This is a genomic window from Enterobacter asburiae, assembly GCF_024599655.1.
GTDB lineage: Bacteria > Pseudomonadota > Gammaproteobacteria > Enterobacterales > Enterobacteriaceae > Enterobacter > Enterobacter asburiae_D.
Window position 1 is genome coordinate 3086104 of sequence record NZ_CP102247.1, and the last position, 459960, is coordinate 3546063.

At 57.0% G+C, this 459960-nt stretch carries 432 protein-coding genes, 9 tRNA genes, 4 pseudogenes and 3 riboswitches (2 of these 448 cut by a window edge); of the genes and pseudogenes, 194 read left to right on the forward strand and 251 right to left on the reverse strand.

The window, feature by feature from the left end:
• On the reverse strand, window positions 1-95 hold the 5' portion of the coding sequence (gene rluC, locus NQ230_RS14705) for a 23S rRNA pseudouridine(955/2504/2580) synthase RluC (protein ID WP_219323939.1). Its footprint begins 853 nt before the window's first position; the window shows 95 of its 948 coding nt (coding positions 1-95); its start codon is at window positions 93-95; its stop codon lies off the left edge, out of view.
• 572 nt (window positions 96-667) lie between these two features.
• Here rluC and rne point away from each other — a divergent pair.
• Window positions 668-3799 carry a ribonuclease E gene (rne, locus tag NQ230_RS14710; protein ID WP_257258063.1) on the forward strand — a complete coding sequence of 1044 codons (3132 nt, stop codon included), beginning with the start codon at window positions 668-670 and terminating at the stop codon, window positions 3797-3799.
• A gap of 41 nt (window positions 3800-3840) precedes the next feature.
• Here the strand turns inward: rne and NQ230_RS14715 are convergent, their stop codons facing one another.
• Complete coding sequence (locus tag NQ230_RS14715; protein ID WP_370686449.1) at window positions 3841-4743, reverse strand: LysR substrate-binding domain-containing protein; 903 nt, start codon at window positions 4741-4743, stop codon at window positions 3841-3843.
• Window positions 4744-4888: 145 nt separating this feature from the next.
• Here NQ230_RS14715 and NQ230_RS14720 point away from each other — a divergent pair, with 145 nt between their 5' ends.
• Window positions 4889-6103: an MFS transporter gene (locus NQ230_RS14720; RefSeq protein WP_257258064.1), complete on the forward strand. Its 1215-nt coding sequence runs from the start codon at window positions 4889-4891 to the stop codon at window positions 6101-6103.
• A gap of 74 nt (window positions 6104-6177) precedes the next feature.
• On the opposite strand, the gene flgL is transcribed toward NQ230_RS14720, so the two are convergent.
• From flgL to flgB, 11 genes are all read right to left on the reverse strand, one after another.
• The gene (flgL, locus tag NQ230_RS14725; RefSeq protein WP_121425888.1) at window positions 6178-7131 is read right to left on the reverse strand and encodes a flagellar hook-associated protein FlgL; all 954 of its coding nucleotides are present in this window, start codon (window positions 7129-7131) and stop codon (window positions 6178-6180) included.
• 14 nt (window positions 7132-7145) lie between these two features.
• Window positions 7146-8786, reverse strand: a complete 1641-nt coding sequence (gene flgK, locus NQ230_RS14730; RefSeq protein ID WP_257258065.1) for a flagellar hook-associated protein FlgK — start codon at window positions 8784-8786, stop codon at window positions 7146-7148.
• A 75-nt stretch (window positions 8787-8861) separates the two neighbouring features.
• The gene (flgJ, locus tag NQ230_RS14735) at window positions 8862-9815 is read right to left on the reverse strand and encodes a flagellar assembly peptidoglycan hydrolase FlgJ (RefSeq protein ID WP_257258066.1); all 954 of its coding nucleotides are present in this window, start codon (window positions 9813-9815) and stop codon (window positions 8862-8864) included.
• Entirely contained in the window at window positions 9815-10912 is a 1098-nt protein-coding gene (locus NQ230_RS14740; RefSeq protein ID WP_029740346.1) for a flagellar basal body P-ring protein FlgI, read from the reverse strand. Before NQ230_RS14740 ends, flgJ begins: the two co-directional genes overlap by 1 nt.
• 12 nt (window positions 10913-10924) lie before the next feature.
• Complete coding sequence (flgH, locus tag NQ230_RS14745) at window positions 10925-11623, reverse strand: flagellar basal body L-ring protein FlgH (protein WP_024909015.1); 699 nt, start codon at window positions 11621-11623, stop codon at window positions 10925-10927.
• Window positions 11624-11680: 57 nt separating this feature from the next.
• Window positions 11681-12463 carry a flagellar basal-body rod protein FlgG gene (gene flgG, locus NQ230_RS14750; RefSeq protein WP_008500810.1) on the reverse strand — a complete coding sequence of 261 codons (783 nt, stop codon included), beginning with the start codon at window positions 12461-12463 and terminating at the stop codon, window positions 11681-11683.
• Window positions 12464-12474: 11 nt separating this feature from the next.
• Entirely contained in the window at window positions 12475-13230 is a 756-nt protein-coding gene (locus tag NQ230_RS14755) for a flagellar basal body rod protein FlgF (RefSeq protein WP_121425885.1), read from the reverse strand.
• Between the two features lie 20 nt (window positions 13231-13250).
• A complete protein-coding gene (gene flgE, locus NQ230_RS14760; RefSeq protein WP_121425884.1) occupies window positions 13251-14501 on the reverse strand; it encodes a flagellar hook protein FlgE in 1251 nt (416 codons plus the stop codon).
• 26 nt (window positions 14502-14527) lie between these two features.
• Window positions 14528-15238, reverse strand: a complete 711-nt coding sequence (flgD, locus tag NQ230_RS14765; protein ID WP_121425883.1) for a flagellar hook assembly protein FlgD — start codon at window positions 15236-15238, stop codon at window positions 14528-14530.
• A gap of 11 nt (window positions 15239-15249) precedes the next feature.
• A complete protein-coding gene (flgC, locus tag NQ230_RS14770) occupies window positions 15250-15654 on the reverse strand; it encodes a flagellar basal body rod protein FlgC (RefSeq protein ID WP_008500814.1) in 405 nt (134 codons plus the stop codon).
• Between the two features lie 3 nt (window positions 15655-15657).
• Window positions 15658-16074: a flagellar basal body rod protein FlgB gene (gene flgB / locus NQ230_RS14775; RefSeq protein WP_023311135.1), complete on the reverse strand. Its 417-nt coding sequence runs from the start codon at window positions 16072-16074 to the stop codon at window positions 15658-15660.
• 157 nt (window positions 16075-16231) lie between these two features.
• Between flgB and flgA the strand changes: the two genes are divergently transcribed.
• The 3 genes from flgA to flgN all read left to right on the forward strand — a co-directional run bounded on the left by flgA (window position 16232) and on the right by flgN (window position 17708).
• Window positions 16232-16891 (forward strand): flagellar basal body P-ring formation chaperone FlgA, encoded by a 660-nt coding sequence (flgA, locus tag NQ230_RS14780; RefSeq protein ID WP_257258067.1) that lies wholly within the window; start codon window positions 16232-16234, stop codon window positions 16889-16891.
• Between the two features lie 93 nt (window positions 16892-16984).
• Window positions 16985-17278 carry a flagellar biosynthesis anti-sigma factor FlgM gene (gene flgM, locus NQ230_RS14785; protein WP_257258068.1) on the forward strand — a complete coding sequence of 98 codons (294 nt, stop codon included), beginning with the start codon at window positions 16985-16987 and terminating at the stop codon, window positions 17276-17278.
• Between the two features lie 4 nt (window positions 17279-17282).
• A complete protein-coding gene (gene flgN, locus NQ230_RS14790; RefSeq protein ID WP_025755834.1) occupies window positions 17283-17708 on the forward strand; it encodes a flagella biosynthesis chaperone FlgN in 426 nt (141 codons plus the stop codon).
• Window positions 17709-17767: 59 nt separating this feature from the next.
• On the opposite strand, the gene murJ is transcribed toward flgN, so the two are convergent.
• From murJ to rimJ, 4 genes are all read right to left on the reverse strand, one after another.
• Entirely contained in the window at window positions 17768-19303 is a 1536-nt protein-coding gene (gene murJ, locus NQ230_RS14795) for a murein biosynthesis integral membrane protein MurJ (RefSeq protein WP_257258069.1), read from the reverse strand.
• 129 nt (window positions 19304-19432) lie between these two features.
• Window positions 19433-20356 (reverse strand): Gfo/Idh/MocA family protein, encoded by a 924-nt coding sequence (locus NQ230_RS14800; RefSeq protein WP_257258070.1) that lies wholly within the window; start codon window positions 20354-20356, stop codon window positions 19433-19435.
• Between the two features lie 2 nt (window positions 20357-20358).
• Complete coding sequence (locus NQ230_RS14805) at window positions 20359-21009, reverse strand: YceH family protein (RefSeq protein ID WP_257258071.1); 651 nt, start codon at window positions 21007-21009, stop codon at window positions 20359-20361.
• A gap of 9 nt (window positions 21010-21018) precedes the next feature.
• Window positions 21019-21603, reverse strand: a complete 585-nt coding sequence (rimJ, locus tag NQ230_RS14810) for a ribosomal protein S5-alanine N-acetyltransferase (protein ID WP_008500822.1) — start codon at window positions 21601-21603, stop codon at window positions 21019-21021.
• Window positions 21604-21839: 236 nt separating this feature from the next.
• On the opposite strand from rimJ, the gene mdtH reads away from it, so the two are divergent.
• The 9 genes from mdtH to NQ230_RS14855 all read left to right on the forward strand — a co-directional run bounded on the left by mdtH (window position 21840) and on the right by NQ230_RS14855 (window position 28516).
• Window positions 21840-23048 (forward strand): multidrug efflux MFS transporter MdtH, encoded by a 1209-nt coding sequence (gene mdtH / locus NQ230_RS14815; RefSeq protein ID WP_063144660.1) that lies wholly within the window; start codon window positions 21840-21842, stop codon window positions 23046-23048.
• 123 nt (window positions 23049-23171) lie between these two features.
• The gene (locus NQ230_RS14820) at window positions 23172-23732 is read left to right on the forward strand and encodes a lipoprotein (protein ID WP_029740355.1); all 561 of its coding nucleotides are present in this window, start codon (window positions 23172-23174) and stop codon (window positions 23730-23732) included.
• A gap of 126 nt (window positions 23733-23858) precedes the next feature.
• The gene (pyrC, locus tag NQ230_RS14825; protein ID WP_033145198.1) at window positions 23859-24905 is read left to right on the forward strand and encodes a dihydroorotase; all 1047 of its coding nucleotides are present in this window, start codon (window positions 23859-23861) and stop codon (window positions 24903-24905) included.
• 74 nt (window positions 24906-24979) lie between these two features.
• On the forward strand, window positions 24980-25225 hold the full coding sequence (gene dinI / locus NQ230_RS14830) for a DNA damage-inducible protein I (RefSeq protein ID WP_257258072.1): 246 nt from the start codon (window positions 24980-24982) through the stop codon (window positions 25223-25225).
• Between the two features lie 273 nt (window positions 25226-25498).
• Entirely contained in the window at window positions 25499-25753 is a 255-nt protein-coding gene (gene bssS, locus NQ230_RS14835; RefSeq protein ID WP_008500827.1) for a biofilm formation regulator BssS, read from the forward strand.
• A gap of 116 nt (window positions 25754-25869) precedes the next feature.
• Window positions 25870-26988: an N-methyl-L-tryptophan oxidase gene (gene solA / locus NQ230_RS14840; RefSeq protein WP_257258073.1), complete on the forward strand. Its 1119-nt coding sequence runs from the start codon at window positions 25870-25872 to the stop codon at window positions 26986-26988.
• A 59-nt stretch (window positions 26989-27047) separates the two neighbouring features.
• Window positions 27048-27161 (forward strand): YceO family protein, encoded by a 114-nt coding sequence (locus NQ230_RS14845; RefSeq protein ID WP_032638658.1) that lies wholly within the window; start codon window positions 27048-27050, stop codon window positions 27159-27161.
• Window positions 27162-27369: 208 nt separating this feature from the next.
• Entirely contained in the window at window positions 27370-27936 is a 567-nt protein-coding gene (locus tag NQ230_RS14850; protein WP_257258074.1) for a cytochrome b, read from the forward strand.
• A 1-nt stretch (window position 27937) separates the two neighbouring features.
• A complete protein-coding gene (locus NQ230_RS14855) occupies window positions 27938-28516 on the forward strand; it encodes a YceI family protein (RefSeq protein ID WP_257258075.1) in 579 nt (192 codons plus the stop codon).
• A gap of 41 nt (window positions 28517-28557) precedes the next feature.
• Here the strand turns inward: NQ230_RS14855 and trhO are convergent, their stop codons facing one another.
• A complete protein-coding gene (gene trhO / locus NQ230_RS14860; protein ID WP_023335250.1) occupies window positions 28558-29607 on the reverse strand; it encodes an oxygen-dependent tRNA uridine(34) hydroxylase TrhO in 1050 nt (349 codons plus the stop codon).
• A gap of 221 nt (window positions 29608-29828) precedes the next feature.
• On the opposite strand from trhO, the gene NQ230_RS14865 reads away from it, so the two are divergent.
• The 3 genes from NQ230_RS14865 to NQ230_RS14875 all read left to right on the forward strand — a co-directional run bounded on the left by NQ230_RS14865 (window position 29829) and on the right by NQ230_RS14875 (window position 32585).
• Window positions 29829-30755, forward strand: coding sequence for a Kdo(2)-lipid IV(A) acyltransferase (locus NQ230_RS14865; protein ID WP_029740361.1), 927 nt, complete (start codon window positions 29829-29831; stop codon window positions 30753-30755).
• A 140-nt stretch (window positions 30756-30895) separates the two neighbouring features.
• Window positions 30896-32113: a multidrug efflux MFS transporter MdtG gene (mdtG, locus tag NQ230_RS14870; RefSeq protein ID WP_257258076.1), complete on the forward strand. Its 1218-nt coding sequence runs from the start codon at window positions 30896-30898 to the stop codon at window positions 32111-32113.
• A 97-nt stretch (window positions 32114-32210) separates the two neighbouring features.
• Entirely contained in the window at window positions 32211-32585 is a 375-nt protein-coding gene (locus NQ230_RS14875; RefSeq protein ID WP_023311118.1) for a MysB family protein, read from the forward strand.
• A gap of 6 nt (window positions 32586-32591) precedes the next feature.
• Here NQ230_RS14875 and NQ230_RS14880 read toward each other — a convergent pair whose 3' ends face one another.
• The 3 genes from NQ230_RS14880 to mdoG all read right to left on the reverse strand — a co-directional run bounded on the left by NQ230_RS14880 (window position 32592) and on the right by mdoG (window position 36978).
• Complete coding sequence (locus tag NQ230_RS14880) at window positions 32592-32819, reverse strand: YceK/YidQ family lipoprotein (protein WP_193940014.1); 228 nt, start codon at window positions 32817-32819, stop codon at window positions 32592-32594.
• Window positions 32820-32903: 84 nt separating this feature from the next.
• The gene (mdoH, locus tag NQ230_RS14885) at window positions 32904-35432 is read right to left on the reverse strand and encodes a glucans biosynthesis glucosyltransferase MdoH (protein ID WP_038417546.1); all 2529 of its coding nucleotides are present in this window, start codon (window positions 35430-35432) and stop codon (window positions 32904-32906) included.
• The gene (gene mdoG / locus NQ230_RS14890) at window positions 35425-36978 is read right to left on the reverse strand and encodes a glucans biosynthesis protein MdoG (RefSeq protein ID WP_021240787.1); all 1554 of its coding nucleotides are present in this window, start codon (window positions 36976-36978) and stop codon (window positions 35425-35427) included. The genes mdoH and mdoG overlap by 8 nt, the downstream gene beginning before the upstream one ends.
• 254 nt (window positions 36979-37232) lie before the next feature.
• Between mdoG and mdoC the strand changes: the two genes are divergently transcribed.
• Window positions 37233-38372 carry a glucans biosynthesis protein MdoC gene (gene mdoC / locus NQ230_RS14895; protein WP_257258077.1) on the forward strand — a complete coding sequence of 380 codons (1140 nt, stop codon included), beginning with the start codon at window positions 37233-37235 and terminating at the stop codon, window positions 38370-38372.
• A 33-nt stretch (window positions 38373-38405) separates the two neighbouring features.
• Here the strand turns inward: mdoC and ymdB are convergent, their stop codons facing one another.
• The 5 genes from ymdB to csgB form a co-directional block, all read right to left on the reverse strand.
• Window positions 38406-38948, reverse strand: coding sequence for an O-acetyl-ADP-ribose deacetylase (gene ymdB / locus NQ230_RS14900; protein ID WP_193940016.1), 543 nt, complete (start codon window positions 38946-38948; stop codon window positions 38406-38408).
• Between the two features lie 106 nt (window positions 38949-39054).
• On the reverse strand, window positions 39055-39375 hold the full coding sequence (locus NQ230_RS14905; RefSeq protein ID WP_121425867.1) for a YmdA family protein: 321 nt from the start codon (window positions 39373-39375) through the stop codon (window positions 39055-39057).
• Window positions 39376-39539: 164 nt separating this feature from the next.
• Complete coding sequence (gene csgC, locus NQ230_RS14910) at window positions 39540-39872, reverse strand: curli assembly chaperone CsgC (RefSeq protein WP_032658052.1); 333 nt, start codon at window positions 39870-39872, stop codon at window positions 39540-39542.
• Between the two features lie 61 nt (window positions 39873-39933).
• On the reverse strand, window positions 39934-40386 hold the full coding sequence (gene csgA / locus NQ230_RS14915; RefSeq protein WP_121425866.1) for a curli major subunit CsgA: 453 nt from the start codon (window positions 40384-40386) through the stop codon (window positions 39934-39936).
• 41 nt (window positions 40387-40427) lie between these two features.
• The gene (gene csgB, locus NQ230_RS14920) at window positions 40428-40883 is read right to left on the reverse strand and encodes a curli minor subunit CsgB (protein WP_193940017.1); all 456 of its coding nucleotides are present in this window, start codon (window positions 40881-40883) and stop codon (window positions 40428-40430) included.
• 743 nt (window positions 40884-41626) lie between these two features.
• Here csgB and csgD point away from each other — a divergent pair.
• The 4 genes from csgD to csgG are packed head-to-tail and all read left to right on the forward strand — an operon-like array spanning window position 41627 to window position 43968.
• On the forward strand, window positions 41627-42277 hold the full coding sequence (gene csgD / locus NQ230_RS14925; protein ID WP_090417387.1) for a biofilm master transcriptional regulator CsgD: 651 nt from the start codon (window positions 41627-41629) through the stop codon (window positions 42275-42277).
• Window positions 42278-42281: 4 nt separating this feature from the next.
• Window positions 42282-42671: a curli production assembly/transport protein CsgE gene (gene csgE / locus NQ230_RS14930; protein WP_257258078.1), complete on the forward strand. Its 390-nt coding sequence runs from the start codon at window positions 42282-42284 to the stop codon at window positions 42669-42671.
• Between the two features lie 23 nt (window positions 42672-42694).
• The gene (gene csgF, locus NQ230_RS14935; RefSeq protein ID WP_121425863.1) at window positions 42695-43108 is read left to right on the forward strand and encodes a curli production assembly/transport protein CsgF; all 414 of its coding nucleotides are present in this window, start codon (window positions 42695-42697) and stop codon (window positions 43106-43108) included.
• Window positions 43109-43134: 26 nt separating this feature from the next.
• Complete coding sequence (csgG, locus tag NQ230_RS14940) at window positions 43135-43968, forward strand: curli production assembly/transport protein CsgG (protein ID WP_257258079.1); 834 nt, start codon at window positions 43135-43137, stop codon at window positions 43966-43968.
• Window positions 43969-44011: 43 nt separating this feature from the next.
• Here the strand turns inward: csgG and NQ230_RS14945 are convergent, their stop codons facing one another.
• The 4 genes from NQ230_RS14945 to ghrA form a co-directional block, all read right to left on the reverse strand.
• Entirely contained in the window at window positions 44012-44494 is a 483-nt protein-coding gene (locus NQ230_RS14945; protein WP_257258080.1) for a DUF1097 domain-containing protein, read from the reverse strand.
• A 96-nt stretch (window positions 44495-44590) separates the two neighbouring features.
• On the reverse strand, window positions 44591-45145 hold the full coding sequence (locus NQ230_RS14950) for a TorD/DmsD family molecular chaperone (RefSeq protein ID WP_213328277.1): 555 nt from the start codon (window positions 45143-45145) through the stop codon (window positions 44591-44593).
• Between the two features lie 20 nt (window positions 45146-45165).
• Window positions 45166-45903: a phosphatase gene (locus tag NQ230_RS14955; protein ID WP_121425859.1), complete on the reverse strand. Its 738-nt coding sequence runs from the start codon at window positions 45901-45903 to the stop codon at window positions 45166-45168.
• 84 nt (window positions 45904-45987) lie between these two features.
• Window positions 45988-46926: a glyoxylate/hydroxypyruvate reductase GhrA gene (gene ghrA / locus NQ230_RS14960; RefSeq protein ID WP_257258081.1), complete on the reverse strand. Its 939-nt coding sequence runs from the start codon at window positions 46924-46926 to the stop codon at window positions 45988-45990.
• Between the two features lie 232 nt (window positions 46927-47158).
• On the opposite strand from ghrA, the gene NQ230_RS14965 reads away from it, so the two are divergent.
• Window positions 47159-47246 (forward strand) — tRNA-Ser (locus tag NQ230_RS14965).
• 241 nt (window positions 47247-47487) lie between these two features.
• On the opposite strand, the gene NQ230_RS14970 is transcribed toward NQ230_RS14965, so the two are convergent.
• Window positions 47488-48393, reverse strand: coding sequence for a LysR family transcriptional regulator (locus tag NQ230_RS14970; RefSeq protein ID WP_213821583.1), 906 nt, complete (start codon window positions 48391-48393; stop codon window positions 47488-47490).
• 109 nt (window positions 48394-48502) lie between these two features.
• Here NQ230_RS14970 and NQ230_RS14975 point away from each other — a divergent pair, with 109 nt between their 5' ends.
• The 4 genes from NQ230_RS14975 (at window position 48503) to NQ230_RS14990 (ending at window position 51782) form a co-directional block, all read left to right on the forward strand.
• Window positions 48503-49363, forward strand: coding sequence for a pirin family protein (locus tag NQ230_RS14975; protein ID WP_032658063.1), 861 nt, complete (start codon window positions 48503-48505; stop codon window positions 49361-49363).
• 20 nt (window positions 49364-49383) lie between these two features.
• On the forward strand, window positions 49384-50061 hold the full coding sequence (locus NQ230_RS14980; protein ID WP_257258082.1) for an isochorismatase family protein: 678 nt from the start codon (window positions 49384-49386) through the stop codon (window positions 50059-50061).
• Between the two features lie 147 nt (window positions 50062-50208).
• Window positions 50209-50296, forward strand: a tRNA-Ser gene (locus NQ230_RS14985).
• A gap of 310 nt (window positions 50297-50606) precedes the next feature.
• Window positions 50607-51782 (forward strand): IS4 family transposase, encoded by a 1176-nt coding sequence (locus NQ230_RS14990; protein ID WP_257258083.1) that lies wholly within the window; start codon window positions 50607-50609, stop codon window positions 51780-51782.
• 95 nt (window positions 51783-51877) lie between these two features.
• Here NQ230_RS14990 and phoH read toward each other — a convergent pair whose 3' ends face one another.
• The 4 genes from phoH to efeU form a co-directional block, all read right to left on the reverse strand.
• Entirely contained in the window at window positions 51878-52666 is a 789-nt protein-coding gene (gene phoH / locus NQ230_RS14995) for a phosphate starvation-inducible protein PhoH (RefSeq protein WP_008503509.1), read from the reverse strand.
• Window positions 52667-53165: 499 nt separating this feature from the next.
• Window positions 53166-54449 (reverse strand): iron uptake transporter deferrochelatase/peroxidase subunit, encoded by a 1284-nt coding sequence (gene efeB / locus NQ230_RS15000; RefSeq protein ID WP_257258084.1) that lies wholly within the window; start codon window positions 54447-54449, stop codon window positions 53166-53168.
• A gap of 5 nt (window positions 54450-54454) precedes the next feature.
• Window positions 54455-55582, reverse strand: a complete 1128-nt coding sequence (efeO, locus tag NQ230_RS15005) for an iron uptake system protein EfeO (RefSeq protein WP_159513855.1) — start codon at window positions 55580-55582, stop codon at window positions 54455-54457.
• Between the two features lie 40 nt (window positions 55583-55622).
• On the reverse strand, window positions 55623-56456 hold the full coding sequence (gene efeU / locus NQ230_RS15010) for an iron uptake transporter permease EfeU (RefSeq protein ID WP_032658068.1): 834 nt from the start codon (window positions 56454-56456) through the stop codon (window positions 55623-55625).
• Window positions 56457-56707: 251 nt separating this feature from the next.
• On the opposite strand from efeU, the gene NQ230_RS15015 reads away from it, so the two are divergent.
• Window positions 56708-57892, forward strand: coding sequence for a NupC/NupG family nucleoside CNT transporter (locus tag NQ230_RS15015; protein ID WP_121425851.1), 1185 nt, complete (start codon window positions 56708-56710; stop codon window positions 57890-57892).
• A gap of 80 nt (window positions 57893-57972) precedes the next feature.
• On the opposite strand, the gene NQ230_RS15020 is transcribed toward NQ230_RS15015, so the two are convergent.
• Together NQ230_RS15020 and putP are read right to left on the reverse strand one after the other, a co-directional pair.
• Window positions 57973-58392 (reverse strand): DUF3574 domain-containing protein, encoded by a 420-nt coding sequence (locus NQ230_RS15020; protein ID WP_121425850.1) that lies wholly within the window; start codon window positions 58390-58392, stop codon window positions 57973-57975.
• 115 nt (window positions 58393-58507) lie between these two features.
• A complete protein-coding gene (putP, locus tag NQ230_RS15025; RefSeq protein WP_121425849.1) occupies window positions 58508-60016 on the reverse strand; it encodes a sodium/proline symporter PutP in 1509 nt (502 codons plus the stop codon).
• Window positions 60017-60438: 422 nt separating this feature from the next.
• Between putP and putA the strand changes: the two genes are divergently transcribed.
• Complete coding sequence (gene putA, locus NQ230_RS15030; protein WP_257258085.1) at window positions 60439-64401, forward strand: trifunctional transcriptional regulator/proline dehydrogenase/L-glutamate gamma-semialdehyde dehydrogenase; 3963 nt, start codon at window positions 60439-60441, stop codon at window positions 64399-64401.
• A 51-nt stretch (window positions 64402-64452) separates the two neighbouring features.
• Complete coding sequence (locus NQ230_RS15035) at window positions 64453-64845, forward strand: lysozyme inhibitor LprI family protein (RefSeq protein WP_257258086.1); 393 nt, start codon at window positions 64453-64455, stop codon at window positions 64843-64845.
• A 73-nt stretch (window positions 64846-64918) separates the two neighbouring features.
• Here NQ230_RS15035 and rutR read toward each other — a convergent pair whose 3' ends face one another.
• Window positions 64919-65557, reverse strand: coding sequence for an HTH-type transcriptional regulator RutR (gene rutR / locus NQ230_RS15040; protein ID WP_023335217.1), 639 nt, complete (start codon window positions 65555-65557; stop codon window positions 64919-64921).
• A gap of 245 nt (window positions 65558-65802) precedes the next feature.
• On the opposite strand from rutR, the gene rutA reads away from it, so the two are divergent.
• The 7 genes from rutA to rutG are packed head-to-tail and all read left to right on the forward strand — an operon-like array spanning window position 65803 to window position 71237.
• Complete coding sequence (gene rutA / locus NQ230_RS15045) at window positions 65803-66894, forward strand: pyrimidine utilization protein A (protein ID WP_219324027.1); 1092 nt, start codon at window positions 65803-65805, stop codon at window positions 66892-66894.
• On the forward strand, window positions 66894-67583 hold the full coding sequence (rutB, locus tag NQ230_RS15050; protein ID WP_257258087.1) for a pyrimidine utilization protein B: 690 nt from the start codon (window positions 66894-66896) through the stop codon (window positions 67581-67583). The genes rutA and rutB overlap by 1 nt, the downstream gene beginning before the upstream one ends.
• An 11-nt stretch (window positions 67584-67594) precedes the next feature.
• Complete coding sequence (gene rutC / locus NQ230_RS15055) at window positions 67595-67981, forward strand: pyrimidine utilization protein C (RefSeq protein WP_010429508.1); 387 nt, start codon at window positions 67595-67597, stop codon at window positions 67979-67981.
• A 7-nt stretch (window positions 67982-67988) separates the two neighbouring features.
• Window positions 67989-68789, forward strand: a complete 801-nt coding sequence (gene rutD, locus NQ230_RS15060; protein WP_159513848.1) for a pyrimidine utilization protein D — start codon at window positions 67989-67991, stop codon at window positions 68787-68789.
• 9 nt (window positions 68790-68798) lie between these two features.
• The gene (locus NQ230_RS15065) at window positions 68799-69389 is read left to right on the forward strand and encodes a malonic semialdehyde reductase (RefSeq protein WP_257258088.1); all 591 of its coding nucleotides are present in this window, start codon (window positions 68799-68801) and stop codon (window positions 69387-69389) included.
• Between the two features lie 9 nt (window positions 69390-69398).
• Window positions 69399-69893, forward strand: coding sequence for an NADH-dependent FMN reductase RutF (gene rutF, locus NQ230_RS15070; protein WP_257258089.1), 495 nt, complete (start codon window positions 69399-69401; stop codon window positions 69891-69893).
• A gap of 21 nt (window positions 69894-69914) precedes the next feature.
• A complete protein-coding gene (gene rutG, locus NQ230_RS15075) occupies window positions 69915-71237 on the forward strand; it encodes a pyrimidine utilization transport protein G (RefSeq protein ID WP_193940031.1) in 1323 nt (440 codons plus the stop codon).
• Between the two features lie 60 nt (window positions 71238-71297).
• Here the strand turns inward: rutG and NQ230_RS15080 are convergent, their stop codons facing one another.
• The 4 genes from NQ230_RS15080 to NQ230_RS15095 all read right to left on the reverse strand — a co-directional run bounded on the left by NQ230_RS15080 (window position 71298) and on the right by NQ230_RS15095 (window position 73364).
• Window positions 71298-71798 (reverse strand): GNAT family N-acetyltransferase, encoded by a 501-nt coding sequence (locus NQ230_RS15080; protein ID WP_183078940.1) that lies wholly within the window; start codon window positions 71796-71798, stop codon window positions 71298-71300.
• Between the two features lie 27 nt (window positions 71799-71825).
• Entirely contained in the window at window positions 71826-72095 is a 270-nt protein-coding gene (locus NQ230_RS15085; RefSeq protein ID WP_257258090.1) for a type II toxin-antitoxin system TacA family antitoxin, read from the reverse strand.
• A gap of 61 nt (window positions 72096-72156) precedes the next feature.
• Entirely contained in the window at window positions 72157-73074 is a 918-nt protein-coding gene (locus NQ230_RS15090) for a DMT family transporter (protein ID WP_213821561.1), read from the reverse strand.
• Between the two features lie 116 nt (window positions 73075-73190).
• Window positions 73191-73364 (reverse strand): con-10 family general stress protein, encoded by a 174-nt coding sequence (locus NQ230_RS15095; protein WP_024909630.1) that lies wholly within the window; start codon window positions 73362-73364, stop codon window positions 73191-73193.
• A 390-nt stretch (window positions 73365-73754) separates the two neighbouring features.
• On the opposite strand from NQ230_RS15095, the gene wrbA reads away from it, so the two are divergent.
• Both wrbA and NQ230_RS15105 read left to right on the forward strand, forming a co-directional pair.
• Window positions 73755-74351 (forward strand): NAD(P)H:quinone oxidoreductase, encoded by a 597-nt coding sequence (gene wrbA / locus NQ230_RS15100; protein WP_121425840.1) that lies wholly within the window; start codon window positions 73755-73757, stop codon window positions 74349-74351.
• A 20-nt stretch (window positions 74352-74371) separates the two neighbouring features.
• Window positions 74372-74599, forward strand: coding sequence for a YccJ family protein (locus NQ230_RS15105; RefSeq protein ID WP_008499832.1), 228 nt, complete (start codon window positions 74372-74374; stop codon window positions 74597-74599).
• A 33-nt stretch (window positions 74600-74632) separates the two neighbouring features.
• On the opposite strand, the gene agp is transcribed toward NQ230_RS15105, so the two are convergent.
• Window positions 74633-75874: a bifunctional glucose-1-phosphatase/inositol phosphatase gene (gene agp, locus NQ230_RS15110; RefSeq protein ID WP_257258091.1), complete on the reverse strand. Its 1242-nt coding sequence runs from the start codon at window positions 75872-75874 to the stop codon at window positions 74633-74635.
• Window positions 75875-76026: 152 nt separating this feature from the next.
• Between agp and NQ230_RS15115 the strand changes: the two genes are divergently transcribed.
• Together NQ230_RS15115 and NQ230_RS15120 are read left to right on the forward strand one after the other, a co-directional pair.
• Window positions 76027-76470, forward strand: a complete 444-nt coding sequence (locus NQ230_RS15115) for a winged helix-turn-helix transcriptional regulator (RefSeq protein WP_257258092.1) — start codon at window positions 76027-76029, stop codon at window positions 76468-76470.
• A gap of 125 nt (window positions 76471-76595) precedes the next feature.
• Window positions 76596-77390: an SDR family NAD(P)-dependent oxidoreductase gene (locus NQ230_RS15120; RefSeq protein ID WP_257258093.1), complete on the forward strand. Its 795-nt coding sequence runs from the start codon at window positions 76596-76598 to the stop codon at window positions 77388-77390.
• 1 nt (window position 77391) lies between these two features.
• Here the strand turns inward: NQ230_RS15120 and NQ230_RS15125 are convergent, their stop codons facing one another.
• Window positions 77392-77751, reverse strand: coding sequence for a winged helix-turn-helix transcriptional regulator (locus tag NQ230_RS15125; RefSeq protein ID WP_202774956.1), 360 nt, complete (start codon window positions 77749-77751; stop codon window positions 77392-77394).
• Between the two features lie 100 nt (window positions 77752-77851).
• Between NQ230_RS15125 and NQ230_RS15130 the strand changes: the two genes are divergently transcribed.
• The gene (locus NQ230_RS15130) at window positions 77852-78601 is read left to right on the forward strand and encodes an SDR family oxidoreductase (RefSeq protein WP_257258094.1); all 750 of its coding nucleotides are present in this window, start codon (window positions 77852-77854) and stop codon (window positions 78599-78601) included.
• 1 nt (window position 78602) lies between these two features.
• On the opposite strand, the gene NQ230_RS15135 is transcribed toward NQ230_RS15130, so the two are convergent.
• Window positions 78603-79106 carry a DedA family protein gene (locus NQ230_RS15135; protein ID WP_121425834.1) on the reverse strand — a complete coding sequence of 168 codons (504 nt, stop codon included), beginning with the start codon at window positions 79104-79106 and terminating at the stop codon, window positions 78603-78605.
• 159 nt (window positions 79107-79265) lie between these two features.
• A riboswitch (M-box (ykoK) riboswitch) is annotated at window positions 79266-79435 on the forward strand.
• A gap of 60 nt (window positions 79436-79495) precedes the next feature.
• Between NQ230_RS15135 and NQ230_RS15140 the strand changes: the two genes are divergently transcribed.
• The gene (locus NQ230_RS15140) at window positions 79496-80497 is read left to right on the forward strand and encodes a magnesium transporter (RefSeq protein WP_023311069.1); all 1002 of its coding nucleotides are present in this window, start codon (window positions 79496-79498) and stop codon (window positions 80495-80497) included.
• 85 nt (window positions 80498-80582) lie between these two features.
• On the opposite strand, the gene hpxK is transcribed toward NQ230_RS15140, so the two are convergent.
• From hpxK to hpxU, 7 genes are all read right to left on the reverse strand, one after another.
• A complete protein-coding gene (hpxK, locus tag NQ230_RS15145; RefSeq protein WP_257258095.1) occupies window positions 80583-81812 on the reverse strand; it encodes an allantoate amidohydrolase in 1230 nt (409 codons plus the stop codon).
• A complete protein-coding gene (locus tag NQ230_RS15150; RefSeq protein WP_039261669.1) occupies window positions 81809-83050 on the reverse strand; it encodes a pyridoxal-phosphate-dependent aminotransferase family protein in 1242 nt (413 codons plus the stop codon). The genes hpxK and NQ230_RS15150 overlap by 4 nt, the downstream gene beginning before the upstream one ends.
• 13 nt (window positions 83051-83063) lie before the next feature.
• The gene (locus tag NQ230_RS15155; RefSeq protein WP_023327069.1) at window positions 83064-83801 is read right to left on the reverse strand and encodes an amino acid ABC transporter ATP-binding protein; all 738 of its coding nucleotides are present in this window, start codon (window positions 83799-83801) and stop codon (window positions 83064-83066) included.
• The gene (locus NQ230_RS15160) at window positions 83782-84438 is read right to left on the reverse strand and encodes an amino acid ABC transporter permease (RefSeq protein ID WP_071789398.1); all 657 of its coding nucleotides are present in this window, start codon (window positions 84436-84438) and stop codon (window positions 83782-83784) included. Before NQ230_RS15160 ends, NQ230_RS15155 begins: the two co-directional genes overlap by 20 nt.
• Entirely contained in the window at window positions 84438-85103 is a 666-nt protein-coding gene (locus NQ230_RS15165) for an amino acid ABC transporter permease (RefSeq protein ID WP_032648997.1), read from the reverse strand. The genes NQ230_RS15160 and NQ230_RS15165 overlap by 1 nt, the downstream gene beginning before the upstream one ends.
• Window positions 85104-85107: 4 nt before the next feature.
• Window positions 85108-85890, reverse strand: coding sequence for a transporter substrate-binding domain-containing protein (locus tag NQ230_RS15170; protein ID WP_023311064.1), 783 nt, complete (start codon window positions 85888-85890; stop codon window positions 85108-85110).
• A 191-nt stretch (window positions 85891-86081) separates the two neighbouring features.
• Window positions 86082-86921: a MurR/RpiR family transcriptional regulator gene (gene hpxU, locus NQ230_RS15175; protein ID WP_213821544.1), complete on the reverse strand. Its 840-nt coding sequence runs from the start codon at window positions 86919-86921 to the stop codon at window positions 86082-86084.
• A gap of 142 nt (window positions 86922-87063) precedes the next feature.
• Between hpxU and hpxW the strand changes: the two genes are divergently transcribed.
• The 6 genes and pseudogenes from hpxW to NQ230_RS23005 all read left to right on the forward strand — a co-directional run.
• A complete protein-coding gene (gene hpxW, locus NQ230_RS15180; RefSeq protein WP_257258096.1) occupies window positions 87064-88647 on the forward strand; it encodes an oxamate amidohydrolase in 1584 nt (527 codons plus the stop codon).
• A 10-nt stretch (window positions 88648-88657) separates the two neighbouring features.
• A complete protein-coding gene (gene hpxX, locus NQ230_RS15185; protein WP_126794766.1) occupies window positions 88658-88846 on the forward strand; it encodes an oxalurate catabolism protein HpxX in 189 nt (62 codons plus the stop codon).
• Window positions 88843-90240, forward strand: coding sequence for an AtzE family amidohydrolase (locus NQ230_RS15190; RefSeq protein WP_257258097.1), 1398 nt, complete (start codon window positions 88843-88845; stop codon window positions 90238-90240). Before hpxX ends, NQ230_RS15190 begins: the two co-directional genes overlap by 4 nt.
• Window positions 90237-90623 (forward strand): oxalurate catabolism protein HpxZ, encoded by a 387-nt coding sequence (gene hpxZ / locus NQ230_RS15195; protein WP_063143946.1) that lies wholly within the window; start codon window positions 90237-90239, stop codon window positions 90621-90623. The genes NQ230_RS15190 and hpxZ overlap by 4 nt, the downstream gene beginning before the upstream one ends.
• A gap of 115 nt (window positions 90624-90738) precedes the next feature.
• Window positions 90739-90849 (forward strand): annotated as a pseudogene (locus NQ230_RS23000) (hypothetical protein); the annotation flags it as partial.
• Between the two features lie 94 nt (window positions 90850-90943).
• Window positions 90944-91075 (forward strand): annotated as a pseudogene (locus NQ230_RS23005) (AtzH-like domain-containing protein); the annotation flags it as partial.
• Between the two features lie 69 nt (window positions 91076-91144).
• On the opposite strand, the gene puuE reads toward NQ230_RS23005, so the two are convergent.
• From puuE to NQ230_RS15220, 3 genes are read right to left on the reverse strand one after another with little or no spacing between them, the layout of a single operon-like run.
• Entirely contained in the window at window positions 91145-92077 is a 933-nt protein-coding gene (gene puuE, locus NQ230_RS15210) for an allantoinase PuuE (RefSeq protein WP_503467200.1), read from the reverse strand.
• Window positions 92078-92094: 17 nt separating this feature from the next.
• A complete protein-coding gene (gene hpxA / locus NQ230_RS15215) occupies window positions 92095-92838 on the reverse strand; it encodes an aspartate/glutamate racemase family protein (RefSeq protein ID WP_213821764.1) in 744 nt (247 codons plus the stop codon).
• On the reverse strand, window positions 92838-93554 hold the full coding sequence (locus NQ230_RS15220; RefSeq protein ID WP_257258098.1) for a GntR family transcriptional regulator: 717 nt from the start codon (window positions 93552-93554) through the stop codon (window positions 92838-92840). Before NQ230_RS15220 ends, hpxA begins: the two co-directional genes overlap by 1 nt.
• Window positions 93555-93698: 144 nt before the next feature.
• Here NQ230_RS15220 and NQ230_RS15225 point away from each other — a divergent pair.
• Both NQ230_RS15225 and guaD read left to right on the forward strand, forming a co-directional pair.
• Window positions 93699-95195 (forward strand): annotated as a pseudogene (locus tag NQ230_RS15225) (NCS1 family nucleobase:cation symporter-1).
• A gap of 99 nt (window positions 95196-95294) precedes the next feature.
• Window positions 95295-96614 carry a guanine deaminase gene (guaD, locus tag NQ230_RS15230; protein WP_257258099.1) on the forward strand — a complete coding sequence of 440 codons (1320 nt, stop codon included), beginning with the start codon at window positions 95295-95297 and terminating at the stop codon, window positions 96612-96614.
• On the opposite strand, the gene uraH is transcribed toward guaD, so the two are convergent.
• Both uraH and uraD read right to left on the reverse strand, forming a co-directional pair.
• Window positions 96594-96917: a hydroxyisourate hydrolase gene (gene uraH, locus NQ230_RS15235; RefSeq protein WP_257258100.1), complete on the reverse strand. Its 324-nt coding sequence runs from the start codon at window positions 96915-96917 to the stop codon at window positions 96594-96596. The genes guaD and uraH overlap by 21 nt on opposite strands.
• Window positions 96914-97414: a 2-oxo-4-hydroxy-4-carboxy-5-ureidoimidazoline decarboxylase gene (uraD, locus tag NQ230_RS15240; RefSeq protein WP_121425823.1), complete on the reverse strand. Its 501-nt coding sequence runs from the start codon at window positions 97412-97414 to the stop codon at window positions 96914-96916. Before uraD ends, uraH begins: the two co-directional genes overlap by 4 nt.
• A 239-nt stretch (window positions 97415-97653) precedes the next feature.
• Here uraD and hpxO point away from each other — a divergent pair, with 239 nt between their 5' ends.
• Genes hpxO through NQ230_RS15255 form a run of 3 tightly spaced genes read left to right on the forward strand, consistent with a single transcriptional unit; the run spans window position 97654 to window position 100807 of the window.
• Window positions 97654-98808, forward strand: coding sequence for an FAD-dependent urate hydroxylase HpxO (gene hpxO, locus NQ230_RS15245; RefSeq protein ID WP_121425822.1), 1155 nt, complete (start codon window positions 97654-97656; stop codon window positions 98806-98808).
• Between the two features lie 17 nt (window positions 98809-98825).
• Window positions 98826-99860: a molybdenum cofactor-independent xanthine hydroxylase subunit HpxD gene (hpxD, locus tag NQ230_RS15250; protein WP_257258101.1), complete on the forward strand. Its 1035-nt coding sequence runs from the start codon at window positions 98826-98828 to the stop codon at window positions 99858-99860.
• Between the two features lie 11 nt (window positions 99861-99871).
• Complete coding sequence (locus NQ230_RS15255) at window positions 99872-100807, forward strand: PDR/VanB family oxidoreductase (protein WP_257258102.1); 936 nt, start codon at window positions 99872-99874, stop codon at window positions 100805-100807.
• A 123-nt stretch (window positions 100808-100930) separates the two neighbouring features.
• On the opposite strand, the gene NQ230_RS15260 is transcribed toward NQ230_RS15255, so the two are convergent.
• The 4 genes from NQ230_RS15260 to NQ230_RS15275 are packed head-to-tail and all read right to left on the reverse strand — an operon-like array spanning window position 100931 to window position 105872.
• Window positions 100931-101530 carry a DJ-1/PfpI family protein gene (locus NQ230_RS15260; protein WP_257258103.1) on the reverse strand — a complete coding sequence of 200 codons (600 nt, stop codon included), beginning with the start codon at window positions 101528-101530 and terminating at the stop codon, window positions 100931-100933.
• A gap of 22 nt (window positions 101531-101552) precedes the next feature.
• The gene (locus NQ230_RS15265) at window positions 101553-102743 is read right to left on the reverse strand and encodes a glycoside hydrolase family 88 protein (RefSeq protein WP_213821767.1); all 1191 of its coding nucleotides are present in this window, start codon (window positions 102741-102743) and stop codon (window positions 101553-101555) included.
• 13 nt (window positions 102744-102756) lie between these two features.
• Window positions 102757-104037, reverse strand: coding sequence for an oligosaccharide MFS transporter (locus tag NQ230_RS15270; RefSeq protein WP_257258104.1), 1281 nt, complete (start codon window positions 104035-104037; stop codon window positions 102757-102759).
• Window positions 104034-105872: a DUF2264 domain-containing protein gene (locus tag NQ230_RS15275; RefSeq protein ID WP_257258105.1), complete on the reverse strand. Its 1839-nt coding sequence runs from the start codon at window positions 105870-105872 to the stop codon at window positions 104034-104036. Before NQ230_RS15275 ends, NQ230_RS15270 begins: the two co-directional genes overlap by 4 nt.
• Before the next feature lie 228 nt (window positions 105873-106100).
• Here NQ230_RS15275 and NQ230_RS15280 point away from each other — a divergent pair, with 228 nt between their 5' ends.
• A complete protein-coding gene (locus tag NQ230_RS15280; RefSeq protein WP_257258106.1) occupies window positions 106101-106958 on the forward strand; it encodes an AraC family transcriptional regulator in 858 nt (285 codons plus the stop codon).
• A gap of 39 nt (window positions 106959-106997) precedes the next feature.
• On the opposite strand, the gene cobT is transcribed toward NQ230_RS15280, so the two are convergent.
• Genes cobT through NQ230_RS15385 form a run of 21 tightly spaced genes read right to left on the reverse strand, consistent with a single transcriptional unit; the run spans window position 106998 to window position 124109 of the window.
• Window positions 106998-108053, reverse strand: a complete 1056-nt coding sequence (gene cobT, locus NQ230_RS15285; protein ID WP_257261347.1) for a nicotinate-nucleotide--dimethylbenzimidazole phosphoribosyltransferase — start codon at window positions 108051-108053, stop codon at window positions 106998-107000.
• 17 nt (window positions 108054-108070) lie between these two features.
• On the reverse strand, window positions 108071-108679 hold the full coding sequence (cobC, locus tag NQ230_RS15290; protein WP_257258107.1) for an alpha-ribazole phosphatase: 609 nt from the start codon (window positions 108677-108679) through the stop codon (window positions 108071-108073).
• Window positions 108680-108682: 3 nt separating this feature from the next.
• A complete protein-coding gene (cobS, locus tag NQ230_RS15295; protein ID WP_121425812.1) occupies window positions 108683-109441 on the reverse strand; it encodes an adenosylcobinamide-GDP ribazoletransferase in 759 nt (252 codons plus the stop codon).
• Complete coding sequence (gene cobU / locus NQ230_RS15300; RefSeq protein ID WP_213821776.1) at window positions 109432-109983, reverse strand: bifunctional adenosylcobinamide kinase/adenosylcobinamide-phosphate guanylyltransferase; 552 nt, start codon at window positions 109981-109983, stop codon at window positions 109432-109434. The genes cobS and cobU overlap by 10 nt, the downstream gene beginning before the upstream one ends.
• A complete protein-coding gene (locus NQ230_RS15305; protein WP_257258108.1) occupies window positions 109980-111503 on the reverse strand; it encodes a cobyric acid synthase in 1524 nt (507 codons plus the stop codon). Before NQ230_RS15305 ends, cobU begins: the two co-directional genes overlap by 4 nt.
• The gene (locus tag NQ230_RS15310; protein ID WP_159513821.1) at window positions 111500-112318 is read right to left on the reverse strand and encodes an energy-coupling factor ABC transporter ATP-binding protein; all 819 of its coding nucleotides are present in this window, start codon (window positions 112316-112318) and stop codon (window positions 111500-111502) included. Before NQ230_RS15310 ends, NQ230_RS15305 begins: the two co-directional genes overlap by 4 nt.
• Before the next feature lie 11 nt (window positions 112319-112329).
• Window positions 112330-113007, reverse strand: coding sequence for an energy-coupling factor ABC transporter transmembrane protein (locus NQ230_RS15315; protein ID WP_159515610.1), 678 nt, complete (start codon window positions 113005-113007; stop codon window positions 112330-112332).
• Window positions 112994-113275, reverse strand: a complete 282-nt coding sequence (locus NQ230_RS15320; RefSeq protein WP_148242572.1) for an energy-coupling factor ABC transporter substrate-binding protein — start codon at window positions 113273-113275, stop codon at window positions 112994-112996. Before NQ230_RS15320 ends, NQ230_RS15315 begins: the two co-directional genes overlap by 14 nt.
• 1 nt (window position 113276) lies before the next feature.
• Window positions 113277-114014, reverse strand: coding sequence for a cobalt ECF transporter S component CbiM (cbiM, locus tag NQ230_RS15325; RefSeq protein ID WP_159513820.1), 738 nt, complete (start codon window positions 114012-114014; stop codon window positions 113277-113279).
• Window positions 114011-114724 (reverse strand): cobalt-factor II C(20)-methyltransferase, encoded by a 714-nt coding sequence (locus tag NQ230_RS15330; protein ID WP_257258109.1) that lies wholly within the window; start codon window positions 114722-114724, stop codon window positions 114011-114013. The genes cbiM and NQ230_RS15330 overlap by 4 nt, the downstream gene beginning before the upstream one ends.
• Window positions 114721-115515: a sirohydrochlorin cobaltochelatase gene (gene cbiK, locus NQ230_RS15335; protein ID WP_257258110.1), complete on the reverse strand. Its 795-nt coding sequence runs from the start codon at window positions 115513-115515 to the stop codon at window positions 114721-114723. The genes NQ230_RS15330 and cbiK overlap by 4 nt, the downstream gene beginning before the upstream one ends.
• Window positions 115516-115525: 10 nt before the next feature.
• Window positions 115526-116311 (reverse strand): cobalt-precorrin-6A reductase, encoded by a 786-nt coding sequence (locus tag NQ230_RS15340; protein WP_257258111.1) that lies wholly within the window; start codon window positions 116309-116311, stop codon window positions 115526-115528.
• Window positions 116308-117033, reverse strand: a complete 726-nt coding sequence (locus tag NQ230_RS15345; protein WP_193940066.1) for a precorrin-3B C(17)-methyltransferase — start codon at window positions 117031-117033, stop codon at window positions 116308-116310. Before NQ230_RS15345 ends, NQ230_RS15340 begins: the two co-directional genes overlap by 4 nt.
• A complete protein-coding gene (gene cbiG, locus NQ230_RS15350) occupies window positions 117033-118088 on the reverse strand; it encodes a cobalt-precorrin 5A hydrolase (protein WP_257258112.1) in 1056 nt (351 codons plus the stop codon). Before cbiG ends, NQ230_RS15345 begins: the two co-directional genes overlap by 1 nt.
• Window positions 118069-118842: a cobalt-precorrin-4 methyltransferase gene (locus NQ230_RS15355; protein ID WP_024907721.1), complete on the reverse strand. Its 774-nt coding sequence runs from the start codon at window positions 118840-118842 to the stop codon at window positions 118069-118071. Before NQ230_RS15355 ends, cbiG begins: the two co-directional genes overlap by 20 nt.
• Window positions 118835-119404 carry a decarboxylating cobalt-precorrin-6B (C(15))-methyltransferase gene (locus tag NQ230_RS15360; protein WP_257258113.1) on the reverse strand — a complete coding sequence of 190 codons (570 nt, stop codon included), beginning with the start codon at window positions 119402-119404 and terminating at the stop codon, window positions 118835-118837. The genes NQ230_RS15355 and NQ230_RS15360 overlap by 8 nt, the downstream gene beginning before the upstream one ends.
• Complete coding sequence (locus tag NQ230_RS15365; RefSeq protein WP_121425799.1) at window positions 119394-119999, reverse strand: cobalt-precorrin-7 (C(5))-methyltransferase; 606 nt, start codon at window positions 119997-119999, stop codon at window positions 119394-119396. The genes NQ230_RS15360 and NQ230_RS15365 overlap by 11 nt, the downstream gene beginning before the upstream one ends.
• Complete coding sequence (cbiD, locus tag NQ230_RS15370; protein ID WP_257258114.1) at window positions 119993-121132, reverse strand: cobalt-precorrin-5B (C(1))-methyltransferase CbiD; 1140 nt, start codon at window positions 121130-121132, stop codon at window positions 119993-119995. The genes NQ230_RS15365 and cbiD overlap by 7 nt, the downstream gene beginning before the upstream one ends.
• Window positions 121129-121761 carry a cobalt-precorrin-8 methylmutase gene (locus NQ230_RS15375; RefSeq protein ID WP_047040039.1) on the reverse strand — a complete coding sequence of 211 codons (633 nt, stop codon included), beginning with the start codon at window positions 121759-121761 and terminating at the stop codon, window positions 121129-121131. The genes cbiD and NQ230_RS15375 overlap by 4 nt, the downstream gene beginning before the upstream one ends.
• 12 nt (window positions 121762-121773) lie before the next feature.
• Window positions 121774-122733, reverse strand: coding sequence for an adenosylcobinamide-phosphate synthase CbiB (gene cbiB / locus NQ230_RS15380; protein WP_121425797.1), 960 nt, complete (start codon window positions 122731-122733; stop codon window positions 121774-121776).
• The gene (locus NQ230_RS15385; protein ID WP_257258115.1) at window positions 122730-124109 is read right to left on the reverse strand and encodes a cobyrinic acid a,c-diamide synthase CobB; all 1380 of its coding nucleotides are present in this window, start codon (window positions 124107-124109) and stop codon (window positions 122730-122732) included. The genes cbiB and NQ230_RS15385 overlap by 4 nt, the downstream gene beginning before the upstream one ends.
• A gap of 100 nt (window positions 124110-124209) precedes the next feature.
• Window positions 124210-124384, reverse strand: a riboswitch (cobalamin riboswitch).
• 444 nt (window positions 124385-124828) lie between these two features.
• Between NQ230_RS15385 and NQ230_RS15390 the strand changes: the two genes are divergently transcribed.
• Window positions 124829-125695, forward strand: coding sequence for a GHMP family kinase ATP-binding protein (locus NQ230_RS15390; RefSeq protein WP_213821796.1), 867 nt, complete (start codon window positions 124829-124831; stop codon window positions 125693-125695).
• Here NQ230_RS15390 and NQ230_RS15395 read toward each other — a convergent pair.
• The 3 genes from NQ230_RS15395 to cobA are packed head-to-tail and all read right to left on the reverse strand — an operon-like array spanning window position 125687 to window position 128217.
• Window positions 125687-126334 (reverse strand): precorrin-2 dehydrogenase/sirohydrochlorin ferrochelatase family protein, encoded by a 648-nt coding sequence (locus tag NQ230_RS15395; RefSeq protein WP_213821798.1) that lies wholly within the window; start codon window positions 126332-126334, stop codon window positions 125687-125689. The two genes, NQ230_RS15390 and NQ230_RS15395, sit on opposite strands and share 9 nt — an antisense overlap.
• Window positions 126335-126338: 4 nt before the next feature.
• Window positions 126339-127409: a threonine-phosphate decarboxylase CobD gene (gene cobD / locus NQ230_RS15400; protein WP_213821800.1), complete on the reverse strand. Its 1071-nt coding sequence runs from the start codon at window positions 127407-127409 to the stop codon at window positions 126339-126341.
• A gap of 37 nt (window positions 127410-127446) precedes the next feature.
• On the reverse strand, window positions 127447-128217 hold the full coding sequence (gene cobA / locus NQ230_RS15405) for a uroporphyrinogen-III C-methyltransferase (protein WP_213821802.1): 771 nt from the start codon (window positions 128215-128217) through the stop codon (window positions 127447-127449).
• A gap of 518 nt (window positions 128218-128735) precedes the next feature.
• On the opposite strand from cobA, the gene glmS reads away from it, so the two are divergent.
• The 10 genes from glmS (at window position 128736) to cobO (ending at window position 139826) form a co-directional block, all read left to right on the forward strand.
• The gene (gene glmS, locus NQ230_RS15410; protein WP_121425791.1) at window positions 128736-129185 is read left to right on the forward strand and encodes a methylaspartate mutase subunit S; all 450 of its coding nucleotides are present in this window, start codon (window positions 128736-128738) and stop codon (window positions 129183-129185) included.
• Window positions 129185-130573 carry a methylaspartate mutase accessory protein GlmL gene (gene glmL / locus NQ230_RS15415; protein WP_257258116.1) on the forward strand — a complete coding sequence of 463 codons (1389 nt, stop codon included), beginning with the start codon at window positions 129185-129187 and terminating at the stop codon, window positions 130571-130573. Before glmS ends, glmL begins: the two co-directional genes overlap by 1 nt.
• An 18-nt stretch (window positions 130574-130591) precedes the next feature.
• Complete coding sequence (locus NQ230_RS15420; protein ID WP_121425789.1) at window positions 130592-132037, forward strand: methylaspartate mutase subunit E; 1446 nt, start codon at window positions 130592-130594, stop codon at window positions 132035-132037.
• On the forward strand, window positions 132037-133278 hold the full coding sequence (locus tag NQ230_RS15425; protein WP_257258117.1) for a methylaspartate ammonia-lyase: 1242 nt from the start codon (window positions 132037-132039) through the stop codon (window positions 133276-133278). Before NQ230_RS15420 ends, NQ230_RS15425 begins: the two co-directional genes overlap by 1 nt.
• Before the next feature lie 3 nt (window positions 133279-133281).
• Window positions 133282-134652: an acyclic terpene utilization AtuA family protein gene (locus tag NQ230_RS15430; RefSeq protein ID WP_219324107.1), complete on the forward strand. Its 1371-nt coding sequence runs from the start codon at window positions 133282-133284 to the stop codon at window positions 134650-134652.
• Entirely contained in the window at window positions 134649-134966 is a 318-nt protein-coding gene (locus NQ230_RS15435; RefSeq protein WP_121425786.1) for a DUF4387 domain-containing protein, read from the forward strand. The genes NQ230_RS15430 and NQ230_RS15435 overlap by 4 nt, the downstream gene beginning before the upstream one ends.
• A 165-nt stretch (window positions 134967-135131) precedes the next feature.
• Window positions 135132-136424: a dicarboxylate/amino acid:cation symporter gene (locus NQ230_RS15440; protein ID WP_257258118.1), complete on the forward strand. Its 1293-nt coding sequence runs from the start codon at window positions 135132-135134 to the stop codon at window positions 136422-136424.
• A gap of 53 nt (window positions 136425-136477) precedes the next feature.
• Entirely contained in the window at window positions 136478-137479 is a 1002-nt protein-coding gene (gene glsA / locus NQ230_RS15445; RefSeq protein ID WP_257258119.1) for a glutaminase A, read from the forward strand.
• Between the two features lie 82 nt (window positions 137480-137561).
• Window positions 137562-139214, forward strand: a complete 1653-nt coding sequence (locus NQ230_RS15450; RefSeq protein WP_257258120.1) for a class I fumarate hydratase — start codon at window positions 137562-137564, stop codon at window positions 139212-139214.
• A 9-nt stretch (window positions 139215-139223) separates the two neighbouring features.
• Window positions 139224-139826 (forward strand): cob(I)yrinic acid a,c-diamide adenosyltransferase, encoded by a 603-nt coding sequence (gene cobO / locus NQ230_RS15455; RefSeq protein WP_159513800.1) that lies wholly within the window; start codon window positions 139224-139226, stop codon window positions 139824-139826.
• A 47-nt stretch (window positions 139827-139873) separates the two neighbouring features.
• Here cobO and NQ230_RS15460 read toward each other — a convergent pair whose 3' ends face one another.
• Together NQ230_RS15460 and NQ230_RS15465 are read right to left on the reverse strand one after the other, a co-directional pair.
• A complete protein-coding gene (locus tag NQ230_RS15460) occupies window positions 139874-140779 on the reverse strand; it encodes a LysR substrate-binding domain-containing protein (RefSeq protein ID WP_121425781.1) in 906 nt (301 codons plus the stop codon).
• 434 nt (window positions 140780-141213) lie between these two features.
• Window positions 141214-141301, reverse strand: a tRNA-Ser gene (locus NQ230_RS15465).
• Between the two features lie 277 nt (window positions 141302-141578).
• Between NQ230_RS15465 and NQ230_RS15470 the strand changes: the two genes are divergently transcribed.
• The 7 genes from NQ230_RS15470 (at window position 141579) to NQ230_RS15500 (ending at window position 147829) form a co-directional block, all read left to right on the forward strand.
• On the forward strand, window positions 141579-142715 hold the full coding sequence (locus NQ230_RS15470; protein ID WP_257261348.1) for a D-alanyl-lipoteichoic acid biosynthesis protein DltD: 1137 nt from the start codon (window positions 141579-141581) through the stop codon (window positions 142713-142715).
• Window positions 142712-142834: a hypothetical protein gene (locus NQ230_RS15475; RefSeq protein ID WP_023335174.1), complete on the forward strand. Its 123-nt coding sequence runs from the start codon at window positions 142712-142714 to the stop codon at window positions 142832-142834. Before NQ230_RS15470 ends, NQ230_RS15475 begins: the two co-directional genes overlap by 4 nt.
• A gap of 9 nt (window positions 142835-142843) precedes the next feature.
• Window positions 142844-143962: an MBOAT family O-acyltransferase gene (locus tag NQ230_RS15480; RefSeq protein ID WP_257261349.1), complete on the forward strand. Its 1119-nt coding sequence runs from the start codon at window positions 142844-142846 to the stop codon at window positions 143960-143962.
• Window positions 143959-145392, forward strand: a complete 1434-nt coding sequence (locus NQ230_RS15485) for an AMP-binding protein (protein WP_213821811.1) — start codon at window positions 143959-143961, stop codon at window positions 145390-145392. Before NQ230_RS15480 ends, NQ230_RS15485 begins: the two co-directional genes overlap by 4 nt.
• 17 nt (window positions 145393-145409) lie before the next feature.
• On the forward strand, window positions 145410-145628 hold the full coding sequence (locus NQ230_RS15490; protein WP_008499867.1) for an acyl carrier protein: 219 nt from the start codon (window positions 145410-145412) through the stop codon (window positions 145626-145628).
• A 157-nt stretch (window positions 145629-145785) separates the two neighbouring features.
• A complete protein-coding gene (locus NQ230_RS15495) occupies window positions 145786-146814 on the forward strand; it encodes a diguanylate cyclase domain-containing protein (protein WP_213821819.1) in 1029 nt (342 codons plus the stop codon).
• Window positions 146815-146992: 178 nt separating this feature from the next.
• Window positions 146993-147829 (forward strand): alpha/beta fold hydrolase, encoded by an 837-nt coding sequence (locus NQ230_RS15500; protein WP_063439613.1) that lies wholly within the window; start codon window positions 146993-146995, stop codon window positions 147827-147829.
• 98 nt (window positions 147830-147927) lie between these two features.
• Here NQ230_RS15500 and NQ230_RS15505 read toward each other — a convergent pair whose 3' ends face one another.
• From NQ230_RS15505 to NQ230_RS15520, 4 genes are all read right to left on the reverse strand, one after another.
• A complete protein-coding gene (locus NQ230_RS15505) occupies window positions 147928-148635 on the reverse strand; it encodes an SAM-dependent methyltransferase (protein WP_219324125.1) in 708 nt (235 codons plus the stop codon).
• 9 nt (window positions 148636-148644) lie between these two features.
• Window positions 148645-148902: a YjhX family toxin gene (locus NQ230_RS15510; protein WP_021240841.1), complete on the reverse strand. Its 258-nt coding sequence runs from the start codon at window positions 148900-148902 to the stop codon at window positions 148645-148647.
• 289 nt (window positions 148903-149191) lie between these two features.
• A tRNA-Ser gene (locus NQ230_RS15515) sits at window positions 149192-149279 on the reverse strand.
• Between the two features lie 130 nt (window positions 149280-149409).
• Window positions 149410-151038, reverse strand: coding sequence for an ABC transporter substrate-binding protein (locus tag NQ230_RS15520; protein WP_121425774.1), 1629 nt, complete (start codon window positions 151036-151038; stop codon window positions 149410-149412).
• A 269-nt stretch (window positions 151039-151307) separates the two neighbouring features.
• Between NQ230_RS15520 and yccA the strand changes: the two genes are divergently transcribed.
• Window positions 151308-151967: an FtsH protease modulator YccA gene (yccA, locus tag NQ230_RS15525; RefSeq protein WP_023335168.1), complete on the forward strand. Its 660-nt coding sequence runs from the start codon at window positions 151308-151310 to the stop codon at window positions 151965-151967.
• Window positions 151968-152023: 56 nt separating this feature from the next.
• On the opposite strand, the gene NQ230_RS15530 is transcribed toward yccA, so the two are convergent.
• A complete protein-coding gene (locus tag NQ230_RS15530) occupies window positions 152024-152500 on the reverse strand; it encodes a hypothetical protein (RefSeq protein ID WP_063439610.1) in 477 nt (158 codons plus the stop codon).
• Window positions 152497-153252, reverse strand: coding sequence for a winged helix-turn-helix domain-containing protein (locus NQ230_RS15535; protein ID WP_121425772.1), 756 nt, complete (start codon window positions 153250-153252; stop codon window positions 152497-152499). The genes NQ230_RS15530 and NQ230_RS15535 overlap by 4 nt, the downstream gene beginning before the upstream one ends.
• A 308-nt stretch (window positions 153253-153560) precedes the next feature.
• Here NQ230_RS15535 and NQ230_RS15540 point away from each other — a divergent pair, with 308 nt between their 5' ends.
• The 6 genes from NQ230_RS15540 (at window position 153561) to tusE (ending at window position 159796) form a co-directional block, all read left to right on the forward strand.
• A complete protein-coding gene (locus NQ230_RS15540) occupies window positions 153561-154304 on the forward strand; it encodes a fimbrial protein (protein ID WP_183078937.1) in 744 nt (247 codons plus the stop codon).
• Window positions 154305-154379: 75 nt separating this feature from the next.
• A complete protein-coding gene (locus tag NQ230_RS15545; RefSeq protein ID WP_047648150.1) occupies window positions 154380-154886 on the forward strand; it encodes a CS1 type fimbrial major subunit in 507 nt (168 codons plus the stop codon).
• A gap of 72 nt (window positions 154887-154958) precedes the next feature.
• Window positions 154959-157676 carry a TcfC E-set like domain-containing protein gene (locus tag NQ230_RS15550; protein WP_257258121.1) on the forward strand — a complete coding sequence of 906 codons (2718 nt, stop codon included), beginning with the start codon at window positions 154959-154961 and terminating at the stop codon, window positions 157674-157676.
• Between the two features lies 1 nt (window position 157677).
• A complete protein-coding gene (locus NQ230_RS15555) occupies window positions 157678-158835 on the forward strand; it encodes a CblD like pilus biogenesis initiator family protein (RefSeq protein ID WP_193940091.1) in 1158 nt (385 codons plus the stop codon).
• Window positions 158836-158845: 10 nt separating this feature from the next.
• Window positions 158846-159397, forward strand: coding sequence for a LuxR C-terminal-related transcriptional regulator (locus tag NQ230_RS15560; protein WP_121425768.1), 552 nt, complete (start codon window positions 158846-158848; stop codon window positions 159395-159397).
• A 69-nt stretch (window positions 159398-159466) separates the two neighbouring features.
• Window positions 159467-159796 carry a sulfurtransferase TusE gene (gene tusE, locus NQ230_RS15565; RefSeq protein ID WP_008499913.1) on the forward strand — a complete coding sequence of 110 codons (330 nt, stop codon included), beginning with the start codon at window positions 159467-159469 and terminating at the stop codon, window positions 159794-159796.
• Here the strand turns inward: tusE and yccX are convergent.
• From yccX to NQ230_RS15580, 3 genes are read right to left on the reverse strand one after another with little or no spacing between them, the layout of a single operon-like run.
• Entirely contained in the window at window positions 159793-160074 is a 282-nt protein-coding gene (yccX, locus tag NQ230_RS15570) for an acylphosphatase (protein WP_029739909.1), read from the reverse strand. The two genes, tusE and yccX, sit on opposite strands and share 4 nt — an antisense overlap.
• Before the next feature lie 11 nt (window positions 160075-160085).
• Window positions 160086-160874, reverse strand: a complete 789-nt coding sequence (locus tag NQ230_RS15575) for an AraC family transcriptional regulator (protein WP_238459738.1) — start codon at window positions 160872-160874, stop codon at window positions 160086-160088.
• Window positions 160875-160884: 10 nt separating this feature from the next.
• Window positions 160885-161442, reverse strand: a complete 558-nt coding sequence (locus tag NQ230_RS15580) for a kinase inhibitor (protein ID WP_121425766.1) — start codon at window positions 161440-161442, stop codon at window positions 160885-160887.
• Between the two features lie 173 nt (window positions 161443-161615).
• On the opposite strand from NQ230_RS15580, the gene rlmI reads away from it, so the two are divergent.
• Both rlmI and hspQ read left to right on the forward strand, forming a co-directional pair.
• On the forward strand, window positions 161616-162806 hold the full coding sequence (rlmI, locus tag NQ230_RS15585; RefSeq protein ID WP_061715623.1) for a 23S rRNA (cytosine(1962)-C(5))-methyltransferase RlmI: 1191 nt from the start codon (window positions 161616-161618) through the stop codon (window positions 162804-162806).
• Between the two features lie 60 nt (window positions 162807-162866).
• Complete coding sequence (gene hspQ, locus NQ230_RS15590; RefSeq protein ID WP_008499919.1) at window positions 162867-163184, forward strand: heat shock protein HspQ; 318 nt, start codon at window positions 162867-162869, stop codon at window positions 163182-163184.
• A gap of 37 nt (window positions 163185-163221) precedes the next feature.
• Here the strand turns inward: hspQ and NQ230_RS15595 are convergent, their stop codons facing one another.
• Window positions 163222-163635, reverse strand: coding sequence for a CoA-binding protein (locus NQ230_RS15595; RefSeq protein WP_028012609.1), 414 nt, complete (start codon window positions 163633-163635; stop codon window positions 163222-163224).
• A 173-nt stretch (window positions 163636-163808) separates the two neighbouring features.
• On the opposite strand from NQ230_RS15595, the gene csgI reads away from it, so the two are divergent.
• Together csgI and mgsA are read left to right on the forward strand one after the other, a co-directional pair.
• Complete coding sequence (gene csgI / locus NQ230_RS15600) at window positions 163809-164471, forward strand: curli synthesis inhibitor (RefSeq protein WP_121425765.1); 663 nt, start codon at window positions 163809-163811, stop codon at window positions 164469-164471.
• Window positions 164472-164551: 80 nt separating this feature from the next.
• Window positions 164552-165010 carry a methylglyoxal synthase gene (gene mgsA / locus NQ230_RS15605; RefSeq protein WP_048991031.1) on the forward strand — a complete coding sequence of 153 codons (459 nt, stop codon included), beginning with the start codon at window positions 164552-164554 and terminating at the stop codon, window positions 165008-165010.
• 58 nt (window positions 165011-165068) lie between these two features.
• Here mgsA and helD read toward each other — a convergent pair whose 3' ends face one another.
• On the reverse strand, window positions 165069-167123 hold the full coding sequence (gene helD / locus NQ230_RS15610) for a DNA helicase IV (protein ID WP_121425764.1): 2055 nt from the start codon (window positions 167121-167123) through the stop codon (window positions 165069-165071).
• Window positions 167124-167246: 123 nt separating this feature from the next.
• Here helD and NQ230_RS15615 point away from each other — a divergent pair, with 123 nt between their 5' ends.
• Window positions 167247-167693, forward strand: a complete 447-nt coding sequence (locus NQ230_RS15615) for a YccF domain-containing protein (RefSeq protein WP_023311032.1) — start codon at window positions 167247-167249, stop codon at window positions 167691-167693.
• Window positions 167694-167712: 19 nt separating this feature from the next.
• Window positions 167713-169875, forward strand: a complete 2163-nt coding sequence (gene yccS / locus NQ230_RS15620; protein ID WP_257258122.1) for a YccS family putative transporter — start codon at window positions 167713-167715, stop codon at window positions 169873-169875.
• Here the strand turns inward: yccS and NQ230_RS15625 are convergent.
• Window positions 169832-170458, reverse strand: coding sequence for a TfoX/Sxy family DNA transformation protein (locus NQ230_RS15625; RefSeq protein WP_121425763.1), 627 nt, complete (start codon window positions 170456-170458; stop codon window positions 169832-169834). The genes yccS and NQ230_RS15625 overlap by 44 nt on opposite strands.
• A 217-nt stretch (window positions 170459-170675) precedes the next feature.
• On the opposite strand from NQ230_RS15625, the gene sulA reads away from it, so the two are divergent.
• Both sulA and ompA read left to right on the forward strand, forming a co-directional pair.
• Window positions 170676-171185: an SOS-induced cell division inhibitor SulA gene (gene sulA, locus NQ230_RS15630; protein ID WP_121425762.1), complete on the forward strand. Its 510-nt coding sequence runs from the start codon at window positions 170676-170678 to the stop codon at window positions 171183-171185.
• A gap of 354 nt (window positions 171186-171539) precedes the next feature.
• On the forward strand, window positions 171540-172595 hold the full coding sequence (gene ompA, locus NQ230_RS15635; protein WP_023311028.1) for a porin OmpA: 1056 nt from the start codon (window positions 171540-171542) through the stop codon (window positions 172593-172595).
• Between the two features lie 63 nt (window positions 172596-172658).
• On the opposite strand, the gene matP is transcribed toward ompA, so the two are convergent.
• Entirely contained in the window at window positions 172659-173111 is a 453-nt protein-coding gene (matP, locus tag NQ230_RS15640; protein WP_063143983.1) for a macrodomain Ter protein MatP, read from the reverse strand.
• Between the two features lie 186 nt (window positions 173112-173297).
• On the opposite strand from matP, the gene NQ230_RS15645 reads away from it, so the two are divergent.
• Both NQ230_RS15645 and fabA read left to right on the forward strand, forming a co-directional pair.
• The gene (locus NQ230_RS15645) at window positions 173298-175058 is read left to right on the forward strand and encodes an AAA family ATPase (protein ID WP_257258123.1); all 1761 of its coding nucleotides are present in this window, start codon (window positions 173298-173300) and stop codon (window positions 175056-175058) included.
• A 68-nt stretch (window positions 175059-175126) separates the two neighbouring features.
• Complete coding sequence (gene fabA, locus NQ230_RS15650; protein ID WP_008499931.1) at window positions 175127-175645, forward strand: 3-hydroxyacyl-[acyl-carrier-protein] dehydratase FabA; 519 nt, start codon at window positions 175127-175129, stop codon at window positions 175643-175645.
• A 71-nt stretch (window positions 175646-175716) separates the two neighbouring features.
• Here the strand turns inward: fabA and rmf are convergent, their stop codons facing one another.
• From rmf to rlmKL, 6 genes are all read right to left on the reverse strand, one after another.
• Window positions 175717-175884 (reverse strand): ribosome modulation factor, encoded by a 168-nt coding sequence (gene rmf, locus NQ230_RS15655; protein WP_013097261.1) that lies wholly within the window; start codon window positions 175882-175884, stop codon window positions 175717-175719.
• Between the two features lie 256 nt (window positions 175885-176140).
• Window positions 176141-176707, reverse strand: a complete 567-nt coding sequence (gene pqiC / locus NQ230_RS15660) for a membrane integrity-associated transporter subunit PqiC (RefSeq protein WP_024907767.1) — start codon at window positions 176705-176707, stop codon at window positions 176141-176143.
• Window positions 176704-178344, reverse strand: coding sequence for an intermembrane transport protein PqiB (gene pqiB / locus NQ230_RS15665; protein ID WP_257258124.1), 1641 nt, complete (start codon window positions 178342-178344; stop codon window positions 176704-176706). The genes pqiC and pqiB overlap by 4 nt, the downstream gene beginning before the upstream one ends.
• A gap of 4 nt (window positions 178345-178348) precedes the next feature.
• Window positions 178349-179602: a membrane integrity-associated transporter subunit PqiA gene (gene pqiA / locus NQ230_RS15670; RefSeq protein WP_257258125.1), complete on the reverse strand. Its 1254-nt coding sequence runs from the start codon at window positions 179600-179602 to the stop codon at window positions 178349-178351.
• A gap of 13 nt (window positions 179603-179615) precedes the next feature.
• Window positions 179616-181523, reverse strand: a complete 1908-nt coding sequence (locus NQ230_RS15675; protein ID WP_257258126.1) for an ABC transporter ATP-binding protein — start codon at window positions 181521-181523, stop codon at window positions 179616-179618.
• A 12-nt stretch (window positions 181524-181535) separates the two neighbouring features.
• On the reverse strand, window positions 181536-183644 hold the full coding sequence (gene rlmKL / locus NQ230_RS15680) for a bifunctional 23S rRNA (guanine(2069)-N(7))-methyltransferase RlmK/23S rRNA (guanine(2445)-N(2))-methyltransferase RlmL (protein WP_257258128.1): 2109 nt from the start codon (window positions 183642-183644) through the stop codon (window positions 181536-181538).
• 98 nt (window positions 183645-183742) lie between these two features.
• On the opposite strand from rlmKL, the gene NQ230_RS15685 reads away from it, so the two are divergent.
• Window positions 183743-184852 carry a YcbX family protein gene (locus NQ230_RS15685; RefSeq protein ID WP_257258129.1) on the forward strand — a complete coding sequence of 370 codons (1110 nt, stop codon included), beginning with the start codon at window positions 183743-183745 and terminating at the stop codon, window positions 184850-184852.
• Here NQ230_RS15685 and zapC read toward each other — a convergent pair.
• Entirely contained in the window at window positions 184849-185391 is a 543-nt protein-coding gene (gene zapC, locus NQ230_RS15690; RefSeq protein ID WP_023311020.1) for a cell division protein ZapC, read from the reverse strand. The two genes, NQ230_RS15685 and zapC, sit on opposite strands and share 4 nt — an antisense overlap.
• A gap of 165 nt (window positions 185392-185556) precedes the next feature.
• Window positions 185557-186567: a quinone-dependent dihydroorotate dehydrogenase gene (gene pyrD, locus NQ230_RS15695; RefSeq protein WP_032638810.1), complete on the reverse strand. Its 1011-nt coding sequence runs from the start codon at window positions 186565-186567 to the stop codon at window positions 185557-185559.
• Window positions 186568-186815: 248 nt separating this feature from the next.
• On the opposite strand from pyrD, the gene ssuE reads away from it, so the two are divergent.
• Genes ssuE through ssuB form a run of 5 tightly spaced genes read left to right on the forward strand, consistent with a single transcriptional unit; the run spans window position 186816 to window position 191056 of the window.
• Window positions 186816-187391, forward strand: coding sequence for an NADPH-dependent FMN reductase (ssuE, locus tag NQ230_RS15700; RefSeq protein ID WP_023335146.1), 576 nt, complete (start codon window positions 186816-186818; stop codon window positions 187389-187391).
• Window positions 187384-188346 (forward strand): sulfonate ABC transporter substrate-binding protein, encoded by a 963-nt coding sequence (locus tag NQ230_RS15705; protein ID WP_257258132.1) that lies wholly within the window; start codon window positions 187384-187386, stop codon window positions 188344-188346. The genes ssuE and NQ230_RS15705 overlap by 8 nt, the downstream gene beginning before the upstream one ends.
• Window positions 188343-189488, forward strand: coding sequence for an FMNH2-dependent alkanesulfonate monooxygenase (gene ssuD, locus NQ230_RS15710; protein WP_198885090.1), 1146 nt, complete (start codon window positions 188343-188345; stop codon window positions 189486-189488). The genes NQ230_RS15705 and ssuD overlap by 4 nt, the downstream gene beginning before the upstream one ends.
• A gap of 9 nt (window positions 189489-189497) precedes the next feature.
• On the forward strand, window positions 189498-190289 hold the full coding sequence (ssuC, locus tag NQ230_RS15715; RefSeq protein WP_023311016.1) for an aliphatic sulfonate ABC transporter permease SsuC: 792 nt from the start codon (window positions 189498-189500) through the stop codon (window positions 190287-190289).
• Window positions 190286-191056, forward strand: a complete 771-nt coding sequence (ssuB, locus tag NQ230_RS15720; RefSeq protein WP_257258134.1) for an aliphatic sulfonates ABC transporter ATP-binding protein — start codon at window positions 190286-190288, stop codon at window positions 191054-191056. The genes ssuC and ssuB overlap by 4 nt, the downstream gene beginning before the upstream one ends.
• Window positions 191057-191107: 51 nt before the next feature.
• Here ssuB and pepN read toward each other — a convergent pair whose 3' ends face one another.
• Entirely contained in the window at window positions 191108-193720 is a 2613-nt protein-coding gene (gene pepN / locus NQ230_RS15725) for an aminopeptidase N (protein WP_257258136.1), read from the reverse strand.
• 254 nt (window positions 193721-193974) lie between these two features.
• Here pepN and pncB point away from each other — a divergent pair, with 254 nt between their 5' ends.
• The 4 genes from pncB to aspC all read left to right on the forward strand — a co-directional run bounded on the left by pncB (window position 193975) and on the right by aspC (window position 199859).
• Window positions 193975-195177: a nicotinate phosphoribosyltransferase gene (gene pncB, locus NQ230_RS15730; protein WP_048991015.1), complete on the forward strand. Its 1203-nt coding sequence runs from the start codon at window positions 193975-193977 to the stop codon at window positions 195175-195177.
• 166 nt (window positions 195178-195343) lie between these two features.
• A complete protein-coding gene (asnS, locus tag NQ230_RS15735) occupies window positions 195344-196744 on the forward strand; it encodes an asparagine--tRNA ligase (protein WP_029739509.1) in 1401 nt (466 codons plus the stop codon).
• Window positions 196745-197350: 606 nt separating this feature from the next.
• A complete protein-coding gene (locus tag NQ230_RS15740) occupies window positions 197351-198484 on the forward strand; it encodes a porin (protein ID WP_306671188.1) in 1134 nt (377 codons plus the stop codon).
• A gap of 184 nt (window positions 198485-198668) precedes the next feature.
• Complete coding sequence (gene aspC / locus NQ230_RS15745; protein WP_047346900.1) at window positions 198669-199859, forward strand: aspartate transaminase; 1191 nt, start codon at window positions 198669-198671, stop codon at window positions 199857-199859.
• A gap of 50 nt (window positions 199860-199909) precedes the next feature.
• On the opposite strand, the gene NQ230_RS15750 is transcribed toward aspC, so the two are convergent.
• The 7 genes from NQ230_RS15750 to cmoM form a co-directional block, all read right to left on the reverse strand.
• Window positions 199910-200557 (reverse strand): MBL fold metallo-hydrolase, encoded by a 648-nt coding sequence (locus tag NQ230_RS15750; protein WP_023311009.1) that lies wholly within the window; start codon window positions 200555-200557, stop codon window positions 199910-199912.
• A 20-nt stretch (window positions 200558-200577) separates the two neighbouring features.
• On the reverse strand, window positions 200578-201129 hold the full coding sequence (gene mepK, locus NQ230_RS15755; RefSeq protein WP_023335137.1) for a peptidoglycan L,D-endopeptidase MepK: 552 nt from the start codon (window positions 201127-201129) through the stop codon (window positions 200578-200580).
• Window positions 201130-201303: 174 nt separating this feature from the next.
• Entirely contained in the window at window positions 201304-203127 is a 1824-nt protein-coding gene (ldtD, locus tag NQ230_RS15760) for a L,D-transpeptidase (protein WP_257258140.1), read from the reverse strand.
• A 178-nt stretch (window positions 203128-203305) separates the two neighbouring features.
• Window positions 203306-207757 (reverse strand): chromosome partition protein MukB, encoded by a 4452-nt coding sequence (gene mukB, locus NQ230_RS15765; RefSeq protein ID WP_213821843.1) that lies wholly within the window; start codon window positions 207755-207757, stop codon window positions 203306-203308.
• Window positions 207757-208461: a chromosome partition protein MukE gene (mukE, locus tag NQ230_RS15770; protein ID WP_008499954.1), complete on the reverse strand. Its 705-nt coding sequence runs from the start codon at window positions 208459-208461 to the stop codon at window positions 207757-207759. Before mukE ends, mukB begins: the two co-directional genes overlap by 1 nt.
• Entirely contained in the window at window positions 208442-209764 is a 1323-nt protein-coding gene (gene mukF / locus NQ230_RS15775; RefSeq protein WP_257258143.1) for a chromosome partition protein MukF, read from the reverse strand. The genes mukE and mukF overlap by 20 nt, the downstream gene beginning before the upstream one ends.
• A gap of 3 nt (window positions 209765-209767) precedes the next feature.
• Complete coding sequence (cmoM, locus tag NQ230_RS15780; protein ID WP_023311004.1) at window positions 209768-210547, reverse strand: tRNA uridine 5-oxyacetic acid(34) methyltransferase CmoM; 780 nt, start codon at window positions 210545-210547, stop codon at window positions 209768-209770.
• 124 nt (window positions 210548-210671) lie between these two features.
• On the opposite strand from cmoM, the gene elyC reads away from it, so the two are divergent.
• Window positions 210672-211451 carry an envelope biogenesis factor ElyC gene (gene elyC, locus NQ230_RS15785; RefSeq protein ID WP_257258145.1) on the forward strand — a complete coding sequence of 260 codons (780 nt, stop codon included), beginning with the start codon at window positions 210672-210674 and terminating at the stop codon, window positions 211449-211451.
• Here the strand turns inward: elyC and NQ230_RS15790 are convergent.
• From NQ230_RS15790 to NQ230_RS15850, 13 genes are all read right to left on the reverse strand, one after another.
• A complete protein-coding gene (locus tag NQ230_RS15790; protein ID WP_023311002.1) occupies window positions 211428-212321 on the reverse strand; it encodes a YcbJ family phosphotransferase in 894 nt (297 codons plus the stop codon). The two genes, elyC and NQ230_RS15790, sit on opposite strands and share 24 nt — an antisense overlap.
• Before the next feature lie 141 nt (window positions 212322-212462).
• Complete coding sequence (gene kdsB, locus NQ230_RS15795; RefSeq protein WP_257258147.1) at window positions 212463-213209, reverse strand: 3-deoxy-manno-octulosonate cytidylyltransferase; 747 nt, start codon at window positions 213207-213209, stop codon at window positions 212463-212465.
• Window positions 213206-213388 carry a protein YcaR gene (gene ycaR, locus NQ230_RS15800; RefSeq protein ID WP_006174474.1) on the reverse strand — a complete coding sequence of 61 codons (183 nt, stop codon included), beginning with the start codon at window positions 213386-213388 and terminating at the stop codon, window positions 213206-213208. Before ycaR ends, kdsB begins: the two co-directional genes overlap by 4 nt.
• Window positions 213389-213433: 45 nt before the next feature.
• Complete coding sequence (locus NQ230_RS15805) at window positions 213434-214663, reverse strand: winged helix-turn-helix domain-containing protein (RefSeq protein WP_257258148.1); 1230 nt, start codon at window positions 214661-214663, stop codon at window positions 213434-213436.
• A gap of 43 nt (window positions 214664-214706) precedes the next feature.
• Window positions 214707-215684, reverse strand: a complete 978-nt coding sequence (gene lpxK, locus NQ230_RS15810; RefSeq protein WP_257258149.1) for a tetraacyldisaccharide 4'-kinase — start codon at window positions 215682-215684, stop codon at window positions 214707-214709.
• Entirely contained in the window at window positions 215681-217432 is a 1752-nt protein-coding gene (gene msbA / locus NQ230_RS15815) for a lipid A ABC transporter ATP-binding protein/permease MsbA (RefSeq protein ID WP_023335128.1), read from the reverse strand. Before msbA ends, lpxK begins: the two co-directional genes overlap by 4 nt.
• 36 nt (window positions 217433-217468) lie before the next feature.
• A complete protein-coding gene (locus tag NQ230_RS15820) occupies window positions 217469-219733 on the reverse strand; it encodes a ComEC family protein (protein WP_257258152.1) in 2265 nt (754 codons plus the stop codon).
• Window positions 219734-219946: 213 nt separating this feature from the next.
• Entirely contained in the window at window positions 219947-220234 is a 288-nt protein-coding gene (gene ihfB, locus NQ230_RS15825; RefSeq protein ID WP_008499965.1) for an integration host factor subunit beta, read from the reverse strand.
• Between the two features lie 170 nt (window positions 220235-220404).
• Complete coding sequence (gene rpsA, locus NQ230_RS15830; RefSeq protein ID WP_014169387.1) at window positions 220405-222078, reverse strand: 30S ribosomal protein S1; 1674 nt, start codon at window positions 222076-222078, stop codon at window positions 220405-220407.
• 110 nt (window positions 222079-222188) lie between these two features.
• Complete coding sequence (gene cmk, locus NQ230_RS15835; RefSeq protein ID WP_013097305.1) at window positions 222189-222872, reverse strand: (d)CMP kinase; 684 nt, start codon at window positions 222870-222872, stop codon at window positions 222189-222191.
• A 185-nt stretch (window positions 222873-223057) separates the two neighbouring features.
• Entirely contained in the window at window positions 223058-224341 is a 1284-nt protein-coding gene (gene aroA / locus NQ230_RS15840) for a 3-phosphoshikimate 1-carboxyvinyltransferase (RefSeq protein ID WP_159513773.1), read from the reverse strand.
• Window positions 224342-224410: 69 nt separating this feature from the next.
• Complete coding sequence (serC, locus tag NQ230_RS15845) at window positions 224411-225499, reverse strand: 3-phosphoserine/phosphohydroxythreonine transaminase (RefSeq protein ID WP_213821857.1); 1089 nt, start codon at window positions 225497-225499, stop codon at window positions 224411-224413.
• A gap of 162 nt (window positions 225500-225661) precedes the next feature.
• On the reverse strand, window positions 225662-226354 hold the full coding sequence (locus tag NQ230_RS15850; RefSeq protein ID WP_023310994.1) for a DUF421 domain-containing protein: 693 nt from the start codon (window positions 226352-226354) through the stop codon (window positions 225662-225664).
• A 127-nt stretch (window positions 226355-226481) separates the two neighbouring features.
• On the opposite strand from NQ230_RS15850, the gene ycaO reads away from it, so the two are divergent.
• The 4 genes from ycaO to pflA all read left to right on the forward strand — a co-directional run bounded on the left by ycaO (window position 226482) and on the right by pflA (window position 232785).
• The gene (gene ycaO, locus NQ230_RS15855; protein ID WP_032658203.1) at window positions 226482-228242 is read left to right on the forward strand and encodes a 30S ribosomal protein S12 methylthiotransferase accessory factor YcaO; all 1761 of its coding nucleotides are present in this window, start codon (window positions 226482-226484) and stop codon (window positions 228240-228242) included.
• A 406-nt stretch (window positions 228243-228648) separates the two neighbouring features.
• Window positions 228649-229506, forward strand: coding sequence for a formate transporter FocA (focA, locus tag NQ230_RS15860; RefSeq protein WP_257258155.1), 858 nt, complete (start codon window positions 228649-228651; stop codon window positions 229504-229506).
• Window positions 229507-229557: 51 nt separating this feature from the next.
• Window positions 229558-231840, forward strand: coding sequence for a formate C-acetyltransferase (pflB, locus tag NQ230_RS15865; RefSeq protein ID WP_024907798.1), 2283 nt, complete (start codon window positions 229558-229560; stop codon window positions 231838-231840).
• Window positions 231841-232044: 204 nt separating this feature from the next.
• On the forward strand, window positions 232045-232785 hold the full coding sequence (pflA, locus tag NQ230_RS15870) for a pyruvate formate lyase 1-activating protein (protein ID WP_010429226.1): 741 nt from the start codon (window positions 232045-232047) through the stop codon (window positions 232783-232785).
• A gap of 35 nt (window positions 232786-232820) precedes the next feature.
• Here the strand turns inward: pflA and NQ230_RS15875 are convergent, their stop codons facing one another.
• The 10 genes from NQ230_RS15875 to lrp form a co-directional block, all read right to left on the reverse strand.
• Window positions 232821-233342: an anti-virulence regulator CigR family protein gene (locus NQ230_RS15875; RefSeq protein WP_029739494.1), complete on the reverse strand. Its 522-nt coding sequence runs from the start codon at window positions 233340-233342 to the stop codon at window positions 232821-232823.
• Window positions 233343-233465: 123 nt separating this feature from the next.
• Complete coding sequence (locus NQ230_RS15880) at window positions 233466-234614, reverse strand: MFS transporter (protein ID WP_047346918.1); 1149 nt, start codon at window positions 234612-234614, stop codon at window positions 233466-233468.
• 275 nt (window positions 234615-234889) lie between these two features.
• Window positions 234890-235753 carry a dimethyl sulfoxide reductase anchor subunit family protein gene (locus NQ230_RS15885; protein WP_121425739.1) on the reverse strand — a complete coding sequence of 288 codons (864 nt, stop codon included), beginning with the start codon at window positions 235751-235753 and terminating at the stop codon, window positions 234890-234892.
• Between the two features lies 1 nt (window position 235754).
• Window positions 235755-236372: a DMSO/selenate family reductase complex B subunit gene (locus NQ230_RS15890; protein ID WP_021240882.1), complete on the reverse strand. Its 618-nt coding sequence runs from the start codon at window positions 236370-236372 to the stop codon at window positions 235755-235757.
• Between the two features lie 10 nt (window positions 236373-236382).
• Window positions 236383-238827, reverse strand: coding sequence for a dimethylsulfoxide reductase subunit A (gene dmsA / locus NQ230_RS15895; RefSeq protein WP_257258158.1), 2445 nt, complete (start codon window positions 238825-238827; stop codon window positions 236383-236385).
• A gap of 211 nt (window positions 238828-239038) precedes the next feature.
• On the reverse strand, window positions 239039-240331 hold the full coding sequence (serS, locus tag NQ230_RS15900; RefSeq protein WP_008499983.1) for a serine--tRNA ligase: 1293 nt from the start codon (window positions 240329-240331) through the stop codon (window positions 239039-239041).
• A 92-nt stretch (window positions 240332-240423) separates the two neighbouring features.
• Window positions 240424-241767 carry a replication-associated recombination protein RarA gene (rarA, locus tag NQ230_RS15905; protein ID WP_029739490.1) on the reverse strand — a complete coding sequence of 448 codons (1344 nt, stop codon included), beginning with the start codon at window positions 241765-241767 and terminating at the stop codon, window positions 240424-240426.
• Between the two features lie 9 nt (window positions 241768-241776).
• Window positions 241777-242391 carry an outer membrane lipoprotein periplasmic chaperone LolA gene (lolA, locus tag NQ230_RS15910; protein WP_023310983.1) on the reverse strand — a complete coding sequence of 205 codons (615 nt, stop codon included), beginning with the start codon at window positions 242389-242391 and terminating at the stop codon, window positions 241777-241779.
• 128 nt (window positions 242392-242519) lie between these two features.
• The gene (ftsK, locus tag NQ230_RS15915; protein ID WP_257258161.1) at window positions 242520-246230 is read right to left on the reverse strand and encodes a DNA translocase FtsK; all 3711 of its coding nucleotides are present in this window, start codon (window positions 246228-246230) and stop codon (window positions 242520-242522) included.
• 135 nt (window positions 246231-246365) lie between these two features.
• Window positions 246366-246860: a leucine-responsive transcriptional regulator Lrp gene (gene lrp, locus NQ230_RS15920; RefSeq protein WP_002439523.1), complete on the reverse strand. Its 495-nt coding sequence runs from the start codon at window positions 246858-246860 to the stop codon at window positions 246366-246368.
• A 544-nt stretch (window positions 246861-247404) separates the two neighbouring features.
• On the opposite strand from lrp, the gene trxB reads away from it, so the two are divergent.
• The 5 genes from trxB (at window position 247405) to infA (ending at window position 253228) form a co-directional block, all read left to right on the forward strand.
• Complete coding sequence (trxB, locus tag NQ230_RS15925; RefSeq protein ID WP_023616696.1) at window positions 247405-248373, forward strand: thioredoxin-disulfide reductase; 969 nt, start codon at window positions 247405-247407, stop codon at window positions 248371-248373.
• 114 nt (window positions 248374-248487) lie between these two features.
• A complete protein-coding gene (cydD, locus tag NQ230_RS15930; RefSeq protein ID WP_257258163.1) occupies window positions 248488-250254 on the forward strand; it encodes a heme ABC transporter permease/ATP-binding protein CydD in 1767 nt (588 codons plus the stop codon).
• On the forward strand, window positions 250254-251975 hold the full coding sequence (cydC, locus tag NQ230_RS15935; RefSeq protein WP_257258164.1) for a heme ABC transporter ATP-binding protein/permease CydC: 1722 nt from the start codon (window positions 250254-250256) through the stop codon (window positions 251973-251975). Before cydD ends, cydC begins: the two co-directional genes overlap by 1 nt.
• 45 nt (window positions 251976-252020) lie before the next feature.
• The gene (gene aat / locus NQ230_RS15940) at window positions 252021-252725 is read left to right on the forward strand and encodes a leucyl/phenylalanyl-tRNA--protein transferase (RefSeq protein WP_121425733.1); all 705 of its coding nucleotides are present in this window, start codon (window positions 252021-252023) and stop codon (window positions 252723-252725) included.
• Window positions 252726-253009: 284 nt separating this feature from the next.
• On the forward strand, window positions 253010-253228 hold the full coding sequence (gene infA, locus NQ230_RS15945; RefSeq protein ID WP_002211347.1) for a translation initiation factor IF-1: 219 nt from the start codon (window positions 253010-253012) through the stop codon (window positions 253226-253228).
• Window positions 253229-253299: 71 nt separating this feature from the next.
• Here infA and NQ230_RS15950 read toward each other — a convergent pair whose 3' ends face one another.
• From NQ230_RS15950 to clpS, 3 genes are all read right to left on the reverse strand, one after another.
• Window positions 253300-253746, reverse strand: a complete 447-nt coding sequence (locus tag NQ230_RS15950) for a hypothetical protein (RefSeq protein ID WP_257258165.1) — start codon at window positions 253744-253746, stop codon at window positions 253300-253302.
• 494 nt (window positions 253747-254240) lie between these two features.
• Window positions 254241-256520, reverse strand: a complete 2280-nt coding sequence (gene clpA, locus NQ230_RS15955) for an ATP-dependent Clp protease ATP-binding subunit ClpA (RefSeq protein WP_023335109.1) — start codon at window positions 256518-256520, stop codon at window positions 254241-254243.
• 27 nt (window positions 256521-256547) lie between these two features.
• Window positions 256548-256868 carry an ATP-dependent Clp protease adapter ClpS gene (clpS, locus tag NQ230_RS15960; RefSeq protein ID WP_006174393.1) on the reverse strand — a complete coding sequence of 107 codons (321 nt, stop codon included), beginning with the start codon at window positions 256866-256868 and terminating at the stop codon, window positions 256548-256550.
• A 267-nt stretch (window positions 256869-257135) separates the two neighbouring features.
• On the opposite strand from clpS, the gene cspD reads away from it, so the two are divergent.
• A complete protein-coding gene (gene cspD / locus NQ230_RS15965; RefSeq protein ID WP_159513764.1) occupies window positions 257136-257357 on the forward strand; it encodes a cold shock-like protein CspD in 222 nt (73 codons plus the stop codon).
• 70 nt (window positions 257358-257427) lie between these two features.
• Here the strand turns inward: cspD and macB are convergent, their stop codons facing one another.
• Together macB and macA are read right to left on the reverse strand one after the other, a co-directional pair.
• Window positions 257428-259368, reverse strand: a complete 1941-nt coding sequence (macB, locus tag NQ230_RS15970; protein ID WP_257258168.1) for a macrolide ABC transporter ATP-binding protein/permease MacB — start codon at window positions 259366-259368, stop codon at window positions 257428-257430.
• Window positions 259365-260480 (reverse strand): macrolide transporter subunit MacA, encoded by a 1116-nt coding sequence (gene macA, locus NQ230_RS15975; protein ID WP_059445587.1) that lies wholly within the window; start codon window positions 260478-260480, stop codon window positions 259365-259367. Before macA ends, macB begins: the two co-directional genes overlap by 4 nt.
• A gap of 159 nt (window positions 260481-260639) precedes the next feature.
• On the opposite strand from macA, the gene NQ230_RS15980 reads away from it, so the two are divergent.
• Window positions 260640-261596, forward strand: a complete 957-nt coding sequence (locus tag NQ230_RS15980) for a VirK/YbjX family protein (RefSeq protein WP_257258171.1) — start codon at window positions 260640-260642, stop codon at window positions 261594-261596.
• Here the strand turns inward: NQ230_RS15980 and NQ230_RS15985 are convergent.
• Window positions 261593-263251, reverse strand: coding sequence for an ATP-dependent endonuclease (locus NQ230_RS15985; RefSeq protein WP_257258173.1), 1659 nt, complete (start codon window positions 263249-263251; stop codon window positions 261593-261595). The genes NQ230_RS15980 and NQ230_RS15985 overlap by 4 nt on opposite strands.
• Window positions 263252-263541: 290 nt before the next feature.
• On the opposite strand from NQ230_RS15985, the gene aqpZ reads away from it, so the two are divergent.
• From aqpZ to hcr, 4 genes are all read left to right on the forward strand, one after another.
• Window positions 263542-264237 (forward strand): aquaporin Z, encoded by a 696-nt coding sequence (gene aqpZ, locus NQ230_RS15990; RefSeq protein ID WP_257258174.1) that lies wholly within the window; start codon window positions 263542-263544, stop codon window positions 264235-264237.
• A 183-nt stretch (window positions 264238-264420) separates the two neighbouring features.
• Window positions 264421-265320 (forward strand): LysO family transporter, encoded by a 900-nt coding sequence (locus tag NQ230_RS15995; RefSeq protein ID WP_257258175.1) that lies wholly within the window; start codon window positions 264421-264423, stop codon window positions 265318-265320.
• A gap of 144 nt (window positions 265321-265464) precedes the next feature.
• Entirely contained in the window at window positions 265465-267117 is a 1653-nt protein-coding gene (gene hcp / locus NQ230_RS16000; protein ID WP_213821894.1) for a hydroxylamine reductase, read from the forward strand.
• Between the two features lie 10 nt (window positions 267118-267127).
• Window positions 267128-268096, forward strand: a complete 969-nt coding sequence (gene hcr, locus NQ230_RS16005) for an NADH oxidoreductase (RefSeq protein WP_257258177.1) — start codon at window positions 267128-267130, stop codon at window positions 268094-268096.
• Window positions 268097-268662: 566 nt separating this feature from the next.
• Here hcr and NQ230_RS16010 read toward each other — a convergent pair.
• A complete protein-coding gene (locus NQ230_RS16010; protein ID WP_257258179.1) occupies window positions 268663-269097 on the reverse strand; it encodes a DoxX family protein in 435 nt (144 codons plus the stop codon).
• A gap of 151 nt (window positions 269098-269248) precedes the next feature.
• Here NQ230_RS16010 and poxB point away from each other — a divergent pair, with 151 nt between their 5' ends.
• The 4 genes from poxB (at window position 269249) to NQ230_RS16030 (ending at window position 274559) form a co-directional block, all read left to right on the forward strand.
• Complete coding sequence (gene poxB, locus NQ230_RS16015) at window positions 269249-270967, forward strand: ubiquinone-dependent pyruvate dehydrogenase (protein WP_047346936.1); 1719 nt, start codon at window positions 269249-269251, stop codon at window positions 270965-270967.
• Between the two features lie 38 nt (window positions 270968-271005).
• The gene (gene ltaE, locus NQ230_RS16020; protein WP_121425724.1) at window positions 271006-272007 is read left to right on the forward strand and encodes a low-specificity L-threonine aldolase; all 1002 of its coding nucleotides are present in this window, start codon (window positions 271006-271008) and stop codon (window positions 272005-272007) included.
• 10 nt (window positions 272008-272017) lie between these two features.
• Entirely contained in the window at window positions 272018-273454 is a 1437-nt protein-coding gene (locus NQ230_RS16025) for an SDR family oxidoreductase (protein WP_213821904.1), read from the forward strand.
• Window positions 273455-273545: 91 nt separating this feature from the next.
• The gene (locus tag NQ230_RS16030; RefSeq protein ID WP_121425722.1) at window positions 273546-274559 is read left to right on the forward strand and encodes a 3-beta-hydroxysteroid dehydrogenase; all 1014 of its coding nucleotides are present in this window, start codon (window positions 273546-273548) and stop codon (window positions 274557-274559) included.
• A 138-nt stretch (window positions 274560-274697) separates the two neighbouring features.
• Here the strand turns inward: NQ230_RS16030 and NQ230_RS16035 are convergent, their stop codons facing one another.
• The 15 genes from NQ230_RS16035 to gspC all read right to left on the reverse strand — a co-directional run bounded on the left by NQ230_RS16035 (window position 274698) and on the right by gspC (window position 290883).
• Complete coding sequence (locus tag NQ230_RS16035; protein WP_257258187.1) at window positions 274698-276512, reverse strand: chitinase; 1815 nt, start codon at window positions 276510-276512, stop codon at window positions 274698-274700.
• Between the two features lie 129 nt (window positions 276513-276641).
• Window positions 276642-277082 (reverse strand): type III secretion system invasion protein IagB, encoded by a 441-nt coding sequence (iagB, locus tag NQ230_RS16040; RefSeq protein ID WP_121425720.1) that lies wholly within the window; start codon window positions 277080-277082, stop codon window positions 276642-276644.
• A 108-nt stretch (window positions 277083-277190) separates the two neighbouring features.
• The gene (locus tag NQ230_RS16045; protein ID WP_257258191.1) at window positions 277191-279905 is read right to left on the reverse strand and encodes a glycosyl hydrolase family 18 protein; all 2715 of its coding nucleotides are present in this window, start codon (window positions 279903-279905) and stop codon (window positions 277191-277193) included.
• Between the two features lie 254 nt (window positions 279906-280159).
• Window positions 280160-280957 (reverse strand): prepilin peptidase, encoded by a 798-nt coding sequence (locus NQ230_RS16050; RefSeq protein ID WP_257258193.1) that lies wholly within the window; start codon window positions 280955-280957, stop codon window positions 280160-280162.
• Window positions 280954-281439: a type II secretion system protein M gene (locus tag NQ230_RS16055; protein ID WP_257258195.1), complete on the reverse strand. Its 486-nt coding sequence runs from the start codon at window positions 281437-281439 to the stop codon at window positions 280954-280956. Before NQ230_RS16055 ends, NQ230_RS16050 begins: the two co-directional genes overlap by 4 nt.
• The gene (gene gspL, locus NQ230_RS16060; protein ID WP_257258197.1) at window positions 281436-282569 is read right to left on the reverse strand and encodes a type II secretion system protein GspL; all 1134 of its coding nucleotides are present in this window, start codon (window positions 282567-282569) and stop codon (window positions 281436-281438) included. The genes NQ230_RS16055 and gspL overlap by 4 nt, the downstream gene beginning before the upstream one ends.
• Before the next feature lie 15 nt (window positions 282570-282584).
• A complete protein-coding gene (gene gspK / locus NQ230_RS16065) occupies window positions 282585-283595 on the reverse strand; it encodes a type II secretion system minor pseudopilin GspK (RefSeq protein WP_213821916.1) in 1011 nt (336 codons plus the stop codon).
• Window positions 283592-284203, reverse strand: a complete 612-nt coding sequence (gspJ, locus tag NQ230_RS16070; protein WP_257258198.1) for a type II secretion system minor pseudopilin GspJ — start codon at window positions 284201-284203, stop codon at window positions 283592-283594. Before gspJ ends, gspK begins: the two co-directional genes overlap by 4 nt.
• The gene (gene gspI / locus NQ230_RS16075) at window positions 284200-284580 is read right to left on the reverse strand and encodes a type II secretion system minor pseudopilin GspI (RefSeq protein ID WP_257258199.1); all 381 of its coding nucleotides are present in this window, start codon (window positions 284578-284580) and stop codon (window positions 284200-284202) included. Before gspI ends, gspJ begins: the two co-directional genes overlap by 4 nt.
• Window positions 284573-285058 (reverse strand): type II secretion system minor pseudopilin GspH, encoded by a 486-nt coding sequence (gspH, locus tag NQ230_RS16080; RefSeq protein ID WP_121425712.1) that lies wholly within the window; start codon window positions 285056-285058, stop codon window positions 284573-284575. The genes gspI and gspH overlap by 8 nt, the downstream gene beginning before the upstream one ends.
• On the reverse strand, window positions 285058-285507 hold the full coding sequence (gene gspG / locus NQ230_RS16085; protein WP_014169334.1) for a type II secretion system major pseudopilin GspG: 450 nt from the start codon (window positions 285505-285507) through the stop codon (window positions 285058-285060). The genes gspH and gspG overlap by 1 nt, the downstream gene beginning before the upstream one ends.
• A 3-nt stretch (window positions 285508-285510) precedes the next feature.
• Complete coding sequence (gene gspF, locus NQ230_RS16090) at window positions 285511-286719, reverse strand: type II secretion system inner membrane protein GspF (protein ID WP_213821920.1); 1209 nt, start codon at window positions 286717-286719, stop codon at window positions 285511-285513.
• On the reverse strand, window positions 286719-288197 hold the full coding sequence (gene gspE, locus NQ230_RS16095; protein WP_306671189.1) for a type II secretion system ATPase GspE: 1479 nt from the start codon (window positions 288195-288197) through the stop codon (window positions 286719-286721). The genes gspF and gspE overlap by 1 nt, the downstream gene beginning before the upstream one ends.
• 15 nt (window positions 288198-288212) lie before the next feature.
• Window positions 288213-290138, reverse strand: coding sequence for a type II secretion system secretin GspD (gspD, locus tag NQ230_RS16100; RefSeq protein ID WP_121425709.1), 1926 nt, complete (start codon window positions 290136-290138; stop codon window positions 288213-288215).
• 13 nt (window positions 290139-290151) lie between these two features.
• On the reverse strand, window positions 290152-290883 hold the full coding sequence (gene gspC, locus NQ230_RS16105; protein WP_257258203.1) for a type II secretion system protein GspC: 732 nt from the start codon (window positions 290881-290883) through the stop codon (window positions 290152-290154).
• 300 nt (window positions 290884-291183) lie between these two features.
• Between gspC and NQ230_RS16110 the strand changes: the two genes are divergently transcribed.
• Together NQ230_RS16110 and NQ230_RS16115 are read left to right on the forward strand one after the other, a co-directional pair.
• Complete coding sequence (locus NQ230_RS16110; RefSeq protein ID WP_257258204.1) at window positions 291184-292749, forward strand: ExeA family protein; 1566 nt, start codon at window positions 291184-291186, stop codon at window positions 292747-292749.
• Window positions 292749-293378 (forward strand): type II secretion system protein GspB, cryptic system variant, encoded by a 630-nt coding sequence (locus NQ230_RS16115; protein WP_257258206.1) that lies wholly within the window; start codon window positions 292749-292751, stop codon window positions 293376-293378. The genes NQ230_RS16110 and NQ230_RS16115 overlap by 1 nt, the downstream gene beginning before the upstream one ends.
• Here NQ230_RS16115 and NQ230_RS16120 read toward each other — a convergent pair whose 3' ends face one another.
• From NQ230_RS16120 to NQ230_RS16130, 3 genes are all read right to left on the reverse strand, one after another.
• Window positions 293379-294002 (reverse strand): helix-turn-helix domain-containing protein, encoded by a 624-nt coding sequence (locus tag NQ230_RS16120; RefSeq protein ID WP_257258207.1) that lies wholly within the window; start codon window positions 294000-294002, stop codon window positions 293379-293381.
• Between the two features lie 270 nt (window positions 294003-294272).
• Window positions 294273-295103, reverse strand: a complete 831-nt coding sequence (locus tag NQ230_RS16125; protein WP_257258208.1) for an N-acetylmuramoyl-L-alanine amidase — start codon at window positions 295101-295103, stop codon at window positions 294273-294275.
• Window positions 295100-295423 (reverse strand): heavy metal-binding domain-containing protein, encoded by a 324-nt coding sequence (locus NQ230_RS16130; protein WP_023310944.1) that lies wholly within the window; start codon window positions 295421-295423, stop codon window positions 295100-295102. The genes NQ230_RS16125 and NQ230_RS16130 overlap by 4 nt, the downstream gene beginning before the upstream one ends.
• Before the next feature lie 97 nt (window positions 295424-295520).
• On the opposite strand from NQ230_RS16130, the gene NQ230_RS16135 reads away from it, so the two are divergent.
• The 6 genes from NQ230_RS16135 (at window position 295521) to artJ (ending at window position 300041) form a co-directional block, all read left to right on the forward strand.
• Window positions 295521-296039 carry a lipoprotein gene (locus NQ230_RS16135; RefSeq protein ID WP_029739453.1) on the forward strand — a complete coding sequence of 173 codons (519 nt, stop codon included), beginning with the start codon at window positions 295521-295523 and terminating at the stop codon, window positions 296037-296039.
• A gap of 226 nt (window positions 296040-296265) precedes the next feature.
• Window positions 296266-296994, forward strand: a complete 729-nt coding sequence (gene artP / locus NQ230_RS16140) for an arginine ABC transporter ATP-binding protein ArtP (RefSeq protein WP_023310942.1) — start codon at window positions 296266-296268, stop codon at window positions 296992-296994.
• A gap of 19 nt (window positions 296995-297013) precedes the next feature.
• Window positions 297014-297745 (forward strand): arginine ABC transporter substrate-binding protein ArtI, encoded by a 732-nt coding sequence (gene artI, locus NQ230_RS16145; RefSeq protein ID WP_008500032.1) that lies wholly within the window; start codon window positions 297014-297016, stop codon window positions 297743-297745.
• Between the two features lie 6 nt (window positions 297746-297751).
• Window positions 297752-298468, forward strand: coding sequence for an arginine ABC transporter permease ArtQ (gene artQ / locus NQ230_RS16150; RefSeq protein ID WP_166710581.1), 717 nt, complete (start codon window positions 297752-297754; stop codon window positions 298466-298468).
• Window positions 298468-299136 (forward strand): arginine ABC transporter permease ArtM, encoded by a 669-nt coding sequence (gene artM, locus NQ230_RS16155; RefSeq protein ID WP_023310940.1) that lies wholly within the window; start codon window positions 298468-298470, stop codon window positions 299134-299136. The genes artQ and artM overlap by 1 nt, the downstream gene beginning before the upstream one ends.
• Window positions 299137-299309: 173 nt before the next feature.
• On the forward strand, window positions 299310-300041 hold the full coding sequence (gene artJ, locus NQ230_RS16160) for an arginine ABC transporter substrate-binding protein ArtJ (protein WP_021240923.1): 732 nt from the start codon (window positions 299310-299312) through the stop codon (window positions 300039-300041).
• A gap of 79 nt (window positions 300042-300120) precedes the next feature.
• On the opposite strand, the gene NQ230_RS16165 is transcribed toward artJ, so the two are convergent.
• Together NQ230_RS16165 and NQ230_RS16170 are read right to left on the reverse strand one after the other, a co-directional pair.
• Complete coding sequence (locus NQ230_RS16165) at window positions 300121-301590, reverse strand: sensor histidine kinase (protein ID WP_257258216.1); 1470 nt, start codon at window positions 301588-301590, stop codon at window positions 300121-300123.
• Complete coding sequence (locus NQ230_RS16170; protein ID WP_257258217.1) at window positions 301574-302281, reverse strand: response regulator transcription factor; 708 nt, start codon at window positions 302279-302281, stop codon at window positions 301574-301576. The genes NQ230_RS16165 and NQ230_RS16170 overlap by 17 nt, the downstream gene beginning before the upstream one ends.
• 430 nt (window positions 302282-302711) lie before the next feature.
• Here NQ230_RS16170 and NQ230_RS16175 point away from each other — a divergent pair, with 430 nt between their 5' ends.
• The gene (locus NQ230_RS16175) at window positions 302712-303161 is read left to right on the forward strand and encodes a hypothetical protein (protein WP_257258218.1); all 450 of its coding nucleotides are present in this window, start codon (window positions 302712-302714) and stop codon (window positions 303159-303161) included.
• Window positions 303162-303251: 90 nt separating this feature from the next.
• Here NQ230_RS16175 and rlmC read toward each other — a convergent pair whose 3' ends face one another.
• The 9 genes and pseudogenes from rlmC to nfsA form a co-directional block, all read right to left on the reverse strand.
• A complete protein-coding gene (gene rlmC / locus NQ230_RS16180; protein WP_257258220.1) occupies window positions 303252-304382 on the reverse strand; it encodes a 23S rRNA (uracil(747)-C(5))-methyltransferase RlmC in 1131 nt (376 codons plus the stop codon).
• 40 nt (window positions 304383-304422) lie between these two features.
• On the reverse strand, window positions 304423-304896 hold the full coding sequence (locus NQ230_RS16185) for a YbjO family protein (protein ID WP_257258222.1): 474 nt from the start codon (window positions 304894-304896) through the stop codon (window positions 304423-304425).
• A 65-nt stretch (window positions 304897-304961) separates the two neighbouring features.
• Window positions 304962-305807, reverse strand: a complete 846-nt coding sequence (gene potI / locus NQ230_RS16190) for a putrescine ABC transporter permease PotI (RefSeq protein ID WP_257258224.1) — start codon at window positions 305805-305807, stop codon at window positions 304962-304964.
• On the reverse strand, window positions 305804-306757 hold the full coding sequence (gene potH / locus NQ230_RS16195) for a putrescine ABC transporter permease PotH (RefSeq protein ID WP_257258226.1): 954 nt from the start codon (window positions 306755-306757) through the stop codon (window positions 305804-305806). The genes potI and potH overlap by 4 nt, the downstream gene beginning before the upstream one ends.
• Before the next feature lie 9 nt (window positions 306758-306766).
• Entirely contained in the window at window positions 306767-307900 is a 1134-nt protein-coding gene (potG, locus tag NQ230_RS16200; RefSeq protein ID WP_024907855.1) for a putrescine ABC transporter ATP-binding subunit PotG, read from the reverse strand.
• 143 nt (window positions 307901-308043) lie between these two features.
• Entirely contained in the window at window positions 308044-309156 is a 1113-nt protein-coding gene (gene potF, locus NQ230_RS16205; protein WP_023335062.1) for a spermidine/putrescine ABC transporter substrate-binding protein PotF, read from the reverse strand.
• Window positions 309157-309507: 351 nt separating this feature from the next.
• Window positions 309508-309984 carry a YbjN domain-containing protein gene (locus tag NQ230_RS16210; protein WP_003858385.1) on the reverse strand — a complete coding sequence of 159 codons (477 nt, stop codon included), beginning with the start codon at window positions 309982-309984 and terminating at the stop codon, window positions 309508-309510.
• Between the two features lie 63 nt (window positions 309985-310047).
• Window positions 310048-310949 (reverse strand): annotated as a pseudogene (gene rimK / locus NQ230_RS16215) (30S ribosomal protein S6--L-glutamate ligase).
• Window positions 310950-311018: 69 nt separating this feature from the next.
• On the reverse strand, window positions 311019-311741 hold the full coding sequence (gene nfsA, locus NQ230_RS16220) for an oxygen-insensitive NADPH nitroreductase (protein ID WP_213821933.1): 723 nt from the start codon (window positions 311739-311741) through the stop codon (window positions 311019-311021).
• A 184-nt stretch (window positions 311742-311925) separates the two neighbouring features.
• Here nfsA and NQ230_RS16225 point away from each other — a divergent pair, with 184 nt between their 5' ends.
• Complete coding sequence (locus tag NQ230_RS16225) at window positions 311926-312195, forward strand: GrxA family glutaredoxin (protein ID WP_006809455.1); 270 nt, start codon at window positions 311926-311928, stop codon at window positions 312193-312195.
• 30 nt (window positions 312196-312225) lie between these two features.
• On the opposite strand, the gene NQ230_RS16230 is transcribed toward NQ230_RS16225, so the two are convergent.
• Window positions 312226-312600 (reverse strand): inner membrane protein YbjM, encoded by a 375-nt coding sequence (locus NQ230_RS16230; RefSeq protein ID WP_121425695.1) that lies wholly within the window; start codon window positions 312598-312600, stop codon window positions 312226-312228.
• A 273-nt stretch (window positions 312601-312873) separates the two neighbouring features.
• Here NQ230_RS16230 and NQ230_RS16235 point away from each other — a divergent pair, with 273 nt between their 5' ends.
• The 7 genes from NQ230_RS16235 (at window position 312874) to NQ230_RS16265 (ending at window position 319798) form a co-directional block, all read left to right on the forward strand.
• A complete protein-coding gene (locus NQ230_RS16235; RefSeq protein WP_014169303.1) occupies window positions 312874-314559 on the forward strand; it encodes an aspartate:alanine antiporter in 1686 nt (561 codons plus the stop codon).
• Window positions 314560-315179: 620 nt separating this feature from the next.
• Entirely contained in the window at window positions 315180-315887 is a 708-nt protein-coding gene (locus NQ230_RS16240) for a hypothetical protein (protein ID WP_257258233.1), read from the forward strand.
• A 221-nt stretch (window positions 315888-316108) separates the two neighbouring features.
• Window positions 316109-316588 carry an Hcp family type VI secretion system effector gene (locus NQ230_RS16245; RefSeq protein ID WP_257258234.1) on the forward strand — a complete coding sequence of 160 codons (480 nt, stop codon included), beginning with the start codon at window positions 316109-316111 and terminating at the stop codon, window positions 316586-316588.
• A 226-nt stretch (window positions 316589-316814) separates the two neighbouring features.
• Window positions 316815-317135, forward strand: a complete 321-nt coding sequence (locus NQ230_RS16250; protein WP_257258235.1) for a metalloregulator ArsR/SmtB family transcription factor — start codon at window positions 316815-316817, stop codon at window positions 317133-317135.
• A 40-nt stretch (window positions 317136-317175) separates the two neighbouring features.
• The gene (locus NQ230_RS16255; protein ID WP_257258237.1) at window positions 317176-318465 is read left to right on the forward strand and encodes an arsenic transporter; all 1290 of its coding nucleotides are present in this window, start codon (window positions 317176-317178) and stop codon (window positions 318463-318465) included.
• A gap of 12 nt (window positions 318466-318477) precedes the next feature.
• Window positions 318478-318909, forward strand: a complete 432-nt coding sequence (gene arsC, locus NQ230_RS16260) for a glutaredoxin-dependent arsenate reductase (protein WP_121425692.1) — start codon at window positions 318478-318480, stop codon at window positions 318907-318909.
• A gap of 118 nt (window positions 318910-319027) precedes the next feature.
• Window positions 319028-319798 (forward strand): SDR family NAD(P)-dependent oxidoreductase, encoded by a 771-nt coding sequence (locus NQ230_RS16265; RefSeq protein ID WP_257258238.1) that lies wholly within the window; start codon window positions 319028-319030, stop codon window positions 319796-319798.
• On the opposite strand, the gene NQ230_RS16270 is transcribed toward NQ230_RS16265, so the two are convergent.
• The gene (locus tag NQ230_RS16270) at window positions 319795-320346 is read right to left on the reverse strand and encodes a TetR/AcrR family transcriptional regulator (protein ID WP_193940163.1); all 552 of its coding nucleotides are present in this window, start codon (window positions 320344-320346) and stop codon (window positions 319795-319797) included. The genes NQ230_RS16265 and NQ230_RS16270 overlap by 4 nt on opposite strands.
• Window positions 320347-320427: 81 nt before the next feature.
• Between NQ230_RS16270 and NQ230_RS16275 the strand changes: the two genes are divergently transcribed.
• The 3 genes from NQ230_RS16275 (at window position 320428) to NQ230_RS16285 (ending at window position 323722) form a co-directional block, all read left to right on the forward strand.
• Entirely contained in the window at window positions 320428-321642 is a 1215-nt protein-coding gene (locus tag NQ230_RS16275; RefSeq protein ID WP_159513727.1) for an MFS transporter, read from the forward strand.
• On the forward strand, window positions 321632-322444 hold the full coding sequence (locus tag NQ230_RS16280; protein ID WP_121425689.1) for a Cof-type HAD-IIB family hydrolase: 813 nt from the start codon (window positions 321632-321634) through the stop codon (window positions 322442-322444). The genes NQ230_RS16275 and NQ230_RS16280 overlap by 11 nt, the downstream gene beginning before the upstream one ends.
• A gap of 135 nt (window positions 322445-322579) precedes the next feature.
• Window positions 322580-323722 (forward strand): IS481 family transposase, encoded by a 1143-nt coding sequence (locus NQ230_RS16285; RefSeq protein ID WP_442778909.1) that lies wholly within the window; start codon window positions 322580-322582, stop codon window positions 323720-323722.
• A gap of 78 nt (window positions 323723-323800) precedes the next feature.
• Here NQ230_RS16285 and NQ230_RS16290 read toward each other — a convergent pair whose 3' ends face one another.
• A complete protein-coding gene (locus NQ230_RS16290; protein ID WP_257258240.1) occupies window positions 323801-325033 on the reverse strand; it encodes an MFS transporter in 1233 nt (410 codons plus the stop codon).
• Between the two features lie 168 nt (window positions 325034-325201).
• Here NQ230_RS16290 and NQ230_RS16295 point away from each other — a divergent pair, with 168 nt between their 5' ends.
• From NQ230_RS16295 to deoR, 3 genes are all read left to right on the forward strand, one after another.
• Complete coding sequence (locus tag NQ230_RS16295) at window positions 325202-325930, forward strand: phosphatase PAP2 family protein (protein WP_257258242.1); 729 nt, start codon at window positions 325202-325204, stop codon at window positions 325928-325930.
• A 7-nt stretch (window positions 325931-325937) separates the two neighbouring features.
• Window positions 325938-326546, forward strand: coding sequence for an undecaprenyl-diphosphate phosphatase (gene ybjG, locus NQ230_RS16300; protein ID WP_257258244.1), 609 nt, complete (start codon window positions 325938-325940; stop codon window positions 326544-326546).
• Between the two features lie 68 nt (window positions 326547-326614).
• On the forward strand, window positions 326615-327373 hold the full coding sequence (deoR, locus tag NQ230_RS16305) for a DNA-binding transcriptional repressor DeoR (protein WP_257258245.1): 759 nt from the start codon (window positions 326615-326617) through the stop codon (window positions 327371-327373).
• A gap of 87 nt (window positions 327374-327460) precedes the next feature.
• Here the strand turns inward: deoR and dacC are convergent, their stop codons facing one another.
• Window positions 327461-328666: a serine-type D-Ala-D-Ala carboxypeptidase gene (dacC, locus tag NQ230_RS16310; protein WP_257258246.1), complete on the reverse strand. Its 1206-nt coding sequence runs from the start codon at window positions 328664-328666 to the stop codon at window positions 327461-327463.
• A 240-nt stretch (window positions 328667-328906) separates the two neighbouring features.
• Between dacC and NQ230_RS16315 the strand changes: the two genes are divergently transcribed.
• Complete coding sequence (locus NQ230_RS16315) at window positions 328907-329533, forward strand: glutathione S-transferase family protein (RefSeq protein ID WP_121425685.1); 627 nt, start codon at window positions 328907-328909, stop codon at window positions 329531-329533.
• Here NQ230_RS16315 and NQ230_RS16320 read toward each other — a convergent pair whose 3' ends face one another.
• Complete coding sequence (locus NQ230_RS16320) at window positions 329534-330652, reverse strand: PQQ-dependent sugar dehydrogenase (protein ID WP_257258248.1); 1119 nt, start codon at window positions 330650-330652, stop codon at window positions 329534-329536. It lies immediately after the preceding gene.
• Window positions 330653-330759: 107 nt separating this feature from the next.
• Window positions 330760-331143, reverse strand: coding sequence for a biofilm formation regulator BssR (bssR, locus tag NQ230_RS16325; RefSeq protein WP_023310914.1), 384 nt, complete (start codon window positions 331141-331143; stop codon window positions 330760-330762).
• A 216-nt stretch (window positions 331144-331359) separates the two neighbouring features.
• Between bssR and rimO the strand changes: the two genes are divergently transcribed.
• The gene (gene rimO / locus NQ230_RS16330; protein ID WP_121425683.1) at window positions 331360-332685 is read left to right on the forward strand and encodes a 30S ribosomal protein S12 methylthiotransferase RimO; all 1326 of its coding nucleotides are present in this window, start codon (window positions 331360-331362) and stop codon (window positions 332683-332685) included.
• A gap of 108 nt (window positions 332686-332793) precedes the next feature.
• Here rimO and gsiD read toward each other — a convergent pair whose 3' ends face one another.
• From gsiD to iaaA, 5 genes are read right to left on the reverse strand one after another with little or no spacing between them, the layout of a single operon-like run.
• Window positions 332794-333705: a glutathione ABC transporter permease GsiD gene (gene gsiD / locus NQ230_RS16335; RefSeq protein WP_257258253.1), complete on the reverse strand. Its 912-nt coding sequence runs from the start codon at window positions 333703-333705 to the stop codon at window positions 332794-332796.
• Window position 333706: 1 nt separating this feature from the next.
• Window positions 333707-334627: a glutathione ABC transporter permease GsiC gene (gsiC, locus tag NQ230_RS16340; protein WP_213821957.1), complete on the reverse strand. Its 921-nt coding sequence runs from the start codon at window positions 334625-334627 to the stop codon at window positions 333707-333709.
• 5 nt (window positions 334628-334632) lie between these two features.
• A complete protein-coding gene (gene gsiB, locus NQ230_RS16345) occupies window positions 334633-336171 on the reverse strand; it encodes a glutathione ABC transporter substrate-binding protein GsiB (protein WP_048990344.1) in 1539 nt (512 codons plus the stop codon).
• Window positions 336172-336194: 23 nt separating this feature from the next.
• Complete coding sequence (gsiA, locus tag NQ230_RS16350) at window positions 336195-338066, reverse strand: glutathione ABC transporter ATP-binding protein GsiA (RefSeq protein WP_257258258.1); 1872 nt, start codon at window positions 338064-338066, stop codon at window positions 336195-336197.
• A gap of 11 nt (window positions 338067-338077) precedes the next feature.
• Window positions 338078-339016: a beta-aspartyl-peptidase gene (gene iaaA / locus NQ230_RS16355; protein WP_257258260.1), complete on the reverse strand. Its 939-nt coding sequence runs from the start codon at window positions 339014-339016 to the stop codon at window positions 338078-338080.
• Between the two features lie 188 nt (window positions 339017-339204).
• On the opposite strand from iaaA, the gene moeA reads away from it, so the two are divergent.
• Window positions 339205-340437 carry a molybdopterin molybdotransferase MoeA gene (gene moeA, locus NQ230_RS16360; protein WP_257258263.1) on the forward strand — a complete coding sequence of 411 codons (1233 nt, stop codon included), beginning with the start codon at window positions 339205-339207 and terminating at the stop codon, window positions 340435-340437.
• Window position 340438: 1 nt separating this feature from the next.
• The gene (moeB, locus tag NQ230_RS16365) at window positions 340439-341191 is read left to right on the forward strand and encodes a molybdopterin-synthase adenylyltransferase MoeB (RefSeq protein WP_257258265.1); all 753 of its coding nucleotides are present in this window, start codon (window positions 340439-340441) and stop codon (window positions 341189-341191) included.
• A 131-nt stretch (window positions 341192-341322) separates the two neighbouring features.
• On the opposite strand, the gene fsa is transcribed toward moeB, so the two are convergent.
• Window positions 341323-341985, reverse strand: coding sequence for a fructose-6-phosphate aldolase (fsa, locus tag NQ230_RS16370; protein WP_023326972.1), 663 nt, complete (start codon window positions 341983-341985; stop codon window positions 341323-341325).
• 128 nt (window positions 341986-342113) lie between these two features.
• Between fsa and NQ230_RS16375 the strand changes: the two genes are divergently transcribed.
• From NQ230_RS16375 to NQ230_RS16390, 4 genes are all read left to right on the forward strand, one after another.
• Entirely contained in the window at window positions 342114-343013 is a 900-nt protein-coding gene (locus NQ230_RS16375) for a glycyl-radical enzyme activating protein (RefSeq protein WP_257258267.1), read from the forward strand.
• 4 nt (window positions 343014-343017) lie between these two features.
• Window positions 343018-345450 (forward strand): formate C-acetyltransferase/glycerol dehydratase family glycyl radical enzyme, encoded by a 2433-nt coding sequence (locus tag NQ230_RS16380; protein WP_257258268.1) that lies wholly within the window; start codon window positions 343018-343020, stop codon window positions 345448-345450.
• Window positions 345451-345616: 166 nt separating this feature from the next.
• On the forward strand, window positions 345617-346432 hold the full coding sequence (locus tag NQ230_RS16385; RefSeq protein ID WP_193941937.1) for a Cof-type HAD-IIB family hydrolase: 816 nt from the start codon (window positions 345617-345619) through the stop codon (window positions 346430-346432).
• Between the two features lie 149 nt (window positions 346433-346581).
• Complete coding sequence (locus NQ230_RS16390; protein WP_257258269.1) at window positions 346582-347838, forward strand: DUF1479 domain-containing protein; 1257 nt, start codon at window positions 346582-346584, stop codon at window positions 347836-347838.
• On the opposite strand, the gene NQ230_RS16395 is transcribed toward NQ230_RS16390, so the two are convergent.
• The gene (locus tag NQ230_RS16395) at window positions 347835-348908 is read right to left on the reverse strand and encodes a LacI family DNA-binding transcriptional regulator (protein ID WP_257258270.1); all 1074 of its coding nucleotides are present in this window, start codon (window positions 348906-348908) and stop codon (window positions 347835-347837) included. The two genes, NQ230_RS16390 and NQ230_RS16395, sit on opposite strands and share 4 nt — an antisense overlap.
• 288 nt (window positions 348909-349196) lie before the next feature.
• On the opposite strand from NQ230_RS16395, the gene NQ230_RS16400 reads away from it, so the two are divergent.
• Together NQ230_RS16400 and NQ230_RS16405 are read left to right on the forward strand one after the other, a co-directional pair.
• Entirely contained in the window at window positions 349197-350498 is a 1302-nt protein-coding gene (locus tag NQ230_RS16400) for an MFS transporter (RefSeq protein WP_023335029.1), read from the forward strand.
• Between the two features lie 17 nt (window positions 350499-350515).
• Window positions 350516-352879, forward strand: a complete 2364-nt coding sequence (locus NQ230_RS16405) for a glycoside hydrolase family 31 protein (RefSeq protein WP_257258271.1) — start codon at window positions 350516-350518, stop codon at window positions 352877-352879.
• A gap of 82 nt (window positions 352880-352961) precedes the next feature.
• On the opposite strand, the gene NQ230_RS16410 is transcribed toward NQ230_RS16405, so the two are convergent.
• Complete coding sequence (locus NQ230_RS16410) at window positions 352962-354557, reverse strand: ABC-F family ATPase (RefSeq protein WP_032661296.1); 1596 nt, start codon at window positions 354555-354557, stop codon at window positions 352962-352964.
• Between the two features lie 222 nt (window positions 354558-354779).
• Here NQ230_RS16410 and ldtB point away from each other — a divergent pair, with 222 nt between their 5' ends.
• Complete coding sequence (gene ldtB / locus NQ230_RS16415) at window positions 354780-355700, forward strand: L,D-transpeptidase (protein WP_029740604.1); 921 nt, start codon at window positions 354780-354782, stop codon at window positions 355698-355700.
• 42 nt (window positions 355701-355742) lie between these two features.
• Here ldtB and NQ230_RS16420 read toward each other — a convergent pair whose 3' ends face one another.
• From NQ230_RS16420 to mntR, 9 genes are all read right to left on the reverse strand, one after another.
• Entirely contained in the window at window positions 355743-356459 is a 717-nt protein-coding gene (locus tag NQ230_RS16420) for a GntR family transcriptional regulator (RefSeq protein WP_121425670.1), read from the reverse strand.
• A gap of 15 nt (window positions 356460-356474) precedes the next feature.
• Window positions 356475-357797 carry a PTS sugar transporter subunit IIC gene (locus NQ230_RS16425; protein ID WP_257258272.1) on the reverse strand — a complete coding sequence of 441 codons (1323 nt, stop codon included), beginning with the start codon at window positions 357795-357797 and terminating at the stop codon, window positions 356475-356477.
• A gap of 51 nt (window positions 357798-357848) precedes the next feature.
• On the reverse strand, window positions 357849-359225 hold the full coding sequence (locus NQ230_RS16430; RefSeq protein ID WP_257258274.1) for a glycoside hydrolase family 1 protein: 1377 nt from the start codon (window positions 359223-359225) through the stop codon (window positions 357849-357851).
• 148 nt (window positions 359226-359373) lie between these two features.
• The gene (locus tag NQ230_RS16435) at window positions 359374-360414 is read right to left on the reverse strand and encodes an aldo/keto reductase (RefSeq protein WP_257258276.1); all 1041 of its coding nucleotides are present in this window, start codon (window positions 360412-360414) and stop codon (window positions 359374-359376) included.
• A gap of 102 nt (window positions 360415-360516) precedes the next feature.
• Window positions 360517-362040, reverse strand: a complete 1524-nt coding sequence (locus NQ230_RS16440; protein WP_252034756.1) for an efflux transporter outer membrane subunit — start codon at window positions 362038-362040, stop codon at window positions 360517-360519.
• Window positions 362040-363611, reverse strand: a complete 1572-nt coding sequence (locus tag NQ230_RS16445) for a DHA2 family efflux MFS transporter permease subunit (RefSeq protein WP_257258278.1) — start codon at window positions 363609-363611, stop codon at window positions 362040-362042. The genes NQ230_RS16440 and NQ230_RS16445 overlap by 1 nt, the downstream gene beginning before the upstream one ends.
• A complete protein-coding gene (locus NQ230_RS16450; RefSeq protein WP_257258279.1) occupies window positions 363608-364702 on the reverse strand; it encodes an HlyD family secretion protein in 1095 nt (364 codons plus the stop codon). The genes NQ230_RS16445 and NQ230_RS16450 overlap by 4 nt, the downstream gene beginning before the upstream one ends.
• A 101-nt stretch (window positions 364703-364803) precedes the next feature.
• A complete protein-coding gene (locus NQ230_RS16455; protein WP_033145002.1) occupies window positions 364804-365913 on the reverse strand; it encodes an anion transporter in 1110 nt (369 codons plus the stop codon).
• Entirely contained in the window at window positions 365910-366383 is a 474-nt protein-coding gene (gene mntR / locus NQ230_RS16460; protein ID WP_045355726.1) for a manganese-binding transcriptional regulator MntR, read from the reverse strand. Before mntR ends, NQ230_RS16455 begins: the two co-directional genes overlap by 4 nt.
• Window positions 366384-366566: 183 nt before the next feature.
• On the opposite strand from mntR, the gene mntS reads away from it, so the two are divergent.
• Together mntS and NQ230_RS16470 are read left to right on the forward strand one after the other, a co-directional pair.
• Window positions 366567-366695 carry a manganase accumulation protein MntS gene (gene mntS, locus NQ230_RS16465; protein WP_014831181.1) on the forward strand — a complete coding sequence of 43 codons (129 nt, stop codon included), beginning with the start codon at window positions 366567-366569 and terminating at the stop codon, window positions 366693-366695.
• A gap of 283 nt (window positions 366696-366978) precedes the next feature.
• Window positions 366979-368562 carry a phosphoethanolamine transferase gene (locus NQ230_RS16470; RefSeq protein WP_121425385.1) on the forward strand — a complete coding sequence of 528 codons (1584 nt, stop codon included), beginning with the start codon at window positions 366979-366981 and terminating at the stop codon, window positions 368560-368562.
• A gap of 161 nt (window positions 368563-368723) precedes the next feature.
• On the opposite strand, the gene ompX is transcribed toward NQ230_RS16470, so the two are convergent.
• Complete coding sequence (ompX, locus tag NQ230_RS16475) at window positions 368724-369242, reverse strand: outer membrane protein OmpX (protein ID WP_121425386.1); 519 nt, start codon at window positions 369240-369242, stop codon at window positions 368724-368726.
• A gap of 354 nt (window positions 369243-369596) precedes the next feature.
• Between ompX and rhtA the strand changes: the two genes are divergently transcribed.
• The 6 genes from rhtA (at window position 369597) to ybiO (ending at window position 376204) form a co-directional block, all read left to right on the forward strand.
• On the forward strand, window positions 369597-370484 hold the full coding sequence (rhtA, locus tag NQ230_RS16480; protein ID WP_121425387.1) for a threonine/homoserine exporter RhtA: 888 nt from the start codon (window positions 369597-369599) through the stop codon (window positions 370482-370484).
• Between the two features lie 299 nt (window positions 370485-370783).
• Window positions 370784-371287 carry a DNA starvation/stationary phase protection protein Dps gene (gene dps / locus NQ230_RS16485; protein WP_010428924.1) on the forward strand — a complete coding sequence of 168 codons (504 nt, stop codon included), beginning with the start codon at window positions 370784-370786 and terminating at the stop codon, window positions 371285-371287.
• A 362-nt stretch (window positions 371288-371649) separates the two neighbouring features.
• The gene (gene glnH / locus NQ230_RS16490) at window positions 371650-372393 is read left to right on the forward strand and encodes a glutamine ABC transporter substrate-binding protein GlnH (protein ID WP_025757271.1); all 744 of its coding nucleotides are present in this window, start codon (window positions 371650-371652) and stop codon (window positions 372391-372393) included.
• Between the two features lie 93 nt (window positions 372394-372486).
• Window positions 372487-373146, forward strand: a complete 660-nt coding sequence (gene glnP, locus NQ230_RS16495; RefSeq protein WP_003858462.1) for a glutamine ABC transporter permease GlnP — start codon at window positions 372487-372489, stop codon at window positions 373144-373146.
• Entirely contained in the window at window positions 373143-373865 is a 723-nt protein-coding gene (gene glnQ, locus NQ230_RS16500; protein ID WP_023310879.1) for a glutamine ABC transporter ATP-binding protein GlnQ, read from the forward strand. Before glnP ends, glnQ begins: the two co-directional genes overlap by 4 nt.
• A gap of 125 nt (window positions 373866-373990) precedes the next feature.
• Window positions 373991-376204, forward strand: coding sequence for a mechanosensitive channel protein (gene ybiO / locus NQ230_RS16505; RefSeq protein ID WP_257258284.1), 2214 nt, complete (start codon window positions 373991-373993; stop codon window positions 376202-376204).
• Between the two features lie 48 nt (window positions 376205-376252).
• Here ybiO and rlmF read toward each other — a convergent pair whose 3' ends face one another.
• Window positions 376253-377164, reverse strand: coding sequence for a 23S rRNA (adenine(1618)-N(6))-methyltransferase RlmF (gene rlmF, locus NQ230_RS16510; protein ID WP_159513701.1), 912 nt, complete (start codon window positions 377162-377164; stop codon window positions 376253-376255).
• A gap of 243 nt (window positions 377165-377407) precedes the next feature.
• Between rlmF and mcbA the strand changes: the two genes are divergently transcribed.
• The 3 genes from mcbA to ybiJ all read left to right on the forward strand — a co-directional run bounded on the left by mcbA (window position 377408) and on the right by ybiJ (window position 378609).
• Window positions 377408-377674: a DUF1471 family periplasmic protein McbA gene (mcbA, locus tag NQ230_RS16515; RefSeq protein ID WP_121425390.1), complete on the forward strand. Its 267-nt coding sequence runs from the start codon at window positions 377408-377410 to the stop codon at window positions 377672-377674.
• A gap of 122 nt (window positions 377675-377796) precedes the next feature.
• On the forward strand, window positions 377797-378063 hold the full coding sequence (locus tag NQ230_RS16520) for a DksA/TraR family C4-type zinc finger protein (protein WP_029739810.1): 267 nt from the start codon (window positions 377797-377799) through the stop codon (window positions 378061-378063).
• 285 nt (window positions 378064-378348) lie between these two features.
• The gene (ybiJ, locus tag NQ230_RS16525) at window positions 378349-378609 is read left to right on the forward strand and encodes a DUF1471 family protein YbiJ (protein WP_257258290.1); all 261 of its coding nucleotides are present in this window, start codon (window positions 378349-378351) and stop codon (window positions 378607-378609) included.
• Window positions 378610-378725: 116 nt separating this feature from the next.
• Here ybiJ and ybiB read toward each other — a convergent pair whose 3' ends face one another.
• Window positions 378726-379688 carry a DNA-binding protein YbiB gene (gene ybiB / locus NQ230_RS16530; RefSeq protein ID WP_257258292.1) on the reverse strand — a complete coding sequence of 321 codons (963 nt, stop codon included), beginning with the start codon at window positions 379686-379688 and terminating at the stop codon, window positions 378726-378728.
• Between the two features lie 256 nt (window positions 379689-379944).
• Here ybiB and NQ230_RS16535 point away from each other — a divergent pair, with 256 nt between their 5' ends.
• The 5 genes from NQ230_RS16535 to NQ230_RS16555 all read left to right on the forward strand — a co-directional run bounded on the left by NQ230_RS16535 (window position 379945) and on the right by NQ230_RS16555 (window position 385315).
• Complete coding sequence (locus tag NQ230_RS16535; RefSeq protein WP_024908718.1) at window positions 379945-380481, forward strand: fimbrial protein; 537 nt, start codon at window positions 379945-379947, stop codon at window positions 380479-380481.
• Between the two features lie 68 nt (window positions 380482-380549).
• On the forward strand, window positions 380550-381224 hold the full coding sequence (locus NQ230_RS16540; RefSeq protein WP_159513699.1) for a fimbrial biogenesis chaperone: 675 nt from the start codon (window positions 380550-380552) through the stop codon (window positions 381222-381224).
• Between the two features lie 27 nt (window positions 381225-381251).
• Window positions 381252-383795, forward strand: a complete 2544-nt coding sequence (locus NQ230_RS16545; RefSeq protein WP_257258294.1) for a fimbria/pilus outer membrane usher protein — start codon at window positions 381252-381254, stop codon at window positions 383793-383795.
• Between the two features lie 21 nt (window positions 383796-383816).
• Window positions 383817-384806, forward strand: a complete 990-nt coding sequence (locus NQ230_RS16550) for a fimbrial protein (protein WP_257258295.1) — start codon at window positions 383817-383819, stop codon at window positions 384804-384806.
• Window positions 384807-384811: 5 nt separating this feature from the next.
• The gene (locus NQ230_RS16555) at window positions 384812-385315 is read left to right on the forward strand and encodes a fimbrial protein (protein ID WP_257258296.1); all 504 of its coding nucleotides are present in this window, start codon (window positions 384812-384814) and stop codon (window positions 385313-385315) included.
• Here the strand turns inward: NQ230_RS16555 and dinG are convergent.
• The gene (gene dinG / locus NQ230_RS16560; protein ID WP_257258297.1) at window positions 385302-387479 is read right to left on the reverse strand and encodes an ATP-dependent DNA helicase DinG; all 2178 of its coding nucleotides are present in this window, start codon (window positions 387477-387479) and stop codon (window positions 385302-385304) included. The two genes, NQ230_RS16555 and dinG, sit on opposite strands and share 14 nt — an antisense overlap.
• 97 nt (window positions 387480-387576) lie before the next feature.
• Window positions 387577-388962: an ATP-dependent RNA helicase RhlE gene (gene rhlE, locus NQ230_RS16565; protein WP_257258298.1), complete on the reverse strand. Its 1386-nt coding sequence runs from the start codon at window positions 388960-388962 to the stop codon at window positions 387577-387579.
• 207 nt (window positions 388963-389169) lie between these two features.
• Between rhlE and cecR the strand changes: the two genes are divergently transcribed.
• From cecR to NQ230_RS16590, 5 genes are all read left to right on the forward strand, one after another.
• Window positions 389170-389847: a transcriptional regulator CecR gene (gene cecR, locus NQ230_RS16570; RefSeq protein WP_121425396.1), complete on the forward strand. Its 678-nt coding sequence runs from the start codon at window positions 389170-389172 to the stop codon at window positions 389845-389847.
• Window positions 389844-390839 carry a secretion protein HlyD gene (gene hlyD, locus NQ230_RS16575; RefSeq protein WP_159513695.1) on the forward strand — a complete coding sequence of 332 codons (996 nt, stop codon included), beginning with the start codon at window positions 389844-389846 and terminating at the stop codon, window positions 390837-390839. Before cecR ends, hlyD begins: the two co-directional genes overlap by 4 nt.
• The gene (locus tag NQ230_RS16580; protein WP_159513694.1) at window positions 390832-392571 is read left to right on the forward strand and encodes an ATP-binding cassette domain-containing protein; all 1740 of its coding nucleotides are present in this window, start codon (window positions 390832-390834) and stop codon (window positions 392569-392571) included. The genes hlyD and NQ230_RS16580 overlap by 8 nt, the downstream gene beginning before the upstream one ends.
• Entirely contained in the window at window positions 392561-393694 is a 1134-nt protein-coding gene (locus tag NQ230_RS16585) for an ABC transporter permease (RefSeq protein WP_193940191.1), read from the forward strand. The genes NQ230_RS16580 and NQ230_RS16585 overlap by 11 nt, the downstream gene beginning before the upstream one ends.
• Before the next feature lie 97 nt (window positions 393695-393791).
• The gene (locus tag NQ230_RS16590; RefSeq protein WP_023310860.1) at window positions 393792-394898 is read left to right on the forward strand and encodes an ABC transporter permease; all 1107 of its coding nucleotides are present in this window, start codon (window positions 393792-393794) and stop codon (window positions 394896-394898) included.
• Here NQ230_RS16590 and NQ230_RS16595 read toward each other — a convergent pair.
• The gene (locus NQ230_RS16595; protein ID WP_014883088.1) at window positions 394860-395270 is read right to left on the reverse strand and encodes a YbhQ family protein; all 411 of its coding nucleotides are present in this window, start codon (window positions 395268-395270) and stop codon (window positions 394860-394862) included. The genes NQ230_RS16590 and NQ230_RS16595 overlap by 39 nt on opposite strands.
• Before the next feature lie 133 nt (window positions 395271-395403).
• Here NQ230_RS16595 and NQ230_RS16600 point away from each other — a divergent pair, with 133 nt between their 5' ends.
• Genes NQ230_RS16600 through NQ230_RS16610 form a run of 3 tightly spaced genes read left to right on the forward strand, consistent with a single transcriptional unit; the run spans window position 395404 to window position 398362 of the window.
• The gene (locus tag NQ230_RS16600; protein ID WP_023334979.1) at window positions 395404-396165 is read left to right on the forward strand and encodes an endonuclease/exonuclease/phosphatase family protein; all 762 of its coding nucleotides are present in this window, start codon (window positions 395404-395406) and stop codon (window positions 396163-396165) included.
• On the forward strand, window positions 396162-397400 hold the full coding sequence (clsB, locus tag NQ230_RS16605) for a cardiolipin synthase ClsB (protein ID WP_063143110.1): 1239 nt from the start codon (window positions 396162-396164) through the stop codon (window positions 397398-397400). The genes NQ230_RS16600 and clsB overlap by 4 nt, the downstream gene beginning before the upstream one ends.
• Window positions 397400-398362 carry a lysylphosphatidylglycerol synthase domain-containing protein gene (locus tag NQ230_RS16610; RefSeq protein WP_159513692.1) on the forward strand — a complete coding sequence of 321 codons (963 nt, stop codon included), beginning with the start codon at window positions 397400-397402 and terminating at the stop codon, window positions 398360-398362. The genes clsB and NQ230_RS16610 overlap by 1 nt, the downstream gene beginning before the upstream one ends.
• A gap of 89 nt (window positions 398363-398451) precedes the next feature.
• Here the strand turns inward: NQ230_RS16610 and NQ230_RS16615 are convergent, their stop codons facing one another.
• The 6 genes from NQ230_RS16615 to moaA all read right to left on the reverse strand — a co-directional run bounded on the left by NQ230_RS16615 (window position 398452) and on the right by moaA (window position 401931).
• The gene (locus NQ230_RS16615) at window positions 398452-399159 is read right to left on the reverse strand and encodes a Bax inhibitor-1/YccA family protein (protein ID WP_029742164.1); all 708 of its coding nucleotides are present in this window, start codon (window positions 399157-399159) and stop codon (window positions 398452-398454) included.
• 64 nt (window positions 399160-399223) lie between these two features.
• The gene (gene moaE, locus NQ230_RS16620; RefSeq protein WP_121425403.1) at window positions 399224-399676 is read right to left on the reverse strand and encodes a molybdopterin synthase catalytic subunit MoaE; all 453 of its coding nucleotides are present in this window, start codon (window positions 399674-399676) and stop codon (window positions 399224-399226) included.
• Window position 399677: 1 nt separating this feature from the next.
• Window positions 399678-399923: a molybdopterin synthase sulfur carrier subunit gene (moaD, locus tag NQ230_RS16625; RefSeq protein ID WP_257258306.1), complete on the reverse strand. Its 246-nt coding sequence runs from the start codon at window positions 399921-399923 to the stop codon at window positions 399678-399680.
• The gene (gene moaC, locus NQ230_RS16630; protein ID WP_023292962.1) at window positions 399916-400401 is read right to left on the reverse strand and encodes a cyclic pyranopterin monophosphate synthase MoaC; all 486 of its coding nucleotides are present in this window, start codon (window positions 400399-400401) and stop codon (window positions 399916-399918) included. Before moaC ends, moaD begins: the two co-directional genes overlap by 8 nt.
• Window positions 400402-400404: 3 nt before the next feature.
• A complete protein-coding gene (gene moaB, locus NQ230_RS16635) occupies window positions 400405-400917 on the reverse strand; it encodes a molybdenum cofactor biosynthesis protein B (RefSeq protein WP_257258309.1) in 513 nt (170 codons plus the stop codon).
• Between the two features lie 24 nt (window positions 400918-400941).
• Window positions 400942-401931 carry a GTP 3',8-cyclase MoaA gene (gene moaA / locus NQ230_RS16640; RefSeq protein ID WP_059346371.1) on the reverse strand — a complete coding sequence of 330 codons (990 nt, stop codon included), beginning with the start codon at window positions 401929-401931 and terminating at the stop codon, window positions 400942-400944.
• Window positions 401919-402052: riboswitch (molybdenum cofactor riboswitch) on the reverse strand. It overlaps the preceding gene by 13 nt.
• Window positions 402053-402277: 225 nt before the next feature.
• Here moaA and yvcK point away from each other — a divergent pair.
• On the forward strand, window positions 402278-403186 hold the full coding sequence (yvcK, locus tag NQ230_RS16645) for a uridine diphosphate-N-acetylglucosamine-binding protein YvcK (RefSeq protein WP_257258310.1): 909 nt from the start codon (window positions 402278-402280) through the stop codon (window positions 403184-403186).
• Between the two features lie 89 nt (window positions 403187-403275).
• Here yvcK and uvrB read toward each other — a convergent pair whose 3' ends face one another.
• Window positions 403276-405291, reverse strand: a complete 2016-nt coding sequence (gene uvrB / locus NQ230_RS16650; RefSeq protein ID WP_109846300.1) for an excinuclease ABC subunit UvrB — start codon at window positions 405289-405291, stop codon at window positions 403276-403278.
• A 752-nt stretch (window positions 405292-406043) separates the two neighbouring features.
• On the opposite strand from uvrB, the gene NQ230_RS16655 reads away from it, so the two are divergent.
• Entirely contained in the window at window positions 406044-406766 is a 723-nt protein-coding gene (locus tag NQ230_RS16655) for an ABC transporter ATP-binding protein (protein WP_121425407.1), read from the forward strand.
• On the opposite strand, the gene bioD is transcribed toward NQ230_RS16655, so the two are convergent.
• From bioD to bioB, 4 genes are read right to left on the reverse strand one after another with little or no spacing between them, the layout of a single operon-like run.
• Complete coding sequence (bioD, locus tag NQ230_RS16660) at window positions 406729-407430, reverse strand: dethiobiotin synthase (protein ID WP_219323796.1); 702 nt, start codon at window positions 407428-407430, stop codon at window positions 406729-406731. The genes NQ230_RS16655 and bioD overlap by 38 nt on opposite strands.
• Window positions 407423-408178 carry a malonyl-ACP O-methyltransferase BioC gene (gene bioC, locus NQ230_RS16665; RefSeq protein WP_257258315.1) on the reverse strand — a complete coding sequence of 252 codons (756 nt, stop codon included), beginning with the start codon at window positions 408176-408178 and terminating at the stop codon, window positions 407423-407425. Before bioC ends, bioD begins: the two co-directional genes overlap by 8 nt.
• On the reverse strand, window positions 408162-409319 hold the full coding sequence (bioF, locus tag NQ230_RS16670) for an 8-amino-7-oxononanoate synthase (protein ID WP_257258316.1): 1158 nt from the start codon (window positions 409317-409319) through the stop codon (window positions 408162-408164). Before bioF ends, bioC begins: the two co-directional genes overlap by 17 nt.
• Entirely contained in the window at window positions 409316-410356 is a 1041-nt protein-coding gene (gene bioB / locus NQ230_RS16675; RefSeq protein ID WP_121425411.1) for a biotin synthase BioB, read from the reverse strand. Before bioB ends, bioF begins: the two co-directional genes overlap by 4 nt.
• 86 nt (window positions 410357-410442) lie before the next feature.
• On the opposite strand from bioB, the gene bioA reads away from it, so the two are divergent.
• Both bioA and NQ230_RS16685 read left to right on the forward strand, forming a co-directional pair.
• On the forward strand, window positions 410443-411732 hold the full coding sequence (gene bioA / locus NQ230_RS16680; protein ID WP_375143701.1) for an adenosylmethionine--8-amino-7-oxononanoate transaminase: 1290 nt from the start codon (window positions 410443-410445) through the stop codon (window positions 411730-411732).
• A 48-nt stretch (window positions 411733-411780) separates the two neighbouring features.
• On the forward strand, window positions 411781-412257 hold the full coding sequence (locus NQ230_RS16685) for a kinase inhibitor (RefSeq protein ID WP_121425413.1): 477 nt from the start codon (window positions 411781-411783) through the stop codon (window positions 412255-412257).
• Between the two features lie 84 nt (window positions 412258-412341).
• On the opposite strand, the gene hutH is transcribed toward NQ230_RS16685, so the two are convergent.
• From hutH to hutI, 5 genes are all read right to left on the reverse strand, one after another.
• Window positions 412342-413862: a histidine ammonia-lyase gene (gene hutH / locus NQ230_RS16690; protein ID WP_257258319.1), complete on the reverse strand. Its 1521-nt coding sequence runs from the start codon at window positions 413860-413862 to the stop codon at window positions 412342-412344.
• A complete protein-coding gene (gene hutU / locus NQ230_RS16695) occupies window positions 413862-415547 on the reverse strand; it encodes a urocanate hydratase (protein ID WP_257258320.1) in 1686 nt (561 codons plus the stop codon). Before hutU ends, hutH begins: the two co-directional genes overlap by 1 nt.
• A 126-nt stretch (window positions 415548-415673) precedes the next feature.
• Entirely contained in the window at window positions 415674-416408 is a 735-nt protein-coding gene (locus NQ230_RS16700) for a histidine utilization repressor (RefSeq protein ID WP_159513684.1), read from the reverse strand.
• Window positions 416409-416427: 19 nt separating this feature from the next.
• On the reverse strand, window positions 416428-417366 hold the full coding sequence (hutG, locus tag NQ230_RS16705; protein WP_257258321.1) for a formimidoylglutamase: 939 nt from the start codon (window positions 417364-417366) through the stop codon (window positions 416428-416430).
• Window positions 417363-418586 carry an imidazolonepropionase gene (gene hutI, locus NQ230_RS16710; RefSeq protein WP_257258323.1) on the reverse strand — a complete coding sequence of 408 codons (1224 nt, stop codon included), beginning with the start codon at window positions 418584-418586 and terminating at the stop codon, window positions 417363-417365. Before hutI ends, hutG begins: the two co-directional genes overlap by 4 nt.
• A gap of 225 nt (window positions 418587-418811) precedes the next feature.
• On the opposite strand from hutI, the gene NQ230_RS16715 reads away from it, so the two are divergent.
• Window positions 418812-420095 carry a putative acyl-CoA thioester hydrolase gene (locus NQ230_RS16715; protein ID WP_159513681.1) on the forward strand — a complete coding sequence of 428 codons (1284 nt, stop codon included), beginning with the start codon at window positions 418812-418814 and terminating at the stop codon, window positions 420093-420095.
• Window positions 420096-420148: 53 nt separating this feature from the next.
• Here NQ230_RS16715 and tisB read toward each other — a convergent pair whose 3' ends face one another.
• Both tisB and pgl read right to left on the reverse strand, forming a co-directional pair.
• Window positions 420149-420238, reverse strand: a complete 90-nt coding sequence (gene tisB, locus NQ230_RS23010) for a type I toxin-antitoxin system toxin TisB (RefSeq protein ID WP_023332440.1) — start codon at window positions 420236-420238, stop codon at window positions 420149-420151.
• A gap of 443 nt (window positions 420239-420681) precedes the next feature.
• Window positions 420682-421677 carry a 6-phosphogluconolactonase gene (gene pgl / locus NQ230_RS16720; RefSeq protein WP_257258325.1) on the reverse strand — a complete coding sequence of 332 codons (996 nt, stop codon included), beginning with the start codon at window positions 421675-421677 and terminating at the stop codon, window positions 420682-420684.
• Window positions 421678-421817: 140 nt separating this feature from the next.
• On the opposite strand from pgl, the gene NQ230_RS16725 reads away from it, so the two are divergent.
• Window positions 421818-422636, forward strand: coding sequence for a pyridoxal phosphatase (locus NQ230_RS16725; protein ID WP_121425421.1), 819 nt, complete (start codon window positions 421818-421820; stop codon window positions 422634-422636).
• Here the strand turns inward: NQ230_RS16725 and modC are convergent, their stop codons facing one another.
• From modC to NQ230_RS16745, 4 genes are all read right to left on the reverse strand, one after another.
• A complete protein-coding gene (gene modC / locus NQ230_RS16730) occupies window positions 422637-423695 on the reverse strand; it encodes a molybdenum ABC transporter ATP-binding protein ModC (protein WP_257258326.1) in 1059 nt (352 codons plus the stop codon). It lies immediately after the preceding gene.
• A gap of 2 nt (window positions 423696-423697) precedes the next feature.
• Window positions 423698-424387 carry a molybdate ABC transporter permease subunit gene (modB, locus tag NQ230_RS16735; RefSeq protein ID WP_032641645.1) on the reverse strand — a complete coding sequence of 230 codons (690 nt, stop codon included), beginning with the start codon at window positions 424385-424387 and terminating at the stop codon, window positions 423698-423700.
• Entirely contained in the window at window positions 424387-425160 is a 774-nt protein-coding gene (gene modA, locus NQ230_RS16740) for a molybdate ABC transporter substrate-binding protein (protein ID WP_198884980.1), read from the reverse strand. Before modA ends, modB begins: the two co-directional genes overlap by 1 nt.
• Window positions 425161-425338: 178 nt before the next feature.
• A complete protein-coding gene (locus tag NQ230_RS16745) occupies window positions 425339-425488 on the reverse strand; it encodes an AcrZ family multidrug efflux pump-associated protein (RefSeq protein WP_008501118.1) in 150 nt (49 codons plus the stop codon).
• 127 nt (window positions 425489-425615) lie between these two features.
• Between NQ230_RS16745 and modE the strand changes: the two genes are divergently transcribed.
• From modE to gpmA, 7 genes are all read left to right on the forward strand, one after another.
• Window positions 425616-426404: a molybdenum-dependent transcriptional regulator gene (gene modE, locus NQ230_RS16750; RefSeq protein ID WP_257258327.1), complete on the forward strand. Its 789-nt coding sequence runs from the start codon at window positions 425616-425618 to the stop codon at window positions 426402-426404.
• A 67-nt stretch (window positions 426405-426471) separates the two neighbouring features.
• Window positions 426472-427944 (forward strand): molybdate ABC transporter ATP-binding protein ModF, encoded by a 1473-nt coding sequence (modF, locus tag NQ230_RS16755; protein WP_257258328.1) that lies wholly within the window; start codon window positions 426472-426474, stop codon window positions 427942-427944.
• A 201-nt stretch (window positions 427945-428145) separates the two neighbouring features.
• Window positions 428146-429162, forward strand: coding sequence for a UDP-glucose 4-epimerase GalE (galE, locus tag NQ230_RS16760; protein ID WP_024908784.1), 1017 nt, complete (start codon window positions 428146-428148; stop codon window positions 429160-429162).
• Between the two features lie 9 nt (window positions 429163-429171).
• The gene (gene galT / locus NQ230_RS16765; protein ID WP_257258330.1) at window positions 429172-430218 is read left to right on the forward strand and encodes a galactose-1-phosphate uridylyltransferase; all 1047 of its coding nucleotides are present in this window, start codon (window positions 429172-429174) and stop codon (window positions 430216-430218) included.
• 3 nt (window positions 430219-430221) lie between these two features.
• Complete coding sequence (galK, locus tag NQ230_RS16770) at window positions 430222-431370, forward strand: galactokinase (RefSeq protein ID WP_121425429.1); 1149 nt, start codon at window positions 430222-430224, stop codon at window positions 431368-431370.
• On the forward strand, window positions 431364-432407 hold the full coding sequence (gene galM, locus NQ230_RS16775; protein WP_257258332.1) for a galactose-1-epimerase: 1044 nt from the start codon (window positions 431364-431366) through the stop codon (window positions 432405-432407). The genes galK and galM overlap by 7 nt, the downstream gene beginning before the upstream one ends.
• Before the next feature lie 274 nt (window positions 432408-432681).
• On the forward strand, window positions 432682-433434 hold the full coding sequence (gpmA, locus tag NQ230_RS16780) for a 2,3-diphosphoglycerate-dependent phosphoglycerate mutase (RefSeq protein ID WP_023310804.1): 753 nt from the start codon (window positions 432682-432684) through the stop codon (window positions 433432-433434).
• A gap of 60 nt (window positions 433435-433494) precedes the next feature.
• Here gpmA and aroG read toward each other — a convergent pair whose 3' ends face one another.
• Entirely contained in the window at window positions 433495-434547 is a 1053-nt protein-coding gene (gene aroG / locus NQ230_RS16785; RefSeq protein ID WP_063143140.1) for a 3-deoxy-7-phosphoheptulonate synthase AroG, read from the reverse strand.
• 304 nt (window positions 434548-434851) lie between these two features.
• Between aroG and NQ230_RS16790 the strand changes: the two genes are divergently transcribed.
• Together NQ230_RS16790 and zitB are read left to right on the forward strand one after the other, a co-directional pair.
• Window positions 434852-435232, forward strand: a complete 381-nt coding sequence (locus NQ230_RS16790; protein ID WP_032661161.1) for a protein YbgS — start codon at window positions 434852-434854, stop codon at window positions 435230-435232.
• A 105-nt stretch (window positions 435233-435337) separates the two neighbouring features.
• A complete protein-coding gene (gene zitB / locus NQ230_RS16795) occupies window positions 435338-436276 on the forward strand; it encodes a CDF family zinc transporter ZitB (RefSeq protein WP_193940210.1) in 939 nt (312 codons plus the stop codon).
• On the opposite strand, the gene pnuC is transcribed toward zitB, so the two are convergent.
• The 20 genes from pnuC to mngA form a co-directional block, all read right to left on the reverse strand.
• The gene (pnuC, locus tag NQ230_RS16800; RefSeq protein ID WP_257258334.1) at window positions 436273-436992 is read right to left on the reverse strand and encodes a nicotinamide riboside transporter PnuC; all 720 of its coding nucleotides are present in this window, start codon (window positions 436990-436992) and stop codon (window positions 436273-436275) included. The two genes, zitB and pnuC, sit on opposite strands and share 4 nt — an antisense overlap.
• Window positions 436993-437014: 22 nt before the next feature.
• Window positions 437015-438058 carry a quinolinate synthase NadA gene (gene nadA / locus NQ230_RS16805; RefSeq protein WP_159513670.1) on the reverse strand — a complete coding sequence of 348 codons (1044 nt, stop codon included), beginning with the start codon at window positions 438056-438058 and terminating at the stop codon, window positions 437015-437017.
• Window positions 438059-438280: 222 nt separating this feature from the next.
• Window positions 438281-438356, reverse strand: a tRNA-Lys gene (locus NQ230_RS16810).
• Window positions 438357-438380: 24 nt separating this feature from the next.
• A tRNA-Lys gene (locus NQ230_RS16815) sits at window positions 438381-438456 on the reverse strand.
• Window positions 438457-438502: 46 nt separating this feature from the next.
• Window positions 438503-438578 (reverse strand) — tRNA-Lys (locus tag NQ230_RS16820).
• 3 nt (window positions 438579-438581) lie between these two features.
• A tRNA-Val gene (locus NQ230_RS16825) sits at window positions 438582-438657 on the reverse strand.
• 26 nt (window positions 438658-438683) lie between these two features.
• Window positions 438684-438759 (reverse strand) — tRNA-Lys (locus NQ230_RS16830).
• 161 nt (window positions 438760-438920) lie between these two features.
• Complete coding sequence (gene cpoB / locus NQ230_RS16835; protein ID WP_257258338.1) at window positions 438921-439715, reverse strand: cell division protein CpoB; 795 nt, start codon at window positions 439713-439715, stop codon at window positions 438921-438923.
• A gap of 9 nt (window positions 439716-439724) precedes the next feature.
• Window positions 439725-440246, reverse strand: a complete 522-nt coding sequence (gene pal / locus NQ230_RS16840) for a peptidoglycan-associated lipoprotein Pal (RefSeq protein ID WP_003858578.1) — start codon at window positions 440244-440246, stop codon at window positions 439725-439727.
• A 35-nt stretch (window positions 440247-440281) separates the two neighbouring features.
• The gene (gene tolB, locus NQ230_RS16845) at window positions 440282-441574 is read right to left on the reverse strand and encodes a Tol-Pal system beta propeller repeat protein TolB (protein ID WP_032638931.1); all 1293 of its coding nucleotides are present in this window, start codon (window positions 441572-441574) and stop codon (window positions 440282-440284) included.
• A 134-nt stretch (window positions 441575-441708) separates the two neighbouring features.
• Window positions 441709-443010 (reverse strand): cell envelope integrity protein TolA, encoded by a 1302-nt coding sequence (gene tolA, locus NQ230_RS16850; RefSeq protein ID WP_159513669.1) that lies wholly within the window; start codon window positions 443008-443010, stop codon window positions 441709-441711.
• 28 nt (window positions 443011-443038) lie between these two features.
• Window positions 443039-443467 (reverse strand): colicin uptake protein TolR, encoded by a 429-nt coding sequence (gene tolR / locus NQ230_RS16855; protein ID WP_003858589.1) that lies wholly within the window; start codon window positions 443465-443467, stop codon window positions 443039-443041.
• Window positions 443468-443470: 3 nt separating this feature from the next.
• Entirely contained in the window at window positions 443471-444163 is a 693-nt protein-coding gene (tolQ, locus tag NQ230_RS16860) for a Tol-Pal system protein TolQ (RefSeq protein WP_008501101.1), read from the reverse strand.
• The gene (gene ybgC / locus NQ230_RS16865; protein WP_003858593.1) at window positions 444160-444564 is read right to left on the reverse strand and encodes a tol-pal system-associated acyl-CoA thioesterase; all 405 of its coding nucleotides are present in this window, start codon (window positions 444562-444564) and stop codon (window positions 444160-444162) included. Before ybgC ends, tolQ begins: the two co-directional genes overlap by 4 nt.
• 148 nt (window positions 444565-444712) lie before the next feature.
• On the reverse strand, window positions 444713-445003 hold the full coding sequence (gene ybgE / locus NQ230_RS16870) for a cyd operon protein YbgE (RefSeq protein WP_010428735.1): 291 nt from the start codon (window positions 445001-445003) through the stop codon (window positions 444713-444715).
• On the reverse strand, window positions 445003-445116 hold the full coding sequence (cydX, locus tag NQ230_RS16875; protein ID WP_003858598.1) for a cytochrome bd-I oxidase subunit CydX: 114 nt from the start codon (window positions 445114-445116) through the stop codon (window positions 445003-445005). Before cydX ends, ybgE begins: the two co-directional genes overlap by 1 nt.
• Window positions 445117-445130: 14 nt before the next feature.
• Entirely contained in the window at window positions 445131-446270 is a 1140-nt protein-coding gene (cydB, locus tag NQ230_RS16880; RefSeq protein WP_023334940.1) for a cytochrome d ubiquinol oxidase subunit II, read from the reverse strand.
• A 15-nt stretch (window positions 446271-446285) separates the two neighbouring features.
• On the reverse strand, window positions 446286-447854 hold the full coding sequence (gene cydA / locus NQ230_RS16885; RefSeq protein WP_029741599.1) for a cytochrome ubiquinol oxidase subunit I: 1569 nt from the start codon (window positions 447852-447854) through the stop codon (window positions 446286-446288).
• A 677-nt stretch (window positions 447855-448531) separates the two neighbouring features.
• Window positions 448532-451162 carry a mannosylglycerate hydrolase gene (gene mngB / locus NQ230_RS16890; protein WP_257258342.1) on the reverse strand — a complete coding sequence of 877 codons (2631 nt, stop codon included), beginning with the start codon at window positions 451160-451162 and terminating at the stop codon, window positions 448532-448534.
• Window positions 451163-451185: 23 nt separating this feature from the next.
• Window positions 451186-453102, reverse strand: a complete 1917-nt coding sequence (gene mngA / locus NQ230_RS16895) for a PTS 2-O-a-mannosyl-D-glycerate transporter subunit IIABC (RefSeq protein WP_257258344.1) — start codon at window positions 453100-453102, stop codon at window positions 451186-451188.
• 170 nt (window positions 453103-453272) lie between these two features.
• On the opposite strand from mngA, the gene NQ230_RS16900 reads away from it, so the two are divergent.
• The gene (locus NQ230_RS16900) at window positions 453273-453989 is read left to right on the forward strand and encodes a GntR family transcriptional regulator (RefSeq protein WP_213821315.1); all 717 of its coding nucleotides are present in this window, start codon (window positions 453273-453275) and stop codon (window positions 453987-453989) included.
• 83 nt (window positions 453990-454072) lie between these two features.
• Here NQ230_RS16900 and sucD read toward each other — a convergent pair whose 3' ends face one another.
• The 4 genes from sucD to sucA all read right to left on the reverse strand — a co-directional run.
• Window positions 454073-454942, reverse strand: a complete 870-nt coding sequence (gene sucD, locus NQ230_RS16905; protein ID WP_008501094.1) for a succinate--CoA ligase subunit alpha — start codon at window positions 454940-454942, stop codon at window positions 454073-454075.
• A complete protein-coding gene (sucC, locus tag NQ230_RS16910) occupies window positions 454942-456108 on the reverse strand; it encodes an ADP-forming succinate--CoA ligase subunit beta (RefSeq protein WP_047347067.1) in 1167 nt (388 codons plus the stop codon). The genes sucD and sucC overlap by 1 nt, the downstream gene beginning before the upstream one ends.
• 117 nt (window positions 456109-456225) lie before the next feature.
• Window positions 456226-457446, reverse strand: coding sequence for a 2-oxoglutarate dehydrogenase complex dihydrolipoyllysine-residue succinyltransferase (gene odhB, locus NQ230_RS16915; protein WP_008501093.1), 1221 nt, complete (start codon window positions 457444-457446; stop codon window positions 456226-456228).
• A 14-nt stretch (window positions 457447-457460) separates the two neighbouring features.
• Window positions 457461-459960, reverse strand: partial view of a 2-oxoglutarate dehydrogenase E1 component gene (gene sucA, locus NQ230_RS16920; protein ID WP_121425437.1) — the 3' portion only. The gene runs 308 nt beyond the window's last position; the window shows 2500 of its 2808 coding nt (coding positions 309-2808); its start codon lies off the right edge, out of view; it ends in the stop codon at window positions 457461-457463.

Here is a 459960-nt window from a genome sequence, read left to right on the forward strand (position 1 = left end):
CCTTTCAATTGGGTGCGCAAAAAGTTATCGATACGTTGCCCCGCGTCATCTTCGGCGATGGCAACCATTTTTACGGCTGGAGTCTCTGTTTTCATGGTTGGCGATTCTAAATATCGTCAGCCATTAGCGCCACTCATTTTTCTATGCTTATATTTACTTTTATCCGGCCAGCTCCCCGTTTCGCGCAACCGATTTGGTGGTTATTAAACCAATCGCCATTCTGAAGTGAAGAAACTGTGAGTAACCGGGTGATAATTGGTAAAAGTCATCTTGCTATAACCCGGCGAGCAGTGGAATAATGAGGCTGTTTTCCGTGTTAAATCCTGGTTAAGTAAGGATGTTGACGGAATGACCAATTTTGTCTGACCGATCATCCACGCAGCAATGGCGTAAGACGTATTGATCTTTCAGGCAGTTAGCGGGCTGCGGGTTGCAGTACTTCCCGGTATAAGGATTGTTCTCTGGAGAGTTCTACCCAGGCAATTCCCCTGATAATTGCGCTGTGTTTCCGTATGAAATACAGGCAACCGACACTCTGCGCCTCTTAAGCGAGCGACAACCGTGAGGTTGGCGACGTGAACAGACACGAGGCCATCGGTTCATACCCCGGAAAGCGTCACCTTGCCCGCAGCTTTGTCGTCAATGTAAGAATAACGAGTAAGTTACGATGAAAAGAATGTTAATCAACGCAACTCAACAAGAAGAGTTGCGTGTCGCCCTTGTGGATGGGCAGCGCCTGTACGATCTGGATATCGAAAGTCCTGGACACGAACAGAAAAAAGCGAACATTTACAAAGGTAAAATCACCCGCATTGAACCAAGCCTTGAAGCTGCATTTGTCGATTACGGTGCTGAGCGTCATGGTTTTCTCCCTCTGAAAGAAATCGCCCGCGAATATTTCCCTGCAAACTACAACGCCCATGGCCGCCCAAACATCAAAGATGTTCTGCGTGAAGGTCAGGAAGTTATCGTTCAGATTGATAAAGAAGAGCGTGGCAACAAAGGTGCCGCACTGACCACCTTTATCAGCCTGGCAGGGAGCTATCTGGTTCTGATGCCTAACAACCCGCGTGCGGGTGGCATCTCTCGCCGTATCGAAGGTGATGACCGTACCGAGCTGAAAGAAGCGCTGGCAAGCCTCGAACTGCCTGATGGCATGGGGCTTATCGTGCGTACCGCAGGCGTAGGCAAATCAGCCGAAGCGCTGCAATGGGACCTGAGCTTCCGTCTGAAGCACTGGGAAGCCATTCAGAAAGCTGCGGAAAGCCGCCCTGCTCCGTTCCTGATCCACCAGGAAAGCAACGTTATCGTGCGTGCCTTCCGTGATTACCTGCGTCAGGACATCGGTGAGATTTTGATCGATAACCCGAAAGTGCTTGAGCTGGCGCGCCAGCACATCGCCGCGCTGGGTCGTCCGGATTTCACCAGCAAAATTAAACTGTACACCGGTGAAATCCCGCTGTTCAGCCACTATCAGATCGAATCCCAGATTGAGTCCGCCTTCCAGCGTGAAGTGCGTCTGCCTTCCGGCGGTTCTATCGTTATCGATACCACTGAAGCGCTGACCGCTATCGACATCAACTCCGCGCGTGCAACGCGCGGCGGTGATATCGAAGAGACCGCCTACAACACGAACCTCGAAGCCGCTGATGAAATCGCCCGCCAGCTCCGCCTGCGCGACCTGGGTGGTCTGATTGTTATCGACTTCATCGACATGACCCCTGTTCGTCACCAGCGTGCGGTTGAAAACCGCCTGCGCGAAGCGGTGCGTCAGGACAGGGCGCGTATCCAGATTAGCCATATCTCACGCTTTGGCCTGCTGGAGATGTCCCGTCAGCGTCTGAGCCCGTCTCTCGGCGAGTCCAGCCATCACGTTTGTCCGCGCTGCTCCGGCACCGGTACCGTGCGTGATAACGAATCTCTGTCTCTCTCCATTCTGCGTCTGATTGAAGAAGAAGCGCTGAAAGAGAACACCAAAGAGGTTCACGCCATTGTGCCGGTTCCCGTTGCCTCTTACCTGCTTAACGAAAAACGTGCAGCGGTAAGTGCCATTGAAGCGCGTCAGGGCGGCGTTCGCTGCATCATCGTGCCAAACGACCAGATGCAGACCCCGCACTATCACGTACTGCGCGTGCGTAAGGGCGAAGAGACGACCACCCTCAGCTACCTGCTGCCGAAGCTGCATGAAGAAGAGATGGCCCTGCCTTCCGATGAAGAGCCTGCAGAGCGTAAACTGCCAGAGCAGCCTGCGTTAGCGACCTTCATCATGCCAGAAGCGCCACCGGAAGCAGCTCTGGAAAAACCTGCCGCCAAACCTGAAGCGAAGAAACCAGAAGCAGCGGCAGCGAAAGCCCAGCCGTCGCAACCGGGTCTGCTGAGCCGCTTCTTTGGCGCGCTGAAGAAGATGTTTGCTGAAGAAGAAGTTCAGCCAGAGCAGCCGAAAGAAGAGCCTAAAGCGGCCAAACCGGAGCGTCAGCAGGATCGTCGCAAGCGTCAAAACAACCGCCGCGATCGTAACGACCGCAGCGACCGTAATGACCGTAATGACCGCAGCGAGCGTCGTGACAACCGTGACAATCGCTCTGAGAATGGCGAAGGCCGTGAGCAACGCGAAGACAACCGCCGCAACCGTCGCGAGAAACAACAGCCGAATGTTGAAGATCGCGAAATTCGCCAGCAGGCGGGCGATGAGTCTGAGAAGAGCAAACAGCGTGATGATCAGCAGCCGCGCCGTGAACGCAACCGTCGTCGTAACGACGAGAAGCGTCAGGCACAGCAGGAAGTCAAAAACCTGAACCGCGAAGAGCCTGTTGAACAGCAGGACGGCGAGCAGGAAGAACGTACTCAGGTTATGCCGCGTCGTAAGCAGCGCCAGCTTGCTCAGAAAGTTCGCTTCGCCTCTGAAGCAACCGAAGAGTCAGCCGTTGTCGCGGTTGAAACCAGCGAGAGCACAACCGGTACGCAGCTGGCGAAAGTTGATCTGCCAGCGGTCGTTGAAAACAACGTTGAGCAGGATGATAACGGTGAAAACCGTGATAACGCCGGTATGCCGCGCCGTTCACGCCGTTCTCCACGTCATCTGCGCGTCAGCGGGCAGCGCCGTCGTCGCTATCGTGACGAGCGTTACCCTACTCAGTCGCCAATGCCGCTGACCATTGCCTGTGCTTCACCAGAAATGGCCTCCGGTAAGGTCTGGATCCGCTACCCGGTTGCTCGCCCGGAGCAGGTTGTTGAAGAACAGCCTGTAACCGAAGAGGTGATTGCACCTGCAGCAGCAGCGGTAGAAGACGTCGTGACTGAAGCGGCAACCGTGGTTGAACCTCAGGTTGTTGAAACGGAAGCACCTCACGCAGTGGAAGTTGAAACCACCCATCCAGAAGTGATTGCCGCGCCGGTTGATGCCGTACCGCAGCTTATCGCCGAAGAAGATGCCGTGGTGGCTGAGGAAGTCGCTGAAGAGGCTGAACCTGTAGCCGCAGTGGAAGACACCGCCGAAACCCTGATTGAAACCACCACTGAAGAAGTTGTTCAGGACGTTGAGATTGAAGTTGAACCGGTTGTTGAAGAAGCGAAAGCGCCTGAGGTGAAACCTGAGCCGGTTGTTTCTGCGCCAGCCGCTGCCCACGTGGCGACAGCACCAATGACGCGCGCCCCGGCGCCGGATTATGTGCCAGAAGCCCCGCGTCACAGTGACTGGGTACGCCCGGCGTTCAGCTTCGACGGTAAAGGCGCTGCAGGCGGCCACAGTGCAACGCATCAGGCGACTGCACCGGCAACGCGTCCGCAGTCTGTCGAATAACGACGCTGAAAGTAAAAAGCCGACCTTAGGGTCGGCTTTTTTTATGGCTGTTGCACGGGCTTTCTCATCCCGGTGACCTCCGGCATGACCTGCCGCATCAACTCCAGAAAACGCCGCAAACGGGCCGGGTAATAGCGGGACCAGGGATAAACCAGATGCACCGGTAACGCCGCTGGCTGCCAGTCTGGCAGCAAATGCACAAGTCGCCCTTCCCGAATATCATCCTGTACCGTCCAGCTGGATACCACCGCCACGCCAAGGCCGGTGAGCGCCGTGTTGCGTGCGACATACAGGCTATCGGTGCTGAGGCGTGGGGTAATCGCCACTCGCGCGGTGGCAGGTGATGCATCGTGAAAAAGCTCCACATGGCGCTGGTAGAAAGAGCTAATCGCTATCCAGGGAAACTGCTGCAAATCCTCCGGCGCGGTAACCGTTGGAAAACGGGCCAGCAGCGCCGGAGAAGCCACCACCGAGCGCGGCACTTCCGCCAGCAGCACGGATACGGTCGCCGGATCGACCTCCACGCCCACCCGAATAGCACAGTCAAGGTTGTCGCCGAGGAAGTCCGCCGACCGATCGTTGAGCATCCACTCAATCGAAAGCTGCGGATAGCGTTGCAAAAATTCGGTTACGGGTTTCAGAAGCTGGTCCTGACCAAACGCGTGGGGTGCCCGCACCCTCAGCACGCCAACGGGCTCATCTTCCGTCTGCCCCACCTCATCTTCCAGCGCCAGCCAGCTGTCAATCACCCGACGGGCGTGCTGATAGCAGCGCTCGCCGTCATCCGTCAGCCGCGTCGTGTGGGTGGTGCGCAATATCAGGCGCACGCCCAGCATGGTCTCCAGAGACTGTAACCGTCTGCTCACCGTGGCCTGGGTGGTGGCCAGCTGCCGCGCCGCCGCAGAGAGGGAACCCGCCTCCACTATCCGGACAAACGTCCGCATCAACTCGACCCTGTCTATACGCTCAGCTCTTTTCATCGCATTTTCACTTATACGTCCAACGTATAAGCGTTTTACCACCGGGCCCGCTACCGTCGCAAGGCGTACTGATAAAAAATAGCCTCACACGACGAATGAGGAACATCTTATGAACACAACAACCGCCGCCCATGCCGTGAGCCGCTGGGTAATCTTAATGCTGGCGATAGGTGCAGGTTTCAGCGTGGCATCTATCTATTATGCCCAGCCTCTGCTGCCGCTTATGGGTGCAGACCTTCACCTGAGTATCGAAGGCATGGGCCTGGTCCCGACGCTCACCCAGGCGGGATATGCCCTGGGGATCCTGTTCCTGCTACCGCTCGGCGATCGCCACGACCGCAGGACGTTAATACTGATAAAGAGTGCGGCGCTGGCGCTGTTTCTTCTCGGCTGTAGCCTGACCGGGCAGATACATTCTCTGCTGCTGGCAAGCCTGCTCATCGGCATGGCCGCCACCATGGCACAGGACATCGTCCCTGCCGCGGCCATCCTTGCGCCGGAAGGTAAACAGGGGAAAACCGTGGGTACGGTAATGACCGGGCTGCTGATGGGTATCTTATTATCCAGAACCGTGAGCGGCATGGTGGGCGAAGCGTTTGGCTGGCGCGTCATGTACCAGCTGGCGGCGGCGAGCATTGCATTCATCGGGGTGATGATGTGGTTTGTGCTTCCCCGTTTTGCCATTCATTCCACGCTGAGCTACCCGGCGCTGATGCGCTCAATGGAACATCTGTGGCGTCGCTATCCGGCGCTGCGCCGTGCGGCGCTGGCTCAGGGCTTCCTGTCGATTGCCTTTAGCGCCTTCTGGTCTACGCTTGCGGTCATGCTGCTTGAACGCTATCACCTGGGTAGTGCCGTAGCGGGTGGTTTTGGTATTGCAGGTGCCGCCGGTGCGTTAGCTGCCCCGCTGGCAGGAGGTCTGGCGGACAAACTCGGCGCAGGAAAAGTCACGCAGCTTGGTGCAGTTCTTGTGACCGTCTCATTCGCTCTGATGTTCCTGATGCCCGCGTTGGGCGTTCATGGACAGCTGATGCTGATCGCCGTCTCCGCCGTTGGGTTCGACCTGGGTCTGCAGTCCAGCCTGGTCGCTCACCAGAACCTGGTTTACAGCCTTGAACCGCAGGCGCGGGGGCGTCTCAATGCCCTGCTCTTTACGGTGGTCTTTATCGGGATGGCGCTGGGTTCCGCGTTAGGCAGCAATATCTACTCGCTGGCTGGCTGGACGGGCGTGGTCGCGCTGGCGACAGTCTGTGGGGTCATTGCGCTGGCAATCCGTCTGATAGAAAGCGCACGTGTCGCCTCCGTACCGGCGGAAGTTGCATAAAAAAATGCCCAATCCAGACGGATTGGGCAGTAAAACATGCCCAGTTTCAAGACATGTTCCAAGAGGTCAAGATGTTATTTGTTCAGCTGGAACAGAGACATGCCCTGCATATCGCTAAACGCTTTATAAGACGCCTGCAAGGCCGCCTGCTGCATGGTGTAAGAGGAAATCGCTTCGTTCCAGTCAACATCTACCAGATCACTCATCTGCTTGGTCTGACCCAGCGCGCGGTCATCACCCAGCGTATCGAGTTTTTCCAGCTCGTTCATCTTGGTTCCCACATCCGCAACGACCGTCAGGACATTGTTCTGGGAGTTTTTGATGCCGATTTGCGCATTGGCAATCACCTGGCTTTGTGCCGTTGCGGCAGCCGGATCGTTCTCAATCGGTGTCTTCAGCGACGCAATGGCAGAATCCAGGATTTTGAACATGTTTGTTTCGCCATACCCACCGCCCGGCAGCTGTTCCGCATTACTGGTAATGCTTTCGAAAATTTGCTGTCCGGTATGGCTGATGGTCATATTTCGCGCCGTATCAACCTGCTGGCTGATGGCCTCTGCGCCGCCGTTGTAATCCCCGGTCGCGGCATCAAACGGTGCGCTCTCTGTTTTGTATCCCGCAAAGATAAAGCGACCATTACCGTCCGTCGTGTTGGCCAGGTTCATCAGCTGATCGCGGATCCCCTGAATATCGGTCGCCAGAGAAAGACGGTCGTCATCGCTTAATGTGCCGTTTGAGGCATAAACCAGCTTCTCGCGCACGCTTGAGATCGCGGTATTCACTTGGGTTAACACGTTATCTTCCAGCGAGACCTTCTGCGTTGCAAAGGTACGCGCGAGTGCAAACTGGCTGTTTTGCGACTGAGATTGTGACAGAACGATGGCCTGCGACGCGGCGATAGGATCGTCCGAAGGACGATTGACGCGCTTACCGGTGGACATTTGCTCACCGTAGCTCAGCCATCTGCTCTGGGAATCGGTGATTCCACGCATGTTCTGCTCATACATCATCTGGGTGCTAATACGCATTGTTCACCTCAACCTTAACGAATGTTGATAATTGCATCGAAGAGCGTACTGGCAGTTTGTAATACCTGGGCATTGGCCAGGTAATACTGCTGATAACGCTGCAAATTGCCATACTCTTCGTCGAGGTTTACCCCAGAGATGGTCTGCTGCTGCTTGATTAACTGCGTCTCCACGTTGGCTTTCGTCTGGCTGCTCACCTTCAGTGACGCCGTTGAGCTACCCACGGTACTGACGAGAGAGGCATACGCATCGTTGAAGGTTTTGTTGCCCCCCACGACTTTCGCGTTTTGTAGATCGAGCAGTTTCTGGCCGTTACGGTTGTCACTTTCGCCGCCGTTCTGCACCGATGCCATCGCCAGTTTGGACTCGTCGCTGATCGCGAGATCCATGTTCATGATGACGTTGGAAACAGGCTTCACGGTAAAGCTGTCTTTGGTATTTGCCGTGCCGCTGACGTTGACGTTAAGGCCATCAAACGACAGATTACCGCTGGCATCCGGGCTCATCGTAAAGCTGGTTTTGTCTGACGTGCGGGTGACCGTCCAGTCAGTGCCGTTAAACTGCAGTTTATAGTCTGTTGCCTGGACCTGTTTACTGTCCGCCACGGAGGCCGTGACAACGGCCGAGCCGCCGTTCTTGCTGTTGGACAGCACCGCCGGAGAACCAAAATTGAACAGCTTACCGCCCGCATCACCGTTCGCATCAAAACCGGCTTCATGCTGCGTGTTCATCGCATCGGCGAAGGCCAACGCCATCTGGTTCAGGCTGTTACGCGCTTTATCCAGATCTTCCGTGCGGAAGGTCAGTAAACCGCCTAAAGAACCGGTGGTGATAAATTTCTCGGGGATCTCAATATTACCCGCCACGTCATCGACGTAGGCAATGGTCGTACGAGCCGGATCGGCGCTGGACTTCACGGCTGCCAGTTGGCTGGCTTTGCTGCCCTGCACCAGGCTGTAACCGTTGCCGAGAGAGATATTAAACGTGCCGCTATCCTGTACGGAGACTTCCACGCCAACGATTTTGTTCAGTTCAGTCACGAGCTGATCCCGCTGGTCGAGCAGGTCGTTAGGCGAAGCGCCCGCACCGACGCCGGTCAGACGGGAAATCTGATCGTTCAGGTTCGCAATCTGTGTCGCGTAGTTGTTGATCTGAGACACGCTGCTTGAGATGGCGGTATTGACCTGCGTATCCTGGTCACGAAGATACTGATCGTTGGTTTTGAACTGATTGACCAGCCCCCCCGCTTTACCCAGCACCGTCTGACGGGCAGCCGGGTCTTCCGCGTTGCTCACCAGGGTTTGCAGGCTTTTGAAGAAGTCCTGCAGCGTGGTGGAGAGCGAGTTGGTGGTATCGGAGAGCACATCGTCAATTTTTGACATCTGCTGATAGCGCGTCGTCAGACCGCTGCTCTGCGTCTGCGCGGCGCGCAGCTGGTTGGTGATGAAGGCGTCATACTCACGCTGGACACCGGAGACATAAACCCCGTTACCCACCCAGCCACCGCCGCTCAGCGTGCTGTTAGAGGCACCCAGCACGGTCGTCTGGCGGGTGTAACCTGCCACGTTATAGCTTGAAATATTATTACTGACGGTATTGAGTGCCGACTGCGCAGCACTGAGGCCACTCATGGCGCTGTTAATCAAACTGGACATGGGGGTTCCTTTTATACGTTCAGACACGAGTCCTGATGAAGGTTATCGGCAACCTCCACCGGGACTTGAGAACTTTCAGAACAGATTTTCAATATCTGTGCTATAGGCTTTGCTGACCTTCTCGCCCATGGATTTCAGCTGCTGGATCATGCTGGTGAGCTTACGTGCATAGTTCGGGTCAGTCGCGTAGCCCGCGTTTTGCAGCGCCTGAGCACCCTGCTCCGCCGTCGCCGCCTGCGTAACGGCGGTATAACGCGGATTTCGGCTCAGCAGGCCGACATAATCGGACAATGCTTCCAGATAAGAGCTGTAGACGCGGAATTTTGCTTTGACCTTCACCGCCGCACCGTTCTCGTATTCCGTGGTCGTGATCTCCGTCGTCGGCCCCTTCCAGCTGGAGGTGGCTTTCACGCCGAAGATGTTGAAGCTCGGCTCGCCGTTTTCCTTGCGGATCTGGCGCTGTCCCCAGCCCGACTCCAGCGCAGCCTGCGCCAGAATCAGGTGATGCGGCACGCCGCTCTGCTGGCTGGCAAGGCGCGCAGGCAGAGAAAGCTGCGCCAGGAAGTCTTTGCTGTCACCCGAGAGCGGCTCATCGCCGCTCTCCGTCGCTTTAGGTATGGCTTTACGCACCAGCTGCGTCAGGGCCTGGTTCTGATAACTGGTCACCGTTTCCAGGTCGAACTTCATCGGTACCTGCTGCGGCTGCTCCTGAAGCTGAATACCCTGCGCGGCTTCGGTCTGTTTCACAATCATGTCAGCCAGACCGAGGCCTTTACCGGCTGTCATCTGCTGCGCAATCTGCTGGTCATACATGCTGGTGTAGAGACGCGTTGAATCACTGCTGAACATCCCGTCTTTCGGCAGGGTTTCACGCATGCTTTTCAGCATCATCTGTACAAACATCCCTTCCACCTGGCGGGCGACCGGGCGGATGTTCGCCGCCGGGTCTTTGCCTGCTTTGGTTTTCAGTTCGTTGAGCGACTGGGCGTCCCAGGCGGCACTGGTCAACAGTTTGCTATCGGTCAGCATTAGATGATTTCCAGTTTGGCGCGCAGGCAGCCCGCGCTTTGCATGGATTGCAGGATAGACATCAGGTCCATCGGCGTTGCCCCCAGGGCGTTCAGGGCACGTACCACGCTGTTCAGGTTGGCGCTGGAGCGAACGCTCTGCAGCGACCCGCCGCTCTGACGCATATCAATCTGCGTTTGCGGCGTCACCACCGTCTGACCGCCACCAAATGGCGTATTCGGCTGGCTCACGTTCGCGGAGCGGTTTACCGTCACGGAGAGATTCCCCTGCGCCACGGCACAGCTGTCCAGCGACACTTCCCGGTTCATCACCACCGAGCCGGTACGGGAGTTGATGATCACTTTCGCATCCTGCACCGGAACGTTCACTTCCATATTCTGGATATCCGCCAGCATGCGCACCTGGTTGCTGCTGCCGGTGGAGGTACGGATCTGCACGGTGCGCGCATCGAGTGCCGTTGCATTACCGTAGCCGCGGCTGCGGTTGATGGTATCGGCAATTTGCTGCGCCATCGTGAAGTCTTCATTATTGAGCTGCAGGTTGATGGTGTTGCCCGCGCCAAACTGGGTCGGCAGTTCACGCTCAATGATCGCACCGTTGGTGATACGTCCACCGTTCAGCTGGTTCACCTGCACGCTGCTTCCACCTGCGGATGCACCCGCACCGCCAACCAGAATGTTCCCCTGCGCCAGCGCATACACCTGGCTGTCAACGCCTTTCAGCGGGGTCATCAGCAGCGTACCGCCGCGCAGGCTTTTGGCGTTACCCATTGAGGAGACCACCACATCAATGGTCTGCCCCTGACGCGCAAACGCCGGGTAGGACGCGGTGACCATGACCGCGGCCACGTTTTTCAGTTGCATGTTGGTTCCCGCCGGCACGGTAATGCCGAGCTGAGAAAGCATGTTGTTCAGGCTTTGGGTGGTGAACGGCGTCTGGGTCGTCTGGTCACCGGTACCATCCAGACCCACCACCAGGCCGTAGCCAATCAGGGAGTTTTCACGTACGCCCTGAACGCTGGTGAGATCGCGAATACGGTCAGCCTGGGCAAATGTTGCCACCAGCGCGAGCGCCACGGCGAAGATCGATTTAAACATGGGTCACCTCGCTTACATCGGCGATAAATTAAGGAAGAAGCGCTGCAGCCAACCCATATTTTGCGCTTCATTGATATAGCCGTTGCCGACGTACTCAATGCGTGCATCCGCCACCTGGGTGGACGGAACGGTGTTGGTGCCGCTGATGGTGCGAGGGTTAACCACGCCCGAGAAGCGAATGAATTCAGTGCCCTGGTTGATGGCGATCTGTTTTTCACCCACAACGTGTAAGTTGCCGTTAACCAGTACCTGGTCAACCGTGACCGTCAGCGTACCGCTGAAGGTATTGCTGGCGTTCGCGCCGCCTTTGCCGTTAAAGGTATTGCCGCCGGACGCGTTCACATCAGCACGCGCGTTGCCGAACAGCCCTTCGAGATAGCGTGGCACGGTATCGAAGCCAAAATTGGTTTTGCCATCGCGGCTGGCGTTCGCCGACGAGCTCTTGCTCGCGCTGACGTTTTCCTGCAGCACAATGGTCAATGTATCGCCGACGTTACGCGGGCGGCGATCTTCAAACAGCGGCTGATAGCCGTAATTAATCGGCTGCGCGGTCTGGAAAATGGAGCCGTTGACCACTGGCGCAGGGCCAGGAACGGGTTGGGCAGTCGTCGCACCCTGGACCAATGGTTTAGACGGGATCAAAGCACACCCGCTGAGGGTGACAGCCAGAACAGTCAGTATCGGATAACGAAACGCCGCGTTTTTTTGCATTGCCTTCATCTTCGAAAACAGGGAGCCGGTGCGGCGTTTACCGCACCGGGCTACACCTTAGAGTTGCGTCAGTTTCTGCAGCATCTGGTCGGTCGTCGACACTGCTTTACTGTTAATTTCATACGCGCGCTGAACCTGGATCATATTCACCAGCTCTTCCGCCACGTTCACGTTGGACGTTTCAACATAACCCTGATACAGCAGGCCCGCACCGTTCAGGCCCGGGGTGCTCTCATTAGGCGTACCGGAGGATTGCGTTTCGGTGTAGAGGTTCTCACCAATGCTTTCCAGACCGGTATCGTTCATGAAGGTGGTCAGGTTGAGCTGCCCAACCTGAACCGGCGCGGCCTGTCCCTGCTGGGTCACGCTGACCACACCGTCACGTCCGATGGTGATGCTCAGGGCGTTCGCCGGGATGGTAATTGCAGGCTGAACCTGGAAACCGCCCGCCGTCACCAGCTGGCCGTTCTGATCCACCTGGAATGAGCCGTCACGGGTATAGGCCGAGGTACCGTCAGGCAGCTGCACCTGGAAGAAACCCTGCCCTTTAATGGCCACATCTTTACTGTTGTTGGTCTGAGACAGGTTGCCCTGGCTGTGCAGACGCTCAGTGGCCACCGGGCGAACGCCGGTACCGATCTGCAGGCCCGACGGCAGCGTCGTCTGTTCAGAAGACTGCGCGCCCGGCTGGCGGATGGTTTGATAAAGCAAATCTTCGAAAACGGCACGCTGACGCTTGAAACCATTGGTGCTCACGTTTGCCAGGTTGTTGGCAATCACGTCCATATTGGTTTGCTGGGCGTCCAGGCCAGTTTTCGCGATCCATAAAGAACTGATCATAAGGAGTCCTGTTAACTCATAGCCAGAAGTTGGTTAGCTTTGCCCGCGTTTTCATCCACGCTGCTGATGATCTTCATCTGCATTTCAAAACGACGGGCGCTGGCAATCATGTCGGTCATGGCTTCAACCGGCTTGACGTTGCTGCCTTCCAGAACGCCGGACATCACGCGGATGCTCGGATCGGCCTGTAACGTGGCACCACGCGTCGCCTGCGCCGCCTGGGTCAGACGGAACATGCCGTCATCGCCACGCTGCACGTCTTTGCCTTCCGCCTTAACCAGCTTCAGACGTCCGACGGGCGCAACGGTGTTGGCCGGGTCGCCCGGGTTCAGCGCCGAAATGGTGCCGTCCGCGGCGATAGTCAGCTCAGAGCCTTCCGGCACGGTCAGCGGGCCCGCTTCACCCATCACCGGATGGCCCTGAATCGTCAGCTGGCCCGTCGCGCTCACCTGGATATTGCCGTTACGGGTATAACCTTCGCTGCCGTCCGCAGTTTGCACCGCCAGCCAGCCGTCCTGCTGCAGGGCAACGTCCAGCGGGCGCGAGGTGTAGTCCATCTGCCCTGGCGTCATATCTGCGCCAGGGGTTGATGCCGTCACCAGCGTACGGGTTGGCAGAGAAAGCCCTTCAACCGGCACCGCGCGCAGCGCATTAAGCTGCGCGCGAAAGCCCGGCGTCGAGGCGTTTGCCAGGTTGCTGGCAGTAACGGCCTGCTGATTGAGCGTCTGGCTTGCCGCGCCCATCGCGGTATATATTGCGTGATCCATTGCGCTTTCCTGTTAGCCGCTTAACGCAGGTTAACCAGCGTGTTGAGGATCTGATCCTGGGTTTTGATGGTCTGCGCGTTCGACTGATAGTTACGCTGCGCGACAATCATGTTCACCAGTTCTTTACTCATATCCACGTTGGAGGCTTCCAGCGCGCCGTTGGTCAGCTTGCCGAAGTTACCGGTGCCTGCGGTACCCAGCAGCGCCACGCCGGAGGACTGGGAGGCAGACCAGACGTTGTCGCCTTCCGATTTCAGGCCTTCGTTGTTCGCGAAGTTTGCCAGCACGATCTGACCCAGAACCTGAGTCTGTTCGTTGGAGTAGTTCCCCACAACGGTGCCGTCATCGTTGATCTGATAGCTCACCAGGTCGCCCGGCTTGAAGCCGTTCTGATTGGTCGCCACGATATTGTTTGCACCGGTGTTCTGCTGCATGGAGTTCTGGAAGCTGAGGGAGAAGGTCGCAGCCGTCGCACCGCTGACAGAACCCGTGGTGATGTTAATTGCCGGCGTGGCGTTTGGCGTTGCGCTCAGTACACCCGCAGCGTCGTAGTTATAGACACCCGCCAGGTTACCGTTCGCATCAAAGTTCATCTGCGCCGCTTTGGCCGCTGTAGAACCCGCAACGCTGCCGTCCTGAGTGTAAAGATCCCATTTATTGTCGGCCGTCTTAACGTAGTAGACATACATGTTATGGGCGTTACCCTGGCTGTCGAATACGGTCACGGTCCCTTTTTTGTTATAGGTATCCGGGTTAGTCGCATCGAAGGGGGCCGTTTGAACAGGATCGGTTGAGTTCAGGTTGATCTGCTGCGACGCGGTGGTGGTCGATTTCGCCGCCATCAGGGTATTCGGGATAGTAATCGCCTGAGGGTTCGCACCGGTCTGAACGGTTGGTGGCGTACCCGCTACCGGGTAGCCCGTCAGCTGCATGCCCTGCATGTTAACCAGCGTACGGTTTTCATCCAGCTTGAACTGACCGTTACGGCTGTAGAACACAGAGCCGTTGGAATCGACCATACGGAAGAAACCGTTCTGGCTGATGGCAACGTCCAGACCACGACCGGTGTTGGTAGTGGTGCCGTCGGTAAAGTCCTGAGTGATGCCCGCAACTTTCACGCCCAGGCCGACTTTGGAACCGGCAAACATGTCTGCAAATGAAGCAGAACCGGATTTAAAACCATAGGTCGCGGAGTTGGCGATGTTGTTGCCAATGACGTCCAGGTTGGTGGCCGCAGCATTCAGGCCGCTGACCGCTTGAGAAAAGGCCATGACTTACTCCTGATAAGTGTTAAGGCTTAGATAATCTGCCGAACTTCGTCGAGTGTGGTGGTACCCGAGGTACCCAAATCCAGTTTGTTGCCGTCGCCCCCTTTAATCACGCCCTGAACCAGCGCGAACTGCAGCGGCTGCGCCACCAGCTGGGTCGTGCCGTTGCTGGCGCTAATCGCGACTTTGTAGGAACCGTTTGGTGCTTTCGTGCCGTCGGTCAGGCTGCCATCCCAGGTAAAGGTGTGAACGCCCGCCTTCAGCTCGCCGATATCAATGGTGCGAACCACCACGTTATTGGCATCCATGATCGTTGCAGTCACCTTGTCAGCCGGCTGCTGGAGCTCAACGCCAAACGGCGTGGTGGTCGTTGTGGTGTTGCCTTCGGTGGTGCTGGTGCCCGCCAGAATCGTGGTTCCCGGGATCATCACCCCGTGGCCAATCAGGCTTGCCGCCTGCAGAGACTGGGCGCTGTTAATCTGGCCGGAGACGGAACCGAGGGTCGTATTCAGTTTCTCAATGCCGCTAACGGTGCTGATCTGCGCAAGCTGCGTGGTCAGTTCGTTGTTCTGCATTGGGTTGGTGGGATCCTGGTTCTTAAGCTGCGCCACCAGCAGCGTCAGAAAGCTGCCCTGAAGATCGGAGGCATTGCTCCCGGTGAGGGAGTTAGAACCTGTCGTACTCTTGGTGTTATTAACACCCGAGTTCGTAGGATCATTCACATTTACGGCGATGGACATGCATGTCTCCTTTACTGGCCGAGAGTGAGTGTTTTGAGCATCATGCTCTTCACGGTATTAAGCACTTCGACGTTGGCCTGATAGCTGCGAGAAGCCGACATGGAGTTCACCATCTCACCCACCACATCCACGTTTGGCATTTTCACGTATCCGCTGGCATCCGCGAGCGGGTTACCCGGCTCATACACCAGCCTGTCCGGCGCCTGGCTCTCTACCACATCAGACACCTTCACGCCGCCCGTCGCCGCGCCCGGCGCAGCATCGACCTGAAAGACAACCTGTTTGGCACGATAAGGCTGACCGTCTGGTCCGGTTACGCTGTCGGCGTTTGCCAGGTTACTGGCAGCCACGTTCAGGCGTTTGGACTGCGCGGTTAACGCCGAACCGGCAATATCAAAAATATTCAACAAGGCCATCTATCAGTTCCCCCCCTGCAGGACGTTCATCATGCCTTTGATTTGTCCGCCGAGTACGGTCAGGCCCGTCTGGTATTTCAGGCTGTTATCGGCAAACTGGGTACGCTCCCGGTCCATATCCACGGTGTTACCGTCGAGTGAGGGCTGATCGGGAATGCGGTAAAGTAAATCGGTCGCTGGCGCGGTCATCGCCTGAGCAGGAATATGGCGAGAGGATGTCATGGCAAGTGCAACACCCGTTCCTTCGGCACGTCCACGCTCCATCACCTTTTTGAGTTCACTGGAAAAATCAATATCGCGCGCCTGAAACCCTGGGGTATCGGCGTTAGCGATGTTGGCGGCTAAAATCTCCTGCCGCTGGGCGCGTAAATTGAGCGCTTCCTGCTGAAAACGTAACGCGGCGTCGAGTTTATCGAGCATGTCTCCTCCGCTGATGGCAAAATTTCAGTTCACAGCTTAAATCTCACCCGGTCTCCCCTATCGACGGAATAAGCGCAAAATGCGTCGCTATTTATTGCGTTGATGCAAAACCACTGCAGGTAGAATTCATTCAACTCTGGAAACGGTGGAACTTGCGATGCAAACGTTAAAACGTGCCCTGATGGCAACTTTCTTGCTGTTTAGCCCTCTGGTGCAGGCTGAAGGCTTACAGGATCGGCTGACGGCTTTTTTTGCTGAAAAGCTGGCGGGCTTTAGCGATGACGTTAGCGTTACCGTGCGCACCCCACCGAATCTGTACCCTACCTGTGACCAGCCGTCATTCAGCGTGACGGGGACCACCCGGCTGTGGGGAAATGTGAACGTGCTGGCACGCTGCGCCAACGAAAAACGCTATTTACAGGTTGCAGTTCAGGCGACGGGCAATTATGTTGTCGCCGCCGTGCCGATTGCGCGCGGCAGCGTGCTGCAGACGAACAGCGTGACGTTGAAGCGCGGCCGTCTGGATCAGCTGCCTCCACGCACCATGCTGGAAATGAACCAGGCACAGGACGCCGTCAGCCTGCGTGATGTCGCCCCCGGCCAGCCGATACAGCTCTCAATGCTGCGTCAGTCATGGCGGGTAAAAGCGGGTCAACAGGTGATGGTCGTGGCCAACGGAGATGGCTTTAGCATCAACAGTGAAGGGAAAGCGTTAAACAATGCCGCGGTGGCGCAAAATGCCCGCGTCAGAATGTCCTCAGGCCAGGTGGTGAGCGGAACCGTCGATTCTGATGGGAATATTCTGATTAACCTATAATCTTTTTAAAGATTTCGCGGCGCGTGCCGATAAATATTCCACTAATGATGATGTCAGGCGCAAACGCCGCGAACCCTCGATGAGGACAACACTATGAGCATTGATCGTACATCAGCCCTGAAGCCGGTAAGCGCTGTACAACCTCGCGAAACGAATGACGCTCCTGCGCAGAAAACGCGTCTGGAAAAAACGTCAACGTCCAACAGCACCAGCGTAACCCTGAGCGACGCGCAGGCAAAACTGATGCAGCCAGGCAGCAACGATATCAATATGGAACGTGTTGAAGCGCTGAAAACGGCTATTCGTAACGGTGAGCTGAAAATGGATACCAGCAAGATTGCTGATGCCCTGATTCAGGAAGCACAGAGTTTCTTACAGAGTAACTAACCGTATGAGTCGACTGTCAGAAATACTGGATCAAATGACGGTTGTCCTGAACGACCTGAAAACGGTAATGGACGCTGAACAGCAGCATCTCTCTTCCGGTCATATCAACGGCAGCGCGCTGCAGCGTATTACTGAAGATAAAAGTTCGCTTCTGGCAACGCTGGATTATCTGGAGCAACAGCGCCGCGCTGAGCAAGATCCTAAGCGCAGCGCCAATGACGATATTGTTGAGCGCTGGCAAACCATTACCGAAAAAACCCAGCACCTGCGCGATCTTAACCAGCACAACGGCTGGCTACTGGAAGGTCAGATTGAGCGTAATCAGCAGGCGCTTGAGGTATTGAAACCGCATAAAGAAACCGGACTGTACGGTGCGGATGGTCAGACGGCGACTGCGCGTATTGCGGGAGTTAAAAAGATTTCGATTTGACGCCCGGGCGACAAATCATGCAGCGGGGAGCACCATAAGGTGAACTCCCCTTTTGGCGTTTATGCCGTACGGCGGGCAAACTCCTTCACTTTGAAGCCCAGCACCGCGAGCGTGGCAAAGTAAGCCACCACCCCGACGCCTACCACGGCCATCAGCCGCATCAGACGGTAAGGCATGGTGCCCTGGGACCACTCCGGCATCACGTACAGCATGCCGAGCAGCGCGGCAGACATCACCAGCACCGCAATAATCAGACGCACCAGGAAACTTCCCCAGCCCGGCTGCGGCGTAAAGATATCCTGCTTGCGCAGCTGCCAGTACAGCAGCCCGGCATTCAGACAGGCCGCCAGACCAATCGATAATGACAGGCCTGCATGCTTCAGCGGACCAATAAACGCCAGATTCATCAGCTGAGTCATAATCAGCGTCACAATGGCAATTTTCACCGGCGTTTTGATGTTCTGACGCGAGTAGAACCCTGGCGCCAGCACCTTGACGACGATCAGCCCCATCAATCCGACCGAGTAGGCAATCAGCGCGCGCTGGGTCATGGCGGCATCAAAGGCGGTGAATTTCCCGTACTGGAAGAGCGACACCGTCAGCGGTTTAGCCAGAATACCCAGCGCCACCGCGCTTGGCAGGGCCAGCAGGAAGCAGAGACGTAAACCCCAGTCCATCAGGCGGCAATATTCATCATGGTTACCGCTGGCAAAACTTTTCGACAGCGACGGTAGCAGAATGGTCCCCAGCGCCACGCCCAGCACTCCGGACGGGAACTCCATCAGACGGTCGGCGTAGTACATCCAGGATACCGAGCCGGACACGAGGAAAGAGGCAAAGATGGTGTTGATGATAAGCGAGATTTGGCTGACGGAGACGCCAAGAATGGCGGGCCCCATCTGCTTGATCACGCGCATCGCCCCGGCATCTTTGAGATTGATGCGCGGCAGCACCAGCATGCCGATTTTTTTCAGATGCGGCAGCTGGTACGCCAGCTGCAGCACGCCGCCGACGGTGACCGCCCAGGCCAGCGCCAGCACCGGCGGGTTAAAGTGCGGCGCGGCGAACAAGGCAAAACCGATCATGCTGACGTTGAGAAACGTTGGCGCAAACGCCGGAACAGAGAAGCGGTTCCAGGTATTCAGGATCGCCCCCACCAGCGAGGCCAGCGAGATGAGCAGAATATAGGGGAAAGTGATGCGCAGCAGCTGCGAGGTCAGCGCAAATTTGTCAGCCGTATCGGCAAAACCGGGCGCGGTCACCATAATCACCCACGGCGCGGCCAGCATCCCGAGTACGGTCACCACCGCCAAGGCCAGCGTCAGCAGCCCGGAGACATAAGAAACAAAGACGCGCGTCGCGTCTTCACCCTGCTTGCTTTTATATTCCGCCAGGATAGGCACGAATGCCTGAGAAAACGCCCCTTCCGCAAAAATACGACGTAGCAGGTTCGGCAGTTTGAACGCGACGAAAAAGGCGTCCGTGGCCATCCCTGCACCAAATACCCTTGCCACAATGGCGTCGCGCGCAAAACCCAGCACGCGGGAAAACATGGTCATCGAGCTGACGGCCGCCAGCGATTTTAATAAGTTCATTAACGTGAATTTCCAGAACCATACGGATTTGTAAGCCGGGTGAACCTAAGCGCCACCCGGCAAAGCCAACAAGCGGCGCTTAGTCTAACCGGATTTCAACGAATTACTATCCGCAGATGTTACAGCGAGTTATTCGCTCATGGCATCGCGCCAGAGCCTTTCCACAATGCGCTGCGCCAGAATGGCCTGCTCGCCGGACGTTTCAGGAACCGTCTGATTTTGCACGCAGGTGATAAAATGGCGGGCGCATCCTGCGAAACCGCGCTGCTCCAGGGTGCTCTGCCAGCCTGGCGCCGGGAGCGTCACCACGCCGTTGCCCTTCTCTTCCCGCCACTCGCGCATGTCCGTAATGTCATACAGCGCGCCGTCGGTCACCGCCTGCACGGATTCACGCTGGCTTCCTGCCCGACGGTGCATGCTGGTGGTAATCTGAAGATGCTCAACGGCGAAGTGGTGTTCCGCGTAGACCATCTGCCCCTGGTCATTCGTCAACAGGGTACCGCTTTTCAGCAGCGCTTCGCCGTTGCTCAGCCACAGCGCCGTATCCACAACGTGCAGATAATCATCCAGAAGGGTGAAGCGCAGATCGTTAGGCCCAACGCTGTCGGTACGGTGCTTATCCATCCGCAGCGAGGCGAGCGTACCCGACTGCGCCTTCAGTTGCTGATAAAGCGGCGCGAAACGACGGTTGAAGCCCACCATCAGCGTCAGTTTTTTGCGCGCGGCCAGCTCAATCAGCCGCTCGGCATCCTGAACATTTTCAGCCAGCGGTTTATCCACGCAGACGTGAACCCCCGCATTGAGCAGCTCGCTCACCACCTGATAGTGGGTTGCCGTTGAGGTATGCACAAAAACCGCATCACACTCGCGGGCCAGATCCTGCAGGGAGGCAGCATACGGAATGCGCCAGGTTTCGCAGATACGTTCTGCCTTTTCGCGGGTGGGTGACCATGCCCCTTGCAGCGTCCAGTCCGTCGCCGCCCCTAAAACAGGCAGCCAGGCTTTTTGCGCGATGCCGCCCAGCCCCACCACGCCTACGCGTAATTTTTTCACCGTCAGTCTCCCAAATGTGCCAGCAACGCATCCAGACGCTGTTTCAGCCCGGCGACCTCTTCTTCCAGCGCCTCTACCCGCGCGGCAAGACCATCATTGCCTGCTGAGGATCCCGCGTCGCTCTCCACGGTAGCGACATCGACGTCGCCGCTGAACAGATGCATATAGCGGCTTTCACGTTTGCCCGGCTCGCGCGCCAGTCGCACCACGTACGGGCCGTCTTCGCGAGAAGCCAGCCCTTCCAGGGTCTGCTCGACCTCCTGCATATCGCTGAATTCATGCATACGGGAAGCGCGCGTGCGCAGTTCCCCCGGCGTCTGCGCCCCGCGCAGCAGCAGCGTGGTGATGACCGCCACTTCCGCGCTGCTCAGCTTCAGGTCACCGAATTCGGAGTTACAAAAGCGCTGTTCGTATTTGGTCACGCGGTTGCCGAAGCCGCTGACGGTGCGCAGATAGTGGCGTTTTACCAGCGCATCCAGCACGTCCTGAACGTCATGCTCGCTGAGGTTCATCACCGGTTCGCGGTTGGTCTTCTGGTTGCAGGCCATGGTCACGGCGTTGACGGAGAGCGGATACTGCTCCGGCGTGGTGACCTGTTTTTCGAGTAAGCACCCAATCACGCGCGCTTCTGTACCGTTTAGCTGATACTTCATCTTTTCTCCTTAACGACCTGCGGTCCAGTCCCGGGTGGTTAACGCCGTCAGAACGTGGTCGCGCCACTCTCCGTCTATCAGCAGATAGTCTTTGGCGTAACCCTCTTTCTCGAACCCTAAACGCGCCAGCAAATTGCCGCTGCGCTGATTATGCGGCATATAGTTCGCCATGATGCGATGGATATGCTGCGTGCGTTGCATATAGCGGATCGCCACCGTTAACGCCTCGTACATCAGCCCCTGCCCCTGCCATTTCTGGCCGATGGAGTAGCCAAGGTAGCAGGCGTGAAACGATCCCCGCACCACGTTTGAAAAATTGGCGATCCCGATAATCTCTTTTTCTTCAGGATCCAGCAGCGCGAAATAGAACGCGCTGCCCTGCTTGTGAAATTCCGTAATCATGCTGAGGCGCGCCTGCCAGCCGGAAGGGTAACAATGGCTCTCATCCCGAACGGGTTCCCAGGGTTTTAAAAACTGGCGATTCTCGGCGTAATAATCCGCCAGACGCCAGGCATCACGCTCATGCACCAGACGAACGACCAGCCTGTCCGTTGTCAGACGCACTTTTGGCACATTACTGCGATAGCCAAACATCGATACCACTCCTTCCCGTCACTTCTGCTTACCCATTAGCTTTACTATACCTGCGCCTGCGCCGTCTGTGAAAACAGTGACATACCATTTTGCCCTCTTTTCATTATTTTCGATGAGAACTCTCTATCAAAGCACCCTTTTGATAAAAAAATATTGTCACGCCCGGGGGTGGGAAAAAACGCGGCGACACCGCAGAATGTTAGCGTGCTCACCTTCTTATTTTCCCTGGAGGGAAAATGTCCCGCGTATCACAGGCCAGGAGCCTGGGTAAATATTTCCTGCTCGTCGATAACATGCTGGTCGTGCTCGGCTTTTTTGTCGTTTTTCCATTGATATCGATCCGCTTTGTCGATCAGATGGGTTGGGCGGCATTAATGGTTGGCATTGCCCTGGGGTTACGCCAGTTTGTCCAGCAGGGTCTGGGCGTCTTTGGCGGGGCCATTGCCGACCGCTTTGGCGCTAAACCGATGATCGTGACCGGTATGCTGCTGCGCGCGGCAGGCTTTGCAACGATGGCGGTCGCCCAGGAGCCCTGGCTGCTCTGGTTCTCCTGTTTCCTCTCCGGTATCGGAGGCACGCTGTTCGATCCGCCACGCACCGCGCTGGTGGTGAAGCTTATTCGCCCTCAGCACCGCGGCCGTTTCTTCTCGATCCTGATGATGCAGGACAGTGCCGGGGCGGTTATCGGCGCCCTGCTGGGAAGCTGGCTGCTGCAGTATGACTTCCGACTGGTCTGCGCGGCGGGGGCGGTGCTCTTTATTCTGTGCGCGCTGTTTAATGGCCTGTTCCTGCCCGCCTGGAAACTCTCGACGGTCAAAGCGCCGGTCCGGGAAGGGCTTGGCCGCGTGCTGCGCGACAAACGTTTTGTCACCTATGTGCTGACCCTGACGGGATACTACATGCTGGCTGTGCAGGTCATGCTGATGCTGCCGATCATGGTTAACGACATTGCGGGCACGCCTGCTGCCGTTAAATGGATGTACGCCATTGAAGCCGCACTTTCCCTGACGCTGCTCTATCCGATTGCCCGCTGGAGCGAGCGGCGTTTTCGTCTGGAGCATCGCCTGATGGCCGGGCTGTTCCTGATGACGCTGAGCATGATGCCGATCGGCCTGGTGAACTCTCTCCAGCAGCTGTTTACCCTGATTTGCACGTTCTACATAGGGTCGATCATCGCCGAGCCTGCCCGTGAAACGCTGAGCGCCTCCCTTGCGGATGCGCGTGCGCGCGGCAGCTATATGGGCTTCAGCCGGCTTGGGCTGGCGCTTGGCGGCGCATTAGGTTACGCCGGTGGCGGCTGGTTGTTTGATGCCGGCAAAGCGTTAAACCAGCCCGAACTCCCGTGGATGATGCTCGGCGCGGTGGGCTTTATGACGCTCCTTGCCCTGTGGTGGCAGTTCAGCCAGAAACGCAGCGCGAGCGGGATGCTCGAGCCTGGCGCTTAGCCTTTCCCTCGGGCGGGAGCCGCTCCCGCCCCACTTCTCAGTTTTTTCTGCTGGTTTCTGCCAATTCACACTGACATACTGACGTAACAGGACAGAAGCGCCGATTTTTCGTTGAGGAACACTATGAAGAAAATTGTCTTTGCCGCTGCACTAGTTGTCAGCGGTCTGCTGGTTGGCTGTAACCAGCTCACGCAATATACCGTCAGTGAACAGGAAATTAATCAGGCGCTGGAAAAACATAACAATTTTTCTAAAGACATTGGCGTGCCGGGGCTGGCGGACGCGCATATCGTGCTCACGAATCTGACCAGCCAGATCGGACGTGAAGAGCCAAACAAAGTCACCCTGGCCGGTGATGCGGCTCTCGATATGTCATCCCTTTTTGGCAATCAGAAAGCCAACATCAAGCTCAAGCTGAAGGCACTCCCCGTGTTCAACAAAGAGAAAGGGGCGATTTTCCTCCAGGAGATGGAAGTCGTCGATGCGCAGGTTTCGCCGGACAAGATGGCACCGGTACTGCAAACCCTGATGCCCTATCTCAACCAGTCGCTGCGTAATTATTTCAACCAGCAGCCTGCGTACGTCTTAAGCGAAGACAAAAGCAAGGGTGAAGCTCTGGCGAAAAAATATGCAAAAGGCATAGAGGTGAAACCGGGAGAAATTATCATTCCTTTCACCGATTAATTTGAAGGGCGCTGCGGCGCCCTTTTTTTTACGGAAAAGTGTGCAAACGAAAACGTTTCCGCTTATGATTTGTGTCCGGCAAAAACAGCCATCCTTATGACTGATTCCTGACAAGCCGGAGCTTCCATGACTGCACAACCCCAGGTTCTTAAAATCCGCCGCCCTGACGACTGGCATATCCATCTGCGTGATGGCGATATGCTGAAAACCGTCGTGCCTTATACCAGCGAAATTTATGGCCGCGCGATTGTCATGCCTAACCTGGTTCCACCAGTCACCACCGTCGATGCCGCGATGGCCTATCGCCAGCGCATCCTGGATGCCGTGCCTGCGGGACACGATTTTACCCCGCTGATGACCTGCTATCTGACCGACTCGCTGGACCCGAACGAAGTGGAGCGTGGGTTTAACGAAGGCGTATTTACGGCGGCGAAACTCTACCCGGCGAATGCCACCACCAACTCCAGCCACGGCGTCACCAGCATTGATGCCATCATGCCGGTTCTGGAACGCATGCAGAAACTGGGCATGCCGCTGCTGGTCCATGGTGAAGTCACGCACGCCGAGATTGACATCTTCGACCGTGAAGCCCGCTTTATCGAGACCGTGATGGAGCCTCTGCGCCAGCGCCTGCCTGCGCTTAAAGTGGTCTTTGAGCATATCACCACCAAAGACGCGGCAGAGTATGTGCGTGACGGCAACGATCTTATCGCCGCCACCATTACGCCACAGCACTTGATGTTTAACCGTAACCACATGCTGGTGGGCGGGGTGCGCCCTCACCTGTACTGCCTGCCGATTCTCAAGCGCAACATCCACCAGCAGGCGCTGCGCGAGCTGGTTGCCAGCGGCTTCTCCCGCGCGTTCCTCGGCACCGATTCCGCGCCTCACGCCCGCCACCGTAAAGAGGCGAGCTGCGGCTGCGCAGGCTGCTTCAACGCCCCAACGGCGCTTGCCAGCTACGCGACCGTATTTGAAGAGATGAACGCGCTGGAACATTTCGAAGCGTTCTGCTCCCTTAACGGCCCGCGCTTCTACGGCCTGCCGGTCAATGACACCTTCATCGAACTGGAGCGTAAAGCGAGCCACGTTGAGGAATCCATTGCGCTGACGGATGACACGCTGATCCCCTTCCTGGCGGGCGAAACCGTTAACTGGACGGTAAAACGTTAAAAAATCAATGCCCCTTGTTGTCAAACCGATAATATACCTGTATAAATAAACAGTATATTACACAGGGGGCATTTATGCGTATTGAAGTCACCATAGCCAAAACAACCGTTCTGCCTGCCGGCGCGCTTGATGCACTGGCAGGCGAATTATCCCGCCGTATTAACACTACATTTCCCGACAACGCCGGTGCCGTAACGGTGCGTTACGCCGCGGCGAACAACCTCTCCGTCATTGGTGCTGCAAAAGAAGATAAAGATCGCATCAGCGAAATCCTGCAGGAAACGTGGGAAAGCGCAGACGACTGGTTTATCACAGATTAACACTGCTCCCTCATTGTGTTTTTTGCCGGGTCGCCCCGGCTTTTTTTTGTCTAAAAATACGGTAAGTTCAAATTAATTCGGCATCTTCTTTAAGAATCGTGAACAAGATGGTGTTTTATTGTTCGAACAATCCTAAAAAGCAGAAAAATGTGTTGCCACCTGTTTATTTTTCCCTTCGGAACCCTTATTACTTGGTATACTGAAGATGCTTTCAGAAAAACATGCATTGAACCTCAAAGCCGTTGTCTTCTAACACGCATTAAGGGGGTTATAATGGAAAAGAATAGTGAAGTGATCCAGACCCATCCACTCGTTGGCTGGGATATCAGTACCGTAGATAGCTACGATGCGCTGATGCTGCGTTTGCACTACCAGACCCCGAATCAACTCAACCGTGAAGAAGCGGAAGTTGGACAGACGCTGTGGCTTACAACAGACGTCGCCCGTCAGTTTATTTCTATTTTAGAGGCAGGTATTGCAAAAATAGAATCTGGCGACTATCAGGAAAATGAGTATAAACGGCACTAAGCTTATGCCCACTTTTCTCTCTACAGGCACCCTCGCGGTGCCTTATTTATTTCTCCCTTGTCTAACCCCGCGTTGTTAATTACTCTGCTAACAAAACGTCAGTTTACGAGATGCATATGAGATACGACTTAATCATTATTGGTAGCGGCTCCGTGGGATCCGCCGCCGGTTATTACGCAACGCAGGCAGGGCTGAAGGTCCTGATGATCGATGCCCATCTACCTCCCCATGCGGAGGGTAGCCATCATGGCGATACCCGCCTCATGCGCCATGCGTATGGAGAAGGCGAGCGCTATGTACCGCTGGTGCTTCGCGCCCAGACGCTGTGGGACGAGCTGGCGAAACAGACCGAAGAGCGTATTTTCGAGCGTACCGGCGTCATCAACCTTGGCCCTGCCCATTCTGATTTTCTCGCCAGCGTCGAGCGCAGCGCAAAAGCCTTTAATCTGGATGTTGAGAAGCTGGACGCGACGGGCATTACCGCGCGCTGGCCTGAAATTACCGTCCCGGACGATTACATCGGCCTCTTTGAAGCCCACTCCGGCGTGCTGCATTGTGAAACGGCGATCAAAACCTGGATCGATCTTGCCGCTAAAGCCGGCTGTGCGCAGCTGTTTAACTGTCCGGTAGAGGCCATCACCCATGACGAAAATGGCGTCACGGTAACGACTATCGACGGCGACTATTCAGCGTCCCGCCTGCTCGTCAGCGCAGGAACCTGGGTCACTCGCCTGCTGCCGGAACTGCCGATCCAGCCGGTGCGCAAGGTCTTCTCCTGGTTCCAGTCGGATGGACGCTACAGCACGCAGAATAAATTCCCGGCCTTCACCGGCGAACTGCCGAATGGCGATCAGTTCTACGGCTTCCCTTCCGAGAAAGACGCGCTGAAAATCGGTAAACACAACGGCGGCCAGGCTATCACCTCCCCTGAAGAGCGTAAGCCTTTCGGCGCCTTCCCACTGGATGGTTCGGAAGCCTTCTCGTTCCTGCGTACTATTCTCCCGGGCGTCGGTGGCTTGCTGTATGGCGCGGCCTGTACCTACGACAACACGCCGGATGAAGACTTCATCATTGATACGCTGCCCGGGCATGACAACACCCTGCTCATCACCGGGCTGAGCGGCCACGGCTTTAAGTTCGCTTCCGTGCTGGGGGAAATCGCCGCGCAGTTTGCCCAGGGTATCGCGCCGCAGTTTGATCTGACGCCCTTCTCACTCTCGCGTTTTAACGGATAATCCGCACGGGCTCCGGATGTCCCGGGGCCCGTGTCATTCACACTGCATTACGGGGCGTTATGCGCAGGATCGTTAGCTTTCTGATGAATAATATTCGCGAGCACTTTATGCTCTATATCTTATTGTGGGCGCTGCTGGCCATTATTGATTTTGTTTACATTGTATTTTATTGAAAGCCCTGACTGACAATAATTGACATTTATTTAGCTTTGTTGAAAATCTGAATTTCATCTTGCACGAAGACATTGAATTACCTTTATCAATCCTGTTCAAAAACGCTGAAATAAATAAAATAAAAATCAATAGACAATTATTTCAGTTGCAATATCACAACTTCCCGTTCATTTTTACCCTTCGGTTAATTTGAAAATGGACATTCTAATGCAATTGCGTAACTCCTCCCGGCGCTACGGAATAATATCCATAGTTTTGCACTGGATATTTGCTATTGCCGTCTACGGTATGTTTGGACTTGGGCTCTGGATGGTCACGCTCAGCTATTACGATGGCTGGTATCACCAGGCACCGGAGTTACATAAAAGCATTGGCGTCCTCCTGATGCTGGGGCTGGTTTTTCGCGTAATCTGGCGGCATGTTTCCCCGCCGCCCGCCGCGCCGAAGACCCATGGCAAAATGACCCGCCTGAGTGCAGTTGCCGCGCATATCGCGCTCTATGCGCTGCTTTTCGCCATTTTGATCAGCGGCTACCTTATCTCGACGGCGGACGGTAAGCCGATTAGCGTCTTTGGCCTTTTTGACGTCCCGGCAACGCTCAGCGATGCGGGCGCTCAGGCTGACACCGCAGGGGTCGTTCACCTCTGGCTCGCATGGAGCGTCGTGATCCTGTCTGTACTGCACGGGCTTGCCGCCCTCAAACACCATTTTATTGATAAAGACGATACGCTAAAGCGCATGCTTGGCCGCTCGTCAGTTGACTCTGGAGCATAAAATGAAAAAACACCTGCTGGGTATCGCCCTGGGTTCTCTGTTATTCACCGCCGGTTCCGCCGTGGCGGCCGATTATAAAATTGATAAAGAGGGCCAGCACGCTTTCGTCAATTTCCGTATTCAGCACCTGGGATACAGCTGGCTGTACGGTACCTTTAAGGATTTTGACGGCACATTCACCTATGACGAGAAAAATCCTGCCGCCGACAAGGTCAATGTGACCATTAATACCAACAGCGTGGATACCAATCATGCTGAACGTGATAAACATCTGCGCAGTGGGGAATTCCTCAATGTCGGGAAATACCCACAGGCTACTTTCACCTCCACGGAAGTGAAAAAAGACGGTGATAAGCTGAATATTACCGGCAACCTGACGCTTAACGGCGTAACAAAACCGGTCACGCTTGATGCTAAATTACTGGGCCAGGGTGACGACCCGTGGGGCGGTAAACGCGCAGGATTTGAAGCGGCGGGTAAAATTCACCTGAAAGATTTTAATATCACAACGGATTTAGGCCCGGCGTCTCAGGACGTTGAGCTGATTATTTCCGTTGAGGGTGTACAGCAGAAATCATAATAGATTCGCCCGGCAGGCTTTTGCCGTGCCGGGCGTTATTATCATTCCGGGTCGGGGATACCCAGCTTGGTATTCAGACGGCCGCGTGATTTATTGAAAATCTTGTTGCCGTTTTCACGTCCTGCGCGACGGCGTCGCTGCTCTTCTTCCGGCAGGATGCTCTCTTCGCTGCACAGCTCGCTACAGCAGCCGTTAAACTTCTCGGCACAGGCCGGGCACTGAATAAACAGCAGATGGCACCCGTCGTTTTTGCAGTTGGTATGGGTATCGCACGGCGCGCCGCACTGGTGGCACTGGGCAATAACGTCTTCCGAGATACGCTCACCCATACGCTCGTCAAAGACAAAGTTTTTCCCGATAAAGCGTACCGGTAAACCCTGCTCGCGGGCGCGGCGGGCGTACTCGATAATGCCGCCTTCAATATGCCAGACCTTATTAAAGCCGTTGTGCTTCATCCACGCGCTGGCTTTTTCACAGCGGATACCGCCGGTGCAGTACATAACGATCTTTTTATCTTTATGTTCCTGCATCATTTCAACCGCTTTGGGCAACTGCTCGCGGAAGGTGTCGGCCGGGATTTCCATCGCGTTCTCGAAATGCCCCACTTCGTACTCATAGTGGTTACGCATATCAATGAACACGGCATCCGGATCGTCCAGCATCGCATTCACTTCCGCAGCCTTCAGATATTCACCGACATCCGCCGCGTTAAACTCAGGATCGTCGATACCGTCCGCCACGATGCGCTCACGCACCTTCATGCGCAGCACCCAGAAGGATTTCCCGTCGTCGTCCAGGGCAATGTTCAGGCGCAAACCGTCGAGGGCCGGATCGAACTGATAAAGCACGTCGCGGAAGGCGCTGACTTTGCTTTCCGGTACGCTAATTTGCGCGTTAATGCCTTCACGGGCAAGGTAGACGCGGCCGAAGACGTTCAGCGCCGTGAACGCCTGATAAAGCGCATCGCGGGTCGCCTGCGGATCGTTGATGGTGAAGTATTTGTAGAAAGAGATGGTTGTGCGCGGTTCGGTTTCAGCCAACATGCGCGCCTTTAACATCTCATTCGACACGCGGTTGTGTAACACTGGCATGGTGTACAGTCCTGGAATCGTTAGAGAGAATGAAAAAACGGTCGGCATCATATAGCAAATAAAACCAATTTACATCCACACATTTTACGCTACATTTCACACACCCTGATTAATCAGGCTTAACAATTGCTGTATTCGTGCACGCTTCGAAAGCAGATATTTTGGCTACGTCTCAAAAAATGAGACACTAGCAAAACAGGACGTTTGAAAACAGGAATGACATGACCCAGTTACCAAAATTTACTGCCGCCCTTTTGCATCCCCGTTATTGGTTGACCTGGCTTGGCATCGGCTTTTTATGGCTTCTGGTACAGCTTCCCTACCCTGTTATTTTTCGGTTGGGTAAATTTCTGGGCCGTTTCGCGCAGCTGTTCATGAAGCGTCGCGCCAGAATCGCGTACCGCAATCTTGAGCTGTGTTTTCCGCAGATGAGCGAGTCAGAGCGTCACGATATGGTCTCGAAGAATTTCGAATCCGTCGGGATGGGGCTCATGGAAACCGGAATGGCGTGGTTCTGGCCGGACAAACGCATGGCCCGCTGGAGCGAGGTGACGGGGACCGGCATGGAGCCGGTGCATACGCTTCAGGCCAATCAGACGGGCGTTCTGCTGATCGGCGTCCATTTCCTGACGCTGGAAATCGGGGCGCGCATGTTCGGCATGCAGGCACCCGGCATTGGCGTTTATCGTCCTAACGATAACCCGGTCATCGATTTAATCCAGACTAACGGCCGCATGCGCTCCAATAAAAGCATGATCGACCGTAAAGATCTGAAGGGGATGATCCGCGCGCTGAAATCCGGTGAAGTGGTCTGGTATGCCCCCGACCACGACTATGGCCCACAGGCCAGCGTATTTGTCCCCTTCTTCGCCGTTGAAGAGGCCGCCACGACGACCGGAACCTGGATGCTGGCGCGCATGTCCAAAGCCGCCATCGTGCCTTTTGTTCCCCGCCGTAAGCCGGATGGTTCAGGCTACGAGCTGATGATGCTGGAGCCGGAACTCGCGCCGCCGCTTGACGATGCAGAAACCACCGCACGCTGGATGAACAGCGTTGTGGAGAAGTGCATCATGCTGGCGCCTGAGCAGTATATGTGGCTGCACCGCCGTTTTAAAACGCGGCCACAAGGCACGCCGTCCCGCTATTAATCCTCATGCGGTCCTCAGGGCCGCATGCCGTTTTAGCTTTAAAAGCTCCTCCTCATTGCGGCAATCATAACCCAGGCGCATAATTAGCAGGCTTATTACTTTATGCCTCAGGTGCTCTGCACCTCATTATGCGGATAGTTATGTCACCCTCAGATGCCCCCATAAACTGGAAGCGTAACCTCACGGTTGCGTGGCTTGGCTGTTTTCTTACCGGCGCGGCGTTTAGCCTGGTCATGCCCTTCCTGCCGCTCTACGTCGAACAGCTGGGCGTGACGGGCCACAGCGCGCTCAATATGTGGTCTGGCCTGGTATTCAGCATCACGTTTCTCTTTTCCGCGATAGCCTCGCCCTTCTGGGGCGGCCTTGCCGACCGCAAGGGACGTAAAATCATGCTGCTGCGCTCGGCGCTGGGGATGGCCATTATCATGGCGCTGATGGGCGTGGCGCAGAACGTCTGGCAGTTTCTGATCCTGCGCGCGCTGTTGGGCCTGCTGGGAGGATTTATTCCCAACGCGAACGCCCTGATAGCCACGCAAATTCCCCGCCATAAGAGCGGCTGGGCGCTAGGAACACTCTCCACCGGTGGCGTGAGCGGTGCTCTGCTGGGACCGCTGGCTGGCGGGTTACTGGCGGATAACTACGGCCTGCGTCCGGTCTTTTTCATCACCTCCAGCGTGTTGTTCCTGTGCTTTATCGTCACCCTGCTCTGTATTCGTGAAAACTTCACGCCTGTCGCCAAAAAAGAGATGCTCCACGCCAGGGAGGTGCTGACCTCGCTTAAAAATCCCAGACTGGTGCTGAGCCTGTTCGTGACGACAATGATTATCCAGGTGGCGACCGGGTCGATTGCCCCTATTCTGACGCTGTACGTTCGCGACCTGGCGGGTAACGTCAGCAGTATTGCGTTCATCAGCGGGCTGATTGCCTCCGTACCCGGCGTGGCGGCGCTGCTGAGCGCCCCGAGGCTGGGAAAACTGGGGGACCGGGTGGGTCCGGAAAAAATCCTGATCTGCGCGCTGGTGATTTCCGTCCTGCTGCTCATCCCGATGTCGATGGTGCAAACGCCATGGCAGCTGGGCTTACTTCGCTTTTTGCTGGGTGCCGCCGACGGCGCGCTGCTGCCCGCCGTACAGACCCTGCTGGTCTACAACTCCACGAACCAGATTGCCGGGCGTATTTTCAGCTATAACCAGTCATTCCGGGATATCGGCAACGTCACCGGACCGCTGCTCGGGGCCGGGATCTCCGCCAGCTTCGGTTTTCGCGCCGTCTTTATCGTGACGGCGGGCGTCGTGTTGTTCAATGCCATTTATTCATGGTTCAGTTTATCCCGTGCGCTACGGCCCGTGACGGAATAAGACGAACGCCTGACGGCTTATTTTCGCATTCATACTTGCAGAATCTTATATTCAGCTATTCTTTCCCTGAAACCTTCTGGAAAACAGGGAGACACCAATGACCATGTACGCCACGCTGGAAGAAGCTATTGATGCCGCTCGTGAAGAGTTCCTCGCCGACAACCCCGGCGTTGAAGAAGAAGATGCTGACGTGCAACAGCTTAATATCCAAAAATACGTTCTGCAGGATGGGGATATTATGTGGCAGGCCGAATTCTTTGCCGATGAAGGTGAAGAAGGGGAATGTTTGCCGATATTAAGCGGTGAAGGTGCGCAGGCCGTCTTTGATGGCGACTATGACGAAATCGAACTTCGGCAGGAATGGCTGGAGGAGAACACCCTGCACGAGTGGGATGAGGGCGAGTTTCAGCTCGAGCCACCTCTGGATACGGAAGAAGGTCAAACCGCTGCCGATGAGTGGGACGAGCGTTAATTTACGCTATTCGTAAGGGCCGTGACTGGCATCGATCGGCAGCAACAGCGTGTCGAAAATCAGCGAGAACGGCAGATCGAGCACGGTCAGATAGCGCCATGCGGAATCACGGAGATCCCATTTCACGCCCGGGTAATACTGATTACCGTGGCCCTGCCCTGGAATGGTGCGACTGATGATACTGCCGCAGCCGCTGAGCAGGCATGCCATTATGATGACGATGATTATTCTCATCTCTAGCCTCTAAAAAAATACCGGCCTCACAGCCGGTATTTTATCTGGCGGGTGGCGCTTCGCCTACCCGCCCTGCTTAACAACTTACTTCGCCTTCAGTGCAAGCGGATTCAGCTTCATGTCCTTATAGTAGTTCACCCACGAAGAGTATTTCTCCGGAGCGGACCACACGCGGTAGTGAAGACGCGCCATTGTCACCGGGTCGCTCAACAGCACCAGTCGACGGTCGCGGTTGAGTTTTTCCGGGGTCTCGTTAAGCGCCTGCTCAACGTGACGATCGCGAGCAATCTCCAGCACCTGGCTGGCACGGTGACGCGCCGTCGCCATTGCCGTTGCCAGGGCGTTGAATGACGGGTTAAACACGGCGTGCATGAAGCCGTCATCCAGCGAGCGACTGCGGTTCTGTTCCAGATAACGATCGGTATCCACCAGCACCTGCGGCGGGGAATACTCTTCCGGGATCAGGAACAGTTTCCAGCGTTTGGTTCGCAGCCCCACCGTTGAACGGCTGGAAATCACGGACACAAACGGCGACAGGATCAGCGAGAAGACAATCGGCGCCAGCCAGAACAGGAAGCGCAGATCCAGCCAGGCCATACCGGCCGCCCACACCAGACCCAGCAGCAGCTGAGAACCGTGGCGCATAAAGGCTTCACTCCACGGCGTGGAGTCGTCATCACGCTGCGGCGAGTTCCAGACCACTTCCCAGCCCAGGAACGCACTGACCACAAACACGGTGTGGAACAGCATACGTACCGGCGCCAGCAGCACGGAGAACAGCACTTCCAGCAGCAGAGAAAGGGTCACGCGGAAGAAACCGCCGTACTCTTTCGAGCCTTTGCACCAGATCAGAATGATACTGAGCAGCTTAGGCAGGAACAGCAGCACCATGGTGGAGGCAAACAGGGCAATCGCCAGCTCCGGACGCCACTGCGGCCACACCGGGAACAGCTGGCGCGGTTGCAGGAAGTATTGCGGCTCCGTCAGGGCATGGACGACCTGTAGCGCAGTGGAGAGCGCGAGGAACATAAACCACAGCGGTGCGGAGAGATAAGACATCACGCCCGTCAGGAACACCGCACGGTGAACCGGGTGCATCCCTTTTACAAGGAACAGGCGGAAGTTCATCAGGTTACCATGACACCAGCGGCGGTCACGCTTGAGCTCGTCCAGCAGGTTCGGCGGCAGCTCTTCGTACGATCCCGGCAGGTCGTAGGCAATCCAGACGCCCCAGCCAGCACGACGCATCAGCGCCGCTTCTACGAAGTCATGCGACAGAATAGAACCGGCAAACGAACCCTCACCCGGCAGCGGCGCCAGCGCACAGTGCTCAATGAACGGCTTCACGCGGATAATGGCGTTGTGACCCCAGTAGTGCGACTCACCCAGCTGCCAGAAGTGCAGACCCGCCGTAAACAGCGGCCCGTAAACACGGGTGGCGAACTGCTGGCAGCGCGCGTAAAGGGTGTCCATGCCGGACGCTTTTGGCGAGGACTGAATGATACCTGCGTTAGGGTTGGCTTCCATCAGACGCACCAGACCGCTCAGGCAGTCTCCGCTCATGACGGAGTCAGCATCCAGCACCACCATGTAGCTGTACTGGTTACCCCAGCGACGGCAGAAGTCATCGATGTTACCGCTTTTACGCTTCACACGACGGCGGCGGCGACGGTAGAAGATCTGGCCTTCACCCTGCACTTCTGCAATCAGCTCCATCCACGCTTTTTGTTCTGCAACGCAGATATCCGGGTTGTAGCTGTCGCTCAGGATGTAAACGTCAAAATGCTCCGCGTTGCCGGTCGCCTTTACGGACTCCCAGGTCGCACGCAGGCCCGCGAATACGCGGTCAACGTCTTCGTTACAGATAGGCATAATCAGCGCAGTACGGTGCTCGGGATTGAGGGGTTCATCCCCGACCGTTGACGCCGAAATGCTGTATTTGTCACGCCCCATCAGCAGCTGCAGGAAGCCCATCAGCGCGGTCCAGAAACCGGCAGAGACCCAGCAGAAGAGGACCGCGAACAGCAGGAGAATGCCGCTCTGCAGAATATACGGCAGCAGCTGCATGAAGGAGACCCAGAGATCCTGGCCCATCATGTCCGTCGGGTTGATAAACGCCCAGCCCTGGTAAGGCAGAATGGTTTTCATATACCAGGTCGCGACGACGGTCTGCGCCAGCGTCAGAAGCAGCAGGATATAGCGACGGATTGTCCCCACGGTACGCCATTTCTGTTCGGACGCCTGCTCTTCTTTCGTCAGGCGCGACAGATAGCGCGGCGTCACATCACGCCCGCGCAGGCGATCCCAGAAACGGCCCACCGGGTTGGTGCGCCATGGGTCGGGGAACATAGAGGAACGCGTGGCCTTCGGCATCGCCTGAAGCTGATCGCGTCCTTCATCGTCTTTAATCAACTGCCCTTCCGCCAGCGAGTCCGGCCAGGCCTGCTCCAGACGCGCCTTGACTGACCCGAGCGGCGTATCATCATCACGAGAAAACGTATGATGTTCACCATCCAGCGCGGTGTGAACCGCGCGGATGTCGCTCTTAGGCAGTGCCGCTTTTTCGATATCCGTCAGCGGCATGGCATCAATATATTCAGATGTATTATTCATTGGCAGGTAGCTGATAGCTCCAGGTTTCACTCAGCGGCTGATCGTTACTGACCAGCGCAGCACGCATTTCAGTGGTCTGTTTCGGATCTTTCACTTTCACGCGCAGGGTCAGACGCCAGCCTTTGGTTACCGGGTTGTAACGCACGGTATTCTCAACGATTTCACCGTTATCACCGATGCTGGCCTGAGCGGCAACGGCGGTGTCCGGTGACAGTTTCTTCATATCCTGGCCCGTGAAGTCCACGACGAACGCCACGGTACCGTCAGGCTGACGGATAAGATTTGACTGCTTCACATCACCCGTTGAGCGGCGAGTCTGCATTACATACGCGTTATCCGGCGCGTGCAGCTTATCTTCGTCGCGGCTGAAGGTAATGGTGTACTTGAAGTTCATCTCTTTACCGGCTTCTGGCAGCTGATCCGGTGTCCAGTAAGCGACGATGTTATCGTTGGTTTCGTCGTTGGTTGGAATTTCTACCAGCTCGACCTTACCTTTACCCCAGTCACCGTTTGGCGTGACCCAGGCGCTTGGACGCTGGTCATAGCGATCGTCCAAATCTTCAAAGCGGGAGAACTGACGACCACGCTGCAGCAGGCCGAAACCTTGCGGATTTTCCATTGCGAAGCTGCTAACCGCCAGATGTTTCGGGTTATTCAGCGGACGCCAGATCCACTCACCGTTACCGGCATGAATAGACAGACCGTTGGAGTCATGCAGTTCCGGGCGGAAGTTGGTTGCCGGAGACGGCTGGTTCGGCCCAAACAGGAACATGCTGGTCAATGGTGCAACGCCCAGTTTGCCCACTTTATCACGCAGGTAAACCTTGGACTGCACGTCAACTACCGTGTCACGACCCGGCATAATCACAAAGCGATAGGCACCGGTTGCACGCGGGGAATCCAGCAGCGCATAAATGGTCAGACGTTTATCCGTTGGTTTTGGACGTTCAATCCAGAACTCACGGAAACGCGGGAACTCTTCACCTGATGGCAGCGCGGTATCAATAGCCAGACCACGCGCAGAAAGCCCGTATACCTGCCCCGCGCCAATGACGCGGAAATAGCTGGCACCCAGCATGCTGACGATTTCGTCGTTTTTATCTTTGCTGTTGATCGGGTAAAGCACCTTAAAGCCTGCGAAGCCCAGGTCTTTCACCGTATCTTTGTCGTGTTGCACATTGCCAAAATTGAAGTAATCCGGGCTGTACTTAATCTTACGAACCGCAGTCGCCGTCACTTCATTGATGGCAACAGGCGTGTCGAAGTACATACCCTGATGATAAAATTCAAGCTTGAACGGGGTTTTAATATTGCTCCAGTACGCTTTATCGTGATTGAACTGGATCTGCTGATAGTCCGCATACTTCATGTCGCGGAAAACGGAGGGCAAGTTACTTTTCGGCGCTTCGTAGCTCTTGCCTGCCATCGATTTTGCCTGTTTTGCGACATCGTCGATGTTAAAGGCCAGTGCCGATGAGGTATACAGTGACAACACCACTGCAGCACCCAACCAACGCATTTTCATCATCTGTGGTTTATGTTTCATAATAAGTAAGCACTTCCCCCTTTGTGTGCTTATATCGATCCGATCCATTTTAATGGAAACTCAGGCAATCCGACAACATTATCACTGCTTTGTTCAGCTGCTGGCTCATGGATTAAGCAAATGAAAGAACCCGCTATTCACTTTGCGTGCTTATCCTGGAGACAGGGTGTCGGTCTTGGTGTAGGGTTGGCTTCGAATGTAACCATTATGAGTCTTAGGGATAAGGCGAAAAGTCTGAGAATGCACAACGTTATATGAGCACAACACCAATACAACGGGAATATTTCCTCGACTCGATCCGGGCATGGCTGATGCTATTGGGGATCCCCTTTCACATTTCACTGATTTACTCCAGCCACACCTGGCACGTGAATAGCCAGATGCCCTCCTGGTGGCTGACGCTGTTTAATGACTTTATTCACGCCTTCCGTATGCAGGTGTTTTTCGTCATATCCGGCTATTTCTCTTACATGCTGTTTCTGCGATACCCGCTCAAGCGCTGGTGGAAAGTGCGCGTAGAGCGCGTGGGGATCCCCATGCTGACTGCAATTCCGCTGCTGACGCTGCCTCAGTTCATTATGTTGCAGTACGTGAAGGGCAAGGCGGAGAACTGGCCGAATCTGACGCTGTATGAAAAGTACAATACGCTGGTCTGGGAGCTGGTATCTCACCTGTGGTTCCTGCTGGTCCTGGTGGTGCTCACGACGGTGAGTCTGTTGATTTTCAGCCGCCTGCGCCGCCATCTGAGTACGAAAGCCGACACCTTTTTCGCCAACGTTACGATGGGCAAACTGTCTGTGCTTTTCTTGCTGTTGGGGATTGCCTATGCCGTCGTGCGACGGACCCTGCTTATCGTTTACCCGCCGATTTTGAGCGACGGGTTATTTAATTTTGTGGTGATGCAGTCGCTGTTCTACATTCCGTTCTTTTTAATCGGGGCGCTGGCCTTTATTCATCCGAAGCTTAAATCGCTGTTTGTCACCCCGTCACCGTGGTGCGCGCTGGGAGCCACCCTCGCGTTCGCGGCCTATCTGCTGAATCAGCGTTACGGCAGTGGCGACGCCTGGATGTATGAAACGGAAAGCGTGATCACTATGCTGCTGGGCCTGTGGATGGTGAACGTGGTATTCGCGCTGGGCCACCGTTTGCTGAACTTTAAGTCCAGCCGCGTGACCTACTTCGTTAACGCTTCGCTGTTTATCTATCTGGTGCATCACCCGTTGACGCTTTTCTTCGGGGCTTACATCACACCGCACATCGCCTCCAACACGCTGGGCTTCTTTACCGGGCTGGTGTTTGTGGTGGGGGTGGCGATCGTGCTCTACGAGATTCATCTGCGGATCCCGCTCCTGCGTTTCCTCTTTTCAGGAAAACCACCGGCGAAAGCCTCATAAACCGCGCGGCGCACTCGATGCGCCGCGTTTGCTTCAGCTTTCCAGCTCTTGTCTGCGCTGAGTCAGAAGCCGCTGATAAAGATGCGTAGTGTCCTCGTCAAAACAGACAAAAATCACCTTCTCCGGCAGCGGTTTTAAAGACAGGTAGCGGTAAACGGTTTCGACGGCGATTGTTGCGGCGGCGGCCTTAGGATAACCATACACGCCGGTGCTGATGGCCGGGAACGCCATCGTTTTATAACCGTTGTCGGCGGCCAGCCGCAGACAGTTCCGGTAAGCCTCTTCCAGAATACTCGCTTCGTGCTGGTCCCCGCCATGCCAGACGGGCCCTACGGCATGAATAACCGCTCTGGCAGGCAGATTGCCCGCCAGCGTAATCACCGCGTGACCGGGAGGACATTCGCCCTGCTGTTGCCGCACGGTTTTACAGGCTTCCAGCAGCTGCGGTCCGGCAGCCCGGTGGATAGCCCCGTCCACGCCGCCTCCCCCCATCAGGGATGGATTGGCCGCATTGACGATAACGTCGACATGCATTGTCGTAATATCGCCATGAATAATGTCAATTTGCGGTTTCATAAAGCCCCTCTGCAACCCGCCATTTTCTTAAGTGTATCGCAGAGGAGACCGGGAGAAAAAACTATCAGAAAAAATCCTCTTCCACCGCAGGGCGGAAGAACGCGCACTAGCGATACTGGATTTCGACAACCGCGAGCGTTTTTTCAGGATTAAGGTATTTCATATTGAGCGTCGCCAGGCTTGAGTCGCTCACTTTACCGTTAAGCGCCTCTTCATAGCTGACCATACGCGTTTGCATACGGTTATTGTTTGGACATGACATTGCAAACTGTTGCTTCTGGGGAGTGACTTCGCAGGGGTCTGCGACAATGGCACCGCGGAAATGAATGACACCACCGTCAACAACCGTGGCCGAATAAGCCGGGATACTCAAAGCAGAAACGACCAGACCCAGACCTGCCGCGAGTCGAGCAAAATAGTTGTTCATTATAGGTACTCCTCAATGAAAATCGTCCATGAGGGGTAAACGCGCTTCATTTATTACGGCAAATGAAGTTTCACGTTACGGAACATAACGACCTGGTCCCTGATATCAGCATAGCTCAACGGCACAGACCCGCCACATTCGCAACATATTGATTTCATGAATGTTTAGAGCGAACGTTCCGCTGGCGACCACTGTTGTGATAAATGTAGCGATTTACCGTCTGAAACGGTGACAACGATTTTTACCGTGTCCCCCGCGCTAATATTTAAACTCAGGCGCATTAAATCAATCGTCTGATTAGCGGGTATAAAAAGTGTGTTTTGCTGTCGGGAAGAACTTTGCCCCCCCTGCCCTTCTCGCAGAGAAACAATCTGAACCTGACAATCACACGATTGCGCCAGAGTGACCTGCGGAATAATGGTGGTCATATTTTCCTGCTGTGACGTTTTGAAGGTTATCTGGCTGGAAAGCGCGGCGAGGAGAATTAAGGTATTCATGATGAACTCCCGAAAAAAAACAGGGCTGATGCCCTGTTTTTTTGTAGCACAGATTTCAGTATCAGTACTGATGAGCTGTCGCGTGGTTACCAAAACCGATCTGGGTAACGTTGACAGTAGAGTTAGAGGCAGTCTGATCTACGAGGGCACCGTTAAAGCCGCCGGACTGGCTAACATTCATGACGGATTTTTTACTGTTCCACTGATCAAGTGTCGCACTGTTACCAAATCCTTTCTGGGTCAGGTTGATTTTACTGTCATCAGAACCCTGACCAACGTCAGCACCGTTACCGCCACCTTTCTGGGTAATATTCAGCACGGAATTTCTGGCGTCTGTCTGCAGAGCAACCGCGGAGTTACCGCCACCGTCCTGATAAATATTCAGGGTAGAATTTGGGCCACTGTATCCACCGTGACCATGTCCATGACCCCAACCGCCCTGATTAATAGAACCCGCCATAGCACTACCAGAAACTACGATTGCTGCAAGTGCTGCCACTTTGATAAATTTCATGGTAAACCCCCATCGGATTGATTAAAGTCGTCGCGAAAGCGCTAATGTTGAATAACGTTAATAGCCATTTGCGACTGTTTCTGCACTACAACTGCGGTTTTCTGCGTACCGTACTGCGTAATATTTGCTCTATTACCCGACCCTTTCTGGATAATTTTCGCGCTATTACCGTATCCATCTTGCGTAATACCTGCATCATTCGCGTTACCGCTCTGATCGATCCAGGCTATATTGTAACTCCCTGATTGATCAACTCTCGCTCTGTTGCCCACCCCATCCTGTGAAACAATGGATAAGAGTCTTGAACCGTCCTGGCGAACCTCAGCGTTATTGAAAACGCCCCGTTGACCAATAATGGCTGCCTGATTTAGTGATGAAAGACTTAATTCGTTAACCGCAAAGTTATATTCAGAATTTGCCAAATCTGAATTCGCTGCGGCTACAAATCCAGGCGCACCCAGTAATGTAAACATCATAATTAACGATGCGTTTTTCATGTTGTCACCCTGGACCTGGCTATTTAATCACTCCATGTTTAAACGACTCGTATTGTGTTAACGCGTCGTTACGGTGAAGAGTATGTCCGCTGAAACATTTTAAATATCTCACCCGCGCGGCTTATTTTTATTTATCGGATCACCACAAAGTCGTAATTTACCTCAAAAATCACTGTAATCAGGCCAGCTTATATTTTTTATTAAAGGTGTATTGCGAAAGGGTTGTACAACGAGAGAAAGGCTGTCCACGCTTCCTCCCGGGTTGTTTAAACGTAACGGCAGGAGAACATTTTTCTCATCACGTGACACGGAGCCTCTTTTCTTAAGCCAGACCGTCACTCATTCGTGGGCTTAGAAATTACCAGAAACTCATACTTAATTATCGCCTCATGAAAATAACAAATAACATTAAAAATCAATTCATTAAAAATATTTGTATGATTTTTAAAATCTGTGCACCTCTATTTAGGTGTACAACTTTCTCATCAATTATTGCCATTCCAAACAACCTAATTTCACAAATTAATATTGATTTTTACATCCTGTTACATGTTTAACACTTGCTTTAAACTTCGTAAAAGCTAGATTGAAATTAGATGTACGAAATTGGTTTTATATTTACCTCCCTGTGGAGGTTATGGTCTGATTCTACACACAGCGGTGCAACATCTGTCAGTACTTCTGGTGTCCTCTTTTAAACAGGAGGACAGCTGCCAGGTGCCAAAAAAAAGTGGGGTTTCATCATGTATAATGAAGTCCATAGTTTACATGGTCATACATTACTGTTGATCACAAAACCTTCTTTGCAAGCGACAGCGTTATTACAGCATTTAAAGCAATCTTTATCACTGAACGGGAAATTGCATAATATTCAACGTTCATTTGATGATATTGCACCTGGCAGCATCATTCTTTTCGATATGATGGAAGCTGATAAAAAGCTTATCCATTACTGGCAGGATATTTTAAGCAGGAAAAACAATAATATCCGCGTGCTATTGTTGAATACGCCTGATGAATATCCTTTCAGAGATATTGAAAGCTGGCCGCATATCAATGGCGTGTTCTACGTCACAGAAGAAGAAGACCGGGTGGTAGAGGGGCTGCAGGGTATATTGCGCGGAGAGTGTTATTTTTCGCAAAAGCTTGCCAGCTATCTCATTACGCACTCCGGAAATTATCGCTATAACAGCACAGAGTCAGCACTGCTCACGCACCGTGAGAAAGAGATCCTGAATAAGTTACGCATTGGTGCTTCAAATATTGAAATCGCCCGTTCGTTATTTATCAGCGAAAATACGGTAAAGACGCACCTTTATAATCTTTTCAAGAAGATAGCTGTGAAAAACCGAACTCAGGCGGTTTCGTGGGCAAACGATAACCTCAGGCGTTAATCACATGAAGCGCACGTTGAGTTGGATCGCCGCAGCGGGTTTCCTGCTCGCTGCTGGGAATCTGAAGGCCGTCGAGGTCGAAGTTCCCGGATTGTTAACAGACCACACTGTCTCATCGGTCGGGCACAGTTTTTACCGTGCCTTCAGTGACAAATGGGACAGTACCTACACGGGTAATATAACAATCAACGAGCGGCCCAGTGCACGATGGGGAAGTTGGATAACAATAACGGCTAATCAGAACGTTATTTATCAAACGTTTTTATTCCCGACCAAAATAGACTTCGATAAAAACGTCGTCTTAGCACTGGGACAATCAGAAGACGCTATTAATCGCCTGCAAATAGATAAAGCCCTATTAAGCACCAGCGATTTAGCAAAAGACGAGTTCTAGCGAACCGATATGTGGAGGCTGTCATGCGTATTGCATATGCAGTTGTTTCAATAATGCTGATTACACCCATCAGCTGGGCCGGAAACATGACGTTTCAGTTCCGTAACCCTAACTTTGGCGGTAACCCTAACAACGGCGCGTTCCTGCTGAATGAAGCTCAGGCGCAAAACTCCTATAAGGACCCAAGCTTAAAGGATTTTAGCATTGATACCCCGTCCGCACTGGACAACTTCACTCAGGCCATCCAGTCGCAGATTTTAGGTGGGTTATTGACCAACATTAATACCGGTAAACCCGGGCGGATGGTGACCAACGACTTTATCGTTGATATCGCCAACACGGACGGACAGCTTCAGTTGAACGTAACCGATCGTAAAACCGGAAGACTCTCCACTATTCAGGTTTCCGGTCTACAAAGTAATTCAACTGACTTTTAAACAATAGCTAAATAAGGACAACGATCATGCAGCGCTTCCTGATATTTGTTGCAGTGTGCTTATTGAGCGGTTGTTTAACTGCTCCACCTAAAGAAGCTGCAAAACCTACATTAATGCCTCGGGCCCAGAGTTATCGTGATTTAACGCATTTACCTTCACCTACGGGGAAAATATTTGTCTCCGTATACAACATTCAGGATGAAACCGGGCAGTTCAAACCTTACCCGGCAAGTAACTTCTCCACGGCCGTGCCGCAAAGCGCCACCGCCATGCTGGTTACCGCGCTCAAGGATTCGCACTGGTTTATTCCGCTGGAACGTCAGGGTCTTCAGAACCTGTTGAATGAACGCAAAATCATTCGTGCCGCTCAGGAAAATGGCACCGTCGCGGACAATAACCGCATGCCTCTGCAATCTCTGGCGGCAGCGAACGTGATGATTGAAGGATCGATTATCGGCTACGAAAGTAACGTTAAATCGGGTGGTGCGGGAGCACGTTACTTCGGTATCGGTGCGGACACCCAGTACCAGCTCGACCAAATCGCCGTTAACCTGCGTGTGGTTAACGTCAGTACAGGCGAAGTGCTTTCTTCGGTGAACACCAGCAAAACCATTCTGTCTTATGAAGTTCAGGCTGGGGTATTCCGCTTCATCGATTACCAGCGTTTGCTGGAAGGTGAAATCGGCTACACCTCTAACGAGCCGGTCATGATGTGTCTGATGTCAGCCATTGAAACCGGCGTGATCTACTTAATTAACGACGGTATAGACCGCGGGCTGTGGGATCTGCAAAACAAAGCAGACGTGCAGAACCCGATACTGGTGAAATACCGCGATATGTCAGTCCCTCCGGAATCCTGACAGGAAGCGCATAAAAAAGGCGAGATGATCATCTCGCCTTTTTTTATTCGCTCATTGCCGTAATGTTTTGCGCTTTTTCCCGCCGCGATGCCAGCCACAGTCCGCTGTTTTTCATGGCATAGCCAAACAACAGCCCCAGCGCCAGCGAGGGGACCACCAGCTTCCAGTCCCCCTGCCCTGCAAAGGTCGCGCACGCCCCCATAAAGGTTCCCGGCACAAATGAAAGCAGCAGATGCTTAGCCTGGATGCACATTAAAAAGGCGACGATCCCCGTCATGACGTATCCCAGGATTTCCAGTTGCGGCGCCAGCGCGCTGCCTTTCATGATCACCAGCGCCCAGATGACACCGCTCATCAGCGTGCAGCCTGAGATAAAGAGCCCTTTAACTCCTCCCTGCGGACAGGCGAAATAGGCGGTACAGCCGAGGAACCCGGCCCAGCTGAGCAATCCAAGAGACACGGCTACCCATCCCCAGAGTCCGGAGAGAATACCTGTCGTAATTGCGATACAAAGTAATATGTTCATGGCGCGCATCTTAGCAGAAGCGCACCATAGAAATGCGATCAGAAGCACATTATGTGCAAGTTGAAATGTATCGTTGCAGAATTTTTGTGATCAGAATCACTCTTCGTTTTCTTCTTCGAGCTCATCCCACATCGCAGCAATCGCATCACGCGTCAGCGGTGCCAGCGTTCTCCAGAATGGCGAGGTGGCATGCGCTTCAACTTTACCCAGGAATGTCCCGACCCACGGCAGCAGGTACGTTTCGAACAAGGTTCCGATGGCTTCGTTCTCATCATCACCGGCGTTGTCTTCGATCCAGGACGCCGCCAGCAGCAGCGTACCGATATGATCGGCTGGCGTATCACTCAGCGGCATACCGCGCGTGGAGAGGAACGCACGGACTTCCGCTTCCGTTGCCCCGTCCTGCCAGGCTGAACGGTATGGCGAAACGCGGCACTCATCGCCGACGAACAGCGCATTGTAATCCGTCGCAATCTGCTGCATGTCGCAGCTTTTTTGCAGACGCTCCAGTAAATCATCCTGTTCCAGCGGCCAGTTCTGCGCCAGCTTACCTTCACGAATTAACGTAAAGAGCGGCACCAGCAGCGGATCTTGCGGCTGGCGATAATAGAGCGTACCCAGCACGCGACAAAGGATGGAGAACTCATTCATTTTTTTATTCCATTACACAATTAAAGATCGGCAAATTCGGCAATCGGCTCCATTCCGCGCGACTCGAGGAAATCGAGCATGCGGCGTGGGGTCACGTTCAGGATTTGCGCTTCCGGGAAGTTAACATCATTCAGCACTTTCAGGCACTCGCTGAAATCACCCAGCGTAAACGCGGTATGAGAATCGGACCCCAGCGCCACCATCCCGCCCGCATCACGTACGGCGGCCGCCACGGCGCGACAGTTGGCTTCACTGCCTTTACGCGAGTGAACAAAGGAGGAGTTATTAATCTCTAGCGCCACGCGGTGCTTCGCTGCCGCCTGCGCGACAGCCTGAATATCAATCGGGTACTTCGGGTTACCGGGGTGGCTGATAATGTGCACATTGCCGCTGGCAATGGTGGCAATCATCGCCGCGGTATTGGTGTCTTTATCCTGAGGCGGGAAAACCGGCTCGTGGAAACCGGCGAGAATAAGATCAAGTGAGGTCAGCATCGGGCCGGTGCAGTCGATCTCACCGTCGATATTTTTGATGTTCGCCTCAATGCCGCGCAGTATCCCAATGCCGTCCACCAGACGTGGCCAGATCCGCATATTCACAAAATGCCAGTAGTGCGGCGCATCCGCCATGTCCGGGCCATGATCGGTGATCGCGAACAGCTTAATACCTTTAAGCTTCGCCTGGGCGATATAATCATGGAGGTTGCTGTACGCGTGGGTGCTGGCGACGGTGTGCATATGCAGGTCAACGGGATACATCTCTTTCTCCTCTGCGGTTTTTCCAAAGGATAGCAGTTATCAGCGGCGAATATTAGCAAAAACCCGGCGAACGCCGGGTTTCTCTCAGTAGCCGCGCTGTCTGTCGACCTGTCCGGTGACCGCGTGACCCTTTTCCATTTCGCTGATGGTATGGGAGATATACGCCACCGCTTCTGCCGGACGCGTCACGGCAGCCACGTGCGGGGTCATCGCCACGCGTGGGTGCGCCCACAGCGGGCTTTCCGCGGGCAGCGGCTCACGGCTATAGACATCCAGCATGGCGCCTTTTAGCTTTCCGCTGTCCAGCGCCTTCAGCAGATCGCCTTCCACGACATGGACCCCGCGCGCCAGGTTCATCAGGTAGCTCTGGTCGACGAGCTGATTGAGCAGGGCTTCATTGATGATCCCTACCGTTTCCGCTGTGTTTGGCAGCAGGTTAATAAGCACGCGTGTGCCTTTCAGGAACGCAGAAAGCTCATCCGTTCCGGCAAAGCTCTCTACGCCGGGATAATCCTTACGGCTGCGGCTCCAGCAGCGCAGCGGGAAGCCCCACGGGGCGAGCGCTTCTGCCACCTTCGAGCCGAGCACACCCGCGCCGAGGATGCCGATTGTAAAATCTTCATGTCGATAATCCGGCAGCGGCTCCCAGTGGGCCTGCTGTTTAAAGGCCAGATAATCGTCGAAGCGGCGGAACCAGTGCAGCACCTGGCTCACGGCATACTCCTGCATTTGCTGGCCCATTCCGGTATCTTCCAGGCGGAACAGAGGGATCTCTTCCGGCAGCATTTCAGGGTGTGCCTTCAGTTTGCTCAGAATGGAATCCACCCCAGCTCCCAGGGCAAAAACGGCTTTCAGCTTACGGCCCTGGAGCATTTCGACCGGGGGATGCCAGACCAGCGCATAGTCGGCATGTTCATTATCGCCACGCTTCCACTCGCGAACGCGTGCGCCGGGCAGCGCCGCCGAAAGTGCGTCAATCCAGTAAGCGGTATCAAATGTAGGGTGATAGAAGAGAATATCCATGGTCATTCCTGCCTTTTATTGCGCTGTTTTGTTTTCATTTTCAAATGGATTGCCAGCATAACAAATTTATCAGGAAACCGCGTTGCTGATAAAAGAGGCGCTTTGTGCACATTTAGGAGTCAGGTTGCTTGAAGTTTGTCTAAACGCGCTAAATTACTGAAAAAGTGAGTTGACGGCAGTTCGGCTTTTCCTTACATTAGCGCCCGTCCCGACAACAACGGGATGACAATATGGTGAGGTGTCCGAGTGGCTGAAGGAGCACGCCTGGAAAGTGTGTATACGGCAACGTATCGGGGGTTCGAATCCCCCCCTCACCGCCATATTTAAAGAAGAGCTCGCATGAAAATGCGGGCTTTTTTTTCGCATGTTGCACACCCCGGGGGGATGAGAATCCCCGACCGGGGTTCGACAACTGGCGACAGCCAGTTGGACAGACTGAGAGCGAAGCGAACAGGCTGCCCGCAGGGCGAGCGAAGCGAGTCAATCCCCCCCGGTGCTATATGCAGCTCGGTGCGGCCTGAGCCCCTCACCCTGCCCCTCTCCCCAGGGGAGAGGGAAGTGCTACTCTTCCACCATCCGCGCATACTCTTCGGTCAGAAAATCCACCAGCGTCCTGACCGACGGCAGCAGACCGCGCCGCGAAGGGTAAACCGCGTGAATCACTTCCCGTCGGGGTTCCCACGCGTCCAGCACCCTTATCAGTTCCCCTGACGCAAGCTGATCCTTCACCATCAATATCGGTAGCTGCACCACGCCGATACCTGCCATGGCAGCTTCACGAAGCGCCAGCATATCGGTGGTGATCAATCGAGGATGGTAATGGATCTCCGCTTTAGCACCTCCGGGACCGGACAGATCCCATTTATGAATATGTTTCCCCTCGTTCATGCTTAACCCAGGCCAGGCGCTGAGTTCAGACGGGACGACCGGTTTTCCCAGGCGTTGGATCAAGGCCGGACCCGCGACCAGACAATGTCCTCTGTCAGCCAGCACTCTTAAAACCAGATCGCTGTCATCAAATGGACGCGGGCGTACGCGGATCGCGACATCTACACCCTCTCCCACCAGGTCTACCCGCCGGTTGGTCGCCTCAAGCTGAAGATTGATGCCGGGGTAGCGCGCCATAAATCTGGCCAGCATCGGACCAACGTGGACATGCAATAAGGTTATCGGGCACGTGATCCTGACGATACCGCGCGGTTCAGCCTGCAGTGCCGCCACGGCTTCCTCCGCGGCCTCGGCCTCCACCATCATCGCCTTACAGTGCTGATAGAAAGTCTGCCCCACTTCCGTCACCGTAAACTGCCGCGTAGTGCGCTGTATCAACCGTACGCCAAGCCGCTCCTCCAACTGCGCGATCCTGCGGCTCAGTTTGGACTTAGGTTGGTCGAGCGCCCTTCCCGCCGCCGCAAAGCCACCGTAGTCGACCACCTTCACAAACCAGACGAAGTCATTGAGATCTTGCATAAATCCTCATCGTTCTATTTTCGGAACAGTGAATGCCATTTTCACTATCTACCGGGACATTAACTCTGAATATAAGCTAATTACATCAACAGAACATCAGGAGTTAATCATGAAAAACGTAACAGGCGTTTATACCGCTCCGCGTCAGCACTGGGTTGGCGATGGTTTTCCGGTTCGTTCGATGTTTTCTTACCAAACCCACGGCGAGCCGCTGAGTCCGTTCCTGCTGCTGGACTACGCAGGTCCGTACACCTTTCCGGCAGATGGGGCGAAACGCGGCGTAGGCCAACATCCTCACCGGGGTTTTGAAACGGTCACCATCGTCTATTCCGGTGAAGTAGAGCATCGCGACTCCACGGGCAAGGGCGGCGTTATTGGCCCCGGCGACGTGCAGTGGATGACGGCAGGTGCAGGCATCCTGCACGAGGAGTTCCACTCAAGTGCGTTCTCGCAGAAAGGTGGAGAGCTGAAAATGATGCAGCTGTGGGTCAACCTGCCGGCGAAAGACAAAATGGCGGCACCGGGCTACCAGAGCATCACCAAAAGCGACATCCCGGTTGTGACGCTGCCGGATAACAGCGGCACCCTGCGGGTGATTGCCGGTCGCTACGACGAGGTTACCGGCCCTGCGCACACCTTCTCACCGCTCAACGTCTGGGACATCGCGCTGAACCAGGGAAGCCATCTGACGCTCAATCAGCCCGAAGGCTGGAGCACCGCGCTGGTCGTGCTTGAAGGCAACATCACGGTGAACGGTACAACGCAGGCAGGTGAAGCCCAGCTGGTCGTACTGAGTCAGGAAGGCGACAAACTGCACCTGGAGGCGAACAGCGATGCAAAAGTGCTGCTGATGGCCGGCGAGCCGCTGAATGAACCCATCGTGGGCTATGGCCCGTTTGTGATGAACAGTAAAAGCGAAATCAACGAAGCCATTCGTGATTTCAACTCCGGCCGCTTCGGCCAGATCTGAACGTAATAAAGGAGAAGAACATGTCTACACCTGCGAATTTTAACGGCACCCGTCCGGTTATTGATGTGAACGATGCGGTGATGTTGCTTATCGATCACCAGAGCGGCCTGTTCCAGACCGTTGGAGATATGCCGATGCCTGAACTGCGCGCCCGTGCGGCTGCGCTGGCAAAAATCGCGACCCTGGCGAAGATCCCGGTGATCACCACCGCGTCCGTCCCACAGGGACCGAACGGACCGCTTATCCCGGAGATCCACGCCAACGCGCCGCATGCGCAATATGTTGCCCGTAAAGGTGAGATCAACGCCTGGGATAACCCGGAGTTCGTGGACGCTGTGAAAGCGACCGGACGCAAGACGTTGATTATCGCGGGCACTATCACCAGCGTCTGCATGGCCTTCCCGTCAATCAGCGCGGTGGCGGACGGGTATAAAGTGTTTGCGGTGATTGATGCCTCCGGCACCTATAGCAAGATGGCGCAGGAGATCACCCTGGCTCGCGTGGTGCAGGCCGGTGTGGTTCCGATGGATACGGCGGCGGTGGCCTCTGAGATCCAGCGAACCTGGAACCGTGAGGACGCGGCTGAGTGGGCTGAGGTTTACACCCACATCTTCCCGGCTTATCAGCTGTTGATCGAAAGCTACGGCAAAGCACAGGAAGTGGTTAAAAACAGCGAAGTGCTCGATTCACAGCGTTAATAACCCGCTCCACGGCGTAAAAACCGTGGAGCTGATTAATGCTTAACCGAACAGGCACTAAAGCTGAAAATCTGCTTGACCGTGTCAGCGCAACTCCCTATAGTAGCGCCCCGTTGCCCCCCAAGCGGTCAGGCAGCAAAACAATATGGTGAGGTGTCCGAGTGGCTGAAGGAGCACGCCTGGAAAGTGTGTATACGGCAACGTATCGGGGGTTCGAATCCCCCCCTCACCGCCATATTTGAAGAAGAGCTCGTACGAAAGTACGGGCTTTTTTTTGCATGTTGCACGCCTGCGGGGGGATGAGAATCCCCGACCGGGGTTCGACAACTGGCGACAGCCAGTTGGACAGACTGAGAGCGCAGCGAACAGGCTGCCCGCAGGGCGAGCGAAGCGAGTCAATCCCCCCCGGTGCTATATGCAACTCGATGCGGCCTGAGCCCCTCACCCTAACCCTCTCCCCAAGGGCTGAGGGTTCCCCAGAAAAATGAAAAGCACGATGAAGTGTGATCTACTGGTTGCGCTAACAAATCAGAAGAGACCTCATCGTGCCTTTACAGACAGTCTGCCAGAAATTTTTCTCCGCGTCTTTACCTGACATTCACAGCTTCCGGGTCAATGTCCTTGTTTCCATGGCCGTCGCCCTCACGCACGGGGCCAACCTGACCCTGACCAGCCTTGGACGTACCCTTCCCGGCAGGGCGCACGTCAAAAATAAAATTAAACGTGTCGACCGTGCCCTGGGTAATACCGCCCTTCACCGTGATATTCCCCGTATTCAGCACCTGCTCACACATACCATCACCTCCCTGATGCCCTTCTGCATGATTGCTGTCGACTGGACAGGCTGGCATGACAGGAACTGGCATCTTCTGCGGGCAAGCCTGGTCTGTAATGGGCGTTCACTTCCGCTTATGAGTGAGGTTGTTCCCGCAGAGCTGGCACAGAACAGTGATGTCCAGTGCCGCTTCCTTGACCGCCTGCATGATGCCATCCCGAAAGATAAAGCCGTCACCATCATTACGGATGCAGGCTTCCGGACAGACTGGTTCCGGCATGTGAGCCTGCTGGGCTGGCGCTTCACCGGCAGGGTCAGGGGCTGTATCAGCTTCCGGCTGGAGGATGAGAAAAAGTGGATGAAAATCAGTGAGCTTGAGGCTACCGGACAACCGGTCTGCGTGGGTTACGGTGTCCTGTCCCGTAAACCACGAACGCCCTGTTACGGCCGGTTTTATCTGCACAGGCGCCCGGAAGCAGGGCGTCACGGAAAGGGAGGAATGCCAAAAACACAGCGGGAACACCGCAGCAGCGCCCGTGAGCCCTGGCTGCTGTTCAGTAATGCAGAGGGACTGGAGCCACACCAGATAATGGCGCTGTACAGCCGCCGAATGCAGATAGAACAGAACTTCCGGGACGACAAAAGTCCCCGCTTCGGGTTCGGTCTGAGGCTGAGCCGGAGTCAGGGAAAAGGGCGGCTGGAAGTGCTGAATATGGTCGCGGCAATGGCAAGTCTGGTGATGTGGCTGGCAGGTTACAGGGCAGAAAGACAGTGTTTACACTGGCACTATCAGGCAAGCAGCATCAGGCACAGGCGGGTGCTGTCATACCTGAGTCTGGCAGAAGAAGTCATCCGGCATGAGCCTGGAAAAGTGAGACGGCTAAATATAGGTAACGAGATGAAAAAGCTGGGAAAAGAGTACAGTAATATGGTCATGGTGGCATGACCATATTACTGGGGATCCCTCAGCCCCAAGGGAGAGGGAATAGAATGCACAAAAAACAAAGCCCGGTTTCCCGGGCCTTGAACACAACAGCAAACTCAATAATACGCTTGCAGCGTGCGCTGACACAGAGCCGAGCGCACGCAGTCATCTTTGGTAAAGCGTACCACCCCAATCATCTCATCTTCCTCAAAACGTGACATGGCGTCGCTCAGCCCGGATTTCACGCCGGATGGCAGGTCACACTGGGTAATATCGCCGTTAACGATAACCGTCACGTTCTCCCCGAGGCGCGTTAAAAACATCTTCATTTGCGCAGCGGTCACGTTCTGAGCCTCGTCAAGAATGACGACCGCATTTTCAAATGTACGTCCGCGCATATAGGCGAACGGCGCGATTTCCACCTTGCCAATCTCTGGCCGCAGGCAGTACTGCATGAAGGATGCACCCAGTCGCTTCACCAGCACGTCATAGACGGGCCTGAAGTACGGGGCAAACTTCTCCGAAATATCTCCTGGCAAGAAGCCGAGATCTTCATCAGCCTGCAGTACCGGACGGGTAACAATAATTCTCTCCACGTCCTTATGGATCAATGCTTCCGCCGCTTTGGCTGCACTAATCCAGGTTTTCCCGCATCCGGCTTCACCGGTTGCAAAGATGAGCTGTTTACTCTCGATAGCATTCAGGTAGTGCGCCTGAGCCTCATTGCGCGCCACAATTGGAGAATTATCACGGCTGTCTCGGGCCATGCCAATTGCTTCTACGCCACTCATCTGCACAAGCGAGGTGACCGATTCTTCTTCACGCTGTTTATGGCTACGTGAATCCCGTCTCAGCACACGTTTTGCTTCGCGACGAGCTTTGATCACTGCTTTTTGTCTTCCCATGGATAGCACCTTGAGTTGTTGGTATTCATCACACGCGCCAGCTTCGGCACGATTATGCGCACGAACATCAGAGGGTTGGCTTCCTTGTAAGCCATTGCTTGCTTTATCGGATGACGATACGGAACAGCTACGCGCACCGTTCTGCACGTCGGTCGAATCAGATTCTTGAGGAAGGGGGGAGAATTTAGTGGTGAGGAAATCGCTGCCGGAGTCTGAGCCTCCGCGCCGGGTGCTGCGGTTGTTATGTTTACCTTGTCCAGTACAGGACGCAACCATTCGCGATCTCCATAGTGATTCAGCATCACTGCCGGGAACTACCGCTGTCTTATCTTAAGTACATCAGGAGTTATCATAAATGCAACATTTATTTTACCTGAATGCAACTTTTAAGACTGCTCCTGCAGCGGAATCAGTCTCATATATGAATATTACAGAAATATAACAATAAGATAGTCATATGAAAAAATAATGTCCCCGCGAACGGTTGCGGGGACAATTATCAGGCTTCAATAAGACCTTGAGCGAGGTACGCGTTGCTGTCGCGCACGCCCGGCAGGGCAAAGAAATAGCCGCCGCCGATAGGCTTAATGTACTCTTCCAGCGCTTCGCCGTTGAGCCGCTTCTGCACGGTCAGGAAACCTTTCTCCAGATCGTGCTGATAACAGACGAACAGCAGCCCCATATCAAGCTGGCCGGAGTTGGTCACGCCCAGCGAATAGCTGTAGCCCCGACGCATCATCAGGCTGGACTGCGTCTCTTTGGTGCGCGGGTTAGCAAGACGGATATGGCTGTCCAGCGCGATGGTATCGCCATTGGGATCGCGGGCGTAGTCAGGCACGTCGTGCTCGTTCTTCATGCCGAGCGGTGCCCCGCTTTGCTTATCCCGACCAAAGATCTTCTGCTGCTCTTTCAGCGGCGTGCGGTCCCAGAACTCCACGTGGAACTGAATAATGCGCACCGCCTGGTAGCTGCCGCCCACCGCCCACGCCGGTTCGCCCTGATCTGCCGTCACCCATACCACGTCTTTCATTAACGCCGCATCGCTGCTGTCCGGGTTGGCCGTACCGTCCTTAAAGCCCAGCAGGTTCACCGGGGTCTCTTTGCCTTTGCTGCGGGCGGCGTGGTCAGAGATAAACCCTTCCCGCTTCCAGCGCACGCTCAGCAGATCCGGCGTGTGCTTGATAATATCGCGCAGGGCGTGGATCACCGTGTCCTGGGTATTGGCACAAATTTGCAGGAGCAGGTCGCCGTGGCACAGCGCCGCGTCGAGGGAGTCATTCGGGAAGCGCGTCATTTTCTGCAGCGCTTTCGGCTTCTGTTTTGCCAACCCATAGCGCGCGTCAAACAGCGACTCACCGAGCGAAACGGTAATGGTCAGGTTATCCGGGGCGATAAACGGCCCCAGAATGCCGGAGTCCATTGGCGGCAGGCGCGGGTTCGGCGTATCGGGCGCCGGTCCGCCCGCGGTGAGAAACGCGATGCGCGTCGTCAGCAGGCGGAACAGACGCGCCAAATCGGCTTTATCGCTTGCCAGTGAATCGAAGGCCACCAGCATCATGGACGCCTGCTGCGGCGTCAGGATGCCCGACTGATGCTCACCATAAAACGGCTGCGTCTCCGTGCGGGCATTGGGTGACAGCGTGCCGGGCGCGCTCTGCGGTTTCGCCGCATGCGCTACCGGACAACCCCCGGCCAGCGCAAGGGCGCCGCCCAGCGCCCCTACCCCTTTTAACAATCGACGACGCGAAGGCTCAACCACGTCGTTCTCGTTATGCTTATTCATCGTGCTTAGTCCAGACCCAGTACGCCACGCAGCAGAGAGAGATCTTCCGCCAGGGCGGTAATCGGGCCTTTCAGCGCGTTACGGTCGGCATCGGTCAGCTTGTCGTAGGTTTCAAACCCGTCTTTAGTCCGGTACTTCGCCAGAATGGTGTCAACTTTTTTGAAGTTGGCATCCACCTTGGCCAGCAGTTCGCCGTTCTCTTTCTGCAGCTGAGGACGCAGCAGGTTAACAATTTTCTGCGCGCCGTCGACGTTGGCCTGGAAGTCCCACAGATCGGTATGGCTGTAGCGATCCTCTTCACCGCTGATTTTACTCGCGGCCACTTCTTCAATCAGACCGGCCGCGCCGCCCACCACTTTTGACGGCGGGAAGGCCAGCTCGCTGATGCGCTTTTGCAGCTCCAGCACGTCGCCGTTCAGCTGCTCGGCGTATTTCTCCATCCCTTTGGTGGAGTTGTCGCCAAACAGGGCTTTCTCCAGACGGTGGAAACCGGTGAATTTCGGATCGGCGGCCTTCTGCTCGAAATCATCTTCGCGAGCATCAATGCTGCCATCAAGGTCAGAGAACAGCTCGGCAATCGGCTCGATACGCTCGTAGTGCTGACGGGTTGGCGCATAAAGGGATTTCGCTTTTTCGATGTCACCCGCTTTCACCGCATCGGTAAAGGCTTTGGTTGCCGTCACCAGGTCCGCCGTCTCTTTCGTGACGTAGGCTTTATACGCGGTAATCGCGTCACCCAGGCTCAGCACCGCAGCGCCTTTCGCCGCATCGGCCGTCGCTTCACCTTTGACGATAAGCTTCCCTTTAGGGTTGGTCAGCAGACCGCAGGTCATCTCATACTCGCCCGGCTGCAGGTTGGCGGTCATCTTCTGGCTGAAGCCAGGGGCGATATTTTCACGCTCCTCGACCACCAGAACCCCTTTCAGGATCTCCCATTCCAGCGCCTTCTGGCTGTGGTTCTGAATAATGAACTGGGTTTTGCCGCTGTTCACCGTGAGGGTCATCGGCTCACACTGCTTATCATTAACGGTGACTTTAACCTGAGGAACATCCGCGCCCCAGGCGGAGAATGCGGAAGCGAACAGCGCGGCAATGCCTGCGCATAACGCACTACGACGGAACTGAATTGCCATGACTCTTCCCTTTAAAAGTATGTTGTAACTAAAACAAAAATTATGGCGTAACGCGCGACGCCTGCGAGCCGGTACGCGGCGGCATTGCGAAAAGCACCAGCGCCGGAACCAGATAAATAAAGTACATCGCCACTTCGCTGACGCTCGGTGTTTCCTGATAGCCGAAGATACCTTCGAGCAGGGTGCCGGTCAGAGAATGGGTGGAGAGCACGTTGCTGAGGTCGAACGCCACGTCCTGGAAGTGGTTCCACAGACCCGCCTCGTGGAAGGCGCGTATCGCCCCTGCCGCCAGCCCTGCCGCCACCAGCAGAATAAACAGGCTGGTCCACTTGAAGAACGCGCCCAGGTTCAGGCGAATACCGCCCCAGTAGAGCAGAAAGCCCAGCACAACGGCGGTTGCCAGCCCGAGCATCGCGCCAACCGGCGGCCAGATACCGACATCCTGCTGAAACGCCGCCAGCAGGAAGAAAACAGACTCCAGGCCTTCACGCGCGACGGCGAAAAAGACCATCATAATGAGCGCCCAGCCATGGTTATTGCCCTTTTGCAGGGCATTGTCCACCGCCTGCTCCAGCTGCACCTTCACGTTGCGTGAGACTTTACGCATCCAGAACACCATCCAGGTAAGGATCACCACCGCAATCACGGCGACGATCCCTTCGAACAGCTCCTGCTCTTTCTGCGGGAACTCCCCGGTGGTTTCGTTGATGAGGATACCGAGGCCCAGGCAGAGCGCCGCGGCGAGGAATACCCCGACCCACATGACGCCAATCCAGCGTCCGCGCTGGGTTCGCTTCAGATAACTGGCGATGAGGCTCACGATGAGGGCAGCTTCGAGCCCTTCACGTAACATAATGAGAAATGGAACAAACATGCCGACACCTTAAATGTTTATCGCGGTCAACTGATGCAAAGAAAGGTAAATTCTTGTGATAGTGATTATCATTACGGCGAAAAGAAACACAAGCGAAATGTGCGGTGTTTTGATGACGAGTTGTAAACGCAAAGCCTGTTAATAGTTGCCAACGTTACCGTTAAGTTTATAAGTTATAATAAAATTGCCCATTTACGGTTAACCAGCGCTGTGGCTAAATATCCTCCTCAAAAACCAACTGAAAATAAACCATGTTTAAGATTGTCCATTTCCTGCTGGCGCTGGTGATTATTCTTGCGCTCGCCTGGCTGGTGAGTTTCGACCGCCGAAAAATTCGCATTCGTTATGTTTTACAGCTTATTGTCATTGAGATTGCCCTGGCGTTCTTTTTCCTGCACGCCGAAAGCGGGTTATTCCTGATTAAATACGTCTCGGGATTTTTTGAGTCACTGCTTAAATTTGCCGGTGAAGGCACCAATTTCGTCTTTGGCGGAATGGGGGAAAAAGGGCTGGCGTTCATTTTCCTCGGCGTGCTTTGCCCAATTATTTTTATTTCCGCGCTGATTGGTATTCTTCAGCACTGGCGGATCCTGCCGATTTTTATTCGGGTCATCGGCACGCTGCTGTCAAAACTGAACGGTATGGGCAAGCTGGAATCCTTTAACGCGGTGAGTTCGCTGATCCTCGGTCAGTCGGAAAACTTCATTGCCTACAAGGGCGTGCTGGGCGATCTCTCCTCTCGTCGTCTCTTCACCATGGCGGCCACGGCCATGTCGACGGTCTCCCTGTCGATTGTCGGCGCCTATATGACCATGCTCGACGCCAAATTTGTCGTCGCGGCGCTGATTCTGAACATGTTTAGCACCTTTATTATTCTCTCGGTCATCAACCCGGCGCGCCCGGAAGCGGAGCCGGATATCAGGCTGGAAAAACTGCACGAATCGCAGAGCTTCTTCGAAATGCTCGGCGAGTATATTCTGGCCGGTTTTAAAGTGGCGATGATTATTCTGGCCATGCTGATTGGCTTTATCGCCCTTATTAGCGCCGTTAACGCCCTCTTCTCCAGCGTATTTGGCATGAGCTTCCAGCAGATTTTGGGCTATGTGTTTTATCCGCTGGCATGGCTTATCGGTATTCCGCTGAGTGACGCCCTGAACGCGGGCAGTATTATGGCGACCAAGCTGGTGGCGAATGAATTTGTGGCGATGATTGAGCTGCAAAAAATCGCGCATCAGATGTCCCCGCGCGGGCTGGGCATTTTGTCCGTCTTCCTGGTGTCCTTCGCGAACTTCGCGTCCATCGGCATTGTGGCCGGGGCGATTAAGGGCCTGAACGAGCAGCAGGGGAACGTGGTATCGCGGTTTGGTCTGCGTCTGGTGTACGGCGCGACGCTGGTGAGCCTGCTGTCGGCGAGCTTTGCGGGGTTGGTGCTGTAAGTGTTTTTGCCGGGTGGCGCTTCGCTTACCCGGCCTACAAAACTACGATACAATAACGGCGGGTTATCCCGCCGTTTTTATTAAAACTGCACGCACACCGGCTGGTCGACGCGCATCACCGACTCCTGCGCGAAGCGTGATTTATAAATCCCGCGCAACGCTTCGATGTTTTTCTCGCTCTGCGCATCTTTACCGTGGATCAGCATCAGCGCTTTGCTCGGCTCACGCGCCACTTTTCCGTCGTTCCCCAGCCACTGCCCGCGCGCATCAAATACCGTTAAGCCATCGCGAAAGCGCGGCGTCACGTCCTGGTCAACAAACTGCTGCCACTCGTTGCCGGAGATCTGCGCCCCGGCAGGCCGATTTAAGCCGAAATAGAGCGTGGTTTGCTGCATCTGGTTATCCGCTTTGCAGGTCTCTACCGCTGCGTGTTGCGATGGCGCGTTGCAGCCAGCCAGCATCAATAATGCCGCCGCCATTAACCCTGTTTTGATTGTCATGCTTCGCTATCCTCATTGTTATAAGTGCAGAGATATCAACGTAATTCTGGAAAATTTGCAAGAAAAAGCCGGGTGGCGCTAACGCTTACCCGGCCTACGGTGTTACGTGGGAAAATTATTCCGGCTGCAGCTTAGACGGCGGCGCGGAGTGGTAGTGCGCGTCGGCTTCAGCAAAGCGTTTCTGCATAGAGGCAGACGGTGCTTTACCCAGCAGGCTGAACACCACGATGCCGATGCTGCCGAAGATGAAGCCAGGGATGATTTCGTACAGGCCCAGCCACGCGAACTGTTTCCAGACGATAACGGTCAGCGCACCGATAATCATTCCCGCCAGCGCGCCGTTACGGGTCATACGTGACCACATGACGGAGAACAGCACGACCGGACCAAACGCCGCACCAAAGCCCGCCCACGCGTAGCTCACAAGGCCCAGCACGCGGTTTTCCGGGTTGGCCGCCAGCGCGATGGCAATCAGCGCCACCACCAGCACCATAAAGCGCCCTACCCACACCAGCTCTTTCTGGCTCGCGTTTTTACGCAGGAAGGCTTTGTAGAGGTCTTCGGTGATCGCACTGGAGCAGACCAGCAGCTGGCAGCTCAGGGTGGACATCACCGCCGCCAGGATCGCGGAGAGCAGAATACCGGCAATCCACGGGTTGAACAGAATTTGCGCCAGCTCGATGAACACGCGCTCGGCGTTCTGGTTCACCGCGCCCGCCTGCGCCGGGTTGTTGTTGAAGTACGCGATACCGAAGAAGCCGACCGCGCACGCACCCGCCAGACACAGAATCATCCACGTCATACTGATGCGACGGGCATGAACGATGGTGTGGTGAGAATCCGCCGCCATAAAGCGCGCCAGAATGTGTGGCTGACCGAAGTAGCCCAGGCCCCAGCCCATCAGCGACACGATGGCCACGAAGTTCAGCCCTTTCAGCATGTCGACGTTTTCAATGCTCTTCTGCTTGATCACTTCCAGCGAATCGGCAAAGCCGCCAACGGTGAAAATCACAATCACCGGGGTCAGGATCAGGGCGAAGATCATCAGGCTCGCCTGCACGGTGTCGGTCCAGCTCACCGCCAGGAAACCGCCCACGAAGGTATAGAGGATGGTCGCCGCTGCACCGGCCCACAGGGCGGTTTCGTAGCTCATGCCGAAGGTGCTTTCGAACAGGCGCGCGCCGGCCACAATGCCGGATGCACAGTAGATGGTGAAGAACAGCAGAATAACCACCGCGGAGATAATGCGCAGGATGCGGCTGTTATCTTCAAAACGTCCGGTGAAGTAATCCGGCAGCGTCAGGGCGTTGTTGTTGGCCTCGGTATGCACGCGCAGACGGCCTGCCACCAGCTTCCAGTTGATCCACGCGCCGACGGTCAGGCCGATGGCGATCCAGCTTTCCGAAATACCGGAGATGAAAATCGCGCCCGGCAGCCCCATCAGCAGCCAGCCGCTCATGTCAGATGCGCCCGCAGAGAGTGCGGTCACCATTGGGCCTAAACTGCGTCCGCCCAGAATGTAGTCGTCAAAGTTCTTTGTAGAACGCCACGCCAAAAACCCTATCAGGATCATGCCAAAAATATAAACGAGAAATGTCACCAGCATCGGTGTGCTAATAGCCATTCAAATTCTCCAAAATGTCGAGCGACAACCATCCGGGCTGCCTTGTTATATGATCACCGGAACGAGGTGAATGTATCTTGTGTTTCGGTTGGGCGCGCTATCCTGCCGTATGCGCCTTCCGCTGACAAACGATTTAACACTGCATTTACATCAATTTCATCCCCGGTTTGATACGAGTTTCCTATAGGTTGCACTCGCTCACGCTTTTGCGGGTTGCACCTTTGAAAAGTGTTAACTGCCGCATAAAACCAGGCTTCCCGCACAAAAGCCAGCGCGTTTTTCCAGCTAACCATTCGTTAACAATCCATTCATTTTCCGGGTTGCAGACCAGGTCACATTTAACACGGTTGCACAAAGTTGCAACATGGGGGATATTTCACGCTATCTACAGAACGCTATTACAGAACAACAGGAGCTTTGGCATGGGTATGACCACCATGGGGGTTAAGCTGGATGACGCAACCCGCGAACGGATTAAGACCGCAGCAACCCGCATTGACCGCACGCCGCACTGGTTAATTAAGCAGGCGATTTTTAACTATCTTGAAAGACTCGAGAGCGATGAGGGCCTGCCGGAGCTGCCTGCCCTGCTGGCCGGCGCGGCGAACGAAAGCGAGGAAGCGCCCGCCGCTGGCGACGAGAACCATCAGCCGTTCCTTGAATTTGCCGAGCAGATCCTGCCGCAGTCCGTCAGCCGTGCCGCCATTACCGGCGCCTACCGCCGTGCCGAAACCGACGCCGTGCCGATGCTGCTGGAGCAGGCTCGCCTGCCGGAAGCCATTGCCGCACAGGCGCACAGCCTGGCGTATCAGTTAGCCGACAAGCTGCGCAACCAGAAAACCGCCACCGGCCGCGCCGGGATGGTTCAGGGTCTGCTGCAGGAGTTTTCACTCTCGTCTCAGGAAGGCGTGGCGCTGATGTGCCTCGCGGAAGCGCTGCTGCGTATTCCGGATAAAGCCACCCGCGACGCGCTGATCCGCGACAAAATCAGCAACGGTAACTGGCATTCCCACATTGGCCGCAGCCCGTCGCTGTTCGTCAACGCGGCAACCTGGGGCCTGCTGTTTACCGGCAAACTGGTCTCCACCCATAACGAAGCCAACCTCTCCCGCTCCCTGAACCGCATCATCGGTAAGAGCGGCGAGCCGCTGATCCGCAAGGGCGTGGACATGGCGATGCGCCTGATGGGCGAGCAGTTCGTCACCGGGGAAACCATTGCCGAGGCGCTGGCGAACGCCCGCAAGCTGGAAGATAAAGGTTTCCGCTACTCCTACGACATGCTGGGCGAAGCGGCGCTGACCGCCGCCGACGCGCAGGCCTATATGGTCTCTTACCAGCAGGCGATCCACGCCATCGGTAAAGCGTCCAACGGTCGCGGTATTTATGAAGGCCCGGGCATCTCCATTAAGCTCTCTGCCCTGCACCCGCGCTACAGCCGCGCACAGTACGACCGGGTGATGGAAGAGCTCTACCCGCGCCTGAAATCCCTGACCCTGCTGGCGCGCCAGTATGACATCGGCATTAACATCGACGCCGAAGAGGCCGACCGTCTGGAGATCTCCCTCGATCTGCTGGAAAAACTGTGCTTCGAGCCGGAGCTGGCAGGCTGGAACGGCATCGGTTTCGTTATCCAGGCCTACCAGAAGCGCTGCCCGTTCGTCATTGATTACCTGATTGACCTGGCCAGCCGCAGCCGTCGTCGCCTGATGATCCGTCTGGTGAAAGGCGCCTACTGGGACAGCGAAATCAAACGCGCCCAGATGGACGGGCTGGAAGGCTATCCGGTGTATACCCGCAAGGTTTACACCGACGTCTCTTACCTCGCCTGCGCGAAAAAACTGCTCGGCGTGCCGAACCTGATCTATCCGCAGTTCGCGACCCACAACGCCCATACTCTGGCGGCAATCTACAGCCTGGCCGGGCAGAACTACTACCCGGGCCAGTACGAGTTCCAGTGCCTGCACGGCATGGGCGAACCGCTGTACGAGCAGGTCACCGGTAAAGTGGCGGACGGCAAGCTGAACCGCCCGTGCCGTATCTATGCTCCGGTGGGTACCCACGAAACTCTGCTGGCGTACCTGGTGCGTCGTCTGCTGGAAAACGGCGCGAACACCTCCTTCGTTAACCGCATCGCCGACACCACCCTGCCGCTGGACGAGCTGGTGGCCGACCCGGTACAGGCCGTTGAGAAGATAGCGGCGCAGGAAGGCCAGATTGGCCTGCCGCATCCGAAGATTGCCCTGCCGCGCGAGCTGTACGGCAAAGGCCGCGTCAACTCGGCGGGTCTGGATCTCGCCAACGAACACCGTCTGGCATCGCTCTCCTCTGCCCTGCTCAACAGCGCGCTGCAGAAGTGGCAGGCCAAACCGATTCTGGAGCAGCCCGCGGCTGACGGCGACATGCAGCCGGTCATTAACCCGGCAGAGCCAAAAGATATCGTCGGCTACGTGCGTGAAGCCACCGAAGCGGAAGTGGACCAGGCGCTGGACAGCGCGGTGAATAACGCCCCTATCTGGTTCGCCACCCCGCCGCAGGAGCGCGCCGCGATTCTGGAACGCGCCGCGGTGCTGATGGAAGATCAGATGCAGTCGCTCATCGGCATTCTGGTGCGCGAGGCGGGTAAAACCTTCAGCAACGCCATTGCCGAAGTGCGCGAGGCCGTCGATTTCCTGCACTACTACGCCGGTCAGGTGCGCGATGATTTCGATAACGAAACCCACCGTCCGCTGGGTCCGGTTGTCTGTATCAGCCCGTGGAACTTCCCGCTGGCGATCTTCACCGGCCAGATTGCCGCCGCGCTGGCCGCAGGCAACAGCGTGCTGGCAAAACCGGCAGAGCAGACCCCGCTGATTGCCGCGCAGGGTATCAACATTCTTCTGGAAGCCGGCGTGCCTGTGGGCGTGGTTCAGCTGCTGCCGGGCCGCGGTGAAACAGTCGGCGCCAAACTGACCTCCGATAACCGCGTGCGCGGCGTGATGTTTACCGGTTCAACCGAAGTGGCGTCCCTGCTGCAGCGCAACATTGCCACCCGTCTGGATGCGCAAGGTCGCCCTACGCCGCTCATCGCGGAAACCGGCGGGATGAACGCCATGATCGTTGACTCCTCTGCCCTTACCGAACAGGTGGTGGTCGACGTGCTGGCCTCCGCCTTCGACAGCGCCGGTCAGCGCTGCTCCGCCCTGCGCGTGCTGTGCCTGCAGGACGACGTGGCGGACCACACCCTGAAAATGCTGCGCGGCGCGATGGCCGAATGCCGCATGGGCAACCCGGGCCGTCTCACCACCGATATCGGGCCGGTGATCGACGCGGAAGCCAAAGCCAACATCGAAAACCACATTCAGACCATGCGCGCGAAAGGCCGTCCGGTATTCCAGGCGGTGCGCGAGAACAGCGAAGATACCCGCGAATGGCGGACCGGCACCTTTGTGCCGCCAACGCTGATTGAGCTGGCAAGCTTCGACGAGCTGAAAAAAGAGGTCTTCGGCCCGGTGCTGCACGTGGTGCGCTACAACCGTAACAACCTGAACGAGCTGGTTGAGCAGATCAACGCCTCCGGCTATGGCCTGACGCTCGGCGTGCATACCCGTATCGACGAGACTATCGCGCAGGTGACCGGCAGCGCCAAAGTGGGCAACCTGTACGTCAACCGCAACATGGTCGGCGCGGTCGTGGGCGTACAGCCGTTTGGCGGCGAAGGGCTCTCCGGCACCGGTCCGAAAGCGGGCGGTCCGCTTTACCTGTACCGTCTGCTGGCGAACCGTCCGGAGAACGCCCTGGGCGTCACCCTGGCGCGCCAGGATGCGGACTATGCGGTGGATGCGCAGCTGAAAGCCGTGCTGACGCAGCCGCTGGAGGCGCTGATCGCCTGGGCGGAAAAACGTCCTGAACTGCGTGCCGTCGCCCGGCAGTACGGCGAGCTGGCCCAGGCGGGCACGCAGCGTCTGCTGCCGGGGCCAACCGGCGAGCGCAACACCTGGACGCTGATGCCGCGCGAGCGCGTGCTGTGCGTGGCCGATAACGAGCAGGACGCGCTGGTGCAGCTGGCCGCCGCGATGGCAACCGGCTGTGAAGTGCTGTGGCCGGAAGATGCGCTGCATCGCGATCTCGCCAAACAGCTGCCGAAAGCGGTCTCGTCCCGCATTCGCTTTGCGAAGGCCGATGCGCTGCTGACGCAGCCGTTTGATGCCGTAATTTACCACGGTGATTCCGACCAGCTGCGCGAACTCTGCGAGCAGGTGGCGGCCCGCAGCGGGGCGATTGTTTCGGTACAGGGCTTCGCCCGCGGTGAAACCAACCTGCTGCTGGAGCGTCTGTACGTGGAGCACTCGCTCAGCGTCAACACGGCGGCGGCAGGCGGTAACGCCAGCCTGATGACAATCGGCTAACGCTGTGCTAATAAGGCTCCGGAGACGGAGCCTTATTTTTTTGGGGAGAATATGAAACGATATCTTATCGCCAGTGCAGCGCTGCTGCTGAGCGCCAGCGCCCTGGCCGACGAGTGCGACAAAGCGACCACCCAGCTTGAGCTGAATACCTGTAGCGCGCAGCAGTACCAGGCTGCCGATAAAAAGCTCAACCAGACCTATCAGGCCGCCATCAAACGCGCGGCAGCCCCCCAGCGCGACCTGCTGAAAAAAGCGCAGCAGGCGTGGATTACCCTGCGCGACGCGGACTGCGCGTTTATCGGTTCGGGGACGGAAGGCGGGAGCGTCCAGCCAATGATTGTTAACCAGTGCCTGGCGGAAAAAACCGTGGAGCGCGAAGCGTTTCTGGCCTCGCTGATGCAGTGTGAAGAGGGCGACTTAAGCTGCCCTCTCCCGCCGGGCTGAGGGATCCCTACGAAATAATGCCTGCACGGACGGCCCCCTCTCCCTTGAGGGAGAGGGCTGGGGTGAGGGGGAACTAGCGCAGGCGGATCCCTTCGATAATCATCCGCTGCACGTTTTCCAGCGTGCTGTGGAAAAACGCCTCGTCCTGGAGCGTTTTACCGGTCACCGCCTCAACCTGGGCCGCAAAGTCAGCATAATGCTGGGTGGAGGCCCAAATCATAAAGATCAGATGATGCGGGTCGACCGGAGCCAGCTTTCCGCTGGCGACCCATCCGGCAATAATGGCCGACTTATCGTCCACCAGCTGTTTCAAATCCCCCGTCAGCTCCGCCTGCAACAGCGGCGCGCCCTGCAGCATCTCAAGACAAAATAGCCTTGATGCCTGCGGGTAATCGCGCGACACCTCCAGCTTCAGGCGAATGTACTCTTTGATCGCCACCAGCGGGGCCAGCTCTGCGCGAAACGCTTTCAGCGGCGCCAGCCAGATATCGAGGATCTGCTGCATCACCGCGATATAGAGCGCCTCTTTCGACGGGTAGTAGTAGAGCAGATTGGTTTTGGATACCCCGGACTGCTCCGCCACCTGCTCCAGGCGCGTGCCGTGAATACCAAACTGCGAAAAGGTCTCCAGCGCCGCGCTGAGGATCGCCTGTTTCTTAGCGCTCACCGCCTGCGAACGTTTACCTGGTGTTTTCACTGCGCCTTGTGCCATTCCCGCTCTCCTTATTCTGCGTTGCCCTCAGCATAGCAAAACCCCCGTCTCGCCACGATATCCTGCACTCCGATCGCGCATGAATGCCTGTTTTCTGTGCAATGTTTTTGACCAATTAGTCCACATTTAGCTGCATCAATCCACCAACTTCTGGTTAACACATTAATAACACTGCCATTTTCAAAACTGGCACTGCCTTTGCAAAAACACCGTTACACCTGCGACGTAATGAAGAGAGGTTCGTGATGAAAATTGGCGTATTTGTACCCATCGGCAACAACGGCTGGCTTATCTCGACCACTGCACCGCAATACATGCCGACCTTTGAGCTGAATAAAGCCATCGTGCAGAAGGCGGAGCACTACCATTTCGACTTTGCGCTTTCGATGATCAAGCTGCGCGGCTTTGGCGGCAAAACCGAATTCTGGGATCACAACCTGGAGTCCTTTACCCTGATGGCCGGGCTGGCCGCGGTAACGTCCCGCATTCAGATCTACGCCACCGCCGCCACCCTCACCCTCCCCCCGGCGATCGTGGCGCGCATGGCCTCTACCATAGACTCCATCTCCGGCGGGCGCTTTGGCGTTAACCTGGTCACCGGCTGGCAGAAACCCGAATACGAGCAGATGGGGCTCTGGCCGGGTGACGACTACTTCTCTCGTCGCTACGACTACCTGACCGAATACGTGCAGGTCCTGCGCGACCTGTGGGGCACCGGCAAAAGCGATTTCAAGGGTGACTTCTTCACCATGAACGACTGCCGCGTCAGCCCGCAGCCGTCGGTGCCGATGAAGGTGATTTGCGCCGGGCAGAGCGACGCGGGGATGGAATTTTCCGCCAAATACGCCGACTTTAACTTCTGCTTCGGCAAAGGCGTGAACACGCCTGCCGCCTTCGCCCCGACCGCCGCGCGGATGAAAGAGGCCGCCGACAAGACCGGACGCGACGTGGGCTCCTACGTGCTGTTCATGGTGATTGCCGACGAAACCGACGACGCCGCGCGCGCCAAATGGGAACGGTATAAAGCCGGGGCCGACGAAGAAGCACTGAGCTGGCTCACCGAGCAGAGCCAGAAGGATACCCGCTCCGGCGCGGATACCAACGTTCGCCAGATGGCCGACCCGACCTCTGCGGTCAATATCAACATGGGCACCCTGGTCGGCTCTTATGCCAGCGTCGCCAGAATGCTTGACGAAGTGGCGGCCGTGCCCGGGGCGGAAGGCGTCCTGCTAACCTTCGATGATTTCCTCACCGGCGTGGAAACCTTCGGCGAGCGCATCCAGCCGCTGATGCAGTGCCGCGCCCACATCCCTGCCGTCACGAAGGAGGTGGCGTAATGACCACTCTTAACGCACGCCCGGAAGCCATTACCTTTGCGCCACAGCAGAGCGCGCTGATCGTGGTGGACATGCAAAACGCCTACGCCAGCCAGGGCGGCTATCTGGATCTGGCGGGGTTCGACGTCTCCACCACCCAGCCGGTGATCGCGAACATCAAAACCGCCGTCGCCGCCGCGCGCGCCGCGGGCATGCTCATCATCTGGTTCCAGAACGGCTGGGATGACCAGTACGTTGAGGCCGGCGGCCCCGGCTCGCCCAATTTCCATAAGTCGAACGCCCTGAAAACCATGCGTAAGCGGCCCGAACTGCAGGGCAAGCTGCTGGCGAAAGGCGGCTGGGACTATCAGCTGGTGGATGAGCTGGTACCGCAGGCGGGCGACATCGTCCTGCCCAAACCGCGCTACAGCGGCTTTTTCAACACCCCGCTCGACAGCCTGCTGCGCAGCCGGGGCATTCGCCATCTGGTGTTCACCGGCATCGCCACCAACGTTTGCGTGGAGTCGACCCTGCGCGACGGCTTTTTCCTCGAGTATTTTGGCGTGGTGCTGGAGGACGCGACCCATCAGGCCGGGCCGGAATTCGCCCAGAAAGCGGCCCTGTTCAATATCGAAACCTTTTTTGGCTGGGTCAGTAACGTCAATGATTTCTGCGACGCCCTGAATCCCCCGCTCGCCCGTATCGCCTGAGGAGACACCTGATGCCAAAATCCGTGATTATTCCGCCGGGCACCAGCACGCCCATCGCCCCGTTTGTTCCCGGCACCCTCGCCGACGGCGTGGTGTATGTCTCCGGCACGCTGCCTTTTGATAAAGACAACAACGTGGTGTTTATCAACGACCCAAAGGCGCAAACCCGCCACGTGCTGGAGACGATCAAAACCGTGATCGAAACGGCGGGTGGCACGATGGAGGATGTGACCTTCAACAGCATCTTTATCACCGACTGGAAAAACTACGCCGCGATTAATGAGATCTACGCCGAGTTCTTCCCCGGCGATAAACCGGCCCGGTTCTGCATTCAGTGTGGGCTGGTGAAGCCTGAGGCGCTGGTTGAAATCGCCACCGTTGCGCACATCGCGAAGTGAGGCAGGTATGAAACTCTCCGTCTCGCCGCCCCCGTTTGAGGGCGCGCCCGTGGTGGTCTTTATTTCCGGTCTCGGCGGCAGCGGCAGCTACTGGCTGCCCCAGCTGGCCGCGCTGGAGCCGGAGTATCAGGTGGTGTGCTATGACCAGCGGGGAACGGGCAATAACCCTGACACCCTGCCGGAAGGGTACAGCCTTGCGCAGATGGCGGACGAACTGGCCCAGGCGCTGGCTGATGCCGGGATTGCCCGCTACAGCGTCGTGGGTCACGCGCTGGGGGCGCTGGTCGGCCTGCAGCTGGCCCTCGACAGGCCCGACGCCCTCACCGCGCTGGTATGCGTCAACGGCTGGTTGACCCTCAACGCCCACACCCGCCGCTGCTTTCAGATCCGCGAGCGCCTGCTGCATTACGGCGGCGCGCAGGCGTGGGTCGAGGCGCAGCCGCTGTTTCTCTACCCGGCGGACTGGATGGCCGCCCGCGCGCCCCGCCTGGAGGCAGAAGAGGCGCTGGCGCTGGCCCATTTCCAGGGTAAAACCAACCTGCTGCACAGGCTCAGCGCCCTGAAAAAGGCCGACTTCAGCCGCCATGCCGCGCGCATTCGCTGTCCGGTACAGATTATCTGTTCCGCCGACGACATGCTGGTGCCCTCCGTCTGCTCGTCGGAACTGCAGGCCGCGATCCCGCACAGCCGCAGCGCGGTGATGCGCCAGGGCGGGCACGCCTGCAACGTCACCGAGCCGGATACCTTTAACACCCTGCTGCTGAACGGGCTTGCCAGCCTGCTGCACAGCCCGGAACCCGCTTTATAAGGAGCTTTAATGAGCGAAGCCATTACGCCCGCCGCGCTGGAAACGCTGTTCACCGGCGCCCGCACCCACAACGGCTGGCAGGATCTGCCGGTCAGCGACGAAACGCTGCGCGAAATTTATGACCTGATGAAATGGGGGCCAACGTCCGCCAACTGCTCCCCGGCGCGGATTGTGTTTGTGCGAAGCGCAGAAGGGAAAGAGAAGCTGCGTCCGACGCTCTCCAGCGGCAACCTCGAGAAAACGCTCACCGCCCCGGTCACGGCCATTGTCGCCTGGGACAGTGAGTTCTACGAGCGCCTGCCCGAGCTGTTCCCGCACGGCGATGCGAAGAGCTGGTTTACCACCAGCCCCGCGCATGCGGAAGAGACCGCCTTTCGCAACAGCTCAATGCAGGCCGCCTACCTGATTTTCGCCTGTCGCGCCCTGGGGCTGGATACCGGCCCGATGTCGGGCTTTGACCGCCAAAAGGTCGACGAGGCCTTTTTCACCGGCACCACGCTTAAAAGCAATCTGCTGATCAACATTGGCTACGGCGATACCCGCAAACTTTACGGGCGCCTGCCGCGTCTGGACTTCGACGATGCCTGCGGGCTGGCGTAAGGAGCGATTATGACGACACCGGATAAACAAACCTTCCGCGACGCCATGGCCTGCGTTGGCGCGGCGGTCAATATCATCACCACCGACGGCCCTGCGGGGCTGGCAGGCTTCACCGCCAGCGCGGTGTGCAGCGTCACGGATTCACCGCCCACCCTGCTGGTGTGCCTGAACCGCGGCGCGTCCGTCTGGCCTACGTTTAGCGAAAACCGCACCCTTTGCGTGAATACCCTGAGCGCCGGACAGGAACCGCTTTCAAACCTCTTTGGTGGGAAAACGCCGATGGCGGAACGCTTTGCCGCCGCCCGCTGGCAGACGGGCGACACGGGCTGCCCGCGCCTGGAGGATGCGCTGGCCTCGTTTGACTGCCGCATCAGCCAGGTGGTGAGCGTCGGCACCCACGACATTCTGTTTTGCGACATTGTATCGATTATCCGCCACCCCGCGCCGCAAGGGCTGGTGTGGTTTGACCGCGGCTACCACGCGCTTATGCGCCCCGCCTGTTAACCCGCTCTAAGGAGACAGACCATGTTCGGATTTCCCCACTGGCAGTTGAAATCGACCTCCACAGACGCAGGCGTGGTCGCGCCGGATGAACGCCTCCCGCTCGGGCAGACGATGGTGATGGGCGTTCAGCACGCGGTCGCCATGTTTGGCGCCACGGTGCTGATGCCAATGCTGATGGGATTGGATCCCAACCTCTCCATTCTGATGTCGGGTATCGGCACGCTGCTGTTCTTTTTCGTCACCGGCGGGCGCGTGCCCAGCTATCTCGGATCCAGCGCCGCCTTTGTCGGAGTGGTCATCGCCACCACCGGGTTTAACGGCCAGGGGATCAACCCCAACCTGAGCGTGGCCCTCGGCGGCATCATCGCCTGCGGTCTGGTGTACACCCTGATTGGTCTGGTGGTGATGAAAATCGGCACGCGCTGGATAGAGCGAATGATGCCCCCGGTCGTGACGGGCGCCGTGGTGATGGCGATTGGCCTGAACCTCGCCCCGATTGCGGTCAGGAGCGTCTCCGCCTCGCCGTTTGAAAGCTGGATGGCTGTGATCACCGTGCTGTGCATCGGCCTGGTGGCGGTGTTCACGCGGGGCATGATCCAGCGGCTGCTGATCCTGGTTGGGCTGATTGTCGCCTGTCTGGTCTACGCCCTGCTGGCCAACGTTTTCGGTCTGGGCAAGCCGGTTGATTTTACCCTGCTGCATCAGGCCGCCTGGTTCGGCCTGCCGAAGGTGACCTCGCCCACCTTTAACACCCAGGCGATGATGCTTATCGCACCGGTGGCGGTGATCCTGGTGGCAGAGAACTTAGGCCACCTGAAAGCCGTGGCGGGGATGACCGGGCGCAGCATGGATCCGTACATGGGCCGCGCGTTCGTCGGTGACGGGCTGGCGACCATGCTCTCCGGTTCCGTGGGCGGCAGCGGCGTGACCACCTATGCCGAAAACATCGGCGTGATGGCGGTGACCAAAGTTTACTCCACGCTGGTCTTCGTGGCGGCGGCGGTGATGGCGATGCTGCTCGGATTCTCACCGAAGTTCGGCGCGCTGATCCACACCATTCCGTCACCGGTCATAGGCGGGGCATCGATTGTGGTGTTTGGGCTGATCGCCGTGGCCGGCGCGCGCATCTGGGTGCAGCATCGGGTCGATCTCAGCCAGAACGGCAACCTGATTATGGTGGCGGTCACGCTGGTGCTGGGCGCGGGCGATTTTGCCCTGACGCTGGGCGGGTTTACGATTGGCGGGATTGGTACGGCGACCTTCGGCGCGATCCTGCTTAACGCCCTGCTGAGCCGCCGAATGGCCGCCGCGCCGCAGGGCACCGTGGTGCATCAGGATTCCTGAAATCTCCAGGTCGGGTGACCCGACCTGGATGTTCCTTAAGAACGCCAGGATGTAAAGCTATCACTCTTGCTCAAACAGCCGTTCGATAGATTTTGTAGGGAAGAACAAAGAATGGCTGTTTTCACCTGTCAGAGGGATAAACCCCTGCTTCAGGTAAAATTGTTTGGCCTGCTCGTTAAGGGCATCAACAAATATTCCGTGTACCCCCACAGCCTGTGATGCCAGGTAGACAACGCGCATAGCATGCGCAACGAGCGTTGTGCCCCACTCGTTTCCCTGTAGTGTTTTATCTACAGCCAGACGTCCCAGCGTCACGCTGGGTACGTTGATATAAGGGATCCGGCGCTGCTGCGTCTTAGAAGGAAGCATCGCTCTTTCAAAGCAGCTTCCCGATAACGTGTAATAACCCAGGACGCGCGGACGATCGCGCTCTTTAAGCAGGTAGGCTCGTAAAATACGCCCATTGTGCTGACGTACCAGGTGTTCTGCAAGGAAGGCATTTAGCGAGGGTTCTCCACAATCAAAATCCTCGAAGTCGTAATCGGTTCCCTCAGATAACATTTCGATCGTGAGATTTGCCACGACGCTTCACTCCATGTTTCGAAGACGTTTTGCTGCTCGTTTCAAGCGTTCGATTGGCTCAGGCGGATTGTCAATGGCATCCATCACCGCATTCCATGATGCTTCATTTAATACGAGTCGACGGTGCTGCTCAATGACCTCTGCAGCACGCTCTGACGCACTGTTCACCATAAACTGGGTGATGGTCTGGTTCGTCATCGCCGCCGCTTCTTCAATCATTGTTTTGTCTTCGTCCGTTAAGCGAAGATCGATACGCTGTTTTTTAAGTGCTGGCATGGTTTATTTCACCGTGTACGGTATTTATCCGTACACATCGTAGATAAGCTCGTTCATTTTTTCAATCTAAACCTTCTTTTGCCGTCAAATCCCTGACCTCACTCCGACGCTTTCTGAGCTTTAACTCGCTCACCAGCACCCCGGCGACAATAAATGCCGCGCCCACCAGCGCCAGCAGCGGCAGACGCTCACCTGCAATGCGTCCGAAAATCCCCGCCCAGACCGGTTCTCCGGTATAAATCACCGTCGCGCGGGTTGGCGATACGCTGCGCTGCGCCCAGTTCATGGTGACCTGAATAATGGCGCTGAAGATACCCAGCCCCAGTGCAACCACCACCAGACCGGTGGACATCGGCGGTACGGACTCGCCTGCCGGCACCATCGTCGCAAACGCCACCAGCGACGCGGTGGCAAGCTGTACCACCGTCACCCGCTTGACGTCGACCTTGCCCGCCCAGGCGCTAATCAGAATAATTTCCGCCGCGATGGCAATCGCCCCAATCAGGGTGATGATTTCGCCCGGCCCCAGCGCCAGCAGGTTATTTTCCGGCCCGGCCAGCAGGATCAGGCCGATAAACGCCAGCACGATGCCAATGCAGGACATCAGACCCGGAATTCTGCCGAGACAGAGCCACTGTAAAAGCGGCACCAGCGGTACATACATGGCGGTGATAAACGCGGATTTGCTGCTGGAAATGGTCTGCAATCCCCACGTCTGCAGGCTGTAGCCCATCGCTATCGCCACCCCTATCGCCACGCCGGCCTTAAGCTCTGTAAGCGTCAGCCCCCGCAACGTTTTAAGCGAAATCAACCCTACGGCAAGCGCCGCCGTCGCGAAGCGCAGGCCAACAAAAAAGAACGGATCGCTGAGGGTCACCGCGTACTGAACGGCCAGAAACGTCCCGCCCCAGAACATGGTGATGAGAATGAGGATGGCTTCCTGCGGTTTTATGGAGAATTTGAAGCGTGAGACAGACATGCGGCACTCGCGGTTAAGATCAATTCCCTAGTGTGCGTTGCCTTTGGTTACAGTTCAATGTTGCAGAAATAAAAAAACCGCCGGGAGATCCCGGCGGCAGGGTTCAACCCGGCGTGTTACTTACTGCTGCTGCCGTGGCTGTTTTTGCCCCCTTTCTTGCCAGCTTCAGATGCGCGTTGCGGGTCATTCTTGAAGTTGCCCCCGCTATGCTGGCCACCTTTACGGCCTGCTTCTGATGCTCTTTCACGGTCTTCTGCGAAATTACCTGAACCACCACGATGGTTTGCCATCTCTAACCTCCAGAATGTGAAACATTAGACATCATATTGCATTCAGTAAAAGAGGAATCTTTCACCTCGCAACACAAGGACAGTGCCTTTATCTGTGCCGCGTGAAACTAAGCTTAGTGGAATGCCGCTATCCGGCAAGCCGCAGGTAATATTCTGCAACATGAACTCAGCCTTTCGGGTGAGATGACGCGACGGGGATGCATAAGCCTTTCTTATCATTTCAAAAATCCGCCGCCTAAAAGTTGTTTCATTTTGCTACAACGCCTTTTTGTAACCATATTGTTATAAATCAAAGAAATGCCGTTCATTTTTGCAGTCTGGCTGTGATGGCATATCTTTAAAAGAACGCAGCGATCCGCTGTAAGAAAAACCAACGAGGAGTGATGCAAAATGGCAAAAGTTCTGGTGCTCTATTATTCCATGTATGGACACATTGAAACCATGGCTCACGCGGTAGCAGAAGGTGCAAACAGGGTTGATGGCGTTGAGGTTGTGGTTAAACGCGTACCGGAAACCATGCAGGCGGAAGCCTTCCTGAAAGCCGGGGGGAAAACACAAAACGCCCCGGTCGCCACCCCGCAGGAGCTGGCGGAGTATGATGCCATTATCTTCGGCACCCCGACCCGCTTCGGCAATATGTCAGGCCAGATGCGCACCTTCCTCGATCAAACCGGCGGACTTTGGGCATCCGGGGCGCTCTACGGCAAACTCGCCAGCGTATTCAGCTCTACCGGCACCGGCGGCGGTCAGGAGCAGACGATTACCTCAACCTGGACTACCCTTGCTCATCACGGGATGGTGATTGTGCCGATTGGCTACGGCGCGCAGGAGCTGTTTGACGTTTCCCAGGTGCGTGGCGGTACGCCGTACGGCGCAACCACCATTGCCGGTGGGGATGGCTCACGTCAGCCAAGCAATGAAGAACTGTCTATCGCCCGCTATCAGGGTGAATATGTCGCGGGTCTGGCCAAAAAACTGAACGGCTAACACCCAACAGGAGGACAAGCATGCCAACTCAAGAATCCAAAGCTCACCACGTGGGCGAATGGGCAAGTTTACGCAACACCTCTCCGGAGATTGCCGAAGCTATCTTTGAAGTCGCGAAGTACGATGAAAAGCTAGCCGAGCAGATTTGGGAGGAAGGTAACGATGAGGTGCTGGTACGCGCCTTCGAAAAAACGGATAAAGACTCGCTCTTCTGGGGCGAGCAAACCATCGAACGTAAAAACGTCTAAGCGTTTCCCCCCGCCGCAGCGGGGGGTTCTCCTTTACTTCGCCGCGTTATTCATAACCGCATTGAATTTATCGACAGGACAGAAGCCGTTCGCATCCACCGGGCAGCCTTTCAGCTCCAGCGTCACGCGCTGCGCAGGCGACTGCAGCGACAGCACGCTGGCGTTACGCAGCTGCTCTGAACTCTGGTAAACATACTCAATTTTCATCAGCTCCTGATTGGCATTTTTGTCATGCCAGCGCTGGAAGACAATTTTGCCGCCAATCGGGGTACGTTCCTGCTGGTCGTGCAGCTGATACGGTTTGAAATCCAGCGCGGTGAGCAGGGAAGCAATGTTCGAGTCATGCCCCACCAGCAGGGTGATTTTCGGCGCTTTCGCCTGTTCGGTGACCAGGGTTTTATCGATATATTTCACCAGCGGTTTCGCCACGTTTTGCGCCACCTCGGTAGAGGTAAACAGCGAGTCCTGATAGCCGTTCTTCAGCTTCGACAGCACGCGCCACTGCTGGTCAGTTTTGATTTCGCCCCAGGCCACCTGGTCGGCCGGGAAGCCTTCGTAATACTGCAGCGTGAACGCGTCCACCAGCGAGTTACCCACCTTCAGCGGCCCTGATACGCCAGGCTCTTTTTCATAGTCGGCGCTGAAGGTATCTTTCGCGTCTGCCAGCGAGCAGACCTTTTTCTCCTTGCAGGACGGGGAATCCGCGTAGTTCGTCAGCTGCTCCAGCAGCTTATAGCTTTCGGTAAGCTGCATTTTCTGCCGCTCGGACTCCATCGCCTTGAGCGCTTTTTCGCGGAATTCAGGCGAGTTATCGGTAATCACCGGATTGAAGGTCGGATCCATGGTGCCCATTTTTTCCTGATGGTGCACGGGAACGTCGCAGCCCGGGAACGCGCCGGTGATAAAGAACTGCGCGGTGGCGACGGTGCGCTGCAGGCTGTTGGCATAAGCATAAACGCTATCCGCCGCTGGACATTCTCCCGTCTTCACCATCCCCTGCTGCGCCAGCCACTCGCGCATGTAATGGCCCATATAGACTTCCAGCACGCCACCCTTGGTAGTGAGCTGACCGCCCGGCACCTCCCACTCCGGCCACTGCTTCGGCGTGGACTGCTCCAGCACGCTGCCGTTATTGGCGAGCGGCGCGCGCAGGTTGTGACGGCTCATGATTAAAACTTGCTCCAGCTGATACCCTTCCGGCGTCTCTTGCGCCTGCACGCCAAACGTTGCTGAAATGGAACCGGCGACTGCCAGCGCGAGTAGTGCTTTTCTCATCCCTAATTCCTCACTCGTTTTAAAATGTCGCGCTCAGTGTGACAGATTGGTGACAATTTTCCGGGAAGCATTTCTCAAACTGATGATTAACGTGCTTACGGTGTATGCCAATTAGTTTTATAATAAAACCACCCCCTACCGGAGAATTGACCGTGAAACGTACCCGCCTCGAAGAGAGCACCTGCCCCGTCGCCCGTTCGCTGGATATCATCGGCGACTGGTGGTCGCTGCTGATCGTGCGCGACGCGCTGCGCGGGATTAAACGCTTCGGCGAGTTCCAGAAAAGCCTCGGTATCGCAAAAAACATGCTGACCACGCGGCTGAAGCTGCTGGTTGATGAAGGGATCCTCCGGCTTCAGCCCGCGTCCGACGGCAGCGCCTGGCAGGAGTACGTCCTGACCGAGAAAGGGCGCGCCCTGCAAACGGTGCTGGTTGCGCTGTCCCAGTGGGGCAATGAATTTTTGTTTGCTGAAAACGAATGCGGCACCGTGCTGGTCGATGCCGAACAGCGCAAACCCCTGCGCAAGCTGGCGCTTATCGCCGACGATGGGCGCGAACTGACGTCTGAAGAGATCGTGACTAAACTCCCCTCCTGATCGTTCCCGACGGCAAAAGCACAAAATGATCGCCAATATGGTTGCATTATAAAACTAAATAGCCGAAAGTTAATTCAGTTTCATCTTGAAACCAAATAACCCACTTTGCCTTGAGGTAATACACGATGACTACGCAAATCACCACCGCCCTGATTACGGGTGCCTCTTCCGGGATCGGTGCCGTCTATGCCGATCGTCTTGCCGCGCGCGGTGCCAACCTGGTGCTGGTTGCCCGCCGCGAGGATCGTCTGAAAACCCTCGCTGCAGACCTGCGCGCGCGCTATGGCGTAGCCGTCGATATTCTGGTCGCCGATCTTACCGATGAAGCCGGGATCCGCGCCGTGGAAGAGGCGCTGCGCAGCAATACCGCTATTGATACGCTCATTAACAACGCGGGCACCGCCCAGATGGCACCGTTCCTCGCGGGCGAGGTGGCGCAGCATCAGGCCATTAACACCCTGAACACCACGGCGCTGATGCGTCTGACCTACGCCATCCTGCCCCGCCTGGCGCAGAACAATCGCGGCACGCTGATCAATATCGCCTCGGTGTTAGCGCTGCACGTTCGCGCCGGAAGCGCCCTCTACAGCGCCACCAAGGCGTGGGTACTGAGCTTTACCCGTGGGTTACAGGAAGAGTTTGCCGACAGCAGCGTGCGCATTCAGGCCGTGCTGCCCGCCGCCACGGCGACCGAAATCTGGAGCCATTCGGGCGTCACGGTGAACGATCTGCCGGAAGGTTCGGTGATGACCACCAACGATATGGTGGATGCGTCGCTGGCGGGTCTGGATCAGGGTGAACCGATCACCATCCCGCCGATGCACGACGTCGGCCTGTGGGATCGCTACGAAGCGGCGCGACTTGAGCTGTTCAACAGCGCGCGCACCGGCATTCCGGCACCGCGCTACGTGAAACAGTAGCCTAACGCTCAAGCTGGTCGCCGTACTCGCTCATCCAGGCGGCCAGCGGGGAGAGTGCGTCCTGCAGGGTTAGCCCCAGCCCGGTGATCTGATACTCCACGCGCGGCGGGATCTCCGGGTAGACCGTCCGCGTCACCAGCCCGCGCTGCTCAAACAGGCGCAGCTGCTTCGTCAGCTCTTTCTGCGTGATGGGGGCAGCGGCACGCAGCAGATCGCCAAAGCGTACGGGCGTGTTGAAGACAATCAGGCGGTAGAGAATCGGGATCGCCCACTTACCGGATATCAGGTTGACAAACTGCGTCATCGGGCAGGTATACGCCTCAGATTTTTTTTCGCAGCACACCTCCAGCCTTTCTGCCATAGCACACCTCTTGCCTCGTTAGTATCCATTTGGTACCTGGTTTCCTTTCGATACTAACGTTTCTATAGTGCTTTCTCCAGTGACATTTCAGGAGAAGAACATGGGTCGTTTAACAAATAAATATACGCTGATTACCGGCGGCACCAGCGGCATCGGCCTCGCCACCGCGCAGGCGTTTATCGCCGAAGGCGCGCACGTCGCCGTGACCGGACGCAACCCGGAAACGCTCGCCGAAGCAGAACGTATTCTTGGCGATAAGGCCTGGGTGATCCCAACCGATGCGGGCGATATCGCGTCGCAAAAAGCGCTGGCGGACACCCTCGCCGCCCGCTGGCCGCGCCTTGACGCGGTTTTTCTCAACGCGGGCGACGTGACGCACGCGCCGCTGGAAGCCTGGCAGGAGGATGCCTGGGACCGCCTGATGGGCATCAACCTGAAGGGACCGTTCTTTTTAATTCAGGCGCTGCTGCCGCTGCTGAATAACCCGTCGTCGGTGATCCTCTGCGGCTCCGTGAGCGCGCGCATCGGCCTGCCCACCAGCAGCGTGTATGCCGCGAGCAAGGCCGCCCTGCTGTCACTGGCGCGCACGCTCTCGGCGGAGCTGCTGCCGCGCGGGATCCGCGTTAACGGCCTGAGCCCCGGCCCGGTGGAAACCCCGGCGTTTACGAAGACGGGCCTAAGCGACGAGGCGCTTAACGCGATGATGGCAGAGGTCATCAAGCTGGTGCCGCTCGGCAGAATGGGCTCGACGACGGAGCTGGCAAAAGCCGCGCTCTATCTGGCGTCCGACGAGTCGAGCTACACGGTGGGAACGGAGCTGCTGGTGGACGGCGGAATGGGGAGTTTATAACTCAAAAGGCGCTGATGCCGGTGACGATGCCGACATACAGCGCCGCCCATGCGCAGGCGGAAAGCAGGCTGACGGCGTAGACCTTGACTGCATTCAGCCTGAGCATCCCCGCCGCCAGCGGGACGATGTAGCGCAACACCGCCAGAAAGCGTGACGTAAACAGCACGATGACCCCGTTCTTTTGCAGCTGATGCTGGACCCGCAAGAACTTATCGGCATGCTTTGAGGTGAAACGCGTGACCAGCCGGGAGTGCCCCATCAGCTGGCCAATATGGTAGTTCAGCACCGAACCCGCCGCTGCTCCCATTACCACGGCGAGCCACGCCAGCACAGGATGCATACTCGTCTGGCTGACGGTAATGCCCGCCAGCAGCATCACAGAGGCGGGCGGCAGCACGGAGGAGATCAGCACCGTCGATTTACTCAGCGCCATCATAAATAACAGCGCGAAAAGATGTGCCGGATACAGCGCAAAATGATTCAGCAGATTATCAAGCCACACCATTTTCCTCTCCTCCGTTGATTATATAATCCTCCATTAGAAATGAATTACCTTAAATAAACCCTCAACGTTTTATTAATAAGATTCTCCTAAACCGTTCTTAAACATTATTTAATTTCCCGAGCGGCAATATCAAATAAGCGTATTATTTCTCACGTTTTACAACGATCTCGTTATGGCGAGGCTCCTGTACAAATACACGTTATCGCTCTGGTGGGTTCGAGAGAACCGGCACAGGGTAAAACAGGCACTGTCGAATCAAGGCTTTGTCAGTATAACTTCCCTCACGGGATACGGTGTACAGTGCTGAACCCAGGACGTGGGGATCTCCTCTTCGACATGCCCTGTCTTGCTCGCCCCTGAGAGATGTTATTATTCAAAGGGAATTCACTATGTCTTACGCTATTCACAACCAAAACCTGGCATTCAATGACAGCGCGATCGCGCAATATATGAATACCGATTTTATTGTCCTCGATATTTCATTATGCGTGGCGCTGGCGCGCGAGCAATTCTTCGAAAAATTAAAAGACGACGATATTCCGTCTCATATTTTTATTGAAGACAATGGCCGCCTGGCGGGCATGATTGCCGTGCGTAAATTGCTGCAGACCGCCGATACGGTACAGCCGGTGAAATCGCTGATGATTTCGCAGTTTTTGCAGGTCAAACCGGAGGATGAACGTGCCGACGTTGCCGGACTGCTGGCGCACGGCGGCGCGGACGTGGTGCCCGTGGTCACCCACGGCAAGCTCGTCGGCTGCCTGACCGAGCGCGAAATCGCCCATCTGCTGGAAGATGACGTCACCGAAGACGCACAGCTTCAGGGGGCGACGCTACCGCTGGAGAAGCCCTATCTGGACACCAGCCCGTACAGCCTGTGGAAGAAACGCTCCGTCTGGCTGCTGCTGCTGTTTGTCGCGGAGGCCTACACCAGCTCGGTGATCCAGCATTTTGAAGAGGCGCTGGAGTCCGCCATCGCGCTGGCGTTCTTCATTCCGCTGCTGATCGGCACGGGCGGCAACAGCGGCACGCAAATCACCTCCACGCTGGTGCGCGCCATGGCGCTGGGGGAAGTCCGTCTGCGCGACGTTGGCCGCGTGCTGCGTAAAGAGATGACCACCTCGCTGATGATTGCCGCCACGCTCGGTGTCGCCGGGTGCATTCGCGCATGGATGATGGGGATTGGGCTGGAAATCACGCTTATCGTCAGCCTGACGCTGGTGTGCATTACGCTGTGGAGCGCGATTGTGTCGTCCGTCATCCCGATGGTGCTCAAGCGCTGCGGCATTGACCCGGCGGTCGTCTCCGCGCCGTTTATCGCGACGCTTATCGACGGTACCGGGCTGATTATCTACTTTAAGATCGCGCAATATACGCTGGGGCTGGAGTGAGGTGATTTCTTGCCGGGTGGCGCTGCCGCTTACCCGGCCTACCCATCCTGTAGGCCCGTGCAAGCGCAGCGCCGCCGGGCAATACTCAGGCCGCACCAAGCGATCTCACCGCCAACCCAAACGCCTCAATCGCCAGGGCAACATCCTCAGCCATCACCGATTCCGCCGGATGGTGGCTGACGCCCCCCTTGCAGCGCACAAACAGCATGCCGACCGGCCAGCGTTCTGCCAGCGCGATGGTGTCATGCCCGGCACCGCTCGGCAGCGATAATGAGCGCCCCTGCACCGATTCAACGGCCTGCCCCAGCAGATCCTGCAAACGCGCATCGCACGGCGTGGCGGCGATACGGTAAAACTCCTCGGCGCTGAAGCTCAGCCCGCGACGAGCGGCAATGGCCTGCGCCTGCGCCAGCAGTTCCGCGAGCAGCGCGTCAAGCGGGCCATCCTGCGGGCCGCGAATATCCAGCGAGAGCGCAACCTCGCCCGGAATAACGTTGACCGCACCGGGCAGGCAGCGCAGTTCCCCGACCGTCGCCACGCGATGACCGCCCTGCTGTCGGGTGGTGTTTTCGATCAGCACCATCCATTCGGCGGCGGCGGCCAGGGCATCTTTACGATGAGCCATCGGCACGGTACCCGCGTGTCCGGCCTCGCCGGTGAAGCGGCAGTTGAGGCGGCGCGCGCCGTTAATGGCTTCCACCACGCCCAGCGCCAGACCTTCCTGCTCCAGACACGGCCCCTGTTCGATGTGCAGCTCAAGGCAGGCGCTGAAATCGCCCTGATGGCGCGCCGCCAGCGCCACGCGGGCGGGATCGAGCCCCGCCTGCACCATCGCCTGCGCCACGCTGATGCCGCTGGCATCGCAGGTCTCCAGCCAGCCCTGCGGCCAGGTGCCCGTAATCCCTCGGCTGCCTAGCAGGGTGATGCCAAAACGGGTCCCCTCTTCGTCGCCAAAGCCGACAATCTCGATCGCCTGCGCCAGATGCAGCCCCTGCTGATGCAGGCTGTCCACCACCTCAATGGCGGTGAGCACCCCGAGCATGCCGTCGTAGCGCCCGGCGTTGCGCACGGTGTCCAGATGCGAGCCGAGCAGCACCGCCTGCGCCCCCTCCTGCGCGCCCTCATAGCGTCCACAGATATTGCCCACGCTGTCCTGCCAGACGGTCATGCCCGCCTGGCGCATCCACTCGCCGACCAGCTGGTTGGCCTGAAGATGCTGCGCCGAAAGGTACACCCTCGTCAGCGCATCCGGGGTTTCGCTGATGGCGGCCAGCGCGTCGGCGCGCGCCATCACCCGTTCTGCCGCCGGGCTCATTGCGGTGTCTCGCGGCGATAGTGGTCCCACGCGGCCTGCATGGCGGCCCCCTGCGTGGTGGTGAATTTCAGGTAGTTCAGCACCGACTCCAGCGCGCTCAGGGTGGTCATCACGCAGTCCTTGCGCGCGTTGTAGCCCATGGTGCCAATGCGCCACACTTTGCCGTGCAGTGGGCCAAAGGAGGTGCCGATTTCAATCCCGAAATCCTCCAGCATCAGCTTGCGCACCTGGTCGCCGTTGACGCCCTGCGGGATAACCACGCCCAGCACGTTGTTCATCTTGTGCTTCAGGTCGCCGAAGGTCTCAAGCCCCATCGCCTGAATGCCCTTCAGCAGCGCATCGCCGTGCAGCTTATGACGCGCGATGCCGTTATCCAGACCTTCCTGCAGGATCAGCCGCGCGCACTCGCGGGCGCCAAACAGCGCGGTCGTGGCTTCGGTGTGGTGGTTCAGGCGCTCCGGCCCCCAGTAGTCCATCACCATGCCGAGATCGAAGTAGTTGGAGTAGATCATCTCCTCGTCGCCGTCGCGGTGGGCGTCGGTGCGTATGCCCTCCTCAACGCATTTGCGGCGGCGGATCGCCTCCTCCATGCGCGCGCTCAGGGTGATCGGAGACGTGCCCGACGGCCCGCCGAGGCACTTCTGCATCCCGGCCGAGACGGCATCCAGCCCCCAGGCGTCGGTTTCCAGCGCGTTACCGCCGAGCGACGCGGTGGCGTCGGTGTAAAACAGCACGTCGTAGCGGCGGCAGATGGCACCCAGCTCGGCGAGCGGCTGCAGCATGGTGGTGGAGGTGTCGCCCTGCACGGTCAGCAGCAGGCGCGGGCGAATACGCTTAATCGCATCCTCGACCTGGTCCGGGGTGAACACCTCGCCCCACGGCACCTCGATGGTATGCACCTCCGCGCGGCAGCGGCGGGCAATTTCGCACAGCAGATGACCAAAGCGGCCAAAGACCGGCACCAGCACCTTATCCCCTGGGCGAATGGCGGAGACCAGAATGGCTTCAATTCCCGCGCGGGAGGTGCCGTCCACCAGCATCGTCCAGCGGTTCTCGGTGCGGAACACACCGCGATAGAGCGCCATCACCTCGTTCATGTAGTGGGTCATGGCCGGATCGTACTGGCCGATCAGCTGGCTCGACATGGCGCGCAGCACGCGCGGGTCGGCGTTGATCGGGCCCGGCCCCATCAGCAGGCGCTGGGGCGGGTTGATTTGCGGAAAGCGTGCGATATCCATTGTTAAGTCCTTATCAGTTGAGGCCGCGCACGGAGGAGATGAACTGCTTCAGTTCCGTGGTCTGCGGGTTGGCGAACAGCGTTTTGCTGTCGCCCTGCTCCCAGACTTTCCCCTGGTGCATAAACACCACGCGGTCGCCCACTTCGCGGGCAAAATTCATTTCATGGGTAACCAGTATCAGCGTCATCCCCTCGGCCGCCAGCTGCTCCAGCACCTTGAGCACTTCACCCACCAGCTCCGGGTCGAGCGCGGAGGTGATCTCGTCACAGAGTAAAACTTTAGGCGACATGGCCAGCGCCCGGGCAATCGCCACGCGCTGCTGCTGGCCGCCGGAGAGGCTTGACGGGTAGTAATCCAGACGATCGCCTAAGCCCACTTTCTCCAGCATCTGCTGCGCCAGCGCCCGACATTCGGCGGCGCTTTTCTTCAGCACCCGACGCGGGGCGAGCATCACGTTTTCCAGCGCCGTCATGTGCGGGAACAGGTTGAAGCTCTGGAACACCATCCCGACCGAGCGGCTGATTTCACGCGCCTGAGAATCCCGGTCGGTAATGGTCATGCCGCCCAGCTTGATGCTGCCGTCTTGATAGCCTTCCAGCCCGTTGATGCAGCGCAGCAGCGTGCTTTTGCCCGACCCGCTGCGCCCGATAATGGAGATCACCTGGCCCATGTCGATATCCAGATCGACGCCCTTGAGCACGTGGTTATCGCCGTAGTACTTCTGCACCTGATTAATGGTGATGAGAGGCATTGAATTTCGTCTCCAGATAGCGGCTGTAGCGCGACAGCGGATAACACAGAATAAAGTAGCCGAGCGCCACCAGCGCAAAGACCTTAAACGGCTGATAGGTCACGTTGGTCAGCATGGTCCCGGCCTTGGTCAGCTCGATAAAGCCGATAATCGACGCCAGCGCGGTGCCCTTGATCACCTGCACGGCAAAGCCGACCGTCGGGGCGATGCCGATGCGCAGCGCCTGCGGGGCGACGACGCGAAACAGGGTCTGGCCGAAGGTCAGTCCCAGGCAGCGCGAGGCTTCCCACTGCCCTTTCGGCAGCGCGCGAATGCTGCCGTTCCAGATATCGAGCAGAAACGCGCTGGTGTAGAAGGTTAACGCCAGCGAGGCGGCGGTCCACGGCGAAACGTCGATGCCGAACAGCGCCACGCCGAAGAAGGCCAGGAACAGCTGCATCAGCAGCGGCGTGCCCTGAAACAGCTCAATATAGCCGCGGATGATGCGCTTCACCGCGCGCCCGCCGGTGAGGCGCAGCAGCAGGAGCGGCAGCGTCACCGCCGCCCCGCCGACAAACGCCACCAGCGACAGCAGCACCGTCCAGCGCCCGGCCAGCAGCAGGTTGCGAATAATGTCCCAGTCGGTAAAGGTGGTCATCATGCCTGCACCCCCAGCCATTTGCGTCCTGCCGCCATCATCAGCTGGCGCAGGGTAATCGACAGCGCTAAGTAAATCCCGGTTGTCACCAGATAGACCTCAAAGCTCAGAAACGTTCTGGACTGGATCAGGTTGGCGGCGAAGGTCAGCTCTTCATACGAGACCTGCGACACCACCGACGAGCCGAGCATCACGATAATGCACTGGCTCACCAGCGCCGGGTAGATGCGTTGCAGCGCGGGCGGCAGCACCACGCGAATAAAGGTCTGCAGGCGGGTCAGCCCCAGCACGCGTCCGGCTTCCCACTGCCCTTTCGGCGTGACCTGAATGCCCGCGCGGATAATCTCGGTGCTGTAGGCGCCCAGGTTCACCACCATGGCCAGCAGCGCCGCTTCCCCCGCCGTCATCTTCAGCCCGAGATTCGGCAGGCCGAAGACGATGAAAAACAGCTGCACCACAAACGGCGTGTTGCGGATGATTTCCACATACGCGCCCCAGATACGGCTGAACCAGGTGGTGCGTCCGCTGCGGATCGCCGCCCCGAAAATCCCTGTTGCCAGCCCGCCGACGGTCGCCATCACCGTCAGTTGAACGGTGACCCACAGCCCCGCCAGCAGCTCCGGCCAGTGCGGCCAGAGCGCGGAGAAATCAAGTTGCTCCGTCATCGGCTCAGGCGCCAAGGTTTGCCGGCAGCGGGGCCTTCAGCCATTGCTCAGACAGGCCGTTCAGCGTGCCGTCCTTGATGCCCTGCTCAATCAGCGCATCCACTTTTGCCTTCAGGGCCGGTTCGTTTTTCTTCAGGCCAATAAAGCACGGCGAATCTTTCAGCATAAAGCTCGGTACCGGGGCTTTATCCGCGTTCTGGCGCGAAATAGCCGCCACCACGAGGTTGCCGGTTGCCACATACTGCACCTGTCCGGAGAGGTAGGCGGAGAGCGTGGTGTTGTTATCTTCGTAGCGCTTCACGTCCGCGTCTTTCGGCGCCAGGCCGGTCAGCACCATGTCCTCCACCGCCCCGCGCGTCACGCCGATGGTTTTTCCGCTCAGCGCGGCGGCGTCCTTCAGCTCGGCGCCTTTCGGGCCAAACACGCCGAGGAAGAACGGCGCGTAGGCGCGGCTGAAGTCGATCACCTTCTCGCGCTCCGGGTTTTTACCGAGGCTTGAAATAACCAGATCCACCTTATCGGTTTGCAGGTACGGCACGCGGTTGGCGCTGGTCACCGGCACCAGCTGCAGCTTGAGCTTCATCTGTTTGGCCAGATAGCGCGCCATGTCGATGTCATAGCCCTGCGGCTGCAGATCGGTCCCCACCGAGCCAAACGGCGGGAAGTCCTGCGGCACGGCAATGCGAATGGTGCCGCGCTTCTCGATATCCTGAAGCTGGTCAGCCTTTGCCGGCAGCTGTGTGAAGAGACATGCGGCCCCGGCCAGTGCAATCAACAATTTTTTCATGGTGCTTCCCCGTAACGTTAACATGAAACAAAAGATTCTTTGAATGTGATTTTGCAACTAATGTGCCAGATAAGGCGAAGCGGGGAATATTGTTGTAAAGCCTGATAAAACGCGGGCGGGTCGAAAATGCTCTCCATTTCCGCCCCGTCTTTATGCACCATTTCGATGCAAAGCACCAGCCTGATGCCCCATTATCGCTGTTCGAGTTCGTCCAGCTGGTGGTAGAGGGAGGCAATGTCGTGAATGCGCGGACGGCCTTTATCGAGAATTTCATGCAGGAAGGCGTTTGCCAGCAGGTTAATCAGACTGTTGACCGAGGAGTAGCTGTCATAGGCCGAGACGCTGTCCAGCGGGGCGCAAAGCTGCCAGCTCGCCAGCGGAAACAGGCTGTGCGCCTGCGGCTCGCACATCAGCAGCACTGGAATACCGCTGCTCTGAAGCTGCTGCATCAGGGGGCGGATAATGCGCGGGCGGCGGCGAAAGGCCATCATGACCACCAGATCGTCCGGCGTTAAATCCACCAGCTCCTCGCTCAGGCTCTGCCCCGGCTGCGGCAGGACCAGCACCTGACCGCGCGCCTGCAGCAGCTGCTGGCGCAGGTGCAGCGCCGCCGGATAGGCGTTACGCATGCCGATAATGACGATGCGCCGCGCCTTCACCATGCAGGCCATGGCGTCGGCAAACTGCTGCGCGTCGAGGGCATTGACCCACTGGGTCAGGTTCGCCATCTCCTGCTTATAGTGGCGCGCCAGCAGCGTATTTCCCTGCACCGCGTCGCGGTTATCGGTGAGCGGCATCCCGCTCTGGCGCAGGGTGCGCAGCTCGTCGCGCATGTCCTTATATTTCTCATAGCCCAGACGCTTAAACAGACGGCTGACCGTGGCTTTCGACACCCCGCTCAGCTGCGCCAGCTCGGCGCTGTTGTAGCTAATCAGATCGTCAAAATGATCGAAAATAAAATCCGCCACCCGCTGCTCCTGCGGCGACAGCGACGGGTACTGTGCTTTCAGACGTTCATCCAGTTGTTCCATAGCGCCTCTGTAACTTTTGTTTCATCACATTTTGCCTTTCATTCTACCTTTCATTATACGTGCCAGTTTACTGAAACTTTTCTTTCAGAACTGGAACAGCTTTTGCAGCACCTTGTGACTTTCAGGGTTACGAGGATGCTTCATGCAAAGTAATGTCTCCACGCACGGCATGGCCGTTGCGCCCCACCATCTCGCCAGCCAGAGCGCGCTGGCGGTGCTGCGCGAAGGCGGCAGCGCGATAGAAGCCATGGTCGCCGCGGCGGCGACCATGGCCGTGGTTTATCCGCACATGAACGGGCTGGGCGGCGACGGCTTCTGGCTTATCGTGCCGCCGGACGGCGAACCTGTCGCCATTGATGCCAGCGGCGCGGCGGGTTCTCGCGCAACGCTCGCCGCCTACGACGGTCTGGCGCATATCCCCCATCGCGGCCCCCGCGCGGCGCTGACCGTCGCCGGCACGGTGAGCGGCTGGGACGAGGCGCTGAAGGTCTCACGCGAGATGACCGGCAAGGCGCTGCCGCTGGCCCGCCTGCTGGCCGACGCCATTGACTATGCGCAGAACGGCACGCCGGTCACGGCCTCACAGGCCCATGCCACCGCCAGCAAATTCGACGAGCTGAAGGACGTCCCCGGCTTCGCGGAAACCTGGCTGGTGGACGGTAAACCGCCAGAGGTCGGGAGCCGCTTTTACCAGCCCGCCATGGCCACGACCCTGACGCGCCTGGCGGAGGACGGTCTGGACAGCTTTTACCGCGGCCCGCTGGCGGACGTGCTGGCGCACGGCATGGAGACGCTGGGCCTGCCCGTGACGCTGGCCGATTTACACGCGCACGCTGCCCGGCGCACCGCGCCGTTGAGGCTGCAGCATCAGCAGGGGGAGATCTTTAACCACGCCCCGCCGACGCAGGGGCTGGTCTCGCTGGCGATACTCGGCATCACCGACCGCCTGAATATGGCGGAGGCCGACGACGCCGACACCGTTCACCGCATCGTTGAAGCCACCAAGCTGGCCTTTGGCCTGCGCGACGCCCACATCACCGACTCGCGCGAGCTGAAAACCGATATTCAGGGTCTGCTGGATCCCGCCGCTCTGCAGGCGCTTGCCGACAGGGTTGACGACGGCCGCGCCGCGCCGTGGGGCACCGGAAAAGGCCCCGGCGATACGGTGTGGATGGGGGTAATGGACAACAGCGGGCTCGCCGTGTCGTTTATCCAGAGTATCTATCACGAGTTCGGCAGCGGCGTGGTGCTGCCCGACACCGGCATCGTCTGGCAGAACCGGGGCGCATCGTTCAGCCTCGATCCGGGTCATCTTCTGGCCCTCGCGCCGGGCAAGCAGCCTTTCCATACCCTGAACCCGGCGGCGGCGCGTCTTAAGGACGGGCGCGTAATGGTCTACGGATCGATGGGCGGCGACGGACAGCCGCAAACCCAGGCCGCGCTCTTTACCCGCTACGCGATTCAGGGCGTGCCTTTACAGGAAAGCATTTCCCGCCCGCGCTGGCTGCTGGGGCGCACCTGGGGACAAACCTCGGACACCTTAAAGCTGGAAGGCCGCTTTAGCGCTGAGGCGGTCTCGCAGCTCCACGCGCGGGGACATGAGGTGGAAATATTCCCTGACTTCAGCGAAGCGATGGGCCACGCGGGCGCGATTGTTCGCCACCCCAACGGGCTGTTCGAAGGGGCATTTGACCCGCGCAGCAACGGCGCGGCCGCCGGATTCTGAGGAGAAAACAATGACGACACCACAACCCGACTGGCAGGCGTATCTTGCGCAAATGGAGTCCGTGCTCGGCGTAGAGCTGGACGATGCCCGCCGCGCCGAGCTGCAATTGCAGTTCAGCCGCATTGCGACCCTGGCCGCCCCGCTGATGGCGCTGCCGCTCGACGACCGTCTGGAGATCGCAGGAGTATACAAAGCATGAGGCTACACGAGATGAGTATCAGCGCGATCCAGCATGCGCTGAGCGCAGGCGAGCTGAGCGCTCGCGAGATTGCCCGCCAGACGCTGGAAGCGATTGCGCGCGTGAACCCGCAGATTAACGCCTGGACCGCCGTGACGGAAGAACGCATGCTCGCCGAGGCCGAGAGCATCGACACCCTGCGCCGCGAAAAGCGCCCCCTGCCGCCGCTGGCGGGCGTGCCCTACGCGGTAAAAAACCTATTCGACGTTGCCGGTCACACCACCCTTGCCGGGGCAGAGCTGTTCAGCCAGCGCCCTGCCGCGGCCGCTGACAGCTTCGCGGTGCGCCAGCTGCGCAGCGCGGGCGGGCTGCTGACCGGGATGGTGAATATGGACGCCTACGCCTACGGCTTCACAACCGAAAACAGCCACTACGGCACCACGCGTAACCCGCACGATCTGGCGCGCATTGCGGGCGGGTCGTCCGGCGGTTCAGCCGCCGCCGTGGCCGCCGGGCTGGTGCACTTTTCGCTCGGCACCGACACCAACGGATCGATTCGCGTTCCGGCCTCCCTGTGCGGCATCTATGGCCTGAAGCCCACCTTTGGCCGCCTGTCGCGATCCGGCAGCCATCCGTTTGTCGCGAGCCTGGATCATATCGGTCCCTTTGCCCGTCGCGTGTGCGACCTGGCGTCCGTATACGACGCGCTGCAGGGGCGGGACAGCAGCGACGGTTTTCAGGCAGAGAGCTCGCGCGAGCAGACGCGCCCCCTGCTTGAGCGCGGGCTTGACGGCCTGCGCTGCGCGGTGCTCGGCGGCTACTTCACCACCTGGTGCGACGCGGATGCCAGAGACGCCGTGGCGCGGGTGGCGAAGGCGCTCGACGTGCAGGATGAGCTGCAGTTTCCGGACGCCGAGCTGGCGCGCTCCGCGGCGTTTATCATTAGCGCCTCCGAAGGGGGAAACCAGTACCTGCCCGCGCTTCGCCGCGAGCCCGAGTGTTTTGAACCGCACTCCCGCGAACGCCTGCTGGCGGGGGCGATGATCCCCTCAGCCTGGTACATTCAGGCCCAGCGGTTTCGCGCGCACGCCCGGCAGGCGTTTAAAACCCTGTTCGCGCAGGCCGACGTGCTGATCGCCCCGGCAACGCCGCGCAGCGCGACGCTCGCGGGTGAGCAGACTATGGAGATTAACGGCCAGCCGCTCCCCATTCGCGCCAGCATGGGGATGCTGACCCAGCCGATTTCGTTTTTGGGCCTGCCTGTGACCACCGTTCCGCTGCGCACCGCCCAGGGTGCGCCGATTGGCCTGCAGCTGATTGCCGCGCCGTTTAACGAGCAGGCCTGCCTGCGCGTCGCGCGCGTGCTGGAGGAGAGTGGGATCGCCGATGCCCGTCCGGCGGAGGTGGCCGCATGATGAATCACGATGACATTAACCTGCCGTGGGTGGTTGCCGAGGTGACCGCCGCGTTTTACCGCTATGAGGACGCGCTGGTCAGCAACAACGTTGCGGTGCTGGACGAGCTGTTCTGGCACGACAAAAACACGGTGCGTCTGGGGGCGGGTGAAAACCTGTACGGGATTGATGAAATCCGCGCCTTTCGCGCGGCGCGCCCGTCCGCCGGGTTACAGCGGACGTTGCGCCACACCGTCATCACCACCTTCGGGGAGGATTATGCCGTGTGCAGCACCGAGTTTACCCGCGAGGGCACGGAACGCATTGGCCGCCAGCAGCAGACGTGGGTGCGGTTTGCCTACGGGTGGCGGATCGTGGCGGCGCAGGTGAGTTTGATGGTGTAACGCTGAAAAACCTGCCCGGTGGCGCTGCGCTTACCGGGCCTACAATGTCCCGTATACCCTGTGGGTCCTGTAGGCCGGGTAAGGCGCAGCCGCCACCCGGCTAAACACGGCACGCTTACTTCTGAAACGGATGCACCTGCCGCCCCGGTCGCCCCAGCAGCAGACGTCGGTGCGGTTTGCCTGGGGATGGCGGCTCGTGGCGGCGCAGGTGAGTTTGATGGTGTAACGCTGAAAAACCTGCCCGGTGGCGCTGCGCTTACCGGGCCTACAATGTCCCGTATGCCCTGTGGGTCCTGTAGGCCGGGTAAGGCGCAGCCGCCACCCGGCGAAACACGGCACGCTTATTTCTGAAACGGATGCACCTGCCGCCCCGGTCGCCCCAGCAGCAGACGTGGGTGCGGTTTGCCTGCGGGTGGCGGATCGTGGCGGCGCAGGTGAGTTTGATGGTGTAACTCCACCGGGAATACGAGGTTCTGTAGGCCGGGTAAGGCGCAGCCGCCACCCGGCAAAACACGGCACACTTACTTCTGAAACGGATGCACCTCCCGCCAGTGGTCGGCAATCTGCTGGCGGGTACAGACCCACACTCGCTCATGCTGCTGCACGTAATCCAGGAACCGCTGCAGCGCGCGAAAACGCCCCGGCCGCCCCAGCAGACGACAATGCATGCCGATGGACATCATCTTCGGCGCGCGTTCCCCCTCTTCGTACAGCACGTCAAAACTGTCCTTCAGATAGGTATAAAACTGCTCGGCGGTGTTAAACCCCTGCGCGGTCGCGAAGCGCATGTCGTTCGCATCCAGCGTATAGGGCACAATCAGGTGCGGTTTTTGGGTGCCGTCGCCGCAGGCCACTTCCGTCCAGAAGGGCAGGTCGTCGCCGTAGTAGTCGCTGTCGTAGTCGAAGCCGCCGTGCTCCACCACCAGCTGGCGGGTGTTGGGGCTGTCGCGCCCGGTGTACCAGCCCGTCGGCGGCTTGCCGAACAGGTCGGTCAGCACCTGCACCGCCTTGTTCAGGTGTTCGCGCTCCTGCTGGATATCCATGTGCTGATAGTGGATCCAGCGCCAGCCGTGGCTCACCACGTCGTAATCCGCCGCCCTGATTGCCTCGACGATCTCCGGGTGACGCGCCAGCGCCATCGCCACGCCGAAGACCGTCAGCGGCAGGCCGCGCTTTTGAAATTCACCGTGGATCCGCCAGAACCCGGCGCGGCTGCCGTATTCGTAGAGGGAGTCCATCGACATGTGTTTATCCGGGTAGCTGGCCGCGCCGATGATGTCCGACAGAAACTGCTCGGATCCGGCATCGCCGTGCAGAACGTGGTTTTCCGCCCCTTCCTCATAATTGAGCACAAACTGCACGGCGACGCGCGCCTGATTTGGCCACCGCGCGTGCGGCGGGTTGCCCGCGTAGCCGCGCAGATCCCGCGGGTAATTCTGTTCAAAAAGCGCCATTACGTCTCCCCTCACCTTCAAAATGGATTCAATGCCTGAAACTGTCCGCTTAACGCTTTTTTCTCCGGGAAGGCCAGATCCCCATGCTTGCTGGTCGACAGCCCCAGCGCCACCAGCGATTCCACCATCTTCACCGCCGCGCTGACGCCGTCGATCACCGGCACGCGCAGCTCGCGGGTCAGCTCCTGGGCCAGGGTCGCCATGCCGCCGCAGCCGAGCACGATGGCGCCGCAGCCATCCTCCTTCAGCGCCTGTATACAGCGCGCGCGCACCTTCTCCTGCGCCAGGCCGCTGCCGTCTTCCAGCGCCAGCACCGGGAGATCGATAGCGTGCAGCGCCGCGCAGCGATCGTGAAAGCCATACTGGTGCAGCAGATGACGGGCAATGATCAGCGTGCGCGGCAGCGTGGTCACCACCGAAAAGCGCGTCGCCACCAGCGTCGCCATATGCATGGCGGCTTCCGCAATGCCCACCACCGGCCCCTGCGCCAGCTCGCGCGCCGCCAGCAGGCCCGGATCGCCAAAGCAGGCGATGACGTGACCGTCCACGCCCTGCTCTCTGCCGAGCTTGATCTGTTCGAGAACCCCCACGGCGGCGATGGCTTCATCAAAGTGGCCCTCGATAGACGGCACGCCCGCGCTCGGGCAGACCGCGAGGATCTCCGTACCCGGCGCCGCTACCGCGCGGGCCGCCGCGCCGATGGTTTCCGTCATCGCGAGGCTGGTGTTGGGGTTGATCACTTGTATACGGACAGAGGACATTACGACTCCTTGTGGCCGGCAAACAGCCGGGCAAAATCGGGCAGGCACTCGCCCGCCCGCTCGAAGCAGAGGCTGGCGACGATATGTTCAAAATGGTGCATTAAGGCATCGCTGAGCGGCTGGAGCGCCTTCTGGCGCAGCAGATCCACAAGCTGTTCGTGATCGTTGCAGCGACAGCCCTGACGCCACGGCGCGCCCCAGGTGGCAATCACCAGCGAGGAGCGCTGGCTCAGACCGGTCACCATCTCCGTCAGCACCTGGTTGCCGGAGATGGCCTGCAGCTGAATGTGAAAATTGGCGGAGTGGCGAATTGCCGCCGGGCCGTCGTATGCCTCGTGCGCCTGCTGCTCCTGGCGAATGATGGCCTCCAGCGCGGCAAGGTGCGGCGGCTGGCAGCGGGTCAGCACGTCCGGCAGGTTTGCGACCTCCAGCAGGGCGCGGGTGCGGAAGATGTGCTGCGCCTCTTCCACCGTCGGGCTGGCGACGTGTGCACCACGTTTGGGCGTTAAGGTGACCATTTGCACAGCGGCGAGTCGTTGCAGCACCTTACGGATGCCCGTGCGGCTCACGCCAAACACCTCGGCCAGCGCCTCTTCCGGCAGTTTGCTCCCCGGCAGCAGCTGATGTTCGACAATCGCGGTCATCAGCGCCTGAAAGATCGATTCGTCTTTGTCATGCAGGTCTGGCGCGGTCTGCAGGGCGTTTATGTTGTTCATTCACCACTCCGTCTTTTACTCTTCGTTATCGAATCGTATACATAAAAATAAAATATTGCATACAAGATTTATTATTTTGGCCTGGATCCTGCAATACCGTCTGCACTCCCACTCAACGGGTTTTCATTCACAGGAGCAGGTTTCATGCCAAACAGTCAAAACGCGCAGCAGGGTACGGCCGCTGATTCCGGTGCGGTTTACAGCCCACGTCTTTGCAATGAGGATCTGGCACCAACGCGTGACCAGAACTGGAGCTGGTACAACATCTTTTCGTTCTGGATGTCGGACGTTCACAGCATGGGGGGTTATGTTGTCGCCGCGAGCTTCTTTACGCTCGGGCTGGCAAGCTGGCAGGTGCTGCTTTGCCTGCTGGTGGGGATTTGCATCGTGCAGCTGTGCGCCAACCTGGTGGCCAAACCGAGCCAGATGGCAGGCGTGCCCTACGCGGTGATCAGCCGTCAGGCGTTTGGCGTCTTCGGGGCCAATATTCCGGCGGTGATCCGCGGCCTGATTGCCTTCGCGTGGTACGGCATTCAGACCTATCTGGCCGCGAACGCCCTGATGCTGGTGGCGCTGAAGTTCTGGCCGTCTCTCTCATCGCTCACTACCGGCGCGTTCCTGGGCCTGTCGCATCTGGGCTGGATCTGCTTTGCCATCATGTGGGTCCTGCAGGCGATGGTCTTCTGGCACGGCATGAGCGCCATCAAGCGCTTTATTGATATCGCCGGTCCGGCGGTCTACGTGGTCATGCTGGCCCTCGCAGGCTGGATTGTATACAAGACCGGTTTTGACGGCATTTCCTTCACCCTCGCCAGCAAATCCCTGAGCGCGGGCGAGCAGACCTAGCAGATGATCACCGCGACCGCGCTGGTGGTGTCTTACTTCTCCGGCCCGCTGCTCAACTTTGGTGACTTCTCCCGCTACGGCAAAAGCATGGGCGAGATCCGCCGCGGCAACCGCTGGGGCCTGCCGTTTAACTTCCTGCTGTTCTCCATCGTCACCGTGGTCATTGTCTCCGGCACCCAGTCGCTGTTTGGCCGCATGATCACCGACCCGATTGAGACCGTCAGCCGCGTGGGTAACGATCTGGCCGTGGCGATTGGCCTGCTGACGATGATCACCGCCACTATCGGGATCAACATCGTCGCGAACTTCGTCTCCCCGGCGTTTGATTTCTCTAACTGCTCGCCGCAGAAAATCAGCTTCCGCACCGGGGGCATGATTGCCGCCGTCGGCTCGATCCTCCTCACCCCGTGGAACCTGTTCAACTCGCCGGAGCTTATCCACTACACCCTGGACGTGCTCGGGGCGTTCATCGGCCCGCTGTTCGGCATTCTGATTGCCGACTTCTACCTGATTAAGCGCGGCAAGGTGTCGGTTGACGACCTGTTCGACGACACGCCAAAGGGCAAATACTGGTACCGCAACGGCTTTAACCCGAAAGCCATTGGCGCGCTGATCCCGTCCGTGGCCGTGGGCCTGGTGATTAGCTTCATCCCGGCCCTGCATGAGGTGGCGAACTTCAGCTGGTTCATCGGCGTCTTCCTCGGCGGCGTGACCTACCGCTGGCTGGCGCGGGAAGAGCGCGAGACGGCGGGCGCGACGTCGTTCAGCTCCCGCGTGGCGACGCAAAAAGAGTAACCCCCTCCCTCCGGCCGCAGCGTGTCTGCGGCCCGTTCATTCTGGCACCGTTCTTGCTGCGCCTTCTCACCCCGCTACGCAAACACTAAGGCAGGAACCATGATGGATTACCAGACAGCGATCCGCGGTGCATTTTTTGATATTGCCCAGGTCTGCGACAGCACAGACGCGATTGCCCAACACGCGCGCTACCTTGAGGACGGGCTGCTGTTTATACAGAGCGGGAAAATTCTGGCGCAGATGCCGTGGCAGGAGGGCGAGCAGTATCTTGACCCCCACAAGGGCTACACCGACCTGCGCGGCAGGCTGCTGCTGCCCGGTTTTGTCGACACCCACGTCCATTACCCGCAAACGGAGATGATCGGCGCCTTTGGCGAACAGCTGCTGGAGTGGCTGACCACCTACACCTTCCCGGTGGAGAGCCAGTTTGCCGATGAAGCCTACGCGAAAGAGATCGCCGAATTTTTCATTCAGCAGTTGGTGAGCAACGGCACCACCACCGCGCTGGTGTTTTGCACGCTGCATCCGGAATCGGTCGAGGCGCTGTTTACCGAAGCCCTGCGGCTCAACATGCGCCTTATCGCCGGAAAGGTGATGATGGACCGACACGCGCCGGACTACCTGAGCGAAGACGCGAAGCAGAGCTACCGGCAGACGCGGGCGCTGATCCAGCGCTGGCATCACCGTGGACGCCTGGGCTACGCCATTACGCCGCGCTTTGCCCCGACCTCATCCCCCGAGCTGCTTGCCGCGGTCAGCCTGCTCAGAGAGGAGTTCCCGGATACCTGGCTGCAGACCCATCTGAGCGAAAACCCCAACGAAGTGGCCTGGGTAAGCGACCTCTGGCCGGAGCATGAGCGCTATCTGGACGTGTATCACCACTACGGCCTGACCGGCGAGCGCAGCGTGTTTGCCCACGCGATTCATCTACACCACAGCGAGTGGCAGTGCCTGCACGACACCGGTTCGGCGGTGGCGTTTTGCCCCACCTCTAACCTGTTTCTCGGCAGCGGGCTCTTTCGCCTGCCCGCCTGCTGGCAGCACAGGGTGCGGATGGGTATCGGCACCGACGTCGGGGCGGGCACCACCTTCAGCATGCTGCGCACCCTGGGGGAAGCCTACAAGGTCGGCCAGCTTCAGAGCTACCGCCTGCGCGCCAGCGAGGCCTTTTACCACGCCACGCTGGGCGGCGCGCACGCCCTCCGGCTGGACGATAAGATCGGCAACTTCGCGCCCGGAAAAGAGGCGGATTTCGTGGTTATCGACCCTGACGTAACGCCGCTGCAGCGCCTTCGCAATCGCCGCTGTCAGGATATCTACGAGCAGCTTTTCGTGCTGATGATCCTGGGCGACGAGCGCAACATCAGCGAGACCTGGGTCAACGGCGAGCGGGTGTGGTCAACTGCCCCGGTAGGTTGACCACCCGCCGGGCGCAATCACAAACGGCAGATGGAAGTGCTCGCCTGCCGCTTCTCCCGTCACAAAATCAATTTGCGCGCAGGGGTAGAGCGTGTCGCGACCGGTTTCGCTAAACCACGCGCCGATCTCCGCCACCAGCCGATAGCGGCCTTTTGGCAGGAAAGGGACAAATTCGGTGATGCGACCGTTTGCGTTGGTCACGCCCGTCGCCATGATTTCGCCCTCACGTTCGAGATGAACCGTCACGCCAACTGCGGGTTTGCCCGTCGAGATATCCAGAATATGGGTGCTGAGTGTGCTCATTCGCTAATGACTCCTTCCAGCCGTAGCAGCGTAATTTCCCGCAGCTGTTCCAGCGCGGCACGGACTTCCTGCGCGTCGCTGTTCTCCAGCCGCGCGTGCAGCGCCTGTAAAATCTCTTCGCCGCTGCGGCCCTTCGCGCGGATCAGAAAGACGCGCTCGAAGCGGGCCTCGTAGCGGGCATTGCCCTCGCGCAGCGCCTGCGCAAGCGCCGCATCGCGGTCGTTCACCGCGCCCTGCTCCTGGCGCGACAGCGCCGCCTCCGCCTGTGCGCCCGCGGGCTTTTCCCCGATGCGCGGATGGGCGCTCAATGCTTGCGTTAATGCCGCTTCGTCCCAGGTTTGCGTCAGCGCGTTTGCCGTACTGAACAATTCGTCCCGGCTGGCGTAGGGCCGCCCCACAACCAGCGCGTCGGCCCAGTCGGGGAGCGCCACGCAGGGGTGAATCAGCGCTAACGCCTTTTCGTGGGAAAGATGGTTGAACTCGTGCAGTGCGATCATAGCGTCTCCTTTATTGTCTTCCTCCGGGTTATTGCACAAACCACGCCATTCTGAGCGTGGGCGTGAAACAGTCGATTCCGTATAGCTCAACTGGAAATTTTTGATTCAAAAAAAGGCACCTTCACCGTGTTTGCGCACCTTAGCAGTGCACACTCACCTCTCACAACGCCGTTTTCGCCACTCTGCAGCCTGGTACGCAAATTGCTGAATGCCTTTACACCCTGCAAAAGGAGAGAAGCATGAGAGCAATCGTTATTGGCGCGGGTATTGGCGGCCTGAGCGCCGCCGTCGCGCTGAAGAAAGCGGGCATCGACTGTACCGTATTTGAAGCCGTAAAGGAGATCAGGCCCGTCGGGGCGGCCATCTCCATCTGGCCTAACGGCGTGAAATGCATGCAGCACCTCGGCATGGGCGACATCATCGAGACCTACGGCGGGCCGATGCGTTTTATGGCCTACAAGGATTACCGGCGCGGCGAGACCCTGACCCGCTTTAGCCTGGCCCCGCTGGTTGAGCGTACCGGCGGGCGCCCCTGCCCCGTCTCGCGCACCGAGCTCCAGCGTGAAATGCTGGACTTCTGGGGACGCGACAGGGTGCAGTTCGGCAAGCGCGTCGAACGCGTAAATGAAGACGACGCGGGCGTGAGCGTGACCTTCACCGACGGCACCACGGCATCCGGCGATTTTCTGATTGCCGCCGACGGCAGCCACTCGGCGGTTCGTCCGTACGTGCTGGGATATACCCCCGAGCGCCGCTACGCCGGGTACGTGAACTGGAACGGGCTGGTGAAGATTGATGAAGAGATCGCCCCGGCGCACCAGTGGACCACCTTCGTTGGCGAAGGCAAACGCGTGTCGCTGATGCCCGTCTCCGGCGGTCGTTTCTACTTCTTTTTTGACGTGCCGCTGCCCGCGGGCCTGGCGGAGGATCGCACCACCCTGCGCGCCGATCTCACGGGCTACTTCCGCGGCTGGGCGCCGCCGGTGCAGAAGCTTATCGCGGCGCTGGATCCTGAAACCACCAACCGCATTGAAATCCACGACATTGAGCCGTTCGACAGCCTGGTGCGCGGCAACGTCGCGCTGCTCGGCGATGCCGCGCACAGCACCACGCCGGACATCGGCCAGGGCGGCTGCGCGGCGATGGAAGACGCCGTGGTGCTGGGTGAGTGCCTACGTGAAAACCACAGCATTACGCTGGCGCTGCGGCAGTACGAAGCGCTGCGCTGCGACCGGGTGCGCGACCTGGTGCTGAAGGCGCGTAAACGCTGCGACGTCACCCACGGGAAAGACATGGCGTTGACGCAGGCCTGGTATCAGGAGCTCAAAGAGGAGACCGGCGAGCGCATCATCAACGGTCTGTGCGAGACCATTCAGGGCGGCCCGTTAGGCTGAACGCAAGAGGGACAACGATGAAAAGAGAACCGACTCCACCCGCCCACTGCACGTTTGAGCCAGAGGACTGGCTGCGCCTGGCGAAATGCTGGCATCCGGTCGCGCGCGCCTGCGACGTCGGCCCGGCGCCGCTCAAGGCGACCCTGCTGGATGAACAGCTGGTGATTTACCGGATTAACGACCAGATCGTGGTCGCCCGTGACGTCTGCCCGCACCGCGGCGTGCCGCTGACGCTGGGCTTTCACGATGAGCACGGGATTATCTGCCCCTATCACGGCCTCCGCTTTGGGGAGGACGGGCGCTGCAACCGTATTCCGTCCAGCCCCGACCAGCCCGTTCCGGCGAAGCTGAACCTGATTAACTACGCCGTTGAGGAGCGCTTCGGCCTGATCTGGACCTGCCTGGCGTTTGACCCGGAAAACCCCGCGCCGCTGCCCACCATGCCGCACTGGGATGACGACGGATTTCAGCAGATCAACTGCCCGGCGTTTGAGGTGAACGGCTTCGCCGGGCGTCAGGTGGAGGGGTTTCTGGACGTGGCGCACTTTGCGTGGATCCACACCGATACCTTTGCCGATCCCAATAATCAGCTTGTGCCCGCCTATCAGCCGCAGGAGACGCCGTTCGGCTTCGTGGCGGATTACTGGAGCTCCGTGAGCAACTATCCCGCCGGTTCACCCGTGCAGGCGCCAGAAGGGTTCCAGTGGCTGCGCCATTTTGAAATGCATCTGCCGTTTACCGCCACCCTGACGATTCATTTTCCGGGAGAGTCGAGGCTGGTGATCATGAACGCCGCGTCGCCGGTGTCATCGCGCGTGACCCGCATGTTCGCCCCTATTGCGCGCAACCTTGACCTGCATATTCCGGTGGAGGACGTGCATGCCTTTAACCTGCGCATCTTCGAAGAAGATCGCCTGATGGTGGAAACCCAGCGCCCGGAAAGCCTGCCGCTGGATCTGACGCTGGAAGCGCATATTCCCGCCGATAAAAGCTCAATTGCCTACCGTCGGGGACTGAAAAAAATGGGCTTTGGCGAATTTTTCCTGGTATGACGGAGGCCGATATGCTGAGCGTAATTGTTGACGGGCTGTGGCGCGAGGGCGACAAAAGCCTCGCCGTCAGGCTGGTGGCTGAGGACGGTGAAGCGCTGCCGCCGTGGCAGCCCGGCGCGCATATTGACGTCCACCTGCCCTGCGGCGTGGTGCGCCAGTATTCCCTGACCGGGGCATGTCAGGACGAGAGCTATCTTATCTGCGTGGGGCGGGAAACCGCCTCGCGCGGCGGGTCGCGCTACGTTCACGAGACGCTGCGGCCCGGACAGACGCTGGCCATCTCTGCCCCGCGCAACCTGTTTCCGCTTGGTCAGGCAGAGCGGGTTTTGCTGCTGGCGGCGGGCATTGGCATTACGCCGCTGTATGCGATGGCTCTGCAGCTGAAGGCGTCCGGAACGCCGTTTACGCTGCACTATTACGTCAAAAACCGCGAAAGCGCGGCGTTTGCGCGCGAACTCTCGCAGTGCGGTGAGTGCATCATTCATACAACCAGCCCGCGCACAGCGCTGGCAGAGCATCTTCCGGCGGCCGAGGCGGGGCTTCACGCCTGGATCTGCGGTCCAGCGGGGTTTATGGAAAAAGTGCGTGAGGTCGCCACGGCGAAGGGCTGGGATGACGGCCATCTTCACAGCGAGGCGTTTCAGCCCGCAGCCCCTGCCGCAGGCGGTGAATCCGGCGAGATCTTTACGGTCAAGCTGGCCTCCACCGGGGAGCGCTGGCCTGTGCCTGCCGATAAAACCATCGCCCAGGTGCTGCAGGCAAACGGCGTGGACGTGCCGCTGTCCTGCGAGATGGGGATCTGTGGCGCCTGCCTGACGCCGGTGATTGACGGCGTGGTGGATCACCGTGACAGCGTGCAGTCGGAGGCGGAAAAAAGCGCGACGGAGCAGCAGGTGGCGCTGTGCTGCTCGAGGAGCCATTCGGGGGAGCTGGTGATCGGGCTGTAAACCACCTGCACAGTCTTTCTTGCCGGGTGGCGCTACGCTTACCCGGCCTACATTGCGCATATTTTTCAATTGGTTGCACGTTTTATTGTTGGCCCGTGCAAGCGTAGCGCCGCCGGGCGGAACTCACAAATCGCACTTTGCCAGCTCGTAAACCGGCTCGCTATCCTGCCACGCGTACTCAATATGGCTGGCCTGCTCTTGCGCCAGTGCCCCATCGCCCTGCAATCGCGCCGCCAGGGTAAAGGCGAAATCAAACACGTTGCCCAGCCCGCGGCCGCTTAGCAGATTGCCGTCCTCCACCACGTCGGCATTGACGTAAATGCCATCGCTGACCGTTTTCCACAACTCGCCGGAACAGACATAGCGGCGCCCTTTGAGCAGTCCGTTGCCGCCCAGCACGCGGGCGGCGGCGGAGCAGATCGGGCAGATATATTTGCCCGCTTCATCATGGCGGCGAACGAAGGCAATCACCTCCGCGCTTTTCGCCAGGTTGACGCTGCCTTCCGGGCCGCCCGGCAGCACCACGGCGTCAAAGGTCCGATCGAGGCTGGCCTTCAGGGTGCTATCCGCCACCATTGGGATGGCGTGATAGCTCACCACTTCGCGACTCTCGCCGCAGGCAATCGTCTGCACCGTAATATTCAGGCGGCGCAGGATATCGATAGTGACAATCGCTTCCCCCTCTTCAAAACCGGGGGCTAATAGCACGGCTACGCTTTTCATCTTGCTCTCCATTGCTTAAGGGTTACCAGTACGGATGCCAAATCTGTCGCAGCCGCGCCAGCAGCTCAAGATAGAAATAGTCACCCCAGCTACAGCACTGATCGACGCCTTTCCCGCTGCCCATGTGATAAACCGAGTGCTGCAGCAGCCCTTCGGTCGGATCGTCGTCATGAGCAAGGTAGTTATCGGTCAGCGACTGCGCAATACGCAGCGCCATCTCTTCATAATACGCGCGGTGTGCGTCGAGCGTCGGCAGCGCCTTGACCAGCTCCAGCAGGCCACAGGCGGCAATCGCCGCCGCTGAACTGTCGCGCACGGCGTCAGTACCGAGCAGGGCCAGATCCCAGTGGCAAACGTCATCTTCCGGCAGACGGTTGAGGAAGTAATGCGCCAGGCTGCGCGACAGCTCAACCATCTGCTTATCGCCGGTGTGCTGATAGCTGAGCAGAAAGCCGTAAATGCCCCACGCCTGGCCGCGCGACCAGCACGAGGTATCGCTGTAGCCCTGATGGGTGTTGCCAAAGCGCGGCTCACCCGTCTGCACATCCATATAGTAAGTGTGATACGTCGAGGCATCTTCACGCACGATATAGTTCGCGGCCTGTCCTGCGTGAGCCGTCGCCGCCTGCGCATAGCGCGGATCCCCGGTCTGTTCGCTGGCCCAATACAGCAGCGGCAGGTTCATGTTGCAGTCGATGATCATTCGCCCCTGCTGCTCCGGGTCGTTTAAATCACCCCACGCCTGAATAATGTTGGCCGTCGGATTAAAACGCTCCATCAGACGCTCGGCTGCCAGCAGCGCCGACCGGCGAGCGGCTTCGTTGCCGGTGAGCCGCCAGGCGCTGATGCAGGAGAGCGAATAGAGGAACCCGAGATCGTGCGTGGCGGTGTCGATACGCTGCTCAATACGCCGGGCGAACGACGGTAAATAGCGCTCGGCGGCTTCGCGATAATGCGCTTTGCCGGTCATCTCCCACGCCAGCCACAGCTGGCCAGGCCAAAAGCTGGTGGTCCACTCCACGTTATCGGTGCGCGGCCAGACGCCCTTCTCACAGGCTTCGCCGGGGAACTTATCGCCGAAGGCGACAATATTGTTGTCGAGCTTGCGCGTTACGCGGGTTAAGGCCGCTTCCAGCTTCTGGCTCAGCGCCAGGCGATCGACCTGATGCAGTTCGATCGGCCGCAGCGCTTCGGTGATAACAGATTTGGTCATAACAACTCCTGAATTAATGTTTGGCCGGTTCAACCGGGGCGGTATCTAAAGCCGGAGAAAAGGGTCGTGAAACATCGCGATTCGACTGGCAGCGCGACAGCGTAAAGGCGGAAATCAGCGTAAATATCAGGGCGCAGCAGCCCATCAGCAGATAGGTATGTTCAAAACCTATCCTGTCGTACAGGTAGCCGGCAGGCGGGGCGACCACAATCGAGCCAACGTAAATCATCGCCTGGTAGCCCAGCAGGTACATCGTGGCGTTAACCCGACGATGGAAATGTTCGGCGATGTATTTGAAGACCGAAATCAGCAGCAGCGCGATCTCGACGCCATAAAACGGTTTGATGATGGAGATAACAATCGGGTCGCTGGTCAGTCCGGAGGCGATCAGCCGTGCTCCTACCACGCAGCCGCAGAACAGCAGGCCGCGCTTAGCGCCGTAGTGGTTCACCAGCCACGGGATAAACATCATCATCACGAACTCCATCCCCGACTGGACGGTGCTCAGGTAGCCGTACCAGGCATTCCCCTGCTCTTTGGTGGCGAAGAACGACACGAAGTAGCGCGGGAACTGCTGCTCGGCGATAAACATCATCCACGCCACCCCGGCCACGTAGAGGCTGAACATCCAGAATTTGCGGTTTTTCAGCAGCATCAGCACGTCGGCAAAAACGATCTTATTGGCGGAGATGACGCTGTTGTTGCGCAGCTGCTCGTCGCCGATTTTGAGGCTGACCAGCACCAGCAGCATCAGTACCGAGGTACCGCTGCTGAGCAGAAAGTTGGCCAGCGGCGTGAAGTTAAACAGCAGCCCGGAGACCGAAGCCGCCATCGCCCAGCCCAGCGAACCCCACATTCTGATGCGGCCAAACTCCAGCCCGTACAGGCGGCTAAAGCGGTCGGCGTAAGATTCAGACGCCGCCACGCCGGCGTACCAGCCCAGGCTCAGATACAGCGCGCCGATGATAATCCCCGCCATCGCATGGCTTTGCAGCAGCGGCTGATACACCAGCGCGAAGAACGGCGCCATCAGCGCAGAAATGGCGCAGACAAAATAGAGCAGCCACTTGCTCATGCCGATTTTGTCCATGATGTAGCCGTACACCGGCTTCAGGACCACCGCGAAGACGCCGTTGATGGCGAACACGCTGCCGATGGTGATGCTATCGAGGCCCACTTTCTGGCTGAGCCATAGGGCGTACAGGCCAAAGCTGGATGACCAGGTGAAGAAGTAAAGAAAAATAAAGGTACTCATTTTGTACTGTACGGCGCGTACGGACGATGATGTGCTCATAGCGATGCCTCCGGGGCCAGAACGAGCGTCGTTTCTTGTCGTGCCGTCACGAAGCGTACCGCATCATCGCTAATGATGGCCTGTGGGCAGCGTTGCGGATCGAAGTCGGCGGCATTTCCCGCCCACACCGCGCTTATCAACAGATGCTTGCCGGGGTCGATCTCGCCGCGCAGCAGCGGCACCGCCGCGCGCTCGGCGAACAGCAGATTACTGTTTGGCGGCGTCAACACCGTCTCGCCGCGGCGGGCGTGCGGGTGTAAACAGAAAATGGCTGATACATCCCGGGCATTGCGTAACCAGCAGGCGCTGTCGCTCTCGTGGACCTGCGGCTGCGGGCGGTTTGCCAGGCTAAAGCCACCCTCCGCGCAGTCCAGCGCGCGCCGGGTATTGATACGATGGACGCGCAGCTGCCAGTCGCCCAGCGCCAGCAGCCAGCTATCAATCACCACATCGCGCCACGGCAGCCAGAGGCTGTAAATGGTGCCGTCTGCGGTGACCACGCGCTGGCATTCGCGGCGGCCACGCCAGTAGTTATCCTTTTCGGCCAGCAGCAGCATCGAATCGGGCGCGGCATGGTTCAGGCCGTAGCGTCCGCGTTCGATGGTGAAGCCAAAGCGGGTGGAATAGGCAAATTTGCAGTATTTCGCTTCGGTATTGACGAAGTTGTTCAGCTCCAGCTGGCCGGAAGTCAGCATCCACAGGTGATCGGCCTGATGCACCACCACCTGAGCCGCGTGGGCTATCGTATGCCGGGCGGGCAGCGGCGGCAGCGGCAGCTCCGCCGCCTGCCAGAAGGCATCGCCCTCATCTAATGCCAGCACCAGCAGGGTCTTCAGGCCCCAGTACGGCGAACCCGGCGCGTTGTAGTCTTCCGCCATCGCCAGGTTCGGGTAGCTGTAGCCGACGCTGAGTACGCCGTCGCGGTCGAATATCGGCTGCTTCAGCCACCAGCGCAGATGGCGCAGAACGATGCCCTTAATCACGCCGGGCGAAAAGACCTCCAGCCCGGCGAAGGCCGCCGCACTCCAGAAGGCCGCCTCGGCAAAGCGGTAGGTCAGGCTCCGGCCAAACGGGATCGCCGCGCCGTCTTCGGCAAAGAAATGGATGAAGTCAGAGGAGAAACGCGCGGCCCGGTGACGCAGCGTTGCACAACGCTCTGGATCGACCCCGGCCATGAGCTTCGCGTAAATCAGGCCATAGAAATGAAAGCCCATCGAGATGTAATAGTCGCGCGGCCGCCCCGGACCATCGGAGTACCAGCCATCGCCGAGATAGTAGTGCTCCATGGCAGCAAAATGATTTTCCAGCACCTGCGGGTTGGTCGGCATGCCGCAATAATGGAAGCCGACCTGCACCAGAATCGGAAAGAAGTGCCAGTTGTTATCGGGGATCTCCTGGGTCTCGCACTGCTTTAGCCAGCGCCATAAGTTCGCTTTCTCCGTCTCGGTGAAGTGCGCCAGCACGGTATCGCCCGCCAACGCCAGCAGCAGCCCGTAGGCCGCCATCTCGACGATTCGCTGATCGTACGGTTCGACGTCGCCCCAGTAGTCGGCATGCTGCGGATTGGTGCCGTTTTTTATCGCCTGTAAATAGAAGGAGAAGCGCTGCGGCTCGCTGCCGCCGGCCAGCAGCGGCGTGACGCCCCACAGCAGGCGGGAAAAGGTTTCCATGCTTGCGACCTGCTGGCCGTAGTGAGCGGTAAAGTTCGCTAAATCAATGCGGCTGGCGTCGTTTTTAAACCAGGGCGTCACCGCGTTAAGCATATCGTTGACCAGCCGTTGCACCTCTTCCCGGCTTGTCAGTGGATTATCCAGATGAATGTTTTCAGGTTGCACAGGGTCCTCCCGCATTACACGAGGGTAGAGATAAGTTATTGTTATTTGGCTTTTTAAAGCCACGAGTGCGACGTCTGGATGAAGAGTAACTGCTTTTATTCCCGGCGCTGAGTGAGCAGACTCACAAATTTGAACCGCTATTTCATTTTTTCTGGATTTTGTCGGCCGGGAGGGGGATAAATTACAAATGATGGCCTAAAAATTTAAATCTGTTGTCCTGGAGGAAAAATGGGTGAAACGCAGCTGCTGGAACGCATTACGCTCGATCGGCAGGCCATTTCTTTTAACCGCCTGTACGCCACCAGCGCGATTTACTACCACTGGCATCAGTGCGTTGAATTGCTCTATATTTCCAGCGGCTACGGCATCGTGGTGGTGGATAATCAGCACTACACCGCCCGTCCGGGGCGATTATTTATCTTCCCGCCCTTCCGCTTGCACAAAGTGCAGGTCGATCATAGCGATAAGAACCCCTATCACCGCACCACGATGCACATTGAGCAAGCGGTTGTCGAAAGCGCGCTCAGCGCCTTCCCGCGCCATCAGGCCCGGTTCGCCGCGCTGGCCGCCAGCAATCTGCCCGCGCAAATCTACGATCTCAGCGAGCACGCGGCGTTTATCGAGAGGATCCTTGAGCAGTTTCAGCGTCTTGAGGGCAGCGAGCAGACCGAGGCCTGCGAGGTGGCATTTCTGGTGATGCAGCTCATGACATTTCTGCCCGAGCAGCCGCAGCCCTACCCGCCGCGACAGCAGACCGTCGCCTCGCGGATTATGAGCTGGATCGAAGCCCACTATGCCAGCAAGTTTTCGCTCGACCAGCTAGCGCACGACCTGGGGCTTTCGCGCAGCTATACCTCACGCATTTTCCGCCAGCAGACCGGGGGCAGCATCCACGAATATTTGCTGACCCGGCGGATAAAAAGCAGCTGCGATCGGTTACGGTACAGCGACGAGACAATTGACGCGATTGCCCTGGCCGTCGGGTTTAGCGAGGTGACCTATTTCATCACCTGCTTTAAAAAGATGATGCGTCAGACGCCGCTGCAGTATCGACGTCGTATCCTCAACACCAGAATGCCAGGTTAACGGGGTTTTGATGACTGGCCCAAAGCTGAACGCTTTCCGTCATGCCGGAACCGGCAACTCAATGCCGCTTTGCGCCAGCTGCCCCATCTCGCAGTACATTGCGCAGGCCGCACTGACGATAGACATTGCCAGCGCGGCACCGCTCCCTTCGCCAAGACGCATATCAAGATGGATAAACGGCGCCAGCCCAAGGTGCTCCAGCGCGCGCCGGGCCCCCTTTTCGGCGGAAAAATGAGAGGGAATACAGTAGTTCTTAACCTCTGGCGCAATCTGACAGGCGGCGATGGCGGCGGCATACGAGAGAAAACCGTCTAACACAACGGGCAGCCCGCATGCGCCAGCGCCCAATATCACCCCGGTCATGCCCACCAGGTCATAGCCGCCGACCTTGGCCAGAACATCAACCGCATCGCGCGCATCCGGCTGGTTAATGCGTATCGCCTGCCGGACAATGGTTTCCTTATGCTGCACCCGGTCCTGCGGCAAATTGGCCCCAATCCCCACCACATCATGCGGATCGCTGTCGGTCAGCACGCTGATGATTGCCGAGGCCGGCGTCGTATTGGCAATACCCAGCTCGCCAACGCCAAAGACGGAGATCCCCTCCTGAGCGCGTTTTTTTACGAGGCTGGCACTCGCCAGCAGCAGGTGCTCGGCATCCTGACGGCTCATCGCCGGACCCTGAGCAATATTACCGCTGCCGCGCGAGAGTTTAAGGCTGAGCATATTGTCGATAGGCTCGCCGTCAATACCGATGTCAACGGGCAGTACCGACGTCTGGCTATTGCGGGCCAGCACGCACACCCCGGTCAGCCCTTTTTGCATATTGACGGCCTGAAGCCAGGTCACCACTTTCGGCGTCACGGCCACGCCTTCATCAAACACGCCGTGGTCGGCGCACATGACGATAATCTCTTTTTGCAGATTATCGAGCCTGTCGATGCCCCGCATTCCCGAAAGCTGAATCGCCAGACTCTCCAGCCGACCGAGGCTGTTTGTCGGCTTTATTAAACCATCGACATGCCGCGAGGCCGCCTGAATCTTCTGTTTATCAAGCGGTCTGATGGCCGCCGCCAGCGCCTTCACTGTCCCCATCCCCATCCTCATCACCCTCACTCTTCTGTTTGCCAAACGCTTTTGCCATTAAATACCCGTAACACCCAATACCCGGCCCGATTTTCAACGACCGTGTAGGCATCGTGACTGAACGGGAAATGCCACATCGCCGCCACGGGCATCCCTAACCAGGTTGCCAGCAGCAGGCTCAGCACGCCCTGATGCGCCACAATGAGCGTGTCTTCGCCCTGCTGAAGCTGACTCATCTCGTCCGCCGCCGCCCTGACGCGCGCGGCGAAATGCGGGAAGGCCTCGCCGCCGTCGGGCGTGGCGTTTTGCCAGTCATTCATCCAGCGCTGCCACGACGCGGGACTTTCTTTTTCGATATTGCTGAAGTGCCGCATCTCCCATTCGCCAAAATCCAGCTCGTTAAGTCGCGCATCAACATGGACATCATCGGCTGTCGGCACGATAAGCCGCGCCGTTTGCTGCGAACGCTGGAGCGCGCTGACGCGCGTGTGCCCGAACGCGACGCCGGACAGGTACCCGGCAACACGCTGGCTTTGCGTAATACCCTGCGGCGAGAGCGACAGATCGGTGCTCCCGTAAAATACGCCGCTGACGTTAGCGGCTGTTTGTCCGTGCCGGACCAGAAATATGCGCATACATCAGACCCACAGAAGCGACAGCAGGAAGACCATTTCGCCGATCTCTTCCATCGCGCCCAGGGTATCCCCCGTCAGCCCGTTCAGTCGGCGGCTTAAAAAGGTCTTTACGGCGTTGACGACAATCCAGGTGATGACGCTGGCGACCAGCCCCTGCATCCCCGCCAGCAGCCCCACGAGCGCCACGCCGATGCAGAGGGTGATGACCGTCTCTTTGCCGCTGATATGGCCGAGATAGGCGTTTGCCATTCCTGCACCTTCGCGCGCATAGTGCTGCCGGTACATGACCAACACCATTCCCGTTCGCCCGACGATCGGCGCGCACACCAGCAGCGCAAACAGGGTATTAACCGGAAGGTGAGCCAGGGAAATCACCGCTGCGACCTTGATAAGAATGCAGAATACGATAGCCAGACCGCCGTAGGTCCCCAACCGGCTATCGCGCATAATCTCAAGCATCCGTTCGCGGGTGCGGGCAGAAAAAACGCCATCGCAGGTGTCCGCCAGGCCGTCCAGATGAAACCCGCCGGTCAGCAGCACCAGCGCCAGTACCCAGGCGACCGCGCCGATATAGATGCCCCCGCCGGTCTGGCTCACCGCCAGATAGCCTAAGGCGGCCAGGACGCCAACGATCAGGCCCACCACGGGAAACCAGGGAACGCCACGGCCATACTGCGAAAATTCAACGCCGTCGCTCCATTTTTGCGGCACCGGAATGCGGGTAATAAATCCCAGCGTCGCCCACAGCATTTTTAACGGCATTTAATCTTCACTCCAATTCCCGAGACAACCAGCCACACTTCCTGCGCCGCCCGCGCCAGCCTTTGGTTCGCGCGACCGGCAATATCTACAAAATGACGCGCCAGCCGATTCTCCGGCGTGATGCTCATGCCCAGCTCGTTGGTCACAATATAAACCGGCGCCGCCGACTGCTGGCAGGCCGCAATCAGGTCGTCCACCTGCTGTTGCAGCACCGCCTCAAGCGCGGAAAAATCGAGGGTTTCCGGCGAAGCGCCGCCGCTGGCGTCATAGAGCAGGTTCGACAACAGGGTAGTGACGCATTCCAGAACCACGCCTTCGCCCGGCTGCACCTGATGGCGAATCACGTCGCCCAGATCGCGATACCCTTCCCAGGTTCGCCAGTGCGCAGGGCGCTGGGCGCGGTGCCTGTCAACGCGCAGCGCCATCTCTTCATCGGTAATCACCGACGTCGCGATATACAGCACGCGCTCGCACTGCGCCGCCGCCAGCTGTTCGACGTGCGCACTTTTCCCGCTGCGCGCGCCTCCGGTGACCAAAATCATGCGCCTTCCTCCTGATGCTCCCGCATTATTTGATAGATCTTTTTAATATCAATATGTTCTCTCATCGCGCTCGCCAGGATATCAAACTGTTGCGCTTTGTAGCCCGCATAATCGACCGCAACGTCTAAGGGCGCCAGCCCTTTGCGCTGGCGTAGGCCGTCCACCATCGCGCGCGTGAAGGCATCGTTATCGAATAACCCGTGGAGATAGGTCCCTATCACCTGCCCGTCAGCGCTGATGGCGCCGTCCGCTATGCGCTCGCCCTCTTTTTCCAGAAACAGCGCCGGGCTATCGTCGGATGTCAGTTGGGTCTCTCCCATATGGATCTCGTAGCCCTGCACCTTAATGCCCGCCGCCGACTTAAGCCACGCCGGGAGCGCCGACGCCATCTGCGCCGAGACCTGCGTCGTGGTTTTTCGCTGCGCGAAGCGGGTCACGGTATGGAGCAGCCCCAGCCCCGGCTGGGTTCCCAGCCCCGACTCCACCTCATCAATGATGGTGTCGCCAAGCATCTGGTAGCCGCCGCAAATGCCCATGACGGGCACGTTCTGCTGGTGGGACTGGAGCACCGCGTGCGCCATGCCGCTTTCCCGCAGCCAGACCAGATCGCCCAGCGTATTTTTACTGCCGGGTAGAATCACGAGGTCAGCCCCCGCCAGCTCCTGAGGGTAACGGACATAGCGCACGCGAACATCGGGCTGCGCCGCCAGCGCGTTAAAATCGGTGAAGTTGGAGATATGCGGTATCTGCACCACGGCAATGTCGATATCGCGCTGGGCGGTTCGCAGGTATTTTCCCTTTTGCAGCGCCACGCCGTCTTCGTCTTCCAGATCCACCTCCAGCCACGGCATAACGCCCAGCACCGGCACGCCGGTCAGGTTTTCTATCTGCTCAATACCCGAGTAAAGCAGCGCAACATCGCCACGAAATTTATTGATGATGACCCCTTTCACCCGCGCCCGCTCGCGATCGTGCAAAAGCGCCAGCGTGCCGTAGATGGCGGCAAAGACGCCGCCTCTGTCAATGTCCGCCACGAGGATCACCGGGCACTGCGCCATTTCGGCCATTCCCATGTTGACGATATCGCGATCGCGCAGGTTAATCTCCGCCGGGCTGCCCGCCCCTTCCAGCACCAGCACGTCATACTCTCCGGCCAGGCTGTTATAGACGTCGCGGATCTGCTCCCGCAGGCGCGGTTTGTACTCGTGGTAGCTGACCGCGTCCATATCGGTTGCCACCTGTCCCATCAGCACCACCTGCGCTTTACGGTCGCTGGTCGGTTTTAACAGCACCGGATTCATCCGTACGTCCGGCGTAATCCCCGCTGCCTCAGCCTGAAATATCTGCGCGCGGCCCATCTCTTTTCCCTCCGGCGTGATACCGGAGTTGAGCGCCATATTCTGCGACTTAAACGGTGCGGTACGCAGGCCATCCTGATAGAAAATCCGGCACAGCCCCGCCACCAGGACGCTCTTGCCCACGTCAGAAGCGGTACCCTGCAACATAATTGCCTGCGTCATGAGGCCTCCTTCATTACGTTTTTTTGTCGCATACGGCTGAAAAATTCATCTTCGGTTTTACATAACGGCAGGCCAAGCTCCGCGTGCAGCTTGACGAGCCAGGGCTGCGTTAATCCGGCCCGTTCAATCAGTTCGCCGCGGGCAAAGACCTCACCCGGCGCGCCGTGCGCCAGCACTTCTCCCTGGCGCAGCACGTAGACGGCATCGCTGACTTCGTAAATCAGATCAATATCATGACTGGAGATCACCACGTGGTTCCCCTGCGCCACAATGCGCCTGATAATCTCGATCATCTGCGTGCGTCCTGAAGGATCAAGCCCGGCCGTGGGCTCGTCCAACAGAAGATAGCGCGCCCCCAGCACCAATGCCCCGGCAATGGCGACCCGCTTCTTTTGCCCGTGGCTCAGGCACTGGATCGGCTGCTGGCGAAAACGCTGCGCGTCGACCAGCGTCAGCGCATCGTCCACGCGCCGCGCAATCTCCGGTTCCGCCACGCCCAGGTTGCGCAGGCTGAAGGCGATGTCGCTATCAATATCGGTATAAAAGATCTGCTGATCGGGATCCTGAAACACCGTCGCGACCTGCTGACGAAGCGCCAGCAGTCCGCGCTTGCTGTAGTCCAGCGGCTTCCCCTGCCACAGCACCGCACCCTGCTGCGGCCTCAGCAGGCCGCTCAGGTTCATAAATAACGTCGACTTTCCGCAGCCGTTAGCCCCGACCAGCCCGGTGACCGGATGGGTCGAAAAATCCAGCGTCAGCCCTTTGAGTACCTGCGCCTCCTGATAGCGAAACCAGAGATCGGCGGTGGTCAGCATGGTGCGATTCCTTACAGGGGAAAATCACCCTGGTAGAGTTTAATATCCAGCGTGGTCGCCATCTGCTGATAGCGAATCAGCACCCGGGTGAACAGCAAACCGACCAGCATCGCCAGCGAGCGATAGCCTTTTGGCAGGCTACGATAGCCAAAACGCAGCGTCTGCGCGCGGTGAATCGCCAGCGCTTCGTCTAACAGAATAAAAATAAAGCGCCAGGTCAGCAGGATCTGCTCGGTGAGCAGGCGCGGCACGCGCGCCCGCTTAAGCAGCACTATCAGCTGCGGAAACGGCAGGTTCAGCACCAGCCAGAAGGTCGCCGCCAGCGCGGCAAGGCTGCGCCAGAAGGTTTCATTGGCAACGGTCAGCCCGGACGCGGTTATCCCCAGCCAGTAGTGCCCCACCGGGACGCCTGCCGCCAGCGTGTGCGGGTCGCGGGTGACGCTAAAGAGGATCGTCAGCACGCCGACCAGCAGAAAGCCAAACGGCAGCGCCATCCAGCGGCACCAGCGCCAGAAGGTCATCCGCAGCAGCCAGCAGGTCAGTCCCGCCGTCAACGCCAGGACGATCCCCTGCCCCAGCGGCGGCAGCGCAAACGCCAGCATCATCAGCGCCAGCCAGAGCAGAAACTTGCGTTCCGGCGCTACGTGAGCCCAGCGGCTCTGGTAGCTAAGCCTGTCAAGCCCGGTCATCACGGCGCTGTCTGCCTTTGGTGTAGCCCAAAATATAGAAAATCACCGCTGCGCCAATGGACCCCTGAAGCGTAAACAGCAGGCTTTCAATTTCGCCGCTGGCGGGCTCATAGAGCGGCGTGAACCACGGCGTGTAATCAGGCGCCACAACCTGAATCTGGTTTTCGGCTTCGCCATCCGAGCCGCCAAATTCCCCACCGTGATCGATAAAAAATGGCAGTACGATCAGGGCAAGCACCATCGCCAACAGCATCAGCGTCTTTTTCATCTCAGTGTCCTTGTGCGGTAATCAGCTGACGTTTGGTCAACTGGTCATAAATCATGACGGTTAACAGCCCCTCCGCGATGGCGATGGGGATCTGCGTCAGGCAGAAAATGCCCATGAATTTCACCATCGAGCCCGCGGCACCCGTCGCCGGGTCCGGGAACGCCGCGCCAAGCTGGACCGAGGTGACAAAATAGGTCACCAGATCCGCCAGCATCGCGCACAAAAATACCCCGACGTCACGACGGAGCCCGGCGCGGCAGGCCATTTTCCACACCATGTACCCGACAACCGGCCCAATCACCGCCATCGACATGCCGTTCGCGCCAAGCGTGGTTAACCCGCCGTGCGCCAGCAGCAGCGCCTGAAAAAGCAGCACGATGGCGCCGAGAATGGCGACGACGCCCGGCCCGAACAGAATCACGGCGAGCCCCACGCCGGTCGGGTGCGAGCAACTGCCGGTCACCGAGGGGATCTTCAGCGCCGACAGCACGAAAATAAACGCCCCGCACAGCGCCAGCAGAACTTTCTGGTGGCTATCCTCCTGCACGATACGGCGCAGGCGTACCAGCCCGTACCACAGGCACGGTAAGAAGATCAGCCACCACGCCAGCGCCCACATCGGCGGTAAAAATCCTTCCATGATGTGCATCGCGAACGCCTGCTCCGGCACCACCATCAGCAATAGCGCCGCCGCCAGACCGCTGAGTGACAGCTGTTTAAGCTGTTGTTCAAGTTTCATCGGGCATACTCCCACTGTTTGTTGACCAGAATGGTCGAGAAATAGGGTAACGGCTGGTCGTCAGCAACCTCATCCAGATGCCGCCAGCACTGCTCGCCGGGGAGCGTGGCCTCTGACATCATCAGCGCGCAGTTAAGCAGCCCGGCCTGCCTCAGCAGCGCTTTAATGCGCGCAAACCGGCCATAGACCTTCATCAGCACCAGGCTGTCGTGCTGCTGCAGCGCCTGCGCAATTTCCGCTTCCGGCGCGGTACAGGCGATCACCGCCAGCGACTGCTGTTCCATCGCCAGCGGCGTTTTGGACCGCGCGGCAATCGCGGCAAACGACGTCACGCCAGGCACAATTTCCAGCCAGTCCGGACTGCCGATGCGCTGAAGTAAGAACACCCAGGTGCTGAACAGCATGGCGTCGCCCAGGGTGATAAAACCAACCTGTTTTCCGGCGTTCACCTCCGTCACTAACGCGTCGGCCACCGCATCCCACACCGCCTCCTTTTCGGCGCTGTCGGCGCTCATGGGAAAGTGGCAGCAGCGGATTTCGGTTTGTTCACCGATAAACGTCCGGACGATAGAAAGCGCCAGGCTATCGCCGCCCTTGCGGCCCGCCGGGGCGTAGAGAATATCCAGCGAACCGAGGATCCGTGAGGCGCGCACGGTGATGAGGTCCGGTGCGCCCGGCCCGGTACTCAGGGCGTACAGTTTGCCGCTCATGCTGCCTCCTCCATCGCCACGCTCAGCGCCTGCTGGAGATGGGCAACGAACATCGTGCGCACCGCCGGGTTTTCTCCCAGCCCGCTCAGCCACGGCGTTGCCGGGATCCCGGCGGCGTTAAACAACGTCTTCCAGGAGTCCTCGTCGTCAGAGGCCATATCGTTAATGGCGTGATCGCCCGCCACCAGCATTAGCGGCATCAGATGCACGGCGGTGACGCCTTCTCTACCGAGGCTCTCAATCAGGATGTCGACTTCCGGATAGCTCTCTACCGCGCCGACGCGGGCCGGGAAGCCCTGGACCATCATCATGTGGTCGAGGCAGGCATAGGCCGCAAAGGCGTGATGGCTGGCGCCGTGGCCCATAAACACCACTTTTTCCGTGGCCCCAAGCGTCGGCATCTGCTGTTGCAACGCGCGCATCAGCTGCGCGTAATCGTCGTGGCTGCTCAGCAGCGGTACTCCCAGCGTCAGGCGGGTAAACAGCGGGCGCAGGCTCTGCACTTCCCGGACGATTTTCTCGTACTCATCGCCGTTGATGATGTGCAGGGACTGGATCGCCACGTCCTGATATCCCTGAGCCGCAAGCTTTTTCAGCGCCTGCAGCGGCGTATCGATCTCTATGCCGTCACGCTGTTTGAGCTTGCGAATAATCATCCCGGAGGTGAATGCCCGAAACGGCTCGCGGTCAGGGCAGCTTTCCGCAAGCGCACGCTCGCAGGCTACAATGTTTTTCTCGCAGGTATCGTGGTAGCTGGTACCAAAGCTGACCACCAGAAGCGCCTTTTTCATCTCAAACTCCTTAAGCAGCGGCCAGCCAGCGGGCTAAACGCCCGGCGAATGCGGCCTGACTTTCCAGTAACTCTTCTCCCGTCACCAGCGGCGCCGGGCGTGTAATCACGATGCAGGGGATGCCCGCATCCAGACAGGGTTGAACCTTTTCCCGATAGCCGCCTTCCGCACCGGACGCTTTGGTGATCATCACGTCAGCCCGGCACTGGCGATAAAACGCCGCGTTAAACTCAGCGCTGAAGGGCCCGCACAGAGCGAAGATCTCGGTAACGCCAAAGCCAAGCCCGGCGCATTGCTCAAGGACCTCGGGCACCGGCAGCACCCGGGCCAGCAGCGTTTTCTCCGGCAGCCCGGCGCGCCAGCGCGCCAGATCTTTACTGCCGGTGGTCAACAGCACGCGTTCGCCCAGCCGCCGCGCGATGTCGCAAGCCTCGTCAATTCCCGGCACGCTGTAGAGCAGCGGATGCGTCAGCTCGCTGAGCTGTTCGGGGCGCTGATAGCGGCTAAGCAACACGCCCACCGCTTCACAGGCCGTCAGGATGTTGCGGCTGACCACCTCGGCGTAGGGATGCGATGCGTCAATCACCCAGCGGGTCCTGTTTTGCGCAAGCCAGTCAACCATCTGCTGCGGCTCCAGGCGCCCACAGCGCACCCGGCCGTTAATGTCGCCCGCCAGCCGCTGCCCGGTGGGCGTCGCCACCGACAGGGTGTAGGGCACGCCCGCCGCATCCAGCTGCTGGCAGATCGCGCGGGCGTCGCTGGTGCCGCCCATGACCAGCACGTCGCCATAGTTCACAGCACATAGCCCCGGGGGGTGATCATCAGCCCCTCCTGAACGTAAGTGGCCTTATTTCCGACGATCACCAGGCTTGTCATATCGACCGGCTCAAAGTCCATGTCGCCCAGGGTGGTCAGCCACTTCTCCTGCTTTTTACGCCCGGCAGACTTCACGACCCCTACCGGCGTTTGCGGGCTTTTGCTGGCGGACAGCAGCTCAAACGCCCGCGCCAGATGGCCCTCGCGACCCCGGCTGCGCGGGTTATAGAAGCAGATGACGAAGTCCGCTTCTCCCGCGGCGACAATGCGTTTTTCGATGACCGGCCACGGCGTCAGCAGATCGCTCAGGCTAATGTGGCAAAAATCGTGCATCAGCGGCGCGCCAAGCAGAGACGCGGCGGCGATACTGGCCGTCATCCCAGGGATCAGGCGAACCTCAACGTCCAGCTTCTGCCTGCTGACCAGCTCCAGCACCAGCCCCGCCATCCCATAAATACCGGCGTCGCCGCTGCTGATAAGCGCGACGTTATGCCCGGCCTGCGCCAGCTCGATCGCCGCCTGACAGCGTTCAATCTCTTTGCACATACCGGTTTTGATCACCTGTTTGTCGCCGGTGAAGGCCTTCACCAGATGGGTGTAGGTTTTGTAGCCAACGATGATTTCTGCCGCCTGCAGCGCGTCTACGGCTTCCATGGTCATCATGGCCTGCGAGCCAGGGCCGATTCCAATTACGGTTAACATCAGTGTGAAACTCCCAAAGTGATAGTGACGCCCTGTTCTCGCAGGGTTTCTCCTCGTAGCTGCCCATGGCTCAGCAGCCACGCTGCCGGTCCCGAGACGCTCCCTACCCCAACCGTCTGGCGTACAAACGGTGAAGCCGGAAAGCGATGTTCGTGCTCACGCAGCGCGTCAGCGGTAAAGGTTTCAAACGGCACGCCCCAGCAGGCGGCAAGCTGAAGCAGGCCCGCCTCGTCTTTTTTAAGGGAGACGCTGCCAATCGCTTTCAGCGCCAGCGGATCGAACTGCTGCGCCTCAAGCTGACGCGCCAGCAGGGTCGCCAGCAGCGGAAACGGCGTGTCGCGTCGACAGCCGATGCCCGCCACGACCCGCTGAGGGACCAGCTTCCAGTGCGGCAACGGCAGTTCCGGCAGCGCGTTGCGCAGCGTGATACAGACCAGCGCATCCAGTTCCGGGCGATGCTGCAGGTCGCTCACGGTGATAAACCCGCGCCGATCGCACCGACTGACGTCGTCGTCGAGTTCCGCATCCCACCACAGCCCTACCCGCTGATGGCTCACCAGCATCTGGTTGACGATTTTTACCGACGTTCGGAAATCGCTCATTCGGGCATTCAGCTGGAAGGCAAGGGTATCCAGCGCGGCCATCTCGTTGACGTCCGTGGCGGTGGTAATCACCGGGTCCGCCCCCAGCATTCCCGCCAGACAGCGGGTCAGCGCATTCGCCCCGCCAGCATGGCCGGAAAGCAGGCTAATCACGTGCTGCCCGCGCTCGTCGATCACCACCACCGCCGGGTCGCTCAGCTTGTCGTGGATGAGCGGTGCCAGGACGCGCACCGCAATGCCGGTTGCGCCGATAAAAACCAGCGCCGGATAGTGGGTGAACGCCTCGCGAACTGCCGGGGACAAGCCGCCGTCGAAGGAGACAAAGCCCTCTTCCTGCAGGCGCTCGCTGGTAAAGCAGGTGACCGGCAGCATCGCCGCCAGGCGCTTCGCCAGCCGCACGCCGCCCGGCGTCAGGCAAAACAGCGCGATGGACTCAGGCTTTACGGTATTCATGGCTAAAATCCGCGGCATAGAGTTTTGAGTAGTGATACTCCTCGCCGAGGAACTTCCCGACCAGAATGAGCGCCGTTTTGCGGATCCCCGCCTCGCGTACTTTGTCGGCGATATCCGCCAGCGTGCCGCGTACGGTGTGGCTTTCCGGCCAGGTCGCTTTATAAATGACGGCAACGGGCGTGGTGGCCGGATAACCGCCCTCAATCAGGCGTTCCGCCACCCGGTGAATACGCTGGACCGAGAGATAAATCGCCATTGAGGTCTGATGGCTGGCAAATGACTCAAGCTGTTCACGTTCCGGCACCGGCGTGCGGCCTTCGAGGCGGGTAATAATCAGGCTCTGTGAGACTTCAGGCACGGTGTATTCCACTCCAAGCTCCGCCGCGGCGCCGAGGAAGGCGCTGACGCCGGGCACCACCTGCCAGGCGATGCCGCGTTTGGTCAGCTCTTCGCCCTGCTCGCGGACGGAGCCGTAGAGCGAGACATCCCCGGTCTGCAAACGTACCACCGTTTTTCCGGCCTTCACGCCCGCCGCCATCAGGTCGATTATCTGTTCTAAATGGAGTTCCGCGCTGTCGTGGCATTCGGCCCCCTGCGGGCAATATGCCAGCAGTTCGGTGTTGATAAGCGAACCGGCATAGATAACCACCTGCGCCTGCTGCAGCAGCCGGTAGCCCTTGAGCGTGATGAGCTCACGGTCGCCGGGACCTGCTCCTACAAACCACACGCAACGGGAATCAAACGTCTCAGACATGGTGTTCTTCCTTCTGACAGGCGATAACAAAAACGGGATTATTCGGTTTGAAATAGTGGCCGCTGCCGAGCGGGGTCAGCGCGGAGACCTGCATTTGCAGGCAATCAATGTCCTGGAGGCCGATCTGCTGCAGATGGGCCAGCGCGGTATGGAGGTTTTCCTGCAGGATAAACGTCATCACCAGACGTCCGCCCGGATGTAGCTGGCGCAGGGACCAGTCAATAAGCGAGGTCAGATGGCCGCCGCTGCCGCCCATGAATACCGCATCGGCCTTATCCGCCACCGGCAACGGCGCGACGCCGGGCAAAATAGCGATATTGCGACAGGCAAAATGCTGGCGATTTTCCGCAAGCAGCTGCAGAGCCGCAGGGTTACGCTCAATGGCCGTCACCCGCAGCGAGGGAAACAGCAGCGCCGCCTCTATCGACACGCTCCCGGTCCCCGCGCCGACGTCAATCAGGTGGCTGGCGCGGTGCAGCTCGAGCTTCGTGAGGGCCAGCGCGCGTACCGCCTCTTTGGTCATCGGCACCGTTTCGCCGCGCAGAAACAGTTCATCTTTCATCGAGGATCACCACCGCATTCATCTCATAGTCGGCACTGACCTCACTGACGGGCAGCCAGTGGATCCGTTCGTTTTCCATCGCCAGGTTTTCGCCAATCACCATCCAGCGATGGCCCTTACCGCGTGCCGCCAGCTGTGCGGCAATCTCTTTCGGCCCGCACCGGCTGTCGGTGACCATTGCCACTTTGCGATGCCGTGCCAGCTCGTCCACATTCACGCTGCGGCCATGGCTGCTGGTGAGCCACATCTCATTCATATCAATACCCGCCTGCGCGCACAGGTACTGCACCGCGCTGATGCCGGGAATAATGCGCACGCGCGCAATACCGAAATGCGCCACCATCCGCGATCCGATGCCGTAAAAGAGCGGATCGCCGGAGGCCACAATCACCACCTTTTTCTCCTGACGCGCCTCAACCCAGGCCAGCAGATCCGGAACGTTGGCGCCCAGGACAAACGTCTCGCCGCAAAACCCCGGGAACTGCAGCAGATGGCGTTTTCCGCCGACCAACGCATCGGCGCAATCGATAGCTTCACGCGCCGCGGGCGTCATCAGGCGCAATCCCGCAGGCCCCATTCCCACGACCGTTAACATTGCAGCTCCCGGGCAATCGCCTCGACCGGGCGGTTGCTGCCCAGCACCTGGTTATCAAAGGAAAACAGAATGGCGTCGCAGGTCGGCGGATTTTTGGTAAAGCGCAGCCTCTGCATTACGCGCAGGCAGATCCGTTCGGCAAGGTGGCTGTAAAGCGTCTGAAAACCGTAGATTTCGATGTGCTCCATCGCCGCTTCGGTGGTATCGCACTCGCTGACGACGGTGAGTAATTCCAACGGTGCGCCGAGCAGCGCCAGATGCGCCACCAGCGTTTCCATGCGCGCATCGGCGATATGGCTGTGGGTGTGGAAAATCCCGGCGGCAATTTTGATGAGCTTGCCGGGATGGCCGACCAGCACTATCTGGCGAAACCCCAGCCGCACCGCCTCTTCGATCATGTAGCCGACAAAGTTGCTCATGGTGACCACGACATCTTCATCGATGCCCATCTGCTCGCGCACAAAGCGCTCGCCATGATTGCCCGGCACCAGCACGACCCGCTCCAGCCCGGCCGCGCGTTTAATCTCCAGCTCCAGAGAAAGCGAGCGTTTCCAGCTCTCCTCTGACATCGGCGTGACAATCCCGGTGGTGCCGATGATTGAAATACCGCCCAGGATCCCGAGGCGTGAGTTGTAGGTTTTCAGCGCCCGCTCTTCACCTTCAGGCGCGAAGATTTCAACGTCGGCCCCGCGCGTCGGGCCAATCGCCTCGCGCACGGCGGATTCAATGGTGTGACGCGGCGTGCGGTTGATCGCCGCGCTTCCGATGGGCAGGCCAATGCCTTTGCGCGTCACGGTCCCCACGCCCTCGCCGCCCGCCAGCGTAATCTCGCCGCTGTCGTTGAGCGTCACGCGGGCGAAAATCAGCATGCCGTGGGTGGCGTCGACGTCATCACCGCCGTCTTTGCGGATGGCCGCCATCGCCTGCTGCCCTTCGATGTGCGGCGATTCCACGTTCAGACACAGCGTGACGCCGGACGGAGTCACAATGGAGACCTGATGAATAAGATGCTGGCGCAGCACCATCAGCGCGGCGACTTTCGCCGCCGCGGTCGCGCAGGAACCGGTGGTGAAGCCTTTACGTAATGCCTTCCCGTTATGCCATACCGGGGCATCGAAGGTGGACTCGCTCATCGCGCCCCCTGCAGGTAGTAGAGCATGGCGTTCACAATCGCCGCCGCCACATTGCTGCCACCTTTGCGCCCGAGTGCCGCAATCGCGGGCAGATGGCTGTGCGTCAGCGCCTCTTTCGATTCCGCCGCCCCCACAAACCCCACCGGAACGCCCACCACGCCGCTGACGGCAACGTCATGCTCAAGCAGGCGAAACAGCGCCGTGGGCGCGTTGCCAAAAACGAAGATCTTCTCGCTCTCTTCCGTCACCGCGATATCCACTGCCGCCATCGAGCGGGTGATTCCCTGTGCTTTTGCCTGCGCCACCACCCGCGGGTCGCTGATATAGCAGCGGCATTCGCCCCCGAACGTGGCCAGCAGCGTTTTGTTGATCCCGGAGAGCGCCATCGTGGTATCGGTATAGATAACGGACGGGCGACGGAGCGCCGCGCAAAGCTGCTCCAGCGCGTCATCTGAAAACCAGAGAATATCCAGCCAGTCGAAATCTGCGGTGGTATGGATCACCCGCTTGACGATCGCCTCATGCAGCGGGCTGGCGAACCGGTACTCTGGCCGCGTTTCACGAATGATTTCGCCAATGATGTCGAAACTTTTGGCTTCAATCGCCTGGGGTTGCTGGATGTATTGCATTGTCTTTTGTCCTCAGGCCGCGCCAGCCATCAGCCAGCGTGCTGCCATAAACAGCGCCAGCGCCAGGGTGGAGGAAACCCACATCAGTCGAATGGTTCGGGAAATGTCGTCTACCGCAATCGGGCGCAGCGCGTCGCCGATCCACGGCTTTTCCACGCGCTGGCCAAAATAGGTGTTGGGTCCGCCAAGCCGGATGCCCAGCGCACCGGCAACCGTCGCTTCAGCCCACGCGCAGTTGGGGCTACTGTGGTTGTAGCGGTCGCGCCAGCCGACGCGCAGCGCGCGGGAGGGATACTCGCGGCATAGCCACGCCGCAGCGCTCAGCAAGAGCCAGCTCAGGCGCGCGGGGATTGCGTTCGCCACGTCATCCATACGGGCGCTGACCATGCCGATTGCGCGGTATTTTTCGTGCTTGTAGCCCACCATTGAGTCGAGGGTATTCACCGCCTTATAGGCCATCGCCAGCGGCGCACCGCCCAGCAGGAGGAAGAACAGCGGAGCGATAACGCCGTCGACCGTGTTCTCCGCGACGGTCTCCACCACCGCCCGGTTGATCTGTTCCGGCTGAAGCTGAGAGGTATCGCGCCCCACTATCCATGAGAGCTTTTCGCGGCTTTCATCAAGGTCGCCCGCCCGCAGAGGGCGTTCAACGTCCCGCGCGGCGTTGGCCAGGCTGCGCCCGGCCAGCACGGTAAACATCATCCACACCTCAATCGCCCAGCCCAGCCAGGGATGAACCCACCGTCCGAGCGCCAGCACGCCCCAGGCCATGCCCCAGGTCAGCCCCACTACCGCCAGCCACATGACGCCGCCGCCAACGCGTAACGCCGCGTCGCTATGACAGCAGCGGCGAATACCCCGCTGTACCGTATTGATCAGGTTGCCTATCCAGCGCACCGGATGCGGCCAGCGTTGCGGGTCGCCGATGATGACATCGAGCAGCCACGCGACGCACCATGCCAGCAGGGTCATAACGCTCCCCTCGCCGCGGTAAGCCAGCGGCTGAGCATCAGGGGCCGTTGGGCAAAGTGGAGGTGCAGGTAACTCGCGAACGTGTTGCCAACCTGCCAGCCACCCGCCCATTCCTGCATCGTCACGCCATCGCGCACTTTGCGGCACGCCAGCACCGCAGGGGTTTGCGGGGTGAAGTCGGAATAGTGAAATTCATGCCCACGCAGCACCTCCCCGCTATCGGCCAGCAGCGTGGGCTGGCGCGCCTGCGCCTCACAGTAGCCAAAACGGGTCAACCGTTTACCCATCCTGCTGTGGCCGGGGATAATATTGGCCATCCGGTGGGTAACCCCTTCGCTATCCTCCAGCGTGCTGCCGAGGTACATCAGCCCACCACACTCGGCGTAGATCGCCACGCCGCGCCGGTGCGCCTCCCGCAGGCTGGCGAGCATCGCGGTGTTTTCCGCAATCCGTGCTGCGTGCAGCTCCGGGTAACCGCCCCCGAGCCAGACCATCTGGCAGTCAGGTAAACGGCTATCGCGCAGCGGGCTAAAGCGAATAATGTGGACCCCGGTACGTTCGAGCAGCGTGATGTTATCCGGGTAATAGAAGTTGAAGGCCTCGTCATCGGCCATCGCAAGCGTTAACCCGAGTCCGGCGTCCCCGTCAGGAAGCGCGGGCCAGGTGCCCTGCGGCAGCGACGCCATCTGGCTGAGCGCGAGAAGTTGCCCGATATCCAGCGTACGTTCGAGAATGGCGGCAAAATTTTGCCAGGTCTGCGGGTCCGAGACCGACTCCCGCGCGGTGACCAACCCCAGATGGCGCTCGGGCAAACCGACGCCCTCAACGTGCGGCACATAGCCCAGGACGGGTACCGCGCAGTAGTGCTCAATGGCCGTTTTGAGCAGCTGATAATGCGACTCGCTGTTGACGCGATTGACAATCACCCCGGCAATATTGAGGGTGGGATCGAATCGCTGAAAGCCCATTACGGTCGCGGCAATCGACGTAGAAACCGCCTTGCCGTCCACCAGCAGAATCACCGGACAGCCCAGCTGTTTTGCCATCGCGGCGGTGCTGCAATAGTTCGGATCGGTGCCGTAGCCGTCATACAGCCCCATCACGCCTTCAATAACCGCGATATCCGCCTGCTGCATATGCTCGCAAAACAGCGCGTTGAGTATCGGTTCAGGAAGCATAAAGCTGTCGAGGTTGCGGGAGGCGGTACCGCTGACGTTGGTATGCCAGCCGGTGTCAAGATAGTCAGGGCCCACTTTGTACGGCTGGACGCGTAGCCCACGCTGTTTTAGCAGACTCAACAGGCCCAGCGTCACCGTGGTTTTACCACAACCGCTTCCGGTACCTGCCAGAACAAACGCGTGCTGCATTGCCGCCATGACCCCGATCCTGTCCAGGGTGGTAGGGAGGTATAGATACACGTCGTCCCAGTCTTTCGACTGTATGATGCATCAGTACAACCCACTTCCCACCGAAGTTGTTGAACGTTCCCGACAGGCAGGTCTTCTGGCTTAGCGTCCTCCTCGCCCGTCCTTCCCAATCTCGCGATCAGTGGTCATTACGGGGTCGTCAGCATCACAGCAGCGGGGGCTGCGGGGGATTGTCACCCCCTTCCCTGCCACAAATGTGGCAAACCTGTCGGCTTACATTATGAGAAAGAGTACGTTCTCAACACAGCAATGCTATTTACGGCGTTTCAATTCGCCTTAGGCAAATACTTAACCGCAAATGAAAACCATGCTGAGTAAAACGTGGCGTCAGAATAATTGGCGCCCTTCTCGATAACTCAACGTTTTATCACAAAAAATAAAAAGCAAAGATAATTACGCTTAAAATCTCAATATTTATTGCGCTACGACAAGTTATTGCATCACTTGATATTTTTTCATTTTATCATGATCAAAATTCATCAGGATATTAAAGCCCGGCAACAACATAATATTGCTATTCAACGTATGTTCGTGTGATTTAATTGATGCATTACGCGTTCAGCAGGATCGCAGAATAATATGGAGGCTATAATTTGCGGTATATCAAGGTAAGCGGAATATCCTCATGACACTATGCTCCAGAAATTTCTGACCAGAAAGGTGGAAAGGTGGCTGTAGCGCAATGCCCCGCGTCGTGCGGTGAGCTTATCCAGGGCTGGATTTTGGGCAGTGAGAAGCTGGTCTCCTGCCCTGTCGAATGGTACAGCACCGTTGAGGTGAGCCACGGCTCACCCGTGGCGGATGAACGCCCGCTGTCGCGCGCGATGGTCGAGCGGTTACTTCAGCACTGGCACTATCCGGCGCAGCTAGGCCAGGATATCCGCATTGACGTGCACTCGACCATCCCGGTTGCCAAAGGGATGGCCAGCAGCACCGCAGATATTGCCGCCACCGCCGTCGCTACCGCACGTCATCTGGGGCGTCAGCTCGACGAAAGCACGCTGGCAGCGCTCTGCGTTTCGCTCGAACCCACCGACAGTACCGTGTTTCGCCAGTTGACCCTTTTCGATCATAACGACGCCTCCACGCAGATTGCCTGCGACGCCCAGCCCGATCTCGACCTGCTTGTTCTCGAAAGTCCGCAAACGCTGCGCACGGCAGACTACCACCGCATTCCGCGTCAGGCGGGGCTTCAGGCCGGTGCGCCAGCGCTGAAACGCGCGTGGGAAAAAATCCAGGAGTCCTGTATCACGCAAAACCCTTACCGACTGGGCGAAGCGGCAACCCTCAGCGCCATCGCCAGCCAGAGGCTGTTGCCCAAACCAGATTTTGACGCACTGCTCGCACTGGTAGAGGAGTGCGGTATTTACGGGGTGAACGTAGCGCACAGCGGCAGCGTGGTGGGGCTGATGCTGGACAGAAGTAAAGACGATGTCGACTATGTGATATGGCTGCTGGCGAAAAAACAGCTCACCCGCCACTGGCCTCAACAACACCTGCTGCGGATGGTAAAAGGCGGCGTGACGCTACTCTGACAGCAGCCTGTGCTGAATGAGCCACTCGACCTGCTGCTTGACCTCCTGCTCGTGCTCCTGCGCTAGAGCCTGCTGCAGCGGCACATGCCGGAAGAACGCGTCCCAAAATGCACGCTTGCGCTCCCGGTCACCGCATGCGCCATTAATCCTTTCACGAAGCGCCCCCGCCAGCCGCACGCTTTCCCGCATGCCCGCAGGAAGATGGTCTGCGACATGCGCTTTGAGGATCGTGCTGTATACCGGCGCGTTGCCTCCGCAGCTCAGCGCAATAATGACCGGCGAACGGTCGATAACGGCCGGTGAGATAAAGGTGGCAGCAGAGGGGTCGTCAGTGACATTGCAAAAGATACGCTCCGCGCTGGCGGCCCCTGCGACCTGACGGTTCACCTGCCGATCGCTGGTCGCGGCAATGACCAGCCAGCATGACTGGAGAAACCGCGGCGAAAACGTCTCCGGAAACCACTCGATGTCACCGCTCGCGTGCAGGCTGGCGAGTTCCGGCGTCAGGGTGGGCGCAACCAGGCGCAGCACCGCTCCGGCGGCCAGCAGCCCCTTTGCCTTATGCGTCGCCACCTGCCCGCCCCCGACGATCAGGCAGCGTTTCCCCTTCAGGTTGCAAAAAATTGGGAAATAGTCCATCGCCTTAGCCTTGTAAAACGTGAGTCAGCGCGTCAATAAACCGGCGGTTCTCCGCTTCGGTACGCACGGCAATCCGGTAGTAGTCGCGATCGAGCCCGGGATAGTTTTCGCAGTGGCGGATGAGGATGTGATGGCCGAGCAGCGCCGCCTTCAGGTCGAAACCCTGACGCAGGCAGCGGAAGAAAATAAAGTTGGCCTGCGGCTTCCAGACCGCCAGCGAGGAAAAGCGCGTCATCGCCTGCCACAGGACATCACGCTCCCGGGCGATAAAGGCGTGGCTGCGCGCAATATAGTCCTCATCCAGCAGCAAATATTGCCCCACCAGCGCCGAGAAGGCATTCACGGACCAGGGCTCGCGGGTGCGTTTCAGCTGGCGAATAGTTTGCTTATTCCCGCTCAGCAGATACCCAAGGCGCAGCCCGGGAATAGCAAAAAACTTGGTCAGGGAACGCAGCAGGTAAAGATAGCGTGACTTTGCCAGCCGTGGCGCCAGCGTGGAGCCCTGCGGCAGAAAATCGATGAACGCTTCATCCACAATCAGCGCAATCTGCAGCGCTTCGCACAGCGAGGCCAGCCGGTCGAGAAGATCGGCATCAGGCATGAGTCCGGTAGGGTTGTTTGGCGTCGCGATGAACAGGCATTCGGGCCTGTGCGCGCGAACGGCGTCCAGTATGGAAGCATCCACCTGGAACCCGTTCTGCTCGCTCAGCGCATAGTCGATTATCTCGCAGCCCTGCTGCTGTAATGCCCGGCGATATTCGGCAAAACCCGGCACCAGCAGCATCGCCCGGCGAGGGGCAAGCGTTCGCACCAGGCCATAGATCAGCTCCGTTTCGCCATTCCCGGCAATCGTCTGGTCATAGTCACACCGGCTGGCGCTGGCCAGCGCCTGATGAAGATGGCGGTACTCAACGTCCGGGTACTGCATGATGATATCCAGATGGGACACAATGAGCGACCTGACGCGATCGGGCAGCCCTAGCGGATTGATGTTCGCGCTAAAGTCCAACAGCAGCTCGGGATCGATCCCCAACTGCAGCCCCGTTTCCAGAACGTTACCACCATGCTCACTCATTCGTTTCACTCGTCCATTTCAAAATGTCAGGATAACATCAGACCACAACCTGATTCAGCGCGAGATGTGAGGCGGTAAACGCCAGTATCTCCTGCAGGTTGACCACCTCACCGATGACGATAAGCGCCGGAGCATGCAGTTTTTGACGTTCAACCTCGAGGTGAATATCGGTCAGCGTGCCTTTGGCGATCTGCTGACGAGACTGGCTGGCATACATCACCACCGCCACCGGCGTCCCGCCGGACATGCCTCCCTCGATAAGCTGCTGGCAGATTTCCGCCAGCCGGGTCATTCCCATCAGAACAATCAGCGTTCCGTTGATTTGTGCCAGAGCATGCCAGTTTTGCGGGTCGTTTCCCTGGCACATATGGCCGGTCACAATATGAAAGCTGGAGGCGTAATGACGGTGAGTGACCGGGATACCGGCATAGGCCAGTCCGCCAATCGCGGAACTGATCCCCGGCACAATTTCGAACGTCAGGCCGTCTTTCGCCAGCTGCTCTGCCTCTTCACCCCCGCGGCCAAAAACGTAGGGGTCTCCGCCTTTCAGACGCACCACCTGCCGCCCTTCCCCGGCATGCTTGACCAGCAGGGCATTGATTTGTTCCTGAGGGACCGGATGATGGCTTGGGGTTTTACCGACATCAATCATCAGACAGCCTGCCGGAGCCTGGGCCAGAAGTTCAGGGTTAACCAGGCGATCGTGAACAATCACCTCCGCATGGCGGATACAGTGCAGACCTTTTACCGTAATTAAAGACGCATCGCCAGGCCCTGCCCCTACAAGCCAAACCTTCCCTTTACTCATCGTTATATCCTCAGATTAAATATTTTAAGACGCAAGAAAGCGGATAATTAAAATTAGCGCTGAATTATACATCCCCTCCACGCGTCAAAAATTTGATGTATTTATCACTCTTTCTTAATTTTACGAATGGCGTTTATGACCAATATCAATAAAACAGTGAATACCGTTCTTCCTCTGCCATTGCGACATTATCGCTTTGGTCATTATGCTTAAAAAAACATATTAACCACTATCAACAATAAAACAGGCGCGCGATCACAAATATTACAATGGTTTTGTCAGTGACGTTTACAGATAAATATCAAACCTAAAATGAAGAACTCACAACCAATTGATATAAAACATTTTTTAATGTCACCCCATTACCATCATCATTTTTGGAAGGATTTTTTGAAAATAGATCAATTGCTTCCCTTTCGTCTTCAAAACACACTCCAATACCATTAACAGACCCAATGTACATTAACCGTTTTTTATACCCTTTTTATTTCCACTATCAGCCCTACAGAGGATTACCCATGAAGAAATCAACACTTGTTATTGGCGTCATTGGTGCTGACTGCCATGCGGTAGGCAATAAAGTTCTGGACCGCGTTTTTACTTCCCATGATTTTCACGTCATCAATCTTGGCGTGATGGTGAGCCAGGATGAATATATTGATGCGGCCATCGAAACGGGTGCTGATGCTATTGTCGTTTCATCCATCTACGGCCATGGCGACATCGACTGCCTGGGGCTGCGCGAGCGCTGCATCGAACGCGGTATCGGCGACATTCTGCTTTATGTTGGCGGTAATCTGGTCGTAGGCAAGCACGATTTCGCCGATGTCGAAGCCAAATTCAAAGAGATGGGTTTCAACCGCGTGTTCGCCCCGAGCCACGACCTGGAAGACGTCTGTCAGCTGATGGCGAACGATATACAGCAGCGTCAGCGCGTTGAAGAGCTCTGTCTTGAAGAGGGCTTCTGATGCAAATCGTCTCAGTCGACATTGGCTCGACGTGGACCAAAGCCGCGCTCTTCACGCCGGAGGGTGATGCGCTAACGCTGGTCAACCACGTTCTGACCCCGACGACGACCCACCATCTGGCGGAGGGCTTCTTCACCAGCCTGAACCAGGTGCTAAACGTTGCCGATGCGCGACCGTTGCTGAACAGCGGGGACGTTACGCTGAAATACTCGTCGTCGGCAAAAGGCGGGCTCGCCGTTGCCGCAATGGGTCTGGTGCCGTCGATAACCCTGGAATCAGCCAAAGTCACCGCCCATTCTGCGGGCGCCAAAATCGCCCAGTACTACTCCTACAAACTGAACCGTCACGATATCCAGGCGCTGGAGGACTCCCCGCCGGACATTCTGCTGTTCACGGGCGGTACGGACGGCGGCGAAGAGAGCCACGGACTGGCCAATGCCCGCGCGCTGGCAGCGTCAAAGCTGGACTGCGCCATTATCTATGCGGGAAATCGCGATATTCAGGACGACGTGCAGGCCATTCTTGGCCACAAGGATCTGATCGTGGTCGACAACGTGTTGCCCGACCTCGATCACCCGAATCCCTACGCCGCCCGCAAGGCCATCTGCGATGTCTTTCTCTCCCGCATCGTGAAGGGGAAAGGACTGGACGTTATCGTCGGGGAAACCGGCGAAGAGCCGATGCCCACGCCGTGGACCGTCTACGAGCTGGTGAAGGCGATCAGCGATGTCGACAGCGCGTGGAAAGAATTCATGCTGATCGACATGGGCGGTGCCACCACCGACGTCTACTCCGCCAGCGCCAATATGCTCTCCCCGGATACCGTTCTGCACGGCGTACCTGAGCCGTTTGTGAAACGCACCGTAGAGGGCGACCTCGGCATGCGCGTCTCGGCGGTGGTGGTCGGCGAAAGTACGCGGGAACTGGTGAACGCGGTGTTCGCCCACCAGCCCCAGCGCAGGGACGCGTTTTATGGCTATCTGCGCCATCTGGTCGCGCATCCGGACTATCTCCCCGTTACCGAAGAAGAAAAGCATTTCGACACGCTGCTGGCCGGGCTGTGCGTGGGATACGCCAGCGAGCGCCATGCCGGCACCAAAAAACAGGTCTGTACCTGCGTGGGCAACGTCGATTTGCAGATGGGGCGCGATCTGACCACCGTGCGCAAGGTGGTGGGCTCCGGGGGATGGCTCTCCCGCGCCAGCCAGTTCGATATTCACCGCTGGCTGAAGTACCGCGAGCTGGACGACAGCAGCAGACGCGTGCTTTTACCCGGGCAGTTTGACTATTACCGCGATGCAAAAGGTCTGCTTCCTCTGCTGGCGAACGTTGCCAGGCTGGATCCGCAGGCGGCGGCTCGCACCAGTATTCATTGTTTAACCCTATAAAACCTAAGGCAGCAACGAATGGAACTTCGAAATAAAAAGCTAACCCATGACGAATTCATGACTGAGCGGCAACAGGTCTTGCAGACCTGGCACACCGGCAAGGACGTTGAGAACTTCGAAGATGGCGTGAAGTACCAGCAAACCATTCCTGAACAAAAACGCTTTTCTCACGCCCTGCTGAAGGCGGACCAGGAAGGTAAAACCCTGAGCCAGCCGCGCGCAGGCGTAGCGCTGATGGATGAACACATCGCCCTGCTCAAAACGCTGCAGGAAGATTGTGATTTGCTGCCCAGCACCATCGATGCCTATACCCGTCTGAATCGCTATGAAGAGGCGGCGGTAGGGATCCAAAAATCCATCGAAGCGGGCACCTCCAAACTTAACGGCTTACCGGTCGTCAACCACGGCGTCGCCGCCTGCCGCCGCATGACCGAAGCGCTGGAGAAACCGATTCAGGTACGTCACGGCACGCCGGATGCGCGCCTGCTGGCGGAGATCGCGATGGCCAGCGGCTTTACCAGCTATGAGGGCGGCGGTATCTCCTACAACATTCCGTACGCTAAGCGCGTCACTCTGGAAAAATCCATCCGCGACTGGCAGTACTGCGACCGCCTGATGGGCCTGTACGAAGAGAACGGCATTCGCATTAACCGTGAACCGTTTGGCCCGCTGACCGGCACCCTGATCCCGCCGTTTGTGTCCCACTCGGTGGCGATTATCGAAGGCCTGCTGGCGCTGGAACAGGGCGTGAAGTCAATTACCGTTGGCTACGGCCAGGTCGGGAGCCTGACGCAGGATATCGCCGCGATTCAGGCCCTGCGCGAGCTGTCCCACGAATATTTCCATAACCACGGCTTTGACGATTACGAGCTGAGTACCGTCTTCCACCAGTGGATGGGCGGATTCCCGGAAGACGAGTCGAAAGCGTTTGCCATTATCTCCTGGGGCGCAGCGGTTGCCGGTATGTCAGGGGCGACCAAAGTGATCACCAAGAGCCCGCACGAAGCGTTCGGTATTCCGACCGCCGCCGCAAACGCCCAGGGGCTGAAGGCCTCGCGTCAGATGCTCAACATGGTCAGCGATCAGAAATTCCCGCCGTGCGCCGCCGTCGAGCAGGAAGTCGAGCTCATTAAGAGCGAAGTCCGCGCCGTGCTGAAGAAAGTCTTCGAGCTGGGCAACGGCGACGTCGCGCGCGGGACGGTGCTGGCGTTTGAAGCGGGCGTGCTGGACGTACCGTTCGCCCCCGCCTCCTGCAACGCGGGCAAAATCCTGCCGGTTCGTGATAACGCAGGCGCCATTCGCGTGCTGGAAGCCGGTTCGGTTCCGCTGCCGAAAGATATCCTCGCCCTGCATCACGATTACGTCGCCGAGCGCGCGCGTTTTGAAGGCCGTAAACCCTCATTCCAGATGGTTGTTGATGACATCAACGCGGTATCCCACAGTAAATTAATAGGAAGACCATAATGAAAATTAAGCAGGCCCTTTTCACCGCAGGCTACTCCTCATTCTATTTCGACGATCAGCAGGCCATCAAAAACGGCGCCGGTCATGACGGGTTTATCTATACCGGCAATCCGGTAACGCCCGGGTTTACGTCCGTTCGTCAGGCGGGTGAATGCGTCTCCGTACAGCTGATTCTGGAAAACGGCGCGGTGGCGGTGGGCGATTGTGCAGCCGTGCAATATTCAGGCGCAGGCGGTCGCGATCCGCTGTTCCTGGCTGAACACTTCATTCCGTTCCTCAACGATCACATCAAGCCGCTGCTGGAAGGCCGTGAGGTTGACCGGTTCCTGACGAACGCCCGCTTCTTTGACGAACTGCGTATAGACGGCCATCTGCTGCATACCGCCGTACGCTATGGCCTGTCGCAGGCGCTGCTCGACGCGGCGGCACTGGCGACCGGCCGTCTGAAAACGGAAGTGGTGTGCGATGAATGGCAGCTACCGTGCGTCCCGGAGGCCATTCCGTTATTTGGGCAGAGCGGCGACGACCGCTATATCGCCGTCGACAAGATGATCCTCAAAGGCGTTGACGTGCTGCCGCACGCGCTTATCAACAACATGGAGGAGAAGCTGGGCCTGAAGGGGGAAAAACTGCGCGAGTATGTGCGCTGGTTATCCGACCGCATCTTAAGCCTGCGCACCAGCCCGCGCTATCGCCCGACGCTGCACATCGACGTGTACGGCACCATCGGTCTGATTTTCGATATGGACCCGGTACGCTGCGCCGCCTATATCGCCAGCCTTGAAAAAGAGGCCCAGGGCCTGCCGCTGTACATCGAGGGGCCGGTGGATGCGGGTAACAAGCCGGATCAGATCCGCCTGCTGACCGCCATCACCCACGAGCTGATGCGTCTGGGCTCCGGCGTGAAAATCGTTGCCGATGAGTGGTGTAACACCTATCAGGACATTGTGGACTTCACCGATGCGGGCAGCTGCCACATGGTGCAGATAAAAACCCCGGATCTGGGCGGTATTCACAACATCGTTGATGCGGTGCTGTATTGCAACAAACACGGCATGGAAGCCTATCAGGGCGGGACCTGTAACGAGACGGAAATCAGCGCCCGCACCTGCGTGCACGTGGCCCTCGCCGCTCGCCCGATGCGCATGCTGATCAAACCGGGCATGGGCTTCGATGAAGGTCTTAACATCGTGTTTAACGAAATGAACCGCACCATCGCACTGTTGCAGGCTAAGGATTAACAGATGGCACGTACATTTAAGATCTTATCGCCAACGGCTATCCTGGGCTATGGCTTCCCGGAAGAGAGCTTTCGTAAGGCCATGGAAGCGTCGCCGGATCTGATTGCGGTCGACGCGGGCTCTTCCGACCCTGGCCCCCACTACCTGGGGGCAGGTAAGCCTTTCACCGACCGGGCGGGGGTAAAACGCGATCTGCGCTATATGATCGTGGCTGGCGTTAAGCACAACATTCCGGTGGTGATCGGTACCGCCGGTGGGTCCGGCGCCGCGCCGCATCTGGAGTGGTGCCGACAGATAATCCTTGAGATTGCTCAGGAAGAGAAGCTCTCGTTCTCTATGGCGCTGATCCCGTCGGATGTCGATAAAGCCACCGTGCATCAGGCGCTGGATGACGGGAAAATCACCGCCCTGGATTTCGTCCCGGCGCTGACCCACGAGGCCATTGAAGAAAGCACCTATATCGTGGCGCAGATGGGTATCGAACCTTTCCAGCGGGCGCTGGCGGCCGGGGCGCAGGTGGTGCTGGGCGGCCGGGCGTACGATCCGGCCTGCTTTGCCGCGCTGCCCATCATGCAGGGCTTCGATGAAGGTCTGGCGCTGCACTGCGGTAAGATCCTTGAGTGCGCGGCGATTGCCGCTACGCCGGGGTCCGGCTCCGACTGCGCGATGGGCATCATTGACGATAACGGCTTTACGCTGAAAACGTTTAATCCGAAGCGTAAATTCACCGAAACGTCGGCCGCGGCGCACACCCTCTATGAGAAATCCGACCCGTACTTCCTGCCGGGGCCGGGCGGCGTGCTGAACCTGAAAGGGTGCAGCTTCAAAGCGGTCAACGAGGGCGAAGTGTACGTCAGCGGTTCCCGCCACGAAGAAACGCCGTATGCGTTGAAGCTGGAAGGCGCCCGCCGGGTCGGCTTCCGCTGCCTGACCATTGCCGGTACGCGCGACCCGATCATGATTGCCGGGATCGATAATATCCTCGAAGAAGTGCAGGCCAGCGTGAAGCGCAACCTCTCGCTGAATGACGACAGCATCCGCATGACGTTCCACCTGTACGGAAAGAATGGCGTGATGGGCAACCATGAGCCGATGCAGTCTGCCGGGCACGAGCTGGGTATTTTGCTGGATGTCGTAGCCCCCACCCAGGATATCGCCAACAGCGTCTGTTCGCTTGTGCGCTCTACCCTGCTGCACTACGGCTATGAAAACCGGATCGCAACGGCGGGCAACCTCGCGTTCCCGTTCTCCCCTTCCGACATTCAGAGCGGCCCGGTGTATGAGTTCTCAATTTACCACCTGATCGAAGCGAGCGACGCGCTGCGTTTTGATTTCCACCTCGAGCAGGTCACGCCAGAAGGAGTTCAGCTATGAAACACGGTATTTGCTCACTGGCGCAGGTCATTCGTTCTAAAAACGCCGGGCCGTATGAGCTGGTTCTGGATATTTTATTTAAAACGCGTGAAGACTATCAGCGGGTAAAAGCCTCGGAGCAGTTAACGCCGCAGCTTATTGCCCGTTTATATAACGTTAAGCCTGACTTTATTCATCGCATTATCTGGTTCGATCCGGCCAATGCGGTCAAAATCGTCATGCCTCGCGATATTATCTCCGGCAACGTCGGCGACAATGATGTCTATGGTGCCCAGCAGCATGCACCGTTATTAAGTATCGAGTTCGATCTGTAACACTACAAATACAACAACGTCCATTGGGATATAGATATTTGCTGTATCACTGTATTCCAGATAATTCATGCGGTTGGTCACAACAAACGTGCGTCTGAGCGGTTCGTCAGGGCTCAGGCGCACGCGCCCCTACACATTAACCAACCTTTATCCGATGGAGTAAACATGAAAAAAATAAGCTTAACGAAAATGATCATATTAGGTTTGATACTCGGCATGATAGCCGGGGTGGTCATTAATAATATGGCATCAGCAGATACAGCAAAAACGTACGCGCAGGATATTTCTATATTTACCACCATATTCTTACGCATGGTGAAAATGATTATCGCCCCGCTGGTTATTTCCACCCTGGTGGTTGGCATAGCCAAAATGGGTGATGCTAAAACGCTTGGCCGAATATTCTCCAAAACCTTTTTCCTCTTTATTTGCGCCTCGCTGCTGTCCATCGCGCTGGGGCTGGTTATCGTCAACATCTTCCAGCCTGGCGCAGGCATTAACTTTGTTCCCCATGACGCCGGGGCCGTTGCGGCCGTTCAGTCCGAGCCGTTCACGCTGAAAGTGTTTATCTCTCACGCGGTACCGACCAGCATCGTTGATGCCATGGCCCGCAACGAGATTTTGCAAATCGTGGTGTTCTCGATTTTCCTCGGCTGCAGCCTGGCGGCCATTGGCGAGAAAGCCGAACCCATCATTAAGGTGCTCGACTCTCTGGTGCACGTGATGCTGAAGCTGACGGGCTACGTCATGCTGTTTGCACCGCTGACCGTGTTTGCCGCGATCTCCGGACTGATTGCCGAACGGGGTCTGGGCGTGATGGTCAGCGCCGGTATTTTCATGGGCGAGTTCTACATGACGCTCGGCCTGCTGTGGGCGATTCTGATTGGCCTCTCCACGCTGATTGTCGGTCCGTGCATCCGTCGTCTGACAAAAGCGATTTTCGAACCTGCGCTGCTGGCCTTTACGACCTCAAGTTCAGAAGCGGCTTTCCCGGGTACGCTGAACAAACTGGAAAAATTTGGCGTCTCCTCAAGGATTGCCAGCTTTGTCCTGCCCATCGGCTACTCCTTTAACCTGGTCGGCTCAATGGCCTACTGCTCGTTTGCGACCGTGTTTATCGCCCAGGCGTGCAACATCGAACTGAGCATTGGCGAGCAGATCACCATGCTGCTGATCCTGATGCTGACCTCTAAAGGAATGGCGGGCGTGCCGCGCGCATCGATGGTGGTTATTGCCGCCACGCTCAACCAGTTCAACATTCCGGAAGCGGGCCTGATTCTGCTGATGGGGGTCGATCCGTTCCTCGACATGGGCCGTTCCGCCACCAACGTGATGAGTAACGCGATGGGTGCCGCTATCGTCGGTCGCTGGGAAGGCGAGCACTTTGGCGTCGGCTGCCGCGGCAAGGTTCCGGCCAAAGAAAGCACCGCTTCAGAAACTGAAATCGCCATGTATTGATTACAAAGGCCAACCGTCGTTGGCCTTTCGTCTTACGATGACAGGATAACCCCATGAAGATAAACATTTTCGGCGTCAGCCTCTTATCCGTGAGCCTGTTGTTTAGCGCCGCCGCGCTGGCGCAACCCGCGCCGGACTACGCGCAGCTGCTTGAGCAGGCTCACCAAAAATTCAAAGGTAATCATGAGGGGAAGGTCGCCGACTACATCCCTGCCCTGGCGACCTATAGCCCCGACAATTTCGCCATCACCCTCGCCACGGTCGACGGCAACATTTACCAGGCTGGCGACGTGAAAAAAGCGTTTCCAATGGAGTCGCTGAGCAAAGTTTTCACCCTGGCGCTGGCGATGGAACAGCGCGGTCCGCAGGAGGTGCTGGATAAACTCGGCGCCAGCGCGACCGGTCTGCCCTTCAACTCCGGCTTAGCCATTGAGCTGACCAAAGGTGCGCCGGAAAACCCGCTGGTGAACGCGGGGGCGATGAGCACGGTCAGCCTGATTGAGGCGAAAGATAAGACCGACCGCTGGAACACGATCCTCAGTAACCTGAACGCGTGGGCCGATGCCTCGCTGACCGTCAACGAGCCGGTGTTCAAATCAGAAATGGAGACCAATCAGCATAACCAGGCGCTGGCGATGCTGATGGCGTCCTACAACAGCTTTTATGGCGATACCCGGGAAGCCGTTGAAATCTACACCCGCCAGTGTTCCGTAGACATCACCGTTGAGCAGCTCGCCAAAATGGGTGCGGTGCTGGCGAACAAGGGCAAATCGCCTTTCAACGGTAAGCAGCTGCTGAATGAACGCTACGTGCCGCAGGTTCTGGCGGAAATGGCGATTGCCGGACTGTACGACGGCAGCGGCAAATGGCTGTACACCGTTGGGATCCCGGCGAAGAGCGGCGTCGGCGGCGGCATGGTTGCCATCGTGCCCGGGCAATACGCCATCGCGGTCTACTCGCCGCCGCTGGATGCCGCCGGGAATAGCGTTCGCGCCCAGCAGACGATTGCGTATGTCGCCGGGGCGACGCAGGCCAACCTCTTTTTAGCCCATTGATCCTAACAGTCTGTGATTTTGTCAGCCGGGCGCGGCAGCTGCGCCAGCGCCCGGTAAAAACAACCACAAAGTGAGAAGTACTATGTCTAAACCATTTGTCTGGCAGGACCTGTTTGTTCAGAGTAACGATACGACGGAATATGAACTCCTCAGCACACAGCACGTTACGGTGACGGAGCTAGAGGGCGAGGAGGTCATTAAGGTGGCGCCTGAGGCCTTGACCCTGCTGGCCCAGCAGGCCTTTTATGAAGCCTCATTTTTCCTGCGCGCCGGACATTTAACGCAGATAGCCAGCATCCTGCACGACCCGCAGGCCAGCAGTAACGACAGGTATGTCGCCCTGCAGCTGCTGCGCAACGCCGAAGTATCGGCAAAAGGCGTCCTGCCAAACTGTCAGGATACCGGCACGGCCACCGTTGTGGCGAGCAAAGGCCAGCACGTCTGGACCGGCGGGGATGACGCCGAAGCGCTGAGCAAGGGGATTTACGCCACCTTTAGCGAGTGCAACCTGCGCTATTCGCAAAACGCACCGCTGGACATGTATACCGAGGTCAATACCCAAACCAACCTGCCGGCGCAGATAGACATCAGCGCCACGCCGGGGAGCGAATATCGCTTCCTGTTTGTCAATAAAGGCGGCGGATCGGCTAACAAAGCCGCGCTGTTCCAGGAAACGAAATCCATTCTGCAGCCGGATAAACTTACCGCGTTCCTGATCGAGAAGATGAAGTCGCTCGGCACCGCGGCCTGTCCACCGTACCACATTGCCTTTGTGGTCGGCGGCCTCTCTGCCGACCAGGCGCTGAAGGTGGCGAAGCTGGCCTCCACAAAATATTATGACAACCTGCCCACCAGCGGGAACGCGCTGGGCCAGGCGTTCCGCGATACGGCGCTGGAAGCCACGCTGCTCAACGCCAGCCGCGAATTCGGCATCGGCGCCCAGTTCGGCGGCAAGTACTTCGCGCACGATATTCGCGTCATCCGCCTGCCGCGTCACGGCGGCTCCTGCCCTGTCGCCATGGCGCTCTCCTGCTCCGCCGACCGCAATATCAAAGCAAGAATCAACAGGCACGGCATCTGGCTGGAGAAGCTGGAGCATAACCCAGGGAAATATATCCCCGAGGCCAGCCGTGATGAAAACGACGCCCGAGCCGTACAGATCAACCTGAACCGCCCGCTGCGCGAGATCCTGCGCGATATGTCCGCCCTGCCGATCGGCACCCGGCTGTCGTTAAGCGGCCCGATCGTGGTCGCCCGCGATATTGTCCACGCAAAAATCAAAGCGCGGCTGGATAACGGTGAGCCGATGCCGGAGTACATGAAAAACCATATCGTCTATTACGCCGGTCCGGCGAAAACGCCGGAGAATCAGGCATGCGGCTCCCTCGGTCCAACCACCGGCGGGCGCATGGACGGCTACGTCGATGCTTTCCAGGCCGCAGGCGGAAGCCTGATCATGCTTTCCAAAGGTAACCGCAGCCAGCAGGTCACCGATGCCTGTCATAAGCACGGCGGCTTCAACCTCGGCAGCATCGGCGGTGCGGCGGCCCTGCTGGCGCAGCAGTATGTGAAAAGCCTGCGCTGCCTTGAGTATCCCGAACTGGGCATGGAGGCGGTGTGGATGATGGAGGTCGAAAATCTGCCCGCCTTTGTGCTGGTTGACGACAAAGGGAATAATTTCTTCAGCCAGTTTGAGCAGCAGCATCGCTGCGCATCCTGCCCTGCCGGACATTAAGGAGCGACTATGGAAGCGCGAGCTAACGCAGACAAACACCGCCAACGACAGCAAAAGCGCAAAGAGCAGGTTGATATCCGCGTGGCGGCGGCAACAGAGAAGAGAGGCATTCTGATCGTCTTCACCGGCAACGGAAAAGGCAAGTCCACCGCCGCCTTCGGCACGGCGACGCGTGCCGTCGGCCACGGTAAAACCGTTGGCGTCGCGCAGTTTATTAAAGGCCAGTGGGATAATGGCGAATACAACACCCTGCATCCGCTCGGCGTCGAGTTTCACATTATGGGCACCGGCTTTACCTGGGAGACACAAAACCGGGAGACGGATATCCAGGCCGCAACGGCGGTGTGGCAGGAGAGCAAACGCATGCTGGCTGACCCGAGTTACGACCTGGTGGTGCTGGATGAGCTCACCTATATGCTGGCTTATCACTATCTGGATACTCAGGAGGTGATCGCGGCGGTTGAGAACCGTCCAGTGCAGCAGACCGTGATCGTCACCGGGCGCGGCTGCCACTCGCAGTTACTGGCGCTTGCCGACACGGTCAGCGAAATGCGTCCGGTGAAACACGCATTTGACAGCGGTATTCAGGCGCAGGAGGGCGTTGACTGGTAAGCGTGTCTGTACCGGATGGCGCGCCGCGCTGCCGCCATCCGGTGTTATTACTCTACCGGCGAGACCACTGATTTTTGTAATAGCCACTCGCGGAAGGTTTGTAACGGCAGGGATTGAGCCTTTTCCTCTCGCCACGTCATGATGAAGCGGTTGCCGGTGCGGATAGGAACATCACAGGGGATAACCATCTCGCCGCAGTCCAGGTCATGCTGGATGGCGAAGCGGGGAAGCAGCGCGACGCCAAGATTCGAGCGTACTGCGGCAATCAGCATTGAGAGGAGGTCAAAGCGCGGGCCAAGGTTCACGTCCGGACTGGTGATACCGGACAGCGCAAACCACTCCTGCCAGCCATTGATGCGAGTGCTTTGGTGTAACAGCGGAAACTCCCTTAGCAGCTCCTCCACCCCCAGCTTCTGCTCCGCGCTGGGGAGCAAACTTCGGCTGCAGACCGGCAGGATCTCCTCTTCAAATAAATAATCGACTTCCGACCACGGGGGACAAAAATCGGCGCGCATAATAGCCGCATCGTATTCACGATTTAAAAAATCGCCGATATTGGCCAGCGAGTGAATGTTAACAATAATATCAGGATTTAATTTATTAAACTCCCATAAATTAGGGATCAGCCAATGCGTACTGAAGGTGGGATTTACCGCCAGCTCCACAACCTGAACGGCAGGCTGCCAGGACATTATCATATTTGTATCGCGTTCCAGCTTATTAAGCGTCTCTTTGACGATATTCAGATAATGCTTTCCCGCTGCATTCAGAAAAATCCGCTTTTTGGCATGATTAAATAATGAGGTGTGTAAAAACTCCTCCAGGGCCGTCACCTGTCTGAACACTGCACTCTGCGTTAACGCCAGCTCTTCTGCGGCGCGGGTATAGCTTTCGTGGCGCGCCACAACTTCGAACGTCACCAGCAGCTCGCTCTTGGGGATTTTTCCTCTCATCATGTCTTCCATTCATGGTGGGTAACAGTAATTTTTTGAAGCGAATAAACCCTGCTTCAGAACGATACCGCCATTATATTTTAGTTATGCTCCGTCGGCAGTGATCCACACCATGATTTAATCAGTTTTGCGCGTCAGGCCAAACTACTTGCTGAAAATGAAATGAAACATGAAAAATTATTAAGACCTGTTCAATTTGTGCCTTACATAATGGCGGCAGTGCCTTATTATACGAAAAACCGTATGGGCATTAAAAACAGGAATAGTGCAGGACAAGACGTTAAAAAATATAAAACAAAACGTTGTGCTAAAAATAGAGCGGGGTTTTGTGTACGTCCTTTCGATAACCGGCGCACCAGCGCCTCTTCAGCACGCATGCTGAAACCGGCTCAAAACAAAAAACCCAGGTCGCATAACGACCTGGGTTTCGAATTTGGCGGAAGCGTAGAGATTCGAACTCTAGAACCCTTTCGGGTCGCCGGTTTTCAAGACCGGTGCCTTCAACCGCTCGGCCACGCTTCCAAAGTGAGGCGCACTATAAACATCTATTAGCGCCTTGTAAAGCAGGAATTTTTCTAATTTTACCCACCGGCGTTTGACTGCGCAAAAATCACCCAGACGCTGACGGCGCATCGGTCTCTGCTCGCTTGTACATACCGTAACACAGCAACGCTCATCCTTTTAAATCGCTCTGGTATAGAATGCCACAAAAATAAACGGTCATTTGTTGTGTAATTGTTATAAATCTGAGCAGTCACAGATTTTAGAAATTACTGCCATGCAGTGTTACTGGTTGATGATGAAAATCAAAAATACGTTTTGCTTACATATCCTGATGGCGACCCTGGCCATTTTGTTCCTGTGCGTTCACCCGCTGGTGACGAGCTTCGATCCGCCCCTCACCTTCCAGCCGCTGATTAAATCAATGGACGGCACGCCGAAAGAACAAGCGGAAAAAATTGCGACTATTTCCCACGCCCTGGAAGGGAATGCTATTTTCTTCATTGGCGCGTCTGAGGTTGCCACCTCAGAAGATGAACATTACGCTGTATATAATTACTTTAATAAGCAATTGCACACGCCCGTCGTGGCGTATGGCGATGCGTTTGTCGATGACGAAACGCAATTTTTACTGTTCTCGCGTTTTAAAAATAGCCTTAACGCAAACAGTAAAGTGGTTTTGCTTCTGGCACCTGACAGCTTTTACTCAAAAGGTCTGCCACCGGCTATCTATGCCGATAATTTCCCCGGTTCTATTTTTAATCCGCTGATGAAGGATCCGCAGGCGCGCCCGCTGCTGGTTAATTATTTAAAGCATATTGATAGTAAAGACATAAGCCATTTAACCTTTGGCCAAATGCGCGTCTTTGGCTGGCACCCCGACCTGATATGGGACGAGCTCAGCTTCCAGTTTGCGAACGTCTGCACCCTGATAAAAAACGACTGGCTGGCGCTGCTCAACGTCACGCCCCGGACGGTACAGCCGTGGCCGCAGCAGCCAACCACCCACATCGCCCCAGACTGGGATAAAGAGCTGGCGAACGCGCGCGAGTTAAATAAAAAACGCCAGCAGAGCGCGGCCACGCTGTGGATGGACAAAACGATTTACGAAGAGGACGGTAAGCCACAGCAGTGGGATGACACGCCGGTCGTGCCTGCGCAAATCGCCGCGTTCAGTAAAACCGTTCAGCTGCTGAAAGAACGTCACGTGCAGGTGATTGCTATCGTCGACCCGGTTAACCCCTGGGCGCTTTACAATACCGATACCTTCCGCCCGGTTGATAAGCAAATTAAAACCATTCTGGAAAAGAACCAGATCCCTTATTTAGATATGTACGCCATGCCTTATCAGAATGGCTGGAACTGGGATCGTTTGCACCCTTCCGAACTGGCCTGGGTTCCTATGATTCGCTTTATTGCACAGAGTTTTAAATGATGAAAATCGCGATCCGTCTTTTTTTCCTTTATCTCCTGCTGGCGATCACCATCGTCGCGTGGACCTCTGTCGATGACAGCATGAGTATGCAGCTGCATTTTGAATATCAAAAGTTCTGAGGCCGAATGATGTATAGCTCAGGCATGTTTTTTGTTTATTTGTTTTCCTCCGCCCTGGCGTTTGCGCTGGTCAATCGCGTATTACGCCATCGCCTGACCTGGCTGTCGGCGCTGTCGGTACTGACGGCAGTCGGCTGGGGCTATATATTTCAGGGGGATTATATTGTCCCGGCGGCCGTATTTATCACCTTTTATGTGCTCGCGACCTTTAAAGAAAAAGGCTGGTTAAAAACCTGGCAGGCAATCATTTTAACGTTGCTGCCCTTATTTTTAGTGAAGCTGCATTTAAATAACCACTGGGGCATGATTGGCCTCTCTTTTATGACGTTCCGCGCGGTGGACGTGCTGCTCTATCGCAGTAAAAAAGAAGGTCAGAATTTCCTGCACTATTTCTGCTATCTGTTTATGCCCTTTATCATCCTGGCCGGCCCCATGTACCGCTGGCGGACATGGATGAGCGATGTCAGCAAGCCCGTATTTGCCCTTAACCGTGAACAGTTTTTAGTCGCGTTAGAGCAAATCATTACCGGCATTGTCCAGAAGTTCCTGTTTGCCATGCTGGTCGATTCGCTTGTCGTGCAGCCCTGGAGCCATAAGCCGTTTACGCTGACCGTGGGCGTGGTGATGTCGATTGCCTATAGCACCTACCTGTACTTTGATTTTGCGGGCTACAGCAATATGGCCATCGGCGCAGGCCGCCTGTTTGGGCTCAACATTCCGGCAAACTTCAACATGCCGCTTCTGGCAAAGAACCCGCAGGATTTCTGGCGCCGCTTCCACATCAGTTTGTCTGAATGGCTGCGCGATGTGGTCTTTATGCCCGTTTATATGAACCTGATGAAGTTCAACTTTTTCCGTCAGAACAAAACGCTGGCGCAAAATATCGGTATTTTTTGCACCCTGTTCTGCATGGGGGCATGGAATGGCCTGGAGCGCCATTACGTTATCAGCGGCGCGCTGTTTGGCGCGATTTCCGTCACCCATAACATGCTGCTGTGGTCAGCCAAACGCAGCCCGGCATTGCAACGCGGTTTGCAGTATCCGGCCGTTGCGTTTTTAGGGCGAATTCTGACGCTGGGAAGCGCCGCGGGATCCCTTTACATCTTTAGTGGAATGTCACCTCTATGAAAAATCACTCCGATCTTCAGGAACTGCAGGATTTCTTACGTGCGGCATTATGCGATCCCGCCTCTCCGCAGCAACTGGCCATCAGCGGCAGCGACGAAGCCTTAAGCTGGCTACAGCTTTCTGCTGCCGTGACGGACTGGGCACAGCGCTATCAGCGTTGCCAGCCTGCTGCCGGTACGCCGGTTGTCCTGTACGGACACCAGCAGGCCGAGTTCGCCGTGGCGATTTATAGCTGCCTGCTGCACAACATTCCGTACATCCCGGTGGACTGCATCTACCCGCAGGAGCGCCTGCGGGAGATCTGCCATCTGGCCAATGCCCCTTACTATTACGACGTCGCGACCCGGCAGTTTATCGCCACCGGTGAACCGGGCAAGGTGCTGGAGGAGCAGGATCTGGCCTACATCATGTTTACCTCGGGCAGCACCGGTAAACCTAAAGGCGTGCAGATTGGGCGCGAAAGCGTATGGCACTTCATGAAATGGGTCAGCCAGCACTTTTCACTGCCGGAAAAACCGGTCCTGATGAACCACGCGGTATTCAGTTTTGACCTCTCCCTGATCCCTTTGCTGGCGAATCTGGCGATGGGCGGACACATCGTGCTAAACGCCAAAGAGGATATTCAGAAAGAGAACTGGCTGGAGCGACTGAAAAGCAACGCGGTCTCCGCCTGGGTTTCCACCCCCTCTTTTGCGTACCAGCAGCTGCTTTCCCCGCAGTTCAACAGCGAGTATTTGCCTGCGCTGAGCGTCTTTATCTTCATTGGTGAAGTGTTAAATAAGGCGCTGGTTAAACAGCTCCGCCGCCGTTTCCCGCAGGCCAAAATCATCAACTCCTATGGTCCAACGGAAGCGACCATCGCGACGACCGTGGTTGAAATCACGGATGAGATCCTGAACAGCGACAGCGCCGTGCTGCCGGTGGGGGTCATGATGCCTGAGAGCAAAATGGAAATTTCCGCCGACGGCGAGCTGATTATCTGGGGTAAAAACGTCATGCGCGGCTACCTCGGCCTGCCGCAGGAGAACGCGGAAAAATTACTCCGCCGGGAAAATGAAGCGTTTCGCGGCTACCGGACCGGCGATCTGGGCTACGAAGCGGGGCTTATCTATTGCCAGGGCCGCAACGATAGCCAGGTCAAACTGAACGGTTACCGTATTGAAATCAATGAGATTGAAAACCGCCTGCTGGCCATGTCCGGCATCAACGAAGCGGTGGTTCTGCCGCTGATGAAATCCTGCGGCAGCGTGCTGCGCATTGCCGCGTTCTGCGTGACGGATATGGCGCCGGATACCATCAAAACGTCGCTGTCGAAGGTGGTTCCGCACTATATGGTGCCTTCACAAATTATCGTAAAAGACGCTTTGCCGCTGAATCCTAACGGCAAAATTGACCGCAAGCTGCTGGACGCTTACGCCCGCACAAATTAATGACTCCAGGAAAAATTATGGAACAAGAAATTCTCGCCCTGTTCGAAAAAGTGTTATCCCGTAAGGTGGGCTTTCACGATGAACTGATTGAATCCGACATTCTCGACTCCATCCTCGCAGTCGATATGGTGCTGGAAGTGCAGGACGTTTACGGCTGTATGATCCCGCCAACTGATGTGGCGACGGTGCTGAAAACCCCGGCGGACCTGGCCCGCTATATTGAAGAAAACCGCTAACCGGAAGGCTCTGGGGGCATGCTCCAGAGCCTGTTTTATTGCTGCTGTCCAGAATACCTTCAAGCCCCCTACCGCTGCCCAGTCACACTCCCGATACAAAAAGTTATCTAAAGCGCCATAATTGATAGGTACCTAACTCTTTTGTCAGGAATTCAGTATGTCGCCACGTACCGCCAGCGATCTCTATTCAGAAATGAAAAATATGTCCGTTGAAGAGCGGATCCGCTTCTTCTCCCTTTCGCTGGCGGAAATGCACCGCGAGCTGCAGGAGAGCATCAGCCAGATAGAGTCGATGAAGCAGGCGCTGGAAGAGAGTGAAGAGTATCATCGTCAGCTGGTTGAAACCGCGCAGGATGCGGTGATTACCATCGATCATGCCGGTAACGTTGTGAACTGGAACCAGGCGGCAGAGCGAATGTTCGGCTGGTCAGCGGAAGAAGCGACAGGCAACAGCCTTGGCAAGATGATCGTACCGGAAGCGTTTCGCGAGCAGCACGCACGCGGCCTGATGCGCTTCAAGGCCGGGCAACCGTCGAATATTCTCAACCGCACTATCGAGATCGCTGCGCTGCATCGCACCAAAGGCGAGTTCCCTATTGAGCTCTCGATATGGCCCCACCAGCAAGCGGGTAAGCAGATATTTTCGGCATTTATTCGCGATATTACCGATCGCAAACAGCGTGAACACATCGCGTGGCTGCATGCTAACTTTGATGCCCTGACGGGGTTACCGAACCGAAGATTACTGGTTAACCGTCTTGAGCTGGCGATCGCCCAGGCCATCGCCCACGATAAAGAAGTGGCGCTGCTGTTTATCGACCTCGACCGGTTTAAACCGGTGAACGATCTCCATGGTCATGCCGTCGGCGACGAGCTGCTGCGGCTGGTGGCATTTCGTCTGCAAAGCGTACTGCGCGAAGGTGACACGGTGGCCCGCCTCGGCGGCGATGAGTTTGTCGCCCTGCTCCCCGATTTAACGACCAATGATCCCTTACCCACCCAAACGGCGGAAAAGGTCAGCGCCGCGCTGGCACAGTCTTTTTTGATTAACGAGCAGGTGATTACCATCTCCGGCAGTATTGGTATTGCCCGCTTTCCTCATGACGCAGGTGATGCCGATACGTTGCTCAATAGCGCAGACAAGGCGATGTATACCCGCAAGCGGGTTACGCCAGGAGAACGATGATAGGGCTGGCAATGGATGCCTTTAACAGCAATGAAACCAACCGCTTTTACTATTTCTCCTACACTTTAGGAGTACTGTCGGTACGGTAAAAAGAAAAAAGCCAACTTAATTAAGGCATTACTGATTCGCTGTGCGCTCAGCCGGGGATCGTTTTGCCTTTAACAGAGGAGTCTGCGGTATGGCATTCGTAACAACGAAAGACGGCGTCAATATTTACTACAAAGACTGGGGCCCAAAAGAGGCTCAACCCATTGTTTTCCACCACGGCTGGCCGCTGAGTGCCGATGACTGGGATAACCAGATGCTCTTCTTCCTCGCGGAAGGCTATCGCGTTATCGCTATCGATCGCCGTGGTCATGGACGTTCGGACCAGGTGAGCGAAGGCCACGACATGGATCATTATGCGTCGGATGCCTCAGCCGTAGTCGAAAGCCTGGATCTGCGCAATGCCGTGCACGTCGGTCACTCCACCGGTGGCGGCCAGGTCGCCCGCTATGTTGCCCGGTATGGACAGCCGCAGGGTCGCGTCGCCAAAGCGGTGCTCGTCAGCGCCGTGCCGCCGCTGATGGTCAAAACGGACGCTAACCCAGGCGGAACGCCTATTGAGGTTTTCGACGGCTTCCGCAAAGCGCTGGCGGCTAACCGCGCCCAGTTTTACCTCGATGTCGCCAGCGGTCCTTTCTACGGCTTTAATCGGGAGGGCGCGGACGTTTCACAGGGCACGATCCAGAACTGGTGGCGTCAGGGAATGATCGGCAGCGCTAAGGCCCACTACGAGGGGATTAAGGCGTTTTCAGAGACCGACCAGACGGAAGATTTGAAAACCATCACGGTTCCCGTTCTGGTGTTGCAGGGCGACGACGATCAGGTCGTGCCGTATAAAAACGCTGCCCTGCTGCAGGACAAGCTGCTGGCGAACAGCGTACTGAAAATTTATCCGGGCTTCCCGCACGGAATGCATACCACCCATGCGGACACCATCAACGCGGACATTCTGGCCTTTATCCGCTCATAACGCCGCGTTTCTTGCCGGGTGGCGCTGCGCTTACCCGGCCTTCATTTGCACAATTCAATGTATGAACGCCACCCGAGGGTGGCGTTGTTTATGACCTTTTAGCGCTTCTGCGCTACCAGTTGGATCATGTTGAAATAAGCCCCGGCGCCCGCATCCATAATGGGCACCATCATCTCCTGGGCGATCTCGCATTGCATAAACTCATCCCACGCCTGCTGGCAGGTATCCATCTCCCGCACGGTGGTCAGAACCGAACCGGGCTCTTTTTCCCACAGCGCTTTCCACCAGGAGAGCGGATAGAAATACCACTCTGGCGTCCAGAAAGGCTTAACCACCTCCGGAAGATGCGTTTCGCTGTATTCACCGATAAACCCGGGAACGGCAACCGCAATATGTCCTCCGGGTTTCAGGAAAGGTAGCAGCGTGCCCAGCATGGCGTCATTGTTGCCAAAGTATTGATACGCATCCACGCTCACGATCAGGTCGAAGTAATCATGCGCGAACGGGATCGCTTTCGTGGCATCAACCCCTAGCGGAAAAATTTTTCCGTCCAGACCCCGTTCGCTGAAACGCGCTGCGTTTTCGCTCGGCGTAATCCACAGATCGGCGGCAAAAACCGTGGCGTCATATTTCTCGGCGAGCAGGATAGAAGAGATCCCTTTCCCGCAGCCGAGATCGAGAATGCGCATCCCTGGATCAATCTGCAATTGAGCAACCAGCTCTTCGGTAAGCCGCATGGCGTTTGGGCCCATCATGGTATCGAGCAAAAAAGTGCGGTCGTAGCTATCTGTGTAAGGTGTATTCATCACTTCTCCTTAGCGATTATCCAGCTGGGCGCGAACGTTGTTCAGCCCGGTGGTGTTGATGCGGTAAGGCTGCCCGTTCACGGATCGGATCAGCTTTTTGGTGCGGAGTTTTTTAAAGACGCTGAGCGTGCAGTCGCTCAGCACCAGCCCTTCACGGGTGTAACACTCAACGGACGTGACGCGGCCAGAACTGTCGCGGACGTGCACAATACGTCCACCTTTGGCGAGAACATGTAAGGTACGTTGTTCCTGACGGGATAAATTCATACTGGAAAACCTGTGTAATCATCATGCGTAAAAACAAGCCCACACCCGCAGGTGCGTGCGTAAGGTTTAAGCGCAGCGATAACCAGTCCGTCCTGAAAAGGGCGGGAAACTGATTATCTGATGAAAACATTCTCCAGCATCAAAGCCTCGGTGAGAGATGAAAAGGTATTTACGGGCTGAATGATAACGTCTGATTTTTACAGGGGAATAGCGGAGTTTTAAAAGTGTGAGGCGGATCGGTCAATCCAAAAGAAAACCCCAGGTTAACGAGTAACCTGGGGTTTATGTTTGGCGGAAGCGTAGAGATTCGAACTCTAGAACCCTTTCGGGTCGCCGGTTTTCAAGACCGGTGCCTTCAACCGCTCGGCCACGCTTCCTAAGTGAGGCGAACTATAAACACCTCACCGCGTGCTGTAAAGAGTGGCTGCACTCGTTCGCTGTAAAAATAGTCAAAACGTGTTTAATCGGTTGAACTGACGACACATCGACGATTTTATCAGCACAGGCTTAGTGTTTTTTGATGTACATGTCTTTCGTGAAATAGTACCCCAGCTTATCTGGCGTGAATCCACCGACCCACGGTTTCACCAGGTGCGTGCGGACGTAGTGATAAACCGGAATGGCCGGCACATCACGCCCCAGCAGATCTTCTGCCTGCTGGTAGTACTTACCCCGCTCTTCCGCCGTTTTGGCTTTTGCGGCATTCACCAGCGCCCCATCGTAGTCCGGATTGCTGTACTGGCTGGTGTTTTCGCTGTCGCCCGTGCGGAAGTTGTTCAGGAAGGTCGCCGCATCGTCGTAATCGGCAATCCACGCATAGCGCACCGCGTCAAAGTTGTGGGTGTGCATGGTGTCCAGCATGGTTTTCCACTCCTGGTTTTGCAGCTTCGCATCCACGCCGAGGTTTTTCTTCCACATGGAGCTGGCCGCAATCGCGATGCGCTGGTGCGATTCAGAGGTGTTGTAGAGCAGGTTGAAGCTCAGAGGATGGCTGGCGTTATATCCGGCCTCGTTCAGCAGCTTTTTCGCCTCCGCGATGCGCTTGTCCAGCGGCCAGCTGGCGTAGTCCGGGTTCTGTAGCTTAACGCCGCCGATATCCGGCTGGCTGATAAGCCACGCCGGGCGCTGCCCCTGCCCCAATACTTTCCCGGCAATGATGTCTTTATCCAGCGCCATGTTCAGCGCCTTGCGCACGCGCGCGTCGTTAAACGGCGGCCGGGTGGTATTGAATTCGTAGTAATAGGTCGCAAGCTGAGGTGAAACATCCAGCTGGCTGCCCAGGGTTTTCTTGAGCTGGGCAAACTGGTTAATCGGAACCGTGTACACGATATCAATTTCGCCCGCTTTATAGCGGTTCACATCCGAGGCCTCAGACGTGATGGGGAGGTAGGTGACCTTGTTAATCACGGTGTGCGCGTTATCCCAGTAGCGCGGGTTGCGCTCCGCCACGATGCGTTCGTTGACCACCCACTGCGACAGCTTGTACGCCCCGCTGCTGACGAAATGCTCCGGCTTGGTCCACTTATCGCCGAAACGCCCAATCAGCACTTTATCCACCGGCACCAGCGACGGGTGCGCCAGCATCGCGAGGAAGGCCGCGTTTGGCTGCGTGAGCGTCACTTCCAGTGTGGTGTCGTTAATTGCTTTTACGCCCAGCGTGTCGGGCGCTTTTTTCCCCTGGGCGATATCGGCCGCGTTGGCGATATGCATGTTGCCCGGATAGCTCGCATAAGGCGAAGCCGTTTTCGGATCGATCAGGCGCTGCCAGCTCCAGACCACATCCTCTGCGGTAATCGCCGTGCCGTCGCTCCAGGTGATGCCCGGACGCAAATGGAACGTCCAGACGGTGTTGTCCTTATTCTCCCATTTTTCCGCGAGTCGGGGTTGGACTTCTCCTGCCGGAGAGACGCTGACCAGTCCTTCGAATAAATCACTGATAATATTGAATTCGACATCGCTTTCGACTTTATGCGGGTCGAGCGAAGCCGGTTCACTGCCGTTATTCCTGACCAGTTCCTGCTTATCTGCCAGCGCGGTTCCTGCCGGCACGTTAGCCGCCCAGGCTGCCGTGCTGGCGCACAGGATCCCGGCGGTTAACAAAGAGAGCGTAAAGTTCGTGCGTGTTTGTGGTTTCATTTCCTTCGCCTTATTGTCTGTTTTATGACGATCCGGAAATAACTCTTAGCGTTCGAATGGTAATAACGCAATATTTTTCAGTAACCTATAAGAGCTTGATCTGGTAAATTGTCGCAAACCGCTGTTCATACTGGTGAAAGGGTCTTCTGCAGAAGAAATAACCACCTCCAGCGCTAACGTGCTGAGTAAAGATGGGTAAAACCACTTTGAGACTGGCGTGCCGTTTCCTATTCTTTCCGCTAATTACATCTGTCATAAGAGAGTGACTCATGGATCGTATAATTACTTCTTCACGCGACCGCACATCGCTACTCAGCACCCACAAGGTGCTGCGCAATACCTATTTCATGCTCAGCCTGACGCTGGCATTCTCAGCGATCACCGCAACCGCCAGCACCGTGCTGATGCTGCCGTCTCCGGGGCTGATCCTGACGCTGGTGGGTATGTATGGTCTGATGTTCCTGACCTACAAAACCGCTGACAAACCGGTCGGTATTCTTTCTGCTTTTGCCTTCACCGGCTTCCTGGGCTATATCCTGGGGCCGATGCTGAACGCGTATCTGTCTGCCGGTATGGGCGATCTTATCGGCATGGCGCTGGGCGGTACCGCGCTGGTGTTCTTCTGCTGCTCGGCCTACGTGCTGACCACCCGTAAGGACATGTCCTTCCTCGGCGGTATGCTGATGGCGGGTGTTGTGGTGGTGCTGGTGGGTATGGTGGCAAACATCTTCCTGCAGCTGCCTGCCCTGCATCTGGCGATCAGCGCCGTGTTTATTCTGATTTCTTCAGGCGCGATCCTGTTTGAAACCAGCAACATCATTCGCGGCGGTGAGACGAACTATATCCGCGCCACCGTGAGCCTGTATGTGTCGCTGTACAACATCTTCGTCAGCCTGTTGAGCATCCTGGGCTTCGCCAGCCGCGATTAAGCCGACCTGCTGAAACAATAAGGAGAATGCCGGTGGCATTCTCCTTTTTTTATGCCCTACTCACCCCGGCAAATATAGGTCGGGTATCGCCGGTCCTGAATCAGCCAAACGGAAGGCGCGAGCTCAGAGATCGTCAGGTAGTAGCGTGCGGTCGGATACGCGAAGCTACCCCACTGTTCATCCGGCGTATTGTCATTGTGCCGCCGCCAGGTTTTGGTGTAGCTCAACACAATAACCTTATCATCGTCCCGCTGCTCCCAGGTAAAGTCCACATCTCGGTCAACGATCAAATTTTGCCCGCCGGCCCTTGCCGCGCCCTTATAGGTGGTGAACCCGGTACCGTCCCGGTGAAAATAGAACTGGGCCACGGCATTGACCTTCACTTCACTGGCTTTTCCCTCATTGCGCGTAAAGTTAAATTCCGTACCGCAGGCCAGCGCATCCTTTTTACCCGCAAAGCCGGAATAGTAAAACAGCGCCAGGGCACCGCCAGCCAGCGCACCGCCCAGCCCAAAAAGGAGTTTTATTTTCATTGTTGTGCCCCGCCTTTATAACGTATGGTTTTACACAGGCTGGATTGACTGGCCGGGCAGGCGCCAATGAACACCTCATCTGCAGCGGAAAGAGAAAAACGGGCGCTGAAATAATAAATGTCGTACTCCTCACGTTCGCACGCCACGTTACTGGCCTCCAGACGCTCCGCTAATTTCGATAACACCAGCGGTCTTCCGTGATCGTTAATAATCCAGATGCTGCAACGCGCGATTTTTTCCTTAACCGGCTTGAGTTTCGCCGGAACGAAAATCCACTGCTGTCGGCTAAAATAGAGGGCTGCCCCCAGCGCAGCGACAATCAATACGGCCACAATCGCCCATATTTTCCGAGGCGCGCGTTGAGGCTTTACCTCTTGCGTTGCGGACGAGGGCTGCAGATCGGCGGATGGAATATTCTCTCCGGGCTGAAAAATCACATCGGCCTCAAAACGAAACCCGTAACGGGGCACGGTCACGATAAATTCGTGCCCCTCGCCCAGAGACTGGAAGCTTTTACGTAATTCGCTCACCGCTTTATTGAGATTATTTCCCGATGGCGTAAAGCCAAATTCCTCCCACACGCGAGCGATCAATTCTTCCCGACTCAGGTCGCGTCCTTTGTGTTTAATAAATTCCTGCAAAAGCCGTACGGCGGGTGCCGAAAGGGTTAATACAGATTCTGGTTGTCCAACAAGACTTATTGCATGTGCTTCAGGATCGAATAACAACGAATTATTGCATATAAAAAACATCTTTTATTCTCGGCTGTTACCGCATGTTTTTTTATCCCTGGTACATCGACATGAAAACCGCCTCCTGACCTGCTTGTTTTTTCATCAGAAGGAATTTTCTTTCCATCCCTGGTAGCGGTATTTTCGCTTAACTATACAACCTTAAAGCCAGAAAATCAGGATAAAAAACTGTATTTAATGAGTTAATTAATACAAATTTTCACAAACCGCTGTTCTGGTTAAAGTTTCCCTGCCCTGAAGCAATACGTAAGCAGACGGTGTACTGGTGTTAACGCGCCGCCGATGAACTCAGAGCAGGCAGACTGAATGTGAAACAGAAAAAAAGAGTGAACGTGAAAACAGCCTTTTATGTCGCCGCGCTGTCATTGCCATTTTTCTCAGAAATGACAATGGCCAATATGAGCGTGTACCCCATGGAACTTAACGTGGATAAGTCCGGTACAGCGCAAATTAAGGTGGCGTCGAAAACGGATGATATTCAGTTCATTCGGGTGAGGCAAAAGAAAATTCTTAATCCCGGCACTGCCCAGGAAAAAGAGGTTGATGTGGCCTCGTGGAAAGAAGGCGGCGTTGTTGTCACGCCCGAAAAATTTGCTCTTGCGGCAGGCGCAATGCGCGTGGTTCGCCTGGTATCGCTTACGCCACCGGAAAAAGAGACTACCTGGCGCGTCTATTTTGAAGGGGTAAAACAACCTGACAGCATTATTCCCGGCAAGGCAGAAAGCCCGGCTGCGACGGCGACATTGGGCGTCAACGTAATCTGGGGCGCCCTGATCCACCTCGCGCCGGAAAAAAGTGTGGTTTCACTCTCGATAGACCCTCGCAGGGGGACGTTAAAAAACAACGGTACGCTGCGCGTACCGCTGAGAGAGCTCGGTATTTGTGACGCTGATTCGTCGTGTAAATGGATTAAAGAAGACGCGACGATTTATCCGGACACCGAACGGACATTAAAAACGCTCACAAAGACACAAGGCCAGAAATATAAATTCCGCTACTTCAACTGGGTGAATAAAACCGCTGAAGAAGCTGATTTACCCGTCGTGCAATAACACGACGTTACCGTAAAGACCCCAAAGGGTTTGTTTAAAGAGCCAGGGTGCTCATTTGTAAATATGGAGATATCAATGCGTAAGTACTTTAAACCTCTGATGATTGTTGCCGCGATGACCACGTCCGTTAGCGCGCTGGCAATTCAAAAAGATATTACCGTCAACGCCAGCGTTGATTCACAGCTGGATATGACCCAGGCCGATAACACGCCGCTGCCGGCAAGCATCGATATGCAGTACCTGCCTGGCCGTGGCCTGGAAAGCTACCGCCTGAATACCAAGGTATGGTCTAACTCCGCCACCAGCAACGTGAAGGTCCGTCTGGTGAGCGCCGCGAAGCTGGCAAATGCTGACGGTGCTGAGACCATCCCAATGACGGTGATGCTGGGCGATAAAACCCTCTCCACCGCCGATGTTGAATATACCGGTACCGAACTGTTCCCGGGGAGCATCGAAAACGGTTCAGCGGTTCTGCCACTGACCATTTCTCAGACCACCAAAGGCATTCTGAAAACCGGTCAGTACAGCGGCGTTGTCAGCCTGATGCTGACGCAGGCGACTACCACGGAAGGCGGTGCGTAACACCACAGCACCTAAGGAATAACGTCAGAGGGTGCCCACCCTCTGACGTCAGGATGATGTCGAGGCTCGTTCATGGCGTTTCACAGAAATACTCTCCTCTTTGTTGCTTTGTTACCCGCATCCATCCAACTCGCCTGCGCCGGGATGGCCGTCCCGGCGGGTTTTGAAGATCTGGCGAAAACGCAGCGCCTGTGGACGGAGGTGAACCTCTACGGCGAATCGCTTGGTCTTTTTGAAACGGATATCACGCTTGAAACGGTCAGTTTCGTCGCACCTGAAACCTTGGTTGCGGCCATCAAACGACGGTTCAATGACGCCCCTGCACTCGTTGCCACCGTGTCTGCCACGTTGGCCGTTCCGCTTGCCCGTAACGGCAACCTGGCCTGCAGCAGCAACGGCTCCGCACCTGGCTGCGATTACATAGATACCGACCGCGCGGCCATTATCTATGACGAGAATAACGCCCGCATTAGCCTGTTTTTGGACAAGAAATATCTGCCTAAAGCCACCGCGGAAAATCAGTGGTATCAGCCCACGCAGGACACTGAAAATGCGCTGATCCATCAGCAGAACATTAATTTTGTTGCCGACAGGGATTATCAGTCGGCTACCGTACAGGGCAACGGCGCGCTGGCGCTCACGCAGGACGGCTATGTTAATCTCGACTGGACCTGGCTGGGACAGCGTTCACGGCGTCAGCAGCAGCAGGAGATAACCGTCAACAACGCCTGGTTCCGCCAGGATATCTTGCGTCAGTACTATGTCCAGCTAGGCGAGATGGATACCCGCGATCTGTTCAGTAATGCTGGCGGGAATATCAACCTCAGCCAGCTGCCGCTGGGCAAAATTCGTGGTCTGCGCACGGGTTCAACAAGAGCGTGGATGAATCCGGTTCAGCAGTCGAAGGGAACCCCTGTCACCGTGCTGCTTTCCCATGACGCGCGTATCGACGCCCGCCGTGGCAATCAGCTGCTGGCGAGCTTTTATCTGAATGCCGGTGCACAAACCCTGGACACGCGATCGTTCCCGGACGGGAGCTACACCGTGACGCTCTCCATCTATGAAAATAACCGGCTGACGCGCACCGAGCAGGTACCGTTTACCCGAACCGGCATAACGCCATTCGACCGCGTCGAGTGGTTCCTGCAGGCGGGTGAAACCGACAATAGCGATCAAAACGAAGAACGTAGCGCGGTTGCGCAGGCGGGCGTACGCCTGCCCGTCACCCCGACGCTGGCGCTGACCAGCGGTGCAACGATAAAGAAAAACCAGCGTTTCCTGGAGAACGCGATCGACTGGAGCCGGGGCTTCAACGCGGGCCCGATCGACGGCGTGCTGAGTACCCGGTTTAGCTACCTTTACGGCAGCGAAGGTCAACGCGGCAATATTCAGCAAATCAGCTACAACGACGGCTTTTCACTGAGCCTCTATCGTAACGCGCTATCAGCGGAAAACTGCAATACCCGAAGCGCGGGGTTTGACGCCGTGAACGGCTGCTATCGCACCCTCTCGGTGATGTTATCCGTCCCTGTCGGCGCCTGGTATGCGAGCCTGGGGTATTCGGATAACCGCAATGAAGGACGGTACGTTTCACGCCGTGAGCTCCCGGACAGCGACGATCGCCACGATGCGGGTTTGCCGTGGGAATCGGTCTATATGACCCGCTCGCGCACGCGGGCCTGGCAGGGAGGCCTGAGCAATACCTTTAGCACCCGAGGCCTGAACATTAACAGCAGCATTAACCTGTTCATGCGTAACGATGACTCCCGTGAAGGCAGGGACAAAGGCGGCTACCTGAGCGTGAGCCTGTCCATGGCGCATAACCGTCAGGGGGATGCGTCGAGCTATACCTCTCTGGGCGCAACATGGCAGCACCAGCAGCGTGAAAAAAATCAGCTGAGCTACAACGTGGCGCATAACTGGTACGCCGATGCACGCGGTGAAAATGAGTACGGTCTGAGCGCGTCGGGCATTAACAGCGATTCGCTCAATACTTCAGCCTATACGCGCCAGGGCGGACGATATGGCAACGGCAGCCTGACCGTCAGCGACGCCTGGGATCGTCAGGATCGTCGCCATACGCTGAGCAGCAGCGGCAACTACAGCTCGACTCTTGCGCTGTCGCGCTCTGGCCTGTGGCTGGGCCGCTGGAGCGACGGACGTCCTGCTTCCGCCGTCGCGGTTAACGTTGCCACCCCGGAAGAGACTCTGGGTCCGAGCGTCGCCGTGTCGCTGGATAACGGCGGTAGTGCAGACATTCCGGGCAATAGCCGCGCCCTCTTCGCCGTGCCGGGCTATCAGCAGTCAACGTTGACGATTAACGAATCGCTGGACGTCTCGCGAGGAGCCAGCACTGAGATTACGCAAGGTTCAGGCAGCAGAACGCTGTTTATGGTGCCGGGCAAACTGCTGCGTCGGGATGTGCAAACCACCGCAAGCTACACCTGGCTCGGCCAGTTAACCGACGAGCGTCATTCCCCGTTTATCGGCGGCGTGCCGCTGAACGTGAACGGCTGGAGCGATCTTGGCAACGGCGGGTTTAGCGCCCAAAGCGACGCCCTGCTGCATAACCTCTACCTGGTACGCCAGCAGCAGTTTTATCAGTGCGCGCTGAGCGTGAAGAGTATGCGCGACGTGGTGCGCTACGTCGGTTCCATTCCTTGCCGGGAGTTAACCTTCTCGGCCCTGCCGGATGCCGTCCAGCAGCAGGCACAGCTGATGCTGGCCGGACGAACGACCCCAGTCAGCCCGACCGCCATGAACGCCGACAACCTCGCTAAAGGGAAATGATGTGATTAAGTACCTCTTTATTTTACTGTTTTTAAGCCTGTGGACAGGCCAGACGCTGGCGGGCGCCCCTGCGGGACGAAACACCAGCGTTGGGATCAGCTTCGATCGCACGGCACCGCCCGCGCGTTTCGATATCTGGCTTCATGAATCGGGCGGCTATGACGCAGCCGACCCGCAAAAGTGGGGGCGCAATACCCTGACCTGTTTATCCCGCACCGACACCACCTACGGAGCCTGCATGACCGCCCCGGTGTGGTTCTCGGGTAACCCGGCCGCGCCCTATGCCATCAATGTACGTTTCACGCATGCCCTTACCAGCAAGACGGTGGATATCAAGGTGTATGGCGATCACTATATGTTTATCAACAATAAAGTGTTCACCTTTGCCAGCTTTGTCACGGGTGGAACGGGCGATCTTAGCGCCTGGAACAGAGAGCCCTACTTCGATTTCTATATTGTGAAAAGCGAACTGGATAAGCTCGCCCTGCCGGGGATCTGGACCGCAACCCTGAAGCAGAACCTGCGTCAGTGGGGGAGCGCCGACTGCGGTGGGAACTTCAATGACGTAAACGTCGGATGCCCTGGCTATCTCACCATCGCCACCTGGCAGGCAAATATTCGCATTGAAGTGGTCGATCCGGGTAATCAGCAGATCTATCTGCCGGCCTTTCCGCACTCAACGCCCGTCGTTAACCTCAACCTGACCAACTTCCCGGGGCGGCCCGGGGGCAGTGAGATCCAGGGTGAAAATTCGCTGGATATGTGCCTTTACGACGGCAAAAACAGTACCAGCACCCGCGCCTATCTTCGCTTTGAGGATGATGGACTTCCCTCAGTTGATCGTACCGAAGGCGCGTTTTCTATCAGGCGACGTGGCGGTAGCCAGACCGATGCGCGGGATCGTCTCGATTATCGGGTCTCCGTCACCAACCCAATAACAGGCGCAACCGAAACCGTCGCGAACGGTAAAACCCTGGTCTGGCAAGGCACAAACGATCCGCAGTATCTGCGTCAGGTCGTGCTGCCCGGCGGACGCGAGAGCGTACTGTGCATCCCTGCCCCTATTATCCTGAAAACCCCCGCGTTTGCCGCCAGCAGCAAAAACGCGGGCGACTACACCGGCACGCTGCGCGTTATCTATACGCCCAGCACGTTATAACGAGGTCACCGTGAGTTACGCCATTCTCGACAACAATCGATTTTACGCAGAAGGATTGCGCTACGCGCTGCTGCGTCGGGGCGTCCAGCCAGAGGTCATCAGCGATACAGTAAAATGGCAGCCAACCCTGCTTACCCGCCGCGTGATTGTCGTACGCTGTCGTTTTTCCGTTGCGGGTACGCATCAGGCGCTGATTAACATTTTACTCAGACTGGAAGCCGCCCGGTGGCAAGGCAGCCTTTATCTGGTCTGCAATGAAAAAGGGTGGGCGCTGGCGACGCATTTACGCAAGCGTTTCAGTACTTTAACCCTTTATATCATCGACGACAGGATCGCCGTTGCCGATGCGGCGTATCTGCTGGCCAAAGAGCCCCGCCGCGTTCGAAGCCTGGACTGCTGTCTTACCGGCCTTGAATTCAACGTGCTCGATCTGATGCTTACGGGGTTGCCGGTACGCCACATTGCCATCGTGACGCGTATGTCTGAGAAGCAGGTTTCAACCCATAAATGCAACGCGCTAAAGAAGCTCAACGCCAACAATCTGCTGCAGCTGCTCCTGTAGGTCACGGCTTATCCTGCGGCCGCTTTTTTGCTACACTGTCGCCGATTTTTTCACATACGACAGAAGATTATGTTCATTTTTGCAGGCCAGGAAATTGAGACCGATAGCGAAGGCTATCTGAAAGATACAACGCTCTGGAGCGAACCGCTGGCGGAGAAAATTGCGGAAAACGAAGGGATTACCCTCTCTCCCGAACATTGGGAAGTGGTACGTTTTGTGCGCGAGTTCTATCTTGAATTCAACACCTCTCCGGCGATCCGCATGCTGGTCAAAGCCATGGCCAATAAGTTCGGCGAAGAGAAAGGCAACAGCCGCTATCTATATCGTCTGTTCCCGAAAGGCCCGGCAAAACAAGCCACCAAAATTGCTGGCCTGCCTAAGCCGGTGAAGTGTATTTAATACCGGATCCCGAAGTTTACGTATTCGCGCCCGGGTTGATGCGGTTCCGTTAAGACCTTATCAACCCGTGCGCTGCGCGGCCCACCCGCTTTCAGCCACGCCACCAGCTTGTCGACCTGCTCCGCTTCGCCGCAGGCGACCACCTCAACGCTGCCGTCGTCCATATTTCGCGCGTATCCCGTGAGCCCAAGCTCAACCGCTTCGCGCTGGGTGCTGTAGCGGAACCCGACGCCCTGAACAACGCCGTGAACCCAGGCAATGGTGCAGACTTTTGACATTTTTCTTCTCCTTAACGTAGCGTTTTCGGCAAACAGCCATAGTGCTGCCGGAAACGGGCGGTGAAACGAGAGCTGGAAAGATACCCACATTGTAATGCGATTTCGCCAATTGGTAATCGGGTTGACTGGAGCTGTGACAAAGCAACGGCCATCCTCACCTCCTCCACGATCTGGCGAAAACTCTGCGACTCTTCACGCAAGCGTCTGCGCAGCGTCGGCACGCTTAAGGCCAGACGGCTGGCGACGTCCTGCGCGGTCCAGGCTCTGGCGGGCGACAGCATAATGAACTGCCGCACCTGCTCGGTCAGGTTACTGTTTCGCTCAATAAGCAGCGGACCTGCCACGCCATCATGCAGCAAGGCCAGCAAAAGACCGAAGGCTTGATGCTTTTGTAGCGCCTCCGGTAAATCCTGACGCACGGCGTGCAGCAGGTTGTCCCACATAAACGCCAGCCCCTCGCTCAGCGGGGCGCAGAGCGAATGCAGCGTCGTGCGAGGCCAGGATTTCAGGTAATGCGCTTTAAACTCGGCGACGATCTCCGGAGACAACATCAGCAAATCCGAGTGAAACAGCCCGTTTACAGGCTGATTGATAATCTCCATCGCCGTATTGGCAGGGATAATGATGAGCTCATCCCGTGTCGCCTCCAGGCGGTTATCATCCTGAACAATCACCTTACTGCCGTGGGTGATATGACAAATAGCCGGAAAAAAGAGTTTAACCTGGTGCAGGCGATGCATTTTGCTGGCAGTCACTTCACCCGCTGTAAGATGTTTATGTCGAAAATGGAACTCCTGCACCCTGTCATCCTTATCTGCTGTAGGTTGCCGTTAACTGAGCCTTTGCCAGAGCGTGACTATTCAGCATAAAACCGACCAGCGCGCCGCTGGCATTGTTGTCGAGGGGCAGTTTATCCACGTCCAGGGCCCAGACGGTAATCTGATAGCGGTGGGGCTTGTCCCCGGCGGGTGGACATGCGCCGCCAAATCCAGAATAGCCGAAATCATTACGCCCCTGCACAACCCCTGCGGGTAATTTTTCGCCGTTCGGGTTACCGGCATCGGCGGGCAGGGTCAGTGTATTCGCCGGAATATTGGCTACGGTCCAGTGCCACCAGCCGCTGCCGGTAGGCGCATCCGGATCATATACCGTAACGGCAAAACTTTTCGTACCGGCGGGCGGATTTTGCCATGCCAGCTGCGGAGACTGATTACCGCCGTGGCAGCCAAATCCCTCAAATATCTGCTGTTGCGCTAACCGGCGTTCACCGGAAATATCCTGGCTGGTGATGCCGAAAGGCGTTGCCGCTAAAACCTGAAAACTCATCGCCGCCAGAGCGGCTATTGCGATTACACTGCGCTTTTTCATGGGTGCTCCCTCTGCTGTACCGGAAGCCCCACTGTAAAGCCTGCTGCAATGTCGTAATGTGCCTAAGCGATTTGATTTTGTGCCGAAACGCTCAACGGCATCCGCAGATGATTGCGACTTGCTGAATGTGGTAATCTACGCGCCATTTCCTGAAATCGACAGAACAGCAAATTATGAGTGTACGTTTAGTGTTAGCCAAAGGGCGCGAAAAATCATTACTGCGCCGTCATCCCTGGGTCTTTTCCGGCGCGGTTGCCCGTATGGAAGGCAAAGCCAGCCTCGGTGAAACCATTGATATCGTTGACCATCAGGGGAAATGGTTAGCGCGAGGCGCCTACTCGCCAGCGTCCCAGATCCGCGCTCGCGTCTGGACGTTCGATAAAGATGAAACCATCGACATCGACTTCTTCGTCCGCCGCCTGCAGCAGGCGCAGCAGTGGCGCGACTGGCTGGCAAAACGCGACGGGCTGGACAGCTACCGCCTGATTGCCGGTGAGTCCGACGGTCTGCCGGGCGTGACCATCGATCGCTTCGGTAACTTCCTGGTGCTGCAGCTCCTGAGCGCCGGCGCGGAATACCAGCGCGCCGCGCTGATTAGCGCGCTGCAAACGCTGTTCCCGCAGTGCGCCATCTATGACCGCAGCGACGTTGCTGTGCGCAAAAAAGAAGGTATGGAGCTGACTCAGGGGCCCGTAACGGGCGAACTGCCACCTGCCCTGCTGCCGATTGAAGAGCACGGCATGAAGCTGCTGGTGGATATTCAGGGCGGGCACAAAACCGGTTACTACCTCGACCAGCGCGACAGCCGTCTGGCTACGCGTCAGTACGTTGCCGACAAACGCGTGCTGAACTGCTTCTCCTATACCGGCGGTTTTGCCGTTTCGGCGCTGATGGGCGGCTGTGCCCAGGTGGTGAGCGTGGACACCTCGCAGGAAGCGCTGGACGTGGCAAAACAGAACGTCGAGCTCAACAAGCTGGACTTGAGCAAAGCGGAGTTTGTACGCGATGACGTCTTCAAGCTGCTGCGTAAATATCGCGACCAGGGCGAAAAATTCGACGTCATCGTGATGGATCCACCAAAGTTTGTGGAAAACAAAAGCCAGCTGATGGGCGCTTGCCGCGGGTATAAAGATATCAACATGCTGGCTATCCAGCTGCTGAACCCGGGCGGGGTTCTGCTCACCTTCTCCTGCTCCGGCCTGATGACCACAGATTTATTTCAGAAAATCATCGCCGATGCCGCAATAGATGCTGGCCGTGATGTACAATTTATAGAGCAGTTCCGTCAGGCAGCCGATCACCCCGTGATTGCTACCTACCCGGAAGGACTGTATCTGAAAGGGTTTGCCTGTCGCGTCATGTAACTTGAAAAGAGAAATATTGCCCGCACATAACGTGTAAGTAGTGTTTCCCGGGAGGTGACTATGATTGCCAGCAAATTCGGTATCGGCCAGCAGGTCCGCCACACTTTGCTAGGGTATTTGGGTGTGGTCGTGGATATCGACCCGGAGTATTCCCTTGATGAACCGTCAGCAGACGAGCTGGCGGTGAACGCAGAGCTTCGCGCTGCACCCTGGTACCATGTGGTGATGGAAGGTGACGATGGACAGCCCGTCCACACCTATCTTGCCGAAGCGCAGCTGAGTAGCGAGCTGCAGGAAGAGCATCCGGAGCAACCCACAATGGATGAGCTTGCTCAGACTATCCGCAAACAGTTACAGGCTCCGCGCCTGCGGAACTAAGCGTGTAAAAAAAGCCCGATGAACGGGCTTTTTTTTATTACTTCGCCAGCCCCAGACGGGGGATGTCAATCGCCGGACAGCGGTCCATGACGACCTTCAACCCCGCATCCCGCGCCAGCACAGCGGCCTGCTCGTTAATCACACCCAGCTGCATCCATAGCGTTTTCGCGCCTACGGCGATAGCGTCCTGCGCCACTTCCCACGCCGCCTCGGAATTACGGAAGACATCGACCATATCAATTTTTTCCGGCACGTCAGCGAGCGTGGCGTAACCCTGCTGGCCCAGCAATGTTTTCCCCGCCACTTTTGGCGACACCGGGATGACGTGATAACCCTGATCGAGAAGGTATTTCATCACCCGATAGCTTGGACGATCGGGTTTATCGCTCGCGCCCACCAGCGCAATGGTACGCGTGGATGTCAGAATCTCGGCAATATCGTTCTCTTTCATGGTTTTTCTCCTGGCTTTTTTAAAAGTGTACGCCAAACCGCACATCTCAACCATCCATCCCATACAGATGCATGAGGGCAAAACGGCGAAATATGTCTATATGTTAGTAAACGTGATTCTCGAAAAATCCAGATACATTAATACGGCGACAGGATTTCTGACGGGAGCCTTCTATGAAAACCGGTATTGCCACTGCTCTGATTGCGTTAGTGATGCCGGTTTGCGTTTTTGCTACCACGCTCCGGCTTTCTACCGACATTGACCTTCTGGTCCTGGACGGGAAAAAGGTCTCCAGTTCGTTACTGCGGGGTGCAGACAGCATCGAGTTAGATAACGGACCGCATCAGCTGGTCTTCCGGGTAGAAAAATCGATCGGTCTGGCTAATCACGAGCAAAGAATGTATATCTCCCCGCCGCTGATCGTCAGCTTTAATACCCGGCAAATCAGTCAGGTGAACATCACCCTCCCTCGCCTTGAAACGGAGAAGGAATCCGCGGCCTTCGACGCGTCACCCCGCATTGAACTGCTGGACGGGGATGCGATGCCGATTCCGGTGAAGCTGGATATTCTGGCGCTGACGGCCTCACCGAAAGGTCCGGATTACGAGGCAGCAACCCAGACCTATAACAAAGCGGGTAAACGCGCCTCGCTTCCGCAGTTTGCCACCATGATGGCGGACGACAGTACGCTGCTATCCGGCGTCTCGGAACTGGACGTTATTCCTCCCCAGTCCCAAACCCTGACGGAACAGCGCCTAAAATTCTGGTTCCAGCAGGCCGATCCCGACACGCGAGCCCGGTTTTTACAGTGGGCAAAACAACAACCTTCATCATAAGCCACATTTTTTACGCCTTTCTCTTGCAGCGTCAGACGGTTCCCGTCATCGTGTAGTCAGTTAACCTGATGGATATGATTATGGAACTGACAACACGCACGCTGCCTGAACGCAAACACATTGCTCTGGTGGCGCACGATCACTGTAAACAAATGCTGCTTAACTGGGTTCGCCGCCATCAGTCTTCGCTGGAAAAGCACGCCCTGTCGGCGACCGGCACAACCGGTAACCTGATCCAGCGCGAAACGGGTCTGCAGGTGAATGCCATGCTGAGCGGCCCGATGGGCGGCGATCAGCAGGTCGGCGCGCAGATTTCCGAAGGGAAAATTGATGTGCTGATCTTCTTCTGGGATCCGCTGAACGCGGTTCCGCACGATCCTGATGTTAAAGCGCTGCTGCGCCTGGCGACGGTATGGAATATTCCGGTGGCGACGAACCTCTCCACGGCGGATTTCATCATCGAATCGCCGCAGTTTAACTCGCCGGTGGATATCCTTATTCCGGACTATCAGCGTTATCTTTCAGAGAGATTGAAGTAGCTTTTCTGCCGGGTGGCGGCTACGCCTTGCCCGGCCTACGAAATCTTGCCTGACATCGTTATGGTTTACGCGCTACCGGCACATCAATACTCTTCAGGATATCGACAAACACGGATGGCTCCTCTTTATTGAACAGCAGCCACACGCGATGCCGCGCGCGGGTGATGGCCACATACAGCAAACGCCGCTCTTCGGCATCCGGGAAGTCTTCCGGCACCGGCAGTAAGGCCTCTTCCATTACCGACTCGCGGGCCGGGGCAGGGAAACCGTCGCTACCCTCTTTCAGCCCCACCACAATCACATAATCGGCCTGCTGCCCTTTGCTGGCATGAATGGTCATAAATTCAAGCTGCAGTTTCGGCCAGCGGGTGGCGGCTTTTTCCAGCGCCGCGGGTTTAAGGTGATGGTAGCGCGCCAGCACCAGAATACGTTCATCGGGCTTTGCATAGCCGCTGAGCTTGTCCAGCAGCGGTTCCAGCTGGTCATCCGCCAGCAGGGTGACCGCTTTTTTATCTCCTGGGCGCAGGCTGTTGAGTGGCTTTGCCAGCTGATGCGGGTTCTGCTGGATAAAGCGGTTGGCGATCTCACCAATGCGTGAATTGAAGCGGTAGGTGGTGTCCAGATCGCTGCGGTCTCCTTCGCCAAAATAGTGGTGGAACGCGGTCGTCAGGGAGAGCTGCGCCCCGCTGAAGCGATAGATGGCCTGCCAGTCGTCCCCCACCGCAAACAGCGACGTATGTTTATTTTGCGCCCGTAGCGCCGAGAGCAGGGCAGCACGCTGCGGCGAGATGTCCTGGAACTCATCCACCAGAATATGTTTCCACGGGCTGACAAAACGTCCCTTCTCAAGAATGATGATGGCCTGATGGATCAAACCGGAGAAATCAACGGCGTTTTCCTCTTTCAGCGCAGTTTTCCAGGCTTTCAGCATTGGAGCCATCAGCTTGACCCGCTTCGAAAACAGATCGCGGATCGCCTCCGGCGCGCTTTCAATCATCTCTGCCTGCGATCCACCGTGCATTCGCATCAGGCTGACCCAGCGGTCAAGTCGCGAACCCAGCCGACGCGCCAGCTTATCGTCCTGCCAGAAGCTGCCCTCTGGCACCTCCCAGTTGAGCTCCTCCTCCAGCCACTGACGCCATCCTTTCGCCTGCGCTTTTTTCTCACTGCACTGCTGGCGCCACGTTTTGATGAACAGCGCCTGACGCGCCTGCGCGTCGTTTTCCAGCTTACTGATGGCAGGCACTTTTTTACTGCCCTGCTGAATAATATGCAGCGCAAGGGCATGGAAGGTTCTGGCCGTGATGTCCCGGGTGTGCAGACGCTCCTGGATACGTTCGTCCATCTCCTGGGCAGCCTTGCGGCCAAAGGCCAGAAGCAGAATTTGATCGGCGACCGCTTCCCCGGTCGTCAGCAGCCAGCCGGCACGCGCCACCAGCACCGACGTTTTACCGCTACCGGCCCCCGCCAGCACCAGCAGCGACTGCTCGCCGTTGACTACCGCGCGCGCCTGGGCCGGATTGAGCGGTGAAGATTCTACCGTACTGAAAAAGTCGGCGTATTGGGTGAGCATGGCGTCCGTCCACGCCTGGTTATGGGCAAGACGGCTTTTATCCTTATCGCTCAGCCAGGCCTGACACTGTCGCCAGGCGTCGCGACAATTGTCAAACTCGTCGAGACGCGTCACGGAGAGCGGCAGCGCCGAGAGTGCCTGTCGGATCTTTTCCTGCAGCCCGGCGGTCTGCTGACGGGTCAGCCACGCGTGTTGCGCGTTGCTTTGCGCGATATCGTCCAGCACCTGCTGGAGCACCTGGGCGGCAATCACGCTCATATCCTGGCTCCACTGCTGCCAGAGCGCGTTCAGGTGATGATGGAAACGCTGGGTTTCCGCCCACTCGGTGCCGTGAAGACGCACGACTTTATCGTCAGGCAGAACGAACTCCAGCTCGCCCCACACCAGCCCGCGTTTGCAGTGGATAGCCAGAAGCTGGTTAAACGGAATAAGGTATTCGTGGCGTTCCCCGGAGACTTTCACCCCGGCATTAAGGAGAACAACCCTGTCGTAAGGGTGTTGCGCCAGGCGTTTGCCTAACGACGTTGCTTTCAGTTCCATGTTCCGCCAAATCCACGAAGAGATAATTTACCTGACAGTTTAACTGCCAGTTTTAAGGTGCTCCAGCCTAAAAAAACGTTACAATCATTGGGCGTTAATTTTATCGAAAGGAAGTGAGGGTTTATGCGTACCGTTCTGAATGTGTTGAATTTTGTGCTGGGCGGTTTTGCCACCACCCTTTCCTGGCTTTTTGCCACGCTGGTGAGCATCGTCCTGATTTTCACGCTTCCCCTGACCCGTTCCTGCTGGGAAATCACAAAACTCTCCTTAATCCCCTACGGGAATGAAGCCATCCACGTTGACGAGCTGAATCCGGAGAGCAAAAACGCCCTGATGAATACGGGCGGAACCCTGCTGAACATTCTGTGGCTGATTTTCTTCGGCTGGTGGCTGTGCATCATGCATATTTTTGCCGGTATTGCGCAGTGCATCACGATTATTGGCATTCCGGTGGGGATCGCAAACTTTAAGATCGCCGCCATCGCCCTTTGGCCCGTCGGCCGCAGGGTTGTTCCGGTAGAAGTGGCCCAGGCGGCGCGTGAAGCAAACGCTCGTCGTCGTTTTCAGTAAATAAGGACCGGCCGCGTTTATGCTAAGCCCACTGCTTCGCCGTTATACCTGGAACAGCACCTGGCTATACAACGTCAGGATATTTATCGCGCTTTGCGGCACGGTTGCCCTGCCCTGGTGGCTGAATGATGTCAAGCTCACCATTCCACTCACGCTGGGGGTGGTGGCCGGGGCGCTGGCGGACCTGGACGATCGGCTGGCCGGGCGTTTACGTAACCTGGTCATTACGCTTGTCTGCTTTTTCATTGCGTCAGCGTCCGTTGAGCTGCTTTTCCCGTGGCCCTGGCTGTTTGCCCTGGGCCTTACGCTCTCAACCAGCGGGTTTATTTTGCTGGGCGGCCTCGGACAGCGCTATGCCACCATCGCTTTTGGTGCATTGCTGATCGCCATCTACACCATGCTGGGCGTTTCCCTGTACGACCAGTGGTACCAGCAGCCGGTTCTGCTGTTGCTGGGCGCCATCTGGTATAACCTGCTGACGCTAACCGGTCATCTGATCTTCCCGGTTCGCCCTCTGCAGGATAACCTTGCCCGCAGCTTTGAGCAGCTAGCCCACTATCTGGAACTGAAATCCCGGCTGTTCGACCCGGATATCGAGGAAGAAAGCCAGGCTCCGCTCTACGATCTGGCGCTGGCAAACGGCCAGCTGGTCGCCACCCTTAACCAGACAAAAGCCTCTCTGCTTACCCGTCTGCGCGGCGATCGCGGCCAGCGCGGAACCCGAAGGACCTTACACTACTATTTTGCCGCCCAGGATATTCATGAACGCGCCAGCTCTTCACACGTTCAGTATGCTGCCCTGCGCGAGAAGTTCCGCTACAGCGACGTCATGTTCCGCTTCCAGCGCCTGCTGTCCATGCAGTCCCAGGCGTGCCAGCAGCTCTCACGCTCCATTCTGCTGCGCACGCCCTATCAGCATGATCCCCGCTTTGAACGCGTATTCAGCCATCTTGATGCGGCGCTCGACCGCGTTCAGGCCAGCGGAACGTCACCGGAGCACATCAAAGCGCTGGGCTTTCTGCTGAACAACCTGCGGGCGATTGATGCTCAACTGGCGACAATTGAGTCCGAACAGGCGATGGCGCTGCCGGGCAATGAGGTGGAAAACCAGCTTGCTGATGACAGCGTGCACAGCGTTAGCGATATGTGGCTACGGCTGAGCCGCAACTTTACGCCGGAGTCGGCGCTCTTTCGCCACGCGGTGAGAATGTCGCTGGTGCTGTGCGTGGGTTATGCCTTTATTCAGATAACCGGGCTGCACCACGGCTACTGGATCCTGCTGACCAGCCTGTTCGTCTGCCAGCCGAACTATAACGCCACCCGACACCGCCTTGCGCTGCGTATTATCGGCACGCTGGTTGGCGTCGCGATCGGCCTTCCGGTGCTCTATTTCGTGCCCTCCGTTGAAGGTCAATTGATTCTGATCGTGATCACCGGCGTACTGTTCTTTGCGTTTCGCAACGTGCAGTATGCCCACGCCACCATGTTCATCACGCTGCTGGTGCTGCTCTGCTTTAACCTGCTGGGTGAAGGGTTTGAAGTCGCCCTGCCCCGCGTGATCGATACCCTGATTGGCTGCGCGATTGCCTGGGCCGCGGTCAGCTTTATCTGGCCGGACTGGCGTTTCCGCAATTTGCCACGCGTGGTAGACAGGGCGATGAACGCCAACTGTCGATATCTTGACGCTATCCTGGAGCAGTACCACCAGGGGCGCGATAACCGCCTGGCTTACCGGATAGCACGTCGCGACGCGCACAACAGTGATGCAGAACTGGCCTCCGTTGTCTCTAACATGTCTACGGAGCCTCGCGCCACGGCGGAGATCCGTGAGACCGCGTTCCGCCTGCTCTGCCTGAACCATACGTTCACCAGCTATATTTCGACGCTGGGTGCCCACCGTGAGAAACTCACCACCCCGGGTATTCTCAACCTGCTCGATGACGCCGTCTGCTATGTTGATGATGCGCTTCATCACCGTCCAGCCGATGAGCCCCGCGTTCAACAGGCACTGGATGAACTGGCTCAACGCATTGCGCATCTTGACCCAGGAAACGACAGCAAAGCGCCGCTGGTTCTTCAGCAGATAGGCCTGCTTATCGCTCTGCTGCCTGAAATTTGCCGGCTGCAACAGCAAATCGCTACCTGGAGGAGTGATTCTCCTGTGGCTCAGGCAGCGCATTAAACCACTCCGTCAGCTCCCGGCGAATACCAGCCGGGAGTGCCGCCTCATGCAGCCCTTCGATTGCCCCTTCCAGCGCAAAGAGAACTTTAATACTGAGCGCTTTGTTTTTTGCCCGCATCTTTAGCCAGCTCGCTCTGGCACCCAGCTCCCGCAGCGTTTCCTCGTTGGTAATGCCTGCTTCAAAGAGCAAGACTTCAAGCTGAAAGGTCAGGTTTGGCAGATCCTTGAGTCGGTTTCGCTGATGGCGTTGATAGCGCTCTTTTCTTGCCGCACTGAGCGCAAACGAGGAGAGCTGAAGCAACCGCTCCCTGTCCTGCCATAATCCGTCATCCACACGATAATAGTTGAGCAGCACCGGGCGGCCTCGCTTCATCAACGTCAAAAATGAAGAAGCATTCTTTACACAGTATTTCGCACTCTCCTCACAGGCGCGAAGATAAAGCTCGCCATCGGACACCATGGCAAAAACCGCATCATCCACCGCCAGGGTGTAGCCTCCAAACAGCGCGCGATGATGTATCTCGCCCAACGGGGAGAGGTATTCCTGGGATTTATAAATCCGTTCATAAGATATCTTTTTCATGATATTTCCCTTAAAAATCATAACGTAACAACGAAATTTCTTACTAGCGGATCCGTTAGCAGGAAAATAGGCAACTTATCGCCGTTGAGCAAGATGATTTTACGAGGGGCATCAAGATTGAATGAATTTTGCGAGTCGCTTTCCGAAAATGAGGTTGATCTTTATGCATACAGGGGTTACTGTATATCCATACAGTAACTACAGGGCTGGAATGAATATGCACACTTCAGGCTATGCAAATCGCTCAACTTCTCTCTCTTCTACCGCAGGCAATGTCGCGCAGAATTCCGTCGAGCGTGTTTCCACGGGGCTTATCAGTGAAGTGGTTTATCGTGAAGACCAGCCCCTGTTGACGCAACTTCTGCTGTTGCCATTATTGCAGCAGCTTGGTCAGCAATCACGCTGGCAGCTTTGGCTCACCCCTCAGCAAAAACTGAGTCGTGAGTGGGTTCAGTCCGCAGGCCTTCCGCTCACTAAGGTCATGCAAATTAATCAGCTCTCGCCGTGCGATACCGTGGAGTCGATGATCCGCGCGTTACGCACCGGAAATTACAGCGTGGTGATTGGATGGTTACCGGAAGAATTGACGGAAGAGGAACATTTCCGTCTGACAGAAGCAGCTGAAGAAGGGAATGCGATCGGGTTCATTATGCGTCCGGTTCGATCGGATTCTTACCGCAGAGGACAACTTTCTGGGCTAAAAATTCACTCGAATTTGTATCATTGAGTGAAATTAAGATTTTTCCTGGAATTTTTTTTGACTACAAGATGGCATTAAAGTTCCCTGACTGAAAATTGCGGCAAGGCTTGTCTGGTGCGGTTCTCCTTAATTTTATTGCACAAAATTCGTTCGAAAAATGTTAAATAATCGGTATACGGAACTTTTTTTTTCATATGCCTGACGGACTTCACACTTGTAAGTTTTCAGCTACGTTGTAGACTTTACATCGCCAGGGGTGCTCGGCCTAAGCCGAAGATATCGGTAGATTTATATTTGACCACGCCCCCCGGTGAAGGATTTAACCGTGATTCTCTCCTGAGACTTTCATGGCGAATTTTGGATGATAACGAGGCGCAAAAAATGAAAAAGACAGCTATCGCGATTGCAGTGGCACTGGCTGGCTTCGCTACCGTAGCGCAGGCCGCTCCGAAAGATAATACCTGGTATGCAGGTGGTAAACTGGGCTGGTCTCAGTTCCACGACACCGGCTGGTACAACAGCAGCCTGAACAATGATGGCCCAACTCACGAGAGCCAGCTTGGTGCAGGTGCGTTCGGTGGCTATCAGGTTAACCCGTATGTTGGTTTTGAAATGGGTTACGACTGGTTAGGTCGTATGCCATACAAAGGCGACACCATCAACGGCGCTTTCAAAGCACAGGGCGTTCAGCTGACCGCTAAACTGGGCTACCCAATCACTGACGATCTGGACGTGTACACCCGTCTGGGCGGCATGGTATGGCGCGCAGACTCCAGCAACAACATCTCTGGTGACAACCATGACACCGGTGTTTCCCCAGTATTCGCTGGTGGCGTTGAGTGGGCTATGACCCGTGACATCGCTACCCGTCTGGAATACCAGTGGGTTAACAACATCGGCGACGGCAACACCGTTGGTGTTCGTCCAGACAACGGCATGCTGAGCGTAGGTGTTTCCTACCGTTTCGGCCAGCAGGAAGAAGCAGCACCAGTTGTTGCTCCAGCGCCAGCTCCAGCTCCAGAAGTACAGACCAAGCACTTCACTCTGAAGTCTGACGTTCTGTTCAACTTCAACAAAGCGACTCTGAAACCAGAAGGCCAGCAGGCACTGGATCAGCTGTACACCCAGCTGAGCAACCTGGATCCTAAAGACGGTTCTGTAGTGGTTCTGGGCTTCACCGACCGTATCGGTTCTGACGCTTACAACCAGAAACTGTCTGAGAAACGTGCTCAGTCTGTTGTTGATTACCTGATCTCTAAAGGTATCCCAGCTAACAAGATCTCCCCACGTGGTATGGGCGAATCTAACCCAGTTACTGGCAATACCTGTGACAACGTGAAAGCTCGCGCTGCACTGATCGACTGCCTGGCTCCAGATCGTCGCGTAGAGATCGAAGTTAAAGGCATCAAAGACGTTGTAACTCAGCCAGCGGCATAAGTTATCGTCTTATAAAAAAACCCCGCCATGCGGGGTTTTTTATTGTCTGCAGAAAACTAAAGTCTATTTTTTACCCAACAGAGCCTGAAGGTCGTTCTTCAGCGTCGACATCTGATTGGCGTACTTCTCTTTATGTTCGGCATCCTCAATCAACTGCACGATGGTTTCCGAAAGCGTTTTGCCCCGTCGTTGTGCCAGCCCAGCCAGGCGTTGCCAGACAACGAACTCCAGATCGATTGATTTTTTGCGGGTGTGCTGATGCTCAGCATTAAAGTGCCGTTTGCGTCGCGCGCGGATAGTTTGCTTCATCCGGTTTAACAACGCGGGATTGATGTGTTTCTCAATCCAGCTGTTAACCTGTACCGGTTCATTTTCGAGGGTCAGCAAAATATCCACGGCTTCTTGCGCAGCGCTGGCTTCGATGTAGCAGGTGATCAGCTCCCCTTCACGGTGCTTTTTGACCAGGTACTTCCATTTCCAGCCGCTTTCGAGATTTTCCAGTTGTTGATATTTCATTGCGATCTCAGTGTTACCACGTAACTCTGTTCAGAATATCAGTTTTTTAGCAATCTGCTGAAAAGAAATCATATCCTGTGAGTGAATGCAGCCAATCGCCCTGTCGAAATACCCAATCCTGCTTGGGTACAGCCCCCCGCTTACGGTATACTCCACGCTTTTACATCTGACTAAAAAACATCAACTTTGACCATTACGAAACTTGCATGGCGTGACCTTGTTCCGGATACCGAAAGTTACCAGGAACTGTTTGCACAGCCCGAACTCGCAAAAGAACACGAATTCATCCTTAGCGATACGCAGCCTCGTTTGCATTATGCGCTGGAGCAGGTGTTAAGCCCATGGGCAACTGCGCCTTTCATGCTGCTCAAGGCCCCGGAAGAAGCGGAATACCTGACGCTGCTCGGAGATGCCGTGCGCCAGCTGAAGCCGGAAGCGAACGCAGTTTTTGGTGGCCAGTATCGTATTGCGGGACATGATGTCACTTTCGAACCGGCGGCGCAGGCCGATGGTCGTTTTGCCGCTAAGGGCGAAGTGATTACCGCGAACTGGGCCGAGGCGGAACAGCTCTTTGGTTGTCTGCGCCAGTTTAACGGTGAACTTTCGCTGCAGCCGGGGCTGGTACATCGCGCAAATGGCGGTGTTCTCATTATCTCACTGCGTACCCTGCTCTCGCAGCCGCTGCTGTGGATGCGTCTGAAAACCATCGTGCACCAGCAGCGTTTCGACTGGGTCGGCTATGATGAGTCTCGTCCTCTGCCTGTCTCCGTTCCGTCTATGCCGCTGTCGCTAACCGTCGTGCTGACGGGCGACCGTGAATCGCTGGCGGACTTCCAGGAAATGGAGCCGGAACTCGCTGAGCAGGCGGTGTATAGCGAATACGAAGACAACATCCAGATTGCTGACGCCGACGATATGGCACAGTGGTGCCAGTGGGTGATGGCCGTTGCTGAACGTTTTGCGCTACCAACCCCTGCGGCTGACGCGTGGCCGGGCTTAATCCGCGAAGCGGTGCGCTACACCGGTGACCAGGAAACGCTGCCGCTTTGCCCGCTCTGGATCGGTAAACAGCTGCGTGAAGTGGGCGTGATCAGCGGTGACGGAGCGTTCACCGGCGAACAGCTCACTCAGATGCTGGCTCAGCGTGAGTGGCGAGAAGGCTATCTTGCCGACCGTATGCAGGATGAAATTCTGCTGGAACAAATTCTGGTGGAGACCGAAGGCGAACGCATCGGGCAGATCAACGCCCTGTCGGTGATTGAATTTCCCGGCCATCCGCGCGCATTCGGGGAACCGTCCCGTATCAGCTGCGTTGTCCACATTGGCGATGGCGAGTTCACCGATATCGAACGGAAAGCCGAGCTGGGCGGCAACATTCACGCGAAAGGCATGATGATCATGCAGGCGTTTTTGATGTCAGAGCTGCAGCTTGAGCAACAGATCCCCTTCTCCGCCTCGCTGACGTTTGAGCAGTCCTACAGCGAAGTGGATGGCGACAGCGCCTCTATGGCCGAGTTGTGTGCCCTAATCAGCGCCCTGGCGGAAGTGCCCATCAATCAGAACATCGCCATCACCGGTTCGGTGGACCAATTCGGTCGTGCCCAGCCAGTGGGAGGCCTCAACGAAAAGATTGAAGGCTTCTTCTCTATCTGTCAGCAGCGCGGTTTAAACGGCAAACAGGGTGTGATTATTCCTGCTCCCAACGCACGCCATTTGAGCCTCAGTCAGGACATTCTGGATGCGGTTGAGCAAGAGCAGTTCACCATCTGGGCCATCGAAGGGATTGAGGATGCGCTACCCTTACTGACAAATCTGGTTTGGGATGGCGAAGGGCAAACCACCCTGATGCAGACCATCCAGGAGCGCATTGCTCAGGCGACGCAGCAGGATGCTCGTCATCGTTATCCATGGCCGTTACGCTGGCTGGGCTGGTTTAGTTCGAACTGATCGGACTTGTTCAGCGTACACGTGTTAGCTATCCTGCGTCCTTCACTAAAATAAGGCTTACTGAGAACATGGTAGATAAACGCGAATCCTATACAAAAGAAGATCTTCTTGCCTCTGGTCGCGGCGAACTGTTTGGCGCAAAAGGCCCACAGTTACCGGCCCCTAACATGCTGATGATGGACCGTGTCGTGAAAATGACCGAAACCGGCGGCAACTTCGATAAGGGTTACGTAGAAGCAGAACTCGATATCAACCCGGACCTGTGGTTCTTCGGTTGCCACTTTATTGGCGATCCGGTAATGCCTGGCTGTCTGGGCCTGGATGCCATGTGGCAGCTGGTTGGTTTCTATCTGGGCTGGCTGGGCGGCGAAGGTAAAGGCCGCGCGCTGGGCGTGGGCGAAGTCAAATTCACTGGCCAGGTTCTGCCTACAGCGAAGAAAGTGACCTATCGTATTCACTTCAAGCGCATCGTTAACCGCCGCCTGATTATGGGCCTGGCAGATGGCGAAGTGCTGGTAGACGGCCGTCTGATCTATAGCGCAAGCGACCTGAAAGTTGGCCTGTTCCAGGACACTTCCGCGTTCTGATTGTGCTTTTCTCACCTCCAGAAAGGCGAAACCTCCGCATTGCGGAGGTTTCTTTTTTGAAAGAGACGTTATCAGGCTATGAGTGCCCTGTCGCCGATGGCTTCTCGCCAGCCTCCAAGCCATTGTGACCTTTGATTTATCGTCTGATAAGGACACATTTCTTTAGAACGTCCAGCGATGCCAGCCTGATAACCACGTTGATGAGCCCGTTCCAGGCGATCTCGTTTCTGTCTCTTCATGCCTCGTTTCCCTCATTCTTTTGTCTGGTGGAAAGAAAACAGTGTCTGCACTAAATGCACAGGCACAGATAACGAATACCCCGAATTAGTCGTAGCGTCAATGTTCAAAATTCATACGGGTGTCATATTTGTGAGCTACCTGGAAGTTCATTTGTACAAAAATTGTGACGTGGCACAAGTAACAAACTGAAGTGAAAACGAAAAAAAAACCGCAATCAGCAACGGGCCAACTGCGGTTTTTGATGATGAATTTTACTTATGGCAGCCGGGAAATTTCTCTCGCGATGCTGGCCGACTCCTGTGCCCAACCCTGAGCCAGGACTTTCACCATTTCGTCATAGCCATCTTTCTGCTGCTTCAGTTCCAGATGGAAAGGACGCTTAATCAGCTGCCCCTGATGGTTCAGCAACCACTCCCCGCTGATCACCACCGCACCGTCGTAACGGCCGTGGAAGCCCGTTACCGTGACGTTCAGCGTATCCTGGTCGTTACCCAGCGGCTGCGACGCGACAACCCAACCGGGAAGCTGGCTGCCGAGATTGGCCACCAGCGTGTTGCGCAGCTGCTGATCGAGCGGGCTGGCCCACAGGTTGTTCGTCGCAATCACGTATTTAACGTCGCTGGTCTGATAGACCACCCCGTTTCCTGCCAGATAATCCGGCACCGCAACCTGCTCAACCCACAGCTGACGGTTTCCCTGGCTGGCTGTGCTTTGCCCACCGCTGTGGGTAGCCACAGGAAGCTGATAGTAGCTTTTATTATCTACCCCTGAACTGCACGCCGTTAACAGCAGAGCGCCAACCATCAATAGCCACTTTTTCATTCTTTTGCCCTCTTCGGCTCAGGATCCTTTTTATCTTTCGCTTCGAACACCAGCGCATTGCTCTTCTCGTTGAGCGTTTTCAGCACCGGCTGCAGTTCACGTAAGACCTGATCAAGACGCTGCATATCTGCCACCATCTTATTGTAGGCCGCAGAGCCCGGCTGGAAGCCCTGCATACTGCGGTTCAGCTCACGCAGCGTTTTCTGCATGTCCTGCGGCAGTTGCTGCATACTCTGGCTGGCAGTGATCTTATTGATATTATCCAGCGTGGTCTGCAGGCGTTGCATTGTCGCCTGGCTTTGATGCAATGAACCTGTCGCCGCTTCAATCATCGGATTCAGCGGCAGATTATTGATCTTATCCAGCGTCTCCATCAGGCGCTGCTGGATCTGAGCCAGACCGCTGCTCACCGTTGGGATGATCTTATAGCCACCAAATTCACGAATACCGGTAATCGGCGGTGCTTTCGGGTAGAAGTCCATATCCACATACAGCGCACCGGTCACCAGGTTACCCGTCTTCAGCGACCCGCGCAGACCGCGTTCCATCAGTTGACTGATATGGGTGGCAATATCCTGATTCTCGCCAATCTGGTTGATCAGGCGTTCGGGTTCAATACGAATCAGCACCGGTATACGGTAATCATCATCCAGCACCTGCTGCAGGCCAGGCACAAAGAACGGCACCTGTCCAACCGTACCGAGGCGAATGCCGCGGAACTCAACAGGCGCCCCCGGCTGCAGACCGCGGACGGAATCTTTGAAGAACATCAGGAAGTCAACGTGATCGGTGTAGAGCGCATCCTGAATGCTTTTTTGATCGTCGAACAGGCGGAAAGCGGTGTTCTCCGCCACCGGCTGCCCGAGGTCAAGCCCTTCCGGCACGTCAAAACTCACGCCGCCGCCAAAGAGGGTTGTCAGCGAGCCCATTTCAACGCGCATGCCTGCCGAGGTCAGATCCACCGCGATGCCACTGTCCTTCCAGAAGCGAACGTTACTGGTGACCAGACGATCGTTAGGCGCATTGATGAACAGCTGATAGCTGATGGCTCTTTTCTGAGGATCGAACGTACTTTTCTCCACCGACCCCACGCGATAGCCGCGGAACAGAACCGGGTCACCCGCCGTAAGCTGGCCCGCTTTTTTGCTGTCGAGGATCACGCGTATACCCTTGGCATCAGGCGGCGCAAGTGGCGGTGAATCCAGAAGCTGGTATTGCGCTGGCTGGTTGCCTTTTGCGCCCGGCTGCAGTTCGATGTAAGCCCCTGAGAGCAGCGTCCCTAATCCGCTGATCCCTTCGCGCCCTACCTGCGGTTTAACCACCCAGAAAACGGAATCGCCATGCAGCAGTTTTTCCATGCCGGCATTAAGGCGCGCCTTAATCTCCACATGGGTTAAATCGTCGGTCAGGATTGCGCTTTCGACCACGCCCACGTCCACGCTACGGCTTTTGATGGTCGTTTTACCGCCCTCAATCCCCTCGGCATTGGTGGTTATCAGCGTGACTTCCGGTCCCTGATGGCTGTAATGATAAAACAGGATCCATGCACCGATCAGCGCGGTCACGATGGGAAAAATCCACACCGGCGACCAGTTTTTGACCTTCTGCACTTTCGCCTCTCCACTCTTATTTTCCATGCTCTTACTCTTCCTCATGGCTTGATTCAGGCTCACGATCCCACGATAAACGAGGGTCGAAGGTCATGGCCGCAAACATGGTCATAATCACAACCAGTGCAAACATTAAAGCCCCCATCGCGGGATAAATACTCATCAAACCGCCCATCCGCACCAGCGCAGAGAGAACGGCGATGACAAACACGTCAATCATTGACCAGCGTCCGACAAACTCGACCACTTCATAAATCAGGTGCATGCGCTCGCTGTCGCGTTTCCCATGACCTTTCGCATCCCAGCAAAGCCAGGCGATAGCGATCATTTTTAAGGTTGGCACCATAATACTGGCGATAAAGATGACGCCAGCAACCGGATAAGAACCTTCCCCCCAGAGCAATATCACCCCGGCCAGGATCGTGGAGGGCATTTTGTCGCCGAGCAAATCGGTGATCATGATCGGCAGAATATTGGCGGGCAGATACAGCATGATGGACGTGACCAGCAGCGCCATCGTCCACTGCAGGCTATTTTTACGGCGTACATGACCTTTCGTTTCGCAGCGCGGACAAACGTCGAGATCGGCGGGCAGCACGGCGGTGCAGCATGGGCAAGAACGCAGCCCCTGACGAATACCGGGCACGCCGACCTTCACCTTCTGCGCAAGCGTCGGTGCCGGAGCGATATCATCCCACGCCCAGCGCCTGTCCACGCACTGGAACGCGCGCAGCTGCAGGACGCAGTACAGGCACCACGGAACAAAGCTGCTGCCGATCCCTACATCGCCATACGCCATCAGCTTCACGAAACTGACCAGAATGCCCGCCAGAAAGATTTCGGCCATGCCCCAGCTTTTAAGCTGAAAAAGGATACGCGCAAGCCGGATTTTCAGTGATACCGGCATCCTGACGCGGTTCACCAGCAAAAGGATGGCGACCAGGCACAACGCCGGGACTATCTGGACAAACAGGAGAAAAAAGGTGCCGAGGCTGGCGTAATCTTCCGAGAACATCACGCCCGGGATTTCAAGCAAATCCACCTGGCTGGTTATCCCCCCCACCTTCATATAGATGAAGGGGAAGAGATTGGAGAGCAGCAGCATGAACAGTGCTGCCAGAGCGTAAGCAGTGGGACGCTGCCGCGGCGCGTCCCACTCGGTTGTCAACGTCGCACCGCAACGTGGACACAGGGCTTTATGTCCGTGACCAAGCTCTGGCAACGCCACGAGCATATCGCATTGCGAGCATAAAATATGCCTGTCGGCATGGTGCTGGTCACACATATGTTATCCCTGTTTATGCGCCGTTCTTCAGAGACTCAAGGTACTCCCAGCGCTCAAATGCTTCTTCCAGGGCTTTTTCAGCCGCGGAGAGTTCAGACAGTACTTTCTGAGTATAGTCATGCGATTGGCTAAAGAATGACGCATCAGCAACCTGTTTTTGCAGATCCTCAAGCGCGGTCTCCAGCTCTTCCAGACGCTGAGGTAGCCCCTCCAGTTCGCGCTGCAGGTTATAACTTAGTTTAGCCGAGGTTTTCTTGACAGTTTCTGCTTTTGTTACAGCAGGTTCAGAACTTGTTTTGGACTTTGTCTGTTTCTGCGCCAGAGACTGCGATTGCTGCCCTTTTGCATCATGATAACCGCCTACGTATTGTCCAATTCGCCCTTCACCTTCGAAGATCCAGCACTCGGTTACGGTGTTATCAACGAACTGACGATCGTGGCTGACCAGCATCACGGTGCCCTGATAGCCGTCGATCAGCTCTTCGAGCAGTTCCAGCGTTTCGACATCCAGGTCGTTCGTTGGTTCATCGAGAATCAACAGGTTACTTGGTTTCAGGAACAAACGCGCCAGCAGCAGACGATTACGCTCTCCGCCAGATAACGCACGCACCGGGGTCATTGCACGTTTAGGATGGAACAGGAAGTCCTGCAGATAGCCCAGCACGTGGCGCGGTTTACCGTTAACCATCACCTCTTGCTTACCTTCAGCAAGGTTATCCATCACCGTTCTGTCTGGGTCCAGCTCTGCACGGTGCTGGTCAAAATAGGCGACTTCCAGCTTTGTCCCGCAGTGAACACGGCCGCTGTCAGCCTGCAGCTGACCGAGCATCAGCTTGAGCAGCGTGGTTTTACCACAGCCGTTCGGGCCAATGAGGGCAATTTTATCGCCACGCTGCACCTGAGCGGAGAAGTCTTTCACCAGAACTTTTCCATCGACCTGGTAATCGACATTTTCCATTTCAAAGACAATCTTACCGGAGCGGGATGCCTCTTCGACCTGCATCTTCGCGCTGCCCATCACTTCACGGCGAGCGCTGCGCTCGTTACGCATCGCCTTCAGGGCACGCACGCGGCCTTCGTTACGGGTACGGCGGGCTTTGATACCCTGACGGATCCAGACCTCTTCCTGTGCCAGCTTGCGGTCAAACTCCGCATTTTGCAGCTCTTCCACGCGCAGGTTTTCTTCTTTTTCCAGCAGATAGGTATCGTAATCGCCAGGATAGGTGACCAGCTTGCCGCGATCGAGATCGACAATACGCGTTGCCATGTTGCGGATAAACGAACGGTCGTGTGAGATGAAAATAATGGTGCCGTTAAAGGTCTTCAGGAACCCTTCCAGCCAGTCAATCGCTTCGATATCCAGGTGGTTGGTCGGTTCATCCAGCAACAGTACCTTCGGGCCGCTGACCAGCGCGCGGCCGAGCGCCGCTTTACGCAGCCAGCCGCCGGAGAGCGCCGACAGCTCCATATCCGCATCCAGACCTAACTGATCCAGCACTTCCGTGATACGGCTTTCAAGTTGCCACAGACCGTGATGATCCAGAAGCTCCTGCAGGCGCGCCATCTCATTGAGATTTTTTTCACTTGGGTCGGTCATCACCAGATGTGAAATTTCGTGATAGCCCTTCAGGTATTCAGCCTGCTCAGAAATCCCTTCTGCAACGAAATCATAAACGGTACCCGCCACGTTACGAGGAGGGTCCTGCTGCAGACGGGAAACAATCAGATCCTGTTCGTAAACAATGCGCCCATCATCCAGACCCTGTTCACGGTTGAGGATTTTCATCAGCGTGGATTTACCCGCGCCGTTACGGCCTACAAGACAGACGCGTTCGTTGTCTTCAATATGCAGTTCAGTATCATCGAGAAGTGGCGCATCGCTAAAAGAGAGCCACGCGCCGTGCATGCTAATTAATGACATTTATTTTTCCTTTCAGACCGCGGTAATCAACCAGCAGTTATGAATTTGACGGTTGCGGGCAAAGTCCTGAGACAGCGTTTTTTGGCTGATTTCTTGTGCTTTCAGCCCCAGGGCTGCTAAACCGTCATGATCCATACGGAAGCCGCGTTTGTTGTTCGAGAACATAATGGTGCCGCCCTTGCGCAGCAGGCGCTTCAGGTCGGTCATCAGGCGCAGGTGATCGCGCTGTACGTCAAAGCTATCTTCCATACGCTTGGAGTTGGAGAAGGTCGGCGGATCGATAAAGATCAGATCGAACTGCTCGTCGGTTTCACGCAGCCAGCCCAGCACGTCGGCCTGCATCAGGCGGTGCTGACGTCCGGTTAAACCGTTAAGACGCAGGTTGCGCTCCGCCCATTCCAGATAGGTACGGGACATATCCACCGTGGTGGTGCTCCGCGCGCCGCCCAGACCCGCATGCACGCTCGCGCTGCCGGTATAGGAGAACAGGTTGAGGAAATCTTTGCCCTTGCTCATCTGGCCCAGCATGCGACGGGCGATACGGTGGTCAAGGAACAGGCCGGTATCCAGATAGTCGGTCAGGTTTACCCACAGGCGGGCGTTGTACTCGCCCACTTCGATAAAATCGCCCTTCTCATTCATCTTCTGGTACTGGTTTTTCCCTTTTTGGCGCTCGCGGGTTTTCAGCACCAGCTTGTTCGGCGTGATGCCGAGCACGGCGATGGTCGCCGCAATGACGTCCAGCATGCGCTGACGCGCTTTTTGCGCATCGATGGTTTTCGGTGGAGCATATTCCTGAATCACCACCCAGTCCGCGTAGCGGTCAACCGCCACGTTGTACTCCGGCAGGTCGGCGTCGTACAGGCGGTAGCATTCAATCCCTTCCTGCTTCGCCCACTTCTCATATTTCTTCAGGTTCTTGCGCAGGCGGTTGGCGTAATCTTCCGCCACGCCGGATGGCTTGCTGTCCGCCGCTTTCTCCGCCAGATGGTAGTTCTTCTGCACGCAGTCCAGCGGGCCGTTTTTCGCCTTAAACTGGCGATCGGCACGCAGCTGCAGGCAGCTCAGCAGCTCCGGCGAGGCGCTAAACAGAGACAGGTTCCAGCCGCCGAAGTAGTCCTTCATATTGCGGCCCAGCAGGCTGTGCAGGGCAATCAGCGCCGGCTCGCTGTCCAGACGCTCGCCGTATGGCGGGTTGCTGATCACGGTACCGTACGGGCCTTTTGGCAGCGGGTTGGTCAGGTTCGCCACGTCCTTCACCTCGAAGGTGACCAGCTCGCCGATACCGGCGCGACGGGCGTTGCTGCGCGCGCGTTCAATGACGCGCGGGTCGCTGTCCGAACCGTAGAAGTGGGAGGTGTACTCTGCCAGACCTTTGCGCGCGCGGGTCTGCGCTTCGTCTTTGACCTCTTTCCAGATCGCTTCGTCGTGCTGTGCCCAGCCTTTAAAGCCCCAGTGGCCGCGATGCAGGCCCGGCGCGCGGTCGGTTGCCAGCATGGCCGCTTCAATCAGCAACGTACCGGAACCACACATCGGATCGAGCAGCGGCGTGCCCGGCTGCCAGCCGGAGCGCATGACGATGGCGGCAGCCAGCGTTTCTTTAATTGGTGCCATACCGGTGCGATCGCGGTAGCCGCGCAGGTGCAGGCCCGCGCCGCTCAGATCGAGAGAAATACTTGCCGTATCGCCGTTCAGCCAGACGTTAATACGCAGATCCGGATTTTCGCGATCGACGTTCGGACGTTCCTTATTTTTACGCGTGAAGCAGTCAACAATGGCGTCTTTTACGCGCAGGGCACCGTACTGGCTGTTGCGGATCTCGTCGTTCACGCCGTTGAAATGCACCGCAAAGGTGGCGTTTGGCGTGAAGATCTCTGTCCAGTCGATCATCTGTACGCCGGTATAGAGGTCCAGGTCGCTATAGACCTTGCACTCCTTCATCGGCAGCATGATGCGCGACGCCAGACGGCTCCACATCAGGCTCTGGTAAATAAGCCGCGTGTCGCCCTCAAAATGGACACCACCCTGAACCACCTGGCACTCTTGTGCGCCCAGGCTTTCCAGTTCAGTTTTTAACAGCTCTTCCAGCCCACGGGCCGTACTGGCAAACAGAGAATTCATATCGTCACTTTTACTCTTAGAAAATTGTCGCGCATTATAGCTAATATGGCGTGTATGTCATAAAGTTGAAGGCTTATTTTCATTTGTGGGAGTGTGCAGTGGCGACGTTATCCAGGCTTTTTATCCATCCGGTGAAATCCATGCGCGGTATAGGCGTCTCTCACGCGCTGGCCGATATGAGCGGATTCGCCTTCGATCGTATTTTTATGGTCACCGAGCCTGACGGCACGTTCATTACCGCACGCCAGTTCCCGCAGATGGTTCGCTTTACCCCTTCCCCGCTTCATGACGGTTTGCATCTGACCGCGCCGGACGGCTCCAGCGCGGTCATTCGCTTTGCTGATTTTGCGCCTGTCGATGCGCCAACGGAAGTGTGGGGCAATCATTTTACCGCGCGCATCGCCCCGGATGAAATTAACCGCTGGCTAAGCGGTTTCTTCTCCCGCGACGTGCAGCTGCGCTGGGTTGGGCCTGAACCGACGCGTCGCGTAAAGCGCCATGACGCCGTTCCCCTCTCCTTCGCCGATGGCTTCCCGTTCCTGCTGACCAACGAAGCCTCGCTGCGTGATTTACAAGGCCGCTGCAAAGCGAGCGTTCAGATGGAACAGTTCCGTCCGAACCTGGTGGTTACGGCTGTCGACGCCTGGGACGAAGACACCTGGAAGGTGATCCGCATCGGCAGCGTGATTTTTGACGTGGTGAAGCCCTGCAGCCGCTGCATTTTCACCACGGTGAGCCCTGAGAAAGGCCAGAAGCACCCTTCCGGCGAACCGCTGAAGACGCTGCAGTCGTTCCGCACCGCGCAGGACAGCGGCGATGTTGATTTCGGCCAGAACCTAATTCCGCGCTCCAGCGGCGCAATTCGCGTCGGTGATGAGGTAGAGATCCTTGCCCGCGGGCCTGCAAGAGTGTACGGCTCAGGTCAGGAAGAAGAAATGGTCGACGTTGTGACAAATGTCGCTTCTGCGGTAGATATTCACTGGCAGGGCAGCGTCATCCGTGGCAACAACCAGCAGGTATTACTGGAGCAACTGGAGCAGGCAGGTATTCGCGTACCCTATTCCTGTCGCGCAGGCATTTGCGGATGCTGCCGCATCAAGCTGGTGGATGGAGAGGTCAGTGCGCTGAAAAAATCGGCAATTGGAAATGACGGCACAATTCTGTGCTGTAGCTGCATACCGAAAACGTCCGTACAGCTGGAAGCTTAAACCGCCTGTTCGAGGCTGAAGGAATCTACGCGCAGCTGCGGCTTCAGCCTGTCGTTCATCACTTTAATGGCATCGCCAAGCTGCATCGTCCGCCCGGCAATGGTTACGCCGGGCTGTGCCAGCAGGCAGAGCGCAGCATTTTCGCCTGGCTCAACCACCAGCAGGCTCACCTCTTCTGCGGTATCGCTCAGATTTACGCTGGCCGCGTCGCCCGTTGCCGGGGTCCAGCTCATACCGTGCGCAAGAAAATGCCAGCTTTTCGGCATTTGCGGTTTCAGGAAGCGGATAGCCACCAGCGCATTTAATACCAGCTCGGCACGCTGCTCTTTAGAGAGCACCAGATCGCGGCATTTTTCTTCAAAAGAGAAATAAAGCGCCGCATCGTCAACGCAAAAGCCCGACGGGGAAAACGCGTCCGGGGTTAACATTCGGCGGGCAAAACGAGAACGAAACAACATGCCATTGGCTAAATCGAGCATCATTCGATCATGCTCGTCGCAAAAATACCAGCGCCAGTTATCGTCAGGTTTAATTCGCATGTGTCTCTCCCGTCCCCAAACATCCTGTACTAAAATTGTCCTGATCGCCGCTTCGTTTATAACACCATTAATAAAAGACTATAATGTCTAAATAAGCAACAGTGACGGAATATAAAACAACCAGGGCTGGAAATAAAGCCCTGGTTGTCTGATTAAGAGAAAAGATTAGATATGAGTAACGATTTCTTTAATCAGCGGTGGTCCTTTAAAAATAAAGCCGGAATAGATTTGCACCAGTGACGCACCCGCCGCCATCTTCTCGCGTGCAGCAATCACTGAGTCAATGCCACCGACGCCAATAATCGGCAGACGTCCTTTTAATTCCGCAGACAGGGCGCGAATAATTTCGGTGCTTTTTAATTGTACCGGACGTCCACTTAACCCACCCGCTTCGTCACAGTTTTTCATTCCCTGCACGAGGGAGCGATCGAGGGTGGTATTGGTTGCAATCACACCATCAATATTATGGCGAACCAAACTGTCGGCAACCTGGATCAATTCTTCGGCAGAAAGATCCGGGGCGATCTTAACCGCGACCGGAACATATTTATGATGGATCGTCTGGAGTTCATTTTGCTTATTTTTAATGGCACTCAGAAGATCGTCCAGCGCTTCGCCATATTGTAAGGAACGCAGCCCCGGGGTATTGGGTGAAGAAATATTCACCGCAATATAACCGGCATAGGCGTAGACTTTTTCCATACAAATCAGATAGTCATCTTTACCCTGCTCTACCGGCGTGTCTTTATTTTTGCCGATATTGATGCCTAATATCCCGTCAAAATGGGCTTTTTTTACGTTCTCAACAAGGTGATCAACACCGAGGTTATTAAAGCCCATGCGGTTGATTAGCCCTTCGGCTTCAACCAGGCGGAACAGGCGCGGCTTGTCATTTCCCGGCTGCGGGCGCGGTGTGACGGTACCGATTTCAATGGAGCCAAAGCCCATCGCGCCCAGGGCATCAATGCACTCGCCATTTTTGTCCAGACCCGCCGCCAGACCCAGCGGATTTTTAAAGGTCAGACCCATGCACTGCACAGGTTTTTCCGGCACATTCTGACGCACCAGAGCGGCCAGAGGCGTTCCGGTAATACGACGTAATTGCTGGAATGTAAATTCATGAGCGCGCTCAGGGTCGAGCTGGAAAAGGGCTTTACGAACGAAGGGGTAGTACATGAACTCTCCTGGATTCCCGGTGTGCAAACCGGGAGGGGATTATGGGCGATCCACGCGCGAAAGGGAATTGACCTGCGGCAAAAAATCAGCGTAAAACGCAATCGTTTACCTCCCTGTCTATTTCTTATGCACTTTTTCGCATTTTAATTGCAGATAAATCATTTAGTGGAATAACCGCGCGGTGTCACACTCCTTAAAATTGTTATGAATGTTAGATAAAAGCAAACAATTAGTTATAAGGAGGAAGTATGCGCGTCATTACCCTGGCCGGAAGTCCACGATTCCCTTCGCGCTCCAGCGCCCTGCTGGAATATGCCCGCGAAAAACTCAATGCCCTGGATGTGGAAGTGTGCCACTGGAACCTGCATAACTTCGAACCTGAAGATCTGCTCTATGCCCGTTTCGACAGCCCTGCGCTTAAAACGCTCATCGAGCAGCTTAACGGCGCTGACGGCTTAATCGTGGCAACGCCCATTTATAAAGCCTCTTTTTCCGGGGCGCTGAAAACCCTGCTCGATCTGCTTCCGGAACGCGCGCTGGACGGCAAAGTCGTGCTGCCGCTGGCAACGGGCGGTACGGTTGCCCATCTACTGGCCGTGGATTATGCCCTGAAGCCGGTGCTGAACGCGCTGAAAGCGCAGGAGATCCTCCACGGCGTTTTCGCAGATGACTCTCAGGTTATCGATTACCAACATAAACCTCATTTTACGCCGAACCTGCAAACCCGCCTCGATACTGCCCTGGAAACCTTCTGGCATGCTCTGCACCGCAGGGATATCCAGGCGCCGGCGTTTGGTCAGCCTCAAGGAGTCGCACATGTTTAAAACGTTAACCCGCATCGGCCTGGCAGGTTTGATGGCGCTTAGCTCGCTGGCCCATGCCGCAGAAACGGCTCCGGAAAATTTACGCATTGGCTATCAGAAAGGCAGCGTCAGCATGGTGCTGGCAAAAAGCCACCAGCTTCTGGAAAAACGCTTCCCGGACACCAAATTCTCCTGGGTGGAGTTCCCGGCTGGCCCGCAGATGCTGGAGGCCCTGAACGTGGGCAGTATCGATCTCGGCAGCACGGGTGATATTCCGCCGATATTCGCCCAGGCGGCGGGAGCGGACCTCGTCTATGTTGGCGTTGAGCCGCCCAAACCGAAGGCCGAAGTGATTCTGGTGCCTGAAAACAGCGACATTAAAAGCGTCGCCGATCTTAAAGGGCATAAAGTTGCTTTCCAGAAAGGTTCCAGCTCACACAACCTGCTGCTGCGTGCCCTGCAAGAAGCCGGGCTCAAGTTCACTGACATTCAGCCTGTTTACCTGACGCCTGCCGACGCGCGCGCCGCGTTCCAGCAGAAGAACGTTGATGCCTGGGCCATCTGGGATCCGTACTACTCCGCCGCATTACTGCAGGGCGGCGTTCGCGTGCTGAAAGACGGCACCACGCTGAAGCAGACCGGCTCGTTCTACCTGGCCGCGCGTCCTTATGCGGAAAAGAACGGCGCATTTATTCAGGGCGTACTGGATACCTTTACCCAGGCCGACGCGCTGACCCAGACCCAGCGTCAGGAGAGCATTGCCCTGCTGGCGAAAACCATGGGCTTACCTGAGCCGGTGATCGCGAGCTATCTCAACCACCGTCCGCCGACCACCATTACGCCCGTGGACGCGCACGTCGCCGCGCTTCAGCAACAAACGGCTGACCTTTTCTATCAAAACCACCTGGTGCCAAAACAGGTCACTATTCGCGAACGCATCTGGCAGCCCGCAGGCAAAGAAGGAGCTAAATCATGAGTCTGAATCTTTTCTGGTTTTTACCTACCCACGGTGATGGACACTATCTTGGTACAGAAGAGGGCTCGCGCCCGGTTGACCACGGCTACCTGCAGCAGATTGCGCAGGCGGCGGACCGAATCGGTTTCACCGGGGTGCTGATCCCGACCGGACGTTCATGTGAAGATGCCTGGCTGGTGGCCGCGTCGATGATCCCTGTCACCCAGCGTCTGAAGTTCCTGGTGGCATTACGCCCGAGCGTCGTCTCCCCCACCGTGGCGGCGCGTCAGGCGGCAACGCTGGACAGGCTGTCCAACGGTCGCGCCCTGTTTAACCTGGTGACGGGCAGCGATCCGCAGGAGCTGGCGGGCGATGGGGTATTCCTCGATCATACCGAGCGCTATGAAGCCTCCGCCGAATTCACCCGCGTCTGGCGACGTCTGCTGGAAGGTGAAACCGTTACCTTTGAAGGCAAGCATATTCACGTTCGCGACGCGAAACTCTACTTCCCGCCGGTGCAGCAGCCACGCCCGCCGCTCTATTTTGGCGGATCGTCGGATGTGGCCCAGGATCTGGCGGCAGAGCAGGTCGATCTCTATCTGACCTGGGGCGAACCGCCTGAGCTGGTGAAAGAAAAAATTGCCCAGGTCCGCGCTAAAGCGGCCGCCCATGGCCGCAAAGTGCGCTTCGGCATTCGCCTGCACGTGATTGTGCGCGAAACCAATGAAGAAGCCTGGGAGGCCGCCGACCGCCTGATTTCCCATCTGGACGATGAGACCATCGCGAAGGCACAGGCCGCGTTTGCCAAAACCGACTCCGTCGGACAGCACCGAATGGCGTCCCTGCACAACGGCAAGCGCGAGAACCTGGAGATCAGCCCGAACCTGTGGGCGGGCGTCGGCCTGGTGCGCGGCGGTGCGGGCACGGCGCTGGTCGGCGACGGTCCGACCGTAGCCGCCCGGATTAATGAATACGCCGAGCTGGGTATCGACAGCTTTATTCTCTCCGGTTATCCGCATCTGGAAGAGGCGTACAAGGTGGGCGAGCTGTTATTCCCGCATCTGGATGTTGCCATTCCGGAAATTCCGCAGCCGCAGCGGCTTCAGCTTCAGGGCGAAGCCGTGGCGAACGAGTTTATTCCACGCAAAGCCGCACAGAGCTAAGGAGTGACCATGTCTGCCACCTCACAAAAATGGCTGCTGCGCGCCGCGCCGTGGTTTTTACCCGTCGGCATTGTGGCTCTCTGGCAGCTCGCGTCGTCCACCGGCTGGCTATCGAGCCGCATTCTGCCCTCTCCGGAGGGCGTCGTAGAAGCGTTCTGGTCGCTGAGCGTGAGCGGTGAGCTGTGGCAGCATCTGGCGATCAGCTCCTGGCGCGCCGTGATTGGGTTTTCCATCGGCGGCAGCATCGGTCTGGTTCTGGGCTTGATTAGCGGCCTTTCCCGCTGGGGCGAGCGGCTGCTGGATACCTCCATTCAGATGCTGCGCAACGTGCCGCATCTGGCGCTGATCCCACTGGTTATCCTGTGGTTTGGTATTGATGAGAGCGCCAAGATCTTCCTCGTGGCGCTGGGCACATTGTTCCCGATCTACATCAACACCTGGCACGGCATCCGCAACATCGATCGCGGTCTGGTGGAGATGGCGCGCAGCTACGGCCTATCGGGTTTTTCTCTCTTTATACACGTGATCCTGCCGGGCGCCCTGCCCTCCATTATGGTCGGGGTGCGATTTGCGCTCGGCCTGATGTGGCTGACGCTGATTGTGGCGGAGACCATCTCGGCCAACTCAGGCATTGGCTACCTGGCGATGAACGCCCGTGAATTCCTGCAAACGGACGTGGTGGTGGTTGCCATCATTCTGTATGCCCTGCTCGGCAAACTCGCCGACGTTAGCGCCCAGTGGCTGGAGCGCAGCTGGCTGCGCTGGAACCCGGCCTACACCCTTCAGGAGGCGAAAGCATGAATACAGCACGACTGAACCAGGGAACGCCGTTACTGCTGAACGGCGTGACCAAACGCTACGGCGAAAACACCATTCTTAACGGGCTGGATCTGCATATTCCCGCCGGACAATTTGTGGCCGTTGTCGGGCGCAGCGGCGGCGGCAAGAGTACTCTGCTACGCCTTCTGGCCGGACTGGAAGCCCCCAACGGCGGTGATATTCTGGCAGGAACGACGCCGCTTTCGAATATTCAGGACGATACCCGCATGATGTTTCAGGACGCGCGCCTGCTGCCGTGGAAAACGGTTATCGACAATGTCGGGCTCGGTCTGAAGGGCAACTGGCGGGATGAAGCCCGCCAGGCGCTGGCCGCCGTTGGGCTGGAAAATCGTGCGGGTGAATGGCCGTCAGCCCTCTCGGGTGGGCAAAAGCAGCGCGTGGCGCTGGCGCGGGCGCTGATTCACCGACCGGGCCTGCTGTTGCTTGATGAACCGCTCGGCGCGCTCGATGCCCTGACGCGGATCGAAATGCAGGATTTGATTGGTTCCCTGTGGCAGGCGCACGGCTTTACGGTACTGCTGGTGACGCATGACGTGAGCGAAGCCGTCGCGATGGCTGACCGTGTGCTGTTAATAGAGGACGGGAAAATAGGTCTGGATCTGACGGTGGATATCCCGCGTCCTCGCCGCGTGGGCTCGGCAAGGCTGGCGGAGCTGGAAGCTGAGGTGTTGGATCGGGTGATGAAGCGTGGGGGTACGGAGTTAGAACGAGCTAAGGCTAATGCCTGATGCCCTCACCCCGGCCCTCTCCCACAGGGAGAGGGAGGGTTAAGCTTTCTATCAGGCCAGTGCCTTAGCAATCTTCTCGTACAGATCGCCAGACAGGTTCTCCAGCCCTTTCAGCTGCTCAAGCGCGGCACGCATCTTCGCCTGACGCTTCGCATCATAACGCTTCAGACGGATCAGCGGCTCAATCAGGCGGGACGCCACCTGCGGGTTACGGCTGTTCAGCTCGGTCAGCATTTCCACCATGAACTGATAACCGCTGCCGTCTTCAGCGTGGAACGCCGCCGGGTTGCTGCTGGCAAACGCGCCAATCAGAGAGCGCACGCGGTTTGGGTTGCTCAGGGTAAAGGAGCGATGCTTCAGCAGGCTGCGCACTTTGCTGAGCGCATCGGCTGCCGGGCTGGTCGCCTGCAGGATGAACCACTTGTCCATCACCAGGCCATCCTGATGCCACTTGTCGTCGTACTCCTGCATCAGCGCATCACGACACGGCAGTTCGGCGGCAACGCTTGCGCCCAGCGCGGCCAGCGCGTCGGTCATGTTATCCGCTTCGTGATACTGCTTGCTCACCAGGGTGTTCGCCAGCCCGGTTTCACCAAACGCCAGATAGCGCAGGCAGGTATTGCGCAGAGAACGTTTACCAATGTCCGCGTGCTCAACGCGATACGCGTCAAGCTTATTGGCGTTATAAATGGCCAGGAACTCATCGGCCAGTTCTGCAGCCAGCGTACGGGTCAGCGCTTCACGCACCGCCACGATGGCAATCGGATCGATGATATCAAACAACTCGGCGATTTCAGTCGCTGACGGCAGGGTCAGAATTTCAGCGGCCAGCGCCGGGTCAATCTTCTCATCCAGTAGGATCGCGCGGAACGCGTCAGCCACGTGGACAGGCAGCGACAGCGGCTGGCCCTGCTGATGACGGTTAACGTTGATCTTAATGTAGGTCGCCAGCAGGCTTTGCGCCGCATCCCAGCGGGAGAAGTCGTTACGCGCGTGACGCATCAGGAACGTCAGCTGCTGATCGCTCCACTTATACTCCAGCTTCACCGGCGCGGAAAATTCGCACAGCAGCGCAGGTACCGGCTGGAAGTAGACGTTATCGAAGATAAAGGTCTGCTCGGCCTGGGTCACGTTCAGCACGTGGTGTACCGGGTGGCCGCCCTTCTGGAGTGGGATAACTTTGCCTTCGTTATCGTACAGCTCAATGCTGAACGGAATATGCAGCGGATATTTCTCTTCCTGCTCCGCCGTCGGCGGCGTGCGCTGGCTGATGGTCAGGGTGTACTGCTCGGTTTCCGGATTGTAGTCGTCTTTGACGGTAACAATCGGCGTACCGGCCTGGCTGTACCAGCGGCGGAAGTGGGAAAGATCGACATTAGAGGCATCTTCCATTGCCTGCACAAAATCGTCGCAGGTGGCCGCGCTGCCGTCATGACGCTCGAAATACAGCTGCATCCCTTTCTGGAAGTTCTCCTCACCCAGCAGGGTGTGGATCATGCGGATAATTTCAGCGCCCTTCTCGTACACCGTCAGGGTGTAGAAGTTGTTCATCTCGATGACTTTATCCGGGCGGATCGGGTGCGCCATTGGGCTGGCATCTTCCGCAAACTGCAGACCACGCATGGTGCGCACGTTGTTGATGCGGTTCACCGCGCGTGAACCCAGATCGGAGCTGAATTCCTGATCGCGGAAGACGGTCAGGCCCTCTTTCAGGCTCAGCTGGAACCAGTCGCGGCAGGTAACGCGGTTACCGGTCCAGTTGTGGAAATATTCATGGCCGATAACGCGTTCGATGTCGAGGTAGTCTTTGTCCGTTGCGGTATCGGTACGCGCCAGCACGTATTTGGAGTTAAAGACGTTAAGGCCTTTGTTCTCCATTGCGCCCATGTTGAAGAAATCGACGGCGACGATCATATAGATGTCGAGGTCATATTCGAGGCCGAAGCGCTCCTCGTCCCACTTCATGGAGTTGATGAGGGAGGTCATTGCCCACGGCGCACGGTCAAGGTTGCCGCGGTCAACAAACAGTTCCAGCGCTACGTCGCGGCCTGAACGCGTTTTGAAGGTGTCGCGCAGCACGTCGAAATCCCCCGCCACCAGCGCAAACAGGTAGCACGGTTTCGGGAAGGGATCCTGCCACTGCACCCAGTGACGGCCATTCTCCAGCTCGCCTTCGCCTACGCGGTTACCGTTGGAGAGCAGGAAGGGATACAGAGTTTTATCGGCGATGATTTTGGTGGTGAAGCGCGCCAGGACGTCCGGACGGTCGAGATACCACGTAATGTGGCGGAACCCTTCCGCTTCACACTGGGTACACAGCGCCACGCCTGACTGGTAAAGCCCTTCCAGCGCGGTGTTGGCGGCAGGGCTAATTTCATTCACGATGCGCAGCGTAAACTGTTCCGGCAGGTTGTCGATGACCAGCTGGTTGTTTTCTTCTTTATAGTCTGACCAGGCTTCATCATTAATATGCAGGGAGACCAGCGTCAGGTCTTCACCATCCAGACGCAGCGGCACCGCAGTTGCGCTGTGGCGCGTCACCTGGCTCACCGCCGTGACAACGGTTTTAGTGGCATCCAGGTCAAAAGTCAGATCGATTTCGCTAATCAGGTAATCCGGCGCACGGTAGTCGTGGCGGTATTTGGCTTGTGGCTGTTGTGTCATAGAAAACCTTATGCATCGTTTGTCGAGTAACGTTTCAATATATTCCTGTTGCGCAAAACGCGCTATGCAGAATGTTCATCTTTTCAGGGGCAAAACCGTTTTTTGCTACATTTGTATAACACGGGGCACAAAATGCCCTCGACCATAAAACGCGCTTATGTTGTGATCGGGGTTCAATAAATCACTAAACAAGGTATACTCCGGAGTTGTTTATTGTACTAAACGCTCCTGTGAGAGGATGCTACTGCGCACCTATGACTCAATTCGCTTCTCCAGTTCTGCATACGTTGCTGGATACCGACGCGTATAAACTGCATATGCAGCAAGCCGTTTTCCACCATTACTATGACGTTCATGTCGCGGCGGAATTCCGCTGTCGTGGCGACGACTTGCTTGGTATCTACGCAGACGCCATTCGTGAACAGGTCAATGCTATGCAGCATCTGACGCTGCAGGACGAGGAATATCAGTGGCTTTCTGGCCTGCCTTTCTTCAAAGCCGACTACCTGAACTGGCTGCGCGATTTCCGCTATAAGCCGGAGCAGGTCACCGTGCTTAACGATAACGGCAAGCTGGATATTCGCCTTGAAGGGCCGTGGCGGGAAGTGATCATGTGGGAAGTGCCGCTTCTGGCGGTGATCAGTGAACTGGCTCACCGCTACCGTTCGCCGGAAACGGGCGTCGAGCAGGCGGTCGCCGCGCTGGAAAATAAACTCGCTGCTTTCTCTACGCTGACCGAAGGGCTGGACATGTCCCGCTTCCGCCTGATGGACTTTGGCACCCGCCGCCGTTTCTCGCGTGACGTTCAGGAAGCCATCGTTAAACGTCTGCAGCAGGAGCCGTGGTTCGTGGGCACCAGTAACTACGATCTGGCGCGCCGCCTCAGCCTGACGCCGATGGGCACCCAGGCGCACGAGTGGTTCCAGGCGCATCAGCAGATCAGCCCCGACCTGGCTAACAGCCAGCGCGCGGCGCTGGCCGCATGGCTTGAGGAGTACCCGAATCAGCTCGGGATCGCCCTCACCGATTGTATTACGATGGATGCCTTCCTGCGCGACTTTGGTCCCGAGTTCGCTGAACGTTACCAGGGTTTACGCCACGACTCCGGGGATCCGGTTGAATGGGGCGAGAAGGCCATTGCCCATTACGAGAAACTCGGCATCGATCCGATGAGCAAGGTGCTGGTCTTCTCCGATAATCTCGACCTGGCGAAAGCGGTCGAACTCTATCGCCATTTCAACACCCGGGTGAACCTGAGTTTCGGAATTGGTACCCGTCTGACCTGCGATATTCCTCAGGTAAAACCTCTGAATATCGTCATCAAACTGGTGGAATGTAACGGCAAGCCGGTGGCAAAACTCTCCGACAGCCCGGGTAAAACCATCTGCCATGACAAAGCGTTTGTCCGCGCATTGCGCAAAGCGTTCGATCTTCCCCAGATCAAAAAAGCCAGTTAAGCGCTTACGGGAGCCTTCATGGCTCCCTTCTCCTTGTTTATTTCTCAATTCTTCTCTTTTGACTGCGAAATTTACTTGTCTGATAGCGGATGGCAGGTAACATAGATATCCCCCCATAAGGGTGGACAAGTGTCTATTTTTTCCGACTATTAACAGAGAGAATATTATGAGCGTTGTGCCTGTAGCCGACGTACTCCAGGGCCGTGTCGCCGTTGACCAGGAAGTCACCGTGCGCGGATGGGTGCGTACCCGCCGAGATTCTAAAGCTGGCATCTCCTTCCTTGCCGTCTATGACGGTTCCTGCTTTGATCCTGTACAGGCCGTCATTAATAATTCTCTGCCCAATTACAATGATGACGTTCTGCGCCTGACAACGGGTTGTTCGGTCATTGTGACTGGCGTTGTGGTGGCATCACCTGGCCAGGGCCAGAGCTTCGAAATTCAGGCCTCTGCGATTGAAGTCACCGGCTGGGTTGAAGATCCGGACACCTATCCGATGGCGGCAAAACGTCACAGCATCGAATATCTGCGTGAAGTCGCCCACCTGCGTCCGCGTACCAACCTGATTGGTGCGGTGGCGCGCGTGCGTCATACGCTGGCGCAGGCGCTGCATCGTTTCTTCGATGAGCAGGGTTACTTCTGGGTGTCTACTCCGCTGATCACCGCCTCCGATACGGAAGGTGCCGGTGAGATGTTCCGCGTCTCGACGCTGGACATGGAAAACCTGCCGCGCACGCCTGAAGGTAAAGTGGACTATGACAAAGACTTCTTTGGTAAAGAAGCTTTCCTGACGGTATCCGGTCAGCTCAACGGCGAAACGTACGCCTGTGCGCTGTCTAAGATCTACACCTTTGGCCCAACCTTCCGTGCCGAAAACTCCAACACCAGCCGTCACCTGGCGGAATTCTGGATGCTGGAGCCTGAAGTGGCGTTCGCCGACCTGGACGATGTTGCGGGTCTGGCGGAAGCGATGCTGAAGTATGTGTTCAAAGCGGTGCTGGAAGAGCGTCCTGACGACATGAAATTCTTCGCAGAACGCGTAGACAGCGATGCTGTGGCCCGTCTGGAGCGTTTCGTGTCCGCCGACTTTGCACAGGTGGACTATACCGACGCGGTGGCGATCCTCGAGAAATGCGGTGAGACGTTCGAGAACCCGGTTTACTGGGGCGTTGACCTGGCGTCTGAGCACGAACGCTATCTGGCTGAGAAGCATTTCAAAGCGCCGGTTGTGGTTAAAAACTACCCGAAAGACATTAAGGCCTTCTATATGCGCCTTAACGAAGACGGTAAAACCGTGGCAGCGATGGACGTACTGGCGCCGGGCATTGGTGAAATCATCGGTGGCTCTCAGCGTGAAGAGCGTCTTGACGTGCTGGACGCGCGTATGGAAGAGATGGGGCTCAACCCAGCTGACTACAGCTGGTACCGCGATCTGCGTCGTTACGGTACCGTACCGCACGCTGGTTTTGGTCTGGGCTTCGAGCGTCTGATTGCCTACGTTACCGGTGTTCAGAACGTACGTGACGTGATTCCTTTCCCACGTACTCCACGTAACGCCAGCTTCTAATCGGTACAAGACTAAAATGGCCAGCTTATGCTGGCCATTATTTTATTCTGTATTGTCAGTTTTCGTCAGCGCAAAGTCAGCGTCTTTAAACCTTCACCCCGTCACAACCACTACCTGTTACGTTTTGTTTCCGCGAAATATCTAGCCACAAAAAATAAACCCCATTCTTATTGCGATTATTACTTCCTCAAGCGATAGCACAAATTTCAACCACTTTTACAGCCATCCAGAAGTCTTTTTGGGGTCATAAGAAAAACAGAGTCGTTTAACGTCTGTTTATACGAATCACCTTTATCTCAATTAATCATAAGCAATTCATATATATAGGATAGGTTTTGCCGTTTAATTCGCCAGGCGGGTCTGAAGTTTGAGGTGGTTCACAAAGTTCCCAAAAATACATATTTAGTTACACATAATTTCTTTTGGTTACTTAATCTTGATAATTGTAGCACTTTCAGGCTAGCGAAACGCTTCGCCGAATGGAAAGATGCCTGTCAGATACATAAAGACACCAAACTCTCATCAATAGTTCCGGAAATATTTATTGACAGAATTTATTGACGGCAGTGGCGAGTGTCATAAAAAAACCAATGAGGGTAATAAATAATGATGAAGCGCAATATTCTGGCAGTGGTAATCCCTGCCCTGCTGGTAGCCGGTGCAGCTAACGCTGCAGAAATCTATAACAAGAACGGCAACAAACTGGATCTGTACGGAAAAGTTAATGCTGAGCGTGACTTCGTTACTAATGGCGATAACACTAACAACTCAGATTCAACTTACGCACAGATCGGTTTCAAAGGCGAAACTCAGATCAACGACCAACTGACCGGTTATGGTCAGTGGGAATACCGTGCACTGGCCAGCTCTGCGGAAGGTGAACAGTCTGCAAACAACTCTACTCGTACTCGTCTGGCATTCGCTGGCCTGAAAATGGCTGACGCTGGCAGCCTCGACTACGGCCGTAACTACGGTATCGTATACGATGTAGAATCCTACACCGACATGGCGCCAACCTGGTCCGGCGAAACATGGGGCGGCGGCAATGTTGATAACTACATGACCAGCCGTTCTACTGGCCTGCTGACCTACCGTAACAACGATTTCTTTGGTCTGGTTGATGGTCTGAGCTTCGGCCTCCAGTACCAGGCTAAAAACGAGCGCGCTGACCTGCGTCGTGCGAATGGCGACGGTGTTGGTTACTCTGTAGCTTATGACTTCGGCAGCGGCTTTGCTCTGACTGGCGCATACAGCAATGCTAACCGTACTCTTGACCAGAAGGCCGATGGTAAAGGCGACAAAGCCGAAGCATGGGCAATTGGCGGTAAATACGATGCAAACAGCCTGTATCTGGCTGCTGTATACGCTGAAACCCGCAATATGAGCCTCCTGGCTAACACCACCGGTTCCAACACTCCTGATGCTTCTGGTGACGTGTTCAACGTAGCGAACAAAACCCAGAACTTCGAAGTTATCGCTCAGTACCAGTTCGACTTCGGTCTGCGTCCATCCCTGTCCTACGTTCAGAGTAAAGGTAAAAACCTGAACACCGTATCTGGCGGCGATGCAGATCTGGCTAAATACGTTGAAGTTGGTGCTACTTACTACTTCAACAAAAACTTCAACGTGTCTGCTGACTACCGCATCAACCTGATCGACGAAGATCAGGCCAAGCGCACTGGCGGCGGCTGGGTTGGTACCGACGACCAGGTTGGTCTGGCAGCTGTTTACCAGTTCTAATCAGTACACCACTTTGTTATATGCTTAATGAACAGGGCTTCGGCCCTGTTTTTTTATGCGTGACAGAAAATAATGGCGACTTTTGAAAAGCCGCACGCTTTTCGTCGCAAACGGTTGGCATTTTGTAAATCTACCGTTAACCTGATAGCGGATTTCACTTCTGTAATCACAATGGAACTTCGTCATGTTTGAGAACATTACCGCCGCTCCTGCCGACCCTATTCTGGGCCTGGCCGATCTGTTTCGTGCCGACGACCGCCCTGGCAAAATCAACCTGGGTATTGGTGTATATAAAGATGAAACCGGCAAAACTCCGGTACTGACCAGCGTTAAGAAAGCTGAGCAGTATCTGCTGGAAAACGAAACCACCAAAAACTACCTCGGTATTGATGGTATCCCTGAATTTGGTCGCTGCACCCAGGAGCTGCTGTTCGGTAAAGGCAGCGCAATTGTGAGTGACAAACGTGCCCGTACAGCACAGACCCCAGGCGGTACCGGTGCGCTGCGCGTGGCGGCGGATTTCCTGGCGAAAAACACCTCTGTTAAGCGCGTATGGGTGAGCAACCCAAGCTGGCCAAACCACAAGAGCGTGTTTAACTCTGCGGGTCTGGAAGTGCGTGAATATGCTTACTACGACGCGGCAAACCACTCTCTCGACTTTGACGGCCTGCTGGCGAGCCTGAGCGAAGCGCAGGCAGGTGACGTGGTGCTGTTCCACGGCTGCTGCCACAACCCAACCGGTATCGACCCGACGCTTGAGCAGTGGGAACACCTGGCGAAGCTGTCCGTAGAAAAAGGCTGGCTGCCGCTGTTTGACTTTGCCTACCAGGGCTTCGCCCGTGGTCTGGAAGAAGATGCCGAAGGCCTGCGCGCGTTCGCCGCGGTGCATCAGGAGCTGATTGTCGCGAGTTCTTATTCCAAGAACTTCGGTCTGTACAATGAGCGCGTAGGTGCCTGTACGCTGGTTGCAGCTAACGAAGAGACCGTTGATCGTGCGTTCAGCCAGATGAAATCGGTTATCCGCGCGAACTACTCTAACCCACCGGCACACGGTGCGTCTGTTGTTGCCACCATCCTGAGCAACGATGCGCTGCGCGCTATCTGGGAACAAGAGCTGAACGATATGCGCCAGCGCATTCAGCGCATGCGCCTGCTGTTTGTGAACACCCTGGCTGAGAAAGGCGCGGACCGCGACTTCAGCTTTATCATCAAACAGAACGGCATGTTCTCGTTCAGCGGCCTGACCAAAGAGCAGGTTCTGCGTCTGCGTGAAGAGTTTGGCGTGTACGCCGTAGCGTCTGGACGCGTGAACGTTGCAGGCATGACGCCTGACAACATGGCGCCACTGTGCGAAGCGATTGTCGCCGTACTGTAATTTGCGCCCATAAAAAAAGCCTGCGCTATGCAGGCTTTTTTTTATTCTGGTTACCAGACAGGCATTTCATCCTGAAGGAACGGGTTATGGAGCCGTTCATAGCCCAGCGTCGACATCGGACCGTGTCCAGGAATAAACGTAACGTCATCGCCCAGCGGCAATAACTTTTGTTTAATCGACTGAATCAGCTGCCCGTGGTCGCCGCGCGGAAAATCGCTGCGTCCTACGCCACCTTTGAAGATCACATCGCCGGAAATCAGCAGACGGGACTGGTCATCAAAGAAGACGATATGGCCTGGCGTATGCCCAGGACAATGCAACACCTGTAAAGTCACATTCCCTACGTTAACGCGCTCTCCCTCGTTTAGCCAGCGATCGGGCGTCAGGGGCTGACACTCATCAAGGCCAAACATGCGGCTTTGGGCGGGTAACCCCTGCAGCCAGAACTCATCTTCTTTTTCCGGGCCGATCACCGGCACACCATAGTGTTCAGCCAGTTCAGCCGCAGCACCTACATGGTCAAGATGACCATGAGTGAGCAAAATCTGCATCAGCGTGACGCCGCTTGCTGCGACTTCCTGCTTGATTTTCTCAGCGTCACCGCCGGGATCGACAAGCGCGGCCAGTTTAGTCTGTTCGCACCAGATCAATGAACAATTCTGGGAGAACGCGGTAACCGGAATAATACGATAGTTCATACTGCTCCTGTGTTTCGTTATTACCAGTGCCGAACCGGACCGGTATCAATATGCACAAAGTTGCTGCTGGGGTAATATCCTACACCACCTGCGCGCATAGATAACGCGGCTTTGCGAATATTGGCTAACGAAACGCCTTCAATATGGAAATCCATTGCCTGTCCCTTCGTGTGATAGCTTTTTTTCGCTACCCCGCGGCTGTGGGCGCGCAGTTCATTATTGGTATCAATCGAGCGATAGCCAGAGATGAGCTGCACCGGCTTGCTGGTGCCCAGCAGGCCCTGAAGGCGGAAAATCTGATCAAACAGTCCTGGATCGATGGCTTTTATTTTATTCGCGCGGAAATCACGGAAAAAATGGTTAAGTCTTGCTAATTCATCCTGAATATAGCCTCTGCCATCAAAAAACTCCGCTTTTAGCGACTCACCGGTATGAAGATTGTTGAGCGTTAAAACTCGCGGACGAGGTGTCGAGAGGGTGGCAAATGCTGGCGTCGGCAGGATGGCCGCTGCGCCAAGCGCAACGCCACCTAACGCCAGCAGTTTGCGGCGATTAGCGTCAAATTTGTCCATGATAATCAGGTCTACAGGTAAAAGAAATCGTAATATGCTTAGCGCACGAAGGGCACCATAACTGGCAAAACCAGGTACGTCAAGGCGCCCAACCCCAGTGAATATGCGGCTTGCAGCGATATAGCCCCCTATTCACCATAACTTACGACAATCATTTTTCCCGAACTGCTTCATTTACCTGATTAATTGTTCCGCTTTTGGCAAAATTTGTGCGCCGGATCGCGCGGTGAGATCATAATTGTAAATATCTGTACGATACTGAGTACGCCCGTCTTCACCCACAAACGCCGTCAGATAGTAAAGATTGACCGGAATATTGTGGCGAATATTAACGTAACGCGTATCCCCCTGTTTCAGGGCATCCGAGATGCGCGTATCGTTCCAGCCCGCATCCTGCAGCAGCATATTGGCCAGCTCCGAGGCTTTGTTCACGCGCACGCAGCCAGAACTCAGCGCGCGAGTATCTTTCTGGAACAGGTTGTGGTTCGGCGTATCGTGAAGATAGATGGCTTCTGAACTCGGCATATTGAATTTGTAGCGCCCTAAAGAGTTGTGCGCCCCGGGAGCCTGCTGGAAACGGAACGGCAGATTCGACGCGGTGATCGTCGACCAGTCGACCATATAAGGATCGATAGCCTCTTTACTGTTCCATCCACGCATCACCGTATAGCCATGACGCTCCAGATAACCCGGATCGTTCCAGACCTTCGGCAGAATGTCTTTACGCGCCAGGGTCGGCGGCACGTTCCACGGCGGGTTAACCACCACGTTATTTAGCGCGCTGCTCATCATCGGTGTTTTACGATCCGGACGCCCGACAATCACGCGCGACGCCAGTTTTTCGCTACCATCCTGATAATAGACCAGGGAATACGCCGGGATGTTAACCATAATTCCGGTAGAGAGCGTTCCCGGCAGCAAGCGCAAACGCTGGATATTGAGCGCCAGCACCCCTGCCCGCTGCGCAGGCGATACGTTCAGCCAGTCGCGCGTCGTCTGACCAATGACGCCATCGGCCCCCAGCCCCTGAGCGGCCTGGAATTGCTTAACGGCCGCCACCAGCTCGCGATCGTAAGCCGCAGGTTTGTTGCTCAGGACAACGGCTTTCTTCTCTTTCACGGGCGCTGACGGGCTGACGGCGACGCTTTGTGGATCATCACCCGGAAGAGCAATCTTCGGCCCGCCGTCAAGAAGACCAGAACGCATCAGGATCTCGCGCAGGGCGGGCACATCGCTGCTCCACTGCCCCGGACGCAGCGTCGCGGTACTGCGCATTTGTGGCCACGGACGCGTGTCCCCCACCAGTGCGAGGAGCGACTGGTGCAGAGTGGCATATTGTGGGTGCGCCGGTGCGAGGCTGGCGATAAAGCGCGGCAGTTCGCCATTGTCCAGCGCTAGCTGCCATTGGTTAATCACCGACAGCGCCGGCGTCGCCAGCTTGTACGGCTTATCGCTATAGAGCCAGCGGTTGCCGTTGACCGGAATACCCGCCACGAACTGCAGGTAGCCCATCATGGCATCGGAAAGCACCACGTCCCGCGCCTGCCCGGAGACGGAAGGATCGGTTAACAGCTCAACCCACTTTGTAAACTGCGGCTGAAACCCTGCAATCGCGACCTCCGCCAGTTGCTGCTGAAAGGCGCGCACCGCATCGCGGTTTTCCCACATCGGTTTCATATCGCGGGCAGCATAGAGGAGCGTGAGCTGATTGATATAGACAGGCGTGTAGCCTGACGGCAGCTCCGACTGCAGCTGCTGACTGAGCGATTCGGCATCGATGCCTTCCGGCAGCGGTTTAATACCGGCCATGATAGCCGTTGCCGGAGACTGGTCCAGCGGCTGGGACAACGACGTTGGCTGCGCGCCTGTCGTTGCCGAGCTGTCAGTCGGCACAATTTCAGGCTCGTCGGCCTGGGCGGTTAACAGCGGAGCAAACATCACTGCCAGGCATAAACTCAGCGCAGACAGCTGACGACCACATTCTTTCTTAAGCAACATCCCTTGCCCCCTGTTTTCACGACATGCCCATCACGTTGGGGCTTTCTTTCATTATAGGTAGACGGCTAAGCTGTTGCCTTACCTTATGTAAAGAAGTTTAAAGATAACGCAGCCCTAAGCACAAGTTAAGTTTAAAAAAAAAGCGGCGCCAGTGCGCCGCTTCGGGTCAGAAGACGCGTCAGGAAGCGTCCGCCGTGGTTTCCGGCAATGACTCCGGCGGCTGCGGCGCAAAGCCACGCAGTCCCACAACGTGAACGTGTTCGCTGTTCTGGAACACTTTACGCACCAGTTTGTAGGTAGTGCCCTTCTCGGGGCTGATGTTCTCAGGTGCCGCGATAATGAGCTGCATATCGAGACGTTCGCAAAGCTCGAACAGCGTGGCAATTGAGCGGGCATCAAGACGCGCCGCCTCATCGAGGAACAGCAGTCGGCATGGCGAGATGTCTTTGCCGCGCAGGCGGCGCGCTTCATCTTCCCAGCTCTGTACGACCATCACCAGAATTGACATCCCGGTACCGATCGCTTCACCGGTAGAGAGCGCCCCGGATTCCGCACGCAGCCAGCCGTCTGAGCCACGGTTTACCTCAACTTCCATTTCCAGGTAGTTGCGGTAGTCCAGCAGCTCTTCACCGATGGTTTGCGGCGTACGTTGCCCCATATCAATCTGCGGGTTCAGGCGCTGATACAGCTTCGCCAGCGCTTCGGAGAAGGTCAGACGGTTGCTGTTGAACAGATCCTGATGCTGCTCGTGCTGCTCAGACAGCACTTCCAGCAGCGTCGCGTGGGCTTCACGCACGTTGACGTTGAGGCGCACGCTGTTCACCTGACCAAACGACACGCTCTGCAGACCCTGGTTCAGCTGGCGAATACGGTTCTGTTCGCGCTGAATGGTTTTACGAATGATGTTCGCCACGCTGCGGGAGCTGATCGCCAGCTTCTGCTCGCGGGAGGTCAGCTCTTCCGTCAGGCGACCCAGCTCGATTTCCATCTGTTCGATGGCTTCAACCGGATCGTCGGTACGGATGATGTCCTGACGAATACGCTCGCGCAGGTGCTGGTAAACCGCCACGAAGAACTGGATTTTACGTTCCGGACGTTTTGGATCTTCCGACATACGCAGCACGTCGCGCAGGTGTTCGTTATCCGCCACCGCCAGACGCAGCGCCCCCAACGCCTTATCCGACATGGAACGCAGCTCATCGGCAGAGAGGTACGCCAGCTCGCGACGGTGCAGACGACGCTCAACGTTATTGTCTTTCACCATGCGCATCACCGCGCACCAGCCCGCTTTGGCGGTCACGACCTGCTCGCGCATCTCAAAGTAGTCGCGCTCCAGCTTGCGCAGGCGACGGGTCAGGTTATCCATTTCCGCTTCGCAGAAGGTCAGCGCTTTTTCCAGCTGATTACGACGCGCGCGGTTATTGCTAAGCTGAGAATGCAGCTCGTCACGACGAATACGCGCACGCTCTTCTGCCCCGCTGTCGGCACGCACGCCGATGTCCTGAAGCTCTTTCTGCAGATCGTTTAACAGCTCTTTCTTGGTATCGAAGGAGCTTTTCAGCGAGGCCAGCACCTGGTTGTACTGGTTCAACTGAGCGGAGTGGCTGCGCATTGCTTCGCGGGCGCGAGTACGTTCCGCTTCCGCCTGCTCAAGGCGCTGACGCAGTTTTTCGTTCAGGTCGCTGTTACCGCTCAGCATTTCAGCCGAATCAGAGTAGCCAAAGTGGGCCCGACGCTGCACCACTTCCGTCAGGGCAAACGCCTGCTGACGCGCTTCGCGCTGCACCTGCTGAGACCAGGCATAATCTTCTTTTAACTGCTCAAACTGTTCCGGATCGCTCTGCAGTACAGACACGACGGGCTCCAGCTTCGCCAGCTGATTGCCGTGCTGCTGAACGAAACGCGCGGCTTCCTGCGCTTCATCCAGACGCTCCTGGATCTCATCCACACGGTCAGCCAGCGTGTCGTCCGCCAGCAGATTCAGGCGCGGCAGGATGCGGTTAAGGGCAGCGACGCCCTCTTTCGCCTGTTCAAACTGAACGCGACTCTGCTGGTTATCACTTTCATGGCTGGCAATCGCACGTTCCAGCTCGCCACGGCGGGTATTGAGTTTGCGGATTTCGGCTTCCGGATCCGCGTCAAACGCTACGGCGAGATGGCTGCCGATAAAGCGGCTGAACGACTGATGCAGACGCTGGGTTTTCTGCACGTCAAACGACAGGGTCGCAAAACGTTCGGACAGCGTCTCACGCTCGGCGTGCAGGCTCTCGATGCGGCTTTCGCGCGCGGCGCGGCCAAACAGCGGCAGCTCAGGGAAGCGGGAATAACGCCACTGACGGTCGGCGATTTTCACCACGACAGCTTTTTCCAGCTCGTCGACGCTGAATACGCTGTCATCGAACGACTGCGGATCCCCTTCGATCAGGTAAAGATCTTCCGGACAATCTTCCAGGCCGGCAAGCTGCTCAGAAATCAGGGACAGATCCGGGACCACGATCGCGTTGCGGGATGGACCGTACAGCGCGGAGAAGTACGGGGCATCGTCAAGGCCAACGTCGTCATAAATCTCGGACAGCAGCACGCCGCCAAAACGCTCAGCTAGCGCATTCAGGCGCGGATCTTCTGAACCGCCCGGCTGGCTTAAGCGCTCAATTTCTTCATCGACGTCGCGCTTGCGGGCGCCCACTTCGTCACGCTCAACAATGGCTTCGCGCTCGCGCTCCAGCAGCTGCTGCAGGTATTCGGTCACTTCCTGGCTGGATTCGAACTGCTCGCCGCACTGCTCGCTGAGCTGATTCAGGCTGCTTTGCGCCGCCAGCCAGACTGGCGCACGCTGCAGGAGCGCCTTCGAACGGGACTGAATCTGCTCCAGCTCCTGACGCAGCGTCATACGCTGTTCGCTGGCGTTTGATACGGTATCGGACAGGGCCGCAATACGCGCTTCCAGCTCCTGATGCAGGGCCTCAAGCTCGTCGAAATCGTAATTTTTTCCCTGACGCTTGCAGAATTCCGCCAGCAGACGCTCGGCTTCCTGCTGCTCGCGCAGGCGCTGCTCCAGCTCGTTCAGGCGCATACGCAGCGGCTGAACTTGCTCGGCCAGATGGCGCTGGTTCACACCGTCGCGCAGCAGTTCACGGGCAACGTCCCAGGCTTCGCTACGCGCCAGCGGGCCGTTAATGGCGACCACCAGCTGATAAGCCTGCTCAAACTGGCTGTGCGCCGTTTGCGCGACGCTCATTTTCTGTTCGAGGGAGAGCAGTTTTTCGGTGGCTTCCTGCTCTTTGGCCTGGAAGGTATCCAGCCACTCGTCGGCGCTGTCCGGCGTCAGGTCAGGCAGATGGCACAACTCTTTCGCACGCTGTAATGCCTGCAATGCCTGGGTGTACTGAATCGCTCGCGTCTGCTGCACGTCAAGTGCCTGCTGGTAATCGGCAAGCTGGCTTTTCAGCTCATCCACTTCCAGCTCGGCCGCTTCGGCACGGGCTTCGTTCTCTTCCTGCATGTCGGCGGCTTCGGCCACCACTTCATTCTGCTCTTCGAGACGAATCTGCAGCTCATCGAGATCCGCTTCATAGCGCTCGATTTTTTCCTGCTGACGCAGCGCGGTCTGCACCAGGTTCAGGTGATCGCTGGCGGCCTGGTAATCGGCTTCCAGGTCGCCTTCAGCCCCGTTGTGCTCGCCCAGCTCGCGCGCCATTTCAACGTGCTTGTACTGCTCTGCCACCAGCTGTTTACGGGAGGTAAACAGTTCGCGGCGGTATTCTAATGCCTGATCGAGATGCACCCGGCGCTCGTTGGCGTGGCGCATGTAGTCCGCCGCCACGTAGTTGGTGGCTTCGCTGATCAGGTGTTTAAACAGGTCGCGGTCAGACTGGGTAACGCGAATCGCTTCCAGCGTCATGCGGTTTTCACGCAGCGCCGCTTCCATATCCTGGAAGGCCTTACGCACGCCGCTGTTTTCCGGCAGCAGGTAATCGCGCAGAGAGCGGGTAATCGCGCTGGAGATACCGCCGTACAGAGACGCTTCGATCAGACGGTAATATTTGCTACGGTCTGACGCCGTGCGCAGACGACGCGCCACCACGCCCAGATCGAACATCAGCGAGTGGTAGTCGGTAATGGAGTTGAACTGCTTGAACTGCACGCCTTCGATGGCTTCGAGCTTGTCCTTCAGCTCCTGCAGCGTCAGCACGCGCGCCTGACGTTCGTTCAGGGTTTCCGTCAGCAGCGACGTCGGCTGCACGGACGTTGGCAGACCCTGGATCGCAAACGGTTTGATATCCACTTTGCGGTCGCGACCGGCAACCTGCTGCAGGCGCACGCCCACCACCACGCGCTGATGACGGGAGTTAATGACGTCCAGAACCGAATAACAGACGCCGGCCTTCAGCTTACCGTGCAGACCTTTATCACGGGAGCCGCTTGTTGCCCCCGCTTCGGTGGTGTTACGGAAATGGAGCAGCGTCAGATCGGGGATCAGCGCCGTAACAAAGGCCGCCATGGTGGTGGATTTACCCGCACCGTTACCGCCGGAGAGCGTCGTGACCAGCTCATCCAGATCGAACGTTCGGGCAAAGAAGCCGTTCCAGTTAATCAGCGTCAGTGAGCGAAATTTACCGCGTTCAATCATTACTCTTCCTCCCCGCTATCCGGCAGATTCTCTTCATGCTCATCATTGAGCTGCAAATGGTTTTCCACCGGCATCGCTTCACCGTCGCGGATCATGCGAAGCTGCGCTTCACGCGCGTCATCGCCCGCACGCACGTCGGCGCCGAAGCGGAAGACAGATTCCGTGATGCGGAATTTGCTGCTGTCGTGGCCCATAAACCAGACCATGCCCAGACGACGCAGACGGTTCAGGGAAGAGCGAACCTTTTCCTGTAATTTCTGACGGTCAAGATCCGATCCCGTGGAGCGGTTGTTCACCAGCTTGAGCAGCTTGCTCTCATCAGCCAGCGTCAACAGCTCGTCGTAAAGTTCCTGCTGGGTGAAGATCCCTTCATTCGCCAGACGTTCAGGGCTGAGGTAGAGGTAGCAAAGAATTTTGCCGACCATCATATCCAGCTCGGAGAGCACGGAACGCGGAATCAGCGTCGTGGAGCGCGGACGCAGGTAGAAAAACCCTTCCGGCGCGCGGATAAGCTCCACGTTGTAGCGTGCGTAAAACTCTTCCAGGTACTCCTGAAAGTCCATCAAAAAGGCGTGATTATCCAGCTCGTCTAAGCCAATGTGACGACCGGCACGCAGCTGGCTGTCCAGCGCCGGAAATAACGGATTCGCCAGCGCCTGTGCCAGCTTAACCGGCATCACTTGTTCAATATTTGTCAATGACATGCGCCTGTACCTTGGCTCCGTAATCGTTAATTGGCTGCCACTTCGGCGGCAGCCCGGTGAAATCTGCTTGCGCGACGCCCAGGCGCACCGCCTGGTCTACCACAATGCGGGCAATGTCGAAGTGGCGCGCGCGTGGATATTGCGCCAGATAGTCGCGCACCACGAGGCCAAGATCCAGCGGTGCTTGTCTGGTTTTGTAGACAGCAAGCTGTTCTTCGATCATCGCCGCAAGCTGCTCGCGAATTTCGTTAAATTCTTCGTATTCCAGATCCGGCGGCAGTTCACCGGTCACCTCTTCATCGCGCAGCGCCATCTCTTCGTCGCGCATATCCAGCAGACGATCGGCACTGGCGTAGGTCAGCGCCCACGGCGCATCGAAATAGGTCTGCACCGACTGACGCAGACGCTGAGCAAAGACGCGGTTTTTATCCATATCAATCGCGGTACGGATAAATTTATGCACGTGTCGGTCGTAGCCGATCCACAGGTCGATCGACTGCTGACCCCAGCTGATAATGCGGTCGAGTTTGCTCTGCAGATCGAACACCAGACGGTCGATAAAATGCAGATCGTCATGCGCCAGCGTCGCGTCCTGGATGCGCAGCAGGTTAGCCTGCAGCTTGTCCCCTGCGGCTTCCAGCGTATCCTGGAGCTCGCGCAGCGTGCCGGAGGTTTCTGACAGCAGAAGTTCACAGCTGGAGATGGCCGCTCGCCAGTCTTTATTCAGCAGCTGCGCGATATCATCTTTCACCTGCTGCTGCTGTTCGTCCATCAGGCGCTGGGTGAGATCGATACTGTCGAAAATCTCTGCCACCGAATATTTCAGCGGCGCGTAGACGTTACGGTGCCAATGGAATTCGTCACCGTTTTCATCCGCCGCGTCGGCGGCGCGCTTAAGCTCACCCGCCACGATCGAGAGCTGCATGGAAAGACGCAGCGTGGAAAATTCACGCTGGCGGATGTAGTAATCGGTGATGCCGATGCCCAGCGGCGTCAGGCGATAGATGGCGTTTCCTTCCGCCTGCTCGCTGGTAAAGCGGTTCAGCAGACGTTGACGCACCATATCGTTGATCGCGTTGTTGGCACGCACGCTAATGGTTTCGCTGGTTTGCTCAAACGCATCACTGACATGGCGGAACGCATCCACCAGTTCACCCTCGCTCATTTCACCGTCCAGCCGTTCGCCGTTCAGCGTGGCAACCGCCAGCAGGAAAGAGAGTCTGTCTACCGGCAGCGAGATGGAGAAATCGTTTTTCCTGGCCCAGGCAACCAGTTCGGGGACTGTCTGGGAAAATTCACTCATAGGTTATCCTTGCATCTGCGGCTTGTGCGCGGTGACGTGAATATAGCGGCCAAGGCTGATAAAAGGCTCCTGACGGCAATACCGCGTTTCTAATTCTGTTAAGGTGTCAAAACAGTCACGCTGTTTGTGTTTTTCACGCAGATAATCATGAAACACCCTGACGCCCGTCTTCCCGACGATCTGCCAACCAATCGCTTCCAGCCAGCCATAAACCTGCTGTGGATCGCGCGGATAGTCCGGGGAAAGCGTGCGCTTTTTCTTTTTGGGCATCCCGACCTGAACATAGTCGAAGTTTCCTGCAACCATGTTGTGCATCAGGAAGCCGTTAGCATTGTAGAACATCAGCGACAGCGTGCCGCCCGGGCGTAACATCGACCACAGGGTTTGTAACACGCTTTGCGGATCGGCAACCCACTCCAGCACCGCATGAAACAATATCAGATCAACCTGGGTTTCCAAATGCTGCGCGATGTCCTGAGCGGCGCATTGTATAAAATGCATGTTGTCGCTCACACCTTTCTCTTCTGCAGCACGCGTCGCGCGGGCGACCATTTCAGCAGAAAGATCGCAAAGCGTGACGTGATGACCGCGCTCGGCCATTTTTATCGCCGTCTGCCCTTCACCGCCACCGGCGTCCAGCACGCGCAACGTTTGACCACCAAAGGTGGCCAGAATGGTGTCCAGATCCTGCCAGAGGATCGTCTGACGGAGCTGCCCTTTCGTAGTGCCATAAATGTTGCGCGAAAACTTTTCCGCGATGTCATCAAAATTGCGATCCCGCATTGGGAGAGTTCCACTCGCTAACTGCAAAACCGCTATTTTGTCACACCCGCGCGGAGAATGAACCTCTCTGGTGTAATATCACGGGTAATCACCTGCTATATGGTCAAAAAAGGAACCAAAAAGGATGCTTTTTACCCTTAAGAAATACATTGGAGGGATGATGCTTCCCCTTCCGCTGCTGCTCATCATCATCGCGCTGGGGCTGGCGCTGGTGTGGTTCAGTCGCTTTCAGAAGAGTGGCAAAACGCTTATCACGCTCGGCTGGTTTGTCCTGCTGCTGTTGAGCCTGCAGCCGGTCGCGGATGGTCTTTTACGCCCCATCGAAAACACGTACCCAACATGGCAGGGAAATCAGAAAGTGGCGTACATCGTGGTGCTGGGCGGCGGATATACCTGGGATCCTGACTGGGCCCCCAGTTCAAACCTGATCAACAACAGTCTGCCACGGCTAAACGAAGGCATTCGCCTCTGGCTGGCGAATCCGGGATCAAAAATGATCTTCACCGGCGCGGCGGCCAAAACGAACCCGGTGAGTACGGCTGAAGCGGGCGCCAGAGTCGCGGAATCACTCGGCGTGCCGCGCTCCTCAATTATCACTCTGGACAGCCCAAAAGATACCGAAGAAGAGGCTGCCGCAGTGAAGCAGGCGATTGGCGATGTCCCGTTCTTACTGGTGACCTCCGCCTCACACCTGCCGCGCGCAATGATTTTCTTTAAGAAACAAGGCCTGCACCCGCTTCCCGCACCGGCAAACCAGATGGCCATCGACGCGCCGCTCAACCCGTGGGAACGGGCGATCCCCTCCCCGGCGTGGCTGATGCATAGCGATCGCGTCGGTTATGAGACGCTCGGACGCCTCTGGCAGTGGCTGAAAGGATCGTCAGGCGAGCCAGGGCAGGAGTGATTTTGTTGCCAGATCGAAGTTTGCGCGATTAAAACGTCCGGTATTCACCAGCTGCGCGACTTCGTCCCAGAGCAGATAAAGCCAGCGCCGCCAGAGAAACGCTTCTGCAACGGGCGCGCGTTGAAGGTAGTGCCACAGCAAACCTTCCGCCGCCCCGCTGTCGCTGAGCCTGAACAGCTCGTATTCGCGCGGAGCCCAGAGCATGATCCCCGGCCCCAGCATCGCGAGAAGCTGATCGCTGCGGGAGTCTTTGAGCATGCTGCGCAGGGTGAAATTACCGTGGATCAGCACGCAGTTGTCATTAAAACCGTCGAACAGCGCCGGCAGGCACTCGCGGGTGCGAAACAGAATACGCTTATCCTGCATGGTCAAACCGGTATTGTTGAACTGGTTGAGCGTCCCCCACAGGACCTCAACCCGCTGGCGATACCACAGCGGCCACAGGTTTTCCTGAGTGCTGTCGACCGGACCGACAAGCCCGCGGCTATCCTGACGGTGCCAGGCCAGCAGCGCCTCGACAATCTGGTCTTTTAACTGCTCCCAGCGTTCCGGCGTGCGCGCGGGCGCTTCAACGGGCACCCCTCGCAAGCGCTCAATCAGCAGCACGTCCGGGCCGGGGTGTTCCTCGTGCGTCATTACGCCGTACACCGTCGGCATACGGACGGTTCCCTCCCGCGCCAGCATCGACATTTTCCATGCAAGCTGCCTGGCAACGCCCGGCGAGGTGAAACTTCTGGCCATCAGCGGCATAGGGTTGCCCTGACTGTCATACAACGACCAAAGCGCGGTATCGGCCTTTTCACTCACGCATTCGACCCGGCTTAATTTCTCACCCAGCAGATGGCTAAGTTCGGCACGCAGCTGTTCCATATGAGATTACCCCCATTAAGACTACTGCTTTTATAATGAGCGTCCTGAAGGAAGATGTCACCCGGAAGAGATCAATTAAGGAAAAGAAAGGGGAATTAGCGGGGAGAGGACATCCCCCCGTCAGGAGGGATGCAGGCGGTATTAGCGCAGGTCGGCGCGGACGCGCTCAAGATCTTCCGGCGTATCAACGCCCGTTCCAGGCACTTCGCTGGCAACGGCAACGTGAATTTTTTCGCCATACCAGAGCACGCGAAGCTGCTCCAGCATTTCGATATGCTCCAGCGGACTCGGCGCCCAGGTAACATATCGACGAATAAAACCGGCCCGATAGCCGTAGATCCCAATATGACGCAGGAAGGTATCACCGATGGTCTCTTTAGAGAGCGCAAAGCGATCGCGATCCCAGGGGATCGTGGCGCGGGAGAAATAGAGCGCATAGCCTTCGGCATCCATGACCACCTTCACCGCATTCGGATTGAATGCCTCTTCAGCGTGGTGAATGGGCACCGCGAGCGTCGCCATACCAACCTGACGCTGAGCCAGGTTTTCTGCCACCTGACGGATAATCACCGCCGGGATCATCGGCTCGTCACCCTGCACGTTAACGATGACCGTATCATCACTGAAACCACATTTCTCAACCACTTCCGCCAGACGCTCGGTGCCGGACTGGTGATCGGCGCGGGTCATGCATACCTCACCGCCTGCCGCCTCAACCGCACGGGCGACGTCAGGATGATCGGTAGCAACAATCACGCGATCGGCACCGGATTCACGCGCACGCTCAAGAACATGCACAATCATCGGCTTGCCGTTGATATCCACCAGAGGTTTACCCGGCAGGCGCGTTGAGGCATAGCGCGCAGGAATAATGACAACAAAACTCATGGTTTGCTCTCTTCTGCCACCAGGGAACGAGCTTCATTTTCCAGCAGTACCGGAATGCCATCGCGCAGCGGGAAAGCCAGGCTATCCAGCTTGCAGATCAGCTCCTGTTTGTCCTGGCTGTAGTAGAGTTTGCCGTTGCATACCGGGCAGGCAATAATTTCAAGTAAACGGTGATCCATAGTTCCTCCGTATGGGTAATCGCTAAAGCTTAACACATTCCCTTTTCAGGGAGTGCCTGTTTCCCAGCCACTTCGACAGGTTGTAAACAGTCCGTCGGGTACCCGGCCCAGCGTCACGTCGCGGGCGCCCTGCCAGCGCGCGAATTCGCTAATGGCGGACGTTAACCCTTTTTCCAGTCTAGCCGTCACCCTGACGCCCTCTTCCAGATAAAGCGCAATGATTTCAAGCGTGCCGGTCTTGCGGTGCATTTTGGCGTCCATGCGCCCGACCAGTTGCCCCTTATGCAGCAGCGGGAGAACAAAGTAACCATACTGGCGCTTTGGGGCCGGGGTATAACATTCCAGCCGGTAGCTAAAATCGAACAGCTGCTCGGCGCGTTTTCTGTCCCAGACGACCGGGTCGAAAGGCGACAACACCGCACTGTGGGTTGCCTGAAGTTTCCCCTCCTGGGCCTGAGGCAGTAGCGGGAGGAGATCCGCATGCAGCCACATTTCGCCCAGCGTTTCCACCGTGACGGGGATGACGCGCTGTTCGCGTTGCCATATGTCCAGCAGCGGTTTCAGCGCGGGCTGGCGAAGGCGATAATAATCTGCCAGCCATTGCGTGCGAAAAATCCCCAGGCTGCGGGCGCTGTTCTCCAGCATGAGGGCCTCGGCCGCCTCCTGGGTAAGCAGGTCACGCTCGTCGTCCCAGTGCGGCATCACGCGATGCGTCAGGTCGTAGACGCGCTGAAAATTACGCCGCTCAATCACCATGACTTTGCCAGAGGTAAACAGCCCTTCGAGATGACGTTTATGCGGCTTCCACTCCCACCAGCCGCTGGTGCCTTTGCGCGGATGTTCAAAATCGGCGGAGCGGACGGGACCGTTATCCTGAATATGCGCGATTAGCTGCTCAATTTCGGCCGCATGTTCCAGCATCCACGCCTGTCGGTATTTCCAGCCCATTTTTTCCGGGGCAAGCATACGGTGGCGAACCAGGGCAAAATCGCTGCGGGGCAGGAAGCAGGCTTCGTGCGCCCAGTACTCCATTAACTCCCCCTTGCTGAGCGCCTCATCCAGCCACTGCGAAGGATAATTTCCCAGGCGGCTAAACAGGACCAGGTAGGGGCTACGGGCCACAATGTTAATGGTGTCGATTTGAAGCAGCGACATGCGCTGGACGGTAGAGAGAATATCGGCAGGCTGCGCGCGGCGGCGGGGCTTTTTGAGCAGCCCCTGCGCGGCAAGATGTAAATGACGTGCGGCTGAAAGCGAGAGTTGCGGTAAAGACATGCGTTTTCCTGTCAGTCAAAGCGCACCAGAACCGCGTAAGCCTTTACTGCACCAACGCAATCAGTTCCTGGAGCAAGAGTTCCGGCTGCTCGCCGCTGAGTTCAGCGTCAACCGGCAGATACCACCAGTTATCTTTCGCAAAGGCACGGCATTTCACCGCATCTTTTTCGGTCATGATCAGCGACTGTCCGGGTATGGTCAAGGCATCAACCAGCCCTTCCACCAGCGCCTGATGGTCGGCCAGCGGAACGCGTTTTTCAAGCCGGGCACCACACTGTTCCAGCGTCGCGAAGAAGCGCGGCGGATGGCCAATCCCCGCCATCGCCACCAGTGAAGGCAGCTCAGCAACCGACCGGCGTTCCCCCGTCATCAGGTTGACCGCCAGACCCGGCTGAAGGTGCATCGGGATTTCACCCGCGCGTGCCTCACCACCGTTCACAATCACCGCATCAACGGACTTAAGACGCGAAGCACGTTCACGCATGGGGCCAGCCGGCAGCCACCAGCCGTTACCGAAACGGCGAACGCCGTCGATGACCACAATCTCTTTATCACGCGCCAGGGCGTAATGCTGCAGGCCATCGTCAGTGATAATGATTTGTACCATGTGTTCGGCAAGCAGTGCCTGAACGGCGTCGCTGCGCACCGGGGAGACCGCAACCGGTGCGCCGGTACGCTGGAAAATCAATACCGGTTCATCACCCGCTTCGGCGGTCGTGGTTTCCGCCGTCAGCAGCAGCGGATAACGCGCCGCTTTACCACCATATCCGCGCGATACCACCCCCGGGCGGATACCGCGTTTTTGCAATTGCTCCACCAGCCAGATCACCACCGGCGTTTTACCGTTGCCGCCCGCCGTAAGATTACCGACAACCACAACCGGAACCGGCGCGCGCCAGGCACGCTTCAGCCCCAGACGGTAAAGCAGACGGATAGTGCCGCTCACCAGGCCGTATAGCCAGGAGAGCGGCAGAAGCAGCAGCCACAGCGGAGATTCACCGGACCAGATGCGTGCAATCATTGTTGGCCAAACTGCATCTTATGAAGCTGAGCGTAAACGCCGCGGTGTTCCAGCAAATCGGCATGGCTTCCGCGTTCAACAATGACGCCATCCTCAACCACGACGATTTCATCAGCCTGCTCGATAGTCGACAGTCGGTGCGCAATCACCAGCGAGGTACGGTTCTTTTGCAGCTCATCCAGCGCAGACTGAATAGCGCGTTCAGATTCCGTATCCAGCGCAGAGGTCGCTTCGTCGAGAATCAGGATCGGGCTATCGCGCAGCAGCGCGCGCGCAATCGCAATACGCTGGCGCTGGCCACCGGAGAGTAGCACGCCGTTTTCACCAATGATGGTATCCAGACCGTTATCCATCTTATTGATAAAGTCCATTGCATAAGCCATACGCGCGGCGTTCTCAATCTGCTCGCGGCTGTACTCATCAGTGCGTGCGTAAGCGATGTTGTTGGCGACCGTATCGTTAAACAGGTGCACGTTCTGGGAAACCAGCGCCACCTGGTTACGCAGCGACTGCAGGGTATATTCCCGCAGGTCGTGACCATCTAACAGGATTTCACCTTCGTTAATGTCGTAGAAACGGGTCATCAGGCTGGCAATAGTCGATTTACCCGAACCAGAACGGCCCACCAGCGCAACGGTTTTACCCGCCGGAATAGACAGGTTGATATTACGCAGGGCAGGCACTTCGCGGCCTGGATAGGTAAAGGTCACGTTGCGGAATTCAACGTCTCCGTTTGCACGCTCGATCACGCGCTTACCTTCATCTTTTTCCTGTTCGGAATCCAGAATGCTGAACAGCGTCTGACAGGCGGCCATCCCGCGCTGGAACTGGGCGTTGACGTTCGTCAGTGATTTCAGTGGACGCATCAGTGCAATCATAGAGGAGAAGACCACGGTAATGGTACCCGCCGTCAGCGTCTCCATGACGCTCGGGAAGCTTGCCGCATACAGGACGAATGCCAGTGCCAGGGAGGCAATCAGCTGAATAATCGGATCAGAGATGGAAGAGGCCGAGACCATTTTCATCCCCTGAAGACGCATTTTGTTGCTGACTTTATCAAAGCGTTTGGTTTCGACGTCCTGACCGCCAAAAATCAGAACTTCTTTATGCCCTTTCAGCATCTGTTCCGCGCTGGTCGTCACCTGCCCCATCGTGTTCTGCATATTCTTACTGATATTGCGGAAGCGCTTTGAGACGACGCGGATAGCAATAGAAACTATCGGCGCCAGAACGATAAGGATGATCGACAGCTGCCAGCTGTAATAGAACATCATCGCGAACAGGCCGATGATTGACGCACCCTCACGCACAACGGTGATCAGCGCGCTTGAGGACGAGGAGGCAACCTGCTCTGAGTCGTAGGTAATACGGGACAGCAGCGTCCCGGTAGACTGCTTGTCAAAGAACGAGACCGGCATGCCCATCATGTGGCTGAACAGGCGACGGCGCATGGTCATCACCACTTTCCCTGACACCCAGGAAATACAGTAGCTTGAGATATAGCTGGTGATGCCGCGTAAGATCATCAGTCCGATAACCACCAGAGGCATCCATAGCAACACTGAGCGATCCGTTTTACCAAAACCGTCGTCCAGTAACGGTTTGAGAAGCGATAGCATAAAAGTATCGCTGGCTGCGTTGAGGATTAACGCTACTCCCGCCACGATCAGGCCTGTTTTAAAGGGCGCAATCATCGGCCAGAGTCGGCGGAAGGTTTGCCACGTGGAGAGATCTTTGTCGTTATGCATTCAAAAAACCAGCATTCGTTGAAATAGCCGCATATTCTACCCGTTATCGACGGGCGCGCCAAACCACTGATGATACCAAACGGGTAAAAATTGCTCTCGCAAGCGCCGGATTTGCCAGTGATGTTGCGAGAATGTCACCGATATTTGTCCAGAATGGGGGGTATCGTGCCAGATATACCCCTCTTTTCGATAACGTCGGACAACTTTTGCCGACGGGAATCGCCATGCGTTATACCGTGCCGCTGAATCCAGGGCGATCTGACCTTCCACCCGCTGTACCAGCGGCAATGAAGACGAGGTATTGCTGCCATGATGGGGCACCTGTATGAGCGTGGACGTCAGATAACGCCAGTAATGGCTAAGCATAGCCTGTTCCGCTTGCGCTTCAATGTCGCCTGTTAGCAGAACACTCTGCTCGCCGTCGTCCACCTTTACCACGCAGGAACGGTTGTTACCCTGAGCCGGGTCATTTTCAGGGGGCCAGTGGACGGTGAAGGTAAGTCCCTGCCATCGCCATCTCTGCCCGCGAAAACAGGGGCGATGTCCCGCCAGGCGCAAGGGGCTTCTGACCCACACATCAGGCCACGCTTTCTGCAACGATGCGAGACCTCCCGCATGGTCGAGGTGCTCATGACTGAGAATCACGCCTTCAGGCCTCAGGTGATGCCAGCGAAGCCACGGGATAATTAACCGCTGCGCGCTATCCCCGCCCGGCCAGCCGAGCCCCGTATCATAGAGAATGGCTTTCCCCTGCCGTTCAATGACCATCGCCAGCCCCTGCCCTACATCCAGCATATGCAGCGTCCAGCTCTCGCTTTTTGCCGTTCGCCAGAGAGGAAATGTCAGTAAGACACTTCCTGCAAGACACACGGCAGGCAGTGTTTTCCAGGCACGAAAGCGCCAGCCAATGATGATAAGCCAGGGCAGTAGCGTCATGTACTGCCAGCGTTGATCGACACTCTGCCAGCCGTCAGGCAGGCGCATGAGGAGCCAGAACAACCCCGCAAGTGACCTATCGGCTGCGAACCAGACGACGCTTTCCGGTGCCGCCAGCGGTAACAGGTGAAGCAGCATGCCGAGCAGGATCAGCGGCACGGAGACAAACGTCACCAGGGGAACGGCAAAAAGATTCGCGACCAGGGAGGAGATGCTGAAGCCGTGGAAAATCAGAACCTGTAACGGCATGAGCAGCATCAGCATGCCGACCTGCAGATAGAGCAGGTTCAGTAGCGGCCGTATACGTCGTGCCCGGTGCCAGTCAGGAAGAGGCAGCCACTGAAACCAGAAAATCAGCGCGGCAACGGCAAATGCGGACAGGGCCAGACTCTGCGAAAGTACGGCTAAAGGATCGCTTATCAGGATCGCCGCAATACAGCACACCCATACCTGCCAGGGAGTCCACTGGCGGGCAGCGATCCGCAACATAGCAAGCACAGCAAGCGCGATGACCGTTCGTAGCGCAGGAGGTTGCAGACCGGTAAGCCAGGCGTAGAAAGCGGCAAAGCATAATCCGGCCAGGAGCGGCATTTGCCAGTGGACCCGGTGGCTGGGTAATAAAAACTGGAGTCCACGCGCGAGTAACCAGACGAGGGATGCCGCCAGCGCGATATGCAGACCCGAAATCGCCATTAAATGCAGCGTCCCGGTTTCACGCATCAGGCCTTTTATTTCCCGGGGCACATCCAGACGTTCCCCCATTCCCAGTCCGAGGATAACCGCCCCCCAGCGGTAAGCCGAAAGTCGGTTTTGCAGTGACATCAGGTATTGCGCTCGCAGGCTGCAGCGCCCATCGACAAGTTCAGCACGGGTGAAGCGCCCGCTCAGCGTTTGGTGTCGGGCAAAAGCGCTGCGCTGAGAATCATATCCGCCCTCGTTCAGTTCGCCGTGAGCAGGCCTGAGCCTGAGCGTCATGCTCCAGCGCTGACCGGCACACGCTTTCTGGGGCAGATAATTTCCATACAGCGTTACGCCGGTGGAGCCCCACCAGCGCTTGCCCTCTACGCTGAGAATGTTTCCCTGATGCAGCGTTGCGCCATCTGTGGCGGTGATCTCCACCTCAGCCTGCACAGCACCCGTGGTTAAATGCTGCATCGGCCAGACGCTCTCCTGCGCGGCAAGCATACCCCATGCACAAAATAATAACGCGATCCCGACATACTTCAGTCGTACATTGCGCGTTGCGGCCAGCGCTATCCCGCCAACAATCATTAGCCACACGGTATGACGTGATGGCAGTTCAGGTAACCAGAGTAACGGGGCTATTGCCAGAATGACGCAGATGCTAAGAGCGGGAATTCCCATTTCTACCTCCCTGTTTCAGGGGGCAGTATGTAAGCAGATAGAGTGAGTTGTCAGGTGAGAAGCATGTGTTTTACGACACGCGCTGTGCTGTTTTTATCGGTTTGCAGAAAATGAAATGAAAAATGCGGGGCACCTTCAGAATGAAAGCGACAGAGACAAAAAAAGCACCCGCAGGTGCTTTCTTTCGAACCCAGTTTAACCGGCTGGCTAAACTCAGTTGCCGTAAATATTGGCGCGATCGCGCAGTTCTTTACCCGGCTTAAAGTGTGGAACGTACTTACCTTCCAGCTCGACTTTATCGCCAGTTTTCGGGTTACGCCCGGTACGTGGAGCACGATAGTGCAGAGAAAAACTACCGAAACCGCGGATTTCAATGCGCTCGCCCTGGGCAAGAGTGGAGGCCATATGCTCCAGCATCTCTTTTACGGCATCTTCCACTGCCTTGGCAGGGATATGCGGTTGCTGACTGGCAAGTCTTTCAATCAATTCTGACTTGGTCATGATTCCTCCGGTTCCTTTCAAACCAATTAGCTGAACAGCTCATTAAACAAGGGCGGCCGTAGCCGCCCTTTGTTATTGATTACAGGACGAATCCTGCAATCTGTCAAGTTTGCTCCTCATCCTTCGCGCTGTAAATGCGTTACAGCGCAAATGATGCTGAGAACCTGATATTACTCGCCTTTAGCTGCTTTGAAAGCTTCAGCCATTGCGTTGTTAGAGAAGTTTGCATCTTCCTGTTTGTTAACAGTTGCGATTGCATCTTTCTCATCAGCTTCGTCTTTAGCACGAACAGACAGGCTGATTGCACGGTTCTTACGGTCAACACCGGTGAACTTAGCTTCAACGTCGTCGCCTACGTTCAGAACCAGAGTGGCATCTTCAACGCGGTCACGTGAAGCTTCAGAAGCGCGCAGGTAACCTTCAACGCCGTCAGCCAGTTCTACGGTTGCGCCTTTAGCGTCAACTGCAGTCACTTTACCGTTTACGATTGCGCCTTTCTTGTTCAGTGCAACCCAGTTGTTGAACGGATCTTCTGCGAGCTGTTTAACGCCCAGGGAGATACGCTCACGCTCTGCGTCAACCTGCAGAACAACTGCAGCGATTTCGTCGCCTTTTTTGTATTCACGAACTGCTTCTTCGCCTGCAACGTTCCAGGAGATGTCAGACAGGTGAACCAGGCCATCGATGCCGCCGTCCAGGCCGATGAAGATACCGAAGTCAGTGATAGACTTGATTTTACCTTCAACACGGTCGCCCTTGTTGTGGGTTTCCGCGAACTGCTGCCATGGGTTGTTTTTGCACTGTTTCAGGCCCAGGGAGATACGACGACGTTCTTCGTCGATATCCAGAACCATCACTTCCACTACATCACCAACGTTAACAACTTTGGATGGGTGGATGTTTTTGTTGGTCCAGTCCATTTCGGAAACGTGCACCAGGCCTTCAACACCTTCTTCGATTTCAACGAAGCAGCCGTAGTCAGTCAGGTTGGTAACGCGACCAGTCAGTTTAGTACCTTCTGGGTAACGCTTAGCGATAGCTACCCATGGATCTTCACCCAGCTGTTTCAGGCCGAGGGATACACGAGTACGCTCGCGGTCGAACTTCAGCACTTTAACAGTGATTTCGTCGCCCACGTTCACGATTTCGCTTGGGTGCTTAACGCGTTTCCACGCCATGTCGGTGATGTGCAGCAGGCCATCAACGCCGCCCAGGTCAACGAATGCGCCGTAGTCAGTGAGGTTCTTAACGATACCTTTGACTTCCATGCCTTCCTGCAGGTTTTCCAGCAGCTGATCGCGTTCTGCGCTGTTTTCGGATTCGATAACGGCACGACGGGATACAACAACGTTGTTACGCTTCTGGTCCAGCTTGATTACTTTGAACTCAAGCTCTTTGCCTTCGAGGTGCAGGGTGTCACGGACTGGACGAACGTCTACCAGTGAACCTGGCAGGAACGCACGAATACCATTCAGCTCAACAGTGAAGCCGCCTTTAACTTTGCCGTTGATAACACCGACCACAGTTTCAGCTTCTTCGTAAGCTTTTTCCAGCGTGATCCAAGCTTCGTGACGCTTAGCTTTCTCACGGGACAGCAGGGTTTCACCGAAGCCGTCTTCCACTGCATCCAGAGCAACGTCAACTTCGTCACCAACCTGGATTTCCAGCTCGCCCTGGGCGTTTTTGAACTGCTCTGCCGGAATGGCGGACTCAGATTTCAGACCGGCGTCAACCAGTACTACGTCTTTGTCGATAGCAACAACAACACCACGAACGATGGAACCCGGACGGGTTTCGATTGTTTTTAAGGATTCTTCAAATAGTTGAGCAAAAGATTCAGTCATGTTTAATCTTCAGGTTAAGATAACGTCCACCTGGCTCCGTGCCGGGTGGGGTTGTTTCACATACCCGCCGTCAATCCATTGCAGCGGGGGTACTACTAAATCGGTCGCGATTACGCGAGTGCCAGTTTTTGGCGCGCATATTGTAGCGCTTTTTCAATCACTTGCTCAATAGTTAAACTGGTTGAATCCAGAACTAATGCATCTTCTGCAGGAACAAGTGGGGCGACGGCGCGGTTACGATCGCGGTCATCGCGCTCTTTTATCTCGGATAAAAGGCGATCAAAGTTAACACTAAACCCCTTTTCCTGCAACTGAAGCATGCGGCGTTGAGCACGTTCTTCCGAAGAGGCATCGAGGAAAATTTTCACAGGCGCGTCAGGGAATACCACGGTTCCCATATCGCGTCCGTCAGCGATCAGACCCGGGGCTTCACGGAACGCGCGCTGACGACGCAGCAGCGCCTCACGAACGCGCGGGAAGGCCGCGACCTGGGAGGCTGCATTCGCCACTTCCTGCGTACGGATTTCGCCGCTCACGTCTTCCCCTTCAAGGATGACTTCCAGGTTGCCATCGGTCGACACGAAACGCACATCCAGATGCGCAGCCAGCGGAACCAGCGCCTCTTCAGACGCGACATCCACGTGATGATGCAGCGCGGCCAGCGCCAGCACGCGATAGATTGCTCCCGAATCTAAAAGATGCCATTGCAATGCTTCCGCCATCGCTTTGCACAGAGTACCTTTCCCTGCGCCACTCGGCCCATCAATGGTGATTACCGGGGCAACTGCCGTCATCTTTTTCTCCTTAAATAAGGCATACCGTTTACATGAACGCCGCGCATTATACGCGCCAACGTGCGCAACTGTTACCTTTGCGTGCAAATTACGGAATGATTGAAGCAGAGTGTAGAATAAATGAGCGGAGGTATTCGTAATGAAGCGTAAGCAAATGCCGCATCGGACGATGCGGCAAGGCGTTATCAGGCCAGCGTGCTAATGCGTGCCAGCTGTTCGAAGTAGTCCGGGAAGGTTTTCGCGGTACATTTCGGATCAAGAATGGTGACAGGCGTGTCTGACAGCGCCACCAGCGAGAAGCACATTGCCATACGGTGATCGTTGTAGGTTCCGATTTCCGCAAACTGCAGTTTTGCCGGAGGGGTCACGCGAATGTAGTCTTCGCCCTCTTCCACCTCGGCACCGACTTTCCGCAACTCTGTCGCCATTGCGAACAGGCGGTCCGTCTCTTTTACGCGCCAGTTGTAGATATTACGCAGCGTGGTCGTGCCTTTGGCAAACAGCGCCGCCGTGGCAATGGTCATCGCCGCATCCGGGATATGGTTCATGTCCATGTCGATGGCGTTCAGCTCGCCGTGGGTACAGGAGATGAAGTCATCGCCCCAGGTGACAGTAGCGCCCATTTTTTCCAGCACGTCCGCAAAACGGATGTCGCCCTGCACGCTGTTACGTCCAATACCGGTCACTTTTACCGTGCCGCCTTTAATCGCTCCCGCGGCCAGGAAGTAGGACGCGGATGACGCATCCCCTTCAACCAGGTAATTACCCGGAGACTGGTACTGCTGCGCCCCGCGCACCACGAAGCGCTGATAAGACTGGTTTTCCACCTCAACGCCAAAGGTTTTCATCAGGTGCAGCGTGATATCAATGTAAGGTTTGGAAACCAGCTCACCTTTAATCGTGATAACCGTATCCTGCGGGGCCAGCGGCGCGGTCATCAGCAGTGCCGTCAGGAACTGGCTGGAAACGCTGCCGTCAACCTCGACGTGACCGCCGGTAAAGCCGCCGCGCAAACGCAGTGGCGGATAGTTTTCCTGCTCCAGATACTCAATCTGCGCGCCGCCCTGACGCAGGGCATCCACCAGGTGACCAATCGGACGCTCTTTCATGCGCGGCTCGCCGGTCAGCACGATGTTGTTGCTCCCCAGGCACAGGGCCGCCGCCAGCGGGCGCATCGCGGTACCCGCGTTGCCCAGAAACAGTTCAAGCTCTTCGCCCGAACGCAGCGCGCCGCCGTTGCCGGTCACTTCGCAGCGGGTACGATCGTCGGAGAGAGTGTAATGAACGCCCAACGCTTTCAGCGCATTGAGCATATGGCGCACGTCATCGCTGTCCAGCAGGTTTGTGAGGACGGTGGTGCCGTTTGCCAGAGCTGCCAGCAGCAGAGCGCGGTTCGAGACACTTTTTGAACCAGGCAGATTAATGGTGCCATCTACCCGCGCGATAGGTTGTAACGTCAGGGATTCCATGAAAACTAAACTCTCAACTCAACATAATAAAAACCCCGCAGGGACGCTGCGGGGGTGAAAAACAGCGAATTAACCGTGACGACGTTCGAAGTCGATCATGAAATCCGTCAGGGCTTTAACGCCTTCCAGCGGCATCGCGTTATAGATGGAGGCACGCATGCCGCCAACGACACGGTGACCTTTGAGCGCATGCAGACCTGCCGCGAAGGACTCTTCCAGGAACACTTTGTCCAGGTTGCTGTCCGCCAGCTGGAACGGCACGTTCATGCGGGAACGGTTAGCGTTCGCCACATCGTTGCGGTAGAAATCGCTCTTGTCGATCACGCCATACAGCAGTTCAGCTTTCTGCTGATTGACCTTGTCCATCTGCGCCACGCCGCCGTTTTGCTTCAGCCATTTGAAGACCAGGCCGGAGAGATACCAGGCAAACGTTGGTGGGGTGTTGAACATAGAGTCGTTATCGTTCAGCACGGTGTAATCGAGAATCGACGGGCAGGATTTATGCGCTTTACCCAGCAGGTCTTCACGCACGACGACGATAGTCAAACCGGCCGGACCGATATTTTTCTGCGCGCCCGCATAGATAACGCCGTAGCGGCTGACATCAATTGGCGCAGACAGAATGGTGGAGGAGAAGTCGGCGGCAACCACGACATCGCTGCCGAAGTTTGGCGTCTCGTCGATGGCAATCCCGTCAATGGTTTCGTTCGGGCAGTAGTGCAGATAGGCTGCGTTATCAGAAAGCTGCCACTCGCTCATTGGCTTCACGGCGCGCAGACCGTCAACGGTCACTTTGGCGTCGATAACATTCGGCGTGCAGTATTTATGCGCTTCTTTAACGGCGCTTGCCGCCCAGTAACCCGCGTCAACGTAGTCAGCCGTCGTTTTGTCACCGAGGATATTCAGCGGAATACCCGCAAACTGGCCGCGCCCACCGCCGTGACAGAACAATACTTTGTAGTTCGAGGGAATATTCAGCAGATCGCGAAAATCCTTTTCTGCCTCTTCCGCCACCTGAATAAACTCTTTACCACGGTGGCTGATTTCCATCACCGACGTACCGAGACCGTTCCAGTCACAAAGTTCCTGTTGAGCCTGTTTAAGCACGTCTGCCGGTAACATTGCCGGACCTGAACTGAAATTAAAGACTTGAGCCATTTCCCCTCACCACGCTAAAAGCCATAAGTTATAACTGTGGATATCGGTTTTATCATTCAGTGACACGCGCCGCAATGTCTAAAACTTATGACCCGTGAAATGTGTCCCGCGTCACACAAAACAATCTGCCGCCTCGCTAAGACAAAACCGACAAAATGGCTGTCAGGTGATGCGTTTGGCCCGGCTAACCTTCGTCCATTCCGGATTTGCACAGCGGGGGCATAATTGGCGATCCCCCGGCTGCATCGCGACAACATGGCTACATCTTACGCAAGCATACTCGCCGGATTCCGGTACCGTTCTGAAACGCTCAATGAGCATATCCGGCAGGATACACAGTCCCGGCTTCACCTCGTCGTCAGAATAGTAATAGACGCTGATCTGCCCGTTGGTTTCCATGATCGCCAGCCTCACCTGCCCGAGCTGTTCAACGCTGTTCAGGCGAAGCTCCATAAAGAATTCAAACTCGGTCATATTGGCGCTTTGTACATTTTCCCAGGCCAGCTGTCCGTCCTCGACGATAACGACCGGCTTGCCTTCAAGCAGATCTTCCAGCTTTTCGCTTTTCGACATCAGCCACATGACAAGACGGTAAAGTAGCGCCAGTGAGACAAACACGATAAACACCGGCACCATCGGCACATCATCATAAAAGGCGACGTCCCCCGCCGCTGACCCCAGCGTCAGGATGATCAACACCTCAAAGAGGGACATCTGCCGCACACCGCGACGGCCGGTGATCTTAAGAAACAGGAAGACAAGTACGAAGGTATAGAGGCTGCGCAGCGCCACTTCGCCCAGAAATTCAGGAGGAACTTTATCAAACGCCATCCGCTGGAGATCAAATGCTTTCATTTTTCTATGCCTTAACAGTCAGTTACTGCCACTAAGCATAGTCCAGCCTTTTATTTTCGCCGAAGATAGCACCCGTCACGCAAAACCCGTATCATTGCGCGCTTTACGTACGATAAAAGTGAACGCCATGACTCAAACGTTTATCCCCGGCAAAGACGCCGCTCTGGAAGATTCCATCGCTCGCTTCCAGCAGAAACTGACCGACCTGGGTTTTAACATCGAAGAAGCCTCCTGGCTCAATCCGGTGCCTCATGTCTGGTCCGTGCATATTCGCGATAAAGACTGTGCCCTGTGCTTTACCAACGGTAAAGGCGCGACAAAAAAAGCGGCACTGGCCTCTGCGCTGGGTGAGTATTTTGAGCGTCTGTCCACCAACTATTTCTTCGCAGACTTCTGGCTGGGCGAGACCATCGCTAACGGCCCGTTCGTTCACTATCCAAATGAAAAATGGTTCCCGCTGACCGAAGATGACGAACTGCCGGAAGGTATTCTCGACGCGCGCCTGCGTGCCTTCTACGATCCAGACAGCGAACTGACCGCCAGCATGCTGATCGATCTGCAGTCCGGTAACGAGGATCGCGGTATCTGCGCCCTGCCGTTCACCCGTCAGTCTGACGAGCAGACCGTTTATATCCCGATGAACATCGTCGGCAACCTGTACGTGTCTAACGGCATGTCCGCCGGTAACACCCGCAATGAAGCGCGCGTGCAGGGTCTGTCTGAAGTCTTTGAACGCCACATCAAAAACCGCATCATCGCCGAATCCATCAGCCTGCCTGAAATTCCGGCCGACGTGCTGGCGCGCTACCCGGGCGTAGTGGAGTCCATCGCCAAGTTGGAAGCCGAAGGTTTCCCAATCTTTGCCTATGACGGCTCGCTGGGCGGTAAGTACCCGGTTATCTGCGTCGTGCTGTTTAACCCGGCCAACGGCACCTGCTTCGCCTCCTTCGGCGCGCACCCGGACTTCGGCGTGGCGCTGGAGCGTACCGTTACCGAGCTGCTGCAGGGCCGTAGCCTGAAAGATCTCGACGTTTTCACCCCGCCAACGTTTGACGACGAAGAAGTGGCCGAGCATACCAACCTCGAAACCCACTTCATCGACTCCAGCGGCTTAATTTCCTGGGATATGTTCAAGCAGGACGCTGACTATCCGTTCGTGGACTGGAGCTTTGCCGGTACCACGGAAGAAGAGTTCGCCACGCTGATGGCGATCTTCAACGCGGAAGATCAGGAAGTTTATATTGCCGACTACGAACACCTTGGCGTCTACGCGTGCCGCATTATTGTTCCAGGCATGTCCGACATCTACCCGGCTGAAGATCTGTGGCTGGCGAATAACAGCATGGGCGCGCACCTGCGCGAAACGCTGCTGGCTCTGCCGGGCAGCGAGTGGGAGAAAGAAGATTATCTGAACCTGATCGCCCAGCTGGACGAAGAAGGCCACGATGACTTCACCCGCGTACGCGAACTGCTGGGTCTGGCGACCGGTAAAGACAACGGCTGGTATACCCTGCGTATCGGTGAGCTGAAAGCGATGCTGGCACTGGCGGGAGGCGATTTGGATCAGGCTCTGGCCTGGACCGAGTGGACCATGGAATTCAACCAGTCGGTCTTCTCTGCCGAACGCACCAATTATTACCGCTGCCTGCAAACCCTGTTGCTGCTGGCACAGGAAGACGATCGCGAGCCGCTGCAATACCTGAACGCTTTCGTGCGTATGTACGGTGCTGAGGCCGTAGAAGCAGCCAGCGCGGCCCTGAGCGGCGAAGCGCCGTTCTATGGCCTGCAGGCTGTTGATAGCGATCTGAAAGCCTTCCCGGCGCACCAGTCGCTGCTGAAGGCCTACGAAAAGCTGCAGAAAGCAAAAGCCGCTTACTGGTCAAAATAAGCGCACATAACATTACCAGCAGTAGGCGTATTCAATCGTCTGGGCTATATTACGGGGCAATTTCATTGCCCCGTTTTTTATTTTCTTCGGCAATGACTGTTGATTGTAATAATAAAGTTAAACATGGGTAAATATAATAATATTTACCTGGGCTTTACTGTTACTTTTTATGGTAAATACTCCATACTAATTAACTGTCTCAAAGGTGGCTGAACGAAAAAATTCAACTCTTTTCATAACTTTTAAAATTTATTTTTATACGGATAATCAAATACTTACTCCGCATTTGTCGTAAAACCATACACACTGCGGGCCTATAAGCCAGGCGAGATATGATCTATATCAATTTCTCTTCTATAATGCTTTGTTAGTATCTCGTCGCCGACTTAATAAAGAGAGAGTTAGTGTGAAAGCTGACAACCCTTTTGATCTTTTACTCCCCGCTGCGATGGCTAAAGTTGCCGAAGAAGCGGGTGTCTATAAAGCAACGAAACACCCGATGAAGACGTTCTATCTGGCGATCACGGCTGGTGTGTTCATCTCTATCGCTTTCGTCTTCTACATCACCGCCACCACCGGTACTGCCGGAATGCCTTTCGGCATGGCCAAACTGATTGGCGGCATTTGCTTCTCACTGGGTCTGATTCTCTGCGTCATCTGCGGCGCCGACCTCTTCACCTCAACGGTGCTGATTGTCGTGGCAAAGGCCAGCGGAAGAATTACCTGGGGTCAGCTGGCACGTAACTGGCTTAACGTCTACGTCGGTAACCTGGTTGGCTGTCTGCTCTTTGTTTTGTTGATGTGGCTTTCTGGCGAGTACATGACCGCCAACGGTGGCTGGGGCCTTAACGTCCTGCAAACCGCCGACCACAAAATGCACCACACATTTATCGAAGCCGTTGCTCTCGGCATCCTCGCTAACCTGATGGTCTGCCTGGCTGTATGGATGAGCTACTCGGGTCGTAGCCTGATGGACAAAGCCTTAATTATGGTTCTGCCGGTTGCGATGTTTGTTGCCAGCGGCTTTGAGCACAGTATCGCGAATATGTTCATGATCCCAATGGGCATTGTCATCCGCGACTTTGCGAGCCCGGAGTTCTGGACCGCAGTTGGTTCATCCCCGGAAAGTTTCTCTCACCTGACTATTATGAATTTCATTACTGATAACCTGATCCCTGTCACTATCGGGAACATTATCGGTGGGGGTCTGTTAGTTGGGTTGACATACTGGGTCATTTACCTGCGTGGCGACGATCATAATTGATGGTTTTCTCAGGCAGTAAATATAAAATCCACTTAAGAAGGTAGGTGTTACATGTCCGAGCTTAATGAAAAGTTAGCCACAGCCTGGGAAGGTTTTGCGAAAGGTGACTGGCAGAATGAAGTAAACGTACGTGACTTCATTCAGAAAAACTATACCCCGTATGAAGGTGACGAATCCTTCCTGGCTGGCGCAACTGACGCGACCACCAAGCTGTGGGACAGCGTAATGGAAGGCGTTAAACTGGAAAACCGCACTCACGCGCCAGTTGATTTTGACACCTCCGTTGCTTCCACCATCACTTCTCACGATGCTGGCTACATCAACAAAGCCCTTGAGAAAATCGTTGGTCTGCAGACTGAAGCACCACTGAAACGCGCAATCATCCCGTTCGGTGGTATTAAAATGGTTGAAGGTTCCTGCAAAGCGTATAACCGCGAGCTGGATCCAATGCTGAAAAAAATCTTCACCGAATACCGTAAAACCCACAACCAGGGCGTATTCGATGTTTACACCAAAGACATTCTGAACTGCCGTAAATCTGGCGTTCTGACCGGTCTGCCAGATGCGTATGGCCGTGGCCGTATCATCGGTGACTACCGTCGCGTTGCGCTGTACGGTATCGACTTCCTGATGAAAGACAAATACGCGCAGTTTGTTTCCCTGCAGTCCGATCTGGAAAACGGCGTAAACCTGGAAGCGACTATCCGTCTGCGTGAAGAAATCGCTGAACAGCACCGTGCGCTGGGTCAGATCAAAGAGATGGCGGCTAAATATGGCTGCGATATCTCTGGTCCTGCTACCAACGCTCAGGAAGCTATCCAGTGGACCTACTTCGGCTACCTGGCCGCGGTTAAGTCTCAGAACGGTGCAGCAATGTCCTTCGGCCGCGTATCCACCTTCCTGGATGCGTACATCGAACGCGACATCAAAGCAGGAAAAATCACCGAGCAAGACGCTCAGGAAATGATTGACCACCTGGTCATGAAACTGCGTATGGTTCGCTTCCTGCGTACCCCTGAATACGATGAGCTGTTCTCCGGTGACCCAATCTGGGCTACAGAATCCATCGGTGGTATGGGCGTTGACGGCCGCACTCTGGTAACTAAAAACAGCTTCCGCTTCCTGAACACCCTGTACACCATGGGTCCTTCTCCGGAGCCGAACATCACCGTTCTGTGGTCTGAAAAACTGCCTCTGAACTTCAAGAAATTCGCCGCTAAAGTGTCTATCGATACCTCTTCTCTGCAGTACGAGAACGATGACCTGATGCGTCCGGACTTCAACAACGACGATTACGCTATCGCTTGCTGCGTAAGCCCAATGGTTGTTGGTAAACAAATGCAGTTCTTCGGTGCGCGTGCAAACCTGGCGAAAACCATGCTGTACGCAATCAACGGCGGCGTTGATGAAAAACTGAAAATGCAGGTTGGTCCTAAGTCTGAGCCGATCAAAGGCGACGTTCTGAACTTCGACGAAGTCATGGACCGCATGGATCACTTCATGGACTGGCTGGCTAAACAGTACGTCACTGCGCTGAACGTTATCCACTACATGCACGACAAGTACAGCTACGAAGCCTCTCTGATGGCGCTGCACGACCGTGACGTTATCCGCACCATGGCGTGTGGTATCGCTGGTCTGTCCGTTGCTGCTGACTCCCTGTCTGCAATCAAATATGCGAAAGTTAAACCAATTCGTGACGAAGACGGCCTGGCTGTAGACTTCGAAATCGAAGGCGAATATCCGCAGTTTGGTAACAACGACTCTCGCGTTGATGACATGGCGGTTGACCTGGTAGAACGTTTCATGAAGAAAATTCAGAAACTGACTACTTACCGTAACGCTATCCCGACTCAGTCTGTTCTGACCATCACCTCTAACGTTGTGTATGGTAAGAAAACCGGTAACACCCCAGACGGTCGTCGTGCTGGCGCGCCATTCGGCCCAGGTGCTAACCCAATGCACGGTCGTGACCAGAAAGGTGCGGTTGCCTCTCTGACCTCCGTTGCTAAACTGCCGTTTGCTTACGCGAAAGATGGTATCTCTTATACCTTCTCTATCGTGCCAAACGCGCTGGGTAAAGACGACGAAGTGCGTAAAACTAACCTCGCGGGTCTGATGGATGGTTACTTCCACCACGAAGCGTCCATCGAAGGTGGTCAGCACCTGAACGTGAACGTCATGAACCGTGAAATGCTGCTCGACGCGATGGAACACCCTGAGAAATATCCTCAGCTGACCATCCGCGTATCTGGCTACGCAGTACGTTTTAACTCCCTGACTAAAGAACAGCAGCAGGACGTTATCACCCGTACTTTCACTCAGTCCATGTAAGTGGAATTGACTGAAATCACGCGTTAAAAAGCGTACAATAAAGGCTCCACGTCAGTGGGGCCTTTTTAGCACCCTCTCCATCTCAGTCTCTTTTGTCCGCTATCTATACTTTATGGATATCAGCCAAAACAGACTTCAACACAGCCGGCTTTGAGCTGTGCATACTCAGGCCCCGGACGGGCCGATGCTGGAGATATCACCGCAATGTCAATTATTGGTCGCATTCACTCCTTTGAATCCTGTGGCACCGTCGATGGCCCGGGCATCCGCTTTATCACCTTTTTCCAGGGCTGCCTGATGCGCTGCCTGTACTGCCATAACCGTGACACCTGGGATACCCATGGCGGTAAAGAAGTGACCGTTGAAGACTTGATGAAAGAGGTGGTGACCTACCGCCACTTTATGAACGCGTCCGGCGGCGGCGTCACCGCATCCGGCGGTGAAGCCATTCTGCAGGCGGAGTTTGTGCGCGACTGGTTCCGTGCCTGCCGCAAAGAAGGCATTCATACCTGTCTCGATACCAACGGCTTTGTACGCCGCTACGATCCGGTTATTGACGAACTGCTCGAAGTGACCGATCTGGTGATGCTCGATCTCAAACAGATGAACGATGAGATCCACCAGAACCTCGTTGGCGTCTCAAACCACCGCACGCTGGAATTTGCCAAATACATTGCCGATAAAGGCATTAAAACCTGGATCCGCTACGTGGTTGTGCCTGGCTGGTCAGATGATGACGATTCCGCGCACCGCCTCGGGGAATTTACCCGCGATATGGGCAACGTCGAGAAAATCGAGCTTCTGCCCTATCACGAGCTGGGTAAACATAAATGGGTGGCAATGGGCGAAGAGTACAAACTCGATGGCGTGAAGCCGCCGAAGAAAGAGACGATGGAACGCGTCAAAGGTATTCTTGAACAGTACGGCCACAAGGTGATGTATTAAAGAAAAGCCCGGTGAAAACCGGGCTTTTTTATATTCTATTTAAAGACGCCGTTAATCACGGACGTCACAATGGCTGTACTCAGCGCAATTAAGACCAGGTCGTCACCCACTACCCGCCACTCATAGCCTGGATAGGAAGGAAGCTGACCCAACATAGAGGCCGGCACGGTTTTCTTCGCAATGCCCGGAGGCAACGGCTTGCCGCGCGCCAGGTTTTTAGCGATGCCCGGAGGCAGTGAGTCATAGCCCGTTAAGCCATAATTCAGCGCCAGATGGCGGGCATGATCGAAGCTCACACGAGCGTCGACATCGTTACCGACATCCTTACTGTTTTTAAAGCTCTTATCCGATTTTCCAGGGTTATCCTGACCGTTATTTTGCTTATTGCCATGGTTACCAGAATTCCCGTTACCATGACTGCCGCCATTACCCTGTCCGCCACCGTTTCCGTGGCCACCGCCATTCCCGTTTCCAGGATTAGCCATGACCGGAGCCGTTGCAAACGTTAAAGACAACACTACGGCAAGTGCGGTAGTGGAAAAACGACGAATAGACATGATTGCTGCCTTATAGTGGTAGGACTCACATGAATTATCGCCTGGCGCAATAAACACACAATAAGTAAAACTCTTAGTTGTGACAGGGACAAAAAAGCCTGTCGTCGACAGGCTTTTAATTAATCAGGCATGAGCCACAGGCGTTGGGTGTTCGCCCACTTTGCGCAGCAGCATTAAGAGATAAATAAACGATACGCTGGCGATCATGATAAACAATAAATTATCAGAGTAATTCTGCATCAGCATCGCGGTAAACGTCGGCCCTAATAAGCTGCCGATGGTATAGCTCAGTAACAGCGCCTGGTTCATTGCCACCAGCTGATGATGTTCAACTTTCTCACAGGCCCAGGCCATCGCGACCGGATAGAGCGTAAAGCCGGCGGCCCCGAGAATAAACAGCGCTGGCGCCATCGCGGCGTTGCTGAGCATGGCAAGACATCCCATGATGACCACGAAGACCTGAACGCGCAGCACCAGCAGACGACCGAAACGGTCCGCCAGGCGGCCAATCGGCCACTGCCCGACGATGCCCGCACTCACCATGACCGCCATCCAGAAGCCAATTCCGGAATCGCTGACGCCCTGATGATTCAGATAGAGCGGCATCAGGCCGTAGAGCGAGCCCAGTACAATCCCCGAGATAATGCAGCCGTTAACCCCCAGACGCGCCTGGCGGAGTCTGAGCATTGGCCAGACGTGGGTCGCTTCCTGATGCTCGCTGTTCTGGTTCACAATGCGCGTGAAGAGCAGCGGCAGGATTGCGGCCAGCACCATGCCCGTAACCCACGGCAGAACGCTCATCAGGTCGGTTGGCAGCTTGCTGACCATCAGTTGACCCAGCACGGTACCGACGTAGTAAACCATCATATAGGCCGCCAGCAGGCGTCCACGGTTGCGGGAGGTGCCGCTGCACATCAGCGCACTTTCAACCACGACCCAAATCATCGCGCAGCCTACGCCAGCGATAAAGCGCCACGCCATCCAGCTCCAGAAGCCGACCATCAGGCCCAGCCCGGCACACCCGGCGGCGAAAATCAGCGACGCCAGATAATAGCTGCGATTAAAGCCAAAACGCTTGATCAGGCTACCGGTTAATAATGTGCCCAGCAGGTTCCCGGTAAAAAAGGACGAGCTGACCATACCCACCTGCCAGGTCGGTAAGTTTTCATGGGCGAGCCACAGCGGGACGAGCGTATTTAACACTGCGATCGCCAGGGTCAGCAGAAGCAGGCCACAGAGCAACAGAAGCACTGGGCGGGTATAGGTGGTCATGGATTAAAAACCGTGAGGAAGTTCAGATTTCGTGCGCATCATGCCACTGGCAAAAACAAAGTCAATCCACTGACTTAGCCGCCTCGCACAATATGTTCCCTGTCGATTTAAAAAACTTATCCTGCTAATGCCACGCCTGCTATAGATATTAATTATGTATCTGTTTTTATTTATTAATGGGCGAAATTAAAACAAAACGACAGTCGAAAAATTTCATGATCGAAAAAAGAAAAAGCCGGGCACTCGGGCCCGGCTTGATATAACGAAATACAACGCTAGCTGGCGATAGCCATACCAACGGTCATATGCAGCCCGTAGAATACGCCGCGGCCAATCAGTTCACCTGCCAGTACCAGCACAAAGGCCAGTGACAGCAGCGGCAGCGCGGGCTGATAACCTTTAAGCTGGGGAGCTATCCAGAATACCAACGCCGCGACCAGCAGAACGATGCGCCAGGCCATCAGAGAACCGTAGTCCGGCACCAGGGCAGAAGCCTGCTGGATAGAACTGTGAATGGTTGCCAGTTCGGCACCCTGCATCAGGGCGACTATCGCACTCACCACCAGCGCCAGCAGCGAAACAGCGGGCAGCAAGCGCATTGCCCACCCGTCTACGCCCGCCACGCGCAGCAGCAGGTAGCCCAGCAGCGGCCCGCCGATAAACATCGTCAGGAAGAAGCTCATCGGCGTCCAGACGCTGTACCAGGTTGGAACGGTATCGATAGTGTTATAGACGCGCACCATCATCCACACGAACACCACGCCCAGCACCATGGTCACGATCAGCCACAGGCTGCGCAGACCCGCAGGCAATTTCTTCATCGCGGCCAGCAGCCAGCCCAGCCCACCGACGGCAAAGAAAATTGCCCCGCTGGCAATCTCGTTACTGAGGGATGAGGCCCCCACGCGGTTCAGAGAGTTAAACGCGCGCATCGGTGAACCCAGGTGCAGCGTAGAGGCGATAAAGCCAATTCCCATCAACACCCACAGGCCAAACATGCTCAACACTAAACGCTGCTGCTGTTCGGCATTGAGGTTCCCTTTTAACAACGCCAGCGCGAGCACAATGAAACCGCCCGCCACGCACTGACCAAAGACCGTGAAGATCATCAGCGGCCATTCATGCCATCCACTTCCCATCTCACACCTCCTTCGGATTTGCCAGGTAGCCGGTGGTGTCACCTGTAGGACGGCTGTTGGCGTTAGGTTTAATCACAATGCTCGGCTTCGTGAAGTGCGCAGACGGCAGCGGTGCCACTGCGGCAAGCTGACCGTGTTTTTGACGCAGCTCTTCAATCGGGCCAAAGTCCAGCGCGCGCAGCGGACAGGACTCGACGCAAATCGGCTTTTTGCCATCCGCCACGCGGGTGTGGCAACCGTCGCATTTGGTCATATGACCTTTGGCGGCGTTGTACTGCGGCGCGCCGTACGGACACGCCATATGGCAGTACCGACAGCCGATGCAGACATCTTCGTCCACCACCACAAAACCGTCTTCACGCTTGTGCATCGCCCCGCTCGGGCAGACCTTGGTACAGGCCGGATCTTCACAGTGGTTACAGGCAATCGACAGGTAATACGCAAAGACATTCTGATGCCAGACGCCGTTATCTTCCTGCCAGTCGCCACCGGCGTATTCGTAAATACGGCGGAAGCTGACGTCAGGAGTCAGGTCTTTGTAATCTTTGCAGGCCAGCTCGCAGGTTTTGCACCCGGTGCAACGGCTGGAATCAATAAAAAATCCATACTGGGTTGTCATCGGCTACTCCTTAAACCTTTTCAACCTGGACAAGGTTTGTGTGGGATGGGTTGCCCTTCGCCAGCGGCGACGGACGCTGCGTGGTCAGCACGTTAATACTGCCCGCCTGGTCGATGCGGTTGGCATCGGGGCTGTACCAGGCCCCTTCCCCCAGCGCCACCACGCCTGGCATCATGCGCGGCGTCACTTTGGCCTCAATGTGCACCTCGCCGCGACCGTTGAAGATACGCACGCGATCGCCATTGCCGATGCCGCGCGCTTTGGCATCCATCGGGTTGATCCACATCTCCTGACGGCAGGCGGCTTTCAGTACGTCGACGTTGCCGTAGGTGGAGTGCACTCGCGCTTTGTAGTGGAAACCGGTCAGCTGCAGCGGGAATTTCGCCGTCAGCGGATCGTTATAGTTTTCAAAACCTGGCGTGTAGATCGGCAGCGGATCGATAACGTCCCCTTCCGGCAGTTCCCAGGTCGACGCGATTTTTGCCAGCTCTTCGGAGTAGATTTCGATTTTGCCCGACGGCGTGGTCAGCGGGTTCGCCTGCGGGTCTTCACGGAACGCTTTGTACGCCACGTGGTGCCCTTCCGGATCGCGCTGTTTGTACATACCCTGCTTGCGGAAGGTATCGAAATCCGGCAGGTCAGGGATCGCCTTACGGGAAAGTTCATGCAGATGGCGCATCCACCCTTCCTGAGTACGTCCCTCGGTAAACTGCTGCTCAACGCCAAGACGTTTCGCCAGCTCAGAGGTCATCTCATAGATGGTTTTGCACTCGAAGCGCGGTTTGATTGCCTGATCGGTAAAGATCACGTAGGACATGTTGCCGCAGGAGGCGTCCAGCGCGAAATCCATCTGCTCAGAAGCGGTGCAGTCCGGCAGCAGGATATCGGCATATTTCGCCGAGGAGGTCATGTGACAGTCAATCACCACAATCATCTCGCACTTCTTATCATCCTGCAGGATTTCATGGGTGCGGTTGATTTCAGAGTGCTGGTTGATGAGACAGTTACCGGCATAGTTCCAGATCATCTTGATCGGCACGTCCAGCTTGTCCTTGCCGCGCACGCCGTCGCGCAGGGCGGTCATTTCCGGGCCGCGTTCGATCGCATCGGTCCACATAAACATGGAGATGCTGGTCTGAACAGGGTTATCCAGCGTCGGCATACGTTCAAACGGCACTTCATACGAGCCTTCACGCGCGCCGGTGTTTCCGCCGTGAATGCCCACGTTGCCCGTCAGAATAGAAAGCATTGAGATGGCACGGGTCGCGATTTCGCCGTTCGCATGACGCTGCGGTCCCCAGCCCTGGCTGATATAGGCCGGTTTGGCTGAGCCAATCTCACGCGCCAGTTGGACGATACGCTCCACCGGAATACCGGTGATGGTGGACGCCCACTCGGGCGTTTTCGCCACGCCATCGCTGCCCTGACCGAGAATATACGCCTTGTAGTGACCGTTAGCCGGCGCGCTGGCTGGCAGGGTTTTCTCGTCATAGCCGACGCAGTATTTATCCAGGAAAGGCTGATCGACGAGGTTTTCGGTGATCATCACCCACGCCAGCGCTGAGACCAGCGCCGCATCGGTACCCGGACGGATTGGGATCCACTCGTCTTCACGTCCGGCACCGGTGTCGGTATAGCGCGGATCGATGATGATCATGCGAGCATTGGATTTTACGCGGGCCTGTTCCAGGTAGTAGGTTACCCCGCCGCCGCTCATGCGGGTTTCGCCCGGGTTGTTACCAAACAGCACGACCAGCTTACTGTTTTCGATATCAGACGGGCTATTGCCGTCCGCCCAGCCGCCGTAGGTGTAGTTCAGGCCAGCAGCGATCTGCGCCGAGGAGTAGTCGCCGTAGTGGTTGAGATAACCGCCGCAGCAGTTCATCAGGCGCGCCACCAGCGTTTTACCCGGCGGCCAGGAGCGGGTCAGCGTGCCGCCGAGCGTCCCGGTGCCGTAGTTCAGGTAGATGGATTCGTTGCCATACTCTTTGATAAGACGCTGCATATTTGTGGCGATGATGTCGTAGGCTTCATCCCAGCTAATACGCTCGAACTTCCCTTCCCCACGCTTACCGACGCGCTTCATCGGGTATTTCAGGCGGTCCGGGTTGTACACGCGGCGACGCATGGAGCGGCCGCGCAGACAAGCGCGAACCTGATGTAACCCTTCGTAGTTATCGTCCCCGGTATTGTCGGTTTCGACATATTTAATTTCACCATCCACTACATGCATACGCAGCGGACAACGGCTGCCGCAGTTTACGGTACAGGCACTCCACACCACTTTTTCCGGAGCTGAGGCTGGGGACAATGCATCCGCCGCCGACGCCAGTCGGGTGAAAGGGAGCGTGAAGGCGCTGCTGGCTACAGCCAGGCCGCCAATTGCCGTGGTTTTCATCAACCCACGGCGAGTGACCTCGGCAGCCATTAACGCTTCAGGCGCGTTGATTTTCATAAAGACTCACTTTGGTTGCTCACAAAGAAATGAGAGGCGGCATAGACCGCTATATAGTTTTATTTAGAACGAATTTCTTCGTTATCAGCTTTTTATGCTGACTTTCATTCGGAGGAGTATTACTACTTTAGAGGGAGAGATTATTGAGTCGTATCAATTAGCAGGCATAAAAAAAGCGCCCTGAGGCGCTTTTTTGTTTTAAGACAAATTATCAGCCGATGTACTGCTGGCCTTTCATGTATGGACGCAGCACTTCAGGGATCTCAATACGACCGTCTGCCTGCTGGTAGTTTTCCAGCACGGCAACCAGCGTACGGCCCACGGCCAGACCAGAACCGTTCAGGGTATGCACCAGACGGGTTTTCTTGTCAGATTTGCTGCGGCAGCGAGCCTGCATGCGGCGCGCCTGGAAATCCCAGACGTTAGAGCAGGAGGAGATCTCACGGTAGGTGTTCTGAGCAGGCACCCACACTTCCAGATCGAAGGTTTTGCAGGCACCAAAGCCCATATCACCGGTACACAGGGCCATACGACGGTACGGCAGACCCAGCAGCTCCAGCACTTTCTCAGCGTGGCCGGTCATCTCTTCCAGCGCGTCCATGGACTCTTCAGGACGGACGATCTGCACCATCTCAACTTTGTCGAACTGGTGCATACGGATCAGACCGCGCGTGTCGCGACCATAAGATCCAGCTTCAGAACGGAAGCACGGAGAGTGTGCTGTCAGCTTAATTGGCAGGTCGTCTTCATCGATGATCTCATCACGCACGAGGTTAGTCAGCGGCACTTCAGCGGTTGGGATCAGCGCGTAGTTGCTGCTGTCGGCTTCCTCGTCCAGCGGACGGGTATGGAACAGATCGCCGGCAAATTTCGGCAACTGACCCGTACCGTAGAGCGTATCGTGGTTAACCAGATACGGTACGTAGGTTTCGCTGTAGCCATGCTGCTCGGTGTGCAGATCCAGCATGAACTGCGCCAGCGCGCGGTGCAGATGGGCAATCTGGCCTTTCATCACCACGAAGCGAGAACCGGTCAGCTTAACCGCTGCCGCAAAGTCCAGGCCCGCGTGCATTTCGCCCAGCGTCACGTGATCGCGCACTTCGAAGTCAAACTCACGAGGCGTACCCCAGCGTTTCACTTCAACGTTGTCGTTTTCATCTTTGCCGACAGGCACGCTGTCGTCAGGAATATTCGGGATAGCCAGGGCAATATCACGAATCTCGGCCTGAAGAACGTCCAGCTCAGCTTTCGCCTGATCCAGTTCTTCACCCAGTTTGTTCACTTCCAGGCGTAATGGCTCAATATCTTCCCCGCGCGCTTTCGCCTGGCCGATGGATTTCGATCGAGAGTTACGCTCTGCCTGCAGATTTTCAGTTTGTACCTGCAGTACTTTACGACGCTCTTCAAGAGCGCGCAGCTTATCTACATCCAGCTTAAAGCCCCGGCGTGCCAGTTTTTCAGCGACTGCGTCTGGCTCATTACGCAGCAGATTGGGATCGAGCATGCTTATCCTGTGCTTATCGAATTAAAATAGGAAAATGTGACCACAGCCTGCGGCCACAAGGATACATTGCCAACATTACCGCAACGATTGAACTAACGGTAGCGTTTTATAGGGCTATTTTGATCCTGTCCGGCGAGCCAGGTGAGCTTTTCACCAATCTTGCCTTCAAGACCTCTGTTTGTGGGGTGATAATAGCGCGTTTGTGCCATCTCCTGCGGGAAATATTCCTCCCCGGCAGCGTAGGCATTGGGTTCGTCGTGAGCGTAGCGGTACTCCTGCCCGTAACCCATCTCTTTCATCAGCTTGGTCGGCGCGTTACGCAGATGAACCGGAACATCATAGTCCGGGCGTTCGCGCGCGTCGGACATCGCCGCTTTGAAGGCGGTATAAACCGCATTGCTTTTCGGCGCGCAGGCCAGATAGACAATCGCCTGCGCTATGGCACGTTCGCCTTCCGCGGGTCCAACGCGGGTGAAGCAGTCCCAGGCCGAAAGCGCGACCTGCATGGCGCGAGGATCGGCATTGCCGACATCTTCTGACGCAATCGCCAGGCAGCGACGCGCGACATATAACGGATCGCCGCCCGCTGTGATAATTCGCGCGTACCAGTAAAGCGCCGCATCCGGCGCGCTGCCGCGCACGGACTTATGCAGCGCCGAGATCAGGTCGTAAAAACGGTCGCCTTTGTTATCGAAACGCGCGCTGCGTTCACCGGCAATTTCGGTGAGCAGCTCCTGCTTCAGCACCCGCTTCCCGGCATCGTCGACTTCGGCCATATCGGCCATCATTTCCAGCGTATTCAGCGCCCGACGCGCATCGCCGTTGACCAGCTCGGCAATCGCACGACGCGTATCGTCAGGCAGAACGATATCCTGCCCGCCGTAGCCGCGCGCTTTGTCGTCCATCGCCTGGGTGAGAACCTTTTCGATATCCTCGGTGGTCAGCGATTTGAGCAGGTAAACGCGCGCGCGCGACAGCAGCGCCGAGTTCAGTTCAAACGACGGGTTTTCGGTGGTCGCGCCGATGAAGAAGATCGTGCCGTCTTCAATATGCGGCAGGAAGGCATCCTGCTGGCTCTTGTTGAAGCGGTGGACTTCATCCACGAAGAGGATGGTGCGCCGCCCGGCGTTGCGGTTCTGCCGCGCACGCTCGATCGCCTCACGGATCTCCTTCACGCCGGAGGTGACCGCCGAGATGCGTTCGACATCCGCGTTGGCATAGCGGGCGATCACTTCTGCAAGCGTGGTCTTGCCGGTGCCAGGTGGGCCCCAGAGGATCATGGAGTGAAGATGCCCGGCCTCAATGGCGCGCGGCAATGGCTTACCGGCAGCCAGCAGGTGCTGCTGGCCGATGTACTGCGCTAAATTTTCTGGCCGCATACGAGCGGCCAGAGGTTGAAACGCGTTATCTGAAAAATCGAGCGACAGATTGCCCACTCACGCCTCTTACTTATTGCGTTGGTCGTCCACCGTTACGCCCTGCGGCGGGGTAAAGGTGAATTTCGATGCATCAACGGCGCCGTTCTGCTGAGATTTAAGCTGGTAGCTGCTGCGCTGATCGTCCTGCTCAACCGCGCCGAACTGATTAATGGTACCGTTGGTGCTTACGTTAATGGTGAACTGCTTCAGGTTGCCGTTGCTGCCTTTCGGCGTCAGGACAAACTCGTCACCCGTCTGTTTAATATTGTACTGCTGCCAGTCGCTGGACTGGTTGCGAGCAATCAGCATAAACGGCGTATTGCTGGTGGCATCTTTCAGCCAGGTCGCCGTTGCCTGTTCAACGAACGGGTTGAAGAACCATAAGGTTTTACCGTCAGAGACCAGGATGCTTTCATCCGGCTGGGTCATGTGCCAGTTGAAAAGATTTGGGCGTTTTACCCACAAATCTCCCTGACCTTCCTGCACCGCGTTACCGCTGCCGTCAGTCACTTTTTGCGTGAAGCTGGCGTGGAAGCTGCTTACTTTATCCAGTCGGCTTTTAAGGTCGCTGGCTGCATCAGCCCAGACGCTGCTGGCGACAAAACTGGTGAGTAATGCACAGGCGATGGCGATTTTTTTCATTGTTATTCCTTAAAATACGTCTTCCCGATATGGGGTTTCCGTCTTCTATTCTGGACCTGCCCGAAGGCAGGCGACAGAAGAAAATGCTTAATTTTGGCTGATTTACCCTTCTTTGCAATCGCTGAAGGCTAATCAAACGGCGGCGGCGCCAGCACCTCGCGGTTACCGTTATGCCCCTGCTCGCTCACAATGCCCTGCGCTTCCATCTGCTCGATGATACGCGCTGCGCGGTTATAACCAATGCGGAACTGGCGCTGCACGCCAGAGATTGACGCTTTGCGTTTTTCGGTAACGAAGTTAACCGCCTGATCGAATAACGGATCCAGCTCTTCGCCGCCGTCGAAGCCACCGCCGCCGCCTTCGCTTTCCGTATCGCTGGTGATGCCGTCAACATATTGTGGACGACCGCGCGCCTTCCAGTCCTGCACGACGGCGTGTACTTCCTCATCGCGAACGAACGCGCCGTGGACACGCACCGGAGAGGTGGAGTTCGGGCCGGAATAGAGCATGTCACCCATACCCAGCAGCGACTCTGCGCCGCCCTGGTCAAGAATGGTACGGGAGTCAATTTTACTGGATACGGTAAAGGCGATACGCGTCGGGATGTTCGCTTTGATAAGACCAGTGATAACGTCCACGGAAGGACGCTGGGTCGCCAGCACAAGGTGAATACCGGCCGCACGCGCTTTCTGCGCCAGACGGGCAATCAGCTCTTCCACTTTCTTACCGACGGTCATCATCAGGTCAGCAAATTCATCGACCAGCACGACGATATAAGGCAGTTTTTCCAGCACCGGATGCTGGGCATCCATGCTGTCACCCGGCTTCCAGTAAGGATCCGGGATCGGACGTCCCATGCGCACCGCCTGGGCAATTTTCTCGTTATAACCGGCCAGGTTACGCACACCCAGCGCAGACATCAGCTTGTAGCGGCGTTCCATCTCATTGACGCTCCAGCGCAGAGCGTTGGCGGCGTCCTTCATGTCGGTGACAACTTCGGTCAGCAGATGCGGGATGCCTTCGTAGACCGACAGTTCGAGCATTTTCGGGTCGATCATGATGAAACGCACATCTTCCGGCTGCGCTTTATAAAGCATGCTGAGGATCATGGCGTTCACACCGACAGACTTACCGGAACCGGTAGTACCCGCGACCAGCAGGTGAGGCATTTTCGCGAGATCTGCCACCACCGGATCGCCCGCGATATCTTTACCCAGCACCACGGTCAGCGGGGACGGGTTATCGCGGAACTTGGTGTTATCCAGCACTTCACGCAGGTAGACGGTCTGACGTTTCTTGTTTGGCAGCTCAAGGCCAACGTAAGGCTTGCCTGGGATCACCTCCACCACACGTACCGCCACGGTCGAGAGAGAACGCGCCAGGTCGCGGGACAGATTGGAAATACGCGCGGCTTTAACGCCAGGCGCCAGGTTCAGTTCAAAACGGGTGATCACCGGACCCGGGGAATAGTTCACCACGTCCGCCTTGATACGGAAGTCAGCCAGACGGGCTTCGACCAGACGCGCCATTTGTTCGAGCGCGAAGGTATCGACCGGCTCCACTTCTGACGGCGGCGGCGTTAACAGATCCAGAGACGGCAGCGGCGTGCTCGGACGCTGCAGCGGACGGCTGTCACCGTTACGCATCAGCAGCGGGTGAATCAGGCTCTCCTGCGGCTGAGGCGCAGGCTGCTGGAACTGCGGCGACTGTGGTGCCTGCTGCGGTTGCTGAACAGGTTGATGCGGCTGCGCATACGGCTGCTGAACGGGCTGTTGCGGCTGCGCGTAGGCCTGCGGCGCTGGCTGCTGGCGCACGGGCTCTGCTTCCGGCATCACGCTCGGGGTAAATAACGGCTCGCTCGGGCCATCGTCCACCAGATCCTTCATCGGCGAGAATTCAAAATCCGACAGCGAGAACGGATTTGCGCCAGCAGGTTGTTCACCGGAATAGCGCTGCTGCTGGGTAGCGGCAAACTGGCGCGCTAATTCGGCTTCTGCCGCGTCATCCTCGTCTTCAAGCACAGGCTCATCGTGCTGGTATTCCTCACCGTAGCGTTGATTCTGCTGCGCAGCGAACTGGCGGGCCAGCTCGTCCTGCTGCATTTCATCGGCGTCATCTTCGTACTCAGGCTCGCGCGCTTTCTCTTCGGCCATACGCTGGGAAGGCAGCTTGATACCATAAGAGGCAAGCTCACGGCGGGTTGGAACGCGAACGCGGTTAGGGCGAGGCAGTTGCGGACCAATCCCCTCCTTCACCTGAGGACGTGGCGCGCCCCCTGTTGCCAGGCTAAAGACAGGTGCAGCCACGGCAGCGGCCGCGGTAGCCTGCTTCACGCTTTCCGCTACGGGTGCGACTGCAGGCGTCGGGTCGATCGGTGGAACGGATACAGAAGGCGCTTTCGTCACCGGCTCCTGCACCGGTTCAGGCACAGGCTGGTACCAGGCCGCGAGCTGCTCGCGTTCACGTGCGCGACGCTCTTCAACCTCTTCAAAATAGTACATAGGTGGACGAGAGGGTTTTACCTCTTCCACGATTTCAGGTTCAGGCTGCAGCTCTACATAAGGCTGCACAGGTTCAACCGGCTCAGGCACATACTCCTGATAAGGTTGGGCTACAGGCTGTTCATAGTGCGGGTAATCTTGCGGTTCATACGCAGGCTGCGGCGGCTGATACGGCTGCTGCCACTGCTCCTGCTGTACAGGGATGTAGCTTTCAGGTTCAGGCGCGATAACGGGCTCCGGCGTGTGAACGCCTGGCGCAGTCTGCCAGTCAACCTGCGGCTGCTGAATAACGGATTCCGGCGGCGAAACCGGCGCGGATGGCATCACGGCGTCGACAGGCGCGGCATACGCCTGCGCAGCGGTCGTCGCGGCTGCCGCCGCCGCAACCGGCTCGGTAACCGAGTGGCCATTTAACAGCGGATCGTATTCGTCGAAGTCACCCGGCGTGGCCCGGCTGCCGGAGAAGAGCACATCGTCAGGATCGACGGCAACACCCGCCGCGCGATACGCCACCTGCTCGTCTTCATCCATGCGTTTACCGGAGAAGAGCGCCGCATCGGTTTTACGGCCTAGCGGGTTGGCAAATTTCTCAGCAACCCGCTGGCGACGCGCCAGCGCGCCGCGCAGAATACGCGCACGACGAGACTCGCGACGCTGCACAGGCGCGTCATCTTCCTCTTCATCTTCGTACTCGTCTTCATCAACCCAGGTATCGTCGCGGCGGGTACGGTTGCTGGCGAAGGTCAGAATGGTGAGGATAAAACTGCCGATTTTCTCGGCAATGCTCACCCAGGACCAGCCGGTAAACAACGTCAGCCCGGCCGCCCAGATGCAGAGCAGCGCCAGCGTGCCGCCGCTGCTGTGCAGCATCGGCTGTAGCGCAGAACTGAGTAAGCTGCCAATCACCCCGCCCGAGGCGAAGTACCAGATATCATCCGCATTTATCGCTGCCAGCCCGCACGAGGTGAGGATCAGCGCCAGCGCGCCAATCAGGCGCAGCGACACGGCGAAATAGTCGATGTAATCATCGTTTTGACGATGACGCCACGCAAACCAGCACCCGCCAATGATAATGACGGGAAGGGTGTAGGCCATCACACCGAAAATGAAAAACAGCGTGTCCGCAAGCCAGGCACCGGGAACACCGCCTAAATTATGGATAGGCTCATGCCATGCAGTTTGTGACCAGCTGGGATCTGAGGGGTTGAAACTGAGTAAGGCTGCCATCAGCCAGACGGCAAAAAGGGCAATAACAATCAGCAAAGCCTCGAGGAGACGACGTCCGCTGCTTAGCTTCGATAGTGTGACTTCTTTGTCTTCAGTGTATTCCTGGCTCAAGAAAGGCTCTCCAGGTATCAGGCATATCCTGCCTGTTTGCTAAAACGGACAACAGCGCCGGGACTCCCCGGCACTGTTGCTGTATGGATTAACAGGAGTGTAATCAAACTACGCTGATTTTGCACCTGTTCCGTGTTAGCGCGTCTTAATAACCAGACGATTGCTCTGTTTGACCTCTTCCATCACCACATATGTACGGGTGTCGTTCACGCCCGGCAGACGCAGCAGGGTTTCCCCCAGCAGCTTACGGTAGGCGGACATATCAGGCACACGGGTTTTCAACAGGTAGTCGAAATCACCGGACACCAGGTGACACTCTTGAATTTCTTCAAGTTTTTGTACAGCGGAGTTAAATTGCTCAAACACATCCGGCGCACCACGATTCAGAGTAATCTCAACAAATACCAGAAGTGAGGCATCCAGATAATGCGGGTTCAGCAGAGCCGTATAGCCCTGAATAAAACCCTGTCTTTCCAGTCGGCGCACACGCTCAAGGCACGGCGTCGGGGAAAGTCCCACACGTTTTGAAAGCTCGACGTTGGAAATACGCCCATCCTTTTGCAATTCATTAAGAATGTTACGATCGATACGGTCGAGATCTTTGCCAGGGCGCTTCTTGCTATCTACCATTATTATTGTCTCTCTGTATTCCTTCCCTACTCCTGCCTGGACCCTGTGCACATCACTGTTCAGAGCCTGTACCCGTTAGTCATCACATCGCCTGATTATGTATTAGACGCGATGCGGATTCGGGTTCTGTTGGTAAGAAGACCGTTGCCCGAAGGCAGTCACCGACATCACGTATGGCGTCTGTCCACGCCATGCGTAGATTTCACTGACCCGGTAAAAATGGCATTTACGTGCATGCCTATGCGGCATACGGTTAACGCGGTTTTTTTTCTTCCTTGAATGTTTTCGCAAAAGCGCAGGGGATTGTCAAAGCAAAACATCGTTTTTTAGTACAACATGCCGGATATTCATTACGGCAGGGTATTAATCCTCATTTTATTGCCTTACAAACGAGCGATTTTCAGCAGAAAGCGTGATGTTATAGCGCGCCATTCATCGTCCGTGGCTATTACACAGATTGATATCAAAATTGCTGCGCTCTTTTTTTACGACAACAAATTCCCTACAATCCAGCCAAATGTCTGCCAACAACAATGGGGATCTCATGGGCACGGCCAAACACAGTAAGCTGCTAATCCTTGGTTCTGGACCTGCGGGATATACCGCAGCGGTCTATGCTGCACGCGCTAACCTGCACCCGGTACTCATCACCGGTATGGAAAAAGGCGGTCAGCTGACCACCACCACCGAAGTGGAAAACTGGCCAGGGGACCCGAACGACCTGACCGGGCCGCTGCTGATGGAACGTATGCACGAGCATGCCGCCAAATTCGAAACCGAAATTCTGTTCGACCACATCAATAAGGTCGATCTGCAGAACCGTCCGTTCCGCCTGACGGGCGACAGCGGCGAATACACCTGCGACGCGCTGATCGTCGCCACCGGCGCCTCTGCCCGTTACCTCGGTCTGCCATCCGAAGAAGCGTTCAAAGGCCGCGGCGTCTCTGCCTGCGCAACCTGTGACGGTTTCTTCTACCGCAACCAGAAAGTCGCGGTCATCGGCGGCGGCAACACCGCAGTGGAAGAAGCGCTCTACCTGGCGAACATTGCCTCTGAGGTGCACCTGATCCACCGTCGCGAAACCTTCCGCGCGGAGAAGATCCTGATCAAACGTCTGATGGATAAAGTGGCAAGCGGCAACATCGTGCTGCACACCAACCGTACCCTCGAAGAGGTGACGGGCGACCAGATGGGCGTTGCCGGTCTGCGTATCCGCGATACCCAGAACACCGATAACGTCGAAACGCTTGAAGTGGCGGGCCTGTTTGTGGCGATCGGTCACAGCCCGAACACCGCGATCTTCGACGGTCAGCTGGAGCTGGAAAACGGCTACATCAAAGTGCAGTCAGGCATTCACGGTAACGCGACCCAGACCAGCATCCCGGGCGTGTTCGCGGCTGGCGACGTGATGGACCACATCTATCGTCAGGCGATTACCTCTGCGGGCACCGGCTGTATGGCCGCGCTGGACGCTGAACGCTACCTCGATGGACTGGCTGAACAAGGTAAATAATCTTTACAAGTCAGTAACAAACGTAAATAAAGGCGGCGATAAGTCGCCTTTATTGTCTCCCCGTTGTAACATTGCGCTGCCCAATTTCTAATAACGTCACCTGCAAAGTACGCAATGGAAAAAACCCGTCAACAAGAGTTAACACGCTGGCTGAAACAGCAAAGCGTTATTTCCCGCCGCTGGCTTACGATTTCCCGTCTCCTGGGGTTCGTTAGCGGTCTGTTGATTGTTGCCCAGGCATGGCTGCTGGCCCGCATTCTTAATCACATGATCATGGAGAACATCCCGCGCGAGGCACTCCTGCTGCCCTTTATTGTCCTGATCCTGATTTTTATCCTGCGCGCCTGGGTGGTGTGGCTGCGTGAGCGCGTCGGTTTTCACGCCGGACAGCACATCCGCTACGAAATCCGCCGTCAGGTGCTGGATCGCCTTCAGGAAGCCGGGCCCGCGTGGATCCAGGGTAAACCGGCCGGTAGCTGGGCGACGCTGATCCTTGAGCAGATTGACGATATGCACGACTACTATGCGCGCTATCTGCCGCAGATGGCACTTGCCGTCTTCGTTCCGCTGCTGATCGTGATCGCCATCTTCCCGGTGAACTGGATGGCTGCGCTGATTCTGATGGGCACCGCCCCGCTGATCCCGCTGTTTATGGCGCTGGTCGGCATGGGGGCAGCGGATGCCAACCGCCGTAACTTCCTGGCACTGGGTCGCCTGAGCGGCCATTTCCTCGATCGTCTGCGCGGCATGGAGACGTTACGCATTTTTGGCCGCGGTGAAGCGGAAACCGAAAACATTCGCCAGGCATCTCAGGACTTCCGTCAGCGCACCATGGAAGTGTTACGCCTCGCCTTCTTGTCTTCCGGCGTACTGGAATTCTTTACCTCACTGTCGATTGCTCTCGTGGCGGTCTACTTTGGCTTCTCCTACCTCGGCGCGCTGGATTTCGGCCATTACGGCACGGCGGTGACCCTTTCTGCCGGGTTCCTGGCGCTGATCCTGGCCCCGGAGTTTTTCCAGCCGCTTCGCGATCTGGGGACCTTCTATCACGCCAAAGCGCAGGCGGTTGGCGCAGCCGATAGCCTGAAAACGTTCCTGGAAACGCCGCTGGCACACCCGGAGCGCGGTGACGTGACGCTGAATGCTAAAGACCCCGTGACCATTGAAGCGCAGGACTTTTCCATTCTGTCACCGGAAGGAAAAGTGCTCGCGGGTCCGCTGAACTTTACCTTGCCTGCCGGACAACGCGTGGTGCTCGTCGGCACCAGCGGTTCCGGGAAAAGTTCTCTGCTGAATGCGCTATCCGGTTTTATGGCCTACACGGGTTCACTGCGGATCAACAAAACCGAACTGCGCAACCTCGATCCTGACGCCTGGCGTAAACAGCTCAGCTGGGTGGGTCAAAACCCGCAGCTTCCAGCCTCTACGCTGCGTGAAAACGTCCTGCTGGCGCGCCCGGATGCGCGTGAAGATGAACTGCAATCGGTTCTCGACCGCGCCTGGGTCAGCGAGTTTCTGCCCCTGCTCCCGCAGGGTGTAGATACCGTGGTCGGCGACCAGTCCGCCGGGCTGTCGGTCGGACAGGCGCAGCGTGTGGCGGTTGCCCGCGCGTTGTTGAATCCTTGCCAGCTGATGCTGCTGGATGAGCCTGCCGCCAGCCTGGACGCCCACAGCGAACAGCGCGTAATGGAGGCCCTGAACGCCGCCTCCCAGCAGCAAACAACCCTGATGGTCACCCATCAGCTGGAAGGCATTGCCGACTGGGACCAGATCTGGGTCATGGAGAACGGCCGTCTTGTTGAGCAAGGCGATTACGCCTCTCTCGTTGCCGCGCAGGGACCGTTTGCCGCCCTGCTGGCGAACCGTCAGGAGGACATCTGATGCGTGCTCTGCTGCCTTATCTTGCGCTCTATAAACGCCACAAATGGATGCTGACGCTGGGGATCGTGCTGGCGATTGTCACGCTGCTCGCCAGCATCGGCCTGCTCACGCTTTCCGGCTGGTTCCTGTCGGCCTCGGCCGTCGCGGGCGTTGCCGGGTTGTACAGCTTCAACTATATGCTCCCGGCTGCCGGCGTTCGCGGTACCGCCATCACCCGTACTGCCGGACGCTATTTCGAACGGCTGGTCAGCCACGATGCCACTTTCCGCGTGCTGCAGCACCTGCGCATCTACACCTTCAGCAAGCTGCTGCCCCTCTCCCCTGCCGGGCTGGCGCGTTTTCGTCAGGGTGAGCTACTCAACCGCGTCGTTGCGGATGTCGACACGCTGGATCACCTGTACCTGCGCGTGATCTCCCCAATCGTGGGCGCGTTTGTGGTGATTGTGGTGGTCACGCTGGGGCTGTCTGTTCTGGATGTTCCCGTTGCGCTGACGCTGGGCGGGATCATGCTGCTGACGCTGATCATTCTGCCGCCGCTGTTTTATCGTGCCGGAAAATCCACCGGAGAAAACCTGACGCGTCTGCGCGGAGATTACCGCCAGCAGCTCACCTCCTGGCTTCAGGGGCAGGCAGAGCTGACCATTTTTGGCGCCAGCAAGCGCTACCGTGCCCGGATGGAAAGTACGGAGCTGAACTGGCATGAGGCCCAGCGCCGCCAGTCGGAGCTGACGGCCTTCTCTCAGGCGCTGATGATGTTAATCGGCGGTGTGGCGGTGATTGCCATGCTGTGGCTGGCCTCCGGCGATGTCGGGGGAAATTCACAGCCGGGTCCTCTCATTGCCCTTTTCGTCTTCTGCGCGCTGGCGGCGTTTGAAGCGCTGGCCCCGGTGACGGGCGCCTTCCAGCATCTGGGTCAGGTCATCGCCTCTGCCCTGCGCATCACGCAGATTGCCGAACAGGAGCCTGAAGTCACGTTCAGTGCCGGGCAAACTGCGGTACCAGAGCAGGTTGCGCTAACGCTTGAAGATGTCACCTTCGCCTACGACAAACAGGCGCAGAACGCGCTGGACGGTATCAACCTTTCTGTTGAGGCAGGTCAGCGGATTGCTATCCTCGGCCGTACCGGCTGCGGTAAATCGACCCTGCTGCAGTTGCTGACCCGCGCCTGGGATCCGCAGCGCGGTCAGATTCGTTTTAACAACACCTTGCTGACCGATTTCAGCGAGCAGGCCCTGCGCAAAACCGTGAGCGTCGTTCCACAGCGGGTGCATCTGTTTAGCGCCACGCTGCGCGATAACCTGCTGCTGGCCGCGCCAGAGGCCTCTGATGATGCGCTTCGCGCCGTGCTGGAGCAGGTCGGACTGCAAAAGCTGCTTGAGGACGAGGGGTTGAACAGCTGGCTGGGCGAAGGTGGCCGTCAGCTCTCCGGCGGCGAGCTGCGCCGTCTGGCCATTGCGCGAGCGCTGCTGCACGATGCGCCGCTGATGCTGCTCGACGAGCCCACCGAAGGGCTGGACGCCACGACCGAGAGCCAAATCCTTGATTTACTAGCGAATGTTATGACCGGCAAAACCGCGCTGATGGTCACGCACCGCCTGCGCGGACTGGCGAGCTTTGATCGGATAATTGTGATGGACAACGGGCACATTATTGAGCAAGGTAATCACACAGAACTGTTGGCAAAACAGGGTCGCTACTACCAGTTTAAACAGCGTCTGTAGACTATATTTGTAGCGTCCTCACTCGCGTACTGGAGTTTTGCTGTCATGCGCCTGGTCCAGCTTTCTCGTCATAACATCGCGTTCCCTTCTCCGGAAGGGGCGCTGCGTGAGCCCAACGGGCTGCTGGCCCTTGGCGGTGACCTCAGTCCCGCTCGACTGTTAATGGCATACCAGCGCGGTATCTTCCCCTGGTTTTCCCCCGGCGATCCGATTTTATGGTGGTCCCCCGATCCGCGTGCCGTGCTGTGGCCAGCGCAGTTTCACGTGAGCCGCAGCATGAAGCGTTTCCATGCGAAATCACCGTACCGCGTCACCCTCAACCACGCCTTTGGTCAGGTCATTGAAGGCTGTGCCGAAGACCGCTATGAAGGGACATGGATAACCCGCGATATCATTACCGCCTACCACCAGCTCCATGAGCTTGGCTACGCCCACTCCATCGAGGTGTGGGAAGGCGGAGCGCTCGTCGGCGGCATGTACGGCGTGGCGCAGGGGACGCTGTTTTGCGGCGAGTCGATGTTCTCCCGCGCGGTGAATGCCTCGAAAACGGCGCTGCTGGTCTTCAGCCAGGCGTTTGCCCAGCGCGGTGGACGCCTGATCGATTGTCAGGTGCTCAATGAGCACACGGCTTCTCTCGGCGCCGTTGAGATCCCGAGACGCCAGTACATCGAGCATCTGGATGCCAGTCGTCAGGAGAAGCTCCCCCGCGACTTCTGGATACCGAGAACGCTCTTTATGCCCAATGCCTAAATGTTTTCCGCATATTTTTTGTGAGGGTGTTATAATTATGCCGCAGAGTAGCTTCTGCCTGTTGCCCCGCCGCCGTTTGGGACCCTCGCTTCAGATAACGTCCTGACGTTTATCCTGTTGTCTCCCCTTTACGAATGCGCTTCCTGTTCGGTTGTACCGTGACGCTTGGGCAATGCGCCGAAACTGTTTTGCTGCGTTTTAATCGCGCAATTCTTTACTTAATTGATGAATTTCGGCATTATCTTGCCGGTTCAAAACTTGGTAGTGATACCCCAGAGGATTAGATGGCCAAAGAAGACAATATTGAAATGCAGGGTACCGTACTTGATACGTTGCCTAATACCATGTTTCGCGTAGAGCTGGAAAACGGTCACGTGGTAACTGCGCACATCTCCGGTAAAATGCGCAAAAACTACATCCGCATTTTGACGGGCGACAAAGTGACTGTTGAACTGACCCCGTACGACCTGAGCAAAGGCCGCATTGTCTTCCGTAGTCGCTAATTGTTTTCGCCTGTAATGGCAGATGAATATTTAAAAGGTCGGGTTAATCCCGGCCTTTTTTATTTGTGGCGTTAGTGTTGCTGCGTCGGAAGATGTATTGTCATCCACGGTTGTACAGGAGCGATTAAATCCCCCGCCATAGAATGAGCCATGTCATGGAGTAATCCCGTAAGGTGCGGCAACATATCGCGGTCAAAATGCGACACCAGCAGTACATGGTTTAACGCACGGCAGTAGTCGCATTTCGTTTCTGTATCTTCCAGCAACCACTCTTTTTGTCGCGGCTGTTCCGCTTCTTCCTCAAATTCCACCACCTGAAAATCACGCATTGATTCTGTGAGGCCGGATTTCACCTCTTCCAGGTAGGCTCCGAGACAGCGGCAAACGGGCTGCGTTTGCGGGAGTGATTTACAGTCGAGGAGGATTTCGGTGAGCAGTTTGCAGCGCTCGGCCAGGGTTGGGAGATCGGGGTTGAGGGAGAGTTCGCTGTAAAGCAGAGAAAGATTGTTATGTTCCATTTGATTATGACTCCGTGTGAAATGATGAGATCTCCACCCGAACGCCAACTCAGGTGGCAGACTGAACCGGTTTGGCGTACCGACCCACACGGGAAAATCGGCGCTTCAAAAGAAGCCCCGGTTCAGCCCACCATAATTGAGTCTGCGGATTATATCGCTAGCTTTCAAAAGTGTGAACGAACCTGATGATAGTTGACGTATCAACATCATTTCTCGTGTGTAATCAGGACGCCAATCCCGGCACCTAATTTTGCAGGTGCGCCGCCATTTTATTACTGTGGTTTTATCCAGCAACTGACTTCGAAAGAAACTGGAAAGCGCCTCGCAAAATTCCTCGGCGGCCTGTTCCCCTCACCCTAACCCTCTCCCCAAAGGGGCGAGGGGATTGTTCACTGCTCGCATTAATTTGTGGAGATTCCTCAGCCCACAGGGAGAGGAAGAAAAGCGGGCACAAAAAAGCCGGGTTAAAAACCCGGCTTTTGAACTAAAACAACTCAGTGAGCCGCTTCCGGCTTGTGCTTCGCCGCGCTCTGGAAATCGTACGTCAGCTCGTTCTTCGCCTGGTCCAGCGCCACGGTCACCTGGCCGCCGTCCACCAGCGAGCCAAACAGCAGCTCGTTCGCCAGCGGTTTCTTCAGGTTGTCCTGAATCACGCGCGCCATCGGACGGGCACCCATCGCACGGTCGTAGCCTTTCTCGGCCAGCCAGTTGCGGGCCTCCTGGCTCACTTCCAGCGATACGCCTTTCTGATCCAGCTGGACCTGCAGCTCGACGATGAACTTATCCACTACCTGATGGATCACGTCGGTAGAGAGGTGATCGAACCAGATAATGTTGTCCAGACGGTTACGGAACTCCGGCGTGAAGATCTTCTTGATCTCCTCCATCGCATCGGTGCTGTTATCCTGATGGATCAGGCCGATGGATTTACGCTCGGTTTCACGCACACCGGCGTTGGTGGTCATCACCAGCACCACGTTGCGGAAGTCCGCCTTGCGCCCGTTGTTGTCGGTCAGCGTCCCGTTGTCCATCACCTGCAGCAGGATGTTGAACACGTCCGGGTGCGCTTTCTCGATTTCATCGAGCAGCAGTACCGCGTGCGGATGCTTGATCACCGCGTCGGTGAGCAGGCCGCCCTGGTCAAAGCCCACGTATCCCGGAGGCGCACCAATCAAACGGCTGACGGTGTGACGCTCCATATACTCGGACATATCAAAGCGCAGCAGCTCAATGCCCAGCGCTTTGGAGAGCTGTACCGTCACCTCGGTTTTCCCCACGCCGGTCGGGCCAGCGAACAGGAAGGAACCGACAGGCTTGTGGTCATGCCCCAGTCCGGCGCGGGCCATCTTGATCGCTTCGGTTAAGGCCTCAATGGCTTTATCCTGACCAAAGACCAGCATTTTCAGGCGATTGCCGAGGGTGCGCAGCGTGTCGCGGTCGCTCTGAGAAACGCTCTTCTCAGGGATACGCGCGATGCGGGCCACCACGGACTCAATATCCGCCACGTTAACGGTTTTCTTACGCTTGCTGGCCGGCATCAGACGCGCACGCGCCCCTGCCTCATCAATCACGTCAATCGCCTTATCCGGCAGATGACGGTCATTGATGTATTTCACCGCCAGCTCCACCGCCGCACGGACCGCTTTCGCGGTGTAACGCACGTCGTGGTGCGCTTCGTACTTCGGCTTCAGGCCGTTGATGATCTGCACCGTTTCCTCGACGGACGGTTCGGTCACGTCGATTTTCTGAAAGCGGCGCGCCAGCGCACGGTCTTTCTCAAAGATGTTGCTGAACTCCTGGTAGGTCGTGGAGCCAATCACGCGGATCTTGCCGCTGGAGAGCAGCGGTTTGATCAGGTTCGCGGCATCCACCTGGCCACCGGAGGCCGCACCTGCGCCGATGATGGTGTGGATCTCATCGATAAACAGGATGCTGTTGGTGTCCTGCTCCAGCTGCTTTAACAGCGCCTTGAAGCGTTTTTCAAAATCACCGCGGTATTTGGTGCCCGCCAGCAGCGAGCCGATATCCAGCGAGTAGATGGTGCAGTCGGCAATCACTTCCGGCACGTCGCCCTGCACAATGCGCCAGGCAAGCCCTTCGGCAATCGCGGTTTTACCCACGCCTGACTCACCCACCAGCAGCGGGTTGTTCTTGCGGCGACGGCACAGCACCTGGATCGCGCGCTCCAGCTCTTTATCGCGACCAATCAGCGGGTCGATACCGCCAACGCGAGCAAGCTGGTTAAGGTTGGTGGTGAAGTTTTCCATACGATCCTCCCCGCCTGCTTGCTCTTCATTGTTATTGACCTGATTGCTGGAATCCGATGCCTGGTTAGGCTCGTCTTTGCGCGTTCCGTGAGAAATAAAGTTAACCACGTCGAGGCGGCTGACTTCGTGTTTGCGCAGCAGGTAGGCAGCCTGTGACTCCTGCTCGCTGAAGATGGCGACTAAGACGTTTGCGCCAGTCACTTCGCTACGTCCGGAAGACTGGACGTGGAATACCGCGCGCTGCAGCACGCGCTGGAAGCTGAGCGTCGGCTGCGTGTCGCGCTCTTCTTCACTGGCTGGCAGCACCGGTGTGGTTTGTTCGATGAAGGCTTCGAGTTCCTGACGTAGCGCCACCAGATCCACGGAGCAGGCTTCCAGCGCTTCGCGGGCAGATGGGTTGCTAAGCAGTGCGAGCAGTAAATGCTCGACGGTCATAAACTCATGTCGGTGCTCACGCGCTCTGGCGAAAGCCATGTTTAAACTGAGTTCCAGTTCTTGATTGAGCATAGGCACCTCCCCCAATTTTATGCCTTATCAGGCCTTTTCCAGCGTACACAGCAACGGATGCTCGTTCTCCCTCGCATAGTCGTTCACCATCGCCACTTTGGTTTCCGCCACTTCGGCTGTGAAGATGCCGCAGATAGCTTTGCCTCGATAATGAACGGTAAGCATCAGTTGCGTTGCACGTTCTACATCATAAGAAAAGAACTTTTGTAGCACGTCAATAACAAATTCCATCGGCGTGTAATCATCGTTCATTAACATAACTTTATACATAGATGGCGGTTTTAGCGCGTCGCGCACTTTATCTTCCGCCAGCTGGTCAAAATCCAGCCAATCGTTGGTCTTACCCATTATGCATAACCACTTTGAATCTACCTCAGATGTTAGATAACAATCATCTATTACTGTCATCCGCGATGTCTGTCACAAACTGTTGCAATAGCGTTAACTGCTTCAAACTTTGGTTGATTATTGTCCCATCTCCAGCGCCAAACGCTTGACGACTTCTTTCGTTTCTCTAAATTGTACAAGCGTGAGATGGCGAGGTTTTGAACAGCCCCCACTCCACCACCGGTTCATTCCATCTTAACTTATAAGATTTACGAAGGATGTCGAAGCATGGAAATGGGTACTGTTAAGTGGTTCAACAACGCCAAAGGGTTTGGCTTCATCTGCCCCGAAGGCGGCGGCGAGGATATCTTCGCTCACTATTCCACCATTCAGATGGATGGTTACAGAACGCTCAAAGCCGGGCAGCCCGTCCGGTTCGATGTACATCAGGGTCCAAAAGGCAATCATGCAAGCCTAATCGTACCCCTTGAAGCAGAGACGGTTGCATAGCTCTCTGTTTTATTGTGTACATCCCGCAGTCAAAATGCCAGCCCGATCGGCTGGCATTTTTATTTTCGGGTTATTCCCGAGCCAGCGCGTCCACCGGATCCAGCCGCGCCGCGTTGCGGGCGGGCAACCAGCCAAACAAAATGCCGGTAAAGGTCGAACACAAAAATGCGGTAATAATGGCAACCGGCGAGAAGCCAATCTCCCAGCCGGGTAAAAAGAGCTGGAGCGCAAACGCGATCATCATCGAGAGCGCAATGCCCATCGCCCCGCCGACCAGACACACCAGTACCGCTTCAATCAAAAACTGCTGCAGCACGTCGCTGGCCCTGGCTCCGACCGCCATGCGGATGCCGATCTCCCGGGTGCGCTCGGTGACCGACACCAGCATGATATTCATCACCCCGATGCCGCCGACGACCAGCGAGATCACCGCCACCAGCGTGAGGAACAGCTGAAGAGTACGTGTGGTCTTTTCCGCCGTTTTCAAGAGGCCGTCCATATTCCAGGTGAAGAAATCTTTCTTCCCGTGGCGCAGGGTTAACAGCCGCTCAAGCTGCTGTTCGGCAAGCGCGCTGTCGTAGCCCTCCTTCACGCGCACGGTGATGGAGTTGAGCCAGGACTGCCCCATAATCCGCCCTGAGATGGTGGTATAGGGCAGCCAGACGCGCAGGATCTTGCTGCTGCCGAACATCGACTGCTTCTCTTCCGCCACGCCGATGACCGTGGCAGGCATGTTGCCCACCAGGATCACTTCGCCTACCACGCTGGCTTTATTGGGGAAGAGCTGCCTGCGCGAGTTCGCATCCAGCACCACCACCTGCGCCCTGCCCGCCAGCTGCTCGGCGTTGAAGGTGGCGCCTTCGCTGAAGGTCATGCCGTAGACGTTGAAATAGTCTCCGCTCACGCCGTTAGCGCTGGCGGCCACGTCAACGTTGCCCACGCGCAGACGCAGGTTCTGCGAAACCGCAGGCGTGGCGGAGTTCACCCACGGCTGCTTCTGAATCGCCGCGAGATCGTCGTATTTCAGCGCCTGCTGATACTGCGGCTCGTCGTCACCAAAGTCTTTGCCGGGATAAACGTCAATGGTATTGGTGCCGATGGCGCGGATATCTGCCAGCACCAGCTGCTTGGCCGCGTCGCCCACCACCACGATCGACACCACCGAGGCGATACCGATAATGATGCCGAGCATCGTCAACAGGGTACGCATTTTGTTGGCCGCCATCGCCAGCCAGGCCATGGTCAGCGCTTCCCGAAAGCCGCTGGAGAACTGTCCCCAGCCGGTTGATGCCGGTAGCGCTTCTTTCGGTGCCGCAGCCCTGGACTCGCGCGGCGGCGGATTGCTGACCAGCTCGCCGTCGTGGATCTCAATAATGCGTTCCGCCTGCGCCGCCACCTGCGGATCGTGGGTAACGATAATCACCGTGTGCCCCTGATCGCGAAGCTGATGGAGGATCGCCATCACCTCTTCGCCGGAATGGCTGTCGAGCGCGCCGGTCGGTTCATCCGCGAGGATAACCTGCCCGCCGTTCATCAGGGCGCGGGCAATACTCACGCGCTGCTGCTGGCCGCCGGACAGCTGCGAGGGCTGGTACTCCACCCGCTCCGCTAGCCCCAGACGCGTCAGCAGCATCTGCGCGCGCTCAAGGCGCTTTTTACGCTCGACGCCCGCATACACCGCAGGCACTTCCACGTTCTGGGCCGCATTCAGGTGAGAAAGCAGATGGTAACGCTGGAAGATAAAGCCGAAATGTTCCCGACGCAGCCTCGCCAGCGCGTCGCCGTCCAGCGTGGAGACATCCGTCCCGGCCACGCGATAGGTCCCGCTGGTCGGTTTATCCAGGCAGCCGAGAATGTTCATCAGCGTCGATTTACCGGAACCCGATGCGCCGACGATGGCCACCATCTCGCCCGCCTCCACGCGCAGGGAGATGCCCTTCAGCACCTCCACCGGACCGTCGCCGGACGGATAGCTGCGGCGAATGTTATTCAGCTCAAGCAGCGCCGTCATTTGGCGGCTCCGGGCAGGCTTTCACTGACAACAACCTCCTCGCCCTCTTCCAGCCCTTTCACCACCACCACGTCGGTGTCGTTGCGCGCGCCGATCACGACCTCGCGCTCACGCGTTTCGCCGTTGCGCAGCACCTTCACCTTGTAGCGGCTATCCCCGGCGGATTCACCGAGCGCAGAGAGCGGAATGGTCAGCACGTTCTTCACGCCGGTCAGCTGGATATGCACCTGCGCGGTCATATCCAGACGCAGCACGCCCTGCGGGTTTGGCACCTCAAAGCGGGCATAGTAGAAGATAGCGTCGTTCACTTTTTCCGGCGTCGGCAGAATGTCTTTCAGCACGCCTTCGTAGCGGGTCTGCGGGTCGCCAAGCACCGTAAACCAGGCGTTCTGCCCCGGCTTAAGATGGATAACATCCGCCTCTGAGACCTGTGCTTTGACCAGCATGGTGCTCATGTCCGCCAGCGTCAGAATATTTGGCGCCTGCTGCGCGGCAATCACCGTCTGGCCCTGCAGCGTGGTGATCTGGGTCACTTCGCCCGCCATCGGCGCGACGATTTTGGTGTAGTCGAGGTTGGTTTTCGCCGTATCCAGCGAGGCCTGATTGCGTTTGATTTGCGCGTCAATCGTGCCAATCTGCGCCTGTTTCACCGCCAGTTCAGTGGTGGCAGTATCGAGATCCTGTTTCGAAATAGCCTGGGTTTTGGCCAGCGCCTGCTGACGGGTCAGCGTTACCTGGGCCAGGTTACGTTCTGCCAGCGCCTGCGCACGCTGCGCGCGCAGCTCCATCAGCGTGGCTTCCACCTCGCGGATCTGGTTCTCAGCCTGCTCAGGATCGATAACGCCGAGCAGCTGGCCTTTTTTCACCTTGTCGCCAATCTCAACCGACAGCGTTTTCAGCTGGCCGCTGACCTGAGCGCCGACGTCAACCTTGCGCAACGCGTCAAGCTTGCCCGTCGCGAGGACGTTTTGCTGCAGTTCGCCAGGGCGAACAATCAGCGTCTGATACTGTGGCACCGGCGCATTCAGCACCTGCCATAGCCAGTATCCACCGGCTAAAACCACGACCGCCAGCAGCAGAAACAGCGTTCTGCGTTTTCCCTTGAGGTTCATAAATATTCCAAATAAATGTTCTGGCAATGATAAGTGTTGATTCTAACTAAACGACTCTTCAACGAAAGCCCTGTTCTCCGAAATCGTCCTAATTTGTTTACGAGATGTTGACATTTCTCCTGTTGAAATAGCGATATTCCACAAGGATCAGGATCTACCATGTCTTCTATCGTCGATACATCACTTTCAAACCTGCCGCAGCCAAAATCCGGCTGGCAGCTTTTCAAAAACCTGGCTTTCGGTGAGATTACGCCCGGGCTGGCATGGGAAAAAACCGCCTACCGACGTAAGTTCATGCTGCGCTCACTGGCGACACCGCTCAGCACCGCGCGTCTGCTGTCTGAGCTGGCAAAACATCCGCACCTGATGCAAATGCTCCAGGTTCAGCCGGGGCTGCCCTGCCGCCTTCATCGTCCGTGGTTGACGGTCAATATGGATCGACAGCGTGCGCTGGAATCGCTCTCCTGGCACTATCAGATGATGTGTCGTCAGCTGCCGGCGACGCTGACTCATGGTTACCTTTCAAAGCAGGGCGTGACCCTGCTGACCTTAACCGGAAAAGATGAACAGCAATTTATCGTCCGCCTGTGTGCCGACGCGTTTATGGATAAAGAGGGAGAAGCTACCCTCGTTTTCTGTGACAGTCAAAATACGGCGCTGGCGGAGATGACCTTTACGCTATGCCAGTTTGAGGGAAAATCGACGCTGTTCATTGGCGGTTTGCAGGGCGCAAAAGCGCATGTTCCCCATGAGCTGATCCAGGGGGCGACGAAAGCCTGCCACGGTCTGTTCCCGAAACGTCTGCTGGTCGAGGCCGCAATGACGCTCGGCGCCGCGTTCCCGGTAGAGCAAATTGTCGCCGTCAGTAACGATACCCATATTTATCGCAGCTGGCGCTACCGCAAGAAAAAAGAGGGCAAACTGTTGGCCGATTACGACAGTTTCTGGCTCTCCATCGGCGGTGAAAAGCTGGATAACGGTAACTTTTTGCTGCCGCTCGTCATGCCGCGTAAACCGATGGAAGAGATTGCCAGCAAAAAACGCGCCGAATATCGCCGCCGCTACGCGCTGCTGGATAGCCTGATCCAGCAGGTGAAACAGGCGACCCAGCGCTAATCCGCTTTCCCGCGTGCCAGCCACAGCACGCGGGAGAACATCTTCCGCAGCAGGGTCGGTACCGCCTCCACGCCCCGCCTCCCCGCTTCCGTCGCCACTTCAATGGCTAAATCCGGTTTTGACGAACGATGAATGGCTTTGGCGATCACGCGCCGCATGTTCATTGGGACATCGACCGGCACCATGGCAATGCGGTGGAAGACGTCGTCGAACCCCTGACGATACATAAAGTGTTCCATGTCCATCGCAGGGAGCATGGTTAAATGATCGCGCTCTTCCTCTCGCTCGTTATTCAGCAGGCTCCGCACGGTCGAGGCATATTTTTTACCCGCCTCATCACCGTCTACCAGCACGTGCCACTCGATCCCCATCCGGCGGGCAAATTTTATCAGCGGCTTTAATCCCGACTGGGCAAATTCAATCACCTTAATGCCTTCCGCATCAAAATGGTGGCCGCACTGGCGCGCCAGTTCGTTGATGACCCAGGTTTCCGTTTCCCCCTCCACCAGCAGCCAGCAGCGGGCAAAGAGCGACGACGCCCGGTTAAAGCGAATATGAAACGCGATGCGCCGCCCGTCTTCCGCGTTCAAACCGCCCGGCCCAAGGCGGAAAGCGGAGACGCGGGAGGATTCACGCACCAGGCGACAGACGTGTTCTACCGGCGTCAGCGATAATAGCTCCCCGGAATTGGTGGTCGTAATGCGCTGGAGCGGCAGCAGATTCAGCAGATGCCATGCCACGGAGAGCATGATGGGATGCAGGCGCGTTTCCGGGTCTTCCACCAGCAGCAGCGGCCGGGCGTCCCGGTCAAGACGAACGGTGCCTTTGGCCTGCAGAAGCGTTGAAAACAAACCCAGCAAAATCACCCGATGGGTACGGCCGCCGGGCCGGTCGATCATCCGGTTAATGATGTCGAGATAGCGCCAGCTTCGCTGCTCATCATGAGAGCGGCGGCGCATCAGACGATGGCGGGACGCCGAGGTGCCCTGCTCGGAAAAATAGTGCTCCAGGAGCTGTACCATCGCGGACAACCCCTGACGGATTTGCCCATCGGTCAGATTCTGCGGACGCGACACCAACTCTCTTGCCAGAAAATCCAGCTCGCGGGCGGTGACTTCCACGTCCGGCATGTTCGGTACGGTACCGTTACGAATACGCCGCATAAAGCGCGCATCGCGCAGGCGCAACACCGGCGTCAGGCGGATCAGGTGGCGGGCAAGATCGTCGATATTGTCCAGCGGGATCGGGTTGGCTTTCTCATCGAGAAAATCACGCAGGGTGAGTACCCCTTCGTTCTCCGCCATCTCCCCTTCCAGCCGATAGAAAATCCGGTGGAAACCGTCATCGCACGGCACCCAGCAGGGTGACAGCGGGCGGAAGCGACGCACGCGATGCCGTCCGGGCTCGGATTCGCGGAACGTCAGGATGATATGCAGGTGCTTCTCGCGCCCCGTCACATCGCCGGGCGGGAACCAGAAATCGTCGCGGACGAAGTGATACAGATCGTCTTCGGGCGAAAGCAGTAGCGTCAACGCATCCAGCAGGCTGGACTTCCCCCACGCGTTCTCGCCGATCAGGACGTTGTTCTGCTCCAGCTGCAGCGACAGACGGTTAATACCGCGAAACCCGACAATTTCCACACGTTCGAGAAGCATAAATCCCCCGACAAATGATCACTTTTTCCTTCAAGTTATCAGCAGTATAGCGGGAGGCGTTCTGTCACGACAGCACAACATTCACCCTTGCGAGAATTGGTCTATGCTCTATTTACCGCTGAATTGAACAAGGATTGACATCACATTGCCCATAATCAAACCAACAGAATTTATTTAAGTGGCGAAGGGGTGTTGTTATTTTTTAGAATAGAGACTCTTTGAGTCGTCATCCCTTTATGACGATATATCCCGCGCGCGGGAAAGCGTGCGGATAATTATTTGAGGTGGTTATGTTTAGAAAATTAGCGGCAGAATGCTTTGGTACATTCTGGCTGGTATTTGGTGGCTGCGGTAGCGCCGTTCTGGCAGCAGCATTCCCGGAATTAGGCATTGGTTTTGTCGGCGTCGCGCTGGCGTTTGGTTTAACCGTATTAACCATGGCGTTTGCCGTGGGACATATTTCCGGCGGTCATTTTAACCCGGCAGTGACATTAGGTTTATGGGCGGGCGGTCGTTTCCCGGCTAAAGACGTGATTGGCTACATTGTGGCGCAGGTAGTTGGCGGTATTATTGCGGCGGGCGTTCTGTACGTCATTGCCAGCGGTAAAGCCGGGTTCGACGCGGCGGCAAGCGGCTTTGCCTCTAACGGCTTCGGCGAGCATTCTCCGGGCGGCTACTCCATGCTGTCTGCCATCGTGATTGAAATCGTGCTGACCGCGGGCTTCCTGCTGGTGATCCACGGCGCAACGGACAAACACGCGCCGGCCGGTTTTGCCCCGATTGCCATTGGTCTGGCACTGACGCTGATCCACCTGATTTCAATTCCGGTCACCAACACCTCGGTTAACCCGGCACGCAGCACCGCCGTCGCCATCTTCCAGGGCGACTGGGCGCTTGAACAGCTGTGGCTGTTCTGGGTGATGCCAATTATCGGCGGTATCCTGGGCGGCGTGCTGTACCGCACCCTGCTGGAAAAACGCGATTAATGGTTTTCCCCCCTCTCCCTGTGGGAGAGGGCCGGGGTGAGGGCATCAGGCCACACCACCCCAAATATACAAGCCGGGTAAGACGTAGCCGCCACCCGGCTTTTTTATTGCCGCTTTACTGAATAGCCTTTATTGGGTAGTGTCACTGGCGCTTAACAGATACTCAAAAAGGACCGGCTGTTCATGTTTTCAGGACTCCTCATTATTCTGCTGCCCCTGATTGCGGGCTACCTTATCCCGCTGCATCAGGAATCCGCATTACGGCTTATCAACCGTTTTCTCAGCTGGATTGTTTACGTCATTCTTTTCTTTATGGGGATAAGCCTCGCCTTCCTGGATAACCTGTCGGCGAATTTACTCTCCATCCTCCATTATTCTGTCGTCACCGTGGTGGTTATTTTGCTGTGCAATATTGCCGCACTGCTGTGGCTGGAACGCGCTATTCCATGGAAAAATCACCACCATCAGGAAAAACTCCCTTCACGAATTGCAATGGCGCTTGAATCATTAAAATTATGCGGCGTCGTGGTGCTCGGTTTTCTTCTTGGGCTGACCGGTTGGGCATTTTTACAGCATGCGACAGAGGCCAGTGAATATACGCTGATCTTCCTGCTGTTCCTGATTGGTATTCAGCTGCGAAATAATGGCATGACGCTGAAACAAATTGTCCTCAACCGTCGGGGAATGATGGTTGCGGTGATTGTTGTCGCCAGTTCAATGGTGGCAGGCGTCATTAATGCCTTTATTCTCGATCTTCCGCTAAAAACCGGCCTGGCGATGGCGTCAGGTTTTGGCTGGTACTCCCTCTCCGGTATTCTGCTAACCGAATCTTTCGGTCCGGTGATCGGCAGCGCCGCCTTCTTTAACGATCTGGCGCGCGAGCTGATTGCCATCATGCTGATCCCAGGTCTGGTTCGCCGCAGTCGTTCTACCGCGCTGGGCCTGTGTGGCGCGACGTCGATGGACTTTACCCTGCCGGTACTCCAGCGCTCCGGGGGGCTGGAGATGGTGCCCGCAGCTATCGTGCACGGCTTTATTTTAAGTCTGCTGGTTCCGATCATGATGGCCTTCTTCTCTGCCTGATACTTCTTTGGCGGTAGGTTTCCTGCCGCCAAAATTGCGCTAAATCAATCTCCCTCTATTTTGTAGCAGAAAGCCCTTTTCTCCGTTCTGGCACAGGCATAACCTTAAACATGTATATCAAATATAACTTTAACAGGTGTGATTATGTTTTGTGTGCAATGTGAACAAACCATCCGTACCCCGGCAGGCAATGGCTGCTCTTACGCACAGGGTATGTGCGGCAAAACCGCAGAAACATCTGACCTGCAGGACCTGCTGATTGCCGCCCTGCAAGGCCTTTCCGCATGGGCGTTCAAAGCCCGCGAATACGGCATTGTTGACCACTACGTCGACAGCTTCGCCCCGCGCGCGTTTTTCTCCACGCTAACCAACGTTAACTTCGATTCCCCGCGCATTGTCGGCTATGCCCGCGAAGCGATTGCCCTGCGTGAAGCGCTCAAAGCACAGTGCCTGAAGGCAGACGCCAGCGCCCGGGTGGAAAACCCGATGTCTGAACTTCAGCTGGTCAGCGACGATCTCGGCGACCTGCAGCGTCAGGCGGCAGAATTCGCCCCGAATAAAGACAAAGCGGCGATTGGCGAGAACATTCTCGGCCTGCGCCTGCTGTGCCTGTACGGCCTGAAAGGCGCTGCGGCGTATATGGAACACGCGCACGTGCTCGGGAAGTCAGACAACGAGATTTACGCCCAGTACCACAAAATCATGGCGTGGCTGGGCACCTGGCCTGCCGATATGAACGCGCTGCTGGAGTGCTCAATGGAAATCGGCCAGATGAACTTCCGCGTGATGAGCATTCTGGATGCCGGTGAAACCAGCACCTACGGCCACCCGACGCCGACTCAGGTCAACGTCAAGGCGACCGAAGGCAAGTGCATCCTGATTTCCGGTCACGACCTGAAAGATCTCTACAACCTGCTGAAGCAAACCGAAGGTACCGGCGTTAACGTCTATACCCACGGTGAAATGCTCCCGGCGCACGGCTACCCGGAGCTGCGTAAATTTAAGCATCTGATCGGTAACTACGGCAGCGGCTGGCAGAACCAGCAGGTGGAGTTCGCCCGCTTCCCTGGCCCTATCGTGATGACCTCTAACTGCATCATCGACCCTACCGTGGGCGCGTATGATGACCGCATCTGGACCCGCAGCATCGTCGGCTGGCCGGGCGTGAGCCACCTTGAAGGCGACGATTTCGGTCCGGTTATCGCCCAGGCGCAGCAGATGGCGGGCTTCCCGTACAGCGAAATCCCGCACCTGATCACCGTCGGCTTTGGTCGTGAAACCCTGCTCGGCGCCGCTGATTCGCTGATCGATCTCGTCAGCCGTGAAAAACTGCGCCACATCTTCCTCGTCGGCGGCTGCGACGGCGCGCGCGGCGAGCGTAACTACTTCACCGATTTCGCCACCAGCGTGCCGGAAGACTGCCTGATCCTGACCCTGGCGTGCGGCAAATACCGTTTCAACAAGCTGGACTTCGGCGACATCGAAGGTCTGCCGCGCCTGATCGATGCGGGCCAGTGTAACGATGCTTACTCAGCCATCATTCTGGCGGTCACGCTGGCGGAGAAACTGGGCTGCGGCGTGAACGACCTGCCGCTGTCTCTGGTGCTGTCGTGGTTTGAGCAGAAAGCGATCGTCATCCTGCTGACCCTGCTCTCATTGGGCGTGACCAACATCGTGACCGGCCCGACCGCGCCAGGCTTCCTGACGCCGGACCTGCTGGCGGTGCTGAACGAGAAATTCGGTCTGCGTTCCGTGACCAACGTTGAAGATGATATGAAGCAGCTGCTGAGCGCGTAAGGAGGTATTCATGACCATGCCAACCTCACAATGTCCGTGGCGGATGCAGGTTCATCACATCCATCAGGAGACGCCGGATGTGTGGACGCTGTCGCTGCTGTGCCATGACTACTATCCGTACCGTGCAGGTCAGTATGCGCTGGTTAGCGTTCGCAACTCGGCAGACACCCTGCGCGCCTACACGATCTCCTCAACGCCGGGCGTGAGCGAGTACATTACGCTCACCGTCCGCCGCATTGATGACGGCGCGGGCTCACAGTGGCTGACGCGGGACGTGAAGCGCGGGGATTATATCTGGCTGTCCGACGCGCAGGGGGAATTCACCTGTGACGACAAGGCAGACGATAAATTCCTGCTGCTGGCGGCGGGCTGTGGCGTGACGCCGATCATGTCGATGCGCCGCTGGCTGGCGAAGAACCGCCCGCAGGCGGACGTGCAGGTGATTTTCAGCGTACGTTCACCCGAGGATGTGATTTTTGCCGATGAGTGGCGTGATTATCCGGTGACGCTGGTGGCGGAGCACAACGCGACCCACGGCTTTGTGCCCGGTCGCCTGAGCCGCGAGCTGCTGCAAAGCGTGCCGGATATCGCAAACCGCACCGTGATGACCTGCGGCCCGGCGCCTTACATGGATATCGTCGAGAAAGAAGTGAAGGCGCTTGGCGTGACCCGCTTCTTCAAAGAGCAGTTCTTCACGCCGGTGGCGGAAGCGGCAACCAGCGGCGTTAAGTTCACCAGGCTGCAGCCAGCGCAGACCTTCTTTGGCCGCGTGGGGACCACGCTGCTGGAGGCGCTGGAAAGCAACAAGGTGCCGGTAGTCGCTGCCTGCCGCGCGGGCGTGTGCGGCTGCTGTAAGACGAAGGTGGTTTCCGGGGAGTATACCGTCACCAGCACGATGACGCTGTCCGACGCGGAAATTGCCGAGGGTTACGTGCTGGCATGTTCGTGCCACCCGCAGGGCGATCTGGTGCTGGCGTAATCTGACGCGGTGCCACCATTTTTGCCGGGTGGCACTGCGTTTACCCGGCCTACGTTGTACGTGCGGCTCTTCGTAGGCCCGGTAAGCGCTAGCGCCACCGGGCTTTTTGTCGGGCGACGTTTCGTTTCTCCGCACCCGATGAAGACGGTGCTAATTCAGGCTTATTCGGAAATATCGGCTTGTAGGCCCGGTAAGCGTCAGCGCCACCGGGCTTTTGTCGGGTGGCGCTGACGCTTACCCGGCTGAAGTGCCTTCTAAGCTGCCTGTACGGCAGTGAACAAGGGCAAAAGGAGCAACGGCGAAGGGAGGAATTTCTAAGCTGCCTGTACGGCAGTGAACTGCGAAGTCTTTCGTATGGGCTGGAGTCAATCTTTCTAAACTGCCTGCACGGCAGTGAACTGGAACAATCTACACCTATCACTTTGTCAAATAAAGAATTCCCCTAAAAAATCCCCCTTAAACCCTTTTTTCATGATATACAATTCAGCACAATAAAATCAACCACTTAAAAATCACCAATAAAAAAAGGGTCCGTAGACCCCTTCTTTCATTCCAGCATCCAACTTTCACCGCCACGCAGGACCTTTCCCTACCGCAAACCGCCCTGCGCCTAAAAACGCGATAGCCAGCGAACCGATAAAGAAGTACACCAGGCTTTCAATCGCCCATGCGCCTACCTTATCGAGGGCGAGCGTTTCCCCCACTCCCACCATCAGCCACGCCACGATCATCGTAAACGCCAGCACCAGGGCGGCCGGGCGCGTAAAGAGCCCAACAATAATCAGGATCGGTGCCACCACTTCGCCAACCAATACGCCGTAGGCGATAAACCCCGGCAACCCTTTCTCCACCAGCATGCCGCTGATAAAGCCCACGCCGCCAAAAAGCTTGTGCAAACCGTGAAAAAGCATCAGCCCGCCGACGGCAAGTCGTAACAAGAGTTTGCCAAGATCGTCGCTCGATAGCTTTTCATTTACAGCAATTAACAATGATTTAACCATTTGAAGTTATTCCTGTTTTCACCGAGGTATTGCCAGATTATGCCGAATAATTGCGCGTGAAAAGCACCTTTTAATTAGGGGGAGATAACGGGCAAGACGGAGACTTTCTTCTAAGCTTGTAAGCGATATCACAAAAAGGAGACGGACAACCATGAAACAAACCGTGGCTGCATATATTGCGAAAACGCTCGAACAGGCTGGCGTGAAACGTATCTGGGGCGTAACCGGCGATTCCCTGAACGGACTCAGCGACAGCCTCAACAAGATGAAGACCATCGAATGGATGCCTACCCGCCATGAAGAGGTTGCCGCCTTCGCCGCAGGCGCGGAAGCACAGCTCACGGGGGAACTGGCCGTGTGTGCGGGCTCGTGCGGTCCCGGCAACCTGCATCTGATCAACGGGCTGTTCGACTGCCACCGTAACCACGTGCCGGTGCTGGCCATTGCCGCCCATATCCCCTCTTCCGAAATCGGCAGCGGCTATTTTCAGGAGACGCATCCGCAGGAGCTGTTCCGTGAATGCAGCCACTATTGCGAGCTGGTTTCATCCCCGGAGCAGATCCCGCAGGTGCTGGCGATCGCCATGCGCAAGGCCGTGCTAAACCGCGGCGTTTCGGTGGTCGTCATCCCGGGCGATGTGGCCCTCAAGGCCGCGCCGGAAGGGGCCAGCACCCACTGGTATCACGCTCCGCAGCCCGTGGTGACGCCTGCTGAAGAGGAGCTGAAAAAGCTGGCGCAGCTGCTGCGTTACTCCAGCAACATCGCCCTGATGTGCGGCAGCGGCTGCGCGGGCGCCCACAAGGAGCTGCTTGAATTTGCCGGGAAGCTGAAATCGCCGATTGTCCACGCCCTGCGCGGCAAAGAGCACGTCGAGTACGACAACCCTTACGACGTGGGGATGACCGGGCTGATCGGTTTTTCTTCCGGCTTCCACACCATGATGAACGCCGACACGCTGATCCTGCTCGGCACCCAGTTCCCGTATCGTCCGTTCTATCCAGCGGATGCCAAAATCATTCAGATTGATATCAACCCGGCCAGCATCGGCGCGCACAGCAAGGTCGATATGGCGCTGGTGGGCGACATTAAATCGACCCTTGCCGCCCTGCTGCCGCTGCTGGAAGAAAAAACGGATCGCAAGTTCCTCGATAAGGCGTTGAGCGACTATCGCGATGCCCGCAAGGGGCTGGACGACCTCGCCAAACCGAGCGACAAAGCCATTCACCCGCAGTATCTGGCGCAGCAGATCAGCCATTTCGCCGACGACGATGCCATCTTCACCTGCGACGTGGGCACGCCAACCGTCTGGGCAGCCCGCTACCTGAAGATGAACGGCAAACGCCGCCTGCTTGGCTCGTTCAACCACGGCTCGATGGCCAACGCCATGCCGCAGGCGCTGGGCGCAAAAGCGACGGCGCCGGAGCGTCAGGTGGTGGCGATGTGCGGCGACGGCGGGTTCAGCATGCTGATGGGGGATTTCCTCTCGGTGGTGCAGATGAAGCTCCCGCTGAAAATCGTGGTCTTTAACAACAGCGTGCTGGGCTTCGTGGCAATGGAGATGAAGGCCGGTGGTTACCTGACGGACGGCACCGAGTTGCACGACACCAACTTCGCGCGCATTGCCGAGGCCTGCGGCATCACCGGTATTCGCGTGGAGAAAGCCTCAGAGGTGGATGAAGCCCTGCAGCGCGCCTTCTCCATTGACGGACCGGTGCTGGTGGACGTGGTCGTCGCCAAAGAGGAACTGGCGATCCCGCCGCAGATCAAGCTGGAACAGGCCAAAGGCTTTAGCCTGTATATGCTGCGCGCCATCATCAGCGGGCGCGGCGATGAGGTGATCGAACTGGCAAAAACCAACTGGCTCAGGTAAAACATCTGGCATCGCCTTTTTAATAATAAGGACATGCCATGATCGATTTACGCAGTGATACCGTAACCCGCCCGAGCCGCGCCATGCTCGAAGAGATGATGGCCGCCCCGGTCGGGGACGACGTCTACGGCGATGACCCGACGGTCAACGAACTGCAGCGCTACGCGGCTGAACTGAGCGGCAAGGAGGCTGCCCTGTTCCTGCCAACCGGTACGCAGGCTAACCTGGTGGCGCTGCTCAGCCACTGCGAGCGCGGGGAAGAGTACATTGTCGGCCAGGGCGCGCATAACTATCTGTATGAAGCAGGCGGTGCCGCGGTGCTCGGCAGCATTCAGCCGCAGCCGATTGACGCCGCGCCGGACGGCTCCCTGCCGCTCGATAAGGTCGCGGCAAAAATCAAGGCCGACGATATTCACTTCGCCCGCACCAGGCTGCTCAGCCTCGAAAACACCCACAACGGCAAAGTGCTGCCGCGCGAGTACCTGAAAGCAGCGTGGGAATTCACTCGCGAGCGCGGGCTCGGCCTGCACGTGGACGGTGCGCGCATCTTCAACGCCGTGGTGGCGTACGGCTGCGAGCTGAAAGAGATTACGCAATACTGCGACTCGTTCACCATTTGCCTCTCTAAAGGTCTGGGCACGCCGGTGGGCTCTCTGCTGGTCGGTAACGCAGACTACATCAAGCGCGCCAACCGCTGGCGTAAGATGACCGGCGGCGGCATGCGCCAGGCGGGTATTCTGGCGGCGGCCGGGCTGTATGCCCTGAAAAACAACGTGGCGCGCCTGAAGGACGACCACGACAACGCCGCGTGGATGGCTACGCAGCTGCGCGAAATTGGCGCCGACGTGATGCGTCACGACACTAACATGCTGTTTGTTCGCGTGGGCGATGACCACGCCGCCGCGCTGGGTGAATTTATGAAATCACGTGGCGTGCTGATCAACGCCTCACCTGTCGTGCGCCTGGTCATGCACCTTGACGTGAGTCGCGAACAGCTGGCGGACGTGGTGAAACATTGGCAGGCGTTTTTACAGCGATAAGGAGCATCACGTGCCGCAACGCATTCTGGTGCTCGGCGCCAGCGGGTATATCGGTCAGCATCTTACCGCGGCGTTAAGCCAGCAGGGACACCGGGTGCTGGCTGCGGCACGTAACACCGAACGGCTGCAAAAACTCAGTTTGCCAGGCGTCACCTGCCACAGCGTTGACCTCAACTGGCCGAAGGAGCTTCCCGCGCTGCTCGAAGGGGTCGACACGCTTTACTACCTTGTGCACAGCATGGGTGAAGGCGGAGATTTTATCGCCCACGAGCGTCAGGTGGCGATGAACGTCCGCGATGTTCTGCTGCAAACGCCGGTGAAGCAGGTGATTTTTTTAAGCTCGCTCCAGGCGCCCGAGCATGAGCAGTCCGATCACCTGCGCGCCCGCCAGCTGACGGGGGACACCCTGCGCGACGCCGCTATCCCTGTTACCGAACTGCGCGCCGGCATTATCGTCGGCGCGGGTTCCGCCGCCTTCGAAGTGATGCGCGATATGGTCTACAACCTGCCGGTACTCACGCCGCCGCGCTGGGTTCGTTCGCGCACCACGCCGATTGCGCTGGAGAATTTACTGCATTATCTGGTGGCGCTGCTGGAACATCCGGCGGAGCAACACCGCGTGCTGGAAGCTGCGGGCCCCGAAGTCCTGAGCTATCAGGAGCAGTTCGAACATTTTATGCGCGTCAGCGGCCGCCGCCGCTGGCTTATCCCCATCCCCTTTCCAACCCGCTGGATTTCGGTGTGGTTTTTGAATGTGATCACCTCGGTACCGCCGACGACCGCCAAAGCGCTGATCCAGGGGCTGAAGCACGATCTGCTGGCGGACGATCGCGAGCTGCGGGCACTCATTCCCCAGGATCTGATCCGGTTTGATGATGCCGTGCGCAATACGCTGAAAGAGGAAGAGCAGCTGGTGAACTCCAGCGACTGGGGCTACGACGCCCAGGCGTTTGCCCGCTGGCGGCCGGAGTACGGCTATTACCCGAAACAGGCGGGCTGCACGGTGAAGACTTCCGCCAGCCTTGCAGATCTGTGGGAGGTCGTGAACCAGATTGGCGGCAAAGACGGTTATTTCTTCGGCAATATCCTCTGGCAAACGCGCGGGGCAATGGATCTGCTGGTGGGGCACAGGCTGGCAAAAGGCCGCCCGGCACGCCCGTATCTTGAGGTGGGCGATGCGGTCGACAGCTGGAAGGTGATCATCGTCGAGCCGGAAAAACAGCTGGCGATGCTGTTCGGTATGAAGGCCCCGGGGCTGGGGCGACTCTGCTTTACCCTGAAAGACAAAGGCGATCATCGTGAACTGGACGTCCGCGCCTGGTGGCATCCGCACGGAATGCCGGGTCTGTTCTACTGGCTGCTGATGATCCCCGCCCACCTGTTTATCTTCCGGGGGATGGCGAAACGCATTGCGCAACGGGCAGAACAAAAGATGAAAATTCGTTAATAAAACCCTTTTTCTTTCACCTTTCCCATTGCATAGCGTCGTAATTCACGAAAGAATGCGCACGAAATTCTTTTCAACACAGTGGATAGATATGAAGGTACTGGTTACCGGGGCGACCAGCGGCTTAGGCCGAAATGCGGTCGAATTTCTGCGCAACAAGGGCATAAGCGTCAGGGCTACCGGTCGCAATGAAGCGATGGGAAAACTGCTGCAAAAAATGGGCGCAGAGTTCGTCCATGCTGACCTGACGGAGCTGGTCTCCTCTCAGGCGAAAGTGATGCTCGCCGGTATCGACACGCTGTGGCACTGCTCCAGTTTTACCTCCCCGTGGGGTACCCAGGAAGCCTTCGATCTCGCCAACGTGCGGGCCACCCGCCGTCTGGGCGAATGGGCCGTCGCCTGGGGCGTGCGTAACTTTATTCATATCTCGTCACCGTCACTCTATTTCGACTATCACCACCATCGTGACGTGCAGGAAGATTTCCGCCCGGCTCGTTTTGCCTGTGAGTTTGCCCGCAGCAAGGCGGCCAGCGAAGAGGTGATTGACCTTCTGGCGCAGTCGAACCCGCATACCCGCTTTACCGTGCTGCGCCCCCAGAGCCTGTTCGGGCCGCACGACAAAGTGTTTATTCCGCGCCTGGCGCAGATGATGCACCACTACGGCAGCGTGCTGCTGCCGCGCGGCGGCGATGCGCTGGTGGATATGACCTATTACGAAAACGCCGTCCACGCCATGTGGCTGGCGAGCCAGCCGGACTGCGACAAGCTCATTTCCGGTCGCGCCTACAACATCACCAACGGCGAACCCTGCACGCTGCGCAGCATTGTGCAGCGGCTGATCGACGAGCTGCAGATCGATTGCCGTATCCGTTCCGTGCCCTACCCGATGCTGGATATGATTGCCCGCAGCATGGAGCGTTTTGGTAGTAAATCGGCCAAAGAGCCTGCGCTGACGCATTACGGTGTATCGAAGCTTAACTTTGATTTCACGCTGGATATTTCGCGTGCGGAGAACGAGCTGGGATATAAACCGGTTGTAACGCTGGATGAAGGGATTGAGCGCACGGCGGCGTGGTTACGGGATCACGGGAAGCTTCATCGCTAGCCTTTTTGCCCGGTGGCGGCTTCGCCTTACCGGGCCTACAACTGCACCGTACTATCCCCTCGCCCCTTTGGGGAGAGGGTTAGGGTGAGGGGAAAGAGCAAACACTAAAACGGCAACCTTTCGGTTGCCGTTTGCTGTTTATAATGCCGTCCAGGCGTCAGACCATGCCAGGCCTGCACCCGGTTCATAGTATGCCGGGGCACTGTTACACCAGCCGCTGTACGGGAACGGCTTGCACTGGAACAGTTTACCGTGGTTATTCACGATATCACCTGCGTTGTACTTGCTGTTCGCGCTCCACGCGGCGTAAGAGCCGGAAGTGCCTTCGTCCTGAGACGGTGCCGCTTTCGCCTTCACGTTCAGCAGGTAAGAGGTGGTGCTGCTCAGTTCACCATCGCTAACGGTCAGACTCACTTCAATCTGCTGAGCCGTCGCCGCTTCTGGCGCCTTGAAGGTCACAACCGCTTTATCCTGACCGGTGACGGTCTGACCATCCTGTGAACGCCAGGTGTAGGTCAGCTTGTTGCCATCAGCATCGGTAGACCCTTCCGCGCTCAGAGAAACCTGCGCACCGGCGTCAACCGCACCGATTGGACCCGCAATATGCGCGACCGGGGCGTGGTTCACCGCCGCTGGCTCAGCCGGGGTTTCATCCGGCGTTGGCGCTGGTGTTGGCTCTGGTGTCGGCGTTGGCGTTACCGGCGTTTCATCCGGTGTGGTGGCAGAGCCGTCGTCGTTCACGATGTTAACTTTGAAGAATTTCTGCACGCACTTGCTATAGTCACCGTCTTTAAAGGCGCTGAACGGCGTCTGGTAGCCCACCAGTTGGCAAGAGTAGGTCTTACCGTCTGGCGTATCAGCGCTCCATCCCCAGTCCTGTTCCCAGTAAATCTTCAAGGCACCGGCACCGCCTTCGTCGAACTGCTTCATGTTGGCGCAGCCCAGCACTTCATTTGCCGGAACAGGCACTTTCAGATAGTTCGCGAACTCTTTGTAGTACTTGATACGGTTTTGCGACTGGGCAATTTCAGTCGGGCCGCCGCACTCAACGCCGCCGTTGATGATTTGGGTGGTCACGCCAAAGCCCGGTACCAGACCGTTGGCCTTATCGTGATCGTTCGGCTGCCACGTGCCGTCGATAACCTGCAGCATGCTTGGTTTTGGCGGCTGCGGGTAGGCGAAGAAGAAGATCGCACTCGCCAGGTTCAGCCAGGTGTCCGCCACCAGCTCAGGTTTGTCGAGCAGGGTACGCACATCGCCGTACATCGCTTCAGAGAACGGACCGTAGTTGTAGTTGTAGGACAACTGCTTCGCACCGCGACCGAAGTAGCTCAGGAAGTCACCGTCTTTATCTTTACCGCACGGCCAGGTCTGCCCCTGCCAGACGTCCGGGTTACATTCGCCGTTGTAGCCGCCCTTCTGACCTTCGGTCCAGCCCATTTCACGCACGTGAACCAGCGCCTGACGCCATTCAGCTTCCGGACGCCAGCTTTCGTGGCCGCCGGTTTCCTGGGCAAAGTGGGCAAACATGGTTGCCAGCTCTTTACGGCAGATGGCGTCGCTGTCGCGACCGTCGTTGTAGGTCTTACACAGCGCCGGGAATTTACCCACCGCTTTCAGGAAGTTGCTGTAGGTATAGGCCTGCGCGCGCATCGGGAACAGGTATTCCCAGTCGCTGGTCTTCACGATCCCTTCAACGCGCTTCACGTTGTCCGGGTTCGCCGCACGGCCTGGCTCAATCATTTCTACCTGAGCATTGTCCAGCGTCTGGATGGTCTCTTTTACGGAGGCCATCAGCGGGAAGCTGGTCAGCTCTTTTTCCTTCTTCGCCAGATCGCTGGCTTTCATGGTGTATGGTTCACTGGTGGTCGCTTGCAACGAAGCAGCCTGCGCCATAAACGGTGCTACGCATGCGCCGGCAACGAGTACACTCAGTAACGTCCTTTTGTTCATTTCAGTATTCCTGTTAATTGAAGTTAAAGTTAAATCCCGGCTTATGTATTAATCCGTTAATAAATAAACCACAGACAGCTGTTTTCACTTTTCGAAGAACACCCTCAGGAATTCTTCAAAAATAAAAAACTAATAACGTGCCGCTAATTTCAACTGCTGATATTTTTTCCAGACCTTATGGGCATACACCATTCGCTGCGGATAATTCTCTTTTTTTAACCCGGCGTTATAGGCGCCTACCGCCTCCCAGTTATAGCCATAGACTTTAATCATTCCGGAGAGGATGGACGCCCCCACCATGATTGAGGTACAGGGCTCGGTCATCAGTCGGTATTCATCAATCCCCCTGCTCTCCAGCTCCGTAAAATGCGAGCTGTTTATCTGCATCAGCCCAACATCGCGGGTGCCGTCGTGGTTTTGCCCAACCGCATACGGGTTCATTCCGGATTCAACGTTAGCAATGGCATACAATAAATAGGGATCGACATGATAATAATGCGCCGCTTTATCCCAACAGTTTGCCAGTGCGCTTTGGCTTATTATCAGTAACAACAATATTAATTTTTTCATTTTTACCTGCTGACAGTTTCGGTTATTTCTCCTTGCCCACATCCTGTAAAATGAATTTTGAATCGCTCACCCCCTCATCAGAGAGCGGTGAGCGTTTATCGGGTTAGATTATTTGCAGTCTGTTGATGGACCTTCTTTCACCCATACATCGCTGTTAGCCGGGTTGTCACCACTGGTCCACCATTTGGCACGGTAAACGTTGCCCTGGTAGGTGGTGGTTTCGCCGCCGTTGTAAACCAGGTCAGAACGCCAGTTCATCTTCACGTTGCTCACCAGTTCCCAGGCATCTACACCGAAGCCAGGCTTGTTGCCCTGTGTCCAGTACTTCGCTTTCCACACCAGATGATCGGCACTTACGGTGTCGCCATTGTTGTAGATTTTGCTGGCATCCCACGCGGCATATTTGCTGGCGTTAGCATCGACAGGATTGTCGCAGCTTCCAGTTGCAGAGTCTTCATCAGATGGCGGAGTCACGTCATCAGCCGGAGGGGTAACGTCGTCCGCTGGAGGCGTCACATCATCAGCAGGCGGCGTGACGTCAGCCGGTTTCGGATTCACGGTCACCTGGACGTTAGACTGCACGCTGGTTTTACCGTCGCTCACCACAACGCTCAGGGTGTAGGAAGAGGCAGAGCTCACTTCCGGCGCGGTGATGCTCACGTTCGCCGTGTCGGTACCGGTCGCGTGCATATCCGCTGGAACGCTCCAGGCGTAGGTCAGCGCGTCGCCGTCTGGATCCGCAGCCTGAGCATGCAGAGCGTAGGTTTCACCCGCCTGCAGCGTTACCGCTTCCATTGCATTCACCACGGGTGCCAGGTTCGCTTTTGGCGCTTTGTTCACAACCTGCACGTCAATCGCGTTGCTCAGGCCTTTCGCGTCAGTCACCGTCAGGCGGAACGTCATGGTCTGGTCGGTGGTCGCTGCCGCAACGTTGAAGGTTGCTTTCGCTTTGGTGCTGTTAGCGATGGTTACAGATGGGCCAGAAACCTGGGTCCATTTGTAGGTGATCGCATCGCCGTCCGGATCGCTGGAAGCAGAACCATCAAGCGTGACGGTTGCCGGGCCAGATACGTTCTGATCCGCTGATGACGCGATTGGCGCGTGGTTAGTGACGACCGGGTTAACCGGAGTAGAATCACCGCCCAGCAGGCTTTCGTTCATCGCGTTCAGAATGTCGCCGGTATCAGAGTCGATAGACCATGCGAACAGACCGCCCAGTTTATTCGCCAGAACATACTTACCTTTCGCCGTCGTTGAGCGCGCATCTTCATACGTGATCAGGTCGCCGGTGGTTTTGTTAAAGATGTAAGGCGCTTCCGCGTCAGCATCGTAGCCGTATTCCCAGCCTGGTTTGCCTTTGTATTCGTTGACGATCTGACGATAGTCAACCACGCCTGGTTCCCAGGTGCCTTTCACCATACCGGTTGCGGTACCAGTGAATGGATTGTTACCGGTGTAGCCATGCACGCCGGTCCAGCCGCGGCCATACATGCCCGCACCCACCACGATCTTGCCTGGCTGTACACCCTGGGAAAGCAGCGCATTTACGCCGTTTTCAGTGGTGTAATCGGTGTCAGGACGCCATGCTGGCGCACGCAGTGCAGCCTGGTGGCCCAGAACGGTGTTGCTCCAGCCGCCGTAGAAGTCGTAGCTCATCAGGAAGATGTGGTCGAGGTACTGCTGAGCCGCAGTGTAATCCACGTCTTCAATCTTATCGCGGCCTGCACCGATGGCGCTGGTCAGTTCATAGGTACGGCCAGTCTGAGCAGACAGCTCGTTCAGCATGGTGCGCAGGTCATGCATCAGCACGGTATAAGTCGCTTTATCCTGCTGCGGGTTGCCCAGCGTTTCGCTCACACCGCCGCCGCCAGGGAATTCCCAGTCAATATCCACACCGTCAAAGAATTTCCAGGTCTGCAGGAACTCTTTAACAGAGGAGACGAAGCGGGCACGGATTGCCGGGTCGCCCATGTGGAAGAAAGGATCGGAGAGCGTCCAGCCACCGATGGATGGCAGCACTTTCAGGTCCGGATGCGCTTTTTTCAGCGCCATCAGCTGGCCAAAGTTACCTTTGTACGGGTCATCCCAGTTGGAGACGCCAGCCTGTGGTTTTTGAATTGCAGCCCATGGATCGTGGATTGCCACGGTATAGTCAGGACGGCCCTTACAGTCGTTCTGAAGCACACGGAAGCTGTTGCCGCCTTCAATGGTTTTCAGGCCGTCGTTGATGCCGTCACCGCCGCAGATTGGAATGAAGCCGTACAGAATGTGGTTGAGGTTAGCAGCAGGAATTTTATCTACCGGGAAGGCGCGATCGTAAACACCCCATTCCGGGAAGTAGGCCGCAACCACTTTATCGGTGTGTTTGGCGAAGGATTTGTTGTTCTCCTGCAGTGCTGCATTCAGCGGCAGCAGATGGCTACCGTCGGTATCAGCAACGATAATCAGCTTGCTGGCGCTTTTCGCACAGCCGCTGGTGTTACAGACTTCAATCTGTTCCTGATAACGCCCGCCTTTTTTCACCTTGAACGTTGCAGAGCCTGTCGCGCCGCCTGCACCGGTCCATACGGTCTGTCCGTCCAGCAGAACTTTAGCTGAAGTCGGCGCATCACCGCTCCAGACATTCCACTCCACTTTGACATCCACGCCATCGTTATGCACTTTGACCAGATTGTTATAATCCTGAGCCGCCTGATCCACTTCAACCAGGGCAAATTTGTCATTGCCATAGCCGATCGTCGGTGCGCCTGGTGCCGCTGCAAATGCGGAGCTGGTTGCCGCCGCAATAAAGAGCGCCAGATATTTAGGCTTCATAAATTTCATTTTTATTTCCTGATAAATTTATTCGTAACGTAATAATCCATGTCTTCCTTGAGAGCATGGAGTCTATTTGCGTAATGCGTATTTAACCAACCTGAAAACCGTGACAAAAAACGTTTTGCTGCGTTGTATTCCTCCATAAAAAGATACAAGCCTAAATTCCGTGTAGCTTATATCCCTTACGATACACTGAGCGCAAAGAGACATCCTTCTCTTCCACCGTCGAAAAAATTTATAAAAAAACTTGACCTGAATATTTAAAAGATGAAAGCAAACTGCTGCGCAATAAACACCACTATTCCAGCAAATGAGAGATAGGGACCGAAAGAAATAGTGAGGTTATTTTTATTTAAATTATTTAACGCGAAATAGCCTGCGATACCGCTCAACGCTGCGGCGAGCTCAATTGAAGGCAGCGCCTGCCAGCCGCACCAGGCGCCTAAGGCTGCCAGAAGCTTAAAATCGCCATATCCCAACCCTTCCCGCCCGGTCAGCAGGCGAAAGGCCCAGTAGAGCAGCCAGAGCGAGAGATAGCCCGCTACCGCACCGAACAGTGCATCGCTCAGCGGCAGCTGGTGGTCAACCGCATGCAGCAGTAATCCCGCCCATAACAGCGGCTGAGTCAGGCAGTCCGGCAGGAGCTGGTGCCGCCAGTCGATCATCGCCAGGGGCAGCAAAAAGGCGGCCAGCAGCCACACGGCAAAGAGGGACTGAATGTCCGGCATCCACCAGGCGGTGATGCCGCAAAACAGTGCGGAAAAAAGTTCGATTAAAAATATCCGCAAGGGGATTGCCGTTCTGCACTGGCGGCAACGGCCACGCAATAAAAGCCAGCTGACCAGTGGAATATTCTCCCAGGCGGACAGCGTGTGCTGGCACACCGGGCAGTGTGAGGCCGGGAAAAGCAGATTACCGCTCCCTTCCTCCTCCATCACCATTCCCGGCACGCGTTCGGCGACCACCCCAAGAAAGCTCCCGACAATACCGCCGAAGATCGCACTCATTACCGGGAACCCTATCGGGTAAACGTCCCGCATCAGCGCGAAGGCACTCATGCCGTTTTGCTCCAGGTGAGCTGGACTTCCGCTTTCACATCACTGAGGTGATCGACCGGCGTGAGGTTCATTTTCTGCAGCCGAACGCCGGAAGTCTGGTTGATTTCGCGCAGCCAGTTCTTTAATTCATAGACGTTAACGCGGTTGACCACGAACGATAAGGTTTGCCCATCCTGACGAACATCCGTCAGGGGTAGATGAATTTCCTGCGCGCTGTTCTCTACCACCGTGCGTGGATTATCCGTTTTGACAATCTGAACCTGGAGGTGATTTTTATCTATTTCGCTGCGCATCCAGTTTAGCGTCTCTTTTTGTCTGGTCAGCGTGGCTTTACTATTTTGAATAATATTATCCAGCGGGATCATGCCCGCGTAATAAACGACCGCCCCCAATAGTGCGGCGGCACATATTTTCAGAATAACTTTTTCCCTGGCGCTGTAATTCTGATAACGAGACTTAAGCTGCGTGATTCGCTCTTTCATTTATATTTCCCTGCGATCATGGCGGTATAAGGTGCAGAGGTCGAAACCGGCTGTAAGGTGAAATCAAAATATTCACCGGCCTGGTTTACAAACGTCTGCAACGCGGATTGGTTTTGCGAACTGACGCTCAGCGTCAGCGTGTTCTGCTGGGCGTCGTATTCCAGCAGTTCGATTTCCATTGCCGGCACGCTCTGCCTGGCTTTCTCCAGCTCTTCAAGCTGCAAAAAGACCCCTTTGGTCTGCTTCTTCATGTTTTGACCAAAGTGATATTTGAGGTTGGTCTGCTGGCGCATGCTGGGGAAATGGTGCTGATAAACCTGAAGGATCTCCTGCTGAACCTCATTTTCCTGCTGCACCAGCATCCAGGCCATGGCGACGCGCGGCCCCAGCAACAGGCCGAGCGAGAGCAAGCCCGCCGCGGCGATTGCCGCCTTGATGCCCTTCGACGCCTTACCCGAGCCCGCTTTAGCGCTGAATTCACCGTGCAGGAGCGTGACGCGGCAGGCGTGCCACTGCGGCTGGATCAGGACCAGCGGATGCTGCCAGGGGTGACCGACGTCAACGTCGACACCAGCAGGCGCGTCACCGTAGCAGCACACGTCCCCCTCTCCGGCTTTCTGCATCAGCAGCGGCAGCAGGCTCACCTCCATTTCGCTGGCAACATGCGGCGATAAACGCAGCCAGTAGCTGTCGTCCAGGGCGACAAGGGTGCTGCCGCCCGCCGTCACGGGCAGCAGCCACGCATCCGGCAGCGCCTGAATCACCTTTAATCCGGCCTCCTGACAGCGGCTTAACCACCCGCGCAGGCAGTCAGCGTCGATGGCCACCGCGTCAACTTCGGCGCCCTTTTTGTGGAGCACCGTCCAGTGGAGGCTGTCTACGTCGCCAATCAGCGTCTCTTCCGCCATCCACGAGAACGCCGTCGCCTGTGAGGCAATTTTCTTCGGCAGCGTAAAGTGGCGGAAGATCATGCTGCTGGCGGGCAGCAGCAGGCAGACGCGGGCGGCCAGAGGATGGTCCGCCAGCGCATCCAGGCTCTCCAGTACCTCAACCTGCTCGCTGCCGGAGACACACCACATTATTTTCCCGCCCTCGCGGCTGTCGGGACGAACAAAAAGGACCTGTTTCATAGCGTTCTACTTTTCTTATTCAATCATTCGGTAACGACGTTGCCACGTCACGATCTCACCGGCTTCGTTATTCACCTGAAGCTGGCTCACCACGCGAAGCGTTAATTCATCGGTATTGCCGGTATAGTTCACGCGGAAATACCGGCTATTAATGGAGAGATAGTCGGCCACCTGCGGGAGGTCGTCTTTTAACTGCGGAAAGGTCTGCTCCAGCGCTTTGCTGAAGGTTTCCATATTTTCCCAGCCGGTTTCAGGACGCGATTCGATCAGGCGAGCGGCATCATCTTCATTGAGTTTTCCGGGGAACAGGGCGGCCAGTAAGGCGGCCTGTTCCGGTTTAAGGGTATTCACATCCACCCTGCTGGCGGAGTCCGGCAGCGCGCACAGCAGCTTGCTCACCTTCGGATAAGCGGCAGCCGGAAACGCAGGCAGCATCTTGATCTCGGCAATGGTGCGCATTATCTGGTTCGCCGGCTGGCGAGCGGGGACCACACCTGCCCAGGCATCGGTCTCTGCCCCCTCTTTGGCCGTGGTCGTGTCGCCATCGAGATAGTCCACCAACTGCAGATACACCTCTTCCGCGTTGGTCTGGCTCAGGCCGCTCTGCGTCAGAAGCTGTTCAACAATCTGCTCTCTGCGGGGCTTTTCCGGCACCGCCGGGGCGGTTTGTCCCTGGGCAATTTTTTCGACCGCCAGCAGGTTGTTGACGTTAAAGCAGTCCTGCGCGTCCTCCACCTGGCTGACCACCGTGTAGTCTTCGCCGCGGGTTTCCAGCGGCTGATGCCAGTCGCCATCGAGGGAGAGCGCTTTGCTTTCCCCGCTGGCGTCAGCCTGCAGACGGTCTTTCACCACCTTTTCCTGGGCCTGCATCGCCCAGCGCAGCTGCTGCTGGCTTACCTGGTAATGCGTTTTTTGCAGGTTGCGGCAGAACTGCTGGCTGATTTTGGCGGCCAGCGCCGACATCATCACCAGCAGGATCAGCACCACCAGCAGGGCAACGCCTTTCTGTTTCTGTAATCGGCTCATGGCTTCACTTCCGGTGCCGGCTGTGGCGCTGGCGCTGGCGCAGCGGCCTCAGGCAGATCGCCCGGCGTCGTAAAGACCCAGCGCCAGGTGTCGCCGTTTTCCATGGTCAGCGTCAGCTCCACGCCGTCCGGCAGGTGCGCAGGGTCGCTCCAGCTTTTCAGCCAGCCCTGACGGTAAAAACGCCACTCCAGCGATTTCACCTCGCTGACAATCGGAACCTCGTCGGGTTTAACGTCCGCCGGGCCGTCAATCACCGGCCAGACGTCGCGATACAACCGCCCCGCTTCCAGCCGCCAGCGCACGCGCTCCAGCTGGATCGTTCCGCTCACGCCGTTCAGCGTGGTCAGCTCAAGCGCATCGTCCGCCTGGCGAAACAGTTCCGGCTCGTTGCGCGGCGCGCGCGCCTGCAGCTGGTAGAAATCGCGCTCCATCAGGTTCCAGGCACGCTGGAGCTGATTGAGCTTCGCCGCGCTGGCATCGGTGGCCGAACTGGTGCGCATCGCGCCGTCCAGAATTTGCCAGGCCAGGGTGCTGATCACCGCAAAGATGGTCAGCGCAATCATGATCTCCAGCAGGGTAAAACCGCGCTGGCGTCGGGTGTTCTTCACTTGCTCTCTCCCGGCGGAGCGATCTGCAGCGCGATAACCGGCTGGCTGTCGTCGCCTTCCGCATAGACGCGGATGGCGTTAGCCCAGCCGTTATCGGCGGTTTTGACCCGCTGCTTGCGCCAGTTCCAGCTGCGTCCGCCCATGATTTCCGTTCCCTGCTGCTCAGCATCCGGGAAGTCGGTTTTGGCGAGCTGCGCTTCTGCCAGCTGATTTTCCGCCACCCAGCTCGCCTGCAAGGTGTCGGCCAGCCCGTGGGTAAAACGCACGTTCAGGGAGACCGAGTTCATCAGCGCCAGCGCGGCGGTGGAGAAGATCACCAGCGCGACCATTACCTCCAGCAGCGTCATGCCCGTTTGCTTGTTCTTGCCGTTAGCCATCGTTTTCTACCGATACCGGGGCCGCACCTTGCGACACCACGCGGAAATGGTGCTGTTTGTCGTAGCTTTGCAGCGTCAGGGTAAAGCGGCTGATTTCACCGTCCGGCAAAAAGAGCACCTGCGGGTCGGACGACACCGTGGCGGCAAGGCGCTGGGGAGAGAGCGAAACGTGCATCTCCTCCGGGAAATCGCCTTTGGTGGTAATACGCCCCGCGGATAACGGCACCCAGCGGCGCTCGCCGTTTTTATCTTCAAGCGTCACCAGCTGATAGTTATCCGTGGTCATCACCAGCCCCACAATATTGCCGTCCATCACCGCGCGGTCAGAACCATAATCAACGAGGGCTTTTAATTGCTGGCCAAATATATCCGCACCGCTGCGCGAGGGTATTGTTGACACCACCATCATGGCGCAGCTGGCAAATATCACCAGCGCCAGAATAATTTCCAGCAACGTAAAGCCGCGTTGACGTTTCATTATTTCTCTTTCTTATCCAGAGACCAGTTCGTAATATCGTCAGCGGTATTGGCTTCACCGTCCGGACCGGCAGAGAAGACGTCAACCGCACCGTGTTCGCCCGGGCTCACCAGGATATAATCCCCGCCCCACGGATCCTGCGGCAGGCGGCGAATATAGCCGTCGGCGCGGTAGCCGTTCGGGATGGGCGCGATTTCTGGCTTGGTCACCAGCGCCTGTAAACCCTGCTCGGTTGTCGGGTAGCGGTGGTTATCCAGCTTGTACATATCCAGCGAGCCTTCGAGCGCGACAATATCGCTGGTCGCTTTTTGCGTATCCGCTTTTTCTTTATTGCCCATTAAGTTTGGCACCACCATACTCGCTAAAACGCCGAGAATAACGATCACCACCATTAATTCGAGTAACGTGAAGCCCGCCTGGCGAGCCAGGTGTTTTCTTTTTATAGCCATGATTTAACCTACCATATTATTAAGTTGCAGAAGCGGTTGTAATATTGACAGCACGATGAATAAAACAATCGTCGCCATGGATACCACCAGCGCCGGTTCAAATACCGACAGCGTTAACGTAATGCGATGTTGTAATGCCGATTCCTGGTTTTCCGCCGCGCGGTCCATTAAATTGCCCAATTCCCCGCTCTCTTCGCCGGAGGCAATCATGTACAGCATGGTCGGCGGGAATAGCTTCGCCTGCTCCAGCGCCGCGTAAAGCGATGCCCCCTGGCGCACGGTATCCGCGGCCTGCTCCAGCACCTGCCGGGCGTAGAGGTTTTCGATACCGTCCATCGCGATATACATCCCCTCCAGCAGCGGCACGCTGCTGGCCTGCAGAATGCTCAGGGTGCGGATGTAGCGGGCGCTGTTGATGGCGCACACCAGCTTTTTAATCGGCGAACCGTTTACCAGCCAGCGGTTCCAGCGAAAACGGTTTTTGGCATTCCTGAGCCAGGTTTTGAAGCCGACAAACCCACCGCCCAGGATCCCGACAATATAGATGCCGTACGCCTGCAGGAAATCGCTCACCGCAATCAGCGTGCGGGTGGTGATCGGCAGCTGCTGCTTCATGTGGGTGAACTGCTCGATCACCTGCGGCACCACCGCCACCAGCAGAATGCTGATCACCGCGATGGCCACCACCGTCAGGGTAATCGGATAGACCATCGCCTGCGTCAGCTTGCTTTTCATCTTCTGACGCTGCTCGTTGTACTCCGCCAGCTTCTCCAGCACGTCGCCCAGGTGGCCGGTCTTTTCACCGGCCATCACCAGCGTGCAGTAGAGCTTGTCGAAGGTGCGCGGAAACTGGCTGAAGGCGTCAAACAGCGTGTGCCCTTCCACCACCTTTTCACGAATTTCCACCACCATCGCCGCCAGCTTTTTGTCTTCCGTCTGCTTCGAGATGGCCTTCAGCGCGCTCTCCAGCGGCAGCGCGGCGTTGACCAGCGTGGAGAGCTGACGGGTAAACATCGACAGCACCGGCGTGGAGAGCTTAGCCCCGGTTTTGGCTTTCCCGGATGCCGCCGCCTCGCGGGTTTCGGTGATGCTGACGGGCATCAGCTTTTGCTCGCGCAGCATCTGGCGAACCTGCTTTTGCCCCTCGGCCTGCAGGGTGCCGCGCTGGGTTTTGCCCGCCACATCTGTCGCCGTCCAGGCGTAGAAGGCCATTACGCATCCCCCCCGCGCTCGGCGGTGACGCGCATCACCTCTTCCAGAGAGGTTACGCCGCTAATCACCTTCAGCAGCCCGTTTTCGCGCAGGCTGTAGGCCTGCTTAAAGAGCTGCGTTTCGATGGACATTTCGTCCTTATCTTCATGGATGGCGCGGCGCATGGTGCTGTCCACCACCAGAAATTCATGAATACCGGCGCGGCCCTGATAGCCGCTCTGGCGGCAGTGCTCGCAGCCCACCGCGCGGTAAATCGCTTTGGGCGGCGCGTCCATAAAGCTGAACAGCGCTTTTTCATTGGCGTCCAGCGGACTGGTGGTCCGGCAGTGCGTACACAGCCGACGCACCAGACGCTGGGCAATGACACCGAGCAACGATGAACCGATTAAAAAAGACTCCAGCCCCATATCGCGCAGGCGGGTAATCGCCCCTGCGGCGCTGTTGGTGTGCAGCGTAGACATGACCAGGTGACCGGTGAGCGACGCCTGCACCGCAATTTGCGCGGTTTCGCCGTCGCGAATTTCCCCGATCATCACCACGTCCGGGTCCTGACGCAGAATGGCGCGCAGCCCGCGGGCAAAGGTCATGTCCACGCGCGGGTTAACCTGCGTCTGCCCCACCCCTTCCAGCTCGTATTCAATCGGGTCCTCAACGGTCAGGATGCTGCGTTCATGGCCGTTCAGCGCCGAGAGAATGGCGTACAGGGTGGTACTTTTACCGGAGCCCGTGGGCCCGGTGACCAGGATAATGCCGTGCGGGCGGTCAATCAGTCCTTTTAACTTCTCAAGCTCTTCATCAATCAGGCCCAGCTTGTTGATGTCGGGCTTCAGGTTGCTTTTGTCGAGCAGGCGCATGACCACGCGCTCGCCGTACTGGGAGGGAATGGTCGACACGCGCACGTCGATCGCCTTGCGGCCAATGCGCAGGGAGATACGGCCATCCTGCGGCAGGCGCTTCTCGGCAATGTCCAGTTTTGACATGACCTTGATGCGCGACACCAGCAGCGGCGCGAGCTTACGCGCCGGCTGCAGCACCGGACGCAGCACGCCGTCAACGCGAAAGCGGATGCTCAGCGTGCGCTCGAAGGTTTCGATATGGATATCCGACGCGCCGTCTTTCACCGCCTCGCCGAGGATGGCGTTGATCAGGCGGATCACCGGGGAGTTTTCGTCGTTATCGAGCAGATCCTCGTTGTCCGGGATCTCCTCGGTTAACGCCATCAGGTCGATATCGGCGTCCATATCGTCCACCAGCTGCTGCGATACGCCGCTGCTCTGCTGCCAGATTTTGGCCAGCAGCTCATCAAAGGCTTCCGGCGTCAGGGTCACCGGGACGAACGCGCGTCCCAGCACCCGGCGCACCTCCAGCAGTGCAAACGCCGGGGTGTCTTCACGGATATAGACGTCGTTGTTGTAAAACAGAACGCCGTTATCTTTTGCGTAGCTGCTGCTACACAGGGTTTTAGTCAGTTCGTCCACGGTGCCCTCTCCGCCTTAGTGCTTAAACGGATTGCGCGGTGCGCTGGCGCTGGTTTTTACCGGCGCGGCGCTGGCGTCAACGGGAAACGCAGGCAGTACCGCGTTATCCGTGGGCTCGATAATGCCGAGCTTTTTCTCTTCCAGGCGCTGCTGCTGGCGGGCGCGGATCTGGTCATATTTCTCTTTCGACGCCGCGCTGTAGTTGTCGTCGTCGCGCAGGACGGTGGTATGGATAAACACCATCAGGTTGCGCTTAGACGTATCCTGTGAGGTGTAGCGGAACAGCTGGCCGACCAGCGGGATATCGCCCAGCAGCGGCACTTTGGAGACCGACTGCTTGGTAACGTTTTCCATCAGGCCGCCGAGCACCACCGTCTGCCCGCTGTGCACCATTACTTCGTTGTTGATGGTGCGGGTGTTAAAGGTTGGGCCGAGGCTGGCGTCTTCCGTCGCGCTGTTGTCGACGCTGGAGACTTCCTGCTCAATCTTCAGGTGGATCATGTCGCCGTCGTTGATTTGCGGCACAATTTTCAGCTTGGTACCGACGGTCTTACGCTCGACGGAGTTAAAGACGTTGTCGCCGCTGGTGGTCTGGGAGCCGGAAAGCACCGGCACGTCCTGACCGACGTTGAACGACGCCTCTTTGTTATCCAGCGTGACCACGCTTGGCGTGGAGAGAATGTCATTTTTGCCGTCGGTGGAGAGCGCGGTCATCAGCGCCCCGAAATCGCCGTTAAAGAAGCCGGTCGCAAGGCCGGTGAAGCTCGCCCCCTTCATGGTGCCGTTCTTAATCTGGCTGATTGGCAGGCCGGTGGAGCCGAACTGCACGCCACCGTGCTTGCTGGTCCACTGCACGCCGAGATCCAGGCCGTTACCGTCCTGCACTTCAGCAATGATCGCTTCCACCAGCACCTGCGGACGGCGGATGTCGAGCTTGTCGATCACCTTCTCCAGAGAGTTCATTACGTTAGGCTGGGCGGTGATCACCAGCGAGTTGGTTGACTCGTCGGCGCTGATGTTCAGATCGCTGGACGCGGTGGCGGTTTTCGCCTTCGGCGTGCCGGCCTTGTCTTTCAGCTGTTCGCCAATCCCGGTGAGCACCGGTACTACCTTCGTGGCGCTGGCATATTTGAGATAGAAGACGCGGGTATTCCCCTCGTTGTTCTGCTCGCGATCCAACTGATGGATCAGGGAGCGGGTACGCATGCGCGCATCCTCCGAGCCGCTGATCACCAGGCTGTTGGTTTCGTCATCCGCCACCACTTTGGTCGCCAGCTGCGGCGCGTTCTGCCCCTTCTGCTCTTCGTTGTTGAGGTTGTTCAACATGTCCGAGAGCTCTTTGGCGGAGGCAAAGCGCAGCGGCACGATCTCGCGACGCTGAATACCGTCTTTATCGACGCGCTGCACCAGATCCACCAGGCGGTTCACCACCGAGGCTTTACCGGTCAACAGCAGCACGTTGGAGGGCTCGAAGTGCACCACGTTGCCGATGCCGGTGGCGTCGTTGAGCTGGCGCAGCAGCGGGGCAAGTTCGCGCACCGGCACGTTTTCCATGCGCACCACGCGGGTGATGATCTCATCGCCTTTGCCCGGATTTTTGCTGTCCGCCAGCGGCGCGCCGGCGGTGCGGGCGACGCTTGAGCGCACCACTTTCACCATGCCGTTATCCATCGGGATCACCGACAGGCCGTACAGATCCAGCACGCTCAGGAAGAACTGGTAATACTCATCTTCCGTCAGCACGTTGTAGGTTCGCACCGACACCGAGCCCTGAACGGACGGGTCGACGAGAATGGTTTTATTCAGATTGCGGCCTACCGTATCGATAAACTCGCGGATATCGGTATTTTTAAAGCTCGCGCTAAAGTTGGCTGCAAGCAGCGAACTCGAATATAACGACAATGCGGTCAGCGCCACGCACGCCCAAGGAAATTTCTTCATGTCTGTACACTTGTTAATTGTTTAGAACATTAACCCGAATATTTTCAAGGTGAGCGTGACGTCTGACGACGACCTCCGCTTCTTTCATTTTCGACCAGCTGGCAATAATACTTTTTGCCTTTGCTTCGTCGGTCATATCGACAGAGTTGACTTTTACTGCCACGTCACCCTTTTTCAGCCCTGAATGACTGTAGAAGGAGGAGGCATTCCTTGGATTAATGTTGTAGCCTTCCAGCTGGCCTTTTTCGATTAATGGTTTGAGCACCAGATAATCATCCAGATGCACGCTTTCCGCGCCTGCATCTTTCGTCGATTTGGTTACCGGGCCGCTGTCAACGCCGCCCTTAAAATAATCAGGTTTATTTAACGCCAGTACCTGCGTAGCACCTTCGTAATTAACCACCACATTGTCTTTGTTTATTTCCTGAATAAAGGCATCGTTAAAACCGGTCAGCGGCTCGCCTTCACGGTAGCTCTTCTGGCCGCCCGGCGTTTTGATAACCGCGAAAGAGAGCCAGGCGTCATCGCTGCGCACGATCCCTTCGATCTCCGCTGCCAGCGGGGCTTTTACCGCCGTCGGAACGTTATCCTGACGAACTGCTGCGGTAAAAAGCGTGAATTTCTTTTCGTTACGAGGCGTTTTCAGCGGCTGCGCATCAGAATTAGCCAACTTATTCGTAACTTTTTTATAATCTTTAAACGTCAGATACCCTTGCTGGCCGCAAAAAATTAACAGCACGAACATAATGCAAGGCGTTATCCACCGTGACAGAAATGAGAACCTCATTTTTCATCTGGCCTTTAACAAAGCGAAAATAAGCAGCATCGTGCTGCGCCAATATGTGAGCAAAGAATAATTTCCCGCTGTAAAAACAACCACCGACTTTGCCGCTAACTTTCATACAGAAAAATATTGACCGTATAAAATCCAGATGTTAGGCCTCATCGGCAGGATATTTTTACCCTGTGCGCAAATTGACCACCCTATAGCGTTGCTTTACTTTCTCGTCCTGTTGCTATTCCTAATCAGAGACGGTAAGTCGTTATGTATCAGAGCCACTTTAATTTTAAAAATCCGCCCTTTCGGAAAATAACCCGTGAATCCGGGGATTTTCTGGTGCCTTATCATCAGGACGTGTTCAACCTGCTGAAAGAGAAAACCCAACGGGCGGGGATTACTGGGCTCTTTGCTGACGATGCTCCGCTGCTGGGCCAGTTCAGCGATGCCCTGAAGTCCGCGAGTCCTGGCGTGCTTGCCATCAACGCGTTCCCAAAACTGAGTGCCAGTAGCCTGCTGTACAAACTCAACCCGGGAACGAAAGAGAGCAAGAACCGGCTTCAGGCGGTGGATGCCGTACTGCACCAGTGGCAAGGGGGAAAAACCCGGTCAAAAGTGCTGGTGATTAGCCATACCGAAGCCATGAAGGACACCTGTCGGGAAGTGCTGGCGATGCTGCTGACGCGCGCGCGGGAGCTGGAGTTTCGCCTGTCCATCGTGCTGATGGGGGCTGCGGATCAGGACACCGTCCTGATGCAGCAACCTGAGCTGCGCGAATATGCTCACACCCGTCACACCCTGCGTCCCCTTACCTGCCGGGAGTTTCTCGGCTACATGCAGGCGCAGTGTGAAGAGCACGGGTGCGAGAACGGGCCGCTCACACCGGCGCGCGTGCGCAAGATGCATGCGCTAACCAGGGGGAATATCAGCAAGCTGAACGAGCTGGCGCACCTGTCGATGCTGGCCGCCTGGACCGAACGCGCAGCACAGGTCAGCCCGCGTCATTTACGGCTGGCGGCAGGCGAGACGCTGCCTGCGAAAAAACACGGCAAGCGCCTGGCTACCGTCGGTTTATTCGCGTCCGTGCTGTTTGCCGCCTGCGGCTGGTATTTCACCTCCTCGATCGGAGCAAAACTTCCGGTTCAGCTCCCGGTTCCCGCGAGCTGGAAACAGCAGACGCCGCGCGTTCAGGCCCCGGTGGTGCCGGTTATCGACAACGAGGTGGTGAATCAGCCGGATGCGATGCATCAGCTCTATCTGATGTGGGGGTATGACGCCTCGGCGGACGATGCCCTGTGTCAAAACGCCGCGAAGGTGAACCTGATGTGTAAGCAGGGGAACGCCTCACCGGAGGCGCTGGCGCAGGAAGGCTATCCGTGGGTGAGCGAGCTGAAAACCGGCAACCACCTCAACTATGCCGTGGTCGCCCGCGTCGGGGATAACTCGCTCGACCTGCTGATGAACAACCGTACCTGGCAGGTAAGCCGCAGCTGGTTTAACCAGCATGCCACCGGGAACTACACCCAGCTGCACCGCCTGACGCCGGATGGCAAAGACGCCATCAGCGCCGCCAGCGATGCGAAAGACATGGGCTGGCTTGACCAGCAGCTGAGCGTGGCCCTTAACCAGCCGGAAACCCATGCCCAGACCTGGACAACGGAGATGATGAAACGCACCCGTGAGTTCCAGCAACAAATGCATCTGCACGTGGATGGCATTCCAGGGGAAGATACGCTGATGCAGTTAATGCGGGAAACCCATTCCACGCCGAGCGTATTAATACAGGCCTCGCGCTCCACACCGGACGCTAAAAAGCAGGAGAAGCATTCCTGATGTCTACCATCTGTCTTGCTGCCCAGCGCAGCTACACTACCGGGGAAGCGGTCTGGTTTTCGTACCGCCTTCCCAGCCTGAGAAAAGTCTTCGGCAACGCCTTTTTATGGACGTTGGGCCTGTGCGCCATGCTGATGGCGGGCGTGTACGCGCATACTTACTGGAGCCTGCGTCATCCTGCGCCGGAACCGGTAAAAAAAGCGAGCGTCGCGAAACCCGAAACGCAGCTTTCCGATATGCACTACGTGTATGTGAGCAAGCCGTTCCCGCATCCTCATCCGAAACCGGCGCCGGTGCAGGCCGAGATCCCCGCCATGCAGGATCTGCCGATTAACAGCGACGATGCCGACTGGCAGCAGGCCCCCGACGGTGCCGAACCGCACGATACGTCGCGGGATACGTTACCCGGCACCGAAGCGCATGATGTCGCTCCCGCCAGCGCAGGCAGTGAGGATACCTCGTTAACCGAGTTGTTTAAGCAGGCGTTAAAAGAACAGGAGCAAGATTATTCGCAAGGCAAAATTCCCGCGCCGCCGGTGGACGAAACGCAGGATAATTCACAGTCGAGGGTGCTACATAAGGTGGATGACCGATCGCCTTTAAGTCTGAAAGGCGACCGGCTGGAGTAATTAATATTTTTCAGGCAACGTTGTCAGGTTAAGGAGTCGTCCTTTTTCCACAACAATATATTGACCTTTTTTCAGGTCGGAGAGAATTTTTATAATGGTACTGCGCGCCAGGTTGGTGTATTCCTGAATATAATCGTAGATATTAATATCACGCTGATGATGAACGATCAGTTCATTAATCTCGTACAGGAATTCACGCACAACGGCGTAAGCGCTGCGGGCAACCAGCACATCGTCACGTTTGCTCAGCATGCAGATGTACCAGGAGAGCACTTTGGTCAACTCAGGCCATAAGTTTTTATCGGTCATCAGCTGCGCGAAGACCTCTTTCTTGATCGAGCGCACCACGGTGTTGGCGCGAACCAGCCCGTACATATGGGTTGAATTGTAGTACATCGACGAGAGACCAAAGATGCACTGGCCCGTTACTGTGAACATGCACAGCTCGTCGGATTCGCGTCGGAATTCCACTTCGCCGCTGACGATAATATGAATATATTGTGAATCAGACGTGGATATTTTCTGCCATTTCTTTAAGGTTTTTTCTTCTAAGCCTGAGGTTGCAGAAATAATGGCTTCCATTTCATGTTGCGGACGTAATTTTTTCGCATAGATGCTTAACATTGTTATACCCGATTTAAGATGTGAAATTTAAAAATGCAGGCACAAGGCAAAAAAAGCCTTAACCTTTGAATATTTTCCTGATGGCGTTCTCAAGGAGAAAAATAAAGAATAACTGCGATATATTTATTTGCCGCATTACTTAGCAAGCTATGTGTCTATCTTAAATCCGGATAATTTTAAGTCAATTAACTAAAAATGAATTGAGTTTGTACTTAAGATTAATCTGAAGAGAGTCAGGATGAGCTAAGGCATTCGGGGGCGACCGTAGGATCACCCCTGCCCGTATTTCTCCAGAAGGGCTTCGGCAATGGCCATCGTTTCGACGTCCGCGACGCCGTTCCACAGGTCAGGCCGGAAATGCATCTGGAACGCCGTGATAATGCGCTTTTGCTGCGCCGGGGTGCTGTCAGCCGGCACCTCATAGCCATACCGCGCGAGGAGATCGAGTAACGTCCCGGTATCCACCTGCTGATAGCGCGGACGACCGTTTATATAGAACGCGACGCGTGCCGGATCGGGCCATGCGCCAATGCCCTGCAAAGCGAGCTGGTGCCACGGGAACAGCGGACCGGGGTCGTCTTTGCGCTGCGGAGCGATGTCCGAATGGGCCACCACGTTTTCAGGCCTGATGTTGTAGCGGGTAATAATGTCTCTGGCGAGCGGCACCAGCGCCGCAATTTGCGCAGGCTCAAACGGGGTAAAGTGCTTAACGCCCGACGTTTTTTGCCAGCCGCGATTCTCCAGCTCAATGCCTACAGACGTATCGTTGATGCGGTTGGTGCCGCGCCAGAAGCTGATGCCCGCATGCCAGGCCAGTTCGCTTTCGGGTACCAGCTGCCAGATGCGCGGCTTACCGTCCGGGGCGGGGGGTTTCGCCGGGATCAAATAGTGAGAGCTGACGTTCTTATCCGTCAGCGTGGCCAGCGAGCTGTCAAAATCATCCGCGGTGTAGTGGATAACCAGCACCTTGATGCGCGGGTAAGCCGCCTGCGCCTGATGGCGCGTATCCAGCTCGTAGGCACCTTTGTCGATGATCCCTTTTTCAGTGGCACACCCTGCCAGCAGCAGCGCCAGCAGGAGCGTGGAAAGCGAACGCCTCATCGGAGGGTTTTCACCGCCGTACCGCTTACGCTCACCATCAGCATGCTGGCGTCTTTCCCGACCGTTTCGTAGTCGATATCAATCCCCACAACCGCATCGGCGCCGAGGGCTTCCGCCTGCTCGCCAAGCTCTTTAAAGGCGATTTCGCGCGCTTTACGCAGCTCTTTTTCGTATGCGCCCGAGCGGCCGCCAACGATGTCGCGGATACCGGCAAAAAAGTCGCGGAAGATATTGGCGCCGAGAATCGCTTCGCCGGTAACCACACCGCAATACTCGGTTATTGTCTGCCCTTCCAGGGTTGGCGTTGTTGAAAACTGCATGGTTTCTCTCCTTCTTTAGCGTTCAATGCCTTAGGCACAGCATTATCGGTTCGTTACGCTATGATTGAAAGGATAGTTAATAAATAAGGAAATCAACATGCGCTATTCTGCTTTAACACTTTTGGTGCCCTGCGCGCTGGTGCTCAGCGCCTGTACCACCACGGTCACGCCAGCCTTTAAGGATATCGGTACCCGCAGCGGCCCCTGCATCGAGGGCGGCCCGGACACCGTGGCGCAGCAGTTCTATGATTATCGCATTCAGCACCGCAGCAACGATCTCACCGGCCTGCGCCCGTATCTGAGCGACGGTCTGGCAAAACTGCTTAACGACGCCACCCGCGATCCGCAGCATAACACATTGCTGAAATCCGATCCGTTCTCCAGCCGTACCACGCTGCCGGACAGCGCCGAAGTGGCCAGCGCGTCAACCATCCCGAATACCGATGCCCGCAATATTCCGCTGCGCGTGAAGCTGACGCAGGGAACCCAAACCTGGCAGGATGAAGTGCTGATGATCCGTGAAGGACAGTGCTGGGCGGTAGACGACGTGCGCTACGTGGGCGGCAGCGTTCATGCCCCGGCAGGCACGCTTCGCCAGTCGATTGAGAATCGCTAAACTCGCCGATACAACCTGGTAACCCCCGTAAAATGTGCGGCATTTCATGCGGAATGCCGACATTTATACTCGCCGACCTTACCGTTCGCTATTTTGTGCTATGTTTAAGAGGAAACGCGGGTTATATTTAACTTTTAACGCATAAATATTGCATAACTATTCTGTCAACGGTACTATCTGCGGCCTCAATTGCTATAGATTGCCTGGATGAGTAAAGACTGCCCCGATGAGTATTAAACTAAACGGCATTAACTGCTTCTACGGCGCACACCAGGCGCTGTTTGACATCACGCTGAACTGCCCGGAAGGCGAAACGCTGGTTTTGCTTGGCCCAAGCGGTGCAGGCAAAAGCTCCCTTCTGCGCGTCCTTAATCTGCTTGAAATGCCCCGTTCAGGTACGCTGGCGATTGCCGGTAACCATTTTGATTTCGCGAAAACGCCGTCTGATAAAGCGATTCGCGAACTGCGTCAAAACGTCGGCATGGTCTTCCAGCAATACAATCTCTGGCCGCATCTGACCGTCCTGCAAAACCTGATTGAAGCGCCGTGCCGCGTGCTGGGGTTAAGCAAGGATCAGGCGATCGCCCGTGCCGAAAAGCTGCTGGATCGTCTGCGTCTTAAGCCTTACAGCGACCGCTATCCGCTGCACCTTTCCGGCGGTCAGCAGCAGCGCGTGGCCATTGCCCGCGCGCTGATGATGGAGCCTGCGGTACTGCTGTTTGATGAACCCACCGCGGCGCTGGACCCGGAAATCACCGCCCAGATCGTCAGCATCATTCGCGAGCTGGCGGAAACCAATATTACGCAGGTTATCGTCACCCACGAAGTGGAAGTGGCGCGTAAAACCGCCAGCCGTGTGGTCTACATGGAAAACGGTTATATCGTTGAGCAAGGTGATGCGAGCTGCTTCGCGAACCCGCAAACCGATGCCTTCAAAAACTATTTATCTCATTGATTGTGTCAGGGGAAATATAATGAAAAAAGTATTACTTGCCGTGCTGCTTGCTGGCGTTACCCTTTCTGCTACCGCAGCCCAGACCATTCGTTTCGCCACGGAAGCCTCTTACCCTCCGTTTGAGTCGATTGATGCGAACAATAAAATTGTTGGCTTCGACGTGGACCTGGCTAACGCCCTGTGTAAAGAGATCGACGCGACCTGTACCTTCAGCAACCAGGCGTTCGACAGCCTGATCCCAAGTCTGAAGTTCCGCCGTATCGACGCCGTGATGGCCGGTATGGACATCACCCCGGAGCGTGAAAAGCAGGTGCTGTTCACCACCCCTTACTACGACAACTCCGCCCTGTTCATTGGTCAGAAAGGTAAATTCACCTCTGTCGATCAGCTGAAAGGTAAAAAAGTTGGCGTGCAGAACGGCACCACGCACCAGAAATTCATCATGGATAAACATCCGGAAATCACCACCGTTCCGTATGACAGCTACCAGAACGCGAAGCTGGATCTGCAAAATGGCCGTATCGACGGCGTATTTGGTGATACCGCGGTCGTGACCGAGTGGCTGAAGGCCAACGACAAGCTGGCGCCAGTGGGCGACAAAGTGACCGATAAGGATTACTTCGGTACCGGTCTGGGGATTGCCGTTCGTCAGGGCAACACTGAGCTGCAGCAGAAATTCAACGCTGCGCTGGAAAAAGTGAAGAAAGACGGCACCTACGAAACCATCTACAAAAAATGGTTCCAGAAGTAATTCCTGATGAATGAAATTTTTCCTTTAGCAAGCGCCGCCGGGATGACCGTCGGCCTTGCCGTTTGCGCACTGATTATCGGCCTCGTGCTGGCGATGTTCTTTGCGGTGTGGGAATCCGCGAAATGGTTCCCCGTCGCCTGGACAGGCTCCGCGCTGGTCACCGTGCTGCGCGGGCTACCGGAAATTCTGGTGGTCCTGTTTATCTATTTCGGCTCTTCACAGCTGCTGCTCACGCTGTCTGACGGCTTTACCCTCAATCTCGGCTTTACGCAGATCCCGGTGCAGATGCAGATTGAAAACTTCGACGTCAGCCCGTTTCTGTGCGGCGTGATTGCCCTCTCCCTGCTCTACTCCGCGTACGCGTCGCAAACCCTGCGCGGTGCGCTGAAAGCCGTGCCGCAGGGTCAGTGGGAGTCGGGTCAGGCGTTAGGCCTGTCGAAGTCAGCCATCTTCTTCCGTCTGGTTATGCCGCAGATGTGGCGCCATGCCCTGCCGGGCCTCGGCAACCAGTGGCTGGTGCTGCTGAAAGATACCGCGCTGGTAAGCCTGATAAGCGTTAACGATCTGATGCTGCAAACCAAAAGCATCGCCACCCGTACCCAGGAGCCCTTTACCTGGTACATTGTGGCGGCGGCTATCTACCTGGTGATCACGTTGCTCAGTCAGTACATCCTCAAGCGTATTGACCTGCGTGCGACGCGCTTTGAACGGAGACCAGGCTGATGCTTGAATATTTCCCCGAGCTGATGAAAGGGCTGCACACCAGCCTGACGCTGACCGTGGCGTCCATTATCGTGGCGCTGATCCTGGCCCTTATCTTCACCATCATCCTGACGCTGAAAACGCCGGTGCTGGTGTGGATTGTGCGCGGTTACATCACCCTGTTTACCGGTACGCCGCTGCTGGTGCAGATCTTCCTGATTTACTACGGCCCGGGCCAGTTCCCGTCGCTGCAGGAGTATCCGGTTATCTGGCATCTGCTCTCTGAACCGTGGCTGTGTGCCCTGATTGCCCTTTCGCTTAACAGTGCGGCCTATACCACCCAGCTGTTCTACGGGGCGATCCGCGCCATTCCTGAAGGTCAATGGCAGTCCTGCGGGGCGCTGGGCATGAGCAAGAAAGACACGCTGGCGATCCTGCTGCCGTACGCCTTTAAGCGCGCGCTCTCCTCTTACTCCAACGAAGTGGTGCTGGTGTTCAAGAGTACCTCTCTGGCCTACACCATCACTCTGATGGAGGTGATGGGTCACGGACAGCTGCTCTATGGACGCACCTATGACGTGATGGTGTTCGGCGCGGCGGGCGTGGTCTACCTGGTGGTTAACGGTCTGTTGACGCTGATGATGCGCCTGATCGAGCGTAAAGCGCTGGCGTTTGAGCGCAGAAATTAACCACGCGAATGCATAAAACGGTATCTATGGAGCGGGTAACCTGATGGGTTATCCGCTTTTTTTTTGCCATTCCATAATACTTAATCATTTTTATTGCATATAAATTCATTAAATGGCATTGTACATCCATGCCGCAGACACGGCGCATAAATAAGACAGACGGGAGCATTACAATGAAAAAGTTAGTTCTGGCCGCATTACTCGCCACCTTCGCCGCTGGCGCATCCGCAGCAGATAAAATCAATTTTGGCGTTTCCGCCACCTATCCGCCGTTTGAATCGCTGGATGCCAGCAACCAGATCGTCGGTTTCGACATCGACCTGGCGAAAGCGCTGTGCAAACAAATGCAGGCCGACTGCACCTTTACCAACCATGCCTTCGACAGCCTGATCCCGTCACTGAAATTTAAAAAATACGATGCGGTGATCTCAGGGATGGACATCACGCCTGAGCGCAGCAAGCAGGTCGCGTTTACCGACCCGTACTATGCCAACTCTGCGGTCGTGATTGCGAAGAAAGGCGCTTATACCTCTTTCGATCAGCTGAAAGGCAAACGCATCGGCATGGAAAACGGCACCACGCACCAGAAGTACCTCCAGGACAAGCATCCTGAAGTGAAAACCGTAGCCTATGACAGCTATCAGAACGCGATTATCGACCTGAAAAATGGCCGTATCGATGGCGTATTCGGCGATACCGCCGTGGTGAACGAATGGCTGAAAACCAATCCGCAGCTGGGCACCGCTACCGAGAAAGTGACCGATCCACAGTACTTTGGTACAGGCCTCGGCATCGCGGTACGTCCGGATAACAAAGCCCTGCTGGAAAAACTGAACGGCGCGCTGAAAGCGATTAAAGCAGACGGTACGTACCAGAAAATCAGCGAGCAGTGGTTCCCGCAGTAATGTTTTTTGCCGGGTGACGCGGCCTACGGGGGTGGTAGTCTGTAGGCCGGGTAAGGCGAAGCCGCCACCCGGCACTCCCTCACAGCGGCACAAAGAACCTAAACCGTGCCCCGCTCGCCGACTCCATCAGCCTTATCCCGCCCCCGTGCAGCTCCAGCATCCGCTTAACGATTAACAGCCCCAGCCCGCCGCGATTCTCCCGCGATGCCTGGGTATTCAACGCCGATGGCCGCTGGAACAGATCGTCGCGCAGCGAGGCGTCCACGCCCGTTCCGCTGTCAGCCACTTCGACCTGCAGCCGTTCATTCTCCTGCCAGACCGCCAGACGAATTTCCCCGCCGCCAGGCGTATGGCGCATCGCGTTATCGAGCAGGTTGGTCACCACGCGTTCGATCATCGACACATCGGCGTTAATCAGCGGCAGCGGTCCCGGCACGTCAATATGCAGATTCACCTCGCGCGTGCGGGCGGTGAGCTCAAACTTCTGCGCCACGTCGGAAATCAGCTCCCCCATCGCGAAACGCTCGCGCTGCGGCTTAATGCCGCCGTGCTCAAGACGCGCCAGCTCAAACAGCTGCTGCGACAGATGACGGACCTTTTGCCCCTGACGCAGCGCGGTGGCGAGATACTGCTGGTGCTCCTGCGGCGTCAGCGTGGCGGATTTTAGCGACAGGGTTTCCAGATAGCCCAGCAGCGAGGTCAGCGGCGTACGGAGATCGTGCGAAATGTTGGCGATAAACTCCCGGCGCTGGCGATCGCTGTCGGCCAGCTGGTCCCACTGGCGGGTGATTTTGCGCGCCAGCTCGATAAAGCTGTTGCGCAGGATCGCCACTTCATCCTTTGCCGCCGCGTCCGACGGCTGAACGGCCAGCTGCCTGATAGCGCTGATGCTGTCCTGCTCCAGCCCGGCGACTTCGACCGTCAGCTGTTTTACCGGGCGCGTGACCCAGTACCAGACCAGTAAACCTGCCAGCAGGCCAAACAGCGCAACCCACAGCAGTGACCACAGCACCGTGCTCCACAGCGCCTTGTGCCAGGCCATCTCCGCCAGCGCGTTGGACTCCTCGCCCTGCAAAATAATGTACAGGTAGCCTTTTAGCTCGCCGTCCTGCCGCAGCGGCGTGGCGCTAAAGACCTTTTTGTTTTGACTGCGCGGGTCGTCGCCCAGGATCGGTATAGCGGTACCGCTCAGGAAGGTCTGAACCGGCGCCAGGTCGATTTTTTGTCGCTGAATGTGGCCCGGCGGTGCGGCATCGGCCAGGATATCGCCGTCCGGGGAGACGACATACAGCTCAACGCTCGGATTAAAGGTCATCAGCCGGTCAAACAGCGGCTTGAGTGCCGTTCGGTCGACCCTGCCCTGCGCGTCCAGAATCGCTTCACGCTGAACGATCTGCTGCGCCAGCCCGCCCGACAGCCGCTGCACCATCGCGTTACCGTACTGCGTACTGGTGTAGAGCTGTACCGCGCAGGCGACGGTCGCGCAGAGCATCATCAGCAGAATGAACAGCAGCGTCAGGCGCTGGCTCAGGCTAAAGCGCCGCATCATGATTTGGCTCCGCAAATTTATAGCCCTTGCCCCAGACGGTGCGAATAATCTCCGGCTCGGCGGCGTCCTTCTCAATCTTGATGCGCAGGCGGTTGATATGGGTGTTAACGGTGTGCTCATAGCCTTCGTGCTGGTAGCCCCAGACCTGCTCCAGCAGCGCCAGACGCGAAAAGACTTCGCCAGGATGACGGGCAAAGAAGTACAGCAGCTCGAATTCGCGCGGGGTGAGATCCACCACCTGGCCGTGAAGCAGCACGCTGCGCGCCAGCGGATCGATGGTCAGACCGTGGGCATGAATTTGGCCGTCGGTTTGCGCCTGTCCCATCGCCTGCTGGCGGCGGAATAGCGCTTTGATGCGTGCAATCAGCTCCTGCACGGAGAACGGCTTAGCCAGATAATCATCGGCGCCGGTTTCCAGCCCGGTGATGCGGTCGGTTTCGCTGCTGCGGGCGCTGATGATGATCACCGGCAGGTAGCGCGTCATCTGACGGATGCGGCGGCAAATCTCCAGACCGTCAACGTTGGGCAGCATCAGGTCGAGGATCACCGCGTCCCACGGCTGTTTTTCAAGGCGCAGTAAGGCATTGCCCCCGTCGGGCTCGTGGGTGATGGCGTAGCCTTCGTCTTCTAAATTGAGTCGCAGAAGCGCCGCGATATCGTGGTCGTCTTCCACCAGCAGGATCTGCTTCATGGGTAAGCCTTCAATCATTTCTTATGACGTAAGCTTACCTGATTTCGAGCGGGGGAAGAGTTCACATTTTGTTGAACTTTTGAAGGCTAACAAACCATTCAAACCGGTCCCCTCTGTATTTTCTGAATCAGCCTCGCAGGATTTAACTTATCCTTGCTACCCCTCTTTTTATTAAGTTTTTACAGGCGTATGTTCACCTCACACCAGCAAAATCTGGTGCCGGGATTGGCATCCTGCATAACATACTGACGGCGTGATACTTTTTTTACGCTGTGCGTCCGGTTACACTTCAATGGTGAGTCGGACGAGGGCGCTGAAAAGCGCGCCGGTTCTCAGTATGTCCGGTTATGCCAACCTCGTCCGACTCCGCCACCAAAGAAAATTGGCATTTTCAGTGGCGGTGACAAACCAACATACTGAGGATGTTTATATGTCTATTGTCTCGTCTTTTTCAGACACACTTCTCACACTTCCTGTTCATCACAATACCGATTTCACCGATCTGGCCGACAACTGCCAGCGCTACTGCGAAGCGCTGGTTGAAGAAACCGATCCTGCCAGAAAAATCGCGCTCTGTAGCCGCCTCGCCGCCTGTCTTGCCTTACTCCGCCCGATGCTGCTGGAGCCTGTGCCGGAGCATTTGTATGAACGATTAACGGTGGATGTTTTCCCGGAAAACGAACCCGCGTTCAACGCAGAGCCTGATCAATTGTGCCGTTACTGTGAGGAGATTACGCAACTCTTAATTGGGGGAGTACTTGCGCCGGAGTCAGCCCGCGTGATGGGTGATCTGCTCTTTGAGTTGACAGGCTATTTTGCCGACCAGTTGAAAGCACCACGCTGGCTAAATACAGAGGCGGGAGTCGCATTACTGGGTTGAGCAAACAAAGCCGGGTGGCGGCTACGCCTTACCCGGCCTACTCCAGATTGTAGGCCCGGTAAGCGCAGCGCCACCGGGCGATGTTTAGGATTAGCGCGTTTTCACCAACAACGTCAGCACTTCATAATGCGCGGTATGCGGGAACATATCGAAAAGTTGAACGCGTTCAATGCGGTAGCCCGGTAGATGAGCGATATCTTTCGCCATGGTCTGCGCGTTACAGCTGGAATAGACGATGTACTCCGGTGCCATCTGGCTCAGGTAGTCGCACAGCGCGTTCCCGATGCCGCGGCGCGGCGGGTTCACCAGCACCAGCTCCGGCACGTTGCCCTGGCCGGTCGCAAACTGCGTGGAGTCCAGCGCCTGGAAGTGCAGATTCGTTAACCCCAGCTCGGCGGCGGACTGTTTCGCGCAGGCAATCGCTTCGGCAGAGATCTCAATTCCGGTGAGCTGCATTTCTGGCGTGGCGCAGTGCAGGCCAAAGCCGCCCACGCCGCAGAAGAGATCCCACATATGCTGGATGTTTAACGCACGCACCCAGTCGCGGGCGGTGGCGTACAGGCTGCTTGCCACGGTCGGGTTGGTCTGGAAGAAACTTTGCGGGCGGATCCACAGCGGCACGCCGTTGAAGCTTTCGGCCAGCGCATGCTGCTCGGAGAAGAAAATCTCTTTCTCCCCTTCCATGATCGCCATATGCACCGGCTGAATATTCGCCGTAATGACCTTAAGCTGCGGGAGCTGCGCCTGCAGCCACGGCAGCGCCGCGCGCAGCTGCTCGAGCTTGGCTTCCGAACGCAGCACGAAGCGCAGCATCATGCCGCCGTCTTTCTGGCTTTCCGTCAGCAGAAGGTATTTTAGCTCGCCGCGCCTGCGGGCGACGTTATAAGGCGTTAACCCTGCACGCGCAATAAAGGGTTTCAGTGCGGCAAAGACGGGCTCAAATGAGGCGGGATACAGCGGGCAGTCGGTTAAGTCTTCCGGCGTGCCGTCGCGGTGCAGCATCCCCAGCAGCGGTTTTTCAACGCTGCCGCTGACCACCATTTTGGCTTTATTACGGAAACCCTGCTCCGGGCCGCTGACGGGTGCGCACCACTCGCCCACCGCATGCGCTGCCAGCAGCTGTTGCAGGTCGGCCATTTTGGCGGTGAGTTGTTGAGAGACCGGCTGTTCTATCCACTGACAGGAGCGGCAGCGTCCGGCGTCATAGAGTGCGCACTGCATATGAAAACCTTAAGGATCACGAGGGCTGCGATTATACACATTATTGCAGGCGGAAGAACCGCCGACTGGAGGCGGGGATAAAAAGCAGGAACAGAACCAGCATGTCCGGGAGTTTTTGCATAAACAGCGCGCGCAGGATCTCGCGTTTGGATTCACCGGCAATGCTGAACAGCTCCGGGTAGCCGTATCCCAGCGAGGCGGCCCACAGATAGCTGGCGGCGGTAATTTGCGTCAGCAGGTAGATCCAGCGCGCCCAGTTGCGCCCTTTGACCAGCGAAAACGCGCAGTAGATCTCGATAAACACCAGCACCAGGCTGCTCAAAAAGACCAGCGTCAGATTCCACGTCTGTACGCTGCGGTGAATGAATTCACCGATGCCGCGCACGCCCAGGGTGTTCAGAATCATCAGCACGTCCAGGCAGCGGATCATAATAATGGCGAGCGCCGCCACCTGAACCAGTGCAGGTACGTTAGGTCGCGCGTGCGTAGAACGTGATTTTTTTAATAATCCCAATGTTTTACTTCCCTGAAAAACAGTGCCGCGTCATGCGCGGCACATCACTGGAAATTTTAAATCCTTCAGCCGCGTCTTGCACGCTGGATATCGCGCACGCGCTGCTTTTCCGCGCGCGCCATCAAATACCAGGCGATAAATCCGACAATTCCGACCACGCCGAGGATGATAGAGGCCAGGGCGTTGATCTCCGGGTTGACCCCCATGCGTACGCTGGAGAAGACCAGCATCGGCAGCGTCGTCGCGCCCGGTCCGGAGACAAAGCTGGCGATAACCAGATCGTCCAGCGACAGCGTGAACGCCAGCAGCCAGCCGGAGATCACCGCCGGCATAATCATCGGCAGGGTGATGATGAAAAAGACCTTCAGCGGCGTCGCGCCAAGATCCATCGCCGCCTCCTCAATGGAGCGATCCAGCTCGCGCAGGCGCGAGGAGATCACCACCGCCACGTAGGCCGTACAGAAGGTGACGTGCGCCAGCCAGATGGTGAGCATGCCGCGATCCGCCGGCCAGCCGATGGCGTGCGCCAGGGCCACGAACAGCAGCAGCAGCGCGAGACCGGTGATCACATCCGGCATCACCAGCGGGGCGGTGATCATAAAGGCGAACCCGTTCGAGCCGCGAAAACGTCCGAAGCGCACCATCGCCAGCGCGGCGATCGTACCCAGCACCGACGCCATGGTCGCCGCCAGAGCGGCAATGGTCAGGCTCAGCCCCACCGCACTCATCATCGCATCATCGTGGAACAGCTCGCTGTACCAGCGCGTCGACCAGCCCGCCCAGACCGTCACCAGCTTGGAGCTGTTGAAGGAGTAAATCACCAGCATCAGCATCGGCGCATACAGGAAGGTAAAGCCGACAACGAGGATCGCTATCCGCCACGGGGAGCGTACTACCGGTAAGTTGTTCATCCGTGATCTCCCATCTGTTTCTGCTGATGCTTGTGGAACCACATGATCGGCACGATCAGCAGCAGTAACATCACAATCGCCACCGCAGAGGCCACCGGCCAGTCGCGGTTATTGAAGAACTCCTGCCACAGCACGCGGCCAATCATGATGCTGTCCGGGCCGCCGAGCAGTTCCGGGATCACAAACTCCCCGACCGCCGGGATAAAGACCAGCATTGACCCGGCGATAATGCCGCCTTTGGTCAGCGGGACAATGACGCTGAAGAAGGTTTTTAGCGGACGGGCGCCGAGATCGAGCGACGCTTCCACCAGCGAGTAATCAATACGCGTCAGCGCCGTGTAAATCGGCAGCACCATAAACGGCAGATAGGCGTACACAATGCCGATATAGACCGCGAGGTTGGTGTGCAGGATCGTCAGCGGCTGATCGATCACCCCAAGCCACATCAGAACGTTATTCAGCACGCCGTTATTTTTCAGGATCCCCATCCAGGCGTAAACGCGGATCAGGAACGAGGTCCACGACGGCAGGATCACCAGCAGCAGCAGGATATTACGCGTCGACGGCTTGCTGTGCGCCACCGCCCACGCCAGCGGGTAGCCCATCACCAGGCAGCAGAGCGTCGAGATCGCCGCCACCTGCAGCGACTGCAGATACGCTTCGAAATAGAGCGGATCGTCGGTGAGCTGCAGGAAATTGCCGAGATTGAGCGTCAGCGTCAGCTGCCCGTCGGCCCAGTCCAGCAGGTTGGTATAGGGCGGGATCGCCCGCGCCATTTCCGCCAGGCTTATCTTGAAAACAATCAGGAACGGTAGCAGGAACAGCAGGATCAGCCACACGTACGGCATGGCGATCACCAGCTTGCGGCCGTGTTTCATCTGCATGCGCGTCAGAAAACCGGCAAAGGCGCCCGGCTTTTCTGCGCGGGCTGGAGGTTCAAGTGTGCTCATGATCGCTCCTTATACCGTCAGCACGACGCAGCTGTCAGCGTCCCAGCACAGGCGCACTTCGTCACCCCAGGTCGGCTGCCCCTTGCGATAGCGATGTTCGTTCTGTAGCTGCGCGCTGAGCATCTGCCCGCTTTTCAGACGCACATGGTAAATAGACAGATCGCCCAGATAGGCAATGTGGACCACTTCGCCCACGGCAAAGTTATAGCCATCGGCAGGCGGATCCTCACAGAGCATGATCTTCTCCGGACGCAGCGCGACGTAGACCGGCACGTTATCCACCACCGAGTTATCAGGATCGACCTTAAGCGGATGCTGCAGCCCCGGCGATTCGATGACCAGCCCATCCTCCTGACGATCTTTCAGCAGCCCTTCGAAGACGTTAACCGAGCCAATGAACTCCGCGCTGTAGCGGGTGGTCGGGTGCTCATAAATCTCTTCCGGCTCGCCGATCTGCACGAACTTCCCGCGGTTCATGATCGCGATTCGTCCGGCCATGGTCATCGCCTCTTCCTGGTCGTGGGTCACCATCACGCAGGTCACCCCCACGCGCTCGAGGATATCCACCACTTCGAGCTGCATACGGTCGCGCAGCTTTTTATCCAGCGCGCCCATCGGCTCATCGAGCAGCAATAATTTCGGCCGTTTTGCCAGACTGCGGGCCAGGGCCACGCGCTGGCGCTGGCCGCCGGAGAGCTGGTGCGGCTTACGCTTCGCGAACTCCTGCATGTGCACCAGGCTCAGCATTTCGGCCACGCGCGCGGTAATTTCGGCCTTCGGCAGCTTGTCCTGCTTCAGGCCAAAAGCGATGTTCTGCTCCACCGTCATGTGGGGAAACAGCGCGTAGGACTGGAACATCATGTTAATCGGCCGCTGATACGGCGGCACGCTGGAGAGATCCACGCCATCGAGCATGATTTGCCCGGCGGTGGGCTGTTCAAAACCGGCCAGCATACGCAGCAGGGTCGATTTACCGCAGCCAGATGCGCCCAGTAGCGCGAAAATTTCGCCTTTGTAGATAGTCAGGCTGACGTCGTCCACGGCATGCTGGCCATCGAAAGATTTGGTGAGGTTACGAATTTCAAGAAGCGGGGTCAGCGCTTTACGGACTTTCGCCTGCGGGCGGGGGATCGCGTCATTCACGGGGTGTTCTCCGGCATAGATCAATACTGGTGCAAACGCACCGTCAGGGTGCGCATCGCCGGACGGCGCTAACGCCTGCCCGGCCTACGGGTTTTGTAGGCCCGGTAAGCGATAGCGCCACCGGGCAACAACACCAAACGCCGTTATTTACCGCTTTTCACCTTGGTCCACGCGCGGGTACGCACGCGGTCAATTTTTGGATCCTGAACTTTCAGGGTGAAGAGCTTGGCGAACACATCCGCCGGCGGATAGATAGCCGGGTTGTTACGGATTTCTTCGCTTACCAGCGGCACGGAGGCCTTGTTACCGTTCGCGTAGTAAACGTGGTCGCTGATGTGGGCGATCACCTCAGGACGCATCAGGTAGTTGAGGAACTGATAGGCTTCGTCTTTGTTTTTCGCATCAGCCGGCATCGCGAAGACGTCGAAGAACGCCAGCGCCCCCTCTTTCGGGATGAAGTAAGAGACGTTCACGCCGTTCTTCGCCTCTTTCGCGCGGTTAGCCGCCTGCCACACGTCCCCTGCCCAGCCAATCGCGACGCAGATGTCGCCGTTTGCCAGGTCGTTGATGTACTGAGACGAGTGGAAGTAACGAATGTTTGGACGCAGCTTCAGCAGCAGATCGGTCGCCGGGCCGGTGTAATCATCGGCTTTACTGCTGTTCGGGTCTTTGCCCAGGTAGTTCAGCACGGTGGCGAAAATCTCTTCCGGCGCATCGAGGAAGGAGACGCCGCAGCTTTTCAGCTTCTCAAGGTTTTCCGGCTTCAGCACCACATCCCAACTGTCCAGCTTGACGTCCGGGCCCAGCACCGCTTTGACTTTATCAACGTTGTAGCCGATGCCGGTGGTCGCCCACAGGTAAGGCATGGCGTATTTGTTGTCCGGGTCATGCTTAGCCACCAGCTTCAGCACTTCCGGATCGAGGTTTTTCCAGTTCGGTAACTTGCTCTTGTCCAGCGGCTGGAAGACGCCTGCCGTCAGCTGGCGCTCGAGGAAGCTTGCGGAAGGCACCACGAGATCAAACCCGGTGCTGCCCGCCATCAGTTTTCCTTCCAGCACTTCGTTAGAATCGAAAACGTCGTAGACCACTTTAATGCCGGTCTCTTTTTCAAAATTCGCCACCGTGTCCGGCGCGATATAGTCAGACCAGTTGTAAACGTGCAGCGTTTTTTGTTCCGCAGCGAGCGTGCCGGCAGAGACGGCCATCAGAGCACCCGCAACCAGACCCGATAACCATTTTTTATTCAAGGCGATCATATCTTTATTCCTTCTGAAAGCTCGTTAACAAACGAACTAAAACTGTGCAATCTGAAGATATGCAATAATCATGCATAGTTTGTCGCTCTGCCCAAAATAAAAAGAAACCTCTTTACCCGGCAGTTTCCGCTCGCTTTTTTAAGCACCGCAAGAATAACTGTAGCCCGTGTCTCCGGCTATAGCCCAGACGAAAAAACGCCTTTTATCAATTTTTTATGCAGGTTATGTCTACGTGATAAGCCGAAACGGCCTTCAGGGAGGTGAAAAATTCTTTAAAGAAAGGTTAAAAGCAGCAGAAAAAATGGCCTTCTGCAGCCGCTATGGCAGCGACTGCGCAAAAGTCAGACAGGCTTAGTGGAGAAAATTGGGAGATGCATCATTATTCTCTGCATCATCTTCCGCGCTATACAGCAGATGGTGTGCATTGGCTTCCATCATGACCATGGAAATTTGCTCTTCACTCAAGCGCATAAACCAGGCGAACTGCTTGAAGGACAGCCCGGCACCGGAGAATAAAGACTGGCAAACGACCAGTTTTGGCAGATTATCATCCTGTATGTCGAGAAATGCTTTCACCGTCAAAGAACTGGCGTTGATCGCCGACAGGTCGGAGGCCAGCGCCAGCAGCGCAGACGGCTTCACTTCGGCCAGCGCGGAGAAAAGGATCACGTCGTTAATGAGATCGATTTTGGCATCGAAAATGCCGTCGAAATTCTGCATATGAGGCAGATGCAGCGCCTGGCAGGAATCGCATTCGAAGAACGTAATTCCGGCATCATCAAGCCATTGACGTAACGTATCCAGTGTAGGTACGACCTGTAAATCCATCGCTGTGCAGCCTCTTTAGTAAAAACTTCGCATAGGGTACTCAAAAAGCGCGCGGTAATCCATTTAACCGCCCGTTTTCAGACAGTAACCCGGCGTGGCATGACGCTCGATCCATGAGATCATTTTACCCGCAATATCGACACCTGTGGTTTTTTCCACGCCTTCCAGCCCCGGCGAGGCATTCACCTCCATGACCAGCGGCCCCGCGTCGCCCGCAGAAGATCTACGCCCGCTACGTCCAGCCCCAGAGTTTGCGCCGCTTTGACGGCAATTTCCCGTTCGCGATCGCTGATATCAGCGATTCTTGCAATGCCGCCCCGGTGAAGGTTAGAGCGGAAATCTCCCTCTTTCGCCTGGCGCTCAATGGCCGCCACTACTTCATTTCCGACCACGAAGCAGCGAATATCGCGCCCTTTCGCCTCTTCGATGTACTCCTGCACCAGAATGTGGGCATTCAGTCCCCGAAAGGCGTCAATCACGCTCTCCGCCGCCTGGCGCGTCTCCGCCAACACCACGCCAATGCCCTGCGTACCTTCCACCAGCTTGATGACCAGCGGCGCACCGCCCACCATGTCGATAAGATCGCTGGTGTCGTCAGGTGAATGGGCAATACCCGTGACAGGGAGATCGATCCCCTGACGGGCGAGCAGCTGCAGCGAGCGCAGCTTGTCGCGGGCGCGGGATATGGCGACGGATTCGTTGAGCGGATAGCTGCCCAGCATCTCGAACTGGCGCAGCGCGGCGGTGCCGTAGTAGGTAATCTGGGAGCCGATGCGGGGGATGACCGCATCAAAATGCGGCAGCTTGCGGCCTTTGTAGTGAATCGACGAGGCGGCCGGGTCGATGTTCATATAGCAGGACATCGGGTCGAGGATCTCAACCTGATGCCCGCGTTTCGCCGCCGCCTCACGCAGGCGTTTACATGAATAGAGCGTTCCATCCCGGGACAATATGGCAATTTTCACCCTGCACCTCTCTGAAGACATGGAAAAAGCCTGCGTATCATATACGCAGGCAAGCGCAGGAGGAATGGACTATCGCGTCGCCCATCCCTGTTTGTGCAGGTAATCAAGAATAAACGGGCGATTTTCTTTAATGATGGTGCGACGAATATGGTCAGTCCAGGTATCGCGACGGTTATTGCTGCCGCGCGTCATGTAGTAGTTCGCCAGCTCTTCATCATAGTGATTCAGGACGTCCTGATCGACCGGCTGGTAGTGGTTTTCGTGCACCAGCATCGCCGCAGGAATGCGCGGCTTGAGGTCCGGGTTATCCGCAGGCCAGCCGAGGCACAGGCCGAACAGCGGCAGCACGTGTTTTGGCAGCTTCAGCAGCTCGGTCACGTTTTCGATGTTGTTACGCAGACCGCCGATGTAGACGCCGCCTAACCCCAGCGACTCCGCCGCCGTGAAGGCGTTTTGCGCCATCAGCGCGGTATCCACCACGCCCAGCAGCAGCTGTTCGGCCAGCCCCAGCTCGGCCTCAGGGCAGATCTGCAGGTGGCGGTTAAAGTCGGCGCAGAACACCCAGAACTCCGCCGCCTGAGCCACGTGCTTCTGCCCGCCGGTCAGCGTGACCAGCTGCTCGCGCATGGCCGGGTCGGTGATGCGGATAATGGAACTGCACTGCAGAAAGCTGGAGCTGGAGGTCGCCCTGGCGCTGTCAATTATCGCGGCACGCTGAGCCTCGGTAATCGGCTCATCGGTGAAGTGGCGAATGGAACGGTGGGAACGGAGCAGGTCAATCGTTGGTGTCATCTTGTCTCTCTTTGTCTTGCTTAAACCTTATGCCAGCCAGTATAGGCAATGATTTACGTGATGTAATTGGCGAAACATAGCCTGACTGTATCAAAGCGACAGGCGAAACCTTCTTTAATGGCGGCAGGTTATCGGGCACTATATGTCCTATTCGCCGTCAGGCTTGTTTTTTGAGGAGAGAGAAATGTTTGCAGTAATTTTTGGTCGTCCAGGGTGCCCTTACTGTGTGCGCGCGAAAGAGCTGGCTGAGAAACTGACCGAAGAGCGCGATGACTTCAACTTCCGCTACGTGGATATCCACGCGGAAGGCATCACCAAAGCGGATCTCGAAAAAACCGTCGGCAAGCCGGTTGAAACCGTACCGCAGATCTTCCTCGATCAGAAACACATCGGCGGCTGCACTGACTTTGAAGCTTACGCCAAAGAACATCTGGGCCTGTTTGCCGCTCAGTAATGCTAAAACGCCCTCACCCTGAGGGCGTTTTTAATTGTGGTGCCGTCGATGCTTAATCAGACTGCACACAAACAAATAGCACAGCGCGCCAAGGGCGCACCAGAAGACGCCGCTCAGCAACCACGCCAGCTCCTGCCAGAAACTTCTCGTCGACACATACAGCAAGCGCATCAGCAGCAGACACAGCGGTGCCGCCAGTATGGCGCCCAGCAGCGGTTTCGCCACCTCCCCTTTACGGGAGAGAAAACTGGCCGCGGCACCCGGCAGCGTAAAAAAGAGCAGCCCCAGCTCCGGATGGCCCGACGCCCTGAATGCCCCTTTCACATTAAAAGCGAGCGACATGCACACGACGGTGAACAGCAAAAAGCAGCTGATCACCCCCGCCCAGTTTCGTTTAATGTTCAAACTATCCTCCTGACTTATCTCTATCAAATATACCTTCGTCGGGTAGACGCCCAGTCAGATAAAGCAGTGCGGCAATCCTTGCCAAAGTACGCACAGGGTGATGCGATAATCAGTAGCTGTCAGTAGCTAATGCGATTAAACTACACGCCAGCTAATGTTTTAGGGAATAAAGCAGGAAACAGGGAGCGTTAACGCCTTTCCCTGACCCAGAAAACAGTAGCCCAAATAGTCCTTTCATTCAACAACTTACTGGTAAACAAGAAGTTAGCCTCCGTGAATATAAACGTCGCAGACTTGTTAAATGGGAATTACATCCTGTTATTATTTGTGGTACTGGCGCTGGGCCTTTGCCTGGGTAAATTGCGCCTGGGTTCAGTTCAACTTGGTAATTCCATTGGCGTTTTAGTCGTCTCCCTATTATTAGGCCAGCAGCACTTCAGCATTAACACGGACGCGCTCAACTTAGGTTTTATGCTGTTTATTTTTTGTGTTGGCGTGGAAGCAGGACCGAACTTTTTTTCAATTTTCTTCCGCGACGGCAAAAATTATCTGATGCTGGCGCTGGTGATGGTCGGCAGCGCGCTGCTGATCGCCTTAGGGCTGGGTAAACTGTTTGGCTGGGATATCGGGTTAACGGCCGGTATGCTGGCAGGCTCCATGACCTCCACCCCCGTGCTCGTGGGTGCCGGTGATACCCTTCGCCATTCCGGCATGGCTGGCGCGCAGCTCTCTACCGCGCTCGACCACCTGAGCCTCGGCTATGCCCTGACCTATCTGATTGGTCTGGTGAGCCTGATCGTCGGTGCACGCTACCTGCCAAAACTGCAGCACCAGGATCTGCAGACCAGCGCCCAGCAAATCGCACGCGAGCGCGGCCTGGATACCGATTCCAAACGTAAAGTCTATCTCCCGGTGATCCGCGCCTATCGCGTTGGACCGGAGCTGGTGGCATGGGCTGACGGCAAAAACCTGCGCGAGCTGGGGATTTACCGCCAGACAGGCTGCTACATCGAACGTATCCGCCGCAACGGCATTCTGGCGAACCCGGACGGCGACGCGGTACTGCAGATGGGCGACGACATTGCGCTGGTGGGTTACCCGGACGCCCACGCCCGTCTTGACCCGAGCTTCCGTAACGGCAAAGAGGTGTTCGACCGCGACCTGCTCGACATGCGTATCGTCACCGAAGAGATCGTGGTGAAAAACCATAACGCCGTGGGCCGCCGTCTGGCGCAGCTGAAGCTGACCGACCACGGCTGCTTCCTCAACCGCGTGATCCGCAGCCAGATTGAGATGCCTATCGATGATAACGTCGTGCTCAACAAAGGCGACGTTCTGCAGGTCAGCGGCGACGCGCGACGCGTGAAAACCGTTGCCGACCGCATTGGCTTTATCTCCATTCACAGCCAGGTCACCGACCTGCTGGCCTTCTGCGCCTTCTTTATCGTCGGCCTGATGATCGGGATGATCACCTTCCAGTTCAGCAACTTCAGTTTCGGCATCGGTAACGCCGCCGGGCTGCTGTTTGCCGGGATCATGCTGGGCTTCCTGCGAGCGAACCACCCGACTTTCGGCTACATTCCCCAGGGTGCGCTGAACATGGTGAAAGAGTTCGGTCTGATGGTCTTTATGGCAGGCGTGGGCTTAAGCGCGGGTAGCGGTATCGGCCACAGCCTGGGTGCCGTCGGCTGGCAGATGCTGGTGTCTGGACTTATCGTCAGCCTGGTGCCGGTCGTTATCTGCTTCCTCTTCGGCGCCTACGTGCTGCGCATGAACCGCGCCCTGCTCTTCGGGGCGATGATGGGCGCGCGTACCTGTGCGCCGGCCATGGAAATCATCAGCGATACCGCGCGCAGCAACATCCCGGCGCTGGGGTATGCGGGCACGTACGCTATCGCTAACGTACTGCTGACGCTGGCGGGTACGCTGATTATCATCATCTGGCCTGGACTCGGATAACTCCTAAGAATGCGCGTATCGGAAAATATTTTTGTTACGCGCAGAACTTTTTTATCAGGGGGCAGTCATAACTAGTGCCACTGCTTTTCTTTGATGTCCCCAATTTGTGGAGCCCATCAACCCCGCCGTTTTGGTTCAAGGTTGATGGGTTTTTTGTTGCCTGAAAACTACCACTCTTTGAATCAATGGCTTAAGCCAGCACTTCCCTTACATGGCGACATCGTCGCGGTAGAACTTTTTATGTGGTCATAATCAGTAATAAAAACCTGCCTGCGGTGTGTCAGTATTCAGTAAGCTAACTCTTCCGGCATTCCTTTCGGATTCTGGAACAAGCCATTCAATATCGAACTCTTCTATTTTCACCTCGAACACCAGACAGATTGTATTTAGGTTAAAAAATATCAGGTCATTGTCCTAAAAAGCCTCTGCTTGTCATAAACATGATCGGCTTTGAACTTCCATACTAGCGACGGGCATACGCTGGAGCGGATAGAAACACGCGATGGAGGGAACAGGAATGAAGTTTTCACGGGCAGTAATGGCAATTGAACTCATCGTACAGGTCTTAGTGCATGCAGCAAAAAATCGCTCTATTGAGCTGAAGAGCGAGGCCAGTAAACATGTACCATTCTGAAGAGATCATCCGCCAACTTCAGAGCCAAAAGATACTGGCAATGAAGCTGGACCGAGCGGTACGTGATGTAGGCGAAGAGGTAAAGAGCCAGTTGAATAATATAGGTGCCGGTGCGCAACGCCTGCTGTACTACACCTCCTGCTTTACTGATGAATATTATGATGTATGCACCAGACAAAATCTGGAGGACGCTCGCTTCCGAAAGGGCATATTTCATCTCGTTTCTCGCTGGAACATCGTCTTTGACCTAATCAACACGTACATTGAGGAGCTGGTTAAGGATTATTCCCCGGCAGATTTATCAGCGATACAGCATGCTCTGATGCGCGCTAACGTTTATATATCCACCAGCACGCTAACCTCGTATTCATTCTCTGCAGGCGTCGCATCGACTGTTTGCCTCTATGTGAGCCTTCCACCTTCAGGGTTAAAGATCGTTTCAGGATTGACGGGCGCGGCTATAGGCGGGCTGGGGATATATGGGGTTGTGCAAAAGGCTGCTGACAGCGCTCACCGCCTGCAAGTGATGCATCCGGCATACTATCAAGCGTTATACCTGCGAGAGCTGGAGATGATGTATTTCCTGGTGGAGCCTGCGTTTATGCGCGCGGGGGTGCTAACCCAACAGTGGACGGATGGACAAAGCCCTTATGATGTTGCAGACACGATCCTGAAGCTAATGGGTAGACACTGATGGGCTTTCTAAGACGCTGGCTCAAATCTCAGGCTCAGTTTTTCTTCTGGACCTATGTCCCCATCATCCTCACGTTCATTTTTGGCTTTGTCCTTGACGCTTACTTCCCTGAGGTTAGCCAGGGATTCATCCTCCTGTTTTACCTGGTAACACTGGGACTGGCTTACTGGATATGGCATTGAGGAACATCAATGCGTTACGCTTACTAATAAGGAAATTACATGTCTACACCCGCACACCTATGGCTAGAAGACGAGAACGGTTCGCCAATTATCGGTAGCTGCATGATGCCCACGCGTTCTGGTTCCATAGAGCTAAAATCGTTCTCCCACGGTGTAACCATTCCGGTTGATCCAAGCTGGGGTAAACTCACCGGCACGCGCGTCCATCGCCCTATTGCGATAGTTAAAGAATTTGATCAGACTACCCCGCTTCTTTACCGCGCCGTGTGCGAAGGGCGAGTTATGAAGAAGGGGATCATTAAAATGTACCGCATTCTGGCGTCCGGGATCGAGGCCGAATATTTCAATATTGTGATGGAAAACGTTAAGTTTACGACTGTGGCACCCTTCCTGACCCCTAACGGGATGAGCAGCACCCATCTTGAAACGCTCGAATTGCGTTACGAAGCAATCTCATGGAAGTACACGGAGGGGAATATTGTTTACCGTGACACCTGGAACGATCGCTGCTGCGCCTGAGCACAGAAGACCGTTGAAAGTGAGCTGATAAAAAGAAACCGTCCCAAGGGGACGGTTTCTTTCCCATGACGATCAGGAGTAGTCCGGGCAAGCCATAAAGACTGTTTTGATCTTCAACGAGTCCTCCAGGCGCTTTTTCTATCCTTCCTGTTATCCCCCTCTTTTCTCGCCCACCACAAACATATATGATTTAATGAATATGACAAAAGACATTCAGGATGACAGAATGCTCCATCCGCTCCAGCTCTTCAAAACCCTCTCCGACGAAACGCGGCTCGCCATCGTCATGCTGCTCCGTGAAGCAGGCGAGCTGTGCGTCTGCGATCTCTGCTCCGCGACCGCCGAGTCGCAGCCTAAGGTCTCACGCCACATGGCACTGCTGCGCGAGTCCGGGCTGGTTATCGATCGTCGCGAGGGCAAATGGGTCCATTACCGTCTCTCTCCCAACATGCCTGCGTGGGCGGCAACCGTTATCGACACCAGCTGGAACTGCCTGCGGGAAGAGACGCGCATGAAGCTTAAAAACCGACTTCCGGGCTCGTGCTAAGCAAAACACATTCACAAAAACAGATATAACGGAGTAGAAGATGTTTCTGGCAGGGGCTATTTTTCTGTTTACGCTGGTACTGGTCATCTGGCAGCCCAGGGGGCTCAGTATCGGCTGGAGCACGACCATCGGTGCCGTGCTGGCACTGGCCAGCGGCGTGATTCACATTAACGATATTCCTGTGGTGTGGAATATCGTCTGGAACGCCACGGCAACCTTTATTGCCGTCATCATCATCAGCCTGCTGCTGGATGAGTCCGGCTTTTTCGAGTGGGCGGCGCTGCACGTTGCCCGCTGGGGGAACGGTCGCGGGCGATTGCTGTTTACGTGGATTATCCTTCTGGGCGCAGCCGTGGCGGCGCTGTTTGCCAATGACGGTGCGGCGCTGATCCTGACGCCTATCGTTATCGCCATGCTGCTAGCGCTGGGGTTCAGCAAGCAGGCCACGCTGGCGTTTGTGATGGCAGCAGGTTTTATCGCCGATACCGCCAGCCTGCCACTGATTGTGTCCAACCTGGTCAACATCGTGTCGGCAGACTTCTTTAAGCTGGGGTTCAGCGAATACGCCTCGGTGATGATCCCGGTAGATATCGCCGCGATTGCCGCAACGCTGGTGATGCTGCATCTCTTCTTCCGCAAGGAAATCCCCCCGGAATATGACCTGGCAAAACTTCGCGAGCCCGCGCGGGCCATTCACGACCTCCCGACGTTCAGAACGGGCTGGATCGTCCTGCTGCTTCTGCTCGTTGGTTTCTTCGTGCTGGAACCTCTCGGCATTCCGGTCAGCGCCATTGCGACCGTCGGCGCGCTGATTTTATTCGCTGTCGCAAAACGCGGACATGCGATAAACACCGGAAAAGTTCTGCGCGGCGCGCCGTGGCAGATCGTTATCTTTTCGCTGGGGATGTATCTGGTGGTGTATGGCCTGCGCAATGCCGGGCTGACGGAATATCTCTCAGGCGTACTGGATAGCCTAGCCGGACACGGGCTATGGGCCACCACGCTGGGAACCGGGTTCATCACCGCGTTTCTGTCATCCATAATGAACAATATGCCCACGGTGCTGATTGGCGCGCTCTCCATTGATGGCAGTACGGCGACGGGACTGATCAAGGAAGCGATGATTTACGCCAACGTGATTGGCTGCGACCTGGGGCCGAAAATCACGCCTATCGGCAGCCTCGCCACCCTGCTCTGGCTCCACGTGCTGGCGCAGAAAAACATGACGATCACCTGGGGCTACTATTTCCGGACGGGCATCGTTATGACGCTGCCGGTCCTGTTTGTGACGCTCGCCGCGCTGGCGCTACGTCTCTCCTTCACACTGTAATGAGCCACTGATATGAGCCACATCACCATTTACCACAACCCGGCCTGCGGAACCTCGCGCAACACGCTGGAGATGATCCGCAACAGCGGCACGGAGCCAGAGATTATCCTTTATCTGGAAACCCCGCCGTCGCGCAATAAGCTGACCACCCTGATTGCCGATATGGGCATTTCGGTGCGGGACCTGCTGCGTAAAAACGTGGAGCCCTATGAGCAGCTCGGCCTTGCCGAAGATACGTTCACCGACGAGCAGCTTATCGATTTTATGCTGCAACACCCGATCCTGATTAACCGTCCGATCGTGGTAACGCCGCTGGGCACCCGCCTGTGCCGCCCTTCTGAAGTTGTCCTCGACATCCTGCCCGATGTGCAGAAAGGGGCGTTTACGAAAGAGGATGGCGAAGCCGTCGTGGACGCCAGCGGGAAAAAAATCTCGCCAAAGTAACCCATTGAAAATGGCGCAGTAAGGCCTGCCAGCCGCATACCCCACCCATCGGCCAGGTTGCATCAGCCGAAACCCGGCACATACTTTTGAGGGTTGATCCTGGTGAGGGTATGCAGGTATGGGCTTGAAAAACAAAACCGCCGTCATCTTCGGCGGCAGCGGCACCATTGGCAGTTCAGCGGCGCACGCTCTGGCGCGTGAAGGGGCGGATGTGTACCTCGCCGCGCGCGACCACGCCAGGCTGGAGCGGGTCGCCAGCCGAATTCGCGCCGCCGGAGGGTCTGCCAGCACGTTTATTTTCGATGCGCTAGATGACTCCTCGCAGCTTCCGGACCTTGCCCGCATTGATGTCGTCGTCAACGCCACGGGCTTTATGCACGATCAGGGTAAACGCCTTGAGGCGTTAACGCTCGGCGAGTTCAGGCAGGGTTTCGCCCCCTTCCTGGCCGCGTACTTTAACATTGCGAAAGCAGCGTCGCCCCGCATGGGCGGCGAGCATGGCGGGACCATAATTACCGTCGTCGCCCCCGCCGCCACTATGACAATGGCGGGCCACCTCGGGCATATCGTCGGCTGCGCGGGAACGGAAGCCTTGACCCGAGCGCTTGCGGTTGAGCTGGGGACACACAATATTCGCGTGCTGTGCGTGCGTTCGCACGCGATAGCCGACGCGGTGCAGGCGGGTTCGTATGTGGGGACCATTTTCGCCGCCAAGGCGCAGGCGATGGGAATTACGGTTGAGCAGTTTCTCGGCGGTGCCGCGCAAAGTACCCTGACGCATAGCCTGCCAACGCTGGCACAGGTGGCAGACACGATTACGTTTCTGGCCTCAGATGCGGCAGGCGCCATCACGGGAACCACGGTCAATATGACCGCGGGCGCAACCTAGCGGCCGCTCTCGCCCGCAATCCTGCCCACCATCGCCCGGATCTCTTCGCGGGTTAACGGCGTCCGGTCGGTGACATAGTGCAGCGTCATCCCTTCGATAAACGCGTCCAGCGCGCGGGTGGTGACAGGGTCGAACCACTGCTCCAGCGTGGTCTGGCTCATCTTCATCCAGTCCTGCATCACCGTTTTGAGCGCCGCGCTGCGGTGCATAAAGGCGTAGAGCTGATACATCAGCGCCATGTTGTGCGGCGTGGTCACCTGGGAGCTGTGGATCAGCGTGGTGATAGATTCGCACGCCATTTCCGGCCCGGTGACCCCGGCAAAGAAATCCCGGTACTGCTGCGACATCTGCCGGGTAAACCACGTGAAGGCCTCCTCCAGCAGCGGCTCCATGCCGTCGAAATAGTAGGTCATCGACCCCAGCGGCACGCCCGCGCAGGTGGCGATTTTACGGTGCGTGACGGCGTGAATACCGTGCTCGGCAATGGTATCGAGCGTTGCCTGCAGGATCTTCTCCCGTCGATGCGGATCGTTCGGTGGTCTGCTCATAAATTCCTCACGTGGTTTGTGTACAAATGTACACAAACTTGCTAGTGTTGTCGCTATTGTTGTACTTCTGGTGCTACCCCAATGACGCTGACCTCCCCCCGTAAAGCCCTGCAGCGACGCCTGTGGGCGCTGTTTATGTTCTTCTTTATTCCCGGCCTGCTGATGGCCTCCTGGGCCACGCGCACCCCCGCCATTCGCGATATTTTGTCCGTTTCTACCGCCGAGATGGGCATCGTGCTGTTCGGCCTGTCGATAGGCTCCATGAGCGGCATTCTCTGCTCCGCGTGGCTGGTGAAGCGCTTTGGTACGCGGGCGGTGATCCGCACCACCATGTGCTTTGCCGTGTTCGGGATGGGGATACTGAGCGTGGCGCTGTGGTTTGCCTCGCCGGTGCTGTTCGCCCTGGGCCTGACGGTATTTGGCGGCAGCTTCGGTTCGGCTGAAGTTGCCATCAACGTTGAAGGGGCGGCGGTCGAACGTGAGATGAACAAAACCGTGCTGCCGATGATGCACGGTTTTTACAGCCTCGGCACGCTGGCCGGTGCGGGCGTGGGGATGGCGCTGACGGCCACCGGCGTGAGCGCGAATCTGCATATCCTGCTGGCGGCGCTGGTGTGTATCGTTCCGATTCTGACCGGCATCCGGGCCATCCCGGACGGTACCGGCAAAAACTCCGCTGACGAACAGCACTCAGCCGAAAAAGGGCTGCCCTTCTACCGCGATTTCCAGCTGATGCTGATCGGCGTGGTGGTGCTGGCGATGGCATTCGCGGAAGGTTCTGCCAACGACTGGCTGCCGCTGCTGATGGTAGACGGTCACGGCTTTAGCCCAACCTCCGGCTCGCTGATTTACGCCGGGTTTACGCTGGGGATGACCGTGGGTCGCTTCACCGGCGGCTGGTTTATCGACCGCTACAGCCGCGTGGCGGTGGTGCGCGCCAGCGCCCTGCTGGGCGGCCTGGGTATAGCGATGATCATCTTTGTCGACGTGGACTGGATTGCCGGGGTCTCGGTGATCCTCTGGGGACTGGGCGCGTCGCTCGGCTTCCCGCTGACCATTTCAGCCGCCAGCGACACCGGCCCGGATGCCCCGACGCGCGTCAGCGTGGTGGCAACCACGGGTTATCTCGCCTTCCTGGTCGGGCCACCGCTGCTCGGCTTCCTCGGCGAGCACTACGGGCTGCGCAGCGCCATGCTGGTGGTGTTAGGGTTGGTCATCATCGCGGCGCTGGTGGCGCGCGCGGTGGCAAAGCCGGAAACGAATCAAACGACACTGGAGAAGGGATATGAGCGTTAAACTGATCGCCGTCGACATGGATGGTACTTTTCTGAGCGATGCCAAGACCTATAATCGGCCGCGCTTTCTGGCGCAGTACGCCCGCATGAAGGCGCAAGGCATTCGCTTTGTGGTCGCCAGCGGCAACCAGTACTACCAGCTGATCTCCTTTTTCCCGGAGATCGCGCATGAAATTGCCTTCGTCGCCGAAAACGGCGGCTGGGTCGTGAGCGAAGGTGAGGATGTCTTTAACGGCGAACTGTCGAAAGCCCATTTCGAGACCGTCGCGACCGTCTTAAACGACGTTCCGGGCATTGAGATCATCGCCTGCGGGAAGAGCAGCGCGTACACGCTGAAATGCTATGACGAGGGCTTTAAGGATATCGCGGCGAAGTACTATCACCGTCTCGAAATGGTGAGTGATTTTGACAACCTGAACGATATTTTCTTCAAGTTCGGGCTTAACGTGTCTGACGATGAAATTCCGCGGATTCAGGCGCTGCTGCATGAAAAGCTGAGCGACATCATGGTGCCCGTCACGACCGGTCACGGCAGTATCGACCTGATCATCCCCGGCGTGCATAAAGCCAACGGTCTGCGGATCCTGCAAAAGCGCTGGGGTATTGACGACAGCGAAGTGGTGGCCTTCGGCGACAGCGGCAACGACGTGGAGATGCTGCGTCAGTCCGGGTTCAGCTTTGCGATGGCGAATGCCAGACCGCATATTAAAGCGGTGGCGCGTTTTGAAGCGCCGCACAATAACGATGAAGGCGTTTTAGACGTGATTGAGAAGGTGTTGAACGGGGAGGCGCCGTTTAATTGACCGCGGGCGGTCTGGTGCCCTCGCCCCTCACCCTGGCCCTCTCCCCTGTACGGTCCGGGGACATAGTGAACACTTGTTCGGGGACATGGTAGACACTTACAACTAAGGCATAAGAACCCGTTTATGGAGTCGCTTATGCCCTGGGATGCGAGAGATACCATGTCATTACGTACCGAGTTTGTTTTGTTCGCCTCGCAGGACGGGGCGAACATCCGTTCCCTCTGCCGTCACTACGGCATTTCACCTGCCACCGCCTACAAGTGGCTTCGCCGCTGGGCGGAGAAAGGTGCCGCCGGCCTTCAGGACCGGCCCCGTATACCGCACCATTCCCCGAACCGCTCATCTGACGACATCACCGCCCTGCTGCGCATGGCACATGACCGCCATGAACGCTGGGGAGCCCGCAAGATAAAGCGCTGGCTCGAGGACCGGGGGCACCGCATGCCCGCCTTCAGCACCGTCCATAACCTGATGGCCCGCCATGGCCTGCTGCCGGGCGCTTCACCGGGTATTTCCCCCACGGGACGGTTCGAACATGATGCGCCGAACCGCCTCTGGCAGATGGATTTTAAGGGCCACTTTCCCTTTGGCGGCGGCCGCTGCCATCCGCTCACCCTGCTGGACGACCACTCCCGTTTTTCCCTGTGCCTGGCGCACTGTACTGATGAACGCCGCGAGACCGTGCAGCAGCAGCTTGTCAGCGTGTTTGAGCGTTACGGCCTGCCGGACCGGATGACGATGGATAACGGCTCACCGTGGGGCGACACCACCGGCACCTGGACGGCGCTGGAGCTGTGGCTGATGCGCCACGGTATCCGGGTGGGGCACTCCCGGCCTTATCATCCGCAGACGCAGGGCAAGCTGGAGCGTTTTCACCGCAGCCTGAAGGCGGAAGTGCTGCAGGGAAAATGGTTCGCAGACAGCGGTGAGCTGCAGCGCGCCTTCGACCACTGGCGCACGGTGTACAACCTTGAACGCCCGCACGAGGCGCTGGATATGGCGGTACCGGGCTCGCGGTATCAGCCGTCAGCGCGGCAGTACAGCGGCAACACAACGCCCCCGGAATACGACGAGGGCGTGATGGTCAGGAAGGTGGATATCAGCGGAAAGCTGAGCGTGAAAGGGGTAAGTCTGAGCGCAGGCAAGGCGTTCAGGGGAGAACGGGTCGGGCTGAAGGAGATGCGGGAAGACGGCAGCTACGAGGTGTGGTGGTACAGCACGAAAGTGGGGGTGATCGACCTGAGGAAAAAGTCGATCACCATGGGTAAAGGATGTTAAAAAGTGTTCACCATGTCCCCGAACACCTGTCTACCATGTCCCCAGACCGTACACCCCGGAGGGGCGAGGGAAAAAAGATTATGGTTGCAGGGCGTTTCCGACGCGTTTGTCTTTCAGGAACACCACCATCAGGCCAACCCACAGCGCGCCGTTGGCGAGGTTAAACAGGCTGAACAGCCCGTTGCCGCCCATCGCGTAGGCATGCTTGCTCACCTCAATACCGACGGTAAAAATCAGCATCTGCAGCATCCCCATCGCCGCTGAGACCGTGCCTTTACTCATCTCGCTAGCAAACAGCGTCAGGCGCACCAGCCCGGCGTTAGCCACGCCAATTCCGAAGGCATAGAGGCTCAGCCCCGCCGTCATCCACAGGTAGGCGTGGGATGACGCGACGGTCGCCACCGCCGCCAGAATCAGCCCTGCCGCAATCGGCCAGCCGCCCATGATAATCAGTGAACGCACGGTGCGGCGTGACGTCAGACGTGCCAGCACCAGGTTCCCAATAATCAGCGCGCCAAAGATCGGCACCTGCAGCAGGCCATACTCGTAGCTGCTGAGCTTTTCACCGCTGATGATAATGACCGGCGACTGCGCGATCCACGCCAGCAGCGGCAGGCTAACGAACCCGGTCGCCAGCGCACCCGCCACAAAGCGGCCATTCTTCAGCACCTCTTTGTAATCCCGACCCAGCTCTTTCAGCGAGAGTTTCTCGCCGATGCGGGTGGCCGTTTCCGGCATCGCACGGTGCAGGCCAAAGAACGCGAAGGCGGCGAGAAGCGCAAAGAGCACAAACATCCCTTCCCACGGCGCAACGTGCACCCACGCGGCACCCACCAGCGGCCCGAGTAAGGGGGCGATCAGCGCGACGTTCGCCATCAGCGCGGTAATTTTGATACACACCGCCTCTTCAAACGACTCCTGAATGGCGGCATACCCCACGGCGCCGATAAAGCACAGGCTCACCCCCTGCAGGAAGCGCAGCAGGGTAAATTGTTCAATGTTTTGCGCCAGCAGCGTGGCGAGACAGGTGACGATGAACCACACCACGCCCGTCAGCATCACCGGACGGCGGCCAATACGATCCGACAGCGGCCCTAACAGCCACTGCAAAAACATGCCGCCGGCCAGATAGGCGGTCATGGAGGTCGGTACCCACTCAATTCCCGCGTTGTACTGCGCCACAACGGTCAGCATACCGGGCTGGATCATATCGTTGCCGATATAGGTAGAAAATTCGTAGAGCACCAGACACAGGGGGAAAAGCAACGCCTGACGACCCAGACGTGAACCAGAAGAAGAACGGTTTAACATGCAATCTCTTAATAATGACAAAATCGCGACGAGTTTAATGAAATGCCGCAGCCCGAGATAGTGATTTATCGAGGGTAAACAGAAATAAAGCACATATCGTCTTCGTTTAAGGTTTCCTTAATTTGACAGATTTATGATACCCCCATTACTCGTCAACGACCCCAAATTATGGCACTCACCTCCAGCCGTTCAGAATTGTCTAACTTACAGACAAATAAGACAAAACGACTTTACCGCTTGCCGGGCCGCTTTTATGGTTATCAGCTTTTCGTACTGATTGCCCTTGCCGTGCTTTTCACGTGGCTATCGCGCAATGAAGCACTCGACAGGTGGATCACCGGCTTTTGGTATGACGCGACAACGCAGAGCTTCCCGCTGCAGAAAGATCATCTGCTGGATCTGCTGAACCACCGTCTGGCGAAGTACATTGCCATCGCCTTAGGTGCCGTGGCGCTGTTTTACGGCGCTTACAAGCGTAACGCAAGGCTGGTCACGGCGGCGCTGCTGATGGGCGTAGGCGCGCTGGTGGTGGGCGTGCTGAAAAGCGTGAGCCATCACAGCTGCCCGTGGGATCTGGTGGAATATGGCGGTAAGGCTGTGTCTTATCCCCTGTTCAGCGCCGTCCCTGCTGACAGCGGTCCGGGGCGCTGTTTCCCCGGCGGTCACGCCTCCAGCGGCTTTATGGTGATGGGGCTGTTTTTTGCCTTCTGGCGCGAGCGTCCGCGTCTCGCCTGGTGCTTCGTCGCGCTGGGCGTGGTGTTAGGTCTGGCGATGGGCTACGGCCAGGTCATGCGCGGGGCGCATTTTTTCTCTCACAACCTGTGGGCCGGGTGGTGGGTCTGGTTTTCTCAGGTGGTGGTCTACGGGCTTGTTTCCACCCGGTTTGCTAAAGAGTGATAACGCTATGTTAGAGAATCTGAATTATCAGCTGTTTTATCTGATCAACGCCACGCCAGCCTCGCCTGAGTGGACGATCGATTTTGCCACCTTCCTGGCAAAAGATCTGATCAGTATCGTGCCTGTACTGGCTGCGATTCTCTGGCTGTGGGGGCCCCGCAGCCAGGTGAAGGCGCAGCGCCAGCTGGTGATTAAAGTGGCGATGGCACTCGGGGTAAGCGTACTGCTGAGCTACATTCTGGGTCACGCCTTCCCGCACGATCGTCCTTTTGTCGATCATGTCGGCTATACCTTTCTGCACCACGCGCCGGATGACTCGTTCCCGAGCGATCACGGTACGGTGATCTTCACCTTCGCGCTGGCTTTCCTGTTCTGGCATCGCCTGTGGTCCGGTGCGGTCCTGATGGTGGCGGCCCTGGCAATTGCCTGGTCTCGCGTTTACCTGGGCGTTCACTGGCCGCTGGATATGGTGGGCGGTTTCCTGGTCGGGCTGATTGGCTGCGTGAGCGCGGCTATCCTGTGGAGCCTCTTCGGTGAAGCGCTCTACCGCACGCTGTCTTCACTCTATCGCGCCATTTTCGCTATCCCGATCCGCAAAGGCTGGATACGTGACTAACCCCAACCTGACAGGTTACACTTGACCCCCCGCCCTGCGGGGGTTCACTTTTTTTATCCCGAGGGACTATGGAAACACGTCGCGATGACCGCATTGCTCAGCTGCTACAGGCGCTGAAGCGCAGCGATAAGCTGCATCTTAAGGAAGCCGCCAACCTCCTCGGCGTCTCAGAGATGACCATTCGTCGGGATCTGAACAGCGAAAGCGCGCCCGTCGTGCTGCTGGGCGGGTATATTGTGCTTGAGCCGCGCAGCGCCAGCCATTACCTGATCAGCGACCAGAAGACGCGCCTGGTGGAAGAGAAACGCAAAGCCGCACGGCTTGCGGCCTCACTGGTACAGCCGCACCAGACGCTGTTTTTTGACTGCGGAACGACCACGCCGTGGATTATCGAAGCCATCGACAGCAGCATTCCTTTCACCGCCGTGTGCTACTCCCTGAACACCTTTCTGGCGCTTCAGGAGAAACCCGAGTGCCGGGTGATCCTCTGCGGCGGTGAGTTTCACGCCAGCAACGCCATCTTTAAGCCGCTTAACCTGCAGGACACGCTCAGCAATTTATGCCCGGATATCGCGTTTTATTCGGCCGCGGGCATCAGCGTGCGTCAGGGCGCGACCTGCTTTAACCTGGAAGAGCTGCCGGTGAAACACTGGGCGTTAAGCGCGGCGCAGTACCATGTGCTGGTGGTCGATCACAGCAAGTTTGGTAAGGTGCGTTCTGCGAGAATGGGCGAGCTGGCGCAGTTTGACGCCATCGTCAGCGACTGCCGCCCGGACGACGAGATCGTGGCCCACGCGAAGGCGCAGCAGGTGAAGTTGATGTATTGAGGTTATGCCGGGTGGCGGCTTCGCCTTACCCGGCCTACAGCGGCTCGAACGTAGGCCGGGTAAGCGCAGCGCCACCCGGCAAAAAACTTAGTTGAACCAGCTGCCAAACCACCCGTGGAATTTCATCATCACGAAATCCCACATCCGGCTGAAGAAGCCGCCCTCTTCCACCGCTTCCATCACAATCAGCGGACGCTGTTCAATCGACTTACCGTTTAGCTGGAAATCAATCGTCCCGACCACCTGGCCTTTTTTCAGCGGCGCCGTGAGCTGCGGGTCGGTCAGGGTGTAGCTGGCCTTCAGGTTTTTCAGCTGACCGCGCGGAATGGTCACGGAACCGGCCTCACCAGCGCCCAGATTCACTTCGCTCTTGTCACCGAACCAGACGCGCTGGCTGACGAAGGTGGCATCCGGTTTAATCGGCGTCACGGTTTCATAGAAGCGGAAGCCCCAGGTCAGCAGTTTTTCTGACTCATTAAAGCGAATACGGTCGGTTTTGGTGCCCAGCACCACCGAAATCAGGCGCATGTCGCCCTGGGTCGCGGAGGCCACCAGGTTATAGCCTGCGCCCGCCGTGGTGCCGGTTTTCATTCCGTCCACGTTAACGTTGCTGCTCCACAGCAGGCGGTTGCGGTTCGGCTGGCGGATTTTATTGAAGGTAAACTCTTTCTCTTTATGGATGGCGTATTCATCCGGCACGTCGTGGATCAGCGCTTTCCCCAGCAGCGCCATGTCGCGTGCGGTACTGAACTGTCCCGGCGAATCCAGACCGTGAACCGTTTTGAACGTCGTGTTGGTTAAGCCCAGTTTCTGCGCATAGCCATTCATCAAGCCAATGAAAGAATCCTGACTGCCGGCAACGTAATCGGCCAGCGCGATGCACGCATCATTTCCCGACTGAATAATTACCCCTTTATTCAGATCGGAAACGGAGACCTGATCTCCTGGCTTCAGGAACATCACGGAAGACCCGCGCAGCGCCGGGTTGCCGGTGGCCCAGGCATCCTTCCCGATGGTGACCATATCGTCCAGCTTGATCTTGCCCGCTTTTAGCGCCTGGCCTACCACGTAGCTGGTCATGATTTTGGTCAGGCTTGCCGGATCGAGTTTCTCATCCGCATTCCCTTCCGCCAGCACTTTACCGCTGGAATAATCCATCAGGATCCAGGCGCGCGCATCCACAGGCGGCGCTTCGGGCGCAGCCTGTTCAGCTGCATAGAGAGTTGGTGCAAACAGGAAAAGGAGCGCAGAGCCTGTCGCAAGGCTGCGCAGAGAAGTCATTTTACGCGTCATAAATGCCACCCGAGTGTCCATTCAAAAATTACGTCACATCACCGTGTCGCAAGAAGCGATGAGTAATAGCGCACTAAAACGGTTAAAGAAACCCAACGAGGGTAAAGTTATTAAAGTTTATGCAATAACATTCAGATACGCTTTGATTCAGACGATTTTTTTGTCTTCTGTTGCGTAATTGTTAGGTTTATCTCACCATGGCGAAAGCTGACCCGGATTCACATCTCATCAGGAGTAAATATGATTACGCTTTGGGGCAGGAACAACTCGACCAACGTTAAGAAAGTGCTCTGGACGCTCGAGGAGCTGGATTTACCGTTCAATCAAATCATGGCTGGCATGTCGTTCGGCGTAAACAAAGAGGCCGACTATCTGGCCATGAACCCGAACGGCCTGGTGCCGCTGCTGCGCGATGATGAAACAGACGCGACGCTTTGGGAGTCCAACACCATTGTCCGCTACCTCGCCGCCCAGTACGGTCAGGGCCGCCTGTGGGTAGAAAGCCCGGCCCGACGCGCTCAGGGCGAAAAGTGGATGGACTGGGCGAACCAGACGCTTTCCCCCACCCACCGCGTGATCCTGATGGGGCTTATCCGTACGCCGGAAGCCGAGCGCGACTATCCGGCCATTCATGCCGCTCAGGATGCGTGCGAAAACCTGTTTGCGATGATGGATGACGAACTGGCGAAGCACGCCTGGTTCTCCGGTGAAGCCTTCGGCACAGGCGATATCGCCGTGGCACCGTTCGTCTGGAACCTGACCAATATGGGCCTGAAGTGGACGCCGCGCCCACACCTTGAGCGCTGGCTAAAACAGCTGAGCGATCGCCCAGCATACCGCAACGTGGTGATGATCCCGGTCACCTGATTACGCACCGGACGGGCTGACTTTTAACAGCTGCCCGTCCGTCTCGTCGGTCAGCACATATAAATAGCCGTCCGGCCCCACCCGCACATCGCGAATACGTTGATTCCGATCGCCCAGGATTCGCCCGTCTTCCGTCACCTTATTACCCTCCACGCTCAGCACGATCACGTCCTTTTCCTTCAGCGCCCCGATAAACAGTTTGTTTTTCCACTGCGGGAAAACGTCGCTGTTGTAGAACGCCATGCCGCTCACCGCAGGTGACACTTTCCAGACGAACAGCGGTTTTTCGGTTCCCTCAACGTGCTCGCCTTTGGCTTCTGGAATTTTCAGACCGCTGTAGTTAATGCCGTGCGTCGCCAGCGGCCAGCCGTAGTTCTTTCCTTTCTCCGGGATGTTGATCTCATCCCCGCCGCGCGGGCCGTGCTCGTTCAGCCACAGCGTGTCGCTCCAGGGGTTCATCGCCATCCCCTGCGGGTTGCGAATGCCGTAAGACCAGATTTCGGGTCGCGCGCCGGGGGTGTTCACAAAGGGGTTATCCGGCGGCACTTTCCCGTCTTCGGTGAGGCGCACCACTTTACCCTGCAGTTTGTCCAGATCCTGCGCCGTCGGACGCTGGTTGTTCTCGCCGAGTCCGATAAAGAGCGCGCCTTTGCCGTCGAACACCAGTCGTCCACCAAAATGGTTTCCGGTGGAGAGTTTCGGCATCTGGCGGAACACCACCTGGAAGGCTTCAATGCGCGTCAGATCGTCGCTCAATCGGCCATAGCCCACCACCGTACCGGCTTTGCCGTCACTCCCTGCTTCGGCGAAGCTCAGCCAGATGCGGCGCGATTTTTCAAAATCCGGGGCGAGGACCACGTCCAGCAATCCTCCCTGACCGTTTGCCCAGACCTTCGGCACGCCGACAATCGGATCGGACAGCCCTTTTCCGGCCTGCCATCGTTTGAGCTGGCCGTCCTTCAGGGTCACCAGCAGGCCTTTATTGTCCGGCAGAAACGCCAGGGACCAGGGGTGATCGAGTTTATTTTGCAGCACCTCGACCTTGACCGCCTCTGGCGCAGCAAGAAGCGAAAACGGAATGAACAACGCAGGCAGGAAAATTAGCGAGGATCGAGGCATAACGCGCTCCTTTATCGGCATATGGCTTAAAGGTTAGCCACTGCATCCGGGCGCGTTACCACTTTTACAAAAGCTTAATCAGAAGGGGGAGTTGCCTCCCCCTGGGCTCAGTGCTGTTCAAGCTTCTCGTGCTCGTTCAGGCACATGATGCATAGAGAGAGCGTGGTCAGGCAGTTTTCAAGCTTCTCCGCGTTAACAGCGATAAAATTCGGGCAGTCGTGGCGTCCATTCATCAAACATACCCCAGCGATGGAGAGCACCTCAGCGGCGCGGCGCAGGGCGATCAGCTCACTTTCGCCGTATTTCGCCTTCAGGGTCGGTGCTTTTTCACGCATGAAATTGCAAAGTTCAAACAGGTTATCACGCAGATGTTCGCTTTCGCTGACTGACATATACCCTTTTGCCTTCCTCAACTGCAGGTACGCGGCCAGGTCGATTCGGGCGTTGATCAGCTTGTTAAGCAGATCGCGTTTTAGTCTGTCAACGGTCATGCTCTTTCCTCCTCTGTCAGCCATTGTGCATAATCAGGATAAGTACATTTTTTGTACAGTTTAATGCCTGGGATCAATTTTTATTAACTGATTAACATTATTTACAATGTTACAACGTCTGCCCGGCGCATCCGCCTTGCAAAGAGTGTATAAATCCCCCGCGATACGCTGTAAAATCCCGCCCTGATAACTCCATAATTGATGAATTTTTAACCTATGAGCAATGTTACGCACCAGCCGAAAATCGGCTTCGTCTCCCTGGGCTGCCCGAAAAACCTGGTGGATTCCGAACGCATCCTGACCGAACTGCGCACCGAGGGCTATGACGTGGTGCCAAGCTACGACAACGCCGATATGGTGATCGTTAACACCTGCGGGTTTATCGACAGCGCGGTTCAGGAGTCCCTGGAAGCCATCGGTGAAGCCCTGACGGAAAACGGCAAAGTGATTGTCACCGGGTGCCTGGGCGCCAAAGTGGACCAAATCCGCGAAGTGCACCCGAAGGTGCTGGAGATCACCGGTCCGCACAGCTACGAGCAGGTGCTGGAACATGTTCATCACTACGTGCCAAAACCAAAGCACAACCCGTTCCTGAGCCTGGTGCCGGAGCAGGGCGTGAAGCTGACGCCGCGCCACTACGCTTACTTAAAAATTTCCGAAGGCTGCAACCATCGCTGCACCTTCTGCATCATCCCGTCCATGCGTGGCGATCTGGTGAGCCGTCCGATTGGTGAAGTGCTGGCGGAAGCGAAACGTCTGGCCGACGCGGGCGTGAAGGAGCTGCTGGTCATCTCCCAGGACACCTCGGCTTACGGCGTGGACGTCAAACACCGCTCCGGTTTCCACAACGGCGAGCCGGTGAAAACCAGCATGGTGGGCCTCTGCGAGCAGCTGTCCAAGCTCGGTATCTGGACGCGTCTGCACTACGTCTACCCGTACCCGCACGTTGACGACGTGATCCCGCTGATGGCGGAAGGCAAAATTCTGCCGTACCTGGATATCCCGCTGCAGCACGCCAGCCCGCGTATCCTGAAGCTGATGAAGCGTCCTGGCTCCGTTGACCGCCAGCTGGCGCGCATCAAGCAGTGGCGCGAGATCTGTCCGGATCTGACCCTGCGATCCACCTTCATCGTCGGCTTCCCGGGTGAAACCGAAGAAGACTTCCAGATGCTGCTCGACTTCCTGAAAGAAGCGCGTCTGGACCGCGTAGGTTGCTTCAAGTACAGCCCGGTAGAAGGCGCAACCGCCAACGAGCTGGCGGACCAGGTGCCGGAAGAGGTGAAAGAAGAGCGCTGGAACCGCTTCATGCAGCTGCAGCAGCAGATCTCTGCTGAGCGTCTGCAGGAGAAAGTGGGCCGTGAGATCATGGTTATCATTGACGAGGTGGACGAAGAAGGCGCGATTGGCCGCAGCATGGCGGACGCACCTGAAATCGACGGCGCGGTGTACCTGAACGGCGAAACCAGCGTTAAGCCGGGTGATATTATTCGCGTGAAGGTTGAAAACGCGGACGAGTATGACCTGTGGGGTAGCCGGGTTTAATTACATTCCCCTCACCCCGGCCCTCTCCCCAAAGGGGCGAGGGGGAAAACCGCACCGAGCAGTCCCCTCTCCCCTCCGGGGAGAGGGTTAGGGTGAGGGGCAATAAACCTACCCCTTAATCCTCGGATCCAGCGCGTCGCGCAGCCCGTCACCCAGCAGGTTAAACGCCAGCACGGTCAGAAAAATCGCCAGGCTCGGGAAGATCGCCACGTGCGGTGCAATCACCATATCCGCCCTCGCCTCGTTCAGCATCGCGCCCCACTCCGGCGTTGGAGGCTGCGCGCCTAACCCCAGAAACGACAGGCTGGCCGCCGAGATAATCGACACGCCGATACGCATGGTGAAATAGACCACGATGGACGACACCGTACCCGGCAGAATATGGCTGAACAGGATCGTGGCGTCGCTGGCCCCCATGCTGCGGGCCGATTCGATAAAGGTCTGCTGTTTCAGCACCAGCGTGTTCCCGCGTACCAGACGGGCAAAAGCCGGTATCGAAAAGACCGCGACCGCAATGATGACGTTCGCCATGCCGCTGCCCATGATCGCCACCACGGCAATCGCCAGCAAAATGCCGGGGAAAGCAAACAGCACGTCGCAGATACGCATGATGATGCGGTCCCACCAGCCTTCGTAATACCCGGCAACGAGACCCAGCACGGTGCCGATGGCCGCGCCGATCAGCACCGCGACCACCCCGGCGGCAAGCGAGATTTGCGCCCCCACCAGCACGCGGCTAAAGATATCGCGCCCGAGGGAGTCCACGCCGAACCAGTGCAGCATCGACGGTCCGTCGTTCAGACGGTCGTAGTCAAAATAGTTTTCCGCATCAAACGGTGCCACCCACGGCGCAATCACCGCCACCGCAATCAGCAGCAGCACAAACAGCCCCGCGGTCATCGCGACCGGCTGACGGCGAAAACGCCGCCAGAATTCAGACCACGGGGTGCGAACGTGGTCCGGTTTTAGCCCCGGCATCGCGTTTAAAACGGCCTGACGTCGCCAGTTCAACAATCGCATCTTACTTGTACCTGATGGCCGGGTTAATGGCGGCGTAGAGCACGTCCACCACTAAGTTGATAAGAATAAACTCCAGCGAGAAAAGCAGGACTTCCGCCTGAATCACCGGGTAGTCGCGCATCTCGACGGAATCGACCAGCAGGCGTCCCAGCCCCGGCCAGTTGAAGACCTTTTCCACGACAATAGAGCCGCCCAGCAGGAAGCCAAACTGCAACCCCATCATCGTCACCACCGGGATCATCGCATTGCGAAACCCGTGCTTGAGAATGACCCACTTCTCGCTGACCCCTTTCGCCCGCGCGGTGCGGATGTAGTCTTCGCTCAGCACGTCAACGAACGAGGCGCGGGTAAAGCGGGCCATTACCGCCGACACGGCAGCGCCCAGCGTCATGGAAGGCAGGATGTAATGCTTCCAGGTATCGGCCCCGACGGTCGGCAGCCAGCCCAGTTCGACGGAGAAGATCTGCATCAGCAGCATCCCCAGCGCGAACGCCGGGAAGGAGATGCCGGTCACCGCCAGCGCCATGCCGAGCTTGTCCGGCCAGCGGTTGCGCCAGACGGCCGCGACAATCCCGGCGCCAAGCCCAAACACCACCGCCCAGCTCATGCTGGCAATCGTTAACCAGAACGTTGGCATAAAGCGGCTGGCAATCTCCTCCGACACCGGACGGCGCGACACCATCGAGATACCAAAATCGCCCTGAAGAACGTTGCAAATGTAATGGATGAACTGCATATACAGCGGCTGGTCGAGGCCAAGCTGCTTACGCACCAGGTCAATGACGGTGGCATCCGCTTCAGGCCCGGCAGCCAGCCGCGCCGGATCGCCCGGCAGCATATGGACAAACAGAAACACCAGGACCGCCACAATCAGCAGCGTCGGGATAAGCCCCAGCAGGCGTTTACAAACATAATTCAGCATGAGGTTTATTTTAAATCCGCATCGTCAAAGCTAAAGCCCGTGTCCGGCATGATGTAGAACCCGGTCAACGCTTTGTTATGGGCTGACACCAGTTTCTCCACCACCAGCGGCACCCACGGTGACTCTTTCCAGATAATATCCTGCGCGTCTTTGTAGAGGCGCGCCTTCTCTTCCGGTTTGGTGGTTTTCAGGGCATCAGCAAGGTCTTTGTCCACCTGCGGATTACTGTAGAACGCGGTATTGAACAGGGTTGGCGGCCAGTTCTGCGAGGCAAACAGCGGCGACAGCGCCCAGTCGGCTTCGCCGGTCGAGGCCGACCAGCCGGTGTAGAACATCCGCACCCCGCTCTCTTTCTGCCCTTTGCCCTCCACTTCAGCAGCACGCTGTCCGGCATCCATCGCGGTTACCTGCGCCTTAATACCGACCTGCGCCAGCTGCTGCTGGGTGAACTGCAGCACCTTCTGCGCGGTGCTGTGGTTATGCGACGACCACAGCGTGGTGCTGAACCCGTTCGGGAAGCCCGCCTCTTTCAACAACTCGCGCGCTTTGGCCGGATCGTACGGCCACGGCTGATAGCTCTGGGCATACGCGATAGCCGGCGGCAGCACGCCGGTGGCCGGGGTGGCATAGCCAGCAAAGGCAACCTTCACCAGCGCCTGGCGGTTAATGGCGTAGTTGATGGCCTCACGCACCTTCGGGTTATCAAACGGCTTTTGCGTGACGTTCATGCTGATGTAGCGCTGCATGATCGACGGGCTGGCGACCAGCTCCAGCTTGCTGTTTTTCTGCAAAATGGCGGCCTGCTCGTACGGGATCGGGAAGGCAAACTGCGCCTCGCCGGTTTGCAGCATCGCCGCGCGGGTGTTGTTGTCCACCACCGGACGCCAGGTAATGGTGTCGAGCTTCGGCAGCCCCTGCTGCCAGTATCCAGCGAATTTCTTCACCTTCACAAAATCGGTCTGGTTCCAGGTGAGCAGTTCGTAAGGGCCGGTGCCAACAGGGTGGAAGCCGATCTCCTTGCCGTATTTCTTCAGCGCGGCAGGGGATATCATCGCCGTTGCCGGATGCGCCAGAATATTGATAAACGCGGAGAACGGCTCTTTCAGGGTGATTTTTACCGTCGCCGGGTCGACCACCTCGGTGCTGGCGATATTTTTATACAGGTTATAGCGCTTGAGGCTATTTTCCGGATTGCTGGCGCGGTCAAGGTTAACCTTCACCGCCTCCGCGTTGAAATCTGTCCCATCCTGGAACTTCACGCCGGTCCTGAGCTTGATGGTATACACCAATCCGTCGTCGGACACGGTGTACCCCTCCGCCAGCACGTTTTTGAGCTTCATCTCTTTATCCAGGCCGAAAAGGCCCTGATAGAACGATTTCGCCACCGCCTGAGAGAGCGTGTCGTTGGCGTCATACGGATCGAGCGTGGTGAAATTCGAGCCGACGGCAACCACCACATCTTTGGCAGCGAACGCGGGGGCAGCGGCCAGGGCTGCCGTCACGCTCGCGGCTAACAACCATCTACGCGCTACAAAAGTAACCATTGTGTTCTCCTGCCTGTTGTAAGTTATAACCGCGAAAACGCATTGTCCTGACGCGGGGGAGCGACGAAATGACCCGGACCGACCTCGCGCAGCGTCACGCGCTCCACGGCCTCGCCGCGTTTACGAATATTGCTCGGCATTTCATCCTGCAGCAGCACGCGCTGGCCGTGACGGTGCGCGGGATCGGCAACCGGGACCGCCGCGATAAGCTTGCGGGTATACGGGTGCTGAGGGTTCTCAAACACCGCCCTTCGCGGCCCAATCTCCACGATTTGCCCCATAAACATCACCGCCACGCGATGGCTGATGCGCTCGACCACGGCCATATCGTGCGAGATAAACAGGAAGGCGATCCCCATATCCCGCTGTAAATCCAGCAATAAGTTAATGATCTGCGCCCGGATAGAGACATCCAGCGCCGAGACGGACTCATCGGCAATCACCACTTTCGGGTTTAGCGCCAGCGCGCGGGCGATGCAGATACGCTGCCGCTGTCCGCCTGAAAACTCGTGCGGATAACGCCAGGCGTGCTCCGGCTTCAGGCCGACACGCTCCAGCAGCCAGGCCACGCGACGCTGTGCCGCTTCGCCGTCGAGCAGGTTATGTACCCGCAGCGGCTCCATGATCGAATAGCCCACCGTATGGCGCGGATCGAGGGAGGCATACGGATCCTGGAAAATAAACTGAATATCTCGCCGCACCGCCTGCAGCCTGCTGTCCGGAAGGGTATCAATGCGCTCGCCGTTAAAGGTAATGCTGCCTTCCTGTGATTCCACCAGACGGAGCAACGCGCGCCCGGTGGTGGATTTACCGCAGCCGGACTCCCCCACCAGCGCCAGCGTTTCGCCCGGCCAGAGGTCGAAGCTGACGTTTTCCACCGCATGCACTTCGCGCTTCACGCGGTTCAACACGCCGCTGCGCAGCGGAAAACGGGTGACCAGATCGCGCACTTCCAGAATGGGCTTACCCGGCACCACCGTGTCCTGCTCGCGCTCATCTTCGTCCTGCCCCGCCGCATCGAGAGAAATCAGGGGGAAGCGGCGCGGCAAATCGCTGCCGTTCATCCCCCCCAGGCGCGGGACCGCCGCCAGCAGCGCTTTGGTATAGGGATGGACGGGCGCGTGAAAAATCTGCTCGACCGGGCCGGTTTCCACCGCGCTGCCCTTATGCATGACCAGCACGCGATCGGCGATATCGGCGACCACGCCCATATCGTGGGTGATGAAAATCACCCCCATCTCCATCTCCTGCTGCAGCACTTTGATGAGCTGCAGGATCTGCGCCTGAATCGTCACGTCCAGCGCCGTCGTCGGCTCGTCGGCAATCAGCACCGCCGGACGGCAGGAGAGCGCCATGGCAATCATCACCCGCTGGCGCATGCCGCCGGAAAGCTGATGCGGATAGCGCCCCAGAATGGCCTGCGCCTCCGGAATGCGCACCAACTCCAGCATCCGTCGGGCCTCTTTGAGCGCTTCATCGCTGCTCAGCCCCTGATGCAGGCGGATGGACTCGGCGATTTGTTCCCCGACCGGAAAAACCGGGTTCAGGGAGGTCATCGGCTCCTGGAAGATCATCGCAATATCCGCCCCGCGCACGCCCTGCATCTGCGAACCGCTCAGCTCAGTTAAATCAATAACCTGACGGTTGCGGCGGCGCAGGAGCATTTTCTCGCTGCTGATTTGCCCGCCCGTCTGCTCCAGCAGGCGCATCAGCGCCAGCGCGGTGACCGATTTACCGGAGCCGGACTCGCCAACAATCGCCAGCGTCTCGCCGCGCCTGAGCGTGAACGATAAATTCTGTACTGCGGGTATGAACTGCCGCTCTTCCTGAAACGCAATATTGAGCTGATGGACAGCCAGCACTTCGCGGTTGTCCAGTTCTTCACTGTGCGGCACGCGCTGCCCCCTTATTCACGATAGATGCCCGTGCTCGGTTCATCACCGGCATAACCCCAGGCGCGATACATGCCTTCGCTGTTGAACGGCAACGCCACGTTGCCCTCACGATCCACCGCAATGAGCCCGCCGACGCCGCCAAGCGCAGGCAGTTTCTCCATCACCACGCGCTCGCAGGCTTCGCTGAGGCTTAAGCCGCCGTAATCCATCAGCGCGGTGATGTCGTAGGCCGCGAGGGCGCGGATAAACACTTCTCCGGTTCCGGTACACGACACCGCCGCCGTCGCGTTGTTGGCATAGCAGCCGGCGCCCGGCAGCGGGCTATCGCCGACGCGCCCGGGCAGCTTGTTGGTCATCCCACCCGTTGACGTCGCCGCCGCGAGGTTTCCGGCCTTATCCAGCGCCACCGCGCCGACCGTGCCCATTTTGGTGGTTTCATCCAGCGGCGCACTGTGGTCAAGCTGCGTCATGCCCGCCGAACGGGCTTCCAGCAGCTGCTGATAGCGCTCCTCGGTGGAAAACAGATCCGTCGATACCGGTTCCATCCCGTGCTCGAAGGCAAACGCCTCTGCCCCGGCCCCCGTCAGCAGCACGTGTGGACTGGCTTCCATCACCAGACGCGCGGCCAGCACCGGATTGCGCAGATGACTCACGCCCGCCACGGCGCCCGCTTTCAGGGTGATGCCGTCCATCACGCAGGCATCCAGCTCGTGCGTTTCATCCCGGGTAAAGACCGAACCGATACCCGCATTAAATAACGGACACTCTTCCAGCAGGCGCACCGCCTCGGTGACCACGTCCAGCGCGCTTTCGCCCGCTTCCAGCATTCTCTGGCCCGTTTCCACAATGGCGTACAGCGCGTCGATATAGCGCTTTTCCTGCTCGGGACTGAGCTGTGCTCGGGTGATTGCCCCGGCGCCACCATGAATTGCGATTACCGCATTAACCATTCGCATCACCCGTTAGCCTGATTTGCGGCTTTTTCTATAAATATCATTATCGTCGATGAAACTTCAGATGATTTTTGAATATAGAAAGACGTAACTGTGATGTAAAGCGTACACCCATCGGGTCATACAGTTAGCCGCACTTTTCTGCCATAATGAGCGCTTTCGTTGTTACTCCGCAGGAGCCCACCATGGATTTTACCGCCGGACTGATGCCGCTTGAGACGGCACTCACGCAGATGCTTGACCGAGTTTCCCCGCTGCATGACGTTGAGACGCTGCCCCTCGTGCGCTGTTTTGGCCGTATTGCCGCGCGCGATATCGTCTCTCCGCTTAACGTGCCGGGGTTTGATAACTCCGCGATGGACGGTTACGCGGTACGCCTGGCGGATCTCCAGACGGGTAACGCCCTGCCGGTAGCAGGTAAAGCCTTTGCGGGTCAGCCGTTTGGCGGCGAGTGGCCTGCGGGCACCTGCGTACGCATCATGACCGGCGCGCCGGTTCCGGCCGGCTGCGACGCCGTGGTGATGCAGGAAGAGACCGAACAGACCGACGACGGCGTGCGTTTTACCGCGAACGTTAAAGCGGGCCAGAACATCCGCCGCACGGGCGAAGATATCACCCTTGGCGCAACGGTCTTCGCCGCCGGACAGAAGCTGACGGTGGGTGAACTGCCGGTGCTGGCGTCGCTCGGCGTTGCTGAAATCGACGTGATCCGTAAAGTGCGCGTCGCCGTTTTCTCCACCGGTGACGAGCTGCAGCTTCCGGGCCAGCCGCTGCAGGACGGCCAGATTTACGATACCAACCGCCTGGCGGTACACCTGATGCTGGAGCAGCTGGGCTGCGAGGTGATTAACCTCGGCATCATTCCTGACGATCCGGAAAAACTGCGCGCCGCGTTTATCGAGGCGGATAACGCCGCCGACGTGGTCATCAGCTCCGGCGGCGTCTCCGTGGGCGAAGCGGATTACACCAAAACCATCCTTGAAGAGCTGGGCGAGATCGCCTTCTGGAAGCTGGCGATCAAGCCGGGCAAACCGTTCGCGTTTGGCAAGCTGCAACACAGCTGGTTCTGTGGCCTGCCGGGTAATCCGGTCTCGGCGGCACTCACCTTCTACCAGCTGGCGATCCCGCTGCTGGCGAAGCTTTCCGGCAACAGCGCCAGCCCGCTGCCCGAACGCCAGCGCGTGCGCGCCGCCACGCGCCTGAAAAAATCACCGGGCCGTCTCGATTTCCAGCGCGGCATTCTGGCGCGCAACGCGGACGGTGAGCTCGAAGTGAGCACCACCGGTCATCAGGGCTCGCATATTTTCAGCTCCTTCAGCCAGGGTAACTGCTTTATCGTGCTGGAGCGCGAGCGCGGCAATGTGGAAGCAGGCGAGTGGGTTGAGGTAGAGCGTTTTAACCACCTGTTCGGAGGCTGACATGACGGTGGAGCTGAGCGACCCGGAGATGATGCGCTACAACCGCCAGATTGTGCTGCGCGGGTTTGACTTCGAGGGCCAGGAAGCGCTCAAGGCGGCCAGCGTGCTGGTTGTCGGGCTCGGCGGTCTGGGCTGCGCCGCCGCGCAGTATCTTGCGGCGGCGGGCGTGGGCAGGATGACGCTGCTGGATTTCGATACCGTATCGGTGTCCAACCTGCAGCGCCAGACGCTGCACAGCGACGCGACGGTTGGCCAGCCGAAAGTGGACTCTGCCCGCACGGCGCTGGCGCGCATCAACCCCCACGTTCAGTTCACCCTGATTGACGCAATGCTGGATGACGACGCGCTGTCGGCGCAGATTGCGCAGCACGACCTGGTGCTGGACTGCACCGATAACGTCACCGTCCGTAACCAGCTGAACGCAGGCTGTTTTGCCCACAAAATCCCGCTGGTCTCCGGCGCGGCGATCCGCATGGAGGGGCAAATCAGCGTCTTCACGTACGCGGAAGGCGAACCCTGCTACCGCTGCCTGAGCCGCCTGTTCGGCGAGAACGCGCTGACCTGCGTTGAGGCGGGCGTAATGGCGCCGTTGGTCGGCGTGATTGGCTCGCTGCAGGCGATGGAAGCGATCAAAGTCCTGGCGCACTACGGCACGCCAGCGGCGGGGAAAATCGTGATGTATGACGCGATGACCTGCCAGTTCCGCGAGATGAAGCTGATGCGTAACCCGGGGTGTGAGGTTTGTAGCAAATAAAAAGTCGGGTGGCGGCTCCGCCTTACCCGACCTACAACGGCTCGAACGTAGGCCGGGTAAGCGCCAGCGCCACCCGGCAACAGCGATGCGAACGTAGGCTGGGTAAGCGTGAGCGCCACCCGGCAACAGCATTAGATCGACGTCCGTCCAAACGCCCCCTGCCAGTCCTGCTCAAACTTCACAATCGCCGCATCCACGGCCGGAGAGGTAATAAACTGCTGCGCCACGTCCAGCGGCAGCGTGATGGACTCGCACCCTGCCAGCAGGCAGTCCAGCGCCTGACGCGGCGTTTTAAAGCTCGCGGCCAGCACTTTTGACTGCGGGGCGTGCAGCGTCAGCAGCTGCTGCAGTTCAACCACGGTCTGGATCCCGTCCCCGCCCTGCGCATCCACGCGGTTAACATAAGGGGCCACATACTCTGCACCCGCCAGCGCGGACAGCATCCCCTGCGCGGCGCCGTACACCGCCGTGCCCAGCGTCGGGATCCCTTCGGCTTTCAGCATCTTGATTGCCGCCAGCCCTTCTGCGGTCACCGGTACTTTCACCACCAGGTCGTTAATGATGGCGCGCAGCTTACGCGCGTCCTCCACCATCCCTTCGGCGGTGGTCGCCATCACCTGGGCGAACAGACGGCCTTTGCCGCCCAGCGCGTCGTGCAGCGCTGGCAGCAGCTCGTCCAGCGGCGTTTTACCTGCCGCCACAATGCTTGGGTTAGTGGTCACGCCCGCCAGCGGGAAGATACGCGCCAGCTTTTTAACTGCCGCAACGTCAGATGTGTCGAGATAAAGTTCCATGATGTCGCCCTCAAAATTAGCCTGCACTTACCCTATCACGACAAAACCTGCTCAGTAGTTGACCTGCATCAAGATAACTTTCATTCGAAAGTCATTTAATCTTCATATGCAAGATGAGAGGCAAAATCATGATCTTCAATATTCAGCGTTACTCTACCCACGATGGCCCCGGTATTCGAACCGTGGTGTTCCTGAAAGGCTGCTCGCTGGGCTGTCGCTGGTGCCAGAACCCGGAAAGCCGCTCCCGCAGCCGGGACGTGCTGTTTGATGCACGCCTTTGCCTGGACGGCTGCGACCTGTGCCAGCAGGCGGCACCGGGCTGTATCGAACGCGCGCTGAATGGCCTGGTCATTCATCGTGAGAAGCTTGATGACGCCACGCTCAACGCCCTTACCGACTGCTGCCCGACGCAGGCGCTGACCGTCTGCGGTGAAGAACAGCAGGTGGAGGAGATCATGGCGACCGTACTGCGCGATAAACCCTTCTACGACCGCAGCGGCGGCGGGATCACCCTCTCCGGCGGCGAGCCGTTTATGAACCCTGAGCTGGCGCACGCCCTGTTTAAAGCCAGCCACGAACAGGGGCTCCACACCGCCGTCGAAACCTGCCTTCACGTGCCGTGGCACTATATCGAGCCGTCATTACCCTACGTTGATCTGTTCCTCGCCGACCTGAAGCACGTCGACGGTGACGTGTTCAAACAGTGGACGGACGGTTCGGCCAAGCGGATCCTGGACAACCTGAAACGCCTTGCCGCGGCCGGGAAAAAAATCACCATCCGCGTGCCGCTGATCCAGGGCTTTAACGCCGATGAAGCGTCCATCACCGCCATTACCAACTTCGCCGCCGACGAGCTTGGCGTCGAGGATATTCATTTTCTGCCGTATCACACGCTGGGCATGAACAAATACACCCTGCTCGGCCAACCCTACTCTGCCCCTGACAAACCGCTGGATAACCCTGCCCTGCTGGACTTCGCGCAGCAGTACGCCTGCCAGAAAGGGTTAACCGCGACCTTACGAGGATAAACCTATGACAACCCTGAATCTCAACACCCTCAGCGAGCGCATTAAAGCGCACAAAACGGCCCTGGTGCATATCGTCAAGCCGCCCGTCTGTACCGAGCGTGCGCAGCATTACACCGAGATGTACAAGCAGCACATGGACAAGCCGATCCCGGTACGCCGCGCTCTGGCGCTGGCGCATCACCTGGCTGAACGCACCATCTGGATCAAACACGACGAGCTGATTATCGGTAACCAGGCAAGCGAAGTGCGCGCCGCGCCGATTTTCCCGGAATACACCGTCTCCTGGATAGAGAAAGAGATCGACGATCTGGCGGACCGCCCGGGCGCGGGCTTTGCGGTGAGCGAAGAGAACAAGCGCGTGCTGCATGAGATCTGCCCGTGGTGGCGCGGCCAGACGGTGCAGGATCGCTGCTACGGCATGTTCACCGACGAGCAGAAAGGCCTGCTGGAAACCGGCATTATCAAAGCCGAAGGCAACATGACCTCCGGCGACGCGCACCTGGCGGTGAACTTCCCGCTGGTGCTGGAGAAAGGCCTCGACGGCCTGCGCGCCAAAGTGGCCGAGCGCCGCTCGCGCATCAACCTGACGGTGCTGGAAGACCTGCACGGCGACCAGTTCCTCAAGGCGATCGATATCGTGCTGGAAGCCGTAAGCCTGCACATCACGCGCTTTGCCGATCTGGCGCGTGAAATGGCCGCGACCGAAACACGCGAAAGCCGCCGCGACGAGCTGCTGGCGATGGCGGAAAACTGCGACGTGATTGCCCACGAGCCGCCAAAAACCTTCTGGCAGGCGCTGCAGCTGTGCTATTTCATTCAGCTGATCCTGCAGATTGAGTCCAACGGCCACTCCGTCTCCTTCGCGCGCATGGACCAGTATCTCTATCCGTACTACCGTCGCGACGTGGAGCTTGACCAGAGCCTGGATCGCGAACACGCCATCGAGCTGCTGCACAGCTGCTGGCTGAAGCTGCTGGAAGTAAACAAGATCCGCTCCGGCTCGCACTCCAAGGCTTCCGCCGGTAGCCCGCTGTACCAGAACGTCACCATCGGCGGCCAGAAGCTGGTCAACGGTGAGCCGATGGACGCGGTGAACCCGCTCTCCTACGCAATTCTGGAATCCTGCGGTCGCCTGCGCTCCACCCAGCCGAACCTGAGCGTGCGCTACCACGCGGGCATGAGCAACGACTTCCTCGACGCCTGCGTGCAGGTGATCCGCTGCGGCTTCGGCATGCCCGCGTTCAACAACGATGAAATCGTCATTCCGGAATTCATCAAGCTCGGCGTTGAACGCGACGACGCCTACGACTACGCGGCCATCGGCTGTATCGAAACCGCGGTGGGCGGCAAGTGGGGCTATCGCTGCACCGGCATGAGCTTCATCAACTTCGCCCGCGTGATGCTGGCGGCGCTGGAAGGCGGGCGCGACGCCACCAGCGGCAAGGTGTTCCTGCCGCAGGAAAAAGCGCTCTCCGCCGGTAACTTCGACAACTTCGAGGAGGTGATGGCGGCGTGGGACAGCCAGATCCGCTACTACACCCGCAAATCCATCGAGATTGAGTACGTGGTGGATACCATGCTGGAAGAGAACGTCCACGATATTCTCTGCTCGGCGCTGGTGGACGACTGCATCGAACGTGCGAAAAGCATCAAGCAGGGCGGCGCGAAGTATGACTGGGTCTCCGGTCTGCAGGTGGGTATCGCCAACCTCGGCAACAGCCTGGCGGCGGTGAAAAAGCTGGTGTTCGAACAGGGTACTATCGGTCAGCAGCAGCTGGCGGCCGCCCTGGCGGATGACTTCGACGGGCTGACCCACGAGCAGTTGCGTCAGCGTCTGATCAACGGCGCGCCGAAGTACGGCAACGACGACGACAGCGTGGATATGCTGCTGACGCGCGCCTATCAGACCTACATCGAAGAGCTGAAGAAGTACCACAACCCGCGCCATGGCCGCGGCCCGATTGGCGGTAACTACTACGCGGGCACCTCTTCCATTTCCGCAAACGTGCCGTTTGGCGCGGCGACAATGGCCACCCCGGACGGACGTAAGGCGCACACCCCGCTGGCGGAAGGTGCAAGCCCGGCTTCCGGTACGGACCACCTCGGCCCGACGGCGGTCATTGGCTCGGTGGGTAAACTGCCTACCGAGGCGATTCTCGGCGGCGTGCTGCTGAACCAGAAGCTGAACCCGTCAACGCTGGAAAACGACAGCGATCGCCAGAAGCTGATGGTGCTGCTGCGCACCTTCTTCGAGGTGCATAAGGGCTGGCATATTCAGTACAACATCGTCTCGCGCGACACGCTGCTGGAAGCGAAGAAACATCCTGACCAGTATCGCGATCTCGTGGTGCGCGTCGCGGGCTACTCGGCGTTCTTCACCGCCCTGTCGCCGGATGCGCAGGACGATATTATCGCCCGTACTGAGCATACGCTGTAAAAAAACGCCCGGTGGCGCTGCGCTTACCGGGCCTACATTGTCTCCCCGTAGGCCGGGTAAGGCGAAGCCGCCACCCGGCTTTCTGACTTTCATTCGAAATTAAATTTGTGCTCCCCGTCACCTTGTTATTAGAATGTTTCAAAACGCAGTGACCCAGGAGCACAGTATGACCGTTAAAGTTATCGTCACCGATATGGACGGAACTTTCCTTGATGATGCCAAGCAGTACGATCGTGACCGCTTCCAGGCACAGTTTGAACAGCTTAAAGCCCGCGACATTGAATTTGTGGTCGCCAGCGGCAACCAGTATTACCAGCTCATCTCCTTCTTCCCGGAGCTGAAAGACAGGATCTCCTTCGTGGCGGAAAACGGCGCGCTGGTGTTCGATCGCGGCGAACAGATTTTCCACGGCGAGCTGACGCGTCATGAATCGCAGATCGTGATTGGTGAACTGCTGAAAGACAAAGGGCTGAACTTCGTGGCCTGCGGGCTGGAGAGCGCCTACGTCAGCGACCAGGCTCCTGAAGAATTCGTCGCGCTGATGTCAAAGCACTATCACCGCTTAAAGCGCATTAGCGATTACCGCGAGATTGACGACGTGCTGTTTAAATTCTCCCTGAACCTGCCGGACAGCGATATCCCTAATCTGGTGGATAAACTTCACGTCTCCCTGGACGGCATCATGAAGCCGGTCACCAGCGGCTTTGGTTTTGTCGATTTGATTATCCCCGGCCTGCACAAAGCCAACGGCATCAGCCGTCTGCTGAAACGCTGGAAAATCTCCCCGCAGGCGTGCGTGGCCATTGGCGACAGCGGCAACGATGCCGAGATGCTGAAGCTGGTGAAATATTCCTTTGCGATGGGCAACGCGGCGCAGAGCATCAAAGACATCAGCCGCTACAGCACTGACGACAACAACCATCAGGGCGCGCTGAACGTCATTCAGGCCGTGCTCGACAACCATTCCCCGTTCGACGCCTGATCCTCTCCTCGCCGGAGCCTCGCTCCGGCCTCTCACTCTTTTTCCGTCCTGTGGCTTGCGTCAAGTTTTTAAACTTGCATTAACTTATTTTTAACTTAAAGTATCACTTGTAGACACTTTTACTTTCGAATGAAAGATGCGAGGCGGTTATGACCTTTACCAGTGAAACTTTGCCAGCGGATCACAAAGCGGCAATCCGTCAGTTAAAACGTGAGCTGCGCGCGCAGATCGGCGACGTGCAGGCGGTGTTTAATAAGCTCAGCGATAAAATTGCCACCCGCGTGGCGGAAATCAACGCCCTTAAGAACAAAGGCGAATCCGTCTGGCCGGAGATCCCGTTTACGGACGTGAAAAACGGCACCATTACCGACGCACAGCGCGAAGCCGTTAAGCGCCGCGGCTGCGCGGTGATTAAAGGTCATTTCCCGCGCGAGCAGGCGCTGGCGTGGGATCGGTCGATGCTCGACTACCTCGATCTGAACAAATTTGACGACGTGTACAAAGGGCCAGGCGATAACTTCTTCGGCACCCTAACGGCCTCTCGTCCGGAGATTTATCCGATTTACTGGTCGCAGGCGCAGATGCAGGCGCGCCAGAGCGAAGAGATGGCACAGGTGCAGTCGTTCCTGAACCGTTTATGGACATTCGAGAGCAACGGCAAGCAGTGGTTCGACCCGGACGTGAGCGTGATTTACCCGGATCGTATCCGCCGCCGTCCGCCGGGAACCACTTCGAAAGGGCTGGGCGCGCATACCGACTCCGGCGCGCTGGAGCGCTGGCTGCTTCCGGCCTATCAGCAGGTTTTTGCCCGCGTGTTTGACGGCAACGTCGATAAGTACGATCCGTGGAACGCCGCGCACCGTACCGAAGTGGAAGAGTACACGGTCGATAACACCACCAAATGCTCGGTGTTCCGCACCTTCCAGGGCTGGACGGCGCTGTCGGATATGATCCCCGGACAGGGCTTGCTGCACGTCGTGCCGATCCCGGAAGCGATGGCCTATATTCTGCTGCGTCCGCTGCTGGACGACGTGCCGGAAGACGAGCTGTGCGGCGTGGCGCCGGGGCGCGTGCTGCCGGTTTCCGAGAAGTGGCACCCGCTGCTGATCGAGGCATTAAGCAGCATTCCGGCACTTGAGGCGGGCGATTCCGTGTGGTGGCACTGCGATGTGATCCACTCCGTCGCGCCGGTGGAAAATCAGCAGGGCTGGGGCAACGTGATGTACATTCCTGCCGCGCCGATGTGCGAGAAAAACCTCGCCTACGCGAAGAAGGTCAAGGAAGCGCTGGAAACCGGCGCGTCGCCGGGAGACTTCCCGCGCGAGGATTATGAAAAGAGCTGGCAGGACCGCTTTACCGTGAACGATCTCAACATCCACGGCAAGCGCGCGCTGGGCATGGTCTAACTGTCGTACAGCCCTTCCCGCTCTACGGCGGTGCGTCGTTTTCCCTGACGTATCCGCCGTACCGATTCCCGTACGGTCAGGGTTCCATTAAGCAACAGCGTGCCTACCGGCGCGTCCGGGCGCATCAGCCGCTGCTGCAGCATATATACCGCTTCTGTTCCCAGCTCATCGCGCGGAACGTGCACGGCCGTTAATGGAACATCCTGAATCGCCGCCAGATTAAACCCGTCTATGCTCATCACCGACACGTCCTGCGGCACGCGCAGACCGTGGTTTTGTAATGCGCTAATGGTGCCCGCCGCCATAAAGTCGCCGCCGACCAGAAACGCCGTCGGCAGGTCTTTTCCCTTCTGCTGGTTAAGCCACTCGCTGACCATCTGTTCCGTTTCACGCGCGCTGAAGCTGGGCACCACCAGCAGATCGCGTTTATCGTTGAACGTCAGGTTGTGGGACAGCCACGCATCGCGGATCCCCGACAGGCGCAGCTCCATGGTGTAGCGACGCAGGCACAGCACGTTCATCACCTCACGGTGTCCCATCTCGAACAGGTACTCCGCTGCCCGCTCGCCGATGGCGCGATGATCCGGCGCGACGGCCGGCAGACGCATGTGGCGGTCCCGGCAGTTAATCAGCATGCAGGGTTTGCCCACGTCCACCGCCAGATCGTGAATGTGGGGATCATCGATGCCAAGAAGGATTGCCGCCTGGGTATCCGCTTCGTTCATCCGCGCCAGAAACAGCTGGGCGTCGCTGTCGTTCTCTTCCAGGGCGCAGTAGCGAAGGCGCACATCGTGGGACGCCAGACCTTTGCTCACGCTCTGGATCACGCGGTAGTAAAAGATGTCGGACCGCTCGTCGAAGGCGCGCTGGGGGGCAAAAACCACCAGGCTATTGAGCAGCAACCGCCCCGCCGCCATGCCGTCCATTACCCCCAGTTCCCGCGCGCACGCCAGCACCTTTGCGCGCGCTTTTTCACTGGTATTCGCTTTCCCCGCCAGCACCCGCGACACGGTGCTGATCGAGAGCTGCGTCCGGGCGGCGATTTCGGTGATTTTTAGCCTTTTGTCCATTTTGTGATCTGGCTCCATTTGCGAAATGAAAAAATTTTCATAGCGTATCCGTCAGGCAATAACTGACATAAATACCATCATGCCAGAGGCTTTTCGTCAGTTATGAGAAATTTTGCACAAAATCCACTATTGCCTGCTCATTTTCTCCCTTAAGGTGAACTTGTCACACAACTTCCATACTAGTTGTATAGCAACTTAAGCAGTTTAAACGGATAGAAATCAAAGAGATAAAAATCTGTGTGACACCTGAACCTCCGTCCCCTTACCGTCCGTCTTGTGGAGAGTAAAATGAGTCAGGACATCAATAACACCGTTGCGACAAGCAAAACCCGTCGCGTCATCAAGAACCTGCGCTGGTACGTGCTGGTGCTGTTCTTACTTGGCGTCACCGTTAACTACATCACCCGAAATTCGTTAGGCATTCTTGCCCCCGAGCTGAAAGAGAGCCTCGGGATCACCACCGAGCAATACTCCTGGATCGTCGGCGCGTTCCAGATCGCCTACACCATCTTCCAGCCCCTGTGCGGCTGGCTGATTGACGTTATCGGCCTGAAGATTGGCTTTATGGTCTGCGCCGGGATCTGGGCGCTGATGTGTATTTTCCACGCAGGGGCCGGAAGCTGGCTGCACCTGGCGATTCTGCGCTTCTTTATGGGTGCCTCTGAGGCCGCCGCCACTCCGGCGAATGCCAAAACCATCGGCGAATGGTTCCCGAAATCAGAGCGCCCCGTAGCCGCAGGCTGGGCGGGCGTGGGCTTTTCCATCGGCGCGATGCTGGCTCCGCCTATCATCTACTTTGCTCACGCCTCGTTCGGCTGGCAGGGCGCGTTTATGTTTACCGGCGTGCTGGCGCTGCTGTGGGTGATCCTGTGGTGGGCGTTCTACCACAACCCGGAGCAGCACCCGAACCTGAGCAAGGACGAGCTGGCGTTTATCAAGCAGGATAACGAACCGCCTGCGGTGAGACTGCCCTTCCTGACCGCGCTGAAAACCGTCTCGAAAAACAAACGCTTCTACGGTATCGCTATCCCGGCCTTTATGGCGGAACCCGCCTGGGCGGTGCTGAGCTTCTGGGTGCCGCTGTACCTCGCCAAAGAGCACGGTATGGATCTGAAGCAGATTGCGATGTTTGCCTGGCTGCCGTTCCTCGCCGCCGACCTCGGCAGCGTGGCGAGCGGCTACCTGACGCGTCTGTACACCCGCCTGTTCGGCTGCTCCCGCGTTAACTCGGTCGTTGCCAGCTCCGTGACGGGCGCGTTCCTGATGATCTCGCTGGGCATCGTGGCCATTACCCGCGACCCGTATATCACCATCGTGCTGATCTCCATCGGCGGCTTCGGGCACCAGATCATCTCCTGCATGCTGAGCGCCCTGGTCGTGGAATCGTTCGACAAAGGCCAGATGGCGACCGTCAACGGCATGCGCGGCTCGGCGGCGTGGATCGCCAGCTTCCTGTTCTCGCTATTAATCGGTGTGACCGCCGACAAAATCGGCTTTAACCCGCTCTTTATCGCCATGGGCTTTTTTGACCTGATTGGCGCTGTCTTCCTGGTAGCATTTATTGCTGAACGTCGCGCCAAGCGCGCCTGATAGTGGATGTATTGCATATGAAAACCCTGAAAAACTGGACCGTAGACAAGCAGTCGGCAAACCATCTGGAACTGCTGGTCGATAACCAGCACCGCCTGTGCCTGTATGTGCTGGAAGAGAACCTGTTCCGCGTGCTGATTAAGCGCAAAGGCGAGCTGGCGCTGGACCGCACCTGGAGCATCGCGCCGGAAAAAGACGTGCCCTGGGAAGGCCGCCGTCGTGATGACACAAGCGGCTTCTCCTGCCCGGCCTGGACCCTGACTCAGCAGAGCGAGACGCTCACCGTGGCAACCGAACAGCTGCGCGTGACCGTCCACCAGCCGCTGTGGCTGGAGTGGCACTACCGCAACGAGGCGGGCGAGTGGCAGCCGCTGGTCAACGACCGTCCAACCAGCGCCTACCTGCTGAACGCCCACGGCGACGGCGTAGCGCACTATCTGAGCCGTCGTAAGGACGAACGTTTCTACGGCCTGGGCGAGAAAGCGGGCGATCTGCAGCGCAACGGCAAACGCTATGAGATGCGCAACCTCGACGCAATGGGGTACAACGCGGCCAGCACCGACCCGCTCTACAAGCACATCCCGTTCACTATCGCCCGCCGCGACGACGTCAGCTACGGCCTGTTCTACGACAACCTGAGCAGCTGCTGGCTGGATCTGGGCAACGAGATCGACAACTACCACACCGCCTACCGTCGCTGGCAGGCGGAAGCGGGCGATATCGATTACTACATGTTTACCGGCAAACGCGTGCTGGACGTCACCAAAGCCTTCGTGCGCCTGACCGGGAAAACGCTGTTCGGACCGAAGTGGAGCCTGGGCTACAGCGGCTCGACCATGCACTACACTGACGCGCCGGACGCGCAGAACCAGCTGATGAACTTCATCCGCCTGTGCGAAGAGCACGCCATTCCGTGCGATTCGTTCCAGCTCTCCTCCGGCTATACCTCCATCAACGGCAAGCGCTACGTCTTCAACTGGAACTATGACAAGGTGCCGCAGCCGAAGGTGATGAGCCAGGCGTTCCACGACGCGGGGCTAAAGCTTGCGGCCAACATCAAGCCGTGCCTGCTGCAGGACCATCCGCGCTATAACGAAGTGGCGGAAAGCGGTCTGTTTATTCGCGATTCAGAAACCGACGCGCCTGAACGTTCCAGCTTCTGGGATGACGAAGGCTCGCACCTCGATTTTACCAACCCGCAGACGGTGCAGTGGTGGCAGAACGGCGTCACCACCCAGTTGCTGGAGATGGGCATCGACTCTACCTGGAACGACAACAACGAATACGAAGTGTGGGACGGGGAGGCGCGCTGCTTTGGCTTCGGCAAGGAGATCGCCATCAAGCACATTCGCCCGGTGATGCCGCTGCTGATGATGCGCGCCTCGCTGGAAGCGCAGCAGCGTTTCGCGCCGGAAAAGCGCCCGTACCTGATTTCCCGCTCCGGCTGCGCCGGGATGCAGCGCTACGTCCAGACCTGGAGCGGAGATAACCGCACCAGCTGGGAGACCCTGCGCTATAACATCCGCATGGGGCTGGGCATGAGCCTGTCCGGCCTGTTCAACGTCGGTCACGACGTCGGCGGTTTCTCCGGCGACAAGCCGGACGCCGAGCTGTTCGTGCGCTGGGTGCAGAACGGCGTGATGCACCCGCGCTTTACCATTCACTCGTGGAACGATGACCACACCGTGAACGAGCCGTGGATGTACCCGGGCGTCACGCCGGCCATTCGCGGCGCGGTTGAGCTGCGCTACCGCCTGCTGCCGTATCTCTATACCCTGCTCTGGCAGGCGCACGCCGACGACGAGCCGATGCTCCGCCCGACCTTCCTCGACCACGAGCACGATGTGCAGACGTTTGAAGAGTGCGATGACTTCCTGCTGGGCCGCGATCTGCTGGTGGCCAGCGTCGTCGAAGCCGGGCAGCGCGAGCGCCGCGTCTGGCTGCCGGATAACGCCACCGGCTGGTATGATTTTTACACCCACGCGTGGTATGCGGGCGGCCAGTCGATCGTCCTCGACGCGCCGCTGGAAAAACTGCCGCTGCTGGTGCGCGCCGGTGCCGGTCTGCCGCTGAGCGAACGCATTACCCACGTGTCCGCTGAAAAAGACAACACTCGCGAGCTGAAGCTGTTCCCGGTGAAGGGCGTCGGGACAACCAACGGCATGCTGTTTGAAGACGACGGCGAAAGCTGGGGCTACCAGAACGGCAATGCGCTGTGGGTGGAGTGGGAAATGGTGTGCGATGGCGCAACCATCAACCTGAAGGTCAACGCGCGCGGGGATTATCGTCCGGCGTGGAAAGCGCTGAAGGTGTCGCTGCCTGTAGGGGAAAAACGTACGCTGCTGGTGAACGGGGTTGAAGGGGGTGAGTGGGTGCTTTGAGCATTGCCGGGTGGCGGCTTCGCCTTACCCGGCCTACAAACTGACTCGTAGGCCCGGTAAGCGTAGCGCCACCGGGCTTTTTTTAGCCGTCGATACCTTTACTGCGCAGGTAATCTTCGTAGTTACCGGTGAAGTCCACTACGCGCTCTGGCGTAATTTCGATCACGCGGGTCGCCAGCGAGCTGACGAACTCACGGTCGTGAGAGACGAAGATCAGGGTGCCCTGATACATCTCCAGCGCCATGTTCAGGGATTCGATAGACTCCATGTCCAGGTGGTTAGTCGGTTCGTCCATCACCAGGATATTCGGTTTTTCCATCATCAGCTTGCCGAACAGCATGCGGCCCTTCTCACCACCGGAGAGTACTTTAGCCGGCTTTTTGATGTCGTCCTGGCTGAACAGCAGACGACCCAGAATGCTGCGCACCGCCTGCTCGTCGTCACCTTCCTGCTTCCACTGGCTCATCCAGTCGAAGACGGTCAGATCGTTTTCGAACTCGTATTCATGGTCCTGCGCGTAGTAGCCAATCTGCGCGTTTTCAGACCACTTCACGGTCCCGTTGTCCGGCTGCAGTTCACCGACCAGGGTTTTCAGCATGGTGGATTTACCCACTCCGTTGGCACCCAGAATGGCAATCTTCTCGCCCACTTCCAGCAGCAGGTTGAATTTTTTAAACAGCGGGCCGTTCTCAAAGCCTTTTGCCAGGGCTTCCACTTCCAGCGCGTTACGGAACAGTTTCTTGTCCTGCTCGAAGCGGATGAACGGGTTCTGACGGCTGGAGGCTTTGACTTCGTCCAGCTTGATTTTGTCGATCTGACGCGCACGCGAGGTCGCCTGACGCGACTTAGAGGCGTTAGCGCTAAAGCGGCTGACGAAGGACTGCAGGTCAGCAATCTGCGCTTTCTTCTTGGCGTTATCCGCCAGCAGACGTTCACGGGCCTGGGTGGCCGCCGTCATGTATTCGTCGTAGTTGCCCGGGTACACGCGCAGCTCGCCGTAGTCCAGATCCGCCATGTGCGTACAGACCATGTTCAGGAAGTGACGGTCGTGCGAGATGATGATCATGGTGCTGTCGCGATCGTTCAGCGTCTGCTCCAGCCAGCGGATGGTGTCGATGTCCAGGTTGTTCGTCGGTTCGTCGAGCAGCAGGATGTCCGGGTTAGAGAACAGCGCCTGTGCCAGCAGCACGCGCAGCTTCCAGCCTGGCGCAACTTCGCTCATCGGGCCGTAATGTTGTTCAACTGGAATGCCCACGCCCAGCAGCAGCTCGCCCGCGCGCGCTTCCGCAGAGTAGCCGTCCATCTCGCCGTACTGCGTTTCCAGTTCGGCCACTTTATAGCCGTCTTCTTCGCTCATTTCGGCCAGCGCGTAGATGCGATCGCGCTCCTGCTTCACTTCCCACAGTTCCCCATGCCCCATGATCACGGTGTCAAGCACGGTGAACTCTTCGAAGGCGAACTGATCCTGACGCAGCTTACCGATACGCTCGTTAGGGTCGAGCGATACGTTGCCGAGCGTCGGCTCCAGGTCACCGCCGAGGATCTTCATAAAGGTGGATTTTCCGCTACCGTTGGCACCAATCAGGCCGTAACGGTTGCCGCCGCCAAATTTGACGGAAATGTTTTCGAACAGCGGCTTACTGCCAAACTGCATAGTGACGTTGCTGGTAACTAACACGGGGAGATTCCTGCGAAAAGTGTGATAAACACGGCATTATGCCACAATTCCGAATTGAGATCCCGTGTTGCGGCAATCCACTAAACTTTAACAAAATCGAAAAAAATGTGATTTCGTACACATCTGAATTCCCTGTGAGCGGGAATGCACATATAATGCGCTCCCATCACAGATTCAGACTTATCAACTCATCGCCAGAATGGCTTAGATACCTCGCACAACATGAACATGAAATTAACAACGCTTTTTGCGGCGGCGTTAGCCGTAGTAGGTTTTTGTAAGACCGCGTCTGCGGTGACGTATCCCCTGCCAACAGACGGTAGCCGTCTGGTGGGCCAGAACCAGGTTGTGACGGTACCAGAAGGTAACTCTCAGCCACTGGAGTATTTCGCTGCGCAGTACCAGCTGGGCCTGTCTAACATGCTGGAAGCGAACCCGGGCGTTGACCCGTATCTGCCGAAAGCGGGTACCGTGCTGAATATTCCTCAGCAGCTGATCCTGCCGGATACCGTTCATGAAGGTATCGTGATTAACAGCGCCGAAATGCGTCTGTATTACTATCCGAAAGGCACCAACACCGTTATCGTGCTGCCAATCGGTATCGGCCAGCTGGGTAAAGACACCCCAATGAACTGGACCACCAAAGTTGAGCGTAAGAAAGCGGGCCCAACCTGGACGCCGACTGCCAAAATGCACGCAGAATACATCGCTGCGGGCGAACCGCTGCCAGCCGTTGTGCCGGCAGGCCCGGATAACCCAATGGGTCTGTACGCGCTGTACATTGGCCGCCTGTACGCTATCCACGGCACCAACGCCAACTTCGGTATCGGCCTGCGCGTAAGCCACGGCTGCGTGCGCCTGCGTAACGACGACATCAAGTTCCTGTTCGAAAACGTGCCGGTCGGTACGCGCGTGCAGTTCATCAACGAACCGGTGAAAGCGACCTCTGAGCCAGACGGCAGCCGCTACATCGAAGTGCACAACCCGCTGTCCACCAGCGAAGACCAGATCAACAATAACGAAATCGTCCCTGTTACGCTGAACAGCGCGGTGCAGGCGGTGACCTCTCAGCCAGACGTAGAAACGGCGATTGTTGACCAGGCGGTGCAGAACCGCTCCGGTATGCCGGTGCGTTTGAACTGATAGTGAAGCATTAAAAAAGCGGGCCTCGTTGCCCGCTTTTTTTTACCCGTTATTCACGATCACGATCCCTCCGTGGTCGTAGCGATAGTGGCAGTGGGCATACTCCAGCGGCGTGCCATCCTCCAGATAAATCACCTGCTCCACTTCCAGTACGGGATCGGTCTGCTCGCAGACCAGATGCTCCCTGTCCAGCGCGTTGGGCTTAAGCGCCCGCACCACCCGATATGACCCCATAATTTTCAGCCCCAGCGTCTCCTGCACGTACTGGAACACCGAACCTTCAAGATGGTTTTTCGTCAGGCCCGGCACCAGATTCATCGGCATCACCGTGGAGTCCAGCGACATCGGTTCGCCGTTCAGCAAACGGAGTCTAATGAAGTCATAGATCGGCGCATCGGCGTTAATCATCAGCGACGCCTGCTCTTTCTCATTCGGAAAGCGCAGCTCGAAATGCACCACCCGGCTGGTCACCGTGCCCAGATGTTCCCAGGTTTTGGTCGCGCCGAAGTAGTCGCTGCCGGAAAGATCCCACTGCGAGAGCTGGAGGAAATTTTTACGGATGAACGTGCCCTGCCCCTGGCGGGTATAGACCAGACCTTCGACGATCAACTGGCGCATCGCCTGCTGAATGGTCATCCGGCTGGTGCTGAACTCCGCCGCCAGCGCAAACTGGTCCGGCAGGGGTTCGTTGGCGGCGTACTGCTGGCTGATAATGCGTTTCTTAATTTCCCGCGCTATGGTGATGTACTTCGCCGCCATCGTCCTTCCTTTCAGTTAGTTTTCTATCCCGCTGTTTTTCAACGCCACTCTCTCGGCAATTTTGAGGAAAGGCAGGTAGAAGAATACACCAAATACAATGATTGCCAACTGCACCACCACCGCGCGCCAGTCCCCCGCCGTCGCCAGCCAGGCGCTGAGAATGGGCGGCGTTGTCCAGGGGATCATCACCACGCAGCGCGACATTAACCCCAGCGTGGTACAGAGCCAGGCGAAGTAAATGCCGATGGCGGGCAGCAGCACAAACGGGATCATCAGCGGCAGGTTAAACACGATCGGCAGGCCGAAGATCACCGGCTCGTTGATGTTGAACAAACCGGGCGCCAGCGACAGACGCGCCACCTGCTTCGCCGATTTTTGACGAGAGAAGATAAAGATGGCGATCAGCAGCGAGATCGTGCTGCCCGTGCCGCCCACCATGCCAAACGTCGGCACGAAGATGTTGTTGATGATATGCGGGATGGGCTGACCGTTGGCGAAGGCCAGCATGTTCTCGTTGGTGTTGATCAGCAGGAACGGCTCCAGCACCACGCTGTTCACCACCGACTGGTGAATACCGAGCGTGAACAGGAAGTTACCGAAGCTGTAGATGAAGATCGTCCCCGGCAGGCTGGTGTTGATCAGCCGCAGCGGCTGCTGGATAAAGGTGGTAATGAGATGGATCAGGTCCGTGTGCAGCACGTTTGCCAGCACGGCCGCCAGTATCGCAAACAGCGAGAGCGTGAGAATAGTCGGGATCAGCGCAGTAAAGGATTTGCTCACCGCCGGAGGCACGTTTTCCCCGAGGGAAATGTGCAGCGCCTTCAGGCGCGAAATAGCGATAAACAGTTCCGTTGAGAGCAGCCCGATCAGCACCCCGGCGAAAATCCCGGTTGAGCCAATGTTGGCGAACGTCAGCACCTGGGTGACGTTCACCGCGGCGTCGCTGCCGACGGGCGTAAGCTGCAGGCGCATCGGCATCATGATGATGAAGCTGCTGACGGCGATAACCACTGCCGAGACCGGATTGTCGAAATCTTTGTTGCGCGCCAGCGACCAGGCAATCATCGGCGCCAGCAGCAGCGCGGCGATGTTCAGCGTGCCGTTGATAATCGCCTCGCCCCACACTTTGAAGTGTGCCAGCGTATCGCCGTGAAAAACCCACGGAAACACCACGTTGTTCACCAGCACCGCCAGACCGGCGAGGATGAAAATGGGCATCACCGTGGCGAAGGCGTCGCGCAGGGAGCGCAGGTGCACCTGGTTTGCCAGGCGCGCCGAGAACTCAACAAATTTATCGACAAAAGACTGCATGTGCGGTGTTATTTTTGCTTCAGACATAGCGGAGTGTTCCCATCAATCAGTCACAAAAACGGCCCGGCAGCGTACGGCTTACATCTCGCGCCCGTTGGTATGGATAACCTGTTTTAACCACGCGTAGCTTTTCTTCGGCACGCGCTTCAGGTCTTTCAGGTCGTGATTTTCACGGTTGACATAGACCACACCGTAGCGCTTACGCATGTCGCCCTGAGAGCTGAGAATGTCGATCAACCCCCAGCCGAGGTAGCCGATCACCTCCGCCCCGTCCTCGAACATCGCCTCCTTCATAGCCTCGATATGCGCCCGGTGGTAGTCGATGCGGTAGGTGTCATCAATCGGGTTCACGCCGTCCCAGGACTCAATCACCCCAATGCCGTTCTCGATCGGGAACACAGGCAGGCGCCAGTCGTTGGCGTAGCGGGTGATGATGGTGCGAAAGCCCAGCGGATCGATCTGCCAGTTCCACTCGGTGGCCTTCAGGTACGGGTTGTTTTTCTCGCCGTGCAGCAGGTAATAGTTCACCGGCGTGCCTTCCGGGATCGCATCGCTGTCCAGCGTTTTGCTGGCGTAGTAGCTGAAGGCCATATAGTCGTTTCTGGTGCGCGCCAGCAGCGCGAGATCCTCGGCGCGATAGATATCACCAAAGCCCTCCTGCTCCACCACCGCCATCACCGCCGGGCTGTAGCCCTGCCCGGCGAAGACGCGCAGCAGGTTCTGGTTGAGGAACTCATCGTACTGCTGGGCGCAGAAGATATCGCGCGGTTTGCAGGTGGCCGGGTAGATCAGCTGGTGCGCCAGCATGCCGCCCATCAGTTGGCCCGGTTTGGTCTGGTGCAGATACTCGGTCAGCGCCATGTGCGCTACCATGGTGTGATGCTGCAGCTCGTACAGCTCGCGCAGGGTTTTCTCGCCTTTCATATAGCCCGAAATACGGAACGCTTCCGGCATGTGGAAGATGTTTTGCTCGTTGAAGGTCAGCCAGTACTTCACGCGGTCGCCATAGCAGTCGATCATCTTTTTACCGTAGCGGATAAAGGCGTCCATCACGCGGCGGTCGTTGAAGCCGTTGTACTCCTGCGCCAGCGCCAGCGGCATATCGAAGTGGTAAAGACAAACCATCGGCTCGATGCCGCGGGCGATGAGATCGTCGATAAAACGGTCGTAAAACGCGATGCCCTCGTCGTTAAAATCGCCGTCGCCCTGCGGGCAGACGCGGCTCCATGAGATCTGGAAGCGGTAGCAGTTTATGCCCAGATCCTGCATCAGGTCGAAATCTTCCCGGTAGCGGTGGTAGGAGTCGGTCGCGACTTTCCAGTCGGAGATGTTCTCCCCGGCTTCGCGAATGTCGTACACCGACATGCCTTTCCCGCCCTCGTTCCAGGCCCCTTCCGTCTGCATGCTGGACACCGAGTTGCCCCATAAAAAATTGGCTGGCAGTGATTTGTTCATGGTCTCTCCCTATATGACTAGTCATTTAAAATTTCATGACTAGTCATATAGGCGAAGATTAAATTTGGATCAAAGAGGAGGATCGTTTTTTGTGAGCAGTGCGGGAAAAAAGCCCCGATAAGCGAAGCGCCACCGGGGAAAAGGAAGGTTACTGCTGTGCGAGCTGGTTACGACGATACTCCCCCTGCCGCTCCAGCATCCAGCCGGGATACTCGCGCGGCAGCGCGCTCACCGCATCAAGCTGCTTAAGCTCGTCTTCGCTTAAGCGGATCCCGGTCGCGGCGATATTGTCGTCCAGCTGATCGACGCGTTTCGCACCAATAATCACGCTGGTCACGGCTTTTTGATGCAGCAGCCAGGCCAGCGCGATTTGCGCGACGGAGACGCCCTTGCTTTCGGCGATAGTGCGCATTACGTCCACGCAGTCGAAGGCGCGATCTTTATTCACCGGCGGGAAGTCGAACTCCAGGCGGCGACCACCGGCTTCACTCTGCCCGTCGCGGCCATATTTTCCGCTTAGCAGGCCGCCCGCCAGCGGGCTCCAGACCATCAGCCCGACGCCTTCGCTCTGCATCATCGGCACCAGCTCGCGCTCCAGATCGCGCCCGGCAATGGTGTAATACGCCTGCAACGACGCGAAACGCGCCAGCCCAAGACGTTCAGAAATACCGAGCGCTTTGGCAATCTGCCACGCCGCCCAGTTCGAGACGCCGATGTAGCGCACGTGCCCATGCTGCACCAGGTTATCCAGCGCGTAGAGCATCTCTTCAATCGGCGTTGCGGGGTCGAAGCCGTGAAGCTGGTAGAGATCGATATGATCGAGCTGCAGGCGGCGCAGGCTCTCCTTCACGCTGCTGACGATGTGATAGCGCGAGCTGCCGCGCGAGTTCACCCCTGCCGTTCCCGTTTCGCCGAACACTTTCGTGGCGACCACCACGTTCTCGCGCGGGATTTTAAGGTTTTTCAGCGCCTGACCGGTGATCTCCTCCGAGCGCCCTTCAGAGTAAACGTCCGCGGTGTCGATAAAGTTGATCCCGGCATCCAGCGCGCCCCCCACCAGCTGCTCGGCTTCACTTTGCTGGAGCTGGCCAATCTTGCCCCACATGCCGCCCTCACCGCCGAAGGTCATGGTGCCGAGGCACAGTTCAGAAACAAACAGACCGGTGTTGCCCAGTTTTTGATAACGCATAAGTTATTCCTCGCATGTCGATTGGGTACCCGATAGTTATACCCGCCCCTCAGCCATCGCGAATGTGGTGTTCCTGTCCGTTTCTTGCCCAATCCTCTGAATTTATCCGCGCGGGGCGTCGCCAAAGACGCTGTAGTCCGGTAATTGCACCTGCTGATACGGCTCCCAGCCGCCGCCGAGCGCCTTGTAGAGCGCCACCAGATCGAGCGCGCTCTGCACCTGCGCCTGTGCGCGCTGCTGCTGGGCCTGCGCCAGCTGACGCTGAGCGTCCAGCACGTCGATAAAGCTGGCAATCCCCTGCCGGTAGCTGTCGCTTGCCAGGTCAAAGGCGTTTTGCAGGGCGTCGATCGTTTTTGCGAGACCCGCTTCACGCTGCTGGTCGGTGCGATAGCTCACCAGCGCGTTTTCGACATCGCCGAGCGCGGTCAGCACCGTCTGGCGATAGTCCAGCACCGCCGCCCCCTGCTGCGCGCGCGCCACCTTCACGCTGGAGACCAGTCGACCGCCCTGGAAGATGGGAATAGAGACCTGCGGGCCGAAGCTGTAGAAGTGGCTGCTCCAGTCGGTCAGCCAGTTGGTTTCGCTGTTGCGCAGGCCAAACTGCCCGGAGAGCGTAAAGCTCGGGAACAGCTCCGCCACCGAGACGCCGATTTGCGCCGTCGCGGCGTGGAGGTTCGCCTCCGCTTCCCGCACGTCTGGCCGACGGCGCGCCAGCGTGGATGGAATGCCCGTTTGCACAATATCCGGCAGGGCAGGCATCGGCTGCACGCTTTGCAATTCCGCATCCAGCGCCCCCGGCGGCTTGCCGAGCAGGATCGCCAGGCCGTTCATCGCCTGCCGCTCCTGCGCCTGATATTGCGGAAGCTGTGCTTCAAGGTTGCCTAACTGCGCCCGGGCATTTTCCACATCCATCTGCGGCGACAGCCCGCCCCGCTGGCGGCTTTCGGTTAGATCCAGCGTCTGCTGCGCGCTTTTAATCTGGGTGTTCAGCGTGGCGATAATGCTCTGCGCCCCGCGCAGCTGTAGCCACGCGCGCGCCACTTCGGCTTCCAGCGACACCAGCGCGTCGTTACGCTGCTCGATAGCCGCTTTCTGCTGCGCTTCGGCGGCTTCCACCTGACGACGCACCTTGCCCCACAGGTCGATTTCCCACTGGGCGTCGAAGCTGCCCTGGTAGAGGTTAATCGGCTGCGTCAGCGGCCCCAGCGCGCCTTTCAGATTGGGATCGATGCTATCCACCTGGTCGTACACGCCGTGGGATTTCAGCTCCCCTTCCAGCCCAAGCTGCTGGCGCGTCGCCTGCAGATTGCCGTTCACCGACGGATAAAACGCCCCGCCCGCCTGATTAATCTGTTCACGCGCCCCGGCGATGCGCAGCACCGTCTGCTGCAGCGTCAGGTTTCCGGCGATGGCGCGTTCAACCAGGCTGTCGAGCTGCGGCGAGCCGAAGGTTTTCCACCAGCGCGGGTTGGTCGCGGCGGAGGTGGTTTGCGACTTCACCGCGCTGTCGCCCTTATCGTTCCAGTGCGTGACGGAAGGTGGTGCGGGCTGCTGGTAGTCCGGCCCGACGGCGCAGCCCGCCAGCAGCATCATTATCATCAGAGGGTGTAAACGTCTGTGTATCATCAATGTGCTCCTGCACTCCCCTCGCTCTTAACCGGCGAGAGCAACAAACAAAACGGAATCAGTAACAAGGCCACCGCGCTCAGAATGGTGAAGACGTCGATGTAGGCCAGGATGCGCGACTGCTCAATCATGGTCTGGTACATGCGCCCGGTGGCAATGCCGGTGGGATCGCCCACCTGGGTGGTGAAGTTCTGGATCGCCTGCGCGCCTTCGCGTATCGCGAGCTGGAACTGCTCGTTAAACGGCGAGGCGTGGTACGCCAGATGGGCGCTGTGCGCCTGCGCGCGTTCGGTGATGGCCGCCGTCGAGAGCGATATGCCAATCGAACCCGCAACGTTGCGGAACATGGTGAACAGCGCTGCCGCATCGGCGTTGAGCCGTCTCGGAATCGAAATAAAGGCAATGGTAGTCAGCGGCACAAACAGGAACCCCAGCCCAATCGACTGGGCGCTGCGGAACAGCACCAGGGTTTCGAAGTCGATATCCGGCGTCAGCGTGCGCGACCAGAAGAACGACACCGCCAGACAGGTAAAGCCAAAGGCAATAATCCAGCGGGTCTGCACCACCGGCATCAGCTTCAGCACCAGCGGGATAGTTAATACGATCAGCACCGCCCCGGGCGACAGCACCAGCCCGGACCAGGTGGCGGTGTAGCCCAGGTCCTGCTGCGCCAGCTGCGGGATCACCACCGAGCTGCCGTACAGGATCATCGCCATCCCCGCCATCAGCAGGCTGGAGACGGTAAAATTTCGATCCTTCATGCAATGAAGGTCAACCACCGGCTTTTTGGCATACATCAGCCAGTAAATCGCACCAATGATGCCGATCAGCGTTAATACCGCGAAAGTGCGGGTAAAGTTCGAGTTAAACCAGTCTTCGTCTTCCCCCCGGTCGAGCATCACCTGCAGACAGCCCAGTCCCAGCGCTATCAGGCCGATCCCCGTCCAGTCGATACTCAGCTTCTCTTTCGATTTGCTCTCCCACGGCGGATCTTCCAGCAGCTGGTAGATCGCCAGCACCGTCACAATCCCCACCGGAATGTTGATGAAGAACACCCAGCGCCAGGAGTAGTTATCGGTGATCCAGCCGCCCAGCGTCGGGCCGAGGACCGGCGCAACGATAATCGCAATGGAGGAGAGACCAAACGCTTTGCCCCTGTCTTCGGGTTTGAAGTAGTCGAGCAGCACCGACTGCTGCGTGGGCTGCAGCCCGCCGCCAAAGAAGCCCTGCATCACGCGGAACAGGATGATCTGCCACAGCTCGGTGGCGATGCCACACAGGAACGAGCAGACGGTGAACATGACGATGCAGATCAGGAAGAACTGCTTGCGCCCAAACACCCGGCTCAGAAACGCCGAGATGGGCAGCACGATACCGTTCGCCACCAGATAGCTGGTTAACACCCAGGTCGATTCGTCATAGCTGGACGAGAGCGAGCCGGCCACGTGGGGCAGCGCCACGTTGACGATAGTGGTGTCCAGAATTTCCATAAACACCGCCAGGGTGACGACAATCGCCACCGCCCACGGGTTGCTGGCGGGTTTCCAGCTGTCGTGGCTGTGATCCGTCATTCCACCGTCACCTTCGGTGCCACCGACAGCCCCAGCGGCAGCGGTTTGTTAGGATCGAGGCCCTTATCAATCACGATTTTGACCGGCACGCGCTGCACAATTTTGACGAAGTTACCGGTGGCATTTTCTGCCGGGAAGGCGGAGAAGCGTGAGCCGCTGCCCTGCTGGATACTGTCTACGTGGCCCTCAAGCTCCATATCCGGCCACGCGTCGACGGACACGGTGACCTTATCGCCCGGCTTCATGCGCTCAAGCTGCGACTCTTTAAAGTTCGCGACCACCCACACGTTCGGGGAAACCAGCGAGAACAGCGCCGTTCCCGCCTGCACCAGCGTGCCGGGCTGCACGTTGCGTTTGGTGACAACACCGTCGAACGGGGCGCGGACTTCGGTGTAAGAGAGGTTAAGGTTGGCGGTTTCCAGCTGCGCTTTAGCCTGATCGACCTGACGCTCGCGCGCTTCAACGTTAGTTTCCTGCTGGCGAATCTGCAGCTGAACCTGCTCCGCCACTTCCAGCTGTGCCTGGGCGCTAGCCAGTCCTGCCTGGGCGCTACGCAACTGAGCGTTCGCGGAATCGATGCTTTGCTGGGTAGTCGCACGCGGGTCAACGCCGCGCTGACGGCGGTACTCCGCCTGCGCGTTTGCCAGATCGGCCTGCGCTTTCAGCACCTGCGCTTTGGCTTCGTCACGCTGGGCGGGATATTGCACCTTCGAGAGCGCCAGCTGTGCCTGCGCCTGATGCAGCTGAGCAAGCGCCAGCCCAAGCTGCGCCTGAGCCTGATCGCGCTGTGCGGTGGTATCGCGAGGATCGATAACCACCAGCAGATCCCCTTTTTTCACGCGCTGGTTATCGCGCACGCGCAGCTCGGTGACGTAGCCCGCCGTTTTGGGGGCAATCGTCACCACGTCGCCGTCGGTAAAGGCGTCGTCGGTCGTCTCTTCGTTACGGGTTAAAAACCACCACACCAGCGCCACGACGACCATTACCACCACGACAATGCCGAGGATAATTAACGGTTTCTTGCCCGGGCGCTTACGCTCATTATTGTTTTTTTCCTGCTCGTCAGCAGGCGGGTTTTGATCTTCAGCCATAGTTCAGCAACGGTCCTGTCAGTGAGCGGCATCACACTATGCCGTTCACTAAAGCTAGGACGTTGCTATACGTTTGCCAGGAAAAACTGACAAATTGCGCACTATATGAGAAGGAATATTCCGAAACCGATCGCCGCGGCCCAAACCAGCATCGGAATCGACCAGACGTGGAAACGCCACCAGATACGACGGTCGTTGGCCATACGCAGGGCAATCAGGTTTGCCAGCGAACCGGGCAGCAGCCCAAACCCGCCGATGTTCACCGCCCAGGCCAGGAGCGTATCGGGCGGAACATAGTTGAGCAGCAGAATGGTGGACGGCACGTTGCTGATAAACTGCGACAGGCCAATCGCCGTCAGCCACAGCCCCGGCTGAGACAGCGTGCTGACGCTGTGCAGAACATTTTGCAGCACCGGAAGCTGGATAAGGAGATGCACATCAATAAACATCGCCATAAAGACCAGCAGCAGCGTCCAGTCCACGCTCACCAGCACGCGACGCGCCAGGACAACAAAACCCGCGGCAACGAGCAGGACGCCCGCCAGCTCATACTTCAGCTCCAGCGCGAACAGAAAGACGATGTATAACCCGAGACAGCTCCACACCAGACGAGGCTGCCACTGCGGACCCGTTGTGCCGCTGTGGTACTGCAGCTTTTTATCCGGAAATGCAAACCAGCACACCGCCATCAGCGACAGCATCATCACCAGCGCCAGAGGGGCCATCTGCCAGGTAAAGGCGGCGAACGACAGACCGGACCGTCCCCAGAGAAGGATATTTTGCGGGTTGCCGATTGGCGTCAGAAGTGAGCCTGCATTGACGGCCAGCGCTTCAAAGATGATCAAGCGGCTGACGGGGATCTCGCACAGCTTACGCAGCGTAAGCGTGAGAGGCACGATGATAAACAGCGCCACATCGTTGGTCAGAAACGTCGACAGCACCGCGGCGGAGAACACCATAAACAGGGACAGCCTGCGTTCGGTGGCAAAGCGGCGCACCATTTTACGTCCCAGGACGTCAAAATAGCCGCTCAGCTCAACCCCTTTGGTGAGCATCATCAGGCCGCTCAGGGTAATGATGGTGCGCCAGTCAATCGCGGCGGGCCAGGCGTGTGGGGCAAACGGCACAAAGAGGCTTAACGCTGCGCCAATAATTAATAAGAGATGGAAGAAACGATCGCGTGCCAGGGCCTGCAGTCCAGGGATTTTCATTCAGCGGAGGGACCATATTTAAGGGTAAATTCGCGAAACTTCACCAGCGTCTCTTCGCTAACGTGGTGTTCCATTCCTTCCGCATCCCGGCGGGCGATCTCCGGGCTAACGCCCAGCACCAGTAAAAAATTCTCGACAAGCTGATGGCGCTCGCGGCTCTCCTGCGCGAGCTTCTCCCCTTCTGGCGTCAGAAAAACACCGCGCCAGGGGATCATTTCAATTAAGCCCACGGAGGCCAGGCGTTTTAACATTTTAGCGACAGTTGGCTGTGAAACCCCCAGCCTGGCGGCCATATCGACCTGGCGCGCTTCACCAACCTCACGGATCAGATCGGAAATGAGTTCAACATAATCATCAATCAGTTCACGCCGGTGCGCTTCGCGGACCTGGCGAAAACCTTCGACATGTTCTTCAACATTCACCAGTTGCGTCGTTTTCCTTATTGTCGGATGACCTGCGCGACGGTTCATTGTACTTCCTCAGTGGGGTGACGCTTCCAGCGCCCGGTTTGGAGAGCGCACATTGTAAACCATAGCTCCGCAAGCACAAAAAATTAACGAAATAGCCATAGCTATACAATATAGCCTGTGCTATATCTGTATGTAATGCAGTCACCCTTCACGGATCGAAGGGATCAAAACTCAGGAGGTCTTATGAACGAATTCAAGAGGTGCATGACCGTGTTTACTCACTCTCCTTTTAAAGTGCGCTTAATGCTGTTGAACATGCTGTGCGATATGTTTAACAACAAACCGCATCAGGACGACAAACCTTCCCACTAAGCGGCGTTGCGGTACGCCGCTTCATTTTCCCGTCACAATCTCGCTGTAAACTGGCTTCCAGCCGCCTTATTCCCGATCTTTTTTACGGATTTGCAGTCCCCTTCGCAAAACATCTGCTTAGCAACTGTTGATATTATTTAGCGCTCGCACTATCTTCTTGCAGCCCTGCACAATTTGCGGCTCGCTGAAGCGGACCCTCATTCCCTCTCCACGCACTGTCAGGCAGGTTATGACCCTTGACGCCAGGGTGAGCACATGGCGTTTTCATCCATGATAGTGACCTATGAATGTAACCCTGATAGATACCGTTGTGACCCGCAGCCGGGCCTTAAGCCCGTGGACGGGTTTTTACTTTTTGCAGTCATTACTGATTAACTTTGCGCTGGGTTATCCCTTTAGCCTGCTCTACGCGGTGGCGTTCACCTGCGTTCTGCATGTGCTGTGGCGAGCCGCACCGCGCGTGCAAAAGGCGTTAATCGGGATCTGTTCGCTGGTTGCTGCACTCTATTTCCCGTTTGGCCAGGCTTACGGCGCGCCAAACTTTAATACCCTGCTGGCGCTGCACTCGACCAATATGGAAGAGTCGACGGAGATCTTGACGATCTTCCCGTGGTACAGCTACGTGGTCGGGATCTTTATCTTCGCGTTGGGCGTTATCGCCATCCGCCGTCAGTCGGGCGAGAAAAAATCCTGGGGTAAGATCGAAATACTCTGTCTGGTGTTCAGCATTGCCGTGGCGTTCGTCGCCCCCATCCAGAATATTCCCTGGGACGGTAAGCTAAGGCTCATCAATATCGGCTATCCGGTTTTCCGCTTCGTGAAAGACGTCGTTGTAAATAATAAAGAGGTTCTCGACGAACAGGCGCGCATGGCTGAGCTTTCCAATATGAAAGACACCTGGAACGTGCTGGCCGTTAAGCCGAAATATCACACCTATGTGGTGGTGATTGGCGAAAGTGCACGTCGCGATGCAATGGGAGCCTTCGGCGGACACTGGGATAACACACCGTTTGCCAGTTCGGTCAAAGGCACGCTGTTTACCGATTATGTCGCGGCCAGCGGCTCGACGCAGAAATCGCTCGGCCTGACGCTTAACCGGGTCGTCGACGGCAAACCTCAGTATCAGGATAATTTTGTCACCCTGGCAAACCGCGCGGGTTATCAGACCTGGTGGTTCTCCAATCAGGGGCAAATTGGCGAATACGATACGGCCATCGCCAGTATCGCCAAGCGTGCCGACGAAGTGCAGTTCCTGAAGAACGGCGACTTTGAAGCCGACAAAAACACCAAAGACGAAGCGCTGTTGAAAATGACGGCACAGGTCTTCGCCACGCCGCGCACCCAGCCTCAGCTGATCGTCCTGCACCTGATGGGGTCGCACCCGCAGGCCTGCGATCGGACCGGCGGGAAGTACGCGGAGTTCGTGCAGTCCAAAGAGACGTCTTGCTATCTCTACACCATGACGCAAACCGACGACCTGCTGAGCAAGCTGTACGATCAGCTACGCAATACGGGCGACAGCTTCTCCATGGTCTATTTCTCGGATCACGGGCTGGCGTTTAAAGAGCGTGGTAAAGAGGTGCAGTACCTGGCGCACGATGACAAGTTCCAACAGAACTTCCAGGTGCCGTTTATGGTGCTGTCGAGTGATGATAAAACGCATCGCGTGATTAAAGCGCGTCGTTCGGCAAATGATTTCCTGCAGTTCTTCTCGCAGTGGACGGGGATTAAGGCCGAGCAGATAAAAACGGCTTACCCGTTTGTCTCTAACAAGAAAGCTCCCCCAGTGTACGTTACCAACTTCAAGTTACAGAAAGTTGACTATAACCATCTGGGTACGGATATTTTTGATATTAAGAGTAAGTAGTTTCTGCCGTCTCGTGCGGTCTGATGCCCTCACCCTGGCCCTCTCCCACAGGGAGAGGGTACAAACACTAAAAACGGCAACCAGAGGTTGCCGTTTTGCTTTTACCTTCTAAAAAAAAATCCGCCACAATGGGCGGATTTTTTATTTAATCACCGGAGTGATTAGAAGCGGTAACCTACGCCCGCGATCCAGGTGCCAACGTCAACGTTGCGGATACGGCTCTGCTCATAGGAGAAGTCCAGAGCAACGTCCTGGATTGGGTTGAACTGCAGGCCTGCGCCATAGGAGAAACCGTAGTCGCTGTTGCTTGCAGTGCGGCTTTCGCTCAGGTTTTCAGTCTGCTGGAATTTACCGTAGCCAACACCTACAACACCGTAGATGCTCGCCCAGTCATTCAGACGGTAAGCTGGACCAGCAGTGATACCGTAGTACTGGCCTTTGTTGTATGCGCCGTTTTCAGAACGATCTTTCTCGGTGTAGGTGAAAGAACCGATCACGCCCAGTGGGTTGTTATCCTGCTCGTAGCGATACTTCAGGTTGAAACCGTTAGCTTTGTTCATCACGCCCTGATAGTCGCTCTGAGCGTAACCACCAGTAACTGTAGAAGTAGCAGCTACAGCGGTACCTGCGGAAACAGCCAGTACAGCGGCCAGTGCTGAAAGACATGCAATTTTTTTCATAACCACCTCAAATGTGCTTCAAGTAAGTCCGTAAGTTTTAAATATATCAAAAAAATTTGCGAAACTCTTTGTGATTCGTGATGTCTAATGAAACCTTTCCTGTAACAGAACGTTTCCAGCGTCAGCTATCTCTTTCAAATCACATGCAATTTTCACTACTAAATGCGCATAGTGCGCGCACGCGCCGTTACATTCATCCAGATTATTCCTAATCTATCAGGCGATAAATCCACCAGCGCTTAACCATTTTACGGATTTCACGAGGTTTTTTTTCAACAGCGCCTCAACCGTTGCCGCTTATTTCCTTTACACTGCAACCTTTACCTCATTTGACATAAGCTGACAGGAGAAAGGATGCCTGGGTTATCCCGCACGTCGTCGGTCTGGTTGCCGGTCGCAGTCATACTCATCGCCATGTTGTCCATTCAAAGCGGTGCTTCGCTTGCAAAATCGCTTTTTCCGCTGGTTGGCGCGCCTGGGGTCACCGCCCTGCGTATCGTGCTGGGCACGGCGATACTGGTGGTCATTTTCAAACCCTGGCGTCTGCGCTTCAAAAAGGAGCAGCGTTTACCCCTGCTGTTTTATGGACTCTCCCTGGGGGCAATGAACTATCTGTTCTACCTCTCTATTCAGACGATACCGCTGGGGATCGCCGTCGCGCTGGAGTTTACCGGCCCGCTGGCGGTGGCGCTTTTCTCCTCGCGACGTGCGGTCGATTTTATCTGGGTCGTGTTAGCCGTGCTGGGATTATGGTTCCTGCTTCCCCTGGGCCAGAGTGTCGCTGAGATTGATCTGACGGGCGCAGCCCTGGCTCTGGGTGCAGGCGCCTGCTGGGCCGTCTATATACTCACGGGCCAGCGTGCGGGAGAAGAGCACGGTCCGGCGACCGTCGCGTTGGGGTCACTGATCGCTGCCATCGTCTTTGTGCCCATCGGCATGGCGCAGGCTACCGAATCTATCTGGCAATGGTCGGTTATGCCCATCGGGCTGGCGGTCGCGATTCTCTCTACCGCACTCCCCTATTCTCTGGAGATGATTGCCCTTACGCGTCTGCCGACACGCATATTTGGCACCCTGATGAGCATGGAGCCTGCGCTAGCCGCCATTTCCGGGATGGTGTTTCTCGGCGAAACACTCACACTGACCCAGACGCTGGCGCTCTGCTCGATTATCGCGGCATCAATGGGCTCGACGCTCACCATGCGCCCTGAACCTAAAGTTGAGAAAGTGGATATCAGCTAAGGCCATATATTCTGCATGGCCTCCACGCCATGCAGAATAAAGGCCAGAAAGACAGTCGTTATAATTTCTTACACACTTTACGCTATTTGCGAAATATCCCTCTGCGTTTACATCCCCATTCAGCAATTAAGATTGATCTGTATCAATTTTAAAATTAACCATTAATTTCAAGCAATTAAATTCTCAACCTCCTTCTCGCTATTAAACCGATAGGCACAGCCAAACCGCAGACAAAAAATCCGGTGCTATACTTAGTTCCGTAATTACCTGGGACATAAACATCAAGAGGATATGAGATTATGAGTACCGCTAAACTGGTGAAAACGAAAGCGTCTAATCTGCTTTATACCCGTAACGATGTATCGGATAGCGACAAAAAAGCGACTATTGAGTTGCTGAATCGCCAGGTGATCCAGTTCATCGATCTTTCGCTGATCACCAAACAGGCCCACTGGAATATGCGCGGTGCAAACTTTATTGCCGTTCATGAAATGCTGGATGGCTTCCGCACAGCACTGGTTACCCACCTCGATACGATGGCTGAACGTGCCGTTCAGCTAGGCGGCGTGGCGCTGGGTACCACGCAGGTGATCAACAGCAAAACGCCGCTGAAGAGTTATCCGCTGGATATCCATACCGTTCAGGATCACCTGAAAGAGCTGGCGGACCGCTACGCGATTGTGGCCAATGACGTGCGCAAAGCGATTGGCGAAGCCAAAGACGAAGATACTGCAGACATTTTCACCGCCGCGTCCCGCGACCTGGATCAGTTCCTGTGGTTTATCGAATCTAACATCGAGTAATTCATACGAATTTTCTATCAAACCCTCGCCCTCCGGTGAGGGTTTTGCACATCTATGGTGCACAGTTTTTGTCTGCACACCTGCAAAAGTGAACGAAATGTAATAATCACTTCACACAACCGTTAACGGAAGATTGTTTTTTCGTCAGAATTTACGCTAAATATCTCCCCGTCAGTTGAGCCAAACGAAGCGCACCAAAACAGTGCTCCACTTTGGTGCAATAAAACCTCATTGCCCCATTTATTGTGCAATGCATGACATCATCCCCTTTGCAAAACAACAGCTTGTAAAGTTGGCACGATTTTTTCATTGTGCCACCTGTTCTCGCAGGGGATCGCCCCGTGGATATAAAAGGAAATGCTATGAAGTCTGTATTAAAAGTTTCACTGGCTGCACTTACCCTGGCTTTTGCAGTGTCCTCTCAGGCTGCCGATAAACTGGTTGTGGCGACCGACACGGCGTTCGTTCCGTTTGAATTCAAACAGGGTGATAAATACGTTGGTTTTGATGTGGATCTGTGGGCCGCTGTCGCAAAAGAACTCAAGCTGGATTACACCCTGAAGCCGATGGACTTCAGCGGCATCATCCCGGCACTGCAAACCAAGAACGTTGATCTGGCGCTGGCAGGCATCACCATTACCGATGAACGTAAAAAAGCGATCGACTTCTCTGACGGCTACTACAAAAGCGGCCTGCTGGTCATGGTCAAAGCCGATAATAACGACGTAAAAAGCGTGAAAGATCTCGACGGCAAAGTGGTGGCAGTGAAGAGCGGCACCGGTTCTGTTGATTACGCGAAAGCAAATATCAAAACCAAAGACCTGCGTCAGTTCCCGAACATCGACAACGCGTACATGGAACTCGGCACCAACCGTGCTGACGCTGTTCTGCACGACACGCCTAACATCCTGTACTTCATCAAAACAGCAGGTAACGGCAAGTTCAAAGCCGTTGGTGAGTCTCTGGAAGCACAGCAGTACGGTATCGCGTTCCCGAAAGGCAGCGACGAGCTGCGCACGAAAGTTAACGGCGCGCTGAAAACGCTGAAAGAGAACGGCACCTATAACGAAATCTACAAAAAATGGTTCGGTACCGAGCCTAAATAATTTCACCTGAATTCAGGTTTGTAATGCCCGGTGGCGCTGCCGCTTACCGGGCCTACGTTTTTCGTTTTTCACCACGGTATACAGGAATACATCATGCAGTTTGACTGGAGCGCCATCTGGCCTGCCATTCCACTCTTGCTTGAAGGCGCTAAAATGACCCTGTGGATTTCGGTCCTGGGTCTGGTTGGTGGGTTGATTATCGGTCTTGTCGCCGGTTTCGCTCGCACCTACGGCGGCTGGATCGCAAACCATATCGCACTGGTTTTCATCGAAGTGATCCGCGGCACGCCTATCGTCGTGCAGGTCATGTTCATCTACTTCGCCCTGCCAATGGCGTTCACCGACCTGCGCATCGACCCGTTCAGCGCAGCCGTCGTGACCATTATGATCAACTCAGGCGCTTACATCGCGGAAATCACCCGCGGTGCGGTGCTGTCGATTCATAAAGGTTTCAGTGAAGCCGGTCTGGCGCTAGGTCTTTCTCGTCGCGAAACGATCCGCCACGTTATTCTGCCGCTGGCGCTGCGTCGCATGCTACCACCGCTCGGTAACCAGTGGATTATCAGCATCAAAGATACGTCGCTGTTCATTGTTATCGGCGTGGCCGAGCTGACCCGTCAGGGTCAGGAGATCATTGCTGGCAACTTCCGCGCGCTGGAAATCTGGAGTGCGGTAGCCGTTGTCTACCTGATCATTACTCTGGTTCTGAGCTTCGTTCTGCGTCGTCTTGAAAGAAGGATGAAAATCCTGTGATTGAATTTAAAAACGTTTCCAAGCACTTTGGCCCAACCCAGGTGCTGCACAATATCGATCTGAACATCAAACAGGGTGAAGTGGTGGTGATTATTGGGCCATCCGGCTCCGGTAAATCCACCCTGCTGCGCTGCATCAACAAGCTGGAAGAGATCACCAGCGGCGATTTGATCGTCGACGGCCTGAAGGTGAACGACCCGAAAGTGGATGACCGTCTGATTCGTCAGGAAGCGGGCATGGTGTTCCAGCAGTTCTACCTGTTCCCGCACCTGACGGCGCTGGAAAACGTGATGTTTGGCCCACTGCGCGTGCGCGGTGCCAGCAAAGCGGCGGCGGAAGCGCTGGCAAAAGATCTGCTGGCAAAAGTCGGTCTGGCAGAACGTGCGCACCACTACCCTTCCGAACTGTCCGGTGGTCAACAGCAGCGTGTGGCAATTGCCCGCGCCCTGGCGGTCAAACCGAAAATGATGCTGTTTGATGAGCCGACGTCCGCACTCGACCCGGAGCTGCGTCACGAGGTGCTGAAGGTCATGCAGGATCTGGCGGAAGAAGGGATGACGATGGTGATCGTAACCCACGAAATCGGCTTTGCTGAGAAAGTGGCGTCCCGCCTGATCTTTATTGATAAAGGCCGCATCGCGGAAGACGGTAACCCGCAGGAGCTGATCGCGAACCCGCCGAGCCAGCGTTTGCAGGAGTTCCTTCAGCACGTATCCTGATAGTTAGCTTCACACGTAAGCCGGGCATGCCCGGCTTTTTTACGCCAGATTGTTCCCAAAAATCCCCCTCCTCGCCTCGACTTCTATACTTATCATTTTGTTCGACATTTTCACCGGAGGACGCCGTGCCGTGGATCCTGTTGCTGTTGATAAGCCTGTTTAGTGCGCCATCGTTCGCCGTCGCGATCCCCGGCGTCACCGCCGGAACCACCGCGACGACGAACAGCACGCCGCCACCCGAGCCCGATGCCGAACAGAAAAAAGCGGCCTACAGCGCCCTTGCCGACGTCCTCGAGAACGACACATCCCGACAGGAACTCATTGGGCAGCTGCGGAAAGTGGCCGCCACGCCGCCGCAGGCGGAGGTGCCAACCCTCACACCTCCGCAGGTTGAGGAGCAAAAAACGGTGCTGGAAAACGTCACCGACGTGAGCCGCCACTACGGGGAAGCGCTCTCCTCGCGCTTCGCTCAGCTATACCGAAACCTGATTGGCTCACCGCATAAGGCATTTAACCCGCAAACGTTCACCGCCGCCGCCACGCAGTTCCTGATGCTGGCGGGTGCGGTATTTCTTTTTTACTGGCTGGTGCGCCTGTGCGCGTGGCCGCTGTACCGCAAAATGGGGCAATGGGGACGCAGGAAGAATCAGCAGAAAAGCAGCTGGCTGCACCTGCCGTTGATGATAGCCTCAGCGTTTATCATCGATTTACTGCTGCTGGCGATGACGCTGTTTTTAGGCCAGATGCTGGCCGACAGGCTGAATGCAGGCAACAAAACCATCGCCTTCCAGCAGTCGCTTTTCCTGAATGCCTTTGCCCTGATTGAGTTCTTCAAGGCGCTGCTGCGGTTACTCTTTTGTCCGCACGTGCCGGAGCTGCGTCCTTTCTCCATTCGGGATGCGAGCGCGAAGTACTGGGCGCTGCGCCTGAGCGTGCTCAGCGGGCTGATTGGCTACGGTCTGCTGGTTGCCGTGCCGATCATCTCCAACCAGGTGAACGTCCAGTTTGGCGCGCTGGCAAACGTGCTGATCATGATCTGCATTACCGTCTGGTCGCTGTACCTTATCTTCCACAATAAAAAAACCATTACCCAAAGCCTGCTGAATCTGGCCGATCGCTCCCTGTCGTTCTTTAGCCTCTTTATTCGCGCGTTCGCCCTGGTGTGGCACTGGCTGGCAAGCGCTTACTTCATCGTACTATGCTTCTTCTCGCTGTTTGACCCGGGCAATAGCCTGAAATTTATGATGGGGGCGACGTTCAAAAGCCTGGCCATTATCGGCATCGCGGCCTTTGTGTCGGGGCTGCTGTCGCGCTGGATCTCGAAAACCATCACCCTGTCGCCGCAGGTCCAGCGGAGTTATCCGGAACTGCAAAAGCGGGTAAACGGCTGGATGTCGGTATCGCTCAAAGTGGCGCGCATTCTCACCGTCTGCGTGGCGATTATGCTGCTCCTGAATGCGTGGAGCCTGTTTGATTTCTGGAACTGGCTGCACAACGGTGCGGGTGAAAAAACGGTCGATATCCTGATTCGCATCGCGCTGATTCTGTTCTTCTCCGCCGTCGGCTGGACGCTGCTGGCGAGTCTTATTGAGAACCGTCTGGTCTCGGATATTCACGGCAGGCCCCTGCCCAGCGCGCGGGCAAGAACGCTGTTAACGCTGTTCCGCAACGCGCTGGCGGTGATTATCAGCACCATCACCATCATGATCGTGCTGTCGGAAATCGGCGTGAATATCGCCCCGCTGCTGGCGGGTGCCGGTGCCCTGGGGCTGGCCATCTCCTTCGGCTCACAAACGCTGGTGAAGGATATTATTACCGGCATCTTTATTCAGTTTGAGAACGGGATGAACACGGGCGATCTGGTGACCATCGGGCCGTTAACCGGCACCGTGGAGAGGATGTCCATCCGTTCGGTTGGCGTGCGCCAGGACACCGGGGCGTACCACATCATTCCCTGGTCTTCGATCACCACCTTCGCCAACTTTGTGCGCGGCATTGGTTCCGTGGTGGCGAACTACGATGTGGATCGCCACGAGGATGCGGACAAAGCGAAGCAGGCGCTGCGCGATGCGGTAGAAGAACTGATGGAGATGGAGGATATCCGCGGACTGGTGATCGGAGAGCCATCATTTGCCGGCATCGTCGGGCTGACGAATACGGCGTTTACCCTGCGCGTGTCGTTCACCACCCAGCCGCTGAAGCAGTGGACGGTACGCTTTGCGCTCGACAGCATGGTGAAGAAACACTTTGACCTGGCGAACGTGCGGATGCCCGTGCAGACCTATCAGGTATTGCCGCCGCCCGCATCGCCGCTCCCTCCGCAGGAGCCGACGCTGTAACCTGGTTGCCGGGTGGCGGCTTCGCCTTACCCGGCCTACGACGGGGTGCTATTTGCGACGTTTGTTGTTGTCCATAAACGTCCAGGCGATAAAGCGGCTCTGTTTCTGGCCCTGCGCCATCTCTTTTTTCACCACTTTTACGGCGCCCGCTTCGGTCAGCGCGCGGTAGAGCGGTGGCAGGTTATCCCCCCGGGAAACCAGCGTCGTGAACCACTTCACCTGACGGCCAAACTGTTTGCTTTCCGCAATCATGCGCAGGATAAACGCCACTTCGCCCCCTTCACACCAAAGCTCCTGCTGCTGACCACCGAAGTTCAGCGCGGCATCCTCGTCCTGGCCCAGGTTACGGCGCTTGCGCTCGCTGCCCGCACGGGCCGATGCCGCCGAATCATGGAACGGCGGATTGCACATCGTGGCGTCATAGCTTTCGTTTTTGTGAATAATGCCGTTGAAGATCGACGCCGCGTCTTTCTGACGACGCAGGCGAATGGCGCGGCTCAATCCCGGGTTAGCGCTGATAATCGCCTGGGCACTGGCAAAGGCCTCGTCACCGATTTCGCTTCCGGTAAAGCGCCACTGATATTCGTGCGCGCCGATCAGCGGGTAAATCAGGTTCGCCCCGGTGCCAATATCCAGGATGGTGGCCTGCTGTGGAACGACACCCTCGTTGCCTTCGGCAAGAAGGTCGGCAAGGTGATGAACGTAGTCAGCGCGGCCCGGCACAGGTGGACAGAGAAAGCCTTCCGGAATATCCCAGTGAGCCACACCGTAAAAATGCGCCAGCAGGGCTTTGTTCAGCATTTTAACCGCCTGCGGGTCAGCAAAGTTGACCGAGGGCTCACCCGCTGGGGTCTGAACAAGATAGTCCTGCAGCGGCGGGCAGCTCAGGCACAACGCGTTCATGTCGTAGCGGCTGCGGTGGCGATTTCGCGGGTGCAATCCCGGCTTTTGGGCAGTCATGGCATTCTCCTTTAAACAGCGGCGTAAGATACCCTTTGCAGGCCCAACGGTAAATCTTTCTCTGCGACGCTCAAAAAATCGCCATAAATCAAACACCTTTATGTCTATGATCCGTCAGCGAATTGTCAATTTATATCGTTCAAAAAATAAGCAGATCATCATCAAATATTTGCGCTAAGTCACACTCGTCAGGCTTCTAAACTTAAAGGGAATCACCTGTTGTTTCCTCATGAGGATGTGATTATGAAAAAGTACCTGACCCTTGCTGTTATCGCAGCCGCCCTGGCGACCGCGTCCTTCTCTGCCATGGCCGTTCAGTCACTGACCCAGAATACCGATACGAGCCAGCTACGCCCTGCGGGCACCGTTTCGGTAAGCCGTGCCAGCAACCTTGACGATCTGCAGGCTAAGCTCGCCGAAAAAGCTCGTCAGGAAGGTGCAAAAGGATTCGTGGTGAACTCCGCTGGCGGAGATAACCATATGTACGGCACTGCGACCATCTATAAATAACCTGTCTCTTCTGCAAGACTGCATCTGCCCAACGGGTGCAGTTCTCTTCTCCCTTCGCCTTGATTGTTCATTTTTTAACCCCATAGTAAACGTATGGCCTAAACCGATTTCAGGAGGATGCTATGGCTTCCGGCTGGGCAAATGACGACGCTGTTAACGAACAGATCAACAGTACAATTGAAGATGCGGTTGCGCGTGCCCGCGGTGAAATTCCGCGCGGCGAAAGCTTAACGGAATGCGAAGAATGCGGAGAACCCATTCCGGAGGCGCGCCGAAAAGCCATTCCCGGCGTACGGCTTTGCATTACCTGTCAGCAGCATAAAGATTCAAAAAATGCGTCGCACTCGGGATATAATCGCAGAGGTTCGAAAGACAGCCAGTTACGTTGACTTTGCTTTACCAAAGTTAACCGAGCCCGCGCGTTCCTTTACGCTCACGATTTTTAGCCAGACGCGTAGCAAAACGTGCCCTTCTTATCGCTTCTGTAAAGCGCATCCGCAAGAAGTGTAAAGCGGTGCTTTGAATTTATTAATATTCAATAAGTTATTTTTCATTCAATTTTTTTGAGCAACCACGTCAATTCTCTTCGATTTTATCACTCGCGAAAAACCGTGATACTTATCACATCGACGGAACATCGTCCCCTTAACAGAAACACCTGCGAGAGATTAATTATGAAAACCATCAAATATGCTGTAGCTGCTGTTGCCCTGTCCGCTCTGTCTTTCGGCGCTTTCGCTGTAGAGCCTGTCTCTTCTACTCAGGCACAGAACATGAACAAAGTCGGTGTGGTGAGTGCTGATGGCGCAACCACCCTGGACGGTCTGGAAGCCAAACTGGCTGAGAAAGCCGCTGCTGCCGGTGCAACCGGATACACCATTACCTCCGCTAACGGCAATAACAAGCTGAGCGGTACCGCGGTTATCTACAAATAATCGACTGAATGAATGTTGTACCCTCGCCATACCCTCTGGTGAGCTGCTCCACCCTCATTGACCCTGTTGTTGTTACCCTTGCTTGCCCGTCCGCCACTGGACGGGCTTTTTTTTGTCTAAAACATCTGCGCCACGCGTTCAAGCCCGCCCTGGACGGATTCCACTTCTCCGGTTGCCAGCAAACAGCAGGCCATCTGCAGCTTGATCGAATGCGGAACCGGAACATTTCCGGCAAGGCACTGCTCAATCCAGTGGGCTGTAGTATGGGGATCTTTTGCCTCAGGCAATATCACACCGGTATTCTCTTCCCCGCGTTCCAGAACGGCGTGCGTACCGGCAGAATCGATCAGCATCACCTGCGGACAGCGCTGCGGGTTCGCATAAACCTCGCCCTCCGTGCCGTGCATCAGTAACGCCCTCCCGCCAATAGCCTCAAAGAACTGCCCCACGCGCGCCACGTATTCCGGGTGCGAAACGCTGGAGAGACGCAGGGCGGCATCTTCGCCAAACGGCGTGGCCAGTTTCGCCAGCGTGTGCGCGCTGTTGCGCACGCCCATGCGCCAACGCATATCGAGCTGCTTTTCCAGCGGCGGACAGAGTGTGCCGACCGGGATATAAACAGGCTGATGACCGTCCAGCTTCGCCTGCGCCTGACCGGCATGACGCGTTGGCTCGATGCCCAGCATCCCGAAAATGGTCTCCGTCAGCACGCGGGTGGGATCTTCGCTTACGCCGTGCACCACCACCGGGAACCCCAGCTTGTGCAATAAGATAGCGAGCAGCGGGGTTAAGTTTGCCTGCTTGCGCGCGCCGTTGTAGCTCGGGATGACGATCGGCATCGGCTTTGCCACGGGCGGCGTTAAGCGCAGCGTTTGCGCCTGCATGGCTTCATAGAACCCGCGCATCTCCGCCTCACCTTCCCCTTTGATACGCAGCGCGATCAGAATGCCCCCCATCTCCAGGTCGGGGACGTCGCCCTCAAGCATGCGGGTATAAAGCGCACGCGCGGTTTCATGGTCCAGATCGCGGGCATGATTTTTCCCGCGCCCTACCTCTTTGATAATTTTGCGATAATCCACGACATCTCTCCTGACAGCATCATCTTGTTAACAATATAGCCCTGATGATTGCCAGGCCGTTAGTGTTTTATCCCCGAACCCAACGCGCTGTTTTAATGAAAAAAAATAAACACAAGCAATTTTTCAATTATTTGTGATTTCTATAGAAGATTCTTAGCTATACATTTTTTGATTAAATAACCAGCGGAAAGTCATTAAGGGTCAACGGTGAAAACGTCCAGGCAACGTTCGCACCAGTCACATACCAGGATTTACTATGAACAAGGTTGCTTTAGGTTTATTCATCGCCGCAGCGGTGGGGTGTTCTGCATCCGCATTTGCGGCAACAAACGGCGAAGGTCAGATCAACTTCACCGGGGAAATTATTGATTCAGCGTGTCAGGTGGTTAATGGGTTGAGTAACCCGTTAAACGTTCAGTTAGGCAAAGTCTCTAAAACGGTATTTACCGGTGCAGGCTCCACCAGTACGTTAACAAAGTTCGATATTCAGTTAAAAGACTGTCCGGAAACCGTTACCTCCGCCGCGATTAACTTCGGCGGAACGCCGGATGCAAATAACAACGCTACGCTGGCATTAACGCCGGATGTGGATGCGGCAACGGGCGTAGCTATTCAGCTGGTTGACGCTTCCGAGCAGCCGGTGAGTCTTTACACCCCTTCTCAGCAATATCCGTTAGCCTCCGGTACGGCGGTTAACGACCTGATATTCGGTGCCCGCTATATTCAAACCGGGGCCGCGATTACCGCAGGTCCGGCTAATTCCGTTTCGACCTTCACCGTTATCTATAACTGATATTATCAATCCTGAGATATTAACGCGTTTATACGCGTTAATATCTCTTCTATTATTGAGAAATATTTATGCGCCACGGTTATTTACTGAGCACGCTTTTACTGGCGGCCGCCACTGCACACGCAGGTGTCATTATTAATGGCACACGTCTGGTCTACCAGGGAGATAAAAAGGAATCGTCTCTTGGTCTTTCAAACCCGGATACAACGGATTATCTGGTACAGTCCTGGGTCGATTCTGGCGGTAAAAACCTGGCCAAAGCCCCTTTCCTGATAACCCCCCCGCTTTTTCGCCTGGATGCGAAAGAGGATAACGTTCTGCGCGTGGTGCGCACCGGCGGTAATTTACCGGAAGACCGTGAATCCTTGTACTGGCTGAATATCAAAGCCATCCCTTCGTCTAAGCACGTTGACGGGATGAATACCCTGCAAATTGCCATTAATACGCGTATTAAATTGTTGTATCGCCCATCGGCGGTGAAAGGCAAACCGGAAGATGTCGCCAATAAACTTGAGTGGCATCGCGAGGGTAACGATCTGGTCGTTAATAACCCGACGCCTTTCTATATGAATTTCCAGAAGGTGACGCTGAACGGCCACAAAGTGGATAAAGCCACGTGGGCAATTCCGGAAACGGAAACGCATTTCGCCTTACCTGGCAACGTCAGCGGTTCAACCGTCGCGTATTCCATTATTACGGATTACGGCAGCATCAGCCAGACCTGGTCGAAATCAGTCCACTAATATCACACGCAGATAATTACGATAATCATGTACAGCCATAAAAAGCCGTTCACCTGCCGAATTTCATCCCTGCTGGTCATTCTCTGTGGCCTGGCACTGGCGATCTTTGCGCAGCAGGTTATGGCTGATGATTATTTTAACCCGGCGCTGCTGGATATTGATAATCCGCAGCAGGGTAAGACCGATCTGTCGATTTACGAAAAAGGGCCAGGGCAGGCTCCGGGTAAATATCAGGTCGCTATCTTTATCAACAATAATAAAATTGATACCCGCGACGTCACGTTCACATTGCAAAAAGATTCACACGGCAGCAGTTCGCTCCAGCCCTGCTTTAGCCTGAGCGATTTAAAAAGCCTTGGGATCAAAACCCGAAAATATCCGGCGCTGATGGCAAAAGGCCAGTGCGCTGATTTAACCGCCATCCCGGCAGCCTCCGCGTCGTTTCACGTTCGCAATCAGCAGCTGCTGCTCAGTATTCCACAGCTGGCCCTGGGCCAGGTTCCACGCGGCTATATCGACCCGAAAGAATTCGACGAGGGGATCACCGCGGGCATTCTTAACTACAGCGCGACCGCCAGCCAGAGCCATGCGCGTCAGCCGGGCGAGGAGGACAACAGCAGCCAGTACGTTAACCTGCGTCCCGGTTTTAACGTCGGTGCCTGGCGCGTACGCAACTACTCCACGTGGAATCGCAGCACCCAGGGCAAGGAAGAGCAGCAAAAATTCTCCTCCGTTTATACCTACGCCCAGCGCGATATCGTGGCGATGAAGAGCGATCTCACCGTTGGGCAAAGCTCTTCGCCTTCTGATGTTTTTGACAGCGTGCCCTACACCGGCGTGGAGCTTAAATCCGACAGCGACATGCTGCCGGACAGCGAGAAAGGCTATGCGCCGATCATTCGCGGCACCGCACACAGCAACGCGCTGGTGATGGTTCGCCAGAACGGCTACGTCATTTATCAGAACACGGTCGCCCCCGGCGCGTTTGAAATTAACGATCTCTACCCTACCGGCAGCAGCGGCGATCTGCAGGTCACCGTGAAAGAGACCGACGGCAGCGAAAGCCATTTCGTGGTGCCGTATGCCTCCGTGCCGGTACTGCAGCGTGAAAAAAACCTGCGCTACAGCGTGACCGCCGGGCGGTACCGTTCTTACGACAAAGACGTCGAGAAGACGCCGTTTGCCCAGGGCAGCGCGATCTACGGCCTGCCGTATGGTTTCACCGCTTACGGCGGCGTGCAGCAGAGCAGCCACTATCAGTCCCAGGCGCTCGGCGCCGGGAAAAACATGGGCGATCTCGGGGCGTTCTCCATCGACGTCACACGCGCGAAAGCCCTGCTGAAAAAGCAGCAGTCCAGCAAGGGCCAGTCCTGGCGCGTGCGCTACAGCAAAGATTTTGCCGGTTCAGGCACCAACTTCTCGCTCGCGGGCTATCGCTACAACAGCAAAGGGTTTTACACCCTGGAAGACACCATGGAGTCATATACCCGCTCTGACGACTGGTCTGCCCCCCAGCAGCGCCGCGCCCGAACCGAGGCCACCATCGACCAGACGCTGCCTGAAGGCTGGGGATCCGTCACCCTGAGCATGGTGAAAGAGACTTACTGGAGCCAGAACCAGGACATGACTTCCATGAGCGTCAGCTACAACAACAGCTGGCACGGGGTGAGCTACAGCCTGAGCTACAGCATGAACAAAAACACCAACGACAGTGATGAAGACGGTAATCAAGTGACGAACGACAACCAGTTCTCGCTGAACGTCTCCGTTCCGCTGGACCACTGGATGCACAACACCTGGGCCACCTACAACCTGAACAATACCAAAGACGGTACTACGCAGAATATCGGCCTGAACGGCACGGCGCTGAAGGAAGATAACCTGAACTGGAATATCCAGCAGGGGCTGAGCAGTACCGGCAGCGGTAACTCAACAAGCATGAACGCTGATTACAAAGCGACCTATGGCGAAGTGAGCGCAGGCGTCAGTCAGGATAAATACCAGCAGAGCGTTAACGTTGGGTTGCAGGGCGGCGTGGTTGCCCATGCGAACGGCATCACCCTGAGCCAGCCGCTCGGTGAGACCATCGCGCTGGTGAAAGCACCCGGCACGCACGGGACGCATATCGCTAACCAGACGGGCGTGGAGACCGATTTCCGCGGCTATACCGTCGTGCCGTTTGTTACCGCGTATCGCCACAACACTATCGCGCTGGATACCGAAACGCTGCCGGACAACGCCGACGTGACGCACGCGGCGCAGGTAGTGACCCCAACACGCGGCGCCGTGGTGCGCGCCAGCTTTAACACCCGCGTGGGCAGTCGCGTTCTGATGACGCTCACGAAAAACGGTAAACCGCTGCCCTTCGGCGCAACGGTAACCACGGAGGATAAGGACAGCGAGTTTATTGTCGGTAACGACGGGCAGACCTACCTCTCGGGCCTGCCGCAGCAAGGGCATCTCAGCGTTTCCTGGGGACAGGATGCGAGCGAGCACTGCGTCGCTGACTATGCGCTAACGGATGAGAAAGAGAAAACCAGCATCATTAACGCTGCCGCGCAGTGTCATTGATACCTCGATTGGGCAAACAGTATGCAAATGATCAAACAGTGTTTTTTCTTATTGGTTCTTGGAACGGCGGCATTGTTTATGCCGCACGCAAAGGCAACCTGCACGTCGCCAGATATGCCGAAAATGATTAACGTGGCCTCCATATCCGTTCCGACTACGCTTGCCGTTGGCGAGACGATCCCCGGTACGGAGCAAACCGTTCATATTGCGGGTAATTGCGATCAAAGCGGCGACAAAGGTCTTGAGATTGTCTCTTGCTACTACGGTTCGGGAGCGGAAATTCCGGGGCTGAAGGGCGTATACGATTCTGGCGTGCCGGGTGTTGGCGTGGCGTTGAAGAATGAAGAGGGTCAGCGTATTAGCGGCGCTGGCGGAGTGCAGTGCGATTCGCGCGGAACGCCGATTGGTTACGTCTCTTCCGACGGGTCGCAGTCGTTTAGCTTTCAGGTCACGCTTGAGCTGGTCAAAACGAGCGATACCGTGTCATCAGGAACCCTGGTGCAGGCCCAAACCCAGTTCGGTATCGGCGTTTTTGGTCATGAAGGGATTGGCAATCCAAACGATATTGCGTATTCCGGCAACGTCATTCTTCATCAGGTAACCTGCTCCGTCCTGCCGAAAAACCTCACCGTAAATCTCGGCGATTTCCCGGTCAGTGATTTCATTAGCATAGGGACGTTATCCAGCCCAGAACAAAACTTTGACGTCACGGTGAACTGCGACAGCACCGTACAACCCGAGGTCAAAATTACCAGCTCAAACGGCTATGAAACGGCGTTTGAAGGGGTGCTGAAACTCACGCAACAGCCCGGAGCCGCGACGGGTGTCGGCGTCAGAATGCTGTTCGACAACAACATCGCCACGTTTGATACCTACGTCAATACCCGTAGCGAAGCCATCGCCAACGAAACGCTGACAATTCCATTCCAGGTTCGCTACGAGCAGGTCAGCGACGTGGTGACCCCGGGTCCTGCTAACACCGTTGCCACCATCACCCTCGCCTATAAGTGACCAACATGAAAAAAATCATTGCTCTCCTGGCGCTTGGGCTTATTGCCCAGGCACACGCCGACGATATTCAGATCCAGATGACGGGGAATATTTACGCCAACACCTGCGCCATCGACAGCGCGAGCCGCAACCTGACGGTGGATTTAGGCCAGGCGGTGTCGGGCAATTTTAAAGACGTGGGGGATACCGGTGAGTGGAAAGACTTTTCCCTGTCGGTGTCGCACTGCCCGGCCACGCTGGCGCTTGCCACCGCCTTTTTCTACGGCCAGGCAGACAGCGCGCACCCGACAAAATTCGCCAACACCGGCAGCGCGAAAGGGCTGGCGCTGGAGCTGGCTGACCGTCAGGACAAGATCCTCATTGCCCCACGGGCAGCCTTTAACGTCGCCATTAATCCGAGTGACCACACGGCGACCTTTCCGCTCTCCGCGCGCTATTACGCCACCTCCATGCCCGTCAGCGCCGGGACGTTCAGCAGCGTGATTCAGGTGACCTTCACTTACCAGTAGGACCGCGCCCCTTAGCACGGATGCTTTTCTTACGCCCGGCGGCCAGTTTTGCCGGGCGTTTTTTTACCTCCGGCACCTCCGGCTGTTCGATCGGGAAGATCGGCAGCGCGTTCAGAAGCCGCTGGCCGTAATTTTTGGTGAGCAAACGTTTGTCATAAATCACCACCTCGCCCCAGCAGCCGTGGCTACGAATCAGACGCCCGACCTGCTGAATCAGGTTAAACGACGCCGCGGGTAAACTCTGCACCTCAAACGGATAGCGGTTGAGGCTTTTCAGCCACTCCCCTTCGGTGATCACCACCGGGCTGTCGATGGGCGGGAAGGCGATTTTATGAATATGCACCTGCGTGAGGTAGTCCCCTTTTAAATCCAGACCTTCAGCAAACGACTGCAGCCCCACCAGCACGCTGCGCTCTCCGCTATCAATGCGCTTGCGGTGGGTTTCCACCAGCCGGTAGCGCGGCTGATCGCCCTGCACCAGCAGCAATAAACGCAGATCGGTGACGTGCTCCAGGAAGCGCTGCATCGCCCGCCCGCTGGCAAACAGCACCAGCATGCCGGGGTACTTTTTACTCTCGACCTGTTCGCGGAAGTAGGCCGCCATCTCCGCAACGTGCTGCTCTTCGTTATCGATAAGCGGCTCAAACGTCATGCGCGGAATAACCAGCTTGCCCTGCTCGCAGTGGTTAAAAGGCGAGTCCAGCGCCACAAAACGGTCGCCCGCTTTCTCTTTTAGCCCGCTCATCTCCTGCAAACGAGAAAAACTGTTCAGGGAGCGCAGCGTGGCGGAGGTGACAACCACGTGCGGCACGCTGCGCCAGATCAGCTTTTCCAGCTGATCGGCCACGCGGATGCCCACGCAGTGGAAAAAGAGGTGCACCTGCCCGTCCCGCACGTCGCGGGTGGCCCATTTGGTGACCGGCGCGCCGGACGCCTGCGCCATCGAGGCCAGCCGCCAGAGCTTGCTCTGCGCTTCAAACATCCCCAGCGCGCGGTTCATCTGCAGCAGAACGCGGTGCAGACGCACCACGTCGTGCGAGCCGGTTTTCTCGCTCAGATCGTTTAAGAACATCTCCGCCAGCCCGCGCAGCTTTTCCAGATGCTTCGCCAGCTGCTGGCAGATCTCCATCACCTCTTCCGGTAGCTCTCCCATCGCAAAGCGGTGTTCGGCTTCCTGGGTTGCCGGAAGATAAAGATTCAGGATGTTGTTCAGCGATGAGATGAGACTATACACCTCTTCACAGTGGTCGCTCAGCCGCTCCGGCACCGCCAGCGGCGGCGTGGTTTTCGGGCGGAACTGCTCCATGCAGGTGGCCACCAGCTTGCAGAAGAGATCCAGCTGCAGGCGGAACCACGGAGCGGTGATTTCGGCGCTCATCTCCAGCGCGTCACGCGCCACGTCCGGCAGATGATGGCCTTCATCAAGCACCAGCAGCAGGTTTTTAGGCTCCGGCAGCACCGCTTCGCTCTCCAGCGCCGCCATCACCAGCGCGTGGTTGGCGACTACCACCTCCGCCTCCTGAATCTCGCGCCGGGCGACAAAGAACGGGCACTCGCGGTAGTAGTGACAGTTGCGGTTGAGGCAGCTCGCTTTGTCGGTGCTGAGCCTGCGCCACAGATCGTCGCTGATGGCCTGGCTGGTGTGATCCCGCAGGCCGTCCCACTTATAGCCGTCGAGCTCGACTTTGAGCTTTGCACACTGCTCCTGCTCGGCCTTATTGTTTGGCGTCAGCTCGTCATCCAGAAACGCGAGCAGATCCTGCTGATTCGGCTCGCTGCTGGCAAGCGCCGCCAGGTTACGCGGACACACGTAACGCCCGCGCCCAAAGGCTGCCGTAAACCGCAGGTCAGGGATAATTTTGCGCAGCAGCGGTAAATCTTTGCTGAAGATCTGATCCTGCAGCGCCACGTTGGCGGTGCTGACCACCAGCGTTTTGTCCTCTTCCCGCGCAATCGCGATGCCGGGAATGAGATACGACAAGGTTTTCCCGACGCCGGTCGGGGCTTCAATCGCCAGATGTCGCCCGTCGTCCCCGGCGAGCGTTTTTGCCACGTCGGCAATCATCTGCCGCTGCGGCGCTCGGGGGATAAAGTCGGGGATCTGCTGTTGTAGCGCCTTATACCATGCGCCAATTTGCGCCTTAAGCGCAGCGGTTAAAGCCATTGGAAAACCTGAAATACTGTATAAACAGCCACTATTGTGGCACTTTCTCTTCGCTGCCGCAAAAAGAAAAGCCCGGCTTTACGACCGGGCTTCCAGATTACTGCGGGTTAGCAGGTTTACGCGGGCGGCGTCGACGCTGCCCTTCCCCTGCAGGTTTCCCTTCGCCGCTGCGCCACGGGCTTTCACCCGCCGGTTTGCTGTCGTTGTTGCGACGCGGCGGTTTGCCGGACGATTTCGGCGCGCCGCCTTCGGCACGACGCGGCTGCTGACCACGACCGCCGCCGCCCTGGCCACGTCCACCGCCACCCTGACGACCGTTCTGAATCGGCTCGGCTTTGATCGACGGATCCACTTCGTAACCCGGGGTTTCGATGCGCGGGATCTCTTTCTTCAGCAGGCGTTCGATGTCGCGCAGCAGCTTGTGCTCGTCCACGCAGACCAGAGAAAGCGCTTCACCGGTTGCCGCCGCGCGGCCGGTACGACCGATACGGTGAACGTAATCTTCCGGCACGTTTGGCAGCTCGTAGTTCACCACGTGCGGCAGCTCTTCAATGTCGAGGCCACGGGCAGCGATGTCGGTCGCCACCAGCACGCGGATGTCGCCGGATTTGAAGTCTGCCAGCGCGCGGGTACGCGCGCCCTGGCTCTTGTTACCGTGGATCGCCGCGCTGCGGATGCCGTCTTTATTCAGCTGTTCCGCCAGGTGGTTGGCGCCGTGCTTGGTGCGGGTAAAGACCAGCACCTGCTGCCAGTTACCCTGGCCGATCATCTGGGAGAGCAGTTCCCGCTTGCGCTTTTTATCAACAAAGTGAACGTGCTGCGTCACCTGCTCAGAGGCGGTGTTGCGACGCGCCACTTCCACTTCCAGCGGGTTATGCAGCAGCTTTTCCGCCAGCGCCTTGATCTCGTCGGAGAAGGTCGCGGAGAAGAGCAGGTTCTGACGACGCGCGGGCAGCTTGGCCAGCACGCGGCGAATGTCGTGAATAAAGCCCATGTCGAGCATGCGGTCGGCTTCGTCCAGCACCAGAATTTCAACCTGGTCCAGCTTAACCGCGTTCTGATGCTCAAGATCCAGCAGGCGGCCTGGGGTAGCAACCAAAACGTCAACGCCGCTGCGCAGCTTCATCATCTGCGGGTTGATGCTGACCCCGCCGAAGACCACCAGCGAGCGAATGTTGAGGTAGCGGCTGTACTCACGCACGTTCTCACCAATCTGGGCTGCCAGCTCGCGGGTTGGGGTCAGGATAAGGGCACGAACCGGACGACGGCCTTTGGCGTGCGGCTGGTTTTTTACCAGCAGCTCTAACAGCGGCAGCGTAAAGCCCGCGGTTTTACCTGTGCCGGTCTGGGCGCTGGCCATCAGGTCACGGCCCTGCAGGACGGCAGGAATAGCCTGCTGCTGGATTGGGGTTGGCTCAACGTAGCCCTGCTCTGCGATCGCGCGCAGAATTTCCGGGTTCAGGCCAAGGGAATCAAAAGACATAAAAACTCCGAACCGCCCCGACCATCACAGGTGTAGTTTTCAGGGAGATATAACGAATAGGGGAGGACAAAAACCACAATGTCGCGAAGGAGCGGAGTGTAGCAGCTTTTGTGACGTGGCGCATAAAATATCCCTCCGCATTCCCTCGACGTGAGCGTAAATCAGGCATAATCTTAATCAATCGATTGATTAATTCTTAATGCCGCCATGAATACGACACCCACAACAACCAAAGGTGAACAGGCCAAAAATCAGCTTATCGCCGCCGCGCTGGCGCAGTTTGGTGAGTACGGGCTGCATGCGACCACGCGCGATATTGCCGCGCTGGCCGGGCAGAACATTGCGGCTATTACCTACTATTTTGGCTCAAAAGAGGATTTATACCTCGCCTGCGCCGAGTGGATCGCCGATTTTATCGGCACGCAGTTTCACCCGCACGTTGAGGAAGCCACCGCGCTGCTCGGCCAGCCGTCGCCCGATCGCGCCGCCGTTCGCCAGCTTATTCTCAATGCCTGCCACGATATGATCCGCCTGCTGACGCACGACGATACGCTCAACCTGAGCAAGTTTATCTCCCGGGAGCAGCTCTCCCCCACAGTCGCCTATCAGCGGGTGCACGATCGGGTGATTGAGCCAATGCACTCACACCTGACCCGGCTGATCGCCGCCTATACCGGTCGGGATGCCGGTGATACCGAGACGGTTTTGCATACCCACGCCCTGCTGGGTGAAATCCTTGCCTTCCGTCTGGGCAGGGAAACTATCCTGTTACGCACCGGCTGGACACAATTTGATGAGGATAAAGCCGCGCAGATTAGCAAGGTGATCGCCTGTCACGTCGATCTGATCCTGCAAGGCTTAACGCAAAGGAGCCTGAAGTCATGAAAAAACCTGTCGCCATCATTCTGGTGGTTGTTGTTTTGCTTGCCGCTGGAGTCGGTGGATGGCTGTGGTACCAGAGCCATCAGGATAAAGGCCTGACGCTGTACGGTAACGTGGATATTCGCACGGTGAATATGAGCTTCCGCGTCGGTGGACGTCTCGCCTCGCTGAGTGTGGACGAAGGCGATGCTATTAAAACCGGGCAGACGCTGGGAATGCTGGATAAAGCGCCCTATGAGAATGCGCTGATGCAGGCCAAAGCGGGCGTTTCCGTCGCTCAGGCGCAGTATGACCTGATGCTGGCAGGCTATCGCGACGAAGAGATCGCCCAGGCCGCCGCCGCGGTCAAACAGGCGCAGGCCGCCTATGACTACGCGCAGAACTTCTACGCGCGCCAGCAGGGACTGTGGAAAAGCCGCACCATTTCCGCCAACGATCTGGAAAATGCGCGCTCGTCCCGCGACCAGGCGCAGGCCACGCTGAAGTCCGCGCAGGATAAGTTAAGCCAGTACCGCACCGGTAACCGCGCGCAGGATATTGCCCAGGCGAAAGCCAGCCTTGAACAGGCGCAGGCACAGCTGGCGCAGGCAGAGCTGGATCTGCACGACACCACCTTAATCGCGCCGTCTGACGGCACGCTGATGACCCGCGCCGTGGAGCCGGGCAGCATGCTCAGCGCGGGCAGCACCGTCTTAACGCTCTCCCTGACCCGCCCGGTGTGGGTGCGAGCCTACATTGACGAGCCAAATCTCGGCCAGATGCAGCCGGGCCGCGAGCTGCTGCTCTATACCGACGGCCGCCCGGACAAGCCGTATCACGGCAAGGTGGGCTTTGTCTCCCCTACCGCCGAATTCACGCCGAAAACCGTTGAAACACCGGACCTGCGTACCGACCTCGTGTATCGCCTGCGCATCATCGTCACCGATGCGGACGACGCGCTGCGTCAGGGCATGCCCGTCACCGTAAAAGTAGACAGCGGGGAACGACATGAATGACGCGGTTATTCAGCTCAATAATCTGGTCAAACGCTTCGCGGGAATGGACAAACCGGCCGTCGCGCCGCTGAACTGCACCATCCAGAAAGGCTACGTGACCGGTCTGGTCGGCCCGGACGGCGCGGGGAAAACCACGCTGATGCGGATGCTGGCGGGGTTGCTCAAGCCGGATGAAGGATCGGCCAGCGTGCTCGGTCTTGACCCGATAAAAGACGACGGCGCGCTCCACGCCATGCTCGGCTATATGCCGCAGAAGTTTGGCCTGTATGAAGACCTGACGGTGATGGAAAACCTGAACCTGTACGCCGACCTGCGCAGCGTCACCGGCGAAACCCGACAGAAAACCTTCGCGCGCCTGCTGGAGTTTACCTCCCTCGGCCCGTTCACCGACCGGCTGGCGGGCAAGCTCTCCGGCGGGATGAAGCAGAAGCTGGGGCTGGCCTGCACGCTGGTCGGCGAGCCGAAAGTGCTGCTGCTGGACGAGCCCGGCGTCGGCGTAGACCCCATTTCGCGACGTGAACTGTGGCAGATGGTGCACGAGCTGGCGGGCGACGGGATGCTGATCCTCTGGAGCACCTCCTACCTCGACGAAGCGGAACAGTGCCGGGACGTGCTGCTGATGAACGAAGGCGAACTGCTTTATCAGGGCGAGCCGACGACGCTGACGCAGAGCATGGCCGGACGCAGCTTCCTGCTACACAGCCCGCAGGAGTCCAACCGCAGGCTGCTGCAGCGGGTGCTCAGGCTGCCGCAGGTCAGCGACGGGATGATCCAGGGCCGCTCGGTGCGCATTATCCTCAAAAAAGAGGCCACCGCCGACGACGTTCGCCAGGCGCAGGGGATGCCTGAGATCGAAATAGAAGAGACCGCACCGCGCTTTGAGGACGCGTTTATCGACCTGCTGGGCGGCGCGGGTACGTCAGAGTCGCCGCTTGCCGCCATTCTGCATACGGTGGAAGGCACGCCGGGCGAAACGGTGATCGAAGCGAAATCGCTCACCAAAAAGTTCGGGGATTTCGCCGCCACCGATAACGTCAATTTCGCGGTTAAACGCGGCGAGATTTTTGGCCTGCTCGGGCCGAACGGCGCGGGAAAATCAACCACCTTTAAGATGATGTGCGGCCTGCTGGTGCCGACGTCCGGCAAGGCGCTGGTGCTGGACATGGATCTAAAGGTCAGCTCCGGCAAGGCGCGCCAGCATCTGGGATATATGGCGCAGAAGTTTTCCCTGTATGGCAACCTGACGGTCGAGCAGAATCTGCGCTTTTTCTCCGGCGTGTACGGCCTGCGCGGGCGCGCGCAGAACGAGAAAATCCGCCGCATGAGCGACGCCTTCGCGTTAACCAACATCGCCTCCCACGCCACCGACGAGCTGCCGCTCGGCTTTAAGCAGCGGCTGGCCCTGGCCTGCTCGCTGATGCACGAGCCGGATATTCTGTTTCTGGATGAACCGACCTCGGGGGTTGATCCCATTACCCGCCGCGAGTTCTGGCTGCATATCAACAGCATGGTGGAAAAAGGGGTGACCGTGATGGTGACTACCCACTTCATGGACGAGGCGGAGTACTGCGACCGCATCGGGCTGGTATATCGCGGCAAGCTGATTGCCCACGGCACGCCGGACGACCTGAAAAACCAGGCCGCCGACGATGAGGTCCCGGACCCGACCATGGAGCAGGCGTTTATCACCCTCATCCACGACTGGGATAAGGAGAATGCCCATGCGCAGTAATGCCCTTTCCTGGCGCAGGGTGCGCGCGCTGTGCGTTAAAGAGACGCGGCAGATCGTGCGTGACCCCAGCAGCTGGCTGATCGCGGTGGTGATCCCCCTGCTGCTGCTGTTTATCTTTGGCTACGGCATTAACCTGGACTCCAGCAAGCTGCGGGTCGGGATTTTGCTGGAGCAGCAGAGCGAAGAGGCGCTGGACTTCACTCACGCCATGACCGGGTCGCCCTACATTGACGCCACCATCAGCGACAGCCGACAGGAGCTGATCCAGAAAATGCAGGCCGGCAAAATTCGCGGTCTGATCGTCATTCCGGTGGATTTCGCCGCCAATATGGCGCGGGCAAATACCGATGCGCCAATCCAGGTGATTACCGACGGCAGCGAGCCGAACACCGCCAACTTCGTACAGGGCTACGCGGAGGGGATCTGGCAGCTCTGGCAAATGCAGCGCGCGGAAGACCGGGGCGAGACGTTTGAACCGCTCATCGACGTGCAGACGCGCTACTGGTTTAACCCTGCCGCCATCAGCCAGCACTTTATTATCCCGGGCGCGGTGACGATTATCATGACGGTAATCGGCGCGATACTGACCTCGCTGGTCATCGCCCGCGAGTGGGAGCGCGGCACGATGGAGGCGCTGCTCTCTACCGAAGTGACGCGCGTCGAGCTGCTGCTGTGCAAGCTCATCCCCTACTACTTCCTCGGCATGCTGGCAATGCTGCTCTGCATGCTGGTGTCAGTCTTTATCCTCGGCGTGCCGTACCGCGGCTCGCTGGTGGTGCTGTTCTTTATCACCAGCCTGTTTTTACTCAGCACGCTGGGCATGGGTCTGCTCATCTCCACCATCACCCGCAACCAGTTTAACGCCGCGCAGGTGGCGCTAAACGCCGCTTTTCTGCCGTCGATTATGCTGTCCGGGTTTATCTTCCAGATAGACAGTATGCCTGCGGTGATCCGCGCCGTGACCTACATCATCCCGGCGCGCTACTTCGTGAGCACCCTGCAAAGCCTGTTCCTGGCGGGGAATATTCCGGTGGTGCTGATTATCAACACCCTGTTTTTGATGGCGTCGGCGGTGATGTTTATCGGGTTGACGTGGATGAAAACCAAACGGCGGTTAGATTAACACCGTGCAAATATTTCGCCCGGTGGCGCTACGCTTACCGGGCCTACGATTTGTAGGTCGGGTAAGCGCAAGCGCCACCCGACTGGAGGACGATGCGATGTTTCACCGATTATGGACGTTAATACGCAAAGAGCTGCAATCCCTGCTGCGCGAGCCGCAAACCCGCGCCATTCTGGTCTTGCCGGTGCTGATCCAGGTACTGCTGTTCCCGTTTGCCGCCACCCTTGAGGTGACCAACGCCACCATCGCCATTTACAACGAAGACAACGGCAAGCATTCCGTCGAGCTAACGCAGCGCTTTGCCCGTGCGAAAGCCTTTACCCACATCCTGCTGCTGAAAAGCCCGCAGGAGATCCAGCCCACCATCGACACGCAAAAAGCGCTGCTGCTGGTGCGGTTCCCGGCGGATTTCTCCCGCAATCTGGATACCTTCCAGACCGCGCCGATGCAACTGATCCTCGACGGACGTAACTCCAACAGCGCCCAGATAGCGGCCAACTATCTGCAGCAGGTGGTGAAGGATTATCAGCAGGAGCTGATGGAGGGCAAACCGAAGCCCAACAACAGCGAGCTGGTGGTGCGTAACTGGTACAACCCGAATCTGGACTACAAGTGGTTCGTGGTACCGTCACTGATCGCCATGATCACCACCATCGGGGTGATGATCGTGACCTCCCTGTCCGTCGCCCGCGAGCGCGAACAGGGCACGCTGGATCAGCTGCTGGTCTCCCCGCTCGCCACCTGGCAGATTTTCGTCGGCAAAGCGGTGCCGGCGCTGATCGTCGCGACGTTCCAGGCCACCATCGTGCTGGGGGTGGGCATTTGGGCCTACCAGATCCCGTTCGCCGGTTCGCTGGCGCTGTTTTACTTCACGATGGTGATTTACGGGCTGTCGCTGGTGGGGTTTGGACTGCTGATCTCGGCGCTCTGCTCGACGCAGCAGCAGGCGTTTATCGGGGTATTCGTCTTTATGATGCCCGCGATTTTGCTCTCGGGCTATGTTTCTCCCGTCGAGAACATGCCAGTATGGCTACAGGATCTGACGTGGGTAAATCCGATTCGGCACTTTACGGACATCACCAAGCAAATCTATCTGAAGGATGCGAGTCTGGATATTGTCTGGGGAAGTTTGTGGCCGCTACTGGTGATTGCGGCCACGACGGGCTCAGTGGCGTACGCGATGTTTAGACGCAACATTGCGTAGCTTTTTCTCTTTGGTCAGCAACGAGACGACCGCAGGCCCTGCGAGAATTGCCAGACCCGCCAGGGCCAGCAGCAGGTTGTTTTGCAGCACGCGCGACAGCAGCCAAAGCACAATCATCGCGGCACCAAAATACCAGGTGGTGGTGAGCTCTTCGAGCACATCCCCCACCTCGCGCCAGCGCGCTTCATGGTGGCGCTGTAAGAACAGCATCGACAGCACGGTGACGCCATAAAGGACGCATAGCCCCAGGCCAACACGCACCAGCGTGCCGCTCATCCAGCCCATCACCAGTACGGCCACGACCAGTAAATGCAACATTATCTGCCAGCAACTCAGGCCAGTTGCGACACGAACACGTTGTTGCCACTTCATGGCTTCTCTCCTGAAGGATTTTTCTCTGCTTAATCAGACTACCGCACTTTACGGAAAATTCCGTAACGCCGCATCTTTTTGTGACGCCGACTACACTTTATTTTCATTGGGATAGTCACTCAGGAAGGAGCTTATGACTCAAAAAATGCAGCATTTCTCGCTTAAGGTGCTGACGATAAACATTCATAAGGGCTTCACAGCATTTAATCGCCGCTTCATTTTACCGGAGCTGCGCGACGCGGTTCGCACCGTCAGCGCGGATATTGTCTGCCTCCAGGAGGTGATGGGCGCACACGAAGTGCATCCGCTCCACTTTGAGAACTGGCCCGACACGCCGCACTATGAATTTCTGGCCGATACCATGTGGAGTGATTACGCCTACGGCCGCAACGCGGTCTACCCGGAAGGGCATCACGGAAACGCGGTGCTGTCCCGCTACCCCATTGAACATTACGAAAACCGCGACGTTTCCGTCGGGGAAAGCGAAAAACGCGGCCTGCTTTACTGCCGCATTACCCCGCCCGACCTCGAGCGACCTGTGCATGTCGGCTGTGTTCATCTGGGCCTTCGCGAAGCCCATCGTCAGGCGCAGCTGAAAATGCTGGCCGAATGGGCCAACGCCCTTCCCGAAGGTGAACCGGTGGTGGTGGCGGGTGATTTCAACGACTGGCGACAGCGGGCAAACCATCCGTTGAAGGTGGATGCCGGACTGGAGGAGATTTTTACTCGCGCCAACGGCAGGCCTGCGCGCACCTTCCCGGTCCGTTTCCCGCTGCTTCGGCTTGACCGCATCTACGTGAAAAATGCCCACGCCAGCAGCCCGACCGCCCTGGCGCTCCTTAACTGGCGACATCTTTCCGACCACGCGCCGCTCAGCGCGGAGATCCACCTATGAAATGTTCCTGGCAGGAAGGCAACCGAATCACGCTGCTGGTCAACGGGGACGAGTACTACCCGGCCGTGTTTAAGGCGATTGATAACGCTCAGCAGAAGGTGATCCTCGAGACCTTTATCTGGTTCGAAGATAACGTCGGCAAGCAGTTGCACAGCGTGCTGCTGCGCGCCGCACAGCGCGGCGTCACAATTGAAGTGTTGCTTGATGGCTATGGTTCGCCGGATCTCAGCGATGCGTTTGTCAATGAGTTGACCTCCGCGGGCGTGGTGTTCCGCTACTACGATCCCGGCCCTCGCCTGTTCGGCATGCGTACCAATCTTTTCCGCCGGATGCACCGCAAAATTGTGGTGGTGGACGAGACGGTGGCCTTTGTCGGCGGCATTAACTACTCCGCTGAGCATATGTCCGACTACGGCCCGGAGGCAAAGCAGGACTACGCCATTCGCATCGAAGGCCCGGTGGTGCAGGACATCTTACTGTTTGAGCTGGAGAACCTGCCGGGTAAAGAGGCCGTTCGCCGCTGGTGGAGACGCCGCCATCGCCCGGAAGAGAACCGGAAGCCCGGCGAAGCGCAGGCCCTTTTCGTCTGGCGGGATAACGGCGAGCACCGGGACGACATTGAACGTCATTATCTCAAGATGCTCGCCAACGCGAAGCGCGAAGTGATTATTGCTAACGCCTACTTTTTCCCGGGCTATCGTCTGCTGCACGCCATGCGCAATGCGGCCCGGCGCGGGGTACGCGTGAAGCTGATTGTGCAGGGCGAGCCGGATATGCCGATAGTCAAAGTCGGCGCGCGGCTGCTGTATAACTATCTGGTGAAGGGCGGCGTACAGATCTACGAATATCGCCGCCGACCGCTGCACGGCAAAGTGGCGCTGATGGACGATCACTGGGCAACCGTGGGCTCCAGCAATCTCGATCCGCTGAGCTTATCGCTCAATCTCGAGGCCAACCTGATCATTCACGATCGCCAGTTTAACCAGACCCTGAGGGATAACCTGCAGGCGTTGATCGTTAACGACAGCGTGCGCGTGGACGAATCCATGGTCCCCAAACGTACCTGGTGGAACCTGGGCATCAGCGTGGTGGTGTTCCACTTTCTGCGCCATTTCCCGGCCATGGTCGGCTGGCTGCCGGCGCATACGCCTAAGCTTGCGCAGGTCGACCCACCGGTACAACCGGAAATGGAAACCCAGGACCGTATTGAAGCGGAAGATGGAGGCAAACCCTGATGTCGAAATCGCATCCGCGCTGGCGGCTGGCAAAAAAGATCCTGACCTGGCTGTTTTTTATTGCGGTCGCGGTTCTGCTGGTGGTCTACGCGCAGAAAGTTGACTGGGAAGAGGTGTGGAAAGTCATCCGCAACTATAACCGGATGGTGCTGCTGGGCGCTGTAGGGCTGGTTATTGTGAGCTATCTGATGTACGGCTGCTATGACCTGCTGGGCCGAGCTTACTGCGGCCACAAGCTGGCCAAACGTCAGGTGATGCTGGTGTCGTTTATCTGCTACGCCTTTAACCTGACGCTGAGCACCTGGGTCGGCGGCATTGGCATGCGCTATCGCCTTTATTCGCGGCTCGGCCTGCCGGGCGGGACCATCACGCGCATTTTCTCATTGAGCATCACCACCAACTGGCTGGGTTATATTCTGCTCGGCGGGGTGATCTTCACCATCGGCGTGGTGCAGCTGCCCGCGCACTGGTATATCGATGAGGCCACGCTGCGCATTCTGGGCATCGTACTGCTACTGATCATCGCCGTTTATCTTTGGGCCTGCGCGTTTGCCAGACGCCGTCATATGACCATTAAAGGGCAAAAGCTGGTGCTGCCCTCATGGAAGTTTGCGGTGCTTCAGATGACCGTCTCCAGCGCCAACTGGATGGCGATGGGGGCCATTATCTGGCTGCTGATTGGCGAGGACGTGAACTACTTCTTCGTGCTGGGCGTGCTGCTGGTGAGCAGTATTGCGGGCGTGATTGTGCATATTCCGGCGGGGATCGGCGTGCTGGAAGCGGTATTTATCGCCCTGCTGGCCGGGGAGCATGTCTCTCAGGGCACGATTATCGCGGCCCTGCTGGCATACCGCATGCTGTATTACTTCCTGCCGCTGGCGCTGGCAACGGTCTGTTATCTGGTGCTGGAGAGTCGGGCGAAGAAATTACGGGCAAAGAATGAGAGGATGTTAGCGAAGTGAATAAGTCGGGTGGCGGCTTCGCCTTACCCGACCTACGGTTCGCGTTTCGTAGACCGGGTAAGGCGAAGCCGCCACCCGGCAAAACAACCCTAGCGACGGTTGCCGAAAATACGCAGCAGCATCAGGAACAGGTTGATGAAGTCCAGATACAGCGTCAGCGCGCCCAGGATCGCGTATTTGCGCAGGTTTGAACTATCGCGTACGTCAATCTGCTCGCCGATGTTTTTCAGCTTTTGGGTGTCATACGCCGTCAACCCAACGAAGATCACCACCCCGATGTAGGTCACGGCCCACATCAGCGCGTCGCTCTTCAGCCACAGGTTTACCAGCGACGCCAGCACAATCCCAATCAGCCCCATAAACAGCATGCTGCCTAAACCGCTCAGATCGCGCTTCGTGGTGTAACCGTAGAGACTCATCACGCCGAACATCCCGCCGGTCACCACAAAGGTGCTGGCTATGGAGGAGTAGGTGTAGACGATGAAAATACTGGAAAGCGTCAGCCCGGTCAGCGCCGAATAGAGCATAAACAGCGTAGTCGCCATTCCGGCACTCAGCTTTTGCACCAGACCCGAAAGCACAAACACCAGCGCCAGCTGCGCGATAATCAGCCCAAAGAAGGTGATTTTGCTGGAGAAGATAAACATCATCAGTTCAGGCGTGTTCGCCGCATACCACGCGATAAACGCGGTAAGCAGCAGGCCAACCGTCATCCAGCCGTACACCTGAGCCATATACGTCTGCAGGCCGCTACGGGTCTGCTGTACTATTGAATCGGAACGCGGAAATCGGTCCATGATTCACTCCTGATTAAGTTTAAGTAGACACACACGTTAAGATTAACACATCCACGTAAACCGACTACCAACGGCTGGCGGCTTGTTTATCGCTGTCGCGAGATTCTACCCAGCGGTCACCTTCCGGCGTGGCTTCGCGCTTCCAGAACGGCGCTTTGGTTTTGAGGTAATCCATAATGAACTCCCCTGCCGCAAACGCGCTGCTGCGGTGTGCGCTGGTCACCCCGACGAAGACAATCTCCTCGCCGGGCCACATCTCGCCGATGCGGTGAATCACCGTGACGCGGCCAAGCGGCCAGCGGCCCCGCGCCTCGTCGACAATCTCCACCAGCGATTTCTCGGTCATCCCCGGATAGTGCTCCAGCGTCAGCGCCTTCACGCTGTCGCCGAGATTGTGGTTACGCACTTTGCCGGTAAAGGTGACGACCGCGCCGTCTTCATCTCGTTCCGCCAGCCAGCTGTATTCGGTCCCCACGTTAAAACGCTCGGGGCTCACCAGAATTCGGGTTTCAGCCATCTTAGCCCCCCGTCACCGGCGGGAAGAAGGCCACTTCATCGCCTTCCTTCAGCGGGTGAGTGAACTCCACCAGCGTCTGGTTAACGGCGGCCAGCAGCTTGCCTTCGTCCAGCGCCAGCGCCCAGCGTTCGCTTTGTGCCGCCAGATGTGCGCGCAGGGCAGCGACGTTTTCGAAGGACGCATCCAGCGCCAGGCTGTCGGTATTTACCAGCTCGCGCACCTGCGCAAAAAAGAGCACCTTAATCATGGCTGTCCACCTTAAAATCACCGGATTTGCCGCCGCTTTTTGCCAGCAGGCGAACCGGGCCAATCACCATATCTTTCTGCACCGCTTTGCACATGTCGTAGATGGTCAGCGCGGCAACGGAAGCCGCCGTGAGTGCTTCCATCTCCACGCCGGTTTTGCCGGTTAAGCGGCAGAGTGACTCAATGCGCACGCGGCTCTGCTCCGGCTGCGCCTGCAGGTTCACTTCCACCTTGCTCAGCATCAGCGGGTGGCACAGCGGAATGAGATCCCAGGTGCGCTTGGCGGCCTGAATACCCGCGATGCGCGCGGTGGCAAAGACGTCGCCCTTATGGTGGCTGCCGTCGATAATCATCGCCAGCGTTTCCGGCAGCATAGTGACGAACGCTTCCGCGCGCGCCTCGCGCACCGTTTCGGCTTTGGCGGAAACATCCACCATATGCGCTTCGCCGGCGGCGTTAATGTGGGTCAGTTGTGACATAGCTTATTTCTTTAAATGGGGATGAAAATTACACGGACGGGTACGGGCATCCAGCTGCGGGGCGATGATGTTTTCCCACGCGGTGCGGCAGGCTTTGGTCGAACCCGGCATGGCGAAAATCAGGGTTTTGTTAGCCACCCCGGCCACCGCGCGCGACTGGAGCGTGGAGGTACCAATCTCTTCAAAGGAGAGCATGCGGAACACCTCGCCGAAGCCTTCCACCTCGCGGTCAAACAGCGGGATAAGCGCTTCGGGGGCCTGATCGCCTACGGTAAAGCCGGTGCCGCCGGTGATCAGCACCACCTGCACCTCATCGCTGGCAATCCACTGAGAAACCTGAGCGCGAATGGCGTAGCGGTTCTCCTTCACGATCGCTTTATCGACGATGTGATGCCCCGCGTCATGGGCCGCCTCGCGCAGCCAGTGGCCGGAGGTATCATCCTCTTCGCCGCGGCGGTCGGAAACGGTAAGGATAGCAATGCGTGTCGGGATAAATTCTGCGTTTACCTGACTCATCTTCTGATTCCTTCTTAAGCCTGATTACCCGCCGATGTAGGACAGGTTCTGAGTAATACCGGTATTGCCCTGATGCAGGAAGTGGGTCTGTTTTTTATGCGTCAGCGCTTCAGAAATACGTGCTTCAAGCGCGTCCTGCTGCGCATCGTCTTCCAGCAGATCGCGTAGGTCCACGCCGCCGTCGCCGAACAGGCAAAGATGGAGCTTGCCAACGGAGGAGACGCGCAGGCGGTTGCAGCTGGCGCAGAAGTCTTTCTCATAGGGCATGATAAGCCCTATCTCACCTTCGTAATCCGGGTGGCAGAAGACCTGCGCCGGGCCGTCGCTGCGCTGGCGGATCTGGTGGATCCAGCCGCGTCTCAGCAGCGCGTCGCGCAGCACCATGCCGGAGATGTGATGGCGACGGAACAGCTCGCTGCCCTCGCCGGTTTCCATCAGCTCGATAAAACGCAGCTGTATAGGGCGGGATTTGATCCACGCCAGGAAGGTATCGAGCTGATGATGGTTCACATCACGCATCAGAACCGTGTTGACTTTGACCTTCTCGAACCCGGCCGCAAATGCCGCGTCGATACCGTCCATGACCTGCTGAAATTTATCCTGGCCGGTAATGGCGTGGAACTGACGGGCGTCCAGGCTATCGACGCTGACGTTGATCGCCGTCAGCCCCGCATCGCGCCAGTTCGCCACATCACGCGCCATGCGGTAACCGTTGGTGGTCACGGCAATCTGGCGGATACGTTCGTTTTCACGCACGGCGGCGATGATGTCGGGAAAATCACGGCGCAGAGAGGGTTCACCGCCGGTCAGACGCACTTTTTCGGTGCCGAGCTCAGAGAAGGCGCGCGTGACGCGGCGCACTTCATCCACGGAGAGAAAGCCGTTATTGGTAACGCTGCCCGGTTTGTAGCCGTCGGGCAGGCAGTAGGTGCAACGGAAGTTGCACACATCGGTAATCGACAGACGTAAGTAATAAAACTTACGCGCGAAAGCATCAGTAAGTTGTGAAGCCATGTACACCTTTCCAGATCGGGAGGCACAGTCATTTCTTTCTGTACCCTGGTGGCAAATTCGCCACGGCCAGAGCGCCATATCTTTCGACACAGGCACAAGGGCTAGAGTGTATGTTTTCAATTTTGAAAACGTGGTTAGGGCGATAGTAGCGCGGAAATTCTGACGACGCCATTATCGCTTTTCGCTATATAATCATCTATATAGCGAATCGTTCCTGCATTTTCGCTACAGAATACCTAAAAACCGCATTTTCACATTGATATACGTCATTTTGCATCGGGTGAGGCATCGTCTTTTAGGGGTAGTTAGGTTACTGTTACGCGATCGAACGTGATAAGGAATACGTATGCGCAATCGCACTTTTGCGGATCTTGACCGAGTGGTCGCTCTTGGCGGAGGACACGGCTTAGGCCGGGTTATGTCCTCTTTGTCGTCACTCGGCTCAAGGCTGACAGGGATAGTGACCACCACCGATAACGGCGGCTCAACCGGGCGCATTCGTCGTGCCGAAGGCGGCATTGCCTGGGGAGACATGCGCAACTGCCTGAACCAGTTAATTACCGAGCCAAGCGTCGCGTCGGCGATGTTTGAGTACCGTTTTGGCGGTAATGGCGAACTTTCCGGGCATAACCTCGGAAATCTGATGTTAAAGGCGCTTGATCACCTGAGCGTACGGCCTCTGGAAGCCATCAACTTAATCCGTAATCTGCTCAAAGTGGACGCATTACTGATCCCTATGTCCGAACAACCGGTTGACTTGATGGCAATCGACGCCGAAGGGCATGAAGTTTACGGCGAGGTGAATATCGACCAGCTCATCCTGCCGCCAACGGAGTTAATGACCTATCCGAGCGTACCCGCCACGCGAGAAGCGGTGGAAGCCATCGGTGAAGCGGATCTTATCCTGATCGGCCCAGGCAGTTTTTACACCAGCCTGATGCCCATTCTGCTGGTGAAAGAGCTGGCGCAGGCGCTGCGCCGCACCCCTGCCCCGATGGTTTACATCGGTAACCTGGGACGTGAACTGAGCCCGGCGGCGGCGAGCCTGTCGCTGGCAGACAAGCTTGAATTAATGGAGCATTACGTCGGCAAGAAGATCATTGACGGCGTAGTCGTGGGCCCGAAAGTGGATGTGTCAGGGATTGGCGATCGTCTGGTGGTGCAGGAGCCGCTGGAGGCCAGCGATATCAAGTATCGCCACGACCGTCACCTGCTGCGCGAGGCGCTGGAGAAGGCGATTCAGGCGCTGGGTTAGCAAAAACCCCCCGGTGGCGCTGCGCTTACCGGGGCTACAAAAGACGCAACCCCGTAGGCCCGGTAAGCGCAGCGCCACCGGGCAAGAAACTACGATGCCGCGATGAAAAGATCCCGCAGCTGATGAAGCTGGTCGCGGATCTGCGCCGCCTCTTCGAACTCCAGATTCTGCGCGTGCTGCATCATCTGCCCTTCCAGCTCGTGGATTTTCTGCTGCAGCGCTTTCGGCGTCAGCACGACGGTATCTTCTTCCACCACTGAACGAGCCTTCCCGCGGCCTTTCGCTTTGGTTTTGGCAATGTTCTGACCCAGCGCCAGAATATCCACCACCTTCTTGTTCAGCCCCTGCGGCGTAATGCCGTGCTCTTCGTTGTAGCGCTGCTGCTTCTCGCGGCGGCGCTCCGTTTCGCCAATCGCTTTCGCCATCGACGGGGTGATTTTGTCACCGTACAGAATCGCTTTACCGTTGACGTTACGCGCCGCACGGCCAATGGTCTGGATCAGCGAACGCTCGGAACGCAGGAAGCCCTCTTTGTCCGCATCCAGAATCGCCACCAGCGAAACTTCCGGCATATCCAGACCTTCTCGCAGCAGGTTGATCCCCACCAGCACGTCAAACTCGCCCAGACGCAGATCGCGGATAATCTCCATGCGCTCCACGGTATCGATATCCGAGTGCAGATAACGCACCTTCTCGCCGTGCTCTTCGAGATACTCGGTGAGGTCTTCCGCCATGCGCTTGGTGAGCGTGGTCACCAGCACGCGCTCATTGATGGCGGAACGGGCGCGGATCTCCGAGAGCAGATCGTCCACCTGCGTGGCCACCGGACGCACCTCGATAATCGGGTCGAGCAGACCCGTTGGACGCACAACCTGATCGACAACGTCTTCACCGGATTTCTCCAGCTCGTAGTTGCCTGGCGTGGCCGAGACGTAAATGGTTTGCGGCGCGAGCGCCTCAAACTCTTCAAATTTCATCGGGCGGTTATCCAGCGCCGACGGGAGGCGGAAGCCGTACTCCACCAGCGTCTCTTTACGCGCCCGGTCGCCGCGGTACATCCCGCCGATCTGCGGGATCGTGACGTGGGATTCGTCGATCACCAGCAAACCGTCTGCCGGAAGGTAGTCAAACAGCGTCGGCGGCGGCTCGCCCGGCCCGCGCCCGGAGAGGAAGCGCGAGTAGTTTTCAATGCCGGAGCAGTAGCCCAGCTCGTTCATCATCTCAAGGTCGAACTGGGTACGCTGGCTCAGGCGCTGCTCTTCCAGCAGCTTATTGTTCGCCAGCAGCACCTTACGGCGCTCGGCCAGCTCCACTTTGATCTCTTCCATCGCCTGCACGATACGCTCGCGCGGCGTCACGTAGTGCGTTTTCGGGTAGATGGTGAAGCGCTGGATCACCGACTCAATGTGTCCAGTCAGCGGGTCGAAGAGCGACAGCCGTTCAACCTCTTCATCGAACAGCTCGACGCGCAGCGCCATATCGTCCGATTCCGCCGGGAAGATGTCGATCACCTCACCGCGTACGCGGAACGTCCCGCGCTGGAACGCCTGATCGTTACGGGCATACTGCAGCTCCGCCAGACGACGAACGATGGCACGCTGGTCGATGATCATCCCCTGCGTCAGGTGCAGCATCATCTTGAGATAGAGATCCGGATCGCCCAGACCGTAGATCGCGGAAACCGATGCGACAACGACCACGTCGCGACGCTCAAGAAGTGCCTTCGTGGCCGACAGTCGCATCTGTTCGATGTGTTCGTTCACCGAGGCGTCCTTCTCGATGAAGGTGTCAGAGCTCGGCACATAGGCTTCAGGCTGGTAGTAATCGTAGTAGGAGACGAAATACTCCACCGCATTTTCCGGGAAGAACTCTTTCATCTCGCCGTAAAGCTGCGCGGCCAGGGTTTTATTGGGTGCCAGCACCATCGTTGGGCGCTGGAGATCCGCAATCACGTTGGCGATGGTGAAGGTTTTACCCGAGCCGGTTACCCCCAGCAGCGTCTGGTGCGCCAGCCCATCTTCCAGCCCCTCTTCCAGACGACGGATCGCCTCAGGCTGATCGCCAGATGGACGGAAAGCAGAATTCAATTTGAACGGTTTACTCATGGGCGACAACCTGATGACGTTATAAGCGGCAGGTGAGTAATTTTACTCGTTGTTGCCAGGAATGCCAGTAAAAAACACTGGATGAAAAACCAGTGGCATGTCAGGATATTTAGCATAGCGCCTTAAGGATTGGTGCGATATCGGCCAAAATTTAGGCTGTGACAATATAAAACACCAGTCAGGTCAGGTTATCCCCAGAACTTTTTCTTTTTTAACATTTGTCAAGCCAGGTAATGATAGTTTTGTGGCAACGGGTGACACTTTCATGACGGGAATTGCTTTTATCTAAGCAGTTAAATAATAAACGATATTTTCTGAAGCCGCGTTTCGCGTCAATTTGGGCGTAAGCCGCGTCTTCTCTCGCTTATCGCGTGTTTTCTAACTCTAATGCACATGGTTATCCACAGGAATAGTGGATAACTGCTTCCAGCCCATACAGCGTGGCGCTCGGCAAATTCCCGGATTTTCCCACGAGACGGCAGTAAAAAATTTTTATAGCTATTTTTTGATGATTAACAGTTGTGTCATTCATAACCAACTGATGAGATCTTGCTCACATTTTCATCATTTCGGGCACTGCACCACAACTCAACACCGCCAGCACCGTCGATGTGCAATCCCCTTTTTTCTCAGCCCCTCTCCGGTGACTTATTCCTAAAAAAGCCGTTTTTTTAAACACTTTTCGGTTTCTGGCAGGGGTTTTGCAGTCTCAAACTCGAGCCTCACCCACACACATTTTTAAGGAGAGAAAGATGTTGAGTCTGCGTGCTGTGAATCAGTTTTACGGAAGCCAACATACGCTATGGAACGTGAATTTGGATTTTCCGCAAGGGATGTGTACAGGCGTTGTTGGCCTGCCGGGAATGGGGAAAACCACCCTCATGAATTGCATCGCCGGGAGAGTGCCCGTCGAAAGCGGGAGCATCATCTGGCATGAAGCGGGCGCGCCGCCGCGTGATTTGCTTAACCTGCCGCCAGAACAGCGGTCAGGACCGGGGATAGGCTATGTCCCGCAGGACAGGCGGATCTTCTCCCAGTTAACAATTGAGGAGAATCTGCATATCGCCATGCGGGCGATGGGGAAACCCAACCCGGAAGCGAAAAGTGACGTTTACGATTTGTTTCCGGCGCTCTACGCATTGCGGCAGACCCGCGCCAACACGCTCTCTCCGGACGACCAGTACCAGCTGGCGCTGGCTAATGCGCTGGTGAACCGTCCTCACCTGCTGATCCTCGATGAGCCCCTGCACGGCGCAGGACACAGCTTCGCCCAGAAGCTGGGGCAGCTGCTGGTGCGCTTAAACCGGGAGTTAGGTATGACGGTGCTGTTAGCGGAGCAGCAGCTGTCGTTCATCCGCCGGGTTGCGGACCGTTTCTGTATGCTCTATCGCGGGCGTAACGTGGCGCAGGGCCACGTTAACGAACTGGATGACGAGCTTATCGCGCACTGGATGTCGCGGGAAGCAAGACGCTGAGATCGAGATAACGCCCGGTTTCGGCATTTTCCGCGCCGTCAGCAAGCCAGGGAATTTCTCCGAGGCACGGGGCGGGAAGGACGCGCCTGAGCGTCGCCAGATACTCCTGGTGTCGTTTACCCGGCGCAACCACGTCGTTGGCTATCCAGCCCGCCAGCGTCAGCCCGGCCTGCTGTACGGCCTGTGCGGTCAACATGGCGTGATTGATGCAGCCCAGTTTGACACCGACGACCAGAATGACCGGAAGCTGCTCGGCCTGCACCCAGTCAGCAAACGTCTGCGTGTCCGAAAGCGGCGTAAACCAGCCCCCTGCACCTTCCACCAGCACCCAGTCGGCCTGGCCTTCCAGCGTCCGTAACCCGGCAGACAGCACCGCGAAATCGATCGGACGACCTTCGTCAGCGCTGATAATGTGCGGCGAGGTTGGTTCGGCAAAGGTGTACGGATTGACCGCTGAATAGGCGAGTTCAAGCGTGCTGTTACGCTGGAGCGCCAGCGCGTCGGTGTTGCGTAACCCTTCCGCCGTCATCTCGCTGCCGGAAGCAACGGGCTTATATCCGGCGGTGTGTTTTCCAAGCTTCCGTGCCGCCTGCAGCAGCGCCGCGCTGGCAACCGTTTTGCCCACTTCCGTGTCCGTGCCGGTAACAAAATAACGTTCAGTCACGTTCGATAATCCCATGAAAAAGTTGATAAGAGAGCGGGAAATGTCCCCGCTGCTGCGGCCAGGCCAGTTCCAGACGCTGCAGCTGTCCCCGGGTCAGCGGTTTTCTCTCCCGCCCGGCATGCAGGTGCGTGGCCCCAATGCCCTTCAGCGAGCGCATGGCGCTGAGCGCATCGCTAAAATTGAGGGTGATGGTCTGCACCACGCTGCGATAGCGCCAGCCTGCCAGCGCCTGCGACACCTGGTCATGCGATAAAAAGCGGTTAGCGTGCGGCTGCTCATCCACCGCTTTCCACGCCTGATTCAGCTCCGGCAGCGAACTTTCCAGCAGGGTGGTAAAGGCCACCTGCCCGCCCGGTCGCGCCACGCGATAAAGCTCGCGCAGGGCCTGCGGCAGGCTGCTGCACCACTGTACCGCCAGATGACTCCAGACCAGATCGAACTGCGCATCCGCCAGCGGGATCGCCTCGATATCGGCCAGCAGATAGCGATCCGCTGCCTGCCGCTGACGCGCCTCGTCGAGCATCTGCTCTGAGAGGTCGATAGCCGTGACCTGGCTTCCCGCTCCGCGCCAGTAGCGGCTGTTGCTGCCGGGACCACAGCCGGCGTCCAGCACCTGCGGAAAGCGGTTGTCGCCAAGCGCGGCCAGAAGCCCCTGCGCGCTCTGACGCTGCAGCTCATCGTGCTGCGAATAGCTCTGCGCGGCCCGGCCAAATGCCGCCGCAACGGCCTGCTTATTCACCGGCATCATGGAGCGCCTCCAGCAGCGTGTGGATATCCCGTGCTTCATGCGCCGCCGTCAGGGTTAAGCGCAGCCGCGCGGTACCCGGCGGGACCGTTGGCGGGCGGATGGCGGTCACCCACATGCCCCGCTCGCGCAGCGCCTGTGCCAGCGCCAGCGCGCGGCCGTTTTCGCCGACAATCACCGGCTGGATGGCGCTCTGCGAATCGGGGCTGTGGAAGGGCAGCGCAGCTAGCCCCTGGCGGAAGCGAGAGATATGCTCCGCCAGCCGCTGGCGACGTTCATCCCCATCTGCGCTGCGGATCACCGCCAGCGACGCAGACAGCGCCACGGCCTGCGCCGGGGGCATGCTGGTGCTGTAGATCAGGTGTCGGGCAAACTGCAGCAGATAGTCGGCGACGGACTCGCTGCACAGCACGGCGGCGCCGCTGACGCCAAAGCCTTTGCCGAAGGTGACAATCAGCAGCTCCGGCTTCACGTTTTGCTGATGCGCACTGCCGCGACCTTCGTTGCCCATTACGCCAATCCCGTGGGCATCGTCCACCAGCAGCCAGGCGTTTTGCCGCTTTGCGGCCCCGTGCAACGCGGCAAGCGGCGCGCTGTCGCCGTCCATGCTGAACACCCCTTCGGTGACCGCCAGCTGCTGTCCGTCGCAGGGTTTATCCAGCAGCGCAGCGAGCTGCCCCGCATCGTTATGGGCGAAGCGGCGCAGCTGCGCCGGGCTTAAACTTGCCGCCTCCAGCAGCGAAGCGTGGCTCAGGCGGTCAGCGACAATGCGGTCCTCTTTTTCCATCAGGGCTGTAATAACCGCCTGATTGGCGGCAAAGCCGGAGATAAACAGCAGCGCGCGCGGGTAGCCCAGCCAGTCGGCAAGCGCTTCTTCCAGCGCCAGATGCGCCGTGGTGTATCCGCTGACGTGTCCCGAGCCGCCGCTGCCTACGCCAAACCGCTCTGCCCCCTGCTGCCAGGCGCGGATGATGGCAGGATGCTGGCTCAGCCCGAGATAGTCGTTGCTGGAGAAATTACAAAACTGCCGCCCCTCGCGGGTAAGAAAACGACCCGCGCCGTTTTCCACCACCCTGCGAACGCGAAACGCCTCTGCCGCCCGGCGTTCGTCCAGCGCGGTATTCACTCGTGCCTGCCAGGTCATACGGCTGCCGCGTTGTAGAACTGGTCGGTGTCGGCGTTGAAAATCTGCTGCTCCAGCTGCTGCTGTTGCTCGTTATCGCCCGTCAGCACCTCGGTCTGATGCGGGTTAAGCCCCAGCTTGCGGAACAGCTGAACGTCTTTATCCTCTTCCGGGTTCGGCGTGGTCAGCAGCTTGCAGCCGTAGAAGATGGAGTTGGCTCCGGCCATAAAGCACATAGCCTGGGTCTGCTCGTTCATCTGCTCGCGACCGGCGGAGAGGCGCACGAAAGAGGTCGGCATCATGATGCGCGCCACCGCGATGGTGCGGATAAAATCAAACGCATCCACGTCGTCGTTGTCCGCCATCGGCGTGCCCTTGACCTTCACCAGCATGTTGATCGGCACGCTTTCCGGCGGGGTCGGCAGGTTCGCCAGCTGCAGCAGCAGGCCCGCGCGGTCTTTCACCGTCTCACCCAAGCCCACGATACCGCCGGAGCAGACCTTGATCCCCGCGTCGCGCACTTTATCCAGGGTATCCAGACGCTCCTGATAGGTACGCGTGGTGATGACGTTGCCGTAAAACTCCGGCGAGGTGTCGAGGTTATGGTTGTAGTAGTCCAGCCCCGCCGCGGAGAGGCGTTGCGCCTGCTCGTCGTTCAGCGTGCCGAGCGTCATACAGGCTTCGAGGCCCATCTCCTTCACGCCCTTCACCATCTGCTCCAGATACGGCATGTCGCGATCGTGCGGGTTCTTCCACGCTGCGCCCATGCAGAAGCGGGTCGAGCCGGCGTTTTTCGCCTTGCGCGCCGAGTCGAGCACCTGCTCAACTTCCATCAGCCGTTCGGACTCCAAGCCGGTTTTGTAGCGCGCGCTCTGCGGGCAATATTTGCAGTCTTCAGGACAGGCACCGGTTTTGATCGACAGCAGCGTGCTGACCTGAACATGGCGAGGATCGAAGTGCTGACGATGCACCTGTTGGGCTTCGAACATCAGCTCAAGGAAAGGTTTGTTGAATAATTCAGTGACTTGCGACATCGTCCAGCGTGCGTGGTGAGCCATGGGGCTTCTCCAAAGGGTTTTGTTAATTTTCGGTTCGGTTTATACTCGTAAACCTAAAACTTTTCAAAATGGTTTACAAGTCGATTATGACCCAGGACGATCTCGCCTTCGACAAGCAGCATATCTGGCACCCTTACACCTCTACCACCCGCCCTCTTCCCGTCTATCCGGTGGCCTCGGCCCACGGCTGCGAGCTGCACCTCGCCAGCGGCGAGCGGCTCGTTGACGGGATGTCCTCCTGGTGGGCGGCCATTCACGGGTACAACCACCCGCGCCTGAATGCGGCGATGAAGGCGCAGATTGACCAGATGTCGCACGTGATGTTTGGCGGGATCACCCATCAGCCCGCGGTGGATTTATGCCGTCGCCTGGTAGCGATGACGCCTGCATCGCTGGAGTGCGTGTTCCTGGCCGATTCCGGCTCCGTGGCGGTGGAAGTGGCGATGAAAATGGCGCTGCAGTACTGGCATGCTAAGGGCGAAACGCGCCAGCGGTTCCTCACCTTCCGCAACGGCTATCACGGGGATACCTTCGGGGCGATGTCGGTGTGCGATCCGGACAACTCCATGCACAGCCTGTGGAAGGGCTACCTGCCGGAAAACCTGTTTGCCCCGGCCCCCCAGAGCCGCTTCGACGGCGAGTGGAACGAGATGGACATGGTCGGTTTCGCGCGGCTGATGGCGGCACACCGCCATGAAATCGCCGCCGTGATCCTGGAGCCGATTGTGCAGGGCGCAGGCGGAATGCGGATGTACCACCCGGAATGGCTGAGGCGTATTCGCAGGATGTGCGACCGCGAGGGCATTCTGCTGATTGCCGATGAGATCGCCACCGGCTTTGGCCGCACCGGCAAGCTGTTTGCCTGCGAGCATGCGGGTATCGCCCCGGATATTCTGTGTCTGGGTAAAGCGCTGACCGGCGGTACCATGACGCTCTCCGCCACGCTCACGACCCGTCACGTTGCCGACACCATCAGCGACGGCGAGGCGGGCTGCTTTATGCACGGCCCGACGTTTATGGGTAATCCTCTCGCCTGCGCCGTCGCAAGTGAAAGCCTGGCCATTCTGGAAGGCGGCGAGTGGCAGACGCAGGTGGCGGCGATTGAGGCGCAGCTGAAAGAGGCGCTGAGCGCCGCCTCAGGTGCGAATTTTGTGGCGGACGTTCGCGTGCTGGGCGCCATCGGGGTGATTGAAACCACCCATCCGGTGAATATGGCGGCGCTGCAGCGCTTCTTCGTTGAGCAGGGCGTCTGGGTGCGGCCTTTCGGCAAGCTTATCTACCTGATGCCGCCGTACAGCATTACGCCAGAGCAGCTGCGTAAATTAACCGACGCGGTCGTAACAGCCGTTAACATTCCCGCGCATTTCACGATGTAACCCTATGCATTACACTTGCTGAACGAGCGATCAACGAGGGTAAACCGTATGAAAATCATCAGTAAAGATCTGCGCGACGGTGAAAAGCTGCCGGAACGCCACGTATTCAACGGCATGGGGTATCAGGGAGACAATATCTCCCCGCACCTGGCGTGGGACGAGGTTCCGGCAGGCACCAAAAGCTTTGTCGTGACCTGCTACGACCCGGATGCGCCTACCGGCTCCGGCTGGTGGCACTGGATTGTGGCGAACCTACCAGCCGACACGCGCGTCCTGCCGCAGGGCTCCGGTTCAGACCTGGTTGCCCTGCCTGAAGGCGCCATTCAGACGCGCACCGATTTTGGTAAAGCGGGCTACGGCGGCGCCGCGCCGCCAAAAGGGGAAACCCACCGCTATATCTTCACGGTGCACGCGCTGGACGTGGAGAAGATTGATGTCGATGAAGGGGCGAGCGGCGCGATGGTAGGGTTTAACGTACATTTCCATACGCTTGGGAGCGCGTCGATTACGGCGATGTATTCATAAAAAAAGCCGGGTGGCGGCTACGCCTTACCCGGCCTACATTTCGCACGCGTAGGCCCGGTAAGCGCAACGCCACCGGGCAAAAAATCACAGCACCGGCGGCAACAGCCCCACCAGCCGCCCTTCTTCCAGAAGCTGCATCGCCTTATCAATATCCGGCGCAAAGAAGCGGTCGTCATCGTAGTGCGATACATGCTCGCGCAGCGCATGACGCGCCTGCTCCAGCAGCGGGCTGGATTTTAGCCCTTCTCGCAGATCGACACCCTGACTTGCCGCCAGCCATTCCACCGCCAGCACGCCGCGGGTGTTGGAGGCCATTTCCCAGAGACGACGCCCGGCAGCCGGTGCCATCGAAACGTGATCTTCCTGGTTCGCTGACGTTGGCAGGCTGTCCACGCTGTGCGGGTGCGACAGGGCTTTGTTCTCGCTCGCCAGCGCCGCCGCGGTGACCTGGGCAATCATAAAGCCCGAGTTGACCCCGCCGTTACGCACCAGGAACGGCGGCAGCTGGGACATATGTTTATCCATCATCAGCGCAATACGGCGCTCGGACAGCGCGCCGACTTCGGCAATCGCCAGGGCGATATTGTCCGCCGCCATTGCCACCGGCTCGGCGTGGAAGTTGCCCCCGGAAACCACCTCGTTTTCCTGGGCGAACACCAGCGGGTTATCGGACACCGCGTTGGCCTCCACCAACAGGACCTCTGCCGCCTGGCGCAGCTGCGTCAGGCACGCGCCCATCACCTGCGGCTGGCAGCGCAGGGAATACGGATCCTGCACCTTTTCGCAGTTATGGTGTGAATCGGCAATTTCGCTGGTGTCGGTAAGCACGTGACGGTACATCGCGGCGGCATCAATCTGCCCGCGCTGACCGCGCACCTCGTGGATGCGGGCATCGAACGGGCGACGCGAGCCCAGCACGGCTTCGGTGGTCAGCGCACCGCACACTACCGCCGAGGCAAACAGATCTTCCGCTTCAAACAGGCCGCGCAGCGCGAAAGCGGTCGATGCCTGTGTGCCGTTCAGCAGCGCCAGCCCCTCTTTCGCCGCCAGCGTGATCGGATTTAACCCGGCTTTTTTCAGCGCCTCTTTCGCAGGAAGCCACTCGCCCTGCCAGCGCGCTTTGCCTTCGCCCAGCAGCAGCAGCGACATGTGCGCCAGCGGCGCAAGATCGCCGGAAGCACCAACGGAGCCTTTTGCCGGGATCCACGGATAGACTTCTGCATTCACCAGCGCCATCAGCGCCTGAATCACGCTCAGGCGAATGCCGGAGAAACCGCGCGCCAGGCTGTTAATTTTCAGGACCATCATCAGACGGACAATCTCATCGTCCAGCGGCTGACCCACGCCCGCCGCATGCGACAGCACCAGCGAACGCTGTAAGTTTTCCAGATCGTGCGTCGCGATGCGGGTCTGCGCCAGCAGCCCAAAGCCGGTGTTAATCCCGTAGGCGGTGCGCCCTTCGGCAACGATGGCTTCGACGCAGGCGACGCTGTCGTTAATGGCGGCGTGGGCACTTGCATCCAGCGAAAGGGTGACCGGTTTACGCCAGACGTTACGCAGCTGCTTGAGCGTCAGCGAGCCGGGAGTGAGTGTTAATGCGTTCATTAATGCTTTCCTTGTGTGGCAGGGATCATCGGCAGGTTAAGGCCCTGCTCTTTGGCACAGTCAATGGCAATTTCGTAACCCGCATCCGCGTGACGCATCACGCCGGTTGCCGGGTCGTTGTGCAGCACGCGAGCGATACGCGCGGCGGCTTCATCGGTTCCGTCGCAGACGATGACCATCCCGGAATGCTGGGAGAAGCCCATCCCCACGCCGCCGCCGTGGTGCAGCGATACCCAGGTCGCGCCGCTGGCGGTATTGAGCAGAGCGTTCAGCAATGGCCAGTCGGAGACCGCATCCGAGCCGTCGCGCATGGCTTCCGTTTCGCGGTTCGGGCTGGCGACGGAGCCGGAGTCCAGGTGGTCGCGGCCAATGACGATCGGCGCGGAGACTTCACCGCTGCGCACCATTTCGTTGAAGGCGAGGCCCAGTTTTTGCCGCCACTCCAGCCCTACCCAGCAGATACGCGCCGGCAGGCCCTGGAAGTTAATGCGCTCGCGGGCCATGTCCAGCCAGCGGTGCAGGTGTTCGTCATCGGCGACGATCTCTTTCACTTTGGCATCGGTTTTGTAGATGTCCTCCGGGTCACCGGACAGGGCAACCCAGCGGAACGGGCCGATACCGCGGCAGAACAGCGGGCGGATATAGGCAGGAACGAATCCCGGGAAGTCGAACGCGTTACTTACGCCCATCTCTTTCGCCATCTGGCGGATGTTGTTGCCGTAGTCAAAGGTCGGAATGCCCATCTGGCTAAAGGCCAGCATGGCGGAGACGTGCTCAGCCATGGCGCGTTTCGCCGCAAGCACCGTGCCTTCAGGGTCGGTTTCCGCTTTTTGCTGATATTCTTCCCACGTCCAGCCTTTTGGCAGGTAACCGTGCAGCGGGTCATGGGCGCTGGTCTGGTCGGTGACCAGATCCGGGCGCACGCCGCGGGCGACGAGCTGCGGGAGAATGTCCGCCGCGTTGCCGCACAGGGCAATCGACACCGCTTTGCCTTCGGAGGTGTATTTTTTGATACGCGCCAGCGCATCGTCCAGATCGGTTGCCTGTTCATCGACGTAGCGGGTGCGCAGACGGAAATCAATGCGGCTCTGCTGGCACTCAATGTTGAGCGAGCACGCGCCGGCAAGCGTGGCGGCCAGCGGCTGCGCGCCGCCCATGCCGCCGAGACCCGCGGTCAATACCCAGCGGCCTTTCAGCGAGCCGTTATAGTGCTGGCGGCCGGCTTCCACGAAGGTCTCGTAGGTGCCCTGCACGATCCCCTGGCTGCCGATGTAGATCCAGCTCCCCGCGGTCATCTGGCCATACATCGCCAGCCCTTTCGCGTCCAGTTCGTTGAAGTGTTCCCACGTGGCCCAGTGCGGCACGAGGTTAGAGTTGGCGATCAGCACGCGCGGTGCGTTTTTGTGCGTTTTGAACACGCCCACCGGCTTGCCGGACTGCACCAGCAGGGTTTCGTCGTGTTCGAGTTCGGTCAGGGATTTTACAATTGCGTCATAGCATTCCCAGTTGCGCGCGGCGCGGCCTATGCCGCCGTAGACCACCAGCTCGTGGGGGTTCTCCGCTACCTCAGGATCGAGGTTGTTCATCAACATGCGCAGCGGGGCTTCGGTGAGCCAGCTTTTGGCGGTGAGAGTGGTGCCGCGCGCGGCGCGGACATCCTGCTGGCGGTATTTACCTGACGACATTGTGTGCTCCTCATACGGGACAGTGATGCATTTAGATATACTTGTATAGACAAGCACACACAAGGTCAGATTTAACAAAAAAGATACAATTTTGTTATATTGCGTTAGCTATCACGCTTTTAAAACTTATGACATAAAGTGGCCCTGCAGCCGGTAGCGGTTACCCGGGAAAAGCAGCCGGGCATGCGACACAATGTGCGATGAGGACCAGGTCCGACGGCGGATCAGCAGGCACGGATCGTGCTCTTTAATACGCAGCCGCTCGCACTCCTGCGGCGTGGCGCGCACGGCTTCCACAATGTGCTCCCCTTCCGTGAGCGGAGCGACGAGCGAGAGATAGGCGTGCGGGGTGGTCTGGGTGTAATCCTGATTCAGATAGTCCGGTATCCGTTCAGCGTTCACGCAGCGATCTTCAATCTGCACCGGAATGTCGTTCTCAAAATGCACCATCACGGAATGGAAGATACGGCTGCCTTCTTTGACATTCAGCTCTACGGCCTGCTCGGCGCTGGCCTGGGTCTCTTCGAGCACCAGCACCTCACAGCGGTGCTGATGATTTCGCGAGGTTATCTCATCGGCAATACTGCGGATTTCAAACAGGGCAGATTGCCCTTTCGGTTCCGCCACAAACGTCCCCACGCCCTGCAGGCGCACCAGAAGCCCTTCGTCGGTCAGTTCGCGCAGCGCCCGGTTGACGGTCATCCGGCTAAAACCAAACTGCGCCACCAGCTCGGCCTCCGAGGGGATGCGATCGTGCGGGCGCCAGACGCCGGTGGCGATTTTTTCGCTGATTGCCTGCTTCACCTTTTCGTAGAAAGGCGCGGGAGGGCTCGACGGCGGCAGAGGTGAGCGTGAAAACATCGTGACTCCTTGAATAGTGTTATGCCCACCAGTGAGCAATTTGCCAGGCCAGACGGGCGGCAAGCTTTGCGCCCTGTCCGTCCCGATCGTACTGCGGGTTAAACTCTACCAGATCGGCGGCCTGTAGCTTACCGCTGCGGCAGATTTGTTCGATAACCGGGAGAAGATCCAGCGCCGGTATGCCTAACGCAGCCGGGGCGGACACGGCAGGCATTTCGCTGGCGGGCAGGACGTCCAGATCGATCGTCAGATAGATACGATCGGCCTGCGTCAGCACCTTTTCCAGCGCGGATAGCGCATCGCGCCTGAAATGGAGATCTTCCACCAGCGTGACGTTCAGGCGTTCGGCCTCATCCCACAGCGCCAGCGTGTTCGCCGCCCGGCTCACGCCAAAGCAGGCGTACTGAAATTCCCGCCCGCGCTCATCGCAGTAATGCGCCAGCTGGCGAAATGGGGTGCCGGACGTCGCCCGGTCGGCCTTGCGCAGGTCAAGATGGGCATCAAGGTTGATCACCGCCACGCGCTCGTTAGGGAACGCATCCAGAACGCCCCGACCATGCGCCCAGGCGGTTTCGTGCCCGCCGCCAAAGACCAGCGTGCGCATCCCGGACTGCTGGCAGGTCGTGACGGCATCGCTTAACGCCTTCTGCGCCGCTTCCAGCTCGTCGCCTTCAACGTAAACCGAGCCCATATCCGTCAGCCGTTCATGCCCCTGATGACTTGCCATATTCGCCAGCGCTTTTCGCAGCATATCCGGTGCCTGCATGGCGCCGGGCCTGCCCTGATTGCGTTTTACCCCTTCATCACATTCAAAGCCGATCAGCGCGATGCCGGATGCAAGCGGCGTGAACTGTCCCTGCTGCTTTATCGTCTGGAAAATGCGCGTTGCATTGCTGGCCTCGGCGCTGTCGTCGCGCCCCTGCCAGACCGTTTCGGCTACCGGCCGCCATAACCTCATACTGCCTCCCCACGGAAAATACGTTGATACAGCGGATTGCGTCCCGGCTCGTAGACCATCTCTACCGGATGGCGAGCATCCCAGACGATGAAATCAGCGACAAACCCTGCCCTGAGCTGCCCGTGGGTTGCGCCACGGCCCAGCGCCTGCGCGGCATGCCGCGTGACGCCAGCCCAGGCTTCTTCAGGGGTCAGACCAAACTGGACGCAGGCCATGTTCATCGCCAGGTGCAGGCTGGCAAACGGGCTGGTGCCGGGGTTATAGTCGGTCGCGACGGCCATCGGGACACCCTGTTTTCTGAGCCATTCCACCGGCGGTCGCTGGCGCTCCTGAAGAAAATAGAACGCACCCGGCAACAGGACGGCAACCGTGCCGCTTTCCGCCATCGCCTGAACGCCTGCGTCGTCGAGATACTCAATATGATCGGCGGAAAGCCCCTTATACTGGCTGACCAGCGCCGCGCCGCCCTGATTAGACAGCTGCTCGACATGCCCTTTCACCGGAATACCGAGCGCGGTGGCAGCCTTAAAGAGGCGCTCAGTTTGCGACGGGGTGAAGCCGACGTTTTCACAAAACACGTCTACTGCTTCATATAACTCTTTCTGCCACAGCGTGGGCAATATCTGCTCGCAGACCAGCGTGAGATACGCATCGGGATCCTGCCGGTATTCCGTTGGAACCGCATGCGCCGCCAGCAGCGTTGGGCTGATATCGATCGGATTATTGAGGCTCAGCTGGCGCGCGACCTGCAGCATCTTCTCTTCGGCCTCGGGGTTTAGACCGTATCCCGACTTGATTTCAACCGTGGTGACGCCTTCATTCATCAGTCGCTGAAGCCGCTGCTGCGCCAGTTGAAGCAGGGTTTCGGCTGAGCTGCTGCGCGTCGCCGTCACGGTCGCGTTAATCCCGCCCCCCTGGGCGCTAATCGTTTGATAAGAGGCGCCGTTCAGACGCTGCTCCCACTCCGCCGCGCGATCGCCGCCAAACACCAGGTGGGTATGGCAGTCAATCAGGCCAGGCGTGACCAGACGCCCCTGGAGATCGACACAGCGAGGGTGTCCGGCAGGAATGTCAGATTCAGGGATCACGGCCAGAAGGGTGTGGCCGCGCACGACCAGGGCATGTTGCTCTTTCAGTCCATAAGGCGCAGATACGTCCGGCGCCATCGTAGCCAGTCGCGCATTTCGCCATATTACATCGTCGGGATGAATCTGCTGCATGGGGCGTTCCACTTGTCTTAGATTGTATAGACATTTATTTTCATCTGTTGTCTGCTGTCAACCGACTTTGCGGAAAATGTTATTTATTTGTGATCACTTACCTGCCGCTCCGGGGCTAAAAATGCAACTTTTACCCTTTTTATCTTCCCGTTTCGCTCAACTTAGTATAAAAAAGCAGGCTATTCCGTCTATCCCGTAAAGACTTGCATACCCAGGAGCTTCACCTTGAACATTTCCAGGATTTCCCGTCTGGCGTTAGCACTCGCCTTTGGCGTGACCTTATCCGCATGCAGTTCAACTCCACCGGATCAGCGACCTTCTGAGCAGGCTGCGCCCGGTACCGCCTCCCGCCCGATTTTGTCCGCTGATGAAGCGAAGAACTTCGACCGTGCGCACTACTTCTCAGCGATGGATCCTAACGCTGCGCCGTGGACCCCGTCGTCTATTAACCTGCCTAAACAGCCTGACTTCGTGGTTGGCCCGGCAGGTGCGCAGGGCGTAACGCACACCTCTATTCAGGCTGCGGTTGATGCTGCCATCACTAAACATAGCGCGTCTCGCCAGTACATCGCGATCCTGCCGGGTGAATATGAAGGCACCGTATATGTTCCGGCGGCTCCAGGCAGCGTTACGCTTTACGGTCTGGGCGAAAAAGCGATCGACGTAAAAATTGGCCTGGCGATTGATTCCGAAATCGACAGCAACACCTGGCGGCACCTGGTGAACCCGGCCGGTAAATATATGCCGGGTAAACCGGCGTGGTACATGTTTGATAACTGCCAGAGCAAGCGTTCCGCCACCATTGGCGTGATGTGCTCAGCGGTGTTCTGGTCTCAGAATAACGGTCTGCAGCTGCAGAACCTGACCATTCAGAATACCCTGGGCGACAGCGTTGATGCCGGTAACCACCAGGCCGTTGCGCTGCGTAGCGATGGCGACCAGGTGCAGATTAACAACGTCAACATTCTGGGCCGACAGAACACCTTCTTCGTGACCAACAGCGGCGTGCAGAACACCCTGCAGAATAACCGCCTGACCCGTACGCTGGTGACCAACAGCTACGTTGAAGGTGACGTGGATCTGGTGTCCGGGCGCGGCGCGGTGGTATTTGATAACACCGATTTCCGCGTGGTGAATTCACGTACTCAGCAGGAAGGCTACGTGTTTGCTCCGGCAACCCAGTCTAACCTCTTCTACGGCTTCCTGGCCGTGAACAGCCGCTTTAACGCTGCCGGTGACGGCGTGGCGCAGCTGGGACGCTCCCTGGACGTCGACTCTGCCACTAACGGCCAGGTCGTGATCCGCGACAGCGTGATCAACGAAGGCTTCAACATGGCGAAGCCGTGGGCTGATGCCGCGATCTCCAAACGTCCATTCTCCGGCAATACCGGTGCGGTGGATGATAAAGGAAACGTGCAGCGCAACCTGAACGACGCTAACTTCAACCGCATGTGGGAATACAATAACCGCGGTCTGGGTAGCAAAGTGGTTGCTGAGCCGAAGCAGTAAGATGAGAGTAAAAAGGGGGATGTTAATCCCCCTTTTTACTGCGACTGGATACGTCAGGCACCAAACTTAAGATACGCATCCAATAGTTGCATAATCGCAACCATGAGTTGCAGGAACAGAATTGCCCATTCCACACCGCTCATACGCCACTCCTTTGGTATAGAGCACTTCTCCTCTGATTTACCTTTCCGCTGCCTGTCACCAGAGGTGTGTTGGTTATGTTTTGATGTGCTCCGCAGTTTAGGCACCGTCGGCACCACCCGACAGCCAGGACTTAAAAAGGATCCTGAATTGCGGAACTGCAACACATCAAACCAACGGACAGAATAATATCAGACCATTACTGTACATAAAAACAGTTAAAGGGAGTTTAGGAATTTATAAAGAGAACATAAATAACTCACTGATTATATTAAATATTGATATCTACCATCGTCTCATAATCTCTTTTCTTCGTTGACGATGAATTTACATCACCTTAAGCCAATATTATGATGGACGTGTTGGTTACGTTTTGATGTGCACACCCGGCTACCACCGGGCATAAAAAAACCTCGCATTCGCGAGGTTTTTTGTTTTTAGCCGCTTAGTGAGCGTTTACCACGACCCACATTGGCCCCTGGCCGACGGCGTAACGTCCTTTCTCTTCCAGCAGCCCCTGCTCACCTTTAATTTCATACAGCGCGATGTGGTGGGATTTCTGCCCCGCCGCAATCAGGTATTTACCGCTGTGATCGATATTAAAGCCGCGCGGCTGGGTTTCCGTTGGCTGGAAGCCTTCAATGGCCAGCACGCTGCCATCCTCGGAGACGCTAAACACGGTAATCAGGCTGGAGGTACGGTCACAGGCGTACAGATGGCGGCCATTTGGCGTAATGTGGATATCCGCCGCCCAGCGGGTGTCGGAGAAGTCAGACGGCATCATATCCAGCGTCTGCACGCACTCAATCTGGCCGTTAGGATCTTTCAGCTCCCAGACGTCCACAGAGCTGTTCAGTTCATTGACCACGTAGGCGTACTGCTGGTTCGGATGGAAGACCATATGACGCGGACCCGCGCCTTCAACGGTAGTCACTTCGGCAGGATGCTGCGCCACCAGGTGACCATCGTCGCTCAGGGTGAACAGGCAGATACGATCCTGCTTCAGCGCAGGCACCCACAGCGTGCGGTTATCCGGCGTGATATTCGCCGAGTGGCAGCCTTCAAGCCCTTCAACCACATCCACGGTTTCGACCGGAATGCCATTTTCCAGATGCGTTACGCTGACGCAGCCCGCGTTATAAGAGCCGCTGAAGACAAAGTTGCCTTTACGATCGGTGGAGATGTGGGTTGGGCTGCCCGGCAACGGGGCTTCGGCAGTGTACGTCAGCGCGCCATCGTCCGGAGAAATGCGATAGGCCAGCACGCGGAACTCCGGGCGCACACCCACGTACAAGAAACGTTTATCCGGGCTGATGACCATCGGCTGCACCTGACCTGGCACGTCAACAACCTGAACCAGCGTGAGTGTCCCTTCGGTATTTAAACGCCAGACGTGGATCTGCTGGCTTTCAGGACTGGCGGTATAAACGGTTTGTTTCATGAATATTCACTCCTCACTGCGCATGAAAGTAGTTAACTTTTGACGGTGAATGCTGAATTGTCGACAGGAATTTTGAAGCTTTCGCCTCTCGGTGTACCATCCCATCAAAACGTAAATTCAATATTAACCCGGGAAAACAGATGACCTCGCGTGTGATTGCTCTGGATTTAGACGGTACCTTACTGACGCCGCAAAAAACCCTTCTCCCCTCCTCCCTTGAGGCGCTTAAACGCGCGCAGGAAGTGGGATATCAACTCCTTATCGTAACGGGTCGACATCACGTTGCCATTCACCCTTTTTATCAGGCACTGGCGTTAGATACACCTGCAATTTGTTGTAATGGCACTTATTTGTATGATTATCAGGCAAAAAAGGTTTTAGCCTCCGACCCACTGCCGGTTCCCCAGGCGCTGCAGCTGATTGATCTGCTGGATGAGCATGCCGTTCACGGCCTGATGTACGTGGATAACGCGATGGTGTACGAGCGCCCTACTGGCCATGTGGTGCGCACCAGCAACTGGGCGTTGTCCCTGCCTGAAGCGCAGCGTCCGGTCTTTACCCAGGTTTCCTCCCTGCGTCAGGCCGCCCAGGACGTTGAGGCTATCTGGAAATTCGCCCTGACGGATGAAGACACCACCAAACTGAACACCTTCGCAAAACACGTGGAGCAGACGCTGGGTCTGGAGTGCGAATGGTCCTGGCATGACCAGGTGGATATTGCCCGCAAAGGCAACAGCAAAGGCAAGCGGCTGACGCAGTTTGTGGAATCTCAGGGCTGGTCGATGCAGGATGTTATCGCCTTTGGTGATAACTACAACGACATCAGCATGCTGGAAGCCGCCGGTACCGGCGTGGCGATGGGCAATGCCGACGACGCGGTCAAAGCCCGCGCCAACGTGGTGATTGGCGACAACACTACCGACAGCATCGCGCAGTACATTTATACCCACCTGCTGTAATCAGGCGGTAATCGAGACGCTCTTAATTTGCGCGTAAAGCCACAGGCCAGGTTTGATCCCTAACTCATCCCTGGCCCACGGGCTGATGCGCGCCCAGAGCGTCCTGCTGCCCACTTCAAGCTTCACTTCCACCTGCCCGTTATCATCAAAACACTCCGCAACTTTGGCGCGCAGAATATTTCGAATACTGGTTTGCAGCGGCGGCTGCAGCACCAGCGAGACGTCCGATGACTGGATGCGAATTCTCAGCGCGGACTGCAACGGTTTGTCGATCTTATTGACCCAAAGATGCTGGTCACCCAGCGCCAGGGCGGTCATCGCGTAGTGTGGATGGTGTTCCAGAACGCTCACTTTCAGTATGCTGCTCTGCTGTTCTTTGGGTAACCACGGGTGCATTACGCTGCTGCCCCACACCTCTTCCAGGTTGCCAAACGCCTTAACGCTGCCCTCTTCCAGCACCAGCACCTTGTCGGCCAGATGGAGGATTTCGTCCAGCGAATGGCTGACGTAGAGCATCGGAATATTAATTTCTCGCGTCAGTCGCTGTAGATAAGGCAGAAGCTCGCGTTTACGCGGAATATCGAGCGAGGCCAGCGGTTCGTCGAGCAGCAGCAGTTCGGGTGCGGTCAGCAACGCGCGGCCAATGGCCACACGCTGTTTTTCTCCACCGGAGAGCGAGGAGGGTAGCCTGTCGAGCAGAGGTTCAATGCCTAACAGCGTCACCAGCTTATCAAACTGCCCGGCCATGCTTTTCGCCATGCCGTAACGCAGGTTGCCGCGCACGCTGTAGTGCGGGAACAGGCGCGCATCCTGGAAAACATAGCCGATGCGGCGTTTATCCGGCGAGAGGTAAACCTTATTCTCTACGTCATTCAGGACGCGGTCATTCAGGACAATACGGCCAGACTGCGGGCGGGTCAGGCCGCTGATGGCATTAATCAGCGATGTTTTTCCCGCTCCCGACACGCCAAAGATGGCGGTGATTCCGCTTGCCGGCAGCGTTTCGTTAAGCGTCAGGGTATGATTTCCCAGCGTCTGGGTAAAATGGAGTTCCAGCATGCTTATTTCCCCATCCGCTCGCGGCTGAGCCGCGCCAGCCATTCAGACACCATTAGCGATGCCAGCGCCAGCACAATTGAAATAATACACAGCCGCGCCGCCGCGCCTTCACCGCCCGGCGTTTGAATCAGAGTGTACATTGCCGACGGGATGGTTCGCGTCTCGCCGGGGATGTTCGACACAAACGTGATCGTCGCGCCAAACTCGCCCAGCGAGCGGGCAAAGGCCAGCACCGTACCAACAATAATGCCGGGTAGCGTCAGGGGTAGCGTGATGGTGAAAAAGACGCGCCAGCGCCCTGCGCCCAGCGTGCGGGCCGCCTGTTCAAGCTTCATGTCCACGCCTTCCAGCGCGAGGCGTATCGCCCTCACCATCAGTGGGAATGACATCACCGCCGCCGCCAGTACCGCACCGCGCCAGCTAAACGCAAACGTCAGCCCAAACCAGTCGTAAAGCTTCTCGCCGATAAAACCGCGTCGCCCCATCGAAATCAGCAGCAGGTAACCGACCACTACTGGCGGCAAAACGAGCGGAAGATGAAGCACGCTGTCGAGCAGCGTTTTGCCGGGAAACTGGCAGCGAACCAGTAGCCAGGCAAAGAAGATCCCAAAGGGCAAACTCAGCGCAACCGCCAGGGAAGAGACTTTAAGGCTCAGCAGAACAGCCTGCCATTCAGGATCGGTCAATATCATCAGTGAGTCGTAAATCCATAACGTTTAAAGATCGCGGACGCCTCCGGGCCCTTCAGGTAATCGCGGAAGGCCGTCACGGTCGCATTTTTATGTCCATCAACAATCGCAACAGGATATTCCACTTTCTTGTGGGAGTCTTCCGGGAACGTTGCGACCACTTTTACACCTTTACTGGCAACGGCATCAGAGCCATACACAATGCCCAGCGGGGCTTCGTTGCGCTCAACCAGCGCCAGCGCGCCGCGCACGTCTTCCGCCGGGGCCAGTTTCGGTGACAATGTCTCCCATGCGCCCAGCTTTTGCAGCGCTTCTTTGGCATAAATACCGGCCGGAACGTGCTCCGGATCGCCCACCGCCAGACGGCCGCCGTTCAGCAGGCTCGTCCAGTTGGTCTCTTTATTGATGGTGATGTCCGCCTGCGCGCTGGCTTTGGGCGCCACGACAACCAGGCTATTCCCCAGCAGCGTTTCGCGGGTTGTCGCATCAATTGATTTCTTCTCCGCCGCGTAATCCATCCACTTCTGGTCAGCCGAGATAAACAGATCCGCCGGTGCGCCCGCTTCTATCTGACGCGCCAGCGTCGAGGAAGAGGCAAAAGAGGAGACCACCTCGACGTTTTTCTCTTTTTTATACGCCGCCGCGATGTCCTGCAGCGCGTTGGTCAGCGACGCCGCCGCAAAGACCGTGATTTTACCCTCGTCCGCCAGCGCGTGTCCGGTAAGTGAAAGCGTCAGCGTTGCCCCTGCGAAAAGGCGTACCCATGAACGTGCCATCTGTAACTCCTGTGAGTAGCGTTATATACATATTAATATAACGGTAACGTCAGGGAGATCCCAGCGTTTAATCGTACCGCTGAAGGGGTAAATCGGTGTGATGCGTTAAATATTATCGGCGAAAACGAGAAAATCTTGAGAGCAAAACGCCCGGGCTAGCCGGGCGTTTTGTGGGGAATCAATGCTGCTTTTTAGCCTGGTCTCTGTGACCAATGTTCGAAAAGACGTTGAACACTTCACCCAGGCCGTAGATGGCACCGAGGATGATGGCCATCACTACTGGTACCATGATCACGGCGAATACCAGACTTTTCAACAACTCTAACATGGTTTTCTCCAGATATTGTGAACAGCTTATTCTACCCTTTCAAGTGAGAAAAACATCCCCTTTTGTGCGGTACCCTTTGCGCCCTGCACCATTTGGGTCACAATACTCTTTTTGCCAGGACACTGTTATGCAGGCCGAAATTCTTCTCACTCTACGACTTCAGCAAAAGCTTTTCGCCGATCCGCGACGTATCGCCCTGCTTAAACAAATAGAACAAACGGGCTCGATTAGCCAGGGGGCGAAAAACGCGGGCATCAGCTACAAAAGTGCCTGGGACGCCATCAATGACATGAACACCCTGAGCGAGCATCCGCTGGTGGACAGAGCCACTGGCGGAAAAGGGGGTGGAGGTGCGGTCGTCACGCGCTACGGCCAGCGACTGATTCAGCTTTACGATCTGCTAGCCCAGATCCAGCAAAAAGCGTTTGACGTTTTGAGCGACGACGATAACGTTCCGCTGGACAGTTTGCTGGCCGCCATTTCCCGCTTCTCGTTACAAACCAGCGCCCGCAACCAGTGGTTTGGAACGGTGACGGCGCGCGACAATCTCCAGGTACAGCAGCATATTGAGATCCTGCTTGCCGATGGCACCACCCGTCTGAAAGCCGCAATCACGGCGCAGAGCGCAGAGCGCCTGGAGCTGGATGAAGGTAAAGAGGTGCTGGTGCTGCTGAAAGCACCGTGGGTCAATATCACGCGCGATCCCGACACCGCAAAGGCAGCCGATAACCAGCTACAGGGCGCAATTAGCCATATCGAACGCGGCCAGGCGCAGTGCGAAGTGCTGATGACCCTGGCTGACGGGCAACAGCTTTGCGCGACGATACCGCTTAGCGAAGCGGACGGTTTAGAAGAAGGTACTGTCGTTACCGCCTGGTTCAACGCAGACCGGGTGATTATCGCCACATTGTGCTGAGCGCATTGACAATCGCGCCGACAGTGCGTATCCCTGATATCTGTTGCTGCAAAAACAGGGATAAATCATGTCATCATTGCATATTTCGCAAGGCACGTTTCGTCTTAGCGATACCCGAACGCTGACGATTGCTGATTTGACGATACGCGCGGGTGAAAGCTGGGCGTTTGTCGGCACTAACGGCAGCGGTAAATCCGCGCTGGCCCGCGCGCTGGCCGGCGAGCTTCCCCTCCTCAAGGGCGAATGCCAGGGCGACTTTACGCGCCTGACGCGCCTGTCATTTGAACAACTGCAAAAGCTGGTGAGCGACGAGTGGCAGCGCAACAACACCGATTTACTCAGCCCTGGCGAAGAAGATACCGGCCGTACGACGGCGGAAATTATTCAGGATGAGGTGAAAGATCCCGCCCGCTGTCAGCGCCTGGCAGAACGGTTCGGCATCACCGCCCTGCTGAACCGGCGCTTTAAATACCTTTCTACCGGCGAGACGCGGAAAACGCTGCTCTGCCAGGCGCTGATGAGCGAGCCCGAGCTGCTTATCCTCGACGAACCGTTTGACGGCCTTGACGTGCAGTCCCGTGCGCAGCTGGCGGCCCTGCTGGAATCGCTTAATCAGCAGGGATATACCCTGGTGCTGGTGCTTAACCGCTTCGATGAAATTCCGGATTTTATCCAGCATGCAGGCGTACTGGCTGACTGTAACCTGACCGAGACCGGTGAAAAGACAGCGCTGCTTAAGCAGGCGCTCATCGCCCAGCTCGCGCACAGTGAACAACTCGACGGTATTACCCTTCCGGAACCTGACGCCCCTGCGGCCCGCCACGCGCTTGATCCCCACCAGCCGCGCATCGTGCTGCGGGATGGGATGGTCTCTTATGAAGATCGCCCGATCCTCAACCGTCTTAGCTGGACGGTCAATCCTGGCGAGCACTGGCAGATTGTCGGCCCTAACGGCGCGGGAAAATCCACGCTGCTGAGCCTGGTAACCGGCGATCACCCGCAGGGCTATAGCAACGATCTGACGCTGTTCGGTCGGCGTCGCGGCAGCGGCGAAACCATCTGGGATATTAAAAAACATATCGGCTACGTCAGCAGCAGCCTGCATCTGGATTACCGGGTCAGTACCACGGTACGCAACGTGATCCTTTCCGGCTATTTTGATTCCATCGGTATTTATCAGGCGGTGTCGGACAAACAGCACAAGCTGGCCCAGCAGTGGCTGGATATCCTGGGCATGGACACCCGGATCGCTGACGCGCCGTTTCATAGCCTGTCGTGGGGGCAGCAGCGTCTGGCCCTGATCGTTCGCGCGCTGGTGAAACACCCTACGCTTCTGATCCTCGACGAACCGCTGCAGGGACTCGATCCGCTAAATCGACAGCTTATCCGCCGCTTTGTGGACGTGCTGATTAGCGAAGGTGAAACGCAGCTGCTGTTCGTTTCACACCATGCCGAAGATGCCCCCTCCTGCATCACGCATCGCCTGGAGTTTGTTCCGGACGGTGAGCACTATCGTTATCTGCAAAGCAAAATCGATTAACCCCCGGAGGGCGCCGCCCTCCGTTTTTCAGATAACCTGCACTAAGACATCGCTATCCCTTTGATCTACAATGCCCAAAAGCGGCTGAAAATCGGATTTTAAAAACAGTGTAAACGATTCCACTATTTTATCCCATGTCACACTTTTCGCGTCTCTGTTATGCTATGGTTATTACATACCATAAGCCCAATGGAGCGAAATATGCGAGTTCTGGTAACAGGTGGTAGCGGTTACATAGGTAGTCATACCTGCGTGCAACTGCTGCAAAACGGTCACGACGTCATCATTCTCGACAACCTGTGCAACAGTAAGCGCAGCGTGCTGCCTGTGATTGAACGTCTTGGCGGTAAACAACCCACTTTCGTGGAAGGCGACATCCGCAACGAAGCGCTGATGACCGAGATCCTTCACGACCACGCCATCGAAGCGGTGATCCACTTCGCGGGCCTGAAAGCGGTTGGTGAATCCGTTGCGAAACCGCTCGAGTATTACGACAACAACGTCAACGGTACCCTGCGTCTCATCTCCGCCATGCGTGCGGCCAACGTCAAAAACTTCATCTTTAGCTCCTCCGCAACCGTCTACGGCGATCAGCCCAAAATCCCTTACGTTGAAAGCTTCCCGACCGGTACACCGCAAAGCCCGTACGGCAAAAGCAAGCTGATGGTGGAGCAGATCCTGACCGACCTGCAAAAAGCGCAGCCGGAGTGGAGCATCGCGCTGCTGCGCTACTTCAACCCGGTCGGCGCGCATCCGTCCGGCGATATGGGTGAAGATCCGCAGGGCATCCCGAACAACCTGATGCCGTATATCGCGCAGGTTGCCGTGGGCCGTCGCGACTCGCTGGCGATTTTTGGCAATGACTACCCTACCGAAGACGGCACCGGCGTGCGCGACTACATCCACGTCATGGATCTGGCCGACGGCCACGTTGCCGCGATGCAGCAGCTGGCCAACAAGCCGGGCGTGCATATTTACAACCTCGGCGCCGGGGTCGGCAGCAGCGTGCTGGACGTGGTTAACGCCTTCAGCAAAGCCTGCGGTAAGCCGGTGAGCTACCACTTCGCCCCGCGTCGTGATGGCGACCTGCCTGCTTACTGGGCCGATGCCACCAAAGCCGACAAAGAGCTTAACTGGCGTGTGACGCGCACGCTTGATGAAATGGCACAGGATACCTGGCACTGGCAGTCACGCCATCCGCAGGGCTATCCGGACTAAGGATCCGTCATGACGCAATTTAATCCCGTCGATCATCCGCATCGTCGTTTTAACCCGTTAAGCGGGCAATGGATTTTAGTTTCTCCGCATCGCGCCAAGCGCCCCTGGCAGGGGGCGCAGGAGACGCCTGCAAAACAGACGCTGCCACAGCACGACCCGGACTGCTTCCTCTGTCCGGGCAACACGCGCGTCACCGGGGATAAAAACCCGGACTATAAAGGCACCTTCGTCTTCACCAACGATTTTGCCGCCCTGATGACCGACACCCCGGACGCGCCGGAAAGCCACGACCCGCTGATGCGCTGCGAAAGCGCGCGCGGAACCAGCCGCGTGATCTGCTTCTCGCCCGATCACAGCAAAACGCTGCCGGAGCTGAGCGTGGACGCGCTGAAAGAGGTCGTCAGCACCTGGCTGGCGCAAACCGCAGAGCTGGGGCAGAGCTATCCGTGGGTGCAGGTGTTCGAAAACAAAGGCGCGGCGATGGGCTGCTCTAACCCGCACCCGCACGGCCAGGTCTGGGCGAACAGCTTCCTGCCTAACGAAGCCGAGCGTGAAGACCGTCTGCAGAAGGCGTATTACGCGGAAAACGGTTCGCCGATGCTGGTGGATTACACCCAGCGCGAGCTGGCCGACGGCAGCCGCACCGTAGTGGAAACCGAACACTGGCTGGCCGTCGTCCCTTACTGGGCCGCCTGGCCGTTTGAAACGCTGCTGCTGCCGAAAGCGCACGTGCAGCGCATCACCGATCTCAGCGACGTGCAGCGCGACGACCTTGCCCTGGCGCTGAAAAAGCTGACCAGCCGTTACGACAACCTGTTCCAGTGCTCCTTCCCGTACTCCATGGGCTGGCACGGCGCCCCGTTTAACGGCGAAGAGAATCAACACTGGCAGCTGCACGCCCATTTCTATCCGCCGCTGCTGCGCTCTGCAACGGTGCGTAAATTTATGGTGGGCTATGAAATGCTGGCGGAAACCCAGCGTGACCTGACGGCGGAACAGGCGGCAGAACGTCTGCGTGCCGTTAGCGACGTCCACTATCGCGAATCAGGAGTCTAAAAAATGAGTCTGAAAGATAAAACACAATCCCTGTTTGCTGAGAAATTTGGCTACCCTGCCACCCACGTTATCCAGGCACCTGGCCGCGTTAACCTGATCGGTGAACACACCGACTATAACGACGGTTTCGTTCTGCCGTGCGCCATTGATTACCAGACCGTCATCAGCTGTGCGAAGCGCGACGACCGTAAAGTCCGCGTGATTGCGGCGGATTACGATAATGAGGCGGACGAGTTTTCCCTTGATGCCCCAATTGTTACACACGACAGCCAGCAGTGGTCTAACTACGTGCGCGGCGTGGTGAAACACCTTCAGAAGCGTAACAAGAACTTTGGCGGTGCAGATTTAGTCATCAGCGGCAACGTGCCGCAGGGTGCGGGCTTAAGCTCCTCTGCGTCTCTGGAAGTCGCCGTGGGAACCGTGTTTCAGCAGCTTTATCATCTGCCGCTGGACGGCGCGCAAATCGCCCTGAACGGTCAGGAAGCAGAAAACCAGTTCGTGGGCTGTAACTGCGGCATTATGGACCAGCTTATCTCCGCGCTGGGCAAAAAAGAGCATGCCCTGTTAATTGATTGCCGCTCGCTCGGTACCAAAGCCGTTCCCCTGCCGAAAGGCGCGGCCGTGGTGATTATCAACAGCAACTTTAAGCGCACGCTGGTGGGCAGCGAATACAACACCCGCCGCCAACAGTGCGAAACCGGCGCCCGCTTCTTCCAGCAGCCTGCCCTGCGCGACGTAACGCTCAATGAATTTAACAAAGTGGCGCACGAGCTGGATCCGGTCGTCGCCAAACGCGTTCGTCACGTGCTGACGGAAAATGCCCGTACCGTTGAAGCCGCGTCCGCGCTGGCGAAAGGCGATCTGAAACGTATGGGTGAGCTGATGGCGGAATCTCACGCCTCCATGCGCGATGATTTTGAAATCACCGTTCCGCAGATCGACACCCTGGTGGATATCGTCAAAGCCACTATCGGCGACAAAGGCGGCGTGCGCATGACGGGCGGCGGCTTTGGCGGCTGTATCGTTGCGCTGGTGCCTGAAGAACTGGTCCCTGCCGTACAGGAGGCCGTGGCGAAGCAGTACGAAGCGAAAACGGGTATCAAAGAAACCTTCTATGTTTGCAAAGCATCACAAGGAGCCGGACAGTGCTAAACGAAACACCTACCCTTGCACCGGATGGTCTGCCGTATCGCCTGTTAACCCTGCGCAACAGCGCGGGGATGGTCGTTACGGTGATGGACTGGGGGGCAACCCTGCTTTCTGCCCGCGTACCGATGCCGGACGGCAGCGTGCGCGAGACCCTGCTCGGCTGCGCCTCGCCTGAGCAGTACATCAATCAGTCCGCCTATCTGGGCGCGTCCGTTGGGCGCTATGCTAACCGCATCGCGAAGAGCCGTTTTGAGCTCGACGGCGTGCAGTACACCCTGCTTCCAAGCCAGGGTGAGAACCAGCTGCACGGCGGACCGGACGGGTTTGATAAACGCCGCTGGAAGATTGTTCGTCAAAACGACGGCGAAGTGCTGTTCTCGCTGGATTCGCCTGATGGCGATCAGGGCTTCCCGGGGAACCTTACCGCGTCCGCGCGCTTTACGCTGACCGACGACAACCGTATCGCCATTGAATACCGTGCGACGGTCGACAAGCCGTGTCCGGTCAACCTGACCAACCACGCGTACTTTAATCTGGACGGTAACCAGTGCGACGTGCGTGAGCACAAGCTGCAGATCCTGGCGGATGCGTATCTGCCGGTTGACGAGATGGGCATTCCTTATCAGGGCCTCAAAGACGTGAGCGGCACCAGCTTTGACTTCCGCAGCGCGAAATCCATCGCCCAGGATTTTCTGAGCGATGACGATCAGCGTAAGGTAAAAGGCTACGATCACGCTTTCCTGCTGCAGGCCAAAGGCGATGTGAAACAACCTGCCGCGCAGGTCTGGTCTGCGGATGAGAAGCTGCAGATGACGGTTTATACCACCGCCCCTGCCCTGCAGTTTTACTCAGGCAACTATCTCGGCGGCACGACGGCGCGCGAACACGACGAGTACAGCGACTGGCAAGGCCTGGCGCTGGAGAGCGAGTTCCTGCCAGACAGCCCGAACCATCCGGAATGGCCACAGCCGGACTGCGTGCTGCGCCCGGGTGAAGAGTACGTGAGCGTTACCGAGTATCATTTCATTCCGCGCGCTTAATGCCCGGCGGCGCTACGCTTGCACGGGCCTACGGGTAGGCCGGATAAGCGAAGCGCCATCCGGCAAAAAACGCCAGCCCTCACAACGAGGGCTTTTTTCTGCGCGTCTTGCTGAAAATAGCGCCGATCGCAGACAAAATCATAACCCCGGATTCACAAGCATCTTACACTCTGAGACTATTTTCGCTATGGTTAGGGTTAAGCGTTGCTGGTGGCACCGCCACGGCAATATAATGAGAATTGTTATCATTCTAAAAATGCTTGAGGAGTAAGAGATGGCTATTACTAAGCTGGTTCTGGTGCGTCACGGCGAAAGCCAGTGGAACAACGAAAACCGCTTTACCGGTTGGTACGACGTTGATCTGTCAGAGAAAGGCGTAAGCGAAGCAAAAGCAGCAGGTAAACTGCTGAAGGAAGAAGGCTTCAGCTTTGATTTTGCTTACACCTCTGTGCTGAAACGTGCCATCCACACCCTGTGGAATGTGCTGGACGAACTGGATCAGGCCTGGCTGCCGGTTGAGAAGTCCTGGAAACTGAACGAACGTCACTACGGTGCGCTGCAGGGCCTGAACAAAGCGGAAACCGCTGAGAAATATGGCGACGAGCAGGTTAAACAGTGGCGTCGCGGCTTCGCAATCACCCCACCAGAGCTGACCAAAGATGACGAGCGCTACCCGGGCCACGACCCGCGTTACGCGAAGCTGACCGACGCTGAGCTGCCAACCACCGAGAGCCTGGCGCTGACCATCGACCGCGTTGTGCCTTACTGGAACGAAACCATTCTGCCACGCCTGAAAAGCGGCGAGCGCGTGATCATCGCTGCTCACGGTAACTCCCTGCGCGCGCTGGTGAAATACCTGGACAACATGGGTGAAGACGAAATCCTCGAACTGAACATCCCAACTGGCGTACCGCTGGTGTATGAGTTCGACGAAAACTTCAAGCCAATCAAGCACTACTATCTGGGTAACGCAGAAGAGATCGCGGCGAAAGCAGCGGCTGTTGCGAACCAGGGTAAAGCGAAGTAATTTTCGCCAGACATAAAAAAAGCGCGGAGCCTTCCGCGCTTTTTTATTTGTGCATTCTAATTAACCGCGACGCGCTTTTACCGCATTCGCCAGCTGACGCAGGATGGTATCGGTATCGTCCCAGCCAATGCAGGCATCGGTCACGCTTTTGCCATACACCAGCGGTTCACTGCCTTCCAGGTTCTGGTTCCCTTCAACCAGATGGCTTTCGATCATCACCCCAATCACCGCCTTCTCGCCGCCAGCAATCTGCTGACAGACGTCGGCACCCACTTCCATCTGCTTTTTAAACTGCTTGCTGGAGTTGGCATGGCTGAAATCGATCATCACCTGCGGTGGCAGCCCGGCTTTTTCCAGCCCGACCTTCACCTCTGCCACGTGTTTCGCACTGTAGTTTGGCTCTTTGCCGCCGCGCAGAATGATATGGCAGTCGCCGTTACCGCTGGTGTTAACGATGGCGGAATGGCCCCATTTGGTCACCGACAGGAAGCAGTGCGGCGCGCCCGCTGCGTTGATGGCATCAATAGCTACCTTCATCGTGCCGTCAGTGCCGTTTTTGAAACCCACCGGGCAAGAGAGACCGGACGCCAGCTCGCGGTGCACCTGAGATTCAGTTGTACGGGCACCAATTGCGCCCCAGCTCATCAGGTCTGCCAGGTATTGTGGCGTAATCATGTCGAGGAATTCACCGGCCGCTGGCAGGCCGCTGTCGTTGATCTCCAGCAGCAGCTTGCGCGCAATGCGCAGACCGTCGTTGATCTGGAAGCTGTTATCCATGTGCGGATCGTTAATCAGCCCTTTCCAGCCCACGGTGGTGCGCGGTTTTTCAAAATAGACGCGCATTACGATTTCCAGCTCGTCCTTCAGCTCTTCACGCAGGGTGAGCAGACGGGCTGCGTACTCTTTCGCGGCTGCAGGATCGTGAATGGAGCACGGGCCAATCACCACCAGAAGACGATCGTCATTACCTTTCAGGATCTTATGGATCGCTTTACGAGCATGAGAAACCGTGTTTGCGGCATTTTCAGTGGCGGGGAATTTCTCAAGGAGCGCTACAGGAGGTAATAACTCATTGATCTCTTTAATGCGTAAATCGTCGTTCTGATAATTCATTTTCTTTCCAGCTCTGCCATATCTTTAGTAATGAAAGCAATCCTTTCAATCTATCTTGTCGACTAAGAAGTGTAAACACGGTTTTACACTTCACGCAGATAATTCCTGGAATTCGCCTAAAAATCGCCACAAAATAGCGAAAAATGAGATCTAACCTAAGCTTTTTAACTGTAACAACCAATTTTACACGCTTAAACGCGATTCCCTACTGACGTAAGTCCGTAAGGCGGAATCTTTCGCCTCTGAAAAAGATGCACTGTTGGAGAATGTTATCCAGCGTAACGACAAGAACAGGAGCACCATGATGAAAATGACAAAACTGGCAACCCTCTTCCTGACCGCCACACTCACTCTGGCCAGCGGCAGCGTCCTGGCCGCGGAAACGGGCACCTCAGACAGCAATGGTGATGCGAATGCGGCTGCGGCAGCAGGCCAGCCAGCCCCTGATGCGAAACAGAATATCGCCCCGAATAATGTCGACAACAGCCAGATCAATACCGGCAATACCAACACCGGCGGCACGATGCTGCATCCTAACGGTAGCGGTTCCGGCACCATGAATCATGACAATATGAGTTCGGATGAGGTTCATAAGAACTCGATGTGTAAGGACGGCAAATGCCCCGATCCTAATGACAAAGTCGGAAACGACGCGAATACCAAAACCGATGGCACGACCCAATAATCCGTTGTGAACGGAAGAAAAAGGAGAGCTCTGGCTCTCCTTTCTTTTTGGAGTAACCTATTAAAAACGCTACACTAAAAACAATAACACATCAGGAAAGCAGACATGGCGCACTCCCATTCCCACTCACACACTCCCGGCAACGACAACGCTAAACGACTGATGCTGGCCTTTGGCGTCACGGCAACGTTTATGGTTATCGAGGTCATTGGCGGCCTGATTTCCGGCTCGCTGGCGCTTCTGGCTGATGCCGGACACATGCTGACCGATGCCGCAGCGCTGCTCTTCGCCCTGCTGGCGGTGCAGTTTGCGCGTCGTCCTCCGAATGCGCGCCATACCTTCGGCTGGCTGAGGCTGACAACCCTCGCCGCGTTTGTTAACGCCATTGCGCTGGTGGTCATTACCGTTCTTATCGTCTGGGAGGCCGTACAGCGTTTCAGACACCCGCAGCCTATCGCCGGGGCGACAATGATGGTGATTGCCGTGGCGGGGCTGCTGGCAAATATCCTGGCCTTCTGGATTTTGCACCGCGGCAGCGGGGAAAAGAACCTCAACGTGCGCGCGGCGGCTCTGCATGTTCTGGGGGATTTGCTCGGCTCAGTCGGGGCGATTGTCGCCGCGCTGGTGATCCTCTACACCGGCTGGACGCCTGTCGATCCGATTCTGTCCGTACTGGTGTCGTGTCTGGTCCTGCGCAGCGCCTGGCGGCTGCTGAAGGAGAGCGTGAATGAACTGCTTGAAGGGGCACCGGCATCGATGGATATTGACGAGCTGAAACGCAACCTGCGCCGTTCAGTCCCGGAAGTACGCAACGTTCATCATGTTCACGTCTGGCTGGTAGGGGAGAAACCGGTCATGACGCTGCACGTCCAGGTGATCCCGCCTCACGACCACGATGCGCTGCTTGAGCGCATCCAGCATTTTCTTGAACATCACTACGAAATTGGCCACGCCACCATCCAGATGGAGTATCAGCCCTGTAACGGGCCGGACTGCCACCTTAACGAGGCGCAGTCCGGACATTCAGATCATCACCACCACTAGCTGGAAAGCGCGTGAGAGCCTCGCTCACGCGCGCTGTTAATCCACATCCGGCTGCCGTTCAGCGCGATAAAGGTCAGCAGCAGATATTCCAGCGACATCGCATAGACGCCCTGCAGGGCGAAGATCGCCACGCTAATCACGTTGATGATGACCCACAGCAGCCAGTTCTCAACGTATTTACGGGTCATCAGGATCATCGCCGCAATCGACAGCACCATCATGCAGGAATCCCAGAACGGGAAGGCATCCGGCTGGAGGACAGGCATCGACACGTTCAGGCCGAAACCGGACATGACCGAGACGGCGACGCGGGTCAGGAACGCAAACACCGGGTTGATATAGACGGTCATTAAGCCAATGGCGACCACACAGGCGACAAGCCAGGCGATGGCTTTCGGCAAGGGCAGCCAGCGGATCTGCAGCTCTGCCTCCTGCTGGTTGTTCTGACGCGACCACGCGTACCAGCCGTAGATATTGGCGGCGAAGAAGAACAGCTGCAAAAGCAGGCTGGCGTACAGCTGGATCTGGAAGAAGATAATCGCAAACAGCGTAACGTTAATCAGCCCGAACGCATAGTTGCTGATCTTCTCCAGGCTTGCCAGCCAGATACAGAGTAACCCCGCCAGCGTGCCAACGGCCTCAATCCATGACAGGTCATAGCCACCTGCACCAATCGGTATATGAACCAGAATGTTCTGCGTGCTAAAAAAATCCATCTTTTCCCCGGGGCGTAGTGAATTAAGTACGTAGTGTAGCCGCAAAATCCAGCATGCGGTTAAGCGGAATTAACGCACCTTCACGCAGAGCCGCATCCACATGGATTTCATGTGCTGCACCGCCTGTCTCGAGCCCTTCGGCAATGGCCTTCAGGCCGTTCATCGCCATCCACGGGCAATGCGCACAGCTGCGACACGTTGCGCCCTCACCCGCCGTTGGCGCTTCAAGGAGCTCTTTCTCCGGCACGGCCTGCTGCATCTTATAGAAGATACCGCGATCGGTCGCCACGATGAGCTGCTTGTGAGGCAACGTCCTGGCCGCGTTGATAAGCTGGCTGGTTGAGCCCACGGCATCCGCCATGTCGACTATCGACTGCGGTGATTCCGGGTGAACAAGGATCGCGGCGCCAGGATAAAGTGCCTTCATGCGCGCCAGCGCCTGGGTTTTGAATTCGTCGTGCACAATGCAGGCGCCCTGCCAGCAGAGAACGTCAGCCCCCGTCTGCTTCTGGACATAATTTCCAAGATGACGGTCAGGCGCCCAGATAATCTTCTCACCCAGGCTGTCCAGATGTTCAATCAGCTCAACGGCGATGCTCGACGTGACTACCCAGTCTGCCCGCGCTTTTACCGCCGCAGAGGTATTGGCGTAAACCACCACGGTGCGGTCAGGATGGGCATCACAGAAGGCCGTGAATTCGTCAATCGGGCAGCCGAGATCCAGCGAACACTCCGCGTTAAGCGTGGGCATCAGAATGGTTTTTTCAGGGCTCAGGATCTTTGCCGTTTCCCCCATAAAACGCACGCCGGCAACCAGCAGCGTGGAAGCGGGATGTCTTGCACCGAAGCGTGCCATCTCCAGTGAGTCAGAGATACAGCCCCCGGTCTCTTCCGCCAGCTGCTGAATTTCCGGGTCGGTGTAGTAATGGGCCACCATCACCGCATCTCGTTCTTTGAGAAGACGTTTGATCTTCTCGCGATAGAATTGCTTTTCATCCAGGCTTAGCGGGACAGGCTTGGGCGGAAACGGATAGATTGCAGCTTCAGGATCAAACATCACACTCATTATGGCTTCTCGTTTTACGGGCTTAACAATATTGCCTTTCTTTTGCATGACATAGCAAAACGCGTGGCAATTGTGTTTTGTATACTAAACAAGATAGCGAATATGAGCGGAAAAGTCACCGGAAATAGGTGCGGATAGCATTTGTCGGGTGGCGGCTTCGCCTTACCCGACCTACAAAAACTGCAGATAGCAAAAAGGCGCCTTTAGGGCGCCTTTCTACACTGGTGGGTCGTGCAGGATTCGAACCTGCGACCAATTGATTAAAAGTCAACTGCTCTACCAACTGAGCTAACGACCCCTTGCGGGATTTTTTTCTTCGAAGTGGTGGGTCGTGCAGGATTCGAACCTGCGACCAATTGATTAAAAGTCAACTGCTCTACCAACTGAGCTAACGACCCATTCGGGTGCTGACTTCGAAGATTTTTACTCGGTACCACCGGAGAGTGGTGGGTCGTGCAGGATTCGAACCTGCGACCAATTGATTAAAAGTCAACTGCTCTACCAACTGAGCTAACGACCCGAGTGGTGGGTGATGACGGGCTCGAACCGCCGACCCCCTCCGTGTAAAGGAGATGCTCTACCAACTGAGCTAATCACCCACTCTGTACTACCGGTATGCGTTAAGTGGTGGGTCGTGCAGGATTCGAACCTGCGACCAATTGATTAAAAGTCAACTGCTCTACCAACTGAGCTAACGACCCACTTTTACGCTGTTTTCACGTTGTTTGATATCCCGTGGCAACGGCGGCATATATTACTGATTTAAGAATTCAGCGCAACAAAAATTTCGATGAAGATCACTTAACTGCTTACGAATCATGCTGCACGACCAGAAATAACGCGATTTCTGGTCATGCGGTAATCATCCCATCGAATTCAGACGTTTTTGCGCCTGCTTAGCACCTTCGGTACCTGGGAATTTAGAGACCACCTGCTGATAAACCGCTTTGGCTTTCGCAGTGTCGCCTTTGTCCTGCATGATGACGCCCACTTTGTACATCGCATCAGGCGCTTTTGGCGATTTCGGGTAATTTTTTACCACGGAGGCAAAATAAAACGCCGCATCGTCCTTTTTACCCTTGTTGTAATTCAGCTGACCGAGCCAGTAATTCGCATTTGGCTGATAAGTAGAATCAGGGTATTTCTTAACAAAGTTCTGAAACGCAGCAAGCGCGTCATCCTGACGAGATTGATCCTGCACCAGGGCAATGGCCGCGTTGTAGTCCGTATTTGCGTCACCGCTCTGTACAGGCGCACCTGTTGAAGCAGAAGCATCTGCAGCCGGAGCTGATGTCGCCGCACCGCTCTGATCGCCTGCGGCTGGCTGTGCTTGTGCTGCTGCACTACCGCTGCTCAGGCTATCTATCTGCAACAAGATTTGCTTCTGACGTTCCACAACCTGGTTAAGCTGATACTGGCTTTCCTGAATCTGGCCGCGGAGAGCGTCAATATCGCTTTGGTTATCGGAGAGCTGTTGCTGGAGTTGGGTTAAAAGCTGGCTGTGAGCGTTAGAAATACGCTCGAGTTGAGTGACCCGGTCTTCTACCGAGCCTGAGCCGACACTACTGATTGGTGCCTGAGCAAAAGCGGCCCAGGGGGCCGCTATTCCAACCAGTAACGACAGACTCAACAGATGATGTCTGAAGTTACTGCTCATGCAATTCTCTTAGTAAACCAGTACGGCACGACGGTTTTTGGAGTAAGCCGCTTCGTCGTGACCCAGTACTGCAGGTTTTTCTTTACCGTAAGAAACGATGGAGATCTGGTCAGCAGAAACGCCTTTACCCTGCAGGTACATTTTAACAGCGTTAGCACGACGTTCACCCAGGGAGATGTTGTACTCTGGAGTACCACGTTCGTCCGCGTGACCTTCTACGGTGACTTTGTAAGATGGGTTGCTACGCAGGAAGTTAGCGTGCGCATCCAGCATCGCAGCGAAGTCAGAACGGATGTCGTATTTATCCAGATCGAAGTAAACGATGTTGTTCTGCTGCAGCTGCTGCATCTGAAGACGCGCTTGCTCTTCAGAAGACATGTTGCCATTGCCGTTCGCGTCCATACCGGTGCCGGCACCCATCATGCCTTCGCCGCTCTGGTCATTGCTTGCGTTCTTGTTAGAAGAACACGCTGCGATTGCCATTACAGGCAGAGCGATCATCAGCCCCTTCAGCACTTTGTTCAGTTGCATTTCTATGATTCCTTTAGTAATCAATTAATTATTATTTACAGATACGGCGACCAGGCAGGTGATTTTACCTGTCCATCAGTTGCCGGAATACGCGCTTTGAAACGCCCATCTGTAGAAACCAGATTCAGCACAGATCCCATCCCCTGAGAAGAGCTGTAGATTACCATCGTGCCGTTAGGTGCCAGACTTGGCGTTTCATCCAGGAACGTTGACGACAGAACTTGAACGCCACCCGCTACCAGATCCTGTTTGGCAATGTGCTGCTGCCCACCGTTGGAGCTCACCATTACCATAAATTTACCGTCGGTGCTCACGTCTGCGTTCTGGTTCTGCGAACCTTCCCAGGTAATACGCTGCGGAGCACCGCCGTTGATGTTGACTTTATAGATTTGTGGACGGCCAGCCTGGTCAGAGGTAAACGCCAGGTTTTGACTGTCCGGGAACCATGAAGGTTCGGTGTTATTGCTGCGACCGTCGGTCACCTGACGGATCTGGCCAGAGCCAATGTCCATCACGTACAGGTTCAGGCTACCGGTTTTTGACAGCGCAAAGGCCAGTTTAGACCCGTCCGGAGAGAACGAAGGCGCACCGTTGTGACGTGGGAAAGAGGCAACCTGACGAACAGCACCGTTTGCCAGCGTCTGGATAACCAGCGCTGAACGGCCGCTTTCGAAGGTCACATAGGCCAGTTTAGAACCGTCCGGAGACCAGGCTGGAGACATCAGCGGCTGTGAAGAACGTTTCACCAGGAACTGGTTGTAGCCGTCGTAGTCAGATACGCGCAGCTCATACGGGAACTGACCACCGTTGGTCTGCACCACATAAGCAATACGGGTACGGAACGCCCCTTTAATGCCGGTCAGTTTTTCAAATACCGCATCGCTGGCAGCGTGTGCCGCGTAGCGCAGGTACTGCTTAGTGACCTTGTAAGAGTTCTGTGCCAGAACGGTACCCGGTGCACCGCCGGTATCCACCAGCTGCCAGGCCACGTTGTAGGAGCCGTCCGGGTTAGGCGTAACCTGACCCACAACCACGGCATCAATACCCAGTGCAGACCATGCAGCAGGCTGTACTTCCTGCGCGCTACCCGGCTGCTGAGGCAGACGAGAACGATCTAACGGGTTGAATTTACCGCTGTTACGCAGGTCAGCCGCCACGATGCCACCGGCATCTTCAGGTGCAGCGCCAGGACCGGCCCACTGGAACGGAACAACACCGATTGGGCGTGCCGAGTCCACCCCCTGGGTGATCTCGATACGTACTTCTGCGTGCAGTACTGCTGCCCACAGCATTAAAAAACCAAATGCTACACGTAATGCCTGCTTCATCATATCTCCCTTATCCGGGTAACCTTACCCACGATAATTTAGCAGAATGTTAACAAACTCAAATAGACAAAACTACCAGAACCCTGTGACTAAACCTGGTCTATTTTTCCCCGTTTGCACGGGGAAAATGTAACTTAAGGTTTGAAGTCCAGCGGCGCATTTTTAAAGACTTCGTAAACGGCCTGAGACGGCGGTTTAGGCATCTTCGCCTGACGCGCTGCAGCCAGGGCCGCAGTACATAAAGCCGGGTCGCCACCTTCAGACTTAATATCCAGCAGCATGCCGTCCGGAGCCAGTTTTATACGCAACGTACACGTTTTACCGGTATAGGAAGACGCATCATAGAATCGGCTTTCAATAGCGGATTTAATCTGCGCGGCATAACCGTTGATTTCAGCCCCGCTCGCACCGTTACTCTTAGTGTTACCACTTCCGGTCGGCGCTGCGTTGTTTCCTTTCGCCCCACCGCCCGCTTTCGGTGCATTCTTACCGGAGCTCAAATCGCCCAGCAGATCGTCAACCCCTGCGGCGGCAGCAGCTTTTTCAGCGGCGGCAGCCTTCTTCGCAGCGGCTTTTTCAGCTGCTGCTTTCTTATCGGCAGCGGCCTTCTCAGCTGCAGCTTTTTTATCAGCAGCGGCTTTTTCTGCGGCGGCTGCTTTTTCTGCTGCCGCTTTCTCAGCAGCAGCCGCTTTCTTAGCGGCCTCGGCAGCAGCTTTCTTCTCTGCGTCCTGAGCGGCTTTCTTCGCGGCTTCGGCTTCCGCTTTCTTCTGAGCATCAGCAGCGGCTTTCTTCGCAGCTTCCGCTTCGGCTTTCTTCTGAGCATCGGCAGCGGCTTTCTTCGCCGCTTCCGCTTCAGCTTTCTTCTGGGCATCAGCCGCGGCTTTCTTCGCAGCTTCTGCTTCAGCTTTCTTCTGAGCATCGGCAGCGGCTTTCTTCGCCGCTTCTGCCGCTAATTTTGCCTGGGCATCAGCCTGTGCTTTCGCGTCCGCTGCGGCTTTTGCTGCCGCCTCTTCCGCCTGCTTTTGCTGTTCCTGGGCTTTCTTCGCGGCCTCTTCGGCTTGTTTCTGCTGCTCCGCCTGCTCTTTCGCAGCTTCCTGCGCCTGCAAACGTTCTTTCTCAAGCTGCTTCAGACGCTCCTGCTCTGCGGCCTGCTTTTCACGCAGTTCTTCCGCCTGCTGTTGCGACTGTTTTTCGCGCTGCTCTTCAGCCCGTTTGGCACTCGCCTTCTGCTGTTGTTCGCGATTATAGTTCTGTACTACCGCACCGGGATCCACCATCACGGCGTCAATGGAAGACCCTCCACCGCCGCCGGCTGATGCATCAATATGCTCGTCGAACGAACTCCAGATCAGCGCTGCAAAGAGAATAACGTGCAGCACTGCGGAGACGATTATCGCTCGCTTAAGCTTGTCGTTCTGTTCGGTTGCCTTTGACACTATCGGTTCCCAAAAACTACGCGGATGATCAAATAGGTTGGGTCATTAAGCCAACTGACTTAACACCCGCACTATGTAGCAAGTTCAGCGCTTTAATAATTTCATCGTAGGGTACGTCTTTCGCGCCACCGATTAAGAAGACCGTTTTCGGATTTGACTCCAGGCGACGCTGCGCTTCAGCAATCACCTGCTCAGGCGGCAGCTGATCCATACGATCTTTCTCGACCACGACGCTGTATTGCCCTACGCCGGAAACCTCAATGATAACCGGAGGATCGTCATTGGTGCTCACCGCCTGTGATTCTGTCGCATCCGGCAGATCCACTTCCACGCTCTGGGTAATGATTGGCGCTGTCGCCATAAAGATCAGCAGCAGTACCAGCAGGACGTCCAGCAGTGGAACGATATTGATTTCGGACTTGAGCTCGCGACGACCTCGTCCACGCGATCTGGCCATGGTTTACCCCTTGTTGCTCTCGGTGCTGGTAAACGCCTGACGGTGCAGAATCGCAGTGAACTCTTCCATAAAGTTGTCGTAGTTCAGTTCCAGTTTGTTCACGCGCTGGTTTAGACGGTTGTAAGCCATAACCGCCGGAATTGCCGCAAACAGACCGATAGCGGTCGCAATCAGTGCTTCAGCGATACCCGGTGCAACCATCTGCAACGTCGCCTGCTTCACCGCGCCCAGCGCGATAAAGGCGTGCATGATCCCCCACACGGTACCAAACAGGCCGATATACGGGCTGATGGAACCGACGGTGCCGAGGAATGGAATATGCGTTTCGAGATTTTCCAGCTCGCGGTTCATAGAGATGCGCATCGCACGCGAGGCACCTTCCACCACCGCTTCCGGCGCATGATTGTTTGCACGATGCAGACGGGCAAACTCTTTGAAACCGCTATAAAAAATTTGCTCGGAGCCTGTAAGGTTTTCACGGCGCCCCTGGCTTTCCTGATACAGACGAGAAAGCTCAATACCCGACCAGAACTTATCTTCAAAGGCTTCGGCTTCACGGCCAGCGGCATTGAGGATACGCGTTCTCTGGATGATGATGGCCCAGGATGCGATTGAAAAACCAATCAAAATCAACATGATAAGTTTAACCAGAAGGCTTGCCTTCAGGAACAAATCAAGGATATTCATGTCAGTCACTGCTTAAACTCCGCGACAATAGACTTAGGAAGCGCACGAGGCTTCATTATGGTTGGATCAACACAAACAATCAGTACTTCAGCTGAGTTCAGTACGGTATTTTCTGCGTTGACTATCCGCTGCGTGAAAACCAGTGAGGTCCCGCGCATTGATGTAATTTCAGTTTGGACTTCGAGCATATCGTCGAGTCTGGCAGGCGCAAAATACTCAAGCGTCATCTTGCGAACCACGAAGGCAACTCGCTCAGCCAACAGTACCTGTTGACTAAAGTGATGATGGCGCAGCATCTCTGTGCGTGCCCGTTCATAAAAAGCAACGTAGCTGGCGTGGTAAACCACACCACCGGCATCGGTATCTTCGTAATAGACACGAACCGGCCATCGAAACAGCGTTGTATTCACTTTACATCCCGGTAATGCAACAAAAGTTAATGCTTTTAAACTTCGCTACTATACGCGCGGGAAAGAGGGTTGGGAATGGGAGAAAGTAAACGGAGAGTAAATTTTTATGGGCTTGGGTAAGCCCATAACGTTAACGGACATTTCTTATTCAGAAGAAGAAGAAAATCAAACCGGCGAGAAGCACCAGATCGGCAATCAGCGGGCAAAAAATTCCCTGCCAGTGAACGGCTTTCGGACGAAAGCCCACGCCGTGGATCACACCTGCACACACCGCCCACATAATGAGGAAGCCGTGCCAGATTTCAAGCTCGCTGGTTTTCGCTGCAAAGCGCGAAGGGTCCCAGAAGATACAACCTGCCAGCAGTAATGCCATCACTAAAGAAAGCGCCCGTAACGGGCGCTTGTCCATTACCGCATATAACGTTGCGATAATATTCATTAGTGTTTTTCTTCACCCGCTTTGGTCGCTTCGACGTGCTCAAGCGCCAGGGCAGTGATGACACCAAATGCACAGGCAAGAAGCGTCCCTAAAATCCATGCGAAATACCACATATTCAGCTCCTTACTTAGTACATAGAGTGGGTGTTGCTTTCGATATGTTCTTTCGTGATGCGACCGAACATTTTCCAGTAACACCAGATGGTGTAGGCCAGAACAATCGGAACGAACACGCAAGCAACATACGTCATCAGGTTCAGCGTCATATGGCTGGACGTTGCATCCCACATGGTCAGGCTAGCATTCAGCATGGTGCTGGATGGCATGACGAATGGGAACATCGCAATACCCGATGTCAGGATGATGCACGCCAGGGTCAGTGATGAGAATACGAACGCCAGAGCGCCTTTCTCCAGACGAGACGTCAACACGGTCAGCAGCGGCAGCAATACGCCCAGAGCCGGGATAGCCCACAGCGCAGGGGTATTGTTAAAGTTCACCAGCCATGCACCTGCCTGACGCGCCACTTCTTTGGTCAGCGGGTTAGACGGGGCCGTATGGTTAATCGCAGACGTCACCACGTAGCCATCAATGCCGTACACCACCCACACACCGGCCAGCGCGAAGCAGACCAGCGTCACCAGTGCCGCAACCTGAGCAGTAGCACGGGAACGCAGGTGCAGTTCACCAACCGTACGCATCTGCAGGTAGGTTGCGCCCTGAGTGATGATCATCGCCACGCTCACCACGCCTGCCAGCAGACCAAACGGATTCAGCAGCTGGAAGAAGTTACCGGTGTAGTAAAGACGCATGTATTCGTCCAGGTGGAACGGTACGCCCTGCAGCAGGTTACCGAACGCCACGCCGATCACCAGCGGTGGAACGAAGCTACCGATGAAGATGCCCCAGTCCCACATGTTGCGCCAGCGGGTGTCTTCAATCTTAGAACGGTAGTCGAAACCGACCGGACGGAAGAATAAAGAGGCCAGCACCAGAATCATCGCCACATAGAAGCCGGAGAACGCAGCCGCGTAGACCATCGGCCAGGCAGCGAACAGCGCGCCGCCTGCGGTGATCAGCCACACCTGGTTACCGTCCCAGTGAGGGGCGATGGAGTTGATCATGATTCGACGCTCGGTGTCATTACGACCGAGGAAACGGGTGAGCATCCCCACCCCCATGTCGAAACCATCCGTGACGGCGAAACCGATCAGCAGAACGCCGATCAACAGCCACCAGATAAAACGCAATACTTCATAATCGATCATTTGATGACTCCTGTCTTAGCGTGCCGGCTGCGTAGTCGCGGTGGACTGCTCGTAGTGATAGCGACCGGTTTTCAGGCTGCTTGGGCCAAGGCGCGCGAACTTGAACATCAGGAACAGTTCAGCCACCAGGAACAGGGTGTAGAGACCACAAATCAGCAGCATGGAGAAGATCAGGTCGCCCGCTGTCAGGGAAGAGTTCGCTACCGCCGTTGGCAGTACCTCACCAATCGCCCATGGCTGACGGCCATACTCCGCAACAAACCAGCCGGATTCGATAGCGATCCACGGCAGTGGAATACCGTACAGCGCGGTGCGCAGCAGCCATTTTTTCTCGCCGATGCGGTTGCGAATCACGGACCAGAAGGACGCCGCAATGATCAGCAGCATGATGATGCCGCAGCCCACCATGATACGGAATGCGAAGTACAGAGGCGCAACGCGTGGAATCGAGTCTTTGGTGGCCATCTGGATCTGCGCTTCTGTCGCATCAGAAACATTCGGGGTATAGCGTTTCAGGAGCAGACCGTAACCCAGATCTTTCTTCACGTCGTTGAACTGGTCGCGAACAGCCTGGTCGGTAGAACCGGCACGCAGCTGTTCCAGCAGCGAGTAGGCTTTCATACCGTTACGGATACGCTCTTCGTGCTGAACCATCAGCTCTTTCAGACCGGTCACCTGCTTATCAACAGAACGGGTGGCGATGATACCCAGCGCGTAAGGGATCTGAATAGCGAAGCGGTTTTCCTGCGCGTCCTGATCGGGAATACCGAACAGCGTAAAGGCAGCAGGCGCCGGTTGGGTTTCCCATTCGGCTTCGATGGCGGCCAGTTTGGTTTTCTGCACGTCACCCATTTCGTAACCGGATTCATCACCCAGAACGATAACAGAGAGGATTGCAGCCATACCAAAGCTTGCAGCGATAGCAAAGGAGCGCTTAGCAAACGCGAAATCACGACCGCGCAGCATGTAGTAAGAACTGATACCCAGGATAAACATCGCGCCGCACACATAGCCAGAAGCAACGGTGTGAACGAATTTAACCTGCGCAACCGGGTTCAGAACCAGCTCGGCAAAGCTGACCATCTCCATACGCATGGTTTCGAAGTTGAAATCAGACGCGATAGGGTTCTGCATCCAGCCGTTCGCCACCAGGATCCACAGCGCGGACAGGTTCGAACCTAATGCCACCAGCCAGGTCACCGCCATATGCTGGACTTTACCCAGACGGTCCCAACCGAAGAAGAACAGACCTACAAAGGTGGATTCGAGGAAGAATGCCATCAGACCTTCAATGGCCAGCGGCGCACCGAAGATATCCCCTACATAGTGGGAATAGTAAGACCAGTTAGTCCCGAACTGGAACTCCATGGTCAAACCGGTTGCCACGCCCAGTGCGAAGTTGATACCAAACAACTTGCCCCAGAACTTGGTCATATCTTTATAAATCTGTTTGCCGGAGAGAACGTATACCGTTTCCATAATGGCCAGCAGGAACGCCATACCGAGCGTCAGTGGCACAAACAGGAAGTGGTACATCGCGGTCAAGGCAAACTGTAAGCGCGACAGTTCGACTATATCTAACATCATGACTCCTTGCTCATCGCATGAAGACTCCGAGAGTGAACCCCGTCAGAGAGAGATCCACACGCATGCCCCAATACAAATTATTCGCATCCTTGTCGTCGTTATTACTTTGAAGAAGGATAAAAACGATGACGTGAGGTTACAAATACGTTAATAAAAAACTCAAATTGATCCCGCAAATATAATACGCTGCAAAACCCTTACAATAAACAGGTTTTTATTGAATCACATTTACGTTTTTCGACGGTGATCAATTTATAGCAAAATTACCACTTTTCGGCCATTTTGATCGGGGACAATTTAGCGCTTTTCAGCGTCTTTTTCCAAGGATTAAACTTTGATTTAAATCAAAAACAATCATTGATGTTAACCATGTTTAATCATGGTGAGAATGGTAAAAACCATGTTAATGATATGTGCATACAAAGATGAGATTGGTTATCGAAGACGGGGAAGAATATAAACAGAAGTGATTTTAATTAACGCTAAAGAGAGCAACATTTCAGTGAAGGACAAACAATAAAGCGTAGTCGGGCCAGATTATTTTTCCATTGCATTTATGCAACCCTTCGAAATTACATTTAATTTACTTTTAATGCCTCATAAGTTAACACCGCTGTGTGACTATTTAATGAAAAAGGCTGCCCTGACTACAGCCTTTTTTCGTATCACGGTGCTCAGGCGATAAGAATGCTAAAGGTTCGCGACTGCCCCGGCCTGAATGCCCCGACAATGCCCTCTTCTTCACATCCATCCATTATCCGTTCGTTCATGTCCGTTTCGCGCCACCGTTTCACCGTCGGATTCATAGACACCGTTGTATCACATGCGCTGAACGCCGAAGGGTTGAACAGGCGGAGAATGAGCTCATCACGATCTTCAGCCTTTTTGAGCGTACTGAGCACGCATCCCGTTGGCGAAAGCGCTAACAGACTGTAGCTTTCCGGCGCGGTAAACGACGCGCGATTCAGTTTCATCGCATCCCAGGGAATTTTGTTATAGCACTGCACCGGCGTTAACCACGATTTAGCCTGCTGTGCGACGCCCGCGTTTTCCGGCGTACCGCTGAAGCTGAAAAGGCTAAAGCGACAGGTTAACGGCCCGCGCACCTGAGAGTCAGGAACAGGCAGTTTGATCCCGGAAGGCCTGCCTGGACGCAACAGCAAATCTTCTTTCCCGAGCAGCCCCACGCCGCGCAGCAAGGTTAAGGCGAATGCTTTTTTGTCATCGCCCACCACTTCAAACTCGCGCAGTCCCTCGGTGAAGAGCGCCAGCCCGTTGCGCTTTTCCTGCAGGACGGCATAGTTGAGTAAATTCCAGACGGGAACCGGCGCTTCTTTCCAGCCCTCCACCTGCCAGGTCGCCATCGCCGCGTCCTGCACCGGGCGAGTGAGCGAGCCAAACTGCGTATCCGCTAACACGTCCTCTGTCATAAACGGCGTTGGGATCAGCACGCGAACGCGGTGGTCGTCAGCCTGATTATCCAGACGCACGGCCACATTAATACGCCTGCTGTTATGGCTAAGCGTGACGTCAAACTCCACGTTGAGCGAGCCGTTTCGCTGGTGCGCCGCGCGTTCGGCCAGATTTGCCGGAACGGCGATCCGATGGCGGATAGCCGCCCTGCTCTGCCAGCCTTCGTGCGTGACCTCAACCTCATGTTCCCCCTGCGCTGAAGTGAGCCTCCACTCTTCACGGGAAGGAGAGTAGTCGTACTCATCGCCATCGTCCGAACTCTCTTCGATTTCCAGTACGCGGTCATAAATAAGCCCGGTTTCTTTGTCGCGCAGGCGCAGCGTGCCGTCATCGTTTAAATCAATCTGCCAGAAGGCATTTTCAAGTAAGGATTCGGTGTTTTTCACCGCCGGGAGCACCTTCCCGGCCACGTTCGGTTCGATATACAGCGTACGGTAGCCCATCGACGGCAGTATCTGGCTGAGCTGAATATCAAACTCCATAAACGGCTCGTAATTGCCGTAATGGACAATCTGCCGGTCAATAAGGCCGGGGTCGAGTTCGCGCGCGCTGCGAATGAAATAGGGGATCTCGTTGCCTTTTTCATCCCGCAGTCTGAACTGGCTGGCCCGCAGCCGAATCGTGGTGTTCATCACCTCTTCGCGCGGCCAGGGCATCAGGTTGAACATCACCAGCTTATCGGCGTCGCTTTGCGGCATGTTGTCGACAATCTTGCGCATATAGAAACGCACCAGGTTGTCTGCCATGTCCTCCGCCAGCTCAAAGCGGGAGACAATCTCGCGGTGCACCTTATCGCTACAGCAGCAGCCGATGCTGTCGTGAGCGTGGTTTTTGAGGATCTCTTTCCACATCTTCTCCAGCAGGCCGTGGTGGTAGTCGAAGCCCAGCGTCCAGGCAAGCGCTGCCAGCGGCTCGAGGATATTGACAATTTTGTTCTCAATACGCGCATGGGCGATTTTGATATCCATGCGCGTGGAGCCGATGGTCCGGTGGACGCGCATGTATTTCCCGTCGATAAACTCCCCTTTTAGCGTCGCCAGCCCATCGCGGTGCGCGTCGATATAATCAAACACCTCTTCGAACCGACTCATCACGAATTGACGCTGGGGATAGATTTCTCGAAGCTTATCCATCACCGCGAAAATGTTCTGCTGCAGCGGCATCTGGTCATGGCCGTTAGGAAGTAGAATCTCTTTGGTGACGGAGGCGTTTTCCAGGACCTCGAAGTAGCTGTCGAGCCGTTTTCGCAGCCCTGCTTCGTCCTCCGGTAAGTACTTACCAATCGCGTAGCCCAGCGGCAGCACCTGCGCCGTCACTTCACTGCCGTCCTGGCTCTGCCAGAGAAACTCGGTTTTGTCAGTCCCGTGTCGTTCAGAACAGCCGCGCCAGAACATCGTGCGGGTAATGCCAAACCCGTTATAGATATGCGGAAGCTGGCCGGACATACCAAACGAATCCGGCAGATAGCCGATCTTCATCGGCTCACCGAACGCCATACAGTCGCGCATGCCGTACATCAGGTTGCGGACAATCGACTCGCCGCTGACAATCGTGGTATCGGTCTGGGTATACCAGGGGCCGATAATCAGCTTTCCGCGCTCGACGAGCGCCTTCACGCGCGAGCGGTTTTCAGGCACGACGGCAAAATAATCCTCCAGCACCGCCGTCTGTCCATCGAGGACATAATATTTATACTCGTCATCCTGCTCCAGACGGGTCAGGATCTCTTCCATATTATTGACCAGAAGAATACGCGACTCTTCGGTGGTGAAGTACCACTCACGGTCCCAGTGCATATGCGGCGTGATATGAACGCGAGATACAGCTTTCATCTTCGTTTCCTGTTTGTGCGTTGTTACGGTATGGCGTCTTCAGTGACGTAGTTGCCGTTTTTCACCGCCTGGCGTCGCCAGAGCAGCAGAATAAAGGTGGAGATAGCGGTCCCCACCAGCGCCGCGCCAAACCAGCCCGCCGCCGCAACCACACCGCTCAACCCGGCATCGTGAAGTAAAAAGAGAGAGAAAATACCGGCCCCCGGCGTGGACAACCCGATCCCCATCGCGCCGACAATCGCGCCTGTTACCATGGAGCCGAGCACAAATGAACCAATGACGCGAAGCGGATCTTCAATCGCCATCGGAATCGCCCCTTCGGTGATACCCGCGAGGCCGAGCAGCCACGTGGATTTTCCGGTTTCAATTTCAAACGGTTTAAACAGTTTCGGTGCCAGCATCGTTGACGCCGTAACGGTGAAGGCCGACACCATTTTGACGGAGGCAAAAATGGCGTAGGGACCGTATACCCCGTTAGCCATCGCTCCCAGGCAGAACGCGTAAGAGGCTTTGTTGACCGGGCCACCTAAATCGAATGAGCACATAATTCCGAGGATCGCCCCCAGAAGCAGCGCATTCGCGCCGGACAAACCGTTAAGCCAGGCGGTGAGCGTAGTATTAAGCCAGGCCACCGGCTCACCGACCACGAACAGCATCAGGCTGCCCGCACCCAGTACGCCAATAACCGGGTAGAGGTAAAAGGTTAAAAAGCCGTTGAAGCGGCTACTCAGGCGAATGTGATTTTTCACCCAGCGCATCAGGTAACCCACGATCAGCCCGCCGATGATAGCGCCGAGAAAACCTGAGCCGATCATATTGGCCGCAAGACCGGCCGCAAAGCCCGGGGTCAGCGCGGGTTTATCCGCCAGCGAGTAAGCGGTATAGGCCGCCAGAACGGGGACCATCAAAATGCCGAGCATGCCGCCGCCAAGCTTGCGGTACATCCACAGCCATGAGTTTTCCTGGTCGAACAGGTGCTGCAGGCCGAGGATTTGCGCCAGCAGTACCGACACGGCCAGCACCGTCCCGCCGGCGACGATCAGCGGCACCGCAAAGGAGATACCGCTAAGGAGCGCCTGCTTGAGCTCAGTTTTAACGCTCTTTTTCATTCCCGTATCGCCATGCACATGACGCGCATCGGTAGAAGGCCGTAGCGCCAGCGCGCGCTCGATGAGCGCTTCAGCATGCCGCAGGGGTTCCGCGACGGGTACGGAGATGGCGGGGATCCCCTGAAAACGCTCGTTCTCTTTGATCGCTACTTCCGCCGCAAAGATGCACGCTTTGGCCTCCTGCAACTGCTGCGCGGTGATTCGCCCTTCAATGCCGTTTGCCCCCTGCTTTTCGACCACCACGTTGACGCCCAGCTTACGTCCCGCTTTTTCCAGGTACTCTGCTGCCATATAGGTATGGGCAATCCCGGCCGGACAGGCGGTGACGCAGACGACGGTTGGTGCATTCACCAAGGTGGCAACCTCATCTTCCTGCGCGACACCGTTCAGCGCATCAAGCAGAGCCTCTGCCGTCGCTGCAGCCATAACGCGTTCCCGGAGTGCATCATCTGCCAGGCGAGACGTCAGCGCCGTCAGCACCTGGATATGCGTGGATCCCGCTTCAGCGGGCGGGATGGCAAGCAGGACGATCAGTTCAACGTTTTCAGGGCCGTCCACCCCCTCCCACTCCAGCGGTTCGCTCAGCGTAGCAACCGCAAAAGCCGCTTCGTTAACCGCGCTCGATTTACCGTGTGGGACAGCCAGCCCTTCCCCCAGTGCGGTTGGCCCCTGCGATTCGCGACGGTAGACCTCCGCCAGAAACGCATCGCCATCGGTAATTTTGCCCAGCGCCACCAGTCGCATCGTAAGCTGGCGAATTGCCTCATCACGGCTGGCATAGTGAGCCTGCACGCAGACAGCGCTGGGGTGAGTCAGAGTCGTCAGGTTCATAAGATCCTCACACGTAAGTTGTTATTGTCTGGCGGCAATTGTGGCAGGCCAAACAATACATTTATGTGATCACTTTCACTAACAACGCAAATTTGTATTTAAATTGTATTATTTACAAATTTTACGCTGAAGGCATAATTCCGTGAAAAGGTATTAGAAAGGCAGATTCTATGGGTAACAAACCGATGTACCGGCAGATAGCCGATGCGCTTCGCGAGAAAATCAATGCGGGTGAGTTAAAACCCGGCGATGCGCTACCAACGGAATCCAGCCTTCAGGAGGCGTTCAACGTTAGCCGTGTAACGGTGAGACAGGCGCTAAAGTTGCTTACGGAAGAACAGATCGTCGAGAGCATTCAGGGCAGCGGCACCTACGTAAAAGAAGAGCGCGTTAACTACGACATTTACCAGCTCACCGGCTTTTACGAAAAGCTGGCGGACCGAAACGTCGATACGCATAGCGACGTCAGCGTCTTCGAAGTGGTGAAAGCCGATGAGAGGCTCGCAGCAAGGCTGGCGATCAACCCGGAAGATAAAGTCTGGCACGTCAAACGAATCCGCTTTATCAAACAAAAACCGGTGAATCTGGAAGAAACGTGGATGCCGCTGGCGATGTTCCCCGACCTCACCTGGGAAGTGATGGAGAATTCGAAATACCACTACGTTGAGCAGATCAAAAAGCTGGTTATCGATCGCAGCGAGCAGGAGCTGGTGCCGATCATGCCGTCAGAAGAGGCGATTGCCGCGCTGTCGCTCGATCCGGCGAAGCCGATCCTGGAAAAAGTCTCCCGCGGGTTTCTGAAGGACGGACGGGTATTTGAATACAGCCGCAACGTGTTCAATACCGACGATTACAAGTTCACTCTCGTAGCCAAACGCAGGCAATAAAAAAGGCCGCTTTACAGCGGCCAACCATGTCGAAACGGACATTTTTATACTTCAACGCCCCCCTTTCGGGGAGCAGAGAGGACTTACTTAATGATGGATTTCAGTGCTTCGCCGATATCCGCCAGGCTGCGAACGGTTTTCACGCCTGCGGCTTCCAGCGCTGCGAATTTCTCATCAGCCGTACCTTTACCACCGGCGATGATCGCGCCTGCATGACCCATACGCTTGCCTTTCGGCGCGGTCACACCAGCGATGTAACCCACAACCGGCTTGGTCACGTGTTCTTTGATGTAAGCAGCCGCTTCTTCTTCCGCGCTACCACCGATCTCACCGATCATGACGATCGCTTCGGTCTGTGGATCTTCCTGGAACAGCTTCAGGATGTCGATGAAGTTAGAGCCCGGGATCGGGTCACCGCCGATGCCCACGCAGGTGGACTGGCCGAAGCCGTAGTCGGTGGTCTGCTTAACCGCTTCATAGGTCAGGGTACCGGAACGGGACACGATGCCCACTTTGCCCGGCTTGTGAATGTGGCCCGGCATGATGCCGATTTTGCATTCGCCCGGAGTGATAACGCCTGGGCAGTTCGGGCCGATCATGCGCACGCCTGCTTCATCCAGCTTCACCTTCACGGTCAGCATATCCAGGGTCGGGATGCCTTCAGTGATGGTGATGATCAGCTTGATGCCTGCGTCGATCGCTTCCAGAATGGAGTCTTTGCAGAACGGAGCCGGAACGTAGATCACGGTCGCGGTTGCGCCCGTCGCTTCTACGGCTTCACGCACGGTGTTGAACACCGGCAGGCCCAGGTGCGTGGTGCCGCCTTTACCTGGCGTTACGCCGCCAACCATCTGCGTGCCGTAGGCAATCGCCTGTTCGGAGTGGAAAGTCCCCTGGCTACCGGTGAAGCCCTGGCAGATAACCTTGGTATCTTTATTGATTAAAACTGACATTATTTCCCCTCCACTGCGGCAACAACCTGCTGAGCTGCATCCGTCAGACTTTTCGCTGCAATAATATTCAGGCCGCTGTCAGCCAGTTTTTTCGCGCCGAGTTCAGCGTTGTTACCTTCCAGACGTACAACAACCGGAACGTTAACACCCACTTCTTCTACCGCACCGATGATACCGTCGGCGATCAGATCGCAACGGACGATACCGCCGAAGATGTTAACCAGAACGGCCTTCACGTTGTCGTCAGAGAGGATGATTTTGAACGCTTCGGTTACGCGCTCTTTGGTTGCGCCACCGCCTACGTCGAGGAAGTTTGCTGGCTCACCGCCGTGCAGCTTAACGATGTCCATGGTGCCCATTGCCAGGCCCGCACCGTTAACCATACAGCCGATGTTGCCGTCCAGCGCGACGTAGTTGAGCTCCCACTGTGCAGCCTGCGCTTCACGCGGGTCTTCCTGAGACTGATCGCGCATTTCGCGCAGATCGGACTGGCGGAACAGCGCGTTGCCGTCAGCGCCCAGCTTGCCGTCGAGGCAGATCAGGTCGCCCTGGGTGGTGATCACCAGCGGGTTGATCTCGATCAGCGCCAGGTCGCGCTCCAGGAAGATGTTCGCCAGACCCATGAAGATCTTGGTGAACTGCTGAACCAGCTTGCCTTCCAGACCCAGTTTGAACGCCAGCTCGCGCCCCTGGTAAGGCATTGGGCCCGCCAGCGGATCGATTGCTACTTTGTGGATCAGGTGCGGGGTCTCTTCCGCCACTTTTTCGATTTCCACGCCGCCTTCGGTAGACGCCATGAACACCACGCGACGGGAGCTACGGTCAACAACCGCGCCCAGGTACAGTTCTTTCGCGATGTCGGTCGCCGCTTCAACCAGGATCTGGTTAACCGGCTGACCATTCGCATCTGTCTGGTACGTTACCAGACGCTTGCCGAGCCAATGTTCAGCAAACGCACGAATCTCTTCTTTGCTCTTAACAACCTTCACACCGCCCGCTTTACCACGGCCACCAGCGTGAACCTGACACTTAACTACCCACGGGCCAGCACCGATTTTAGATGCAGCTTCTTCTGCTTCACGCGGGGTAGTACAGGCATAACCCACCGGAGCCGGTAAGCCATACCGGGCAAACAGCTGTTTGGCCTGATATTCATGTAAGTTCATGTGTTCTATCCATCCTTCAGGGTAATCGTTATCTTCAAACCTGTAGACCGGCGCAGTCTGTGTGCCGGATGGCGCTACGCTTATCCGGCCTACAGGGCAGGTGATGCTAAATAGTCACTAGACGTCCAGCAGCAGACGCGTTGGATCTTCCAGCAGCTCTTTAATCGCTACCAGGAAGCCCACGGACTCGCGGCCGTCGATCAGGCGGTGATCGTAAGAGAGCGCTAGGTACATCATTGGCAGGATCTCAACTTTACCGTCTACCGCCATCGGGCGATCTTTAATGGCATGCATACCCAGGATCGCGCTCTGCGGCGGGTTAATGATCGGGGTAGACATCAGCGAGCCGAATACGCCGCCGTTGGTAATGGTGAAGTTACCGCCGGTCAGGTCATCTACGGTCAGCTTGCCGTCGCGGCCTTTAACAGCCAGCTCTTTAATGTTTTTCTCGATGTCAGCCATACCCAGGGTATCCACATCACGCAGAACCGGTGTTACCAGGCCACGTGGGGTAGAAACCGCCATGCTGACGTCGAAATAGTTGTGGTAAACCACGTCATCGCCATCAATAGACGCGTTCACTTCCGGGTAGCGTTTCAGCGCTTCAACAACCGCTTTCACGTAGAAGGACATAAAGCCCAGACGGATACCGTGACGTTTTTCAAACGCGTCACCGTACTGCTTACGCAGGTCCATGATTGGCTTCATGTTCACTTCGTTGAAGGTGGTCAGCATCGCGGTAGAGTTTTTCGCTTCCAGCAGACGCTCGGCCACGCGCTTGCGCAGACGAGTCATTGGCACGCGTTTTTCGCTGCGGGCGCCCAGTGCAGGCTGTGCTGCCGGTGCCGCCGCAGGGGCTTTCGCTTCTGCCTGAGCAGGCGCTTTCGCCAGGTGCTTGTCGATGTCTTCGCGGGTCAGACGACCGCCCACACCGGTACCTTTGATGGCTGCCGGGTCAAGGCTGTGTTCAGCCAGCAGGCGACGGATCGCCGGGCTGAGGGCGTCGTTAGACTGTTCTTCCAGAGAGGCCTGCTGGCGCTGAGCCGGCGTAGAGGCCTTCTCTTCAGATTTCGCGCTGGACTCTTTGCCCGCGCTGTTGCCTTCACGCAGGCGACCCAGGATCTGACGAGAGGTAACGGTGGTACCTTCATCTTCCAGCACCGCGTCCAGAACGCCGTCCGCCGAAGCCGGTACTTCCAGTACCACTTTGTCAGTTTCGATTTCTACCAGCACTTCATCGCGCTTAACGGCATCGCCTGGTTTTTTGTGCCAGGTAGCGACGGTCGCATCTGCTACGGATTCAGGCAGGTCGGGAACAAGAATATCTACGCTACTCATTTTGTATCCTTTAATTAATCGACGTTCAGCGCGTCATTGACCAGATCTTGTTGCTGCTTCTGGTGAACGGACATATACCCTACCGCCGGAGAGGCGGAGGCCGGGCGACCTGCATAGCGCAGGGCTGACCCAAATGGAATCACTTCACGGAAATGATGCTGGCTGCAGTACCATGCGCCCTGGTTAAGCGGCTCTTCCTGGCACCAGACAAAATCATGTACGTGAGCATATTGTTTCAGCACTTCCTGCATCGCCTGATGCGGGAACGGATAAAGCTGTTCGATACGCACGATGGCGACATCTTTCTGATCGTTCTTACGGCGCTGTTCCAGCAGGTCGTAATAAACCTTACCAGAACACATTACGACACGCTTCACGGCCTGCGGATCCAGCTCATCAATTTCGCCGATGGCCGGCTGGAAGGTACCGTTCGCCAGTTCCTCCAGGCTGGACACCGCCAGCGGATGACGCAGCAGGGATTTCGGCGACATCACCACCAGCGGACGACGCATACCGCGCAGCGCCTGACGACGCAGCATGTGGTAGACCTGAGCCGGCGTGGACGGCACGCAGACCTGCATGTTCTGCTCGGCGCAGAGCTGCAGATAACGTTCCAGACGCGCGGAAGAGTGCTCCGGACCCTGACCTTCATAACCGTGCGGCAGCAGCATCACCAGGCCACACATACGGCCCCACTTCTGCTCGCCGGAGGAGATGAACTGGTCGATAACCACCTGCGCACCGTTGGCGAAGTCACCGAACTGCGCTTCCCAGATGGTCAGGGTGCGTGGTTCAGCGGTGGCGTAACCGTATTCGAAAGCCAGCACCGCTTCTTCAGACAGCACGGAGTCCCAAACCTTGAACTGGCCCTGACCGTTGTGCACGTGCTGCAGCGGGGTGTAGGTTGAACCGTTGGACTGGTTGTGAACCACCGCGTGACGGTGGAAGAAGGTACCACGGCCCGCATCTTCACCGGACAGACGAACAGGAATGCCTTCGTCAACCAGCGTTGCGTAAGCCAGCGTTTCCGCGCCGCCCCAGTCAAACAGCTTCTCACCTGCCGCCATGGACTGACGGTCAGCGTAGATTTTCTGCACGCGAGACTGCATCTCGATAGCGTCCGGTACGGTGCTGATGCGTTTAGCCAGCTCCTGCAGGCGCTTCATCTCCACCTTGTTCGGGTAGCTCTCATCCCACTCGTGGTTGAGGTACGGCGACCAGGTAAAGGAGTGCATGTTCATTGGACGCAGCTCTTTGACCACGCATTCACCCGCATCCAGCGCGTCGCGGTAGAGGTTGACCATTTCGGTCGCATCTTCCAGCGTCGTCACTTTGTCGCTCTCCAGCTTGTCAGCATAGATTTTGCGCGGGGTCGGGTGTTTTTTGATTTTCTGATACATCAACGGCTGGGTTGCACTTGGCTCGTCCGCTTCGTTGTGGCCGTGACGGCGGTAGCAGAAGAGGTCAATGAACACATCGCGTTTAAAGGTATTACGGAAGTCGAGCGCCAGACGGGTGACGAAAGCAACGGCTTCCGGGTCATCCGCATTCACGTGGAAGATTGGCGCCTGCACCATCTTACCGATGTCGGTGCAGTACGGGGTAGAACGCGCATCAAGCGGGTTAGAGGTGGTAAAGCCCACCTGGTTGTTGATCACGATGCGAACGGTACCGCCCACTTCGTAACCACGCGCTTTCGACATGTTCAGGGTTTCCTGAACCACGCCCTGCCCTGTTACCGCCGCATCGCCGTGAATGGTGATTGGCAGAACTTTATTGCTGCTCGGCTCGTCCAGACGATCCAGACGCGCACGCACGGAACCGATAACCACCGGGCTAACGATTTCCAGGTGTGACGGGTTAAACGCCAGTGCCAGGTGAACCAGACCGCCTTCGGTTTCGATATCTGACGAGAAGCCCATGTGGTACTTCACGTCGCCGGTGCCGAGGTGTTCTTTATGTTTGCCCGCGAACTCGTCGAACAGGTCCTGCGGTTTTTTACCCAGCACGTTGACCAGCACGTTCAGACGACCGCGGTGCGCCATACCCAGTACCACTTCACGGGTGCCGCTCTTGCCTGCGTGACGAATCAGCTCTTTCAGCATCGGCACCAGCGCGTCGCCACCTTCCAGCGAGAAGCGTTTTGCGCCTGGGAATTTCGCGCCCAGATAGCGCTCAAGCCCTTCCGCTGCGGTCAGTTCGTTCAGGAAGCGTTTTTTCTCGTCAGCCGAGAAGGTCGCGTGGCCCGCTACGGATTCGATACGCTGCTGGATCCAGCGTTTCTCTTCGGTAGAGGTAATGTGCATGTATTCCGCGCCGATGGAGCCGCAGTAGGTTTGCTTGAGCGCGTCAATCAGATCGCCCAGCTTCATCGTGTCTTTGCCGATGGCAAAGGAACCTACGTTAAAGCTTTCCTGGAAATCGGCCTCGGTCAGATCGTGATACGCCGGATCGAGATCGGCCACACGGTCTTGTTTCCACAGTCCCAGCGGATCGAGATTCGCATGCTGGTGA

Bases quoted from the DNA above. Each gene is read 5' to 3' on its own strand.
- galK (WP_121425429.1), top strand. From the start codon at position 430,222: ATGAGTCTGAAAGATAAAACACAATCCCTGTTTGCTGAGAAATTTGGC.
- NQ230_RS15365 (WP_121425799.1), bottom strand. From the start codon at position 119,999: ATGTTAACGGTCGTGGGAATGGGGCCTGCGGGATTGCGCCTGATGACG.
- mdoG (WP_021240787.1), bottom strand. From the start codon at position 36,978: ATGAAACATAAACCACAGATGATGAAAATGCGTTGGTTGGGTGCTGCA.
- hpxD (WP_257258101.1), top strand. From the start codon at position 98,826: ATGAAAAGAGAACCGACTCCACCCGCCCACTGCACGTTTGAGCCAGAG.
- NQ230_RS16440 (WP_252034756.1), bottom strand. From the start codon at position 362,040: ATGATACACAGACGTTTACACCCTCTGATGATAATGATGCTGCTGGCG.
- NQ230_RS15480 (WP_257261349.1), top strand. From the start codon at position 142,844: ATGTATAGCTCAGGCATGTTTTTTGTTTATTTGTTTTCCTCCGCCCTG.
- NQ230_RS16445 (WP_257258278.1), bottom strand. From the start codon at position 363,611: ATGACGGATCACAGCCACGACAGCTGGAAACCCGCCAGCAACCCGTGG.
- uraD (WP_121425823.1), bottom strand. From the start codon at position 97,414: ATGATCGCACTGCACGAGTTCAACCATCTTTCCCACGAAAAGGCGTTA.
- flgD (WP_121425883.1), bottom strand. From the start codon at position 15,238: ATGTCCATCGCCGTAAATGTGAATGATCCTACGAACTCGGGTGTTAAT.
- glmS (WP_121425791.1), top strand. From the start codon at position 128,736: ATGAAGAAATCAACACTTGTTATTGGCGTCATTGGTGCTGACTGCCAT.
- rutB (WP_257258087.1), top strand. From the start codon at position 66,894: ATGACCACTCTTAACGCACGCCCGGAAGCCATTACCTTTGCGCCACAG.
- NQ230_RS15850 (WP_023310994.1), bottom strand. From the start codon at position 226,354: ATGAAAGCATTTGATCTCCAGCGGATGGCGTTTGATAAAGTTCCTCCT.
- cbiB (WP_121425797.1), bottom strand. From the start codon at position 122,733: ATGACCCTGCTGGCATGGTGCGTCGCGTGGCTGCTCGATGTCATCATC.
- NQ230_RS15890 (WP_021240882.1), bottom strand. From the start codon at position 236,372: ATGACAACCCAGTATGGATTTTTTATTGATTCCAGCCGTTGCACCGGG.
- csgA (WP_121425866.1), bottom strand. From the start codon at position 40,386: ATGAAATTTATCAAAGTGGCAGCACTTGCAGCAATCGTAGTTTCTGGT.
- NQ230_RS15315 (WP_159515610.1), bottom strand. From the start codon at position 113,007: ATGACCGGGCTTGACAGGCTTAGCTACCAGAGCCGCTGGGCTCACGTA.
- NQ230_RS14715 (WP_370686449.1), bottom strand. From the start codon at position 4,743: ATGCGGACGTTTGTCCGGATAGTGGAGGCGGGTTCCCTCTCTGCGGCG.
- helD (WP_121425764.1), bottom strand. From the start codon at position 167,123: ATGGAACTGAAAGCAACGTCGTTAGGCAAACGCCTGGCGCAACACCCT.
- csgD (WP_090417387.1), top strand. From the start codon at position 41,627: ATGTATAATGAAGTCCATAGTTTACATGGTCATACATTACTGTTGATC.
- NQ230_RS16165 (WP_257258216.1), bottom strand. From the start codon at position 301,590: ATGATGCGGCGCTTTAGCCTGAGCCAGCGCCTGACGCTGCTGTTCATT.
- rutA (WP_219324027.1), top strand. From the start codon at position 65,803: ATGAAAATTGGCGTATTTGTACCCATCGGCAACAACGGCTGGCTTATC.
- potH (WP_257258226.1), bottom strand. From the start codon at position 306,757: ATGAGCACACTTGAACCTCCAGCCCGCGCAGAAAAGCCGGGCGCCTTT.
- moaB (WP_257258309.1), bottom strand. From the start codon at position 400,917: ATGAGTCAGGTAAACGCAGAATTTATCCCGACACGCATTGCTATCCTT.
- hcr (WP_257258177.1), top strand. From the start codon at position 267,128: ATGACCATGCCAACCTCACAATGTCCGTGGCGGATGCAGGTTCATCAC.
- gspL (WP_257258197.1), bottom strand. From the start codon at position 282,569: ATGAAACAGGTCCTTTTTGTTCGTCCCGACAGCCGCGAGGGCGGGAAA.
- hpxX (WP_126794766.1), top strand. From the start codon at position 88,658: ATGACGACACCACAACCCGACTGGCAGGCGTATCTTGCGCAAATGGAG.
- modB (WP_032641645.1), bottom strand. From the start codon at position 424,387: ATGATATTGACCGATCCTGAATGGCAGGCTGTTCTGCTGAGCCTTAAA.
- pnuC (WP_257258334.1), bottom strand. From the start codon at position 436,992: ATGGATTTTTTTAGCACGCAGAACATTCTGGTTCATATACCGATTGGT.
- NQ230_RS16745 (WP_008501118.1), bottom strand. From the start codon at position 425,488: ATGTTAGAGTTGTTGAAAAGTCTGGTATTCGCCGTGATCATGGTACCA.
- rhtA (WP_121425387.1), top strand. From the start codon at position 369,597: ATGCCTGGGTTATCCCGCACGTCGTCGGTCTGGTTGCCGGTCGCAGTC.
- pgl (WP_257258325.1), bottom strand. From the start codon at position 421,677: ATGAAACAAACCGTTTATACCGCCAGTCCTGAAAGCCAGCAGATCCAC.
- mdtH (WP_063144660.1), top strand. From the start codon at position 21,840: ATGTCCCGCGTATCACAGGCCAGGAGCCTGGGTAAATATTTCCTGCTC.
- cobS (WP_121425812.1), bottom strand. From the start codon at position 109,441: ATGCCGTTAAAAATGCTGTGGGCGACGCTGGGATTTATTACCCGCATT.
- NQ230_RS15385 (WP_257258115.1), bottom strand. From the start codon at position 124,109: ATGGCGGCAATGCAGCACGCGTTTGTTCTGGCAGGTACCGGAAGCGGT.
- efeB (WP_257258084.1), bottom strand. From the start codon at position 54,449: ATGAATAAGCATAACGAGAACGACGTGGTTGAGCCTTCGCGTCGTCGA.
- NQ230_RS15095 (WP_024909630.1), bottom strand. From the start codon at position 73,364: ATGGCAAACCATCGTGGTGGTTCAGGTAATTTCGCAGAAGACCGTGAA.
- NQ230_RS16125 (WP_257258208.1), bottom strand. From the start codon at position 295,103: ATGAGGCGTTCGCTTTCCACGCTCCTGCTGGCGCTGCTGCTGGCAGGG.
- NQ230_RS16725 (WP_121425421.1), top strand. From the start codon at position 421,818: ATGACCTCGCGTGTGATTGCTCTGGATTTAGACGGTACCTTACTGACG.
- NQ230_RS16390 (WP_257258269.1), top strand. From the start codon at position 346,582: ATGACCTTTACCAGTGAAACTTTGCCAGCGGATCACAAAGCGGCAATC.
- NQ230_RS16265 (WP_257258238.1), top strand. From the start codon at position 319,028: ATGGGCTTGAAAAACAAAACCGCCGTCATCTTCGGCGGCAGCGGCACC.
- NQ230_RS15105 (WP_008499832.1), top strand. From the start codon at position 74,372: ATGCCAACTCAAGAATCCAAAGCTCACCACGTGGGCGAATGGGCAAGT.
- moaC (WP_023292962.1), bottom strand. From the start codon at position 400,401: ATGTCACAACTGACCCACATTAACGCCGCCGGCGAAGCGCATATGGTG.
- rlmI (WP_061715623.1), top strand. From the start codon at position 161,616: ATGAGTGTACGTTTAGTGTTAGCCAAAGGGCGCGAAAAATCATTACTG.
- bioC (WP_257258315.1), bottom strand. From the start codon at position 408,178: ATGATGCCGGTGAATAAGCAGGCCGTTGCGGCGGCATTTGGCCGGGCC.
- hcp (WP_213821894.1), top strand. From the start codon at position 265,465: ATGTTTTGTGTGCAATGTGAACAAACCATCCGTACCCCGGCAGGCAAT.
- NQ230_RS16400 (WP_023335029.1), top strand. From the start codon at position 349,197: ATGAGTCAGGACATCAATAACACCGTTGCGACAAGCAAAACCCGTCGC.
- NQ230_RS15435 (WP_121425786.1), top strand. From the start codon at position 134,649: ATGAAACACGGTATTTGCTCACTGGCGCAGGTCATTCGTTCTAAAAAC.
- NQ230_RS16685 (WP_121425413.1), top strand. From the start codon at position 411,781: ATGAAAATCATCAGTAAAGATCTGCGCGACGGTGAAAAGCTGCCGGAA.
- uvrB (WP_109846300.1), bottom strand. From the start codon at position 405,291: ATGAGTAAACCGTTCAAATTGAATTCTGCTTTCCGTCCATCTGGCGAT.
- ssuB (WP_257258134.1), top strand. From the start codon at position 190,286: ATGAATACAGCACGACTGAACCAGGGAACGCCGTTACTGCTGAACGGC.
- NQ230_RS15065 (WP_257258088.1), top strand. From the start codon at position 68,799: ATGAGCGAAGCCATTACGCCCGCCGCGCTGGAAACGCTGTTCACCGGC.
- NQ230_RS16320 (WP_257258248.1), bottom strand. From the start codon at position 330,652: ATGCCTCGATCCTCGCTAATTTTCCTGCCTGCGTTGTTCATTCCGTTT.
- rutC (WP_010429508.1), top strand. From the start codon at position 67,595: ATGCCAAAATCCGTGATTATTCCGCCGGGCACCAGCACGCCCATCGCC.
- NQ230_RS16700 (WP_159513684.1), bottom strand. From the start codon at position 416,408: ATGTTTTCACGCTCACCTCTGCCGCCGTCGAGCCCTCCCGCGCCTTTC.
- NQ230_RS15135 (WP_121425834.1), bottom strand. From the start codon at position 79,106: ATGGTGTGGCTTGATAATCTGCTGAATCATTTTGCGCTGTATCCGGCA.
- NQ230_RS16170 (WP_257258217.1), bottom strand. From the start codon at position 302,281: ATGAAGCAGATCCTGCTGGTGGAAGACGACCACGATATCGCGGCGCTT.
- NQ230_RS16610 (WP_159513692.1), top strand. From the start codon at position 397,400: ATGTCGAAATCGCATCCGCGCTGGCGGCTGGCAAAAAAGATCCTGACC.
- NQ230_RS15155 (WP_023327069.1), bottom strand. From the start codon at position 83,801: ATGCCTCTCATCACCATTAATCAGGTGCAGAAGTACTACGGCGATAAC.
- NQ230_RS14945 (WP_257258080.1), bottom strand. From the start codon at position 44,494: ATGAACATATTACTTTGTATCGCAATTACGACAGGTATTCTCTCCGGA.
- gspF (WP_213821920.1), bottom strand. From the start codon at position 286,719: ATGGCCTTCTACGCCTGGACGGCGACAGATGTGGCGGGCAAAACCCAG.
- yccS (WP_257258122.1), top strand. From the start codon at position 167,713: ATGCTAAGCCCACTGCTTCGCCGTTATACCTGGAACAGCACCTGGCTA.
- macA (WP_059445587.1), bottom strand. From the start codon at position 260,480: ATGAACCTCAAGGGAAAACGCAGAACGCTGTTTCTGCTGCTGGCGGTC.
- NQ230_RS16285 (WP_442778909.1), top strand. From the start codon at position 322,580: ATGCCCTGGGATGCGAGAGATACCATGTCATTACGTACCGAGTTTGTT.
- cydD (WP_257258163.1), top strand. From the start codon at position 248,488: ATGGAAAAAACCCGTCAACAAGAGTTAACACGCTGGCTGAAACAGCAA.
- pyrD (WP_032638810.1), bottom strand. From the start codon at position 186,567: ATGTACTACCCCTTCGTTCGTAAAGCCCTTTTCCAGCTCGACCCTGAG.
- NQ230_RS16250 (WP_257258235.1), top strand. From the start codon at position 316,815: ATGCTCCATCCGCTCCAGCTCTTCAAAACCCTCTCCGACGAAACGCGG.
- ybgE (WP_010428735.1), bottom strand. From the start codon at position 445,003: ATGAATATTATCGCAACGTTATATGCGGTAATGGACAAGCGCCCGTTA.
- ltaE (WP_121425724.1), top strand. From the start codon at position 271,006: ATGATCGATTTACGCAGTGATACCGTAACCCGCCCGAGCCGCGCCATG.
- ybjG (WP_257258244.1), top strand. From the start codon at position 325,938: ATGTTAGAGAATCTGAATTATCAGCTGTTTTATCTGATCAACGCCACG.
- NQ230_RS15430 (WP_219324107.1), top strand. From the start codon at position 133,282: ATGGCACGTACATTTAAGATCTTATCGCCAACGGCTATCCTGGGCTAT.
- NQ230_RS15500 (WP_063439613.1), top strand. From the start codon at position 146,993: ATGGCATTCGTAACAACGAAAGACGGCGTCAATATTTACTACAAAGAC.
- NQ230_RS15345 (WP_193940066.1), bottom strand. From the start codon at position 117,033: ATGTTAACCGTAATTGGAATCGGCCCTGGCTCGCAGGCCATGATGACC.
- csgC (WP_032658052.1), bottom strand. From the start codon at position 39,872: ATGAATACCTTAATTCTCCTCGCCGCGCTTTCCAGCCAGATAACCTTC.
- yccA (WP_023335168.1), top strand. From the start codon at position 151,308: ATGGATCGTATAATTACTTCTTCACGCGACCGCACATCGCTACTCAGC.
- NQ230_RS14805 (WP_257258071.1), bottom strand. From the start codon at position 21,009: ATGAAGTATCAGCTAAACGGTACAGAAGCGCGCGTGATTGGGTGCTTA.
- iaaA (WP_257258260.1), bottom strand. From the start codon at position 339,016: ATGGTTAATGCGGTAATCGCAATTCATGGTGGCGCCGGGGCAATCACC.
- rmf (WP_013097261.1), bottom strand. From the start codon at position 175,884: ATGAAGAGACAGAAACGAGATCGCCTGGAACGGGCTCATCAACGTGGT.
- trxB (WP_023616696.1), top strand. From the start codon at position 247,405: ATGGGCACGGCCAAACACAGTAAGCTGCTAATCCTTGGTTCTGGACCT.
- flgB (WP_023311135.1), bottom strand. From the start codon at position 16,074: ATGCTCGATAAACTCGACGCCGCGTTACGTTTTCAGCAGGAAGCGCTC.
- ihfB (WP_008499965.1), bottom strand. From the start codon at position 220,234: ATGACCAAGTCAGAATTGATTGAAAGACTTGCCAGTCAGCAACCGCAT.
- NQ230_RS16615 (WP_029742164.1), bottom strand. From the start codon at position 399,159: ATGGACCGATTTCCGCGTTCCGATTCAATAGTACAGCAGACCCGTAGC.
- NQ230_RS16315 (WP_121425685.1), top strand. From the start codon at position 328,907: ATGATTACGCTTTGGGGCAGGAACAACTCGACCAACGTTAAGAAAGTG.
- clpS (WP_006174393.1), bottom strand. From the start codon at position 256,868: ATGGGTAAGACCAACGATTGGCTGGATTTTGACCAGCTGGCGGAAGAT.
- NQ230_RS16175 (WP_257258218.1), top strand. From the start codon at position 302,712: ATGTCTATTGTCTCGTCTTTTTCAGACACACTTCTCACACTTCCTGTT.
- NQ230_RS16295 (WP_257258242.1), top strand. From the start codon at position 325,202: ATGGCACTCACCTCCAGCCGTTCAGAATTGTCTAACTTACAGACAAAT.
- galT (WP_257258330.1), top strand. From the start codon at position 429,172: ATGACGCAATTTAATCCCGTCGATCATCCGCATCGTCGTTTTAACCCG.
- serS (WP_008499983.1), bottom strand. From the start codon at position 240,331: ATGCTCGATCCCAATCTGCTGCGTAATGAGCCAGACGCAGTCGCTGAA.
- modC (WP_257258326.1), bottom strand. From the start codon at position 423,695: ATGCTGGAACTCCATTTTACCCAGACGCTGGGAAATCATACCCTGACG.
- galE (WP_024908784.1), top strand. From the start codon at position 428,146: ATGCGAGTTCTGGTAACAGGTGGTAGCGGTTACATAGGTAGTCATACC.
- NQ230_RS15625 (WP_121425763.1), bottom strand. From the start codon at position 170,458: ATGAAAAAGATATCTTATGAACGGATTTATAAATCCCAGGAATACCTC.
- dmsA (WP_257258158.1), bottom strand. From the start codon at position 238,827: ATGAAAATCAACGCGCCTGAAGCGTTAATGGCTGCCGAGGTCACTCGC.
- NQ230_RS15580 (WP_121425766.1), bottom strand. From the start codon at position 161,442: ATGAAAAAGCGCAGTGTAATCGCAATAGCCGCTCTGGCGGCGATGAGT.
- moeB (WP_257258265.1), top strand. From the start codon at position 340,439: ATGACGGTGGAGCTGAGCGACCCGGAGATGATGCGCTACAACCGCCAG.
- NQ230_RS16420 (WP_121425670.1), bottom strand. From the start codon at position 356,459: ATGGCGGCGAAGTACATCACCATAGCGCGGGAAATTAAGAAACGCATT.
- flgA (WP_257258067.1), top strand. From the start codon at position 16,232: ATGCAAACGTTAAAACGTGCCCTGATGGCAACTTTCTTGCTGTTTAGC.
- NQ230_RS15805 (WP_257258148.1), bottom strand. From the start codon at position 214,663: ATGTCTTTACCGCAACTCTCGCTTTCAGCCGCACGTCATTTACATCTT.
- cbiG (WP_257258112.1), bottom strand. From the start codon at position 118,088: ATGAATACCGTAAAGCCTGAGTCCATCGCGCTGTTTTGCCTGACGCCG.
- NQ230_RS16585 (WP_193940191.1), top strand. From the start codon at position 392,561: ATGCGCAGTAATGCCCTTTCCTGGCGCAGGGTGCGCGCGCTGTGCGTT.
- NQ230_RS16550 (WP_257258295.1), top strand. From the start codon at position 383,817: ATGCAAATGATCAAACAGTGTTTTTTCTTATTGGTTCTTGGAACGGCG.
- NQ230_RS14950 (WP_213328277.1), bottom strand. From the start codon at position 45,145: ATGAATGAGTTCTCCATCCTTTGTCGCGTGCTGGGTACGCTCTATTAT.
- flgK (WP_257258065.1), bottom strand. From the start codon at position 8,786: ATGTCCAGTTTGATTAACAGCGCCATGAGTGGCCTCAGTGCTGCGCAG.
- hpxZ (WP_063143946.1), top strand. From the start codon at position 90,237: ATGATGAATCACGATGACATTAACCTGCCGTGGGTGGTTGCCGAGGTG.
- NQ230_RS15305 (WP_257258108.1), bottom strand. From the start codon at position 111,503: ATGACGCAGGCAATTATGTTGCAGGGTACCGCTTCTGACGTGGGCAAG.
- lrp (WP_002439523.1), bottom strand. From the start codon at position 246,860: ATGGTAGATAGCAAGAAGCGCCCTGGCAAAGATCTCGACCGTATCGAT.
- moaD (WP_257258306.1), bottom strand. From the start codon at position 399,923: ATGATTAAGGTGCTCTTTTTTGCGCAGGTGCGCGAGCTGGTAAATACC.
- NQ230_RS16655 (WP_121425407.1), top strand. From the start codon at position 406,044: ATGTTGAGTCTGCGTGCTGTGAATCAGTTTTACGGAAGCCAACATACG.
- NQ230_RS15550 (WP_257258121.1), top strand. From the start codon at position 154,959: ATGGCGTTTCACAGAAATACTCTCCTCTTTGTTGCTTTGTTACCCGCA.
- NQ230_RS15330 (WP_257258109.1), bottom strand. From the start codon at position 114,724: ATGAGCGGCAAACTGTACGCCCTGAGTACCGGGCCGGGCGCACCGGAC.
- moaA (WP_059346371.1), bottom strand. From the start codon at position 401,931: ATGGCTTCACAACTTACTGATGCTTTCGCGCGTAAGTTTTATTACTTA.
- nadA (WP_159513670.1), bottom strand. From the start codon at position 438,058: ATGAGTGTGATGTTTGATCCTGAAGCTGCAATCTATCCGTTTCCGCCC.
- NQ230_RS15420 (WP_121425789.1), top strand. From the start codon at position 130,592: ATGGAACTTCGAAATAAAAAGCTAACCCATGACGAATTCATGACTGAG.
- NQ230_RS15750 (WP_023311009.1), bottom strand. From the start codon at position 200,557: ATGAACTATCGTATTATTCCGGTTACCGCGTTCTCCCAGAATTGTTCA.
- NQ230_RS15270 (WP_257258104.1), bottom strand. From the start codon at position 104,037: ATGAGCACATCATCGTCCGTACGCGCCGTACAGTACAAAATGAGTACC.
- rne (WP_257258063.1), top strand. From the start codon at position 668: ATGAAAAGAATGTTAATCAACGCAACTCAACAAGAAGAGTTGCGTGTC.
- putA (WP_257258085.1), top strand. From the start codon at position 60,439: ATGGGTATGACCACCATGGGGGTTAAGCTGGATGACGCAACCCGCGAA.
- ompX (WP_121425386.1), bottom strand. From the start codon at position 369,242: ATGAAAAAAATTGCATGTCTTTCAGCACTGGCCGCTGTACTGGCTGTT.
- NQ230_RS15130 (WP_257258094.1), top strand. From the start codon at position 77,852: ATGGGTCGTTTAACAAATAAATATACGCTGATTACCGGCGGCACCAGC.
- NQ230_RS15265 (WP_213821767.1), bottom strand. From the start codon at position 102,743: ATGACCAAATCTGTTATCACCGAAGCGCTGCGGCCGATCGAACTGCAT.
- modF (WP_257258328.1), top strand. From the start codon at position 426,472: ATGTCATCATTGCATATTTCGCAAGGCACGTTTCGTCTTAGCGATACC.
- NQ230_RS16900 (WP_213821315.1), top strand. From the start codon at position 453,273: ATGGGTAACAAACCGATGTACCGGCAGATAGCCGATGCGCTTCGCGAG.
- NQ230_RS14720 (WP_257258064.1), top strand. From the start codon at position 4,889: ATGAACACAACAACCGCCGCCCATGCCGTGAGCCGCTGGGTAATCTTA.
- NQ230_RS15985 (WP_257258173.1), bottom strand. From the start codon at position 263,251: ATGCTTCTCGAACGTGTGGAAATTGTCGGGTTTCGCGGTATTAACCGT.
- NQ230_RS15595 (WP_028012609.1), bottom strand. From the start codon at position 163,635: ATGAAAGAGAACGATATTGCCGAGATTCTGACATCCACGCGTACCATT.
- clsB (WP_063143110.1), top strand. From the start codon at position 396,162: ATGAAATGTTCCTGGCAGGAAGGCAACCGAATCACGCTGCTGGTCAAC.
- modE (WP_257258327.1), top strand. From the start codon at position 425,616: ATGCAGGCCGAAATTCTTCTCACTCTACGACTTCAGCAAAAGCTTTTC.
- gspI (WP_257258199.1), bottom strand. From the start codon at position 284,580: ATGGCTAACGGCAAGAACAAGCAAACGGGCATGACGCTGCTGGAGGTA.
- dinG (WP_257258297.1), bottom strand. From the start codon at position 387,479: ATGGCTTTAACCGCTGCGCTTAAGGCGCAAATTGGCGCATGGTATAAG.
- rutF (WP_257258089.1), top strand. From the start codon at position 69,399: ATGACGACACCGGATAAACAAACCTTCCGCGACGCCATGGCCTGCGTT.
- bssR (WP_023310914.1), bottom strand. From the start codon at position 331,143: ATGACCGTTGACAGACTAAAACGCGATCTGCTTAACAAGCTGATCAAC.
- serC (WP_213821857.1), bottom strand. From the start codon at position 225,499: ATGGCTCAAGTCTTTAATTTCAGTTCAGGTCCGGCAATGTTACCGGCA.
- pepN (WP_257258136.1), bottom strand. From the start codon at position 193,720: ATGACACAACAGCCACAAGCCAAATACCGCCACGACTACCGTGCGCCG.
- fsa (WP_023326972.1), bottom strand. From the start codon at position 341,985: ATGGAACTTTATCTCGACACATCTGACGTTGCGGCAGTTAAAAAGCTG.
- bioA (WP_375143701.1), top strand. From the start codon at position 410,443: ATGACCCAGGACGATCTCGCCTTCGACAAGCAGCATATCTGGCACCCT.
- NQ230_RS14855 (WP_257258075.1), top strand. From the start codon at position 27,938: ATGAAAAAACACCTGCTGGGTATCGCCCTGGGTTCTCTGTTATTCACC.
- aat (WP_121425733.1), top strand. From the start codon at position 252,021: ATGCGCCTGGTCCAGCTTTCTCGTCATAACATCGCGTTCCCTTCTCCG.
- NQ230_RS16450 (WP_257258279.1), bottom strand. From the start codon at position 364,702: ATGGCTGAAGATCAAAACCCGCCTGCTGACGAGCAGGAAAAAAACAAT.
- NQ230_RS15460 (WP_121425781.1), bottom strand. From the start codon at position 140,779: ATGAGAGGAAAAATCCCCAAGAGCGAGCTGCTGGTGACGTTCGAAGTT.
- pqiB (WP_257258124.1), bottom strand. From the start codon at position 178,344: ATGGAAAATAAGAGTGGAGAGGCGAAAGTGCAGAAGGTCAAAAACTGG.
- yccX (WP_029739909.1), bottom strand. From the start codon at position 160,074: ATGTCAAAAGTCTGCACCATTGCCTGGGTTCACGGCGTTGTTCAGGGC.
- flgL (WP_121425888.1), bottom strand. From the start codon at position 7,131: ATGCGTATTAGCACCCAGATGATGTATGAGCAGAACATGCGTGGAATC.
- gpmA (WP_023310804.1), top strand. From the start codon at position 432,682: ATGGCTATTACTAAGCTGGTTCTGGTGCGTCACGGCGAAAGCCAGTGG.
- NQ230_RS15490 (WP_008499867.1), top strand. From the start codon at position 145,410: ATGGAACAAGAAATTCTCGCCCTGTTCGAAAAAGTGTTATCCCGTAAG.
- mdoH (WP_038417546.1), bottom strand. From the start codon at position 35,432: ATGAATAATACATCTGAATATATTGATGCCATGCCGCTGACGGATATC.
- aqpZ (WP_257258174.1), top strand. From the start codon at position 263,542: ATGTTTAGAAAATTAGCGGCAGAATGCTTTGGTACATTCTGGCTGGTA.
- NQ230_RS15530 (WP_063439610.1), bottom strand. From the start codon at position 152,500: ATGAAAATAAAACTCCTTTTTGGGCTGGGCGGTGCGCTGGCTGGCGGT.
- glnH (WP_025757271.1), top strand. From the start codon at position 371,650: ATGAAGTCTGTATTAAAAGTTTCACTGGCTGCACTTACCCTGGCTTTT.
- cobA (WP_213821802.1), bottom strand. From the start codon at position 128,217: ATGAGTAAAGGGAAGGTTTGGCTTGTAGGGGCAGGGCCTGGCGATGCG.
- fabA (WP_008499931.1), top strand. From the start codon at position 175,127: ATGGTAGATAAACGCGAATCCTATACAAAAGAAGATCTTCTTGCCTCT.
- NQ230_RS16375 (WP_257258267.1), top strand. From the start codon at position 342,114: ATGATCTTCAATATTCAGCGTTACTCTACCCACGATGGCCCCGGTATT.
- artM (WP_023310940.1), top strand. From the start codon at position 298,468: ATGCTTGAATATTTCCCCGAGCTGATGAAAGGGCTGCACACCAGCCTG.
- gspD (WP_121425709.1), bottom strand. From the start codon at position 290,138: ATGAAGAAATTTCCTTGGGCGTGCGTGGCGCTGACCGCATTGTCGTTA.
- pyrC (WP_033145198.1), top strand. From the start codon at position 23,859: ATGACTGCACAACCCCAGGTTCTTAAAATCCGCCGCCCTGACGACTGG.
- pncB (WP_048991015.1), top strand. From the start codon at position 193,975: ATGACTCAATTCGCTTCTCCAGTTCTGCATACGTTGCTGGATACCGAC.
- ssuD (WP_198885090.1), top strand. From the start codon at position 188,343: ATGAGTCTGAATCTTTTCTGGTTTTTACCTACCCACGGTGATGGACAC.
- rlmC (WP_257258220.1), bottom strand. From the start codon at position 304,382: ATGCAGTGCGCACTCTATGACGCCGGACGCTGCCGCTCCTGTCAGTGG.
- hpxU (WP_213821544.1), bottom strand. From the start codon at position 86,921: ATGGAACAACTGGATGAACGTCTGAAAGCACAGTACCCGTCGCTGTCG.
- NQ230_RS14970 (WP_213821583.1), bottom strand. From the start codon at position 48,393: ATGCAAGATCTCAATGACTTCGTCTGGTTTGTGAAGGTGGTCGACTAC.
- odhB (WP_008501093.1), bottom strand. From the start codon at position 457,446: ATGAGTAGCGTAGATATTCTTGTTCCCGACCTGCCTGAATCCGTAGCA.
- NQ230_RS15740 (WP_306671188.1), top strand. From the start codon at position 197,351: ATGATGAAGCGCAATATTCTGGCAGTGGTAATCCCTGCCCTGCTGGTA.
- kdsB (WP_257258147.1), bottom strand. From the start codon at position 213,209: ATGAGTTTTGTTGTCATTATTCCTGCGCGCTATGCCTCAACGCGCCTG.
- NQ230_RS16035 (WP_257258187.1), bottom strand. From the start codon at position 276,512: ATGAACAAAAGGACGTTACTGAGTGTACTCGTTGCCGGCGCATGCGTA.
- flgC (WP_008500814.1), bottom strand. From the start codon at position 15,654: ATGGCCTTGTTGAATATTTTTGATATTGCCGGTTCGGCGTTAACCGCG.
- NQ230_RS15440 (WP_257258118.1), top strand. From the start codon at position 135,132: ATGAAAAAAATAAGCTTAACGAAAATGATCATATTAGGTTTGATACTC.
- NQ230_RS15280 (WP_257258106.1), top strand. From the start codon at position 106,101: ATGGGTGAAACGCAGCTGCTGGAACGCATTACGCTCGATCGGCAGGCC.
- NQ230_RS15395 (WP_213821798.1), bottom strand. From the start codon at position 126,334: ATGGACTATTTCCCAATTTTTTGCAACCTGAAGGGGAAACGCTGCCTG.
- flgM (WP_257258068.1), top strand. From the start codon at position 16,985: ATGAGCATTGATCGTACATCAGCCCTGAAGCCGGTAAGCGCTGTACAA.
- ldtB (WP_029740604.1), top strand. From the start codon at position 354,780: ATGAACATGAAATTAACAACGCTTTTTGCGGCGGCGTTAGCCGTAGTA.
- gspK (WP_213821916.1), bottom strand. From the start codon at position 283,595: ATGAGCCGATTACAGAAACAGAAAGGCGTTGCCCTGCTGGTGGTGCTG.
- NQ230_RS16380 (WP_257258268.1), top strand. From the start codon at position 343,018: ATGACAACCCTGAATCTCAACACCCTCAGCGAGCGCATTAAAGCGCAC.
- NQ230_RS15425 (WP_257258117.1), top strand. From the start codon at position 132,037: ATGAAAATTAAGCAGGCCCTTTTCACCGCAGGCTACTCCTCATTCTAT.
- mukF (WP_257258143.1), bottom strand. From the start codon at position 209,764: ATGAGTGAATTTTCCCAGACAGTCCCCGAACTGGTTGCCTGGGCCAGG.
- NQ230_RS15170 (WP_023311064.1), bottom strand. From the start codon at position 85,890: ATGAAAAAATTGTTGATTGCACTGGCCGGGGCCGCATGTCTCTTCACA.
- zapC (WP_023311020.1), bottom strand. From the start codon at position 185,391: ATGCGAATTAAACCTGACGATAACTGGCGCTGGTATTTTTGCGACGAG.
- rutD (WP_159513848.1), top strand. From the start codon at position 67,989: ATGAAACTCTCCGTCTCGCCGCCCCCGTTTGAGGGCGCGCCCGTGGTG.
- pal (WP_003858578.1), bottom strand. From the start codon at position 440,246: ATGCAACTGAACAAAGTGCTGAAGGGGCTGATGATCGCTCTGCCTGTA.
- NQ230_RS14980 (WP_257258082.1), top strand. From the start codon at position 49,384: ATGTCTACACCTGCGAATTTTAACGGCACCCGTCCGGTTATTGATGTG.
- NQ230_RS16270 (WP_193940163.1), bottom strand. From the start codon at position 320,346: ATGAGCAGACCACCGAACGATCCGCATCGACGGGAGAAGATCCTGCAG.
- hpxW (WP_257258096.1), top strand. From the start codon at position 87,064: ATGCAAAGTAATGTCTCCACGCACGGCATGGCCGTTGCGCCCCACCAT.
- NQ230_RS16245 (WP_257258234.1), top strand. From the start codon at position 316,109: ATGTCTACACCCGCACACCTATGGCTAGAAGACGAGAACGGTTCGCCA.
- NQ230_RS15705 (WP_257258132.1), top strand. From the start codon at position 187,384: ATGTTTAAAACGTTAACCCGCATCGGCCTGGCAGGTTTGATGGCGCTT.
- ldtD (WP_257258140.1), bottom strand. From the start codon at position 203,127: ATGTTGCTTAAGAAAGAATGTGGTCGTCAGCTGTCTGCGCTGAGTTTA.
- hutU (WP_257258320.1), bottom strand. From the start codon at position 415,547: ATGTCGTCAGGTAAATACCGCCAGCAGGATGTCCGCGCCGCGCGCGGC.
- aroA (WP_159513773.1), bottom strand. From the start codon at position 224,341: ATGGAATCCCTGACGTTACAACCTATCGCGCGGGTAGATGGCACCATT.
- hpxA (WP_213821764.1), bottom strand. From the start codon at position 92,838: ATGTCCTCTGTCCGTATACAAGTGATCAACCCCAACACCAGCCTCGCG.
- cspD (WP_159513764.1), top strand. From the start codon at position 257,136: ATGGAAATGGGTACTGTTAAGTGGTTCAACAACGCCAAAGGGTTTGGC.
- NQ230_RS15190 (WP_257258097.1), top strand. From the start codon at position 88,843: ATGAGGCTACACGAGATGAGTATCAGCGCGATCCAGCATGCGCTGAGC.
- bssS (WP_008500827.1), top strand. From the start codon at position 25,499: ATGGAAAAGAATAGTGAAGTGATCCAGACCCATCCACTCGTTGGCTGG.
- artJ (WP_021240923.1), top strand. From the start codon at position 299,310: ATGAAAAAGTTAGTTCTGGCCGCATTACTCGCCACCTTCGCCGCTGGC.
- cmoM (WP_023311004.1), bottom strand. From the start codon at position 210,547: ATGCGGGATCGCAATTTTGATGACATCGCGGAAAAGTTTTCGCGCAAC.
- NQ230_RS14865 (WP_029740361.1), top strand. From the start codon at position 29,829: ATGACCCAGTTACCAAAATTTACTGCCGCCCTTTTGCATCCCCGTTAT.
- mntS (WP_014831181.1), top strand. From the start codon at position 366,567: ATGAACGAATTCAAGAGGTGCATGACCGTGTTTACTCACTCTCCTTTT.
- NQ230_RS16520 (WP_029739810.1), top strand. From the start codon at position 377,797: ATGGCTTCCGGCTGGGCAAATGACGACGCTGTTAACGAACAGATCAAC.
- artQ (WP_166710581.1), top strand. From the start codon at position 297,752: ATGAATGAAATTTTTCCTTTAGCAAGCGCCGCCGGGATGACCGTCGGC.
- putP (WP_121425849.1), bottom strand. From the start codon at position 60,016: ATGGCTATTAGCACACCGATGCTGGTGACATTTCTCGTTTATATTTTT.
- NQ230_RS15495 (WP_213821819.1), top strand. From the start codon at position 145,786: ATGTCGCCACGTACCGCCAGCGATCTCTATTCAGAAATGAAAAATATG.
- NQ230_RS16425 (WP_257258272.1), bottom strand. From the start codon at position 357,797: ATGTCTGAAGCAAAAATAACACCGCACATGCAGTCTTTTGTCGATAAA.
- cobU (WP_213821776.1), bottom strand. From the start codon at position 109,983: ATGATTTTGGTCACCGGAGGCGCGCGCAGCGGGAAAAGTGCGCACGTC.
- NQ230_RS16240 (WP_257258233.1), top strand. From the start codon at position 315,180: ATGTACCATTCTGAAGAGATCATCCGCCAACTTCAGAGCCAAAAGATA.
- hpxO (WP_121425822.1), top strand. From the start codon at position 97,654: ATGAGAGCAATCGTTATTGGCGCGGGTATTGGCGGCCTGAGCGCCGCC.
- mukB (WP_213821843.1), bottom strand. From the start codon at position 207,757: ATGATTGAACGCGGTAAATTTCGCTCACTGACGCTGATTAACTGGAAC.
- flgN (WP_025755834.1), top strand. From the start codon at position 17,283: ATGAGTCGACTGTCAGAAATACTGGATCAAATGACGGTTGTCCTGAAC.
- NQ230_RS16055 (WP_257258195.1), bottom strand. From the start codon at position 281,439: ATGAAAGAGCGAATCACGCAGCTTAAGTCTCGTTATCAGAATTACAGC.
- trhO (WP_023335250.1), bottom strand. From the start codon at position 29,607: ATGCCAGTGTTACACAACCGCGTGTCGAATGAGATGTTAAAGGCGCGC.
- tisB (WP_023332440.1), bottom strand. From the start codon at position 420,238: ATGAGCGGTGTGGAATGGGCAATTCTGTTCCTGCAACTCATGGTTGCG.
- NQ230_RS15885 (WP_121425739.1), bottom strand. From the start codon at position 235,753: ATGGGAAGTGGATGGCATGAATGGCCGCTGATGATCTTCACGGTCTTT.
- NQ230_RS15035 (WP_257258086.1), top strand. From the start codon at position 64,453: ATGAAACGATATCTTATCGCCAGTGCAGCGCTGCTGCTGAGCGCCAGC.
- NQ230_RS15535 (WP_121425772.1), bottom strand. From the start codon at position 153,252: ATGTTTTTTATATGCAATAATTCGTTGTTATTCGATCCTGAAGCACAT.
- rhlE (WP_257258298.1), bottom strand. From the start codon at position 388,962: ATGTCTTTTGATTCCCTTGGCCTGAACCCGGAAATTCTGCGCGCGATC.
- NQ230_RS15485 (WP_213821811.1), top strand. From the start codon at position 143,959: ATGAAAAATCACTCCGATCTTCAGGAACTGCAGGATTTCTTACGTGCG.
- NQ230_RS15020 (WP_121425850.1), bottom strand. From the start codon at position 58,392: ATGACAATCAAAACAGGGTTAATGGCGGCGGCATTATTGATGCTGGCT.
- cobD (WP_213821800.1), bottom strand. From the start codon at position 127,409: ATGAGTGAGCATGGTGGTAACGTTCTGGAAACGGGGCTGCAGTTGGGG.
- NQ230_RS15470 (WP_257261348.1), top strand. From the start codon at position 141,579: ATGAAAATCAAAAATACGTTTTGCTTACATATCCTGATGGCGACCCTG.
- gsiC (WP_213821957.1), bottom strand. From the start codon at position 334,627: ATGCTGAATTATGTTTGTAAACGCCTGCTGGGGCTTATCCCGACGCTG.
- poxB (WP_047346936.1), top strand. From the start codon at position 269,249: ATGAAACAAACCGTGGCTGCATATATTGCGAAAACGCTCGAACAGGCT.
- NQ230_RS15255 (WP_257258102.1), top strand. From the start codon at position 99,872: ATGCTGAGCGTAATTGTTGACGGGCTGTGGCGCGAGGGCGACAAAAGC.
- NQ230_RS15615 (WP_023311032.1), top strand. From the start codon at position 167,247: ATGCGTACCGTTCTGAATGTGTTGAATTTTGTGCTGGGCGGTTTTGCC.
- potF (WP_023335062.1), bottom strand. From the start codon at position 309,156: ATGATCGCCTTGAATAAAAAATGGTTATCGGGTCTGGTTGCGGGTGCT.
- hlyD (WP_159513695.1), top strand. From the start codon at position 389,844: ATGAAAAAACCTGTCGCCATCATTCTGGTGGTTGTTGTTTTGCTTGCC.
- sucD (WP_008501094.1), bottom strand. From the start codon at position 454,942: ATGTCAGTTTTAATCAATAAAGATACCAAGGTTATCTGCCAGGGCTTC.
- NQ230_RS15085 (WP_257258090.1), bottom strand. From the start codon at position 72,095: ATGCCAGCACTTAAAAAACAGCGTATCGATCTTCGCTTAACGGACGAA.
- NQ230_RS16580 (WP_159513694.1), top strand. From the start codon at position 390,832: ATGAATGACGCGGTTATTCAGCTCAATAATCTGGTCAAACGCTTCGCG.
- mngA (WP_257258344.1), bottom strand. From the start codon at position 453,102: ATGAACCTGACGACTCTGACTCACCCCAGCGCTGTCTGCGTGCAGGCT.
- aspC (WP_047346900.1), top strand. From the start codon at position 198,669: ATGTTTGAGAACATTACCGCCGCTCCTGCCGACCCTATTCTGGGCCTG.
- rutR (WP_023335217.1), bottom strand. From the start codon at position 65,557: ATGGCACAAGGCGCAGTGAAAACACCAGGTAAACGTTCGCAGGCGGTG.
- deoR (WP_257258245.1), top strand. From the start codon at position 326,615: ATGGAAACACGTCGCGATGACCGCATTGCTCAGCTGCTACAGGCGCTG.
- csgE (WP_257258078.1), top strand. From the start codon at position 42,282: ATGAAGCGCACGTTGAGTTGGATCGCCGCAGCGGGTTTCCTGCTCGCT.
- gspH (WP_121425712.1), bottom strand. From the start codon at position 285,058: ATGAAACGTCAACGCGGCTTTACGTTGCTGGAAATTATTCTGGCGCTG.
- dps (WP_010428924.1), top strand. From the start codon at position 370,784: ATGAGTACCGCTAAACTGGTGAAAACGAAAGCGTCTAATCTGCTTTAT.
- matP (WP_063143983.1), bottom strand. From the start codon at position 173,111: ATGAAATATCAACAACTGGAAAATCTCGAAAGCGGCTGGAAATGGAAG.
- NQ230_RS14755 (WP_121425885.1), bottom strand. From the start codon at position 13,230: ATGGATCACGCAATATATACCGCGATGGGCGCGGCAAGCCAGACGCTC.
- mcbA (WP_121425390.1), top strand. From the start codon at position 377,408: ATGAAAAAGTACCTGACCCTTGCTGTTATCGCAGCCGCCCTGGCGACC.
- NQ230_RS14875 (WP_023311118.1), top strand. From the start codon at position 32,211: ATGACCATGTACGCCACGCTGGAAGAAGCTATTGATGCCGCTCGTGAA.
- NQ230_RS15450 (WP_257258120.1), top strand. From the start codon at position 137,562: ATGTCTAAACCATTTGTCTGGCAGGACCTGTTTGTTCAGAGTAACGAT.
- ssuE (WP_023335146.1), top strand. From the start codon at position 186,816: ATGCGCGTCATTACCCTGGCCGGAAGTCCACGATTCCCTTCGCGCTCC.
- lolA (WP_023310983.1), bottom strand. From the start codon at position 242,391: ATGAAAAAAATCGCCATCGCCTGTGCATTACTCACCAGTTTTGTCGCC.
- NQ230_RS16010 (WP_257258179.1), bottom strand. From the start codon at position 269,097: ATGGTTAAATCATTGTTAATTGCTGTAAATGAAAAGCTATCGAGCGAC.
- NQ230_RS15545 (WP_047648150.1), top strand. From the start codon at position 154,380: ATGCGTAAGTACTTTAAACCTCTGATGATTGTTGCCGCGATGACCACG.
- dacC (WP_257258246.1), bottom strand. From the start codon at position 328,666: ATGACGCGTAAAATGACTTCTCTGCGCAGCCTTGCGACAGGCTCTGCG.
- NQ230_RS16120 (WP_257258207.1), bottom strand. From the start codon at position 294,002: ATGTTAAGCATCTATGCGAAAAAATTACGTCCGCAACATGAAATGGAA.
- flgG (WP_008500810.1), bottom strand. From the start codon at position 12,463: ATGATCAGTTCTTTATGGATCGCGAAAACTGGCCTGGACGCCCAGCAA.
- NQ230_RS15160 (WP_071789398.1), bottom strand. From the start codon at position 84,438: ATGACCACCTTTACCGACTGGGACATTATTCGCAACCTGCTGCTGGCC.
- sulA (WP_121425762.1), top strand. From the start codon at position 170,676: ATGCACACTTCAGGCTATGCAAATCGCTCAACTTCTCTCTCTTCTACC.
- msbA (WP_023335128.1), bottom strand. From the start codon at position 217,432: ATGCATAACGACAAAGATCTCTCCACGTGGCAAACCTTCCGCCGACTC.
- NQ230_RS15080 (WP_183078940.1), bottom strand. From the start codon at position 71,798: ATGTTATCTGAGGGAACCGATTACGACTTCGAGGATTTTGATTGTGGA.
- NQ230_RS15820 (WP_257258152.1), bottom strand. From the start codon at position 219,733: ATGGGAATTCCCGCTCTTAGCATCTGCGTCATTCTGGCAATAGCCCCG.
- NQ230_RS15510 (WP_021240841.1), bottom strand. From the start codon at position 148,902: ATGAATTTATCCCGTCAGGAACAACGTACCTTACATGTTCTCGCCAAA.
- NQ230_RS14740 (WP_029740346.1), bottom strand. From the start codon at position 10,912: ATGTTTAAATCGATCTTCGCCGTGGCGCTCGCGCTGGTGGCAACATTT.
- moaE (WP_121425403.1), bottom strand. From the start codon at position 399,676: ATGGCTGAAACCCGAATTCTGGTGAGCCCCGAGCGTTTTAACGTGGGG.
- NQ230_RS15260 (WP_257258103.1), bottom strand. From the start codon at position 101,530: ATGAAAAGCGTAGCCGTGCTATTAGCCCCCGGTTTTGAAGAGGGGGAA.
- elyC (WP_257258145.1), top strand. From the start codon at position 210,672: ATGCTTTTTACCCTTAAGAAATACATTGGAGGGATGATGCTTCCCCTT.
- hutH (WP_257258319.1), bottom strand. From the start codon at position 413,862: ATGAACGCATTAACACTCACTCCCGGCTCGCTGACGCTCAAGCAGCTG.
- cpoB (WP_257258338.1), bottom strand. From the start codon at position 439,715: ATGAGCAGTAACTTCAGACATCATCTGTTGAGTCTGTCGTTACTGGTT.
- dinI (WP_257258072.1), top strand. From the start codon at position 24,980: ATGCGTATTGAAGTCACCATAGCCAAAACAACCGTTCTGCCTGCCGGC.
- csgI (WP_121425765.1), top strand. From the start codon at position 163,809: ATGAAAACCGGTATTGCCACTGCTCTGATTGCGTTAGTGATGCCGGTT.
- mdoC (WP_257258077.1), top strand. From the start codon at position 37,233: ATGAGCACAACACCAATACAACGGGAATATTTCCTCGACTCGATCCGG.
- NQ230_RS15520 (WP_121425774.1), bottom strand. From the start codon at position 151,038: ATGAAACCACAAACACGCACGAACTTTACGCTCTCTTTGTTAACCGCC.
- NQ230_RS15675 (WP_257258126.1), bottom strand. From the start codon at position 181,523: ATGTCATTAATTAGCATGCACGGCGCGTGGCTCTCTTTTAGCGATGCG.
- NQ230_RS16590 (WP_023310860.1), top strand. From the start codon at position 393,792: ATGTTTCACCGATTATGGACGTTAATACGCAAAGAGCTGCAATCCCTG.
- NQ230_RS15360 (WP_257258113.1), bottom strand. From the start codon at position 119,404: ATGAAAGATGAACTGTTTCTGCGCGGCGAAACGGTGCCGATGACCAAA.
- NQ230_RS15875 (WP_029739494.1), bottom strand. From the start codon at position 233,342: ATGTCTATTCGTCGTTTTTCCACTACCGCACTTGCCGTAGTGTTGTCT.
- NQ230_RS14845 (WP_032638658.1), top strand. From the start codon at position 27,048: ATGCGCAGGATCGTTAGCTTTCTGATGAATAATATTCGCGAGCACTTT.
- rutG (WP_193940031.1), top strand. From the start codon at position 69,915: ATGTTCGGATTTCCCCACTGGCAGTTGAAATCGACCTCCACAGACGCA.
- rimO (WP_121425683.1), top strand. From the start codon at position 331,360: ATGAGCAATGTTACGCACCAGCCGAAAATCGGCTTCGTCTCCCTGGGC.
- cmk (WP_013097305.1), bottom strand. From the start codon at position 222,872: ATGACGGCAGTTGCCCCGGTAATCACCATTGATGGGCCGAGTGGCGCA.
- potI (WP_257258224.1), bottom strand. From the start codon at position 305,807: ATGAACAACTTACCGGTAGTACGCTCCCCGTGGCGGATAGCGATCCTC.
- solA (WP_257258073.1), top strand. From the start codon at position 25,870: ATGAGATACGACTTAATCATTATTGGTAGCGGCTCCGTGGGATCCGCC.
- NQ230_RS16210 (WP_003858385.1), bottom strand. From the start codon at position 309,984: ATGGATTTACAGGTCGTACCTACACTGGATACGTTACGTCAATGGCTT.
- mgsA (WP_048991031.1), top strand. From the start codon at position 164,552: ATGGAACTGACAACACGCACGCTGCCTGAACGCAAACACATTGCTCTG.
- NQ230_RS15355 (WP_024907721.1), bottom strand. From the start codon at position 118,842: ATGTCTGAGACGTTTGATTCCCGTTGCGTGTGGTTTGTAGGAGCAGGT.
- clpA (WP_023335109.1), bottom strand. From the start codon at position 256,520: ATGCTCAATCAAGAACTGGAACTCAGTTTAAACATGGCTTTCGCCAGA.
- NQ230_RS15475 (WP_023335174.1), top strand. From the start codon at position 142,712: ATGATGAAAATCGCGATCCGTCTTTTTTTCCTTTATCTCCTGCTGGCG.
- NQ230_RS15140 (WP_023311069.1), top strand. From the start codon at position 79,496: ATGTCTTACGCTATTCACAACCAAAACCTGGCATTCAATGACAGCGCG.
- rlmKL (WP_257258128.1), bottom strand. From the start codon at position 183,644: ATGAATTCTCTGTTTGCCAGTACGGCCCGTGGGCTGGAAGAGCTGTTA.
- tolB (WP_032638931.1), bottom strand. From the start codon at position 441,574: ATGAAGCAGGCATTACGTGTAGCATTTGGTTTTTTAATGCTGTGGGCA.
- ymdB (WP_193940016.1), bottom strand. From the start codon at position 38,948: ATGAAACCGCAAATTGACATTATTCATGGCGATATTACGACAATGCAT.
- csgB (WP_193940017.1), bottom strand. From the start codon at position 40,883: ATGAAAAACGCATCGTTAATTATGATGTTTACATTACTGGGTGCGCCT.
- gsiD (WP_257258253.1), bottom strand. From the start codon at position 333,705: ATGCGATTGTTGAACTGGCGACGTCAGGCCGTTTTAAACGCGATGCCG.
- NQ230_RS16030 (WP_121425722.1), top strand. From the start codon at position 273,546: ATGAAGGTACTGGTTACCGGGGCGACCAGCGGCTTAGGCCGAAATGCG.
- NQ230_RS15880 (WP_047346918.1), bottom strand. From the start codon at position 234,614: ATGACCACCTATACCCGCCCAGTGCTTCTGTTGCTCTGTGGCCTGCTT.
- hspQ (WP_008499919.1), top strand. From the start codon at position 162,867: ATGATTGCCAGCAAATTCGGTATCGGCCAGCAGGTCCGCCACACTTTG.
- hpxK (WP_257258095.1), bottom strand. From the start codon at position 81,812: ATGAGCCCGGCGGCAGAACGGGTGATGGCGCGCGCCGACGCGCTGGCC.
- asnS (WP_029739509.1), top strand. From the start codon at position 195,344: ATGAGCGTTGTGCCTGTAGCCGACGTACTCCAGGGCCGTGTCGCCGTT.
- zitB (WP_193940210.1), top strand. From the start codon at position 435,338: ATGGCGCACTCCCATTCCCACTCACACACTCCCGGCAACGACAACGCT.
- NQ230_RS16135 (WP_029739453.1), top strand. From the start codon at position 295,521: ATGCGCTATTCTGCTTTAACACTTTTGGTGCCCTGCGCGCTGGTGCTC.
- cydC (WP_257258164.1), top strand. From the start codon at position 250,254: ATGCGTGCTCTGCTGCCTTATCTTGCGCTCTATAAACGCCACAAATGG.
- ssuC (WP_023311016.1), top strand. From the start codon at position 189,498: ATGTCTGCCACCTCACAAAAATGGCTGCTGCGCGCCGCGCCGTGGTTT.
- wrbA (WP_121425840.1), top strand. From the start codon at position 73,755: ATGGCAAAAGTTCTGGTGCTCTATTATTCCATGTATGGACACATTGAA.
- NQ230_RS15320 (WP_148242572.1), bottom strand. From the start codon at position 113,275: ATGAAAAAGACGCTGATGCTGTTGGCGATGGTGCTTGCCCTGATCGTA.
- yvcK (WP_257258310.1), top strand. From the start codon at position 402,278: ATGCGCAATCGCACTTTTGCGGATCTTGACCGAGTGGTCGCTCTTGGC.
- NQ230_RS16405 (WP_257258271.1), top strand. From the start codon at position 350,516: ATGAAAACCCTGAAAAACTGGACCGTAGACAAGCAGTCGGCAAACCAT.
- agp (WP_257258091.1), bottom strand. From the start codon at position 75,874: ATGAGAAAAGCACTACTCGCGCTGGCAGTCGCCGGTTCCATTTCAGCA.
- NQ230_RS14975 (WP_032658063.1), top strand. From the start codon at position 48,503: ATGAAAAACGTAACAGGCGTTTATACCGCTCCGCGTCAGCACTGGGTT.
- NQ230_RS16455 (WP_033145002.1), bottom strand. From the start codon at position 365,913: ATGAAAATCCCTGGACTGCAGGCCCTGGCACGCGATCGTTTCTTCCAT.
- murJ (WP_257258069.1), bottom strand. From the start codon at position 19,303: ATGAACTTATTAAAATCGCTGGCGGCCGTCAGCTCGATGACCATGTTT.
- csgF (WP_121425863.1), top strand. From the start codon at position 42,695: ATGCGTATTGCATATGCAGTTGTTTCAATAATGCTGATTACACCCATC.
- NQ230_RS14850 (WP_257258074.1), top strand. From the start codon at position 27,370: ATGCAATTGCGTAACTCCTCCCGGCGCTACGGAATAATATCCATAGTT.
- NQ230_RS16600 (WP_023334979.1), top strand. From the start codon at position 395,404: ATGACTCAAAAAATGCAGCATTTCTCGCTTAAGGTGCTGACGATAAAC.
- cobT (WP_257261347.1), bottom strand. From the start codon at position 108,053: ATGGGGACAGTGAAGGCGCTGGCGGCGGCCATCAGACCGCTTGATAAA.
- mukE (WP_008499954.1), bottom strand. From the start codon at position 208,461: ATGTCATTGACAAATATTGAACAAGTGATGCCGGTTAAGCTGGCACAG.
- NQ230_RS16595 (WP_014883088.1), bottom strand. From the start codon at position 395,270: ATGAAGTGGCAACAACGTGTTCGTGTCGCAACTGGCCTGAGTTGCTGG.
- aroG (WP_063143140.1), bottom strand. From the start codon at position 434,547: ATGAATTATCAGAACGACGATTTACGCATTAAAGAGATCAATGAGTTA.
- csgG (WP_257258079.1), top strand. From the start codon at position 43,135: ATGCAGCGCTTCCTGATATTTGTTGCAGTGTGCTTATTGAGCGGTTGT.
- cydB (WP_023334940.1), bottom strand. From the start codon at position 446,270: ATGATCGATTATGAAGTATTGCGTTTTATCTGGTGGCTGTTGATCGGC.
- NQ230_RS16255 (WP_257258237.1), top strand. From the start codon at position 317,176: ATGTTTCTGGCAGGGGCTATTTTTCTGTTTACGCTGGTACTGGTCATC.
- ybiJ (WP_257258290.1), top strand. From the start codon at position 378,349: ATGAAAACCATCAAATATGCTGTAGCTGCTGTTGCCCTGTCCGCTCTG.
- NQ230_RS16545 (WP_257258294.1), top strand. From the start codon at position 381,252: ATGTACAGCCATAAAAAGCCGTTCACCTGCCGAATTTCATCCCTGCTG.
- rpsA (WP_014169387.1), bottom strand. From the start codon at position 222,078: ATGACTGAATCTTTTGCTCAACTATTTGAAGAATCCTTAAAAACAATC.
- hutG (WP_257258321.1), bottom strand. From the start codon at position 417,366: ATGAGGTTATGGCGGCCGGTAGCCGAAACGGTCTGGCAGGGGCGCGAC.
- rlmF (WP_159513701.1), bottom strand. From the start codon at position 377,164: ATGACTGCCCAAAAGCCGGGATTGCACCCGCGAAATCGCCACCGCAGC.
- cbiM (WP_159513820.1), bottom strand. From the start codon at position 114,014: ATGAAACTTGAACAACAGCTTAAACAGCTGTCACTCAGCGGTCTGGCG.
- cobC (WP_257258107.1), bottom strand. From the start codon at position 108,679: ATGCGCATATTTCTGGTCCGGCACGGACAAACAGCCGCTAACGTCAGC.
- tusE (WP_008499913.1), top strand. From the start codon at position 159,467: ATGTTCATTTTTGCAGGCCAGGAAATTGAGACCGATAGCGAAGGCTAT.
- NQ230_RS16535 (WP_024908718.1), top strand. From the start codon at position 379,945: ATGAACAAGGTTGCTTTAGGTTTATTCATCGCCGCAGCGGTGGGGTGT.
- NQ230_RS15125 (WP_202774956.1), bottom strand. From the start codon at position 77,751: ATGGCAGAAAGGCTGGAGGTGTGCTGCGAAAAAAAATCTGAGGCGTAT.
- NQ230_RS15150 (WP_039261669.1), bottom strand. From the start codon at position 83,050: ATGGATATCGCACGCTTTCCGCAAATCAACCCGCCCCAGCGCCTGCTG.
- NQ230_RS16540 (WP_159513699.1), top strand. From the start codon at position 380,550: ATGCGCCACGGTTATTTACTGAGCACGCTTTTACTGGCGGCCGCCACT.
- NQ230_RS15790 (WP_023311002.1), bottom strand. From the start codon at position 212,321: ATGGAACAGCTGCGTGCCGAACTTAGCCATCTGCTGGGTGAGAAATTA.
- NQ230_RS16050 (WP_257258193.1), bottom strand. From the start codon at position 280,957: ATGAGTGCCTTCGCGCTGATGCGGGACGTTTACCCGATAGGGTTCCCG.
- NQ230_RS16555 (WP_257258296.1), top strand. From the start codon at position 384,812: ATGAAAAAAATCATTGCTCTCCTGGCGCTTGGGCTTATTGCCCAGGCA.
- NQ230_RS16435 (WP_257258276.1), bottom strand. From the start codon at position 360,414: ATGCGTTATCAAAAACTGGGCAACACCGGTCTGTTTGTTTCTGAACTG.
- mntR (WP_045355726.1), bottom strand. From the start codon at position 366,383: ATGAACCGTCGCGCAGGTCATCCGACAATAAGGAAAACGACGCAACTG.
- NQ230_RS16470 (WP_121425385.1), top strand. From the start codon at position 366,979: ATGAATGTAACCCTGATAGATACCGTTGTGACCCGCAGCCGGGCCTTA.
- phoH (WP_008503509.1), bottom strand. From the start codon at position 52,666: ATGGGAAGACAAAAAGCAGTGATCAAAGCTCGTCGCGAAGCAAAACGT.
- NQ230_RS15120 (WP_257258093.1), top strand. From the start codon at position 76,596: ATGACTACGCAAATCACCACCGCCCTGATTACGGGTGCCTCTTCCGGG.
- modA (WP_198884980.1), bottom strand. From the start codon at position 425,160: ATGGCACGTTCATGGGTACGCCTTTTCGCAGGGGCAACGCTGACGCTT.
- NQ230_RS16290 (WP_257258240.1), bottom strand. From the start codon at position 325,033: ATGTTAAACCGTTCTTCTTCTGGTTCACGTCTGGGTCGTCAGGCGTTG.
- hutI (WP_257258323.1), bottom strand. From the start codon at position 418,586: ATGCAGCAGATTCATCCCGACGATGTAATATGGCGAAATGCGCGACTG.
- NQ230_RS16225 (WP_006809455.1), top strand. From the start codon at position 311,926: ATGTTTGCAGTAATTTTTGGTCGTCCAGGGTGCCCTTACTGTGTGCGC.
- pflA (WP_010429226.1), top strand. From the start codon at position 232,045: ATGTCAATTATTGGTCGCATTCACTCCTTTGAATCCTGTGGCACCGTC.
- efeU (WP_032658068.1), bottom strand. From the start codon at position 56,456: ATGTTTGTTCCATTTCTCATTATGTTACGTGAAGGGCTCGAAGCTGCC.
- ycaO (WP_032658203.1), top strand. From the start codon at position 226,482: ATGACTCAAACGTTTATCCCCGGCAAAGACGCCGCTCTGGAAGATTCC.
- NQ230_RS15090 (WP_213821561.1), bottom strand. From the start codon at position 73,074: ATGTCTGTCTCACGCTTCAAATTCTCCATAAAACCGCAGGAAGCCATC.
- NQ230_RS15375 (WP_047040039.1), bottom strand. From the start codon at position 121,761: ATGCAATACATCCAGCAACCCCAGGCGATTGAAGCCAAAAGTTTCGAC.
- NQ230_RS16115 (WP_257258206.1), top strand. From the start codon at position 292,749: ATGTCTACCATCTGTCTTGCTGCCCAGCGCAGCTACACTACCGGGGAA.
- NQ230_RS15310 (WP_159513821.1), bottom strand. From the start codon at position 112,318: ATGCTGACCACCGCCGATCTCTGGTTTCGCTATCAGGAGGCGCAGGTA.
- cbiD (WP_257258114.1), bottom strand. From the start codon at position 121,132: ATGAGCGAGTCCACCTTCGATGCCCCGGTATGGCATAACGGGAAGGCA.
- bioF (WP_257258316.1), bottom strand. From the start codon at position 409,319: ATGACCTGGCAGGCACGAGTGAATACCGCGCTGGACGAACGCCGGGCG.
- flgE (WP_121425884.1), bottom strand. From the start codon at position 14,501: ATGGCCTTTTCTCAAGCGGTCAGCGGCCTGAATGCTGCGGCCACCAAC.
- NQ230_RS14820 (WP_029740355.1), top strand. From the start codon at position 23,172: ATGAAGAAAATTGTCTTTGCCGCTGCACTAGTTGTCAGCGGTCTGCTG.
- glnP (WP_003858462.1), top strand. From the start codon at position 372,487: ATGCAGTTTGACTGGAGCGCCATCTGGCCTGCCATTCCACTCTTGCTT.
- pqiC (WP_024907767.1), bottom strand. From the start codon at position 176,707: ATGAAAAAGTGGCTATTGATGGTTGGCGCTCTGCTGTTAACGGCGTGC.
- NQ230_RS15950 (WP_257258165.1), bottom strand. From the start codon at position 253,746: ATGGAACATAACAATCTTTCTCTGCTTTACAGCGAACTCTCCCTCAAC.
- NQ230_RS16130 (WP_023310944.1), bottom strand. From the start codon at position 295,423: ATGCAGTTTTCAACAACGCCAACCCTGGAAGGGCAGACAATAACCGAG.
- NQ230_RS16790 (WP_032661161.1), top strand. From the start codon at position 434,852: ATGAAAATGACAAAACTGGCAACCCTCTTCCTGACCGCCACACTCACT.
- infA (WP_002211347.1), top strand. From the start codon at position 253,010: ATGGCCAAAGAAGACAATATTGAAATGCAGGGTACCGTACTTGATACG.
- glmL (WP_257258116.1), top strand. From the start codon at position 129,185: ATGCAAATCGTCTCAGTCGACATTGGCTCGACGTGGACCAAAGCCGCG.
- glsA (WP_257258119.1), top strand. From the start codon at position 136,478: ATGAAGATAAACATTTTCGGCGTCAGCCTCTTATCCGTGAGCCTGTTG.
- NQ230_RS15995 (WP_257258175.1), top strand. From the start codon at position 264,421: ATGTTTTCAGGACTCCTCATTATTCTGCTGCCCCTGATTGCGGGCTAC.
- uraH (WP_257258100.1), bottom strand. From the start codon at position 96,917: ATGAGCACACTCAGCACCCATATTCTGGATATCTCGACGGGCAAACCC.
- mngB (WP_257258342.1), bottom strand. From the start codon at position 451,162: ATGAAAGCTGTATCTCGCGTTCATATCACGCCGCATATGCACTGGGAC.
- cbiK (WP_257258110.1), bottom strand. From the start codon at position 115,515: ATGAAAAAGGCGCTTCTGGTGGTCAGCTTTGGTACCAGCTACCACGAT.
- flgJ (WP_257258066.1), bottom strand. From the start codon at position 9,815: ATGCTGACCGATAGCAAACTGTTGACCAGTGCCGCCTGGGACGCCCAG.
- mepK (WP_023335137.1), bottom strand. From the start codon at position 201,129: ATGGACAAATTTGACGCTAATCGCCGCAAACTGCTGGCGTTAGGTGGC.
- cydA (WP_029741599.1), bottom strand. From the start codon at position 447,854: ATGTTAGATATAGTCGAACTGTCGCGCTTACAGTTTGCCTTGACCGCG.
- NQ230_RS15015 (WP_121425851.1), top strand. From the start codon at position 56,708: ATGTTTAAGATTGTCCATTTCCTGCTGGCGCTGGTGATTATTCTTGCG.
- gspG (WP_014169334.1), bottom strand. From the start codon at position 285,507: ATGGCTATAAAAAGAAAACACCTGGCTCGCCAGGCGGGCTTCACGTTA.
- NQ230_RS14880 (WP_193940014.1), bottom strand. From the start codon at position 32,819: ATGAGAATAATCATCGTCATCATAATGGCATGCCTGCTCAGCGGCTGC.
- pqiA (WP_257258125.1), bottom strand. From the start codon at position 179,602: ATGTGTGACCAGCACCATGCCGACAGGCATATTTTATGCTCGCAATGC.
- cecR (WP_121425396.1), top strand. From the start codon at position 389,170: ATGAATACGACACCCACAACAACCAAAGGTGAACAGGCCAAAAATCAG.
- gsiB (WP_048990344.1), bottom strand. From the start codon at position 336,171: ATGGTTACTTTTGTAGCGCGTAGATGGTTGTTAGCCGCGAGCGTGACG.
- iagB (WP_121425720.1), bottom strand. From the start codon at position 277,082: ATGAAAAAATTAATATTGTTGTTACTGATAATAAGCCAAAGCGCACTG.
- pflB (WP_024907798.1), top strand. From the start codon at position 229,558: ATGTCCGAGCTTAATGAAAAGTTAGCCACAGCCTGGGAAGGTTTTGCG.
- NQ230_RS14955 (WP_121425859.1), bottom strand. From the start codon at position 45,903: ATGTATCCCGTTGACCTGCATATGCACACCGTCGCCAGCACCCACGCG.
- NQ230_RS14905 (WP_121425867.1), bottom strand. From the start codon at position 39,375: ATGAACAACTATTTTGCTCGACTCGCGGCAGGTCTGGGTCTGGTCGTT.
- NQ230_RS16430 (WP_257258274.1), bottom strand. From the start codon at position 359,225: ATGAACAAATCACTGCCAGCCAATTTTTTATGGGGCAACTCGGTGTCC.
- arsC (WP_121425692.1), top strand. From the start codon at position 318,478: ATGAGCCACATCACCATTTACCACAACCCGGCCTGCGGAACCTCGCGC.
- NQ230_RS16385 (WP_193941937.1), top strand. From the start codon at position 345,617: ATGACCGTTAAAGTTATCGTCACCGATATGGACGGAACTTTCCTTGAT.
- lpxK (WP_257258149.1), bottom strand. From the start codon at position 215,684: ATGATTGCACGCATCTGGTCCGGTGAATCTCCGCTGTGGCTGCTGCTT.
- ghrA (WP_257258081.1), bottom strand. From the start codon at position 46,926: ATGGATATTCTCTTCTATCACCCTACATTTGATACCGCTTACTGGATT.
- NQ230_RS16275 (WP_159513727.1), top strand. From the start codon at position 320,428: ATGACGCTGACCTCCCCCCGTAAAGCCCTGCAGCGACGCCTGTGGGCG.
- gspC (WP_257258203.1), bottom strand. From the start codon at position 290,883: ATGTTCGTGCTGTTAATTTTTTGCGGCCAGCAAGGGTATCTGACGTTT.
- rimJ (WP_008500822.1), bottom strand. From the start codon at position 21,603: ATGTTTGGCTATCGCAGTAATGTGCCAAAAGTGCGTCTGACAACGGAC.
- cydX (WP_003858598.1), bottom strand. From the start codon at position 445,116: ATGTGGTATTTCGCATGGATTTTAGGGACGCTTCTTGCCTGTGCATTT.
- NQ230_RS16280 (WP_121425689.1), top strand. From the start codon at position 321,632: ATGAGCGTTAAACTGATCGCCGTCGACATGGATGGTACTTTTCTGAGC.
- artI (WP_008500032.1), top strand. From the start codon at position 297,014: ATGAAAAAAGTATTACTTGCCGTGCTGCTTGCTGGCGTTACCCTTTCT.
- cobO (WP_159513800.1), top strand. From the start codon at position 139,224: ATGGAAGCGCGAGCTAACGCAGACAAACACCGCCAACGACAGCAAAAG.
- artP (WP_023310942.1), top strand. From the start codon at position 296,266: ATGAGTATTAAACTAAACGGCATTAACTGCTTCTACGGCGCACACCAG.
- NQ230_RS15220 (WP_257258098.1), bottom strand. From the start codon at position 93,554: ATGAACAACATAAACGCCCTGCAGACCGCGCCAGACCTGCATGACAAA.
- tolR (WP_003858589.1), bottom strand. From the start codon at position 443,467: ATGGCCAGATCGCGTGGACGAGGTCGTCGCGAGCTCAAGTCCGAAATC.
- flgH (WP_024909015.1), bottom strand. From the start codon at position 11,623: ATGCAAAAAAACGCGGCGTTTCGTTATCCGATACTGACTGTTCTGGCT.
- efeO (WP_159513855.1), bottom strand. From the start codon at position 55,582: ATGGCAATTCAGTTCCGTCGTAGTGCGTTATGCGCAGGCATTGCCGCG.
- NQ230_RS15980 (WP_257258171.1), top strand. From the start codon at position 260,640: ATGTCTTCTATCGTCGATACATCACTTTCAAACCTGCCGCAGCCAAAA.
- puuE (WP_503467200.1), bottom strand. From the start codon at position 92,077: ATGGCGCTTTTTGAACAGAATTACCCGCGGGATCTGCGCGGCTACGCG.
- NQ230_RS16110 (WP_257258204.1), top strand. From the start codon at position 291,184: ATGTATCAGAGCCACTTTAATTTTAAAAATCCGCCCTTTCGGAAAATA.
- moeA (WP_257258263.1), top strand. From the start codon at position 339,205: ATGGATTTTACCGCCGGACTGATGCCGCTTGAGACGGCACTCACGCAG.
- NQ230_RS16395 (WP_257258270.1), bottom strand. From the start codon at position 348,908: ATGGACAAAAGGCTAAAAATCACCGAAATCGCCGCCCGGACGCAGCTC.
- sucC (WP_047347067.1), bottom strand. From the start codon at position 456,108: ATGAACTTACATGAATATCAGGCCAAACAGCTGTTTGCCCGGTATGGC.
- macB (WP_257258168.1), bottom strand. From the start codon at position 259,368: ATGACGGCGCTGCTTGAGCTGAATAACATTCGCCGCAGCTATCCGTCC.
- NQ230_RS15165 (WP_032648997.1), bottom strand. From the start codon at position 85,103: ATGACGGAGCAACTTGATTTCTCCGCGCTCTGGCCGCACTGGCCGGAG.
- bioB (WP_121425411.1), bottom strand. From the start codon at position 410,356: ATGGCTCACCACGCACGCTGGACGATGTCGCAAGTCACTGAATTATTC.
- nfsA (WP_213821933.1), bottom strand. From the start codon at position 311,741: ATGACACCAACGATTGACCTGCTCCGTTCCCACCGTTCCATTCGCCAC.
- ompA (WP_023311028.1), top strand. From the start codon at position 171,540: ATGAAAAAGACAGCTATCGCGATTGCAGTGGCACTGGCTGGCTTCGCT.
- guaD (WP_257258099.1), top strand. From the start codon at position 95,295: ATGATGGATTACCAGACAGCGATCCGCGGTGCATTTTTTGATATTGCC.
- NQ230_RS15505 (WP_219324125.1), bottom strand. From the start codon at position 148,635: ATGAATACACCTTACACAGATAGCTACGACCGCACTTTTTTGCTCGAT.
- mdtG (WP_257258076.1), top strand. From the start codon at position 30,896: ATGTCACCCTCAGATGCCCCCATAAACTGGAAGCGTAACCTCACGGTT.
- ycaR (WP_006174474.1), bottom strand. From the start codon at position 213,388: ATGGATCACCGTTTACTTGAAATTATTGCCTGCCCGGTATGCAACGGC.
- NQ230_RS16045 (WP_257258191.1), bottom strand. From the start codon at position 279,905: ATGAAATTTATGAAGCCTAAATATCTGGCGCTCTTTATTGCGGCGGCA.